337 protein-coding genes, 1 tRNA gene and 7 pseudogenes are annotated in these 366,324 nt (G+C 57.5%); 172 read left to right on the top strand and 173 right to left on the bottom strand.

The features are described from left to right. The first annotated feature begins 137 nt into the window (after positions 1-137). The 3 genes from ACFWW4_RS04130 (at position 138) to ACFWW4_RS04120 (ending at position 3,289) form a co-directional block, all read left to right on the top strand. Positions 138-557, top strand: a complete 420-nt coding sequence (locus ACFWW4_RS04130; RefSeq protein WP_411889699.1) for a hypothetical protein — start codon at positions 138-140, stop codon at positions 555-557. After that, on the top strand, positions 554-2,401 hold the full coding sequence (locus ACFWW4_RS04125) for a UvrD-helicase domain-containing protein (RefSeq protein ID WP_411889698.1): 1,848 nt from the start codon (positions 554-556) through the stop codon (positions 2,399-2,401). The genes ACFWW4_RS04130 and ACFWW4_RS04125 overlap by 4 nt, the downstream gene beginning before the upstream one ends. 147 nt (positions 2,402-2,548) lie before the next feature. After that, the gene (locus tag ACFWW4_RS04120) at positions 2,549-3,289 is read left to right on the top strand and encodes a hypothetical protein (protein ID WP_411889697.1); all 741 of its coding nucleotides are present in this window, start codon (positions 2,549-2,551) and stop codon (positions 3,287-3,289) included. Positions 3,290-3,507: 218 nt separating this feature from the next. Here ACFWW4_RS04120 and ACFWW4_RS04115 read toward each other — a convergent pair whose 3' ends face one another. Further along, complete coding sequence (locus ACFWW4_RS04115) at positions 3,508-3,741, bottom strand: hypothetical protein (RefSeq protein ID WP_411889696.1); 234 nt, start codon at positions 3,739-3,741, stop codon at positions 3,508-3,510. Between the two features lie 329 nt (positions 3,742-4,070). On the opposite strand from ACFWW4_RS04115, the gene ACFWW4_RS04110 reads away from it, so the two are divergent. Continuing rightward, positions 4,071-4,730 carry a hypothetical protein gene (locus tag ACFWW4_RS04110; RefSeq protein WP_411889710.1) on the top strand — a complete coding sequence of 220 codons (660 nt, stop codon included), beginning with the start codon at positions 4,071-4,073 and terminating at the stop codon, positions 4,728-4,730. Between the two features lie 154 nt (positions 4,731-4,884). Here ACFWW4_RS04110 and ACFWW4_RS04105 read toward each other — a convergent pair. Continuing rightward, a pseudogene (locus ACFWW4_RS04105) lies at positions 4,885-5,064 on the bottom strand (LysR family transcriptional regulator); the annotation flags it as partial. 113 nt (positions 5,065-5,177) lie between these two features. Between ACFWW4_RS04105 and katG the strand changes: the two are divergent. Next, positions 5,178-7,355: a catalase/peroxidase HPI gene (katG, locus tag ACFWW4_RS04100; RefSeq protein ID WP_411889695.1), complete on the top strand. Its 2,178-nt coding sequence runs from the start codon at positions 5,178-5,180 to the stop codon at positions 7,353-7,355. 283 nt (positions 7,356-7,638) lie between these two features. Here the strand turns inward: katG and ACFWW4_RS04095 are convergent. The 3 genes and pseudogenes from ACFWW4_RS04095 to ACFWW4_RS04085 all read right to left on the bottom strand — a co-directional run. Next, positions 7,639-7,748 (bottom strand): annotated as a pseudogene (locus tag ACFWW4_RS04095) (IS66 family transposase zinc-finger binding domain-containing protein); the annotation flags it as partial. Positions 7,749-7,998: 250 nt separating this feature from the next. Then, positions 7,999-9,273 carry an L-rhamnose catabolism isomerase gene (rhaI, locus tag ACFWW4_RS04090; RefSeq protein WP_411889694.1) on the bottom strand — a complete coding sequence of 425 codons (1,275 nt, stop codon included), beginning with the start codon at positions 9,271-9,273 and terminating at the stop codon, positions 7,999-8,001. Between the two features lie 11 nt (positions 9,274-9,284). Next, the gene (locus tag ACFWW4_RS04085) at positions 9,285-11,387 is read right to left on the bottom strand and encodes a bifunctional rhamnulose-1-phosphate aldolase/short-chain dehydrogenase (RefSeq protein WP_411889693.1); all 2,103 of its coding nucleotides are present in this window, start codon (positions 11,385-11,387) and stop codon (positions 9,285-9,287) included. A gap of 186 nt (positions 11,388-11,573) precedes the next feature. Between ACFWW4_RS04085 and ACFWW4_RS04080 the strand changes: the two genes are divergently transcribed. The 11 genes and pseudogenes from ACFWW4_RS04080 to ACFWW4_RS04030 form a co-directional block, all read left to right on the top strand. Then, complete coding sequence (locus ACFWW4_RS04080) at positions 11,574-12,386, top strand: DeoR/GlpR family DNA-binding transcription regulator (RefSeq protein WP_411889692.1); 813 nt, start codon at positions 11,574-11,576, stop codon at positions 12,384-12,386. Between the two features lie 26 nt (positions 12,387-12,412). Next, positions 12,413-13,408 (top strand): rhamnose ABC transporter substrate-binding protein, encoded by a 996-nt coding sequence (rhaS, locus tag ACFWW4_RS04075; RefSeq protein ID WP_411889691.1) that lies wholly within the window; start codon positions 12,413-12,415, stop codon positions 13,406-13,408. 78 nt (positions 13,409-13,486) lie between these two features. Next, positions 13,487-15,031, top strand: coding sequence for a sugar ABC transporter ATP-binding protein (locus ACFWW4_RS04070; protein ID WP_411889690.1), 1,545 nt, complete (start codon positions 13,487-13,489; stop codon positions 15,029-15,031). Continuing rightward, on the top strand, positions 15,028-16,020 hold the full coding sequence (locus tag ACFWW4_RS04065) for an ABC transporter permease (RefSeq protein ID WP_411889689.1): 993 nt from the start codon (positions 15,028-15,030) through the stop codon (positions 16,018-16,020). The genes ACFWW4_RS04070 and ACFWW4_RS04065 overlap by 4 nt, the downstream gene beginning before the upstream one ends. Further along, on the top strand, positions 16,017-17,021 hold the full coding sequence (locus ACFWW4_RS04060) for an ABC transporter permease (protein ID WP_411889688.1): 1,005 nt from the start codon (positions 16,017-16,019) through the stop codon (positions 17,019-17,021). The genes ACFWW4_RS04065 and ACFWW4_RS04060 overlap by 4 nt, the downstream gene beginning before the upstream one ends. Next, the gene (gene rhaM / locus ACFWW4_RS04055; protein WP_411889687.1) at positions 17,018-17,335 is read left to right on the top strand and encodes an L-rhamnose mutarotase; all 318 of its coding nucleotides are present in this window, start codon (positions 17,018-17,020) and stop codon (positions 17,333-17,335) included. The genes ACFWW4_RS04060 and rhaM overlap by 4 nt, the downstream gene beginning before the upstream one ends. Then, positions 17,332-18,705: an FGGY-family carbohydrate kinase gene (locus tag ACFWW4_RS04050; protein ID WP_411889686.1), complete on the top strand. Its 1,374-nt coding sequence runs from the start codon at positions 17,332-17,334 to the stop codon at positions 18,703-18,705. Before rhaM ends, ACFWW4_RS04050 begins: the two co-directional genes overlap by 4 nt. A gap of 241 nt (positions 18,706-18,946) precedes the next feature. After that, a complete protein-coding gene (locus tag ACFWW4_RS04045) occupies positions 18,947-19,180 on the top strand; it encodes a hypothetical protein (protein ID WP_411889685.1) in 234 nt (77 codons plus the stop codon). 30 nt (positions 19,181-19,210) lie between these two features. After that, positions 19,211-19,579 (top strand): IS110 family transposase, encoded by a 369-nt coding sequence (locus ACFWW4_RS04040; protein WP_411889709.1) that lies wholly within the window; start codon positions 19,211-19,213, stop codon positions 19,577-19,579. A gap of 7 nt (positions 19,580-19,586) precedes the next feature. Next, positions 19,587-19,982, top strand: a complete 396-nt coding sequence (locus tag ACFWW4_RS04035; RefSeq protein WP_411889684.1) for a transposase — start codon at positions 19,587-19,589, stop codon at positions 19,980-19,982. Positions 19,983-20,105: 123 nt separating this feature from the next. Continuing rightward, positions 20,106-20,399, top strand: a pseudogene (locus ACFWW4_RS04030) (integrase); the annotation flags it as partial. A gap of 627 nt (positions 20,400-21,026) precedes the next feature. On the opposite strand, the gene ACFWW4_RS04025 reads toward ACFWW4_RS04030, so the two are convergent. Next, positions 21,027-21,398: a DUF1304 domain-containing protein gene (locus tag ACFWW4_RS04025; protein WP_411889683.1), complete on the bottom strand. Its 372-nt coding sequence runs from the start codon at positions 21,396-21,398 to the stop codon at positions 21,027-21,029. A gap of 9 nt (positions 21,399-21,407) precedes the next feature. Then, positions 21,408-22,088 carry a GntR family transcriptional regulator gene (locus ACFWW4_RS04020; protein WP_411889682.1) on the bottom strand — a complete coding sequence of 227 codons (681 nt, stop codon included), beginning with the start codon at positions 22,086-22,088 and terminating at the stop codon, positions 21,408-21,410. A gap of 345 nt (positions 22,089-22,433) precedes the next feature. Here ACFWW4_RS04020 and ACFWW4_RS04015 point away from each other — a divergent pair, with 345 nt between their 5' ends. The 5 genes from ACFWW4_RS04015 (at position 22,434) to ACFWW4_RS03995 (ending at position 27,068) form a co-directional block, all read left to right on the top strand. After that, complete coding sequence (locus ACFWW4_RS04015) at positions 22,434-23,417, top strand: TRAP transporter substrate-binding protein (RefSeq protein ID WP_411889681.1); 984 nt, start codon at positions 22,434-22,436, stop codon at positions 23,415-23,417. 95 nt (positions 23,418-23,512) lie between these two features. Beyond that, entirely contained in the window at positions 23,513-24,007 is a 495-nt protein-coding gene (locus ACFWW4_RS04010; RefSeq protein ID WP_411889680.1) for a TRAP transporter small permease, read from the top strand. Then, a complete protein-coding gene (locus ACFWW4_RS04005; protein WP_411889679.1) occupies positions 24,004-25,314 on the top strand; it encodes a TRAP transporter large permease in 1,311 nt (436 codons plus the stop codon). Before ACFWW4_RS04010 ends, ACFWW4_RS04005 begins: the two co-directional genes overlap by 4 nt. A gap of 62 nt (positions 25,315-25,376) precedes the next feature. Then, on the top strand, positions 25,377-26,120 hold the full coding sequence (locus tag ACFWW4_RS04000; RefSeq protein ID WP_411889678.1) for an SDR family NAD(P)-dependent oxidoreductase: 744 nt from the start codon (positions 25,377-25,379) through the stop codon (positions 26,118-26,120). Positions 26,121-26,561: 441 nt separating this feature from the next. After that, positions 26,562-27,068 carry a hypothetical protein gene (locus ACFWW4_RS03995; RefSeq protein ID WP_411889677.1) on the top strand — a complete coding sequence of 169 codons (507 nt, stop codon included), beginning with the start codon at positions 26,562-26,564 and terminating at the stop codon, positions 27,066-27,068. Between the two features lie 29 nt (positions 27,069-27,097). On the opposite strand, the gene ACFWW4_RS03990 is transcribed toward ACFWW4_RS03995, so the two are convergent. From ACFWW4_RS03990 to ACFWW4_RS03975, 4 genes are all read right to left on the bottom strand, one after another. After that, positions 27,098-28,228 carry a DegT/DnrJ/EryC1/StrS family aminotransferase gene (locus tag ACFWW4_RS03990; RefSeq protein WP_411889676.1) on the bottom strand — a complete coding sequence of 377 codons (1,131 nt, stop codon included), beginning with the start codon at positions 28,226-28,228 and terminating at the stop codon, positions 27,098-27,100. Next, positions 28,228-28,878: an acetyltransferase gene (locus tag ACFWW4_RS03985; protein WP_411889675.1), complete on the bottom strand. Its 651-nt coding sequence runs from the start codon at positions 28,876-28,878 to the stop codon at positions 28,228-28,230. The genes ACFWW4_RS03990 and ACFWW4_RS03985 overlap by 1 nt, the downstream gene beginning before the upstream one ends. 1 nt (position 28,879) lies before the next feature. Then, positions 28,880-29,467 carry a sugar transferase gene (locus tag ACFWW4_RS03980; RefSeq protein WP_411889674.1) on the bottom strand — a complete coding sequence of 196 codons (588 nt, stop codon included), beginning with the start codon at positions 29,465-29,467 and terminating at the stop codon, positions 28,880-28,882. Between the two features lie 254 nt (positions 29,468-29,721). After that, positions 29,722-29,970: a hypothetical protein gene (locus ACFWW4_RS03975; RefSeq protein ID WP_411889673.1), complete on the bottom strand. Its 249-nt coding sequence runs from the start codon at positions 29,968-29,970 to the stop codon at positions 29,722-29,724. Between the two features lie 143 nt (positions 29,971-30,113). On the opposite strand from ACFWW4_RS03975, the gene ACFWW4_RS03970 reads away from it, so the two are divergent. The 8 genes from ACFWW4_RS03970 to ACFWW4_RS03935 all read left to right on the top strand — a co-directional run bounded on the left by ACFWW4_RS03970 (position 30,114) and on the right by ACFWW4_RS03935 (position 37,764). After that, positions 30,114-30,242, top strand: a complete 129-nt coding sequence (locus tag ACFWW4_RS03970; RefSeq protein WP_411889672.1) for an H-NS family nucleoid-associated regulatory protein — start codon at positions 30,114-30,116, stop codon at positions 30,240-30,242. A 513-nt stretch (positions 30,243-30,755) separates the two neighbouring features. Further along, complete coding sequence (locus ACFWW4_RS03965; protein ID WP_411889671.1) at positions 30,756-32,057, top strand: hypothetical protein; 1,302 nt, start codon at positions 30,756-30,758, stop codon at positions 32,055-32,057. Beyond that, complete coding sequence (locus ACFWW4_RS03960; protein ID WP_411889670.1) at positions 32,058-32,900, top strand: class I SAM-dependent methyltransferase; 843 nt, start codon at positions 32,058-32,060, stop codon at positions 32,898-32,900. A gap of 2 nt (positions 32,901-32,902) precedes the next feature. Continuing rightward, positions 32,903-33,508 carry an acyltransferase gene (locus ACFWW4_RS03955; RefSeq protein WP_411889669.1) on the top strand — a complete coding sequence of 202 codons (606 nt, stop codon included), beginning with the start codon at positions 32,903-32,905 and terminating at the stop codon, positions 33,506-33,508. Then, entirely contained in the window at positions 33,505-34,659 is a 1,155-nt protein-coding gene (locus tag ACFWW4_RS03950; RefSeq protein WP_411889668.1) for a glycoside hydrolase family 99-like domain-containing protein, read from the top strand. The genes ACFWW4_RS03955 and ACFWW4_RS03950 overlap by 4 nt, the downstream gene beginning before the upstream one ends. Continuing rightward, complete coding sequence (locus tag ACFWW4_RS03945) at positions 34,656-35,981, top strand: O-antigen polymerase (protein ID WP_411889667.1); 1,326 nt, start codon at positions 34,656-34,658, stop codon at positions 35,979-35,981. Before ACFWW4_RS03950 ends, ACFWW4_RS03945 begins: the two co-directional genes overlap by 4 nt. Next, entirely contained in the window at positions 35,978-37,198 is a 1,221-nt protein-coding gene (locus tag ACFWW4_RS03940) for a glycosyltransferase family 4 protein (RefSeq protein ID WP_411889666.1), read from the top strand. The genes ACFWW4_RS03945 and ACFWW4_RS03940 overlap by 4 nt, the downstream gene beginning before the upstream one ends. A 182-nt stretch (positions 37,199-37,380) precedes the next feature. Then, on the top strand, positions 37,381-37,764 hold the full coding sequence (locus ACFWW4_RS03935; protein ID WP_411889665.1) for a hypothetical protein: 384 nt from the start codon (positions 37,381-37,383) through the stop codon (positions 37,762-37,764). A gap of 208 nt (positions 37,765-37,972) precedes the next feature. Here the strand turns inward: ACFWW4_RS03935 and ACFWW4_RS03930 are convergent, their stop codons facing one another. The 3 genes and pseudogenes from ACFWW4_RS03930 to ACFWW4_RS03920 form a co-directional block, all read right to left on the bottom strand. Continuing rightward, positions 37,973-38,251 (bottom strand): phage integrase central domain-containing protein, encoded by a 279-nt coding sequence (locus ACFWW4_RS03930; protein WP_411889708.1) that lies wholly within the window; start codon positions 38,249-38,251, stop codon positions 37,973-37,975. Continuing rightward, positions 38,252-38,497: pseudogene (locus tag ACFWW4_RS03925) on the bottom strand (Arm DNA-binding domain-containing protein); the annotation flags it as partial. Positions 38,498-38,595: 98 nt separating this feature from the next. Further along, a tRNA-Leu gene (locus tag ACFWW4_RS03920) sits at positions 38,596-38,682 on the bottom strand. 155 nt (positions 38,683-38,837) lie between these two features. Here ACFWW4_RS03920 and ACFWW4_RS03915 point away from each other — a divergent pair. After that, a complete protein-coding gene (locus ACFWW4_RS03915; protein WP_411889664.1) occupies positions 38,838-39,818 on the top strand; it encodes a complex I NDUFA9 subunit family protein in 981 nt (326 codons plus the stop codon). Here the strand turns inward: ACFWW4_RS03915 and ACFWW4_RS03910 are convergent. After that, entirely contained in the window at positions 39,815-40,618 is an 804-nt protein-coding gene (locus tag ACFWW4_RS03910; protein ID WP_411889663.1) for an undecaprenyl-diphosphate phosphatase, read from the bottom strand. The two genes, ACFWW4_RS03915 and ACFWW4_RS03910, sit on opposite strands and share 4 nt — an antisense overlap. A gap of 219 nt (positions 40,619-40,837) precedes the next feature. Between ACFWW4_RS03910 and ACFWW4_RS03905 the strand changes: the two genes are divergently transcribed. From ACFWW4_RS03905 to ACFWW4_RS03855, 11 genes are all read left to right on the top strand, one after another. Continuing rightward, positions 40,838-42,265 carry an NAD(P)-dependent oxidoreductase gene (locus tag ACFWW4_RS03905; RefSeq protein ID WP_411889662.1) on the top strand — a complete coding sequence of 476 codons (1,428 nt, stop codon included), beginning with the start codon at positions 40,838-40,840 and terminating at the stop codon, positions 42,263-42,265. A 113-nt stretch (positions 42,266-42,378) separates the two neighbouring features. Next, on the top strand, positions 42,379-43,047 hold the full coding sequence (locus ACFWW4_RS03900; RefSeq protein WP_411889661.1) for a hypothetical protein: 669 nt from the start codon (positions 42,379-42,381) through the stop codon (positions 43,045-43,047). Then, entirely contained in the window at positions 43,044-43,715 is a 672-nt protein-coding gene (locus ACFWW4_RS03895; RefSeq protein ID WP_411889660.1) for a hypothetical protein, read from the top strand. Before ACFWW4_RS03900 ends, ACFWW4_RS03895 begins: the two co-directional genes overlap by 4 nt. After that, positions 43,712-44,386, top strand: a complete 675-nt coding sequence (locus tag ACFWW4_RS03890) for a hypothetical protein (protein ID WP_411889659.1) — start codon at positions 43,712-43,714, stop codon at positions 44,384-44,386. The genes ACFWW4_RS03895 and ACFWW4_RS03890 overlap by 4 nt, the downstream gene beginning before the upstream one ends. After that, the gene (locus tag ACFWW4_RS03885; protein ID WP_411889658.1) at positions 44,383-44,937 is read left to right on the top strand and encodes a hypothetical protein; all 555 of its coding nucleotides are present in this window, start codon (positions 44,383-44,385) and stop codon (positions 44,935-44,937) included. Before ACFWW4_RS03890 ends, ACFWW4_RS03885 begins: the two co-directional genes overlap by 4 nt. Before the next feature lie 51 nt (positions 44,938-44,988). Continuing rightward, the gene (gene gltB / locus ACFWW4_RS03880; RefSeq protein WP_411889657.1) at positions 44,989-49,521 is read left to right on the top strand and encodes a glutamate synthase large subunit; all 4,533 of its coding nucleotides are present in this window, start codon (positions 44,989-44,991) and stop codon (positions 49,519-49,521) included. An 84-nt stretch (positions 49,522-49,605) separates the two neighbouring features. After that, the gene (mtgA, locus tag ACFWW4_RS03875) at positions 49,606-50,364 is read left to right on the top strand and encodes a monofunctional biosynthetic peptidoglycan transglycosylase (protein ID WP_411889656.1); all 759 of its coding nucleotides are present in this window, start codon (positions 49,606-49,608) and stop codon (positions 50,362-50,364) included. A gap of 63 nt (positions 50,365-50,427) precedes the next feature. Further along, the gene (locus ACFWW4_RS03870; RefSeq protein ID WP_393933633.1) at positions 50,428-51,093 is read left to right on the top strand and encodes a glutathione S-transferase family protein; all 666 of its coding nucleotides are present in this window, start codon (positions 50,428-50,430) and stop codon (positions 51,091-51,093) included. A 42-nt stretch (positions 51,094-51,135) separates the two neighbouring features. Continuing rightward, the gene (queG, locus tag ACFWW4_RS03865; protein WP_411889655.1) at positions 51,136-52,191 is read left to right on the top strand and encodes a tRNA epoxyqueuosine(34) reductase QueG; all 1,056 of its coding nucleotides are present in this window, start codon (positions 51,136-51,138) and stop codon (positions 52,189-52,191) included. Beyond that, positions 52,188-53,336 carry a PQQ-dependent sugar dehydrogenase gene (locus ACFWW4_RS03860; protein WP_393933630.1) on the top strand — a complete coding sequence of 383 codons (1,149 nt, stop codon included), beginning with the start codon at positions 52,188-52,190 and terminating at the stop codon, positions 53,334-53,336. The genes queG and ACFWW4_RS03860 overlap by 4 nt, the downstream gene beginning before the upstream one ends. Beyond that, positions 53,333-54,319, top strand: coding sequence for an App1 family protein (locus tag ACFWW4_RS03855; RefSeq protein WP_411889654.1), 987 nt, complete (start codon positions 53,333-53,335; stop codon positions 54,317-54,319). The genes ACFWW4_RS03860 and ACFWW4_RS03855 overlap by 4 nt, the downstream gene beginning before the upstream one ends. On the opposite strand, the gene ACFWW4_RS03850 is transcribed toward ACFWW4_RS03855, so the two are convergent. Then, positions 54,284-55,312, bottom strand: a complete 1,029-nt coding sequence (locus ACFWW4_RS03850; protein WP_411889653.1) for a fatty acid desaturase — start codon at positions 55,310-55,312, stop codon at positions 54,284-54,286. The two genes, ACFWW4_RS03855 and ACFWW4_RS03850, sit on opposite strands and share 36 nt — an antisense overlap. Positions 55,313-55,426: 114 nt before the next feature. On the opposite strand from ACFWW4_RS03850, the gene ACFWW4_RS03845 reads away from it, so the two are divergent. After that, the gene (locus tag ACFWW4_RS03845; RefSeq protein ID WP_411889652.1) at positions 55,427-56,347 is read left to right on the top strand and encodes a DMT family transporter; all 921 of its coding nucleotides are present in this window, start codon (positions 55,427-55,429) and stop codon (positions 56,345-56,347) included. Here ACFWW4_RS03845 and ACFWW4_RS03840 read toward each other — a convergent pair. Further along, positions 56,344-56,952: a hypothetical protein gene (locus ACFWW4_RS03840; RefSeq protein ID WP_411889651.1), complete on the bottom strand. Its 609-nt coding sequence runs from the start codon at positions 56,950-56,952 to the stop codon at positions 56,344-56,346. The two genes, ACFWW4_RS03845 and ACFWW4_RS03840, sit on opposite strands and share 4 nt — an antisense overlap. 241 nt (positions 56,953-57,193) lie before the next feature. Between ACFWW4_RS03840 and ACFWW4_RS03835 the strand changes: the two genes are divergently transcribed. Together ACFWW4_RS03835 and ACFWW4_RS03830 are read left to right on the top strand one after the other, a co-directional pair. Next, positions 57,194-57,379, top strand: coding sequence for a hypothetical protein (locus ACFWW4_RS03835; RefSeq protein WP_411889650.1), 186 nt, complete (start codon positions 57,194-57,196; stop codon positions 57,377-57,379). Between the two features lie 259 nt (positions 57,380-57,638). Beyond that, positions 57,639-59,441, top strand: coding sequence for a phosphate ABC transporter substrate-binding/OmpA family protein (locus tag ACFWW4_RS03830; protein WP_411889649.1), 1,803 nt, complete (start codon positions 57,639-57,641; stop codon positions 59,439-59,441). Between the two features lie 68 nt (positions 59,442-59,509). Here ACFWW4_RS03830 and ACFWW4_RS03825 read toward each other — a convergent pair whose 3' ends face one another. Then, positions 59,510-60,379: a branched-chain amino acid aminotransferase gene (locus ACFWW4_RS03825; RefSeq protein WP_411889648.1), complete on the bottom strand. Its 870-nt coding sequence runs from the start codon at positions 60,377-60,379 to the stop codon at positions 59,510-59,512. Between the two features lie 147 nt (positions 60,380-60,526). On the opposite strand from ACFWW4_RS03825, the gene ACFWW4_RS03820 reads away from it, so the two are divergent. The 13 genes from ACFWW4_RS03820 to ACFWW4_RS03760 all read left to right on the top strand — a co-directional run bounded on the left by ACFWW4_RS03820 (position 60,527) and on the right by ACFWW4_RS03760 (position 82,328). After that, on the top strand, positions 60,527-61,033 hold the full coding sequence (locus tag ACFWW4_RS03820) for a MarR family winged helix-turn-helix transcriptional regulator (protein WP_393933617.1): 507 nt from the start codon (positions 60,527-60,529) through the stop codon (positions 61,031-61,033). After that, positions 61,030-61,728 (top strand): response regulator, encoded by a 699-nt coding sequence (locus ACFWW4_RS03815; protein ID WP_393933615.1) that lies wholly within the window; start codon positions 61,030-61,032, stop codon positions 61,726-61,728. The genes ACFWW4_RS03820 and ACFWW4_RS03815 overlap by 4 nt, the downstream gene beginning before the upstream one ends. Before the next feature lie 123 nt (positions 61,729-61,851). After that, complete coding sequence (locus ACFWW4_RS03810) at positions 61,852-62,775, top strand: histone deacetylase family protein (RefSeq protein WP_411889647.1); 924 nt, start codon at positions 61,852-61,854, stop codon at positions 62,773-62,775. After that, positions 62,772-63,005, top strand: coding sequence for an exodeoxyribonuclease VII small subunit (locus ACFWW4_RS03805; RefSeq protein ID WP_411889646.1), 234 nt, complete (start codon positions 62,772-62,774; stop codon positions 63,003-63,005). The genes ACFWW4_RS03810 and ACFWW4_RS03805 overlap by 4 nt, the downstream gene beginning before the upstream one ends. Then, positions 62,998-63,915 (top strand): polyprenyl synthetase family protein, encoded by a 918-nt coding sequence (locus tag ACFWW4_RS03800; RefSeq protein WP_411889645.1) that lies wholly within the window; start codon positions 62,998-63,000, stop codon positions 63,913-63,915. The genes ACFWW4_RS03805 and ACFWW4_RS03800 overlap by 8 nt, the downstream gene beginning before the upstream one ends. A 12-nt stretch (positions 63,916-63,927) precedes the next feature. Further along, complete coding sequence (dxs, locus tag ACFWW4_RS03795; protein ID WP_411889644.1) at positions 63,928-65,844, top strand: 1-deoxy-D-xylulose-5-phosphate synthase; 1,917 nt, start codon at positions 63,928-63,930, stop codon at positions 65,842-65,844. A gap of 360 nt (positions 65,845-66,204) precedes the next feature. Then, positions 66,205-72,117 (top strand): hypothetical protein, encoded by a 5,913-nt coding sequence (locus ACFWW4_RS03790; RefSeq protein WP_411889643.1) that lies wholly within the window; start codon positions 66,205-66,207, stop codon positions 72,115-72,117. Positions 72,118-72,251: 134 nt separating this feature from the next. Further along, positions 72,252-73,565: a type VI secretion system baseplate subunit TssK gene (gene tssK, locus ACFWW4_RS03785; RefSeq protein WP_411889642.1), complete on the top strand. Its 1,314-nt coding sequence runs from the start codon at positions 72,252-72,254 to the stop codon at positions 73,563-73,565. Next, a complete protein-coding gene (icmH, locus tag ACFWW4_RS03780; RefSeq protein WP_411889641.1) occupies positions 73,565-75,175 on the top strand; it encodes a type IVB secretion system protein IcmH/DotU in 1,611 nt (536 codons plus the stop codon). The genes tssK and icmH overlap by 1 nt, the downstream gene beginning before the upstream one ends. Further along, entirely contained in the window at positions 75,172-78,792 is a 3,621-nt protein-coding gene (tssM, locus tag ACFWW4_RS03775) for a type VI secretion system membrane subunit TssM (protein WP_411889640.1), read from the top strand. Before icmH ends, tssM begins: the two co-directional genes overlap by 4 nt. 3 nt (positions 78,793-78,795) lie before the next feature. Then, the gene (gene tagF, locus ACFWW4_RS03770) at positions 78,796-79,512 is read left to right on the top strand and encodes a type VI secretion system-associated protein TagF (RefSeq protein WP_411889639.1); all 717 of its coding nucleotides are present in this window, start codon (positions 78,796-78,798) and stop codon (positions 79,510-79,512) included. Beyond that, a complete protein-coding gene (locus tag ACFWW4_RS03765) occupies positions 79,509-80,276 on the top strand; it encodes a PP2C family protein-serine/threonine phosphatase (protein ID WP_411889638.1) in 768 nt (255 codons plus the stop codon). The genes tagF and ACFWW4_RS03765 overlap by 4 nt, the downstream gene beginning before the upstream one ends. 9 nt (positions 80,277-80,285) lie before the next feature. Next, entirely contained in the window at positions 80,286-82,328 is a 2,043-nt protein-coding gene (locus ACFWW4_RS03760; protein ID WP_411889637.1) for a serine/threonine-protein kinase, read from the top strand. Here the strand turns inward: ACFWW4_RS03760 and ACFWW4_RS03755 are convergent. The 6 genes from ACFWW4_RS03755 to ACFWW4_RS03730 form a co-directional block, all read right to left on the bottom strand. Continuing rightward, positions 82,325-83,560: a hypothetical protein gene (locus ACFWW4_RS03755; RefSeq protein WP_411889636.1), complete on the bottom strand. Its 1,236-nt coding sequence runs from the start codon at positions 83,558-83,560 to the stop codon at positions 82,325-82,327. The two genes, ACFWW4_RS03760 and ACFWW4_RS03755, sit on opposite strands and share 4 nt — an antisense overlap. Beyond that, positions 83,557-83,961, bottom strand: a complete 405-nt coding sequence (locus ACFWW4_RS03750) for an ExbD/TolR family protein (RefSeq protein ID WP_411889635.1) — start codon at positions 83,959-83,961, stop codon at positions 83,557-83,559. Before ACFWW4_RS03750 ends, ACFWW4_RS03755 begins: the two co-directional genes overlap by 4 nt. Next, positions 83,958-84,389 (bottom strand): ExbD/TolR family protein, encoded by a 432-nt coding sequence (locus ACFWW4_RS03745; protein ID WP_411889634.1) that lies wholly within the window; start codon positions 84,387-84,389, stop codon positions 83,958-83,960. The genes ACFWW4_RS03750 and ACFWW4_RS03745 overlap by 4 nt, the downstream gene beginning before the upstream one ends. Before the next feature lie 44 nt (positions 84,390-84,433). Continuing rightward, on the bottom strand, positions 84,434-85,072 hold the full coding sequence (locus ACFWW4_RS03740) for a MotA/TolQ/ExbB proton channel family protein (protein WP_393933585.1): 639 nt from the start codon (positions 85,070-85,072) through the stop codon (positions 84,434-84,436). Between the two features lie 39 nt (positions 85,073-85,111). Further along, entirely contained in the window at positions 85,112-85,543 is a 432-nt protein-coding gene (locus ACFWW4_RS03735) for a hypothetical protein (RefSeq protein ID WP_411889633.1), read from the bottom strand. A gap of 104 nt (positions 85,544-85,647) precedes the next feature. Further along, on the bottom strand, positions 85,648-85,962 hold the full coding sequence (locus ACFWW4_RS03730) for a hypothetical protein (RefSeq protein ID WP_411889632.1): 315 nt from the start codon (positions 85,960-85,962) through the stop codon (positions 85,648-85,650). A gap of 212 nt (positions 85,963-86,174) precedes the next feature. Here ACFWW4_RS03730 and ACFWW4_RS03725 point away from each other — a divergent pair, with 212 nt between their 5' ends. Genes ACFWW4_RS03725 through ACFWW4_RS03715 form a run of 3 tightly spaced genes read left to right on the top strand, consistent with a single transcriptional unit; the run spans position 86,175 to position 90,533 of the window. Continuing rightward, entirely contained in the window at positions 86,175-86,525 is a 351-nt protein-coding gene (locus ACFWW4_RS03725) for a DUF1036 domain-containing protein (protein WP_411889631.1), read from the top strand. 60 nt (positions 86,526-86,585) lie between these two features. Then, a complete protein-coding gene (locus ACFWW4_RS03720) occupies positions 86,586-88,196 on the top strand; it encodes a caspase family protein (protein ID WP_411889630.1) in 1,611 nt (536 codons plus the stop codon). 12 nt (positions 88,197-88,208) lie between these two features. Next, the gene (locus ACFWW4_RS03715) at positions 88,209-90,533 is read left to right on the top strand and encodes a peptidoglycan DD-metalloendopeptidase family protein (RefSeq protein WP_411889629.1); all 2,325 of its coding nucleotides are present in this window, start codon (positions 88,209-88,211) and stop codon (positions 90,531-90,533) included. 80 nt (positions 90,534-90,613) lie between these two features. Here the strand turns inward: ACFWW4_RS03715 and ACFWW4_RS03710 are convergent, their stop codons facing one another. Next, complete coding sequence (locus tag ACFWW4_RS03710) at positions 90,614-90,778, bottom strand: hypothetical protein (protein WP_411889628.1); 165 nt, start codon at positions 90,776-90,778, stop codon at positions 90,614-90,616. A 95-nt stretch (positions 90,779-90,873) separates the two neighbouring features. Here ACFWW4_RS03710 and ACFWW4_RS03705 point away from each other — a divergent pair, with 95 nt between their 5' ends. After that, complete coding sequence (locus tag ACFWW4_RS03705) at positions 90,874-91,746, top strand: LysR family transcriptional regulator (protein ID WP_411889627.1); 873 nt, start codon at positions 90,874-90,876, stop codon at positions 91,744-91,746. A 16-nt stretch (positions 91,747-91,762) separates the two neighbouring features. Here ACFWW4_RS03705 and ACFWW4_RS03700 read toward each other — a convergent pair whose 3' ends face one another. The 14 genes from ACFWW4_RS03700 to ACFWW4_RS03635 form a co-directional block, all read right to left on the bottom strand. Beyond that, the gene (locus ACFWW4_RS03700; protein ID WP_393933569.1) at positions 91,763-92,554 is read right to left on the bottom strand and encodes a hypothetical protein; all 792 of its coding nucleotides are present in this window, start codon (positions 92,552-92,554) and stop codon (positions 91,763-91,765) included. A gap of 26 nt (positions 92,555-92,580) precedes the next feature. Next, positions 92,581-95,313: a type VI secretion system ATPase TssH gene (tssH, locus tag ACFWW4_RS03695; protein WP_411889626.1), complete on the bottom strand. Its 2,733-nt coding sequence runs from the start codon at positions 95,311-95,313 to the stop codon at positions 92,581-92,583. Between the two features lie 28 nt (positions 95,314-95,341). Then, positions 95,342-96,322 carry a type VI secretion system baseplate subunit TssG gene (gene tssG / locus ACFWW4_RS03690; RefSeq protein WP_411889625.1) on the bottom strand — a complete coding sequence of 327 codons (981 nt, stop codon included), beginning with the start codon at positions 96,320-96,322 and terminating at the stop codon, positions 95,342-95,344. Beyond that, positions 96,319-98,259, bottom strand: coding sequence for a type VI secretion system baseplate subunit TssF (gene tssF / locus ACFWW4_RS03685; RefSeq protein WP_411889624.1), 1,941 nt, complete (start codon positions 98,257-98,259; stop codon positions 96,319-96,321). Before tssF ends, tssG begins: the two co-directional genes overlap by 4 nt. Next, positions 98,256-98,846, bottom strand: coding sequence for a type VI secretion system baseplate subunit TssE (gene tssE, locus ACFWW4_RS03680; protein ID WP_393933561.1), 591 nt, complete (start codon positions 98,844-98,846; stop codon positions 98,256-98,258). Before tssE ends, tssF begins: the two co-directional genes overlap by 4 nt. Before the next feature lie 96 nt (positions 98,847-98,942). Next, positions 98,943-99,440: an Hcp family type VI secretion system effector gene (locus ACFWW4_RS03675; RefSeq protein WP_393933559.1), complete on the bottom strand. Its 498-nt coding sequence runs from the start codon at positions 99,438-99,440 to the stop codon at positions 98,943-98,945. 69 nt (positions 99,441-99,509) lie between these two features. Beyond that, positions 99,510-101,003, bottom strand: coding sequence for a type VI secretion system contractile sheath large subunit (tssC, locus tag ACFWW4_RS03670; RefSeq protein WP_393933557.1), 1,494 nt, complete (start codon positions 101,001-101,003; stop codon positions 99,510-99,512). A 55-nt stretch (positions 101,004-101,058) separates the two neighbouring features. Continuing rightward, a complete protein-coding gene (gene tssB, locus ACFWW4_RS03665; RefSeq protein ID WP_393933554.1) occupies positions 101,059-101,577 on the bottom strand; it encodes a type VI secretion system contractile sheath small subunit in 519 nt (172 codons plus the stop codon). Positions 101,578-101,696: 119 nt separating this feature from the next. Continuing rightward, complete coding sequence (locus tag ACFWW4_RS03660; RefSeq protein ID WP_411889623.1) at positions 101,697-103,058, bottom strand: ImpA family type VI secretion system protein; 1,362 nt, start codon at positions 103,056-103,058, stop codon at positions 101,697-101,699. A gap of 124 nt (positions 103,059-103,182) precedes the next feature. Continuing rightward, positions 103,183-104,439, bottom strand: a complete 1,257-nt coding sequence (gene tagH, locus ACFWW4_RS03655) for a type VI secretion system-associated FHA domain protein TagH (protein ID WP_411889622.1) — start codon at positions 104,437-104,439, stop codon at positions 103,183-103,185. Between the two features lie 35 nt (positions 104,440-104,474). Beyond that, positions 104,475-105,071: a DUF6931 family protein gene (locus tag ACFWW4_RS03650; protein ID WP_411889621.1), complete on the bottom strand. Its 597-nt coding sequence runs from the start codon at positions 105,069-105,071 to the stop codon at positions 104,475-104,477. A gap of 230 nt (positions 105,072-105,301) precedes the next feature. Continuing rightward, positions 105,302-106,261 (bottom strand): alpha/beta hydrolase, encoded by a 960-nt coding sequence (locus ACFWW4_RS03645; RefSeq protein ID WP_411889620.1) that lies wholly within the window; start codon positions 106,259-106,261, stop codon positions 105,302-105,304. Between the two features lie 35 nt (positions 106,262-106,296). Beyond that, positions 106,297-106,854, bottom strand: coding sequence for a nuclear transport factor 2 family protein (locus ACFWW4_RS03640; RefSeq protein WP_411889619.1), 558 nt, complete (start codon positions 106,852-106,854; stop codon positions 106,297-106,299). A 122-nt stretch (positions 106,855-106,976) separates the two neighbouring features. Next, on the bottom strand, positions 106,977-107,864 hold the full coding sequence (locus tag ACFWW4_RS03635; RefSeq protein ID WP_411889618.1) for a helix-turn-helix domain-containing protein: 888 nt from the start codon (positions 107,862-107,864) through the stop codon (positions 106,977-106,979). 184 nt (positions 107,865-108,048) lie between these two features. Between ACFWW4_RS03635 and ACFWW4_RS03630 the strand changes: the two genes are divergently transcribed. Beyond that, positions 108,049-108,702 carry a hypothetical protein gene (locus ACFWW4_RS03630; protein ID WP_411889707.1) on the top strand — a complete coding sequence of 218 codons (654 nt, stop codon included), beginning with the start codon at positions 108,049-108,051 and terminating at the stop codon, positions 108,700-108,702. Here ACFWW4_RS03630 and ACFWW4_RS03625 read toward each other — a convergent pair. Continuing rightward, positions 108,668-109,528: an SDR family oxidoreductase gene (locus ACFWW4_RS03625; protein ID WP_411889617.1), complete on the bottom strand. Its 861-nt coding sequence runs from the start codon at positions 109,526-109,528 to the stop codon at positions 108,668-108,670. The two genes, ACFWW4_RS03630 and ACFWW4_RS03625, sit on opposite strands and share 35 nt — an antisense overlap. 57 nt (positions 109,529-109,585) lie before the next feature. Here ACFWW4_RS03625 and ACFWW4_RS03620 point away from each other — a divergent pair, with 57 nt between their 5' ends. After that, positions 109,586-110,212 (top strand): class I SAM-dependent DNA methyltransferase, encoded by a 627-nt coding sequence (locus ACFWW4_RS03620; RefSeq protein WP_411889616.1) that lies wholly within the window; start codon positions 109,586-109,588, stop codon positions 110,210-110,212. Here ACFWW4_RS03620 and ACFWW4_RS03615 read toward each other — a convergent pair. Beyond that, on the bottom strand, positions 110,209-110,958 hold the full coding sequence (locus ACFWW4_RS03615) for a class II aldolase and adducin N-terminal domain-containing protein (protein ID WP_411889615.1): 750 nt from the start codon (positions 110,956-110,958) through the stop codon (positions 110,209-110,211). The two genes, ACFWW4_RS03620 and ACFWW4_RS03615, sit on opposite strands and share 4 nt — an antisense overlap. Before the next feature lie 79 nt (positions 110,959-111,037). On the opposite strand from ACFWW4_RS03615, the gene ACFWW4_RS03610 reads away from it, so the two are divergent. After that, a complete protein-coding gene (locus ACFWW4_RS03610) occupies positions 111,038-111,943 on the top strand; it encodes a Gfo/Idh/MocA family protein (protein WP_411889706.1) in 906 nt (301 codons plus the stop codon). 117 nt (positions 111,944-112,060) lie between these two features. On the opposite strand, the gene ACFWW4_RS03605 is transcribed toward ACFWW4_RS03610, so the two are convergent. The 10 genes from ACFWW4_RS03605 to hmgA all read right to left on the bottom strand — a co-directional run bounded on the left by ACFWW4_RS03605 (position 112,061) and on the right by hmgA (position 121,169). Continuing rightward, entirely contained in the window at positions 112,061-113,125 is a 1,065-nt protein-coding gene (locus ACFWW4_RS03605) for a 2Fe-2S iron-sulfur cluster-binding protein (RefSeq protein WP_411889614.1), read from the bottom strand. 9 nt (positions 113,126-113,134) lie between these two features. Then, on the bottom strand, positions 113,135-113,596 hold the full coding sequence (gene paaD / locus ACFWW4_RS03600) for a 1,2-phenylacetyl-CoA epoxidase subunit PaaD (RefSeq protein WP_411889613.1): 462 nt from the start codon (positions 113,594-113,596) through the stop codon (positions 113,135-113,137). 1 nt (position 113,597) lies between these two features. Beyond that, entirely contained in the window at positions 113,598-114,353 is a 756-nt protein-coding gene (gene paaC / locus ACFWW4_RS03595) for a 1,2-phenylacetyl-CoA epoxidase subunit PaaC (RefSeq protein ID WP_411889612.1), read from the bottom strand. Further along, positions 114,353-114,637, bottom strand: a complete 285-nt coding sequence (paaB, locus tag ACFWW4_RS03590) for a 1,2-phenylacetyl-CoA epoxidase subunit PaaB (RefSeq protein WP_393933927.1) — start codon at positions 114,635-114,637, stop codon at positions 114,353-114,355. The genes paaC and paaB overlap by 1 nt, the downstream gene beginning before the upstream one ends. Beyond that, complete coding sequence (paaA, locus tag ACFWW4_RS03585) at positions 114,634-115,611, bottom strand: 1,2-phenylacetyl-CoA epoxidase subunit PaaA (RefSeq protein ID WP_411889611.1); 978 nt, start codon at positions 115,609-115,611, stop codon at positions 114,634-114,636. Before paaA ends, paaB begins: the two co-directional genes overlap by 4 nt. 142 nt (positions 115,612-115,753) lie before the next feature. Then, complete coding sequence (locus ACFWW4_RS03580; protein WP_411889610.1) at positions 115,754-115,936, bottom strand: DUF2783 domain-containing protein; 183 nt, start codon at positions 115,934-115,936, stop codon at positions 115,754-115,756. Continuing rightward, positions 115,921-117,558, bottom strand: a complete 1,638-nt coding sequence (locus ACFWW4_RS03575; RefSeq protein WP_411889609.1) for an FAD-dependent oxidoreductase — start codon at positions 117,556-117,558, stop codon at positions 115,921-115,923. Before ACFWW4_RS03575 ends, ACFWW4_RS03580 begins: the two co-directional genes overlap by 16 nt. 7 nt (positions 117,559-117,565) lie before the next feature. After that, the gene (locus ACFWW4_RS03570) at positions 117,566-118,516 is read right to left on the bottom strand and encodes an MBL fold metallo-hydrolase (protein ID WP_411889608.1); all 951 of its coding nucleotides are present in this window, start codon (positions 118,514-118,516) and stop codon (positions 117,566-117,568) included. Continuing rightward, positions 118,509-119,804: a fumarylacetoacetase gene (gene fahA, locus ACFWW4_RS03565; protein WP_411889607.1), complete on the bottom strand. Its 1,296-nt coding sequence runs from the start codon at positions 119,802-119,804 to the stop codon at positions 118,509-118,511. Before fahA ends, ACFWW4_RS03570 begins: the two co-directional genes overlap by 8 nt. A 3-nt stretch (positions 119,805-119,807) precedes the next feature. Continuing rightward, on the bottom strand, positions 119,808-121,169 hold the full coding sequence (gene hmgA, locus ACFWW4_RS03560) for a homogentisate 1,2-dioxygenase (RefSeq protein ID WP_411889606.1): 1,362 nt from the start codon (positions 121,167-121,169) through the stop codon (positions 119,808-119,810). A 67-nt stretch (positions 121,170-121,236) separates the two neighbouring features. Here hmgA and ACFWW4_RS03555 point away from each other — a divergent pair, with 67 nt between their 5' ends. After that, on the top strand, positions 121,237-121,671 hold the full coding sequence (locus tag ACFWW4_RS03555; RefSeq protein ID WP_411889605.1) for a MarR family winged helix-turn-helix transcriptional regulator: 435 nt from the start codon (positions 121,237-121,239) through the stop codon (positions 121,669-121,671). Positions 121,672-121,682: 11 nt separating this feature from the next. On the opposite strand, the gene ACFWW4_RS03550 is transcribed toward ACFWW4_RS03555, so the two are convergent. After that, positions 121,683-122,522 carry a fumarylacetoacetate hydrolase family protein gene (locus tag ACFWW4_RS03550; RefSeq protein ID WP_411889604.1) on the bottom strand — a complete coding sequence of 280 codons (840 nt, stop codon included), beginning with the start codon at positions 122,520-122,522 and terminating at the stop codon, positions 121,683-121,685. Between the two features lie 135 nt (positions 122,523-122,657). Here ACFWW4_RS03550 and otnK point away from each other — a divergent pair, with 135 nt between their 5' ends. Further along, positions 122,658-123,893 (top strand): 3-oxo-tetronate kinase, encoded by a 1,236-nt coding sequence (gene otnK / locus ACFWW4_RS03545; RefSeq protein WP_411889603.1) that lies wholly within the window; start codon positions 122,658-122,660, stop codon positions 123,891-123,893. Further along, positions 123,890-124,540: an aldolase gene (locus ACFWW4_RS03540; RefSeq protein ID WP_411889602.1), complete on the top strand. Its 651-nt coding sequence runs from the start codon at positions 123,890-123,892 to the stop codon at positions 124,538-124,540. Before otnK ends, ACFWW4_RS03540 begins: the two co-directional genes overlap by 4 nt. A 108-nt stretch (positions 124,541-124,648) precedes the next feature. Here the strand turns inward: ACFWW4_RS03540 and fliP are convergent, their stop codons facing one another. The 4 genes from fliP to fliF are packed head-to-tail and all read right to left on the bottom strand — an operon-like array spanning position 124,649 to position 127,809. After that, positions 124,649-125,377 (bottom strand): flagellar type III secretion system pore protein FliP, encoded by a 729-nt coding sequence (fliP, locus tag ACFWW4_RS03535; protein WP_411889601.1) that lies wholly within the window; start codon positions 125,375-125,377, stop codon positions 124,649-124,651. Position 125,378: 1 nt separating this feature from the next. Beyond that, positions 125,379-125,669 (bottom strand): FliM/FliN family flagellar motor switch protein, encoded by a 291-nt coding sequence (locus ACFWW4_RS03530; RefSeq protein WP_411889600.1) that lies wholly within the window; start codon positions 125,667-125,669, stop codon positions 125,379-125,381. Next, on the bottom strand, positions 125,662-126,222 hold the full coding sequence (locus ACFWW4_RS03525) for a hypothetical protein (protein WP_411889599.1): 561 nt from the start codon (positions 126,220-126,222) through the stop codon (positions 125,662-125,664). Before ACFWW4_RS03525 ends, ACFWW4_RS03530 begins: the two co-directional genes overlap by 8 nt. Beyond that, positions 126,223-127,809: a flagellar basal-body MS-ring/collar protein FliF gene (gene fliF / locus ACFWW4_RS03520; RefSeq protein ID WP_411889598.1), complete on the bottom strand. Its 1,587-nt coding sequence runs from the start codon at positions 127,807-127,809 to the stop codon at positions 126,223-126,225. Positions 127,810-127,929: 120 nt separating this feature from the next. Between fliF and fliL the strand changes: the two genes are divergently transcribed. From fliL to ACFWW4_RS03470, 10 genes are all read left to right on the top strand, one after another. Next, positions 127,930-128,421 (top strand): flagellar basal body-associated protein FliL, encoded by a 492-nt coding sequence (fliL, locus tag ACFWW4_RS03515; protein WP_411889597.1) that lies wholly within the window; start codon positions 127,930-127,932, stop codon positions 128,419-128,421. Between the two features lie 11 nt (positions 128,422-128,432). Beyond that, positions 128,433-128,789 carry a hypothetical protein gene (locus ACFWW4_RS03510; protein WP_411889596.1) on the top strand — a complete coding sequence of 119 codons (357 nt, stop codon included), beginning with the start codon at positions 128,433-128,435 and terminating at the stop codon, positions 128,787-128,789. Continuing rightward, complete coding sequence (locus ACFWW4_RS03505) at positions 128,789-129,355, top strand: MotE family protein (protein ID WP_411889595.1); 567 nt, start codon at positions 128,789-128,791, stop codon at positions 129,353-129,355. Before ACFWW4_RS03510 ends, ACFWW4_RS03505 begins: the two co-directional genes overlap by 1 nt. An 87-nt stretch (positions 129,356-129,442) precedes the next feature. Further along, on the top strand, positions 129,443-130,312 hold the full coding sequence (gene motA, locus ACFWW4_RS03500; protein WP_411889594.1) for a flagellar motor stator protein MotA: 870 nt from the start codon (positions 129,443-129,445) through the stop codon (positions 130,310-130,312). Beyond that, positions 130,309-132,543 (top strand): hypothetical protein, encoded by a 2,235-nt coding sequence (locus ACFWW4_RS03495; RefSeq protein ID WP_411889593.1) that lies wholly within the window; start codon positions 130,309-130,311, stop codon positions 132,541-132,543. The genes motA and ACFWW4_RS03495 overlap by 4 nt, the downstream gene beginning before the upstream one ends. A 155-nt stretch (positions 132,544-132,698) precedes the next feature. Next, positions 132,699-133,295: a transglycosylase SLT domain-containing protein gene (locus ACFWW4_RS03490; RefSeq protein WP_411889592.1), complete on the top strand. Its 597-nt coding sequence runs from the start codon at positions 132,699-132,701 to the stop codon at positions 133,293-133,295. 3 nt (positions 133,296-133,298) lie between these two features. Further along, entirely contained in the window at positions 133,299-135,389 is a 2,091-nt protein-coding gene (flhA, locus tag ACFWW4_RS03485) for a flagellar biosynthesis protein FlhA (protein ID WP_411889591.1), read from the top strand. An 11-nt stretch (positions 135,390-135,400) separates the two neighbouring features. Further along, complete coding sequence (locus tag ACFWW4_RS03480) at positions 135,401-136,168, top strand: flagellar biosynthetic protein FliR (protein WP_411889590.1); 768 nt, start codon at positions 135,401-135,403, stop codon at positions 136,166-136,168. Further along, positions 136,165-137,247, top strand: coding sequence for a flagellar biosynthesis protein FlhB (locus ACFWW4_RS03475; RefSeq protein ID WP_411889589.1), 1,083 nt, complete (start codon positions 136,165-136,167; stop codon positions 137,245-137,247). The genes ACFWW4_RS03480 and ACFWW4_RS03475 overlap by 4 nt, the downstream gene beginning before the upstream one ends. Beyond that, positions 137,244-137,639 carry a hypothetical protein gene (locus ACFWW4_RS03470; RefSeq protein ID WP_411889588.1) on the top strand — a complete coding sequence of 132 codons (396 nt, stop codon included), beginning with the start codon at positions 137,244-137,246 and terminating at the stop codon, positions 137,637-137,639. Before ACFWW4_RS03475 ends, ACFWW4_RS03470 begins: the two co-directional genes overlap by 4 nt. Here ACFWW4_RS03470 and ACFWW4_RS03465 read toward each other — a convergent pair. Genes ACFWW4_RS03465 through ACFWW4_RS03425 form a run of 9 tightly spaced genes read right to left on the bottom strand, consistent with a single transcriptional unit; the run spans position 137,627 to position 142,159 of the window. After that, entirely contained in the window at positions 137,627-138,130 is a 504-nt protein-coding gene (locus ACFWW4_RS03465) for a flagellar basal body-associated FliL family protein (RefSeq protein WP_411889587.1), read from the bottom strand. The genes ACFWW4_RS03470 and ACFWW4_RS03465 overlap by 13 nt on opposite strands. 20 nt (positions 138,131-138,150) lie before the next feature. After that, the gene (gene flgH, locus ACFWW4_RS03460) at positions 138,151-138,873 is read right to left on the bottom strand and encodes a flagellar basal body L-ring protein FlgH (protein ID WP_411889586.1); all 723 of its coding nucleotides are present in this window, start codon (positions 138,871-138,873) and stop codon (positions 138,151-138,153) included. A gap of 9 nt (positions 138,874-138,882) precedes the next feature. Then, positions 138,883-139,299 carry a flagellar basal body P-ring formation chaperone FlgA gene (flgA, locus tag ACFWW4_RS03455; protein ID WP_411889585.1) on the bottom strand — a complete coding sequence of 139 codons (417 nt, stop codon included), beginning with the start codon at positions 139,297-139,299 and terminating at the stop codon, positions 138,883-138,885. Further along, entirely contained in the window at positions 139,296-140,081 is a 786-nt protein-coding gene (gene flgG / locus ACFWW4_RS03450; protein WP_411889584.1) for a flagellar basal-body rod protein FlgG, read from the bottom strand. The genes flgA and flgG overlap by 4 nt, the downstream gene beginning before the upstream one ends. Positions 140,082-140,093: 12 nt before the next feature. Further along, a complete protein-coding gene (locus ACFWW4_RS03445; protein WP_411889583.1) occupies positions 140,094-140,810 on the bottom strand; it encodes a flagellar hook-basal body complex protein in 717 nt (238 codons plus the stop codon). Positions 140,811-140,812: 2 nt separating this feature from the next. Continuing rightward, positions 140,813-141,079, bottom strand: coding sequence for a flagellar biosynthetic protein FliQ (locus ACFWW4_RS03440; protein ID WP_411889582.1), 267 nt, complete (start codon positions 141,077-141,079; stop codon positions 140,813-140,815). After that, positions 141,079-141,357: a flagellar hook-basal body complex protein FliE gene (fliE, locus tag ACFWW4_RS03435; RefSeq protein WP_411889581.1), complete on the bottom strand. Its 279-nt coding sequence runs from the start codon at positions 141,355-141,357 to the stop codon at positions 141,079-141,081. The genes ACFWW4_RS03440 and fliE overlap by 1 nt, the downstream gene beginning before the upstream one ends. A gap of 12 nt (positions 141,358-141,369) precedes the next feature. Beyond that, positions 141,370-141,762: a flagellar basal body rod protein FlgC gene (gene flgC, locus ACFWW4_RS03430; protein WP_411889580.1), complete on the bottom strand. Its 393-nt coding sequence runs from the start codon at positions 141,760-141,762 to the stop codon at positions 141,370-141,372. A gap of 10 nt (positions 141,763-141,772) precedes the next feature. Then, positions 141,773-142,159, bottom strand: coding sequence for a FlgB family protein (locus tag ACFWW4_RS03425; RefSeq protein ID WP_411889579.1), 387 nt, complete (start codon positions 142,157-142,159; stop codon positions 141,773-141,775). Positions 142,160-142,245: 86 nt separating this feature from the next. Here ACFWW4_RS03425 and ACFWW4_RS03420 point away from each other — a divergent pair, with 86 nt between their 5' ends. Beyond that, positions 142,246-143,607 (top strand): FliI/YscN family ATPase, encoded by a 1,362-nt coding sequence (locus ACFWW4_RS03420; RefSeq protein WP_411889578.1) that lies wholly within the window; start codon positions 142,246-142,248, stop codon positions 143,605-143,607. On the opposite strand, the gene ACFWW4_RS03415 is transcribed toward ACFWW4_RS03420, so the two are convergent. The 6 genes from ACFWW4_RS03415 to ACFWW4_RS03390 form a co-directional block, all read right to left on the bottom strand. Next, entirely contained in the window at positions 143,596-144,402 is an 807-nt protein-coding gene (locus tag ACFWW4_RS03415) for a DUF1217 domain-containing protein (RefSeq protein ID WP_411889577.1), read from the bottom strand. The two genes, ACFWW4_RS03420 and ACFWW4_RS03415, sit on opposite strands and share 12 nt — an antisense overlap. Then, positions 144,399-144,803 (bottom strand): flagellar biosynthesis repressor FlbT, encoded by a 405-nt coding sequence (flbT, locus tag ACFWW4_RS03410; protein ID WP_411889576.1) that lies wholly within the window; start codon positions 144,801-144,803, stop codon positions 144,399-144,401. Before flbT ends, ACFWW4_RS03415 begins: the two co-directional genes overlap by 4 nt. Next, positions 144,803-145,177, bottom strand: coding sequence for a flagellar biosynthesis regulator FlaF (flaF, locus tag ACFWW4_RS03405; RefSeq protein WP_411889575.1), 375 nt, complete (start codon positions 145,175-145,177; stop codon positions 144,803-144,805). The genes flbT and flaF overlap by 1 nt, the downstream gene beginning before the upstream one ends. 95 nt (positions 145,178-145,272) lie before the next feature. Continuing rightward, positions 145,273-146,523, bottom strand: a complete 1,251-nt coding sequence (locus tag ACFWW4_RS03400; protein WP_411889574.1) for a flagellin — start codon at positions 146,521-146,523, stop codon at positions 145,273-145,275. Positions 146,524-146,728: 205 nt separating this feature from the next. After that, entirely contained in the window at positions 146,729-147,070 is a 342-nt protein-coding gene (locus ACFWW4_RS03395; RefSeq protein ID WP_411889573.1) for a flagellar protein FlgN, read from the bottom strand. After that, on the bottom strand, positions 147,063-147,356 hold the full coding sequence (locus ACFWW4_RS03390) for a rod-binding protein (RefSeq protein ID WP_393932972.1): 294 nt from the start codon (positions 147,354-147,356) through the stop codon (positions 147,063-147,065). The genes ACFWW4_RS03395 and ACFWW4_RS03390 overlap by 8 nt, the downstream gene beginning before the upstream one ends. A gap of 107 nt (positions 147,357-147,463) precedes the next feature. Between ACFWW4_RS03390 and ACFWW4_RS03385 the strand changes: the two genes are divergently transcribed. Then, positions 147,464-148,804, top strand: a complete 1,341-nt coding sequence (locus ACFWW4_RS03385) for a flagellar hook-length control protein FliK (protein WP_411889572.1) — start codon at positions 147,464-147,466, stop codon at positions 148,802-148,804. Positions 148,805-148,813: 9 nt separating this feature from the next. Further along, positions 148,814-149,479 carry a flagellar hook capping FlgD N-terminal domain-containing protein gene (locus ACFWW4_RS03380; RefSeq protein WP_411889571.1) on the top strand — a complete coding sequence of 222 codons (666 nt, stop codon included), beginning with the start codon at positions 148,814-148,816 and terminating at the stop codon, positions 149,477-149,479. Between the two features lie 6 nt (positions 149,480-149,485). On the opposite strand, the gene ubiB is transcribed toward ACFWW4_RS03380, so the two are convergent. After that, a complete protein-coding gene (ubiB, locus tag ACFWW4_RS03375; protein WP_411889570.1) occupies positions 149,486-151,012 on the bottom strand; it encodes a 2-polyprenylphenol 6-hydroxylase in 1,527 nt (508 codons plus the stop codon). Between the two features lies 1 nt (position 151,013). Beyond that, on the bottom strand, positions 151,014-151,766 hold the full coding sequence (gene ubiE / locus ACFWW4_RS03370) for a bifunctional demethylmenaquinone methyltransferase/2-methoxy-6-polyprenyl-1,4-benzoquinol methylase UbiE (protein ID WP_411889569.1): 753 nt from the start codon (positions 151,764-151,766) through the stop codon (positions 151,014-151,016). 158 nt (positions 151,767-151,924) lie between these two features. On the opposite strand from ubiE, the gene mutM reads away from it, so the two are divergent. The 9 genes from mutM (at position 151,925) to ACFWW4_RS03325 (ending at position 161,131) form a co-directional block, all read left to right on the top strand. Further along, the gene (mutM, locus tag ACFWW4_RS03365; RefSeq protein WP_411889568.1) at positions 151,925-152,776 is read left to right on the top strand and encodes a bifunctional DNA-formamidopyrimidine glycosylase/DNA-(apurinic or apyrimidinic site) lyase; all 852 of its coding nucleotides are present in this window, start codon (positions 151,925-151,927) and stop codon (positions 152,774-152,776) included. Between the two features lie 63 nt (positions 152,777-152,839). Continuing rightward, entirely contained in the window at positions 152,840-153,616 is a 777-nt protein-coding gene (locus ACFWW4_RS03360) for an enoyl-CoA hydratase (RefSeq protein ID WP_411889567.1), read from the top strand. Between the two features lie 205 nt (positions 153,617-153,821). After that, a complete protein-coding gene (locus ACFWW4_RS03355; protein WP_411889566.1) occupies positions 153,822-154,760 on the top strand; it encodes a type IV pili methyl-accepting chemotaxis transducer N-terminal domain-containing protein in 939 nt (312 codons plus the stop codon). A gap of 170 nt (positions 154,761-154,930) precedes the next feature. After that, positions 154,931-155,194, top strand: a complete 264-nt coding sequence (gene rpsT, locus ACFWW4_RS03350; protein WP_411889565.1) for a 30S ribosomal protein S20 — start codon at positions 154,931-154,933, stop codon at positions 155,192-155,194. Between the two features lie 613 nt (positions 155,195-155,807). After that, positions 155,808-157,151: a chromosomal replication initiator protein DnaA gene (gene dnaA / locus ACFWW4_RS03345; RefSeq protein WP_411889564.1), complete on the top strand. Its 1,344-nt coding sequence runs from the start codon at positions 155,808-155,810 to the stop codon at positions 157,149-157,151. Between the two features lie 158 nt (positions 157,152-157,309). Further along, positions 157,310-158,236, top strand: coding sequence for an alpha/beta hydrolase family esterase (locus tag ACFWW4_RS03340; RefSeq protein ID WP_411889563.1), 927 nt, complete (start codon positions 157,310-157,312; stop codon positions 158,234-158,236). 162 nt (positions 158,237-158,398) lie between these two features. After that, on the top strand, positions 158,399-159,517 hold the full coding sequence (gene dnaN / locus ACFWW4_RS03335) for a DNA polymerase III subunit beta (protein ID WP_411889562.1): 1,119 nt from the start codon (positions 158,399-158,401) through the stop codon (positions 159,515-159,517). A gap of 67 nt (positions 159,518-159,584) precedes the next feature. Next, the gene (gene recF, locus ACFWW4_RS03330) at positions 159,585-160,703 is read left to right on the top strand and encodes a DNA replication/repair protein RecF (protein WP_411889561.1); all 1,119 of its coding nucleotides are present in this window, start codon (positions 159,585-159,587) and stop codon (positions 160,701-160,703) included. Beyond that, the gene (locus ACFWW4_RS03325; RefSeq protein ID WP_411889560.1) at positions 160,700-161,131 is read left to right on the top strand and encodes a VOC family protein; all 432 of its coding nucleotides are present in this window, start codon (positions 160,700-160,702) and stop codon (positions 161,129-161,131) included. The genes recF and ACFWW4_RS03325 overlap by 4 nt, the downstream gene beginning before the upstream one ends. A 3-nt stretch (positions 161,132-161,134) precedes the next feature. Here the strand turns inward: ACFWW4_RS03325 and ACFWW4_RS03320 are convergent, their stop codons facing one another. Then, positions 161,135-161,740 (bottom strand): TetR/AcrR family transcriptional regulator, encoded by a 606-nt coding sequence (locus tag ACFWW4_RS03320; protein ID WP_411889559.1) that lies wholly within the window; start codon positions 161,738-161,740, stop codon positions 161,135-161,137. A gap of 105 nt (positions 161,741-161,845) precedes the next feature. Here ACFWW4_RS03320 and ACFWW4_RS03315 point away from each other — a divergent pair, with 105 nt between their 5' ends. From ACFWW4_RS03315 to gyrB, 3 genes are all read left to right on the top strand, one after another. Beyond that, a complete protein-coding gene (locus ACFWW4_RS03315) occupies positions 161,846-162,439 on the top strand; it encodes an NAD(P)H-dependent oxidoreductase (RefSeq protein ID WP_411889558.1) in 594 nt (197 codons plus the stop codon). 24 nt (positions 162,440-162,463) lie between these two features. After that, positions 162,464-163,270, top strand: a complete 807-nt coding sequence (locus tag ACFWW4_RS03310) for a DNA polymerase beta superfamily protein (protein ID WP_411889557.1) — start codon at positions 162,464-162,466, stop codon at positions 163,268-163,270. Between the two features lie 82 nt (positions 163,271-163,352). After that, positions 163,353-165,767: a DNA topoisomerase (ATP-hydrolyzing) subunit B gene (gene gyrB, locus ACFWW4_RS03305; RefSeq protein WP_411889556.1), complete on the top strand. Its 2,415-nt coding sequence runs from the start codon at positions 163,353-163,355 to the stop codon at positions 165,765-165,767. On the opposite strand, the gene ACFWW4_RS03300 is transcribed toward gyrB, so the two are convergent. Beyond that, positions 165,768-166,802: an AbrB family transcriptional regulator gene (locus ACFWW4_RS03300; RefSeq protein WP_411889555.1), complete on the bottom strand. Its 1,035-nt coding sequence runs from the start codon at positions 166,800-166,802 to the stop codon at positions 165,768-165,770. An 11-nt stretch (positions 166,803-166,813) separates the two neighbouring features. Continuing rightward, positions 166,814-167,470: a phosphotransferase gene (locus ACFWW4_RS03295; protein ID WP_411889554.1), complete on the bottom strand. Its 657-nt coding sequence runs from the start codon at positions 167,468-167,470 to the stop codon at positions 166,814-166,816. A 211-nt stretch (positions 167,471-167,681) separates the two neighbouring features. Between ACFWW4_RS03295 and ACFWW4_RS03290 the strand changes: the two genes are divergently transcribed. Next, positions 167,682-168,416 (top strand): class I SAM-dependent methyltransferase, encoded by a 735-nt coding sequence (locus ACFWW4_RS03290; RefSeq protein WP_411889553.1) that lies wholly within the window; start codon positions 167,682-167,684, stop codon positions 168,414-168,416. A gap of 215 nt (positions 168,417-168,631) precedes the next feature. Here ACFWW4_RS03290 and ACFWW4_RS03285 read toward each other — a convergent pair whose 3' ends face one another. Next, the gene (locus ACFWW4_RS03285; RefSeq protein ID WP_411889552.1) at positions 168,632-169,537 is read right to left on the bottom strand and encodes a rhodanese-related sulfurtransferase; all 906 of its coding nucleotides are present in this window, start codon (positions 169,535-169,537) and stop codon (positions 168,632-168,634) included. 23 nt (positions 169,538-169,560) lie between these two features. Continuing rightward, positions 169,561-170,808, bottom strand: coding sequence for an Hsp70 family protein (locus ACFWW4_RS03280; RefSeq protein WP_411889551.1), 1,248 nt, complete (start codon positions 170,806-170,808; stop codon positions 169,561-169,563). A 121-nt stretch (positions 170,809-170,929) separates the two neighbouring features. On the opposite strand from ACFWW4_RS03280, the gene ACFWW4_RS03275 reads away from it, so the two are divergent. The 3 genes from ACFWW4_RS03275 to pncA are packed head-to-tail and all read left to right on the top strand — an operon-like array spanning position 170,930 to position 172,868. Continuing rightward, positions 170,930-171,706, top strand: a complete 777-nt coding sequence (locus ACFWW4_RS03275; protein ID WP_411889550.1) for a metallophosphoesterase — start codon at positions 170,930-170,932, stop codon at positions 171,704-171,706. Positions 171,707-171,744: 38 nt separating this feature from the next. Continuing rightward, the gene (locus tag ACFWW4_RS03270; protein ID WP_411889549.1) at positions 171,745-172,278 is read left to right on the top strand and encodes an AAA family ATPase; all 534 of its coding nucleotides are present in this window, start codon (positions 171,745-171,747) and stop codon (positions 172,276-172,278) included. After that, positions 172,275-172,868, top strand: coding sequence for a bifunctional nicotinamidase/pyrazinamidase (pncA, locus tag ACFWW4_RS03265; protein ID WP_411889548.1), 594 nt, complete (start codon positions 172,275-172,277; stop codon positions 172,866-172,868). Before ACFWW4_RS03270 ends, pncA begins: the two co-directional genes overlap by 4 nt. On the opposite strand, the gene ACFWW4_RS03260 is transcribed toward pncA, so the two are convergent. The 9 genes from ACFWW4_RS03260 to ACFWW4_RS03220 all read right to left on the bottom strand — a co-directional run bounded on the left by ACFWW4_RS03260 (position 172,865) and on the right by ACFWW4_RS03220 (position 181,241). Beyond that, positions 172,865-173,719 carry a DMT family transporter gene (locus ACFWW4_RS03260; protein ID WP_411889547.1) on the bottom strand — a complete coding sequence of 285 codons (855 nt, stop codon included), beginning with the start codon at positions 173,717-173,719 and terminating at the stop codon, positions 172,865-172,867. The two genes, pncA and ACFWW4_RS03260, sit on opposite strands and share 4 nt — an antisense overlap. Before the next feature lie 16 nt (positions 173,720-173,735). Next, on the bottom strand, positions 173,736-174,587 hold the full coding sequence (locus ACFWW4_RS03255) for an ABC transporter permease (protein ID WP_393932915.1): 852 nt from the start codon (positions 174,585-174,587) through the stop codon (positions 173,736-173,738). A 3-nt stretch (positions 174,588-174,590) separates the two neighbouring features. Further along, positions 174,591-175,859, bottom strand: a complete 1,269-nt coding sequence (locus tag ACFWW4_RS03250) for an ABC transporter permease (RefSeq protein ID WP_411889546.1) — start codon at positions 175,857-175,859, stop codon at positions 174,591-174,593. A gap of 68 nt (positions 175,860-175,927) precedes the next feature. Next, positions 175,928-176,980, bottom strand: coding sequence for an ABC transporter substrate-binding protein (locus tag ACFWW4_RS03245; RefSeq protein ID WP_411889545.1), 1,053 nt, complete (start codon positions 176,978-176,980; stop codon positions 175,928-175,930). Positions 176,981-177,044: 64 nt separating this feature from the next. After that, positions 177,045-178,145, bottom strand: coding sequence for an ABC transporter ATP-binding protein (locus tag ACFWW4_RS03240; protein ID WP_411889544.1), 1,101 nt, complete (start codon positions 178,143-178,145; stop codon positions 177,045-177,047). A 185-nt stretch (positions 178,146-178,330) separates the two neighbouring features. Beyond that, the gene (locus tag ACFWW4_RS03235) at positions 178,331-179,902 is read right to left on the bottom strand and encodes a GMC family oxidoreductase (RefSeq protein ID WP_393932907.1); all 1,572 of its coding nucleotides are present in this window, start codon (positions 179,900-179,902) and stop codon (positions 178,331-178,333) included. A gap of 14 nt (positions 179,903-179,916) precedes the next feature. Next, entirely contained in the window at positions 179,917-180,435 is a 519-nt protein-coding gene (locus ACFWW4_RS03230) for a twin-arginine translocation signal domain-containing protein (RefSeq protein WP_411889543.1), read from the bottom strand. 31 nt (positions 180,436-180,466) lie between these two features. After that, a complete protein-coding gene (locus ACFWW4_RS03225; RefSeq protein ID WP_411889542.1) occupies positions 180,467-180,862 on the bottom strand; it encodes a VOC family protein in 396 nt (131 codons plus the stop codon). 88 nt (positions 180,863-180,950) lie between these two features. Beyond that, positions 180,951-181,241 carry a ribbon-helix-helix domain-containing protein gene (locus tag ACFWW4_RS03220; protein WP_393932901.1) on the bottom strand — a complete coding sequence of 97 codons (291 nt, stop codon included), beginning with the start codon at positions 181,239-181,241 and terminating at the stop codon, positions 180,951-180,953. 280 nt (positions 181,242-181,521) lie between these two features. On the opposite strand from ACFWW4_RS03220, the gene ACFWW4_RS03215 reads away from it, so the two are divergent. From ACFWW4_RS03215 to ACFWW4_RS03180, 8 genes are all read left to right on the top strand, one after another. Further along, positions 181,522-183,534 carry a putative bifunctional diguanylate cyclase/phosphodiesterase gene (locus tag ACFWW4_RS03215; RefSeq protein WP_411889541.1) on the top strand — a complete coding sequence of 671 codons (2,013 nt, stop codon included), beginning with the start codon at positions 181,522-181,524 and terminating at the stop codon, positions 183,532-183,534. Positions 183,535-183,611: 77 nt separating this feature from the next. After that, positions 183,612-184,223: a ribonuclease D gene (locus tag ACFWW4_RS03210; protein WP_411889540.1), complete on the top strand. Its 612-nt coding sequence runs from the start codon at positions 183,612-183,614 to the stop codon at positions 184,221-184,223. Then, complete coding sequence (locus ACFWW4_RS03205; RefSeq protein ID WP_411889705.1) at positions 184,223-185,191, top strand: SIS domain-containing protein; 969 nt, start codon at positions 184,223-184,225, stop codon at positions 185,189-185,191. Before ACFWW4_RS03210 ends, ACFWW4_RS03205 begins: the two co-directional genes overlap by 1 nt. Before the next feature lie 3 nt (positions 185,192-185,194). Next, positions 185,195-185,794 carry a hypothetical protein gene (locus ACFWW4_RS03200; protein ID WP_393932893.1) on the top strand — a complete coding sequence of 200 codons (600 nt, stop codon included), beginning with the start codon at positions 185,195-185,197 and terminating at the stop codon, positions 185,792-185,794. Between the two features lie 4 nt (positions 185,795-185,798). Next, positions 185,799-186,311: a lipopolysaccharide transport periplasmic protein LptA gene (gene lptA, locus ACFWW4_RS03195; protein ID WP_411889539.1), complete on the top strand. Its 513-nt coding sequence runs from the start codon at positions 185,799-185,801 to the stop codon at positions 186,309-186,311. Continuing rightward, complete coding sequence (lptB, locus tag ACFWW4_RS03190; protein ID WP_411889538.1) at positions 186,311-187,072, top strand: LPS export ABC transporter ATP-binding protein; 762 nt, start codon at positions 186,311-186,313, stop codon at positions 187,070-187,072. The genes lptA and lptB overlap by 1 nt, the downstream gene beginning before the upstream one ends. Positions 187,073-187,298: 226 nt before the next feature. Beyond that, positions 187,299-187,874: a ribosome hibernation-promoting factor, HPF/YfiA family gene (gene hpf, locus ACFWW4_RS03185; protein WP_393932887.1), complete on the top strand. Its 576-nt coding sequence runs from the start codon at positions 187,299-187,301 to the stop codon at positions 187,872-187,874. A 29-nt stretch (positions 187,875-187,903) separates the two neighbouring features. Further along, on the top strand, positions 187,904-188,368 hold the full coding sequence (locus ACFWW4_RS03180) for a PTS sugar transporter subunit IIA (RefSeq protein WP_393932885.1): 465 nt from the start codon (positions 187,904-187,906) through the stop codon (positions 188,366-188,368). 1 nt (position 188,369) lies between these two features. On the opposite strand, the gene ACFWW4_RS03175 is transcribed toward ACFWW4_RS03180, so the two are convergent. From ACFWW4_RS03175 to cysQ, 7 genes are all read right to left on the bottom strand, one after another. Then, entirely contained in the window at positions 188,370-189,803 is a 1,434-nt protein-coding gene (locus ACFWW4_RS03175) for a nodulation protein NodH (RefSeq protein ID WP_411889537.1), read from the bottom strand. A 2-nt stretch (positions 189,804-189,805) separates the two neighbouring features. Continuing rightward, positions 189,806-191,503: a beta-1,6-N-acetylglucosaminyltransferase gene (locus tag ACFWW4_RS03170; protein ID WP_411889536.1), complete on the bottom strand. Its 1,698-nt coding sequence runs from the start codon at positions 191,501-191,503 to the stop codon at positions 189,806-189,808. After that, positions 191,500-192,510: a glycosyltransferase family 2 protein gene (locus tag ACFWW4_RS03165; RefSeq protein WP_411889535.1), complete on the bottom strand. Its 1,011-nt coding sequence runs from the start codon at positions 192,508-192,510 to the stop codon at positions 191,500-191,502. Before ACFWW4_RS03165 ends, ACFWW4_RS03170 begins: the two co-directional genes overlap by 4 nt. 39 nt (positions 192,511-192,549) lie before the next feature. After that, entirely contained in the window at positions 192,550-193,515 is a 966-nt protein-coding gene (locus ACFWW4_RS03160; protein WP_411889534.1) for a glycosyltransferase family 2 protein, read from the bottom strand. Positions 193,516-193,602: 87 nt separating this feature from the next. Next, on the bottom strand, positions 193,603-194,496 hold the full coding sequence (locus tag ACFWW4_RS03155) for a UTP--glucose-1-phosphate uridylyltransferase (protein WP_411889533.1): 894 nt from the start codon (positions 194,494-194,496) through the stop codon (positions 193,603-193,605). A gap of 159 nt (positions 194,497-194,655) precedes the next feature. Beyond that, a complete protein-coding gene (locus tag ACFWW4_RS03150) occupies positions 194,656-195,456 on the bottom strand; it encodes a 3-deoxy-manno-octulosonate cytidylyltransferase (RefSeq protein WP_411889532.1) in 801 nt (266 codons plus the stop codon). Next, positions 195,456-196,262 carry a 3'(2'),5'-bisphosphate nucleotidase CysQ gene (gene cysQ, locus ACFWW4_RS03145; RefSeq protein ID WP_411889531.1) on the bottom strand — a complete coding sequence of 269 codons (807 nt, stop codon included), beginning with the start codon at positions 196,260-196,262 and terminating at the stop codon, positions 195,456-195,458. The genes ACFWW4_RS03150 and cysQ overlap by 1 nt, the downstream gene beginning before the upstream one ends. A gap of 110 nt (positions 196,263-196,372) precedes the next feature. Here cysQ and ACFWW4_RS03140 point away from each other — a divergent pair, with 110 nt between their 5' ends. From ACFWW4_RS03140 to radC, 4 genes are all read left to right on the top strand, one after another. Then, a complete protein-coding gene (locus tag ACFWW4_RS03140; RefSeq protein WP_411889530.1) occupies positions 196,373-197,194 on the top strand; it encodes an ABC transporter permease in 822 nt (273 codons plus the stop codon). Positions 197,195-197,410: 216 nt separating this feature from the next. Continuing rightward, entirely contained in the window at positions 197,411-199,330 is a 1,920-nt protein-coding gene (gene dnaK / locus ACFWW4_RS03135; RefSeq protein ID WP_411889529.1) for a molecular chaperone DnaK, read from the top strand. A gap of 75 nt (positions 199,331-199,405) precedes the next feature. Beyond that, the gene (gene dnaJ / locus ACFWW4_RS03130; RefSeq protein WP_411889528.1) at positions 199,406-200,545 is read left to right on the top strand and encodes a molecular chaperone DnaJ; all 1,140 of its coding nucleotides are present in this window, start codon (positions 199,406-199,408) and stop codon (positions 200,543-200,545) included. Between the two features lie 41 nt (positions 200,546-200,586). Next, the gene (gene radC / locus ACFWW4_RS03125) at positions 200,587-201,345 is read left to right on the top strand and encodes a RadC family protein (protein ID WP_411889527.1); all 759 of its coding nucleotides are present in this window, start codon (positions 200,587-200,589) and stop codon (positions 201,343-201,345) included. On the opposite strand, the gene ACFWW4_RS03120 is transcribed toward radC, so the two are convergent. Together ACFWW4_RS03120 and secA are read right to left on the bottom strand one after the other, a co-directional pair. Next, positions 201,342-202,337 carry a hypothetical protein gene (locus ACFWW4_RS03120; protein WP_411889526.1) on the bottom strand — a complete coding sequence of 332 codons (996 nt, stop codon included), beginning with the start codon at positions 202,335-202,337 and terminating at the stop codon, positions 201,342-201,344. The genes radC and ACFWW4_RS03120 overlap by 4 nt on opposite strands. Before the next feature lie 79 nt (positions 202,338-202,416). Further along, positions 202,417-205,107, bottom strand: a complete 2,691-nt coding sequence (gene secA, locus ACFWW4_RS03115) for a preprotein translocase subunit SecA (protein ID WP_411889525.1) — start codon at positions 205,105-205,107, stop codon at positions 202,417-202,419. A gap of 183 nt (positions 205,108-205,290) precedes the next feature. Here secA and ACFWW4_RS03110 point away from each other — a divergent pair, with 183 nt between their 5' ends. The 3 genes from ACFWW4_RS03110 to mutT are packed head-to-tail and all read left to right on the top strand — an operon-like array spanning position 205,291 to position 207,752. Further along, entirely contained in the window at positions 205,291-206,136 is an 846-nt protein-coding gene (locus ACFWW4_RS03110; RefSeq protein WP_411889524.1) for a peptidylprolyl isomerase, read from the top strand. A gap of 6 nt (positions 206,137-206,142) precedes the next feature. Then, a complete protein-coding gene (gene argJ / locus ACFWW4_RS03105) occupies positions 206,143-207,357 on the top strand; it encodes a bifunctional glutamate N-acetyltransferase/amino-acid acetyltransferase ArgJ (protein ID WP_411889523.1) in 1,215 nt (404 codons plus the stop codon). Next, positions 207,354-207,752, top strand: coding sequence for an 8-oxo-dGTP diphosphatase MutT (gene mutT, locus ACFWW4_RS03100; protein ID WP_411889522.1), 399 nt, complete (start codon positions 207,354-207,356; stop codon positions 207,750-207,752). Before argJ ends, mutT begins: the two co-directional genes overlap by 4 nt. Positions 207,753-208,004: 252 nt before the next feature. Here the strand turns inward: mutT and ACFWW4_RS03095 are convergent, their stop codons facing one another. The 11 genes from ACFWW4_RS03095 to pip all read right to left on the bottom strand — a co-directional run bounded on the left by ACFWW4_RS03095 (position 208,005) and on the right by pip (position 222,070). Beyond that, positions 208,005-208,514, bottom strand: coding sequence for a hypothetical protein (locus ACFWW4_RS03095; RefSeq protein WP_411889521.1), 510 nt, complete (start codon positions 208,512-208,514; stop codon positions 208,005-208,007). A gap of 210 nt (positions 208,515-208,724) precedes the next feature. After that, a complete protein-coding gene (gene infB, locus ACFWW4_RS03090; RefSeq protein WP_411889520.1) occupies positions 208,725-211,211 on the bottom strand; it encodes a translation initiation factor IF-2 in 2,487 nt (828 codons plus the stop codon). Further along, on the bottom strand, positions 211,208-211,840 hold the full coding sequence (locus ACFWW4_RS03085; protein ID WP_411889519.1) for an RNA-binding protein: 633 nt from the start codon (positions 211,838-211,840) through the stop codon (positions 211,208-211,210). Before ACFWW4_RS03085 ends, infB begins: the two co-directional genes overlap by 4 nt. 25 nt (positions 211,841-211,865) lie before the next feature. After that, on the bottom strand, positions 211,866-213,476 hold the full coding sequence (nusA, locus tag ACFWW4_RS03080; protein ID WP_411889518.1) for a transcription termination factor NusA: 1,611 nt from the start codon (positions 213,474-213,476) through the stop codon (positions 211,866-211,868). Beyond that, on the bottom strand, positions 213,476-214,054 hold the full coding sequence (gene rimP / locus ACFWW4_RS03075) for a ribosome maturation factor RimP (protein WP_411889517.1): 579 nt from the start codon (positions 214,052-214,054) through the stop codon (positions 213,476-213,478). The genes nusA and rimP overlap by 1 nt, the downstream gene beginning before the upstream one ends. 267 nt (positions 214,055-214,321) lie before the next feature. Continuing rightward, positions 214,322-214,948: a hypothetical protein gene (locus ACFWW4_RS03070; protein ID WP_411889516.1), complete on the bottom strand. Its 627-nt coding sequence runs from the start codon at positions 214,946-214,948 to the stop codon at positions 214,322-214,324. Between the two features lie 634 nt (positions 214,949-215,582). After that, positions 215,583-217,124 carry an ABC transporter substrate-binding protein gene (locus tag ACFWW4_RS03065; RefSeq protein WP_393932838.1) on the bottom strand — a complete coding sequence of 514 codons (1,542 nt, stop codon included), beginning with the start codon at positions 217,122-217,124 and terminating at the stop codon, positions 215,583-215,585. A 53-nt stretch (positions 217,125-217,177) separates the two neighbouring features. Further along, positions 217,178-218,830 carry an ABC transporter ATP-binding protein gene (locus ACFWW4_RS03060; RefSeq protein ID WP_411889515.1) on the bottom strand — a complete coding sequence of 551 codons (1,653 nt, stop codon included), beginning with the start codon at positions 218,828-218,830 and terminating at the stop codon, positions 217,178-217,180. After that, positions 218,827-220,023: an ABC transporter permease gene (locus ACFWW4_RS03055; RefSeq protein ID WP_411889704.1), complete on the bottom strand. Its 1,197-nt coding sequence runs from the start codon at positions 220,021-220,023 to the stop codon at positions 218,827-218,829. The genes ACFWW4_RS03060 and ACFWW4_RS03055 overlap by 4 nt, the downstream gene beginning before the upstream one ends. After that, a complete protein-coding gene (locus ACFWW4_RS03050; protein ID WP_393932834.1) occupies positions 220,023-221,015 on the bottom strand; it encodes an ABC transporter permease in 993 nt (330 codons plus the stop codon). The genes ACFWW4_RS03055 and ACFWW4_RS03050 overlap by 1 nt, the downstream gene beginning before the upstream one ends. 59 nt (positions 221,016-221,074) lie before the next feature. Continuing rightward, on the bottom strand, positions 221,075-222,070 hold the full coding sequence (pip, locus tag ACFWW4_RS03045) for a prolyl aminopeptidase (protein ID WP_411889514.1): 996 nt from the start codon (positions 222,068-222,070) through the stop codon (positions 221,075-221,077). Between the two features lie 52 nt (positions 222,071-222,122). Between pip and ubiG the strand changes: the two genes are divergently transcribed. After that, positions 222,123-222,872 carry a bifunctional 2-polyprenyl-6-hydroxyphenol methylase/3-demethylubiquinol 3-O-methyltransferase UbiG gene (gene ubiG / locus ACFWW4_RS03040; protein ID WP_411889513.1) on the top strand — a complete coding sequence of 250 codons (750 nt, stop codon included), beginning with the start codon at positions 222,123-222,125 and terminating at the stop codon, positions 222,870-222,872. Between the two features lie 79 nt (positions 222,873-222,951). Here ubiG and ACFWW4_RS03035 read toward each other — a convergent pair whose 3' ends face one another. From ACFWW4_RS03035 to ACFWW4_RS03010, 6 genes are read right to left on the bottom strand one after another with little or no spacing between them, the layout of a single operon-like run. Beyond that, complete coding sequence (locus tag ACFWW4_RS03035; protein ID WP_411889512.1) at positions 222,952-223,389, bottom strand: GNAT family N-acetyltransferase; 438 nt, start codon at positions 223,387-223,389, stop codon at positions 222,952-222,954. Further along, on the bottom strand, positions 223,350-223,736 hold the full coding sequence (locus tag ACFWW4_RS03030; RefSeq protein ID WP_411889511.1) for a hypothetical protein: 387 nt from the start codon (positions 223,734-223,736) through the stop codon (positions 223,350-223,352). Before ACFWW4_RS03030 ends, ACFWW4_RS03035 begins: the two co-directional genes overlap by 40 nt. Next, positions 223,736-224,179 carry a MarR family winged helix-turn-helix transcriptional regulator gene (locus ACFWW4_RS03025; RefSeq protein ID WP_411889510.1) on the bottom strand — a complete coding sequence of 148 codons (444 nt, stop codon included), beginning with the start codon at positions 224,177-224,179 and terminating at the stop codon, positions 223,736-223,738. The genes ACFWW4_RS03030 and ACFWW4_RS03025 overlap by 1 nt, the downstream gene beginning before the upstream one ends. Next, complete coding sequence (locus tag ACFWW4_RS03020; protein WP_411889509.1) at positions 224,179-225,009, bottom strand: carbon-nitrogen hydrolase family protein; 831 nt, start codon at positions 225,007-225,009, stop codon at positions 224,179-224,181. The genes ACFWW4_RS03025 and ACFWW4_RS03020 overlap by 1 nt, the downstream gene beginning before the upstream one ends. Continuing rightward, on the bottom strand, positions 225,006-225,263 hold the full coding sequence (gene grxC / locus ACFWW4_RS03015; RefSeq protein ID WP_393932822.1) for a glutaredoxin 3: 258 nt from the start codon (positions 225,261-225,263) through the stop codon (positions 225,006-225,008). The genes ACFWW4_RS03020 and grxC overlap by 4 nt, the downstream gene beginning before the upstream one ends. A 32-nt stretch (positions 225,264-225,295) precedes the next feature. Next, positions 225,296-226,018 carry a double zinc ribbon domain-containing protein gene (locus ACFWW4_RS03010; RefSeq protein WP_411889508.1) on the bottom strand — a complete coding sequence of 241 codons (723 nt, stop codon included), beginning with the start codon at positions 226,016-226,018 and terminating at the stop codon, positions 225,296-225,298. Between the two features lie 23 nt (positions 226,019-226,041). On the opposite strand from ACFWW4_RS03010, the gene ACFWW4_RS03005 reads away from it, so the two are divergent. Then, the gene (locus tag ACFWW4_RS03005; RefSeq protein ID WP_411889507.1) at positions 226,042-226,869 is read left to right on the top strand and encodes a methyltransferase domain-containing protein; all 828 of its coding nucleotides are present in this window, start codon (positions 226,042-226,044) and stop codon (positions 226,867-226,869) included. Between the two features lie 52 nt (positions 226,870-226,921). Then, positions 226,922-228,007, top strand: a complete 1,086-nt coding sequence (gene hemH, locus ACFWW4_RS03000; RefSeq protein ID WP_411889506.1) for a ferrochelatase — start codon at positions 226,922-226,924, stop codon at positions 228,005-228,007. Positions 228,008-228,264: 257 nt separating this feature from the next. On the opposite strand, the gene ACFWW4_RS02995 is transcribed toward hemH, so the two are convergent. From ACFWW4_RS02995 to ACFWW4_RS02985, 3 genes and pseudogenes are all read right to left on the bottom strand, one after another. Beyond that, the gene (locus ACFWW4_RS02995; protein WP_411889505.1) at positions 228,265-230,559 is read right to left on the bottom strand and encodes a methyl-accepting chemotaxis protein; all 2,295 of its coding nucleotides are present in this window, start codon (positions 230,557-230,559) and stop codon (positions 228,265-228,267) included. Between the two features lie 235 nt (positions 230,560-230,794). Next, positions 230,795-231,172 (bottom strand): annotated as a pseudogene (locus ACFWW4_RS02990) (MerR family transcriptional regulator); the annotation flags it as partial. After that, complete coding sequence (locus ACFWW4_RS02985; RefSeq protein ID WP_411889504.1) at positions 231,169-231,300, bottom strand: hypothetical protein; 132 nt, start codon at positions 231,298-231,300, stop codon at positions 231,169-231,171. The pseudogene ACFWW4_RS02990 and the gene ACFWW4_RS02985, both read right to left, overlap by 4 nt. 384 nt (positions 231,301-231,684) lie before the next feature. On the opposite strand from ACFWW4_RS02985, the gene ACFWW4_RS02980 reads away from it, so the two are divergent. Together ACFWW4_RS02980 and ACFWW4_RS02975 are read left to right on the top strand one after the other, a co-directional pair. Beyond that, a complete protein-coding gene (locus ACFWW4_RS02980) occupies positions 231,685-233,091 on the top strand; it encodes a serine/threonine-protein kinase (RefSeq protein WP_411889503.1) in 1,407 nt (468 codons plus the stop codon). A 286-nt stretch (positions 233,092-233,377) separates the two neighbouring features. Beyond that, the gene (locus ACFWW4_RS02975) at positions 233,378-234,844 is read left to right on the top strand and encodes a hypothetical protein (RefSeq protein WP_411889502.1); all 1,467 of its coding nucleotides are present in this window, start codon (positions 233,378-233,380) and stop codon (positions 234,842-234,844) included. A gap of 104 nt (positions 234,845-234,948) precedes the next feature. On the opposite strand, the gene ACFWW4_RS02970 is transcribed toward ACFWW4_RS02975, so the two are convergent. Next, positions 234,949-235,542 (bottom strand): L,D-transpeptidase, encoded by a 594-nt coding sequence (locus ACFWW4_RS02970; RefSeq protein WP_411889501.1) that lies wholly within the window; start codon positions 235,540-235,542, stop codon positions 234,949-234,951. A 166-nt stretch (positions 235,543-235,708) separates the two neighbouring features. Between ACFWW4_RS02970 and ACFWW4_RS02965 the strand changes: the two genes are divergently transcribed. Beyond that, positions 235,709-236,260, top strand: a complete 552-nt coding sequence (locus ACFWW4_RS02965; RefSeq protein ID WP_411889500.1) for a CAP domain-containing protein — start codon at positions 235,709-235,711, stop codon at positions 236,258-236,260. On the opposite strand, the gene ACFWW4_RS02960 is transcribed toward ACFWW4_RS02965, so the two are convergent. The 8 genes from ACFWW4_RS02960 to ACFWW4_RS02925 all read right to left on the bottom strand — a co-directional run bounded on the left by ACFWW4_RS02960 (position 236,257) and on the right by ACFWW4_RS02925 (position 245,032). After that, on the bottom strand, positions 236,257-236,745 hold the full coding sequence (locus tag ACFWW4_RS02960) for a L,D-transpeptidase family protein (protein WP_411889499.1): 489 nt from the start codon (positions 236,743-236,745) through the stop codon (positions 236,257-236,259). The two genes, ACFWW4_RS02965 and ACFWW4_RS02960, sit on opposite strands and share 4 nt — an antisense overlap. Positions 236,746-236,833: 88 nt before the next feature. Then, positions 236,834-238,036 (bottom strand): class I SAM-dependent RNA methyltransferase, encoded by a 1,203-nt coding sequence (locus ACFWW4_RS02955; protein ID WP_411889498.1) that lies wholly within the window; start codon positions 238,034-238,036, stop codon positions 236,834-236,836. Beyond that, positions 238,037-239,869 (bottom strand): ABC transporter ATP-binding protein, encoded by a 1,833-nt coding sequence (locus tag ACFWW4_RS02950; protein WP_411889497.1) that lies wholly within the window; start codon positions 239,867-239,869, stop codon positions 238,037-238,039. It abuts the gene before it with no gap. Next, entirely contained in the window at positions 239,866-241,710 is a 1,845-nt protein-coding gene (locus ACFWW4_RS02945) for an ABC transporter ATP-binding protein (protein ID WP_411889496.1), read from the bottom strand. The genes ACFWW4_RS02950 and ACFWW4_RS02945 overlap by 4 nt, the downstream gene beginning before the upstream one ends. Positions 241,711-241,755: 45 nt before the next feature. Beyond that, the gene (locus ACFWW4_RS02940; RefSeq protein WP_411889495.1) at positions 241,756-242,337 is read right to left on the bottom strand and encodes a LysE family translocator; all 582 of its coding nucleotides are present in this window, start codon (positions 242,335-242,337) and stop codon (positions 241,756-241,758) included. Next, positions 242,330-243,466, bottom strand: coding sequence for a CCA tRNA nucleotidyltransferase (locus tag ACFWW4_RS02935; protein WP_411889494.1), 1,137 nt, complete (start codon positions 243,464-243,466; stop codon positions 242,330-242,332). The genes ACFWW4_RS02940 and ACFWW4_RS02935 overlap by 8 nt, the downstream gene beginning before the upstream one ends. Further along, on the bottom strand, positions 243,463-244,047 hold the full coding sequence (locus tag ACFWW4_RS02930) for a CoA pyrophosphatase (RefSeq protein WP_411889493.1): 585 nt from the start codon (positions 244,045-244,047) through the stop codon (positions 243,463-243,465). The genes ACFWW4_RS02935 and ACFWW4_RS02930 overlap by 4 nt, the downstream gene beginning before the upstream one ends. Continuing rightward, complete coding sequence (locus ACFWW4_RS02925; protein ID WP_411889492.1) at positions 244,040-245,032, bottom strand: Hsp33 family molecular chaperone HslO; 993 nt, start codon at positions 245,030-245,032, stop codon at positions 244,040-244,042. Before ACFWW4_RS02925 ends, ACFWW4_RS02930 begins: the two co-directional genes overlap by 8 nt. Positions 245,033-245,108: 76 nt before the next feature. Here ACFWW4_RS02925 and ACFWW4_RS02920 point away from each other — a divergent pair, with 76 nt between their 5' ends. After that, a complete protein-coding gene (locus ACFWW4_RS02920) occupies positions 245,109-245,576 on the top strand; it encodes an NUDIX hydrolase (protein ID WP_411889491.1) in 468 nt (155 codons plus the stop codon). 188 nt (positions 245,577-245,764) lie between these two features. On the opposite strand, the gene ACFWW4_RS02915 is transcribed toward ACFWW4_RS02920, so the two are convergent. Continuing rightward, positions 245,765-246,826, bottom strand: a complete 1,062-nt coding sequence (locus ACFWW4_RS02915) for an Acg family FMN-binding oxidoreductase (RefSeq protein WP_411889490.1) — start codon at positions 246,824-246,826, stop codon at positions 245,765-245,767. A gap of 98 nt (positions 246,827-246,924) precedes the next feature. Next, on the bottom strand, positions 246,925-247,545 hold the full coding sequence (locus ACFWW4_RS02910) for a TetR/AcrR family transcriptional regulator (protein ID WP_411889489.1): 621 nt from the start codon (positions 247,543-247,545) through the stop codon (positions 246,925-246,927). Between the two features lie 93 nt (positions 247,546-247,638). Between ACFWW4_RS02910 and ACFWW4_RS02905 the strand changes: the two genes are divergently transcribed. The 4 genes from ACFWW4_RS02905 (at position 247,639) to ACFWW4_RS02890 (ending at position 250,637) form a co-directional block, all read left to right on the top strand. Then, the gene (locus ACFWW4_RS02905; RefSeq protein ID WP_411889488.1) at positions 247,639-248,514 is read left to right on the top strand and encodes an SDR family NAD(P)-dependent oxidoreductase; all 876 of its coding nucleotides are present in this window, start codon (positions 247,639-247,641) and stop codon (positions 248,512-248,514) included. Positions 248,515-248,588: 74 nt separating this feature from the next. Beyond that, the gene (locus tag ACFWW4_RS02900) at positions 248,589-249,809 is read left to right on the top strand and encodes an argininosuccinate synthase (RefSeq protein ID WP_411889487.1); all 1,221 of its coding nucleotides are present in this window, start codon (positions 248,589-248,591) and stop codon (positions 249,807-249,809) included. Between the two features lie 5 nt (positions 249,810-249,814). Next, the gene (locus tag ACFWW4_RS02895) at positions 249,815-250,273 is read left to right on the top strand and encodes a GNAT family N-acetyltransferase (protein ID WP_411889486.1); all 459 of its coding nucleotides are present in this window, start codon (positions 249,815-249,817) and stop codon (positions 250,271-250,273) included. 103 nt (positions 250,274-250,376) lie between these two features. Further along, complete coding sequence (locus ACFWW4_RS02890; protein WP_411889703.1) at positions 250,377-250,637, top strand: SCP2 sterol-binding domain-containing protein; 261 nt, start codon at positions 250,377-250,379, stop codon at positions 250,635-250,637. 392 nt (positions 250,638-251,029) lie between these two features. Here the strand turns inward: ACFWW4_RS02890 and ACFWW4_RS02885 are convergent, their stop codons facing one another. Further along, entirely contained in the window at positions 251,030-251,740 is a 711-nt protein-coding gene (locus ACFWW4_RS02885) for an HAD family hydrolase (protein WP_411889485.1), read from the bottom strand. Beyond that, a complete protein-coding gene (locus tag ACFWW4_RS02880) occupies positions 251,737-252,636 on the bottom strand; it encodes a D-amino acid aminotransferase (RefSeq protein ID WP_411889484.1) in 900 nt (299 codons plus the stop codon). Before ACFWW4_RS02880 ends, ACFWW4_RS02885 begins: the two co-directional genes overlap by 4 nt. A 132-nt stretch (positions 252,637-252,768) precedes the next feature. Here ACFWW4_RS02880 and msrA point away from each other — a divergent pair, with 132 nt between their 5' ends. After that, positions 252,769-253,401 (top strand): peptide-methionine (S)-S-oxide reductase MsrA, encoded by a 633-nt coding sequence (gene msrA, locus ACFWW4_RS02875; RefSeq protein ID WP_411889483.1) that lies wholly within the window; start codon positions 252,769-252,771, stop codon positions 253,399-253,401. Here the strand turns inward: msrA and ACFWW4_RS02870 are convergent. The 3 genes from ACFWW4_RS02870 to ACFWW4_RS02860 form a co-directional block, all read right to left on the bottom strand. Continuing rightward, positions 253,392-254,258 (bottom strand): ribokinase, encoded by an 867-nt coding sequence (locus tag ACFWW4_RS02870; RefSeq protein WP_411889482.1) that lies wholly within the window; start codon positions 254,256-254,258, stop codon positions 253,392-253,394. The genes msrA and ACFWW4_RS02870 overlap by 10 nt on opposite strands. 80 nt (positions 254,259-254,338) lie before the next feature. Beyond that, positions 254,339-254,635, bottom strand: a complete 297-nt coding sequence (locus ACFWW4_RS02865; RefSeq protein ID WP_411889481.1) for a hypothetical protein — start codon at positions 254,633-254,635, stop codon at positions 254,339-254,341. Between the two features lie 116 nt (positions 254,636-254,751). Then, positions 254,752-257,007, bottom strand: a complete 2,256-nt coding sequence (locus tag ACFWW4_RS02860) for an NADP-dependent malic enzyme (protein WP_393932762.1) — start codon at positions 257,005-257,007, stop codon at positions 254,752-254,754. 120 nt (positions 257,008-257,127) lie between these two features. On the opposite strand from ACFWW4_RS02860, the gene mutS reads away from it, so the two are divergent. Next, positions 257,128-259,746: a DNA mismatch repair protein MutS gene (mutS, locus tag ACFWW4_RS02855; protein ID WP_411889480.1), complete on the top strand. Its 2,619-nt coding sequence runs from the start codon at positions 257,128-257,130 to the stop codon at positions 259,744-259,746. A 259-nt stretch (positions 259,747-260,005) separates the two neighbouring features. On the opposite strand, the gene ACFWW4_RS02850 is transcribed toward mutS, so the two are convergent. The 4 genes from ACFWW4_RS02850 to hrcA all read right to left on the bottom strand — a co-directional run bounded on the left by ACFWW4_RS02850 (position 260,006) and on the right by hrcA (position 262,621). Then, complete coding sequence (locus ACFWW4_RS02850) at positions 260,006-260,617, bottom strand: hypothetical protein (RefSeq protein WP_411889479.1); 612 nt, start codon at positions 260,615-260,617, stop codon at positions 260,006-260,008. A 135-nt stretch (positions 260,618-260,752) separates the two neighbouring features. Next, positions 260,753-260,995, bottom strand: a complete 243-nt coding sequence (locus ACFWW4_RS02845; RefSeq protein WP_411889478.1) for a hypothetical protein — start codon at positions 260,993-260,995, stop codon at positions 260,753-260,755. Beyond that, positions 260,992-261,549: a nucleotide exchange factor GrpE gene (locus ACFWW4_RS02840; protein WP_411889477.1), complete on the bottom strand. Its 558-nt coding sequence runs from the start codon at positions 261,547-261,549 to the stop codon at positions 260,992-260,994. Before ACFWW4_RS02840 ends, ACFWW4_RS02845 begins: the two co-directional genes overlap by 4 nt. A 13-nt stretch (positions 261,550-261,562) precedes the next feature. Beyond that, the gene (hrcA, locus tag ACFWW4_RS02835; protein WP_411889476.1) at positions 261,563-262,621 is read right to left on the bottom strand and encodes a heat-inducible transcriptional repressor HrcA; all 1,059 of its coding nucleotides are present in this window, start codon (positions 262,619-262,621) and stop codon (positions 261,563-261,565) included. A gap of 115 nt (positions 262,622-262,736) precedes the next feature. Here hrcA and rph point away from each other — a divergent pair, with 115 nt between their 5' ends. From rph to hemW, 3 genes are read left to right on the top strand one after another with little or no spacing between them, the layout of a single operon-like run. Then, a complete protein-coding gene (rph, locus tag ACFWW4_RS02830; RefSeq protein ID WP_411889475.1) occupies positions 262,737-263,444 on the top strand; it encodes a ribonuclease PH in 708 nt (235 codons plus the stop codon). Next, a complete protein-coding gene (gene rdgB, locus ACFWW4_RS02825) occupies positions 263,444-264,049 on the top strand; it encodes an RdgB/HAM1 family non-canonical purine NTP pyrophosphatase (RefSeq protein ID WP_411889474.1) in 606 nt (201 codons plus the stop codon). Before rph ends, rdgB begins: the two co-directional genes overlap by 1 nt. After that, positions 264,042-265,199, top strand: coding sequence for a radical SAM family heme chaperone HemW (gene hemW / locus ACFWW4_RS02820; protein ID WP_411889473.1), 1,158 nt, complete (start codon positions 264,042-264,044; stop codon positions 265,197-265,199). Before rdgB ends, hemW begins: the two co-directional genes overlap by 8 nt. On the opposite strand, the gene ACFWW4_RS02815 is transcribed toward hemW, so the two are convergent. From ACFWW4_RS02815 to hemJ, 7 genes are all read right to left on the bottom strand, one after another. Then, positions 265,196-266,083, bottom strand: a complete 888-nt coding sequence (locus ACFWW4_RS02815) for a ParB/RepB/Spo0J family partition protein (RefSeq protein WP_411889472.1) — start codon at positions 266,081-266,083, stop codon at positions 265,196-265,198. The two genes, hemW and ACFWW4_RS02815, sit on opposite strands and share 4 nt — an antisense overlap. Then, entirely contained in the window at positions 266,073-266,879 is an 807-nt protein-coding gene (locus tag ACFWW4_RS02810) for a ParA family protein (RefSeq protein WP_411889471.1), read from the bottom strand. Before ACFWW4_RS02810 ends, ACFWW4_RS02815 begins: the two co-directional genes overlap by 11 nt. Before the next feature lie 7 nt (positions 266,880-266,886). Further along, a complete protein-coding gene (rsmG, locus tag ACFWW4_RS02805; protein ID WP_411889702.1) occupies positions 266,887-267,498 on the bottom strand; it encodes a 16S rRNA (guanine(527)-N(7))-methyltransferase RsmG in 612 nt (203 codons plus the stop codon). 9 nt (positions 267,499-267,507) lie between these two features. Continuing rightward, positions 267,508-269,379: a tRNA uridine-5-carboxymethylaminomethyl(34) synthesis enzyme MnmG gene (gene mnmG, locus ACFWW4_RS02800; protein WP_411889470.1), complete on the bottom strand. Its 1,872-nt coding sequence runs from the start codon at positions 269,377-269,379 to the stop codon at positions 267,508-267,510. Positions 269,380-269,391: 12 nt separating this feature from the next. Then, on the bottom strand, positions 269,392-270,672 hold the full coding sequence (gene mnmE / locus ACFWW4_RS02795; RefSeq protein WP_411889469.1) for a tRNA uridine-5-carboxymethylaminomethyl(34) synthesis GTPase MnmE: 1,281 nt from the start codon (positions 270,670-270,672) through the stop codon (positions 269,392-269,394). Positions 270,673-270,702: 30 nt separating this feature from the next. After that, on the bottom strand, positions 270,703-271,974 hold the full coding sequence (gene rho, locus ACFWW4_RS02790) for a transcription termination factor Rho (RefSeq protein WP_393933146.1): 1,272 nt from the start codon (positions 271,972-271,974) through the stop codon (positions 270,703-270,705). 119 nt (positions 271,975-272,093) lie between these two features. Beyond that, positions 272,094-272,567, bottom strand: a complete 474-nt coding sequence (hemJ, locus tag ACFWW4_RS02785) for a protoporphyrinogen oxidase HemJ (RefSeq protein WP_411889468.1) — start codon at positions 272,565-272,567, stop codon at positions 272,094-272,096. Between the two features lie 404 nt (positions 272,568-272,971). Between hemJ and ACFWW4_RS02780 the strand changes: the two genes are divergently transcribed. Genes ACFWW4_RS02780 through dnaQ form a run of 4 tightly spaced genes read left to right on the top strand, consistent with a single transcriptional unit; the run spans position 272,972 to position 275,706 of the window. Further along, complete coding sequence (locus tag ACFWW4_RS02780) at positions 272,972-273,571, top strand: Maf family protein (RefSeq protein WP_411889467.1); 600 nt, start codon at positions 272,972-272,974, stop codon at positions 273,569-273,571. After that, positions 273,568-274,395 (top strand): shikimate dehydrogenase, encoded by an 828-nt coding sequence (locus tag ACFWW4_RS02775; protein ID WP_411889466.1) that lies wholly within the window; start codon positions 273,568-273,570, stop codon positions 274,393-274,395. Before ACFWW4_RS02780 ends, ACFWW4_RS02775 begins: the two co-directional genes overlap by 4 nt. After that, positions 274,392-274,982 carry a dephospho-CoA kinase gene (coaE, locus tag ACFWW4_RS02770; protein ID WP_411889465.1) on the top strand — a complete coding sequence of 197 codons (591 nt, stop codon included), beginning with the start codon at positions 274,392-274,394 and terminating at the stop codon, positions 274,980-274,982. Before ACFWW4_RS02775 ends, coaE begins: the two co-directional genes overlap by 4 nt. Then, positions 274,975-275,706 (top strand): DNA polymerase III subunit epsilon, encoded by a 732-nt coding sequence (dnaQ, locus tag ACFWW4_RS02765; protein ID WP_411889464.1) that lies wholly within the window; start codon positions 274,975-274,977, stop codon positions 275,704-275,706. The genes coaE and dnaQ overlap by 8 nt, the downstream gene beginning before the upstream one ends. Here dnaQ and secB read toward each other — a convergent pair. Continuing rightward, entirely contained in the window at positions 275,703-276,197 is a 495-nt protein-coding gene (gene secB, locus ACFWW4_RS02760; protein ID WP_411889463.1) for a protein-export chaperone SecB, read from the bottom strand. The genes dnaQ and secB overlap by 4 nt on opposite strands. Before the next feature lie 58 nt (positions 276,198-276,255). Further along, positions 276,256-276,738 (bottom strand): FxsA family protein, encoded by a 483-nt coding sequence (locus tag ACFWW4_RS02755; protein ID WP_411889462.1) that lies wholly within the window; start codon positions 276,736-276,738, stop codon positions 276,256-276,258. A 110-nt stretch (positions 276,739-276,848) separates the two neighbouring features. Here ACFWW4_RS02755 and ACFWW4_RS02750 point away from each other — a divergent pair, with 110 nt between their 5' ends. From ACFWW4_RS02750 to ACFWW4_RS02740, 3 genes are read left to right on the top strand one after another with little or no spacing between them, the layout of a single operon-like run. Continuing rightward, the gene (locus ACFWW4_RS02750; protein WP_393932666.1) at positions 276,849-277,508 is read left to right on the top strand and encodes a Tim44/TimA family putative adaptor protein; all 660 of its coding nucleotides are present in this window, start codon (positions 276,849-276,851) and stop codon (positions 277,506-277,508) included. After that, positions 277,505-278,530 carry a murein transglycosylase A gene (locus ACFWW4_RS02745; RefSeq protein ID WP_411889461.1) on the top strand — a complete coding sequence of 342 codons (1,026 nt, stop codon included), beginning with the start codon at positions 277,505-277,507 and terminating at the stop codon, positions 278,528-278,530. The genes ACFWW4_RS02750 and ACFWW4_RS02745 overlap by 4 nt, the downstream gene beginning before the upstream one ends. Next, on the top strand, positions 278,530-279,111 hold the full coding sequence (locus tag ACFWW4_RS02740) for a Smr/MutS family protein (RefSeq protein ID WP_411889460.1): 582 nt from the start codon (positions 278,530-278,532) through the stop codon (positions 279,109-279,111). Before ACFWW4_RS02745 ends, ACFWW4_RS02740 begins: the two co-directional genes overlap by 1 nt. Here the strand turns inward: ACFWW4_RS02740 and ACFWW4_RS02735 are convergent. Then, positions 279,094-280,329 carry an MFS transporter gene (locus ACFWW4_RS02735; protein ID WP_411889459.1) on the bottom strand — a complete coding sequence of 412 codons (1,236 nt, stop codon included), beginning with the start codon at positions 280,327-280,329 and terminating at the stop codon, positions 279,094-279,096. The two genes, ACFWW4_RS02740 and ACFWW4_RS02735, sit on opposite strands and share 18 nt — an antisense overlap. A 52-nt stretch (positions 280,330-280,381) precedes the next feature. Between ACFWW4_RS02735 and ACFWW4_RS02730 the strand changes: the two genes are divergently transcribed. Then, complete coding sequence (locus tag ACFWW4_RS02730) at positions 280,382-280,687, top strand: hypothetical protein (protein WP_411889458.1); 306 nt, start codon at positions 280,382-280,384, stop codon at positions 280,685-280,687. Here ACFWW4_RS02730 and hslU read toward each other — a convergent pair. Next, a complete protein-coding gene (gene hslU, locus ACFWW4_RS02725) occupies positions 280,652-281,959 on the bottom strand; it encodes an ATP-dependent protease ATPase subunit HslU (protein ID WP_411889457.1) in 1,308 nt (435 codons plus the stop codon). The genes ACFWW4_RS02730 and hslU overlap by 36 nt on opposite strands. 8 nt (positions 281,960-281,967) lie before the next feature. Beyond that, a complete protein-coding gene (locus ACFWW4_RS02720) occupies positions 281,968-283,026 on the bottom strand; it encodes a hypothetical protein (RefSeq protein ID WP_411889456.1) in 1,059 nt (352 codons plus the stop codon). A gap of 163 nt (positions 283,027-283,189) precedes the next feature. Between ACFWW4_RS02720 and ACFWW4_RS02715 the strand changes: the two genes are divergently transcribed. Continuing rightward, positions 283,190-283,555: a DM13 domain-containing protein gene (locus ACFWW4_RS02715; protein WP_411889455.1), complete on the top strand. Its 366-nt coding sequence runs from the start codon at positions 283,190-283,192 to the stop codon at positions 283,553-283,555. Here ACFWW4_RS02715 and hslV read toward each other — a convergent pair. Next, a complete protein-coding gene (gene hslV / locus ACFWW4_RS02710) occupies positions 283,545-284,102 on the bottom strand; it encodes an ATP-dependent protease subunit HslV (RefSeq protein ID WP_411889454.1) in 558 nt (185 codons plus the stop codon). The two genes, ACFWW4_RS02715 and hslV, sit on opposite strands and share 11 nt — an antisense overlap. A 102-nt stretch (positions 284,103-284,204) precedes the next feature. On the opposite strand from hslV, the gene ACFWW4_RS02705 reads away from it, so the two are divergent. Beyond that, positions 284,205-285,122, top strand: a complete 918-nt coding sequence (locus tag ACFWW4_RS02705) for a hypothetical protein (RefSeq protein ID WP_411889453.1) — start codon at positions 284,205-284,207, stop codon at positions 285,120-285,122. Positions 285,123-285,172: 50 nt separating this feature from the next. Here the strand turns inward: ACFWW4_RS02705 and trxA are convergent, their stop codons facing one another. The 8 genes from trxA to regB form a co-directional block, all read right to left on the bottom strand. Beyond that, positions 285,173-285,493: a thioredoxin gene (gene trxA / locus ACFWW4_RS02700; RefSeq protein ID WP_393932686.1), complete on the bottom strand. Its 321-nt coding sequence runs from the start codon at positions 285,491-285,493 to the stop codon at positions 285,173-285,175. A gap of 59 nt (positions 285,494-285,552) precedes the next feature. Next, positions 285,553-288,897, bottom strand: a complete 3,345-nt coding sequence (gene addA / locus ACFWW4_RS02695) for a double-strand break repair helicase AddA (protein ID WP_411889452.1) — start codon at positions 288,895-288,897, stop codon at positions 285,553-285,555. Next, a complete protein-coding gene (gene addB, locus ACFWW4_RS02690) occupies positions 288,897-291,824 on the bottom strand; it encodes a double-strand break repair protein AddB (RefSeq protein WP_411889451.1) in 2,928 nt (975 codons plus the stop codon). The genes addA and addB overlap by 1 nt, the downstream gene beginning before the upstream one ends. Then, a complete protein-coding gene (locus ACFWW4_RS02685) occupies positions 291,817-292,488 on the bottom strand; it encodes a nucleotidyltransferase family protein (RefSeq protein WP_411889450.1) in 672 nt (223 codons plus the stop codon). The genes addB and ACFWW4_RS02685 overlap by 8 nt, the downstream gene beginning before the upstream one ends. After that, positions 292,485-293,456 (bottom strand): aminoglycoside phosphotransferase family protein, encoded by a 972-nt coding sequence (locus ACFWW4_RS02680; RefSeq protein ID WP_411889449.1) that lies wholly within the window; start codon positions 293,454-293,456, stop codon positions 292,485-292,487. Before ACFWW4_RS02680 ends, ACFWW4_RS02685 begins: the two co-directional genes overlap by 4 nt. Beyond that, positions 293,449-293,913 (bottom strand): tRNA (adenosine(37)-N6)-threonylcarbamoyltransferase complex ATPase subunit type 1 TsaE, encoded by a 465-nt coding sequence (tsaE, locus tag ACFWW4_RS02675; RefSeq protein WP_411889448.1) that lies wholly within the window; start codon positions 293,911-293,913, stop codon positions 293,449-293,451. Before tsaE ends, ACFWW4_RS02680 begins: the two co-directional genes overlap by 8 nt. Positions 293,914-293,953: 40 nt before the next feature. Continuing rightward, complete coding sequence (locus tag ACFWW4_RS02670) at positions 293,954-295,543, bottom strand: PAS-domain containing protein (protein ID WP_411889447.1); 1,590 nt, start codon at positions 295,541-295,543, stop codon at positions 293,954-293,956. A 74-nt stretch (positions 295,544-295,617) separates the two neighbouring features. Next, on the bottom strand, positions 295,618-297,027 hold the full coding sequence (gene regB, locus ACFWW4_RS02665) for a sensor histidine kinase RegB (RefSeq protein ID WP_393932700.1): 1,410 nt from the start codon (positions 297,025-297,027) through the stop codon (positions 295,618-295,620). A 90-nt stretch (positions 297,028-297,117) separates the two neighbouring features. On the opposite strand from regB, the gene ACFWW4_RS02660 reads away from it, so the two are divergent. Beyond that, a complete protein-coding gene (locus tag ACFWW4_RS02660; protein WP_411889446.1) occupies positions 297,118-297,720 on the top strand; it encodes an SCO family protein in 603 nt (200 codons plus the stop codon). Between the two features lie 59 nt (positions 297,721-297,779). After that, on the top strand, positions 297,780-298,331 hold the full coding sequence (locus ACFWW4_RS02655; RefSeq protein ID WP_393932704.1) for an ActR/PrrA/RegA family redox response regulator transcription factor: 552 nt from the start codon (positions 297,780-297,782) through the stop codon (positions 298,329-298,331). Here the strand turns inward: ACFWW4_RS02655 and ACFWW4_RS02650 are convergent. The 6 genes from ACFWW4_RS02650 to ACFWW4_RS02625 form a co-directional block, all read right to left on the bottom strand. Further along, the gene (locus ACFWW4_RS02650; RefSeq protein ID WP_411889701.1) at positions 298,328-299,017 is read right to left on the bottom strand and encodes an ABC transporter ATP-binding protein; all 690 of its coding nucleotides are present in this window, start codon (positions 299,015-299,017) and stop codon (positions 298,328-298,330) included. The two genes, ACFWW4_RS02655 and ACFWW4_RS02650, sit on opposite strands and share 4 nt — an antisense overlap. Continuing rightward, positions 299,014-299,763 (bottom strand): ABC transporter ATP-binding protein, encoded by a 750-nt coding sequence (locus tag ACFWW4_RS02645; RefSeq protein WP_411889445.1) that lies wholly within the window; start codon positions 299,761-299,763, stop codon positions 299,014-299,016. Before ACFWW4_RS02645 ends, ACFWW4_RS02650 begins: the two co-directional genes overlap by 4 nt. Continuing rightward, the gene (locus ACFWW4_RS02640; protein WP_411889444.1) at positions 299,756-300,739 is read right to left on the bottom strand and encodes a branched-chain amino acid ABC transporter permease; all 984 of its coding nucleotides are present in this window, start codon (positions 300,737-300,739) and stop codon (positions 299,756-299,758) included. The genes ACFWW4_RS02645 and ACFWW4_RS02640 overlap by 8 nt, the downstream gene beginning before the upstream one ends. Beyond that, entirely contained in the window at positions 300,736-301,656 is a 921-nt protein-coding gene (locus tag ACFWW4_RS02635) for a branched-chain amino acid ABC transporter permease (protein WP_411889443.1), read from the bottom strand. The genes ACFWW4_RS02640 and ACFWW4_RS02635 overlap by 4 nt, the downstream gene beginning before the upstream one ends. Before the next feature lie 63 nt (positions 301,657-301,719). Beyond that, positions 301,720-302,862, bottom strand: a complete 1,143-nt coding sequence (locus tag ACFWW4_RS02630) for an ABC transporter substrate-binding protein (protein ID WP_411889442.1) — start codon at positions 302,860-302,862, stop codon at positions 301,720-301,722. Positions 302,863-302,985: 123 nt separating this feature from the next. Continuing rightward, positions 302,986-304,569: a hypothetical protein gene (locus ACFWW4_RS02625; protein WP_411889441.1), complete on the bottom strand. Its 1,584-nt coding sequence runs from the start codon at positions 304,567-304,569 to the stop codon at positions 302,986-302,988. Positions 304,570-304,712: 143 nt separating this feature from the next. Between ACFWW4_RS02625 and ACFWW4_RS02620 the strand changes: the two genes are divergently transcribed. Both ACFWW4_RS02620 and ACFWW4_RS02615 read left to right on the top strand, forming a co-directional pair. Continuing rightward, positions 304,713-305,696 carry a glycosyltransferase gene (locus ACFWW4_RS02620; protein ID WP_411889440.1) on the top strand — a complete coding sequence of 328 codons (984 nt, stop codon included), beginning with the start codon at positions 304,713-304,715 and terminating at the stop codon, positions 305,694-305,696. A 17-nt stretch (positions 305,697-305,713) separates the two neighbouring features. Beyond that, complete coding sequence (locus ACFWW4_RS02615; protein ID WP_411889439.1) at positions 305,714-307,822, top strand: NAD-dependent epimerase/dehydratase family protein; 2,109 nt, start codon at positions 305,714-305,716, stop codon at positions 307,820-307,822. On the opposite strand, the gene ACFWW4_RS02610 is transcribed toward ACFWW4_RS02615, so the two are convergent. Both ACFWW4_RS02610 and ACFWW4_RS02605 read right to left on the bottom strand, forming a co-directional pair. Then, on the bottom strand, positions 307,819-309,063 hold the full coding sequence (locus tag ACFWW4_RS02610) for a glycosyltransferase family 4 protein (RefSeq protein ID WP_411889438.1): 1,245 nt from the start codon (positions 309,061-309,063) through the stop codon (positions 307,819-307,821). The two genes, ACFWW4_RS02615 and ACFWW4_RS02610, sit on opposite strands and share 4 nt — an antisense overlap. 66 nt (positions 309,064-309,129) lie before the next feature. Continuing rightward, positions 309,130-309,963 carry a glycosyltransferase gene (locus ACFWW4_RS02605; protein ID WP_411889437.1) on the bottom strand — a complete coding sequence of 278 codons (834 nt, stop codon included), beginning with the start codon at positions 309,961-309,963 and terminating at the stop codon, positions 309,130-309,132. Positions 309,964-310,086: 123 nt separating this feature from the next. Between ACFWW4_RS02605 and ACFWW4_RS02600 the strand changes: the two genes are divergently transcribed. From ACFWW4_RS02600 to ACFWW4_RS02580, 5 genes are all read left to right on the top strand, one after another. After that, the gene (locus ACFWW4_RS02600; RefSeq protein ID WP_411889436.1) at positions 310,087-310,866 is read left to right on the top strand and encodes a WecB/TagA/CpsF family glycosyltransferase; all 780 of its coding nucleotides are present in this window, start codon (positions 310,087-310,089) and stop codon (positions 310,864-310,866) included. Positions 310,867-311,105: 239 nt separating this feature from the next. Then, the gene (locus ACFWW4_RS02595) at positions 311,106-317,531 is read left to right on the top strand and encodes a type I polyketide synthase (protein ID WP_411889435.1); all 6,426 of its coding nucleotides are present in this window, start codon (positions 311,106-311,108) and stop codon (positions 317,529-317,531) included. Positions 317,532-317,533: 2 nt separating this feature from the next. Next, a complete protein-coding gene (locus tag ACFWW4_RS02590; protein WP_411889434.1) occupies positions 317,534-318,547 on the top strand; it encodes a glycosyltransferase family 2 protein in 1,014 nt (337 codons plus the stop codon). 48 nt (positions 318,548-318,595) lie between these two features. Further along, a complete protein-coding gene (locus ACFWW4_RS02585; protein WP_411889433.1) occupies positions 318,596-323,209 on the top strand; it encodes a MupA/Atu3671 family FMN-dependent luciferase-like monooxygenase in 4,614 nt (1,537 codons plus the stop codon). Beyond that, positions 323,206-323,898, top strand: coding sequence for a 4'-phosphopantetheinyl transferase family protein (locus ACFWW4_RS02580; RefSeq protein ID WP_411889432.1), 693 nt, complete (start codon positions 323,206-323,208; stop codon positions 323,896-323,898). Before ACFWW4_RS02585 ends, ACFWW4_RS02580 begins: the two co-directional genes overlap by 4 nt. Before the next feature lie 540 nt (positions 323,899-324,438). Here ACFWW4_RS02580 and ACFWW4_RS02575 read toward each other — a convergent pair. Both ACFWW4_RS02575 and ACFWW4_RS02570 read right to left on the bottom strand, forming a co-directional pair. Continuing rightward, positions 324,439-326,844, bottom strand: a complete 2,406-nt coding sequence (locus ACFWW4_RS02575) for a tetratricopeptide repeat protein (RefSeq protein ID WP_411889431.1) — start codon at positions 326,842-326,844, stop codon at positions 324,439-324,441. 132 nt (positions 326,845-326,976) lie between these two features. After that, positions 326,977-327,669 carry a sugar transferase gene (locus ACFWW4_RS02570; protein ID WP_393932736.1) on the bottom strand — a complete coding sequence of 231 codons (693 nt, stop codon included), beginning with the start codon at positions 327,667-327,669 and terminating at the stop codon, positions 326,977-326,979. 528 nt (positions 327,670-328,197) lie between these two features. On the opposite strand from ACFWW4_RS02570, the gene ACFWW4_RS02565 reads away from it, so the two are divergent. The 3 genes from ACFWW4_RS02565 to ACFWW4_RS02555 are packed head-to-tail and all read left to right on the top strand — an operon-like array spanning position 328,198 to position 331,420. Beyond that, complete coding sequence (locus ACFWW4_RS02565) at positions 328,198-329,061, top strand: ExeA family protein (RefSeq protein ID WP_393932738.1); 864 nt, start codon at positions 328,198-328,200, stop codon at positions 329,059-329,061. Positions 329,062-329,114: 53 nt separating this feature from the next. Further along, positions 329,115-330,587 (top strand): GumC family protein, encoded by a 1,473-nt coding sequence (locus ACFWW4_RS02560; protein WP_393932740.1) that lies wholly within the window; start codon positions 329,115-329,117, stop codon positions 330,585-330,587. Positions 330,588-330,589: 2 nt separating this feature from the next. Then, positions 330,590-331,420 carry a CpsD/CapB family tyrosine-protein kinase gene (locus ACFWW4_RS02555; RefSeq protein WP_411889430.1) on the top strand — a complete coding sequence of 277 codons (831 nt, stop codon included), beginning with the start codon at positions 330,590-330,592 and terminating at the stop codon, positions 331,418-331,420. Here ACFWW4_RS02555 and ACFWW4_RS02550 read toward each other — a convergent pair. Next, entirely contained in the window at positions 331,414-331,998 is a 585-nt protein-coding gene (locus ACFWW4_RS02550; RefSeq protein ID WP_411889429.1) for an isopropylmalate isomerase, read from the bottom strand. The genes ACFWW4_RS02555 and ACFWW4_RS02550 overlap by 7 nt on opposite strands. Before the next feature lie 304 nt (positions 331,999-332,302). On the opposite strand from ACFWW4_RS02550, the gene xrtD reads away from it, so the two are divergent. Beyond that, a complete protein-coding gene (gene xrtD, locus ACFWW4_RS02545) occupies positions 332,303-333,817 on the top strand; it encodes a VPLPA-CTERM-specific exosortase XrtD (protein WP_411889428.1) in 1,515 nt (504 codons plus the stop codon). A gap of 75 nt (positions 333,818-333,892) precedes the next feature. Continuing rightward, positions 333,893-334,732 (top strand): 2OG-Fe(II) oxygenase, encoded by an 840-nt coding sequence (locus ACFWW4_RS02540; RefSeq protein WP_411889427.1) that lies wholly within the window; start codon positions 333,893-333,895, stop codon positions 334,730-334,732. On the opposite strand, the gene ACFWW4_RS02535 is transcribed toward ACFWW4_RS02540, so the two are convergent. Next, a complete protein-coding gene (locus ACFWW4_RS02535; RefSeq protein WP_411889426.1) occupies positions 334,733-335,671 on the bottom strand; it encodes a hypothetical protein in 939 nt (312 codons plus the stop codon). It lies immediately after the preceding gene. Between the two features lie 923 nt (positions 335,672-336,594). On the opposite strand from ACFWW4_RS02535, the pseudogene ACFWW4_RS02530 reads away from it, so the two are divergent. From ACFWW4_RS02530 to ACFWW4_RS02460, 15 genes and pseudogenes are all read left to right on the top strand, one after another. After that, positions 336,595-338,709: pseudogene (locus ACFWW4_RS02530) on the top strand (PA14 domain-containing protein); the annotation flags it as partial. A gap of 276 nt (positions 338,710-338,985) precedes the next feature. Then, complete coding sequence (locus tag ACFWW4_RS02525) at positions 338,986-340,734, top strand: Ig-like domain-containing protein (protein ID WP_411889700.1); 1,749 nt, start codon at positions 338,986-338,988, stop codon at positions 340,732-340,734. Positions 340,735-341,112: 378 nt separating this feature from the next. Next, a complete protein-coding gene (locus tag ACFWW4_RS02520) occupies positions 341,113-342,666 on the top strand; it encodes a phosphate ABC transporter substrate-binding/OmpA family protein (protein WP_411889425.1) in 1,554 nt (517 codons plus the stop codon). 99 nt (positions 342,667-342,765) lie between these two features. Continuing rightward, a complete protein-coding gene (locus ACFWW4_RS02515) occupies positions 342,766-343,797 on the top strand; it encodes a hypothetical protein (RefSeq protein WP_411889424.1) in 1,032 nt (343 codons plus the stop codon). A gap of 26 nt (positions 343,798-343,823) precedes the next feature. Beyond that, the gene (locus ACFWW4_RS02510; RefSeq protein WP_393932758.1) at positions 343,824-344,948 is read left to right on the top strand and encodes a TRAP transporter substrate-binding protein; all 1,125 of its coding nucleotides are present in this window, start codon (positions 343,824-343,826) and stop codon (positions 344,946-344,948) included. Positions 344,949-345,226: 278 nt separating this feature from the next. Further along, the gene (locus ACFWW4_RS02505) at positions 345,227-347,038 is read left to right on the top strand and encodes an ABC transporter ATP-binding protein (protein WP_411889423.1); all 1,812 of its coding nucleotides are present in this window, start codon (positions 345,227-345,229) and stop codon (positions 347,036-347,038) included. Positions 347,039-347,213: 175 nt separating this feature from the next. Then, entirely contained in the window at positions 347,214-348,227 is a 1,014-nt protein-coding gene (locus tag ACFWW4_RS02500; protein ID WP_411889422.1) for a glycosyltransferase 61 family protein, read from the top strand. A 108-nt stretch (positions 348,228-348,335) separates the two neighbouring features. Then, a complete protein-coding gene (locus ACFWW4_RS02495) occupies positions 348,336-348,926 on the top strand; it encodes a serine O-acetyltransferase (RefSeq protein ID WP_393933981.1) in 591 nt (196 codons plus the stop codon). A 2-nt stretch (positions 348,927-348,928) separates the two neighbouring features. Beyond that, positions 348,929-350,494 (top strand): AMP-binding protein, encoded by a 1,566-nt coding sequence (locus tag ACFWW4_RS02490; protein ID WP_411889421.1) that lies wholly within the window; start codon positions 348,929-348,931, stop codon positions 350,492-350,494. 33 nt (positions 350,495-350,527) lie between these two features. Beyond that, on the top strand, positions 350,528-350,764 hold the full coding sequence (locus ACFWW4_RS02485) for an acyl carrier protein (protein WP_411889420.1): 237 nt from the start codon (positions 350,528-350,530) through the stop codon (positions 350,762-350,764). A gap of 1 nt (position 350,765) precedes the next feature. Beyond that, positions 350,766-351,992 carry a type III PLP-dependent enzyme gene (locus ACFWW4_RS02480; RefSeq protein ID WP_411889419.1) on the top strand — a complete coding sequence of 409 codons (1,227 nt, stop codon included), beginning with the start codon at positions 350,766-350,768 and terminating at the stop codon, positions 351,990-351,992. Positions 351,993-352,429: 437 nt separating this feature from the next. Continuing rightward, positions 352,430-353,374, top strand: coding sequence for a substrate-binding domain-containing protein (locus ACFWW4_RS02475; RefSeq protein WP_393933973.1), 945 nt, complete (start codon positions 352,430-352,432; stop codon positions 353,372-353,374). Positions 353,375-353,444: 70 nt separating this feature from the next. After that, positions 353,445-354,527, top strand: coding sequence for an ABC transporter permease (locus tag ACFWW4_RS02470; RefSeq protein WP_411889418.1), 1,083 nt, complete (start codon positions 353,445-353,447; stop codon positions 354,525-354,527). 10 nt (positions 354,528-354,537) lie between these two features. Next, positions 354,538-355,311 carry an ATP-binding cassette domain-containing protein gene (locus ACFWW4_RS02465; protein WP_411889417.1) on the top strand — a complete coding sequence of 258 codons (774 nt, stop codon included), beginning with the start codon at positions 354,538-354,540 and terminating at the stop codon, positions 355,309-355,311. 79 nt (positions 355,312-355,390) lie between these two features. Then, entirely contained in the window at positions 355,391-356,389 is a 999-nt protein-coding gene (locus ACFWW4_RS02460) for a LacI family DNA-binding transcriptional regulator (RefSeq protein ID WP_411889416.1), read from the top strand. Between the two features lie 6 nt (positions 356,390-356,395). Here ACFWW4_RS02460 and ACFWW4_RS02455 read toward each other — a convergent pair whose 3' ends face one another. The 3 genes from ACFWW4_RS02455 to ACFWW4_RS02445 are packed head-to-tail and all read right to left on the bottom strand — an operon-like array spanning position 356,396 to position 359,566. After that, positions 356,396-357,550, bottom strand: a complete 1,155-nt coding sequence (locus ACFWW4_RS02455; protein ID WP_411889415.1) for a Gfo/Idh/MocA family protein — start codon at positions 357,548-357,550, stop codon at positions 356,396-356,398. Between the two features lie 3 nt (positions 357,551-357,553). Further along, the gene (locus tag ACFWW4_RS02450; RefSeq protein ID WP_411889414.1) at positions 357,554-358,450 is read right to left on the bottom strand and encodes a TIM barrel protein; all 897 of its coding nucleotides are present in this window, start codon (positions 358,448-358,450) and stop codon (positions 357,554-357,556) included. A 15-nt stretch (positions 358,451-358,465) separates the two neighbouring features. Next, the gene (locus tag ACFWW4_RS02445) at positions 358,466-359,566 is read right to left on the bottom strand and encodes a Gfo/Idh/MocA family protein (RefSeq protein ID WP_411889413.1); all 1,101 of its coding nucleotides are present in this window, start codon (positions 359,564-359,566) and stop codon (positions 358,466-358,468) included. Positions 359,567-359,684: 118 nt separating this feature from the next. Between ACFWW4_RS02445 and iolD the strand changes: the two genes are divergently transcribed. Genes iolD through iolG form a run of 6 tightly spaced genes read left to right on the top strand, consistent with a single transcriptional unit; the run spans position 359,685 to position 366,037 of the window. Beyond that, positions 359,685-361,550, top strand: a complete 1,866-nt coding sequence (gene iolD, locus ACFWW4_RS02440; RefSeq protein WP_411889412.1) for a 3D-(3,5/4)-trihydroxycyclohexane-1,2-dione acylhydrolase (decyclizing) — start codon at positions 359,685-359,687, stop codon at positions 361,548-361,550. Further along, positions 361,551-362,387, top strand: a complete 837-nt coding sequence (locus ACFWW4_RS02435; protein WP_411889411.1) for a phytanoyl-CoA dioxygenase family protein — start codon at positions 361,551-361,553, stop codon at positions 362,385-362,387. Beyond that, positions 362,384-363,367, top strand: a complete 984-nt coding sequence (gene iolC, locus ACFWW4_RS02430) for a 5-dehydro-2-deoxygluconokinase (RefSeq protein WP_411889410.1) — start codon at positions 362,384-362,386, stop codon at positions 363,365-363,367. Before ACFWW4_RS02435 ends, iolC begins: the two co-directional genes overlap by 4 nt. Before the next feature lie 12 nt (positions 363,368-363,379). Then, positions 363,380-364,222 carry a 5-deoxy-glucuronate isomerase gene (locus tag ACFWW4_RS02425; RefSeq protein ID WP_411889409.1) on the top strand — a complete coding sequence of 281 codons (843 nt, stop codon included), beginning with the start codon at positions 363,380-363,382 and terminating at the stop codon, positions 364,220-364,222. Further along, entirely contained in the window at positions 364,219-365,046 is an 828-nt protein-coding gene (locus tag ACFWW4_RS02420; RefSeq protein WP_411889408.1) for a class II fructose-bisphosphate aldolase, read from the top strand. Before ACFWW4_RS02425 ends, ACFWW4_RS02420 begins: the two co-directional genes overlap by 4 nt. Positions 365,047-365,050: 4 nt before the next feature. Then, positions 365,051-366,037, top strand: a complete 987-nt coding sequence (gene iolG, locus ACFWW4_RS02415) for an inositol 2-dehydrogenase (RefSeq protein WP_411889407.1) — start codon at positions 365,051-365,053, stop codon at positions 366,035-366,037. Between the two features lie 2 nt (positions 366,038-366,039). On the opposite strand, the pseudogene ACFWW4_RS02410 reads toward iolG, so the two are convergent. Then, positions 366,040-366,324: pseudogene (locus ACFWW4_RS02410) on the bottom strand (transposase); the annotation flags it as partial.

Genomic DNA, 366,324 nt, shown 5'->3' with positions numbered 1-366,324 from the left:
CTTGAACTCGCGGCTGAACACTCTTCTCGTCATGTAGATTCTCCAGTTTCATAAACACCTTATCTCGGTGTCCACGAAACCGGCAGCAGGCCACATGTCGGTCGGATCATGCTGGTGCGGTAACGTCGAACGCATCATTGAAGGCATTTTTCCCTAATGACGCTATTGCAGCGCTCAACGCGCTTCCTAACCCTGACCATGTACAGTCAGATGGGAACAGGTATGTGGCGTTCCAAAAATCCAGGATCAGCGAATGGCAGGGAGTAAATCGAGAATTTCACGGACGTACGCTCGAAGAAGCACTTGTTTATGAAAACTTGGCACATTTCTCAGATGGAAACCTAAGCATCGGTGTCGAGCTTCCCGAAGACCACAACGACCTCATTGAGGCGGTGTTCAAACGCATTGGCAGCAGGTCGTTCAAAAAGACAGAATTCGCACTCGACTTGTTGTCTAACGATGATGAGTGGGCAACTCCTACCTACATCTCCGATGGTCTAGTTTGGCTCCAAGAAAAACTCAATCCACCAGTTCCGAACGCAGAAGCTGCACAATGACCTCAGATTTGATACCAACTCAGGCTGACACGCTGATTTCCGAATGCTTGGAAACGTCCCGGTCGTTTGCGGTCGTTGCTGGCGCTGGTTCAGGCAAGACTACGTCGCTAGTTGAAGCTCTAAGGCAGGTTCGGGAGCAGCGGGGGAAAGAACTGCGACAAGCCGGGCAGAGAATCGTTTGCATAACCTATACCAACAGGGCCGTAGACGTTATCTCATCGCGCCTGAAGTTTGATCACTTGTTTCTTATATCGACATTACACGGTTTTCTTTGGGGCGAGATTTCTAGATTTCAGAACGATATTCGAGAGGCTCTAAAGTCCAAAATCATTCCCGACCACTTGGACAAAGCACAAGAAAAAAACACCGGAAAGAACACCAGGACGGCCCGCCGAGCAAAAGCCAAAGTTGACAGGCTCTCCGCCGCCCTGGAGGTGATCGATGAGGTACGCGAATTTCGGTACAAGGAAGCGGCGGCAAGCAATTATGTCGAGGGCATCATCAACCATGATGATACGATCGACATATCGGCGCACATCATCCTAACCAAACCAGTTCTGAGGAAAGCACTCGGCTTCAAATTCCCTTATATTTTTGTGGACGAAGCTCAGGACACTTTTGGCAACGTTGTCGAAGCGTTGAACGCAATCTGTGCAGACGAAGGTCTTCCCATTGTTGGTTATTTCGGCGATCCGATGCAGCAAATCTACGACAAGAGAGCCGGATCATTCTCCGGTCCTGCAGGGGCTATGAACATTACCAAGACCGAGAATTTTCGGTGTTCAACCAGCGTGTTAACTTTGCTCAATGCTTTTCGAAAGGATGTCCAGCAAGTTGCTGCTGGTGACAATGCCGACAGAGTTGGCAGTGTAGAAATGACTATCGTCCAAGCACCAAATCCGACCGGTGGGCGAGGCAGGTATTCCGATGAAGAACTTGCCCAAGTATCGGCCAAGTTTGATGACGCCCTCGAAAAGTGGGGTTGGTCTGACCGAAACGGCGTAAAGCGCCTCTTTTTGGTGAGAAAAATGATTGCTCGCCGACAGGGCTTCAGCGACCTGCACAGGTTGTTCACGGGGCCCTTCGCATCGTCCAAGGCACAAGAAGAGTACGAAGCGGGTTCCCACGCTTTGCTCAAGCCGTTCATTGAGTTCTTGTTCCCGCTGGTCCAAGCCCATCGAGAGGAAAAGAAGAAGGACCTCATTGACGTCTTCAGAAAAGTCTCGCCGAAGTTCCATCCTCAGGGGCCAAGTGCAGATCAACCGTTCAAAACCATCCTGGCTCAAGTTTTGGCTCATGCAGACGTGTTGTCAGAAATGTGGGAGAAATGCACGGCTCAGGACCTGCTTCTCTACTGTCATGAAAATCTTCTCCTAGATTTCTCAGACCGTGTTATGCACCACTTGGAACGGGAGTGCCGAACAGAAGAGTTTGACGACGACAACCCTGAACATGTCCTTGAAAAGGGCGACTGGTTGGCTGACGTATTCTTCACGATGGGCACATCGGAGATGGCCAATTACGTGAATTTCGTGACTGACAACACGCCTCTGAGTACCCAGCACGGAGTAAAGGGCGAGGAATACAATGACGTGCTGGTCGTTTTTGATGACGTAGAAGCAGCTTGGAACCAATACAGCTTCCGAAAAACACTGACGCCGGAAACGGCAGGGGAACCCTCTGATGGACAACGGGAGAAGAGCGAGAAACTGGCCTACGTTTGTTTCTCAAGGGCGGCGGACAACCTGAGAATTCTATTTTTCTCGCAAGACGCAGAATCTTCCAAGAAGGAGTTGGTTGCCGCTGAATATCTTTCCGAAGATCAGATAATGGTGCTTAGTTGACCCCGCTGTTTAGTCTCAGACCTATACAGGTGAGCCTTGAACAAAACTCGGCACCCCAATGATAATCTAGTCGAAAGCAACCAACTCGTTCGCTCTGTGCCAGACGACGTTTTTTGCTTTCCAAGATCCGATCTTTGGAAGCCGGCGATGTGGAACATCATCGGGGACTACTTGGGTCAAGATGTCAAAGACGCGTTTGTTCGAAATCCTCCCAAGTACGTCGTGTCGGATGACCTCGGTTGGCTGGACGAAATCATTCTTGAGACACGCGATAAACTTGTTTCAATGAAACAAATCGCAGCTGAGCGGATGGTCTCGCACTATCGCGCCTTTCGGGTATCACACGGAACCCGAACAGCCTATGTAGATAGTTTTTATTGCCAAGGGTTGAGAAAGATTCGCTCTGAAGAATTCGACAGGCTCGCTCGCGAACTGCTTCTCACCCAAGAGTTTTCTTATGCCTCTGAGAAGTCTCTCGTTGCGGCAATAGAAGAGATCGATGCCAAAGGACCAGGATGCAGGGAGGGCTACCTTTACTTCTGCGCGGATGAGCAGGAGCTAATAGAAAACGCCGGACATTATTTGATCTACGGCAGTGAGTACTTGTATTGCCTCGCTATTCGCGTTGTTGGAGCTTGGCGTGCGCAAAAACTACTTACCTCAATTGGCAAGCCAACGATGATTGTCTGTGATCTTCCGTACGGTTATCTATCTCCCGATCAGCAGGGTGAGTTCGCCGGAATGTGCCTGGAAGTCATGTTCAGTGAATTGCTGGGACGGAACGATAACTACGGACATGGTACAGCAGTTATGTTGAGTCGTGATGTTCCTTCCAAATACATAGTCGGGCACTACCATCCTCAAAAGATTCGTGACCCCTTCAATTGATGAATGACCGTTTTCTTCACTCGGGCTGGATGATCTTGCACCGATAGCGAACGGCAGTTCCCCGCCGTCCGAGCTAAACGCTTGTTGTCCGAAAAGCATCTAGATCAAGCGCCGCTGTCGCGGAACCGCCTTCGTCCTTCGGCCCTCTGTGCCGCATTGGCCACAAGCGTTCCGATATGTGAGGTCTACACGCTTGAGGCCAATGCTACTGTTAAGTGTCATGCAACCGATGCCGAACAGTAATTAAAGGCAGTGCCGAGTGAGTTTGTAATGAGCACTTCATCATCTCCGGACGCCATCGCAACATGCCACGGCTTGCCAAAGACGGCCGCAAACGCAGCTTCTTTGGCTTGCCCGTTGTTGATGATAAGCATGTCAGAGCGAAAGACATCGCCACGCTCCCATTCTACGACTTCTGGCGTGAAGGCTATGACCTGCCGCAGCTTGATCATATCGAAGACCCGGCCGGTCAGCTCATCCCAATTGAGGATAGGAAACGCTTCTCAAAGCACTTCGTTGCCACTGGGCGACATCTTCCGTCCCGCTCACCTGCACCTACTCAACCCATGACGAGGCTACTGGCACAGTTTTGGCAATTGTTTCGATTGGTGGCGAAACTTGGAGAAAAGACGGGGCGAAATGTTACCAACACCTCACAGTCCGTGGATGGCTTTCGGTTGGCCTGTTGATTTGCGTTGCCGGCCTAACCGTCTAGAAAGAGCACGATCAGGCTCAAGAGCAAGCCAACCTTAACTCTCAAATTGCTGAAATGCGACGCTCGATGGGCGGTATACTGACAAGTGAGGAGTATTCTTTGGTAAACATTGGTACGCCTGCTGGCCTATTAATTGAGAGCCTTGGACAGCCAATCGTTGACGCCCAAGACGAAAATCTCGTCTGTAACGGTTCTCTACGCTATCTTCGCTGGTCCGATGTTGGACGAAATTCCGTTCAGGTGCTTCTTGACGAAACGGATCGAGTGATTGGGTTCTCTTTGTATCGCGACGACGAGCCCGTTCAGTATGCAAATTTGATGTTGGAGCCGTGGACGCCATGGGACCCGAAGCCTGATACTAGAAACAGATTGATCAGTTATGGAGATGCGCGCTTTTTCGGGTTCGTTGACGATTTGGGGAGCGCCGCTCCAAACAATTACCACACAGTTTACATAGGATGGTTTGCAAGCCGCGAGCATTCGGAGGCCATCTTTGCTTTAGAGCGTTTCTACGACGCTGGCGACCAGATCGTCGACCCTGAAAACTGGGAAGCGGGGCTGGGAATGACCTATGCCCACTTCCGAGCGTTGACCGAGGATTTGCCAACGCCAAAGCTCGGCGTCTTCTCTGAACTCTCTCGGGATGGCTGCCTAGAGGAGCCAGCAGGTGACGAGCCGGGGGCCGAACAAGGCAGAGTAGCATCTGCACTGCCAGCGCGATCATGACCTGCGGCAGCAGATAGGGCGCAACCGTCGGGATTATGCCAAGGCGGAGCTGCCCCGCCAGCGGCCCCGTGGTCAAGCGGGCGAGGTCGTTCAGCTCTCCGACCTGCACTAGGATCCTGCGCGCACGCTCAAGGAAAGCCTTGCCGAGGCTGGTCAGGCCGACCTTTCGCGCGCTACGTTCCACAAGCGGCGAGCCCAGCATCGCCTCCAGCTCTTTGATCTGCATGGAAAGGGCCGGTTGCGAAATGCCGCAGGATTCGGCGGCGCGACCGAAGTGGGTGTGCCGGGCCAGTGCGTCGAAATGACGAAGGTGCTTGAGGGTGAGGCCGATCATTAGCGTAGGTTATCGCTTCGGTTAGGAGAATCAATTGGGTTTTATGATTGCAGCCAGTTAGAATAGTTCTAGCCTGTGAGAAATATGCAGACTCATCAGATACGGAGCGGACAATGGACGGAAACAATGTGATGAAGGGCGGGTGTCCCGTCATGCACGGCGGCAATACCGAAATCGGCAACAGCCCGACCCGGTGGTGGCCCAAGACGCTGAACATTCAAATTCTTCACCAGCACGATGCCCGTGCGAACCCCATGGACCCCGACTACAACCATCGGGAGGCCGTAAAATCACTTGATTTTCAGGGGGTCTGGGATGACGTCGACAAGCTTCTGACCGACAGCCAGGTCTGGTGGCCAGCGGACTGGGGTCATTACGGTGGCCTGTTCATTCGCTTGTCCTGGCATGCGGCCGGGTCCTACCGTTTGGGCGACGGTCGTGGCGGTGCCGGAACCGGCAACATCCGCTTTGAGCCGCTGAACTCCTGGCCCGACAACGCCAGCCTTGATAAGGCGCGGCGCATCCTGTGGCCGGTGAAGAAGAAATACGGCAACGCCCTGTCCTGGGCCGACCTGCTGGTACTAGCCGGGACGGTCGCGTACGCCAACATGGGCCTGAAGGTCTATGGTTTCGCCTTTGGTCGCGAAGACATCTGGGCCCCCGAGATCGACATCAACTGGGGCAACGACAGCCAGATCCTCGCGCCGACAAACGAGCGTGTGGAAGACATCTCGGACGCGACAACGATGGACAACCCGTTCGCGGCGTCGCACATGGGCCTGATCTACGTGAATCCCGAAGGAGTGAACGGCAATCCCGATCCGGCAGAGACGGCGAAATACGTCCGCATGACCTTTGGCCGCATGGCGATGGACGACGTCGAAACCGCAGCCCTTACCGTGGGTGGCCACACCGTCGGCAAATGCCACGGCGGTCTGGCAGCGGACGAAGTCGGGCCGGGCCCGGCTGGCGCGGACATCGTGAATGCAGGCTTTGGCTGGAGCGATCCGGGCTTCAATGGCAAGGCTAACACCGCCCATACCTCCGGCCTCGAAGGGGCGTGGACGTCGAACCCGACAAAGTGGGATAGCGGCTATCTTGAACTGCTCTTCAAGTACGAGTGGAAACCTGTGAAATCTCGCGCCGGGGCCTGGCAGTGGGAGCCGATCGACATCGCCGAAGAGGACAAGGTCCCCGACGCTTCGGACCCGTCGATCAAGCACAACCCGATCATGACGGATGCCGACATGGCGATGAAGGTCGATCCGATCTACCGAGAAATCTGCGAGAAGTTCTACGCCAACCCGGACTACCTGTCCGAGACCTTTGCAAAGGCCTGGTTTAAGCTGACCCACCGCGACATGGGTCCGAAAGCCAATTACTATGGTCCCTTCGTGCCGTCCGAAGACCTGATCTGGCAAGATCCGGTACCTGCGGGTTCCACCAACTACGACGTGGACGCGGTCAAGACGAAAATCGCCGACAGCGGCCTGACCGCCGCTGAAATGATCGCAACCGCCTGGGACAGCGCCCGAACCTATCGCGGCTCGGACATGCGGGGCGGCGCCAACGGCGCACGTATCCGTCTTGCGCCGCAAAAGGACTGGGAAGGCAATGAACCCGCCCGGCTGGCCAAGGTGCTTGGCATTCTGGAGCCCATCGCTGCCGATGCGGGTGCGTCCATTGCAGACGTGATCGTGTTGGCGGGCAATGTTGGTCTGGAGCAGGCCATCAAGGCCGCTGGTCATGACGTTGCCGTGCCCTTCGTGGCGGGCCGTGGTGATGCCACCGACGCGATGACCGACGCCGACAGCTTCTCGGTTCTCGAACCGGTGGCGGACGGCTTCCGCAACTGGGAAGAGACCGATTACGGAGTTCCTGCCGAAGAAATGTTGCTCGACCGGGCGCAGCTTCTCGGCCTGACCGGCGCAGAGATGACCGTGCTGGTTGGCGGGCTTCGGATGCTCGGGGTCAACTACGGCGGCTCAAAGCATGGTGTCTTCACCCATCGCGAAGGGCAGTTGACCACTGACTTCTTCCAGACGATCACCGACATGGACTACAAGTGGGTCCCGGTCGCGGAAGACGGTACATACCAGTTGCAGGACCGTGCTACCGGTGAGGTCAAGTACACGGCGACACGTGCTGACCTTGTGTTCGGGTCGAACTCGATCCTGCGGGCCTTCGCCGAAGTCTATGCACAGGATGACAACGAGGCAAAATTCGTGCGTGACTTCGTCGCTTCATGGACGAAGGTGATGAACGCCGACCGCTTCGATCTTGTAGCCTAAGCCAATCGCGGTTCGGTCAGGCCGGAGCCTGACCAAACCACCTCAATGTCCCAAAACCCAAAGGAAATCGAAGGGCGTGCACGGAAGATTCCGCACATCAAACGGCCGGTTGAACCGGTTGACGACGGCTATATCCCCCAACGGATCCACCGACAATACCGGCCTCCTGCTGACCATCCCACTAACGACTTACGCCGTAGATCCACGCCACGCGGCGAATTGCTAAGCGAACGGCAAGAGGGCGCCAACGGAGCAGGCGCGACGAAGGCTGCTAACCGCGCTTGATCCCTGCCTCGCAAGACCGGCAGGCATACTTGGGCGTCAAGTTACGATGGCGCAGAACTGCGCGGGCACGATATCCAGCCGTTCGATGACATCTTCGCCAATGATGTGACGATCACACGCGGCCCATTCCGGCCATTGCCGGTGCTGTCTTGCGCTGCGGTGCGGCTTCGCCAAACCGGCCTTTCACTGCAACTGCAAAGACTAGCGCAGTTTTGGTGTCGGCTGTGCGGGACGACGTGGATGTTAGACCACCCAATGCTAAGGTCTGCTTTCGGTAAAAGTCGCGGCCATGTGCGTTTAATACAGAAACGCGATCAATCTGTAGAATGCGTTCGGCTGTTCTCATCTTGGGAAAGCCTCAAACAATACCGCCACCTGCCCCACTCACGGCCGGTCGCTCTGCGGCCACCTGCGCGCGATAGCCTGACGCACGATACGCCGCGACTGGGTCAATAGCCCCTCCATTTTCAAGCCGTGCCATCGCAAGCACGGGTTCCACATCCGTCCGGAACCCATGCTTCAATGTGGTCGTCGCCATAAGTGCGTCGTTGTCTTCCTGAAAGCCGACCAGGGCAGTGCGATCCACCAACAAAGCCTGCGCATAGGCGCGTTGCACTTCGGTGGCGGACACCATGAGGCTTTCAATCGGGTCCGTCACATTGTGACTTTGATCAAGCATGTGCATAGGGTTGAAATCAGGGTTCGCCTCGGCCTCCACCAATTCGCTGAAGACAAGGAAAAGACGGTAGGGATCAATGCTGCCGGTATCCAAATCATCGTCACCATATTTGCTGTCATTAAAATGGAACCCGCCCAGCTTGCCGAACTGGGTCAGGCGCGAGACGATCATTTCTATATTCACATTGGGCGCGTGGTGGCCAAGGTCCACCAGACATTTGGCCTTGGCGCCCAACTGCTGTGCAATCAACAGGTTGGTGCCCCAATCCTGAACAACAGTCGAATAGAACGCAGGCTCGTACATCTTGTGTTCGGTCAACAGTGTCCAATCGTTCGGTAACGCGCCGTAAACCTGTTTGGCGGCGTCTAGGTAACGTTCGAATTGTTTGGTGAAGTTGGCCTGACCCGGAAAATTCGACCCGTCCCCGACCCAGATCGTCAATGCCTTGGACCCGATTTGCGCGCCCAATTCGATGCAGGCGATGTTGTGGTCCACGGCTTGCTGACGTGTCGCGGCGTCCACATGTGCTAAGGATCCGAATTTGTAGCTGTGTTCTTGACCGGGTTGATCCTGGAACGTGTTGGAGTTTATCGCGTCAAAGCGCAGTCCAATTTCCTCGGCTTTGCTGTTCAGATCGGCAGCGGGCTGTGTGTCCCACGGGATATGCAGCGAGACCGATGGCGTGGCGCATGTCAACTGATGGATCACGCCGCAATCGTCCAACTTGTCAAAGATATTGCGCGGCTCGCCTGCTCCTGGAAAACGTGCGAACCGTGTGCCGCCGGTGCCAACACCCCAGCTAGGCACGGCCACACCATATTGGGCGACCTTCTCCTTGATCCTGGTAATGTCGATGCCGCGCCGGTCGAGGTGTTCGCCAAGCGCGTCATAGTCGGCCTTCAATTTGGCCAGCGCCGCGTCATTGGCCTTTGAGATGATATCTGACTGGATCATGTGCCCGCCCCTTACCGTGTGAACGCTTGTACGTTGCCTGCGTCCACGTTGATGATGTTTCCGGTCGATTTGGCTGAAAGGTCGGAGGCAAGGAAATAGGCCGCCTCGGCGATGTCTTCGGGCAGCACCGAGCGCTTGAGCATGGACCGCTCACGATACATCGCCTCAAGCCCGTCCTTATCGGTGCCATAAGTGCCCGCGCGTTGATCAAGCCATTCGCCCTGCCAGATCTTGCTGCCCTTAAGAACGGCATCGGGATTCACCACATTCACCCGCACGCCCATTGGCGCGCCTTCAAGGGCCAGACACCGGGCGAGGTGAATTTCAGAAGCTTTCGCGGTGCAATAGGCCGACGCATTGGGCGACGCTGCAAGCCCGTTCTTGGACGCAACAAAGACAACCGCTCCGCCGATATTTTGCACCTTGAGCAGCCTGAACGCCTCGCGGCTGACAAGGAAATACCCGGTCGACAGGATCGCCATGTTCTTGTTCCACAAATCCAGCGTTGTCTCTTCGACAGGCGCGGAGCTTGCGATGCCTGCATTCGACACCAGAATGTCGACACCGCCAAATTCTGCAGCGATCTCAACATAGGCTGCGGCCACCGCGTCTTCGCTAGTGACATCCATGTTGACCGTGCGCACGACGTCTGCGGAATACCGCGTGCTTAGCGCATCCGCCGTTTCAGCCAATGCCGCTTCGTCAATATCGGCCAGCATCACGCACGCACCTTCGCGCAAGTAGCGTTCCGCCGTGGCAGCGCCAATGCCGCCTGCCCCGCCTGTGACAAGGGCCACGCGGCCAGCCATCGACTTGGGCGCAGGCATGCGTTGCAACTTGGCCTCTTCCAGAAGCCAGTACTCGATGTCGAACGCCTCTTGTTCCGGCAGACCCTGGTATTCCGAAACCGCATCGGCTCCGCGCATCACGTTGATCGCGTTGACGTAAAACTCACCGGATATGCGCGCAGTGGCTTTGTCTTTGGCAAAGGTGATCATGCCAACGCCCGGGATCAAATAGACCACCGCATTGGGGTCACGGATGGCGGGGCTGTCGTCGCGTTTGCAGCGATCGTAGTAGACCAAATATCCTTCGCGATAATCCGCAATAGCATCGGCCAACCCTGCCAAGGTTTCATCAACATCTGGTTTTGCGGGGTCAAAATCCACCACCAGCGGACAGATTTTCGTGCGCAGGAAGTGGTCCGGGCAGGATGTACCTAAGGCGGCCAGCCGCTCCATGTCTTTGGCATTCACAAATTCCAGAACCGCATCACTGTCGGTGAAATGACCCACCATGTGCTGCTGTCCGGATACCATGCCGCGAATGGCAGGCATGAGGCGGGCTGCCGTGGCACGGCGTGCATCCGCGTTCAGGCTTTGATGAACCGCTCCGCCGAATGCCGACTTGCCTGCGGTCCTCTCGGCGAACCAATCCATCGCCGTCTGGATCACCTCCAGCGTCAGATCATAGCAATCCTGCGCATCATCGGCCCAAGTGAACAAACCGTGGCTTTCCAGAACCACACCCTTCGCATCAGGGTTCTTTTCGCAATAGTTCGACAGCCAGAGGCCCAGCTCATATCCCGGTTTCTTCCACGGCAACCACCCGATGCTGTCGCCAAAAATCTCTTGCGTCAGCGCCTTGCTGTCCTTGGCTGCGGCAATCGCGATAATTGCATCGGGGTGCATGTGATCGACGTGTTTTGCGGGGACATAGGCGTGCAGTGGCGTGTCGATAGAGGCCGCGCGCGGGTTCAGATTGAAGGTGCAATGGGGCAAGTAGGCGACCATTTCGTCTTCAAATTCTACTCCGCGGTACAGCCCCCGCAGCGCATTTAACTTGTTCATATAGAGCGTCGAGAATCCATCCATCTTGATCGAACCGACATCCCCGCCTGACCCTTTGACCCACAACACCTCAACCATGTTGCCGTTCAACGGATCAACTTCCATCACCTTGGCGGATGTATTGCCGCCCCCGTAGTTGGTGATTCTCTTGTCCGACCCAAGAAGGTTTGACCGATACAGCAGCTTTTCAGGCTCTGTCATCTTGTTAGAGAAGGTAGCATCCCACTTGTTTTCAAGGCGTTGCGTTTTCGTGGAAGAGGTCATGTGGGTCTCCGTGGACGACGGGTTTAGGCTGCTAACTCCAAATCAAGGTGACTGCGCTGCGCGATCAAGTCAATCACTTTCGATCATAAACAATCATGCTGCATTGCAGAATGATTGTTATTGACAAATAATGATTGACACTGAGCAGCGACTCAATTCACGTTAGGCCAATCGAAAGGGTATCCAATGCACGAGAAAGACAGACATCGCGTTATCCTCTCTGCCGTTCAGGACCGCTCTGTAGTCACGGTCGCGGACCTTTGCGCCCTGACTGGCGCGTCCGAGGCCACGGTACGGCGCGATATCAATACATTGGACGACCAAAAGCGCCTTCGCCGCGTTCGCGGTGGCGCCGAAGCCTTGACCGCGACGCCGTTTGTCGGCCTGTCTGGCCGCCCATTCTCGGTCAATGAAACGATGAACATCGCCGAGAAGCAGGCGATAGCGGCCGCAGCGGTTGAGTTGTGCGAAGACGGCGAACCAATCATCATCAACGGCGGCACGACAACATTTCAGATGGTCCACCCGCTGGCCTCGCGTCGGATGCAGGTCTTCACGAACTCCTTTCCGATAGCCGAGCACCTGCTCAAGAACACGACCAATACGGTTGTGCTGTCGGGTGGCATTATCTACCGGGAACAGAACATTATCCTGTCGCCTTTCGATAATGATGTGACCCGCAATTTCTATGCCAAGCGAATGTTCATGGGTGCGGCGGGCATCGGCCCGCTCGGCCTGATGGAACAAGACCCGCTGCTTATTCAAGCGGAACAGAAGCTCATCGGTCAAGCCGAAGAACTGATCGTTCTGGTGGACAGCTCAAAATTCGCCAACCGCTCAAGTCTGGTGCTTTGCCCGCTTGACCGGATCGACACAATCGTCACCGACGACCGGCTAGAGGACCGCACTGCGACCATGCTGGACGCGGCAGATGTAACACTGATCGTGGTGCCTTCCGGTTCCGCGCAGAAAGAAGGTGTGGCGACGCTGCCAGCCTGATTGAAACCACTCCAGGGAGGAAAACCATGAGTGTATTAAAGAGACTAGTAACTTCCGTTGCGTTGGTCGGCGCCATGTTGGGCACACCTGCCCTTGCGCAAGACGATGTGCGTATCGCTTTGGTCGTCAAGGCACTGGGCATCGGGTTCTTCGAAGCCGCCGCTGAAGGCGCAGAAGAAGCCGCCGCTGAGCTTGGCAATGTCGAGATCATTTATACCGGCCCCACTGACACGACGGCGGAAGGTCAGATCGAGGTCATCAACGCACTGATCGCCCAGCAGGTCGATGCCATTGCGATCTCTGCCAACGACACCGACGCTTTGGTTCCTGCGCTGAAGCGCGCCATGCAGCGTGGTATCACTGTGATCAGCTGGGATTCCGGCGTGGCACCTGAGGGTCGCCAGTTGCACCTGAACCCATCGTCGAATTCGCTGATTGGCAACATGATCATCAAGCTGGCCGCCGATCATCTGCCCGAAGGTGGTGATGTGGCGGTTTTGTCTGCGACCACCACCTCGACCAACCAGAACATCTGGATCGAAGAGATGAACAAGGTCATGGGCAACTATCCGGGCATCAATGTGGTCTCGACCGTGTATGGCGATGACCTTGCCGATAAATCCTACCGCGAGGCCACTGGTCTAATGCAGTCTTTCCCAGATCTGGACGCGATCATCGCGCCGACGTCCGTCGGCATCGTTGCCGCAGCACAGGCTGTTGTGGATGCAGGTAAAGTCGGTGAAGTGAACGTGACTGGCCTTGGCCTGCCGTCCGAGATGGCTGGTGCAATCGAGAGCGGTGCGTCCCAGTCCTTCGCGATCTGGAACCCGATTGATCTGGGGTATTCCGCCACTATGCTGGCCTATGAGCTCAGCCAAAACGGTGTCGAAGCCGCCCCCGGTGCGGAAATTCGGATGGGCCGCATGGGTGCCCTTACGCTGGACGAGAACAACGAAGGCGCCATGGCCGATCCGTTCGTCTATGACGCCAGCAACATCGACCAGTTCAAGTCGATCTTCTAAACGACCCTCCCTGACTGGTCCGGCGTACTACGGTGCGTCGGGCCGGACAACGTCGCCCCGCTCCAAATGAGGTTTCGAATGACGACGCAACCCGCGCCAAATTCGCCCGTCGTGTCCCCGGTTGTTTCCATGGACATGATCACCAAGACCTTCCCCGGAGTGAAGGCACTGGATGAGGTCAAACTGGACCTGTATCCCGGCCAGGTTACTGCCCTTGTGGGCGAGAACGGCGCCGGCAAATCCACCACGGTCAAGATCCTCACTGGAATCTATTTCCCTGACGGCGGCAAAATCCGCATCGACGGCGACCCCATCGCCTTTTCCAATCCCAATGATGCCTCCGACGCGGGCATTACCGCGATCCATCAGGAAACCGTGCTGTTTGACGAACTCTCCGTCGCCGAAAACATCTATATCGGCCATGCTCCGCGCACGCGGTTCGGATTGATCGACAACGCCGAAATGCACCGCGCTGCTACCGCTCTGCTCGAAGAAATCGGCGCGCCGTTCAGTTCACACACCCAATTGCGCGATCTTGGCATTGCCAACAAGCACCTGGTGGCCATCGCCCGCGCCCTATCCGTTGATGCCCGCGTGGTGATCATGGACGAACCCACCGCCGCCCTGTCGCACAAGGAAATCGAAGAGCTGTATGAACTGGTCGAGACCCTGAAATCCCAGGGCAAAGCAATCTTGTTCATAAGCCATAAGTTCGACGAGATTTTCCGCATCGCCGACCGCTACACCGTCTTTCGCGATGGCGCGTTTGTGGGCGACGGTCTGATCGCAGACATCGACGAAGACGCGCTGGTTAAAATGATGGTTGGCCGCGCCGTCGACCATATTTTCCCCGACCGTGATCCTGTTGTAGGAGAGGATGTTCTACAAGTCGTGGGCTATGATCATCCGACCGAATTCGCCGACATCGATTTCACCCTCAAGCGCGGCGAAATCCTCGGTTTCTATGGGCTTGTGGGCGCGGGTCGTTCCGAATTCATGCAGGCCTTGTTTGGCATAACCAAACCCAGCAAAGGCGTGACCAAAATCAACGGTGATATCTGCGTCATCCGGTCCCCCGCAGATGCCGTGAACAACGGGATCGTCTACGTGCCCGAAGATCGTGGTAAACAGGGCGCGATTATCGGATTGCCGATATTCCAGAACATCACCCTTCCGTCCCTTGGTCGCACGTCCCAGCGTGGCCTCCTGCGGCTCGCCGAGGAATTCAAACTGGCGCGCAAATATGCCGAGCGGTTGGATCTGCGCGCTGCATCCCTTGATCAGGACGTCGGCAATCTGTCGGGTGGCAACCAGCAAAAGGTCGTCATCGCCAAATGGCTGGCGACCCAACCGCAAGTCATCATCCTTGACGAGCCCACCAAAGGTATCGACATCGGATCAAAGGCAGCGGTGCACGAATTTATGGCTGAACTGGCAGCACTCGGCCTGTCTGTGATCATGGTCAGCTCTGAGATCCCTGAAGTGATCGGCATGTCTGACCGTGTGATTGTCATGCGGGACGGGCGTATCGCGGCTGAACTCGCAGGCGATGACCTGACCCCGGAAACGCTTGTTCGGCACGCCGCAGGCATCTCTAAAACTCCCGGGAGAGTTCCCGCATGACCCGGCTTATTCCTGTCCGAGAAACCATCCTTGCAGCCGCCATTCTGGTGCTGATGATCCTGATCGCCTCGCGGTTTCCCGGCTTTGTCGCGCCTTCGAACCTCGCCAATGTATTCAACGATACAGCACCTCTGATCATCCTTGCCTTGGGGCAGATGGTCGTGATCCTGACGCGCTGCATTGATTTATCGGTGGCGGCTAATCTGGCGCTCACGGGCATGGCCGTGGCGATGATCAACGTCGCGATGCCCGGCCTGCCAATCCCTGTGATCATTGCGATTGCCATCGGATTGGGCGCTGTGATGGGCGCGATCAATGGGCTGCTGGTCTGGAAGCTGGCGATCCCGCCCATCGTGGTCACTCTTGGCACAATGACCATTTACCGCGGCATGATCTTTCTGATCTCGGATGGCAAATGGGTGAACTCGCACGAGATGTCGCCCGCGTTTACGGCGTTCCCGCGTGCCGAATTTCTTGGTTTGCCAGTTCTGTCGTGGATCGCCATAGCCTGCGTTATCGGCTTTGCGGTCATGATGTCTCGCACCCCGCTGGGTCGGTCCGTCTTTGCAGTGGGCGGCAACCCCCATGCTGCGGTCTATACCGGGATCAATGTCGGCAAGACGCAGTTTCTGGCCTTCGTAATTTCCGGGGCGCTCGCTGGATTGACTGGCTATCTTTGGGTATCCCGCTTTGCAGTAGCCTATGTCGATATCGCAGGCGGATTCGAGCTTGAGGTTGTGGCTGCCTGTGTCATTGGCGGCATCTCAATCGCGGGCGGTATCGGATCGGTCGGTGGTGCAGTCCTGGGCGCGATCTTCCTTGGGGTCGTGAAAAACGCATTGCCTGTCGTCAACATCTCACCCTTCTGGCAACTCGCTATCTCCGGCAGTGCGATCTTGATTGCCGTGGCGTTCAACGCCCGAGGAGGCCGAACCAAAGGCCGTATCATCCTCAAGTCAGCCGAAAAACCGCTGGAGGCCGCAGAATGACCGATACTAGCCTTCAGACCCGCCATGTGCCCGACCGTCTGCAAAGTCGCGCGTATCGGACATTCCGCAGTTGGGAAGCGCTGTTGCTCGCTGTCGCGGTGGCGATCTTCATCGTCAACAGTTTTGCCTCGCCCTATTTTCTGAGCGCGTGGAACCTCAGCGACGCGACCTTCAACTTCACCGAAAAAGCCATGATCGCCTTTGCGATGGCGCTGCTGATCATCTCGGGCGAAATCGACCTCTCGGTTGCGTCGATCATCGCCCTTGCCAGCACCGCGATGGGCCTTGCGTTGCAATACGGCGCGGGCACGCCGGAACTCGTGATCATCGGCTTCACAGTCGGCCTCTTATGCGGAGCGTTCAATGCGGTTTTCGTCACGATCCTTGGGTTGCCGTCCATTGTCGTCACCATCGGCACGATGAGCCTTTTTCGTGGCATCAGCTTTATCATCTTGGGCGATGACGCCTTCCGAGGCTATCCCGCCAGCTTTTCTTGGTTCGGCCAAGGTTATATCTATTGGGTCTTCACAGTTGAAATGCTGCTCTTCTTGATCATCGCGATCATCTACTTTGTGCTCTTGCACAAAACCAACTTTGGCCGCGCGGTGTACGCCATCGGCAACAATCCCACCGGGGCGCTGTTCAGTGGCATCCGGGTTCAGCGTGTGAAGTTCATCTTGTTCCTGCTCACCGGCCTGATGTCCGGCGTGGCAGCGGTTTGCCTGACCTCGCGCCTCGGCTCCACGCGCCCCAGCATCGCCACGGGGATGGAGCTTGAAGTGGTCACGATGGTCGTTCTGGGGGGCGTCAATATCCTTGGCGGATCTGGGTCGATCCCCGGCGTGGTCATTGCAGCCTTTGTTATGGGACTTGTCACCTTTGGCTTGGGTCTGTTGAATGTGCCGGGCATCGTCATGTCGATCTTCATCGGCTTGCTGCTGATCGGCGTCATTGCCTTGCCACGCCTCTGGACGATGGCCGCAGCTCGGAGGGCAAAATGACTGAACGCTACGTGTTTCGCATGCGCCTGAATGATGGAATGGAGGCCGAATACAAGCGCCGCCATGATGAGATCTGGCCGGAGCTGGTGGACCTTTTGCACGACGCAGGGGTCAGCGATTACTCGATCCATTTTGACTCCGAGACCTTGTTGCTGATCGGTGTTCTCGAGCGCCGGTCAAATCACACGATGGACGGGTTGGCAGAACATCCGGTCATGCAGAAATGGTGGGCACATATGGCCGACATCATGGAGGCCGGCCCCGACAACGCACCCGTCGCTGTGCCACTGGAACGTGTGTTCCATTTGCCATGACAGCACCCCAACATGTCGCGGTGATCGACATCGGCAAGACCAACGCCAAACTCGCGTTGGTCGATCTGCCGAGCCTCACCGAAGTGGCCGTGCTAACCCGCCCGAACATCGTGCTGACCGACGGTCCGTGGCCGCACTACGATGTCGAAGGGCACTGGGAGTTTCTGCTCGATGCGCTCAGCCAGTTCCACAAAGAGCACCGCGTGGATGCAATCTCCGTCACGACCCACGGTGCTTGTGCGGCTTTACTGACCCGCGAAGGACAACTCGCCGCGCCGATCCTCGATTATGAACACGAATATCCTAGCCACATCGTAGAAGCCTACACGGCTCTCAAACCGAACTTCGCTGAAACCGGATCACCGACATTGGCAGGCGGCTTGAACATCGGCGCGCAACTGCATTGGCAGTTCACCCAAGTCCCATCATTGCGAGACCGCACCGCGCATATCGTGACATACCCGCAATATTGGGGACATCGCCTTACTGGCGTTGCGGCAACCGATGTTACGTCGATCGGCTGCCACACGGATCTCTGGCAGCCTCGAAAAGGAGTGTTTTCGGACCTACCTGGGCGTTTGGGCATTGCTGACAAGATCGCGCAGGTGCACAAACCCTCTGATGTTTTGGGTGCAATCCGACCTGAAATTGCGCAACTTACCGGTCTGCCCGTCGATACCAACGTTGTCGTTGGCATTCACGACTCCAATGCATCCCTTTATCCTCACCTTCTGACCCAAACAGGTCCGTTTTCTGTGGTCTCGACTGGTACATGGGTTATAGCCATGACACTGGGCGGCGCAGACATTTCTCTGGACTCCAGACGGGATACGCTCATCAATGTCGACGCGCGCGGTGCGCCCGTTCCTAGCGCGCGATTCATGGGCGGGCGAGAATACGAGCTCATCCAACAGGGCCACGTAGCACCATCGACAGCCAAGGACGTGGTAGAGGTCCTGGAACAGCACGTGATGGTTTTGCCAGCAGTAGAGCCACAAACGGGGCCGTTTCAGGGTCGAAAGATGCGCTGGACACCGACAGAGCCAGATCTCGGCACGGGCACAAGATCCGCAGCGCTTTCATTCTACCTTGCTTTGATGACAGACACCTGCCTGCAGCTGACCGGCGCAACCGGCCCAACGATCGTTGAAGGGCCTTTCGCCCGAAATCGTGAATTTACCGCCATGCTTGCGGCCGCAACCGGGAGGGAAGTTCTAACAAGTGACGCCGTTACGGGCACCAGCATTGGGGCCGCTCTCCTTTTCGATCAAAGCGATGGATTGGCCAGGCCAAACTTGGCTCACCCTCCCGGAAATCTTCCAGATCTTCGCAAATACGCAGCCCTCTGGCGATCTGAAACAATTATCTGACCGCACAACCCCACATTCAGCCATGCCCAATTCGCGAGTGGAGAAAACGTCCGCTCTTCGCCCTTTCCGGGTAATGGAGTGTCTCCCAGCACCTGATACTTTGGGCTCTGACCGTCCTGCCGCGGTGCGACATCGCTTGACCAATACGAAGGGCCCGCAGCATGCGTAATTGGGCTGACCCTGAACTGAGGTCGAGCTCCCGATAGGATCACAGGGAAACTGTGAACATGGGAGATTTCGAATGGAATATTTTGCAGGTTTGGATGTATCGCTGCGGTCGTGCGCGGTTTGCATCTTCGATGGCAAAGGCAGGGTTTTGCATGAGCGAGAGCTGCCTTTCGAGATCGAGGAGATTGCAGGGTATCTGACCGCACTTGCCTTTCCGATTGAACGCATTGGCTTTGAATCCGGCACTTTAAGCCAGCATTTGTTTTACGGATTGAAGGCAGAGGGGTTCGATGTCGTCTGCATGTAGGCGCGCCAGGTGAGTGCCGCCCTATCAGCGATGCGCAATAAGACCGATCGCAATGATGCCCGCGGCATTGCCCAAATTCTGCGGACAGGCTGGTTCAGCCCCGTTCACATGAAGAGCCGGGAGGCGCACGGGGTTCGGGCGCTTCTGTGCACGCGAAAGGCCTTGCTGAGCAAGACCATTGATTTGGCAAATGAAGTGCGAGGACTGCTGAAGATATTTGGCATCCGCCTGCCAAAGACAGTGAAGCACGGCAGCTTCGACGGCGTGGTCCGGCCGATGATCGAGATGGATGAGGTTCTGGCTCATGCCATGCTCCTGCTACTCGATGGCTCGGCTAGTTCTGTATCAGCACTTTCTGGAACTCGACCGACGGGTCAAACGAGCAGCCAGTCAGGATGAGGTGTGCATGCGCATGATGACGGTTCCCGGTGTCGGGCCGATTGCAGCTTTGACCTTCAAGGCCGACGTCGACGATCCGTCGCGCTTCAAACGATCTCGCACTGTGGCTGCCCACTTTGGCCTCACGCCCCGGCGATACCAATCTGGCGAACATGACAACCCTGACTGGATATCCAAGGCTGGGGATTGGGATGTCAGGACTACGCTCTATGCAGCCGCCAATGCATTACTCATGCGAACAATGGCCGGATCGCAGATCAAGTCATGGGGTATGCGCTTGATGCGCACCAAGGGTCGTCGCCGCGCAGTTGTGGCTGTTGCTCGCGAATTGGCCGGCCTGCTTCACTGTATGTGGGCGGATGGCACGGAGTTCCGCTCAGAAAAGGCGGAGGGCATTGCATGAACTAAACGCCGGACCACCAATCTGAACAGGATCGTCCTCACCTGACGAGGTTCGTGGATGAAGCCGAAAATTTCTGCTGCTCCACAAAAGCGCGTCTCAAAGCGAGGCTCTCAACGTCGCCATGACAGCAAGTTGCGCGGCTGCGATCTCGTCACACTCGCGGTGACCGATCTTGTCAAAGATGAGCGTGTGCGCGAGGGTGTTTCGGTCATCTAAAGCAAAACCAAGCAACCAGTTCAGTTTGAACTCACTGAAAATACGCCCGAAACCGTCTTGGCTTGGGTCAAATCGCCCGAAATGCTCGCGTGCAGGTTTATGTTTCCTAGTCGGTTCCACGACCGTCCGCACATCTCAACACGCCAATACGGTCGGCTGGTGCATGACTGGGTGACCGCGATTGGCTTGGAGCCAAGCGGATAACGGACCGAAACCAATGCAGGCTATCTGCTGGTCGCAGTTCCCCGACAACCGGTCTACCATACGGATGTCTGTTTTTATGTGCTTGACATGGTCGACTTGCAACTGCGGGGAAAGGCTGCTTCCCATGTAGGTTTTTTCGCTGCGGTCGCAAACCGCATAAAGCAACCGTTCAAACAAACACCGCTAACGGCAGGTCTGTCCCGCACAGTGCGAATTCGACCATCGTGGATTTTGCATTTGTAGCGAAAGTCCGGTTTGACGGGCCGGACTGCAGCATGATGCACAGTAGGTCAATGACCGGTATGGGCCGTTCTTGCCGGTCGAGCCGTGAGCTTCCCGTGTCCGCAAGGGAATCGATCAGCGGACGGTCTTTTGGGCCGTACTCATCGGCGGGATTCGCGTCGGTTGGGACCGTGCTCAACGGCAAGTGATGGATGGTTAGCGCCTACTCCAACCAGATTTGCAATATCAAACTATGCCTGTGACGAGCGGGAATCGCATGATTGCGTTGAAGAGTTTCGCAAGTTCTCGGTCGCAATTCGGGTTCTACGAGAAACGGATTAGTCCAAGTCAGGAAGCAAAATGCGACTTGGCCTTGGCTGGCGCTTGGTGCGTCGACGTGAGTTACCTACGCCTGTCAAATGCAACGATGAGCAGAGCAATCAATGACGGCACAATCTGAAACAGGCCCGGCCGAAGCGAAACGGTGATCGCGGCTGCGATCCCGGCCACCAGAACGAAGCCGAGAAAGCAGATGGCCACGCGGCGCTGCCAGACGCTGTCCCGGATGAAAAGGGCCCAGATCAGACCGACGGCAAGGAAGGCGTTGTAAACCCCTTGGTTTGCGGCCAATTGAGTCGTCTGGGGGAACAGTTCAGCTGGAAATGTGTCAAAAACCACCGGCCCGCGGGTTGTCCAGGCGAAAATCTCGAACCAGGCGATATAAAGATGCAAGGCCGCGATCAGCGCGACCAGAACAAGAAAAAGCGTTCTCATCTGCGGCACCTATTCATCAAAATACGCATTGTGCGTGGTGTAGATGGCCTCGATCGTCGGTGTTAGCCGGTCGAGATGCAGCCGCAAAACCCGATCTGCTGCCTGCGCATCGCCGCCAAACAGCGCCTGCAAGAGCACTTGGTGATCGTCATAGAGAACCTCCATCGCCTCCTTGCTGGTCAGGGCCAACATGCACAAACGATCCACCTGCGCCTTGTTCTCGGCGATGATGTCGAAGGCAAAGGACTGCCGGGCGGAAGCGCATAGAAGCTTGTGAAACTGATAATCCAACTCATGGAACGTACCCACATCCTCGGCCGTGATCGCTTCGGCCTGGTTGCGCAGATTTGCCTTCAAGGCGGCGTCGACGGATTTGTCCCGTGTGCTGGCAGCCAAGCGCACGACTTCCAATTCGACAGCTGTCCGCACGAACCGGGCATTGGCAATCAATTGCCGCGAGAACGGCCTGACGATAGTTGCGCGCTGTGGCCGCACCAAAAGCAGGTTGAGGTTGGCCAGACGCGTAAAGGCCTCACGCACGGGTTGGCGTGAAAACCCGAAGGATTTCGCAACATCCGTTTCCGAGATCTTGGTGCCCGGCAGAAGCTCCAGCCGGGTGATCTGCCCGAACAACGTGTCAAAAACCACGTCGCTGCTTGTTGTTCGCTCTAGGGTTTCCACTGCGACCATGCCTTGCTTCCGCAACCTCCGTTTGGGATCAGTTTGGCAGAGTTTTTGGCAAAACAACAGTGTCAATTTGCATACTAGACGACATGCTACCCTCCATTTTCAGCATAGAAAAGATCATATTTTGCTGGATCTATGAATTTAATTGTTGACTAGTATCCAAGTTTTCGTGTTGGCTATTACAGCAACTGAGGACGGAATAACCGGGCGTGCCAAAGGGGTATCTGACGATCCGCAAACCGGCTGACACCGATCTGGCACCACGGCCGACCAAGGTTTCGAACGAATTACCCGGCCCTGTGGGACCGGCCCAAAAGACAAAACTTGAACCTGATCTGGGAGGATAGAATGTTCAACTTCACTCTGAAGACGATGGCGGTTTCGGCCATTTTACTCGGCGGCGTTACCACTGCGCAGGCCGAAGTCACGCTGCGCGGAGCCAGCATGTTTGACGAGGATCACTCGTTCACCAAGACCTTGCGGGAATTCGAGCGTCTGGTCGCTGAAAACTACGACGGCGAGGTGGCATTCGATCTGCGCCTGAATGGTGAACTCGGGGTGGAAAGCGACTATGTCACCTATCTGAACCAGGGGGTGGCCGTGGATTATACCATCCTCGCGCCGTCCAACATGGCGGTGTTCTCTGAATCCATTCCGCTGATGGACATGCCGTTCCTCTTCCGTGATCTCGACCACTGGAACGCGGTTCTGTCATCCGACGCCTTTGCGCCGCTCGAAGCTGATCTGCGCGAAAGTGCGGGCATCGTCATCGTGGGCTACCATGGCGGCGGCGTGCGCAACCTCGCATCGGCAGAACCGATCACCAACATGGAAGAACTTGCCGATCACCGCATGCGCGTGATGGGAGCCCCAATTCAGGCACAAACCTTTGATGCAGTGGGCGCGGCCCCATCGGCTATCGCGTATAACGAGGTTTACAACGCCATTCAGACCGGCGTAATCGCGGGTTTTGAGAACGAGGCGGCGTCCATCCAGAACCTCAAGTTCTACGAGGTGGCCCCGCATATCTCGCTCACCCAGCACACAATCACCGTGCGTCCGATCGTGATGTCGGCCAAGACCTTTGATGGTCTGGATGCCGATCTTCAGGCCGCGATCATGAATGCCGGCGCAGAAGCCGGTGCGTTTGGCCGTGCCCTTGAAAGCGGTGCTGACGGAAAAATCCTGCAAGAGATGGCCGATGCCGATCAGATCGAGATCCACGCCTTCGACGGCCGCGAGAAGATGCTTGAGCTGGTGCAACCGGTTCAGGACGCTTACGCGGCAGAGCTTGGGGCGACCGAGCTTCTTGAGAACGTGCGCGGCATGTAAAATCCCGGCGTTGACGGGCGGTGCAGTTCCCATGACCGCCCGTCAACTTTATTCTGATATCGATGGCGGTATCCAACAAGGATGCGGGGCAGAGCATGTTTGGACGGCTTTTGGAACGGTTCTGCGGGGCCTTGCGGCTCCTTCTTGGCGTGATGATGGGGGCGTTGGCGATTCCGGTCGCGATGCAGGTGATCTCTCGCTACACCGGTCTGATTCCGACATTTCTCTGGACCGAGGAACTCGCCACGTTTCTCTTTGTGTGGATCGTCATGATCGGGTCCATCGTCGCGGTTTGGGACGGGACGCATTTCGACGTCCGCATCACGCGGGACGCAAACTCTCCACTGGCGCGGTTCCTGCAGGACGGTGTCGTGCATCTCGCCATCATGATCTTTGGCGCGTTTTTCCTGTTCTACGGCCTTGAATATGCCGAGTTTGGAAGCAACCAGCGCTCCGTGATGATGCGGGCCAATCTGGTAATTACGCATGTGTCGGTGCCCATCGCAGGCGGGTTCTGGCTCCTCTTGGCAAGCTACCGGCTGTTCGAGGCTTTCGCACAGTTCCGCTCAGGCGAGGCGTCCCACTCATGATCCTCACCACCGCCACTGCCGCAACGATGCTGATCGTTGGATTTCTGATCCTGATCTTTATCCGCATTCCCGTCGCTTTCGCCCTCGGGCTCGCAACTATTCCGGTCGTCGTGCTGGAGCTGAGGCTGACGCCATTCATCGTGGTGGACCGGATGTTCCAATCCTACAATTCGTTCATCCTGCTCGCGGTGCCGTTCTTTCTTCTTGCGGCCAACCTGATGAATTCCGGCAAAGTGACTGACCGCCTGATTGAGCTGGCGCGCGTGCTGACAGGCTGGATGCCGGGCGGGCTGGGCCATGTGAACGTGGCGGTCTCGATGCTGTTTGCGGGCATCTCTGGTTCGTCCACCGCCGATGCGGCGGGCATCGGGAAAATCCTGATTCCTGCCATGCAGAAAGAAGGGTACGATACCCGGTTTGCCGTCGCGATAACCGCCTGTTCATCGGTGATGGGGGTGATCATTCCGCCATCTATCCTGATGATCGTCTGGGGCGGTGTCATGCAGGTGTCGGTCGGCGCGCTCTTTCTGGGCGGCGCAATCCCCGGGCTGATGATCGGGCTGGCGCTGATGGCCACCGTCTATGGCTTTGCAAGGGTCCGCAACTATCCCGTCACCGCGTCGCCGAATTGGAGCGAGTTCTGGGCGGCCTGGAAAGGCGCGGCACTGGCACTGTTGACCCCTGTTTTCGTAATCGGCGGCATCGTCGGCGGTCTGGTCACTCCGACCGAGAGCGCCATCATAGCAGCGGGCTACGCTCTGGTTCTTGGCATGTTCGTCTATCGAACCGTGACGCCCAAAGATCTTGGCCACATCCTCTATGACACAGCGCGCTTTGCGGCAATTTCGCTCTTTGCGATTGGGACGGCTTCGGCCTTTGGCTGGCTGCTGTCGTTCTACAACGCGCCGCGCCTCATCGTCAGCGTTCTGACGGCGTGGGAACTTGGGCCGTTCGGGACGGCGCTGCTGATTGCCGCCCTGTTCCTCATCTTTGGCCTCTTCATTGATGCGATACCGACAATCATCATCCTCGGCACGGTTCTGATGCCGGTTGCACAGGCCGGTGGGGTTGACCCGATCGCCTTTGCGATCATCGGTATCGTTTCACTCGCCTTCGGGCTGGTGACACCGCCCTATGGGCTTTGCCTTCTGATTTCAGCCGCAATTGGCGGGCTCAACGTGATGCAGGTCCTGCGCGAGGTCGTTCTCATTCTGGCGCCGATGCTGGTGATCCTGATTTTGCTCGCGGCGTTCCCGGAAATCATCCTCTGGCTGCCCAAGGCGCTTATGCCGGGGGCGTTTCGTTAGGGCACTTAGTACCCGAGAGACAACAACCGCGAGGCGCAGGCTTCGCAAAAGGAAGGACAGTAATGAAACTTGCAGGTAAAAGCGCCATCGTGACCGGAGGCGGCCGTGATATCGGTGCCGCCGTCGCGATCAAGCTCGCATCAGAAGGCGCAAGCGTCGCCATCAACTACTTTTCCAGTTCCAAAGGAGCCGACGCTACAGTTGCCAAGATCGAGGCCGCGGGGGGGCGGGCCTTCGCCATGCAGGGCGATCTCAATCAGAAGGCCGACGTCGATGCGCTGGTGTCCAAGACCGTTGAGACCTTTGGCGGCGTGGACATTCTGGTCAACAACGCCGGTGGGCTGATCGCGCGCAAGACGATTGCCGAGATGTCTCTCGATCACTGGGAGGCGGTGATGCGCTTGAACCTGACCAGCACCTTTCTGATGACGCAGGCCTGTCTTGCCACGATGACCTCCGGCGCCATCGTCAACCTTGCGAGCCAGGCGGGCCGCGATGGCGGCGGGCCGGGCGCCGTCGCCTATGCAACCTCCAAGGGCGCGGTGATGACCATGACCCGCGGATTGGCCAAGGAACTTGGCCCCGACATCCGGGTCAATGCGCTGTGTCCCGGCATGATCGACACCGACTTCCACAACGTCCACACCCCGGACGCCGGTCGGCGCGGCTTTGAGGCCAACGCCCCCCTGAAGCGTCAGGGACATGTGGACGATGCGGCCAATCTGGTGCTGTTTCTGGCCTGCGATGACAGCGCCTTTATCACCGGGACCAACATCGATCTGAATGGCGGCATTCTCTTTTCGTGAGCGTAGAGCACAGCTCGACCGGGGTAGATCGCAGGACGGAATCCAGTTGGTCGGTATTGAAGCGCAGGTTGGGGTTTGGCCCTGTGGCGGTGTTCAACCCGCAGCATCGGTCACTCTGGGACTCTCAGCTGCCATCGCATGCGGCACAGCATCTGGTCAATCTTGGCTTTGGCTGGCGACACGAACGGCCCAAACCAGCCATTGACCAGATGATCGGCATGCTGCGGTGCGGCCCGCCAGACCGGACATTCGCTGCAACCGCGAAATCAAGGGATTGGCGAATTCACAGTTCGCGGGAATTTGCTGCCGTTTGATGTCACTCCTTCAATGTCCGCTGTTACAAGCTTCATGAACTGGCGATTTATGGTGTCTATTTAAGTTCACGAATTCGCAAGTCTAAGTTCCTGTAGTCATCGAAATCGGCAATGCCATTTAAGGGAGATGAGCTGTGACAAAAGTGAAGGGGTATCATACCAGCAGATTGAGCGGCGGATACAGTTCAGCGACGCAGAGATCGACAACGCCCTATCTGCACACTGGCTAGCTTCAAAACCTGATCAGTTGCAGATACAACTTTTGGATGTGGGTCGTACGCCCTTTGAGGCCGAGGGTTTGAGCCCAGACATTCCCCCACCGCCAGTGCTGTGCAACACCGTCGAGGGCGGGCGCTATCGCGCCTTATTGGCCAAGCAAGGCCAAGCCCGCAATGATCCGCAGATGCTCAGAGCAGCGCTGGACATCATCTCGCAAGCATTGGCGCCGATTGCCAAAGCCGCACCGCCAATGAATGGCGACGTACTGGTCTCGGTCTCGCAATTTCTCACCCCGCATAATGTGGTGATTGATCAGATCGTGACCCCGTTATTTCACGACAATGGATACAATCACTTCAAAGATCTACGGCAGCAGCTGGATACCAGACAAGGAAAACCTAACCGAGAACTTTAGCCAATAATGGGGGCATTTTTGAGGAGACATCACGCAGCTTCGAACAATCCAGTGATCCGCTCGATTACTTCATCTTGCTCGTTGTTCGTCATGTCGCTTCCTGATGGCAAGCAAAGACCGTCTGCAAAGAGCCCTTCGTCGATGCCCGAGCCATAGTATTGCGTACCAGCATAGAGTGGCTGCATATGCATCGGTTTCCAAAGCGGACGAGATTCAATCTGATGCTCCAGAAGCATCAGGCGAATATCTTCGTTTGAAACACCTGTTTGCGCCGTATCTATTGTTAGAGCCGTGAGCCAACGTGTTGATCGGAAGCCTTCCGGTTCTGGCATGAAGGTGACTCCAGGCCGGGTTAGGGTGGCTTCATAACGCGCAAAAATCTCGCGGCGACGCACAACGCGAGCGTCCAAAACCTCCATTTGGCCGAGACCGATTGCCGCGCAGATATTGGAGAGGCGATAATTATAACCAAAAGTGGAGTGCTCGTAGTGCGGGGCGGGGTCTCGGGCTTGGGTCGCGAGGAAGCGTGCCTCGTCGGCCCACTCCTTGTGCTGCGTGACCAGCATCCCGCCTCCCGAAGTAGTGATTATCTTGTTACCATTGAAGGATAGGATTGCTGCATCACCACCGGTGCCTGCCATGCGGCCATTTTTGAAGGTCGCACCAGTGCTTTCTGCTGAGTCGATGATGAGACGAACGCCATATTCGGCTGCGACGGTTTCAAGTGCATCGAGGTCGACGGATTGGCCGTAGAGGTCTGTCGGGACAATGGCTTTGGGAAGCCGGTTGTTGCGCGAGGCCTTGGCCAATTCTTCGGCAAGTATTCCTGCGTCGATTGTCCAGCTTGTAGCGGTGAGATCGAAGAATCTAGGCGTTGCGCCAAGGTAATTAACAGGGAAGATGCCGCCCGCAAAAGTCATTGAGCAAACCCAAACCTCATCACCCGGGCCGACACCAGCGATGCGTAGGGCAAGGTGGAGGGCAGCGGAACCCGAGGAAAGCCCAACGCAGTAGAGACCAGCACCAAGATAATCGTGAACAGAGGCTTCGAATGCGTCTAGCTGCGGCCCAATGGGTGCGACGAAGTTCGAGGCAAAGGCTTCCGCTACATAGGCCTCTTCTCGGCCAGACATATGGGGCCGCGACAGATAAATACGCATCATTGGTCCCCAATAATCGACTTCGCAGGATTTCCAACGACGGTCATACCTGGCGGAACATCGCGGGTAACGACTGCCCCCATACCAACGGTCGCGCCAGCGCCGATAACCAAAGGTTTGTCAGGTATGCCTTGGCGAATAACCGCCCCTGTACCGATGTAGGCATAGTCTTCAACGTGGACGTTCCCATTGCACATTACTCCTGGCGCAAATGTGACATAGTCTCCAATCACGCAATCATGGCCCACGTAGGAGTAGATATTTGCGTGAAAGTGACGACCAATTGTGACATTTGCAGTGAGGGTGGTAAACGAACATAGCACTAGGCCCTCTTCTGTTCTTACCTCGTCCATGACAATGCTGTTTTGCGCACGAACATCAAAGACTGATACATTGGAACGTGCGCATTTCTCTGCCACAGCGGCCCTGATATCACCGGCCGCGATTGCGATTGCTACGCGGCGTTCTTCGGCGGGGTGCGAAAGAAACGATTCAAATGTCATACTCTTGTAGCGATTAACTGTGGCAGGCGTTTCTGCGTCATCAATGAATACACATTCCGCTTCCAGTTCCGTTGATACCTGCTGGCGTACGACTGGCATGAGCTCTCGCCCGAAACCGCTAGCCCCATAGACTCCATACAGCATCATCTTATTTCCCCTTGAATTGTGACATAGTCGCTTCTCCGGCAGCAGAGATACCGTCGCGCTTGATGACTTTGCGGATGGTCCGACATATGATTCTAAGGTCAAGCCATAGGCTGCTGTTGTCGACGTACCAGACGTCGAGCGCAAACTTCTCATCCCAGGATATTGCGTTACGTCCGTTGATCTGAGCCCATCCAGTAACGCCCGGGCGTACATCATGTCGGCGAGATTGCTCGGGTGAATATAGCGGAAGATACTCCATCAACAAAGGACGAGGGCCGACGAGGCTCATGTCGCCTTTTAGAACGTTCCAAAGTTCGGGCAGCTCATCAAGCGAGCTAGCGCGCAGGAAACGGCCTAGCTGCGTAAGCCGTTCCGAATCTGGCAACAGGTTGCCATACGCATCGACGCCGTCTCGCATGGAGCGGAACTTAATCATCTGGAAGGGCCTGCCATTGCGCCCGGGCCGGGTTTGTCGAAAGAAAATGGGGATACCCATTTGTCGCCAGATTAAGAATGCCACGATGCCAAATACTGGCAAGAAAAAGAGCAAGCCGATGCTCGCGCCGAGTATGTCAAAGATTCGTTTCATGTGCTGACCATTTCGATAACGTAAGCCAATAGTTGCTGTTTAGTACGGCGTGTTGGTGCCCGACACCCAACTGACCCATTTTTTGGATATTGCTACTCGTGAGTGGTCGTTGTGTGCAAGGGTGCGCGCGTTATCTGAGGGCATCGCGGTTTTCCGATGCCTTCATCAATGCGTCTGCAAAGGCGTTGGGGGTCATCAATGCAAACAGCAAAGCCGCAGTCATGTTCTGTAATCAGATTGGCAATCCAGCCAGGTCAGTTATTGAGCACCGGTAGCGTAGCTGTTATGTAGTCAAAGAGCTTGTCAGGCGACGTGCCAAAGTAGAATGTTGGCACATTTCGCAAAGTTTTGAGCCCAATAACGGCAACGTCCATCAAACCGGCGACATGCGTCTTGGGTATAGGATCAAGAGACAGGATGTTGTCGGGTTCCTCGGCCAGTGCGCTCTTGTAGGTGGGGTTTTTCTCGCCCCTGCCCAACCAGTGTAATGCGGATGTCTTCACGACCAAGGTTCTTCGACACTGCGGCCATAACCCACCTGAAATGCTTAGTTTTTCAAACGCACGTTGGCTTCGCTGCTTTGTATCACTGATAAGGACCGGTACAGGCCGCGAAAGCGACCCGCAAGACAGCCAAAGCCGCTAAAATGCCAAGCCCTCCAAAGTACGCCAATCCAGCTGACAAGATCCAGACGTGGTCCGGCAAAGGGCGGCAGCCTGAATGGTTCAAGGCGGTCATGGTCGCTGGGAAATCGCCAGAGGATCTTGCGATCTAAACTGCGCCCAACATGCTGTGGTGCGCTGGCCACATCGTACCCCAGCCCCGTCTACAAAACGGGCCGAATGGATATCCAACGCACGCCTCGGAACACCAATTGGGTCTAAGCTTGCCTGCCGACCGCAACTCATAGATCATTGAATGCTGTGGCGCTCTGTTCCGCAGTGTCGCACGTCTGAACCTTTGCAGCACGACTTCTTCGAGTTGCTCAACTAAAACCCCGGCGCACTGACCGCTCAAGCTTAAAGTCTGCTCCGCTCCTTTCTGTTGATTTGGTTCAGATCAAGGTCTACTACGCGAAGCCATTGTGCGTCCGCGCAATCTAACAGAAACTTAACTACGAAAATCGCACTTGAAGAGTATCCCACTTAGAACCTCTCAACATCATGTCATCATCTGAAATTCTTGGGCAGTATAGTGTATTCGAAAACCACAGCCAATGTCAGTAAGGTCTAGAAATAATGTGCTGCGCCGAGTCTTATTATGGGCGCGTGACAACCGAAACCGGCGCATGATGGCATTTCGATCATCTGCGGTCGGTATCAACGTCCTGAACAGGTTAATTTCGCTGGTCGGTGGGGCGAGCCTGATATTAGCGGTCGTTTTCAAACTTTCACTAGAAATGCAGGGTTTCTATTATACGTTCTACAGCCTCGCTTTTCTGCGCTTTTTTGCAGAGTTGGGCCTGACCACAGCGGTGGTCCAATTCATCAGCCATTTGTCTGCGACCGATGGAAAGTCCGCCAAATTAGCAGCGTACAAACGTCTCTTTTTCATTTGGTTTGCTGTTGCAGGTGCGCTCCTTGCACTTGTCCTTCTGCCTGCGATCTTCTTGTATAAGACACAGATAGACACTATGGAAAACGGTCATCGCGATGTAGTTTTACCATGGATGTTCTTCTGTTTCGCAACAGGTCTGAGCGTTTTTGTAGTAGGCTTAACTTCCATTATAGAAGGACATCGCCGCATTCTTGCTGTCAGCCGTCTAAGGCTATGGGTTTCGCTGACCAACTTTGGGCTGGCCGCAGTACTGATCATTCTTGGGTTCGAACTATGGGCTCTTCCAGTCGCGGCGGGTATGAGCGCTTTGATCGGGCTCAGATTAATCACACCGCATGTTGACATTTTGTCTTGGAAAACAAGCACGCGTCCACTCCCGCGCGTCAAATGGCGAAAAGAAATCTGGCCATTTCAATGGCGTTTGGCTATTTCTTGGCTGACGGGATTCTTTATCTTCTACTTCTTGACCCCATTTGTCATGTATAGTCATGGCCCCGAAGATGCTGGTCGGCTAGGTCTGAGCTTGCAAGTTATTCAGATCATCAATGGCATCGCAATTCTTGCTGTTTCAACTCTTTCATCTGTCTTTGGTCAACTTGTAGCCAAAGGTAATTATGCGGAACTTGACCGTCTATTTTACCGAAGCACGGTCCAGTCGTTTGTATTTCTGGCGATCCTAATCGGTACGTTCTGGGCCATTTACTGCCTTTTGCCCTTTGTCGGTTTAGACAAGTTGCAAGATCGTCTTATCCCTGCTTCTTCAATGGGCTTTTTGACCTTAGCAGCGGTCGGCACCCACGTCTTTTTTCTGCTCAACTATTACTTGCGTTCGTTCAAGGAAGAAACGTTGTGGTGGGTATCAGCTACCAACGCAGCCACGACACTTGTGATGAGTTGGCTGTTTATTGCCGAGGGCGGGGTTGCTGCCGCAGTTGCAGTTTTTACTTTCAACTCGCTTATCTTTTGGGTAGTCGTCGGGCCTGTCGTGGTGGCGCCGCGCGTCCGGGCTCTCAAATCTGAAAAAGCGGTATGAATGGCTGTGCTCAAGAAGGTTAGAATATTTGGCTGGTCAATGCGCAAGCTGCGCCAGCCCATCTATGGCAGCGGGTTGATTCTGGACGTTGGTTCGGGAGGTAATCCGCATCCATTCGCTGATGTATTGCTAGAGAAATACGTCGACACGACACATCGGTATAAGCAAATCACGATTGACAGACCGACGGTTCTGGCTGATGGCACATCAATGCCGTTTAAGTCTGGGACGTTTTCGTACTCTTTTGCATTTCACGTGTTAGAGCATCTGCACCAACCTGAGGCGTTTCTGGCAGAGTTAGAGCGCGTATCTAAAGCGGGATATATTGAAACACCCAATGCCTTGTATGAACGAATTCATCCGTTTGATGTGCATCTGTTAGAAATAATGCTGATCGACGATGTTTTGCATATTCGCAAAAAAAACGGCCCCCTCGGTGATGATTTTATCGGCACGCTGGACCTGCTGGATCAAGATGTTAGTTGGCGTCGATTTTTCGGCAATTATCCCCGTTTGTTCCACGTTTGCTACAAATGGCGCGGCAAAATTCAGTTCAAGCTGCTAAACCCAGCGGACAACACAGATTGGTTCAAAGACCCTGAAACTTTACATGAAGTACAAACAACAGAATTGGCCGACTTGGCCGAGAAAAGCCTGCGTGAGCGACTGATTGGCTCAATACGGTCCGTACGCCGGCGTACATTTGATTTAGATGATTTGTTAGCATGCCCAACCTGTCATTCAGACTTCACCCGACAGGTGGATCACTATGTTTGCACCGGGCAGAGCTGTGGATTGCGCTTTGCGGCATTACCCGTTCCTGACTTCAACAACCCGGTCTGACCATGGCACGCAATTTTAATGACGAGGCAATCCTAAACCTGCTTTTCCGTGCAATGCGCGCAGCTATTGGTCGGCTGCGGGGGCGTCTGTTTTACCTTTTTGGCTTCTTCTCTTCGGGGACTGCAAACAGTCTTTATTTCGGATTTAGTCCACGCATTATGAATTCAAGAGGGATCTTGCTAGGACGCAACGTTTCCTTTGGCATCTTAGCCCGCCTTGAATGTCACGGTCGCCGCCAAACTGGTCCATTGATCAAGATCGGGGATCGTAGCAGCTTTGGAGACTACACCCATATCGGTGCAACAGAAGGCATTATCATTGGCTCTGGTGTCTTGGGAGGTAGTGGCATTCTGATTGTCGATCACAGCCATGGCACGCCAAAAGCAGATATGGCCACCAAGACGCATATTGCCCCAAGAGATCGACCGTTGAGCTCTAAGGGACCGATCAAAATTGGCGATAATGTCTGGATTGGGGATCAGGCCGTGATCCTTGGGGGTGTCACTATCGGAGCTGGGGCAATCATTTCGGCTGGCGCAGTCGTTGACCGGGATGTTGCCCCTCATAGCATCCATTTCCGAGCAGAAAAAGGCGGGGAAGCAAAGTGAACCTTCGTGTCTTAGCCTATTTTCTACCGCAGTTTCATGAGTGCCCGTATAATTCGGAATGGTGGGGGCCGGGTTTCACCGAATGGACGAATGTGCGCAACGCAAAGCCCCTGCGAAAGAACCATCATCAGCCTCGCGTTCCAGCAGATGGTGAGTTTGATTTGCTCTCTGTATCTGAAATGGAGCGCCAGTTTGCACAGGCGCGCGGTGCGGGAATTGATGCGTTTGTTTTTTATCACTACTGGTACAATGAGGATCGCCCTTTGGGTCGCCCATTTGACCTGCTGTTGGACCATCCCGAAGCTGACATTAAGTTTTCTCTTTGCTGGGCAAACCATTCTTGGACACGGACTTGGCGCAATCGCCGCGGATCTTTGGATGTTCTGATTGAGCAGACCTACGGCCAGACTGCAGCAGAACGCGAAAAACACTATGCATATCTGGCCCGAGCATTTGTCGACAAGCGCTATACCAAAGTTGGCAGTTTGCCGTTCTTTCAGATTTATATACCCGAGGAAGTCGATAATATTTGGCGCTATTGCGACGAACTGCGAAACTTTTGTAGCAAAGAAAACGGGTGCGAACCGCATATAGCTGGGACCATACGGAAAAGTAGTGCGCGTAGCGATTATCAGGCCGGATTTGACTCTGTCACTTTGGCGCAACCCACACTTGGCTTGTTTGGACCAAGGAATGTCTTTGCCCAAAGACCCGCTGAGCCCACGCTTTGGTTGCGCCTCCGCAGCCAGCTGCTAGACCTACCGTTGCCTTTGCGTAAGATTTTGTATTCGGTTCAGGACCTTTTGCCTAAGACTTCGAACTGGCACGACTATGATGAGGTATGGCAACATATTCTGGAGCAATCTGAATGCGCTCTCGATACAACGACAAAACCGTTGAATTTGACCGGTTTCATAGATTTCGATAATACACCGCGGTACAAGAAATCAGCGCGGGTGATGGATGGCTTTTCGCCTGATAAGTTTGAGACATATATCGGTAGACTCAACCATTTGGCTCGACAAACGGAAAACCAGCTCTTGTTGATAAATGCGTGGAACGAGTGGGGCGAAGGAATGCACCTTCAGGGCGACACACTCTGGCCAACCCAGCGACTTGAGGCGCTGCGACGGGCCTTGAATACGAGATGACTAAGCGCAAAAAACTTGTGCGCAGATATGCTAAGCCCTCATCGGTTATGACCTTTGTATTGTTTGTACTAATTTTGGCCCCTACAGCTTTTATGGCCAGTACTGAGTACTATACTGCCTATTGGAACTATTTGTCGTTCGAACAGTATGATGAGGCTGCGTCTCGCGCTTTCATTGTTGGGGGAGTATTTTCCGCCTGCTACCTTGGAGGTTTGTCGATGCACAAACTGGCGCAACGCGTTGCGCCACGGCAATTTATTGGTGGGAGTGCGGCCTTAGGTCGCTCTCATATCAGGCACCTGCAAATCGATCATAGACAGCGATCCTATTTGCTGAGCCGACATCGAGTCGTTTACTGGGTGGCGCTCTTTTCTTCCCTATTAATTTGGCTAATTTTCTTGTCTGGCGGTTACGAAAAGGTCGCGCAATACGGCCAGAATATTGATCGGTTAGACTATCGGTTGATTGGCGCAAATGACAGCAATCGGGCTGTCACAGCGCTCACCCAGATCGCTCGGCGACTTGTTCTGCCATTTGCAACCGTCTACTTTATCGTGCTGCGGTGGTACTCAAACAAGTATAGCCTTTGGTTTGTCCTGTTCCTGCTACTGTCGCTTGTCATCGGTGTTATCATGACTTTGGAACGCGGCCCACTTATGCTTATCATCGTAATGTTGTTTTACGCTGAGTTCATGCGCTCGAGGTCCATAAAAAAATTGTTTTCAATATCATTTATATTATGCTGCGCGATTATTCTTCTTGGCGGCACGATGACCTATATTCAGTATAACATACAGGGATTTGGACTAGGAGATGTGATATTTACGGGCTTTGACTTCATTTCAAACCGGGCAATCATGGCACCCAACTTTGTACCTATTGAGCTTTCCTACGGGCTTTTTGATTTTTCCTCCGAGAAGTTATTCTTGCGGTTTTCACGGTTGACCGCGTTGATCACTGGTAGTTACGTAGGAACCTTACAAGAAAATTCAATATATGTCGGACCAGTGGGAGCTATCGCAGATATTTGGAGAAACCTTGGAATCGTTGGGATTGTCTTAATCGGCTTCATCTTGGGGCTTTACTTCGCACACCTAGACCGGGCCACGAAAACACTTGATCCTGCCGCACGTGCAGCAGCAACATTTACAGTAATCTCACTAGTTTTCTACTTCTACTACGGCACGTTCTTTTCACAGGGTGTGTTTCTGCAGATTTTTGTTCTAATGGCGATCATGAGGTTTTTTAGAGGTGACGGTGCGCATCCACGTCATGACAGCTTTCAGCACCCCTTAAGCAATCAGACCAGCGTTCATTCATGAAAATCCTATATTTTCATCAGTATTTCAACACCACCGAAATGGCGGGCGGTACGAGGTCTTACGAAATGGCCAAGTGCCTCGTCGCAGCCGACCATGAAGTCCACATCATAACCACTTGGCGTGAGCCAACGGAAAAAACTGATTGGTGGCAAGAATCCATAGATGGCATTGAAGTGCACTGGCTACCCGTCAGATATGATAACACAATGAGCTTTGCAGGCCGCATTGGTGCGTTCTTCAAGTTTGCGCTGAAAGCCGGGCAACGAGGCTGTCGTATCGGCGGAGATCTGGTTTTTGCTACCAGTACGCCACTGACCATCATTCTGCCTGGATATCGCGCCGCACGGAGGCTTCGCACGCCTCTGGTATTTGAGGTTAGGGACTTATGGCCAAAGCTGCCGATCGCGATGGGTGCCCTCAAGAATCCCCTGACACGCTGGTTAGCCATCTGTTTAGAACGTTTTGCCTATGCTCGATCTGACGCGATTGTTGCACTGTCGCCCGGAATGGCCGAAGGCGTGATCCAACTTGGATACCCTGAAGACAAAATCACAATCATACCCAATGGGTGCGATCTGGATTTGTTTACACCTTCGGAGGTCGCTGCCAACAAGTTTAGGACCAAACATCCCGAATTAGGAACTGGGCAAATAATTCTGTATGCAGGTACGCTCGGACGTATTAACGGTGTTGGATATCTGGCCCAACTGGCCCATCTTATGAAAGATCGTTTTCCTGAGGTCCGGTTTGTGACCATAGGGCATGGCAGCGAGGCGGAAAGGACGCACCAATTGGCTAAGCAATTGGGCGTATTGGATGTCAACTTTTTCCAGTATCCGGCTATGTCTAAGCAAGAGCTTGTAGGAGCATTTGCTGCGGCCAGTGTTTCTTGCTCTTTGTTTATCGATTTACCGGCGATGTGGGCAAATTCAGCAAACAAGTTCTTTGATACGCTGGCATCGGGGACAGCCGTTGCGATCAATTATCAGGGTTGGCAGGCCGACTTGATTGATGAGCATGAATGCGGCGTAGTCCTCAATGCTGATCCTGACAAAGCAGCAGATGACCTTTCTTTACTTCTTAGTGATCGGGAGGCCTTAGCTGAGACCGGCCGTCGCGCGAGGCAGCTCGCTCAAGTACGGTTCAGTCGCGACAAATTGGGTCAAGAGTTCGTATCCGTTTTGCAAAACGCATACGACAAAAGTCGGCAAGTATGAGGAAGGCCTTTGCAGCCCGAGCTAATCACAGAAGGTCGGCAATCATCAATTCTCAGCAATGATACCAAGGTGACTATATCATTCGTGGTCGCCCCGGGTCCGGCAGCACGTCGCTCCTGTTGGCAGTAGAAGAAGTTATCGCCCTAGTTCAGGTCGTACAGACTGCGTCGGAGGATCTGTAAATGAACACGCCCGCAACAACGATCGCAAAGCAGAACCTTCCGGGTTGGATAAATACCATGAACGCGATTTTCGACGCCCGCTTGTTGAACGTCCGTGCGCGACGATTGGTTGAACACAGCGACAATTCGGACTCCGCCTACCAAATTCTGACGAGAAACATTGAAAGCACCTTTGATCAGGCGGAGACTCACCGCTTGGATGCCCTAACCCGCATCGATCGGGCGATCGAGACCTCCGATATTGTCAAGAAACTAAAAGAGGAAGCCAAGGCAGCCAAAGAGGAAGCGGAACGCTTCAAGATAGCTGCGGCAAACGTCGAAAAGCTGACCGAGTTCGTCGGAAAACTTGCGGGTTTAGTCAGCCGCTTTGGTGGACTGAAGTAGACTGGTCGCCTGCGAGCTGATCTTGAAACTTTGCAAAGTCAGCTTCCTACGCATTTCCGCTATTCGCCATACTCTACCTCTACTGCGCCTCACCCGGGTCACGATCTCGTTAGCATTTAAAACGGCCTACCACCAGGACCCAATTAAGAAATGCTCGATCACCGTTAGGGGTGGTCGTTGAAGATTGCTGCTGAATGTTCGATCTCCGCTAAGGGTCGGGTAGAGTACCACGTAACTTCTTAGCAGTCTCACGCCTGCCACTTTCTTCAACTTTCCTAAGCAAGTGTAAGATTTCAGCGGAGGTAATTTCATTTATCGGGCGGTTGTGAAGTGGTGCAGCTAAGGTTTCGACGTGCCAGATTTTCTTGCGCATCGTTGTGTGAGCGAGTTCTCGGTCGTGCGCCATCTGGAGATATTCTTCAGCTACTAGGTGAAAGGTGGTTAGCGATTGTGTTTCAGCTTCAATCTGATCGAGACGCTTTTGCATCGCGGGATCGCCGCCATTTGCTACCTGCACCTGCGCCTCATCACGCTTCCTGCGGGCTTGGGCCAAAGTCACATTAGGATACCGCCCATGGGAAAGCAAACGCTCTTTTCCAAAGTGACGTTACTTCTTTTGCCACAGCTTTGATCCGTTTGGCTTCACCAGCACGAACAAACCACCGCCATCCGACAGCTTATACGATTTATCCCGAATCTCTGCCTTCCTGATCTTAACGTCCGAAAGTGCCATTGGGGGTATCGTATGTTCAGCTATGGTCAAAACGATACGAAAGATCGTCTAAAAATCAACGTTTTCAGGTTATCATATTCATCTATGTTCGGGATAAATGGTGCCCAGGAGAGGACTCGAACCTCCACGTCCATACAGACACCAGCACCTGAAGCTGGCGCGTCTACCAATTCCGCCACCTGGGCAGGTCACGTGGCGCGGGATGTAAGGGGGGTTTGAGCCTCTGTCAACGGGTTTCGTCCTCAAAAACGTACGGTGTGCGCAGGTGGTTTCGGATTGCGCCTTGTCTGGCCAATGGTGGCCGGGTAAACCCGGTTCGAACCTGCAATGAGGCCTGCCCATGTCCAAGCTTGTCACCATCTTCGGCGGATCCGGTTTTGTCGGGCGGTATGTCGCACGCCGTATGGCCAAGGAAGGCTGGCGCGTCCGTGTGGCGGTGCGCAGTACCAATGAGGCGATGTTTGTTCGTCCTTACGGTGTGGTTGGTCAGGTCGAACCTGTTTTCTGCAATATCCGCGATGATGCGAGTGTTGCTGCGGTGACCGAGGGCGCGGATGCGGTTGTGAACTGTGTTGGTGTCTTGGATGAGCGCGGCAAGAACACGTTTGCTGCAGTTCAGGCCGAAGGCGCCGAGCGGATTGCTCGGATTGCGGCATCGCTCGGCGTGGGCCGGATGGTGCATATCTCGGCCATTGGCGCGGATGCAGCGGCAGCCAGCCAATACGCCAAGACCAAGGCGGCGGGTGAGGATGGCGTGAAGGCACATCTGCCGGATGCCGTGATCCTGCGACCCTCGATTGTTTTCGGCCCGGAAGATCAGTTTTTCAACCGTTTTGCTAGCATGAGCCGCTTTGGCCCCATTTTGCCGGTTGTCGGCGCTGATACCCGGTTTCAGCCGGTTTATGTCGATGATGTTGCGGCGGCGGCTGTCAAAGGGGTTTTGGGTCAGGCCGCGCCGGGCGTTTACGAATTGGGCGGCCCGGATGTGCACAGCTTCCGCGAATTGATGCAGATGATGCTGCAGATCGTGCATCGGCGCCGTCTGATTTTGAACATTCCCTTCTGGGCTGCGCGTGTCATGGCCTTTGGTTTTGGCATCGTCCGGGTTTTGTCGCTGGGGATTATCAAGCCGCCGATCACGAAGGATCAGGTGTTGAACCTGGCGGTGGATAATGTGGTTGCCGATGATGCCCGTGGTTTTGATGCGCTGGGGATCAAGCCGACGGCGATGGAGGCGATTTTGCCGGATTATCTGTGGCGCTTCCGTCCGTCCGGTCAGTTCGATGCGATCAAGGATTCTGCCAAGAACCTCAAAGCCTAAGTATAGGCGATCCACAGAAGAATGCTGCCGAGCGCCAGCCGGTAGACCACGTAGGGCGTATAGCTGACGCTGCGTAGAAGGCGCATCATCAGACTGAGTGCGAGCAGTGCTGCGGCGAATGACATGCTGACGACGATGAAGATGTCCCGCCAGGCGGATGTGTCGCCGCTGCTCACTACATCGAGGCTCAGGATCGCGGCGGAGGCGATGATCGTGGGGATCGACATCAGCATCGACAGCCGTGCCGCGTCGGTACGCGTATAGCCCAGCATGCGCCCGGCGGTGATCGTCATACCGGACCGGGAGGTGCCGGGGATCAGGGCGATGGCCTGCCACAGCCCCATCTGGAATGCGTCTTTGAGGGTCCATTTTTCGGCGGTTTTGGTCATTGGTCCCTTTTGATCGGCCCAATAGAGGACGATCCCGAATATGATCATCGCCCAGCCGATCACTGCAATGCCGCGCATCGCCTCTGACAGGCCGGTGAGCTTGAGGAAAAGGCCGAAGAGAATGACGGGGATTGTTGCAATCAGGAGGCAGAGCGCGAGGAATGCGCCCTGTGTGTCGATCTTGCCTTGCAGCAGGCGGAGGGTCCCGAAAAGGGCCGATCTGACATCGCGCCAGAAGTAGAGAATAACGGCGATCAGAGTGCCGACATGGGCAGCAACGTCGATGATCTGTCCCTGATCATCAAGACCAGTGAGAGAGGGCAGAAGGATCAGGTGACCGGAGGATGAGATGGGCAGGAATTCTGTCACGCCTTGGATCAGGGCGATCAGAAGCAGGTTAAATGTCGTCATTCCAAGTGCCCAATTGATTCGGTCCGGCTAACCTAAAGCGTTAAGATATTGGGGAAAGAGGATATATAGGTCAGTTTACGGACCTATTTTGCGCAGTTTTTTCGCAGACTCACCTGTGGCGCGACTAAATTTCTGCTATATAGGTCAGTAATACTGCCTTTTCATTTCGATTTCGGCATTTTAAAAGGCATTTCGCTTTCTAGTTTGGGAGGACGGCGCATGGCTGGCCAGAAGATGCTCAAGTTTACCACGGTCGCGCGTGACATGCCGGAAAAACGTCCACCGAATTTACGCAAACAGGATTTTGGTGAGATTTACGCAGAGTACGCCCGCGAAAAGGCAGCCGAACAGGCGGCGCGCTGCAGCCAGTGCGGTGTCCCCTATTGCCAGACCCATTGTCCGCTGCACAACAATATCCCTGACTGGTTGCGCCTGACGGCTGAGGGCCGTTTGGAGGAAGCCTATGAGATCAGCCAAGCGACCAACACCTTCCCTGAAATCTGTGGCCGCATCTGCCCGCAGGATCGCCTGTGCGAGGGCAATTGTGTGATCGAACAGTCCGGCCATGGTACAGTGACCATTGGGTCGGTTGAAAAGTACATAACCGATACCGCGTTCGAGGAAGGCTGGGTCAAACCCATCCGTCCGCATGCGGAACGGCCCGAAAGTGTGGGGATCATCGGCGCCGGTCCCGGTGGTCTGGCCGCTGCTGATATGTTGCGCCGTCAGGGTGTGCAGGTCACCGTCTATGACCGCTATGATCGCGGTGGTGGTTTGCTGACCTATGGTATCCCCGGTTTCAAGCTGGAGAAGGATATCGTCATGCAGCGCATGGCGCAGCTTGAGGATGGAGGCGTGCAGTTCGTGTTGAATTGTGACGTGGGTGAAGACCTGTCGTTTGATGCGATCCGGGGCAAGCACGATGCCATACTGATCGCCACGGGCGTCTACAAAACAAGGGATCTGCCGGATTCCAACGCTGATGGGATTGTCAGTGCGATCGACTATCTGACGGCAAGCAATCGCAAGAGCTTTGGCGATGATGTGCCGGAGTTCGACAATGGTGAGCTGGATGCGAAGGACAAGCGCGTTGTCGTGATCGGTGGCGGTGATACGGCCATGGATTGTGTCCGCACGGCCGTCCGACAGGGTGCTGAAAGCGTCAAATGCCTGTATCGCCGTGACCGGGCCAACATGCCCGGATCCCAGCGCGAGGTGCAGAATGCCGAGGAAGAGGGCGTCGAGTTCGTCTGGCTGTCTGCGCCAAATGGGTTTGAAGGTGATCCGGTGACCGGCGTGAAAGTGCAGAAGATGCGCCTGGGCGCGCCCGATGCGACAGGCCGTCAGATGCCCGAGCTGATTGAAGGATCCGATTATGTCGAGATGGCTGATCTGGTAATCAAGGCGCTGGGATTTGAGCCCGAGGAACTGCCAAAGCTGTGGGGTGTCGACGGGCTGGAAGTGACCCGCTGGGGCACTGTGAAGGCCGATTTTGGCACCGGTGCCACCAGTCTTGAAGGTGTCTATGCCGCTGGCGATATCGTGCGCGGTGCATCGCTGGTTGTCTGGGCAATCCGGGACGGACGGGATGCGGCAACAGCCATCTTGGAGTATCTGGGACAGGCGGCTACGGTGGCCGCAGAATAGTCGAAATAGCCTGTCGGCATCACGTCGGACATGCGTCGGACTTGTGTCGGGCAAAATGTCGGACCCCGAGATGTTGATAGGTCACCGATACTGACCTGGAAGGTAAAGAAATGATGAAGTCGTTGGTTTTCTCTGCATTGGCCGTGATGGCAACCCCGGTGGTTGCCCAGCAAAGCTTTGCCGCACCGGAAGGCTGCACTGCCAAGCTGACCGTTCAGCAAAAGGGCTGTGTGCTGATCAATGTCTGGACGTGTGAGGCTGACGACCCCGGTGACCAGTGGATCGCCCTGATCGGTCAGGGTGGCGTGTTCAGCATCCAGAAGGTTGATGACGAGTTCCAGTGGATCGAAAGCTACAAGATCGACGGGGAAGAGCGGTTGCAGCTGCCTGCCGATGATCCTGCATCCCTGACGGAGCTGTTCGCAACGCAGGTCGACACTTGGGATTTTGTCATCGAGACCGAAGAGGGCACCGAGCGCAATGTCGGCTTTGACATGTTGACAGGCGAGACAACGGTGATTGATGGCGAGACGCTGCTCAATACCGAATTTCAGGGCCGCACCCTGGATGGCGACGGCAATGAGATCGAGGCGGGTGCCGGTCGCCAGTTCGTCAGCGAAGAACATCGCCTGTTTTTCTTTGGTGAGGCGTGGGACGCCGCCACCCCTGACGATGTCATTGATATGTCACCGCTGGAGTTCATCTATCCCGGTGAATCAGGGTTCTTTTCCTCCCAACCCAAATACGAATGCAACGTGAACGAGGCGGGGTATCGTCCGTGAGATTTGCCATTGCTTTAATCTGTCTGGCTGCCCCTGCCGCTGCGCAGGATGGACCCGCGACATTTCAGCTACCACAAGGTTGCGATGCTTATCTGACGGTGCAGGGTGCCAGTTGCCGGGTGGATCACCATTTCACCTGCGCGGCTGATCCCGAGGGCATGCAGCGCCGTGTGAGCATCGACGAACGCGGTCTGACCTATGCAGGCCAGATCGACAGCGAAACACAGTGGATCGAAAGCTTTCATATTCTGACGGGTCATTCAGAGCGGTTGGAATCGAATCCGGTCGAACCTGCGTCCCTGTCTGATCTGATCGAGAATGGTATCGATGATTATGATTTTCGCACCTTGTCTGACCAGATCGGCACCACCCGCTATGTCGGGCAGGACACGCTGACCGGCCGTCAGGTGACCATTGATGGTGTGACGCTGGACGAAACCACCTATGACATCACCGCCTATGATCCGGCGGGCAATGTGATCTGGCAGTCGCAGGGCAATGAATTCATCAGCCGCAACTGGCGTATGTTCCTGTCAGGCACAGGGACCACGACCATTGGCGGTGAGACGTTTGAAAAGGATGATCGCCCGGTCGAGTTTATTTATCCCAGTGAGCCTGGTTTTCTGAGTTCGCGTCCGAAACATGGGTGCGGGGTGGCGATTTCATGATCCGTGCTGTCGCCCTGTTTCTTTGTCTTGCCGGCCCTGTTGCCGCGCAAGAGACCCCGTTTCGCTTTAACCTGCCTGCGGGTTGCGAGGCTTACGTGACCATGCAGGCCGCCAACTGCAAGGTGACCCATTATTTCACCTGCGAGGCCGATCCCGAGGGCCATCAGCGCGCCGTCGTTCTTGATGAGCAGGGGGTCACCCATGTGGCCCGGATTGACAGCGAAGCCCAATGGATTGAGCTGTTTCACCCGCTTGCCGGGACGTCGGAACGGCTGGAGTCGCAGCCGATGGAGCCTGCATCCTTTTCGGATCTGCTCGCCAATCAGGTGGATGAGTATGATTTTCAGACCTTGTCCGACCAGACCGGCCCGACCCGTTATGTTGGCCAGGATCGCCTGACTGGCCGTCAGGTGGTCATCGACGGGGTGACCTTGGATGAGACCGCTTATGAGATCACGGCCTATACTGCGACGGGTGATGAGATCTGGCACATCAAGGGTAATGAGTTCATCAACCGCGACTGGCGCCGGTTCTTTCCGGGCACGAGTGTTGTCACCACGCCGAATGGTCGGGTCGAACGCAATGGCTCCCCGGTTGAATTCATGTTTCCCGATGAGTCGGGGTTCCTGAGCACGCGACCCAAGCATGGCTGTGGGCTGGCGATATCATGAGGTACTGGGTTGTCCTTTTGGCGTTGCTCGTCCCGTCCCTGGCTGTGGCGCAGGATTGGTCGGTGGAAACCCGTGTTTCGACCGGCAACATCGTGACCTATTCGCATAGTGGCACGCATGTCGGCCTGACCACGCGCGATCCGGAGGGCGAATGGCTGGGCACGGATGTGTTTGTGGTAGAAGGCGCTGACCTGTCGGAGTGTTCCAAGCAGGACGCCCTGTCGCTGGATCACTATTACGGCCTTGATGGCAGCTATAGTGTGAATGTTTTTGCCGAGCTATTCCGCGATGCGGGCGGTGAATGGGAGGTCGTCGATCCTGCCATTTTCTTTGACAGCCTGTCAGAGGATGAGGACACGATTGCCGCCTATGAAGGCTATGAGGCCACGACCATCAAGGTGACATCGCTTCGCTGTGTCGATGACATGGTGGCGATGACGCTGACCTATTCCGGCGTGCTCAATCGATATGAAGGCCGCGGCCCGGACAGCATGAAGATTGCCGGCAATGCCGCGTTTCAGGTGCCGCTGAAGCCCTACGAAGACTACTAGAACAACCAACAAGCCCGCCCACGTGGCGGCCCCGCCCCGAAAGGAAATGACATGACCGCATATGATGAGACCTGGGTCGCTGCCGAAGAGGCAAAGCGCGAGTGGATGGCTAAGAACAGCCTGTATCGCGATGCGGATGAACATGCATCCTGTGGGGTTGGTCTGGTCGTGGCGATTGATGGGTCGCCGTCACGCGATGTGGTGGAAAAGGGGATCAACGCACTCAAGGCCGTGTGGCATCGGGGTGCTGTCGATGCCGATGGCAAGACCGGCGATGGCGCGGGTATCCATGTCCAGATCCCGGTCCCGTTCTTTTACGATCAGGTCCGCCGCACCGGGCATGAGCCAAATGACGAACGGCTGATCGCCGTTGGTCAGGTGTTTCTGCCGCGTACCGATTTTGGCGCGCAGGAAAGCTGCCGCACGATTGTCGAGACCGAAGTGCTGCGCATGGGCCATTACATTTATGGCTGGCGTCATGTGCCGGTGAATACCGAAGTGTTGGGCGAAAAGGCCAACGCCACCCGCCCCGAGATTGAGCAGATCCTGATCCGCTGTGAAAAGGATATTGATGACGAGCAGTTCGAGCGCGAGCTGTACATCATCCGCCGACGGATCGAAAAGGCCGCGGCCGCCGCGCAGATTGCGGGTATGTATATCTGTTCGCTGTCCTGCCGCTCCGTCATCTACAAGGGCATGATGCTGGCCGAGCAGGTGGCCGAGTTCTATCCCGACCTGATGGATGCCCGGTTCGAGAGCGCCTTTGCGATCTATCACCAGCGCTATTCGACCAACACATTCCCGCAATGGTCGCTGGCCCAGCCGTTCCGCATGTTGGCCCATAATGGTGAGATCAACACGCTGAAAGGCAACGTCAACTGGATGAAAAGCCATGAGATTCGCATGGCGTCCTCTACGTTTGGCGAAAAGGCCGAGGATATCAAACCGATCATCCCGTCAGGCGCGTCCGATTCCAGCGCCCTTGATTCCGTGTTCGAGGTGCTGGTGCGTGCAGGCCGCAATGCGCCCATGGCCAAGACCATGATGGTTCCCGAGGCGTGGTCGCAACAAGCCGTAGAGATGCCGCAGGCTTGGCAGGACATGTACTCCTACTGCAACGCGGTGATGGAACCTTGGGATGGTCCGGCCGCCTTGGCGATGACCGATGGCCGTTGGGTTTGCGGCGGGTTGGACCGGAACGGGCTGCGTCCATTGCGTTATGTCGTGACCGGTGACGGGTTGCTGGTCGCCGGGTCTGAGGTTGGCATGGTGCCGGTGGACGAGGCGACGGTTGTTGAAAAGGGTGCCCTTGGCCCCGGTCAGATGATTGCCGTGGATATGCAGGAGGGCAAGCTGTTCCACGACACCGAAATCAAGGATCAGTTAGCCGCTGCCCAGCCCTTTGGTGAATGGGTTGGTAAGGTTGTAAACCTCAATGACGCCCTGATTGATATTCCGGAAGTGCCGCTGTTCGAAGGTGAGGCATTGCGCAAGCGGCAGGTGGCCGCCGGTTACAGCATCGAAGAGCTGGAACAGGTGCTGGCCCCGATGGCCGAGGACGGCAAGGAAATGATTGCGTCGATGGGCGATGACACACCGTCGGCGGTGCTGTCAAAGACCTATCGCCCGCTGTCGCATTTCTTCCGTCAGAATTTCAGCCAGGTGACGAACCCGCCAATTGACTCACTTCGTGAAAGCCGGGTGATGTCGCTGAAGACGCGGTTCGGCAACCTCAAGAACGTGCTGGACGAGGATTCGTCGCAAACCGAGATTCTGGTGCTGCAAAGCCCTTTTATCGGCAATGCCGAATATGACGAGATGGTGCGCCAGTTTGGCGATGGTGCGGCGTTTATTGATTGTACCTTCGAGGCGGGGCCCGGTGCCCTGCGCAAGGGCTTGGATCGTATCCGGGCCGAGGCCGAAGATGCGGTGCGCTCTGGCGCCAGCCATCTGCTGCTGACCGATGAGCATCAGTCCGAAGATAAGGTGCCGATGCCGATGATTTTGGCGACGAGTGCGGTGCATTCGTGGCTGACGGCCAAGGGTCTGCGGACCTTCTGTTCGATGAATGTCCGATCGGCGGAATGTATAGACCCGCATTATTTCGCGGTCCTGATCGGCTGTGGTGCGACCACCGTGAACGCTTACCTCGCGCAGGATTCCGTGGCGGATCGTGTGCGGCGCGGCCTGATCGAAGGCAACTTGACCGACGCGATGCGTCGCTATCGCGCGGCGATTGATGCGGGCCTTCTCAAGATCATGTCGAAGATGGGGATTTCGGTCCTTTCATCCTATCGCGGTGGTCTGAATTTTGAGGCTGTGGGCCTGTCGCGCGCCATGGTTGCCGAATATTTCCCCGGCATGCATTCCCGGATTTCAGGGATCGGTGTCAGCGGTATTCAGTCCAAGCTGGAAGAGGTCCACGCAAGGGGCTGGAAAGGTGGCACGGATGTGTTGCCGATTGGCGGTTTCTACAAGGCCCGTCGGTCTGGTGAGAAACACGCCTGGGAAGCACAGACCATGCATATGCTGCAGGCCGCCTGCAACAATGCGTCCTATGCGCTGTGGCAGCAGTTTTCGAAATCCATGCAGTCGAACCCGCCGATCCATCTGCGTGATTTGCTGGCGATCAAGCCGCTGGGCAAGCCGGTGCCGATTGAGGAAGTCGAGTCCATCACCGCTATTCGCAAGCGGTTCGTGACGCCGGGAATGTCGCTGGGTGCGTTGTCGCCAGAGGCGCACAAGACGCTGAACGTCGCGATGAACCGGATTGGCGCAAAGTCCGATAGTGGCGAAGGTGGCGAGGACCCAGCGCATTTTGTGCCGGAACCGAATGGTGACAATCCGTCTGCGAAGATCAAGCAAGTTGCGTCCGGTCGTTTTGGTGTCACCGCGGAATATCTGAATGCCTGCGAGGAGTTGGAGATCAAGGTCGCCCAAGGGGCCAAGCCCGGTGAGGGTGGGCAGTTGCCGGGGATGAAGGTCACCGATCTGATCGCCCGTCTGCGTCACTCGACCAAAGGTGTGACGTTGATTTCGCCACCGCCACATCACGATATCTATTCGATCGAGGATCTGGCGCAGCTGATCTATGACCTCAAACAGATCAATCCGCGCTGCAAGGTGACTGTCAAGCTGGTCAGCAGTTCAGGTGTTGGAACGATCGCTGCGGGGGTCGCGAAGGCGAAAGCAGATGTTATTTTGATCTCCGGTCACAATGGCGGGACTGGTGCATCGCCTGCCACGTCGATCAAATATGCGGGTCTGCCATGGGAAATGGGCCTGACCGAGGCGCATCAGGTTCTGGCGATGAACAATCTGCGTGAACGCATAACGCTGCGCACGGATGGTGGTTTGCGCACGGGCCGCGACATCGTGATGGCCGCGATGATGGGGGCCGAGGAATATGGGATCGGCACCGCTGCGCTGATCGCCATGGGCTGCATCATGGTGCGCCAGTGCCAGTCGAACACCTGCCCTGTGGGTGTGTGTACGCAGGACCCGGCCTTGCGCGAAAAGTTCACCGGCAATGCCGAAAAGGTGGTGAACCTGATCACCTTCTATGCGACCGAAGTGCGCGAGATTCTGGCCAGCATTGGTGCCCGGTCGCTGGACGACGTGATTGGCCGTGCTGATCTGCTGACGCAGGTGTCACGTGGGTCGGCGCATCTGGATGATCTGGACCTGAACCCGCTGCTGATCACCGTCGATGGGGCGCACAAGATCACCTATGATCGTGACCGGCCACGCAACCCGGTGGATGATACGCTGGATGCGCAGATCGTGAAGGATGCCGCACGGTTCCTGAACGATGGTGAGAAGATGCAACTGGATTATGCGGTGCAGAACACGCTGCGGACCATTGGCACGCGCACATCGAGCCATATTGTGCAGAAACACGGGATGCGGAATGATCTGCAGCCGGACCACCTGACGGTGAAGCTCCGTGGCTCTGCCGGGCAATCGCTGGGTGCGTTTGCCGCCCCGGGGCTGAAGCTGGAAGTGTCGGGTGATGCCAATGATTATGTGGGCAAGGGCCTGTCGGGGGGCACGATTGTCGTGCGTCCGCCAATGGTCAGCCCGCTGATGGCGTCTGAGAATACGATTATTGGCAACACGGTGCTTTATGGTGCGACGGACGGTTATCTTTTCGCCGCTGGCCGGGCTGGTGAGCGGTTCGCTGTGCGGAATTCCGGCGCGAAGGTCGTGATTGAAGGCTGCGGCACCAACGGCTGTGAATACATGACCGGTGGTGTGGCTGTGATCCTTGGGTCAGTCGGGGCCAATTTCGGGGCCGGGATGACGGGTGGGATGGCGTATCTGTATGATCCTGACGGGACATCGGCCCCGCTGATCAACATGGAAACACTGGTGACCAATCCTGTGACGGTGGATTACTGGCATGATCAGTTGAAAGAGCTGATTGAGCGTCATCTGGAAGAGACCGGCAGCCGCAAGGCCGCGGATATCCTGCAGCATTGGCAGGCCGAGAAGAGTCATTTCCTTCAGATTTGCCCGAAGGAAATGCTGGTCCACCTGCCGCATCCGCTGAGCATCGAAGAAGCGGCCATTCCGGCGGAGTAACGGCAAAGCGAAAATCGCCCGGCCCTTTGCCGGTCGGGCGATACGGACTTGACCCGCGCCTTTGTGCCATGGCTTATGCATTAGATGGCAGTGGCAAAGAAGCAGAGCAGGACACCGGCGAAAAAGCCGGCTCGCAAAAAACGCGCCCCGCAGAAAAAACAAGGTCTGGTTGAACGGTCCTGGTTGTTTCTGCGTCGTTTGATGTGGCGGACCGCTTTCGTTGTGCTGGGTGCGGTGTTGATTGCCACCCTGATCTATGCGGTCATCGCCCCCCCAACCACGCCCTACATGTTTGCCGAGGCGCGCCGCCATGGTCCTGTCAAATACGATTGGGTGTCGATGGATGAGATTGCACCCGTCATGGCGCGCTCTGCTGTGGCGGCCGAGGATGCCAATTTCTGCCTGCATTGGGGACTGGATGTGAATGCCATCCGGTCTGCGATGGATCGCGGTCGTGGCGGCGCCTCGACAATTTCGCAGCAGGTGATCAAGAACGTATATTTGTGGCATGGCCGCAGTTGGACCCGTAAGGCGATTGAGGCCTTGTGGACACCATTGGCAGAGGCTGTCTGGTCAAAACGCCGGATATTGGAGCTGTATCTGAACGTGGCCGAGTTCGATGAGAGCGTGTTTGGTGTGCAAGCCGCGAGCCGCCACTATTTTGGTGTTGATGCGGCTGATCTGAGCCCGTTGCAGGCGGCAAGGCTGGCCGCGATCCTGCCTGATCCAAAAAACAGGTCCGCATCGAACCCCGGTAGCTTTACCCGCGCCCGCACCAGTCAGATCATGTCAGGGGCCGCCACGATCAAGGCGGATGGTCGCGCGGACTGCTTTGAACGCTAACGCCCCCATTGATCCGCGGCGCCCCTTGCTGCATTGAAGAGAAAACCCTTTCGCGAGTGCATCATGAACACCCTGTATCATTATCCACTGTCCCCCTTTTCCCGCAAAGTCCGGCTGTGCCTTGCGGAAAAGAAGATCGAGGTTGTGCTGGTCGAAGAGCGGTATTGGGAGCAGGACGCGGATTTTCTACGCCGCAACCCTGCGGGCAAGGTGCCGGTGCTGAAGATGGATGGCCGCACAATGGCCGATAGCACGGCCATTTGCGAATATATCGAAGAGAAGGTGCCGACACCCGCCCTGTTGCCTCGCGACGCCGATGGTCGTTACGAGGCGCGCCGTCTGGTGGGTTGGTTCGACGACAAGTTCTATCATGAGGTGACCAGCAAGCTGATTGGTGAGCGGGTTTATCGCAAGGTGATGGGCACCGGCTATCCCGATAGTGCCAATGTCAAAGCGGGGGCCAAGGCGATCAAGTATCATCTGGATTACATGGCCTATCTGCTGGACGAGCGCCGCTGGCTGGCGGGTAATGCGATGACAATGGCGGATTTTGCCGCTGCCGCGCATCTGTCCTGCCTGGATTACACCAGCGATGTGGATTGGAACCGCCATGAGGTGGTCAAGGACTGGTATGCCAAGATCAAATCCCGGCCGGCTTTCCGGTCATTGCTGGCAGATGAGGTCCCAGGTTTCCAGCCATCGGCGCAATATGCTGATCTGGATTTTTAGGGGGCGCTGCCACCGGTCCTGCGGACCTCCCCCGAGGTATTCATGAACAAAAGAAGGGATGGGCTGAAGGCGGCGTTGATCGCTGAGGCGCGTGAAGCGGGCTTTGCCAAGCTTGGGATTTGCCGCCCTGATGCTGTCCCCCGGATTGCCGCACGGCTGGCTGCCTTTGTGGATGCGGGGATGCATGGCCAGATGGGCTGGATGGCGGAGCGGATGCACTGGCGCGGTGATCCGACAGCCCTGTGGCCCGAAGCCCGGTCGGTGATCATGCTGGCTGAACCCTACACGCCGGACCATGATCCGCTGGATGTGCTGGAACGGCCCGATGTGGCAGCGATCAGCGTTTATGCCCAAGGCCGCGATTATCATGATGTGGTCAAGAAGCGGCTCAAGCGCGTTGGGCGCTGGCTGATCGAGCAGGTCCCGGAGGCCCAGATCAAGGTGTTCGTCGATACCGCCCCGGTGATGGAAAAGCCGCTGGCAGAGGCCGCCGGGCTGGGCTGGCAGGGTAAGCACACGAACCTGCTGGGGCGCGATCTGGGATCATGGTTCTTTCTTGGGGCGATTTTTACGACGGTGGAGTTGGAGCCGGATGCGCCGGAGATCAGCCATTGCGGCTCCTGCACGGCATGTCTGGATATCTGCCCGACTGATGCCTTTCCCGCGCCCTATCAGTTGGATGCCCGCCGCTGCATTTCCTACCTGACGATTGAGCATAAGGGGCCGGTCGATGAGGAGTTGCGCGCCCTGATGGGGAACCGGATTTACGGTTGCGATGATTGTCTGGCGGTTTGTCCCTGGAACAAGTTTGCCGCAACTGCACGGGACCAGCGCTATGCCGCCCGCGAAGATTTGATGGCGCCGCCACTTGCGGAATTGGCCACGCTGGACGACGCTGGGTTTCGGGCCCGGTTTTCTGGATCGCCCATCAAACGTATTGGCCGGGATCGGTTTGTGCGCAATGTGGCCTATGCCATCGGGAACTCTGGCAATCCTGCATTGATGGCTGCAGTGAAGCCGTTGGCAAATGATCTCGACCCGGCAGTGGCCGATGCGGCGCATTGGGCTATCTTGCGCCTGAAGGAGGTATTTCAATGATCCGTTTTCTTGCTTTGATGCTGTTGCCCGTCGCGGCCTGCGCAGAAGTGCCGCAAGGCGCACCTAACGCTGATTTTTCACCCGCGTTTGCGGAGCAGACCCGCGCCCCGGCCTTGCCTGCCACCAACGTGCAGGTAGATGTGCTGACCGACAAGCTGGACCGCCCTTGGGGCATTGCGCCCATTTCGGCCCGGCAATTCATTGTCACCGAAAGGGGTGGCACCATGCGCATCATTAATGGTGACGGCTCTGTTTCCGCCCCGATCCGGGGTCTGCCAGAGATCGAGAGCCGTCAGCAGGGTGGGTTGCTGGATGTGGCTGTCAGCCCTGATTTTGCCAATGACCGGGTGGTGTTCTGGACCTATTCGAAGCCCGTGAATGGCGGAACGGTCACTGCGGCTGCCCGCGGTGTTCTGTCTGGTGGGGAAATGACGGAGGTGCGCGATATCTTTGTCCAGAACCCGCCCTCACGCGCCCCGTTTCATTATGGCAGCCGGATCATTCCGATGCCGGATGGCACCGTCTGGATCACGACCGGTGAGCGGAATGAGGAGCGCCATCTGGCGCAGGATAACAGCACCACCTATGGCAAGGTGATCCGCATCAATGCCGATGGCAGCATCCCTGCCGATAATCCGTTTGTCGGGGGTGGCGGGGATGATGCGATCTGGTCTTACGGCCACCGTAACCCGCAAGGCGCGGCGATTGGGCCGGATGGTGCCCTATGGACGATTGAACACGGTCCCGCCGGTGGTGATGAGTTGAACCGCCCTGAAGCGGGCCGGAATTATGGCTGGCCGATCATTTCCTATGGTGTGAACTACAATGGATCAGATGTCGGCAGCGGCGTGGCTGTGCAGGAGGGCATGGAGCAGCCGGTCTATTATTGGGACCCTGTGATCGCCCCTTCTGGCATGGCATTTTACGATGGCCCCTATGGTCCATGGCAGGGCGATCTGTTGATCGGATCGCTAAATCCCGGCGAATTGGTACGCCTGAAATTGGAAAACGGCAGGGTCGTGGGGGAAGAACGGTTGTTGCAGGATATGGGCCGAATGCGCGATGTTGAGGTGTTGCCGGACGGCACGGTGCTGGTTCTGATGGATAACAGCTATGGCGTGGTGCTGCGGGTCCGGCCGCGGTGAAACTGTGGTTGGCGCGGGTCGCGACCCGTCTTGAGGCGACACTAAGCCGTGGTCGGGCGGTACGAGAGGCCGGTGCCATTGCCCCCTATATCGGCTATGCGACCCCAGACCATCTGATCGTGCGTGGGCGCGTGCTGGCTGATCAGCGCGATACGAATTTGCAGGAAGGTCAGGGGCTTTGGCGCAATCTGCGGCAGATGGTGCGGTTGTTCATCACCAGTGAGGTGGCCAATGTCACCGTTTCTGCTGATGGTGTGACGGCTGTCACCGATGATGAAGGCTATTTCACGCTGTTGCTGCCCCGCGATGATGTGACGGGCTGGCGCAATGTGACGGTCACTGCCGGGCAGGCCAGCGTGGATTGTCCGGTCATGGTGGCTGATCCGTCTGCCAATTTTGGTGTGATCTCGGACATTGATGACACGATGATGCAGACTGGGGCCTATTCGCTATGGCGGAACCTGTGGACGTCGCTGACAGGCAATGCGGCGACCCGCGTTGTGTTTCCCGATGCCGTCGCCCTGATGGCGCGGCTTTCGGATGAGGGCCGCAATCCGGTGCATTATGTCAGTTCATCCCCGTGGAATTTTCACGGGTTTCTGGCAGAAGTGCTGGAACGGAATGGATTGCCGCGCGGTCCGATGTTTTTGCGGGATTATGGGATCAGCGAGACGCAGTTCATCACCGGCACGCATGGGGATCATAAGGGGTCGGCTATTGATGTGGTGCTTGCCGCCTTGCCTGATCTGCCATTTGTTTTGATCGGTGACACGGGACAGCATGATGCAGAGGTTTATCTGGCAGCGGCCAAGCGCCATGCGGGCCGGATCGAACGGGTCGTCCTGCGTGTGCCGGCGCAGGGCACGGATACAGACGATCAGCAATACATCGACGCATTGCGTGCGATGGGCGTGACAGTGGATTTCGGTCCGGATTACAGCGGCGCGTTAGCGCGTGGCGAGGCGGCGGGCGGTGGCGAATGACACCAGACGCCTGCTTTTTTCGTCCCACAGATCAAGGCTGGCGCATTTGAGGCTTTGCAGCATGGTCATGCGGCTGACTTCGACCAGTTCGTTGTGGTCGCGCAGAACCTCGGTCAGTCGATAAAACGGGATCCTGCTGTAGAGGTGATGCACGTGATGAATGCCGATATTGGCGGTAAACCACCGCAGGATTGGTGGCAGATCGTAATGGGAACTGCCATGCAGCGCCGCATCGTGTAGCTGCCAATCTTCTTTTGGGTCCCACTGGGTCGTTTCGAACTGATGCTGGACGTAGAACAGCCACACCCCGATCGACGCCGCGATCAGTGTCGTGGGCAGAAAGACCAGAAACAGTGCTTGTAGCCCGCCGAACCAGATGATCGTCCCAAGGACAACCGCAGCGGCCAGATTAGTGCCCATAGCACTGATCCAGTATTTCCGCCCTTGGTTCATCAGTCCAAACGGCAGCCGGTTCTGCAGGAAAAAGAGGTATGTGGGCCCAAAGCCAAACATGACGATTGGGTGCCGATATGCGCGGTACAAAAGCCGCCCGAAAGCCGTGCGCTGGTGGTACTCTTCAACTGTCAGGGTCATGACATCGCCGATGCCGCGCTGATCCAGGTCGCCGGCATGGCTGTGGTGGATCGAATGGGTGCGTCGCCAGACATCATAGGGGGTCAAGGTCACCACGCCTAGCGCGCGTCCGATCCAGTCGCTGACATTGCGATTGCCAAAGAACGACCCGTGCCCGCAATCGTGCTGGATGCAAAACAGCCGCAGCAGGAACAGCCCGTTCAGGGCCGAGAGCGCAAACGCCCCCAGATAGCTATATTTGGCGACCCAGCAGGCCAGAACCCACAGCACGACAAAAGGGATCAGGCTGATGGCAAGTTCAAAGCTGCTACGCAGGCTGCTGGGATCCCGGTATCTGGCAAGTATCTGGACCCAGTCGCGAGGGGCCATGTTCGGCGGGCTGGGATTTTCACTGCTCATATACTGCTTCTTATTCTGCATTGGTGATCGATAACTTAACACGGCCACTAAACAAGCGAAAAAGGGCTTCAATGTGTTCGGGGGGCGACCTAGGGTGCCGAAAAGGGGATTAACATGCAGCCGCTGCGCGGAATTCTGTTCAAAGTGCTGTCGGTTTGCATGTTCATGGCCATGGCCAGCCTGATCAAGGCCGCGTCAGCTGACGTACCGCCGGGACAGGCAGTTTTCTTTCGTTCCTTCTTTGCCTTGCCGATTATTTTTGGTTGGTTGGCGATCCGCGGCGAGTTGCGTCATGGCTGGAAGACCAGCAACCCGATGGGGCATTTCTGGCGCGGTTTGGTGGGCACGTCGGCCATGGGTCTGGGCTTTACCGGCTTGGGGCTGTTGCCGCTGCCAGAGGTGACGGCAATCGGCTATGCCGCCCCCCTGCTGGTGGTCGTTTTTGCCGCGATGTTTCTGAATGAAGAGGTCAGGGCGTTTCGCTTATCCGCCGTCGCCCTGGGTATGATTGGCGTGCTGATCGTTCTTTCGCCACGCCTGTCAGTGGGCGCCGCTTTGAATGTGTCTGAAACACTGGGTGCCATCGTTGTGTTGATGGGGGCCGTTCTGGCGGCATTGGCGCAGGTTTTCGTGCGCAAACTGGTCGCGACCGAAAGTACGGCGGCCATCGTGTTCTGGTTCACGGTCACCTCGTCGTTCTTGTCGCTATTCACCTTGCCGTGGGGCTGGGTGGTTCCGGGATGGTCGGTGGCCGTTATGCTGATCATGGCAGGGCTATTGGGTGGTGTCGGGCAGATATTCCTGACCTCAAGCTATCGCTTTGCCGATGCGTCGCTTGTGGCCCCGTTTGATTACACATCAATGATCCTGGCGCTGACCATTGGTTATCTGGTGTTCGACGAGGTCCCTACCGGCACGATGATGGTCGGGGCGGGCATTGTGATCTTTGCGGGTGTGTTGATCATCTGGCGGGAACGTCATCTTGGTCTGCAACGCGCCCAACAGCGCAAGGCGACCGGCAATGTCGGGAGTTAGGGTCTGGCGCTGCGAAATGTGACGCGGTTCAGAAGACCGGTGGCTTTGGCTACGCGCCGCCGCAATACCGACCGTTGCGGTCGGACGCGCAGGCCCAGTGCCTGATAGAGCGGCCAAAGATGCGATGCGTGGTCAGGCGACAGGTGTTGCGGCAGGTCGGTCGGCTGGCCGCCTTCTGTATCGAGCAACCGGGTCGGAATGTTGAAAGGCAGTGCCCCTTTCGGCCAGGCCAGCAGTTTCTGGTTCAACCGTCTGATCTGACGTCGGTCAATATCGTCATCGTCCAAGCACAGTCTGTGGGTCCGGTAAAAGCCCATGTCCCAGTTCAGCAGCACCTGCGCGAACGTTTGTGAGGCCTTCGGACGCGGCGGTAGCGGCTGCGGATCGGTAAGATGGCTAGCCGGGTCACTGCGGTAAAAGGCATAGGCCGCCACCGCAAAATCGCATTCTGGCTGCCCCAGCATCCAATGCACCAGATCATCATGCGCGCTGCCTTTGGTGCGCCGGATTGTGTCCAGCCACAGATCTTGCGGCGCAGACTTCAGAATGCGCCTGAGCGTTGTCGCGCTGGTGTCTGTGGTCGTGGCGTGTGGCGAAGCATTCATTTGTTATCAGTTCAGATGGTCGTTCATAGTGCCCTAACTTGCTTCCGGATACTGACAGAACTGGGGCCGCCGTTGGGCAAACATCGGACGTTTTCATAAATGACCTGTTCTTTAGGAAAGGCTTTGCCTGGCGTTACAAGGGTTTGTGCGTGGCGCGCGGGCCGGATTCCCAAAAGCCCCGCTTTCCGTGACGAATCCGTTTCAATTGTGTTAAGATGGATCACTCAACACGGAGGACGACATGAGCAAACATGTTCTGGACAGACCAAAGGTTGTTACGAATGAGATGTTGCGCCGCGCCGTGGCGATACAACGCAAGGCGCTTCCCCGTAAGGCGAGCCTGACACTGCAACGCCGCCGCCGGTTGGGCATAACACCGCAGAAGCTATCGTATTTTCTGCGGTTTGACCGGGCCAAGACCCGGTAGCGATCCGAGGGGGATTAGTTGGGGGCATTTGGGTGCCCCCATCTGGCAGGGTGCGCTTATATGTCTCAGACCCTTTCCGAATATTACGTTTCTTTGGTCTAATCTTTGCCATTATTTCTTGGTTGACGTAAGGTTGTGGCTTAGTCACCGGCTCGCTGGAAACTTCTTTTGAGGAGACTGAGCAGCTGTGGGTGAGCCGGTCGGAGTGCTATGAGGCGTTCTGAATCATTGTTTTAGTAACGAGTGGAGGATCAGTATCTTGCAGTTAACTAGACGTTCTCATTTTCAAACCACCATGCTGTCGTTGGGCATGACGCTGGCCGTTGGCGGCACCGCAATGGCAGAGCAGGTCAACCTGACAGTCGATAATTCAAATATGCAGGTGGAAGGTGATCTGGTGTCGTTCGACGGCACAAGATACGTTGTTTCCATCCCCAATGTCGGTGAGGTTCAGATCGCGGCTGACGGCGCAGAATGTTCCGGACCCGGATGCCCCGAATTGGTTTTCGAAGAAGGCGCTGAAGTTACGCTGGATGCACTCAGCGGCAATTCCACCGTCACCGGGACGATGATCGATTTCGCGGATGGTGTGTTTTTGATCCAGACGGTTGCCGCTGTCATGCGGGTTCCGGCGGACTCCGTTACCTGTGCCGGACCGGGATGTCCCACGCTTGAGGTCATCATGCCGGCAAGCGAAAGCCAGCCCGAGGCCGTCGTTGCGGAAGAGACCCCACCGGTGCGCCTTCCCGCTGATCTGGTGATGGTCGGATCCGATAATGTCGGCGAAGATCTGATGCCGTTGGTCATGGAGCCACTTGCAGAGTTATGGGGCGCGAACGTTTCTGATCCGATTGAGTTGCCCGATGATATCGCGCAATACATTTTCACGCCCATTGGGGGCGGTGATCCGTTTGTGATGGAGGTCGAATCGAACGACTCTGAGATCGGGTTTGATCGACTGGTCGAAGGCACCGCCGATATCGCCATGGCATCTGGGCCGCCGACACAATCGCAGATCAACGCGCTGGCGGCTCAAGGGCGGGGTAACCTGCTTGATCCATCGCAGGAATACATCATCGGCGTCGATTCCGTTCTGATGACTGTCCATAACACTAATCCGGTTGATGCGTTGTCGCGGCAGCAACTAGTCAGCATCTATACGGATCAAACAAGAAACTGGTCGCAGGTTGGTGGACCAAACCTGACGATCATGCCGGGTGCCCGCGATGGTGGATCTGCCCGCCGGAACTTTGAAAACTGGGCGTTTGGGCAAGAGCGTGATCTGTCGCCGGGGACGTTTGAACTGGACCGTGGTCGCGACATGCGGAACTTTGTGCAGGATAACCAAGGGGCTATCGGCTATTCGATCAGCGATAATATCGGCGATACGAAACCGATTGACCTGATCCTTGATTGCGGTGTGGTGACCGAGGCGACACCATTCAAGAGCAAGGCAGAGGAATACCTGCTGGGACGGCGCATTCGCCTGTATGTCGACAACCAGAACCCAAAGCCCGAAGTGCGTCAGTTGGTCAATTTCATGATATCGCCCGCCGCAGATGAATATGTGGACGAGTCCGGTTACTTCAGCCTTGGTATCATCGAGGACGACCGGGCGCTGGCCCGCCTGACTGATGCTGCGTTGATCGGACAGCCAGCGGATATTGGTCGTTCCGTCCAGAGGGAGGTGGCGACGCAGTTGCGCGGAGCCAGCCGGTTGTCGCTGACATTCCGTTTCCCCACTGACGAGTTTGCGCTGGATAGCAAGGCCCTGCGCGATCTTGATCGTCTGGTGAACTACATGGCCCGTCCGGAAAATGCGCGGCGCGAGTTCATCTTTGTCGGGTTTGCGGACAGTGTCGGGCCCTATGTTTATAATATTCAACTGTCCAGAAATCGCGCGGAACAGGTTTTGCAACGGGCGCGTATTCATCCGAATGCTGGCCCGTTGCGCGGCGTGAACCTGTCAGCGGTGGGCTTGAGCGAAGCCGCCCCTGTGAGCTGCAATGACAACGCCTATGGCCGTTCCCGCAACCGCCGGGTTGAGGTTTGGGTGCGGTAAAAGCCAAACAACATAAATGAAAAGGGCAGCTTTCGCTGCCCTTTTTTGTTCGCCTATTGGTCCAGCTTTTAGCTGCGCACCAGCTTCTCATATTCTTCTGCGATGTCGCGTGTCATCGCGCCGACTTCGAAGTTGTAGTCGCCGATCTGCCCAACGGGGGTGACTTCGGCGGCGGTGCCGGTCAGCCAGCATTGCTCAAAACCCTCGACCTCTTCCGGCATGATGACCCGCTCGTGGACCTTGATCTGGTGCTTTTCCAGCATGCCGATGACGGTTTGCCGGGTCAGGCCGTTCAGGAAGGCGTCTGGCGTTGGGGTGTGCACCTCACCATCTTTGACGAAGAAGATGTTGGCGCCCGTCGCCTCGGCGACGTAGCCGCGATAGTCGAACATCATGGCGTCGCTGCACCCTTTCGCCTCGGCTGCGTGTTTGGACATGGTGGCAATCATGTAGAGGCCTGCCGCCTTGGCCTGTGACGGGGCGGTTTCGGGGCTGGGCCGTTTCCATTTGGCGATGTCGAGCTTAGCGCCCTTCATCTTGGCGTCGCCATAGTAGTTGCCCCATTCCCAGACCGCGACGGCCAGATGGACGGGGTTGCGCGCGGCGGCGACGCCCATATCCTCGCCCGAGCCGCGCCATGCGACAGCGCGCACATAGGCGTCTTTGAGGCCATTCGCCTCAAGTGCCGCGACTTTGGCGGCTTCGATTTCGTCAACCGTGTAGGGGATTTCAAAGTCGATCAGGCGACCGGACCGGATCAGCCTTTCGGAATGTTCGCGTGATTTGAAGATCTTGCCGTTGTAGCACCGCTCGCCCTCGAATACGCTGGAGGCATAGTGCATGGCATGGGTCAGGATATGGACGTTTGCGCTGCGCCAGTCGACCAGCTGGCCGTCCATCCAGATTTTGCCGTCTCTGTCATCATAAGCGCCCGCCATCGGATCCTCCACTTGATTTGCAATAATTACGCAGATAGGTCCGTTTCGGACATAAAGTTGCGTAGTTTCTGCATTTCGCTAGCAGTTGATTCTTGGAATGTCAACAAAGCTGACGTATTGTGATCCATAGTATCGAGGGAGGGCCGTATGGCGGAAGGGTTGCAGCCACAGATGGGGCAAAGCCTGCTGTTCCTGACGGACGAGCAGTTGCGCAAGGGGATCGAGGCGATGTTTTTCGCCTATCGCGGGTTTACGGCCGACCCGGACCGCATTCTGGCGCAAAAGGGCTATGGCCGCGCCCATCACCGGGCCATCCACTTCATTCACCGCAGCCCCGGCACGACGGTCAATAACCTCTTGTCCATCCTTGGTGTGACAAAACAATCGCTTAATCGTGTATTGCGTACATTGATCGAAGACGGTTTGGTTGCCAGCACCGTGGGCACAAGAGACAAGCGAGAGCGTCATTTGCACCTGACGGCTGCGGGTGCTGCGCTGGAACGGGAGCTATCGGATGCCCAGCGCGACAGGATGCGTGCAGCCTATCGCGCCGCCGGACCAGCCGCCGTGGCTGGATTTCGACAGGTGCTTGAGGCAATGATGGATGAAGAAAGCCGCCACCATTACGAGGCGATGAAGGATAAGACCGAATGAATGACGACGCGCACCTGCTGATTGTTGATGATGATGAACGTATTCGTGGCCTGTTGCAGAAGTTTCTAATGCGCTCTGGTTTTCTGGTCAGTACCGCCCGGGATGCCGCCCATGCCCGCCGCGTGTTGTCGGGGCTTGAATTTGACCTGATCGTTCTGGATGTGATGATGCCGGGCGAGGATGGCATGGCGCTGTGCCGTGATCTGCGTAAGACGATCAGTACGCCGATCATGCTGCTGACTGCCAAGGGCGAAACGGATGATCGCATTTCAGGGCTTGAGGCCGGGGCGGATGATTATCTGGCCAAGCCGTTTGAACCCAAGGAACTGCTTTTGCGCATCAACGCCATTCTGCGCCGCGTCCCTACGGCGGAGCCGACGGTGGTATTGCCCAAGGTCCTGAATATGGGGCCGGTCCGCTATGACATCGAACGGGGCGAGATGTGGCAGGGCGAAAAGCTGGTGCGCCTGACCGCCACCGAAAGTCAATTGATGCGCATCTTTTCAGGCTGTCCCGGTGAGGCGGTGACCCGCGCCCGGTTGGTCGAGGAGTTGAGCCGGTCCGGCGGGCAGACCCAGGAACGCGCGGTTGATGTGCAGATCACCCGCCTGCGCCGCAAGATCGAGGTTGATCCCAAACAGCCCCGCTATCTGCAGACGGTGCGCGGCGCGGGATATATGCTGGCGCCGGAGTAATCCGCAAGTGATCCCATGGCGCGCCCTTCGGGCGCATTACATTTTTGGTTTGCCTCCGGCGGGGATATTTCCGCTCGGAAGAAGGTGGTTGTGGTTTCGCCCTGAATTGGGTTCTTTGGTCCCATGACGACTGCACTGATTTCTCATGATGATTGTTTGGATCATGTCACCCCGCCGGGCCATCCAGAGCAGGTGGCGCGGCTAGATGCTGTTCTGGGTGCGCTGGAAGGATACGATCTAGTTCGGGTGAAGGCCCCGCTGGCCGCTGAGGATGACTTGCTGCGCGCGCATCCAAAGGCCCATGTTGATGCTATCCGCGCTGCTGCCCCGTCCGAAGGCTGGCGGTCGCTGGATGCCGACACACATATGTCTGTCGGGACCTTGCAGGCGGCCTATCGTGCCGCCGGTGGTGTTGTCCGCGCTGTGGATATGGTGATGGGCGGCGAGGTGGCTAATGCTTTTGCCGCTGTGCGTCCGCCCGGCCACCATGCAGAGCGTGAAACGGCGATGGGGTTCTGTTTCTTTGGCAATGTCGCCATCGGGGCGAAACATGCGCTGGATCATCACGGGCTGGACCGTGTGGCGATTGTCGATTTTGATGTGCATCACGGCAACGGCACACAGGATCTGGTGGAGGATGATGCGCGCATCCTGTTCTGTTCGACCCATCAGTCCCCGCTTTACCCCGGCACGGGTGCGGCCCATGAAACCGGTGTCGGCAATGTGCTGAATGTGCCTTTGCCGGGGGGCACGGGCTCAAAGGCCTTTCGCGATGTGATGGAGCGGGTGGTGCTGCCGCGGGTTGATAAATTCGCTCCGCAACTTCTGCTGATTTCGGCCGGGTTTGATGCACATGAGGCTGATCCATTGGCGGGGATGAATTTGACGACCGAGGATTTTGGTTGGGTGACCGAAAGACTCTGCGATTTGGCGGCGCGTCATTGTGATGGCCGGGTGGTATCGAGCCTTGAAGGTGGCTATGACCTTGAGGCGCTGGGCGCCTCTGCGGCGGCCCATGTGAAGGTTTTGGAGGAACGCGGGCGATGAGCGACGTGGACAAGATGAGCTTTGAAGATGCGATCAAGGAACTGGAGACGGTCGTTGGTCAGTTGGAGCGTGGCGATGTGGCGCTGGATGAAAGCATCGCGCTATATGAACGGGGTGCGGCCCTGAAGGCCCGATGCGAAGCCAAGCTGAAAGAGGCCGAGGAGAAGGTCGCCAAGATTACGCTAGGTGAAGGTGGTGAGCCGAAGGGGACGGCTCCGCTGGATGGCTAAACCGCTTCAACAGTTCATCGTGAAGGATCTTTCCGAGATGAGCCGTAAGCCGTTGCAGATAGCGCTCCCTCAGGCCGCTGAGATTGTGGAAGGGCATGTCATGGTAGCTCTGGCTGGACTATCTGGCCCAATTCCAGATGCCATGAAATATGCGGTATCTGGAGGGAAGGCGCTGCGAGCGTTTCTTGTTCTTGAGACAGCGCGACTACATGGCTTTGCGGCACATAAAGCTGGGGCGGCAGCGGCGGCGATCGAATGTCTGCACGCCTATTCCTTGGTCCACGATGATCTACCCTGTATGGATGATGATGATCTTCGTCGTGGTCAGCCGACGGTTCACGTGAAGTGGGACGAAGCGACCGCAGTTCTCGTAGGTGATGCACTACATTCGCTTGCGTTTGCCCTTGTCGCGGGAACAGGCTGCCCCATTGAAAGATGTTTGATCTTGTCAGGGTCGTTGGCCGAAGCGGCTGGTGTGCGTGGCATGGTCGGCGGGCAGGCTGCCGATATTGCTGCGGAAACGGCCGAGGCGCCGCTGACCCTTGATCAAATCATCGCGTTGCAAGCGCGAAAGACGGGGGCCTTGATTGGCTGGTCCGCCATGGCGGGGCCGCGTATGGCGGGCGCTGAAACTGGCCCGCTGTATATTTATGGCGAGTGTCTGGGCCTCGCCTTTCAGATCGCTGATGATCTGCTGGATGTAACCGGCGACGCCGCTGCCGTGGGCAAGGCCGTGGGCAAAGATGCGGCGGCTGGCAAGGCCACTTTTGTGTCCCATCTGGGCGTCGATGGGGCGAAAAGCCGCGCTGCGGAACTGGTACAAGAGGCCTGTGATGCGCTATCTCCCTACGGGGATGAGGCCGAGACGTTGAAAGAAGCCGCGCGGTTTGTCATCGCGCGGACGCATTAGAAAGGGTCATGCATGACCGACCACCCCCTTACCCCCGTTTTGGATCGCGTGAACACGCCCGATGACATGAAGGCCATGTCAGACAAGGAGTTGTGCGAACTGGCTGATGAGTTGCGGGCCGAAACGATCGCTGCCGTATCGGTTACTGGCGGTCATCTGGGGGCCGGTCTGGGCGTTGTCGAGCTGACCGTCGCCCTACACGCCGTGTTCGATGCGCCAAAGGACAAGATTATCTGGGATGTGTCGCACCAGTGTTATCCGCATAAGATCCTGACCGGTCGCCGCGACCGCATCCGTACTTTGCGCATGGAAGGTGGATTGAGCGGGTTCACTAAACGCTCTGAAAGCCCCTATGACCCGTTCGGCGCGGCGCATTCAAGCACGTCAATTTCGGCGGCATTGGGGTTTGCTGTCGCCCGTGATCTGGGCTGCGAAGGGGGCGATGCGATTGCGGTCATCGGGGATGGCGCAATGTCGGCGGGCATGGCGTACGAGGCGATGAACAACGCCGGTCATCTGGGCAAGCGGCTGATCGTGATCCTGAACGACAATGAGATGTCGATTGCGCCGCCGACCGGGGCGATGTCATCTTACCTGTCCCGCCTATATGCCGGTGAGCCATTTCAAGAGTTTAAGGCGGCCGCCAAGGGGGCCGTTTCCCTGCTGCCCGAACCCTTCCGTGAGGGAGCGAAGCGAGCCAAGGATATGCTCAAGCATATGACTGTGGGTGGGACCTTGTTCGAGGAATTGGGATTTTCCTATCTGGGGCCGATTGATGGGCACGATATGGAGCAGCTGTTGTCGGTGCTGCGGACGGTCAAGGCCCGCGCCGATGGTCCGATTCTGATCCACGCGATCACCAAGAAGGGCAAGGGTTATGCGCCGGCCGAGGCGGCCAGCGACAAGGGCCATGCGACCGCCAAGTTCGATGTGGTGACTGGCAAGCAGAAGAAAGCGCCAAGTAACGCGCCATCCTATACCTCTGTCTTTGCTGAAAGTCTGATCAAGCTGGCCGCCGATGATCCCAAGATCGTTGCCGTTACAGCGGCGATGCCTGATGGAACGGGGCTTTCGAAGTTTATGGAGCGCTATACGAGCCGGTGTTTTGACGTGGGCATTGCCGAACAGCATGCGGTGACGTTCAGCGCTGGCATGGCGGCAGGGGGGCTGCGCCCGTTCTGTGCCCTATATTCGACCTTCCTGCAGCGTGGCTATGATCAGGTGGTGCATGATGTGGCCATTCAACGCCTGCCGGTTCGTTTTGCCATTGATCGCGCCGGGCTAGTCGGGGCCGATGGCGCGACCCATGCGGGGTCGTATGATGTGGCCTATCTGGCAAACCTGCCCGGTTTTGTGGTTATGGCCGCAGCGGATGAGGCCGAATTGGTGCGCATGGTGGCGACGGCTGCGGCCCATGATGACGGTCCGATCGCGTTCCGCTTTCCACGCGGTGAGGGCGTGGGTGTCGAGATGCCGGAAAATCCTGAGCTTCTTGAGATTGGCAAGGGCCGAATGATCCGTGAAGGCGCGCGCATCGCGATCCTGTCGTTTGGCACACGGTTGCAGGAGGTGATGGCGGCCTGCGAGGCGCTGGAGGCGAAGGGGATCAAGCCGACGGTGGCTGATGCCCGGTTTGCCAAACCGCTGGACCGGGATCTTATCCTGAAACTTGCCGCTGAGCATGAGGCGCTGGTCTGTGTAGAAGAGGGGGCTGTCGGCGGTTTTGGATCACATGTTGCACAACTTCTGGCTGAAGAGGGCGTGTTTGACAACGGTTTGAAATACCGGTCGATGGTCCTTCCTGACATCTTTATTGATCAGGCCGGTCCCAAGGCCATGTATGATGTGGCAGGGCTGAATGCCGAACACATCGAGGCGAAAGTACTGGACGTCCTTGGAGTCACGCAGATTGGCAGTAAATCTGCGTGACAGCCGTGCTGAAAGAATCGGGTGTCAGCTTCACACGATCAGACGAAGATTAATTGTATATTAATGGTCAACGGTTCGCCTTATTTCGCTATTATTGTGGCGGCATAGTATTATAATATATTGATTTTAAAGGCAAATCACGAAACGGAAAAATGTGGCATTTCCGTGACCTATCGCCTCAGAATGCTCTGGAGAGGGTTGCCGCGGACGTGACTAGCTGTAACAATTTGGGCGAGTGTTTGCTGGGAATTTTTTGAAATGCATTTTGATGACAACGTGTCGCCCACGGGTAGTTTTCGTTCCGTCCTACTAGGATCAACTGCAATCGCCTTGGGAATGGTTTTTGTGTTTGGGGCGGGATTGTATAGTCCGGTCGCTGCAGAAACGCTAAGGTGGAATGACGCCGATACCAGAAACGACTGGGACCAGGATGATAGTACTTCTGAAGAAGGTCTGGACAATTGGCTTCGCGGTGCTGGCGCGGGAAGCGCCGAAGACTTTAATCCCGGCGATGATGCTGTTTTTGAAGGCACGCCTGCTGAGACCATCACTGTCATTGAGGATGTGTCACCGGATTCCATGACATTCAACACGTCAGGCTATGTGATCAACGGTACAAACGACAATACAAACATTATCTTTGAAGAGCATTCCGGTGGGCTGGACGAGAACCGGATTGATGTTGTCAGCGGCACGGCCGAGATCGGCGCGGTCATCCGCTTTTTCAATGACGTCACCGTCAACGAAGCAGGCGGCGGAAGCACGGGAACACTGATTTTGTCCGGTGCAAACCAAGATGCTGGTGCTGGGCGGTCTTCTGCAACCATCACGCTCGAAGGTGCCGGTCTGACCATCTCTGGCTCCGGTCAGATTGGTTTCGAGGATTCACTTGCAGTCACCGATGGTGACTTGACGGTGCAAGGCCAAGTGAATGTTGGAAGTGCTGTTGACGGATTTACTAGAGGAAATGTGACGGTTTCCGGCGCTGGCTCGCTCAGTCTGGAAGGCGGCACAATCTTTGGTCAGACACTGATCCAGGGCGGCAATGCCGTTGGTCTTGGCGGTAACTTCGACGATGGTGTTTTGATGACGGGCGGTGCCCTTGATATCGAGGCAACCACATCGGGCGATGTTGTTAATGGAGAAGTTGGCGGAACCGGTGGCACGCTTACCATCAATCAGTTTGCGGCGGATGGTTCAACACCGGTCGCCCTGAATGGCAATGTGACGAACAATGTCGGCGCTACGGTCAACAACGGTACCATCAATGGTAATATCATCCAGAGTGGTGGGACTGTTGCCAATAATGCCAGTCCCCTTGTCGGTGACCCGAATGCGCGGATCACCGGAACCGTCACCGTGAACGATGGCGGTTTCACCAACGCAGGTGAAATTGGCGGTACGGTAACTGTATCAGGCTCTGGGGCGGATTTTGACAATACGGGTTCGCTGGAAAGCACACTGAATGTCACAGATGGGTCCTTTGACAATCAGGCCGGCGGCAGTGTCACGGGGTTGGCGACTGTTAGTGGTGACAGCGATACTGGTGCTGCGGGTGTGTTGACCGCGTCCGGCGGCAGTTTTGATGGTGGTATTCAAGTCGACGCAGATGGCGAGTTGATTATCACTGCCGACACAGGCACAGCCCTGGACCCCGTCGGCGTGACCAACAATGGCGGCACGATCAATATCAACGCGGGCACCCTGACAACCGATCTATTGGATCATCAGGACGGCATTACGAACAATGCCAGCAACATTGTTGGCGACGTGGATGTCGCCGGGGGCACCTTTAACAACCAGTCCGGGGCCGACATTGATGGCAGCGTCGATATCACCGGAACTGGTGTTGTGAACGCTGATGGCGGAACCTTCCAGCAGGATATCCAGATCAACGGCGGTACGCTGAACATCAATACGGATTTTGACGAGACAGCACTTGGTTCTGTACAGACAATTCTGAACAGCGGGAATATCAATGTTGGTGCAGGGGCCGCAGCACCTGTGACCTTCACCACTGATTTTGATACAGCAGGCGGCACGACGACGATCAGTGCCAATGGTATTCTCGACAATGTCGATGCGGTCGACGACACGATCATCCTTGGCGCTGGCGAGTTGGTGAATTCTGGTATCGTGCGTGATGAAGTCCGGGTTGTTGCCGGCGGCACGCTGGGCATTGCAGGTGGCACATTTGATGAGGGCGTTGATGCACAGGGCGGCAATATCAACATTACCGCCGATTCCGATGTGGGTGCCGGGCTGGAAAACAATGGTTCGACCATCACATTGAACGCCGGGATTACCCTGACCGGCCCGGTCACCAATACAACCGGCCTTTTCAATTCAACCGGTGATATTGACGGCACGCTGAATATCACTGGCGGCACCTTCACACAGACCGATGCAACCGCCGCGACCGACGGTGTGACCGGACAGGTCACGGTCTCTGGCGCTGACGGGGCGCCTGGCACGTTGCTGGCCCGAGGTGGCGATTTCGAAACCGGGATCGATGTGCAGGCCTTTGGTATTCTGAGTATCGGGGACGACACAATCGATGACCCGGACGCGACCGGTGATGTGATCAATAATGGTGGTACGGTCACCATCGCCACGAATGGCCAGTTGACCGGCAGCCTGACCAACAATTCGGGCACGTCAACCATTGAAACCGGCGGTACACTGACCGGGCCGCTAACGATTACCGGAACCGAGGCCGACAGCATCGTCAATGTGGAAGGCGTGGTGCGTCAAGACAACCCCGGCGATCAGATTACCCTCACTGACGGGACGTTGAACCTAAATGATGGTGCTGATGTGCAGGTCGGCATTATTCAGAACGGTGCAGATGTTGACGGTGTCGATGTCGCTGGAGCCAACGGTGGTGTGATCAACGCAACGGGCGGCTTCTTTTCGCAGGGTCTTCGCGGTCGCGAAGGTGTCATCAACATCGACGGTGCCGTTGGTGGCACAATCATTATCGAAAGTTCCCCTTCATACGCAGGCTCTGAACTGAATATCGGCACAGATGGTATACTGACTGGCCGCGTTATCATGCGTGATGGGGTCACCACTGACGCGACCAATGATGGTCGTTTGATTGGCTTGCTCACGTCTGAAGGCGGCGTTTTTGAGAATAATGGGGTAATTCAAGGTCCAGGCAATCCGGAAGGTGACGCGATTGTTGTGGCTGGCGGCACAGTGAACAACAACACGGGTGGCGATGTCACGACAACGGCCCGCGTACAAAGCGGTACGCTGATCGCCAATGGTGGTAACTTCACCGGCGGCGTTATTGTTGAAGAAACGGCACCCGATACCAGCACATTTGATGTTGTTGCAGACATGTCAGGCGACATTACCAACAACAGCATGATGCCTGTCACGGGCGACGGTGCGGTCACGATCAACGCAGGAACTGTTGTGACCGGCAGCGTAACTAACAATTCCGGTCTTGCGACCGTCAATGGCCAAATCAGCGGTATGACGGGCGATGACGGCACTTTGGTTGTCGCCGGAGGCGAGGTCGTGACGAGCAGCGACACGACAGTGGATAACGGCACGACAGTTTCTGGCGGTACGCTTACTGCAAACGGTGGCACCTTTACCGGCGGCATTCTTGCAACCGGCGGACAGACTGATGTCAACGGCGTGATCACGATTGGTGGGGGCCAAGCGCTTGTCAGCGACGATGGCGCAGTCAATATCGCCGGGTCCGGCATCGTGACGGGCGATGTTCAGGCCAACAACAGCGATGGCAGCGCCGACGGTGTTGTCGAAAACCTTGGTCAGATCACAGGTTCTGTCACTGTCGGGGCGGCGGCGGAAACCGGCGATGGTGCGGTCTTTGACAACTCTGGTGCGATTGATGGCGGCGTGACCGTCAATAACGGTACCTTCAACATGGATGCGGGTGTGATCACCACGGCGTCGTCCGTCAACGAAGGCGGCACGGTCGTTATCACCGATAATGCCGCAATCGCCGGTGTCGCCATTTTTGATGATGGCTTTACCAATGAAGGTGGTGAAATCCGCATTGAAGGAAATGCCCAAGGCGATATTCGTAACGATGCTGGCGATGCGACGATTGACGCGCCCTTTACGCTGACTGGAGATGTCACCAACGGGGATGGCGGCACGCTGAACCTTGACGGTAATGTCACCGGTACACTGGACAATGACGGTGGCGTCGTGAATGCCGCAGGCACGGTTGGCGGTGCTGCGACAAACCAGAATACGGGCGACACTGGTGCGGATGGCGGGATATTTGTCGCCGACACCAGCGCGGCCACATTCACATCAGGTTTGCGCAACTTTGGGAACGGCCTGGTTGAGGTCGCAGGCACGCTGAATGGTGCCATCACAAATGAGACGACTGGTGATGTCCGGGTTCTGGGCGGTGCACTGGGCGGCACGCTGACCAACGATTTGGGGGGCGACGCGACGTTTAATGGCGTCAGCACAGCGACCGTTATCAACAACAGTGGTGCGATGTCCGTGGGTGATGCCATCGACGCCGCCGACAGTTTGGCGGTGTCTGGCGCATTGACCAACCTGTCCGGCGGCGTGCTGGACATTGCCAGTGACGGGTCGTTGGGTACCGCTGGCGCAGGGAGCATCACCAATGCAAGCGGCGGTGATATCAACCTGAATGGGCGGTTCACCAGTGCTTTCACCAATGCCGGGGATGTATTTTTCAACGGTGATGGTACCGCCGCTGATGACGGTCGCTTTGGTGGTTTGCTGACCAATGCCGACGGCGGAGCGATCCTTTTGCAGTCTGGCAATCTCAGCTTTGCAAATGGTCTGGTCAATAACGGCGTAGTAAGTACATCGCCCAACGCGACGCCAACCACCGCGGACGCAACCGATACGATCTCAATCTCAGGCGGGTTGAGCGGTAGCGGTACCTTTGTGCTGGATGTCGATCTGTCCGACACTGACTCCGATCCACTGACCGAAACCCCGTTGTCGGATACAGTCGTGGTGACAGGCGGCGCTGTAACCGGCAATGTCATCCTCGATTTCAACATCATCGATACCGGTGCTGATTTCGCCGATCCGCTCTTGGTTTTTGATGCTGATGCCACGCAAGCCAACAACTATCAGCTAGAGATGCAGGGCCTTCCCGGTCTGAGTGAGGCCGTTCTTTATATCCCGACCCAAAACGGCGAAGATTACTTCATTAGCAATCTGCTGAATCCGGGCATCGGTGCGCTGGCTGGTACGGTTGTGTTAACCCAATCATTGATAGGATCCGTGATCAATCGGCCCTCCAGCCCGTTTGTCAGCGGTCTGGCCTATGATGACCCAGATCCGTGCGGCGCTGGCGCATGGGCGCGCGCGATTGGTGGTCAGGCCGATTCAAACGGTGACATCACCACGCTAAGGGGTGACAACCTTAGCTTTGAAAGCGATATCAGCGCGAACTATTCTGGTTTTCAGGCAGGCGGTGATCTGGCTTGCTTCAACGGATACTTCGACGGCTGGGATATCTCTGTAGGGGGTATCGCCGGTGTGAACCAGGGGACCACAGAGCAACCTGTTCGGGCACTCACGGGCGACGGTTCAGGTGGTCTGATCGCGACAGACGTCGTAACCAGCATCACCGATGTGGACTTCGACCAGGCCTATGCCGGTGTTTATATCACGGGTGCCTACAACCGGTTCTCGGTGGATCTGCAATACCGTTTGGAACAAACGAATTTCACAGCCACAAACACCGGTGTCGGCGGTCTGGGAGGGCTTGGGCTGACGGACAGCGAGTTCGGAAGTGATGCGGCCACCTTTAGCGGGTCCGCCAGCTATGCGATCCCGTTCGGCGAAAGCAATGTGTCATTTATTCCGACCGCCGGTTTTGCCTACACCAACCTGTCCACCGACCCCATCGTCTTTGATGAGGGTGATATTGTTCAGATCAACGATTTCTCGACAGAAACGGTTTTCGTTGGCGGTACTCTGTCCCGCAGCGTGTTCGGGCAGGACGGGACATCGGCGATCAACCAGTTCGGCACCGTGACCTACTACACCGACATGGCGGATGAGCCTATTTCGGAATACGTCCCAATTTCTGGTGTTGGTGCACGGACGGTGAGCACTGAAAATCTTGGCGCTTATGCCGAGATCAGCGCGGGTCTGAATTATCTGCGGATCCTGCCGTTGGATGCACCATTGGGTGCCAAACAGCTTAGCGCGAGTGTGCGCGGTGATTTGCGGGGAAGCGAGCGACTGGACAGCTGGGGGATCACAGGCCAATTCCGCATTCAGTTCTAAGCGGTACCTGAAACGCCCCTATGCTGGTGTTCCTGCCTTGACCCTGCCGGGTCAAGGTTTCAGACTTGTGTTTCGGGGGACAACCCCAGCTTGCGTATCTGATTGATTGGATTGTCATGTCTTGGTTTAGCAAAGTGGCTTGGAAAGAAGGTCTTTTCCTGCAGCCGCAGCATTTGCAGCAAAGTGACCGTTATCTGGAAAAGCTGATCCAGAGCCGGACCGATGTGATGACACCCTATCCCTGGGGCTTGTCTGAGATGACGATAGACAGGGACATGGCGCAGCAGGGTCGTGTCGGCCTGCGCAGCATCGTCGGGATCATGCCGGATGGCACGCCGTTTGATGCACCGAATGCCGGCGCACTGCCGACCCCGGTTGAGGTGCCCGAGGATGCCAAGGGTCTTTACGTCTGGCTGACCCTGCCGGACCTTAGCCAGAACGGGCAGGATGTGGGCCTTGGGCCCGATGCCGCGACGACCCGCTATGTCCTGTCTTCCGATACGGTGGCCGATAATGCCTCCGCTTCGCGCGTTGAGCACCAGATCGAAACCGCTGTGCCGCGTCTGGAGCTGGATATACGCAAATCCACCAAACCCGGTTACCAATGCCTGCGCATTGCCCGCATCAACGAGGTGCGTGATGGGGTGATTTCACTTGATGAGACGGTGCCGCCGCCTGCGCTGGTATTGGCTGTGCACCCGGTCGTCGAAGGATATCTGAGCCGGGTCATCGGCTGGATCGAGGCGAAGCTGGGCAGTCTGGCCCGCTATGCCTCTGACCCATCATCGGGCGGGGGGATGCAGGCTACGGATTACCTGATGCTGATGACGCTTAACCGCGAAATCGGTGTGTTGCGCCATATGAGCCACGGACGCGCTGTTCACCCAGAGCGGCTCTACGAGAAGCTGGTCGGATTTGCCGGTGAGTTGGCCACTTTTGACAATGCCGAACGGATGGCGCGCGAATACAAACCCTATGACCATGGCGATCTGAAGGAGACATTCACACCCGTCGTACAGGATATCCAACGTCTGCTGAGCCGCGATGTTGGTCGTGCGGTGCGCCTGGACCTGCGTCAGGTCCGTCAGAATTCGTTCCTGGCCGAAGTCGCCGACCGCAACCTGTTCCGCGATGCGACATTCGTGATCGAGGTCGAAACCGGCAAGCCGCTGACTCAGGTGCAGCAGCAATTCCCGGAATTGTGCAAGGTCGGCCCGAACACCCGGATGTCCGAGATCGTCAAGAACAACCTGCCGGGCATCAGCCTGATGCATTTGCCTAATCCGCCCCGACAGATCAGAGTGGTATCGAGCAACGTTTATTTCCTGCTGGATAAGAAAACCCCGCTTTGGCAGGAGTTTTCGATGGCTCCGGCCATTGGGATGCATTTCGCGGGTGACTGGCCTGAGCTGAAACTGGAGCTTTGGGCGATACCGGAGAAAGCGTGATGTCTGACGACGACGACAAGACGGTATTTGGTGGCCCACTTCCCGGGCCGCGGCCCAAACCGCCAGCAGGTGACCGGACTGTCATCGGCGGTGCAGTGCCGCCTCCGTCAAATCCCAATCCGTTTGGCCGCCCCGCGCCGCAAGGTGGCGATACATGGCTTGGCGGGGCGGTTCCACAGCCGGGCGGCGATATGGGCCGCAAGAGCGCGCCCAGCGACGGTTTCTTTCCCGACATTCCCAGCGATACACCACAATCCGCCCCAATCCAGACGCCGCGCATTTCCCTGCAAGAGGCCCTGCGCGCCAAGGGATTGGGCAAGGGCGGGCCGAGCAACCCGTTGCTGGCCGCTGCCGCCAATCTGCTGATCTTGTTTGGTCGTCTGCGCACCGGCATGGTCGAAATGCAGGCCCAGCCCCTGATGGAGCATGTCACCCGCGAATTGAACGATTACGAGGGTAATGCCATCGCGGGTGGGGCCGATCCGCATGAAGCGCAGGTCGCAAAATACGCGTTGTGCGGCACCGCCGACGACATCGTGCAAAACCTGCCGGGGGCCGACCGAGGTGTCTGGATTCAGTATTCCATGGTGGCCCGCTTCTTTCAGCGCCGCGATTCCGGGGTCGGATTTTTTCAGGAGGCCGAGAAGGCCATGCAGGCCCCCGGCCAGCGCTTTGACCTGCTGGAACTGATGTTGACCTGTCTTTCGCTCGGGTTCGAAGGGCAATATCGCACTGCCCCTAATGGTGCTGTTGAGCTTTCCCGCATCCGGTCCGCGATTTACGAAACCCTGCGCCGGGTCAAACCGCGCCCGGACGAAGATATTTCGGTCCATTGGACCGGCGTGCCGCTGACGGGCCGCCGCAACTTTGGCGGGCTGCCTATGTGGATTTACGCCAGTATCGCGGCGGTATTGCTGGTCGGCACGTTTGCGACGCTGTCAACACTGATCAACCGCGATGGTTATGCGGTCGCGACCCAGCTGAATACCATGCACCCCAATGTGGGATCCATCAATCTGGTACGAAGTTTCGAGATCGAACCTTTCGTGCCGCCACCGCCGGATGAAACCCAGTTGGAACGTATTTCAACAGCGTTGTCAGATTTGATCGCAGACGGATCGGTCGAAGTTGGCATTCAGGGTGATTTTATCTTTGTTCGTGTGGGGAACGCTTTGTTATTCAACCGCGGCAGCACAGAGCTGTCACCGGCCTTTCGTGATGTCGCCCCCGACATCATCGACGTTTTGAATAGTGAAGCCGGACCAATCCGGGTTGTCGGCCACACCGACAGCGATCCCTTATCCGGTCGCGGCCGATACAAGACCAACACCGAACTGTCGGTGGCGCGGGCCGAGTCGGTGGCGACGATCCTGCGCGAAGGTCTTGTGGATCAGCCATGTGATGGCGGTACTTTCGCGATGACCGGGGCGGATGGACAAACCGTCCAGGTTCCCATCGACGAAGTCACACCCGGATGTGGCGCTGCATCTGGCCGTCTGTCGGTTGAAGGCAAAGGCGAAACGCAACCCATTGCCGGCAATGATACCAACGAAGGCAAGGCGCTGAACCGCCGTGTTGAAATCCTGCTTGCCCGGGAGGGTACGTTTTGAACATCTTTCGCATCGTGTTCCGTTTCCTGCGCTGGCGTCCCTGGATGCGCATTCCCGCCATTATTCTGGGGATCATCTGTGTCATAGTCGCGATCTGGTTCGGGCTGCCGATGATTGGCGTGCCCTTCCTGGCGACGGTCTGGCTGCGAGCGACGTTGATCGGGTTGATCGTCGGCACCATCCTTTTGTTCCAGATACTGGGCTGGCGCAAACGGCGGGCCGCCGCACGTGAGATTGAGGATGCGCTGACACCGGCAGAGCCGGAAGGCGATGGCGCGGTTCTGGCGGAGCGGATGAATGATGCGCTGGCTACGCTCAAGAAATCAGGTGGCGCGTCTTACCTCTATGATCTGCCTTGGTACGTAATCATCGGGCCGCCAGGCGCGGGCAAAACGACTGCGTTACGTAATTCGGGTATCGAATTCCCCTTGTCGAATGCAGATGACGCCGGTGTCGTGTCCGGCTTTGGCGGCACCCGCTATTGCGATTGGTGGTTTGCTGAGGATGCGATCCTGATTGATACCGCTGGCCGCTATACTACGCAGGATAGCGACAAGACGGCGGATGAAAGCAGCTGGCAGTCATTTCTGAATCTGTTGAAGAAATCCCGGCCCAATCAGCCGATCAACGGCGTGATCCTGGCGTTCTCGGTTGAGGATATGATGAATGCCACGCCTGAAGAACTGGCCAAGCATTCGGAGATCGTGCGCGCTCGTCTGGGCGAGGTGCATGAAAAGCTGCGCATCGACTTTCCCGTCTATGTGCTGTTCACCAAATGCGACCTGATTTCAGGATTCCGTGAGTACTTTAGCAGTTTCAGCCTGAACCGGCGCAAGGCCGTGTGGGGCGTGACGTTCCAGACGAAGGATCGCAAGGCGCTGACCCATGAACAGGTTCCGGCGGAGTTTGATCTGCTGGTGTCGCGCTTGTCGGACGAATTGATGGACCGGCTGACCGAAGAACCTGACGGGATCAGCCGCGTTGCGATCTTTGGTCTGCCGGGGCAGATGGCGCTCTTGCGCGACAATGTCACCGATTTCCTGCGCCGGGTGTTTGAGCCGACGCGCTACAAGACCAGTGCCATATTGCGGGGGTTCTATTTCACATCCGGCACACAAGAAGGCACGCCTATTGATCAGGTGCTGGGGGCGATGTCACGCAATGAACAGGCGCCGGGGGCCTTTGCGCCATCGTTCATGTCGGGGCAGGGGAAAAGCTTTTTCCTGCATGACCTGCTACGCCGCGTGATTTTTGAGGAACGCGACTGGGTCGGGCATGATGCGCGCGCGGTGCGGCGCGCCAAGATCCTGCGCATTCTGGGGCTTTCAACGATTGGATTGACGACAGCCGGGCTTTTGGCTGCCTTTGGTTTCAGCTTTTGGCAGAACAAGACGCTTGTCGACAATGTCGACGCGCAGGCCGCGCGCTATGCCAATGAAGCCCAGCAGGAACTGGCCCGGTCAGAGATCGAGGATTGGGATCCGCTGCCAGTCTTGCCCTATCTGGAACGGATGCGGCTGATGCCTGCAGGTTATGGTAATCAGGCCGAACCAACATTGTGGAACGGTTTTGGGCTGCGTCAGATTGGGCGTATCCAGAACTCTGCTCAGAAATCCTACGGTGACGCGCTGGAACAGATGCTGCGCCCGCGTCTGGTGCTGGATGTCGAACGGCGGCTGCCCGAACTACGCGCGGCTGGTGACCCTGCCGAAATCTTCCGTGCGCTGAAAGTCTACATGCTGCTTGCAGGGCAAGGGCCACGCCCGGATGATGATGCCATCAAGTCGTGGTTCGAGGCGGTCTGGGACGAAAACTATGGCAGCATCGGCCTCGCCGGTGAACGCGAACAATTGAGCATCCATTTGGCAAACATGCTGGAGCTTGACGATACACGCGACGTGTCCATCCCGATTGACGATGCCGCTGTCACGCTGGCACGCAGTGCTATTGTGCAAATGTCGCTTGCCGATCAGGCCTATGCCACCATTCTGGATCGCGCACGGTTTTCGTCCTTTCCGGAATTCAGCTTGGTGGAAGAGACACGACCGGAAACATCGGTCATCTTTTCGACCAATGACGGCAGCGATCTGGCAGAGTTGACGGTACCGGGGCTTTATACGTTCGATGGCTACTGGTTCTTCTTTCTCGATCAGCTGATCGACGTCAAAAACATCCTTGAGAATGATAAATGGGTTCTGGGTGAGCAGGCGAATGCCGTCAGCTTTGATGCGCAGCTTGCAGGCCTCGATCAGGCGCTGCAGCGCCGCTATGCCAACGATTTCGAGGCAGCCTGGAATGCCATGCTGGGCCGTATCCAGCTCAACAACATGGCTGGTGATCCGCCGCAATACAACGCGCTTGCAACGGCGTCCTCGCCTGCATCACCCATTCTTCGGCTAGCGAACGCCGTGAGCCGGGAAACCAAGTTGACAACATTTCTGGACGAATTGGAGAGCATTGACCCCACCGCCATCGCCAGCGGCGACGTTGGGGCGGACGTGGGCGGCCAGTTATTCCAGCGGTTCAAGCAGACCTCTGGCGGGTTACAACGCATCCTGCTTGAGGCGGCCAGTAACAGCGCGAAAAACCAGCAACAGGTCGGTGGCAGCGGCCCGCAGGGTCCCCGGCGCGAGGCGGAGCGGATCGAGGACCGGTTCGCCATGTGGCACCAACTGGTTGAGGATGGGCCCAGCGGCCGCGCCATTGATGTGATCATGACCGCGCTTTCAAATGTGCGCGATAACCGCCGGGCGGCGGCGCAAACAGGAAGCAGTGTCGAGGATCAGTTGCTGCCCGGTCTGCTGAGCGATCTGACGCGATACAACTCGAGCATTCCACCGACAGTTGCCCGTTTTCTGGAAGACGCGAAGCGGGATTTCGAAAGCGAAGCGACCGAGTCGAGCATAACCGAGATGAATAACGAGCTGTCAAATACCGTCCGCTACGAATGTCAGCAGTTCATTGAGGGTTACTTTCCTTTCAATCCAAACAGTTCCACCCACGTGTCGATACAGAATTTCGCCGGTTTCTTTGGCCCAAACGGAACGATGCAAAGATATTATGACAAATATCTGGATCGGCATGTGAACCGGACCAGCGACGGGTATGAGGTGCGCCCCGAAAGCCCGTTGGCCGGACGCCTGTCAGCGAATATGCTGCTGCAGTTTGAGCGAGCCAATGCAATCCAGCGCGCATTCTTTCCGGCCGGTGGGTCGCAGCCCGAGGTGATCATTGATGTCAATCCGCAAGAGATCGATCAGGGAACAAAGCAGATCAAAACACTTATTCTGGAAATCAACAATGCCAGAGTGGAGCTGCAGCAAGACGGCTCTGCGCAGTCGGTAAGATGGCCGGGCTCGGGCATCACGACACGGCTGGATTCAGACGCGGATTTTGGTGATGCCGCTTCACAGGTGAAGCTGTGGTCGGGTGGGCCTTGGACTATTATCAACTTTATCAGTGATGCTAGATCACGCCAGCCTTTAGGCAATGGTGTCCAGCTGACGCACACCTACTCCGGCAGGACCTTCATCTTTGATCTGACCTTTGCCGCCGGCTTTAACCCGTTCACTATGACCGATCTGACCCGTTTCACCTGCCCGCAGACCGTGGATTGATTGGTGAGCCAGTCTGCCCCTCATATGCAGGATGCACCGGCTGTTTTGGCCGGGTTCTACGGCAAGCATCCGGCGTTCGGTGACTTTGTGACAGCCGGTCTGTCACAGCCGCTGGCGGATCATCTGGAGTACTGGCTGAACAACATGCTGCCTGACCTGCGCGACGGTGTGGCTGATGCGTGGGAGGCCCATTATGACGCCGCCCCGCAAATGCGCATCTGGATTGGTCCCGGACTGACACCAGAAGGGCGCGGATTTTGTGGAACGATGACCGCCACCCGTGACAAGGTCGGACGCCGGTTCCCCCTGCTGGCAGGGGTCGAGGGGGCCGCTATTGCTGCCCCCTCCATTGATCCTGATCAGGCCTATTATGATCGCATCGACAACTTTCTCGCCACCTATGAGCGCGGTGGTGAAGATGCCCGTGGCATGGCGGCCGTGTTTGCGGCCGAAATGCTGCCGGGCGTAGACAGTGCGGAGCCATTGCCAGCCACGGATTTTTGGGCCGCCAGACAGGATGGTGATGTCACCCGGCTGTGGTCCGATGTGGCAGAGGCAGATCGCGCGCGGGCCTGCGCGATGCGCACCTATCTTTGGCGCGCCTCGTCCGAGGCGGCAGCACTTTATGTGACGGATGGATTGCCCGGTGCGGCAGTTTTTGCCTGGATGATGGGTGCGGAATATACGCCACCCGTTCGTCCGGAAGGGGGGCAGCCATGACTGTCCAGACCGATTACTTTGTCATCGAAACCGGTGCGGCGACCGATACAGGTCGTGTGCGTGACCACAACGAAGACAGCTATCTGACCAAGCCGGAATTTGGCGTCTGGGTGGTCGCCGATGGTATGGGCGGCCATGACGCCGGCGATTTCGCGAGCCAGACCATCGTGGCCGAGCTGTCATCGGTCGGCTATGGCAGTTCGACCGAGGATCTGCAGGCCAGGTTCATGGAGCGGTTGCGCCGCGCCCATGGCCGGATTCTGGAGCATGCCAATGCGCTGGGCGGTGTGACTGTCGGGGCCACGCTTGTCGGTTTGCTGACCTATGACAATGAATATGTCTGTGTCTGGTCGGGTGACAGCCGCATCTATCTGATGCGCGATGGTGTTCTGACCCAGCAGACAAAGGATCATACAGAAGTGCGCGAATTGCTGGAGGCCGGGCTGATCTCTGCCGAGGAAGCGGAACACTGGCCGCGCAAGAACGTGATCACCCGCGCTATCGGGGTCAGTGAGGAACCGAATTGCGACGCCACTTTTGGCGATTTGCAGGATGGCGATATGTTCCTGCTCTGCTCTGACGGGCTGACGGAACATAATAGCGACGACGATTTGGCGCGGGCTTTGGCCTCAGGCATGGCTTCGCAGGCGATTTGCAACGGGTTGATCACGCAGACATTGGATCGGGGTGCCAAGGACAATGTCACCGCCGTGGTCCTGCGTTTCAGCGCGGCAGAGCTTGTCGCCCCGGCGGTTGATTACTAGGGGGGTTGCATGGCAGACGAACCGACCAATCCCCCAAATGACGACGAGCGGACGCAGATCGCGCAACCGCGGCCCGTGGCGGATGACAAGACCGAGACTGCGCCAGTTGATGATCGGACGGAAATAGCGACCGGTCCCCCGGTCCTGCCCGACCCGACAGCGCCGCCAGCAGCTTCAGTCCCGCCCGCGGCCCCGATGCCGAAACCATCGACTCCGGTACCCGAGGCGCAGCAGGTTCCGGTGCCCATCGGGACGCTGATCAACAACAATTATGAGATCAAACAACTGATCAACGCCGGTGGCATGGGCGAGGTGTTCCGGGGCGAAAACGTGTTCACCGGCGATGCTGTGGCGATCAAGATTGTCCTGCAATCGCTCGCCCATGACGAAAAGGTCGCGGCCCTGTTCATGCGCGAGGCCAAAGTACTGTGCCAGCTGTCCGATCAGGCGATCGTGCGCTACTACAACTTTGTCCGCGATGCCGATCTGGACCGTTTCTGCCTGATCATGGAGTTCATTGAGGGCATCGCGCTGTCGGATCATATCCGCGATGTCGCCCCCCTGACGCTGCAACAGGCGGTGGGGCTGATGCGCCGCGTAGCCGCAGGCCTAGACCGGGCGCACCAGATGGAGGTGATCCATCGCGATCTGTCCCCTGACAATGTCATGCTGCGCGACGGATCAGTTGAAGATGCCGTGCTGATCGATTTCGGCATCGCCAAATCGACCGAAATGGCGGAAAGCACGCTGCACGGCCAGCTTGCGGGCAAATTCAAATACATCTCGCCCGAACAACTCGGCCATTTCGGGGGCGAGATTGGCCCGCGCACGGACATCTATGGCCTTGGTCTCATGATGGCTGCGGCGCTGCGGGGCAAGGCGCTGGAGATGGGGAACTCCATTGTCGAGGCGGTGAATGCCCGGCGTGAAATTCCGGATCTCAGCGATATCGACCCCGCCTTGCGTCCGCTTTTGGCCCATATGCTGGAACCTGACCCGGCGCACCGGCCCGCGCGGATGTCGGATGTGATTGCGCTGCTGGATAATCCCGCAGCGATCCCGGCGAAATACGGCAAGCCCCAGCCGGTCGCGACCAGTGATGCGTCTCCCGCTCCGGCACCTGTTGCCGTGCCAGGTCTGCGGCAGCCGCCGGGCCTATCTCAGACGACAGGCGGTTTCGGGGGGATCGCGGCCGATACGGAGTCATCCAGCCCGTTTGGGCACAGCACAGGCCTTGAAGTCACACCGCAGACGGAACCGGAACCTGAAAACAATAGCGCCATTCTGCGCTGGCTTCTGGTCTTGTTGGTCTTTGCCGGGATTGGCGGGTTTCTTGCCTGGCAGCAAGGATTGTTTGGATCACCGGATGATATAGTGACGATACCCGAACCGGACGGTATTGATCCTGTAACGGCTGGTCTGGGTCCTGACACGCGCGAAGGGTTTCTGGCCGCCTGGTCAGACGATCCTTGCGTCTTTGCAACCCGGCTGACCGCCGGATCGAATAGCGGAACAATTGCCGCGTTCTCATCGACGGCTGGGGCGTTTGAAGGTCTGGCAGATCCCTATGATCGGATTTTCGGGGCGCGGCCCACAATTTCAGAGCATCTGGTCAGTCAGGCCCAATGCCCCGCGCTTGAGCTTGCAAACGTGATGCGCACGGTGGAAACCGCTCCTCCTGCGCTGGTGTTGGATTCCGGCGTGATGCGTAGTGGCGGCTCAATCGTAGGCAAGGTCAGCAACCGTAGCGGGCGGCCTGTTTGGTTGGCCTGGGTGTCAACCGAAGGTGGCGTCCACAATCTGACGGACCGGCTGGAGGAACAGGCCGATGGCAGTGCCACTTTCAGTTTTGGCCTGAATGCAGAGGAAGGCGATGTGGAAACCCCGCAGCTGGTGATCGCGCTGGTATCAGACAGTCCACTGATCGCGGCCGCGGCCGCAGGGCCAGCGATGAGTGCTGCTGCCCTGCTGCCGTTGATCGAAACCGAATTGAAAGGGCGCGGCGATACCAACGCCGGTATTGCGCTTGCTGGTTTTGACCTGAGACCCTAGCGCACATCGAAGGACAGCAGGACCATTGGGGTGTCCGGCCCCAGTTCTTCGCGCAGAGCTGCGAAATAGACATCGGCGCTTTGCCCGTTTTGTTCGTTCAACGTCGCTGGGCGTGTGGTTGTGGCCAATGCAACCAGCGTCTGGCTGGTGTCACGTGGATTTCCATCACGGGTGAGGATCACGTCAAATCGCGCTTCTCCACTGGTAAAAGTCAGCTCATCGCCAAGGTCTTGCACGACGCCATTGTCATCTACCAGCAGCAGCGAAACATAACGCCCCGCCGCATTTCCGATCGTGCCGGACAATTCTGTGCCGCTTTCGATTGAAGTCTCATCAAGACTGATCGACAGTCTGAATGTGGGGTAGTTCCGGTTTTCCCGTGCGAAATTGAGCGCTGCGCATTGGCGATTGTCGATCAATACCCGCCGCTGCGTCGGTTGTGGGGTCAGATCGGCGAGCACTGCATCGGCCAGAGCCTGCATGCCATTTTCATTAGACCCCATCAGCACCAGTTCCGGGATGTCATTGCTGCCTTGCTGGGGAATGGCGAGCAGACATGTATCGGCAAGCCGCGCCCGGATGCGCGTGATTAATTCGTTGACAACGCCGCTGGCTGTGTCGCCCTGCGGTGTTGGTGCCTGTTGCGTTGCAGGTGTGGGGACGGTCGAAATCGTCTGGCGTGGCTGCAGCGTGTTTGTGTTGCCTGTATCAGGGCGCGTCGCAGGGACAGCCGCAATCACCGTGCCGGATTGAGGCGTCAGCACCGTGGTTGCCCGGGGGGCGACTGGGACCGCTGATCCGTCTTCGGGCCGCAGCTGGTTTTCAGGCTGTAAGGCCGTCATCGTCTGCGTGTCTACCGGTGCCAGTGTTTCGGGTACCATATTGGCGATATCCGCCGGGTCCGGGTCCGGGTCAGGCTCTGTCGGCTGTTCAACGGGTTCGTCGGGCGCCGGATCGGATTCGTCGGGCGGTGTTTCGGGTGTGTCTGGCTCGGTCGGTGTTTCGCTGAGCGGGTCGTTTGTCAGCGGTTGTTCCGGCGCTGGTGCCAGTTCGCCCTCAAGGATAATGCTGGTGATGATAATCTCTGGCTCGGGCTCTTCACGAGGATCGAACACGCTGAACCCGTCCAGCAGATCAAACACGAGGATTGCTGCCCCCAGATGCACAACCGCTGATGCGCCAAATGCTTCGGCCCAGTGTAATGTCCGCCTTGTCTTGTTTGCAAAGATCATGGACGAGCCGTTCTGCGCAGGGTGACCAGTTTGATCTCGACATCTTCCAGCTCCGGCCGGTTAAGAATATCCAGCAGGCTGGTTGCCGGGGCCTCGCGCCCGATCAGCACATGCAGGGTAAAGGGCGCTTCGAGTTCGGCGATCGCGGCCCCCAGAATATCCGGATTGACGTCGCTGTCATTCAGTTCCCAATTGCCGTTGTCACGCACGATCAGGATTGGCGCAGGCAGCTGATCCAGTGGCAATTCAGTCGTTTCTGATATCTCGACCCCCTGGGTCGGGGGGTTGAGCAATTGCCCGGTTGCCAGAAAGAAAAAGATCAGCAGCAACACGATATTCACAATGGCCAGCGACACGTCCATGCCCCGGCTTGCGTGGCGTTTGGGCAAGGCGCGGATCATGGCTGCCCTCCGGTTTCTGCGATCTGTACGGATGTCACACCGGCACTGGTCAGTGCCTCCAGCACCGAGGTCAGGTCCTGCACCTGTGCAGAGCTTTCCATGATCAGGATCACCTCTGCCTGATCGTTCTGACCCAGGGCGGCGGCCAAGGCGGGCAGCTGATCAAGCGGAAAGCGCGTGCCGTTTGCGGTGACTTCGCCTTGGCTGATTGTCCAGAACTGGGCGTTTTCGCCCGGCAGTGCCGGTTCATCTGCGGGTTCTGCAGATGGATCGCTGGCTACTGTCCCGGCCTCCGGGCCGCTACGGATTGTCAGTAAGGAATAAGGCGTCAGGCTGGATGTCAGCATGAAAAAGATCAAAAGCTGAAACATCGCATCGGCCAGCGGGGTCAGGGCAAAGCGATAACGCGATGCCGATCGCGGTTGCATCACCGGATGCTCGCGCGATGTATATGCCCTCGCGACCTCGGACATCAGGGGGTTTTGGCGTCCACGCGGCCATTGATTGCCGCTGATATCAGGGCCTCAATGGATTGACGTTCGGTTTCGATCCGCCCTTCGAGCCAGGTGGCCACGAAGAAGGTGACCAACGCAATGGCCAGCCCGGCGGCGGTTGTTGTTAGCGCGGTCCAGATGCCGCCGGCAAGCAGGGCAGGATCAACCGCACCTTCAGCGGTGGACAGGGTGCTAAACGCATCAATCATCCCGATCACCGTCCCCAGAAGGCCCAACATCGGCGCGGCCTGCACAACCGTTTCCAGCAGGCGCATCCGGCTGGTCATGGCGGAAAGTTCGACAATCGCCGTTTGGCGCCCCAGTTCTTCTGCAAAGCTCTGGTCATCGGGGCGGGCGCGCAGGCCGGTGAATACCGCTTGCAAAACACGGGCGAGGACCGATTTGCGGCCGGATGCCAGTTGCATCGCCTTGTCCGACCGGCCGCCAAGCCAATCGTTCAAGATCGCCTCAGCACTGCTGTTCTGACCGACGCCCAGACGGGCGAACTGGAAAGTTTTGAAAAAGCCGACGGTGACGGCCATGACCGACATGATGGCAAGGGCCGCGAAGACAGCGATGGTCGGCGCGTTCAGGGCGGAAAGATCCGGGGCGTTCATGAAAGTTACCTTGTTAAACGGACATCAGGACGCGGCGGTTCAGATGCCAAACTGGATGGCCCCGCGCGAGGCCGTTTCTAGGCCGGTCATGCAGAAATCGCCAGTTGTTCCGTCAGCAAGGCTGCATTCCGCGACTTCGTTGACGGTAATGCGCGAAATATCAGCACAGCCACGCCCGGCAAGATCGAATTGCACCACCTTGGTCTTCCCTTCGATCAGGGAGCCGAACTCAAGGACCAGCAGGTCAGTCACAATCCCCTGCGCGTCGAAAACCGCTACCTGATAAGATACCGAGTTCAATGCCTGGCCGGTCCGGTTGGCGGCGACATAAGTCAGCCGACAACCACCCTGTTCGGTGTCGGCCACCGTATTCAGGTCAAGCGAAAAACTGGGCGCGGCGTCCTGTGCGATGGCGGGCGCCACGGTCAGAATAGCCGCGGTCAGGTAGGAAATGGCGTTCTTGAAAGTCATCTGGTCCCTCAACTCGGATCATTGGGTGTGAATATACATGCATATTCACGCAGAAAGCGATGCGAGGGATTGGGCCGTATCAGCCCAACGCTGTCAATACGCCTTTAGCGAAAGACGCCGATTGACCAGGTGTTTTGGATGCGACGTGGCTGTACGCGTACGGACTGAACATCGGCCAGGACAGGTGCAGGTGTCGTGCCCAGCTCCGTCACCGTCGTCGATAGCGGAGGCAGTGTCAGCGTCGAATCCTCGGAAATCTCGAGCGGAAGGTCATCAACCTGCGCCGCGCCAAAGCTGCCGAATGTAAAGGATCCCGAAGGTGCCGTATCAAAGCCTTGCGCAAATGCTGCAGCGGGAATCGCACTGGTCACGCAGGCAAATACCACACCCGCAATTTTCGCGTTCCAAGGATGTGCCATGGCTGACAATCCTCCTTTTCCTTAGGCCCCTGCCACCAGTCTATAACAGAAAGACTTGGGAAGAGCAGTAAATTTCGATAACGGGGTTATCAGATTATGATCCTACGTGAAACAATTGGCGGTAATAAGGCAAAGTGAAGGCGACATATTTATCATCTGCCCGGTGTTGTTTCTTTGCAGGATTCGTCGCGCTGCTCATCTGGCCACGTCCGGTGTCAGCCGCATTTGCCGTTTGTAATCAGTCGTTTGACGTCGTGAATGTTGCTGTGGGCCAGTACGAAGACACTGATTTTGTCACCCGGGGCTGGTGGACGGTCGGCCCCAATCAATGTGCCAATGTTGTCCGCGAGGCGCTGCAGGCCCGCTATATCTATGTCTTTGCGCAGGATGTTTTTGGCAACGAAATCCTGCAGGGGACCAAATCCATGTGCATCGCGCCCAAGCGGTTCGTCATTCGCGGCGAACGCGATTGTCTGGTGCGCGGCTATCTTGATGCGGACTATCTTGAGGTCGACACCCAGGAAACCGAACGCTGGACCCTCTTTCTGGCCCCTCCGCCATAGCCTGATGTGATCGGATCGGTTAGTATCAAGGACAGAGTTTACACTGATTTCAGACAGATGATGCCAACAGCACGTGACATAGCATTGAAGCTTGGGGTTGTTTTGGGCCTGGCCATGCCGGGCACCGGTGCGATGGCCGAGCAGGCGTTGATCATCGTTAACCACGCCTATCAAGGCGCAGAGGCACGCCGCAACGTCCGCACCCGGGCTGAGGACGTGTCGGAAACGCTGTTCGGGCTGGGCTATGCCGTCAATCGGCTAGAAAACCCTGATGCAACCGATATCAGAACGGCGCTTGATCGGCTGCAGGCACAGGACGGGCCTGTCGTGATCTATTTCGCGGGACGGTCGATTGTCGAAAATGGCCAGACCCGCCTGATGACGATCAACGGCCGGGATGCTGTTGAACTGGATGATGCATTGGCGCGCGCAGGGGCTGGGAGCCGCGATGCCACCCTGGTGTTTCTGGACGTCTGTCTGGATCCTGTCGTGCCGGAAACCCCGGTTGAGCCTTCGGCGATGCCAGCGGACGGGGAAGAAACGTCTACAACCGACGACGCCACGGCAACATATGCTGGCATCGGACCGGTGCCTGCCACTGATGGGCTGTTCGTGGCCTCATCCATGCCGGTGGGCGTGGCGTGTACTAATCTGGATCAATCCTTGACCGAGGTGATGCTGGAACGGCTTTTGATCCCCGGCCTTGATCTGGCGACTTCGTTCGAGGGCACCAATGTGGCCACCATGTCGACGCTGTCGGCGCCGTTTATATTCCGCAATGTGGAATCGGGAATTCGCCTGACAGCAGATGATTATCGCATGCTCGACAGCCTCAGCCCGCAGGCGCAGGCCCGGATGCTTGCCAGTTGGGAAGCGGCGGGGATTGCCGTTGACCGAGACGGGAGCGGTCAGCAGGCAACCATACCGCAGATCGTGACGACCGAGACTGTGGTGCTGACATCCCCGGTCAGACCGGTCGCAACCGGCGGGGCAACCCTCGCCCCGGTGACAAACGCAGTATCGCGGGTCCAGCAAAGCGCCTCGCTTGCACCGCGAAACCCGACGCCAGTGCAGGTTTCAACCAACACCACCCGTGCCGTTCCCGGTGCCGGTGGCCTGCCGCGTCCGTCAATCATCGTCGGGCTGATCGAACCGACCGAGGTTGCCTTTTCCACAGTGACAGAACCCACAGGGCCGGTGTCCGGATCTACCATAGAATATACGGATATCGCCGGGCGTCGGGCCTTGCGTGATGACAATCCTGAACTGTTTGCCACACTGGTTGACGGTGGTGCCTTTGATCCGCCCTCGGCAGAGCTTGTCGTGGCCCTGCAGACAGAGCTGCAACGGATGAACTGCTACAATTCAGGGATCGATGGCGCATGGGGGCCAGGCTCCCGCGCGGCTGTTGGACGTTATTATGAGCAACTAGAGGCGGCCTCACCATCGCAGGACGCTGATGTGTCGATCTTTCGCCAGATCATGATGCGGGATGATGTAAGCTGTCCGGCGCAGCCCGTTGCCCAAACGAACAGGACACCGACAACCCGGACAACGCAGCCGCGTACGCAGCAACGGACCCAGCCTGCGCAAACGCAACAACAGCCGACGCAGCAGCAACAACCGTCGCGCACGATCAACCGCAGCACCGGCACCGGCATCTTCCGGTAGGGCTGTTTACGGATGCAGGTTGATCCGCAGTTCCGCCAATCCCGAGCCGCCGCCAAACGGCGCAAGACCCAGCGGCAGGTCAGACTGGCCGCCATCGTCGTGGGCGGATTTTGCGGTGTTGCAGTTATTACCGCTGTCGTCGTCTGGCTTTTCAGCGGGCCTGCCATTGATTCGGACCTATCCATCGCTGAAGCAAGCGACAGTGATGATCAGCAGATTTCGCAGGTTGAAGATGTGACAGCCGGTCAGGGTGTCCGGCTCGCGACACCCTTTGTCGATATTGCCGGCGATCCAATGATCTTGCGCTTTGAAACCAGCGATGCGGTGGCCCGGCGCCAGGTCGCCGGGCCGCCCGCATTGGATCCGGCGCGGTTCGGCCAGCCCCGCCCGGGACGTTTTGCCCTAATTACCGAGGATCTGGTCGTGCGCGAAAGCCGGTTGATGACCGCGCTGCCGTCAAGCCGAGAAGATTTCGCCTTTTTTCAGGCTCAGCGCAGCAGATCGTTGGAAAGCCAGCCGAACCTCGCTGAGCTAATCCCGAGAGTACCGGAAGAAAGCGCCGAAGAAACGGTCATCGTCACGGATGACGATAACAGTTGGGGCGACGCGGTCGGGGGGGCTGACGATGCGATGCCGACGACCTATGTGACGACGCGGGTCCAGAACACAACATCCATCGCCTTTGTACGTCCAGAGGCCGAGCGCGAGCGGGTCTCTCGCGATCTGGTCGTGCGGTTGGAGTACCCCCGGTCGTTGGAGAATCTGCTGACGGCAAATGGATTTGACGAAGGTATTGCCGCCAAGGTGGCACGCGATGCCATGGCAACATTCCCCGCACTTGCGGGCATCACGACCGAGGATGGGCTGGCCGCGGGTAGTATCGTGGCGGTGCGTCATCGCCGGATTGATAGTCAGCAAACCCCTGTTCACGTAGCCATCTTTGGCCCGGATGGGTATATCGGCGCGCTCTCCCGTTATGGGCTGGTCGGCTATATCGAAGCCAGCAACCCCTGGATCAAGGATGACCTACCGGCCCTGGCCTCCCCCAATCGGGACAGCTTTGACGATGCGGTGCAGGACTATCGCCTGCTTGATGCCGTCTATAGCGCTGTGATCCGCAGTGAGGTCCCGACCGCGCTGGTGGGAGAGCTGATCGTGATGCTGTCCCAAGCCTACGATCTGGAGGCTGTCGCGGCCCCCGGTGATATGGTGACCTTGCTATATGCCCCCGGTTTGGGCGATGGATCGGCGCAGATTGCCTATGCGGCCATCAACGGGCCATCTGGCGATATGCCCTGTTACGTGGCGCGAAAATCCGGTGGGGCCGATCTTGACGAATATGCCTGTTACACCCCGCGCGGGCTGCGTGGCGGTGGCGCTGACTTTGTGACCCCTGTCAAAGGCGGCACTTTGTCATCGCCTTTCGGGCCCCGCTTCCACCCGATCCTGAAAGAGGTGCGGTTGCATGGCGGGGTGGATTGGGCCGCACCAACCGGAACGCCGATTGTCGCGGCGCGTGATGGCAAATTCGCGTTTGTGGGTAATGGTGGCGGCTATGGGAATGTCATCTATATCGACCACGCCGAGGGGCTGCAGTCGCGCTACGCCCATATGGATCGGTTCGACACGGCAGCCGTCGAGGGCAGGCCAGTGCGCGCGGGCGACGTGATTGGATATGTGGGTACGACAGGTCGGTCTACCGGGCCGCACTTGCATTTCGAATTCCGATTGAACGGAGCGCCTGTTGATCCGTTTTCGCTTGGGGGTGGGGGCGGCACGCTAGTGGCGTCAGATGCTGTTGAGGCGCTGACCGAGCAGATCATTCGCGTGGAAAGCGCGGGCAACGCCAATGCCAAAAATCCGCTGTCGACGGCGACGGGTCTGGGGCAGTTTATAGAAAGCACGTGGTTAAGGATGATGCGAGATTATCGCCCTGACCTGACGCGTACCATGTCACGCGCTGATCTGCTGGATCTGCGCAAGGACCCGACATTGTCGCGCGAGATGGTTCAGAACCTGGCCCGTGAAAACGAAACCTTTCTGCGTGCGCGAGGGCATCGTATCGATGCGGGGCGACTATATCTGTCACATTTTCTGGGACCGGGCGGGGCGCATAAGGTGCTGTCATCGCGGGATGATCAGACCATTCTTGAGGTAATGGGCGCGGGCGTTGTCCGGGCCAATCCATTCCTTGCCAATTACACCGTCGCGGATCTGGAAAACTGGGCGCAGCGCAAGATGCGCGGCGTCTCTGGCGGCCCCCGGCGGCAGCCGGTGCCGCCGGAGGTTCTTGCCTATATTACGGAAATCGACGCGCTGCTGGCGCAGGAGAGTTGAGCCGTTCAGGGAGAAAACGGGCGGTCGGCAACGCGTCGGACTTGCGTCGGCAAAACGTCGGACCCCAACGGGCGGTCCGTTTACCACATCCAAGCATCCCGATAGAGCCGCTGACGGCGCAATTCAGCCTCACGTTCCATCTGGGCGCGCGTGCGCCGCGCGTGATGCTGGTTCCAGTGATCTGGCGCGTTCCAGTCATTGTTACGGGGCACAGAGCGGAACAGTTTTGAAAGTCCTGTTAGCATGGCTTTTCCTTTCGTGATCTGATGAAAGGAAATTACGCCTCTTGCTTGATCAATGCGACTCTGTATGATTTTCCATATGTTAGTTGGGCTTTTATATGGATTGGCGTGACATCCCCTCGCTCGCGGCCTTGCGCGCGTTCGAGGCGGCAGCGCGAGCAGGCACATTCAGCGAGGCCGCGCGCGAATTGAACGTCACACATGCGGCCGTGGCACAGCATGTGCGCGCGATCGAGGCGCAGTTGGGCACGTCACTATTGGTGCGCGCCGGTCGTGGTCTGGCCCTGACCGATGCAGGTCACAGGCTGGCCGCATCGCTCAGCGACGGGTTCGGGATGATCACCAGCGGCGTGCGGGCCATCGCGGCAGACGCCGCGGACCGCCCTGTGGCGATCACAGTCACCCCTAGCTTTGCAGAAAACTGGCTGATGCCGCGGCTGGCCGGGTTCTGGGCGGCGTATCCGGGGCTGGGCCTGTCGATCAATCCCGACATGGATGTCGTGGACCTGCGCCGCGACGGGTTCGATATGGCGATCCGCTATGGCATGGGCGACTGGCCGGGGCTGGAGGCGGATTTGCTGATCGAGGCGGACTATACCGTTGTGGCCGCGCCTTCGCTATTGCTGGGCCGCCCTGCGCAGACACTTGCGGATGTGCAGAACTTGCCATGGTTGTTCGAGGTCGTGCATCGCGAGGCCCGGCGCTGGGTCACGGCATCGGGGCTGGACATGGCGTGCTGTCAGGCGAACGAGGTCGCAACGCTTAGCATGCTGCTATCCGCCGTTCGCGCCGGCGGTGGTGTTTCGGTCGTATCCAGTGCGCTGGTGGCCGATGACATCGCCAGCGGCAAACTGATCGCGGTGATGTCGGAACGGCGCGACGGGCTGGGATATTACATCGTGCACCCGCCCGGCACCCTGTCGGCGCGGGCGAAGACGTTCAAGAAATGGCTGTTGGGGCAGACGGCCTGAAGATCTTTCTCAGGCGTTACTTGCGGGTTTTCCCATCAATACCAAACGTCCCGATACCTTCGGCTTCTTTCGATGCACGGGCGATTGTCAGGTTCTTGCTCATCCATTCCCAGGATGCTTTGCTACCCTGCTCATCCTGCGCCACTGTGACATTGGTAAAGTCGTGCTCATCCGCCATCTTCTTGCCTGCATAACCGCCCAAAACGGTGGCCACGACCTTGTCGGATGTATCCAGCTCCTCGATCTTTCCGGATTTCCCGTTTTTCTTCCACGGGGTGCCGCCGACCCCGCCATGGGTGCAGAAGAACGTCTTTTCCGTATAAGCAACCGACGCCTTGGGCTTGCGCCCGCAATTGCCAAAGGACTCCCTTGATCCCGCTCGCGGATCGCGCAGAGCGTGATAACAGGCGGATACGTTGCTTGGGATCGTGTCAGTGAACAGCAATGGCGACCGGTCGACCGCATCAAACAAGAACAGGGCGTGGACCGGAATGTTGGCCTTTTCCAGATGATAGGCAAGTGCGACGGAGGCTGCCCCGCCCCGGCTGTATCCAGCCAGAAAGACACGCGTCGGTTTTGCAGGCGTGGCCAGTTTGGATTGTACTTCCCACTTTTCCTTGACCCATCTCAGCCCATTCCACATCCGGTCAGCCGTTTCCGTACCCGCCAATGATGGCCCCCGGATGTAGCCGGCAATCGGCGTGTGCCACTTTCTCCACATGGTGCGCACATGGCTGTTTTCGAAGTCTTTGGCATATTGATCGTTATTGTCCTCACCAGTCCCGTCGATGCCGTAGAAAATGTCCATAAATTGTTGCTCCTGATGTGCGCGGGCTATGCAAAGTTGTAGTCGATTTTGCCGTCGTTCATGACGATGGTGACTTCTTTCATGTCCTCACCCGAAACCATCCGGCTTAGCACCTGACGCGACAGATCGGGCAGGATGGAATTGGTGATGATGTTGTCGATCATCCGCCCGCCGCTGTCGGGGTCGCGGCATTGGTCGACGATATGATCCAGCACATCGTCGCCATAGACCATCTTCGCCCCGTGCGATTCCCGCAGCCGTTTGGCGACCGACCCCAGTTTCAGCTTGGTGATGCCGCCCAGCACATCCTTGCCCAGTGGGAAATAGGGGATCGTTACGATCCGGCCCAGTAGCGCAGGCGGGAAGACCTCCAAAAGGAACGGTTTCATCGCCGCGTCAAGCTCATCCATATCGGGAACCGTCTCGCCGCCTTCGCCCATCTCCATGATCACGTCCGTACCCACGTTCGAGGTCAGCAGGATCAGGCAGTTCTTGAAATTGATCGGCCGCCCGTTCCCGTCCTCCATGATCCCCTTGTCGAAGACCTGAAAGAACAGTTCGTGAATGTCGGGATGCGCCTTTTCGACCTCGTCCAGCAGCACAACCGAATAGGGCTTGCGCCGCACCGCCTCGGTCAGTCGCCCACCTTCGCCATAGCCGACATAGCCAGGGGGTGCGCCTTTCAGCAGGGACACGCTGTGTGCCTCCTGGAACTCGGACATATTGATGGTGATGATGTTCTGTTCGCCGCCATAAAGGCTTTCGGCCAGTGCCAGTGCGGTTTCGGTTTTGCCGACACCGGACGGGCCGCAGAGCATGAAAACACCAATCGGCTTGTTCGGGTTCGAAAGGCCCGCGCGGCTGGTCTCGATCCGCTTGGCGATCATGCGCAGCCCGTGATCCTGCCCGATCACCCGCTCACTCAGGTGGTCAGAGAGATTCAGGATCTGTTCAAGTTCATCCACGACCATACGACCCGCCGGAATGCCGGTCCAATCGGAAATCACGGAGGCGACCGCCTGCTCATCCACATGGGCATAGACCATTCGGTCATCGGCATCGGTGGCGTCCAGCTTCGCCATCAGTTCCAGCATTTCACCCCGGATCGTGTCGGGGTCGCGGGGGGCTTCGCCTTCGCGCTCGGCTTCGGCTTCCTTGATTTCCTCATCATTGCGGGCGTCGCCGATATCTTCGGGCTCTGGCGGTTCGTCTTCGCCGGTTTCGGCTTTGGCGAGTTCGGCGCGCAGGGCAAGGATGTCATCGACGATCTTCTTTTCGTCAGTGTATTTGACCTCAAACGCGGCAAGTTCTTCGCGTTTCGCTTTCAGTTCTTCCTCGGCCTCTTCCAGTCGTTCCTCGTTCTCTTCGCCCAGATCGCGCTGGGCGGTTTTGCTGGCGATCTCTGTTTCCAGCGCGCTGATGGCCGCCTGCAGGTCGCCGATACGGGCCGGGATGCTGGCCTGACTGACGGCGACGCGGGCGCAGGCAGTATCCAGCAGCGACACCGCCTTGTCCGGCAATTGCCGGGCAGGGATGTAGCGAGCGGACAGGTTGACGGCGGCGACGATGGCTTCGTCAGAGATACGCACGCCGTGATGCGCCTCCATCGGGCCAAGGATGCCGCGGAGCATGTAGGCGCAGCGGTCATTATCGGGCTCGTCGACGTTCACGGGCTGGAAACGGCGGGTCAGGGCCGGGTCCTTTTCGAAATAGTTGCGGTATTCGGCAAAGGTCGTGGCCCCGATCGTGCGCAAGGTGCCGCGTGCCAGCGCCGGTTTCAGCAGGTTGGCGGCGTCCCCGGTGCCAGCGGACCCGCCTGCGCCGATCAGCGTGTGCGCCTCGTCAATGAACAGGATGATGGGGGTGGGCGAAGCCTGCACCTCGTCAATCAGGGATTTCAGGCGCTGTTCGAATTCACCCTTCATCGACGCGCCCGCCTGCATGGCCTGAATATCCAGCATATGCAGTCGCGTGCCCTGCAGTTTATGCGGCACATCGCCATCGGCGAGGCGCTGGGCGAACCCTTCGACGACGGCGGTTTTGCCAACCCCGGCCTCACCCGTCAGGATCGGGTTGTTCTGGCGGCGGCGCAGCAGGATATCGATGATCTGGCGGATTTCATCGTCACGGCCGACCACGCGGTCCATCTTGCCGCTGGCGGCATCGGCGGTCATGTCGACGCTGAACCGGCCAAGTGCTGTCGAGGCGCTGCGGCCTTCGTCACCATCGGCTGCGGTACCGCCAGATTGCAGGCCGGACCCGTCCATCGGGCGCATCTCTTCCTCGTCACTCTCTTTCCAAAGCGTGCGGGATTCCTTGCCCAGTTGATCGGCAGAGATATCGTTGAAAATGGACGAAGCGCGGGTGATTTCGCGGTGCAGATTGCGGTCGTTCAACATTGCCAGCAAGGCGTGGCCCGATCTGATCTGCACCTCGCCAAAGAACAGTGTGGCATAGGTCCATGCGTGGTTGAGCGTGTCGGAAAGGCCTTCGGCGATGCCGGGGGTTTCGGTCACGTTTTTGTCCAGCTTGTCGATGGCCGCGATCAGATCTTTCAGGACCGTTCCGCGATCCAGCCCCAATTCGCGCAATGTGCAGGAGATATCGGATTTCTGGTCGGACACGATATGGAACAGCCAATGGGCGGTGCCGACATTGCGGTTCTTTTCGCTGCGCGCCTGCCGCATCGCCTTGAGAAACGCATCATAGCCAAGGCGGTTCATCTTGCCGGCGTATTTTTCGATATTGATTTCAGCCATGCGCGGGCTCCTTCAAATGTGGTCTGGCTTATGCAGCGGTGTTTAATGCGAATGTGGCGCCGGGCAGGTAGGTGCCGGGCGGTGGTGCCGGTTCAGGGGCGAGCGAGGCCATCCAACCGACCTCAGCCGATTTGCCGATCACTGCCGGTTCAAACTCTTCGGCGGGCAGGGTCAGGGCCACGCCAACTTCGAATGTGCGGCCCAGATAGCCGTTGACGATATCGAGCATGCGGGTGTGCGACGCCCCGCCAGGTAGAAATGCGCGATATTCGGCAAGTGTTCTGGCACGGATCTGGATCATGATCTTTTCATTGACCGATTGCGCGCGCGATCCCAGAAAACAGTCGCGGCCCAAGGTGCTGCCCTGCTGGCCCAACCGGTTCACGCTGTCGCCCTCGAACGCGATCCATGTCGGCACATGCTCTTCGATATCGATAGGCGCCCCGAGGTCATAGCGCAGCATCTGCTGCAGCTTGACCGGGCTTTTGACGCGCCCAATGCCGAGCGACGCCATGCCAAGCCGGTTTGTATCGGGGATATGACCGCGATCCGCCCAAGCTGGTGTCCCGATCCCGATCAGCGCGCCGACATAATGGGAAAACCGGTCGTCGTCTTCGTGGTCGAACTGGGTGATCGCGCGGGCATCTGACCACGCCCGGAAAAACATCTGCTGGAACCGGGTGGCAAAGATATCGGTGAATTTGACAAAGGCCAGATCGCCGCTTTGCGCCCAGCGCAGGACCTCTTCTGTGGTGTTCAGGGGTAGCGCGCCATGCGGGCCGAAAAAGCCGATGATCTGGTTGCGCAGATCGGGGCGGCCGGCCTTGTCCTGCCGGATATCCGACAGGTCGGTTTCGGGAAAGGCAAGGAACGGATCCTGACCGATGGTCGCCAGTTCCTCGGCCATCGTGGTGTTGCGCCCGATGCGTGGTTTGCCCGCGCTTTCGCGTTCCAGTTTGCGCAGCAGGGCCAGATAGCCGACCGGCCGATGATCCTGTGTATCTGTCATATCAGGGGTCCGGTGCCGGTGCGCGGCGGGAATTTGGCAACCTCGCCCCGGTCGGTTGAGGTGATAATTGTCTGTGTAAAGCTGTTGACGGCGGCGTATTCGGACAGAAACCGGTCCAGCGTGGCCCCCAGCAAGATGATCCCGGACCCTTCGAACGCGGCCTCGTCCATTGTGATCGTGATCTCAAGCCCACGGGCAGGATGGTACCCATCGCCGCGCTGAACCGACCGCACGATGGGCCGGGTGGTCACGGTCTTGATGCCCTGCAACTGCGTCTCTGTCACGACATTGGACAGATCGGCAAAGAGTGACAGAAGCTCGCGCAGTGACTCCGCCGCGCGGATCCCATCATCGTCGCCATCAAGGCTGAAATGGCTGAGCGACAGATAACTGATCAGCCGCCAGTAGTTGTCACCTGCTGTGGTGCGATGGGCGGCGTTCGCCTCAAGCTCTGTCATGGCGGGGCGGGGCGGTGTCGGCCCCCCAACGCAGGCAAGGCTGACGCTGACATCATCGCACATGTGGAAATCATCGCGGCTGTCGGCGATCGGCAGATATTCGGGCAGATGCCGGTTCGAACAGCGGGTGCGCACCTGCAGCCGCTGCGCCCGCGCGTCGCCTTCCAGATCGGGGGGTTCGTAGATCGAGATGAACGTCTCGGTCCCCGCATAGCGTTGTTGCGCCCCGAACCGTCGTTCTTTCTGGGTCAGGCGGCGGGGTTTCTGGCGGCTGGTGTAGTAAAGCGACTGGCGCGGCTTGGCACCGCCTTTGGGCACGGCGTAAAGCGGGTTGACCTTCACTTTGTCCTGCAGCCCGGGATAATGAGCATGCACGTCGATGATGTTGTAAACCTCGTAATGGGTCAGCGGGCTGCTGTCGGGGGTCACCACAAATTCGGTGCGTTTGTCATCCAGCCTGATCTGGCTTGCACTTTCCTCGAACAGGTTGACGGCTGGCACACAATTCAGCGCAAAGCCTTTTTCGCTGGTCCGGGCGGCCAGGTTTTTGTTGGCGGTGCCGAATTCCAGCAGCAGCTGCACCTCGGATTGACTGATGCGTTTGAGATGCTGCTGCAGCCCGGTCAGGCGGAAGCCCAGCAACTTGCGGGGAAACACGAAAACTTCGCGTAATTGCGCGAACCCTTCGAACAGGCGGCCATCATGGGGAAACAGGTTCACCCCCCCATCGAATCCGACCTGTTCAATGGATTGCTTATCAAGCCGGATGAAAACCGGATCGCCGTTCTTGTCGAGATAGCGAAGTGAGGCGCGTTTCAGATCGCAAAAAATCTGCTCATAAAGTGCGACCGCATCAGGCATATCCCCGATCAGATAAATGGGCAGGCTGTCGACCGCCACCTCGGCCAGTGGTCCGCCACCCTTGCTGCTGCTGGCAGATAGCGGCCTTTGGATCGTCAGTTGCAGGCCACCTTTGGTGCCTTGCGCGACCTCTGCCTCTCCGGCTGCCAGAAAGGGGGCGGGGCTGCCGTGATAGACGGCTTTGGGGATTTTTAGCGGCCAGACCGATAAGGGGCCGCACAGGCTGAACCGGCAAGACACCCGCTGGTCGGCATCGACAAAACGGGCATCAAGATATTCACCACTGTCGAAATGCAGCCCCTTGATCAGGTCCTTGTTTTCGTACGGTGGATTGGCCTGTGCCAGCATCACGCTGGGGGTGGGTGTCAGGGCGTCAGGAAAAATCTGGTTCAGCAGTTCGGTCGAAAATGTCCGAAACTCTTCTTCCATCTTCAGCTGGACACGGGCGGCCATGAAGGCCGTGCCTTCCAGCAGGCCTGCCACCGCTGGGTCCAGATTTTCCTTGATCAGCCCGCCAAGGCGGTCGGCGATGCCCGGATAATCGGCGGCAAATTCACGCGAACGCTCGTAAAGCAGCGCCAGTTCCTTGTTATAGGCCTCGCGGAATGCCTTTTTCATGTCTGCACCCGCAGTCGCGTCATCTGGATTTTGCCCGCGCCCATGTCGACCTCGGCCACGAAATCAAGCGGGACATCAACCGGGGTGGCCACCATTTCAGCGGATACATCAAAGCTGAGCCGCTGGGTGGTTTCCTGTTCATCCCGGTTAAGCTGGATTTCGATTGTATCGGCGATCAGGCGCGGTTCGTGTTCGATCAGCGTGTCGCGGATCAGTTGCGCAATCTGCTGGCCCGCATGGATCGAATTGCTCATCTCGCTCATGTCGCCAAAGCCGTAGTTGATGACCGACTTGGCGACATAGGGTGTGTCATCCAGATCAACCACTGCATCGAGATTAATCGTGTTCATCAGGCTGGCCAGATCGGCGGTCAGATGTTGGCGCAACGTCGCCTCATCCGTGCCAATGCGGCGTTCCTGGCTGCGGGATGTGACCTCGCGGGCGCCGTCCTGATAGTTGGCTTCATCCTTGCTGGCGTCGCGCTGGGCGCGCGCTGATCTGAACACATGCATCAATGACACCTGCCGCCGATCCTTTGGATCGCCGCGGGTTTTGTCATTTCCACGTTTGCTCCGGTCGGTGCTCATCAGGTCAGCTCACGAAAATCGGGCGGCTTAAGGTAATTCGGGGCCGCGAAGGGCCCCGAACGTGTTCGTTCCGCGATGTTATCGGCTAATGGCCGATTAAGCGCTCCACTCCTGGTTCGCAGCGACATCCCAGCCGGCCAGCGATTCAGCGCCAGCAGCACCGGATGCTTCCTGCAGGGTGTAGGCGATTTCGAACTTGCGGAAATTCAGGGTCAGGTTTTCCTGGATCCGGTCAAGACCATCCTTGGAGCCACCAGTGGCGTAGGACGAGATCATGATGTTCTCCAGCTTCATGCGGAAATACTCCACAGGGGCCGCACCACCGGATTTACGCACGATCAGCTCACCGTTTTCGATATGTTCGCCGGTTGCGCAGCGCTTGATCAGGTCGTTGGATGCCAGGTCGACATATTTGGTCAGGGAAATATCCTGCACGTTGACCTTGCCGCCGCCGCCGCCAGCACCGACATGTGTCGTGCCGGACTGGGACATGCCCCAGTTCCACGCCAGGACGTCGATTTTGTCCATATGCGTGGCATCCTGGCTTTCGCCTTTGATGTTGTTCGAGAGATGAAGAAAAATATCAACAGCCATTATATTACTCCGTTTTGGCCGCCAGCGTACTCAAATGCGCTAACGATAAGGGTTGGTTGGGAGGGGTCTTCATTTGCCGCTAGGCAGCTTGGACACCAGACTCATGCCGATATCCATGCCTTCCATTTGGAAGTGGGGTTTGAGGAAGAATTTGCCCATGTAGTAGCCGGGGTTCTCCTCGTCTTCGATGACCTGCACGGTTGCACCAGCCAAAGGCTTTTTTGCCTTCTCTTTCTCGGTGGCGCTTTCCGGGTTTGCAGAGACATATTTGTTGATCCACGTCTGCAGATCTTTCTCAAGCTGGATCCGATCCGGGCTTTGCCCGATCTTATCCCGCACCATGCACTTCAGATAGTGGCTGAAGCGTGAGACCGCGAAGATGTATGGGAGGCGCGATGACATGTTGTCAGAGGCCGTGGCCAGATCATCCACATATTTCTTGGGGCGATACAGCGATTGCGCACCAATAAAGGCCGCCTTGTCGGTGTGCTTGCGGTGGATCAGACCGATCAGGCCTGCCTTGCTCAATTCGCCCTCGCGACGGTCGGTGATCGACACCTCGGTCGGGATTTTCATGTCCTTGGAACCGTCGCCGGTATCAAAGGTATGGGTGGGCAGGTTGATCACCTCGCCGCCGGACTGCACACCGCGGATTTTGACTGTCCAGCCATATTCCTTGTGGGCGCGGTTGATATTGGCGGCCATCGCGTGGGCTGCGTTCATCCAGGCATATTGGTTACCGTCATGGCCGTCGGTTTCTTCGATGAAGTTGAATTCCTCAACCACCGATGTGCCGTCTTCGGTATAGGGTTCACGCGACAGGGCACGCGGCAGGGTCAGCGCCAGATACCGCGAGTTTTCGCTGTCGCGCAGGCTGTTCCAGGCGGCATAGTCGGGCGTGTCAAAAATCTCGGACAGATCAGCCGGGTTCGGCATTTCTGTCCAGTTATCCATGCCAAGCAGAGTTGGTGCTGCAGCCGAGATAAACGGCGCATGTGCGGTCGCCGCGATCTTGGATAGATCACGCAAAAGGCCGACATCGCCACTGGACTGGTCGAAATAATAGTCGCCAATGATTGTGCCAAAGGGCTTGCCACCCATGGTGCCAAATTCCTGTTCGTAAATCTTGGTGAACAGTGGGCTCTTGTCCCATTTGGCGCCGGGATAGCGGCGCAATTCGCTTTTCAGCTCGTTCTTGGACACGTTCATGACATTGACGCGCAATGAGCTGTCGGTTTCCGAATTGTTGACCGTGTAGGCCAGACCGCGCCAACTGCTTTCCAGCTCCTGAAATTCCTTGGCGTGAATGATCTGGTTGACCTGATCGGTCAGCTTCTTGTCGATCTTGGCCAGCATCGCGCCAATTGTATCGATGATATCATCGGAAATGACCGTCTGGTCATTCATCGCCTCGCGCACCAGCGTCACAACGGCATTATCGACCTCCTTGGCGGCCTCATCCGTGCGTGGCTTGATCGTCTGCTTGAGGATATCAGAGAATTCATCAAGCTCGTTCAGGCCTTCCTTGACCTGGGCGTCCTGCTGTTGCGCTTCTTCTGCCATTTCACATCTTCCCTATTACACCGCTGCTTGCGCCAACCCGACGCAATGCGTGTTTTTATTCAGCGTCGTCTTCGTCGCTTTTGTTGGCTTCGGCGAGTGCGGCCATCAGCTCTGGGTCTTCCAAAAGCGCCTTGAGGTGATCCTGCGCCTTGGATTTCCCGTTCATATACCGTGACAGGTTGGCCAATTGTTCCCGGGCTTCCAGCAGTTTGGCCAGCGCGGGCACCTGACGTGCCACCTGTGCCGGGCCAAAATCATCTATCGAATTGAATTCGAGATTCACGCCAAGCTTGGTGTCGCTATCCGGTTCCAGCTTGTTTTCAACAGCGAAGGACAGGCCGGGCGATACGCTCGCCATATAGTCATCCAGCGTCGATGCCGTCACATCGGTAAAGTTGCGTTCGGCCACCGGTGGTTTTTCCACCTTTGACGCGTTGCCGGACAGATCAGACAACACACCCATGACAAACGGCAGCTCGACCATTTTCTCGCTATCATAAGGATCGGCATAGGAAATGTTCACGCGCGGAGGGCGGTTACGCTTGATAAAACCCGTGGCGGAATCTGATGGCATCTAAACTCTCCTCAACATCGGCGTTATGAAACTTTGAATATCACTTGAAGTCAACGCTATTACCACGTTTTCAAACGGTTTGACGGTGATTTTGGACACAAATATCGGTTGCATTCTTTTTACTGACTTTCACCCTTTGGCGGTAACAAATCGGCGACAATCGCGGTGAAATCCTTGTCCAGATATGTGCGCGCCTTGAACAGCAGCACCGGGATCGGGCTGGCGGGTTCGCGGACCCGAAAATACTCTTCCACCGCGCTGATCAGCGGGGCCACTGCTGACCGGTCCGCGATCTCTGGTCGTGGGCCGGGATCGGCGTCAGTCGTCGTCTCGGCCTGACCGGCCCCTTCGCCAGCCAGCATTTTCAGCCGGTCCATGTATAACACGAAACCGGTGTCGGACCCGAACGTAATCTTGGTCTGGTTGGCCTGTTCCGGCATCAGCGTTTCGATCGCTTCGACCAGCGGGCGACCGACCAGCAGACGGGCCTGCGTGATCAGCAAAAGCGCCGGGGCCGCTGGTTCGTGGGTGGCAAGGTAACCCTCGACCGTGTTCAGGATTTGCAGGGCGGCTGCCCGGCTTGGGACGCTGGTTTTGACGGCGGGCGCTGCGGGTGCTGGCTGGGCGGGTGTAGCTGCTGCGTCTGGCGCAGGCTCTGCCCCTTCGGCGGTCTCTTCAACCGGCTGTGTAGGCGCTTCAACTGGCGCTTCGCCCTCCGCCGACCATGGTTTCAGATCGCTGCGCCCATTGTGGATCAGATCCTGAATATCCGCGATTACCTTGAGCGTATCACCTAATGATGGCGTGAACGGATTGTCGAGGCGCAGGCAGGCTGATTTGATCCGGGTCAGCGCGTCGGCGGCTTTGGACAGGGCGGCATGCGATGCCTCTACCGCGTCCCGGTTTCCCGGGGCCGCGATCTCGGACAGCATTGCGCCGCTGTTCAACCCAACCTCGCCTTTGCGCGGCTCTGCCCCGCCTGTCGCCACGGTATAGCGGCGCAGGCTGACCTCGCCGGCGCCGGCCAGATTGGCGTGCTGCAGCGGCAAAATCACCATGCTGGAATTGCCCAATTCATCAATGCTACCGCGCCGATCAGATGCGTCCTGCGGGTGGGCATCGTCGGGCCGGGTCTCAAGCAGAATGGCCAGCCCTTCGACCGCATCGGCAAAATCGGGTAGCCGACCGGCCAGGATCATCATCCGCGCCAGCAGCGACAACAGGCGCGCATCGCGGCTGCGCTTGAGCAGGGCAGTGATCGTCTTTTTCTCGTCCGCGTGGGCGATGGATTTGGGATCGAACAAGGTTCCCGGTGTGTAGTCGTCATCCGGGTCCTTGATGCCGGGCACGAAATAGCGTTCGGGCATCCGGCTTTCGGCCTCGAAATAGTAGTCGACAAAGGCCGCGTCGTCGGTCGCTTCCAGATTTGGCCCGCAGGGCGCATCATCCGACACCGGTTCGCTGAGCCAGTCGAAACTCATGACTTATCCTTTTGGAGTGACAGCATTTTCAACGCACAGTGTACCCGATTAAATCTGCCATCAAGCGTGCCGCGACGGGGTGCAAGGGTCAAGCAAGGGATTCCAGACCTTTCACGTCTGTGGCCTATTTGCGCGCTGCCGCAACGGCGGCGGCATAGCTTTCGGCAAAGTGCTGCAGGAACACATCCAGCATCCCGTTTTCATGATTTGCAACCTTGGCGTCCCAGCGTTTGACGTATTCTTCCCAGGCCTTGCGCCGTCCGCCTGCCAGCAAGCCGCCACCGGTCGATTCTTCAATCGCCTCCGGTGCCAGGTCTGCGAGCAGTTTGATCAGCGCAGGCTGGATCGCGGCAAAGACCGCCATCTGGTGCGTCTTCACGTCGTTCAGTGCCGATGTCATCCCTTCGCCGCCGGTCATGAAACCTTCGCGCGGTTGCACAAACATGACCTCGAGTGCCTGGGTCGGATCGGGCAGGAATTTCAGCGGGTTGTTGTTGGCGGCCCCCATCATGGTCCGGTCGCCGCCACGGGTGAATTTCTTGGCCGCTGCCCTGTCTTGCAGCAAGGCCATCAGTTCGGCGGCGGCGGTTCGCATTGTCTGGCCAAGTTCGCGGGCAAGTGCCTCACCATCCGCCGTACTGCCCGGCGGTGGCGGTGGTAAACCCGCCCCTTCACAGAACGCCTTCAGGATCGCAGCGCCGTTATCGGGTGGTGGTGCTGGCGTGGGCGATGGTGTGGCCGCCTGCGGCTGCTGCGGGGTCGGGCCGGGCATGGGTGATGGGGCTGCAGGGATCGGGCTGTCACCAAAGGGTGAATCCGATGCGCCAAAAGGCGACGGGGCTGCAGCGGGCACCGCCGCAGATGGCGATGGTTCGGGTGCCGGTGCAGGCTGCGGCGCGACGGGGTTCACAATAAAGTCGCTGGCAAAATCCTCGAACGCGCGCGGGTCGGGGCTCGGGCTGACATCAACCGGGGCGGCGGGGGTAGATGACACGGCCCAGGGATCGCTGTCTTCGAATTGCGGTGCCGGGGTCATCGCCTGTGGCGGCGGGGCTGCCGCGATACCTGCGCCAAGATCAACAACGATAAAGTAATTGCCGACCTGAAACCGGTCGCCCTGTTTCAGTTGATAGGCCCCTTCGATCCGGTGGCGCTGGCCATCCAGAAACACGCCGTTGGTGGATACATCGGTCAGCCAATAGGCCCCGTCACGATAGCTGATGTCGAAATGATGGCCCGAGATATGCTTTTGCGGATCAGGCAATGTCCAGTCCATCGCGGCAGAACGCCCGGCGCTCATGCCCGCACCCGTCACCGTAGCCGAGGTCGGCCCGCCGTCAGGCAGGCTGTCATAATTCTCGATCCTCAGTGTCAGGGTCATGCCACGCCGTACCAGTCAAATGGGGTCAGGGACCGCTAATAAACCTTGAAGAGAGATTCTGCCATGTCGATAAACCTGGCGAGGAAAATAGGGCGGCGTGACAGATCGGCGCGGGCCAGACAGGACAGGATTGCCGTGTTGATCGCGCGCGGCGCGCGGCTGTGATGCACAGGGGCCGGATCATTGGGGGCGATGGACCCGCCAGACCAGCCCACGGCCAATGCCAGATGCACACCGGGCGATTTGGCAGGGGCCCACAGCGCCTCTCGCATTACATGATGGCGCATGGCGTCGTCGGGGCGCCCGATCCAGCCCGCCACAAGTTCCATCATCTGCCGGTCCAGCGGGGTGAGCGCATCTGGCATGTTGCGCAGGCATTCGTGCCCCCACCAGATCGCCAGCTTGGGCTGGATGGCAAAGGCAGTGAAGGTCACCGCCTCTTCCGGGGTCGTCGACTGGCGCAGGCGCATCAGATAATCCAGTGCCTCTTCCTCGGGGCGTGGGCGCTGCTGGGTCACTTCGGCCAGTTGCGGGATGGCCACGTAAAGATCAGCCAGTGTTTCATACCGTGTGGCTACCGCGGGCGGTCGTGTCTTTTCTTCGTCAAGCGGTGGCGCATCATCGGGCGACATGAACGGGCGGATCCAATCACATGAGGCGGCAGAAGGTGCCGCGAGGAATACGCATAAGTTTCCGCAGTTGACCCACGGGCGTCAAGGACGGTTTTGGATTTACAGGTAGCGAAGGATCGGAAATGGCGTGGCACCGCGAGAGTTCCGATGGGTGGTCACTGCAATACTGGCAGTGAACAGCAAACGGCGGCCAATGGTTTGACCGCCGTTTTTCGGGTTATTCAAATGGTTCAGCTATCTTGCCCCACCGGTCCGGCAAAGTGCTGTGCCATTGTGTCTGCGGCGCGCGTCACATCCTCGGGGTTGTCGTAGAAGTCAAACTGCGTGACGTCTTCCAGCATCTGCAATGTTGCATCACCGCTGAACCCTTCGAGGAAGCTGCGGACACCCTGCGGAATTGCCGCCGCTTCGGAATGCACAATGGCGAGCGGTTGGGTCAGCCGGTTTGGGTTATCCGCCGGATGATATGTCAGCCAGCCTTCCCAGCCTGCGTTATTCCACTGGTTGTCATATTCCGGGATCGCGCCGCGATCGGCCTCGTAATAATAGCCACCGATGGGCATCAATACGCCTTCGGCACCTTCGGGACCAGCGGCAGGGATGATCTGGCCACCCGCCGCTTCGGCGGCGCGGCTCGCTGCGATCAGGCCTTGCACGCTTTCTTCGCCACCATAGACGGCATTCACGATCTCTTCGTTTTGCAGCCACGGCGCCACAAGTCCGATCCGTTGGACAAGGTCATTCCCGGCGACAGCATCGATCATGTAGCCAGCCGAGGCGCAGATGCCCAAACCGTTGATCTGTGTCGGGTCGACCTCTGGCAGTGTGGCGACAAAGTCGAACGCGGCACGGATGTCGGATGTCTTTGCCTCCGGGCTTTCGACAAAGCGCACGTTCTGCGGCAGGTCGCCGGATTTGCCCCAGCCGCGGAAGTCGAATGTGAAGGCGGCAAAACCACGTTCGACCATTTCCTCGGCATAGATGCGGGGCATCTGTTCTTCGACGCTGGTCCATGCGCCGGTGACGACAACTGTGGGCAGGGCGCTGCCATCGTGCCCTTCGGGCAGATAAAGTGTGCCGGACAGCGTGGCCCCTTCGTTTTCAAAGGTCAGCGTGCGGGTTTCAACCTGCGCGATGGCCGCAGTTGAGGCCATGAGGAATGCAGCAGTGGTCAGTGAGAAGGTTTTCATTTGGGATCTCCTTGAGTTGCGTTGTTAAGAGGGATTCAGGAACCGGGCGTATTGCGCACGAATGGGTTTCCGCGTTCGGCCGTGGCAGTGAATGTCATCGCGTTGACCTTCCAGCCATCCTGGGTGCGTTCGAAGCCGTGCTCGTAAGTGCCCCAAACCTCCCAAAGGGCCTCGCCGCCGTTTTCGGGCAAGCCGCCGCTTTCCATACGGTTCCAGGCATAGCCATGCGAAACCATCGTGGCCGCGTCATCGCCGTGGAATGTCACGCGATGATTGCCCCGCAGGTGGAATGACGTCTTTTCTGCGGTCAGATTTGCGGACCATCCGGCGATCAGACCATCAGACGGGATCGTTGCAGGCTCTCCCCCGACGAGTGACGTGAAATCGACTGTGATTTCGTCGGTGAAAAAGCTGCGGGTCAGCTCCCAGTCCTTGGCGTCGACACCGGCGTCGATGGCATCTGCGATGCGCACCATCTCGGCCTGAGCGGCCAGGTTTTCTGCGGTGATGGGATCACCTGCCAATGTTGGTGTATCGGCCATGGCGAAGTTTGTTGCAGCGATCAACGCTGTTGCGGCAGTGAGGGCTTTCATTGTTTGTCTCCTTGGTCTTGGATGTCTTGTTGCGATGACCAAAGAGATACGGGAGCGCCGGCTGAATTAATTGAACCGGCCTGCGCGGTTTTTGTAGGATTCCGCTTTTTGAAGATATCCGCTCAGGCCGCGCGCGCGGACCTGAACTGTCGCGGCGTTTGCCCGGTGACCTGCTTGAAGCTGCGTGAAAAATGCGCATGGTCGGCAAAACCACAGGCCAGCGCCACATCACCCAGTGGGCGGGTGGCATCTTCCATCATCTTCATGGCCTGCTCGATCCTGTAGGCAAGTACATATTGCATCGGGGTTGACCCAAGCGTTTCCTTGAACACCCGCGAGAAATGCGACGGGCTCATCCTGGCTTCGCCTGCCAGTTCATCAACCGTGATGGTTTGATCCAGCCGGGTACGGATAAAGGCAAGGACCCGGTTGTAGTGGCTGGACGTGAAGCGCGCGCTTAGCGCAATATCCTCAGCGCGGCGTTTGCCATATCGCTGCAAGAGCTTGACCAGCAACACCCGGCTCATGGCTTCGAACATCACGCCGGATGAGATGTCATCGCTTTCAAGCGCGTCGCGCAACATCACACCGGCAGCGCACAGGTCCGGGTCGGAAAACTGTGGTTCGTCGTTGAACTGCTGCGGATCGAGGAGCAGGCCCAATTCGGTTTGCGCGAACTTCGCGACTTTCGCCGGGTCCAGCGTGACAATGATGACATCGCTTTTGGCGAACCACCGCCAGCCAGAACGCATGCCTGCAGGTGTCACGATAATATCGTCTTTTTGAAGCGTGAAATCGCGCATCTTGCCATCGCGGGTATTCTGCACGCGGTGCGCATTTTCCTGCAAGTTCAGCAGTATATGGTGTTCGGCAAAAACATCCTCTGGCATGGTATCGGGTTCGGCCTGAAAATACCGCACCGACATCAATGCGGCGGCAGAGCTCTGTTCATGCGTATCGCTGTTCAGAAGCGGGAGCGATGGAAAGATATCGGCGTAGCGGCGCGGCATGGGTCATCCTTTGACGGTGAAAATAGGACATAACGGTCAATAATCGAGATGGGCCTGCACAATTGGCAGTTGCGGTCTTGCCCAGCAGGATGAGATCGGCAAGAAGTCAGTGACGCAAGGTCATGATGGACCGGATCGACCGTCGCCATGCATGTTTCGGCGAAACGAAGGAGACGTGAGACATATGCGCCCTGTGCTGGTTTATCGGTGGATCGTGTTTCTGCTGGCGGGTGGCTACTGCATCCGCACCCTGATTTTTTCCGACTTTACCGGCAATTTTGGTGGGCCGTTCCGATATCTGACGATCTGGGCGCTGTTCTTTTCATTCTTTGCCGCCAGCCGGATGATGGCGATCGAAGAGGGGCGCAGTACCCGCCGCTGGGATGGTCTGGTTTGTATGACCGCTGTCATCAATACGATGGTCGTGTTTCTTTACTGGCGGCTTTACTTTGCCGATCCCAATTCCGTCACCGATGATGGCCAGTTACGTGCATGGTATCTGGAGATGTATTTGCACTTGCTGGGGCCATTGCTGCAGGTGATCGACGCCATTTTCATTCATCGCAGTTTTCACCGGCTCAGGGCCGCAGTCGTATGGCTAGTTGGTGTCATCGGGGTTTATGTACTGTGGGCGGAATTGATTGTGCAGGGGTTCAACCAAAGACCCGAAGGCGCGGTGACATCGGGCCTGCCCTATCCGTTTCTGAACAATCTGGAATTGGCGGACCGGGCCGTTTTCTATGGCAGCAATCTGGCGACTGGCGTTGTGCTGCTGCTAATCTATGCCGGAATCGCATGGATTTTCAGGCGCCGATTTCCTGTGCCAGCAACGCCTTGAGCCCGGATTTGTAGTCGGGGTAAAGCAACTCTACCCCCAGTTCATCCTTGATCCGGTCGTTCCGCACCTTCTTGCTTTCGGCATAAAAGCTGCGCGCCATGGGTGACATCTCGGCGGTCTCGAAATCTTCGGCTGGCGGTCTCGGCAGGTTCAGCAATTCGGCAGCATAGGCGATCACGTCCTCGGGCGGGGCCGGGTCGTTGTCGCAAACATTATAGGCCGCACCGGGGTTTGGGCGGGCGATAGATGCCGCAAGGACCCGCGCAATATCGGCCACATGGGTGCGGCTGAACACCTGCCCCGGCTTGATGATCCGGCGCGCCGTGCCATTGCGGACCTTGGAAAACGGCCCGCGTCCGGGGCCGTAGATACCGGCCAGCCGAAAGATATGTAGGGGCAGGCCGGGGATGGCGGCCCATGCTGCCTCGGCCTCGACCCTTGCAATCCCGCGTTTGGTGGCGGGGGTCAGGGCGGTGTTTTCGTCCACCCAATCGCCATCGTGATCGCCGTAGACGCCAGTGGTGGAGAGGTACCCCACCCATGCAAACTGGCCCGCGCGCTGGGCAATCGCGTCCTGCAATTCCGCCAGCACCGGATCGCCATCGTCCCCCGGCGCCGCGGAAATCAACAGATGGGTCGCGGCGTCCAGCGCAGGTTCCATATCCGCCCCCGGCCAGATGCGCGGCTCAATCCCTTCATTCATCAGACGGGCGGCCTTATCCTCTGACCTTGTGGTGCCAATAATCCGCCAATCCTGCGGCAACAGAATACGGGACAAGGCACGGGCGCTATAGCCATGGCCAAAGGAAAGCAGCGTTTTGGTCATAGGTTCTGTCCTGCCTTAGCTGTTGGGAATGCGCAAGCCTGTGATAATATACGGACCATGGCTGATGATCCTGATGTAAACGATGCATATGCGCTGAAATCCCCCGAGGATGTCAAAGCGCTCTATCAGACATGGGCGCATAGCTATGACACCGCCTTTCACGATGGGCAGGGCTATCAGTTGCCGCGCGAGGTTGCAGCCGGTTTTCTGGCGGGCAACGGGCGTGGCCCGGTCTTGGATGTGGGGGCCGGCACGGGGCTGGTGGGGCAACATCTGAGGGCGGCTGGCATCGATCCGATCGACGGGGTCGATCTGTCGGATGACATGCTGCGCGTCGCCGACATGAAGGGGCATTACAGGCATCTGATGGCGGGCGACATCACCAGACCGCTTTCACTCAAGGGCGAACCCTATGCGGGGGTGGTCAGCGCGGGCACCTTCACATTCGGCCATGTCGGACCGGGTGCGTTGCAGCACTTGCTGGACGTGGCCGACACGGGCGCTGTCTTTGCGATCTCGGTCAACGCGGCCCATTTCGATGCGGATGGGTTTGGCCCGGCGCTGGAGGCTCTTTCGGACCAGATCACCGACCTGAATTTCCGGCAGGTTCGTATTTATGACGACCGGGCAGATGAGGCACACCGCAATGACATGGCGCGACTGGTCTTGTTTCGAAATGCCTAAGCCGCGTAGTTCGACCCTTCATCATCCAAGATCGCCTTTAACTCCGCCAGATGCCGCACATCCTGCTCTGGATAGCTCTCCAGCTCTTGCGCGGTCTTTTCGGCCACATCATCCGGCAACACGCGCAGCGGCATCCCGGTTTGCAACGCGCGAATATATGTTTCGCAGGCGCGCTCAAAATAGAACATCCGATTGAAGGTCTCGGCCACGCTATTGCCGATGATCAGCACACCATGATTGCCCATGATCATCACCTTTTTCTTCGGGTCGGTGAACAGGGCGGCGCAGCGCTCGCCTTCGCTTTCAAAGGCCAGCCCGCCATAACCATCATCAATCACATAGCGATTGAAGAAGGTGCAGCAGTTCTGGTCAATCGGGGGCAGGCGGCCGTCGGCCAGTGACGCCAACACCGTGGCAAAGATCGAATGCACATGCATGGCACAGCGGGCATGGGGCACCAGCCGGTGAATCCCACCATGCAGGCCCCAGGCGGTCGGGTCCGGCGCATTCGGACCCTGCAGCGTTTCGGGATCATTGGCATCCACCACGATCATGTCACTGGCCTTGATCCGCGAAAAATGCATCTGGTTGGGGTTCATCAGAAACCGGGTGCCATCGTCATTGATTGCCAGACTGAAATGATTGGCCACGGCCTCGTGCATGTTCAACCGGGCGGTCCAGCGAAAGGCGGCGGCCAGATCAACACGCTCGGTCCAGTGGGTCAGGTTTTCTGTGGGCTTGTTCATCACCGCTCCCTTGGATTTGGCTAGCACGCGCGCTAAGGATGCCGCAAACGCCCACTGAAAGAAAGCCGCGCTGATGAGCATGAATATCGCCCTTGTGGGTATCGGCAAGATAGCCGTTGATCAGCACGTGCCGTCGATCAATGCCAGCAATGACTGGACCCTGGCCGCCACAGTCAGCCGGTCGGGAACGGTCGATGGGGTGCCTGCCTTCACCGATTTCGACCAGATGCTGACAGAGCGGTCGGACATCTCTGTTGTCTCGCTCTGCCTGCCGCCAGTCCCGCGCTATGATTACGCGGCGAAGGCGATTGCGGCAGGTCGCCATGTGATGCTGGAAAAGCCACCCGGTGCGACACTGGCCGAGGTGCAGGCGTTGGAGGCTATGGCGCGCGATGCGGGCGTAACCCTGTTTGCCACGTGGCACAGCCGCATGGCCAAAGGGGTCGCCCCGGCCAAGGCATGGCTGGCCGATAAACAGATCACTGCGGCCCATATCTGCTGGAAAGAAGATGTGCGCCGCTGGCATCCCGGCCAGCAATGGGTGTTTGAACCCGGCGGCATGGGTGTCTTTGATCCGGGCAGCAACGCCTTGTCGATCATGACCGAGATTTTGCCTCAGCCGGTGCATCTGCGGCAGGCAGAGCTCCTGTTCCCATCCAACTGTGACACCCCGATTGCGGCCCAACTGACGTGGACCGGCAACGTCACCGGTGATTTTGACTGGCGACAGGAAGATCCGCAAAGCTGGGACATCACGGTTGAAACCGACGCGGGCACGCTTGCGCTACATGACGGCGGCGCACGGCTGCTGATCAACGACGAAGAGGTCGAAGCCGGGTCCGACCGGGAATACCCCGCGCTTTACGATCGGATGGCGGAATTGGTCGAAACCGGGAAATCTGACGTGGACTTATCCCCGATGATCCACGTGGCCGACGCGCTGACGCTGGGCAAACGGGTAACGGTCGAAGCGTTCCATTTCTGACAGAATTCAACTGCCTAATTCACTAGAAACTCCGAGCCGTCTCGACAATGAACCACAGCACCAGAGGCGCAATCGCTGTCCGTTCAAATGATGGAAACCGCCAACCAAAAAGCCGCGTCAGTGACTATCGTAATCAAATGCCACTTTATCCGTCAGCGGGTAACTTTGGCAGGTCAGGATATAGCCACGTGACACTTCGCCATCTTCCAGCGCGTGATTTGCGGCCATCTCGACCTCGCCCAGTGTCAGCTTTGCGCGGCATGTGGAACAGACGCCGGCCTTGCAGGCAAAGGGTGCGTCGATGCTGTTGGCCAATGCCGCCTCTAACAGGCTTTGATCAGGGGCTACGTCAAAGCTGCGGCTTTCCCCGTCCAGCGTAACCGTTGCGGATGTAGCGTGCTGCGCCACCTCTGTAGATTGGACCGGCCGTCTCAGGCGACCGGGCTGACCACTTGCGAACAGCTCAAACTTGATCTTGTCCTTGGGCAGGCCGTGCGATTGCAGCGCATCCGAGATTGTCAGCATCATCGGCTCTGGTCCGCAGATGAAGGCCACATCGACGTCATCGGGATTGATCCAATGCTTGAACAGCAGCGCACATTTCTCTGCATCGATGCGGCCGGTGAAGACGCCGCTATCGTCAGCATTCTGTTCAAGAATATGGATGATGTTCAGCCGCGCCATGAACCGGTTTTTCAGATCACCCAGTTCCTCGCGAAACATGATGCTGTTCACGGCGCGGTTGGCATAGACCAACGTGAATTGCGACGACGGTTCGCGTTCCAGAACGGTACGCAGGATCGACAGGATCGGCGTGATCCCGGACCCACCGGCGAAGCCCAGATAGTGCCGCCCCTGACCGGGCAGCAAAGGCACGTGGAATTGCCCCATGGGCGGCATCGCCTCTAACCGGTCACCGACCTTCAAGGCCGTGTTGGCCCAGGTGGAAAACGCGCCGCCATAGACCTTTTTTATCCCCACCTGCAACATGCCATCGTCCTTGCCTGCGCAGATTGAATAGGACCGGCGCAGCTCCTCCCCGTCGAACGAGTGGCGAAAGGTCAAGTACTGGCCCTGAATGAAATCAAACGCCTCGGGGTCCTCGGGTTGCAGCGTTAGAACCACCGCATCGCGGATCGTTCTATGGATGTCAGTCACGACAAGAGGGTGAAATCGGGCCATGAGATCCGCCTAAATGCATTTGAAATAGTCAAAGGGTTCCAGACAATCCGTGCACCGCCACTGCGCCTTGCAGGGTGTGGAGCCGAACTGGCTGACCCGCTCAACCGCGTGCGATTTGCAATGCGGGCAACGGGTCGGGCCGCCTGCGGGTTGTGGCGGGGCGATGCCGTAATCTTCAAGCCGGGCGCGGCCCTTGTCCGACAGCCAGTCGGTTGTCCATGGCGGTGTGATCTTTGTGCTGATCCTGACATCGCTCACACCGTGATCGCGCAGGGCCGTTTCGATATCCATCGCGATGATGCGGGTCGCCGGACAGCCGGAATAGGTTGGGGTGACCGTCACATTGAGCACGTCACCGTCCCAGTCGACGGCCCGGACGATACCCAGATCAACAACCGAGATCACGGGGATTTCAGGGTCAGGCACAGCATCGAGCCATTTCCAGACCTGATCAATGCCAGGGCGCGTCATGCTACCAACGGGCATCGGCGTAGGACCGGGGCAGAAATTGCATCGTTGCCAGAAGATGGCCCAGATGTTCGGAATGGCGTTTGCCGGATTTGCCGCCTTGCTGGGCGAAATCGCTGTCTGGGATGGTCAGCATCGCCTCTACCATGGTGGCCCGTACCGTATCATCCCAAGTGGCGCGAAGGCTGGTTGGATCGGCGGCAATTCCGCTTTCATGCATCGCGTCATCGACGCTGTCGCGCAAAAACATCTCTCCCGCATAGGGCCAAAGCCGATCAAGTGCGGCCTGCATCCGACTGTTGCTTTCTTCGGTGCCATCGCCCAAGGCAATCACAGTTTCCCGCGACCGTTCCAGATGATACTGCGCCTCTTTCAGCGATTTGGCGGCAATCCCGGCGATCCGGTCATCACTGGCGTTCTGCAGGGCAGTCAGGTGTGGCACCTGAAATGCATCGAACAGGAATTGGCGCATGATCGTATGGCCAAAATCACCATTTGGCTGTTCGACCAGCAAGAGATTGCGGAAATCCCAGACATCGCGGTGAAACGCCAGATCATCGGCACTGCGCCCGGCGTCTTCGATCTCTGCCGCAAGGCCGAGCCACATTTGCGTCTGTCCGATCAGGTCAAGCGCGGTATTGGCGAGCGCGATGTCTTCTTCAACCGCCGGGGCGACACCGCACCATTCGGAAATCCGGTGGCCAAGGACTAGGGTATTGTCGCCCTGACGCAGAAGGAATTCGAACAATGGGTCCGACATCACATTGGCCCCACTTCATCAGGAATGTCGAAAAACGTCGGATGCCGGTACACCTTGTCATTCGCAGGCTCGAAATATGGACCCTTCTCGGATGGGGACGACGCCGTGATCTGCGCCGCAGGGACCACCCAGATCGATACGCCTTCGTTGCGACGGGTATAGACATCGCGGGCGTTCAGGAGCGCGGTTTCCGCGTCGGCGGCATGAAGGCTGCCGACGTGGCGATGGCTCATCCCGTGCTGGCCGCGAATGAAGACTTCCCACAGGGGCATTTCCGTTGTCATTGCGCTGCCGCCTTTGCTGCCTTGCGTTTGGCCGCATGGGCCATCAGCCCGTCACGCACCCATGCGCCGTCATCCCAGGCCTTTTGCCGGGCCGCTATTCGGTCTGTGTTGCATGGTCCATTGCCTTTCAGGACGTCATAGAATTCCGTCCAGTCAGGTTCGGCGAAGTCATAGCCGCCCCTTTCCTCGTTCCATGACAGTGTCTCATCTGGCACGGTCAGGCCCAGATATTCGGCCTGTGGCACAGTCTGATCGACAAACTTCTGACGCAGCTCATCATTGGTGTTGATCTTGATCCGCCAGCGCATCGATTGCGCAGAATGCACGCTGTCCTTGTCAGACGGGCCGAACATCATCAGTGACGGGTACCAGAAGCGGTTCAACGCGTCCTGCGCCATCCGACGTTGCGCCGGTGTGCCGTTGGCCATCTTCATCATGATGTCAAAGCCCTGACGCTGGTGGAACGACTCCTCCTTACAGATCCGGATCATGGCACGTGCATAGGGTCCGTACGATGTGCGCTGCAAGGGAACCTGGTTCATGATCGCCGCACCATCAACCAGCCAGCCGACGGCACCCATATCGGCCCAGGTCAGGGTCGGGTAATTGAAGATGGACGAATACTTCATGCGTCCATCAAGCAGCATTCTGGTCATCTCGTCCCGAGACACGCCCAGCGTTTCGGCCGCGCAATAGAGATACAGGCCATGCCCTGCCTCGTCCTGCACCTTGGCCAGCAGGATTGCCTTGCGTTCCAGCGTTGGGGCGCGCGTGATCCAGTTGCCCTCGGGCAATTGGCCGACAATTTCGGAATGGGCATGCTGGCCAATCTGCCGGATGAGGGTCTTGCGGTACCCTTCCGGCATCCAGTCCTTTGGTTCGATCTTTTCACCGGCATCGATGCGGGCCTGAAATGCCTTCAGCTTGTCCGGATCATCAGCAGTCGCCTCTGACTTGATCATCTGTGCATACATGGATCGCCCTTTCTTCCGGTTGGCTGTCGAGCGACGGCCGATCGGACTATCCTGCGAAAATAGCGCAAAACAAGGGGGCTGGCAATAAAGCGTTACAGATTACAGATATTCGGGCTATCGCTGTAACGCTTTACATCAAGGTTCATTTTGCAGCGGCCAACGCCTCTCGCAAAACCGCGCGATCCCCTACATGATTGGCCAGCACAAGGATCAGCCGCGCGTTCAACGCGTGGCTTTCTGCCTTGCTCAGCCCCTTGTGAGCGGCCAATAGCTCATCATAAAAGCCATCCGGGTCGGGTATGTTCGGTGTCAGATTGATTGACATGGGTCAGCCTTTCCTATGGCGAGACGCAATGCTGCCTTGATGGTATCCGGATCCGCATCTGCCCAACGGGCCACCACATGCTGGTCCGGGCGGATCAGATAGACGGCTTGTGGTGCGGAGCCTAAATACCGCTCAGCCAATTCCGGCGTTGGTGCGGGGATATGCAGCACTTGCGCGGTCACGCCCGCGGCGGAAACCGCCTCTACCCGTGCTGCGCCAATGGCAAGGATCGTAAAGCCACCGCCCAGATGATCCAGCAGATAGCCGTCATCCACTGGCGCGTCGGCGCAGACCGCACCAGGGCCCGTCAATGCAGGCCCGCCCAGCGCGTCCTCGCCGAAAAGCGGAAAACCCTCATACTTGCACGGTACTGACAACCGTCCAGAATTCACCAGCGGGCGGGCAAAGGGGTGACGTTCCGCCAGTTCCAACACGGCATTGCGGAACAGTTTGCTGATCTCTGACTTTGGGGTCATGAAATCGGTCGCCCGCGACGAATTCAGAATGTTTTCATCAGCGGCAAATTCGCGTTCGCTGGCGTAGCTGTCCAGCAGCGTCGCATCCGCAATGCCCTGCAGCACCAGATCAAGCTTCCAGGCCAGGTTTTCGGCGTCCTGTACACCGGAATTGGCGCCCCGAGCACCAAAGGGCGACACCTGATGCGCACTGTCACCAGCAAAGATCACGCGCCCACGGCGAAATTTCTTCATCCGCCGACACTGGAATGTGTAGATCGAGGTCCATTCCAGCTCATAATCCGGGATCGTGCCGCTTTGCGACGACAACATCGCATCAACGCGGGCGCGGATGCGGGCCGGGTCCAGCTCTGCCGCGCGGTCGATATCCCAGCCAAGCTGAAAATCGATGCGCCAGATATCGTCAGGCTGTTTATGCAGCAGGGCCGACTGTCCGGCGCCTTCAAACGGGGGTTCAAACCAGAACCACCGCTCTGTCGGGAAATCGACCTTCATCCTGACATCAGCAATCAGGAAATTATCCTCAAACACGCGACCATCAAAGCTGAGACCCATCATATCCCGGATCGGTGAACGGGCGCCATCACATGCGATCAACCAATCAGCCTGCACCTGATAAGGCCCATCCGGCGTTTCGATATCCAACACGGTATGGTCATCTGCTTCGGTCACACCGGTAACACGGTTGCCTCCTCGAATTTCGATTGGCGCACCGGCGTCTTGCGCCTTGCGGATCTCATCGAACAAGAACTTTTCGAAATATGGCTGCTGCAGATTGATGAAGGCCGGGTTGCGGTGACCCTTTTCCGGCAGCAAGTTGAATTCAAAGACCTTGCCGGCCCCGTGAAAAACCTTGCCCACGTTCCAGACAACACCCTTGTCCACCATCGGCTGGCAGGCGCCAAACCGGTGCGCGATGTCCAGCGTACGTTTGGAAAAACAGATCGCCTTGCTGCCCAGTCCCGGCCCTTCATGATCATCAAGCAGAAGGACCGGCACGCCCTTCTTGCCCAGATCCAGGGCAAGGATCAGACCCACCGGGCCGCCGCCAACGATGACAACCGGATGTCTGACGGGTGCTTGTGATTGTGCCGGAACTCGTGCGTAGGGGTAAAGTGTGAAAGCAGTCTGATACCTTGCAGCCATGACCACCCTAACCCTGCAATGCTTCCCACATGTCCAGATCGCGCTGGGCCGTCCAGATGCGGGGGTGTTCGATCCCGCGTGCCTCGTCATAGGCGCGGGCGACGTTGAAGGGCAGGCAGTGTTCATAGATCGCGTAGTCTTTGAACTTGGGATCACAGGCGTCGCGGACGGCATCCCATGCCTCTTTCAAGGTGCCGCCACGGGCCGCAATGCGGGCCACCGGATCATAGGTGCTATCGACAAAATCACGGGTGCTTTCGATGGCCCGTTCAACCGCAACCTTCCCGACAAGCGCAGCGCCCCTGCCTGGTGCAATCGCATCCACATCAAACGCCGCGATATTGTCGAGGGTGTGACCCCATTCGTTGAAATAACCATCGCCGCAATAGCAGGCGGAATGGTCCTCGACGATGTCACCAGTGAACATGACATTCTCATCCGGTACGTGAATGACGATGTCGCCGGCGGTATGGGCACGGCCCAGATGCATCAGATCAACCCGCCGATTGCCCAGATAGACCGTCATCGTGTCGCTGAAGGTCGTTGTGGGCCATGTCAGGCCCGGGATGCTTTCATGCCCTTCGAACAGGCGCGGAAAGCGTTGGAATTCACTGTCCCAGTCTTCCTGCCCGCGCTCGGCCACCATGCCGCGTGCCGTCTCGCCCATGATAATCTGATCGGCCTCGTATGCGCTGGCCCCAAGCACCCGGACCGCGTGATAATGGGTCAGCACCACATGGCTGATAGGCTTGTCGGTCACGCTGCGCACCTTTTCAATGACCTTCGCAGCGAGCAATGGGGTCGCCTGCGCCTCGACAATCATGACGCTGTCATCACCGATAATGACGCCGGAATTCGGATCACCCTCGGCCGTAAAGGCCCACAGATCACGCCCGACCTCGTCAAAGCTGATTTTCTTTTCGGTCATGTCCCCTTGGGATGCGAAAGTCTTAGCCAATGCTGTTGTCCTCTTTTACTGGGAATTTGGGGGCCGGTCTGATCGTGCCGATACATTCACCAAACCCGATTTGATAGCCGTCCCCCTTGGCGGCACCATGCAGCGTCAGTTTGTCACCATCCTCAATGAACGTGCGCGTCTCGCCGGTGGATAGGGTCAACGGCTCTTTGCCACCCCATGTGAGTTCCAGCAGACTGCCGCGCTGATCCTTCTCCGGGCCAGATATCGTACCCGACCCCAGCAGATCGCCGGTATTCATCGCGCAGCCGGAACTGGCGTGATGCGCCAACTGCTGCGCGGCGGAATAGTACATCTGGTTGTAGTTGGTGCGCGCAATGGTCGTGGCATCCTTGCCCTTCGGCGCCATTGTGACCTGCAAGTCTATGTCATAAATCATCGGCCCCGGTTCACGCAGATAGGGCAGAAGGTCTTTTTCACGTTGTGGGGTCGAGGCGCGGAACGGTTCCAGCGCGGCTTTGGTCACGATCCAAGGGCTGATAGACGTCGCAAAGGCCTTGGCCTGAAACGGGCCGAGCGGCTGATATTCCCACGCCTGTATGTCGCGGGCGGACCAATCGTTCAGCAGAACATAGCCAAAGATCATGTCGTCAGCCTCGGCCACTGTGATGGGCCGACCCAGTTCCGACGCGGTACCGACGATCGCTCCCATCTCCAACTCGATGTCCAGCCGCTTGCTGGGGCCAAAGGATGGCATATCCGCATCAGGTGCCTTTGTCTGACCATTGGGGCGAACGATATCAGTGCCGCTGACCACCACCGACGAGGCCCGACCGTTGTAACCTATGGGAATGTGCAACCAGTTGGGTGGCAGCGCATTCTCGGGTCCGCGGAACATGGTGCCGACATTGGTCGCATGGTGCTTGCCGGCATAGAAATCGGTGTATTCACAAACCTCAATCGGCAGATGCATGGTCGCGTCGCCTTGCGGCACAAGATGAGGGCGGATCGAGTCTGCTTTGGTGCTTTCTGCTGCCAATGACTTCTGAAGTGTTTCTCGAAACCATCTCCATAGACCGGGTCCGAGTTCCATGAACCCATTCCATGTTGAGGCAAGGAAGGGGTTGGCCACTTCTGAAGGTATCATGCCATGAAAGCTGATCACACCAGCCTCTGACAAACCGCGCAGATCAAGGATCTGGTCACCAATAGCTACTCCACAGCGTCGCTTGCTATCATCAACCGAAAACACACCATAAGGCAGGTTATTCAGTGGAAAGGGGCAGTCGGTATTGTTTGCGCTCTCCACCCAGCTTTTCATCAGCGGCATGCGCTACTTTTCCCCCGGTGTTCCGTCGAACTTCTTCTCGAGGTCGCTCCAGCAATCAATGTAATCATCCTGCAACGGCGCCTCCTCCGCTGCATATCTGGTCAGATGCTGGGGGAACCGGGTTTCGAACATGAACGACATGGTGTCCGACAGTTTCTCTGCCTTCAGGTCGGCGTTCGACGCCCCTTCAAACGCGTTCTTATCCGGCCCATGGGGCAGCATCATGTTGTGCAGGCTCATTCCGCCAGGCACAAACCCCTTGGGCTTCGCATCATAAATGCCGTGAATGTTGCCCATCAGTTCGGACATGACATTCTTGTGGTACCACGGCGGCCGGAACGTGTTTTCGGCCACCATCCAGCGATCACGGAATAGCACAAAATCAATATTTGCGGTGCCTTCCACCCCAGATGGGGCTGTCAGAACTGTGAAAATCGAAGGATCAGGGTGATCGAACAGGATCGCGCCGACCGGGCAATAGGTCCGCAGATCATATTTGCAGGGCGCGTAATTGCCGTGCCATGCGACCACATCCAGCGGCGAATGGCCGATCTCGGTTTGGTGGAACTGACCCGCCCATTTGACCGTGACCGTCGATGGCGTCTCGCGATCCTCAAAGGCCGCAACAGGCGTCTTGAAATCGCGACGGTTCGCCATGCAGTTGGCCCCAATCGGGCCGCGCCCGGGCAAGTCAAACTTCTGTCCGTAGTTTTCGCAGACAAACCCCCGGCAGGGGCCTTCCAGCACCTCAACGCGGTACACCAGCCCGCGCGGAATGATCGCAATCTCCTGCGGCTCAACATCGATCACGCCCAGTTCAGTACAGAACCGCAGCCGACCTTCCTGTGGTACGACCAAAAGCTCGGAGTCGGCGGAAAAGAAATAGGCATCCACCATGCTTTCGTTCACAAGGTAGATATGGCTCGCCATGCCGACCTGTGTGTTCACGTCACCTGCGGTTGTCATCGTCCACATGCCGGTCAGCCAGTTCAGCGGCTGATCCGAATGAGGCACCGGATCCCAACGATACTGGCCAAGCGAGATCACATCGGGGTCGATATGCGGCGCGGATTTCCAATACGGCAAATCGATCCTCTGAAACCGATGCGTGTGCTTCACCGACGGGCGGATGCGATAGCACCAGGTCCGTTCATTCTGATGGCTCGGCGCAGTAAAGGCGGTACCTGATAGCTGTTCGCCATAAAGCCCATAATTGCATTTCTGGGGTGAATTCATGCCTTGCGGCAAGGCATCCGGCAGCGCCTCTGTCTCAAAGTCGTTTCCGAAGCCGGGCATGTAGCCGGCCACCGTTCCGACCGGGGTCCCGGCCGATTGCAGCGCATGGGGCGAAATGTCTTTGTTCATGGCAACCTCCTGCTTGCGCCTTCAGATATTAGTTGTTTTTGTAACTAACAAGCCATAGTTTCCGCCGATGACCAAGGATAGCGCATTCGACCTGCAGGATTTCCTGCCTTACCTCCTCAATCAGGCCGCCGAAATGTCGAGCCTTGATTTCCAGCGCTACTACAAAGCCAAATACGGGATGTTGCGCACCGAATGGCGTGTTGTCTTCCACCTTGGCCATTATGGCGAGATGACTGCGAAAAATATCTGCACACGCGCACGGATCCACAAAACCAAGGTCAGCAGGGCGGTATCGGCACTGGAAAAGCGGCGCTTTCTGACCCGGACACCGCTACCTGATGACCGGCGACATGAAACGCTGAAACTGACAGCCGCAGGGCACGCGGCATTCTGTGATCTCTACCGCGCCGCCCAGGATTTTGAGGCAAACCTGACCGCCCCTTTCACTGATGAAGAGGTGGCAACCTTGCGTCGCTGCCTTGTAAAGATTGCCAAGTTTTAGCGGAATACCCGTCACGCGTGATAGGCGACAACCTCTTGTCGTTGAGTTCCCAACCCGTCGATACCCAGTGTGACGACATCACCGGCCCGCAGGTATTGCGCTGGCTTCATTCCCATACCCACACCGGGCGGCGTTCCCGTCATGATGACATCACCGGGCATCAGGGTAATGAAGCGGCTAACGAATGATACGATCTCGGCCACGGGAAAGATCATTGTTCTTGTATTTCCCGTTTGTCGCCTCTCCCCATTCACGTCCAGATACATGTCCAGCGCCTGTGGGTCCGGCACCTCATCCTTCGTCACAAGCCACGGGCCGATAGGGGCAAAGCTGTCGCAGGATTTGCCTTTGACCCATTGGCCGCCAAAATCCATCTGAAAGCTGCGTTCGGACACATCATTGGCCACGCAATAGCCGGCGACATGAGACAGGGCGTCAGCTTGCGAAACGTGCCTTGTTTCGCTGCCAATGACGACACCCAGCTCAACCTCCCAATCTGTCTTTTCCGACCCCTTCGGGATGATGATCGGGTCATTGGCACCTGTGGCAGGGCAAGCTTTCATGAACAGAATGGGGTGGTCGGGGATAGGCATGTTCGCCTCGATGGCGTGGTCGGAATAGTTCAGGCCGATACAGAAGATCCGGAGGATATCAGACAGGACCGGCGCATATTCTCCGCTGATCAGTGGCAGATCTGCTGGATCAATTGCCCGCAATGCGTCCAACGCTGCCGGACCCACAGTTGCCCCGTCCACATCGCCGATATGTCCGCCAAGATCACGCAGCTGCCCATCGGCATCCACCAGTGCAGGGCGCACACCACTATCGGTCTGGATACGGCAAAGCTTCATCTGATCAATCCTTGTATGTGTTGCCGGATCATAACCGGCACATCAGCACGGCCAACATCAAAATAATGTATACATTATACTTGACGCAATACGCGTGACAGCGTTCTCTGCCGTCATGACGGTAGGAGTGTGAGAATGTTACTTGGCTGTATCTGCGATGACTTTACCGGGTCGAGCGATCTGGCAAACACGCTGGCCAAGGGCGGAATGCGGGTGACGCAGTATACCGGTGTGCCCGACATCAAGGCCGGCACCGGCGTTCAGGCGGGTGTTGTGGCGCTCAAGTCCCGTTCTGTTGAACCGGACGAGGCTGTACGTAAATCACTGCAGGCGCTGGATTGGCTGTTGGCGCAGGGTTGTCGGCAAATTTTCTTCAAATACTGCTCGACCTTCGACAGCACGGCTAAAGGGACCATCGGTCCGGTCGCTGACGCGCTTGCTGATGCTCTGGACGCGCACAAGGTCATTGTTTGTCCTGCCTTTCCGGGCACGGGGCGGTCGCTTTATCAGGGGCATCTGTTTGTCGGGGACAAGCCGCTGAACGAAAGCGGTATGCAGAATCATCCCCTGACACCGATGACTGACTCGGATATCCGGCGATGGCTGAAGCCGCAGACAAAATACAGTGTTGGTCATGTTGGTGCGCGGGATGTCTTTGCCGGGCCAGACGCAATCTCGGCCGCGCTTGAAAGGCAACATCAGGCAGGTCATCGGCACATTGTTGTTGACGCCATCCGCGATGCGGACCTGTATGCAATCGGTCAGGCGGCGCGGGAGTTGCGGCTGATCACGGGCGGTTCTGGCGTGGCATTGGGTCTGCCAGCAAATTTCGGCTGTACCCCCAGGACACCGCCATGGACCGGTCAGCCGGGTAAGGCAATCGCGCTGTCCGGGTCCTGCTCGATTACGACCCGGGGCCAAGTGGCGCAACACAAAGCTGACCATCCGGCGCGCGAGATCAACGCGGCAGATGTGATCGAAGGTCGGCTGACGGCCACCGATGTCGTTTCATGGTTGCTGGATCAAACCGGCGTGCCGCTGGTCTACAGTTCTGCCGATCCTGCGGTGGTGAGAGAGGTTCAGGAACAATTCGGGCGTGACAGGTCCGCGAATGCGCTGGAAGCCTTCTTTGCCGAGGTCGCACGCCGCGCTGTAGTAGGCGGCGCCACCCGGGTGATCACTGCGGGTGGCGAGACGTCAGGTGCCGTGGTCGAAGGTCTGAAGTTGAAGAAACTGGAAATTGGGCCAGAAATTGATCCCGGCGTGCCCGCCCTGCGCGCGGGCGACAACCTCGTCGTTGCATTGAAATCCGGCAATTTTGGCGCACCGGATTTCTTTGCCAAGGCCGATGCCATGTTGCGCGGCGCATGAGTGTGGAGGCGAAGCTGCGCGAGCAGATGTGCCTGCTGGCCAAATCACTGTTTGATCGCGGCCTAACCCATGGCAGCACCGGAAATGTCTCTGCACGCACGCCCGACGGCGGGCTGCTGGTCTCGCCCACAGGCACCAGCTTTGGGCGGCTCGACCCCGGATCGCTTAGTCGTTTTGATGATCAAGGTGCATTGATTGGTGGTGACAAACCGACCAAGGAGATGCCTTTGCATTCAGCCTTTTACGAAACCCGCGAAACGGCCGGGGCTGTGGTGCATCTGCATTCCTGTCACGCGGTAGCCTGGTCCATGATGCCTGATGCCGATCCAGACAACTTCCTGCCCCCGCTGACACCTTACGGGCTGATGCAACTTGGAAGGGTGAAGCTGTTGCCTTTCTTCCTTCCTGGCGATCCAGCGATGGGGGAGGCCGTGCGCGGACTGGCAGGCAAGCGCAGTGCTGTCATGCTGGCTAACCACGGCCCGGTGGTCGCGGGCAAAGACGTGGAGGCCGCCTGCAACGCCATCGAAGAACTGGAAAACACGGCCCGACTGGCGATGATGATGCGGGGCGTCACAGCCCATGCCCTTACCGACGATCAGGTGCAGGCAGTCGTCACCGCGTTCGACATCGATTGGAACGACTAGCAACTGTAACTTTCGGACAGTTTGAGCGGTCCATTTCCGACGTGTTTTGCATAGAGTCCTGTCATATCTTGCGCGCAGTTGTCCGGAACAAGGCGACCATCCCACAACTCAACCATAGCTGCGAACAAGACTGGATGCGATCAGGCCCCAGCCGTCGGCAACAACGAAAAATGCCAGTTTGAACGGCAGCGAGACGATTGCAGGGGGCACCATCATCATCCCCATCGACATAAGTACCGCTGCGACAACCAGATCAATGATCAGGAAAGGTATGAAGATCAGGAATCCCACCTGAAATGCCCGCTCCATCTCACTCAGCAGGAAGGACGGCACGACTACCGAGAGCGGCGCCTCGTCCACGGTGGTACCAGCCTCCAGATCTGGCCGTAACTCTGCCAGTGCAGCGAAGGTGTCTGGCGCGATCCGCGCCGACATGAATGCGCGAAGAGGATCCATTGTCTGCACAAATGCCTCCTCAAGCTCCATCGTTCCGTTCAGCAAGGGTTCAATGCCGCTATTCCACGCATCAACAAAGACCGGTTCCATCACAAAATAGGTGAGGAACAACGCCAGGCTGACGATCAGCATATTTGGCGGGGACTGCTGCAGCCCGATGGCTTGCCGGAGAATCGCGAAGACGGTCACGATAAACGGAAAGCACGTCACCATGATCGCGATGCCGGGCACGAGGCTGAGCACGGTGATCAGGACCAGCAGTTGCACTGATCTTGTCGCTAGAGATCCGTCATCACCAAGAGTAATTGATACATCCTGTGCGAATGCCGGACCGCTGAGCAGCAACAGCCCGATGAATGCGCAGTGCGAGCTCCGCAACATTTCAGGTCAGATCGCCTTTGTCAGAAGCCACTTCGGTGAGCCTTACGGCCAGTTGGCCAGGTTCCCCGCCCTCCATTTCCTGCAACTCTCCGCGCGCGATCAGCCGACCGCCGACATATAGCTCCACCGGGTCCTCGATCCGCTTGTCCAGTGGCAGGACCGCATTTTCACCCAGGCTCAGCAGATCACGGACCAGCGGGCGCGCCTTGCCAACGGTGACCGAAATCTCAATCGGGATTCGCCGCAAGGGGTGATCCTCCGGAGCTGCGTTCTGATTGTCGATGTCATCCATGAGATTTGATCCTGTCATCTTCGTTGAGGACAATGCCGAGCAGATCACTGATCTCGGCCAGAAGTTTGTCAGCGTCCAACAGCGTTTCACCATTACCATGCTGCACCCATGTGGCATGTGGGCTGAGCGACGGGTCCGTCTTAAGTTTCAACTGAACCTTCATGTCGGCCAATCGTGCGGCCACTGCATCACAAGTATCAGGGTGAACATGAAGGGTGATGGGTGCGGACGTGTCGGCTGCCGCGGCCTTCTGCAAAACATCCGCAATCTGACTGGCGAAACCTGTTTCGATACAGTGCGGCAGAACATGATCCACAAGGGTCGCAAAAAGCGGCCCGAGCGATTGCAGGATCTGTCGTCTTGCCTCTGCATAGGTGAAATCAATATCCGAAAGCGCCTGAACAAATGCCTCGTCAAGCACTGCGGCCTCAGCCTGCGCGGCTGCGGCACCTGCAGCCAGGCCATCCTGGTATCCCTGATTGTAATCAGCGCTGGCGACATCATCGTTGCCAAGCGCAACTTCAAAGGATTCAAGCGACAATATCTGGGACATCTATGCACGCTCCTTCGCCACCGGATCTTCGATCCAGTCCTGCAGAATCTGTATCGTCTCGGTTTCGCGTTCTGAAATCATCTGGCGCAGCCGGGAAACCGGATCTTCATCCATGCCACCGCCTATCATGCCCATGTCGCCCCCCATAAAATCACCCATTGTGTCATCACCAATCGCCATGGCCATCGGGGGGTCGGATGCTTCCGGTTCGGGCAGCGCCATGGTGTCGGCAGGTGCCGGCAATTGCCTGGCCTGGGTCAGGATCGGCCGCACAACAAAAAGTCCGAGGATCAGTGAAACGATGGCCAGAACGGCGATTTGGATCAGTTGCATCGTATCAAGCGGCAGTCCGGCATCGGGTGCCGCAACTTCCGTGCCAAGCGACGCAATCGGTTCAAATGGCATTGATTTCAGCGTGATCACATCGCCACGATCCAGATCAATCCCGACGGCAGAGGCCACAAGGTCCTGAAGCGACTGCAGTTCCTCTTCGCTGCGAGGGGTGGTTGTGACAGTCCCGTCATCCGCAACCGTGCTGACATCATTGATCAGCACGGCCACCGTCAACCGTCGTACCGCACCAGGCGCGCGTAGTAACTGCCGCTCAGTCTCGGACACTTCGTAGTTCGTCAAAGAACGGCTTTCCGAATTTTCGTTGCTGGACGCGCCGTTGGCGACCCCGGCATCCCCGTCAGGCAGGTTGGATGCGACGGTGACATCGCCACCCCTGCTATCGGTCGATGTCCCGGCGCTTTCCGTAACATCGGTACTGATCGCGACACGGCTGTCCGGATCCACCCGCCGCTCCGTGATCGATTCGGTTTCGGTGATGGTGTCCACTGACACTTCGACAACCGCATTTCCAACACCGACGCGCGCCGCCAGCAAGCGTTCGGCGCGCTGGCGCAGGGCATCAGCCCTTTCATCACCATTCGGCAGTATCGCGCTGCCGTCCGCGTCTGACATTAGACCACCATTTCCATCGATGACCGCAACTGAATCGGGCGAAAGGCCGGGAACAGCCGCGCCGACAAGGTATTGCAGCGCCTTGATATGCGGGGCCGAAAGCGAACCGCCCGCCGTCGTGACCGTCACGGCGGCTGTCGGCGTCTGGTCCCGCTGAAAGGGGCGGTTGGACGGGGTCGAGATGTGAACACGCGCCGATCTGATGTGCTGGCTGGCCAGAATAGTGCGCGCCAGTTCCCCTTCTTTTGCACGCCAATAGGCGGCATCGAACATTTGAGAGGTCGTGCTGAACCCCGACAGACCGTCCAGCAACTCATACCCCTGGCTTCCTGTAGCGGGCAAACCATCCCCGGCGAGGGTCATGCGCAGGCTGTCGCGCTGACCTGTGGGGACATAAATGGCACTGCCGCGCACGTCATACATCACACCGCGCTGGTCCAGCGCGGCAATCACATCGCCTGCCGCCCGCGGCTCCAACCCGCCAAAAAGGAGCGACATATCACGCGTGCCCGCCCCCCGTGCCAGCAAAAGCACGGCCGCAAAAACCGCCACCGTGGCGAAAACAACAAAGACACGCCGACGCGAATCGAGGGCGGACCACGCGGTGCTGATGTTTTGCAATCTGGTTCTCCATCACATTGGCGTTCTGCCGAATATCCCCTGTTTAGGGCCATGAGCCTTAACAATCGGTTAGGGCTTATCAGTTTATGTTCCGGAAAAGTTCTAAGAGGGTTGATTGCCATGACTGCCGATGCTGACGTGCCCGAAGAGGCCCCCAAGAAGGGGTCCAAGCTGCCGTTGATTATCGGACTGGTGTTGGCGCTTCTGGGCGGTGGCGGCGGATTCTTTGCCGTTCAATCCGGCATGATCGGCGGTTCTGCTGAAAATGCACAAGACGCCAGCGCTGACGACAAGCCTGAGCCGAAGGAACTGAACGTATCTTTTGTGGCAATCGAACCGCTGGTCATTTCTTTGCCAGGTAACGGTGGCCGCGATCACCTGCGATTTTCCGCGCAGCTTGAGGTTGCGCCTGACGACGTGGCCGAGGTGGAAGCAATCAAACCCCGAATTATCGATGTTCTGAACGGCTATCTTCGGGCGGTGGAACTACGCGAACTGGAAGACCCGACAGCGCTGGTTCGCCTGCGCGGGCAGATGTTGCGACGGGTTCAGGTCGTCGCCGGTGAGGGTCGCATCAAGGATCTGCTGATTATGGAATTCGTGCTGAGCTGAGGGATAAGAGAATGATGATGATCGCTGATATTCTGTTGGTAGCAGGTGCGCTTGGCGCGGGCCTTTACTGTTTTGTCCTGTCGCGCCGTTTGCGCCGGTTCACCGACCTAGAGAAAGGTGTCGGCGGCGCGGTGGCCGTTTTATCGGCTCAGGTCGACGATCTGACCAAGACGCTCAATCAGGCGCAAATGACGGCAAAAACCTCTGTTGGCACCCTTGATGAGGTCAGCACCCGGGCAGAGGCGGCTGGCCAGCGCCTGGAACTTCTGGTCGCATCACTACACGATTTACCCGACCCGGTGACACGCCAAACCAGCGATAGTCCCTTTTTCGTACGCAGGCCCGCGGGCCCGAAGGGCCATCAATAATGTCAAAGGTAAGACACCGCGGCAGGCGCGGTACGCTGCATATCATTTCTGGCCTTCTGATCGCCTCTGCGGTGGTCCGCCTCAGCGCGCAGGCCGGTCCTGCCTTGGCAAATGATACTGAGGTTGAACCGGCGATGACCGCCACGGCGCCTGAGGAAACCAACACAGATGCGCTGCTCGCCGCATTTCGGGATCGGGAAGCACGGCTCGCAGAGCGCGAGGCGCAGTTGCAGGACCGCGTGCAGGCCTTGCGCATCGCCGAGGTCGAGATTGCTGAACGGCTGGAAGAGCTTGTTGCAGCAGAACAGGCACTCGCCGCCACCATTGCTGCGGCCGACAGCGCCTCTCTTACCGATCTTGAGCAATTGACCACGGTCTATGAAAACATGAAGCCGAAAGAAGCCGCCGCCTTGTTCGAGGAAATGCCACCCCAGTTCGCTGCCGGTTTTCTGGGCATGATGCGGCCTGACGCCGCCGCATTGATCATGACACAGCTCGCACCGGAAACAGCGTATTCCTTCAGCGTCGTTCTGGCCGGGCGCAACGCAAATGTGCCAACTGAATAGCCGCTGAGAGAAAGTTAACACCTTCGCTGTAGAGGTAAGGGCGGGGGCCGTCAGGCCTTGTTGGGTTGCAAAGGGAACCGTACTAGAATGGTTGGTCTGATCGGTATTGTGATCATCTTTGTGATGGTCTTTGGTGGCTATCTGCTGGCTGGCGGCAAGATGGGTATCATTTTGAAGTCGTTGCCTTTCGAGATGATCATGATTGGTGGCGCCGCAATCGGCGCATTTGTGATCAGCAACGACACTGCCGCTATCAAACACACGATGAAGGATCTGGGGAAGGTCTTTAAGGGCCCGAAATGGCAGGCGCAGGATTATCGCGATCTGTTGTGCATGCTGTTTGAACTGATCCGGGTGGCGCGCACGAACCCCGTCTCATTGGAAAGCCATATCGAGGCACCGGATTCATCGACGATTTTCGGAAAGTATCCAAAAATTCTCGACGACAAGGAGGCGGTTGCCCTGATCTGCGATACCTTGCGATCCGCATCAATGAATTATGATGATCCTCACCAAGTTGAGGAGATCCTGGAAAAAAGGATTGAGGCGACATTGCATCACAAGATGCATTCGACCCACGCGCTGCAAACTGTGGCCGATGGTCTGCCTGCCCTTGGCATTGTGGCGGCCGTTCTGGGGGTCATCAAAACCATGGCGTCGATCGATCAGCCGCCCGAAGTGCTGGGCAAGCTGATTGGCGGCGCATTGGTTGGCACATTTCTGGGTGTGTTTCTGGCCTATGGTCTCGTCGGCCCATTTTCGGCGAAAGTGAAAGCCGTGATCGAAGAAGATGCCCATTTCCATCAGCTGATCCGCGAGGTGCTGGTCGCCAATCTGCACGCGCACGCTCCCAACATCTGCATTGAAGTCGGTCGCCAGAATATGCCGGGCCATCACCGCCCCACCTTTGCCGAGATGGAGGATGCGCTGAAGGCTGCAAAACAGGATGCAGCATGAGACATATGCTAGTATTTCTGCTTTCGGTCTTCTGGCTAGGCGCAGCGACCGCTGAACCCGTCCGGGTACAAACAGGAGAGCACGCTGAATTCACACGGGTCGTTCTGATTATTCCGACCGGTGCCGAATGGCAGCTTGGGCGACGCGACAACAGCTATGTGGTGAGGCTTCCTGGAACGGACGGTTACGAGACAAGCGGATTTTTCGACCTGATTCCTCAGGACCGGATTGCAGCGGTGTCGCAGAACCCGGATGCGGGTGAATTGCGTTTGCAGCTGGGATGCACCTGCTACGCAGAAGCATTCCTTGATCGTCCAGGCGTTCTGGTGATCGACATCCGTGACGGCACCGCCTCGCCTGGGTCTCCCTTCGAGACGGTTCTGGACGTGCCGCCCGACGATTCAGCGGCACGCGGGCCAGTGCCCAACACCACATACCTGACCCAACGCGAACCGATTTTGCCACTTTTCCCCCAAAAACGATCAGAAACCGTGTCGGAAGTGGTTGAAGCAGTTCAGCCGGCTGTTGTCACGAACGTGCCCGTTCAGCAACCCGACTTATCCGTTGAGGGCAGCGTCATATCTGATCTCGCGACACTGGAACAATCTGTAACGGAAAGTCTTGGGCGTGCGCTGAGTCAGGGATTGCTGGAGACTGATCTGGGTAATGGCACATCTGACGGCGGACCGATGATCAATAATCTCGAAGACAGGCCCGCCCCCGGACTCCGCGTTGCGACCAGCATTGACCGGGCCGCCATTCCCGATGATCCCTTTGTACCGACGACCCAACAAGGGAACACCTGCCTTCCAGGCCAGTATTTTGACGTGGCAAGCTGGGGGGATGAACGACCCTATGCGGCCCAGATTGGTGAGGCGCGCGCGCAGCTGACAGGGGAATTCGACGGGCTTGAAGAAGAAGCCGTCACAATGCTTGCCCGCAGATATATCTATTTCGGCTTCGGGCGTGAGGCGCAGCAAGTTCTGAAACTGGATGCGGTCACATCGCAGGAACGGCTATATCTGGCGGCAATCGCGAACATCATCGATGGCGAAACGGTCGATACAGATTTATTCGCACAACAGGTCAGTTGCCAATCTGAAGTCGCCCTCTGGGCTGCTCTGGCGTTTTCCGACGGCGCGCTCGATTCACAATTGGATCGCCCGTCTGTTTTGCGCACCTTCAAATCCCTTCCACCAGCACTACAAAGCCATCTTGCACCGCGCCTGACGGAACGGTTCGTGGCGATCGGAGATAACGACGCCGCGTTCCAGGCGCTTGATGTCGTCCGGGACCTATCCGATGCGCCGCTCGACGCCGCGCTTGCGGAGGTATCGTTGAACAGAGCACTCGGCAAAGATGAGGTAGCCGCAGAGCAGCTGGAGAACATTGTCGACACCGAAGTGCGCGTCACGCCCGAGGTGATGATCAGCCTGCTTGAACAGGCCGTCCGGAATAACCGTCCCATCGACAAAGATGATCTGGTTCTCGCCGACGCTCTCCGTTTTGAAAATGCACAGCTGACAGTGGCGGCTGACCTGGCCGTCGCACAGATCCGAGCCTATCTTCACATCGCAAAATTTGCTGCAGCAAGACAACTGATGCGCGACGAGGCTGAGCAAATCGGCGATGCACGAGGGGCTGTTTTGGCGGATGAATTTGCGAGATCAGCAACTGCTGGTATGCCAAATAGTGACTTTCTTTCTTTCGCCTTTGAAGACGATCAGCCGTCAATTTCTCCGGAAACGGAAAACACGTTGGCGCGACGGTTGCTGGACCTCGGCTTTGCCGAGAGAGCGCAGCAGTTTCTGACCAACCAAGCCAGCGACACTACGGCGGAAGAGCGCGGCTACCTCCGCGCCGAAGCGGCCATAGCGCTCGGCGATCTGGACAGAGCGGATTCGCTTCTGACGAATTGGAACACCGAACGGGCGGACACGCTGCGGCAGATCATTGATGACATGCGCGCCACAGACAGCATCATCGCACGCGATTTCCGCAGTGGCGGCGACGCGCGGTCGCAATGGCAGCGCGGCGATTGGGGGGATCTGGTCAGCTCGGAGGATGCGCTGTTACAAGCCGCATCCACCGCGTTTCTGGATCAGGACCGCGCAACGCTCGACCCGGAAATGTCCTTGGCCAGTGGCCGGACAATGCTTGAACAATCCGCGCAGTCGCGCGACGTCGTCCAGGACCTTCTTGAGCGCTTCGCTGGGCCGTCTGATTTTTGACGGCTCCTTAAAAGCTTACGAATTGTCAACCTCTCGCCACTAGCGTTGATCAAGGTCGACATCAGAAGGCGTGTGAAGGAATGATTGGCAGAATGCCAAGGCGAACGATGCTTCGCAATGTGCTGGGCTTCGCGGTCCTACTTATAATCGTGCACATGGGAAGTCCGGCAGAACCGCGCACATCCAACATTTGCAGAGACGCCGCACAGCGTGCCGCGTCACAAACAGGCGTGCCGTTCGCTGTGCTTTGGGCCATTGCTCAGACCGAAACAGGACGCAACAAAGATGGCGATGTCACACCCTGGCCGTGGACCCTCAACATCGAAGGTCAAGGATACTGGCTTGATACACGCGCTGCAGCGCTCACGCAGGCGCAACAAAGTGTGGCCCGAAACGTTCACAGCTTTGACTTAGGCTGTTTTCAGATCAATTATCGATGGCATGGTCAGCACTTCGCGTCAGTTGATCAGATGCTTGACCCCGATGCCGGTGCGTCATACGCGGCGCGGTTCTTACAACAGCTTTTTGATGAAACCGGCAGTTGGTCACAGGCAGCAGGCGCTTATCATTCCCGCACACCGATACTCGCTGCGCAATATCGCCAGCGCTTTGATCAGTTTTATGCCGCAGCGGCTGATACGAACATTCTGCCATCAATCCTGGCCAGCAGGGAAAACACATTCCCGCTGTTGCAACCCGGATCAGGCCACACCGCGATGGGATCGCTGGTGCCGGTACTAAACGGACGCTAAAGCATGACCGGACTCGCCCTGAAAGACATTTTTCAGCCAACGATCCTGCTGGCACTGGCGTTGATGGCGATCATCGTGATGATGATTCTGCCCATGCCGGCCTGGGTGCTGGACATCGGTTTGGCCGCGTCATTCGCTCTGGCCATTCTGATCTTTACCGTCACGTTATTCATCGACAGGCCGCTCGATTTCTCCGCCTTTCCGACGGTGCTTTTGGCGTCGCTGATGCTGCGGCTGTCGCTCAATGTGTCATCAACCAAACTGATCATTGGCGAAGGACACACCGGAACGGATGCGGCGGGCGACGTGATCGAAGGCTTTGCCATGTTTGTGATGGGCGGCAACGTCCTGCTCGGCGTTGTGGTGTTCTGCGTCCTGCTGATTGTGAACTTCGTGGTCATCAACAAGGGCGCCACCCGCATGGCCGAAGTCGGCGCGCGGTTTGCGCTGGATGCCATGCCGGGCAAGCAGTTGGCCATCGACAGCGACATGTCGGCAGGCGCCATCGACCATCAGGAAGCCAAGCAAAGGCGGGAACGCGAGCAGGCGGAAACGACATTCTTTGGCTCACTTGATGGGGCATCCAAATTCGTCAAGGGCGATGCAATTGCCGGGCTTCTGATTACAGCGCTCAACCTGATCATGGGGCTGGTTATCGGTATCTCGGTCCACGGCATGCCAATTGGTCAAGCCTTTGAAACATATGCAATTCTGACAGTGGGTGATGGGCTGGTTTCGCAGATACCCGCTGTCATCATCTCAATTGCGTCCGCACTTTTGCTCGCCCGGGGCGGGGCCACCGGTGCCACGGATCTGGCCTTGGTCGCTCAGTTGGGCCGGCACCCGGCCGCGCTGGCGACAGTCGCGCTTTTGATGGGGCTGTTTGCCTTGGTTCCGGGGCTACCGTTTCTGCCGTTCGTGCTGGGGGCGATCACCCTCGGGATTTGTGCCTATCTGATGTCTGCATCCGCACAAAAGGCGGCCGAAAAGGCAGCGCGAACCCCCGAAAAGGCCGAGACGGCACCGGCGAAGGAGTCGCTCGGCGATGTACTTGACCTGGATGACATCCATGTGGAATTCGCCCCGGACCTTGTCGATATGGTGCTGGACCCAGGCACCGGTCTTGATGCGCGTATCGCCAACATGCGCAGCCATGTCGCCACCGCCTTTGGCGTTCTGCTGCCCGAAATCCGGCTGACCGATAATGCTGCATTACCGGCAGGCTGTTATGCCGTCCACGTGCAAGGGGTCGAACAGGTGCGCGATACACTCAAAGCCAATCAGGTACTGGCGCTGATGAATGATGGCGAAGCGTCCGACCTTCCGGGCGAGGCGGTCAAAGAACCAGTTTATGGCGCCCCAGCCCGATGGATTGATCCTGTACATCAGGAAGCTGCCGCCCTGGCGGGGTTGACGACCGTGCAACCGACCGAAGTGCTGGCAACACATCTGCTCGAAATCGTCAAGAGGAACTTCCCGCGGCTACTGACGCTCAAGGCCTTGCGCAGACGTTTGGATGAAATGGTCAATCTGAGCGATCCGGGGCGGGCCGAAGCCAACCGTAAACTGCTGGACGAATTGATCCCCGACAAGGTGCCAATTGATGTGCTGTTGTCGGTGCTACGGCTATTGCTGGAAGAACGCGTATCGATCCGGAACATGCCACTGATCATGGAAGCAACCGCCGAGGGTCGTCAGTTGTTTCAAACCGCCGATGGTATCACCGAACATGTACGTCAGCGGCTTGGCTTCCAACTGGTCGCTGAAATGCGCAGGCCCGATGGCACGATCCCACTGGTACAGCTTGCGCCGGAATGGGAAGATACCTTTGCCACATATGAAATACGCAGCGACCGGGGGACAGGTGACGTTGCCCTGCCCCCCGAAAGTTTCAACCAACTGGCCGACGGCATTGCCGAAAAACTTGGACAAGCCGCCGCGACCGGGGCGTATGCGGCTGTTGTGACCTCCATGCGCAGGCGGCGTTTTCTGCGCACGGTCATGGCCGCCAAAGGGGTCATGAACCCTGTGCTGTCATTTGAGGAAATCGGGATCGATGCCCGCCCTGCGCTGGTCGGGCTTGTTCCCGGATGATGGACGACCTGATGCCGCTGCTGCCGATCTCGCAAACGGTGTTGTGGACTGGGTTTGCAGTTTTTGTGCGTATCAGCGCGATGATGGCTGTACTGCCTGCCTTTGGCGATCAGCCGGTGCCCATACGTGTCCGGCTGATGCTTTCGCTGATGTTCACGCTTGTCGTGGCTCCAGCGGTTGCGCCTGGCCTGGCCATGCTGCCCGGATCACCCTTGGACGCCGCAATCTTACTCGGGCCAGAGGTGATTGCAGGCCTCCTTTTCGGTCTATTCTTAAGGTTTTTCGTCCTCGCCTTGCAAATCACCGGATCTATCGCGGCACAATCCACATCGCTCTCGCAGATATTCGGAGGGACCGCCGGGGTGGACCCTCAGCCAGCCATCGGCCATCTTCTGGTTGTGGCCGGTACCGCTCTGGCCGCCCTGTCGGGACTTCACGTTCAGGCCGCCGCTTACATGATCCAAAGCTATGATCTGCTGCCTTTCGGCGTCCGGATAGATGGCGAGGTGGTCAGCCACATCGGAACCGCCGAGGTCAGCAGAGCATTCGGTCTGGGCTTTACTCTGGCCGCGCCGTTCCTGATTGCATCACTGATCTACAACGTCGTCCTTGGGGTGATCAACCGGGCCATGCCACAGCTTATGGTGTCTTTCGTGGGCGCACCGGCAATCACTGCGGGCGGGCTGCTGTTATTGCTGATCACGGCGCCTATCATGCTGGCGATCTGGATGACGGCGTTTAGTACTTTCATGGCCGCCCCCTTTGGTGCTTGGCCATGAGTGATCAGGACGAAGACAGCGACAAGCAATTCGAACCAAGCCAGAAAAAGCTCGATGATGCTCGCAAAAAGGGCGAAATTGCAAAATCAACAGATCTGACCACAGCGGCGGCCTATGGCGGTTTCCTACTGGTACTGGTCACCATCGGTCCTGCGGCAATCATCGGACTCGGCACGGTCTTGGGCGTGCTGTTAGGCCAATCCGCCGATATCTCCGCCGATCTTTTCGCTGGGTCGCCAAACCCCGCCATGGGTGGCATCCTGCAAGAGGCCGTCTGGAACACCGCACCCTGGTTTGCCATGCCCGCCATTCTTGCCATTCTGTCGGTCGTGGCACAGCGCGCATTTGTCGTCGCACCCAGCAAGGTCGCGCCAAAGCTGAACCGGATTTCACCCATCGCTGGCTTCAAGAACAAATTTGGTCGGCAGGGCCTGTTTGAATTCGTCAAAAGCATGACCAAGCTGATCATTTACAGCGTTATCATGGCGTTCTTTCTGATGTCCCAGATGGACCGGATTGTCGGCAGCATGCAGTTGCCCCCGGGCCTGATCGTGGCAGAGTTGGGGCGGATGGTCGTTGGACTGATGATGATCGTCCTGCTGGTGGCACTTGTGCTGGGCGGCATTGATTTTCTATGGCAGCGGGCCGAACACATCCGCAAAAACCGGATGAGCCGTAAGGAAATGATGGATGAGCTCAAGCAATCCGAAGGCGACCCGACCATGAAGCAGCAAAGACGGCAAAAAGGCCAGGAAATCGCGATGAACAAGATGTTGGCCGATGTGCCGACAGCGGATGTCGTGATCGTGAACCCGACCCATTTCGCCGTCGCCCTGAAATGGGATCGCATGGCGGGCAGTGCGCCGGTTTGTGTAGCCAAAGGTGTGGATGAAATCGCCGCGCGCATCCGGGAGCTGGCCAACGAACACGCCGTACCGCTCCATTCCGATCCGCCGACGGCGCGCGCGCTGCATGCCAGTGTCGAAGTCGGGGTTGAAATCACGCCCGACCACTATCGTGCTGTCGCAGCGGCCATTCGTTTTGCCGAAAGCATCCGCCAGAAAGTCCGGAACCGATGACCCGAAAGCACCAGCTTGACGGGCTGAAACAACTCTCCGGGCTGCAGTTTCGGGCAGCCCAAGCCGAGATGGCGGAACTGCTGCGCCGGGAATCCGCGCTGCGCCAGAACCTTGAACAGTTGATCCAGAGCAAATCGAGGCAAGCGCAGGCCAGCCGCCAGTCGGACGAAGCCGCCTTGATCGCCGGGGCCGATATTCGGTGGCACCAATGGGTGGATCAGCGGCGCGCGACGATCAATACCGAATTGGCACAGATCCTGGCACTTAAGGAAAACTGCCGGGTCAAGCTAAAGCGCGCATTTGGGCGTGATCAGGTCACGCAAACCTTGCATGACCAAACGGTTCAATCGCAAAAACGCGCATTGCAGCGCAAGCAAGACTACGAATCCTGACGGACAATATCGATGATCAGGACATCGGTGACCGGATCACCGACCACCTCGCGCGCGGTCCGCAAAAGCTCGCTCCGCAAGGCGCGCATATTTGTCCCGCTGGTGAAATTCCCCGAAAATCCGCCGATATTGGCGTGATCGAACATATCCTGCAGGAAACCATCGCGCAACTTGGGTTCGGCGGCAAAAACAGCTGGGCCTGAACCGGCTGTGACCTCAACATTCAATGACATCACGACCAGCGCCGTGACGGACCCGTCTTCGACCACAGGGATGACAAACTGGTTGTTGAGCTTGACGTAATCCCGCTCCTCGGTCGCCGGGGCCGCGGCAGGTTCTTCCGTCGCTATCTCGGTCTCTCCTGCATCACCACAGGGGTGCCCTTGGTCAAGTGGGTCTTCGACCGGTTCGGGTTTCAGATACAGACCAGCGCCCACGCCGCCGCTGACACCAATCAGGGCCAGCAGCAAAGGCAGAAGCAGTTTTTTCATCGTGTCACTCCTGAAGGGGATCAGAACGGCAGGGCGGACTCCAGCACCTGCTGGCCATAGCGGGGTTGTTGCATATCTGTGATCTGGCCGCGGCCGCCGTAAGAGATGCGCGCCGACGCGATCTTGTCATAGGTGATTTCATTTTGCCGGGTGATGTCCTCTGGCCGGACATAACCGGTCACGAGCAACTCTCGCAGTTCGAAATTCACCCGCACCTCTTGCTGTCCGACAATGGAAAGAACCCCGTTGGGCAGCACATCCGTGACTGTCACCGCAACCCGCAAGGTCAGCTTTTCGTTACGCCGCACGGTGCCGTCACCGGATGATGAGCTTTGTGAATTCAGATCAACCAGCGCTGCCGATGACGCGCCTTCCGGCAAACGTGGATCCAGCCGTTGCGGAATACCCAGAAGCTGCGGGATCGCTGCCTGCTGCGAAGCCGAACGGGACCTGTCGGAGGAATTCGATATCTCGGCACTGTCATCAATCTCGATCACCACCGTCATGATATCGCCACGCTGCATCGCCCGGCGATCACCCAGAAGCGATCCGCGCTCACCTGTCCAAAGCGATGCCCGGGACGATGGCGCAAGCGCTGTTGTCTGGATCGCCGCAGGCGTGCCGGGGTTCAACATTGCATTCCGTTCAACGGTACGGTCGGGCGGGGTAAAAGGGGGCGGCTGGCCGATGGGTGTGGTGCTACAACCCGCCAATACGGCCATTAAAGCAACGGTTATACGCATGTTCATTCCTTACCGGGCCACATAGCCAGCACCGTCTGCACCAATCCGGGCAGTCACGGTGCTACGAGAGCTGATATTCATCACGCGGATGATGTCGCCGGGCCCGGCACGCCCCAACGCGCGCCCTTCGGTCGAAATCACCAGACCGTAGCTTTGATAATGCAGCGGGATGATCTGGTTACGTTCGACCACCGCCGGAAACCCCACATCGCCCGGGCGGATCGGGCGCCCGGCATAAAGGGCAACGCGCGCCTCCATCCCGATGATATCATTGGGGTTTTCAACACTGCCGGGCACATCGCGGTCCCGGGTCAGGATGTCTTCCGGCATGATCATCGTTTGCGCGGGGATCGTGCGGGCCGCCACAACGGTATCTGCCGCCACCGGCCCCGCCAGCAAAGCACAAAATGCGAGTCTGCAAATCATCTCAACTGTACCATCGCGCTCAGCATTTGGTCGGCGGCGGTGATCACTTTGGAGTTCAGCTCATACCCGCGCTGCGCCTCGATCAGATCGGTCACCTCGCGGACCGGATCAACCGAACTATCCTCAAGATATCCTTGCCGCAACACACCCAACCCGTCCTCGCCGGGCGTGGTCACCACGGACGGGCCAGAGGCCGGGGTTTCCAGGAACAGGTTCGATCCTATCGCTTCAAGCCCCTTAGGGTTTGTGAAACCCGCCAGCGTAAACTGGCCCAGCAACTGCGGCTGCACCTGATCGTTGAAATAGCCGTAAATCTCGCCTTCAGCATTGATCGAGATTGAACGCGTATCGCGCGGGATCGTGATATCCGGCACAACCGGGTACCCGTCGGACGTGACCACCTGACCATCACCTGTCAGCTTCAGCCCGCCATCGCGAGTATAGGCTGAAATACCCGACGGCAGCGTCACCTCTAGATATCCATCGCCCTCAATCGCGACATCCAGATCGCCACCGGTGGCCGCAAGTGACCCCTGGCTCAGCATCACGGACACCGCATTGGCCCGCACCCCAAGCCCCAGTTGCACCCCCGTCGGCAGCACCGTGCCGTCAGACGCATTGATCGTGCCCGGTCGTGCCAGTTGCTGATAATGCAGGTCAGCAAATTCGGCGCGCCGCGCGTTGTAGCCGGTGGTGTTCATGTTCGCGAGGTTGTTGGAAATCACTTCAACCCGCATTTGCTGGGCAGACATACCTGCCGCCGCAATCTTAAGTGCCCTCATATCCCTGCTCCTCTACCGCCGTATGGCTTCGATAACGCCGCGAATGCGTTCATCTTCTTTGTCCAGAAAATTCTGGCCCAGTTCATAGGCGCGCTGCACTTCGATCATGCGGCTGACCTGCAGGATCGGATTGACGTTCGAATCCTCCAGAAAGCCCTGCAACATGCGGCCATCCGGTGCCGGTTCAAAACCGCCCCGCGCCTCGAACATCACACCGCCCTCGCGAAACATCTGGTTGGGGTCTGTCGGGGTCACCAGACCGATCTGGCCAATCGGTTGCCCACCTGCGCTGATCGTCCCATCCGGGCTGATACCAATGCGGCCGACACCCTGTGGCACAAAAACCGGCGCACCGCCTGCATCCAGCACCTGATACCCATCAGGCGTAACCAGATCGCCGTTTTCATTGGGGCCAAACGCCCCGGCGCGGGTCAGGCGCTGCCCGTTCGGCGTTTCGATCAGAAAGAAACCGTCGCCTTCGATGGCCAGATCAAACGTACCGCCGGTCTGGGACAGGCTGCCTTGGGTCATGACGGTGTCGCGCACGGCCGCAGTCGCCATCGAAAGCGAATCCGCGCCGGGGCCCAGCGCCTTGATATGTTCAGAAAACACCACCCCCTCGGCCCTGAACCCGGTGGTTGCGCTGTTGGCAATATTATTGGCCAGCGCACGCATTTCCTGCATCAGGCCTGATTGCCGGGTCAGTGCGGTGTATGAGGCATTGTCCATGTCTATCCTCCTGCGATGATCGGGATCAGGGTGCCCTTGAACAGGCTCACCAATGCTTCTGACATGAAGGCCATGGTGATCCAGAAGGTGCCGATGATCGCGGCCAGTTTGGGTACGAAAGTCAGTGTCATTTCCTGAATAGATGTCAGCGCCTGAAACAGGCCAACGACCAGACCGGCCGCAAGGGCAACGGTCAGAATGGGGATCGAGATCACAAATGCGGTCCACAATCCCTGCCGCAGCGTGTCGTAAAACAGCGCTTCATCCATCAGACAGGCATCCGCAGGATTTCCTGATAAGCCTCAACAACCTTGTCCCGCACCGTCACTGCGGTCTGCACCGCCAGTTCAGTCTGGGCGAGGGCCTGCACCAGCGCATGCGGATCCGCACCAGCGGTCATGGCCTGCATCGCCGTGTTTTCACTGGCTCGCATGGTCTGCATGAAGTCCTGTGCGGCGCCCAAAAGGGCATTTCCGCCTTCACCGCCCGGTGCGGTGGCTGCCTTACCGGCAGCATAGTTCTGGGCGACAAGTGCATTGATATCCATGGGTTCGCTCCTTTAGTTCCGAAGAAGATCCATCAGTGCCGACGACATCTGCCGCACCTGATCGAACATTTTGAGATTGGCCTCATAGCTGCGCTGCGCCTCGCGGGCGTCCGCAATCTCGACCAGCAGATTGACGTTGGATCCATCATAATGGCCCGTGTCATCAGCAAGCGGATTGGCCGGGTCGTAAATGCGGGTCAACTCGCTTTTATCCAGCCGCATCGGGCCGGTTGTCACCGCCCCCGTGGCGTGCCCGTTCGCGACCATCTGTTCGAACGAAACGGTCTTGCGCTGATAACCGGGGGTATCGGTGTTTGCGATATTCTCTGACACATGCCGCAGGCGGTTGGCTTGCGCCTTCATCCCGCTTGCAGCAACTGACATGGCTTCACTGAAATCTGTCATGCGTCACCTCCTATGATCGGCCAAGCGTCGTGCGTAGAACCGTCATCGCGTGCCGATAGACCGTCAGGGCACGGTTATGCTCTCGACTGACGGCAACCGAATTCAACAGCTCTTCTTCAAGGGAAACGGTGTTGCCGTTCGGTGAGGGTTCAGCATCACGGGCGGTGACGACCGCAGCAGGGCCACCATGTGCGGCCCCTGACATGTGACCGGCCCGTGTAGTCCGCATCTGGACCGATCCGGTCGCGCCATAGGCTTCCTGGAAAGGGGCGATATGCCGAGCCTGATACCCCGGCGTATCGGCATTTGCGATGTTGCGGGCCACAACAGCCTGCCGTGACCCGGCATGGCGGGCCATCGCAGTGGCAGTCTGGAACAGCTCCAGTGAATCATACATCGGGGATTCTCCCTCGTCTGGTTTCAACGAAGCATTAAGCCTGATTCCTTAAGAAGAGGTTTGTGGTTAACCGGATGGAACAAAACATGACCGAAAACTTGTTTGCACAGATAACAAAAGCGATTTCGGGTCTGTCACATATCCACCACGTGGGCCGCGTTCTTGGTGTGGCGACAGGCACGGTGCAGGTTGGCGGGGTCAGCGCGGTCGTGCGGCTCGGGGATCGCGCGGAAATCCACGCCGGGTCAGAGCGTATGACGGCAGAGGTTGTCCGGCTCGACGCGAGGGGTGCGCATCTACTGATCGAAGGAGCCGCCGAAGGTATATCCATCGGGGATCGCGTCGTTTTTGCGCCGCCGCCGAAATTTGCGCCCGATGACAGTTGGATCGGTCGGGTGATCGATCCTGATGGCAAGCCGCTGGACGGTCGCCCGCTGCTGCCCGGTGTCGCCCCGCGTGCGTTGCGCGCAACGCCGCCGGCCCCACATCAGCGGCGCGCAATGGGTGCGCGGCTGGAAACCGGGCTGGCTGTCTTCAATACGCTCCTGCCGCTGGTCCAGGGCCAGCGGATCGGCCTATTTGCCGGATCAGGCGTGGGCAAATCCAGCCTGCTGGCTGATCTGGCCCGCGGTGTGGTCGCCGATGTGATCGTCATTGCCCTTGTGGGTGAACGGGGGCGCGAATTGCGCCACTTCGTAGAGGACGTGCTGGGACCGGAGGGGATGCAAAGGTCTGTGGTGGTCGCCGCAACATCGGATCGTGCACCACAGGTGCGCCGAAACTGCGCCTGGGCGGCCATGTCAGTGGCCGAGCATTTTCGCGACAAGGGACAGCAGGTTCTGCTGCTGGTCGACTCCGTCACCCGGTTCTGCGAGGCCCATCGCGAGGTCGCTGTCGCAGCTGGCGAAAACGCCAATCTGCGCGGCTACCCTGCATCAACCAGCCTGGCCATCGCGTCGCTTTGCGAACGGGCCGGGCCGGGTACTGCAACGGCGGGGGACATCACGGCAGTGTTCTCTGTTCTTGTTGCAGGGTCCGATATGGACGAACCGGTTGCGGATATGCTGCGCGGCGTGCTGGACGGGCACGTTGTGCTTGACCGTGAGATTGCCGAACGGGGCCGGTTCCCTGCGATCAACGTGCTCAGGTCGGTCTCTCGGTCCTTGCCGGATGCGGCAACGCCGCAGGAAAACGCAATGATTGCCCAGGCAAGAGCGCATCTTGGGGCCTATGATCGGGCCGAACTGATGATCCAGTCGGGGCTCTACTCCTCCGGGTCGGACCCGGCGATTGATGCCGCCATCGCATGCGCGCCCAGTCTGGATTCTTTCCTGACTATCAAGGACACGCGCGGCACGCTCGCGCATTTCGCAAAGCTGCGGCAGGCGATGGCACGCTCTTCCAGTCCAATGAAAACCGAAGAGTTGCGGCCAGCATCAGCCAAATAGGGGTCGTACAGACTGCAACAGTGTGAGGGCGGTCGACCCACCAGAGGATGTTGCGATGGCCGCCGCCTCCGACCGGACGAGGAACAGGCGGATCAGTTTGTCCTGCATGTCAGGCGCGGTAAAATCACTAACCTTGTCTGTGCCAAAAACGGATTGCGACCGTTCCTGAAACAGCTCAAGCTGCTTATCCAGATCAATGCTGCTGACACTTGCCGGCAAGCCAAGTGCGGTTTGAAATACATTGCGCAGCGGCGCATTACCCATGATCGAAAACCATTGGGCATTTTCGTTCTGCGTCCGGTCAACGATGTCCGACACGCCACTGCTGACATTCATTGCCAGGCGCAAATCATTGTTCTGGTCTCCAACAGCACGTTCGAATTGGCGTAGCTCATACCTGTCAACAATCTCATCCGCGAACCCGATCAGACCGGTGCGTGGTACGGGTCTGTCACCGAATGCAAAGGCGCGGCTGAAATCAGCATAACGATTATCGGCAAGCCGGTTGGCCAACGCATCATCAGAGATCGTCCCGTCTTCCAGAATTTTGCGGATGAAGAACGTATTGTTGATATCTTCATCAAGCCCGAACGCCCCCAAAGCAACCGACAACAACCTGCGGTCGCTCACCAGATCCTCGGCCGTGCGCACATTGGCGATGTTTTCACGAAAATATTCGGTCGCGCGCGAAATCGGCTGGCTTTCCGAGAACGCAGTCTGCTGGTTCTCCAGCGTGCGTTCGAGAAAACGCCAGCCGACATAACCGGTCAGCGGGACAACCGGCTGAAAGCTCATTGTGGATGCGCCGCCAGCAAACGCGCTTCGCGGGGCAGAAGATTGCGCAATGATTTCAAGGCACGATAGAAATCGTTGCGGCCCACTGCCTCTGTTGCCGCATCCAAATGGGTGCGGCTGTCATCATCGCGCAATGCCTGGCTCAGCTGCTCGATACCGCGCAGAATCTGCAACCGGGCATCATCCTGCTCCACATCACCCGACAGCACCAGTTGGGCGATATAGCAGGTCCGCCGCACGGGTGTATTCACCTCATCCGGCCTGATCGCATCGCGCAGACGTAGTATATTGGCATTCGGGGTCAGGATCGACAGGCGGCTTCGCCTGTCACCATTTTCGATAACCGCACCATTGACGAGGACACGTTCCTTCGGATTCAGCTTAAGGACAAGGCCAGACATTATGCCGCCCCCTGTCCGTTAAGACCGCGCAATACGGCGGTGTTGATATCAATCAGCGCTGTTGCGTCCGCCTTGCCGCGCAGCACCTTCTGACTGTGCAATTCTGTGAACTCGGCCAGATAGAAAATCTGTGCCCGCAACTCCTTTGGCAAAGCATTGTCATTGTCGGCGACACCTGCAGCCATGGTTGTCCACATGCGACGATTGTCGTGAAGCGCGGCAACGAGGGCGGGAAAATCCGATGGCTTGGTAGAGGCCGCTTTGCGCATCCGCGAAGTAATCTGGCTGATCAGCTGGGCTTCGACCGAACGTTCGGAGCGGATCGAAACCTGGGTCGGGGCATAGGCTTGCCGGGCTTGTTCTATGACGTTCACGTGATGTCCTTCCGGCACGAAATTGAACGAGACGCGGTTTTTCCGCAGCGAATGGGTCAGTGGCGCCCGTCAGGGGGCGCCACTGGTTTTTCAACTTACCGGAACAGCGACAGGATCGTCTGCGGCGCCTGGTTGGCAATCGACAGCGACTGTACGCCCAGCTGCTGCTGCACCTGCAGGGCCTGCAAGCGGGCGGACGCCTCTTCCATGTTTGCATCAACAAGCGAACCGATGCCGGATTTCAAGTTGTCGGTCAGCGAGCTGACAAAGGCTGACTGTGTTTCAATCCGGCCCTGAACGGAACCAAACGAAGCTGCCGCATCAATTGATCGATCAATCAACGTCTCAAGCGTTGCCAATGCGGATGCGGCACCTTCATCGGTTGTAACATCGATGTTGTTCAGCTCACCCAGACCACCGGCCGACACACCTGCCGTACCGCCGGTCGCGCTTTCTGCCAGCACACCAACCGCGCCGCCGCTGGAGTTGGTCAGCGTGATCGTGTCACCGTCCCGCGTGACCGAGTAGTCGTTGTTCGCGGTGACTGTCAGGAAGTTCGCGATCTGGTTGTTCAACTGTGCGGCAACTGACGCGGCACTGTCATCTGCGTTCGCCACATATTCAAACGTACGCTGGCCAATGCTGTTGGCTTCACCGGCTCCAGCATCGTCAAGAACGATGCGATAGCTGTTGCCATCAGCCACGCTTGTGATCTGGATGTCACGTGTACCGGCATCTGCCAGGGCAAGTTCAGTACCAGCATTGGAACCGCCATTGTCGATCAAGCTCGTATCGGTAACAGCCGTGCCACCAAAGGTCGCCGCAGTACCACCAGACGAGGACAACGACAGATCCTGGCGCGTTACAGTGATGTAGGATGCGGTCGGCGCTGCCGAGCCGCTGCGATCCAGCGATGACAGGATTTCAACATCGTCGCCGGCCTGCAACATGTTCAGGCCGTTGAACTGGGCCGCGTTGCCGATGGATTCGATCTGTCCTGTGATCGACTCGATATCCGTCTGCAGCTTGGTCCGGTCAACGTTCTGACCCTGCGATGCAACAATCTGGGTCTTCATGTCTGTCAGAAGGTCGGTGATCCGCTCGGATGCGCTTGTCGCAACCGCAATGCTCGATTCACCCAGGGCGAGCGAGTCGGAAATGGCCTTGAAACCCTTCACATCGGATTCCATCACCTTGGAAATGGCCCAAACGGCAGAGTTGTCTTTAGCAGATGCCACCTCTTTGCCGGTCGAGATCATGGACTGGGTCTTTGCCAGGTCCATGTTGATGGATTTCAGGGTCTGCAGCGCGACCATGGCGCTGTTGTTGGTCAGAATACTGGACATATTCATTGGTCCTTTGAAGAAGGCGCTTTGCGCCGGGTTGGTTCGGAAATCCACGCGCTTTGTCGTGGGTTGAAACGTCATTCTGACGGGTCACCGCCGCTATTCCAGGGCGGTTCAGCCTTTGTGGCGATGCCTGCAGACTGATCATTTCTGCCTGAACAAGTTCTTAAGGCCCGCCAGACAAATAGCGTCAATTTGATCCAAATTACGCCTTCTTCGTCATGGCAGGGCGCGCGGTGGGCAGCTTTGCCATTTGCCCGTTGTGATCATAAGTGCTCAGGTTTTCGCGTACGTTTTGAAGCGCCGATAAACGCGTGCGCGCGGCACCAACCCCTTGCATGGCCGCCGATAGCAGCGATTGGTTTTCAGACAGTTTCTGCTGAATGATCTCAAGGTCGCGCCGCCCCGGCGCCGCAACCTGCAACCGTTCGAACAGCTGCGTTTTGGCTTCAAGAAGTGGGCTCAGGGCATCAAAATCGCCGGTCCGCAGTGCCTGTCGTTCCGTATCCAGCAGGTCCAACACCTGATTGACGACCTGATCACGCATCCAACCGCACTTTCATCGCGTTGAAAAGCGCTTCGGCAAGTCCAATGCCACCGGCGGCAACCATTTCTTCGGCCTGCGCCTCGCGCAGAAAGGACGCGAACTGATCCTCGCCCGCGCCACCACCAAAGGTGTCGCGCGGGGCACCGACACCGGCTGATTTCAGCATCTCAGCAAGAAATGTCGCCTCAAGCTTTTGGGCCGCTTCGCGCAGCTTCACATCTGATTGAATATAGTCCGGCAATTGTGGCGCGCCGCGCGGCGCCGGCAATACAGGGATCGTTGTCATTCGGATTCTCCGTGTCTTGATCGCAGATCCTTTTGCCAATCAGCCGTAAAGAATCAGTAAGTTTTTTCGGCGAAAAAGAAACCCAACCAGATTCTGTCGGAGAACCGATGATACCTTTCTTGCCAACCGATACGGGGCCCGCGCCGCAAAATGGCGTCGCTATCACGCCGGATGCAGCTACAACAGCGGAAGGCACTGCATTTGCGGATGTTTTTTCCCTGCTGGCAGCAACCACCCCGGCAAAAACCGCAGAGATCACGCTGCCGACTACCGCGTCCGGGGATCAGGAATTGCTCATCCCACAGGATGATCTGATAACTCCCGCGCCCACAGACACAGACGTGCCAGTACCTGATCCAACGGTTGAGGAGCGTGACACTCCGATTGATCCAATCCTTGTTGCCTCCGGATCAGGGCCGGCAGCACCGCCAAATAAACCGGTAGATAAGGGCGACATCATTATGATGACCCGCACACCTGCACCGGCGCCAACCGGCCCTGCGCCATCAACTGACGTCGAACAGCCGGTTGCGACAAAGCCGGCAATACCCGACCGGGCAGAGCCGCGTCAGGTCACGGTCTCTCAAACGGTGCTGGAGGGTCGGCTGCCGCAAGAAAACGCCACAAAACCGGCAATCCCGGCTGAAAAGATGACAAATGGCCGGCTGGCCACTCCTGCAGCACCTGTGCCAACCCCCGAAGTGACACCGGTCGCACAGCCCGGTCCAATGACCAACAAGAAAGTTCAAGCTGCGGCTCTGCCAATTGATCAAGCGCCTGTTCTGCCTCTGCCCATCCAGAAAGATGTTGAAGCCCCCCGGCGTCGTATCGAACCGCCACCAGCAGAGATACGCAACACAACCACAACCGGACCGGCGTCCAACATCAGCCATTGGATCGGCAGCAATACGACCCCCGCTATTGCAGCCCCGCTATTTGACCTGCAAAGCCGGGGGCGGGCTGAAATACCAACAGAAACCGCGTCATTGCTGCCACTGACCGAACGCGGGGCATCCATACTGCAGACGCCAACCGCCAGCCCGATTACGGCCGGTGCTGATACCGCGCGCCATGTGGCGCATCAGGTGGCCGTCGCGATCAGCGCCCAGCCAGGACAAACAACAGAGATCGCGTTAAGCCCCAAGGAACTCGGGCGCGTCCGGCTCAGCATCGTGGCGGTTGACGGCGCGATCACACTGGCCGTCCTGGCCGAACGACCGGAAACCGCTGACCTGATGCGTCGCCATATCGATGTGTTGGCCCAAGAATTCAAATCGCTGGGATATGACGACATTGCCTTCTCATTCGCGGATGACAGCCAGACAGAGCCTGAGGACAAATCGGAAAAGCCCGGCGCGAAATCAGCAACCGTTGATGGCGGCACAGTAGAAGACCCACCATCTCACCCTAAACACACAGTGCAAAGCGGGCTCGACCTGCGCCTCTAAGGATTAATCATGGAAATTGGACAGATCACCAACCCGAATACGACCGCGACCATTCCAGCAGCCTCGGAATCGAGTGGGCAAATCAGCTCCGATTTTGACACTTTTCTGCGGATGCTCACCGTTCAGATGCAAAATCAGGACCCGCTGAACCCGGTCGATTCTTCAGATTATGCGGTCCAGCTCGCGACATTCTCGGGCGTCGAACAGGCGGTTCTTACCAATGATCTGCTCAAATCCCTGACCGCACAAATGAACACCAGCAGCCTTGCAGGCATGGCAAACTGGGTCGGGAAAGAGGCGCGGGCGCCAGCACCAGCCTATTTCGATGGGGATCCCATCACGATCACGCCCAACCCTTCCGCCATCGCAGACCGGGCCGAGGTGATCGTGCGCAACGAAAACGGAACGGAGGTTCAGCGCTTCGACATCCCTGTCACTTCCGATCCTGTTCAGTGGGCTGGTGTTGCACCAGGTGGTTTCCCCTATCCGCTCGGCCTGTATTCATTCGAGGTTGCAAGCATCTCGAACAACGAGGTCATCGCCCAAACCCCGGTTGAGATTTACAGCCGCGTGACCGAAGTGCGCAATCACGATGGGCAGACCATGCTGATCCTTGAAGGCGGCGCAGAAGTTGCGAGTGGCGATGTCACGGCACTGCGTGACCCGTCGGCATAGGCGCATCTAAAGCAAGGTGATGATCCAGGCACCGCCCACAAGCACACCACCCAGCGCCATCCAGGACAAGCGTGCAATCCGACGCTGGGGTTTTGGCTCTGGCGGCGGGTTGTTCAGGCGGATCAACGCATCTTCGGCCAGGCGTGGCAAGCGCGGGCCAAACCGGGCCAGAACTTGTGCGGTTTTCGCCAGATCACGCAGCAGCGCCTTGGGGCCGATGCTTTCCTTGATGTAGTCTTCGACGACGGGCTTCGCGACCTGCCAGATATTCATATGCGGATCCAGCGATCGCGCGACCCCCTCAACAACAACCATAGTGCGCTGAAGCAGGATCAATTCCGTGCGGGTTTCCATCCCGAACCGTTCTGTTACCTCGAACAGATAGGTCAGCAAACGGGCCATCGAAATGCGGCTGGCATCCATGCCGAAAATCGGCTCACCCACCGCCCGCAAGGCCCGCGCAAATTCATCAACGTCACGGTCGGCGGGCACATAGCCAGCCTCAAAATGCACCTCTGCGACGCGATTGTAATCCTTGCGGATGAACCCGAACAGGATTTCGGCGTAGACGCGGCGGGTGTATTCATCAATCCGGCCCATAATCCCGAAATCATAGGCGATGATATCCCCGTTCGCCGCGACCTTCAGATTGCCCTGATGCATATCGCCGTGAAAATAACCGTCCCGCAGGGCGTGGTTCAAAAACAGCTGCAGCACGCGGGCGGCCAGCGCGCGCCGGTCATGTCCAGCCGCATCCAGCGCATCGTTGATCCCGATATTGGTACCCTCGGCCCAGTCCAGCGTCATGACCCGCCGACTGGACAGATGCCATCGGATCTGCGGCACCTGAAAACCCGCATCGCCTTCGGTATTGGCGGCAAATTCTGCGGCGGCAGCGCTTTCCAGGCGCAAATCCAGCTCACCCATGACCACCCCTTCGAAATGGGTGATCACCTCCATCGGGCGCAATCGACGCGACGCGGGTGACAACACTTCGATGGCGCGGGCCGCAAAGTAAAAGGCATCAATATCCTTTCGGCACGCCCTTTCGATGCCCGGGCGCAGGATCTTGACAGCGACCGCTTCGCCCGTGTCAGCCAGATGCGCCTTGTGAACTTGCGCCAGCGATGCGGCGGCGACAGGTTCGGAAAACGATGTGAACAGTTGATCAAACGACAACCCCAGCTCGCGCTGGATCTGGATCTTTGCCTCTTTCATTGAAAATGGCGGCAGCTTGTCCTGCAGTACTCGCAACTGAACCGCCAGTTCATCACCCACCACATCGGGCCGGGTCGAAAGAAGCTGACCAAACTTGATATAGGCCGGCCCAAGGGCCGTCAGCGCACGCGGCGCAGGTGGCATAGATATATCACCCTGATATCCCAACCAACGGAACGGCCAGACAAGCGCGCGGAACGTGATCCGCAAAAGCGGCCCGGCATCAAACGCATCAAGAACGACTTTCATAGCGCCCGTGCGTTCCAGCGTGGCGCCTGTCCGGATCAGGCGAATAATGTTGTGGGGACCGCGCAAGTTACAGTTTCCAACCCGAATGCAACGCGGCAACGCCCACGGTCAGATTGCGGTACTTTGCATTCTCGAAACCGGCATTCCGAACCATTCCCAAAAACGTCTCCTGATCGGGGAATTTGCGGATCGATTCGACCAGATACTGATAACTGTCGCGATCACCTGCAATCACCTGTCCCATCCGGGGAATGACATTGAATGAATAGGCGTCATAGGCTACCTGCATCATGGGGTTGGGCAATTGCGAAAATTCCAGCACCATCAGGCGGCCACCGGGTTTCAGCACGCGGTACGCCTCGGCCAGAGCATCCTGCGGCCTGGTGACATTTCGAATACCAAAGCTGATCGTGTAGACATCAAAACTGTTCGCCTCAAAAGGCAGCGCCATCGCATCGCCCACCACCCAGTCCAGACTGTCGGACATACGCGCGGCCTCGGCCCGCTTGCGCCCTTCGACCAGCATCGGTTCGGTCAGATCCAGCACGGTCGCATGGCCGCGGCCGGCCCGTTTCAGAAACCTGAACGCGATATCGCCGGTGCCGCCCGCCACATCCAGCAGCTTCTGGCCCGGACGCGGCGCCAGCCAATCCATCATCGCATCCTTCCAGATGCGGTGAATGCCGCCTGACATCACGTCATTCATGATATCGTATTTGCTGGCCACGGAAGAAAAGACACCCTGCACGCGCCCCGCCTTTTCATCCTCCTGAACGGTTTCGAACCCAAAATGGGTCGTATTTTCTGGCTTCTCGGTCATATCCGCTTCCGCTCGCATCAGTTTCACAAGCAGTTATACGCAGTTAGGCAGATAGACAAACTGTCAATCTGCCACGGGGTGATGCGCCTGAAAAACCTTGTGGGTCTTCGCATCATTGTCGCATATGCAAGGGCAGACCACAGCATAGACAAAACCAGATGCCCGAACTCCCCGAAGTCGAAACCGTCAAGGCAGGCCTCGCCCCCGTCATGGAAGGGCAGGTCATCGCACGCGCGGATATCAACCGCCCCGACCTGCGGTGGCCCTTTCCCGATCACATGGCTGATCGGCTGACCGGCAAGCGGATCACTGGTTTGCGGCGGCGGTCAAAATACATTCTGGCCGATCTGGATAGCGGTGAAACGCTGTTGATCCATCTGGGCATGTCGGGACGCATGCTGATTTCTGGGCACATGCTGGGCGATTTTCACCACGAACACCCCGCGCCGGCCAAACATGATCATGTCGTCTTTCATATGGATACCGGCACCCGGATCACCTTCAACGATGCACGCCGGTTCGGCGCAATGGACCTGATGCCAACCGCCACGCAGGACGATCATTGGCTGATCCGCGATCTGGGTCCTGAACCGCTCGGAAACGCTTTCAATGAAACATACCTGATCGCGTGCCTGCACGGGCGCAACACACCCATCAAACCCGCCCTTCTGGATCAGCGCATTGTGGCTGGCCTCGGCAATATTTATGTGTGCGAGGTGCTGTTCCGGGCCGGCATCCACCCCAAACGCAAGGCGGGACAAATCAGCGCAAAACGGGTCGCCACGCTGGTGCCCCTGATCCGCGATGTTCTGTTCGAAGCGATCGCCGCAGGCGGGTCATCCTTGCGCGACTACCGGCAAGCCGATGGTGAACTGGGCTATTTCCAACATGGATTTCAGGTCTATGACCGCGATGGTGAACCATGCATAACCCCCGGATGCGGAAAGAAAATCAGCCGAATCGTGCAATCCGGACGCTCATCTTTCTTCTGTCCGCAATGCCAAAGATAGCTTGATCCGCGTCCACGCTTTGATAAGCACTAAGGTCTGACCAGCGGCAACAAGGACAGCAGCATGGCATTTGAGAATATCATCGTGGATATCAGCGATTATGTCGCGACCATCACTCTCAACAGGCCGGATGTCAGAAATGCGCTGAACTCCGCACTACTCAAAGAACTCTGCACCGCATTGGAAGAGGCCGATGCCAGCGACAAGGTCCGCTGCATCGTCATCACCGGGTCGGAAAAGGCGTTCGCGGCCGGGGCCGACATCAGCGAAATGTCAGATAAATCCTTTGTCGAGATGTATACCAGCCGGTTCTTCGAAAACGAAACCGACCGCTTCAACAGAACCCGCAAACCAATCATCGCCGCCGTGGCAGGCTATGCCTTGGGTGGCGGCTGCGAACTGGCGATGATGTGTGATTTTATCATCGCAGCCGACAACGCCAAATTCGGGCAACCCGAAATCAATCTGGGCGTCATTGCCGGTATTGGCGGCACCCAGCGCCTGACCCGCTATGTGGGTAAATCCAAATCAATGGACATGCACCTCACGGGCCGCTTCATGGACGCCGAAGAGGCAGAGCGCAGCGGGCTGGTCAGTCGGGTCGTCCCCGGCAAGAAGCTTTTGGGCGAGGCCAAAGCCACCGCCGAAAAAATTGCCGAAAAATCCCAGATCGCGGTTATGGCCGCCAAGGACGCCGTCGGCCGCGCCTACGAGACGACGCTGGCCGAGGGGTTGAACTACGAACGTCGCCTTTTCCAGTCTCTCTTTGCGACAGAAGATCAGTCTGAAGGCATGGCCGCCTTCGTCGAAAAACGCGAGGCGCAATTCCGCGACCGTTAAGCAATTCGGGCAATTCACCCGTTTCCCGACGATTTGGCTCAGTTTTTTCATGATCTTGCCCCAATCGGGCGTCAAGCTATTTCCTAAGGATGAGCCGGGCCCCTTGGGCCCTCTTTTTATGTTGAATCGGGGTGGTGGCGGGACCCGGATGTTCGCAAACCGGAGACTAGTGTTAATGATTTCTTTGCCGTTCACCGACCTGTCCTTGACGACCGTTACCATTGCCTTGGCCGCTGCACTGCCGGTGCATGTTGCTGCAGAAGCAACAATCCAAACCCAAAAAGCGATGATCGACGCAGATGGTCGGCCTGTCCTGATTGAACAAATCCAGTTCCTGGAAGACTCCGGCGCCGCAAATCGGATCGTAGCTGGTGATCTTCTGCGCACGCTGTCGCAGGAAATCCCATCTTCGGTCTGCCACCTGCACAACGGAATTGATGTCGAAGGCAGCATCGCATTGTTGACCAGCGGAACGGCAAAGTTTGATGCCGTGGCCGATGCATTGCTGAACGGAAACGCCGACATGGGGATCGTCGGTGGCGAAGAACGGCGCAGGACTGCGGTCGAAATCGAAGCGCTGATTGCATCTTGGGAGCCCATTCGCGATGCCGCTATCGCTGTTCTCAACGATCCATCCGATGCGGCCTCTGCCATGACAGTTTATGACTCCACCGATGTCATGCTCGAAAAGACATCCCATCTGCTCAGTGAACTTGAGGGCGAATATGCCAACCCTGTTGAACTGATGCAGTCCGACGTGATGCTGCTCGAAGTGGCGGGACGTCAGGCGATGATGACCCAACGCATTTCCTACGAGGCGTGCCGCATCTGGTCAGGTGACGGCAATGACGCGCTGGTCGCTGACCTCGACAAGACAGTGCAACAGTTCGCCTTTGCCATGAACGCCATGTCGAACGGAATGCCAGAGGTCGGGATCAACCCGCCCCCCACACCCGAGATCGCGGCACATCTGGCCGTCGTCGGTGGTGATTGGGACACGATCACGGGCTATCTTGAAACAGTGAAAGCTGGTGAAGCCGACGCCGAACTACGCGCTGAGTTGTTCCAGCGGCTGAATGCTAAGATGCACAAGATGGAAGAAATCGCAGAACTTTACGCCGCGTTTTCGAAACGCGGGTACTGAGGCGGATCAAACTGGCGTTGCATTGCAGCGCCATTTGACCTAAGAGCCGCGACATACATGCGCGAGAGGCCCGCTTTGGCCAGAATCACCGGTTCTGAACCCGGTCGGGCTTATTGCGCTATTGGAATGATATTGACCCGACAGATGGGTCTAAGCAAAGGAACCGACACATGGCAAATTCGCCTCAGTCCAAAAAGCGCGCGCGCCAGAACGAAGCCCGCTTTCAAGTCAACAAAATGCGCCGCTCGCGGATCCGCACCCATCTGCGCGCCGTGGAAGAGGCGATTGCCTCTGGCGATCAGAAAGCTGCGACAGATGCGCTGCGCGCCGCACAGCCAGAACTGATGCGCGGCGTCACCAAGGGCGTCTTTCACAAAAACACCGCAGCGCGGAAGATGTCGCGCCTGTCATCGCGGGTCAAAGCGTTGGGATAATTCGGCAGAATCTGGCCGAAACGCACAAAATGAACTGATTCAAGGCGCGTCCAGACCGGGCGCGCTTTTTATTTTTCTGTTGCCCGCGTGCCGTGATTTGGCGGCATTTTAAAGAGGTCAGAGATTCTTTTTGATCAATCGCAGAGTCAAGTACGATGTTCTGTTGAAGCGGCCCCAAACCCCTTGCTAGCTTGGCGCTGCGATTCACATCGTTCCGGGGGGACATGAAGAAGATCGGCACCGAACGACAGACATCCAACACGCGTTTCGTGTGTGGAATGACGTTGTTTAGCTTGTTGAACTTCATGCAAAAATGGTGGCGGTCATCATAGCTTAGCTGTGAAACCAAACCAGTTTGTGTCTGCGCGGTTGCCGGGGTCTGCTCTCTGGCGATGGCTGCTGTTCATGTGCCTGATTCTGCCGCAAGGCACCAATTTGCGTGATCGGCTTCACGCATTTCGGTGCCAAGGCCTATGGATTTGGTGAAAGGCAACCCGCCCGAGCATGGCCCGGGCGCGCAGTTGTTTTTGCCCGGCGCTTTGTATCGTGCATGTAAAGGGCGCAGACCCTGTTTTTGGTGAAACGGCGTGTACAAGTAGAACAAAGGGACAAGATGACCAACGATATCTGGGCGAAGGTACTGAACGCATTGGAAGGTGCCTTGGGGGCAAACAACTACTCTAACTGGATAGAGCCGTTGGAATTTGCGCAACTGACTGGTGGGGTGGCGACCTTCAATGTCCCAACCAATTTCATCGGCAACTACGTGTCGCAGAATTTCGGTGACCAGATCATCTATCAGTTGAACAAGCACGGCGAAGAAGACGTGCAGCGCCTGCAGTTCAGCGTCCCGTCACAATCCCGCGCCAAAACAGCCAACAAACCCGCGATTCGCAAAGTCGCCTCATCCGACGAGGTGTCCGGCTCGCCACTTGATGCCCGCTTCACCTTTGACACCTTCGTCGTCGGCAAACCGAACGAACTGGCCCATGCTGCCGCCCGCCGCGTCGCCGAGGGGGGCCCGGTCACATTCAATCCGCTTTTCCTTTATGGCGGCGTCGGCCTGGGGAAAACCCACCTGATGCACGCCATCGCCCACGAACTCAAACAGCGTTCACCAGAACTGAACGTGCTCTATCTGTCTGCCGAACAGTTCATGTACCGCTTCATCACCGCCCTGCGCGAACGCAAGATGATGGATTTCAAACAACTGTTCCGCTCGGTCGATGTGCTGATGGTGGACGATGTGCAATTCATCGGCGGCAAGGACAGCACACAGGAAGAATTCTTTCACACGTTCAACGCCCTCGTGGATGGCCAGAAACAAATCATCATTTCCGCCGACCGCGCCCCGGGCGAAATCAAGGACCTCGAAGAGCGGATCAAATCCCGCCTGCAATGCGGTCTGGTGGTTGACCTGCATCCCACCGACTATGAACTGCGCCTTGGCGTTCTGCAGTCCAAGGTCGAAGTATATGCCGCACAATATCCCGATCTGGTGATCGCGCCTGGTGTGCTGGAATTCCTCGCCCATCGCATTTCCACCAATGTCCGCGTGCTCGAAGGTGCGCTGACACGTCTGTTCGCATTCGCGTCCCTTGTGGGCCGCGAAATTACGCTGGAGCTAACCCAGGATTGCCTGTCTGATGTCCTCAAGGCGTCCGACCGCAAGGTCACGGTCGAGGAAATCCAGCGTAAGGTATCCGAACACTACAATATCCGTCTGTCCGACATGATCGGCCCCAAGCGCGTACGCAACTATGCGCGACCCCGGCAGATGGCGATGTATCTGGCCAAGCATATGACCAGCCGGTCCTTGCCGGAAATCGGGCGTCGCTTCGGCGGCCGTGACCACACCACCGTCATGCATGGCGTCCGCCGGATTGAAGAGTTGAAGGCGACCGATAGTCAGATTGCCGATGATCTGGAACTGCTGCGGCGCGCATTGGAAGAATAGCGAGCCGCCTCAAAAAGTAGCAATCCTGCCGACCAAACCAACGAGATCGGCGAATTTCGGCAAGGTTGGTGAAACGCCCCCGGTTTCCACTGGACCTCGATCCCAGCTCATGAACAGCTTTCATCCGGGAGGGCCAAAAACCGGAGCGGCAAGTGGCCATGCCAGGACGAATAGCGATACGGCGCCTGTGGGGCGGGTCGGCAACACGGCAATCCGCCGTCGAACGCCCCTTGCAAGAGGGGACAGTCTCAACGGCTTTCAGCCATCTGTCCTATAAACTTTATTTGCCGCGGCGTCTGGCCCCCAAACCGGCGATCATTGTCATGCTGCATGGCTGCACGCAAACGGCACAGGATTTTGCCACGGGAACAGACATGAACCGGCTGGCCGACCGTCACGGTTTCATCGTCATTTATCCACAGCAAAATCTATCCGCGAACATGAACCGATGCTGGAACTGGTTTGACAGGCGCAATCAGGACCAATCCGGCGAACCGGCCGCGATCATGCGCATGATTGATGGCGTCGCAGAAGCACATGATATAGCGCCGGACACCGTTTTTGTTGCCGGGCTGTCGGCGGGTGGAGCACTGGCGGCGATTATGGGACGGGCCTATCCAGACCGGATTGACCGCATCGGCATCCATGCGGGCGTGCCCGCAGGCGCAGCCCAGACGGTGCAGGGCGCGTTCAGGGCGATGGAAAATGGCGACGAAGGTGAAATCGGGCCGGGTCCCACGCCTGCGATTATCTTTCAGGGTGACGCGGACAGCACTGTGGCGCCAGCCAATGGCGACAGGATCGCCTTTGCCCCCGGCGCGCCTGTCAGACGCCGCAGGTTGCTGTCGGGATGGCGGTGGTGCCACCGTTACCTGATTGCGCCGGTCGACGAACACGCCCAAGCCGAATACTGGCTTGTAAGGGGATTAGGGCATGCCTGGTCAGGGGGTCGTTCCCTTGGCAGCTATACCGATCCGCGCGGCCCCAGCGCGTCCCGCGAAATGGTACGGTTCTTTCTGGGGTACAGCCGCATGGCATATCCCTGGATCGTCATCCGGCTTTTCCTGACCCGTCCATTCCGCTGAGTGAGTCTCAAAGGCACCGCCTGACATCCTTTGCGGACGCACAGGGCTTGACCCTGTGGCAACAGTAACGGACAGTCGAAAAAACCGCTTGAGCCACCGGAGAATTGCAGTACATTTTGCGTCCCGGCGGCCCCGGCCACCAAGATATGCGGAGCATGGGACATGAAATTCAGCATTGAACGCGGGGTCTTGCTAAAGGCAGTCGCGCAGGCACAATCCGTTGTCGAACGCCGCAACACCATCCCGATCCTGGCCAATGTGCTGATCGAAGCCGAAGGGGATGATGTCCATTTCCGTGCCACCGATCTGGACATCGAAGTGGTCGACAAGGCACCCGCCAAGGTCGAACGCGCCGGTGCCACAACCGTCGCAGCCGTCACCTTGAACGAGATCGTGCGCAAGCTTCCCGACGGGGCGCTTGTAACCCTGACCGAAGACAGCGCATCTGGTCGGCTGACGATCGAAGCAGGCCGTTCAAACTTCTCGCTGGCGACGCTCCCGAAAGAGGATTTTCCGGTCATGGCGTCCTCAGAATACGCCGCCAATTTCTCGGCCCCCGCGCCGACCCTGCGCCGCCTGTTCGATAAATCAAAATTCGCCATCTCGACCGAGGAAACCCGGTACTATCTTAACGGCGTCTACTTGCATGTGGCCGACAGCGACGGTGGCAAGGTCCTACGCTGTGTGGCGACAGACGGGCACCGGCTGGCCCGGATCGACGCCGATCTGCCCCAAGGGGCCGCAGATATGGCTGGCGTGATTGTCCCCCGCAAAACGGTGGGCGAGCTGCGCAAACTGCTCGACGATGACGACATGCAAATCGCCGTATCGGTGTCTGAAACGAAAGTCCGCTTTGCGACACCCGATATCACCCTGACTTCCAAGGTGATCGACGGCACATTCCCCGACTACACCCGCGTGATCCCACAGGGAAACACCCGCAAGCTCGAGGTGGACGCCAGCGAATTCGCCAAAGCCGTGGACCGGGTGGCAACAGTATCTTCCGAACGGTCGCGCGCCGTAAAACTGGCACTGGATGAGGACCGGCTGATCCTGTCCGTCAACGCGCCGGATAGCGGTGCTGCCGAGGAAGAACTGGCAGTGGCGTATAGCGACGAACGGCTGGAAATCGGCTTTAACGCCAAATACCTGCTTGAGATCGCAAGCCAGGTAGATCGTGAAAACGCGGTATTCATGTTCAACTCTTCCGGCGACCCGACGCTGATGCGCGAAGGCAATGACACCAGCGCCGTCTATGTCGTCATGCCGATGCGCGTGTGACGGGGCGCAAAATTTTTCTCGAAAAATTTTGGAACAAGGATTTTCTGGAAAATCCTTTCACCGCCTCGTGACCGGTCTCGCCCTGTCGCAACTGACGCTCTCGCATTTCCGGTCGCATAAGCGGGCAGTGCTGGAACTCGACCCGCGTCCGATGGCGATCTACGGCCCCAATGGCGCTGGCAAAACCAACCTCCTTGAAGCGATTTCGCTCCTGTCACCCGGTCGTGGCTTACGCCGCGCCGCCGCCGATGACCTGACGCGCAAGCCCGAGGCGCTGGGCTGGAAGGTCACCGCCCAGCTTCAATCCTTGCATCAAACCCACGAGCTCGAGACATGGGCCGAGGCCGGCAGCCCGCGCCAGCTCCGCATTGATGGCAAGGCCGCGCCACAGGTGGCGCTCGGGCGCATCGCCCGCATCCTGTGGCTGGTGCCGTCGATGGACCGGCTCTGGATCGAAGGGGCGGACGGGCGCAGGCGGTTCCTCGACCGCGCCACGCTCAGCTTTGAACCGACCCATGCCGAGGCTGTTCTGACCTATGAAAAAGCCATGCGCGAACGCAATCGCCTGCTCAAGGATATAGTGCGCGATCCGCATTGGTACACCGCGTTAGAGGCGCAGATGGCAGAGGCAGGTGCCACCATCCACCGCAATCGCAGCGACGCCATCCTGCTTCTGACTCAGGCCCAAAGCGAGGCGCAAACCGCTTTCCCCACCGGACTGCTCGACCTAATCCACCCCGACCCCGCCTGCGACGCACCCGACAACGCGGACGCCCTGACAACAGCCTTTGCGGAAAATCGCGCACGTGACATGGCCGCAGGGCGCACGCTGATCGGGCCACACCGGGCCGACCTGCACACCGTGTTCGCTGACAAGGGCGTGGCCGCCAAAGACTGCTCCACCGGCGAACAAAAGGCGCTGCTGATCAGCCTGATGCTTGCCAACGGGCGCGCATTGGCCCGCGATTTCGGGGCACCGCCGATCCTGTTGCTGGACGAGGTTGCCGCCCATCTTGACGCGACCCGGCGTGCCGCCCTTTATGACGAAATCTGCAGCCTCGGCGCGCAGGCCTTCATGACCGGCACGGGGCCAGAATTGTTCGATGAACTCGGCGACCGCGCGCAATATGCAGAAGTCACCGACACGAACGGCGCATCAACCGTCACACGAAAGGACAGCCCATGACCCCGCAGCGCGTCACCCTGATCACTCTAGGAGTGACCGATCTGGACCGGTCCAAGGCGTTCTACGGCGCCTTGGGCTGGACACCAACGCGCGAAATGCCGGGTGAGGTTGTCTTTTACCAGATCAACGGCATGGCTCTTGGCCTTTTCGGCCTTGGACCACTGGCCGAGGATCAGGGCCGCCCTGACGCGAAACTGGGCACCGGCGCTATGACACTGGCTCAGAACTTCAACACCGAAGACGAGGTGGACGCAGCCTATACAGACGCTATCGCAGCCGGGGCCACTCCACTCAAAGCACCGGAAAAGGTCTTCTGGGGCGGCTATTCCGGCTACTATGCCGATCCGGATGGCCATGTCTGGGAAGTCGCCCATAACCCGTTCTGGCCATTGAACGAAGATGGCAGCCTGACATTGCCGCCCGAATGACCATCACGACCCATCAGTGGTTTTAGGCGGCGCAAGCCACGGCTCCAGATAAGGGGCCAATCGTTCATGGGACTGGTTGGTGTTGTGCAGGGCACAGAATTTCAGCGCCATCGCCTGAACGACGAAAGCGTGCACACCTTCGGCCAATAACATCGCATCGACATCTGTGCGTACGACCGTCCCCTGCAACGCCCTGATCCATGCTGTAAACAGCTCAACCTGATGTAAAAAGTTCAGTGATATCAGCTCGGTCGTTTCAATCGCGGCGGCCCCGGAAAACCGTAGAACGACATCAAACACCACCCGATCTTGGGCCATATACTCCATCAGCGGCGCCAGCCGGGTGGCAAAATCGCCGATCGTGGGCGGGGGTGGGCCAGCCGCAATGTCGGCCAGGATACGCTCCAGCTCTTGCCCGATCAGCAGGGCCATCAGGCGATCCTTGTCGTCGAAATGGGAAAAAAAGGTACCCTTCGCAACACGCGCACGCGCCACGACGTCCTCGACCCGCAACCCCGCATATCCACGGTCTGCGATAATCTCTGTCGCAGCATCAATCAGCTTTTGCCGCGTCTCAAGGCGGCGTTTCTGGGGGGCACGTGTTTCCATGAGCAGCAATTTCGCAGCTTTTTTGACCACGGTCAAATTTAGTAATTGACCGCGGTCATTTTTAGGTACTACAAAATTGACCATGGTCAATTTAAGGGAATCGATATGACACAGAAACGCATCCTCATCCTCAACGGACACCCCGGTGAAACCTCGCTCTCGCGGCAATTCGCGGATCACTATGCGCAGGCGGCCGAACAGGCCGGAGCCGAAATCCGCATCCATCACCTGCCAGACATGCAATTCGACGTGGATTTCGGGCAGGGAAACTACTCCAAATTCAAACCGCTGGAACTCCCGCTTGAGATGTTCATGGAAGATCTTGATTGGGCAAACCACTTTGTGCTGACCACGCCGATGTGGTGGGGTGGACTGCCGGCAAAACTGAAAGGGCTCTTCGACCGGGCCTTCGTGCCGGGCCGGGCCTTCAACACAAGGGTCAAGACCCGCATGGGCATGCCCACCCCAATGCTGACGGGGAAAACAGCGCGGGTGATCCTGACATCCGATACACCGCTCTGGTTCGAACGACTGATCTACAAGCGCGCCATCCTGCATCAGCTCAACAAACAAATCCTCGGCTTCGTCGGCATCAGACCAACGCGCTACACCTATTTTTCAGGTGCTAGCGACGCCACTCACGACATGGTGCAGAAATGGACACAACAGGTGACTTCCATCGGCGCAATGGCCGCCTGACAGAAGAACTGCTAAGGCGGGCACATGACCAAAGCTGTTTCCACCAAAATGCGTCAAACCATTCTGGCGCGCCTTGATCAAATCGCGGCGGAGGAAGGGATCACCATCCTCCTCGCCATCGAATCCGGTTCACGGGCCTGGGGATTTCATTCGCCAGACAGCGACTATGACGTGCGCTTCATCTATGCCCGCCCCGTGGATTGGTTCCTCACCTTTGGAAAGAAACGGGATGTCGTTGAACGGCTGATTGACGACCTGCTCGACATCTCCGGCTGGCAGTTGGACAAGGCGCTTGGCCTCGCGCTGAAAGGCAACGCCGTGCTGGGCGAATGGCTGCAGTCGCCGATCATCTATCAATCCGTTCCGGACGCCCATGCGCGGATCATCGATTTCTGCAAACAGGCCATGCAGCCGCGCCCGATGATGTGGCATTATCTGTCGCTGGCCGAACAGCACGAAAAACGCACCCATCTCGTAGACGGGCGTGTGCGGCTCAAACGGCTGTTCTATGCGCTGCGACCCGCGCTTGCCTTGCGCTGGATGCACCTGAACGACCACCAGATGCCACCGATGGACATGACCCGCCTCTGCGACGGGGCAGACCTTAGCGCGGCAGAGGCAACAGCAATCCAATCGCTGATCACGCTCAAGATCGCGCGGGCCGAAAAAGCGGTCGGAGAAGCTCCTGATCCAATCATTTTCCAGATCATCAATACCGCTCTCAAACAGACCCGCGAAGCCCTTGCAGACAGCCCCGACAAGCAATCGTTTGCCACACTGGAAACGCAGGCAAATCAGCTGCATATCGACCTGACCAAGTCATTGACCTGAAACCACAAAATATTGTGCCAATTGCGTGACAATACCGTCCAAAACGCATATATTTTGCGGGTAAAGACATGGGACAAGTGACATGGCCGACGAGAATAATAATCCAGAAGAATACGGCGCCGATTCCATCAAAGTTCTCAAAGGGTTAGAGGCGGTTCGCAAGCGCCCCGGCATGTATATCGGGGACACCGATGATGGCTCGGGCCTGCACCACATGGTGTACGAGGTCGTGGATAACGGAATTGATGAGGCTTTGGCCGGCCACGCGGACCATGTTTACGTCAAAATCAACACCGACGGGTCCGTCACCGTGGGCGATAACGGGCGCGGTATCCCGGTCGGCATCCACGAAGAAGAGGGCGTGTCGGCGGCAGAGGTCATCATGACCCAACTCCACGCTGGCGGCAAATTCGACAGTAACTCCTACAAGGTCTCCGGCGGTCTGCACGGTGTGGGTGTGTCCGTGGTCAACGCCCTGTCGGATTTCCTCGAACTGCGCATCTGGCGCGACGGCAAGGAACATTACGCCCGGTTCGAAGGCGGGTTCACAGCCGAACACCTGCGCGTAGAAGGCCCCGCCAATGGGCGCAAAGGAACCGAGGTTACATTCCTCGCCTCCACCGACACGTTCAGCAACCGCGACTATGACTTCCACATACTGGAAAAGCGGCTGCGCGAACTGGCTTTCCTGAACTCCGGCGTGCGCATCATCCTCGAAGACCTGCGGCCTGCCGAACCGCTCAAGACCGAACTGTTCTACGAAGGCGGCGTCAAGGAATTCGTCAAATATCTCGACCGGTCCAAGACCCCTCTGATGGACGCCCCGATCTATGTGGCTGGCGAACGCGACGATATCGGGGTTGAGGTCGCGATGTGGTGGAATGACAGCTACAATGAAATGGTGCTGCCCTTCACCAACAACATCCCCCAGCGGGATGGCGGCACGCATATGGCGGGCTTCCGCGGTGCGCTGACGCGTGCCATCGCCAAATATGCAACCGAAACCGGAATCACCAAAAAGGAAAAGGTGTCGCTGACAGGCGATGACGCCCGCGAGGGTCTGACATGCGTGCTGTCGGTCAAGGTCCCCGATCCCAAATTCTCCAGCCAGACCAAGGACAAGCTCGTCAGCTCAGAAGTACGGCCCGCCGTCGAAAGCCTGATGAACGAAAAACTAAGCGAGTGGTTCGAGGAAAACCCAGCCGAGGCGCGGGCGATCATCACCAAGATCGTCGAAGCCGCCGCCGCCCGGGAGGCCGCGCGCAAGGCCCGCGAAATCCGACGTAAATCCGCGATGGACGTCAACTTCAACGCCTCGAAACTGAAAGACTGCTCCGAAAAAGACCCCTCCAAGACCGAGGTTTTCCTTGTCGAGGGCGACAGCGCCGGCGGCTCTGCCCAAACAGGCCGCGACCGGCAAACCCAGGCCATCCTGCCGCTCAAAGGGAAAATCCTGAACGTTGAACGCGCGCGTTTCGACCGGATGCTGTCGAGCCAGGAAATCGGCAACCTCGTCATGGCACTCGGTACCGGTATTGGGCGCGACGAATTCAACATCGACAAGCTGCGTTATCACAAGGTCATCATCATGACCGACGCCGATGTCGACGGGGCCCATATCCGGACCCTGCTGCTCACGTTCTTCTTCCGGCAGATGCCTGAACTGATCGAAGGCGGCTATCTCTACATCGCGCAACCCCCGCTTTACAAAGTCGCACGCGGCAAGTCCGAGGTCTACCTCAAGGATCAGGCAGCCATGGACGAATACCTGATCGAACAAGGTATCGAAGGCGCGCTCTTGCGCCAGGGCAATGGTGAGGAAATCACCGGCGCTGACCTGCGCCGCGTGGTGGACGAGGCACGGCAGCTCAAGCGAGTGTTGGAGGCTTTCCCAACCCACTACCCCCGGCACATCCTCGAACAGGCGGCCATCGCCGGGGCGTTCGTGCCCGGCGTCGTGGAAAGCGACCTGCAAGGGACCGCAGACCGAGTGGCCGAACGGCTCAACCTGATCGCGCTCGAATGGGAACGCGGCTGGCAGGGCCGGATCACGCAGGACAAGGGCATGCGGCTGGCACGGATGCTGCGCGGCGTGGAAGAGGTGCGCACGCTCGACGGCCCAATGCTGCGATCGGGCGAGGCACGGCGCACGGGCACCTTCACGCAAAGCCTGCAGGACGTCTATAACCTGCCCGCAACACTGGTCCGCAAGGACCGCAGCCAGGTCATCCATGGGCCGCTCGACTTGTTCCAGGCCATCCTGGAAGAGGGCGAAAAGGGGCTGTCCCTGCAACGCTACAAGGGTCTGGGCGAAATGAACCCCGACCAGCTATGGGAAACCACGCTGGACCCCGATGCGCGCACGCTCTTGCAGGTCAAGGTCGAGGATCTGGCCGAAGCCGATGACCTGTTCACCAAACTGATGGGCGATGTGGTCGAACCCCGGCGGGAATTCATCCAGACCAATGCGCTCAACGTCGAAAATCTGGATTTCTGATCAACGCCGCAGCCACCTGAACACCAGCGGCGCCATGCCAATCACCATGGTGATCCGGATCACATGCATGACCGACACATAGGCGACATCCTGATCCATCGCGAGCGTCAGCAGCGACATTTCCGTCAGACCACCGGGGGAGTAAGCCAGAAACGCCTGCGCCAATGGCAGGCCACTGATCCATACCAATACTTCGGCAAAGGCGAGAGTGATCACAAGCATCCCCACCGATGCGACCGCAGCGAGGCTTAGGTCACGCCGTACCTCTGCAAGGGTCGCCCCCGCAAACCGTGTGCCGATGATCGTACCCATCGTGACCTGGGCGGCAATGACGAACAGGCTCGGCGGTGGCACGGTAACCCAGCCCGCCACATGGGCCACACCGCTCAGGATCATCGGACCAAAGACCGGGGCGGCAGGCAAATGGGCCATGCGGCCCAGCCACGTACCTGCAACCGCGCAGGCGGCAAGGATCACATAATCGCTGACACTCAGCGCCGTCAGGTCCACCCAGTTCGACGCAGCCGTACTGCCGCCGGACACACCCAGAACCAACCCAAAGAACAACGCCACAAACACGATCACAACCAGGATGCGCGCGGCATGGGCCAGCGCGATCCGGCGCTCATCACCACCGGCCTCACCACCCACGATCAGCATTTCATTCAGCCCGCCCGGCATGGCCGCAAAATAGGCGGTCACCGGGTCATAATCACCCACGCGGCGATAGATAAAATAAGAAAACGCCGCCGCGCAGGCCAGAAAGACAGGCAGTAAAATCAGCGTCAAAAGCCATGATCCCAACTGACCCAACAGTTCTGCCGTGATGGCAGAGCCCAGCATCACCCCAATCACCGGAATCACAAAGGGGCGCAGCCGGGCCGGGGCCACAACCGGCGCCTTCATCATCGCTGCAACCGTGTTCCCAATCATCGGGCCCAGCATCCATGGCAGCGGCAAGCCCGCAAAATAGGCTGCAATTCCGCAGATCAACCCAAGGATCAGCGCGAAAATCTGCGGTTTGGCCTCAACCATAAAGCGCCCCGTCAAAGCAGCGTAGGCCGGTGCGCATCAAATGCCGTCGCTTCGCACTGCCAATGTCTGAAATGCCCGTCATCCGCCAACCTCTTCGCCGCCTCCGGGCCAATCATGTCAGCCGCCGCATCTGGACTAGCCATGTGATGCAGCACCTCCGACACCATGTCCAGCAGCGCTGGATCACAGGGCGCGCCATAGCTGTCACAGATCAGCCGTAACCTGCGATGGTCCACCGCCGCATCCGCACGGGACCAATGGACCATATCAGGCGCCGCAAATGAAAGCGGCACCATCCAATAAGCGAGATATGCCAGATCGCGCAGCCGCGGCCCGGGACCCGCAAGATCAAAGTCAATCACACCCACTGGCAGCCCGCCCCGCCAGATCAGGTTGTAGGGCGCAAAATCATTATGGCAGATCACTTGGCGCTGGTCGGGATCGGGATAGCAAAACGCCCATGACCGACTTCCGCCGCCAAAACCCTCGGTCGCATCATGCATCCGGCGCAACATAGTCGCCGCAGCAATCAAGGCACCATCACCTGACCACATATCATCCGGAAAAGTCGTAGCTCCCGGAATATAAGACAGCACCTCGCGACCTTGATCATCCAGCCCGAGGTATTTCGGCGCTTGGGTGAAGCCGCTACGATCCAAATGACTCATCAGGTCGTGAACCGCAGATGCATGCGGGCCAACAGGACGACGAACGGTATCACCTATCCGGACAACGCCACTAGTTACGTTGCCTCCAGTAAGCGGACTTGGATCTTCTCGTGGGAACATGCGAACCTCTATGGCGATGGTACGTGGGACGGTCAATTGCAGCCCCAAATCTGGAATGCTACGCCAGTCGGAAGATGCAGGAGCATGCAAGATGGATAACTTCGGACCGGCTACATTTGGCGAACTGAACGCCGATGATTACGACGAACTCCATGATCCGGGAACGACAGACGAAACCGTCGCTTTAATCTCCAGTATGGTTGGCACGGGCCGGATGCTGGAATTGGCCATCGGAACCGGCCGGGTCGCGCTGCCGCTTGCAAAGCGCGGGTGCGACATCTCCGGCATCGACGGGTCACCCGACATGGTCGCCAAACTACGCGCCAAACCAGGAGGCGACAAAATACCGGTTAAGATCGGTGACTTTGCCGATGTCGATATCTCCGGGACGTTCGATCATGTCTTTCTGGTCTTCAACACGTTGTTCAATCTGCAAACCCAAGACGATCAGGTCCGCTGTTTTGCCAACACAGCCAAACGGCTGAACCCCGGTGGCACCTTTCTGATCGAAGCATTTGTGCCGGATTTCACCGGTTTCACAGACAACCAACGCGTGAAAACCAAACGGGTGGATGCGCAATCTGTCTGGCTCGAGGCCGTGCAGCATGATCCGGTCAACCAAATCTTTGACTTTCAACGCATCCGGATCACTGAAGCCGGTACCAAACTCATGCCGTTACCGCTGCGATACGCGTACCCGGCAGAGATTGATCTGATGGCGCGCTTGGCCGGTTTGCGCCTGAAGCATCGGTGGGGCAACTGGGACAGATCAGCATTCACCGCCGACAGCACTTTCCATATCTCCGTTTATGAGAAACCTGTCTGATCACGCAGGTCGGATAGTATCTTGATCAATCGTTAACAGACACCTGCGCACGCACCCTTAACCCACCCCCACCGCGCGTTGGAGTCCGACGTTTTGCCGACGCAAGTCCGACGCGATGCCGACAGGGCGATTTGGCCTGCAACACCAGCGTTAACGCATGATTCGGATGGCATTGACCGTTGCGCGCCCGAATTCCACCGCGCGCCAGCTTAACCTTACAAACCGCCGATGTGATGCGTACCGCGTTTCCTGGCCAAAGCGATCTGTTTCTGCCTTTCGCGAAACCGGGCCTTGTCGTCCCCCGAGGTCTCATCCACGCATTGATGACACGCTACGCCTTCCTCATAAGCCGGATGTTCCTCGTCCTCCGGTCGCAAGGGCCGCCGACAGGCATGACACAGGATATGCGGCCCTTCCTCTAACCCATGCCCGACACTGACCCGCGCATCAAAGACAAAGCATTCGCCGTCCCATTTGCTCTCGGCTTCCGGCACCTCTTCGAGGTATTTCAGGATGCCACCTTTGAGGTGATACACATCCTCAACCCCTTGACCCATCAGGTAATTCGTTGATTTTTCGCATCGAATCCCACCAGTGCAGAACATCGCAATGCGCTTGTTATGGAACCGGTACTTGTTTTCTTCCCACCAAGCGGGGAATTCCCCAAAGCTCTTGGTCTGCGGGTCAATCGCCCCGTCAAAGGTGCCAATCGCCACCTCGTAACCGTTGCGCGTGTCGATCACAGCTACATCCGGCGCGCTGATCAGTTCGTTCCAGTCGGCAGGGTCGATATAGTTTCCCACTCGCGCCACCGGGTCCACGTCCGGCTGGCCCATCGTCACGATTTCCTTTTTCAGCCGGACCTTCATGCGGTGAAACGGCGGGGTCGTCGCCGTACTTTCCTTCCACTCCAGATCGGCACAACCGGGCAAGGTGCGGATATGGGCGATCACCGCATCGACCCCGGCGCGATCACCTGCAATCGTTCCGTTGATGCCCTCCTGCGCCAACAGCAGAGTCCCGTGAATTCCCTTTGATTTACAAAGGTCTAAAAGCGGGCCACGCAAGGCGGCGGGATCGTCAAATCGGGTGAAGTGATAGAGGGCGGCAACTGTAAACATGGGCTTCAAATACGCCTCCGCGCTCAAAGGGGCAAGTCGCGGGATGCCGCAATCGCCAGCCCGTCAGCCACCGCCGTAAATGCCTCTGTCCGCTCCAGCTCCGCCTGTGGAAACATCGCAACCATTGCCCCTTCCACCACCTGCATCAGGCTGGAGCCGCCGACGAAGACGATTTTGCTAATCCGCCCGGGATCTACACCCGCCATAGTCAGCGTCTCTGCTGCGCAGGCGCTTATAGCGGCTGCGTGCTCGGCCAGCACGGCATCCAGTGCATCCTGTGTCAGACGCGCCCAAAGCTCTGGCTCCACGACACGCAGATCAATCCCGGCATCCGTCACATGCGGCTTGTTGATCTGAATCTTCCCGGCCTCGACAGCAAAGGCAATGTCATGGCCCAGTTCCATTTCAAGAACGGATTTCAACCGATGAAACAGCACCGGTTCGATCCCAAGCTTGGCAAAATCAGCGACCATGCGCCGGTTCTCCGCTGTATAAAGAAATGGGATTTTCTGCCATGTCGCCAGATCGTTAAAGATCGCGTTGGGCGCCACATGCCGCCCGTTGCCAAGTGTATTCCGGACCTCTGCCCCGCGTCCCAGCAGCGGCATGACATGGGCGATGCTGATGGCTCGATCGAAATCCGTGCCGCCCACCCGCACACCGTGGCTGGCAATGATCCGAGTCGCCGCACCTTCGCGCCGGAACACAGAGAAATCTGATGTACCGCCCCCGATATCGACAATCAGACCCAACTGATCGCGGCGCAGTGGCCCGCTGGCCAGCGCGGCTGCCTCGGGTTCGAACATGAAATCGACGGCGTCGAAACCGGCAACCATGTAAGCCTCGCGCAGATCAACCTCGGCCTGGGCATTGCGTGCATCATCGGACGAATGGAACCGCACAGGCCGGCCAGAGATTGCCCAGTTATAGGTTTCTCCAGTCTCGGCCTCTGCCCGTTCGCGTATCATCTGCAGGAAACGCGCGACAACCTCGATCAGGGTCAGCCTTTCATAGGCAATCTGCCGTTTTTCCCGCATCAGCGGCGTACCCAGTACGGATTTAAGCGCGCGCATGAACCGCCCCTCGCGCCCGTCGATCAATGCCGCATTGGCCACCGATCCATAGGTCGTGACCTTGCGGTCATAATCAAAGAAAACCGATGTCGGCAGAACCGTTCGCCCCGGTTCGACCGAAATCAAATGCGGACGCCCCGCGACCATCACCCCCGCTGCTGTGTTGGAGGTCCCAAAGTCGATACCCAATGTCGCCATTATTGCCTCCTGTCCGAATGGTGAAAGGCGCGCGTTCTAGGCAGGCCAGCGCCAAGATGCAACCCCGTCCCGGACTTGATCCGGGACCTCCAACAGGTCAGCGTGGACGCAGGAGGCACATATGACGAAAATCATCTGGATGACCGACCCGCATTTCCAGAACGAAGGGATGGTCGGCGACCTTAACCCGCGCACGCGGCTAAAAGCGGCCATCGACCACATGAATACGCATCACGCCAATGCGGATTTCATGGTTCTGACCGGCGATCTTGTCGGCGACGATAACGAAGGCGACTACACGCTGCTCGCCACCTATCTCGCCCAGTCGAAAATCCCTGTCTATCCGCTGGTAGGCAATAACGACGACCGCGCCGGGTTCCGGGCGCATCTGTCACTGCCGGACGGGACCATGGATGACTTCATCCAATACAGTATCGACACATCCGAAGCCAAGTTCCTCTGCCTCGACACCCATAGGGTCGGCTCTCACGCTGGTCAATTCTGCGCGGCCCGGCAGGCGTGGCTGACTGACAAGCTCAGCACTGACAAACTCACCTATATCTTCATGCACCACCCACCGATGGACCTAAATCTGCCACCCCAAGACACCATCAAACTGCAAGAGGGCGATGCCTTCCTCAACCTAATCCACGGCAATGTCCAACACCTGTTCATCGGACATGTCCACCGGCCAACCTGCGGTACGATCCGGGGTATCCCCTTTGCCACGCTCGGCGCGTTGTCATTCCAGGCCCCGGCACCAAGACCGGTATGGGATTGGGACAGTTTCGTGCCCGCTCATGAGGCCCCGCATTACGGCGTCCTTTACGTCGAAAACGGCAACACAACTCTGCAATATACCCAATTCTGCGCCTACGACGTTGGCATCGAAAGCTAGCGCTTTTCATCCGACAGTTGCGCGGCTACGAAGCCGACATGCAACGCGTCATGATCTGTGGTGGGCCGGGGTCCGGCAAAAGCACGCTTGCCCGGATCATGGGCGAACGGACGGGTTTGCCTGTCTACCATATGGATCATATTCACTGGACACCCGGTTGGGTGGAGCGGGACAAGGCCGAAAAAACACCGCTGGTTCTGGATATCATTGCGCGGGACAGCTGGGTGTTCGAGGGTGGTCATTCCAAGACCTACGATGCGCGTGCTGCCCGATCTGATGTGTTCATTTGGTTGGACTTGCCGGTATCGCTCCGCTTTGCGCGGGTTTTTTGGCGGACGTTGCGCGATCTTGGCAAGGTGCGGCCGGACATGGCCGAGGGTTGCCCCGAAACATTCGGACATCAGACGCTGGAGTTCTGGTGGTGGATCTGGACAACCCGCAACACAAACCGCAACCGCTTGAACCGCCTGGTCGCCGACCATCCCCACCTTATCGTCCACCATTTGCAAACCCGCTCGCAGGTTGCCGCGTTCATTGCTAACCTGCCGGCGAAACAGGAGACTTCCGCATGACACACGCCCTGATCGTCATCGACGTGCAAAACGATTTCTGCCCCGGTGGCGCGCTGGCGGTTGCGGGGGGTGATGAGATTGTCCCCGGCATCAACGCTGCCATGAATGATTTCGCTGCCGTAATCCTGACGCAGGACTGGCATCCGGCAGGGCATTCTTCTTTCGCATCAACCCACAACGCCGCGCCGATGAGCGTGACTGAAATGCCCTATGGCCCACAGGTCCTGTGGCCTGATCACTGCATTCAGGGATCAACAGGCGCGCAGTTTCACCCCAATTTGCATGTAGACCGGACCGATTTGATTATCCGCAAAGGGTACAATCCAGCGATTGACAGCTATTCGGCCTTTTTCGAGAACGACAAGACGACGCCGACAGGGTTGGAGGGGTACTTGCGCACCCGTGGTATCGACACGCTGACGCTTGTTGGCCTCGCCACTGATTTCTGCGTGAGTTATTCGGCAGTGGATGCTGCACGGCTGGGGTTCAAGGTGACGGTACAGACCGATCTGTGCCGGGCCATTGATTTTGACGGCTCGCTGGCCGCTGCCAAAGCGGGAATGAAGGAAGCGGGCGTGACACTGGCCTAGCGCCCGCGCCCTGCGAACCAAACGGATGATACCCCCGCGACCATGATGACGGTCAGCCCGGCAAGGCTGAGCGGATCGGGCCATTGTTCGAAAACGACCAGTCCGATGATCATCGCCGCCAGCAATTGGCTATAGATCAGCGGCGCGATGACACCGGCGGGTGTTGTCCGGTTCACAAGCACCAACAGCATATTGCCGGCTGCCGATCCCAGTGCAGAGATCGTGATCAGGCCGATAAACGGCAGGGAAAGATCAGGGAGCGATTGAAAGGCGAATGGCATCAGCATGATGGCCCCGATCACTAGTTGCGACAGCAACAGAAAGCGCGGTCGAAAATCACCGGCTAGCCAGCGCGTGGCCACAAGGTAGGTCCCGTGAAAACAGCCTGCCAGAATCGCAAAGCCCATGCCGACGGTCATCCCGAAACCGGGCCGGACCACCACAAGAACCCCAAGAAAGCTGACCATCAACAGCAATGTACGCGGCACGCTGATCTTTTCCCGCAGCAGAATGGCGGACAGGAAATAGGACACGATTGGTCCGACAAAGAATCCACCAAAGACATTGGCCATCGGTTCGGTTTTCAGCGCGGTCAGGATGCACACGATTCCGCCCACGATCAGCCCCGCACGCAGAGCCAGCCGCCAGTCGAGGATGAGCCGTAGTTCTTGCCGTTGCAGCCCGCAAAACGGTGCCAGCAGAACCGCCGCAAGGGCAAAGCGGGTCCATGCCACGAAAGTCTGTGGAAAACCGGAGCCGGTCAGCACGGTGGCCGCCGCGTCGCCGCCCACGATCAGGAACATCGCCAGCACGACCATGCCGATCACACGGCCGGAATAGCTGCCGGTCATTGCCGTGATGAAGGCGCTATAGCCCTTCCCCCCGCATCCGCTCGGACCGTCGCCGCAGCGCTTCAAGCGTGAACAGCATCGCAGCCGACAGGACGACAAGCAGGGTGGCAACCGCCAGTATCGTCGGGTTGATCTGTTCGCGCAGGCCAGAAAACATTTGGCGCGGGATGGTCCGCTGCTCTGGTCCAGCGAGGAACAGGACTAGCACGACCTCATCAAACGACGTCACGAAGGCGAACAGCCCGCCGGATATCACACCGGGCCGGATCAGGGGGATGACAACGTCCCAGAAGACCTTGACCGGCGATGCCCCAAGACTGAGCCCCGCAATGAAAAGCGACCGGTCAAACCCGCTAAGTGTGGCTGTGACAGTGATGATGACGAACGGCACGCCCAGCGCCGCATGTGCGATGATCAGGCCGGTATAGGTTCCGACCAGATTGAACTGCGTGTAGAAAAAGAACATGCCCGCCGCGATGATGATCAATGGCACGATCATCGGGGATAGCAGCAGTGCAGTGATCAGCCGCTTGTAAGGCATCCAGGGCGAGGCCAGCCCGACCGCTGCAACAGTCCCCAGCAGCGTTGCCAGAATGGCCGCGGCGAAGCCCACGATAAAGCTGTTCTTGATGGCGAGCGTCCATTTCTCATCATCGAAGATTTCCTTGTACCAGCGCAGCGAATAGGCGTCGGGGTCAAGTGCCAGCATGCCTTCGGTGAAGGTGAAAAAGGGTTCCGCATTGAAAGATAGCGGGATGATCACAAGGATCGGTAGCATCAGGAAGATCAGCACAAGCGCTGCAAACCCGCGCAGGGCGTAGTGCCCGGCGATGTGCCACAGATTGTAGTATTCTGGAAACCGGCCCATGCCCTAGCCCAACTTGATATTGGCCGCGCCGACAAAACGGTCGAAGAGCCAGTAAAGAACAAGGATCAGGAGCAGAAGCAAAGCGCCCAGCGCCGCCGCCAGTTCCCAGTTATTGGATTGCTGCATGTGGAAGGCGATGATGTTGGAAATCATCTGGCCATCCGTACCACCCACAAGGGCGGGGGTGATGTAATAACCGACCGAGATGATGAACACGAGCAATGCCCCGGCGGACAAGCCCGGCAAGCTCATCGGCAGGTAGATGCGGAACCATGCCGCCAAAGGTCTACTGCCCATCGACATGGCTGCCCGCATGTAGCTGCTGTCGATACCCCGCATCACCGAATAAAGCGGCAGGACCATGAAGGGCAGCAGAATATGTGTCATGGCGATGATGGTCGAAAACTGGGTGTAAAGCAGTTCCAGCGGATCATCCCGCAGCCCGAAGGCCTGCAAGGTCGAATTGACAACCCCGTTGGTCTGCAACAATGCGATCCATGCGGTGGTGCGCACCAGAAGCGAAGTCCAGAAGGGCAACAGCACAAATACCATCAGCGCATTGCTGAGGCTGGTGGACGTGTTGGCCATGAAGTAAGCCAGCGGATATCCCAAAAGCACTGTTGCGACTGTTATGATCAGGGCCATCCACAGGGTCTTGGTATAAAGTTTGACGTAGATCTGCGTGTCTCGCGCCTGAATTTCGCCCGCGCTCCCGCGTTCAAGGTCAAGAGAGGTGAGGTAATAATCCAGCGAATAGGCTCGCCCCGCATCCTTGATCGCGCGCCATGTTTCGGGTTCCGCCCAGCGGTCATTGGCGTCGATCAGCAGGGCCGGACCGTTCGCGGCGAGTTCGGCATCATCGACGCGACGCACCGCGCGGGCGGTGGATTTCACAACGCTCGACATTCCCGGTAATGCCCGGTTGATTTCATCCGCGAGCCTACCGGATGTGCGGTCATTCGCTAGACGCTTCAGATCAATGGCAAATTGGGTCAGCACCGCATCGGAGGGGCGTTCGTCACTTTGTTCCCATCCCCGCAATGCCACGAGCGTATCCGGTAAAAGATCGGCAACCGTCGGATTGTAAACACTGCGGTACAGCATCGTGGTGATTGGGGCCACGAATGAGAACAGGATGAATATCAGCAGCGGGGTCACAAACAGAAACGCCTGCAGTCGCCGCTTGCGGACCTCGCGCGCTGCGCTGCGCGCGTCATCGCGGTTCAGGCCCGGTGCTAAGGGCTTTTTTGCAAGTGTTGCTGTGTCGGTCATTGCCGTCGGATATCTTTTGGTCAGGGACATCGCGCGACTGATCGCCGCGCGATGTCGTTTTCAGCGCCTTATTGCAGCAGCCATTCGTTGAACTTTTCGCCCAGCGTTTCGCCGTAGTCCGCCCAGAAGATGCCGTCGGCCTTCAGGCCCACATCAAGATGTGCGGTGGGCAGATCCTGCTTGATGGCTTCCGGCAGCAAGGCTTGGGCCGAGCGGCGAGTAGGGCCATAAGCCACGTCCTGCATGCCAGACAGCGGCACCGTCCGCGTGGCGAAGGAAATGAATTCCATTGCCTTTTCCATGTTGGGTGTGCCTTTCATGATCGCCCAGACATCAAGGTCATAGACATGGCTGTCCCACACGATGGTGAAGGGCGCGCCTTCATCCTGAATGGCCGCAAAAATACGACCATTGGCGGACTGCACCATCTGTGCGCCCCCGTCATTCAGTAGAACGGGGGCCTGGCTCCAGCTGTCATACCAGACGATATCATCCTTGATCGTGTCCAGCTTGGCGAAAGCACGCGCCTGACCTTCTTCGGTCGACAGAACGTCGTACACTTCTTCCATCGGAACACCATCGGCAATCAATGCCCATTCCATGTTCACCTGTGGCCGCTTGCGCAACCCACGCTTGCCGGGGAAGTTTTCGGTGTCGAAGAAGTCTGCGATTGTCTGCGGTCCTTCGCCATTGGCGTTGTTATAGGCAAAGACGATGGACCAGACGATATTGCCCACGCCGCATTCATTCGCCAGCGCCTCGGGGATGAAATCATCGGCGGCAGCCGCCCCATCATCGCCAGCTGGCAGGACAGACTGGTCAATGACTTCCAGATAGCCCTCAGCGCAGGCGCGTTCGAGGTCGATCACCTCGATATCGACGACGTCCCACTGGATGTTGCCGGCTTCGACCTGGGCTTTCATCTCAGCCACGCCGCCGCCGTAATCCTCAAACAGGATGTTCGTGCCAGTCTCGGCCACGAACGGGTCAATCATATGTTCCTTCTGGGCAGCACCATAAGCCCCGCCAAAGGACGTCACCGTCAGGTCCTGGGCTGATACCGAACTCGCGCAAAGCGCAAGTGCCGCTGCACCAGCCATCAATTTCAGATGTCGCTTCATCATTCTCTCCTTGTTCGTCCCGGGCGTTCATCAGGGCCCCGGTTTTCCCCGTTCGACCGCACCGTCAGGTGGCGGCCGGAAATGCGATACAATCCGTAGTCAACCAAAGCAGCTTTCCATCCTGGCCGTCGCTGAATTCAGGCGCGGACAGGTCATTGAGCATCTTGATCACGATATCCGTGCCGTCGGGCAGACGGAAATAGTAGCGAATGAAATCACCCACATAGATGCGCGACATGAACCGGGCGGTGATTTCGCTGTCATGGGCATGGGTTGTTGGGTGAATAAACAGCTTTTCCGGTCTGACAGAGACGCGGCAGGGTGCACCAGCGATCAGCCCGTCAGAGGTTTGCGCGATCACCGTTGCCCCACCGGGTGTGGTGACATAGACCAGACCTTCATTGATCCGTTCGACCTGTCCGTTGATGAAGTTATTCTCGCCAATGAAATCCGCAACAAAGGCGTTGGCGGGCCGCTCGTATAACTCGGCAGGGGCGGCGCATTGCTGCACGATCCCGTCGTTGAAAACGGCGATCCGGCTGGACATCGACAGCGCCTCTGCCTGATCGTGGGTCACGTAGATGACGGTGAAACCCAACTTCTTGTGCAGGCGGGTGATTTCATACTGCATCTGTTCGCGCAGGTTCTTGTCCAGAGCGCCCAAAGGTTCATCCATCAAAATCAGGGTCGGTTCAAAGATCATCGCGCGGGCCAGCGCGACCCGCTGGCGTTGGCCACCCGACAGTTGCCCGGGAAAACGACCGCCGAAATCCTCAAGCTCAACCAGGGCGAGGTATTCGGCCACCCGCGCCTTGATATCCGGTTTGGACATGTTTCGCACGGTCAGCGGATAGGCCAGATTCTGCGCGACCGTCATATGTGGAAACAGGGCATAGTTCTGGAAGACCATACCGATATTGCGCAGATAGGGGGCTGTTTTGTTGATGGACTTGCCCTCGATGGCGATCACACCGGATGTGACGCTTTCGAACCCGGCCAGCATCATCAGGACAGTTGTTTTTCCTGACCCCGATGGTCCCAGAAGGGTGATGAACTCACCCTGCTGGACATCAATATTGAATCCTTTGACTACCAGCGTTTTCTGGTCATAGCTCTTTTTGACATCATCGAATTTCAGAAAAACATCAGACTTAATGTCTGTCATCGGAAATCATCCCGTCCCTTTGGCCGCCCGCCCTGTTTGAGCGTCGCCAAAGCACACCCCACTCACCAAATGGAGTTAATCAGCCAATGTAAGGTTTGACAACTCCGCAATAGCGATTGGAACGAGGGAAAGGAAAACCGGCTTGGGGCTGCCCCAAGCCGGTCGCTGCTTTGTGAATTACCGCCTTAGATGTTTCCGGCGTTCATCTCTGCGGCGATGTGATCCGCCTGCCGGATCGCAAGCGCCACAATAGTCAGGGTCGGGTTTTCAGCAGCCCCGGTGGTGAACTGGCTACCGTCCGAGACAAACAGGTTCGCTATGTCATGCGTCTGCCCCCACTTGTTGACGACCCCGTCGCGTGGATTTTCGGACATCCGGTTGGTGCCAAGGTTATGGGTCGACGGATACGGCGGTGTCGGGAAGACCCGGGTGGCGCCCACGGCCTCGTAAACCGCCATGCCCTGTTTGTAAGCGTGGTTGCGCATGGCGATGTCGTTGGGGTGATCATCAAAATGCACATTTGGTGCGGGCAACCCGTATTGGTCCGTTACATCATAGTTCAGGGTGATACGGTTGGTCTCTTGCGGCATGTCCTCGCCCACGATCCACATGCCTGCCATGTTTTCGTAGCTATCGAGCGCCGTTGTGAATTCACGCCCCCATCCGCCAGGATCGAGGAATGCCGCCATGAATGGCAGGCCCAGTGCCAGCGTTTCAAGTTCATACCCGCCCACGAAGCCGCGTGACGGATCATGCCGCGCCTCGTCCTGGATGATCCCGGCCATGGTGGTGCCGCGCCACATCTTCACCGGCTTGTCGAAGGTCGCATAAACCGATCCGGTCATGTGCCGCATATAGTTCCGCCCAACCTGGCCGGAGGAATTGGCAAGCCCATCAGGGAACATGTTGGAGGCAGAGTTGAGCAGCAGGCGTGGGCTTTCGATGGAGTTGCCCGCGACGCAGACGATCCGTGCGCTTTGTCGCTGTTCGTTACCATCCGCGTCGGCGTACACAACACCGGTGACCTTGCCACTGTCGTCATGTTCAATGCGCAGCACATGGGCGCGCTCGCGCACCTCCAGATTGCCGGTCTCTTCGCCTGCGGGGATATCAGTATAGGCCGATGACCACTTGGCGCCCCATTTGCAGCCCTGAAAGCAGAAGCCTGTCTGCTGACACGCCATGCGCCCGTCATTTTCGGCGGAATTGATCGCCATGCGCCCGGTGTGGACCTCTTTATAGCCCAGCGCCTTTGCGCCCGCTTCGAACACCTTGTAATTGTTGCTACCGGGCAGACCTGCGCGCCCACCAGTGCGGGTGACACCCAGCTTGTCCTCGGCCTTGGTGTAGTAGTCGTCCATCTCGCGCGGATCGATGGGCCAATCCAGCAGGTTTGCGCCCTGCACATTACCGTAATTGGTCTTTGCCTTCCACTCGTGATCTTGAAAGCGTAAGGATGCGCCGGCCCAGTGGGTCGTGGTCCCCCCTACAGCTTTCACGATCCAGGCTGGCAGGCCGGAAAAGTCATTGGCGACCCGCCAGTCACCTGACGTGGTGCGCGCATCAAGCCAAGCCAGTTGCCCGAAACTTTCCCATTCATCATTGATGTAATCTTGCGGTAGATACCGCCCGCCTGCCTCAAGCGCGACAACACTCACGCCTTTCTGAGCCAGTTCGTTTGCCAAAACCCCGCCGCCCGCGCCGGTTCCGATGATGACGACAACGCTGTCGTCGCTTAGTTCAAATGGTGCAGCCATTGTTCCGCCCTCCCTCAGATCCAGTTGATGTCGTCAAAGCCGCGGTCGATGTAACCGCCTTGGCTGTAGCTTTCGCCCTCATAGCCAAAAAGCGGCCAGACCGCTTTCTGGTTATAGAGGCCGGTCACCAGCCCGCCGCGCACCATCTGGAAAAAGGCGCTGTTTTCCATGCCCCGCAGAATATCGACGCGGTCGCGTTCCCAGCCTGTATCGACATAACTGGCAAAACCCTTACCGACTGCTGCCGCATTCAGGGCGGCGATGCCTGCCTCGACCATGTCTTTGGCATCTTCGCTGTCGTAGCCTTTGACTGCTGTCGCATAGTATTCGTCAGCCACATGGTCATGCGGATAGATGTCGCGTGCCATCTGGATCAGCGTGGCCATTGTGGCTGGTTGCAAGTGCGCCACTTCCATGGCCCAGGCCGCCGTGCTGCTGGCTACATAGCTGGTGCCCACGACGAATGCGGCTCCCAAGGCCGCGCTGCGCGATAGCAGGTCGCGCCGTGTCATATGTGATGTTTGGTCTTTCATGGATCTGATCTCCTCCCAAAGTTCAATTCCGTTAGTGGTAGCGGCCCGCCCTTTGCAGGACCTCAATCTGGTATCCATCCGGATCCTGAATGAAGAAAAATCGGGCCAGCGGTTCGCCGCCTGGGGCGAAATCGACAATCTTGCGCGGCTCATACCCCGCATCCGCCAGACGCTTGTGCTCGGATTCCAAGTCATCGACGCAAAACGCCAGATGCCCGTACCCATCGCCCAGATCGTAAGGATCAGTGCGGCCCTTATTGATGGTCAGTTCTAGCTCAAAGCTGTTTTCGTGATTGCTCAAGTAAACAAGCGTGAAGCTGTCAAAATCCAGCCGCTCGGCTGCCGTTAGCCCGAACGCATCTTCGTAAAACCGAACGGAGCGTTCTTCATCCAGAACGCGGATCATTGAATGGATAGCCTTGGCCATCTGGTCCTCCAATCGCTGACTGCTTGTATTGGCAGTCTGCGGGACCACGGCCACTGGCGGGTAGTATCGTGGTACTACATGCGCTGAATTATTCAGCCGCGATCGTTTTGCCCGCTGCAAGGATCTGTTCCTGCCGGATCAGACAAGCGCAGCGCAGAAGCGAGGTAAAATTGGGCGCTTCGCCCCGTAGTTCCAGCACTTCGGCATGAAGTTTGGAGATAAACGCGGGCGTCGTCATGCCTTCGTGTTGGGCAATACCATCGACGATGCACCAGAAATTACGTTCCAACCGAATACTCGTGCTTTGACCGTTCAGCCGCAATCGGCGCGTGACCGGGGTGTACCCTTCCGGATCCTGACCCGCAAAAACCTGACACATGAAAGATGCCCCCGCTGAATGGAATGCAAATATCTTTGTCCCTTAGCCGGATTTTAGCAATCCCCAGAAGTTGCGGCACTCATATGCTGAGCACCCATATCTAGGCTGTGACGGAGAATGTGCCCGCTGCTTTGGCTCATGGGCCGTTTTGCCCGTAGCATATGTGCGCCCTCACCCGAGGCGGCTGGATCATGTCAAAGACATTCCCATCAAATGCACCGCAACTTAAACTTAATCTCTGTCTTTCATGGTCCCTGACGAAGGAAAGTGGGATTCGTCAATGCACCGGCTGCGCGCCATATTTAGATGGGGAACACGCCATATCGATCCAGAACGGCTCTGGGTCCAATATGGCTTTGCCCTGCTGTTGACGCTTTGCCTGCTGACGGCCGTCCATTTTGTCAGCGATGCAATCGGGCGGCATAGTGACTCTGCTACCGAAGCAATCGACGCAAGCGGGCGCCTCGCGGTGCAAAGCCAGCAGATTCTGCTGCTTGCCCAGAATGCGTCGGGTCTTGATGGCGCGGAGCGTGATGCAATGGTGCAGCTGACCCAGGACTTTAAGACGACGTATCGGGCCCTTCTTCAGAGTGAAATCTGGGCGAACCGGTTGCAAGATCACTACGATGGTGGCCTGACCCCACTGATCACCGAATTTGCAGGTCTGGCAAACCAGATGGCCATTCGTCCAGCCGAAGAAAGTCCCGCCATCGTCTCGCGTCTGCAGGAGTTGCACGGCCCGCTAGGGATGTTCGAGGCCCTTCAAACATCGGCCAGCCTGTTCACGGCCCAGTCACGCTCCGAGGCGTTGCGTCTGCAATACATACTCGACACGATCCTGATCATCTCTGGCGTGGCATTGGTTGTTGTTGCTCTTTTCATTTTTCTGCCCGCCCAAATGATGGTGAAATCAGTGATCAAGGAACTGCGAAACAAGACCGCCGTTCTTTGCAGTTCTCAAAAACAGCTGCGGGACATGAATGATCAGTTGAACCATCTGGTCAGCCATGATGCACTGACGGGCCTGCCCAACCGGGCGCATATGTCAGAGTTCATGAACAACCTGATGGACGCGGGCAAGGTCAGAAAATACGGTGTGTTATTTATTGGTCTCGACGGTTTCAAGGCGATCAATGACACGATTGGACACGAAAGCGGCGATCTGTTGCTGACCTCTGTGGCGGGTCGATTACAACGTTGCGTTGACGATGACGACCTCGTGGCAAGGGTCGGCGGTGACGAATTTCTGCTCACCACCACAGAACCGCCCGAGGATGTCGCAAAGCGTATTCTGACGACCTTCGAGGATCCATTCGGGATCAACGGACGTAACATCACGCTCACCACAAGTATCGGATATCTGACGACATGTTTTGAAAACCGCCAGCCGGATCAGATTTTGGGGAATGCCGCGATTGCACTGCACGCGGCCAAGTCCGGGGGTGGCCGACGGGCGGTCGCCTATTGTCCGCGTCTGGGCGAGGATTCTGCGCTGATGCGACAGCTACAAATCGAGCTGCGCGATGCAATACGGGATGGTCAGATCGAACCCTGGTTTCAGCCGCAGGTTAATCTGGCGGATGGCACTTTGCATGGCGCAGAAGTGCTGGCCCGCTGGCGGCACCCGACACGTGGCTTGCTGACCCCCGACCGGTTTTTACCCGCCGCAGAACGTGCGGGCCTGATTGTTGAACTGGACCACGCCATCTGGCAGGCGGCGATCCGTCAGGCAGAACGGTGGCAAGCCGATGCTTTATGGCGCCCCAAAATTTCATTGAACGCCGCTCCTGACACTATTGCTGACCCGCATCTGATCGAAAAGCTGTTGAAACGGATACAGGAAGCGTCGCTCGAGTCCGATCAGGTCATTATCGAAGTTCTGGAGACGACGCTGATCGAAAGTGCGGACGATATGGCGGCGATCAATATTGATACGCTTGCCGAATGCGGTATCTCGCTTGATCTGGATGATTTCGGAACCGGGTATGCGTCCTTGTCCAAGCTGACACAGCTTCCGCTGGCAGGTATCAAGCTGGACCGGTCCCTGATAGCGCCGCTGCCTGATGCCGGCGCTGACAGCGTGGTGCGGGCCATTCTTGCGCTGGCGGCCGAATTGGGCCTTTCGGTTGTAGCCGAGGGAATTGAAGAAGCCGAGCAAGCTGAGCATTTGAATGTGCGCGGCTGCGCAATCGGTCAGGGATATGGATTTGGCAGGCCCATGCCACCAAATGAGTTTACCAAATGGCTTGGCAAACACGCAAATGAGCAGTTAGTGGCGGGTCATGCCGCCTGATCGCTGCCGATGCGGGGTTGAGCAATGAAGCCGCAAACCGTATTCCCGACACAGAATATCCCAGAAAGGGGCCTTCCGTGGCAAATCATCTTTATCAAAACGATCTGCCGGATGGGCTGACGCTCGGGCCGATCGTTGCCATCGACTGCGAAACGATGGGTCTGAACCCCCATCGCGACAGGCTCTGCCTGATCCAGATGTCCGGTGGCGACGGCAATTGTCATCTGGTCCAGGTCAGCCCCGGTCAAACCGCTGCGCCCAATCTGTGCGCCATGTTGGAAGACCCGAACGTCTTGAAGCTGTTTCATTTTGGCAGGTTTGATATCGCTGCCCTGCTGAATGCATTTGGCGTTCTGACGGCACCCGTCTACTGCACAAAAATCGCCTCAAAACTGGTGCGCACATTCACGGACCGGCACGGGCTAAAGGTGCTTTTGCAGGACATGGTTGGTGTCGATATCTCCAAACACCAGCAGCAAAGTGACTGGGGAGCCGAGACGCTAACTGACGCACAGCTGGACTATGCCGCATCTGATGTCCTGTACCTCCATCAATTGAAAGACGCCTTTGATGCGCTTCTGACCCGCGAGGGACGCACCGAGATGGCACAGGCCTGTTTTGATTTTCTGCCGACGCGGGCGAAACTCGATCTGGCTGGTTGGCCAGAGATCGACATCTTTTCGCACTGATGGCCGATCATGCGACATTTCTGGCAGCCGGGCGGCGGGTCATCACAGCCGAAGCCCAGGCACTTTCAACCTTAGCCGAAGAACTTGGCGAAGGCTTTGGTGCCGCTATTGATCTGCTGATCAATGCCAAGGGTCGAGTGATTGTCTCTGGCATGGGCAAATCCGGCCACATCGCCCGCAAGATCGCAGCCACATTTGCCAGTACCGGAACGCCAGCCCATTTCGTACATCCGGCCGAAGCGAGCCATGGCGACCTTGGCATGATCACCAGCGCCGATGTGGTTGTGGCCATCTCGAATTCCGGTGAAGTTCCCGAACTGGCAAATCTGGTCGCGTATACCCGGCGCTTTGATATCCCGCTGATCGGTATCTCCAGCCGCAAGGAAAGCAGCCTTGCCACCCAATCCGACATACTGCTGGAGCTGCCGCAACTGGGGGAGGCGTGCAACACCGGCGTTGTGCCCACTACGTCAACCACCATGACGCTGGCGCTGGGCGATGCGCTGGCGGTGGCGTTGATGGAGCATCGGGCATTTACCCCCGAAAATTTTCGCGAATTCCACCCCGGCGGCAAACTGGGCGCGCGGCTGTCCAAAGTTGGTGATCTGATGCACAAGGGCGATACAGTGCCGCTTGTCGCGCGCGACACTCCGATGGGCGACACGCTTCTCACGATCAGTCAAAAGGGGTTTGGGGTTGTGGGCGTGACGGGTGATGATGGCGCCTTGGTCGGCATTATCACCGATGGTGACCTGCGGCGTCATATGACCGGTTTGCTGGATCGCAATGCCAGTGAAGTCATGACAGAAAAGCCCACAACGATCGAACCCGATGCGCTGGCCGAAAAGGCCGTTTCGATCATGAACGAACGTCAGATTACCTGCCTTTTCGTACTGGATAAGGACGCAAAGCGGCAGGTGGCGGGTATCTTGCACATTCATGATTGCTTGCGTGCAGGGGTGATCTGACAGATGAGCAGCCGCGACAATTTTCACTCGCAATTGGTGGGCTGGTCCAAAATACTTCTGCCGCTTTTTGCGCTTGGGTTGTTGTCGACATTATTTCTGTTCTCTCGCCAAACCGGCCAGCAACCCGATATTCCATTTGCGGAGATCGAGGCGATCGCCCGTGATCAGCGCATCAGCGCGCCGCGCTTTTCCGGCGTGACAGATGACGGCGCAATTATCGCGATATCCGCACATAGCGCCAAGCCTGATCTTACCCGGCCCGACACCGTCAGCATCGACCGCATGGCTATGCGCATGGATAATCCTGATGGAAGCCATATCAATGTGACAGCAACAAGTGGTGAGGTTGATGGGCGCGCCGAGATCGCGCATTTTCTGGGCCTTGCTCGCCTTGTCACATCCACCGGGTACGAGATGGAGACGAACGGTTTGACCGCCAAGCTTGATACAGGTGTTGTCACTTCAAACGGTTTGTTGGAAATCCGGGCGCCATTTGGCGAATTGACGGCTGGGCAGGTTACTTTTCAAGTATCTGCGGAAGATACTGGTCAGCAGATGCTTTTCACCGAAGGGGTCCGGCTGATATACAGACCGCAAGACTGACCAGATGATGTCATCAAAGGAAACCCTCGCCGTGTTCAAGAAATTTGCGCTTGCCGCTATCGTGTTTGTTTGTGGCATTGCCGCGGCGCAGGCCCAGACCAGTATCAATCTGGGCGGTGTCACGACAGATAGTACCGACGCGGTCGAGGTGACGGCAGACAGTCTTGCTGTGGATCAGGAGACCGGAACGGCTGTTTTTTCCGGCAATGTTATTGTGGGACAGGGCGAGCTGAAGCTTTCAGCCAGCAGTGTTGAGGTGATTTATGCCGAAGCGAGCGGACAAATTGAGCGACTGATTGCGTCCGGCGGCGTGACCTTTGTGACCGCAACAGATGCCGCAGAAGCGCAAGACGCGGACTATAACTTGGCAGATGGCACTTTGACCCTGACCGGTGATGTCCTGCTAACCCAAGGGGCCAGCGCAATCTCGGCTGAAAAGATGGTGGTAAATGTCACGGATGGTTCTGCCGTGATGGAAGGCCGTGTGCGTACAGTTCTGCAGCAGGGCGAAAACTGATGACGGATGCGCCAACTCTAACTGTGCAAGATGGCGAGGTTGGCCTGAACATCGTCAACCTGCGCAAAAGCTATCGCAAACGGCCGGTCATTCGCGATGTCAGCATCAACCTTGGCCGGGGCGAAGTCGTTGCCCTACTTGGCCCAAACGGATCGGGTAAGACGACCTGCTTTTATGCGATTGCAGGATTGATCACGCCAGAAGGCGGCAAGGTGATCATTGATGGCCGCGATGTGACGACATTGCCCATGTACCGCCGGGCAAAGCTGGGGATCGGATATCTTCCGCAGGAAATGTCGATTTTCCGCGGTATGAATGTTGAAGACAACATCATGGCAATTCTCGAAATTGCGGTGGATGACCGCCACAAACGCCGCGAGCGTCTGGAAGAACTGTTATCGGAGTTTTCGATTGAACACCTGCGCCGGGCATCCGCGATGGCCCTGTCCGGCGGCGAAAGGCGGCGGGTCGAGATTGCCCGTTGTCTGGCGGCGGGTCCGAAGTATGTGCTGTTGGACGAGCCCTTTGCAGGGGTCGACCCTATCGCGGTCGGAGAAATCCGCCACCTGGTTGCCGACCTCAAAAACCGCGGCATCGGCGTGCTGATTACGGATCACAACGTGCAGGAAACACTGCAAATCGTTGACCGCGCCTACATCCTGCACGATGGCAAGGTCCTGATGAGTGGGACAACCGACGAAGTCGTGCAAAATGAAAATGTCAGACGTGTATATCTGGGCGACAACTTCCGCGTAAATTGAATCTGGCCAGAATGATGCCGACTGCATCATTGACAAACAGCCCCGTTCTGTCGCCAAATGAAGAGGATGACTGGCCCGCTCAACTTTTCCCCAATCGTGCCGCAGAAATGCCTGCATACCGAGGGAACATCAGCGACACGGGACGTTATCGTTTTCCAATAGTATGACGTATCGTCCGCAATTGCGGGCCATTCGCTACGTCGTCAGACAACACATAGGAGAAACGATGCGGTATCAAATCAGTGGTAAGCAAATCGACATCGGCGAAGCATTGCAGACACATGTCAAATCGGAAATGGACGAAATCCTGAGCAAGTATGCCGGGCGTCCAACCGAGGCATACGTCGTGTTTTCGAAGTCGGGCCACGAATTCAACTGTGAAGCGGTCGTTCATCTTTCCACTGGTTTGACAGCGCAGGCGACCGGCCGCGCGGCCGAGATTTACGCGGCGTTCGACAGCTGCGGCGAAAAGATGGACAAGCAGTTGCGCCGGTATAAACGCCGCCTGAAAGACCACCACAGGGAACGCTCGCAACCCGTTGAACTTTCCGACGCAGGTTCTTATATCCTCGAATCAAGGGATGAGTCGGAAGAGGCCGCCGAAGATAGCGTGAACGCCATGATCGTGGCCGAGATGGAGACGAAAATCCCATCGCTTTCTGTTGGTGAGGCTGTGATGCAAATGGAAATCGCAAGCGCGCCGGTGCTTGTATTCCGGAACGAAAAACATAGTGGAATCAATGTCGTCTACAGAAGGGACGACGGAAACATTGGCTGGATCGATCCCCGGACAACGGGTTGATCCATAGATGACTGTGAGAGAAGTGACTTATGCAACTTGTTGATATTCTTGGGGCCGGCGCGGTTAAGACAATCGCCTCGTGCACGAGCAAGAAGCGCCTCTTTCACGATCTGGGTGAGCTGGCCGAAAGCTGCTATGATCTAAACCCGACATCAGTCATTGATGCATTGATCGAGCGCGAAGGACTGGGCCCAACGGGTGTCGGACATGGCGTTGCGCTGCCCCATGCCCGGCTTTCCGATATCGACAGTGTCAAAGGCATTTTCCTGCGCCTTGAAAAGCCCCTGAGCTTTGACGCCGTTGATCGGCAGCCCGTTGATCTTGTTTTCGCGCTGCTCGCCCCGCAAAATGCTGGCGTTGAACATCTCAAGGCGCTTGCGCTTGTATCACGAACCCTGCGTGATCAGGCCGTGTGTGCGAAGTTGCGCGCAAATAGCGATGCGGCAACGCTGCATACGATCCTGACAGAAGTTCACGCAACGCAAGCCGCCTGAGTCAGGCCCAACCGGCAAATCCGAACGCCAGGTAGTCCCGGGCATATGCTTCTTGTGCAGCCTTTTCTACGGCTGCATCATAAACCTCCGCAAGCAATGTTGTCTCGACATCCTCGTCTGGTGGCATCACTGGAAGATTGTTGAGGCCGACCTGCGATCCTAGAAAATCCAGATCACTGACAAGGCGCTCTTCGCGCAGGATCACATCAGGTAATCCGAACTGCGCCATACCCTGTAGTATCGAAAGCTGGCTGGCCCATGCGGGATCAATGCGAACTGCTGTTTGCGCGGATAAGTTGTGCTTCAAGAAGCCCAGAAAGGCCAGAAAAGCATTGTGGTGCGCATTGATATCGTACCCTTTCAGGTTTCGCTTCAACAACGGCTCTTGCGGTATGGGCAGCTTATGAACCTTGCGTAGCGTCTCTCGAATTTTTGGAAAGTTGCGGGGCCCGTCAAACAGCACATGCGTGCAAAACGCATGATGTGCCCGAACAACCGGGTGCCGCAAAACGGCAAAGCTGCGGTGACCGACATGATCACGTTTCCATTGGCGTAATGTCTTCTGTGTGAACTTGGTTTTCAGTGCCGAACGCGATTTGCCATCGACCGCTGCCAGCCAGTCACCCACCCGGTGATCCAGCCCGCCGCGCAAGGGCAGATACAAAAGTCCGCTTTCCGGTGCAGCCATATAGGCAGGGATCATCGGCCCGCGACGCGGCTCGAAATTTGGTGTTCGGTTCAGGTTGAAACGATCCAGCCGCGCCAGGGCAGCCTCCATATCTGCCGGGTTCACCACCTTATCGATCGACGCTTCGGGGTTTTGCTTTTTCAGTTTCCGGTCGAGAGATGTGAGGCGATCGTTACAACCCAGAAAGGACGCCAGACCATTCATCACCTCCACATCAGACAGGTCGTCATAGGCCAGATAGAATGCCGTCTGACCTGTCCTCTGCAGTTGATTTAGCAGCTGCGTCTGAAACAGCTGCACCCGAGCCAGAAATGTTTCGAACTCATCAGCGTCGAAATGCACATGCTCTGATTTGGCATGGGTCGCGTTGGTCAGTTTCCATTGCCCCGTCGCCTTGGCGATTTTCCAGCTGACGAAACTGTCGATCGGGTTTCGGGTCAGGACGACTTTGGCGCATCGTGGGTCAGCAAGACAAATTTCAAGCGCGCGTGGATCGTGATCACCAAAGAACCGAAATCCTGCCAGACCATCGGCGGCCTTGATCGCATTGATCAGGGCACCGGGATCGCCTTCGCGCTGCTCCAGGGCAATGCCCAGAATATTGTCAACTTGCGGGTAGCCGATAAAGCTGGGGTTGAACGCCTCACCGTGGCAGGTCAGCCCGTCAAAATGGTTGATATTTGCTTCCAGATAGTTAGATCCTGTCCGCATCTCTGCGAAGATGACAAAGTAGTCAAATTTCGACATGGCTAGCGAACCAAATAGGGTTTGCGATGAGGGTGATCATCCGGGCGCACATCGAAATCCGTAGGAAATTCGCCCGTCAGGAAAGGATGCATGCCTTGATTACGCAACTCTTGCAGAAACGCCCCGAAGCCGGACAGATCAACCATATTGGGTACTTCGGTCAGGCGTGGGCGGGGTTGGCCGCTCATCTCATCGACAATGGTTTGCAGCGTATCCATGGGTGATCGTACAAATTCAGCGAGCGTCTGAACCCTCACCCGTGCCTTAGCGAATGGTGACCGCAGGATCTTGAGCTGCTTGTGCTCGATGCGTTGCAGCCGTGCGGCCTCCCGACGGATATCGGAAAAGGTCTGACGCGCACGAAACAGCGGAATGATCCATGCCCCGGCCACAACCGTAATGCGGGCATTGGTATCTTTGGCGATCATCCAGTTGATGGTTTGTGTGTCTGTCGGCCCGAACTGAAAGGCCTGATGCGTCCCTCGCGTGTTCCATAACAGATTGGTCAGGAACATCTTTGCATTGTAGTCGCGCAAGGTCGGGTCATCAGACAGCCCGCCGATGTACACGCCGCTTTGGTCGGCAAAGTGAGCGCGGTCTGGCGCGTAAAGATGTCCATGTACGTCCGCGCCGGTCTGATTGGCGAGCCAGGCCTCAAACCCCTCAAACGTTTCCGCCAAGCCTTGCAGTACCGAATAGGGCCCAACCGTCACGGCGTTTTCACGATCAATCGTCGGGAAACGGCTTTGCATATACAACCCAGGTCGTCCCCTGGTTCTCCGATCAACCGCATTGGCAAAAACGCGGTCCACCGAGCTTGGGTTGGGTTCTACCAAACCTTTCACGCCGTTCAGAGGTTCTGGAAAAGCGTCATAAAGTTTCGAGGCACGGTGCCAGATTTTACGTGCCACAAAGCAGCCAGAGCGCTGAAGCATCGCCAGATGATCATCATAAAAGATATGTGGTTTGCCCTGATAGTCGAACTTCGACAGGGTAAGTGAACGGCTCTCGATCTTGGTGGAGTGCAGTCGCGCCATTGTCTGGAAATAGCTTTCGTCGGGAATCCAGACCTTGCGGAAATAGCGATCGTGGGCGGGACGTTTGGGATCCTTCAGTATCGCGCTAAGCGTCTGGCGTGTCAGGCACCACCATTGTGATCCCATATGAGGGATCACGCCATCGGGAATCCTGCGCCTGAACCTGATCAGCTGCTGCAGTTTGACATAGAGGTCAAAAATCTTGCGATGCCGCCGCCAGGAAAACGGAAACCGCAGCGTAAACCGCTCTTTGTCGAGCCCACCAACTGTCCAAGGGACATCAGCGGTGGTGGAACTTTCGATGAAATCTGTCTCGGGCCGCGCATCAAGATAAGCGCCAAGCTCTGACACTGGACGCAGCGGCAAACAGGCCCCTGAGGCCAGATAGACATGACGTACCTTTGGGAAACTGTCCAACAACTGTGTTGCGGCGTCCTGCGTGGCGGCTACCAGCGCCCATGTACCCCAATCACATGTGTGACGACGCGAGAACTGCACGGTTTCAAGATCTGATAGCGCATCAACAAAGCTGGCATACTGCTTTGGCTCCACCTTGCGATCCACATGCACGACGACCGGGCAACCGCCATCGACCCAATGCCGGATTGCCTGCTCGGCCCGGTCCAGCGCCGTATGCACCAGCATGATCACCCCGACGCTCATGCCCAGTTTCCCTTTGACATCAGGCCAAGGCCCTCAAGCTGCCGCCAGTTCAGATACTGCGCGCTCCACTTTGACCAGAGGTCAGCCTCTTGTTCGGGCATATCGGCGTAGCGTTGGTATTCGTCAGCTCCGCCGTAATGTTCACCGCGCGATGCCTCTTCTTTGGCCCGGTCACCGAATGTGTTCAGGAACTTGGCGTGCAGCAGAACGCCGGAAGTCTTCTCACCGCCTTGTTGATCGTAGACCAGGTTCAGACCGCGCGGCAGGATCATATGGGTGGAGCTGACATAGGTATAACGACGGCTCCACTTCACGAATGGTACTTTGTTTAAAGCGGGTGCTTTCTCGGGATTATCCGCGAAAAAGGCACGCGCCCGCGGTCCACCCTGTATCCAAAGGTTCCGCATCCGTTTGTTGCGGCTGATCGTGTAGTTGCCCGTGTCAAACCAATCGGCAATCTGCAGCGGGTCCATTCCGCGCTCATACACCGCCTGATTGACGGGGCCTTTCGGGTACATATCCAGCATCATCGTGCCGAATGATCGGACGTCCGAGGCATCCAGCCAGTCACCCAGTGCCGCCAGCGGGCGGGTGTCGCAGAACGGATAGACGAAAAACTCGTCCACATCGACGGTCAGCGCCCAATGCCCATGGGCATAGCGCCATTGCAGATATGTCAGCCAATCTATCCCAAAGCGGGAATTGCCATAGCCGGCCTGGGTTGACCAAAGCGATACATCAGGTTGTTCTGCCGCGAATGCGGAACCGCCATCGCTGCTACCATTATCAACCATCAGAAAGTGATCGACACCCAGATTGCGATAGTATTCGAAGAAGTAGGGTAGACGGATATCTTCGTTTCGAAAGGTGCAAAACAGCAGGATGTCACCGGGTTCGATGGATGTTGTCCGGTTCTGCACAACCGACAACTCGCGGCGCTTACGAAAGGCACGAAACTTCCACCGTTTGCGCTGCAGTCGCAGCATGTATGACGTAAAGACTGTCAAAAAATCGTCCCGCTTCGCCCTGTGGCTATCGACATCCTATCAGACCCAATGTCCCTTTGACATCAACCTGAGGTCTACAAGCTGTTGCCAGCCCTCGTAGCGGCAAGCGCCCGAGTGCCAAAGATCGGGGTTCTGCGCCAGGGCTTCGTGGTATTCTACATAAAGCGCGCTGTTTTCAAAGTGTTGTCGACGCAAAAGTTCTTCCTTGGACTTTGCCGTTACACTGTTCAGAAACTTCGTGTGAAGCAGGGCGCCGGTTATCCGATCATCCTCACTGCACCCGAACACATCATGCAACCTGCACGGTAGCAGTTGGTGAGTGGAGCTGACATAAGCATAACGCCGATGCCATTTGACCAATGGGGTCTTATTGAGGGTAGGCGCGCGCCCCGGTTCATCCTTAAAAAACACACGATCCCGAACCCCACCTTGTATCCAAAGATTGTCGTAAACCGGGTGCCATTGGGATCGGTGATTGTCATGGTCGAAATATGGAAGGGCCTGCACCGGATTGTCGCCCGGTGCATAGGCGTGGTCAGCGACTGGTCCCTTTGGATAGAGATCAATCATCAGGGCACCGAATGACACCCATTTCCGTTCATCCAGCCATCCGACTAACTCCGGCAGTTTCCTATCCGTATGGTGTGGATAGATCAGCAACTCATCAGCATCGACCGTCAGACACCAATGCCCGTGGCCAAACCGAAACTGCAACAACCCCAACCAGTCCATCCCGAAGCGGGCCAGGCGGTAGCTATCATCGGTAACCCAAAGCGATACATCGGGTTGCGCCGTCAGGTGTTCAGCAGTGCCATCGTCACTGCCATTGTCCACAAACAGGAAGTGACCAACGCCAAGGTCGCGATAGTGCTGTAGGAAATAGGGTAGCCGCAGCATTTCGTTTCGGACGCAACAAAAGGCCAGAATGTCGCCTGCCGCTATCTCGCCCGTCCGGTCCATCTGCACAGCAAGCTGCCTGCGTTTGCGCAGAATGCGAAACAGCAATCGCCTGCGTTTCCAACGCAGGCGATAGGCGAGCTTAAATTCAGCAAGGGTCCCCCTGCGCGGTTTGGGACCAGATGCGAACAAGGGTTATTGTGCGGCCTTGTCGACCGATACCATTTCAGTCAGGTAACCATACAAGTCGTCGCGCAATTCGTCCCGCGCGAGGGCAAAGGCCACCGTCGCCTGCAGGAAACCAGCCTTGGACCCGCAGTCAAAACGTTGCCCGTCAAACCGGAACCCAAACACATCACGTCCCTGGCTGATCTCAGCCGCGATGGCATCGGTCAATTGGACCTCCCCGCCTGCACCCTTGGTGATATGGGCAAAGTTCTGCATGACATGGGGTGTCAGAATATAGCGGCCGATCACCGCAAGGTTCGACGGTGCTGTTCCCTGTTTGGGCTTTTCAACCATGCGGTTTACGGACACCACTGGTCCATCGCCGCCTTTCACATCAAGAATACCGTAAGACGACGTCTTTTCAGGTGCCACTTCCATCGCAGCCACCATGGCACCGCCTGTTTCCTCATACGCCTCTACCATCTGCTGGAGGCAAGGTTTGTCGGCGGCAATCACGTCATCGGGCAGAATTACGGCAAAGGGTTCGTTTCCGATCAGCTTGCTTGCGCAGGACACCGCGTGGCCAAGCCCAAGCGGCTTGTGCTGGCGGATATAGGCGATGGCACCGCTATCCATGTTGGTGGTGCGCAGAATATCCAGCAGTTCGGTTTTGCCCGCGCCTTCCAGCGCAGCCTCCAGATCAGGGGCAAGGTCGAAATAGTCCTCAAGCGCAGTCTTGCCGCGCGATGTCACGAAAATGAAATCCTCGATACCCGCCGCCCGCGCCTCATCAATCGCGTATTGGATCAATGGGCGGTCCACCAGAGTCATGATCTCTTTCGGAACGGACTTGGTTGCCGGCAGAAACCGCGTTCCCAAACCGGCGACGGGAAAGATTGCTTTCGTAACTTTTTTCTTCATCTCTAATCTCTCTTACCAAGGGGCCCGGCGAATGAGACCCCGGTGAAATACAAATGCTCTTTGCAGAATTTCATTAACAATGATCAATACTTTAAGGCATCGTAAGCACAAAAACACCGACAAAATGCGGGATTATGGCCAAAACTGGCCTGACGGTGATCATGCGATGCCCATCTGCTGCATCATACCTTCGATCCGGGGCACATCTTCAGGATTGTTGAGCTCCCAGAACTGCCGCCCCTGGGCCGACACCTCAACGCAAAGCACAGGCGTCCCCCGTTCGAGGAATCGCAATTGTTCTAGGCCTTCCAGTTGCTCAAGCGGGCCGGAGGCCCATGTGGGATAATCCATCAGGGCAGCCGGACGATAAGCATAGACACCCACATGGTGGAAAACTGGCGTTTGCTCGTCATCATCATACTTTCTGGTGGTGAACGGGATGACCTCCTTCGAAAAGTAAAGTGCGGTTCGATCAGTACCAAACACGGCGGTCGTCCCACCGACCCTACCCGCACGACGATCTTCAAGGAAACCATTCAGGGCGCGTCCGTCGGCGCGCAGCACGGGTGTGGCGACCGCTGCCTGCGGGTTGGCCCGCAACCCTGCAACCAGATCCTCGATGAACCACGCCGGGGTCAACGGCGCGTCACCTTGTAGATTCACGACGATATCATAGGCATCGCCAAGATGGCTCAACGCCTCCGCGCAGCGCTCCGTCCCGTTCTGACAAGCATCTGAGGTCATGACAACCTCCGCCCCGAACGCCTCTGCCGCATCTCTGATCCGATCATCATCGGTTGCAACGACAACCCGATCAATACCGTCCACAGCCATTGCCGCGTCCCATGACCGATGGATCAAGCTCTTGTCCTGACCGGTGGTCCCGCGCAGGTTGACCAGTGGCTTACCGGGATAGCGTGTCGATGCGTACCGTGCCGGGATAACGATCAGAACAGCCATCACGGTTTCTCCAATGTGACACCCGGCGATGTGGCAATGAAGAACGGGTTCTCAAAACCCGGCTTGCCGTACATCAGGGGCGCATGATCATCGAAGCGCACGACATCACCACCTGCACCTCTTAACACCGCATGACCTGCAGCGGTGTCCCACTCCATCGTGCGGCCAAGACGTGGGTACAAATCCGCCTCGCCCGTCGCGACCAGACAGAACTTCAACGACGACCCGGCGCTTTTCATATCAGCAACCTTGTATCGGCTGATGTAAGCATCTGTGGCCTGATCGCGATGCGATTTCGACGCCACAACCAACAGCGCATCGTTATCGGGTCTGGAAACCTGCAGTGTAGTCAGCGAACCAACGGATTGCTGATCAAATGGGCCAGATTCCTCGACCGCCTTGCCATCAGACAACGTGTAGAACATGCGAGATTTCGCAGGGGCATAGACAATGCCACGGATCGGAACGCCGTCAGCAACATAGGCGATATTGACGGTAAAATCACCGCGACGATTGATGAATTCCTTGGTGCCGTCCAGCGGATCAACGATCAGGAATGTGCTGACATTCTGAGCGTGGGTCGCTGCCTGTTCTTCGGTCACAAGCGGGATGCCGGGAAAGGCCGTGCGCAGACCATCGCTGATGATCTGATCAGCCGCTTCATCAGCTCTGGTAACGGGGCTGTTGTCATTTTTTGATCGCACATCAAAGTCCGGCGAATGATAAACATCCATGATTGCATCGCCAGCCTTGAGAGCCAGATCGCGCATAACCTGACCCATGTGGTCAAAATCCAACTTTTCCATCTCCAAGGCCCCATGTTCATTGAAAATAAGCGCTTTTCCCCTTATGATCGGGCGTCAGGTAAACGGCAAGCAGTCAGCGCAGGCTTCGGCAGTCCAGTAAGAAAGCACAGATGTTTCAGGCAACAACACGAACGAATACTGTGCGCGGTGCGGCCAGCCTTCTGGAACTGATCTATCATGCCACAGTCCGTTCCTTACGTCAGTCGCACCGCAGCGCGGTGATCGGACTGGTGTTGAACATGATGCAGGCCATTATTCTGGTTCTATCGTTCTACGTCATGTTCCAGCTACTTGGGCTTAGAGGTGCCGCACTCAGGGGTGATTTCCTGCTGTACATCATGTCAGGCATTTTCGTCTATTTGACACATGTAAAGGCAGTCGGCTCCGTACTCGGATCCGAAGGGCCGGCATCGGCGATGATGCAGCATGCGCCGATGAACACTTTTGTCGCGATCACCGCTTCGGCCCTGTCAGGTCTTTATATCCAGCTATTGTCGCTGTTCATGGTGCTGACGATTTACCATATCTGCTTCACGCCGATCACAATTGATGTCCCAATCAATGCCATGGGTATGTTTCTTCTCGCATGGTTCAGTGGCTGCGCTGTTGGCATGGTCTTCTTGGCAATTAAACCATGGTCACCAGGATTCGTGGCGGTAGCGTCACAGATCTACACCCGAGCAAACATGATCGCCTCTGGGAAAATGTTTGTCGCTAATGCTCTTCCGGCCAGCAAACTTGCACTTTTCGACTGGAACCCTCTTTTTCATATCATTGATCAGATGCGAGGTTTTGTGTTCCTGCACTACAACCCGCATTTTTCATCATGGGAATACGCGTTGAAAGTTGCCGTCATCCTGCTGCTGATTGGCTTCATGGGCGAATTTTATACGCGGCGTCACGTGTCAGCCAGTTGGACGGCAGGGCGCTAGACGCGACTTCGTTAACAAACGGTAATCGGCATCCTCAAAAATCCGATATTTTCCTTACGTTCATGTGGAAGCGGCGGTTGCAGGCCCCATTTCCCATCCCTATATACGCCAAGATCGAAGATCGGGGATAAGCTTCTGATCAGATTCATGTAATAGGCGCGGGTGCCGAAACGGGTTCGCGCTGCTCAAACCGCCTGAACTAGAGGGATTTGAAAAATGGCCAAAGTTATTGGTATCGACCTGGGAACGACCAACTCCTGTATCGCCATCATGGATGGCTCCAAACCTCGTGTCATCGAAAACGCCGAAGGTGCGCGGACGACACCATCTATCGTAGCCTTCACCGACGATGAACGTCTCGTCGGTCAGCCTGCCAAACGTCAGGCCGTCACCAACCCCGAAAACACCATCTTTGCGGTAAAGCGTCTGATCGGTCGTCGGTTCGACGACAAAGACCTCGCTAAAGATAAGAAAAACATGCCTTTTGCTGTCATCGACGGCGGCAATGGCGACGCATGGGTCGAGGCCAAGGGTGAGAAATACTCCCCCAGCCAGATCTCTGCCTTCATCCTTGGCAAGATGAAAGAAACTGCCGAGACTTATCTTGGCGAAGACGTGACACAGGCCGTTATCACCGTGCCTGCCTATTTCAATGACGCTCAGCGTCAGGCGACCAAGGATGCCGGCAAGATCGCGGGCCTTGAGGTACTGCGTATCATCAACGAGCCGACAGCCGCTGCGCTGGCCTATGGTCTTGACAAGAAAGACAGCAAAACCATCGCCGTTTATGACCTTGGTGGTGGTACGTTCGACGTGACCATCCTGGAAATTGATGACGGCCTCTTTGAAGTGAAATCTACCAACGGGGACACGTTCCTGGGTGGTGAAGACTTCGACATGCGCATCGTTAATTACCTTGCCGATGAGTTCAAAAAAGAGAACTCGGTCGACCTGACCAAGGACAAGATGGCGCTGCAGCGCCTGAAGGAAGCGGCTGAAAAGGCGAAGATCGAACTGTCCTCGTCCTCCAGCACCGAAATCAACCAGCCGTTTATCTCAATGGGGTCCAACGGCCAACCGCTGCACATGGTCATGAAGCTGACCCGCGCCAAGCTGGAAAGCCTTGTATCCGATTTGATCAAGCAGTCGATCAAGCCTTGTAAGGATGCCATCAAAGACGCAGGCCTGTCGGTCAGCGATATTGATGAAGTCGTTCTGGTCGGTGGTATGACCCGGATGCCGAAGGTGAAGGAAGAAGTTGCCAAATTCTTCGGCAAGGAAGCCCACCAGGGTGTGAACCCCGATGAAGTGGTGGCCATGGGTGCCGCCATTCAAGCCGGTGTTCTGCAGGGTGACGTGAAAGACGTTGTTCTTCTGGACGTGACGCCATTGTCGCTGGGCATCGAAACCTTGGGCGGTGTCTTTACCCGCCTGATCGACCGCAATACGACAATCCCGACTAAGAAGTCCCAGGTCTTCTCGACCGCCGAGGACAATCAGAACGCCGTGACGCTGCGCGTGTTCCAGGGTGAGCGTGAGATGGCCGCCGACAACAAGATGCTCGGTCAGTTCAACCTTGAAGATATCCCACCGGCGCCACGCGGTATGCCACAGATCGAAGTGACCTTTGACATCGATGCCAACGGTATCGTTGAGGTCGGCGCCAAGGATAAAGGCACCGGTAAGGAACAGAAGATCACGATCCAGGCCTCTGGCGGTCTGTCAGACGAGGATATCGAAGCCATGGTCAAGGACGCCGAGGCAAACGCCGAGGCCGACAAGGAACGGCGTGAACTGGTTGATGCCAAGAACCAGGCCGAAAGCCTGATCCACTCGACAGAGAAGTCGATGGAAGAGCATTCGGACAAGGTGGACCCAACCACGATCGAGGCGATCGAGTTGGCTATTGCCGCGCTCAAGGATGATCTGGAAGCCGACGATGCGAAGGCCGACAAGATCAAATCGGGCATCCAGAACGTGACCGAAGCTGCCATGAAGCTCGGCGAAGCGATCTACAAGGCCTCTCAGGAAGAGGAAGGCGACGCAGAGCCGCAGGCCCGTGCCGCAGATGAAGCCGAAGACGACATCCTTGATGCCGACTTCGAAGATCTGGACGACGAAAAGCGCGGCAACTAAGGCGGTAAACCGCAAGGGATATGACCGGCCCACATACCGGGCCGGTCTTTTCCGTTCCCAAAGGGGAAGAGTATCATGGCAAAACGTGACTATTATGATGTGCTGGGTGTCGCCAAAGGTGCTGATGCTGCCACAATCAAAAAGGCCTATCGGGCAAAGGCGAAAGAACTTCACCCGGACCGCAACTCCGACAATCCAAATGCCGAAGCGCAGTTCAAAGAGGCGAACGAAGCTTACGAAGTCCTGAAAGACGAGAACAAAAAAGCTGCCTATGACCGGTATGGTCACGCCGCGTTTGAAAACGGCATGGGCGGCGGTGGCGGGCCACGCGGGCAGCAAGGCGACTTTGCCAGCGCGTTCTCGGATGTGTTCGACGACTTGTTCGGCGATTTCATGGGTGGCCAACGCGGTGGTCGCCGTAGCGGGGCGCAACGCGGCAATGACTTGCGCTACAACCTGCGCATCAATCTCGAAGATGCATATTCAGGCATGCAAAAGACCATCACTGTGCCGACATCTGTTGGCTGTGACGCTTGCAATGGTACAGGTGCCGAAGGCGGATCAGAACCACAAACCTGCCCCACATGTAACGGCATGGGCAAGGTGCGTGCGCAACAAGGTTTCTTCACCGTCGAACGTACCTGCCCGACATGTTCCGGCATGGGACAGACTATCAAGAACCCGTGCAAAACCTGCCACGGCGCTGGCCGTGTCGAAAAAGAACGGTCGTTGTCCGTCAACATCCCGGCTGGCGTTGAGACCGGCACACGGATCCGCCTGGCAGGTGAGGGCGAGGCCGGCATGCGTAGCGGGCCAACCGGCGATCTCTACATCTTTATCGAGGTAAATAGCCACGCGCTGTTTGAACGGGAAAGTACGAACCTGTTCTGCCGGGTGCCAGTTTCCATGGCGACGGCGGCGTTGGGCGGCGAAATCGAAGTGCCAACCATCGACGGTGGACGTAGCCGGGTGAAGGTGCCCGAAGGATCGCAATCCGGGCGACAAATGCGCTTGCGTAGCAAAGGAATGCCAGCGCTGCGCGGTGGTGGCTCTGGCGATATGTTCATCGAACTGGCGGTGGAAACACCTGTAAAACTGACCTCACGCCAGCGCGAATTGCTCAAAGAGTTTGATAAGTTGAGCGAAGAAAACAACCCGCAAGGGTCCAGCTTCTTCAAGTCAGTGAAAAGCTTCTGGGATTCAATGAAAAGCTGACATTAACGCGCCGGTAACCAAACCCTCGGCAAAGTGGGGCCATGTCTCACTTTGCCGAATCCCGATCCTTGTTTGCTGATCATGATGACGTCGCCATCGTCACGCCGATGCCAACGGGCCGCACGCCGTCCTATATGCGCGATCACAGAAAACGCCTGCGTGAACGGTTCATGGCCGGTGGCGCGACGGCTGTACCCGACTACGAGCTTCTGGAACTGGTCCTGTTCCGCGCAATCCCTCGGCAGGATGTCAAACCCCTCGCCCGCGCATTGATTGAGCGGTTCGGCGACTTCAATCGTGTTTTGTCGGCCCCTATCGGCCAACTAAAGCAGATCAAGGGTGTCGGCGCCTCGGTCGTCATCGAATTGAAAGTGGTTGAAGCTGCAGCACACCGGCTAGCACGTGCTAAGGTGATGCAGCGGCATGTGGTTTCAAGCTGGGATGCCTTGCTGGACTATTGCCATACGGTGATGGCACATCGCGACATCGAACAGTTTCGCATCCTTTATCTGGATACAAAGAACGTGTTGATCGCGGATGAGGAACAGGCAAAAGGCACCCTAGATCATGTGCCCGTCTACCCGCGGGAAGTGGTGAAACGCGCACTTGAACTGAACGCGGCATCAATCATTCTGGTTCATAATCATCCATCGGGCGATCCTACCCCATCCCAAGCTGACATACAGATGACTGCGAGGATCGACGGTGCGGCCAAAGCGCTGGGAATTACGGTTCACGATCACCTGATTGTCGGAAAATCCTGTGAACTCAGTTTTCGGGCACAGGGATTGTTGTCTTAACGGGCCGCCAGCGTCAGCGTGTCAAACAGATCCGGCCGCATGAATGACTGGCCAACCGCATCGCAGCCTGGCATCTGGATCTCGAACGCGCTGGAGGCCAGATATCCGCCCGCGTTGGTACGGATACCTTTCACATCCAGCTCTCGACCGCAGTTTTCCTCGGTTACTGCCGCCCCGACCTGAAGCTTGATCTGACCGTCACGGCTGACCAAGCCAGTGGGATAGGTATAGACCTCTGCCCAATACGGAATCGTCGCGTTCGATGTGCCAAGCCGCGTCATAAAACCACGTTCGCCATCATGCGCGAGTTCCGGACTATGGGTCGATGCGGACCAGATATGACCGGGATCGCCAATTGTCGCGCCAAATTCCATCGCATGAAGCTGCAGGTTGCCAGTACCGCGCCATTGCAGGATTGCGCGATCAAACATATCGGCATCCGGCACATGAACCGTTGTGCGTGCCTCTTCGATGTTGTCAACGGTGACAACAAACGTAGCTGAACTGCTTAGCGCCGGAACATCCAGTGCCAGACCACCCACGTCATCGGTCCGGGCCGAAAACATCATCTGCTCGTGCCAGACCACAAGTTCGGCATTAGGATGGCAGGGCGATTGAAGCGTCAGACCGACCATCGCCGCAAAACGCGGTTCAGCGATCAGATCGGTTTCACAACTATCCAGCGGCGAAGCAGGCATAAAACTGGCCTGCGGCGTCTCCATTTCGGCAAACCGAGCATCAACCGCGACAAGCGCTGCTTCACTTTCAAATTGGTGGATGGCTGGGGCATCAATGGCGCGGGGCATTCCAAAAATAGCAGCGCCAACGGTATTGGTGGAACTTGTGACACTGTACACTGCACTAGCCGTCGGCTGGCTGGCTTTGCGCACGGAACGCGTGTCCGACGTCCCGTCACTCTGGACGATGTAGCCGAGCCCCAGAACAATTGTCGCCGTCGCGATTGCTGTTACGCCATAGCGCATAAGGGACATACCCAACTCCCACGTGTACCCTCTCCTGCGGGTCATCGCAGCAAACGGTGGCCCTAGCACGACGCAATTATGTCAGGTTTCAGGCAAGACGCCCATGGCAATGCTTGAATTTCTTGCCAGAGCCGCACGGGCAACTGTCGTTCCGGCCCGGGTTTCCCCACGTCTCAGGGTTGTTTTCGTCAAACCCGTCGGCGGCGGTTTCCGGCTTTTCCAAACTGGGTGCTACCTGCGCGGCAGCGCGTTGCTGTTGTTCGCGCAACTGCGCAATCAGTTTTGCCTGCTCTTCTTCTGACATCGGGCGGATCTGACCCAGCTTTTGTGTCACATCCACGCGCAACCCGTCCAAAAGCCGTTCAAATAGTTGGAACCCTTCGGTCTTGTACTCGTTCAGCGGATCGCGCTGGGCATAGCCGCGGAAACCAACAACAGAGCGCAGATGTTCCAGCGTCAGAAGATGTTCGCGCCATTTCGCGTCAATGGTTTGCAAAAGCAGCTGCTTTTCAATGCTCCGCATGGCATCCGGACCAAAGGCTGCGGTCTTTTCTTCCATGAACTTGTCAGAGGCTTCTTCAAGCCGTTCTCGCATGACGTCATCGTCAACGCCCTCTTCCTCGGCCCATTCCATGACCGGCGCATCGACACCAATATCGCGGATTACAGCAGCATAGAGCCCTTCGGTATCCCATTGATCGGCATAGCTTTTCGGCGGCATATATTCCGCTACAAGGTCATCGATCACCTGATGCCGCATGTCCTGCACAATCTCGGACAGATCAGACGCTTCCATAATCTCGCGCCGCTGCGAAAAGATCACCTTCCGCTGATCATTCATCACGTCATCAAATTTCAGAAGCTGCTTGCGGATGTCAAAGTTGCGACCTTCGACCTTGGACTGCGCACGTTCCAGCGATTTGTTCACCCATGGGTGTTCGATCGCCTCGCCCTCTTTCATGCCAAGGCCCGATAGCACCTTGTCCAGCCGTTCTGACCCAAAGATACGCATCAGGTCATCTTCCAATGACAGAAAGAATGACGACCGGCCCGGGTCACCCTGACGGCCGGAACGGCCGCGCAGCTGGTTGTCAATTCGCCGGCTTTCATGGCGTTCAGTCGCCAGAACAAACAGACCTCCGGCGGCCTTGACCTTTTCCTTTTCGTCGGCGACTTCAGCCTCGATTGTGCTGCGCAACTCTTCCGGATCAGCGTCCGGATTTTCGTCTATCGCCTGCAGTACGCGCATTTCGACGTTGCCGCCCAACTGAATATCGGTCCCGCGGCCGGCCATGTTGGTGGCAATCGTTACCGCACCCAGTTTACCGGCGTCGGCAATGATCTGGGCCTCTTGTTCGTGCAACCGCGCGTTGAGGACATTATATGAGATGCCTTCAGACTTCAGTAGGTTTGCCAGATGTTCTGATTTCTCGATCGAGGTGGTGCCGACAAGGATTGGCTGACCATTGGCATGCGCGTCTTTGATAGCAGCAACAACGCCTTCGAATTTTTCACGTGCGGTGCGGTAAACCTGATCATTTTCATCGACGCGCGCGATGGGCCGGTTCGTCGGGACCTCGACCACACCAAGCCCGTAAATCTGTTGAAATTCCTCCGCCTCGGTCAGGGCCGTACCGGTCATACCGGCCAGCTTGTCGTAAAGACGGAAGTAATTCTGGAATGTGACCGAGGCGAGAGTGACGTTCTCTGGCTTGATCGACACGTTCTCCTTGGCCTCAATCGCCTGATGCAGACCATCAGACAGGCGGCGACCAACCATCATGCGCCCTGTAAACTCATCAATCAGGACGACCTCGTCATCACGAACGATGTAATCCTTGTCCTTGGTGAACAGCTTGTGCGCACGCAGGGCCTGATTGACGTGATGTACCAGCGTCGCACTTTCCGGATCATAAAGCGTCTGACCTTCCGGCAGCAAACCTCGCGCGGACAGCTTTTCTTCCAGCCAATCGTTGCCTTCGTCAGTAAATGTCGCCTGACGTGTCTTTTCATCCAGCGTAAAATGCGCTTCGTCGATGTTGGGTACGATTTCATCAATCGTGGCATACATCTCGCTGCGATCCTGCGCCGGGCCCGAAATGATCAGGGGCGTCCGCGCCTCATCGATCAGAATACTGTCAACCTCATCCACAATCGCAAAGTTATGGTGACGCTGATAGATCTGGGCCAGATCAGATTTCATGTTGTCGCGCAGGTAATCGAACCCAAGCTCGTTGTTCGTGGCATAGGTGACGTCGCAGGCGTAGGCCTCTTTTTTCTCGTCTTCGGGCTGCTGCGGTACAACCACACCGGTGGTCAGGCCGAGCGCGCCGTAAACCTTGCTCATCCATTCGGCGTCGCGACGGGCAAGGTAATCGTTCACGGTAACGATATGCACACCCTTGCCGGTCAGGGCATTGAGATAGGCGGGGAAGGTCGCGACAAGGGTTTTCCCCTCGCCGGTTTTCATCTCTGATATATTGCCCTGATGCAGAAAAATGCCGCCGATCAATTGAACATCAAAAGCACGCAGGCCCAATGCGCGCTTGGCCGCCTCACGGCAATTGGCGAAGGCTTCTGGAAGCAGCGCATCGAGGCTTTCGCCCCCCATGGCCCGTTGCGCCAGGCTTTCTGTTTTTTCCTTGATCTGCTCGTCGGTCAGTTTTTCGTATTCCGGCTCCAGCGCGTTGATCTTGTCGACCAGCGAACGCACAGATTTGACTTTGCGGTCATTGGGTGTGCCAAACACCTTTTTGGCGATCGTTCCGATACCCAGCATATTCACTCCGGCGGCGCGACGGCGCCTGTCTGACATCTATTTGAGAGGAGGTCGCTTGTAGGCCCGTTGCGGGCCACATACAAAGGGCCAAGACCAGCCCCCTCGAGGCATTCATGGGATGTAAGGGGCCGGATATGCAGTGTCAACGCCGCGCGCCCGCGTCGGCTATCAAGGGATCGTATAATGCTGAAACATGTTACACTTTTGGGGTCCGCCGCGCTGGCCCTGTCCATTGCGACACAGACTGCCGCGCAGGACGAGATCACGGGCGACACCGTTGTGGCCAAAGTGGGCGATACAGAAATTACCGTGGGCCAGTTGATCATCGCCCGCGCCCAATTGCCTCAACAGTATAGCCAGTTCCCCAACGAAGCGCTGTTCGACGGGCTGATTGAGCAACTGATCCAACAACAGCTTTTGGCGGACGCGCTGGAGGAGGTCCCGTCAGGGATCGAATACACGTTGCAGAACGAACGCCGGTCACTGATGGCCGGTGAATTGGTCAATGCCATCTCAGCCGACGCCGTAACCGACGAGGCGATCCAGGCCGCCTATGACGCTGCATTTGCGGATGTGGAAGAGGTCAATGAATTCAACGCCTCTCACCTTCTGGTCGCAACCGAGGAAGAGGCGCTGGCCGCCAAGGCGCGGGTGGATGAGGGTGCCGCCTTTGCCGATGTGGCGCGGGATGTGTCGACGGGGCCGACGGGGCCAAATGGCGGAAATCTGGGTTGGTTTGCGCCGGGCGCGATGGTGCCGGAATTTGAGGAAGTGATCAGCAACCTTGAAGTCGGCGCCGTTTCGGATCCGTTTGAAACGCAGTTCGGATGGCATGTGGCAACGCTGAACGAAACACGGGTTCAGCCGCAACCGACATTGGAACAGATGCGCAATCAGCTGGCCAACGACATTCAGGAGGCTGCGATTACCGCGCGTCTGGATGAACTGGCGGCAGCGCAGGAGGTTGTCAAACCGACGGTCGGCGATTTCGACCCCAATATCATCGACCGTCTTGAGCTGATTGAGTAAGCGCCAATGGCGATATCACCACTTGCCCCGGCCGCATTCCCTGACCTGCCGGTTATTGATGGGGTTACCTTCGCTGCAGCCTCTGCTGGCGTAAAATACAAGGGTCGCGCGGATGTCATGCTGGCGCTTCTTGCGCCGGGCAGCGCCATTGCTGGGGTATTCACACGGTCCGCGACGCGATCAGCACCTGTGCTGGATTGCCAGGCGAAACTGGGCGGTGATCCGTCGGGACCTGCGGCTGTTCTGGTGAATTCTGGTAATTCAAATGCCTTCACCGGCAAGAACGGGATTGACGCGGTTGCCGCGCTGACCTCTGCCGTTGCTGAGGTTACTGGCATAGACGCCAAACGGGTTTTCACGGCATCGACTGGCGTGATCGGCGAACCGCTGCCTTTTGAACGGATTACCGCAAAGCTGTCAGACCTTTATGACGCGCAATCGGCGACGTCGATCACTGATGCCGCGCGTGCGATCATGACCACCGATACCTTTCCAAAGGGTGCGACCGCGACGGTCGATATCAGCGGCAAGTCGGTAAAAATTGCAGGAATTGCAAAGGGTTCGGGCATGATCGCACCCGACATGGCGACGATGCTGGTCTATATCTTTACCGATGCGCTGATCGCGCAGGATGATCTGCAAGCGCTGGTTTCGGAGTGGAATAACAAGACCTTCAACTGCATCACGGTCGATAGCGACACCTCGACATCCGATACGTTGATCATGGTGGCAACCGGAGCGTCTGGGGTCGATGTTACTGGAAACGCTGCATTTTCCGAGGCCCTGCATCAGGTCATGCTGGACCTCGCGCATCAAGTTGTCCGCGATGGTGAAGGGGCCAGTAAGTTCGTGACCGTCGGCGTCACGGGTGCTGCAAATGATGATGATGCCCGTAAGGTCGCGCTTTCAATCGCAAATTCGCCGCTGGTCAAAACCGCCATCGCGGGCGAGGACGCCAATTGGGGTCGCGTTGTCATGGCTGTCGGCAAGTCAGGCGCGGCGGCAGATCGGGATACGCTGTCGATCCGCTTTGGCGACATCACTGTCGCCGAAAATGGTTGGCGCGCACCGGATTATTCTGAAGAGGCCGCAGCGGCTTATATGAAGAACGATGAACTGGTCATCGGCGTTGATATGGGCATTGGCGATGGCGCCAGCACCGTTTGGACTTGTGACCTAACCCACGGGTATATCAGCATTAATGCGGATTATCGGTCGTGAAAACAGTTCTTGTCTCGGCGGTCGCGCTGATCGACGTGGATGGTCGTGTGCTGCTGGGCCAACGCCCCGAGGGCAAATCCATGGCCGGCCTGTGGGAGTTTCCGGGCGGCAAGGTTGAGGCGGGAGAGACGCCGGAGGCGGCTTTGATCCGCGAATTGCATGAAGAACTGGGGATCGACACCTGGGCATCATGTCTGGCCCCGCTGACATTCGCGAGCCATTCATATGATGATTTTCATTTGCTGATGCCGCTTTTCGCCTGCCGCAAGTGGGAAGGCGCGCCGCAATCGCGGGAAGGACAGGCGCTGAAATGGGTGCGCGCACATGAGCTGCGGGATTATCCGATGCCTGCGGCAGACATCCCGCTGATCCCGATTTTGCGCGACTGGTTATAGGCCGCCGCGCAACGTTCGGTGGTGTTGCGTGGGGAGTACCGCGCGGTGATTTGGCCGGAATCCACGAATCATTCGTTAATACTGGTGTTTTCGTCGATTTGGGCGATCGGCATCGCGTCGGCAAAACGTCGGACTTGCGTCGGACCCCTATCAGCGAATTTGCGGGATTAACGCCGCGTGCGGTGTAAACGTAAATGCGGCGTTAAGGTTTTGCGGTCGAGTTGATCTGCAGGCTCACACGCTCAGATCTGCTTAGTTGCTTCTGCCATAGGTGATTGATCCGGTGATGCCGGACCCGCCTATGTTTTCCCGTCGCGCCGTGACACTGCCACTGGCAGAATGGCCGGATTTGTTATTGAAGCCGAATGTCAGGGAGCCGCTGAATTCGATCCCGGATTCCCCATTTTCCGGGCGCGGATCACTGGCCGCATCCAGTGCGGATTGCAGTGCGATGGCGTCCGCGTCAGGTTGGGTGTCCATGATCATGTCCGACAGCACCTCGCCCGTGGTCCGGCTGACAATCACCTCGCGCCGGTGTTCGCCATTATTGGCCGTGATACGGGTACGCCCGAGCGTGGTCGTGGTGACATCTTCGATCTGATAATCCACTGCCTCTAACCCGCGTACAACGTCGGCATAGTTGCGGTTCTGGCCTAGCTGGTAGGTTTGCCCCAGCCCCGAATAATCAGCGTCTTGCGCAGGGGCCAACGCTGGCATTGCAGCCAATGACAGCGCGACGGGCAGGATGGTGAAAAATCTCATGATGCTCTCACTTGTGGTTTGACGGGTGCCATGATCAGCACGTTAACCGATCTTTGCCGGTTCATCACGCGATGACGATGGATATCCATGTGTATTTCGCGTCTTTCAACCCGTAGATTGACGCGGGCAGCGAGCCAGATGCGGGTTTCGACCACAAACGAAAAGGGCGGCCCTGCCGGACCGCCCCTTTTCGATGCCTCTTTGATCGGATCAAAGGTTGCGTTCGACCTCTTCCCGCTCGAAGATTTCGATCACGTCATCGGGCCGGATATCTTCGTAGTTTTCGAAGGCCATGCCGCATTCCTGACCGGACTGGACCTCTGGCACTTCGTCCTTGAAGCGTTTCAGGGTTTTCAGCGTGCCTTCGTGGATCACGACGTTGTCGCGCAGCAGACGCACACCGGCAGAGCGGCGCGCCACACCTTCGGTGACGATACAGCCGGCGACCTTGCCCACATTGGAGACCTTGAAGACCTCTTTGATGGAGGCGTAGCCGATGAACTTTTCCTTGATCTCGGCGGAGAGCAGGCCGGAGGCCGCTTTTTTGACGTCGTCCACTAGGTCGTAGATCACCGAATAGTACCGGATTTCGACGCCTTTCTGGTTTGCCGTGTTCCGTGCGGTCGCATTGGCACGCACGTTGAAGCCAAAGACCGGCGCACCCGATGCTTCGGCCAGGCCGATATCGGTTTCGGTGATGGCGCCGACCCCGGAATGCAGGACGCGCACGCGCACCTCTTCGTTGCCGATTTTTTCCATCGCCTGCACGATTGCTTCGGCGGAACCCTGCACGTCGGCCTTGACCACGATGGGCAATTCGCTGACGTTTTCGTTTTCCTTGGCGTTGGCCATCAGCTGTTCAAGCGTGGTTGCCGCACCGGCAGCCGCACGTTTTTCCTTGGCCGCTTTTTCACGATATTCGGCGATTTCACGCGCCTGCGCATCGGTTTCGACGACGTTGAGAACGTCACCCGCTTCTGGCGTGCCATTCAGACCAAGCACTTCGACCGGAACGGCAGGGCCTGCTTCCTGAACGCGTTCGCCCTTGTCGTTGATCAGGGCGCGGACCTTGCCGTACTGTTCGCCGACAACGAAGATGTCGCCCTGATGCAGCGTGCCGTTCTGGATCAGAACGGTGGCCACGGGCCCGCGACCCACGTCAAGCTGCGCCTCGATCACGGCACCTTCGGCGGCGCGGTCGGGGTTGGCTTTCAGTTCGAGGATTTCGGCCTGCAGCGCGATGGCTTCGAGCAGATTGTCGAGGCCCTGACCGGTGATTGCCGAAACTTCGACATCCTGCACTTCGCCGGACATCTTTTCGACGATGACCTCGTGCTGGAGCAGGTCGGTACGCACCTTGTCGGGGTTGGCGGATGGTTTATCGATCTTGTTGATCGCCACGATCATCGGCACGTTGGCGGCCTTGGCGTGGTTGATCGCCTCGATCGTCTGGGGCATCACGGCGTCATCAGCAGCGACCACAAGTACTACGATATCCGTCACCTGCGCCCCGCGCGACCGCATGGATGTAAACGCGGCGTGGCCGGGTGTATCGAGGAATGACAGCACCGCACCGCTATCGGTTGTCACCTGATAGGCACCGATATGCTGGGTGATCCCGCCAGCCTCGCCCGCGACAACCTTTGCGTTGCGGATCGCGTCAAGCAGCGAAGTTTTCCCGTGGTCGACATGGCCCATGATTGTGATGATCGGTGGGCGTGATTTGAGGTCTTCGGGTTTGTCTTCGACGGCTTGAATGACGTCTTCGACGTCGGCGTCAGAGACGCGCACGACCTTGTGCCCGAATTCTTCGATGATCAGTTCGGCGGTGTCCGCGTCAATCGTCTGGTTCTGGGTCGCCATGATCCCGTTATTCATCAGGGCCTTGACCACATCAGCCACACGTTCGGTCATCCGGTTGGCCAGTTCCGAGACGGTAATCGCCTCTGGCAGGGCCACATCGCGGAAGATCTTTTCACGCTCGACAGATCCGCCCATCGCCTTGGCGCGGGCGCGGTCCTGCTTGCGTTTCATTGCGGCCATGGATCGCTGGCGTCCACCTTCGCGACCGGTCAGCGCATCGTTCAGTGTCAGCTTGCCGGACCGACGGCCATCGTCGCCACCGCGACCCGGCTTGGACTTGCCACCCTTGTCGCGGTCGTCCCCGCCACGGTCCGTCTTGCGCGGCGCGGCTGTTGGACGCGAGACCGCAGTCTCGCCAGGCACGGCGGCAGCGGCGGGTGGGGCATCGGCGACGGCCTTGGCTTTTGCGGCCTCTTCACGCTTGCGTTCTTCTTCGTCAGCCTTGGCCTTGGCACGTTCTTCACGTGCCTTGTCTTCGGCTTCCTTGGCCTCAATCTCAGCACGGCGTGCCTCGCGTTCGGCGGCGCGTTCCTTTTCCTCGGCTTCGCGTTTGGCTGTTTCTTCAGCCTCGCGCGCCTTGGCGTTGGCAAGCGCCTTCATCCGGCGTTCGAGTTCGACATCCGAAATACCAGCCGGACGTTTGGACGGATCACCGCCAATCGGACCAGTGGGTTTTGCTGTCGGCTTGGCCGCACCAGGCTTGGGCACCACAACGCGCTTGCGCTTGGTTTCCACCACCACATTCTTGGTCCGCCCATGGCTAAAGCTTTGCTTCACGTTGCTTGGACGCGAACCACCCAGGCCGAGTGTCTTTTTACCGTCGTTATCGCTCATCTAGCTTCTTTATCCTTCCCGGCGGCCGTATAACCACCGTTCACTTCGCGCAGACCACGTAGCTTTGTGGCTTCCTCTACAACACGATTGCTGAGTCCACCAGTGGCAAGCGCGCCATGTATCACAGTTTGCCGCCCAAATGCCAAACCCAATTCGGTTGACGTGAGGCACCCGAAATAGCGGGCCCCTTCGGGCGTCCATAATTTCGTTTTCCCGCGTTCGGACCCATCAGAGGCCTGAACAAGAACGCGGACCCGTTCACCACCGGCAAGCCAGCCCTTTACCTTTTCAAACCCGCAGACGGCAAGGCCGGCCTTGCGGGCCAACGCGATCAGATCCACGACCCGGCGCGCCAATTGGCGTTCCACCTCATCAACCAGACCATCGGGCACGGTGACCGCTTGCTTGGCCGATCTGGAAAACTGGCCTTTGCGGGCGTCTTCCAGCGCCTTGCGGTCGGCGGTTACATATATACCACGTCCCGGTAACTTACCCAAAACGTCAGGCACAACCTGATTGTCGGGGCCCACAACAAAGCGGATCAGTCCAGCCTTTGGCTGTACCTCACCGGTGACGATGCATTTGCGTTCAGCATCGTCCCGATCCTTGTTATGGCCGCCCCGCGCCATCTGTTGCCCCACCGGAGACCTGAAATCAGGCCTCCGCCTCCTCTTCTGTCTCTTCTTCTTCGGCTGCTGCCTCAAGCTCGGCCGGGTCGACCCAGCCCAGCATGACGCGCGCGGTCATGACCATGTTCTGTGCTTCTTCAAGCGACACATCGAACGGTTCCAGCACGCCATCGTCCTTGACCCTTTCGCCATCCACGGTCGTCCAGCCGCCAGCCAATTCCCAGTCCGCACAGGTGGCAAAGTCTTCCAGCGTTTTCACGCCATCTTTGCCCAGCGCCTCGAGCATTTGCGGTGTCAGCCCTTCAAAATTGGCAAGGCTGTCTTCGACACCCAGCGCACGGGCGGCTTCCATCGCCTTTTTGGCCTGTTCTTCGAGGTAATCACGGGCGCGTGCCTGCAATTCACCTGCGGTGTCTTCGTCGACGCCTTCGATAACCAGAAGTTCGTCAATTTCGACATAGGCGACTTCTTCAAGATTTGTGAAGCCTTCGGAGACCAGTAGTTGGGCAAAGAATTCGTCCAGATCAAGAGTATCCATGAACAATTTTGTTCGCTGCTCGAATTCAGCCTGACGCCGCTTGGATTCTTCTTCCTCGGTCATGATGTCGATGTCGAGGCCGGTCAGCTGGCTGGCCAGACGCACGTTCTGACCGCGCCGCCCGATGGCGAGTGACAGTTGTTCCTCGGGCACGACGACTTCGATCTTGCCAGCTTCCTCGTCCAGAACAACCTTGCTGACCTCTGCGGGCTGCAATGCGTTGACGAGGAAGGTCGGCATGTCTTCGTTCCAGGGAATGATGTCGATCTTTTCGCCCTGCAATTCGTTCACGACGGCCTGCACACGGGAACCGCGCATACCGACGCAGGCGCCGACAGGATCAATGGAGTTGTCGTAGCTGATAACCGCGATCTTGGCGCGCGAACCGGGGTCACGGGCCACTGCCTTGATCTCGATGATGCCTTCGTAGATTTCGGGCACTTCCATCTTGAAGAGTTCGGCCATGAATTCCGGCGCTGTGCGCGAAAGGAAAATCTGCGGGCCGCGCTGTTCGCGGCGCACTTCCTTGATGTAGCAGCGGATACGGTCGTTGGGGCGGTAAGCCTCGCGGCCGATCTTTTCATTGCGGCGCAGGATCGCCTCGCCAGCGCCTACATCGACGATGACGTTGCCGTATTCCTCGCGCTTGACCAGCGCGTTGATGATCGTACCAGCGCGATCCTTGAATTCTTCGTATTGCTTGTCACGCTCGGCTTCGCGGACCTTTTGCAGGATTACCTGTTTGGCCGATTGCGCCGCGATCCGGCCCAGTTCGACCGGTGGCACCTCTTCGATCAGCTGTTGGCCGACCTCGGGGTTTTCCATGTACTGCTTGGCTTGTTCGACGGTGAATTCAGCCTGATAGTTTTCCAGCTCTTCATCCTCGACCACGGTGCGGACGCGGGTGAATGTCGCCTTGCCGGTCTTGCGGTCGATGGACACGCGAATGTCCATTTCGGCCCCGTAACGGGATTTCGCAGCACGGGCGAGCGATTCTTCCATCGCTTCGACCACCAGATTGGGGTCGATCATCTTTTCGCGGGCCACGGCCTCTGCTGTTTGCAGAAGCTCGAGCTGGTTGGCTGATGTGATTGCCATCAGGTGTTCTCCTCACCTTCAATTATTGTTTCGATTTCATCAAATTGGGTCTCGTCTATCTGACCCGCATCCTTGCGTCCGCGCAGTACGTCGCGGATCAGTTCATCTGTCAGGACCAGCTTGGCGTCGGACAGCCAGTCGAATTTCAGCCCGATGGTGCCTTCCTCGATCGTGATCAACACCTCATCGCCTTCGGTACCCGCCAGCGCCCCCTTGAACCGGCGACGGCCGTCGATCAGTTGTTCGGTTTCGATCTTGGCTTCGAACCCTTCCCACTGGTCGAAATCCTTGAGCCGGGTCAGGGGGCGGTCGATGCCGGGGCTTGAGACCTCGAGGTTGTAGACATCGACGATGGGGTCTTCGACATCCAACACCGCGCTGAGGGCGGTTGATATCTGGCCGCATTCATCCACCTCGATCTGGCCATCGGGCCGCTGCACCATGATTTGCAAGATCGTTTCCTTGCCGCTCATCAGGCGGACGCGCACGACTTCGAATCCCATGTCTTCGACGACAGGGGTCACGATTTCCGCTACACGGCGGTCAATCGCCGCCTTTGCAATCAGGTCATTCGTCATGGTCAAATCCGCCATTGCGGCACAAAAAAACGGGCGCGCGGCCCGTCGATATTTCCCGGTGGAGCCTTGGGGGTGGAAGCCAAAACGCCGCTATTGATGGTGATATACGCAGAGTGGACTGAGTCTGCAAGGGGCATGATTTCATGACGCCGGCGCAGGGGACGATCGGGGGTGTAGATAACATCAGGACCGGCCCCGCCAAGGGCCGGTCCTGGATCATGGTCGTCAGTGGGCTACGACCATGATCCTCTGGTCAGGATCGCTGCTTTAAAGCCCAAGTAAACGGTTGAGTTCGGCCAGCGCAGCGGGCGACAGATCTGACCCGCCAGTCAGAGCGGCGAGGACTTCTTGGGTTTCCGCCTGCGCGTCCAATGCATCGTCCCGTGCCGCCTGATATTCATCGGCGGCGGTTGTCACTGCGTCTTCATATCCGCCTTCGGGGAATTCTGCGATGATTTCTTCTTCGCTGAGGCCTATGAGGCGCTGGTATTCGGCGTAGGCTTCATCCTGAACGGCAACGACATCCGCAAAGTCGCCGCGCGCCTGTTGATAGGCGTAAAGTTTGCCTGGCATGCTGTTGGGCGAGGCGTTGCGCAGCGCGTTGGGGTTGGCGTGTGCCGCGTTCAGGCTGCCAAGTTCGCGGGCGAGCGCGCCGCGTCCGTTGCTGTTGCCGTTTCCGTTACCGCGCCCGTTGCCGTTCGCATTGGCATGCTGATTTCCGCGGCTTTCGGTGCGATCCCGGCCACCATTGCCGCGCCCGTTACCATTGCCATTCCCTTTGCCGCGTTCGGCGTAAGCCTCGGTGGTCGACATGAATGTCACCGTTGCAGCAGTCGTAGAAAGAATGAGCGCAACAGCGCTGGTCTTAAGAAGCGTGTTGAGAATCGAGGTCATGTTTGTACCTTTCCCGTTAATTCGACCATTCAGGCGTATCAGCGGTGCTGTGAATGACGCATGAACTACTTGTTATGTTGGAGTTCCGCGTCAAATCCGCGTAACAGTTTGTAAAATATGATATTTTCTGGATGGGTGTTAATGCACGAAGATGAACAGCCGTACCGCGACCGGCGGAAATCTGCTGTTAAAGTATTGAGACTTTTAAGTTTACGCGCCCGAAACCCTGAAAACAAAACACCCCGCCGTTTGGCGGGGTGTTTGCGTAACCACTACTGATACCTCAGTCCACTCGTTCACTAAGACACAAAAGAGGAGTCGGAAACCCAGGGCTGTTTGATAGAGCTCGGTCCTGCCATCTGTCGAAGGCAGATTGTCACCCTGACATCCAAAACATCACAATATCAGAATACTTACAGCATTCTGCGTGAACCTCTGTTGAACAATTCGTTATCTGGAGATGTTAGGTTTTGTCGGAAAATAGTGAGGAAACGATTATTTTCCAAAGACTTAGGACGTTAAGATAAATGAATGGCCAAAATTTCATTCAAAAAACTTTCATTTGAGATCGGTAAAATGAGAAACGCCCCACCGATTGGCGGGGCGTTTCGAAAAATCAGATCCTGTCAGAGGATCAGGCGATAGACCACCGTTCGGCCATGCGGCCGTTATCCATCTGCCAGAGGTTGCCCACCGTGTCCGGCGTTGCAATCCGGTTGTTCACCGCTTGCACATAGTTGGCGAACATCGGGATCAGTACGCCGCCTTCGTCGCGCAGGATCTGTTGCATTTCCCCGTACTGTTCGCGGCGCTTGTCGCTGTCGAGTTCAGCGCGGGCGGTCAGCAGCAACTCCTGGAACCGTGGGTGATCCCACTGGCTGTCGTTCCATGGCACGCCAGCCTCGTAAGCGGTCGAGAACATCCAGTCTTCGGTCGCGCGACCGGACCAGTAGCAGGCGCAGAATGGTTTTTTCAGCCAGACATTGGACCAGTAGCCGTCTGACGGTTCCTGTACGACATTGATGTTGATGCCACCTGCCGCTGCAGAGGCTTGGAACAGCTGAGCCGCATCAACGGCCCCTTCAAAGGCGGCGTTCGAGGCGGACAGGTCGATATTGATGCTGTCCAGACCGGCCTGTTGCAGGTGGAATTTGGCCTTGTCGGGATCGTAGGCCAGTTGTTCCATATCACCGGCGTAATACTGGTTTGCGGGGCCGATGGGCGTGTCGTTCCCGACCTGGCCATGGCCCAGCAGGATCTTGTCGACCATTTCCTGACGGTTGATGCCGTATTTCAGGGCTTGGCGCACATTCACATCATCAAACGGCGCGGTCTTGGTCAGCATCGGGAAGCTGTAATGCTGGTTGCCGGTCACTTCCTGAATCCGCAGGGCGGGGTTCGCCCGCAGCAAGGCCTCGGTCTTGAAGTCGATCCGGTTGATCGCATCGACCTGCCCGGTCATCAGCGCATTCATCCGGGCGGTGTTGTCGTTGATGGCGATATATTCGATCTCATCAAAGAAGCCAGCGCTGTCGCCCTTGTAGTGGTCGGCATAGCGGGTGGCGACCATGCGCACACCGGGGTCGAAGGCCTGGACCTGATAGAGGCCTGTGCCGATGCCTTTGGCGATGCCTTCCTCGATCTGCCCGGCGGGGAAAATCAGGATGTGATAGTCCGACATCAGATAGGGGAAATCCGCGTTGCCGGCGGCCAAGGTGAACTGGACCTGATGGTCAGTGATCTTCGTCATCTCAGTGATGGCTTCGACGATTGGCTTGGCCGCTGATTTGGATTCTTCACCAAGGTGCATCTGGAGTGATTCAATCACGTCATCCGCACCGAAGGGCTTGCCATTGTGGAAAGTCACGCCCTGGCGCAGGTTGAATGTCCAGGTTTTGGCGTCGGCGGATGCTTCCCAGCTTTCGGCCAATTCGCCCTTGAGCGATCCGTCAGCGGCAATTTCTGTCAGGCTGTCGAACACCGTGCCTTGTGCGGACGCGATCATGAAAAGATCGGAATGGGTCCGGCCATCCCAACTGTCTGTCGTGTTTGCGCCGCTGAGGCCCGCAGTCAGTTTACCGCCACGGGTCTGCGCGCGCAGCGGCATGCCCGAAAGGCTTAGAACACCGGCGGCGGCCCCTGTCTTGAGCAGCCCGCGTCTACTAATTCCATTCATGATCGTTCTCCCTGGTTCGATTTATCCGCACCCGTCAGGGCGCCTGATTCGCATTACATCTTATCAACTGCGGCATCGCCGATGTTATCAACTCCGCGTTCCGCCAGCAGATTGGTCAGCCAGTCGGGGTCCATTTCTGGGACCGACGACAGCAAAAGGTCGGTATAGGCGTGGTGAGGCGGTTTGAACATGTCATCTTTTGGCCCCTGTTCGACCACGCGGCCATCCTTCATCACCACCACCTCATCCGAAATCGCTTTCACGGTGGCAAGGTCGTGGGTGATGAACATATAGGTCAGCGACAGGTCATCCTGCAATTTGGCGAGGAGTCGCAGGATACCTTCGGCGACCAGTTGGTCCAAGGCCGATGTGACCTCATCACAGATGATGAATTTCGGCTCGGCGGCAAGCGCCCGTGCGATGCCGATCCGCTGTTTCTGCCCGCCCGAAAGTTCGGACGGCAGCCGGTTGTAGTACTCTGTCGGTTCCAGTTCGATCTGTTCCAGCAGCGCATCGACCCGTTTACGTTTTGCGCCGCCCGTCAGGCCCAGATAGAACTGCACGGGCCGCGCGATGATCTGGCCGATGGACATGCGCGGGTTCAGGGCCGTATCGGCCATCTGGTAAATCATCTGGACCTGCCGCAACTGATCCTTGGATCGTTTGCGATAGTCAGGTGGCAGCACCTCGCCATCGAGCAGTATCTGCCCTGCCGTCGGCGGCAACAGCCCTGTAATACAGCGGGCGGTGGTCGATTTGCCCGATCCGCTTTCGCCGACCACGGCCACGGTTCGGCCTGCATGCATGTCAAAGCTGACGTCGTACAAAACGGGAACCTTGCCATAGGCCGCATCCACATTCTGCACGCTTACCACCGGGGTTGATCCGGTGATGACATCGGGTTTGCGTGGCCGTTCAAAGCTGCGCACGGCCCAGAGCGATTTGGTATAGTCCTGCGTGGGCGCGGCCAGCATGGTGCGCGTGTCTGCGGTTTCGACCTCATCCCCTTTCAGCAGCACCTTGATCCGGTCGGCCATCTGCGCCACGACCGCAAGATCGTGGGTGATATAGATCGCGGCTGTATTGAACTGTTCGACGATATCCCGGATGGAGGCCAGAACCTCGATCTGGGTGGTCACGTCGAGCGCGGTTGTCGGTTCGTCAAAGATAATCAGATCGGGACGGCAGGACATGGCCATTGCCGTCATCGCCCGCTGCAATTGCCCGCCGGAGACCTGATGCGGATAGCGGAAACCGATCTCCTCGGGGTTAGGCAGGCGCAGCTTGCGGTAAAGCTCGATCCCGTCCGCCTCACTTTCGCCCCGGCCCATGACGCCGTGCTGCACGGGTCCTTCCACATGCTGATCCATCAACTTGTGGGCCGGGTTGAAGCTGGCGGCGGCGGACTGCGCCACATAGGCGATGCGTTTGCCCAGCAGTTCCCGCTTGGTTGCCGCTGATGCGGTCAGCAGGTCGATCCCGTCAAATTCTACGGTGCCTTCGCTGATCCGCACGCCATCGCGGGTATAGCCCATGGCGGCCAGCCCAAGGGTAGATTTGCCTGCGCCGGATTCGCCGATCAGGCCGAGCACCTCACCCCGAGCAAGGGTTAGGTCGACCCCATTGATGATCGGATTCCAAGTTTCATCGCTACGGCCTTCAAGCTTGACGCCGCGCATTTTGACGAGGGGGGGTTCGTCGCTCATTCTTTTAGCCCCGATGATTTGTGCAGCATCCAGTCAACCACAAAGTTGACCGCAACGGTCAGCAAAGCGATCGCCCCGGCCGCGAGCAATGGTGCAGTGGCGGCCATCGGTGCGAACTGCGCGTAGTTTACGAAACCGCCCAGATCGCGCACCATGGTGCCCCAGTCAGCGAGCGGTGGCTGGATGCCGACGCCAAGGAAGGACAGCGCCGCGATGGTCAGGAAGACAAAGCAGAAGCGCAGCCCGAATTCGGCCAGCAGGGGGGCCGTGGCGTTGGGGAGGATTTCCTTGAACACCAGATACCCCAGGCCTTCGCCCCGCAGCTTTGCCGCCTCGATATAATCCATCACCACGATGTTCTGCCCGACGGCCCGCGCCAGCCGGTAGACCCGCGTGCTATCGATGACGGCGATGATCAGGACCATGAATACGGTAAGCGGAATGCCCAGTTCTGGTGCCCAGACGCTGGCGATGGTCATCAGGAGCAGCGCAAAGATCAGCGAGGGGATCGCCATCAGCACGTCGACAAGGCGCGACAGGACCTGATCAAGCCAACCGCCCAATGTGGCCGCCAGAAACCCGAATGTGCCGCCCAGCAGGAATGCCAGCAATGTGGTGGCAAAGGCGATGCCAACGGTGTTCTGGGCCCCATAGATCAGGCGGCTGAGGATATCGCGCCCGATCTGGTCGGTGCCAAGCGGGAAATCGGGGCTGCCGCCCAGCGCAGGATCACCGCCGGGGGTGATGTTCGCAGCAACGCCTGGGATGATCTGTTCCTGTCCATAGGGGGCGATGGCGGGCGCAAAAATCGCCAGAATGGCGTAGATCAAGATGGTCAGGATGCCGAAAGAGGCGGTCAGCGGCATGGAGCGGAACATCTTCTTGGTCCAAGCGGTGCCGACCGACCGGCCAAGAATGCGGAACAGCCATGCGGCGATGGCGAATATGATGAACCCTTCGATCGCGATGCGCAGGAAAAAGAACTTGTTGGCGACCAGTGGGTCTGCGCTACGCCCCTGCAGATAGGCCCAGCCCAGCCACAGCAGGACAACGACACCAAGCACATAGCCATAGGCGACGCCAAAAGGCATATCGCGGAATTTCGGCGCTTTGCCCGTGGCGGCCTGCCCGGCAAAGCGGAAACCCCAGGCCAGTGCCCCCATGCCGACCAAAGTGGCTAGGATCCAGATAATCATTTCGGATGCCTCAGACGCGGATTGGACAGGATCGACAGGATATCGGCCGTCAGGTTCAAGAGGATATAGGCCGCGGCGAAGATCAGGCAGCAGGCCTGAACGACCGGGATATCGCGGATTTTCACGCTATCGACGAAGAGCTGGCCAATGCCCGGGTAGACGAACACCACTTCGACCACCACAACACCGGTGATCAGATAGGCAAGGTTCAGCGCAATCACGTTGATAATCGGCGCCAGCGCGTTGGGCAGGGCGTGCTTTACAATCACCCGCATCGGCGACAGGCCCTTGAGCCGCGCCATTTCAATGTAGGGTGAGGCTAACAGGTTGATGATGGCCGCGCGGGTCATCCGCATCATGTGGGCGGTGACCACCAGGGTCAGGGTTAATGCCGGCAGCATCGACTTTTCTAGTCGTTCACTGAAGGCCATCCCCTCAAAGATATTCGAAAGCGATGGGAAAATCGGGTTCAAGACTGCAAGAAACAGGATCAGGATATACGCGAGGAAGAACTCTGGGCTGGAAATCGACGACAGCGTGAAGATGTTGGTTGCGCGGTCAAAGACAGTATTGCGATACAGCGCTGCCAAAATCCCAAGGATGATCGAAAAAGGCACCGCAATGGCCGCCGTCACCATGGCCAGAAACATTGTGTTGGCAAAGCGGGGTGCGATCTGGGCGGCGACGGTTGTTGCGCCCGAGTCGGTGCCGGTAAAGCTTGCAAAATTCGCCTGTGCAAAGCTGGTGCCGAGATCGCCACGCAGCACGCCACCCAGCCAGTCGAAATACCGCGTGATCGGCGGCTGATCGAGCCCCAGGTCACGCCGGATTGACGCCACCGCATCGGGCGTGGCCCCCTGGCCAAGGATATTCTGTGCGAAATCGCCAGGCAGCAGGTTTACCGCCGTAAAGATCACAACCGAGACAATGAGCAAGGTCAGCACGCCCAATAACAGGCGTTGCAGGATAATCGTCAGGACATTGCCCAAAAGCTTTTGTTCCCCGTTAGTCTTGATGAACTTTAGCGGCTGGTTTTCACCTGTAAACCCTAAAGCCCGAGCGTTCCGCGCTGGGCACCCATCATATCCATCGTGCGCACCAGTTCCGCGCTGATCCCCGGTTCGGACAAAGCATGGCCTGCCCGACCGATCAAGGTCAACCGCGACTTGGGCCACATCTGCGCCAGCCGGTGTGCCGAGACCGGCGGACAGATCATGTCGTACCGTCCTTGCACGATGACGCCCGGGATGTCAGCAATCTTGTCCATCTGGGCCGGGTTCAGGATTTGCTGATCCCCTGACAGGAACCCGGCATTGTAGAAGTAGTGGTTTTCCAGCCGTGCAAAGGCGCGGGCGTAATCGGCAGGGCTTTCCCCGGTGATCCCGTCGCTGTCGATAGAGGCCAGCGCGTTTTCCCATGATGCCCACGCGCGGGCATAGCGCGTCTCTTGCGGTAGATCGCCAGAGAACAGCCGCCTGTGATAGGCCGCGATAAAGTTATCCTGCTCGTCTTTCGGGATCAGACTGGCAAAGCTTTCCCACAATTCCGGCCAGAATTTGCCCGCGCCGCCACCATAGAACCAATCCAGTTCCGGCTGGGTCATCAGGAATACGCCGCGCAGGGTCAGCGCCGCAGCCCGGTCGGGATGGGCTTGGGCATAGATCAGCGCGAGTGTCGCCCCCCAGGACCCGCCAAAGACGATCCAGCGATCGATGCCCAGCGTTTTGCGGATCAGTTCGATATCCGCCACCAGATGCCAGGTCGTATTTGCCTGAACGCTTGCATGGGGTCGTGACCGGCCACAGCCGCGCTGATCGAACAGGATCACCCGAAAGACATTGGGATCGAAATACCGGCGCATCGCGGGGCTGCACCCGCCACCGGGACCGCCATGCAGGACAACAACAGGCACACCATCGGGGTTACCGCATTGTTCGACATAGATCCGATGCCCGTCACCCACATCCAGCATCCGCTGATCGAAGGGATCAATGGGCTGGTAAAGATGTGCACCTGGGCGCTTTTGTCCTACGACTTTGTCCATAACCGATCTATATCCCCTATCGACACGACTGACCATCATTCGGAGCCGCAAAATGTCAGCAACCGCCACCAACACTGTCGACCCGTCCGAGATCGCGAAATTCGAGGCAATGGCGGCGGAATGGTGGGACCTGGACGGCAAGTTCAAGCCGCTGCACATGATGAACCCGGTGCGGTTGGATTACATCACCAGCCAGATCGCGGCAGAGTACGGGCGCGACCTGAACGGACCGGAACCGTTCAAAGGCCTGCGCATTCTTGATATCGGCTGCGGTGGCGGCTTGCTGTGCGAACCGATGGCCCGGTTGGGGGCAACGGTCGTTGGGGCTGATGCGGCCGAACGCAACATCCCGGTCGCCCGCATTCACGCCGAACAATCAGGGCTGGAGATTGATTATCGCCACACCACGGCAGAGGCATTGGCCGAAAGCGGCGAACAGTTCGACGCCGTGCTGAACATGGAGGTGGTCGAACATGTGGCCGATCCGCAGGGGTATCTGACCGCCTGTCAGCAATTGATGAAGCCGGGCGGAATGCACATCTGTTCGACGATCAACCGCAATCCCAAAAGCTTTGCCATGGCGATTGTCGGGGCCGAATGGGTGATGCGCTGGCTGCCCAAGGGGACCCATGAGTGGAACAAGTTTATCACGCCCGATGAGCTGTTTGCCCTGCTGGAAAAGGCGGGCATGACACCGGTGGACCGCAAGGGGTTTGTTTTCAACTTTGCCCGTTTCACATGGTCGATCTCTGACCGGGACCTTTCGGTGAATTATGTGACTGCGGCGACAAAACCGGCGTGACGGGGTACAGACTTTCGCCGAAAGTCTGTTTGCAAATCCTGCAAGAGGATTTGGTAGCAATTTTTGGGCCGAAAATTGGCTAATAGCCGGGTTTCGTTGCTTCGACCAACGTCTCTGCAATGCGAAAGCCCATTCGCCGGTAAAGGCGACCGGCATCGCTTTTCGCCTCTGCCACCATGATGGGGCGCGCCTTTGGTGCCCGGCCCAGCGCCCATTTCGCTGCCTGCACCAGAAGTGCGGCACAGATCCCACGCCGCCGGTGCGAGGCGCGTGTTTCAACTGCCTGATATCGGGCGATCCGGTCGTCGTGAAACATGCCCATTGACCCCACGAGAATACTGCCGTCAAAGGCGCCAAACCATGCGCCCATCCCATCGGCAATCTGTTTACGGCGCGCGGTATTCCGGCGTTGCAGGAAAGGGGTATGAAGCTTTGGATCATGACCTTCCTCAAGCGCTACTTCGGCCTGAAGATCTGTCAAAGCGGTCCAGTCAGCCTCACCGGCCAGCGGGCGCAAGACAATGCCATCCGGCGGTCGGGCGTCCCGTATCTCAGAATCGACGGTGGCGTATCCGACGTTCCCAACTCGTAACCGTGAGGTATCAGGACTGCGGCCAGCGGTGCGGGATCAAGGCCCGGCACGTCCCATATGATGGTTCGATGTGTCGCATCGGGGAAATCGGTCTGGAACTGGGACACCTGCGCCAGCGCATCCCCGGGCGGATGTTTCATGATGACCAGATTGCCGTGCCGGTAATCAGGTTCGTCCGGTGTCTGCATGACAACGCGGTCTTCATATGCCTCGAACACCGATTGGCCCTGCATGACCAGCGCATCGCTTGCCAGCGCCAATGACCGAAACATCATTCGATCTGGCTGAGTTTCAGGCGCATTTCCCGCAGGACTGGCAAGGCGATCCGTACCTTGTCCTCGCCGACTTTGCCCACGACCTCGGCAATCACGGGTGCGATGGCGGCCAGTGCGGCCTCGCGGGCGGCTTGGCCCGACGGGCTGATCGCGACCATCTTGCGCCGCGCATCGTCCCAATCGGGGCGGATATGCACCCAGCCCGCCCATTCCAACTTGTGAAGGGTATTTGTCATCGCGCCGCGGGTCAGATGGAATGTCTTCGCCAGTTGGGCGGGTGACCGTTCCGCCCCCGCATGGGCGAGATGGTTGAGAACAGAGAAATGCGACAGCTCCATCCCTTTGGGCAGGACCCGCGCCACGCTGGCGCGCGCCAGCTGATCCACTGCCAAAATCTCGCTGAAGAGCGATACGGCGAGATTGGAGGACGTTTCAGACATCAGGGTCCTTCGAAAGGGCGGTCGTGGGATAAGGCCGCGATACGTTTGCGGCTTTGTGACACTTCCCTTAGGTCAAGATCAACCAATGCGATACCGGTATCTGTGCCCAAATCCGCCAACACCTCGCCCCAGGGCGAAATCGCCATGGAATGCCCATAGGTTTGGCGCGGTTTGCCTGCAGTCGCGGAATGGGTGCCGGTTTGGGCGGCGGCCAGCACATAGGACCCGGTTTCAATCGCCCGCGCCCGCAACAACGGTTCCCAATGCGCGGCACCGGTTATGGGTGAAAAGGCGGATGGGATTAACAGAACCTCAGCCCCCGCCTGCGCCAAGGCCCTGTAAAGATAGGCAAACCGGATATCGTAACAGATGCTCAGGCCGATTTTGGCAAAAGGCGTGTTCGCGATGACGGCCTGCTGTCCTGGTCGATAACCGGCGGATTCGCGATAGGTTTCGGTTGCGGACACGGTGACATCGAACATGTGGATCTTGTCGTAGCGCGCCACGATCTGACCTGCCGGATCGATGAGGAAGGACCGATTGGCGAACCTGCCATCCGGGTCATCGGTTTTTAGCGCCAGAGAGCCGATAGATAGCCAGATGCCATGCCGGATCGCCGTTTCGCGCAGACCCTTCAGCGTCAGATCATCCGCCTCATGCTGCAGCACCCGGTTCTGATGCGCCCGGTCCTGTGACATGCAGTTGGTTACCTCTGGCGTCAACACAAAACCGGCGCCTTGACCCACGGCCTCCGCAATTAAGTCACATGTCCGGGGCAGGTTTGCCGCCGGATCATCGCCGGAGTTGAGTTGGATCAGCGCCGCCTTCATGCAGCCAGCATAGCATCCAGTTTGCCGCCACGCTCAAGCGCCATCAGGTCGTCGCAGCCGCCCACATGTTTGCCGTCGATGAAAATCTGCGGCACGGTGCTGCCACCATTGGCGCGCTGGATCATTTCGGCCCGGCGTTCCGGCTGGGCGGAGATATTGACCTCGGCAAAGCTTACCCCTTTCGACTTCAGCAGTCGTTTGGCCATAAAACAAAAGCCGCATGTGGGCTTGGTATAAATCTCAACAGTCGACATTGATCGGGTCCTTGGATCGGTTTCCCAATCATTTAGGCGTCTTTGACCACCCTTGCCAGTGTAACAATCGACACATTCGCGGCACCGGCCGCTTTCACGGCCTCCGCGCTTGCGGCCAATGTCGCCCCCGACGTCATGACATCATCGACCAGCAGGACGGATTTACCTTTGATGACCGGGACACGCTTGGGATTTGGCACAATCGCATCCGCAAGTGCGGCAAACCGGGCGTCGCGGCTATGCCCCTCCAGCGGTTTTGTTTTTTTGGGCCGACGCAGGGCGTCGGCACAAACAGGACGCTCCAGAACCCGCCCCAATCCGTTCACCAGCAATGCCGCCTGATTATAGCGTCGCCGCGCCAGCCGTACCCAATGCAACGGCACGGGCACCAGTACCGTATCATCCCGCAACAGCGGGCGCGCAATCCGTGCCATCCATAGTGATGCCGGGCGTGCCAGATCTGTCCGATCCCCATGTTTCAACCGCAGCACCAGTCGGCGCCCGATGCCCGTATAGATCAGCGCCGCACGGCCCCTGTCCCAGGGTCGAGCGATGATCATGCAGTCGTCGCATTGTATCACCTCGCCCTGATCTTCGCCCGGCAACGGCGTTCCGCAAGTGTCGCAAACCAGCCCGCCAATGAACTGCGTCTCGCGCCAGCATGGCCCGCAAAGCCCAAACTCTGCCTCGGTATGCGCATCACAGGCCACACATTGGGCCGGGTAAATCGCACGAATGACGCTTTGCAACCGCATGCCAGCACCCTAGATGGTGGTCCATGGACAAAATGCCCGACCTTGTTGACCGCACAGCACTCGCCCGAAATCGCGCGCGCGCCGAACCCGACGCGCTGTTCTTGCAAGAGGCCGTGGCCGGTGAGCTGCAAGAAAGACTGATCGAGGTTAACAGAACCTTTAAATCAATCGCGATCGTGACGGGTTTTCCGGATTTCTGGGCGGCGCGTTATCCGGACGCGACTATCGTCGCTGACGATGACGCACTCGCGCTTGAACCTGCCGCGCATGATTTGATTTTACACTGCATGTGCCTGCATTGGGCCAACGATCCGGTCGGGCAACTGGTCCAATGCAGGCATACACTCAAGCCTGACGGGCTGCTGCTTTGCGCCTTTCTTGGTGGCCAGACCCTGCATGAACTGCGCGCATCGCTGGCCGAGGCCGAAGCCGCGATCACCGGTGGCCTGTCGCCGCGCATTGCGCCAATGGGGGAAATCCGCGATCTGGGTGGGCTGTTGCAGCGCGCCGGTTTTGCCTTGCCCGTGGCCGACGCCGCTCCGCTGACCGCCAGCTATGCCAATGCCTTTCACCTGATGCACGATCTGCGCAAGATGGGGGAAAACAATGCGCTGACCGACCGGATCAAACATCCGACACGGCGCAATGTACTGACCGAAGCTGCCAGTATCTATTCCGCCAGTTTTGGCAACGAAGACGGTCGGGTGAACGCCACCTTTGAGATTATCACCTTGACCGGGTGGGCGCCCTCCGACACGCAACAACAACCTTTACGCCCAGGCAGTGCCACGGCGCGACTTGCCGACGCATTGGGCACGACTGAAACGCCTTTAGACAGGTCCAAAGATTGACGCGAGCCGTATTCCATTTAACTGCATCACTAATCACGCTACGTAGAGGGTCATGAAAATGTTCGACGCACAAAGCCAGGCCGCAGAGCGCCCAGCAACATGCCCCGCGCATGCGCCAGCCGATCACCCCAAGATCAAACCGGCCCGCGTCGGTATTCTGATTGCCAATCTGGGCACACCGGACGGGACAGATTACTGGTCGATGCGCCGCTATCTGAACGAATTTCTATCTGACAAGCGGGTCATCGATTATTCCGCCTGGATCTGGCAGCCGCTTTTGCAACTTGTGATCCTCAGCAAGCGGCCCTTTTCATCGGGTGCCGCTTATAAATCCATCTGGAACGAAGACGCGGACGAAAGCCCGCTAATGACCATTACCAAGGCGCAGACCGCAGCGATCAAACAGCGCATGATCGACCGCTTTGGCGACGATGTGCGCGTTGATTTCTGCATGCGATACGGCAACCCATCGACCAAATCCAAGGTGCGCGAGATGGTCGAGGCCGGGTGCACCAAGATCCTGTTCTTCCCGCTTTATCCGCACTATGCCGGGGCCACGTCAGCGACGGCGAATGATCAGTTCTTTCGCGCCCTGATGGAGGAAAAATGGCAACCGATTGCCCGGGTCGTCGAACCTTATTACGCGGACCCGGCCTATATCGAGGCTTTGGCCCAATCCATCGAACGGTCTTATGCCGCGGCCGAGGTAAAACCACAAAAACTCGTCTGCTCTTACCACGGCGTCCCCGAACGGTATCTGCGCGAAGGCGATCCTTACCATTGCCAATGCCAGAAAACGACGCGACTACTGAAGGAACGGCTGGGTTGGGACGACACCCAGATCATAACCACCTTCCAGTCGCGGTTCGGGCCAGAGGAATGGCTGAAGCCATACACCGTGGAAGAGGTGGCCCGGCTGGCAGAGGAAGACGGTATCAAAAACATCGCCGTATGCGCACCAGCCTTTTCAGCCGATTGCATCGAAACGCTCGAAGAAATCAACGAAGAGATCAAGGAAAGCTTTGAAGAGGCCGGCGGCGAGCATTTCACCTATATCCCCTGCCTCAACGATGACGCGGCACATATTGATGCCTTGTCTGGCATTGTCGAAAAGAACCTCAAGGGGTGGCTGGGGTAAACCGACCCAGATAAGAAGATGACTTTCAGATACCCGCCCGCAGCGCGGCGGGTATCTGCAGCGGCGTGAACGCAATTTTCCCAGCAAGAAACATGTTTCAGATCACAAAAGTCGCAGGGGACACCGATGGGTGTGAATAGTGTTACGATGACCCAAGTTTTCGGACCATCGCAACATACCCAAATGGCGCAACCCCGAAAGCACCCTGACATTTGAACCGTGCCGGTGGTTTTCTGGATGCTGGCCTGGTAATGCGCCTATGCTGATCGGGCTAGGTCAAAATCCGGCTCTGATAATGCGATGGCCATGGGTGCTGAATGGCGTTGGCTGTGTCGGAACCGGGCGACCAGATTTTGCATTTCGTCTGCCTTTTGCTGCAGCACCCGTGATGAATTGGCGCTTTCGTCAACCATGGCCGCGTTTTCTTGGGTCACCTTGTCCAACATAAGGATGCCAGTGTTGATCTCAGACAGGCCGGTGGCCTGTTCTTCGGCCCCACTGGCGATGTCACGAATATGTTCTGATACTTCGCTCACACTGCTTAGAACTTGTTCGATGGCCGTACCCATATCTGCGACAAGCTTGACACCATGTGTGATGTTTTCATTCGAGTTGACAATCAAGTCGCGGATTTGCGCCGCACTTTCCGATGATCGCTGCGCCAGTGCCCGCACTTCCGATGCGACAACGGCGAAGCCACGCCCGGCCTCACCCGCCCGGGCAGCCTCGACCCCGGCATTCAGGGCCAGAAGGTTGGTCTGAAACGCAATGTCATCCATCAACTGGACAATCTGACCAATCTGATCCGATGACTCCTCAATTGTTTTCATGGCCACGACGGCGTGTGATCGCACGTCTTCGCCATGTTTGGCGTGATCGCGCGCTACATCGATGGCTTGCACAATACCGCGCGCACCGCTGGCCGTTGAATTCACGCTCGCGCTGATCTCGTCCATGGCTGCAGCTGTCTGTTCAAGCGTTGCTGCCTGGTTTTCGGTGCGGCGGGACAAGTTGCCGGTCGCGTCGCTCAGCTTGGTTGCGTCGGTATTGATCAAGTCAGCATTGGCTTGCAGGCTGCTTACAATCTCTGACAGTGCGATGACGGTCTGGTTGAAATTGCGACGAAGCGGCTCATAAGCTTCAGGAAACTCTTCTGAAATCACGCAGTCCAACGATCCGTCAGCCAGGCTTTCCAGTGATGTCTCTACCTTTTTCATGATTTTTGCCTGCACCTCGGCGCTTTCGACACGATCAGCTATCGCCGCCTTGCCCTCTGCAAGCTCGGCCTTGAACCGCTCCAGCGCGCGGGCGATATCGCCCAATTCGTCACCTGTCTTTGTCTGGGCGACGATGCTTTCGAAATCTCCCTCTGCGATGCCGTTCACGCTATTTGCCAGCGCGATGATGCGGCTGGTCAGGGTGCTGGCGATCCAAAAGGCCAGGGCCGCAAGGATGAGCATCACAACTACAGTCTGCAGCGTTGCAAAAGACAACAGTCGATTGGCGGCTGCGTTGGCCTCGCTCAGGTCCTGTTCCAGGATCATCCGCCATTCTGTCCCGAAAAAATCGAACACTTTGGTGTAGGCGATCACCGGGTTGCCGGATAATCCGGGCGCATTGGAAAAGGTCGTTTCTACGCCATCCCGGGCTGCCAAAGTCTGTGGCAGGTCCGGCAGACGATCAAGAATGTCAAAGCCACCGTTTCCGGATGAGCCTGACCGGGCGGTTCCATCGGAACCAATCGCGTAGACCCGACCCGTTTCACCCAGAAGGGGTGATTGCGACAGAATCACGCCAATTTCGTCTATCGGCAATTGGAGCGCCACAACGCCGATCCGTTCGCCAGCATTATCAAAAACCGGCATCGCCACGAACTTGGCGGCTGCACCATTGCTGGGAGCGTAAGCGGCAAAGTCGGTCACATGGATTTCGCCGCGACCCAGTGTCGCCGCAGTGCGATAGGCAACGCCAAGATCACTGTTGGCATATGTGCCGGCCCGGAAATTTGTCGCAAAATCAAGCTCTTTGAAAACCGAATAGATCAGGTTTCCCTCCAGATCGAACAGGAAGATGTCGTAGTAGGACCGAACCGATTGAAGGCTCAGGAAGCTGTCGTGAAACGTGGCGTGCGCCCCCGACCAGGCGGAACCATCATCAGCATCAATCAATTTGTCTTTCTGACCGACCGGATTGGGATTATCGGTGATGTAAAGACGCTGGAGACGCTGTTTTGGCTGATCGCCGAGCTGCGCCCATCCTCCGCGGAACGCCATAATCGCTTGCTGCGTGGTCGTGTCATCGGCCAGGATCCGAATATCCTGCTCGACCGCCGAAAGCCATTTTTGCAGGCCGATTGTCTTGTCTTCAAGTAACTGTTCGAAGGCGACATTCCGCTGCGTGGTCAAGGCCGACTGAGCGGTCACGATCGACAGGGCCGACACGGCAATCATCAAGACCAGTGTTGGCACACCGATCAGGATCGGCATTTTGTATTTCAACTTCAGACGCCGCCATCTGTTGCGCCGGTTCTTGCCGTTCCAAGGCTTTGTCATATCGCCGTCTCCAATGCCAATAACGCACGCGGGCAGGAATTTCCTGCCCGAGAGGAGTGCTAAACCCCATGCGTTGACATTCGATTAAGCCCGACGCGGCTGATCCAGCCTGAAAGCCATACCTGACCTACAGACGAGCAAACTTACGAACCGCTGATCTGTCCGAAGGCTGAATGTCGATAACATGTGCGGCAGGACTTGGACGCTCTTGGGATCTGACAACGTGCAGCTTTGTCCGCAACTGCGCCAGCATCGCCGCACCGCGATCCATATGGTCACGCAGTTCCGTGATCGTTGCTTCCAGTTCGGCATGCCGCTGCACCATATCTTCGAGACGGAGTGCTGCAATCTTCTTGGCCTCGCGCAATTGGGCCCGTTCGCCATCCTCACCATCATAGAGGTTCAGAAGCTGGCGCATTTCTTCCAGGGTAAAGCCAAAACGCTTGCCGCGCAGGATCAGCTTGAGCCGGGCACGATCACGGGGTGTAAACAACCGCTTCTGCCCCTCGCGGATCGGGAACAACAACTCTTTCGCTTCGTAAAACCGCAGTGTGCGAGCGGTGACATCGAATGCATCGCACATGGCACTGATGGTCATCAGATCGGATGTCATTGGGCCACCTCCCGCTTTACGTTGTCCAGGCGAGGACGCACAAACAGCATTGCCGCCAGTTCCTCGACTGCTTCGAAAATGGCAGCGCCCTTTGGGGCAGTGGTCATGGTGTGTTGTGTATTATGCATTGCATCCCTCCTAATGACTTCAAAAAGAGCGATGAGACCCGGCAAACAGTTCTCTCAAGACGCGGCCCCACACTCGCTGAAAGGATCATGCATCCAAAGCGCTTTGGATTTCAGGCTACCGGGGGTGACTCTTAGGTTACAAAATGGGGTAACCCATTGATTCTAATACGATGTCATGACTTTTTTGTATGAAAGACAAGCTTGATGCCGCGGACAGAATCAATGTCAAATAAGATTTGCGCGGCAGCAATACATCGGCAATGATCAGCCAAATACCCATAACTTTTCCCATGTTGGCCGCAAAGCAAACATATTTGCGCTGCAGGAAGGACTCGTTTGGTTGAAACGGGACGTGCTTTTTTCAGGCACAGGACATGGTGGCAGATGACTTCGGCACAGAGCACAGAGCTCGAAGGACCTCCGGAAGAACGGAGTGAGGCGCTTCCCGAGGGAACGCGGCTTCTGGGCGACCAGTTCACAATCAAAAAGCAGATCGGCAAGGGTGGTTTCGGCATCACCTACCTGGCCGAGGATAGTTTTCTTGATCGCACCGTTGTCATCAAGGAATGCTTTCCCGAAGTTTTCTGTCACCGTGCTGGAAAATCGGTCCTCGTGCGATCCACCGCGAACCACGACAAATACCGGTCCATCGTCGATATGTTCATGCGCGAGGCACGCAGCATAGCCAAGCTGCGCCACCCCAATATCATCGGAGTCCATCGGGTATTCGAGGATAACGATACGGCCTACATGGCGCTTGATCTGATCGAAGGCCGGGACCTCCTCGACATTATCAAGAATGACAGCCAGACGCTGACGCCTGACCAGATCAGGAATATGCTGCATAAGCTGCTGGATGCGGTTGATGTGGTGCACCAGCAGGACCTGCTGCATCGTGACATTTCACCCGACAACATCCTGATCGACAAATGGGGCAACCCAGTTCTGATCGATTTTGGTGCCGCCCGTGAAGAGGCGAGCCGCGAAACCCGCGCGCTATCTGCTGTGCTGATCGTCAAGGATGGGTATTCACCGCAGGAGTTCTATTTCTCGGGCGGAAAGCAGACCCCTAGCAGTGATCTATATGCACTTGCAGCCACGTTTTATCACCTGATCTCGGGCACCGTCCCACCCAACAGCCAGACCCGGATGGCCGAAGTTGCCGGTGGCGGCGAAGACCCGTGTGAGCCGCTGGACGGCCGGTTTGACGATTACGCCCCGGAATTCCTGCAAGCCATTGACCGGGCCATGCGCGTTTTGCCAAAGGAGCGCCTGCAATCCGCCCGCGACTGGATGGATATGCTGGACCCCAATAAGAAGCGGCCCTCGCCACTGGTCCTGTCGCAGAAGAATGATCTGAGCAAGACGCTGACCCGCCTCGTTTCGGAAACCAATGAATACGTGCTGAAATCCGAACCGCGCAAAGCAGAGCCGCAAAAACCCCCAAAGGCAGAACCTGTGGTATCAATCCCGGACTGGGTGCGCGAGTTCAATGAAGAAACATCACAAACGCTGCCACCCACTGAACAAAAAGCGCCGGCCGCCAGAGATCGGGCGCCTGCGCCAAGTAGTTCGGACGAAATCAGCCATGATCTGGATGAGGATGAATATCTGGAAGCAGATGACGCACCATCAGGTCGCCGCTTGTCCATGCCATCGGGCCTACGGTCCAAATTCTGGCGGCGCATGAACAAGATCCGCGCCAGCTGGATGGTCATCCTACTGGCTATCGTCATCGTCCAACACGATCCAAGTGGTGTTGCCAACCTCGCCGTTGCGCTGCTGCAGTAGCACCGCGGATGGCCTTGTAAGTTTGGATGGTCGCGCCAGAGGGTTTTCACGGGACTGTTACTGTTGAAAGCTGAATACAGCTTAAGGTAGTTATTGACAGCACCATCTCGCGCACGACTGCATTCAATTCAGCCTCATTTCGCTGAGAAAATAGGCGGGCGTACCGCACCCTATCCGGCGTTCTGACCGATGGCCTATAGTCGAGCGGTCTAAGAAGTCGAATTTGTTCCAGTCGATCATCAAAAGATCAACGCAACAATCATGACCAACGGATAGGACGGTTCACATGTCACTGGATACCGACAAGAATGCCTTTTGGGCAAACCTTGAAACACGCTCAGAAGCGGATCAATCGGACGGACCTGAGCAAGGCTTCCCCACGGATGAATTCCAATTTCATGACACGGCACAAGGTTCTACGGAACATGCAACACTCGTCAGCGAGGCGCTGCACGCTGCATTGGACAGCCGCGATATCACGATCACAGACAGCGAAGAGGCCGGCGCTTTCAAATCGGCAGCGTCATTGCTGCAAGCCGTTTTCGAATCCGACATTGAAACACGCACGGACGTCGCGGGACTGCTCGGCGATGAACTGAACGTGACCTTTGTCGACGACTTTGCCACCACCGACGGCACCGCCTTAAACGGCGCCGCCATTCTGGGCAGCGACGAAGTTATCATTGATAGCGCGCTGACGGGCGAGGAACTGCGCGACACTCTGATCGAAGAAATCGCCGAAACCGCATATCAACAGGCTTACGACAGCACCTCCCCCGGTGATTTCGGGGCCGAGGTGCTTGCCCGGTTGAAGGGTGAAGACAGCGAAGAGGCCCTTGCCGGATACTCAAAGGATACCGAAGCCGATACGGTTGAGACTGAATTTGGCACAGCAGAGGCGATGAACGACGATGATCTGGCGCAGTTCGTCAAAAACATTGAAGACGCAAATGCCGGCATCGATATCTATGGTGCACAGTTTTACGATCGTGCGACATACGACGAGTACTACGAAGCAAGTGGTGCCGGAAGCGACGATACGTTGGAGAAAACATTCTGGGGTGATGAATTCCTCGATGCGCTGATGCTAGGGGGTGGTGGCTTTGACTTCAACGATGACGGCACGCCCAGTTATTCATATTATGGCTTTCTCAACGCGGCAGATGAACCGAAAGGCGAGGTCATATCCAGAGCAAGCGAGTACGAATATACACCGATCCAAGGATTGTCCGACGAGTTCAGGTATGATGGTGTGACACCGGGGCAATTGCGAATTGGATGGAGTTACGAAGAAAATCAGACGTTCACTATTGCGGAAGAAATCAACTACTCCGAAAGCGTTGAGGTGGATGGTCAGATTGGCTTTAAAGTCGCCAACTTGGAGTATTCTGGTGGTGTTTCCAATACAAAGGTGAGCGGAGGCAGCATCACCGAATCCAACACATGGTCTGCTACAACGAGTGCCAATGAGACATATGTCGCGGATGTAGAAAACTATCCGCCAGACGTGCCGATCTATTATGGTGAGCATACCGTTGTTGCAGACGTTAATATGCAGACACGCTATGATCTCTGGTTAATGGCTGTTGATGAAAACGGCTACTTGGATGGGATTATCCAGCTGGACGTCTCAGATACGCGGGTTGTTGAAGATTATCTGGTCAGCATTGCGAAGGCGTACACGACGGGCGACGGCTTGGTACTAGACGAAAACATCGCCAACTCACTTGGTATCGACTTTGGTTTTGTCTAGCCGTGGTCGCGATTTGAACAATAGCTGTGCTTTTAACAATTGGGCTATAAAAAAGGGCGCATCAATCGGATACGCCCTTTTTGACTGTTTGGATGATTTATACTTCAGATCAGCAGAACCTGCGTACCGACCTTGGCGTAGCTGTAAAGTTCCGCAATCTGTTCGTTATAAAGGCCAATGCATCCATTCGACGACCGACGACCGATCTTGCGCGTGTCATGTGTGCCGTGGATCCGGTAGTACTGCCATGACAGGTGAAGCGCGTGTGTTCCCAGCGGGTTATCCGGGCCTGGGCCGATAAAATCGGGCCATTCGGGGTTGCGCAGCTTCATCGCCGGTGTGGGTGCCCAGCTGGGGCCTTCCACCTTGCGGGTAATCTCGGTCCGGCCTTTGCGGGTCAGATCCTCGGTCAGGGGGACGCTGGTCGGGTACAGCTTGTAGATTGACTGGTCTTCGGACCAGTAATGCAGGGCCCGCGACTGGATATCGACCAGAATGGCCCCGTTGTTCAGGTTGCTGAAATAGGGCTGCCAGTCCAGCGACCGGAAACTGGAGATGTTCCTTTTGACGCCAGCACTTATGTCGCTTTCGATTTCGGTCGTGTTGGCGGTCTGCGCCATTGCACCCGTCCCGATTGTGGCAGCGGTGGCCGCCAGAAAACCACGGCGTGACAGGCCATTCATCGTGTCTTTTGACATCAGTTACTCCGTTCGGGGCAAACACTCTTTCAAAGCTGCAATCTAAAGTGTCCCGCCCCCATTCGCAATTCACACAAACGTCAGGCAAACAAGGTTCCGTGCAACCGGGTTTGAACTGTCACACCATTCCCGCTAAGGAACGATGACTTATCAAGGTGAAGCAACGATGTACCGACGCAATTTGATTCTGGGACTGGCCGCAGCGGGCATGGCCGCTTGTTCACAAGTACCCGAAGGCCGGATCGGGCCTGACGGCCTGCCCTTGCCCACGATTTATCGGATCAGGCCGGGGCAAGAGGCTGAAATCCAGTTCCGGATGCTGGATAGCGTCAACGCCCTGCGCACGGCCCGTAACCTGGCGCCGGTCGAGTTGAACGCGCAGCTCAATGCGGCTGCCGCAACGCATTCACGCGATATGTCGATCCAGAACCGCCCGTGGCTCTTTGGTTCTGACGGATCGAGCCCGCTGGACCGTGCGCGGCGCGTGGGCTTCCCTGGCCGGTTGTTGGGCGAAAACATTTCTGAATCCTATGAGGGCGAGTTGCCGACACTGGCGGCGTGGATGGAACAACCCGACACACGAGCGGTCATTCTGGACCCCAACGCGCGGCAAATGGGGTTCGCCTGGTTCCAGGAGCCAGCGGGCAAACTATGGTGGACACTGAACATGGGCAGCGACCCTGCGGTCAGCCGGCCCATCCCGAGTGCAGCGTTCTAGGCGTAGATAAAGATCTTTGTGCCATTTTTGACCATGGCATAGATTTCATCCATTTCGTTATTCTGAACGGCGATGCAGCCCCATGTCCAATCGGGGATGCCAACGGCGCGGCTTGGTGTGCCATGGATGAAGATGTCGCCGCCCGGATCAAGTCCATTCGCACGGGCATAGGCGATATCATTCGCGTTTGGATATGAAATACCAAGCGACAGATGGAAACGGCTGTAGGGATTGCGCCGGTCGATCAGATAGGCGCCTTCGGGTGTGCGCCCGTCCCCTTCGTGAACCTTGTGGCCGGTTGGTGCAAATCCAAGCTGGAAGTTATAGGCTTTCAACAGGTTGTTGTTATGCAGCAGCTGCATGTGCCGCTTGCCCTTGAAGACCTGAATGCGCGTGACTTCGGGGCCTTTATACTGCGGCACCTTCGCGCTGCAGCCCGCAATGCCAAGTGCAGCCCCCACCATCATGGATCGTCTTGAAATCATAATACTGTGCCTCGTTCACCGGTCTGCGCCGTTTATGATGTGCTACACCAAATTTACGGTTAACGGTAGAAAAACATGGGGCATGCGCTCATTTCCGTGTGAATGGTGCCACAATTTCCACATGCGGTGACCAGCGGAACTGATCGACCACCTGCACCCAGGGCATAGTGAACCCCGCATCGACCAGCGTCTTGGCGTCCCGGGCGAATATCACCGGGTTACAGGACACCATTGCGACCGTTTTGATGTCCGATGATGCGAGCGTTTCTATCTGCGCTTCGGCACCTGCACGGGGCGGGTCGATGACGGCAGCATCGTAATGCCGCAACTCATCCGGTTCGAGCGGACGTCGGAACAGATCACGGGCCTCGGTAGTGACGCGACGCAGGTTTCGGCCGGCGCGCCAGCCGCGATCCAGTGCCGCCAGCATTTCGGCCTCGCCTTCCACCGCGTGAACCTGCGCCCGGTTTGCAAGGGGCAGCGCGAAGGTGCCGCATCCGGCGAACAAATCGACGATGCGTGCAGCACCCTGGGTGATGTCGTTCACCGCGGCCAGCAGGGTAAGCTCCCCATCTTTGGTCGCCTGCAGGAACGCGCCGGGCGGCGGTGTAACCTGCGTTCCCGCGAAATCCTGGACCGGGGCGCTCAGGGTGACGACGGGTTCATCATTCCAGACAAGTCTGGCTACATTGTGGGTCTGCGCATAGGCCGCCAGTTCCAACCGCAGCTGCGGTGTCAGATCTTTTTCAGTTTCAACCAGAATATCCGGGCCGCTAGTTGTGTCAGTAACCGTCAGATCAATCTCGCCCTTGCGTGAACACGCCATAACGGTCAGCGCCTCAAGCGCTGGCAGGCAGGCGGCCAATGCCGGTGTGATCAGCATACAATCCGGGATGGCAACCAGCGTGTCAGAGCCTTTGGCATGGAACCCGACCAAGGCACCTTTTTTTGTGCGGCGCCCCGAAAATTTGGCGCGGCGGCGCGAACGCCATGGGGATGTGACGATGTCCCGGAGGCGCGGCTGCAACCCTCGCGCTTCTAACGCTTTGGCCACGATGGACAGCTTCCATTCGGCCACGAACATGTCGTGGGCATGCTGCATCGCACAGCCGCCGCAGGATTTGAAATGTCGGCAAGGCGGGGCGACACGGTCGGTCGAGGGCGTCACGATCCGGACCGTTCCGTCCTGTGCCACGTCGACCTCTTCCCCTGGCAGGACACGCGGCAACAGTGACTGCCCGTCAGAGGCCCGGCCAAGGCCGAGATGGGTCAGGCTTTCGATGGTCAGCATTTATTCCGCCGCTTCCTGCGCATTAATGAACCCGCCCGACTGCCGGTTCCAGTAGCGCGCGTAAAGCCCGCCCTTGGCCAGCAGATCGTCGTGAGTCCCTTCCTCGACCACGCGGCCAGCGTCAAGCACGATGATCCGGTCCATCTGGGCGAGGGTCGACAGGCGGTGCGCGATGGCGATGACGGTCTTGCCATGCATGATGGTTTCAAGGGCGTGCTGGATGGACGCCTCAACCTCGGAGTCAAGCGCGCTGGTGGCTTCGTCCAGCACGAGGATAGGCGCGTCTTTCAGGATGGCGCGCGCTATCGCAATGCGCTGGCGCTGGCCGCCGGATAGTTTGACACCGCGCTCGCCCAAATGCGCGTCATAGCCGGTGCGCCCCTTGTGGTCCTGAAGGTCGAGGATGAAATCATGCGCTTCGGCCTGACGCGCCGCCGCCTCAATTTCATCCTGCGTCGCGTCGGGTTTCCCATAGCGGATATTGTCGCGGGCGGACCGGTTGAACATCGCCGTTTCCTGCGTGACCATGGCGATCTGGCGGCGCAGACTTTCCTGCGTGACCTCGCGGACATCCTGCCCGTCGATCAGCACGCTGCCCTCTTCGGTATCATAAAGCCGCAACAGCAACGCGACGAGCGTGGATTTCCCTGCACCAGATGCCCCAACCAGCCCCAGTTTTTCGCCAGGTGCCACCGTCAGGCTGACATCATTCAAACCGCCTGGTCCACCGCCGTAGCTGAAGCTCACATGGCTTAGATCAATCGCGCCTTTATGGGCCTTAAGCTGGTCCGCGTCATCGGCATCGGTCAGCTTGTGCGGCGGGCTGAGTGTGAGCATGGCGTCTTCAATCTCACCCACATTGGCGTACATGCCCATCAGCGTGAAACTGACCCAACCCGTCATCTGCGACAGACGCAAGGCAATCGCCCCGGCAGCGGCGATATTACCCGCAGTCGCGGCACCGGCGGTCCAGAAATATAGTGTGGCGCCGACCAGCAGGATGGGCAGCAGCCCGCCCAGCGCCATCAGCCAGAACCGGAAAGACGCAGACAACCATCCATAGTTGACTGCAGTACCCCAGTAGTTCGCCATAGCGTCGATGGCCGCCCGGTCTTCGTGATCGTCATGGGCGAAGAGTTTGACGGTCTTGATATTGGTGATCGTGTCCACGACTTGTCCGGTGACCATGGCGCGCGTCGCCGCCCGCGCCTTTGACCGTTTGCGGATGCGGGGCATGAAGAAGCGGATCATCCAGATGTAAGCAGCAACCCACAGCGCCAGCAGGGCCGCAGTGCGAATGTCGATGGTCAGAAGCAGGATCACCGAACCGACAAGCGAGGCGAGCGCGAAGGCGACGGTGTGGATCATGTCCACGATCAGGTCTGTCGTTGCCCGTGCCGCCTGCATCTGCTTTTGCGCGATGCGACCTGCGAAATCATCGTCAAAGAAGGTGACGGATTGACCCAGCGAATGCCGGTGCAGCCGCGACAGGATCAGGTTGCTGAGCGATGGGCCAACGACAACGGCCTGCATGACGCCTGAGACTCCGAGGATGATCGGGCGCAGGACAACAAAGAACACGGTGACCCCAAGCAGCAGGATCACGTTGTCGGAGAAGTAGCTGCCGCTTTCGGACGTCAGTGCCGCATCGATCACCCAGCCCAGCATCAGCGCTGTCAGCACCTCAAGCGTACCGGCCAGCGCCGAGACCAGTCCAGCCAGAATGGTGACTTTTGTGCTGCCACGCAGGCACCAGCCCAGAAACGCGATCAGCGTCTGGGGCGGTGGCCCTTCGGCCCGCTCAAAAGGGTCGATCCAGCGTTCCGGTTTCATTCCGCTACCTGTGTGTCCTGCCCCAGAAAGCCGCCGGATTGCCGCGCCCAGAACCTTGCATATTGTCCGTTTTCCGCCAGCAGCGCGTCATGGGTGCCATCCTCGATGATCCGGCCCTGATCCACGACGATGATCCGGTCCATGCGCGCGATGGTCGACAGACGGTGCGCGATGGCGATTACTGTCTTGCCTTCCATCATGCCGTAAAGCGTGCGCTGAATGGCGGCTTCGACCTCACTATCTAGGGCGCTGGTCGCTTCATCCAAGAGCAGGACGGGCGCATCTTTCAGAATGACCCGGGCAAGGGCAATCCGCTGGCGTTGCCCGCCGGAGAGTTTCACACCGCGTTCGCCGACCTTGGCGTCATAGCCTTTGTTGCCTTCGCTGTCTTCCAGCCCGAGGATAAAGTCATGCGCCTCGGCCTTTTTGGCCGCCGCGATCATGTCATCGTCAGTTGCGTCCGGGTTGCCATAGACGATGTTGTCCCGCACCGACCGGTGCAACAACGCGCTGTCCTGCTGGACCATGCCGATGTTGCGGCGCAGGCTGTCCTGCGTCACATCCATGATGCTTTGGCCGTCGATAGAGATTGTTCCCTTCTCCGCATCGTAGAAACGCAACAGCAGCTTCACCAGCGTCGATTTACCTGCACCGGATTGCCCGACCAGCCCGATCTTTTCACCCGGCGCGATGGTCAGGTTGATCCGGTCCAACCCGCCCGCCTCTTTGCCGTAATGGTGCGAGAGGTTGGTGATCTCGACCTTGCCGTCAGTGACCTCCAGCGGCTTGACCGTCTGGTCCAGCAGCTTGATCGGCTGGGCGATGGTTTGCATGCCCTCTGAGACAACCCCCAATTCTCGGAAGAAGTTGCTGGTCGCCCACATGATCCAGCCGGACATGGCGTTCAGGCGCAAGGCCAGCGTGGTGGCCACGGCAACCACGCCGACAGTCGCTGTGCCCAGACCCCAGAGCCACATGGCCCAGCCGACAACACCGACGATCAACAGACCGTTCAGTATCATCAGGCCCACATCCATGATCGTGTAAAGCCGCATTTCCGCCTGGAAGGTCTGGCGGCTTTGTTCCATCGCGTCCTTGGCATAGGCGATTTCGCGGTCGTGATGGGCGAACATCTTGACCGAATGAATATTGGTGTAGCTGTCCACGATCCGACCGGTGACCTTGCTACGCGCATTTGATGCGGCCTCTGATGCAGGCCCGATGCGTTTAACGACCCAGCGCAGCAGCACCAGGTAGGGGATCAGCCACATAAGCAGCGGAATAACCAGCCGAATGTCGGCCTGGCCCAACAGGATAGCGGCAGCGATAACATAAGCCGCCGCATAGGTCAGCGCATCGAAGAGCTGAAACACCACCTCGCCCGCTGACGATGGCGTCTGCATGATCCGGTTGGCGATCCGGCCCGCAAAATCATCCTCAAACCAGCCGACCGACTGGCGCAGGACATGGCGGTGCGCACGCCAGCGCACCAGTGTCGTGAAGTTTGGCAGGATCGTCTGGTGCAGCAACATGACCTGCGCGATATGCAGGATCGGGCGCAGGGTCAGGATGAAAAGAGCGACAAGAATGAATTCAAGCCCATGCCGCGCCCAAACCTCTGCAGGAGCACCGCTCGAAAGCGTGTCCACCAGCCGCCCGACATAGCCCAAAAGCCAGATTTCCACACCTGCGATAACCACAGACCCGATGGCGGTGACCAGCAATACCCATTTGAACGGTTCCGCGTAGATACGCAGAAACGGATAGAGCCGCTTGGGCGGCGTGTCGGTCTCCTGATACTTGGTATAGGGATCGACAAGACCTTCGAACCAACGAAACATGGGTCTGCCTTCCGGGTTAATGCCGGTGACATAACAAGATTTCGGTCAGAGGAAAACCAGAAGAGAAAACACGCCAAGGGCGAGCGCCATGGCGCGCATGAAGATGCGCCAGGCCGATGGGTTTTTCAGCAAGTAGGACAGCAGTGCTCCCGCCATGGCCCAGAACAGGCAGACGCCCAGATTGATGCCTGAAAATGTGGTGGCCAGGGTGATGGCCTGTTTCGCTGGGGGCAATGTGGCGACATAGGCGGTAGCGCTGAAGGCAACTGCCCAAACCTTGGGATTGATCCATTGAAACAGGACCGCCTCGACAAAAGTGAAAGGACGGTCGCGGTCACGGGTCTTGGCCGGGTCGGCGTGCCAGAGGGTCCATGCCATCCACAATATCCAAAAGCTGGCCCCGATTTTCAGCACAAGCGTGAGCACGGGTTGCGCCGCGAGCAGCGCGCCGATGCCCAATCCGGTGATCCCCGACGTGATCCCGACGCCGATGGCCACGCCAAGGATATGCGGCACGGTTCGCTGGAAGCCAAAGCGCGCGCCGGACGCGGTGAGCAGGATAACATTGGGTCCGGGCGAGAACAGGCCGAAGAAGACGAAACCGAACAGGGGCAGTAGCTCAGCCAAGCAAGTCTGCCTTTGTGAGGGTAAAGCCGGACGCGATCCAGCGTTGTTCGGCTTGTTTCAGTACAGCACCCAGCGCAGCACCTTGCAGATCGGGCATCAGATCGGCGGCTTTGAGGGGAAAGGTCTGTTTGGCCGCGTGTTCAACCGTTTCGATCTGTGCAGGGTCAATCGGGGTGCCCAGCGATGCCGCTTCGATCAATAGCCGATCCATCCCGATCCCGGCCCCGAACCGATAGGCGGCTTCGGCATGGGTCATGTCTGACCCGATCTGTTCGATCTGCTTGATCTGATCCTTGGACAGGCGCAGGGCAGCTATGGGATCACCGCCAAGCGCGACGAGGCGCCGGATCGGGTCCAGCGCATGGCCCGCCTGCTGCTCCAGATGCACAAGCACGGGAAGCGCAGCGGTTGCGGCACCGGGGAGGATTTGCGCCAACCCGCCGGTGGACGCCATTGAAGCGACGACCGGGGCGGGGTCCGGGGCGGACAGCAGTTTCAGCAGTTCGCTGGTCACACGTTCCACTGACAGACCCTGCAAGCCTTCGATATTGGCGGCACAGGCGGCGAGCGCGTCAGCGTCTGGCCCTTCGTCAGCGTCACCGTACCAGGCGTGAAAGCGGAAGAACCGCAGGATGCGCAGGTAGTCCTCTTTGATCCGCTGATCCGCATCTTCGATAAACCGGATCCGCCGGGCGTGCAGGTCCGGCAGCCCGCCAAGAGGATCGGCGATGGTGCCATCGGGGGCTGCATAAAGCGCGTTTATCGTGAAATCGCGCCGCCGGGCGTCGTCGGTCATGTTGTCGGCAAATGCGACCGTTGCGCGCCGCCCGTCGGTTGCGACGTCATGGCGGAAGGTTGTGATCTCAAACGGGATATCGTCGACGATCACGGTGACGGTCCCATGGTCGATCCCGGTCGGTACGACCCTGAGGTTCGCGGCTTCGGCCAGTTCCGTCACCTTGTCAGGATGCGCATCGGTCGTCAGATCAAGATCGGCGACAGGTTCGCCCAGCAGGGAATTGCGCACGCATCCCCCGACAAACCACGCCTGATAGCCGGCTTCTGTCAGCACTCGGCAAACGGTTTGCGACGGCTGATCAGTCAGCCAAGGATCGGTCAGCCTGGTCACGACATCCGGTCCGCCAAGGCGCGCAGGATACGCGCGGTCGCGCCCCATACATAATACGGGCCGTAGGGCACGGTGTAGTAGAGGCGCTTGCGACCCTGCCAGATCCGCCCTTCGACACGGAACATCGATGGGTTCGCCAAATGGGATAGCGGGACTTCAAAGACTTCGCTGACTTCACCGGCTTCGGGGACCGGATCATAATGGCCTGACACTAGCGCCAGCACAGGTGTCACCTGATATCCGGTGACAGTCTGGTGGGGCGGCAAGGTGCCAAGGGTTTCGACCAGTTGGGCGGGCAGGCCGATTTCTTCTTCCGCCTCGCGTAAGGCGGCGTTGATGATTGTCTTGTCGGTGTCGTCTTGTTTGCCGCCCGGAAAGGCGATCTGGCCGGGGTGGTGTTTCAGCCGGGCCGACCGTTTGGTCAGGATCACGGATTCAGTTTCGGCCCTGACACCCACCAGAACCGCCGCCGGGGTCAGCTTGCAATCGGGAACCTGCACATCTTTATTGAGGTCGAAATCCGATGATGCGCTGCCCGGTCGGGACAGCGCATCAGTCAGGCGTGTTTTCAGGTCAGGCACTGGCGTTCTTTGCCTCAAAACCCAGTGTTTCGGGTTCAAAAACGTAATGGGACCCGCAGAACTGACAGTCGGCCGTCACCGTGCCTTCGTCGGTTACCATCGTGCTTATGTCCTTGGCCGAGTAGATCGAGAGGCTTTGGCGCACCTTGTCTTCGGAGCAGCTGCACCCGAACTTGACCGGCTGGGCATCATACACACGCGGCTTTTCTTCGTGGAACAGGCGCACCAGTAGGTCGGTCGGCGTTACGGAGGGGCCGATCAGTTCAATGTCATCGACCGTGTCCAGCAGGGCGTTGGCGCGGGTCCAGTTTTCGCCTTCGTCCTCGGTCAGGATGTCAGTCGCATCCAGCAGCCCATCCTCACCGGATCCACCGTCGCCCTTGGCGAATGGTGACGCCTTGGGCATGTGCTGCAGCATCACGCCGCCAGCACGCCAATGGGTGCCTTCGCCGGGCATTTGCGACTGGCCGTAGGTCAGCGAAAACCGGGTCGGCAGCTGTTCGGACTGGGCGAAATAGGTTTCTGCACAGGCCGACAGCGACCCACCTGCGATGGGCGTAATCCCTTGATAAGGCGTCATTCCTTCGCCCTGATCAATCAGGATGGCAAAGTATCCCTGACCGATCTGGGGGAACGGATCGCCATCAAGATCAAGCCGGTCTGCATCATAGGACGCATAGGCTCGGATGCGGGCCGGTTCACCGTCTTCGGTGGGACCGTAATAATCGGTCGCGATCAGACGCACCGCCCCTGACCCGCGCACTTGCAAGGACAGCTTCCAGCGCAGTTTCACCGTCTGCCCGATCAGCGCGGTCAGCAAGGCCATCTCGGCCACCAGCCCTTCGATCATGGGCGGATAGTTGTGTTGCGACAGGACCTGTTCCAGCACGCCATCCAGACGCGCCACCCGGCCACGGATGTCGGAGGCGTCCAGTTGGAACGGCAGGACGGTATCGTCCCAGGCGATTTGCGCACTGAGGCTCATGGGCTTTCCTAACTTATCAGGAGTTGGCATACCGCGCCTATATAGGCGGAGCAAGCCAGCGTCCAAGGGGTGAGCTATGATCAGGCGGTATGGCGAGGTGCCAAAAAACGGGCAGCGGTATCGGGTAAGGCACGGGGCTTATGGGGTTTTGTTGCGTGAGGGTCAGGTGTTGCTGACCTGGCAGGGCGGTATCCATAACGAGCTGCAACTGCCCGGCGGCGGGGTTGATCCGGGTGAAAGCATGGTCCGCGCATTGCATCGGGAGGTGTTCGAGGAAACTGGCTGGACCATCGCCCGGCCGCGGAGATTGGGGGCGTTCCGGCGGTTTGCCTATATGCCCGAATATGACAAATGGGCCGAGAAAATCTGCCATATCTATCAGGCTTTTCCCGTACGTCGGCTAAGCGACCCGACCGAGCCTGAACATACGGCGATCTGGATGGATCTGGCGGCAGCAGTACCGCTTTTGTTCAACCGGGGCGACGCGGCATTTCTGGAAAGGTTGAACGGGACCGCGCAACGTTCGGTGGGTGGGGCAGGCTGACGCAACACCCCGGGATCGGCGTTTTTGCGAATCATCAGTTAACACTGGGTTTTGGCTAAAATTGCCGGTCGGCATCGCGTCGGCAAAACGTCGGACTTGCGTCGGACCCTTTTGCCGCATTTTGGCGGGTTAAGGCAGCGCGCGGTCGGAATCCTAATGTGGTGTTAAGGAACTAACGGCCTGCAGGCTCAGACAATTACAGCCTCGACCGGGCGTCGCAGCGACATTGGCAAAGCCGGCGCACGACCAAACCTGACGACAAGGTCCGGTCGCCCATCCGGCATCCCCAGCCACCCCGCGAGTTCCTGACGCAGTGACGGTACTTCGATGGGTTGGTTGATATGCGCGCTACGGATGCCCAGCGCCGTGGCCTGCAAGGCAAAGCGTTCGAAGCTGCGGCCAACCTTGATCCAGTGTTCCGGGTCAGCGCGGTCGCCAATAAAGACCGCGACCCCTGCAGAAGACCGAATATGATCGCGATACTTGTCATTTTCGGCATCCTTGGTGAAGACCGCGTTGAATAAAAAGCCGCCCATCCATTCCGGCGTCACCGGGTTGCCGGAACACGCGCTGAAAAGCCCGTCGCCGGTTGCTACCGCACGCCCAGAGCTGAACCTGATCCAGTCACGCAGCTCTGCCACGAAGGCCGGATCGTCGATCTGCGCGCTATTGCCTTCGATAACCATTTCAAGGATTGCATCGCGGTCGGACGCCTCTGTGAAGAACTGAACAGAAACACCCTCTTCCTGCACTGCTGCTTCTAACAAGCCGATATCGCTGGCTGATATCGGCTGCCCGTCATACGCCGAACGTGTTGATTGGCGCTGGGGGATGGCCTGATAAAGGGGTCCCTCTGTTACCGGGCCGCTTTCAAAGGCGACGTCGATGGACGTTTCAGCGCCGCCTGCAATACCGACACCTGCTGACCGACCTGTCGCAGCCGCCGCGATGACCAGATTTTCAGCGGCACAGCCAAGGCTGACATAAAGGTGGTGGTCATCAGGATCGACTACTGCCGTCCGACGCGTGAGGTCGGGGTGGATGCTCAGGCCGTTCTCGCGCAGTTGAAACACCCATGGTTGCGTGTTGTGGCCATTCGCGGCGAGGGTCGATAGCCGCACAAGTTCGGTCAGATCGGGGTCAGCCGACAACAGCCGTCGCTGCTGTTCCAACAATTCCTGATACCCGTCGAGCCGCGGCCAGAGCCCGTAACCGATGCCGCCTATAGCTGCTGCCGACACTGTGGTCATGATCAACCCCCGTCGTGAAATCATCGCCGCCCCCTGGATCTGCACCTGATTGACGTGGGCTGGCATACACCGGCATGGCGGGGCCGAGTTGAGCGATATCAATAGTTGATCGGAGGGTCGGAGAGGCCCGAATGCGCCAATGCTTTGGACCGCGCCAGGAACCATGGCTGTCCCAGCCAATCGGGTGCGTTTTTGACCGCGTAGGATAGCAGCCCTTCGAGTGCCGCCATCGTGGCGAGCGCATGAGAGCGCTGCGCAGCGGTTGGAGGTGCGTCAGACGAGATCAATGGCAGGATGAATTCTGCAAAATGGCCCACGACCTCTGCCGCGAAGTCGGGTTGATCCGGGTCACCCGGCAGCTCTGCCAGTGCCCGGCTGAGGGGGAGGTTCTGCTGCTTCATTTCGATGACGGCGGTCAGCGCCTGATCCATCACCTGCTCCAGACTGCCATCGGCGCCCTGTCCGACAATTTTCTGCACCGCCGCTGACATCAAGCCGAAATAGCGTGCGCGAACCGCTTCTATCAGCGCGGATTTGTTGGGGTAATATTGGTACAGCGTTCCGACCGATACGCCCGCACGCTCTGCCACCCGCGTTGTCGTCAGCCGGGCCGCCCCATCGCGTAGCAGAACCTGAATAGTTGCTTCGACAATAGCGTCGCAGGTGATCTGCGACCTCTTCTGAACCGGTTGTTTTCGTTGAGTTTTCGTGGCTTGCATGGGCGGTTCCTGAAATGCGAATTCCAAACCTGAAGGATCATTCATATTCTTTGTCTGACAGATATGGAACGCAAAATCAAACGGAGCCATGCCATGAAGACGATCCTGATCACTGGCGCGACAAGGGGTCTGGGCCTTGCCTTTGCCAGAGAGCTGAGCAAGCTGCAGGATGCCAAAATTATTCTGGCCGTACGCGATCTGAAGGCGGGTCAGGCGGTTGCGGCGTCATTGGGTCCGCATGTGCAGGCGATGCAGCTTGATCTGGCGTCGCGCGCGTCGATCCAGGCCTTTGTCGAGGGATGGTCAGAACCCTTGTTTGCGCTGATCAACAATGCGGGATTGCAGTTTACCGGTCCGATCCAGTTTTCACCGGACAATGTCGAGATGACGCTGGCGGTCAACCATCTTGGCCCATTGCAACTGACCATGGGATTGCTGCCATGGCTAAGAGATGGCGTCGTGCTGGGTGTCGGGAGCGGGACACATAACCCGGATGATCACATTGCCAAGATATTTGGCTTTCGCGGCGGCCGGTTTTCGTCGATCGCGGCGCTGGCCCGTGGCGATATGGATGCCGCCAATGACCAGAAGGCCGGGATGGACCGATATGCCACCAGTAAGCTTCTGTTCATGGCCACCGCTGCTGAAATGGCCCGACGCCATCCTGAAACCCGTTTTCTGACGCTTGATCCGGGGCTGATGCCGGGCACGGGACTGGTGCGCACGGCCCCCGCACCTGTGCAATGGGTCTGGCGGCGCGTGCTTCCTATCTTTACCCGTGCCATTCCCGGCGCAAGTACTCCGGCCAATTCCGCCGCTGCGGGGTGCCGTGTTTTGATGGATGAGACATCACAATCCGGGCAAGTTTACGACTATGACGCCAAGCGCTCGAGTGAGGTTTGGGACAAGGTTTTTGATCCGGCTTTCGGAAAGGATGTCGTGGATCAATCGCTGAAGGCCCTCGCCTGAGGGGCCGTCTTGCCCCTTGTCCGGAAAACCGATATCGCGCGGGCTCAGATACATCTGACGCAAGGGTTCTGCGCATGACTGCTCCAAAGAAAGTCGTTCTCGCCTATTCCGGCGGACTTGATACCTCGATCATTCTGAAATGGCTGCAGACGGAGTATGGCTGTGAGGTCGTCACCTTTACCGCCGATCTGGGTCAGGGTGAGGAGCTGGAACCGGCCCGCAAGAAGGCCGAGATGATGGGCGCGAGCGCCATCTATATCGAGGATCTGCGCGAGGAGTTTGTCCGCGATTTTGTGTTTCCGATGTTTCGGGCGAATGCGCTTTATGAGGGTTTGTATCTGCTGGGGACATCCATTGCGCGGCCTTTGATTTCAAAGCGGCTGGTTGAGATTGCGGCGGCTGAAGGTGCCGATGCTGTGTCCCATGGCGCGACAGGCAAGGGCAACGATCAGGTCCGGTTTGAGCTGGCAGCCTATGCCCTGAACCCCGAGATCAAGGTTGTGGCCCCGTGGCGGACATGGGACCTCGGCAGTCGGACCAAGCTGATCGATTTTGCCGAGAAGCATCAGATCCCGATTGCCAAGGACAAGCGCGGCGAGGCCCCGTTCAGTGTGGATGCGAACCTGTTGCATACTTCGTCCGAGGGGAAGGTTCTTGAGGACCCGGCCGTAGAAGCGCCGGATTATGTTTATCAGCGCACGGTCGCCCCGGAAGATGCCCCGGATCAGCCCGAGATGGTAGAGATCACGTTTGAAAAGGGTGACGCGGTGGCGATCAATGGTGAGGCGATGTCACCTGCCACGATCCTGACCAGGCTGAATGAGCTGGGCGGCAAGCATGGTGTGGGTCGTCTTGATTTGGTGGAAAACCGGTTTGTCGGGATGAAGTCGCGGGGGATTTATGAGACCCCCGGCGGGACCGTGTTGCTGGAGGCCCATCGCGGGATCGAGCAGATCACGCTGGATAGCGGGGCGGGCCATCTGAAGGACAGCATCATGCCGCGTTATGCGGAGTTGATCTATAACGGGTTCTGGTTCTCGCCAGAGCGCGAGATGCTGCAGGCGTTGATTGATAAATCACAGGAGCATGTGTCCGGGACCGTGCGGGTGAAACTGTATAAAGGGTCCTGCAATACGGTGGCGCGCTGGTCCGATAGCACCCTTTATTCCGAGGCGCATGTGACGTTTGAGGAAGATATGGGCGCTTATGATCAATCGGACGCGCAAGGGTTCATTCAGTTGAATGCGTTGCGGTTGAAGTTGCTGGCGGCGCGGAACAGACGCACGAAAGGATAGCCATTGTGCTTGAGGCGCGCCCGATCACTGGCAAGGATGTTTCTCCGTTAGAAAAGATCACCGTCCATGCTGATCAGGACCGCTTTATCGCGCCTAACACAATGACCATCGCACAGGCGCGATTCGAAACAGGGGCTTATGATTTTTGCCTTTGGGATGGGGACACGCGGGTCGGGCTTATCGCGTTGATCGATATGGCCGAACATGAGGATCGCGAAGAGATCGACGCGCCTGACGCGGTCTATGTCTGGCGATTGTTGATTGGCAAGAATTTCCAGCGGCAAGGCTATGGCAAGGCGGCGATGGCCTTTGCCGAAAACTGGGCGCGAGAGCGCCGGCGGCGCTGTGTGCAGATCCAAGCGGTCGAGGACAATGCTGCGGCGATCGGGATGTATCAGTCGCTGGGCTACGTGCTGACAGGCAAGATGTCGGGTGGCGAGGTGCAATTAGAGAAGGCGTTGTAGTTTGTCACCCAGCGTCACTGTTGCCCGATCTGCTTTGCCTTCCTAACCATGGCTTTGGTTTTGAGGGAGGATCGTTTTGGATATTTCGGAAATCGCAGGCCGCATGCAGCAGGGGCTCTCGAAGCGCCAGTTTGACGGTAGCCTGAAGTTTGATTGCGGCACCGATGGCGTGATCGTACTGGCTGATAATGCCGTCAGCCGGGATGACCAGCAAACTGATTGTACGATCAAGATCACAGAATCTAATCTGGCAAAGCTGATCACCGGGAAGCTGAACCCGATGACGGGCGTCATGATGGGCAAGCTGAAAGTGTCGGGCGATGTTACGACCGCGATGAAGCTGGGCGAGTTGTTGAAAGGCTGACGACGAAGCTTCTTATGAAAGAACAAAAGGAGTCCTTTTTGTAGACTCCCAGATATTGGACCTGCTACTCTATAGTGGGGTACGATAGATTGCGACCCCTACTTATAGCACATCCAGCTCAAGAAAGGGGGTGAAACCGGATGAAGAGTAAGACTCGAAAAGTTGGCCGTAGCGCAGTTACAGGTCGCTTTACAACGGTCGCCACGGCTCGCAACAAGCCTCGCACGCATGTTGTCGAGACCGTGAAAACGACCAAACCTCGTAAGAAGAAGTGAGGCATAGGGCAGCTATCGTCAGTTTGGGTGGCTGCCCTATTTCCATTCTGTCATCAGAGCGTGCCAGATTCAACAAATAAATTCAAACGGTTAGCACTCAAGAATTACGAATCTAAATCAATGACTTATGCTCATTCTGCAAGAAAAGAGCTTTGAATAGTGCCGGAAGGCATCCGCAAATAGTTCCTGATGCTGTGGATCGACAATGGGCAGCGGCCCCTCTGCCCCGGCGAAGCCGGTGCTTTGGTGGACGGCGCCGTACCAGTGTGAGGCCCAGGCCCCGTCTGCAGCGCGCGGTCCGGCGGGCCAGGACAGCATCGCGGTGTCGAATGGCAGTCCGATGGCGTCGCAGAGTTTTTTGAGCATCCGTTCTGGGTTTTCCCGGATGTCGGCGCTGTCGATGACAAGCCCGCCGATCCGGTCATAGAGCCGGGTTTGCGCGGCGAAGCCGATATCGTCCATCGTCATGCTGTCCCGTTTGGCCCCGTAGCTGGCGATGACGCGGGCGGGGTGTCGGATCAGGTGGATGTTCACACAATCCTGCGTCCAGTCGATGGGGAAGCCATCGATCATGTGATGCGGCATGTGTTTCATGTAGAAATGCGGTTTTCCGTCGGGGATCGGTCCGGCGCAGCGGTCGGCGACCAGTTGCGGGTCGGTTTCGTGGGCGGCCAGAACCTCGGCCCGCATCGGGTGGTCGGCGCCGGTCGCGGCAATGTAAGGCGCATAGAACGGTTCGTCCCAGACAGCGAAATCGGGGCGGTTGCCGAAGGCGTACATCATCGCCGTCGACAGGTTACGCGGGCCGGACCACATGGCGATTTTCATGCGTTTTCCACAAGCTGTTTGTAAAGTCCGCGCAGCCGTTCTGTCATCGGCCCCAGTTCGCCGGTGCCGATTGTCCGTCCGTCGATGCGACCTACTGGGGTCTGGGCGCCGAATGTGCCGGTCAGGAAAGCCTCATCCGCGGAATAGGTGTCGACCAGGCTGAAGTTGCGTTCGAAGACGGGGATGTCATTGGTGCGGCACAGGTCGATGACCTTTTGCCGGGTGATCCCGTTCATGCAGTAGTCGCCGGTACTGGTCCAGACCTGCCCATGTTTGACGATGAAGAAGTTGCAGGCGTTGGTAGTGTTCACGAACCCATGCACGTCGAGCATCAGCGCCTCGTCCGCGCCGGCCTTTTCGGCGGCGATGCAGGCGAGGATGCAGTTGAGTTTCGAATGGCTGTTGAGTTTTGGATCCTGCGTCATCGGCAGCCCGCGCATATGCGGCACGGTGGCCAGCGTGATCGGGCGCGGAATCTTGGGTTTGGAATGTTCCATGATGATCACGAAGGTCGGCCCGGACCGTGACAGGCCAGGGTGCTGGAACGGCCGGTGTTTCACCCCGCGTGTCACCATCAGCCGTGCGTGGGCGTCTGTCGTCATGTTGTTGGCTTTTTGCGTGTCCAGAAGCGCCGTCATGACCTGATCGCGTGTCTTGCCGATATTGAGATCGATGGCTTTGGCTGCTTCGAACAACCGGTCGAGATGTTCATTGGCGAACGCCCATTTCCCATCGTAGAGACGCAGCCCCTCCCAGACCCCATCGCCCAGCATGAAGCCGCTGTCATAGACGCTGACCATGGCCTGCGCCTTGGGCACGATCCGCCCGTCAACATAGATCAGGATTTGGTCGTTGCGCGCGTCTTCTTCTGCCTGGTGGGTTGTGACTTTGGTCATTGGATCCTCCTGATTTGCGACGCTAGGGCGGGTTTGCGGCGGTTCCAAGAGGTAAACTGCGCGTGAGGTGCTGGGCATAGAGTTGCGCCATCCACCCAAAGCCGTGAAGGGTGGTGTGTGAAGGAGGCGCCGATGCTGAAGATGATGAAAGTGTTTGCCCTGGCCCTGCTGCCGGGTGCTGCTATGGCCGAGGATATGCGGACCGCTGTTGTGGCGGGCGGGTGTTTCTGGTGTGTCGAGAGCGATTTCGAAAGCGTGCAGGGCGTCCGCGAGGTGATATCGGGATATACCGGGGGCACGACCGAAAACCCGACATATCGCACGCTGAAAGGGTCCGGTCATTACGAGGCGGTGCAGATTGTCTATGACGCCGAGGTGGTGAGTTACGATCAGCTGCTGCATGCGTTTTTCCGGTCGGTTGATCCGACCGATGCTGGTGGTCAGTTTTGTGATCGGGGCCCGAGTTATCGCACTGCCGTCTTTGTGGCGAACGCCGAAGAGCGGGCGGCGGCGGAACGGGCGAAGTTGTCTGCTGAACGTGCGCTGGGCCTGACCATCGTGACCCCGATCCTTGATGCGGCCCGGTTCTATGAGGCTGAGGCCTATCATCAGGATTACTATCGCGGAACGGATACGATCCTGACCCGGCGCGGACCGAAGGTGCAAAGCGAGGCGTACAAGTTCTATCGTGAAGGCTGCGGTCGGGATGCGCGGGTGCGTCAGCTATGGGGTGATGCGGCACCGTTTGCGGGTGGTCATAGCTGAAACGCCTGTACTTCTGACAAGTCGGGGATCACGTCCGCCGTGCCGTGGCGGGTGACCATCAGTGCGCCGGCCTTTGTCGCTTGCTGGATGGCTTGCCCCATGGGCATTCCCCGGTCCAGCCCCGCCAGAACATAGCCGGTGAAGGTGTCGCCTGCACCGGTGGTGTCCACTGGATCAACCTTGATCGCGTCGAAATGCTGTTTGCCATGACCCCCGTACCAATCAGCGCCATCACTGCCGAGCGTTACGATCACATCCCTGACGGGCAGTTCGGCGGGGGATTTTCCGGTGGCATTTGCCAGTTGATCAGCCTCGACCGCGTTCAGGATCAGGAAATCGAGATGAGGCAGAACGGCCTGCACCCGATCCGCATCAAAGGGGGCGGCGGCATAGGCGACCTTCAACCCCATTTTCTTACCCAAAGTGGCGGCGGTCCGTTGCAGGTTGGTTTCGTTCTGGATGACCAGCCAGTCGCCTGTCTGCGCCTCTGCCATGGCCGTCTGCAGCGTGGCCTGCGGGATTTCGGCATTTGCACCGGGGTGCAGGATGATGGCGTTTTCACCATCGGGGGTCACCATGATAATGGCCTGCGCGGTCTCGGTTTCGATTTCCGTGATGTTGCGTGTGTCGACGCCGTATTCAAGCAGGCGCTCTACGGCCCAGCGCCCATCCTGACCCACAGCGCCGATATGGTTCACATGGGCTGCGGCGCGCGCGGCGGCAACGGACATATTCGCCCCCTTTCCCCCCAGAAAGGTTTGTCTGTTGGTCGATGACAGCGTTTCGCCGGGCGCGGGGATGTGCGGCACCGCATAGACGAAATCGGCATTGATCGAGCCGAGGTTCCAGATGGCCATTTTGCTGTATCCCCCGCCCTGTCTGTTCGTCTGGTTACAGTCTTACAGAACACGCAGAGGATCAATGCCCAAGCGCTGGCCTACAATGGTGGGACAGCAAGGGCGAGTTTGAAGCGTTCGTTAATCGCCCTGCCGACCTTCAGGCCACGCTCTGACAAGATATGTTCTGCCTCTTCGACGATCAGGTTTTCCTGCCCCGGCCGTTTGGTGACAAGCCCCAACCGTCGATAAAGCTGCAGCTTGCGGATGCCCGCCCTGATCGTCGGCGGTCGGTGCGCGGGGTAGAGGCATTGGCAGTTATAGGCATGCGCGAAAACATGTTTATCGCGAGGGCCGGTCAAGTGCGCGAGGATATCGCTTATCTCGGAATCGGTCATTTCTAAATCCAGTACTAATTAACACCTTCACTATGGTCGCCGAATGGGGCGAAAATTAAGGGGAAACTTGACCGAATTGGATCACAACCGTTTTATCGCCCGGCGGCACGTGTCGCCTAGTCGACCTTGCAGGCGGCGATGACGGCCATGTTAAGGATGTCGTTGACCGTTGAAACGGTTGAACAAATCTGGATCGGTTTGCCTATGCCCGACAGGATTGGCCCGATAACGGTCGCCCCCGCCATTTCCTGCATCAGCTTGACCGAAATCGACGCAGAATGCCGGGCTGGAACGACCAGCACATTCGCGGGGCCGGTCAGCCGCTGGAACGGATAGTTTTCCTGCGCCTGCGGATTGAGCGCCACATCGACAGTCATTTCGCCCTCGTATTCGAAATCGACCCGGCGCGCATCGAGAACCCGTGGTGCCTGATGCATTTTTTCCGCTCGTTCAGAGACGGGGTAACCGAAGGTCGAGAAGGACAGGAACGCCACGCGGGGTTCAAGGCCCAATTCACGGGCGACGGACGCCCCCCGTTCCGCGATATCGGCAAGGTCGTTTTCGTCGGGCCATTCGTGGACCAGCGTGTCAGTGATCAGCACGATCCGACCCTTGAGCAGAACTGCCGTAACCCCGACAGCCCCATCATGGGGTTGCGCGTCAAAGACGTGGTTGATCAGTTCAAGGACATGCGCCGATTTGCGGGTCGCCCCGGTGACCATCCCGTCAGCGTGCCCATGCGCCAGCATCAGGGTTGCGAACACATGCCGGTCGCGGGCTGCCAGCCGATGCACATCAGCCATATCGAACCCTTTGCGCTGTAGCCGTTGGTAGAGGAATGATTTGTAGGTTTCGAGGTGATCTGTGTTGGCGGCGTTGACGACTTGCAGTTCATCAACCGCTTCGCCCAGCCCTTCGGCGGTGAGTTTTTCGTTCACGTCATCCTCGCGCCCAACGACCAACGCCTTACCCATGCCGGACCGTTGGTAAAGGACGGCGGCGCGCAGAACGCGCGGATCGTCGCCCTCGGCAAAGACCACGGTGGATTGGTTTGCGCGGGCGCGGGCATTGAGGCTGCGCAGGATGGATTGGGTTGGGTCCATCCGCGATTTGAGTGACAGCTCGTAGGCGTCCATATCCACGATGGGTCGCCGCGCGACACCGGTTTTCATGCCGGCCTGTGCGACGGCGGTAGGAATGCGGTGGATCAGGCGGGGATCGAAGGGCGTGGGGATGATGTAGTCGCGCCCGAACGTGAGTTTCTTGCCATAGGCCATGGCCACCTCGTCCGGTACATCCTCGCGCGCCAGCGCGGCGAGCGCTTCAGCGCAGGCGATTTTCATTTCCTCGTTGATGGCACGTGCATGGATGTCGAGCGCGCCGCGGAACAGGTAGGGGAAGCCGAGCACGTTGTTGACCTGGTTGGGGTAATCGCTCCGTCCGGTGGCAACGATGGCATCAGGGCGGACGGCGTGCGCGTCCTCTGGTGTGATTTCCGGGTCCGGGTTGGCCATAGCGAAAATGACCGGGTTTTCGGCCATGGATTCCACCATGGCCTGCGTCACCGCACCTTTGACGGACACGCCGAGGAAGACATCGCAATCCTTCATCGCCTCTTCGAGGTTACGCAGGTCGGTCTTGACCGCATGGGCGGATTTCCATTGGTTCATGCCTTCGGTGCGGCCTTGATAGATCACACCCTTGGTGTCGCAAACGATGCAGTTGTCGTGCCGCGCGCCCATGAATTTCAGCAGTTCAATACAGGCGATGCCCGCCGCGCCTGCCCCGTTGAGGACGATTTTGACATCCTCGATCTTTTTGCCGGACAAGTGCAGTGCGTTCAGCAGCCCCGCCGCGCAGATCACCGCCGTCCCGTGCTGGTCGTCGTGGAACACGGGGATGTCCATCTGTTCCTTGAGCGTCTGTTCGATGATGAAGCATTCGGGCGCCTTGATATCCTCAAGGTTGATGCCGCCGAATGTCGGGCCCATCAGCCGCACGGCTTCGATGAATTTATCGGGGTCTTCGGTGTCGAGTTCGATGTCGATGGAGTTCACATCGGCGAAGCGTTTGAAGAGAACCGACTTCCCCTCCATCACCGGTTTACTGCCCAGCGCGCCGAGGTTGCCGAGGCCCAGGACGGCGGTACCGTTGGAGATGACGGCGACCAGATTGCCCTTGTTGGTGTAGTCGTAGGCGGTGGACGGGTCTGCCGCGATTTCCTCGCACGGGATGGCAACGCCGGGGGAATAGGCCAACGACAGATCGCGCTGCGTGGTCATGGGGACGGTCGCCTGGATTTCCCATTTGCCGGGGGTCGGCTGCATATGGAATTGCAGCGCGTCTTCGCGCGTGAGTTTATTCTTTGGCATGCTGTCCCCCGTTTTTGTCCCCAAGACATAGCGGGTTCCGGTTTGCCCCCGCAACGTGATTTCGGGGTTTCGCCGGATTCTGGGGCTGGTAGTGTTGGCGCTGATGATCCCGGGGGATGCATGACCACTACCAAAGCCACTGCCACGCCCATGATGGCGCAATATCTTGAGATCAAGGCGCAATATCCCTATGCGCTGTTGTTCTATCGCATGGGCGATTTTTACGAGATGTTTTTCGATGATGCGGTGGCGGCGGCAGAGGCGCTGGATATCGCCCTGACCAAGCGCGGCAAGCACGAGGATGAGGATATTCCGATGTGCGGCGTGCCGCATCACGCCGCCGAGGGGTATTTTCTGACGCTGATCCGCAAGGGATTTCGCGTCGCCGTATGCGAGCAGATGGAAAGCCCTGCCGAGGCGAAGAAGCGCGGCTATAAGGCGGTGGTCAAGCGCGAGGTTGTCCGGCTGGTGACACCCGGAACGCTGACCGAGGATTCATTGCTGGATGCGCGCCGCCATAACTTTCTGGCGGCCTATCATGTGGTCCGGGATGAGGGCGCGTTGGCGTGGGTCGATATCTCGACGGGTGCGTTTCATGTGATGCCTTGTGCTGGGGCCGCGCTGGGGCCGGAGCTCGCCCGGTTGGCGCCGCGCGAGGTGATTGTTGTGGATGGGTCAGAGGCGGATTGGTCCGGCGTGGTGTCCGATGCCGGTGCTGTTCTGACCACATTGGGTGCGGCCGCGTTTGACAGCACGGCAGGGGCGAAGCGTTTGTGTTCGCTTTATAAGGTCGGGTCGCTGGATGCCTTTGGCAGCTTTGGCCGGGCCGAGATTGCGGCCATGTCTGCGGTGGCCGAGTATCTTGAGATTACGCAGAAGGGCAACCTGCCCTTGTTGCGCCCGCCGGTGCTGGAAGGGCAGTCGGCGGCGATGCAGATTGATGCGGCGACGCGCCGGTCGCTGGAACTGACCCATGCGATGGCGGGCGGACGGCAGGGGTCGCTGTTGCATTGCATTGACCGGACGGTGACGGCAGGTGGCGCGCGATTGCTGGAGCGGCGGTTGGCGTCGCCGTCTTGTTCGCTGTCGGTCATTGCCGCGCGGCAGGATGCGGTCGGCTATCTGGCGGAGGCGTCGCGGCTGCGGGCCGATATTCGTGATGTTTTGCGCGGTGTGCATGATGTGGATCGTGCCTTATCGCGTTTGGCGCTGAATCGGGGCGGGCCGCGGGATATGACGGCCATTCGCAATACGCTGGGACAGGCGGCGGCGCTGGCCGGGGCGTTGCCGGGTGATTTGCCGGATTTGCTGGCGGGTGCAGCACGGGATTTGACCGGGCATGACGAACTGCTGGCGCTTTTGGATGATGCGCTGGTGGCTGAGCCGCCGCTGTTAGCGCGTGATGGTGGCTTCATCGCGCCGGGCCATGATGCGGAGCTGGATGAGGTCCGCAAACTGCGCGATGAAGGCCGATCGGTGATTGCAGGGATGCAGGCGGAATATGTGGCGGCCAGCGGCGTGCAGTCGTTAAAGATCAAGCATAACAATGTGTTGGGTTATTTCATCGAAACGACGGCGACCCATGCTGAGAAGATGATGGCGCATGATCTGTTCATTCATCGCCAGACGACGGCCAATCAGGTGCGGTTTACGACCGTCGCGCTGAGCGAGATCGAGACGCGGATACTGAATGCTGGTGGTCGCGCGCTGGAGATTGAAAAGCGGCTTTATGACGGTTTGCGGCAGGCAATTGTGGATCAGGCCGGGCCGTTTGGGGCGCTTGCCCGTGCGCTGAGCGAGTTTGATCTTGCGGGGGGGCTGGCGGAGCTGGCGGCAGATGAAAACTGGGTGCGTCCCCGCGTCGATGACAGTCGCGCGTTTGAGATTTCAGGTGGGCGGCATCCGGTGGTGGAGGCCGCGTTGCAGAAGGATGGCGCGCCGTTTGTGGCCAATGATTGTACGCTGACCGACGCCCATATCTGGCTGCTGACGGGGCCGAACATGGCAGGTAAATCGACGTTTCTGCGGCAGAATGCGTTGCTCGCGATCCTCGCGCAGATGGGGAGTTTTGTGCCGGCGGCGGAGGCGCATATTGGGGTCGTCAGCCAGATCTTCAGCCGTGTCGGGGCGTCGGATGATCTGGCGCGGGGGCGGTCCACGTTTATGGTCGAGATGGTGGAGACAGCGGCGATCCTGAACCAGGCGGATGACAAAGCCCTTGTTATTCTCGATGAAATTGGCCGGGGAACGGCGACCTATGATGGGTTGTCGATTGCCTGGGCCACGCTGGAACATCTGCATGATGTGAACCGGTGCCGGGCTCTGTTCGCCACGCATTATCACGAGATGGCCGCGCTGGCGGGCAAGCTGGATGGGGTGGAGAATGCCACTGTGACCGTCAAGGAATGGGACGGTGATGTTATTTTCCTGCACGAGGTAAAGCGCGGGACGGCCGACCGCAGCTATGGCGTGCAGGTCGCCCGGCTGGCTGGGCTGCCGCCGGTGGTGGTGGAACGAGCGAAGGTGGTGCTGGAGGCGTTGGAAAAGGGTGAGCGCGAGGGTGGCGGGGCGCAGAAGGCGATTATTGATGATTTGCCGCTGTTTTCAGCGACACCGGCGCCAGCGCCTGTGGTTGCCAAGGATTCCGTGGTTGAAGGGCGGCTGAAAGAGGTGCTGCCGGATGAGTTGACGCCGAAGGAGGCTTTGGCGCTGATTTATGAGTTGCGAGAGATGCTGTAGCGGCGGATGCGCGCAACGGTCGGTGGTCCGACCGGGGCCGGGCAACACCCCTGTTTGGGCGAATCGCATGATGACCCGTTAATGCGGGGGTTTTCGCCAAAATGATCGGTCGGCATCGCGTCGGCAAAACGTCGGACTTGCGTCGGACCCTTCGCGCCCATTTTGCAGGGTTAGGGATGCGTGCGGTGGAAATATAAATGCGGCGTTAGCGAATTGGCGGGAGATGGGTGACATCGCCCAGCCTGCGGGGTTGAGGCGGTCAGTCTATGATTGTGCATTTGGCGAAGCGGGTTCTTTTGAGGAGCTTCTGTTCGTTAAGGGCGGTGTAGAGTGCGTCGCTCATGAAGACGGCGCCGCGGAGGATCGGCTCCATCCAAAGGTCGACGCCTGACAGCGCCACTTTGTTCACCGCGATCTGGCTTTCGGGCAGTCCAAAATTCCAGTTCCCGGCACGACGTGGGCGAATGTCTTTGCACTTCTCTAGAACAACCGAAGCCTTTGTTTGGGTGATGTTCAGGTAGTTGTAGTCCAGTTCAAACCGATATTTGCGTCGGAAGCCGTAAAGAACAACCGGATCGAAAGCTGTGCTGCCGAGGTCGAATTGCTGCGCTGTTTCACGCCACCTGTCCGAGACGATGAGGTATTCATCGGACAGCATGTCCGGAAGCGGATCAATGGAATGTGTAACCTGCAAAAGTTCTGCCTCATCAGGCTTGCGTTCTGAAGGTTCAAGCCGTTGGGCTTTCATGTATTTTGAGGCTGACGCCTTTGTTGCAGCTCTGTTTTCCGAGTAGTAAGTTGCCCATGGCGCAAATTGATATGTCGACTCAAGCGATACCATCGCACCTGTCACCCAAACCTTTTCAGCCATGGTAATCCCTCCGCTGCTCTGGATGTGTTGTTGTGGTTACCATCGGGAACTATCTTTGCGTTGTCCATTGGTTGACATGGGTGACGTCACCCAGCCTACTGTGGCGTCGGACTGCGGGTCTCACGCAGTGTGACATCACACGTCAGAGCTCTTCCCAAGTTTGGTCGCTGCGCGAAAAGCGCGGGTGATAAACTGGAAGAATCCGACGATGCATAAAACAACGCCGAAAACTGTCAGCACCAGAGAAATGAGTGGTATTGCCAAACTAAGCCCGCTCCCGCTTTCGGGATCAAGCAGCGTTTGCAAAGCTGTTCCAAGACCGAGGCTGAGTATGGCCAGAAACAGCCCAAAAATGATCTTGAGAAGACTTCTGATCATGATGCCGGTGTCGACGACACCCCAACTTGCGCAGGTCTCAGCAACCGGTCATGCAGCATGAAGCCTTCGGCGGCGACCTGGATAATATCACCGGCTTTGGTGCCGGGCACGGGGGCTTCGAACATGGCCTGGTGTAGTTGCGGGTCGAATTTGTCGCCGACTTCTGGCGTGATCGGATCGATCCCGTGCTTTTTGAAGACGCTGATCAGTTCGCGCATGGTCAGTTCCACGCCTTCGAGCAGGGCCTTGTTCACCTCTTGCTCGGATTCGTCGGCTGAGTTCAGGGCGCGGCGCATGTTGTCATAGACCGGCAGCATGTCGCGGGCGAGTTTGGAGCCGCCGTAGTTTTCCGCCTCGCGCCGGTCGCGGTCTGCCCGTTTGCGGGTGTTTTCCGCATCCGCCAGGGCGCGCATGAATTTGTCCCGGAAATCATCGCGTTCGGCGCGCAGTGCCTCGATTTCATCAAAACCTGCAGCGGCCTGATCGAAATCGGGTTCATCGCTTTCTGCGGCAAGTTCATCAAGGCTTTGCAGTTCTTCTTCTTTTTCGGACATCAAATGGTTCCTGTCATGAGCGGTCGGCGATGATTTTGCCCACCAGCTGGGCGGTGTAATTCACGATTGGCACGATCCGCCCATAGTTGAGGCGGGTCGGGCCGATGACGCCCACGGCGCCGATGATCTTGCGGTCGGCGTTCATATAAGGGGAAACGACGAGAGAGGAACCCGAAAGTGAGAACAATTTGTTCTCTGAGCCGATAAAAATGCGCACACCGTCGCCTTCTTCGGCGAGATCGAGAAATTGGGCGATGTCGCGTTTACGTTCAAGGTCGTCAAAGAGGGTCCGGATCCGTTCCAGATCAGCCTCGTTGTCGCTGAGCAGGTTGCCGCGGCCGCGCACGATCAGCCGTTCGGTCGCTTCGCCTTCGTTTTCCCAGAGCGCGAAGCCGTTTTCGACGAGATCAGCGGCCACGCTGTCAATCTCCTGACGTCGCGCGGCGATTTCGCGGGCGATGACCTGCCCGAGTTCGGAAAGTGTGTGCCCCTCGGCGATGGCGTTGAGGAAATTTGCGGCCTCGCGCATGGATGATGGCGTTTGTCCGGGTGGTGGAGTGAAGATGCGGTTTTCGACATGCCCGTCGGCGAAGACCAGAACAACCAGTGCCCGGTCGCGCGAGAGCGACACGAATTCGATATGTTTGATTGCGGCCTCGTGTTTGGGGGTCAGCACGAGGCTGGCCCCTTGGGTGACGCCAGACAACGCCTCGCCCACGTGATCCAATACGGTTGTGACATCGTGGTCGTTGGCCCCGACCGTGTCGTCGATTTTTTGCCGGTCTTCGCCGTCCAGATCGCCAACCTCCAGCAGCCCATCGACGAACATCCGCAGGCCCAGCTGTGTGGGGATACGCCCGGCGCTGACATGAGGGCTGTCGAGGAGGCCCAGATATTCGAGGTCCTGCATGGTATTGCGGATTGTCGCCGCGCTGACCTTTTCCGAGAAGTCGCGGGTCAGCGTCCGTGAGCCGACCGGTGCCCCGCTGGCCAGGTAGCCTTCGACCACGCGCCGGAATACCTCGCGCGAGCGTTCATTCATCTCTTCGATGTTGGGCTGCTGGTCGGGCATATGATCCTCGGTTCAAGGCGATGCAATTAAAACGAAGTTGGATACCACGTCAATCGGGGTTGGATTTCATATGTGGGCAGCGTATCCCCACGCTGCAACCAACAGGAGTGATCCCATGCGTCCATCCGGCCGTCAGACGAACGAAATGCGTGAAGTGTCGATTGAAACGGGTGTGACCATGCATGCCGAAGGGTCCTGTCTGATCAAATGTGGCAATACGCATGTACTGTGTACAGCCAGTATTGATGAACGTGTGCCCCCGTTTTTGAAGAATACAGGCCTTGGCTGGGTGACGGCAGAATACGGTATGCTGCCCCGTGCGACGAATACGCGCATGCGCCGCGAGGCCAAGAATGGCCAATCCGGTCGCACGCAGGAAATCCAGCGTCTGATTGGCCGGTCGTTGCGGGCCGGCGTGGATCGTGTGGCGCTGGGCGAACGGCAGATTGTCGTGGATTGCGATGTGATTCAGGCTGATGGCGGCACCCGCTGTGCGTCTATTACGGGCGGCTGGGTTGCGCTGAAGCTGGCGGTGCAAAAGCTGATGAAGGCGGGGGATGTGATTTCCGACCCGCTTTTGGATCCTGTTGCCGCGATTTCGTGCGGGATCTATGCCGGGCAAGAAGTGCTTGATCTGGACTATCCGGAGGATAGTGAGGCCGGTGTTGACGGGAATTTCGTCATGACCGGTGGCCGGTTGATCGAAGTGCAGATGTCTGCCGAGGGGTCAACCTATAGCCGGGCTCAGATAGATGCGCTGCTGGATCTGGCCGAGAAGGGTGTGACGGAGTTGACCGCGGCCCAAATGGCAGCTGTTGCCTGATGCGCAAGTTTTCTGGCGATCGTCTGGTTGTGGCTACCCATAATCAGGGCAAGCTGGAAGAGATTGCCGATCTGCTGGCGCCTTATGGTGTCCGTCTTTCGTCAAATGCGGAACTGGGGCTGCCAGAGCCAGACGAGACCGAGACAACATTTGTGGGTAATGCCCGGATCAAGGCGCATGCGGCGGCGCAGGCCACCGGGTTGCCTGCCTTGGCGGATGATAGCGGGATCGAGATTGACGGGTTGGATGGTGCGCCCGGCGTGCATACGGCCGATTGGGCCGAAACGCCGGATGGCCGGGATTTTGTGATGGCGATGGAGCGCGCCTGGGCAGAGCTGAAGGCGGCTGACGCACCCTACCCTCGGACGGCCCGGTTTTGCTGTACCTTGGTGCTGGCCTGGCCGGATGGTCATGATGAGGTGTTTTCGGGTGTCATGCCCGGTCAGGTCGTATGGCCGATGCGCGGTGATCAGGGCCATGGCTATGACCCGATATTCCAGCCTGATGGGTATGATATGACATTTGGCGAGATGGATCGCTGGGAGAAGAACAGGATCAGCCACAGGGCTGATGCGTTTGCCAAGCTGAAGGCGTGCTTTGCCTGAGGATTGGGAATATGGGGGTTTTGGCCTTTATATTCACTGGCCGTTTTGTCAGGCGAAATGCCCCTATTGCGATTTCAATTCTCATGTGGCCGCCCGGATTGATCAGACGGCGTGGCAGGCGGCCTATCTGAGCGAGATTGATCGGGTTGGTGCCGAAACGTCGGGCAGGATCTTACGGTCGGTGTTTTTTGGTGGTGGTACGCCGAGCATGATGGATCCGGACGTTGTTGATGCGATCTTAACCAAGGTGCGCGCAACCTGGAGCTGTGCAAACGATATTGAAGTGACGTTGGAGGCTAATCCGACATCAGTCGAGGCGGGTCGCTTTGCCGGGTATCGTGATGCCGGAGTAAACAGGGTTTCCATGGGTATTCAGGCCCTGAACGATCCTGATCTGAAGGCGCTGGGCCGGCTGCATACCGCGACTGAGGCGATGGCGGCTTTTGATGTGGCGCGGTCGGTGTTTGACCGGGTCAGTTTTGATCTGATCTATGCAAGGCAAGGGCAGTCATTGGATGCGTGGCAGGCAGAGTTGGGCCAGGCCCTGTCGATGGCGATTGATCATCTGTCGTTGTATCAGCTGACGATTGAGGACGGCACTGCCTTTGGCGATCGCTACGCGGCGGGTAAGCTGCGGGGGTTGCCTGATGATGATCTGGCGGCGGACATGTATGCAGTCACGCAGGAGATGTGTGATGCGGCGGGATTGCCGGGGTATGAAGTGTCCAATCATGCGGCAGCAGGGTTGGAAAGCCGCCATAACCTGATCTACTGGCGCTATGGCGATTATGCAGGGGTTGGCCCGGGGGCGCATGGCCGTTTGACGTTGGGTGGAGAGCGGTTGGCGACGGAGGCACCGCTTGCCCCCGGAGCATGGCTGGCGCAGGTGCGTAACGGTGGCAATGGCGATTTGCAGCGGGTGCCATTGACGATGGACGAGCAACAGGCGGAGTTTTTGCTGATGGGTTTGCGGTTGTCAGAGGGGATTTCACTGGATCGGTTTGGATTAAGTCATGACGAACGTTTTATAAATAAAATCAATGCTTTAATTGAAATATCCATGCTTTCGATGGATGATGACCACCTGCGTCTGACGCCACAGGGCCGACCTGTTCTAAATGCTGTGCTGCGTCAGCTTTTGGATGTTTAGTGGCCCGAGAGCGCCCGCAGCAGATCATCGAGTTGATCGAGTGATTTGTAGCTGATCGACATCTTGCCCCCCTCTTCGTTGGGCTTGTGATCTATGGTCACCTTCATACGCAGTGTGGCGGATAACTCGTTTTCGATCTGCACGGTGTCGGCGTCTTTTGGGACCGGCGCGCCCGGGACCGCGCGTTTCTTAATTGCTGGTCCTTTCTTTGCCAGTTTTTCAGTTTCGCGCACGGAGAGTTTGCGCTGGATAACTTCCCGCGCCAACTGCACCGCCTGGTCATGGCCTATCAGCGCGCGGGCGTGCCCTGCGGAAAGGGCGCCGCTGATCAGGTAGTTCCGGATCTCATCCGGCAGCGATAACAGCCGCATCAGGTTGGCGATGTGGCTGCGGCTTTTGCCCAGCGCTGTGGCCAATTGATCCTGCGTGTGACCGAACCTGTCCATCAGCTGGCGGTAACCTGCGGCCTCATCAATCGGGTTGAGGTCGGCGCGCTGGATGTTTTCGATAATTGCGATTTCGAGGACTTCGGTGTCGTTATAGTCCCGCACAAGGATCGGCAATTCATGTTGCTTGGCAATCTGGGCGGCCCGCCAGCGCCGTTCGCCGGCGACAATTTCATAAGTGCCGGGTTTCTCTGGGGATTTACGTACAATCAGGGGTTGAATTACCCCCTTTTCCGCGATCGAAGCAGCGAGTTCATCAAGCGCGTCCTGGGCAAAGGTGCGGCGCGGCTGATCGGGGTTGGGATGGACCTGTTCGATCGGTACCATCAGATCGGGGCGCGGAGGTGTGGCGGCCGGTGTTTCGTCCTGGGTCACATCCGACATGAGGGCGGACAGGCCGCGGCCGAGGCCTCGGGTTTTTTTTGTGCTACGCGCCATGGGAGCTGGCCCTTACTCGTTTTGATTTGTTGATGACTTCGCGCGCCAGCGACCGATAGGCAATGCTGCCTTTTGATGTCGGGTCGTATTCGAGGACGGGAATGGCGAAGGATGGTGCCTCGCTCAGCCGGACATTGCGGGGAATGACGGTTTCGAAGACCATGTCGCCCATGTTTTCGCGGGCGTCATCCTCGACCTGGAGCGACAGGTTGTTGCGCCGGTCATACATGGTGAGCGCGATGCCTTCGATCCGCAAGTTCGGGTTTGCGGTCTGGCGGACATCGCGGACCGACAGGATGAGCTGCGACAGACCTTCGAGTGCGAAGAATTCGCTTTGCAGCGGAACGATGAGAGAATGCGCCGCCACCATGGCATTGACCGTCAATATGTTGAGGGATGGCGGACAGTCGATCAATATGTAGTCAAATTTGGCCAGTGTTTTATCGTCGCTACGCAGGGCGTCCCGCAACAGGAAGCTGCGTTTCTGGTTCGCGATCAGGTCGATATCGGCTGAACTGAGGTCGGTCGTGGCGGGGATGATCGACAGGTTTTTGACAGTCGTGACCATGATTGCGGTGCTAACGGCTGCGTCACCTGTCAAAAGATCATAGGTGGTCACCTTGCGATCCTTGGTGTCGATACCAAGACCGGTGGACGCGTTGCCTTGGGGGTCGAGGTCGATGAGCAGGACATTCTTGCTTTTCTCGGCCAAGGCCGCGCCGAGGTTGATGGTTGTGGTCGTTTTTCCGACCCCACCCTTCTGGTTTGCGATCGCGATGATTTTTGGTGTTTTCACAGTGCTCTTATCCAACGCGACGGATCCCTTTGATGACGAGGAGTCGGCCGTTAGGATCAGTCAAACTTTGATGGTCTTCAAGGTCAAAGAACCATGATTGGCGTGCTTCTGCAATTTCTTCGGCATGGCGTTTGCCTTTGTGCAGCAGAGCCTGGCCGGTCGGCGACAGATGTGTTTCCAGATATGGCATGATCGCAGATAACGAGGTTAATGCGCGTGCGGACACAATATCGGCTAGTTGAGGGGATGCGTCTTCGATCCTGGTGGCAATCACGGATGCATTCAGATCAAGTTCACGGATGACTGTACGCAGAAATGTGCACTTTCTTTGGTCACTTTCCAGCAATACGAATGTCGCCTGCGGGTTTTTCGCTTTTGCAAGAATGGCCACGACGAGGCCGGGGAAGCCGCCGCCACTGCCGATATCGACCCATTTTTTGAAGTTTTTCGCAGCAAGTGGGTAAATCTGCGCCGAATCGGTGATGTGCCGTTCCCAGATGTCGCTCATTGTTGTCGGCGAGATCAGATTGATCTTCATCGTCCATTTCTGAACGAGGTCTGACAACTGCTGCAGTTGTTCATATGTTTCACGTGAAACATCCTGCCCGGCAATGGTCATACCCACTGGTCAGGTCCCTGTCATCTTGCTGTCTTGCCGTTTAAGAGCACCAATGATCAGCACCATCGCCGCAGGTGTCATGCCATCGATCCGGTTCGCCTGGGCGACTGTCGCTGGCCGCGCCATCTTGAGTTTGCTGGCAAGTTCATTTGACAGCCCATTGACCGCTGTATAGTCGAAATCATCCGGAATCGCTTTTTGTTCGTCCCGCGCCATCGCAGCGATATCGCGTTCCTGGCGCGCGACGTAGTGGACATACAGCGCATCCCTTTTGATCTGGTCCCTGATATCCGGTGCGATCTGTGCGGTTTCCGGAGCAAGTTCAACCAGATGAGCGAAATCGAAATCCGCCAGGGAAAGCGCATCCAGTGCCGTTCTCCGTGGTCCATCGGCATTCAGATTAACGCCTTTGGACGATATATCGCGTGAAGTCAGGGTGATTTGAGCGAGTTGAGTCTTGGCTTTCGCCATATCCTCCATCTTGGATGAGAACGCAGACCACCGGTTATCACTCACAATCCCGACTTGCCGCCCTGTTCCCGTTAGCCGCTGATCTGCATTATCAGCCCGCAGCGAAAGCCGGAATTCGGCCCGCGATGTGAACATGCGATAGGGTTCGGACACCCCCCGCGTGATCAGATCATCAATCATCACACCGATGTAAGAGTCCCGCCGGCTGAAATGTACGGGTTCATTGCCTTTTGCCTGTGCGGCCGCGTTCAGACCAGCGACGAGACCCTGCGCTGCCGCCTCTTCATAGCCTGTTGTCCCGTTGATCTGTCCTGCGAGGTAAAGGCCCGGCACATCGCGCAGCTCCAGCGTCTGACGCAGTGCGCGGGGGTCGACATAGTCGTATTCTATGGCATAGCCGGGCTGTAAAATGCTGGCGTTTTCAAGGCCATAGATCGAATGCACGTAGTCATGCTGCACATCCTCAGGCAGGGATGTTGAGATCCCGTTGGGGTATACCGTGTGGTCGTTCACGCCCTCAGGTTCCAGGAAAATCTGGTGCGATGTCTTGTCAGCGAAGCGCACGATCTTGTCTTCGATGGAGGGGCAGTACCGCGGCCCGATCCCCTCGATATGCCCGCCATACATAGCCGACCTATCCAGATTGGCGCGGATGATATCATGTGTTCGGGCATTGGTGTGCGTGATCCCGCAATCCACCTGCGGCGCAGAAACTCCCTTGGATAGAAAGGAAAACAGGCTTGGATCAGCATCCGTTGGCTGCGCTTCAAGCTTGTCCCACGCGATAGTTCGTCCGTCCAATCGTGGCGGCGTACCGGTTTTCAGCCGCCCAAGCGGAAGTGCAAAACTGTCCAAACGCTCTGCCATGCGAACAGAAGGTTTATCGCCCATTCGTCCGCCAGGTCGCGATACATCCCCGATATGAATGACGCCGCGCAGGAACGTCCCTGTCGTCAATACAACATTGCGGGCATGGACAGCGGTATCATCGGCCAGCATGACGCCGGCGACCCTGTCGCCTTTCATAATCAGATCGACGGCTTCACCCTCGATGATGGTCAGGTTTTGCAGATTGGTCAGCTCTGCTTGCATGGCTGTTTTGTAGATCGCCCGATCCGCCTGGGCGCGCGGCCCTTGGACGGCTGGGCCCTTTTTTCGGTTCAACAGGCGAAATTGAATACCGGCCCGATCCGCCACGCGGCCCATGACCCCATCAAACGCATCAATTTCGCGCACTAGATGTCCTTTTCCCAGGCCACCTATCGCAGGATTACAAGACATCACACCAATAGAGTCGCGCGTTAGGGTAATCAGCGCCGTACGCGCACCGTAGCGCGCAGACACATGCGCCGCTTCTGCACCCGCGTGGCCACCACCAATGACAATGACGTCAAAGTCGGAATGTTTCACGTGAAACACCTTTCATTTCCCGATGCAAAAACTGCGAAATATCTCATCAAGCACATCTTCTACATCAACCCGTCCAACAAGGCTATCCACTGCCCGAATGGCTGACCAAAGCTGTTCTGCTATCAATTCCACCATGTCGTGACCGTCGGCGATCATATCCTGCGCCTTGGTCAGATCGTCCACAGCCCTTATCAGCGCTAGCCTGTGTCGCTCCCGCATTGCGGTTCCTATGGAGGATACATGTTCTTTCAATCTCGCAGCGATTTCTGCGATAAGATCGTCAACACCTTGGCCGGTTTTCCCAGAGACCGCGTTTGGTTGATTGTTCAGCAAATCCGCCTTGCTATAGATATAAATATCTGAAGGGCCTACATCTGGTATATCGAATGCATCTGCCGACATCATACGGACACGTATATCCGCCTGCTTGGCCCGCTCCCTAGCTCGTTCCACACCAATCCCTTCGACGACATCATCAGTATCCCGCAGCCCTGCGGTATCCAGCAGCGTCACCGGGATCCCATCGATATCCATCCGAACCTCGATCACATCGCGTGTCGTTCCTGCAACCTCCGACGTGATTGCCACATCTCGCCCTGCCAGTCGGTTGAGCAATGTGGACTTACCCACATTTGGTTCGCCGATGATCGCCACTTCGAACCCTTCACGAACCCGCTCTGCCGCCCGCACCCCGGCTGATTCCCGGTTCATCTGATCCAGTACCCCAGCGATGAGCGCCCTAACCTCTGGCATAACATCAACCGGGACATCCTCATCCGCGAAATCAATCGTCGCCTCCAAGAGCGCGACCGACCTGATCAGGTCAGTTCGCCATACTTCGACCATCTCTCCCAAGGCACCGGAAAAGACACGTACCGCCTGTTTGCGCTGCTGTTCGGTTTCGGCGTCGATCAGATCGGCAAGGCCTTCGACCTGCGCCAAATCCAGCCTGCCGTTTTCCAATGCGCGCCGGGTGAATTCACCTGCCTCGGCCGGCCGCAATCGCCGGTCCGTACCCAGCCGTCTGAGCACTGCCGCAACCACAGCCGGACTGCCATGCAGATGCAGTTCGACGACGGTTTCTCCGGTGAAGCTTTTGCCCTGCGGAAAATGCAGCACAAGTGCTTCGTCCAGAAGCGCCCCATCCGCATCGTGGAGCTTTCTCACACCTCGGTTGCTGGGCAGCGATTCCATCATTTGCCTCGCGGCATCTGCCGCGTCAGGACCGGAAATACGGATCACCGCAACCCCGGCCCGCCCATGGGCTGTTGCCAGCGCAAATATCGTCTGCATTACATCAACCCATTGTTTATAAACAATAAGTTACGTGTTCATCGAATCGAAGAAGTCCGAATTTGTCTTGGTCTGTTTCAGTTTTCCGATGAGGAATTCGATGGCATCCGTTGTTCCCATAGGGTTCAGGATGCGCCGCAACACATAGGTTTTCGCCAGATCGCCCTTGTCGACCAGCAGCTCTTCTTTCCGCGTGCCGGACTTGAGGATATCCATCGCCGGGAAGACCCGTTTGTCGGCGACCTTCCGGTCCAGCACGATCTCGCTGTTGCCGGTGCCTTTGAATTCTTCAAAGATCACTTCGTCCATCCGCGACCCGGTATCGATCAGCGCTGTCGCGATGATCGTCAGCGATCCGCCCTCTTCAATGTTCCGTGCCGCGCCGAAAAACCGTTTGGGTCGCTGCAGCGCGTTGGCATCAACACCACCGGTCAGCACCTTACCCGATGACGGCACGGTGGTGTTGAACGCCCGCCCCAGTCGCGTGATCGAATCCAGCAGGATCACCACATCGCGTTTGTGTTCCACAAGCCGCTTGGCCTTTTCGATGACCATCTCTGACACTGCCACGTGCCGTGTTGCCGGTTCGTCAAAGGTGGACGAAACAACCTCACCCTTCACAGATCGCTGCATGTCGGTGACCTCTTCAGGCCGTTCGTCAATCAGCAACACGATCAGGTAACATTCCGGGTGGTTCTTTTCGATCGAGTTGGCGATGTTCTGGAGCAGGACGGTCTTACCCGTCCGCGGCGGCGCCACGATCAGTGATCGCTGTCCTTTGCCGATTGGTGCCACCAGATCAATGATCCGTGCTGACCTGTCCTTGATGGTCGGATCCTCGACTTCCATGTTCAGCCGCTCATCGGGGTAAAGCGGCGTCAGGTTGTCAAAGGCAACCTTGTGTTTGGCTTTTTCAGGTTCTTCGAAATTGATCCGCTCGACCGATGTCAGTGCGAAATACCGTTCGCTGTCATTGGGTTCCTTCATCACCCCTTCGACCGTATCCCCTGTCCGCAGCGAGTGGATCCGGATCATCTCGGGCGAGACATAGATGTCATCAGGGCCCGGCAGATAGTTGGCCTCTGGCGACCGCAGGAAACCGAAACCATCCTGCAAAACCTCGAGCACCCCATCGCCACCGATGATCCATTCTTCATCCGCCCGTTCCTTGAGGATGGCGAACATCATGTCGCCTTTGCGCATGGTGGATGCGTTTTCGATCTCCAGCTCTTCGGCCAGGGACAACAGATCCTTTGGGCTTTGCGCCTTCAGATCAGCGAGGTTCAGACGGTGTTGGGACATGGTGAAATCCATCGCCGACGGGTTGGTCGACGCTTTCTCGAACAGGAATGGAAAATCGCTATCCCGGACGGGTAGCGACAGCACACATAGGCAAGAGCGTGGCGTGAGTCAACGTGTCGCTAGAACGGACGTACCACCACGGCCACAACGATCAGAAACATCAGCACTGTCGGCACTTCATTGAACAGCCTGAAGCTGCTTCCTGACCGCGTATTCCGACCTGCCGCAAAATCCTTGCGCCGTGCTGCCATCCACACATGCGCCGCTGTCATCAGGATTACCGACATAATTTTCACCCATGACCAGATTGCCCACCAGTCGAATTTCCCAGCTCCTGCATAACCCGCTTCACCTAATCCGATCATTGTTAGTCCCGCCACCCAAGCCACGATCATGGCCGGGTTCATGATCACCCGCAGCAGCTTTTCTTCCATGACCTGGAATGTCTGGTCGAGCTCTGATCCAACCGCAGCCCGTTCCGCATGATAGACAAACAATCTGGGCAGATAGAACAGCCCCGCCATCCATGCGATCACCGCCATGATATGAACCGCCTTGATCCATGGGTAGATGCCTATCAGCAGGTCCGTCATTTTATTCGCCTTCTTTGATCTTCTCTTCCTAATAAATATTAAGAGAAAAGAAAGATGATGATGTTTCTTGTCAGCGCCATTTCTGTGGTTTTCTTTTTCATCCGCAGAGTTATCCCATGGTCTGACACGATAAGAGACTTATGAGTCCAGTCAGACCTCTCACGTAAAACTATTACAAATCAGCATATTAGTATCACCTGACCCCCACCATTGTTTTTGATACGACGCCTTGACCGCGGCAAGCACCCTGATTCTTCCACAAGGCCGACTTATGCTTTCCCACCGTGGATAAACCAGCCTGAATTTCATGGAGCTGCCGGGTTCCCCACAGGTCCGGGCTGCGGCATAAGTATCGACGAAGTGACACCCAGACTGACACCGGATTTTTCCCAAAGGTTATCCACATGACCGACCAGATCATTCTTGCCTCCGGGTCTGATATCCGGGCCACATTGTTGCGCAACGCCGGTGTTGAATTTGCCGTTCAGGTCGCCCGCATCGATGAAGATGCCGTGCGCCAGTCGCTATTGGCGGAAGATGCCTCGCCCCGCGATATTGCCGATGCTTTGGCAGAAATGAAAGCGCAACGCGTAGCGGCGAGAAATCCGGATGCGCTGGTGATCGGGTGCGATCAGGTATTGGCACAGGGTCGGACATTGCCTTCCAAGCCCACATCCAAGGAGGAGGCCCTGGCGCAGTTGCATGCGATGCGAGGGCAATCGCATCAATTACTCTCGGCCGCCGTGATCTATGATGGTGACGGACCTGTTTGGCGCCATGTCGGGATTGTCCGTCTTCATATGCGGGACGCGTCCGATGACTATCTAGAGGACTATGTTGATCGGAATTGGGACAGCATTCGGCATTCGGTTGGTGCTTATAAGCTTGAAGAAGAAGGAGTGCGACTTTTTACACGCATAGAGGGAGATTATTTCAATGTGCTTGGCTTGCCGCTGCTTGAACTCTTGTCTTATCTGACCGTGCGCGGAACACTGCTAGCATGACCCAGATTCCGCATGCCGGTGTTATCGGAAACCCGATCAGCCATTCCCTGTCTCCGAAGCTTCACGGTCATTGGCTTGAGCGCTATGACCTTGCTGGTGATTACACCGCCTTGCAGGTGGCTGAGGACGCGTTGGAACAAACACTTCGGTCATTGCCCGCACAGGGTTTCGTTGGGGTGAATGTGACCTTGCCACACAAGGTTGAGGTGTTGAAATATGCTGATCAGGTATCTGATCGTGCAACCCTTATCGGTGCTGCAAATACCCTGACTTTCCGAGAGGATGGTCGTATTTTCGCAGATAATACAGATGGTTATGGTTTTATGGCCAATCTGCGACAGGGTGCGCCCGATTGGGATCCAGAGGCAGGACCGGCGACAATTTTTGGCGCTGGTGGTGCTGCACGCGCGATTATTGTGGCACTGGCGGATGCCGGTGTGCCTGAGATTATCCTTTCCAATCGGACCCGTCCCAAGGCAGAGGCGCTGCGCGCCGATTTTGGCCCACGCATCCGCGTTGTTGATTGGGTGCAGGCGGGATCCATGCTGGAGGATGCAACCACTGTTATCAACACGACATCATTGGGGATGAAGGGCGCGCAACCGTTCAAGGTGCCGCTTGATGCGCTACGCCCTGATGCGGTGGTGACTGACATTGTTTACAATCCACTGCGGACCCCGTTTCTGGATGCGGCTGCCCGGATGGGTTGTGTAACAGTTGATGGTCTGGGGATGCTGCTGCATCAGGGTGTGCCTGGTTTTGAGCGCTGGTTTGGTCACCGTCCTGAGGTTGATGATGAAACCCGTCGGGCCGTTCTGGCATGAGCCATTTTCTGGGGCTGACCGGGTCCATTGGCATGGGCAAATCGACAACGGCACAGATGTTCCGCGATGAGGGCGTTCCGGTTTGGGATGCGGATGCGGTTGTTCATGCGCTTTATGCAAAAGGCGGTGCGGCTGTTCCAGCGATTGCGTCCACATTTCCGGACGCTGTTGTTGATGAGGCGGTGTCGCGGGAGGTTCTGAAGACGATAATTGCCGCCGACCCGACTGCATTGAAGAACATTGAGCGCATTGTGCATCCGCTTGTTGCCGCTCATCGGCAAAGCTTCATTGATGATCACGATGACCCGCTTGTTTTGTTTGATATTCCGTTGTTGTTCGAGACCGGTGCAGAGGCATGGCTGGATTCTGTGCTGGTTGTGTCTGTTCCCGCCGATGTTCAACGCGAACGCGTTTTGGCCCGTCCTGGCATGACAGCGGCGCAACTCGACACTATTCTGTCCCGCCAGATGCCGGATGCCGAGAAACGCGCCCGCGCTGATTATGTCATCGAAACGCTGGCGCTGGACGACACCCGCGATGCCGTGCGAAAACTGATTGCGACGATCAAAGAGGCCGAAAATGCGTGAGATTGTTCTGGATACAGAGACGACCGGTTTTGAGCCCGCCGAGGGCGATCGCATTGTCGAGATTGGTGCGGTTGAGTTGATGGGCCATGTGCCCACCGGACGTACCTATCATCAATATATCAATCCGCAGCGGTTGATGCCGGCCGAGGCATTTGGCGTTCACGGGATTGGCCCTGATCTGCTGGAACCGCCACAAGAGCCGAAACCGGGGCAGGAAACATTGCGCGACAAGCCGCTTTTCACGGATATCGCGCAGGATTTTGTGGATTTCGTCGGTGATGCAAAGCTAGTTATTCACAATGCTGCCTTTGATATGAAATTCCTGAATGCAGAGCTTGGCTGGCTGAACCGACCGCTTTTGCCGATGGATCAAGCGGTGGATACGCTGGCCATTGCCCGGCGGAAATTTCCGGGCTCTCCTGCTTCGCTGGATGCGCTGTGCCGCCGGTTCGGGATCGACAATTCGTCGCGCACCCTGCATGGCGCGTTGCTGGATAGCGAGATTCTGGCAGAGGTGTATCTGGAACTGATCGGTGGTCGCCAGCCGGACTTTGCCCTGGCGGCAGATACCCGGACTGTGACGGCAGGCGGAGTTTCGGATGACTGGCGGCCCATGCCGCGCCCGCAGCCGCTGCCTCCAAAACTGACCGAGGAAGAAGCCGCCGCCCATGCTGCTTTTGTCGAGAAGCTGGGCGACGACGCTGTCTGGAAAAAACTGGCTTAGTTCGCCGCTGCTTTTTCTGCTTCTGCCCGGCGCGCCAGTTCGGACCGGTAAAGCGCTAGAAAATCAATGGTTTCGAGGTTCAGTGGCGGGAAGCCACCGTCGCGGGTGACGTCACTGACGATCCGCCGCAGGAAGGGAAAGGTGATCCGCGGGCATTCGATCAGCAGGTAGGGGTGCATCTGTTCTTCTGGCACGCCTTCGACGTGGAACACGCCGGCATATTCGATTTCGAGGATAAAGAGCGGTTCGCCCTTTTCCTTGGTTTTGCTGTTGATGTTCAGCTTTGTGATGATTTCGTACTGGTTGTCTGCAGACCGTTTACGTGCATCCAGGTTTACCTGCACCTGAATTTCCGGCTGTGCGTCACCCTGAACACCCTTCTGGGCCAGGATGTTTTCGAAGGACATATCGCGGATATATTGGGCGAGTACCCGGCTGGTGACCTGAGGGGCCTGTGCAGGCGCTGCGCCATTTTCGGGGGTGTCGGACATTGGAAACTGCTCCAGTTAAATTAGGTTGGCGCGTTCCTAACAGCCTATTTCCTAAGGCTCAATGCTGTGTCCAGCCCGATGGCCCGTGTGTCGGCTTTTTATTTGGTGTCACATCTTCGAACTCCGCATCTATGACACGGTCATCGGGGTGACTGCCGGGCGGGGGTGGTTGTTCACCCATGGTGAAGCTTTTCACCTTGATCCGGCTGCGCACCCAAAGATATGCGGCCTTACGCACACCGGGGACCAGAAGTGATAGCCCGACGATATCGGTGAAAAAGCCGGGCGTCAGCAGAAGTGCCCCGGCGAATAGGATCATTGCCCCGTTGGCGAGCGGTTCTGTTGGGTCCTGGAGTTCTGAGAAGGATCGCTGCAGGTTCGCGATTTCACGCAGTCCCTGGCTGCGGACCAGATAGGACCCGGCGATGGCGGTTGCCAGCACGATCAGTAACGTCCACCAGATTCCGATCACGCCGCCAACCTGAATAAACAGGGCGATTTCAATCATTGGAACGGCAATAAAGGCGATAAGCAGCCACATCTGGTAGGCCTTTCATAACATGTTCGGGGGCAAGGTGGACTCGGCCCTACCCCTGACCTACATAAGGAATGACTGGGCAATTACTATGCCTTCCCCTGAACGAGGTCACGATGAACTCTCCGATTATCCAGCTTTTGGTGCTTGCGGGCATTGCTGTTTTTCTGATCCTGCGCTTGCGCGGTGTTTTGGGGACTCGCGAGGGGTATGAAAAGCCTGCTGTAACACGGGCCGAGCCTGACCGGAGGCGCAAGCCTGAGTTCGATGTGATCGAGGGCGGTCCTGATCTGGATATTACCGACCACGTCGCCGAAGATTCCGATGCAGCCAAAGCGCTGGCGGCGATGAAGCGCGTTGACCCGAGTTTCAATGTTGGGGAGTTTCTGGGTGGCGCACGCGGTGCCTATGAAATGATCCTGATGGCCTTTGAAAAAGGCGAGCTGGATGGGATTGTGCCTTATATTTCAGAGGATGTGTACGAAGCTTTTGCCACGGTGGTTGACGAACGCCAGCGCCAAGGGCTGACTATCGAGGCGAATTTTATCGGTATCAGCGATATGGCGCTGGTTGAGGCCGAGATGGATGAAACCACGAAGGAGGCCGAGGTTTCGGTGCGTTTCAAAAGCGAGATGACATCGATTGTGCGCGACAAAGGCGGCGATGTCATTGAAGGCAGCGATACCGAGATCAAGCGCCAGAAAGATGTCTGGACCTTTGCCCGCAAGATGGATTCTGGTGATCCCAACTGGCGTCTCGTTGCCACAGGCGAATGATCCGCAGTTGGCTGGTCTGCTTTTTTCTGACACTGACGGGCAGCGCGATGGCCGAACCGACCTATAGCCAGCTTTCGTTTGATGACCTGAATGGATGGGCGGCTGATGATCATCAGGCCGCCCTTGATGTTTTCCTGAATACTTGTGGCGACATGCGTGACCCGCAATGGGAGGTCTTGTGCGATTTCGCCCGGACCGGCCCAGAACCGCGGGGGTTTTTCGAGAAGTTTTTTCGCCCGGTGCTGATCGAGGATGGTGAGCCGATGCTGTTCACCGGATTTTTTGAACCTGAACTGCCGGGATCGCGCGTGCGCGGCGATGCCTATCAACATCCGATTTATGCCGTGCCCGAAGATCTGGTCCCCGGAAAGCCGTATTTCACCCGGCGTGAGATTGAAGAGGATCGGCCGCTGGCGAGCAAGGGCCTGGAGCTGGCGTGGCTGACGGACCCGGTAGATCTGTTTTTTCTACAGGTGCAGGGGTCAGGCCGTATCAGTCTGCCGGATGGAACGATGATGCGTGTGGGGTATGGCGGCAAGAACGGCCGTAACTATTCGTCGGTGGGGATGGCGTTGGTGGATCGTGGTGAGTTTGAGCCGCATCAAGTGTCTGCCGCCGTGATCCGCAACTGGGTGCGCAAGAACCGGGCGGAGGGTCGTGCGTTGCTGTGGGAAAACGAGAGTTATGTGTTTTTCCGAGAGGTGAGCGAGGTTCCGGCGGAGCTGGGGCCCCTTGGTGCGATGAACCGGTCGATTACACCGCACAGGTCCATTGCGGTTGATCCGGCATTTGTGACCCTCGGTTCCCCCGTCTGGATCGAAAAGGAAGGGGCCGAGCCGATCAACAGGCTGATGGTGGCACAGGATACCGGATCGGCGATCAAAGGTGCGCAGCGTGCTGATATCTTTTTCGGGACGGGTGATGATGCAGGGCGCGCAGCGGGCCGCATCAAGGATGGTGGCCGTATGGTTGTGTTGATGCCCGCGACCATGGCCCATCGTCTGGTTGTGGCGCAACGCTGATGCGCCGCCCACGCCATCTGTCGGCCGAGGAACGAGCCCTTTGGGATCGTGTTGCGGAGCGCACCACGCCGATTGATCCCAAGCGGCCTGCGGTCGCGCCGAACCGACCGGCACCCGCCAAACCGGTTGCCAAGCATGAGCCTTTGCCACGGTTCAGTGTTGGACAGTCGGCGAATGGGCATCGCCCGCATGATGTGTTGCCGGGGATTTCCGACCGTCTGTCTGCCGCGCCGGTCAATATGGACCATAAGTCATTCGGCAAGATGAAACGCGGCAAGCTCAAGCCTGAGGCGCGGATTGATTTGCATGGGATGACCGTGGCGGAGGCGCATCCGGAACTGGTCGCGTTTATCCTTGGGTCGCAATCGCTGGGCCGTCGTCTGGTTCTTGTGATTACCGGCAAAGGCAAGGACCGCAATGATGGTGGCCCGATCCCGACCCGGCATGGCGTGTTGCGTCATCAGGTGCCGCAATGGCTGGCGCTGCCGCCGTTGTCGCAAGCGATCTTGCAGGTCACGCCCGCCCATCTGAAGCATGGCGGTCATGGTGCGTATTACGTCTATCTACGCCGTCGCCGGTAGTTGCCGCGTGGCATTGCGCAGGGGGATGACGCAGACCAGCGATGCGAAAGCGAAGGACAGGGCATAGCCCAGCAATTGCTGTTCGAACCCGATCCCCGCGTCGATCAGCCAGCCGGACAGCCCCGGCCCGATCGCCGACCCCAGAACCATGCAGGCGGTGACTGCTGATTTGATCGAACCGAGATTTTGGGTTCCATAGTAGCTGGCCCAGATCGCGGCAGGCAGTGTCGCGGCGCCACCACCGGCCATGCCCATGAACATGACACCCGCTGCGGACCATGCAACGGTGGGTGCGTACCAATGTAAGATAAACGCAATGCACAGGGGCAGCAGGTAGAAGGGGAACAGGCGCCCCGGCCCGAACCGGTCCACCCCCCATCCGTAGACGAATGTGAATGTCATGAAGGAAAACGTGCCGAGGGGGAATACGGCGACGAGGCTGAGATGATCCCATCCTTTGATTTCGGCAAAATGGACCTGATGGAACCAGAAGGCGGTGCCGAAGGCCGGGAAAAGCGAGATGGCAGGCACCAGCGCCCAAAAAAGCGGATGCCGTAGTGCCTCGACCCGGGTCCAGTGCCGGTTGTTCATGCCCTTGGCCTCGTTTTCGGTTGAGACGGATTGCGGGGTGCGTTCAAGGCGGAGCAGGCGGTAAAGGATCGGGGTCATCAGAATGGCGAAGATGGCGCTGCCGATCCAGAGTGTTTGCCAGGCGAACCAGGTTTTCAGCCAGACGAAGAAAAGCGGCATTGTCGCCTCTGCCAGCATGAAACCGAGTGATGCCGTTGCAAGCGCCCGCCCGCGTGTGGCGATGAACCATCGGCTTATCGCGACGATGGCGACGTGGTGGGTCATGCCCTGGCCGAGGAATCGCAGGGCGAAGATGACGATTGGAAGGGCGGCGGCGTAAGGATTGAAGGCCATGGCGAGGCAGGCCATGGCGAGGAGAAGGATGACCCCGATGCCGATGATCCGCACGCGAAACCGGTCGACCAGACCACCGGCTGCCAGCATTGCCGCGGCTGACGCCGCGGTCCCGATCATGTAGATCAGCCCCCAATCGCCGTTGGACAACCCGAATTCTGCGCGGATGTCACCGCCGAAGATGGCGATGAAGAAAGTCTGGCCAAAGCTGGAGAGGAACATCAGCAGGAAGCCCACCCCGAGGAAGGGTGCGTTTTGCCTTATGAATTGGAAATAGGAGGTCAGACCCTGCATTCGCCCTTGATGATCTGCGGCGGACGGATGTGAAAGTGCAAAGTTACCGGTCTTGCCAGCGGCGGTAGCGTTGGACCAGCTCAGCCTCGCAAAGTTTGAAGCCGACATAACAGAGCAGGGCCGCGACGGCGCAGGCGATGATTTCGGCGAGTTGGATCAACCCACCTTCCATCACCGCGACCCAGCCGAATTGACGCAGGAAACGCAGGTTTGCCATGCTCATTTCGAACAGGTTGAATGTGGCGAACGCGAAACCGATGATCAGCCCGCCCCCTATGAGGAGGACTACGACGACGGGATATCGGTTCAGCTTGAGCGTGGCCTACAGCACGTAGCGGCTGAGGTCGGTGGATCGTGACAGTTCGCCCAGATGTTCCTCGACAAAGGCGGCGTCGATGGTGATTTCGTCGCCGGCCCGGTCGGGGGCGTTGAAGGACAGATCCTCGAACACCCGTTCGATCACGGTGTAGAGCCTGCGCGCGCCGATGTTTTCGACGGCTTCATTCACTTCGGCTGCGATTTTGGCGAGCGCCTTGATCCCGTCTTCGGCGAAGGTGACTGTCACCTCTTCGGTTTTCATCAGGGCAGAGTATTGCAGGGTCAGGGCGTTGTCGGTTTCGGTTAGGATGCGCACAAAATCGTCTTCGGTCAGTGCGCGGAGTTCAACGCGGATGGGGAGACGGCCCTGCAGTTCCGGCAGCAGGTCGGATGGTTTGGCCACATGGAACGCGCCGGAAGCGATGAACAGGATATGGTCGGTTTTGATCGGGCCGTGTTTGGTGGACACGGTCGTGCCTTCGATCAGGGGCAGCAGATCGCGCTGCACGCCTTCGCGGCTGACATCTGCGCCGCGCGCGTCGGCGCGGGCGCAGACCTTGTCGATTTCATCCAGAAAAACGATGCCATTCTGTTCAACCGCTTCGAGCGCGGCTTTGGTCACGGTTTCGTCGTCGAGTAGTTTGTCGGCCTCGTCTGCGATGAGCGCATCATAGCTTTCCGCGACAGTCATGCGCTTCTTGACCGTGCGCCCGCCCATGGCTTTGCCGAAGAGATCGCCAAGGTTCATCATCCCGCCCATACCGCCGGGCTGCCCGGGGATTTCGAAACCGCCCATTGGGTTGGACGTATCGGTCAATTCCAGTTCGATGATGGTGTTGTCGAGTTCGCCGGATTTCAGTTTCTTGCGGAACATTTCGCGCGTGCCTTCGCGGGCATCGGTACCTGCGACGGCGGTGATCACCCGTTCTTCGGCGGCATCATGTGCTTTGGCTTTGACGTCTTCGCGCATGTGTTCCCGGGTGTCGAGTATCGCTGTGTCGACCAGATCGCGCACGATCTGTTCCACGTCACGGCCGACATAGCCGACTTCGGTGAATTTGGTGGCTTCGACCTTGATGAAAGGCGCGCGGGCGAGTTTTGCGAGGCGGCGGCTAATTTCGGTTTTGCCGACGCCGGTGGGGCCGATCATCAGGATGTTTTTTGGATAGACCTCATCCCGCAGGTCGTCGCCGAGTTGCTTGCGCCGCCAGCGGTTGCGCAGGGCCACGGCGACGGCCCGCTTGGCATCTTTCTGGCCGATGATAAATCGGTCGAGTTCGGATACGATTTCACGCGGGGTGAGGTCAGTCATGGTGGTCCTTATGCATGCGAGGGCGGCAGTTTGTCCAAAGGCAGGACGCCGCCGAGAAGGTGTAGGATGGTCGCGCGGATCTGTTCCCAGAGCGCGCCGAGAAGAAGCAGGCCGACCCCGAGGATCAGAACGGTCATGGCGATGCCGCTACCGTCAAAGACGGTGGCGGTGACGGCCACCACATAGCCGATGGCAGTGATCAGGAATGAGCGCCGGTCGATGATAATCGCGACGAGGGCGAAAAACCCGAGTATCCATAGCAGAACCCCAAAGGCGTCCTGTTCCATGGCTGATAAGGCGATGGTGTTGATCAGCGCGGGCGCCGCGACGACATGCAGCCAGAACCCATTGGCGGATCGACGGGTAACCCTGTGCGGATCGCTCATGTCGAAGATCATGGCGACGGCAAAGACAGCAACGCCGAGCGCGAGTGTGATCCAGGCAAAAGGGCCGTCGGCGGATAACAGGAACAGATCGCTTGGGTCGCGGATTTCGCCCCCCTGTGCTGCGGTGAAGACGATTGTTGTCACGAACAGCCCGATGGCGATCATGGCCATGGCGAAAGGTACCCGGAACCGCCACCAGTAGATGACGAGCGATCCGGTGGCGAGCAGGAGGGGTAGCGGCACGCTGGACAGATCACCCTGCCCGAGCATGAAGAGTTGCGCCATGCCAGCGACAAACCCGAAGGCAGCATTCCCCGCGAACATGATGGATAGCGCGATGGCGGGTGCGACCATGCGCCGATGGCGGACAAAGTATTCCGACAGTAACCACAGGACGAGCGCACCAATGCTGGTAACCATCACGGCATAGGTCTGGAGATTGACGATTTCGGTTCCCAGGGACAGGCCGGTCACGCCGTACCAGCCTGTGGCAAGGATGATCAGGCCGATGACGATGAAAATCTCGTTGAAGCCTTTGAAAAGCTCGAACGGTTCGTCGCCGACAGCCAGATTTTCGCGTGCGCCGCGCCTGCTGTCGGCAAAGCTGATCAGGGTGGCGGCCTGTTTTTCGGTCAAAAGCCCGCTGCTTACCGCCGCCCGAAGGTCATCACGTTCGATCATCTGGTTCCTCTGGTTTGGCCAAACCTAGGGTGTGCCTTGCCCAAGTCCAAGGGCCTGTTCCGCCTTTTGCCTGAAATTGCAGTGCTTCACAAATGCGTGCAGCCGATTGTCTGGTGTCCGGCGGCGCGTAGTGTGGCCGCACCCAACCCGGAGGAGGTTCGATATGGACAGACGCGCATTTCTTGTTGCTGCTTTGGCAACCACTGCAACGCCCTTGATCGCTGGTGGCCATGGTCGTCTTGGCACCTTTACCGGTGTGAATAATCATGTCGTGACCGGAACGGCAGAGATTGCCGGGACCGAGGTGAACCTGCTGGACGATTTCACCTTTGACGGTGCCCCCGACCCCAAGGTCGCGCTGGGCAAGGATGGCACATATGATCCCGCCACGATCATGGCCCCGCTTGCCAGTGATGCGGGTGCGTCGAGTTATGCGGTGCCGGAAGGTATCAACAGCGATGACTATAACGAGGTCTGGATCTGGTGCGAGCGGTTCAACGTTGGCCTTGGCGTAGCGCCTATTGGCTGATCGTTTCGACCGTCAGGTTGCCGTTGGTGTAAACGCAGATATCGGCGGCGATGGCCATCGCCTGTCTGGCGATGGTTTCGGCGTCAAGATCGGTTTCCATCATAGCCCGTCCGGCGGCGAGCGCGTAGTTGCCCCCTGATCCGATGGCGGTGACATCATGTTCGGGTTCCAACACATCGCCTGCCCCGGTGATGACGAAGAGTTCCTTGCCATCGCTGACGATCAGCATCGCCTCGAGCTTTTGCAGATATTTGTCGGTGCGCCAGTCCTTGGCCAGTTCAACAGAGGCGCGTGCGAGTTGCCCCGGTGTCGCCTCAAGCTTTTTCTCCAACCGTTCGAGCAAAGTGAACGCGTCAGCGGTGGACCCGGCGAAACCGGCGATCACTTCGGTGCCGCCGGGTGACAGGCGTCGGACCTTGCGCGCCGTTCCCTTGATCACGGTCTGACCGAGGCTGACCTGACCGTCACCGGCGATGACGACCTTCCCGCCTTTGCGCACGCCGATGATGGTTGTGCCGTGCCATCCGGGGAATTCTTCTTTTGCCATCGTCCGCTCCAATCGCTGTTCGGGCATATATGGCGGGTGGGTTGCAGGCAGACAACCCCGTGGCGTCTTGTTCGGGTATTGCTGAACCGCTAGCGTCCGCCCATGAGCGATGCGCAGACAGTCACGTTTTATTTGCACCCCAAGTTGCGCAAGCAGGCGAAGGCCGGGCATCATAATTTCATTGATAAGGTGAGCGCGGTGCTGGCTGAGGCCGGTTTGACAGTGGCTTATGACGGTGACGATGAGGTCGCACGATTGCGTGCGATGTCCCGTCCCGGCCGGGGCATGTTTTTCATGGATGAGCCGGTAAATGCGCGTGATCTGACGTTTCGCAAGACGTATCTTTATCCGTTTTGGCACATTGAAAAGCATGGCAAGCGATGGGATTGGCCAGTTGCGCGCACGTCTTTCGATCCGTCAAAGGTGGATGCCAGGAAGGCGGCCAATTTTCAGCGGTTCTGGCGCAACCGTTTGTTGAACGATGTGTCCAAGGATATTCGGCAGGACGGTTTTGTACTGGTGCCGCTGCAGGGCCGGTTAACGCAGCATCGTTCGTTTCAGTTCTGCAGCCCCATCGACATGATCAAGGCGGTGCTGAAGCACGAGCCGAACAGGCATATTATCCTGACCCTGCATCCGACCGAGGTTTATACGTTGGAAGAGCAGAAGGCGCTGGAACAGTTGCTGGATCAGCATGAACGTCTTTATGCGCTGGAGGGCGGGTCAGAGCGGTATTTGCAGAATTGTGATTACGTGGTGACGCAGAATTCTAGCATCGGGTTTCGCGGGTATTTTTTTGAAAAACCGCTGATCCTGTTTGGTCAAATTGATTTTCATCACATCGCGTTGAATGTGGGTCAGCTGGGCGTGGCAAAGGCATTTGCAGCGGTAGAGGATCATGCCCCGGACTATGCTGCATATCTGCACTGGTTTTTGCAGCACGAAGCGATCAACGCTGGCAGGCCCGAGGCGACGACGCGGATCAAAGAGGTCTTAAGGGGTCATGGGTGGCCAGTTTGAAATGAAAAGGGCGCCCTGTTGTGCGCCCGATTTTCCGACCTTGGCAGATCTTAAGCGGATTCTTCGATCCAGCTTTGCAGTGCTGCTTTTGGTGCCGCGCCGGTTTTGTTGGAGACAACTTCGCCGCCTTTGAACATGAAGAGCGCCGGAATGCCGCGCACGCCCATCTGGGCGGGGGAATTCGGGTTTTCGTCAACGTTCACTTTGACGATTTTGACCTTGCCTTCCATCTCGGCTGACAGCTCTTCCAGGGCTGGGCCGATCTGTTTGCAGGGGCCGCACCATTCTGCCCAGAAGTCGACCACGACTGGTATATCGGACTGGCGCACTTCGGCGTCAAAGGTTGCGTCGGTTACGGCTACGGTTGCCATCAGGTCACTCCTTGGCGAAAAACATTGGACGCTGAAGGTAGGCAGCCAACCGTCCGGGGTCAAGCAACAGTAACAGAGTTCAGTGCTTCGTGAAGCAGGTCGGGTGGGAGCGGCATGAGTTTGGCGGTCTGGGTCCAGAGGATGGCGATTTCGATATTGCGGTTGGGGTAGGTCTGGGTCAGCGCTGCGTGATAGGCCGCCATTTGCCGCAACAGGCCAATTGGAGTTTGTGCGGGCTGATCCGGGACGAGCCGGTTTGATTTGTAATCGACAGCCAGGATGCTGTCCTGCCTGACAATCATCCGGTCGATGGCACCGAAGATACGCCCGATTGGCGGGATATCAGCGGTAATGTCAACTTCGGTCAGGGCGGCCTTGTCCCACAGATGCGAGAGCCCGGGCGTGGTGAGCAGCGTCATGACCTCTGTGATCAGCTCATCGTCATTTGGTCCGATCAGGCGCTGGCCAAGGGCCATGCGGTTTTCTGGCTCTGCAAGTGGCAGGTGTTCGAGCAGCGAGTGGATGCGCGTCCCGCGTTCCTTTGCCGCGTCTTGATCATCACCGCCGGGATCACCTGGCATGATCTTCGGCCCCGGCAGGTCTGAGGGAGAGATGGGTTTTGTGGTGATGGCCTTTGGTGCTGGGCCAAAACCGGGAATGCTGACTTCTGACTTCAGAGTGGTTGTTTGGGTGATCAGATCGGGGGCGTCCCAGTCGAGATGCGCGACACGTTTGATTTCCAGATCACCGGATTTGGCATCAATATCGCCGCGCTGCTGCATGCCATCCGCGACGATGTTGTACCAGCTGGCATCGCCTTCGCCCACGTCACCGGCGGCCCCGACGATCAGCCATTTTTCCGCGCGGGTCATGGCGACATAAAGCAGCCGCAGCCGTTCCTGTGCCTGTCGCGCGATGACCTGATCGCGTAGGGTGTTGACCGCGGGCGCGGATTCCGGAGCAGGTGTTTTCCAGACCAGCTGGTCGCCCGCTGGCAGCAGTTCGTCATTGATGCGGATGGGGCGCTTTGCGGTGTCTGGCAGGATCACAATGGGGGCTTCCAGCCCTTTGGCCCCATGCACGGTCATGACCCGGATGCGGTCACCCTGATTGTCCATCTGTCGTTTGATTTCAAGATCGTCGGTTTGCATCCAAGCCAGAAAGCCGGTCAGGCTGGGGACGCCGGTGCTTTCGTAGGCGAGAGCCTGCGTGAGGAGTGCGTCAATGCCGTCTTCGGCCTCTGGCCCGAGACGCGCCAGCAGTTTGCGCCGACCGTCGTGCCGGGTCAGGATGCGTGCGATCAGGTCGTAGGGGCGCAGGAAATCAGCAGCACTGCGCAGATCGTTCAGGACGTTCAGCGTTCCGGGATGGTCTGCATCGCGGAGTGCGGGCCACAGAAAGCCCTTTTCGGGTCGGTGATGGGCGAGCGTGAAGAGGTCCTGTTCTGACCATTCGAACAGCGGCGACCGCAAGGTGGCGGCCAGCGACAGGTCATCCTCTGGCAAGGCAAGGAAGTTAAGGAGTGCCGCCAGATCCTTGACCGCAAGTTCGGCACCGACGCGCAGCCTGTCGGCCCCGGCGATGCTGAGCCCGGCCTTTTTGCAGGCGCGAATGATTTCGGCAAACAGGTCTGACCGGCGCTGGACAAGGATCAGAAAGTCACCTTCGGTAATGGGCCGCTCTTGATAGGTACCGCTGTCGCCGATCTCGACCGGGATCGTTTCACTGGCGATCATGTGCTTGATCTGATCGGCCACGCGGTTGGCCATCAGGACGGTATGGTCGGTTTCGCTGGGTTCATCGACAGGATCGTACCAGTTGCGCGTATCGTCTTTTTCCGACTTTTCGATCACTGGCCAAAGATCGACGCGGCCCGGCATGTTTTCCTTGAAGGCGATATGGGTGAGCCGGTCATCCATGCCGGTCGCCCGGTCCCGCACGAAGGTTTCATCGACAACGGACAGAATGGCCTGTGATGAACGGAAAGAATGGTCGAGCGAGGTTTCTTCGAACGGTTTTGCCGCTGCCGCATGTGCGTCGGAAAACAGGGATTTCATTTTGTCGAAGGCTGCCGGATCAGCACCCTGGAAAGAGTAGATGGACTGTTTCTTGTCGCCGACGACAAAGATTGTGCGTTTGCGTTCGGGTTGCGCACCCTCGCCTGCTGCGAATTCCTGCGTTAGTCGTTCGATAACCGCCCATTGGGTCGGGCTTGTGTCTTGGGCTTCATCCACCAGAACGTGATCAATTCCGCCATCAAGCCGGAACAGCACCCATTGCGCCACATCGCGGTCTGTCAGGAGCGCTTGTGTTTTGCGGATCAGGTTGTCGAAATCAAGCGCGCCCATTTTGAGTTTGCGTGCTTCGTAAGCGGGAATAAATGCCGCGCCGAAAGCGTGGATCGCCTTTGTCCGGGTCAGCGCGGCGAGCGCCAGCCTGTCGTTGCGTGCATCCTGCACGCGGATCATCAATGCCTCGATCTCTGCCATCAGATCGGGGTGGCTTTCCCGCAATGCCTTGGTAGGGAAAGAACCAACCTTGGCACCAAAAGGTGTCGCCGCCTTTTCACCGGTCAGGAACACGTTTTCCAGAAGTACGAGGTCTGACGGTGTTGGCTGATCGCCGGTGGACAGACCATCGAGCTTGATTGCTGCCTTTTGATCATTCGTGCTGCCGGTGTGACAAATGGCGCGTAGCGATTTGACCCGCGCCAGATCGGTGTCTGACAGGGTGTGTTCCATCAGCATGTCGAGCGTCAGCCCCGGGTGTAGATCAAGCGTTTCCCGCAGTGCAGCTTCGTCCAGATTTTTTTCAAAGAATGCGCGTTTTGATGCGATTTCGGCTGTCAGTTGCCCCAGATCATCGCTTGAAAAATGGGTCAGCAGATCGTGAAGCAGATGTGCATCGTCGTCGCTGACCATCTGATCCATCACATCGGCGCGCAGCAATTCAGCCGCGCGATCTTCCATTTCGCGGAATTGCGGGCTCACCCCGGCCTCAAGCGGGAAGCGCCGCAGGACACCGGCGCAGAACGAATGGATCGTCTGGATTTTCAGGCCACCTGGCGTTTCGATGGCACGGGCGAAAAGCGTGCGTGCGTCGCGGAGTTGGGTCGCGTCGATTGTCCGATCAACGCCAAGGTCTTTGAGATCGTTCCGAAGCGCGCCGTTGACCATCATTGCCCATGCACCGAGCCGCTTGAAAAGCCGGTTTTGCATCTCTGCCGCCGCGGCCTTGGTATAGGTCAGGCAGAGGATGTTCTGGGGCGAGACACCTTCGAGCAAAAGGTGCGCCACCCTGTCAGTCAGAACGCGGGTTTTGCCGGAACCTGCGTTGGCCGAAAGCCAGGTTGAATTGTGTGGATCGGCGGCATCCACTTGCCGCTGTGATGCCGGATTGCGCATCACGTCAGAACCTCGGGATGCGGGGCATCGCTGGTGTCCCATTCGCCAAAGCGGGCGAGGTGATCATAGGGGCTGACATCGGTTTTGGAGAACAGGGCGAGGCGGGCGGTATAGCCACGCTGCAGATTTTGCCAGTTGGTGAAAAGCGTTTCGAGATCTGCCCAGACCTGATCTGGTGATTGTTTCTTGAACGGTGCTTCTGTGGTTTTCATGCTGGGGTTGATCCCAAGGAAGGCAGCCGATTTCACCGTTTTTCGCCCAAGCGCATTGAATGCCCCGCGCTCCAGCATCGCTGCCTCGAGCAGTAACTGTTTATCGAATTTTTCCTGCTGTGGCCCGGTTGGAACGACCCCGGTTTTATAGTCGTATATCAGTGCCTGATCGTCAGCGGTCAGGTCGATCCTGTCGGCTTTGCAGGTCAGGGATACCTGGACATTCGGGACGACGATTGTGCCCTTCAATTCTGTCAATTGTCGAACTGCTTTGGCCTGTCTTTCGGCCTCATCGCTCAGGAACCTGTCGGCGATCCGGTCCATTCGTGCGACCCATTGCGCCCTGATCGTTGGCCAGGGGCAGTGTTTTTCGAAATGCTCGCGCGTGATCTGCATCAGCGCCTCTCGATCCGTCGGGTCGTGCTGTTTGGCGATAAATTCTTCCAATATCCCGTGAACGATGATCCCGCGGAGCGGCGCATCGGCTGTCGGGACAAGCGGATCCAGAGGGTCGAGACGCAGGATTTTACAGGCATAGATTGCAAACGGATCGCGGATCAGTGTCTTGATTTGGGTGACCGAAAGTTGCTTTGGTCTGGCGCTGACGCGGGGACATGGTGATGGTCGTTTTGCGCCCGCGACGCTTTGGCCGGGTTCGGCGAGTTTGGCGGCCATGTCAGCCCATTGGTCGCCTCGCGCCCGCATCTCGCGCAAAGCCGCCGGCCCGTTCTGGTTTGTCAGTCCGCCCAAGAGGTTCGTCAGTCGGTTCACCCACCGTGAGGGCACGGTTTCGGCATCAGCGGATCGTTTTGAACGGGTGATCCAGACTTCCTTTCCGGCGATGGCCTGCTGATAATCATGGGCCGACAGGCCGATCCGCCGTTCTGGCAGCAACAGACCCGCATCAGCCCGCATCTTGCGGTTCAGCCATGGGTCGGGAGGCGGTGCCTCTGGCCAGACCCCATCATTCATGCCGCCGAGGATTGTCAGGTCGACCCCTTGCACCCGTGCCTCGAGCGTGCCCCAGATCAGGATATTGGGATGACCTGCGTCACGGTCGCGAACCACGCCATCGGCAAGAATTGCGTTGAAAAGGGTGGTGTAGTCGGCGGTGCGCATGGTGCCGCCTGCATCTGCATCCTGGATCAGCATGTCGCAGATGCGGCGTGCTTCGCGGCCAGCGGCCTCGTCCCAAAGCCCACCCGTGCCGGTATTGTCTGGACCAGCGCAGAGCTGTTCTGCCAGTTTCAAATGGGTTTCAATGTGTTTGGCCAGCGGCTGGGATTTGTCGCTGCCATATGCGCCGAACAGGGTTGTGAGCCAGTCGGCCCATGGTTTCCTGTTCTCATCTTTATTGGCCCAGTTCTGAAAGGTTTTGGCGTCTGGAAAAGGTGGACCGTATCGGCGCAGATGCAGTTCAAGTTCGCGCGTGTGGCGCAGGTGGTCCCCGCGATCGTCCCGGTTTGAGTGACAAAGCGGGTGTTTGAGGATTGTGAGGAGTGTTTCGCCGGTCAGCGGCTCGCCCAGTATATCGGCGACATGGCGCAGAAAACGGCCCGGTGGGGAGAGGGCCAGCGGTGTACCGGCGCTGTCGTCGGGTGTGATATTCCATCGGTCAAGCGCGGCTGCAACCTGTCGCGTCAGCATCCGGTCAGGCGAGATGAGCGCGGCGGTGATCCCTTCGTCCACGGCCTGTCGCAGCCGCAGCGCGATTGTCTCGGCCTCGGCCCGGGGTGATGATGCTTCGACCAGTGTCAGATTGTTGGTCGGGGTGATGAGATCGCCAAGGCGCGGCCCTTCATCCAGCCACTGGTTTGTCACGGGCGCGGGGCGCAAGGACAAGGAGACAAGGCGATTGCGTTCGGGATGAGCGGGGGCTTGGGACGACCATGGCCCGACGTCGCTGTGCTGAAACCCGATCAGATTCATGAGCTTGTAGAAACGGTATTGCGGATGATCTTCCGAGGTCATGGGGTCATGCATGCTTTCCCAGACCGCGCCGGGAAGATCAAAGTCATAACCGGGAAGGATTATTGCCCCTTGCGGGAGTTTGGAAACGGCTCGCATGAAAAGTGCGGTTGACCCGCGAGAGCCTGTTGAGCCTGCAATGATGATGGGATGCTGGGGAGGCTGCATGTTCCAGCGAGCGGCCAATGCGGTGATGACCGCCCGTTGTCGGGCCTCTTTGTCGGGCGCATCCGTTTTGTCACCAAAAAACGGGGTGATGATCCGCAGAAACCGCAACGCCCGGTCCCAATGGCCGGATTGATCAGACACATCCAGATTGGCGATGGTTTCGGGGTCAACGCCTTCACCATGCATTTCGTCCATCAAGTTGGCGAGGCTGTCCGACAGGTCATAAAGTGCAGCGCGCGGGGCGAGGTCGGGTTGCTGTTCCAGCAGCTTGGCGACGAATTGCGACAGTTCTAGTCTGCGCCGCAAGGGCGATACCGGGGGCGGGATATCGACTGAAACGGGATCCCTGGCAAGGTCGGTGATTAGTCTGATCCGGGGCAGCAGTTTTGCGGGGCCTGCGGCGAATACTTCTTTGATCCGGCGCTGCATTCGGCTGGTGTTTACGTAGATTTCGGTTCTTGCCAGGTCTTCGGGCGCAAAGTCAGCGGTTCGGCTTTGCAGCCCATCCACCAGACCTTGGGCAAAGTCCACGCCGGGGGGTGCGCCGAAGATGCGCGGTTTGGCAGAGGCGTCAAACATGCAGCATCGCCTCGGCCAGTGGTATGCTGGAGGGTTGGCCAACATCGCACCATTGTCCGTCATAGCGGACACCGAAAAGACCACCGCGTGCTGCGATCTGATCCCAGACGATGTTCATTGAAAAGACCGTGTCAGCGATGTTTGCCAGGGCTTCGGTCCGGATGATCTGTACGCCGGTATAGATGTCACCGGGCCCTCGATAGAGCTGACCCTTTTCGTTATGGAAGAAATCCCCTTTGCCCAAGTGACCGGAGACCTGTGCGCGGGGCACTGTCAGCAAAAGCGCCTCCATATCGTCACGCCATGCCTTTGTGATGGTCTCTAGCGGGTTGGGCCCATGCCAGACTGCGTCGGTGTTCATGGTGGCAACGGGGCTTTTTCCCAGAAGCGACAGCGCATTTTGCAATCCACCCCCGGTTTCCAGCAGTTGATCGGTTTCGTCTGAAAGCAGGATATCGGTTCCCGCAAGGTGGTCCCGGATCATATCAGCCTTGTAGTGCAGGTTTACGACCCGCTGCCGGATGGGGGCAATCTCGGTGAAGTCCAGAGCGTGGTCGATGAGTGTCTTGCCACCAACCTTGATCAGCGGTTTGGGCTTGTCCGCGACCATGTCGCCCATGCGGGTGCCTAAACCGGCTGCAAAAAGGAGAATTGGGAAACTCATTGGCGTAGCTTTATCATATGTGTGGCGTCGGGTTCCGGTAATGCGGTCAGTGCCGCCTGACGCAGGTCGGTCAGTGCCGGATGTCCAAGATCGCGCAGGAGGTTGTTCCAGAGCCGCGGCAGCAGATCGATATAGCGTAGTTTATTCCGGGTCTTTGCCAGACGTGCGAAGACCCCAAGGATACGCAGATTACGCTGGGCACCAAGGCAGGCAAGCTGGGCGCGAAAATCGTGACCCAGGCCGGTCTTTTGCATGAAATAAGTCGTGATTTTGGTATTGAGCGATTCTGGCACATCTCGACGCACATCGCGCAGGAGCGACACAAGATCGTAACCTGCCGGTGCGATCAGTGCGTCTTGAAAGTCGAGCAGGCCGACCCGCGCGCCGCCCTTTTGGTCGCAGCGCCAGATCAGATTCTCTGCATGGAAGTCCCGTAGGGCAATTGTGTCTGGTACCGGTGCCAGTTCACGCATCGCCGCTGTCATTGTGGTGACCAGTTCGGTGACAGGGTGGTCCGTGTAGTACGGGTTCAGCAGCGCGATCATGTCTCCGCCGATTTCGGGTGTCAGGCGGTTGAATGGAAAGTCCGGCTTTTGCCGGTGGAGTTTTGTCAGCACGTCTGCCGCAGCCTTATAAAGCGCGGTTGTGTCTTGCGGGTGAGTTCTGAGCCAGTTTGCGAAATCGTGCGGACCCAGGTCCGATATGACCATCAGGCCGCTGTCGGGATCATGTTTGAGGATGTCTGGCGGGCAGAGCCCCTGATCTGTCAGGTAGCTGGCGATTTGGGCGAAGGCCCCGGTGTCTTCACCGTTTTCGGGCGGCGCATCCATGAGGATGACGCTTTGAGCCTTGTGGGTAAGCCGCGTATATCTCCGTGCTGATGCGTCGCCGGTAAGCGGGTTTCGGCCCCAGTTTGCCCAGGTCGTTTCTGCCAGGAAATCGGTTATCAACTCGCCACGCTTAGACATGCAGGTTATTCAGTCGCTTTGCCCATTGCGGGGACATCTTGATTGTCAAATCGTGCCCATCTTTGCCAGCCTTGAATTCCATCTGCAATGCGTTGTCCGGGGCAAGTGGCCCCAGTCGATCAGGCCATTCAATGAGGCAGATCGCCGTTTCAAAGGCGTCGTCGAGGCCAAGCTCAAAGACTTCATCAGGGTGGGTAAGCCGATAGAGGTCGCAATGCCAGATGTCGCCCCGCGGATGTTCATAGGTTTGGACCAGCGTGAAAGTTGGAGATGGCACATCCTCTGCCCGGCCAAGCCGTGCGCGGATGAGGGCGCGTGCGAAGGCTGATTTGCCAGCACCAATCGGCCCGCTGAGCAGGAGTGTATCCCCGGAACGCAGTAGCGGTGCCATCCGTCCGGCAAGGGCGATGGTATCAGCCTCTTGCGGGAGGCGAAGGTGAATGGGGTGCGCTGACATGCGCAAAGACTATGGTCTGGCGTCGTACCTGCAAGCCAAATTAGCGTTTTGCCACCATCAAGGCCGGATCATGTTCGGTGAGTTTGCGGATAATCGGATGCGCCGGGGTGGCGATACTGAATTTGACCATCGTCATACCGCCCGCGATCGGGGTCGCATTGCAAAGGATCTGGCGCCCATCATCGAGGATTGCGGTATCAGACCACGCCTTGCGAGGCCCGATATTGCGGATGAAACCGCGCAAATCCGCCCACATCTGTGTCGGTGTGCAACGTGACTGCCAAGTCTGAATGGCGGCTTGTACCTCGTGTTGTTGTATCCGTTCGTCATTCACCGGCCCCCAGAGGTCGGCATATGCCTTGTTGGACATGACCATGGTGCCAGCGCTGGAGAAGACGGCGATGGCATCAGAGAGCGTATCAAGCACGGCTTGGCCAGTTTCGATGTCAGACCGAAAGCGCCTTGTCAGCGAAATCTCGGCGCTGATGTCTTCCAGCAAAAAGGCGATAGCTCCGTCAGGGTGTGGTCGGCCTGTGACACGGTAGGTCTGTCCGTCGGGCAGGTTCCATGTTTCCGAATAGCTGCCATCCTTGGCTGCCTGTTCCAGGGCTGTGAATTGTTCGCGCCACGAGGCGTAATCCTTTGGCTCGGGCAGCATCCGAGATTCGCGTAGCCGGTCCAGTACCGCATCTACCGTCGGCCGCGAGCTGAGAAACTGTATTGGCAGGTTCGTCATATCCAGTAAGGCCGGGTTGAACATGGCAAGCTGCCGCCGTTTGTCGAAAATGGCGAGCCCGATTGAGAGTTGTGCAAAGGTTTTGGTCAGAGTTTGTACAAAATTGCGTCGATCCTGATCGGCCCGCACGATGGCATTGGCGTCATTGGCGAAGTGAAGCTGGCTGTCTTCGCGCCGGACGGTTGTTACATCGAACCATTGTTCGGCCTTTTGTTTGGGTAGGGTCACCGACATCCGCCGCAAGGACGGTGATCTGCCGACTGACGTTTCGAGAAGATCGGGCATTAGTGGCCGGTTTGGCCATGTATCGGTATGCTTTTGATCATCCGGACGCAGTTTATCGCAAAACGCCAGATAGGCATGATTAGCCCAAAGCAATCTGCCAGACAGGTCCTCTTGCCAGATAAGCTGAGGTGTGTGTTGTGTCAGGTCACGCAGCATCATGAGTTCTGACATGCGTACGTCACGTTCTATAACGTCGGAGGGTCCGTTTAGATCGCTGCGTTGACGTCCGTTGACCTTGAGCCGCAGCCGCGTTTCGGTCCGATCAATTTCGACCCAAAGGTTATCATCGCTTTCATCATCGACGCGATGTCTGCCGCATTGTTCACTGGCAAGTACCTTACCAAGCTTCGGGAAATGCTGAGCAAGGACGTGCACCGTGGCGTCATATTCGCTCATATGGGTGATATGGGGTGATATCATGCCGAGCGCGTCGGGCGTGGCATCGACCAGTGTCTTGCCTTCAAACAGAAAAACAGGGCCTTTGCCGGGGTCGTTTTCCAGTCCATCGGCTGGCTGCATTGCGCGGTCATATCGCCAAAGCCCGAAGAACAGCACGCCAGCCCCTATTGTCGAGGCGATGGCAACCAACAGGAAGTCTACCCAACTCATCAACATGACAATCCATCCTTTTTACACCTCGCGGCACAATCTCGGAGGAAGGTTAATGTCGCGTTAAATGGGCATTAACTCTCTTGCCAGGGATCGTTGGGTATGTTCTCCCCAAGTGCCCCCGAACCTAGAAAGTCGATTTGCGGCAGCGCAGACTGCGCCCAGCGCACATTGACGACCGCCCCACCGGTGGCTTGCCCTGACCAGCTAGCATGACCATGACGTCTGCTATTGCTGAATGTCAGCTTTGCCCCTGACCTTTCAAGAAGGGTCTTGGCGATGAATAACCCCAACCCCATCCCTTCGTAACCGGGCCTGTGCGACCGATCCTCGCTCACCCGCCGCCGCCGGACATAGGGGTCGCCGATCCGGCCAATCACAGAGGGCGGGAACCCGGCCCCGTCATCCGAGATCCTGACGCTGATTTCGCTGTCCGACCACCGCACATCGACCTGCACCCGGCTTTGCGAGAAATCCACTGCATTCTGGATCAGGTTCCGCAAGCCGTGGATGATTTCTGGCCTGCGTGCGATTGTGGGTTGGGTCAATTCGGCCCCGTCTTCGGGGGCGATGTCAAAGTCGACGGTTTTTCCACGGTTCAGGTGTGGTTCGGCGGCTTCCCGAACGACCGTTTCAAGTGGAGCGTGCCGCAGGTGGAGATCGTCTTTGCCCGCCCGACCCATTGAATGCAGAATATCGCGGCACCGGTCAGCCTGATCCCTGATCAACGCCGCGTCTTCGAGCAGCTCGGGGTGGTTTTCCAGTTCTTCCATCAATTCGCTGCCCACCAGTTTGATGGTCGCCAGAGGTGTGCCGAGTTCGTGTGCCGCCGCTGCGATGACGCCGCCAAGGTCTGTCAGTTTCTGTTCCCGGGCGAGCGCAAGTTGAGTGGCAACCAGTGCTTCGCCCATTGCATGCATTTCAGTGGTGACCTGTCTGGCGTAGATGGCCAGAAAGATGACGCCGATCACAAGTGCGACCCAGAAACCGAACTGAAACAGAACCGGCAGCGACAATACGAGCCCTTCTGCGGTTTCAATCGGCAGGCTGAAACGGCTGATCAGTGTGATCAGCGCGATTGCTGTCAGGCCAAGCAATATGGTGCTTTTGAGGTGTAGAACCGTTGCAGCGATTGTGACGGGGGCTAGGACCAGCAAAGCAAAAGGGTTGTTCAGCCCCCCTGTCAGAAAGAGCAGAAGGCTGAGCTGGACAATATCAAAAACCAGCCAGAGCGAGGCCTCGCGTTCTGAGAGCCTCTTGTTTTCGGGGTAGATGAAGATCGAGATAAGGTTGGCAACGACGGATGCCCCGATGGTCATCGCAGCATATCCGACCTCGAGCTGGAGCCCGTAGATGCGCACGGCGACGAAGATCGCAACCGCCTGGCCTGCCGCCGCGAACCATCTTAGCGTAACAAGCGTGCGCAGCCGCACCCAGTTACTGCGCTGCTGGTCCTGGAACATCTCGAATTCAGATACGGACATGTGATCTCCGGGACCGGGCGGCAAGATAGACCATTGATAGGCCCGCAGGCATATAGGATCAATGCGACCGATCAGCGAGGGTATAGCCCTTTGTCCAAGACGATAGCGATAGTGGCCGGTGCTGCGATGGTTGCCATGGTTGGCGGAACCATTGCCGCGATCCAGTGGCATGGTGGCGATGGGCCCTGCGGGGTGGCCAGGGTTGATGCCGCAATCGGTGGACCGTTTGAGTTGGTCAGTGAGACTGGCGGAACCGTTACCGATGCCGATGTGATTACCGAGCCTGCGCTGATCTACTTTGGCTACACTTTCTGCCCCGATGTCTGCCCACTGGATTTAGCCCGCAACGCGGCTGCCGTGGATATTCTGGCCGAACAGGGGGTGAGCGTGACGCCTGTTTTCATCACGATCGATCCTGCCCGCGATACTGTTGATGTTGTGAAAGACTATACCGATAGTTTTCACCCAAGGATGATTGGGCTGACCGGATCGAGCGCGCAGGTCGCGGCGGCGGCTGGCGCCTACCAGGCCTATTATGAACGTGCCGATGACGATCCGGAATACTATCTGATGCACCATTCCACCCTGACCTATCTTGTCATGCCCCAAAACGGTGTTGTCGGGATTTTCAAACGACCCGCATCCGCAGATGAAGTGGCGCAGAGAACCGCCTGTATCGTCCAGACCTCATGATTGGTTGACGCATGAGCGGTCAGTCCTAGTTCCTAAAGAGAAATTCTGTAGGGCTGAACATGAATACCGAGGCATTGGATCTGGGCGAAGACAAGAGCCTGTTGCTTGTCGATGATGATGAGGCGTTTCTGCGTCGTTTGGCGAAGGCGATGGAAAAACGCGGTTTTGAGGTTGAGATGGCCGGATCCGTTGCGGCCGGTCAGGCGATTGCGACGGCCCGCCCGCCCGCTTACGCCGTGGTTGATCTGCGTCTGGAAGATGGGAATGGGTTGGATGTGGTTGAGACGTTGCGCGCACGCCGCCCTGAAAGCCGTGTTGTCGTTTTGACCGGCTATGGTGCCATCGCCACCGCAGTTGCGGCGGTCAAGATCGGGGCCACCGATTATCTGGCCAAACCGGCGGACGCGACCGATGTCACGAACGCGCTGTTGGCGCGCACCGATGAGTTGCCGCCGCCACCTGAGAACCCGATGAGCGCTGATCGTGTGCGTTGGGAACATATTCAGCGTGTTTATGAGCTGTGTGACCGTAATGTATCTGAGACGGCGCGCCGTCTGTCGATGCATCGCCGTACATTGCAGCGCATTCTGGCCAAGCGCAGCCCGCGTTAGACCCCGATATAGCGGTGGGTGATGTCGGTGTTGAGATCATTGATCGAGCCTGACCAGACGGTTTCGCCCCGCTGAATGATTGCGGCGTTGTCAGCGATCTGTCGCAGTTCCTTCAGTGATTTGTCGATGACCAAGATGGCCATGCCCGTTTCCTGCTTCAAGCTGGCGATAGCTGCCCAGATTTCTTGTCTCACCAACGGCGCGAGACCCTCTGTCGCCTCATCAAGGATCAGAAGGCGTGGGTTTGTCATCAGCGCCCTGCCGATGGCCAACATCTGCTGTTCCCCACCTGAAAGAGAACCGGCGGACTGGTCACAGCGCTCGGCCAGTCGTGGGAAAAGGGCATTGACCTTACCCTGATCCCAATGGCCTGGGCGTGCGGCGGCGGTGAGGTTTTCGGTGACGGTAAGATTGGTGAAACATCTGCGTCCTTCGGGCACCAGACCAAGCCCAAGCTGTGCTGCCTTATGAGCCGGGAGCCGTGCCAGATCCTGTCCGGCGAACTGGATTTTTCCCGATGTGACAGGAAGAAGGCGGCAGATGGTTTTGACCGTGGTCGTTTTGCCCATACCGTTGCGGCCCATCAGGGCAAGAACCTGCCCTTCGTCGATCTGGAATGAGACATCGAAGAGCGCCTGTGAGGCGCCATAGCTGGCGGCGACGTTTTCGACGGAGAGAAGCATCAGACTTCTTCCCCCAGATACGCTTCGCGGACTTTCGGGTTGCGTCGGATATCATCCACGCTGCCGGTTGCGATGATTTCGCCGTAGACCAGTACGCTGATGCGGTCGGCGAGAGCAAAAACCGCGTCCATGTCGTGTTCTACAAGCAGGATTGGTGCCTCTTGCCGAAGTTCATGCAGTAGTTGGGTCATCTGTTGCGACCCTTCCGTCCCCAGCCCGGCCATGGGTTCATCCATGATGAAAGCCTTGGGTTTCAGCGTGAGGGCGACAGCGACTTCCAGTTGCCTGCGTTGACCATGTGACAGTTCTGCCGTGCGGGTGGCGACATGGTCGGACAAGCCGACACGAGCCAGCGCGGTTTCTGCCTCCTGCCGCAGGTCTTGCCGTTTCAGCGCTGCACCAAAGAAGGCCCATGGTTTGCCACTGGCACCCAAAGCGCCGAGGATAGCGTTTTGAAGTACCGTGTCTTCCATCGCCAGGGCCGAAATCTGGAATGTACGCGCCAAACCGCGCCGGGCGCGCTGGGCGGTTGTCAGCCCGGTTACGTTTTCACCAGCCAGAATGACCTGACCATCATCAGGTCGCAGATTGCCCGCGATCTGCTGGATCAGGGTGGATTTGCCGGCTCCGTTCGGCCCGATGAGTGCGTGGATTTCGCCGGGCTGCAGATCTAGCGTCACATTCTTGCTGGCCTGTAATGCCCCAAATGCTTTGCTGATGCCGATTGTCTGTAGAACAGGGTCAGTCATGCGCGACCTCGCGACCCGCGAGGATGCCGATAATGCCGCCGCGGGCGAACAGGACGATCAGCAAAAGCAGAAGGCCAAGGTAGATGTGCCAGAAATCGGACAGCCCGCCGAGGATATGTTCGAGCAGGATAAAGAGTGCCGCGCCGACCACAGGCCCGAACAACCGGGCCGTGCCACCCAAGATGATGAACACGATGATTTCGCCACTTGTCTGCCAACTGAACATTGTTGGGCTTACGAAACGGTTCAGATCGGCAAAAAGCGCACCCGCCAACCCGGTGATCATCCCTGACAGGGTGAACGCCAGCAGACGCAGCCGGTAGGGTGATAATCCGATGGTTTCGACCCGTGTCGCCGATTGGCGCGCGGCGTTGAGCGCAAGGCCGAAGGGCGATTTTGCGAGGCGCGCCGTCAGGAACAGCGCGAGCGCCATGATCACGAAGACGATGATGTAAAACTGAATCGGGTCGAGCGTGTTCAGGCCGGGAAAGTTGTTGCGAACGTAGATCGACAGCCCGTCCTCGCCCCCGTAGGCAGGCCAGCTGATGGAGAAGAAAAAGAACATCTGGCCGAATGCGAGGGTGATCATGATGAAATAGACGCCGGATGTCCGCAGGCTGAGCGCCCCGATGGCCAGTGCCGCGAGACCTGAGGTGATCATGGCGACCAGCCAGATGACGATCATGGATTTGGTACCCTCGATCAGAAATGGAGTCTCAAGGATAGGATCATAGCTTTGCGCGTGGCTGGCCAGGATGCCCATAGCATAGCCGCCGATCCCGAAAAATGCGGCATGCCCAAGGCTGACAAGCCCACCCAGCCCAAGGGCGATGTTCAGGCCAATACCGGCCAGAGCCAGAATGGCAGCTTTCGTAGTTAGCGTGATGATGAAGGGGGCATCGGTCATCCATGCCCAAAGCGGGACAAGGATGAAACCAACCATGATCAGGCTGTTGATCTGGGTTTCGCGGCTCATGCGCGGGCCCCGAACAGGCCGGTTGGTTTCATGATCAGCACGACGGCCATGAGGATGTAGATCAGCATGGATGCGAGCGCCGATCCTGTCGATGCCGCGGCGGATGTCGACATGAATTGACTAAAAAGCAGTGGTAGTAGAACGCCTGCAAGCGTGTCGGTCAGCCCCACCAGAATGGACCCGATCAAGGCCCCTTTGATTGATCCAATTCCGCCGATGACGATGACGACAAAGGCGAGGATCAGTACGGGTTCGCCCATCCCGACCTGCACCGACTGGATCGCACCCACCAGTGCCCCGGCCAGTCCGGCGAGCGCTGCGCCCAGCGCGAACACGATTGTATAAAGCTTTGAGATGTCCACACCGAGTGCTGCGATCATTTCACGATCATTTTCACCGGCGCGGATCTGAATGCCGAGCCGGGTTCGGCTGATCAAAAGAAACAGACCAACGGCGATGACGAGGCCCACCACAATAAGTGTCAACCGATAGAGCGGATATTGGATGCCACCGGGCAGCGTGATCGGACCTGACAGGTATTCGGGTATGCTGAGATAAAGCGGGAAGGAGCCGAAAACCCAGCGGGTCCCTTCGGAGAAGATGAGGATGAGAGCGAAAGTTGCGAGCACCTGATCAAGGTGATCGCGGTCATAGAGCCGCCTGATAATCAAAAGTTCAACCAAAGCCCCGGCAGCGGCAGCGGCGGCCAGGGCAGCGGCAAGCGCCAGAAGGAATGACCCTGTGGCCCCGGCCACGGCTGCAGCCGCGAAAGCCCCGACCATAAAAAGCGATCCGTGCGCCAGATTGATCAGCCCCATGACCCCGAAGACAAGCGTAAGCCCGGCTGCCATGAGAAACAGCATCACGCCTAGTTGCAGGCCGTTCAAAACCTGCTCGGCCAAGAGGATTAGCGACATGAATATCTCTCGTGACGGTGCACTGGGCGAAACGTCGGTCGTCCGCCCAGCCTGATCGTTTTGCTAGAACGAACACTCAGCGGCGTATGCGTCACCGTGGCTTTCCAGCGCCGTGCCGATGATCTTGTTGGTGTAGATGTCGCCTTCCTTGATCACCTCGCGCACATAGATGTTCTGGATTGGGTGATTGTTTGGCCCGAATGCAAAGCCACCGCGTGTGCTTTCGAAATTGGCCGATTGTAGAGCAGCCCGGAACGCATCTTGATCGTTGATATCCGCAGTCTCCATCGCGCTGAGCAACAGGTTGGCGGTGTCGAAGCCTTGGCTGGCGTAAAGCGATGGCAGACGTCCATATTCGGCCTGGAAGCTTTCCACGAATGCGACATTCGCGGGGTTGTCGAGGTCTTTGTTCCATTGCGATGTGTTCACGACGCCCACAGCGGCATCGCCAACAGCCTGCAGAATACCCTGGTCAAAGCTGAACGCCGGGCCGACAACGGGGATATCGACACCGCTATCCGCGTATTGCTTAAGGAACGAGATCCCCATGCCGCCAGGCAGGAAGAAGAACACGCTGTCTGCACCGGACGCCCGGATTTGTGCAATTTCAGAAGCGTAATCGGTTTGGCCAAGTTCGGTGAAAAGCTCACCTGCCAATTCACCTTCATAGAGGCGCTTGTAACCGGTTAACGCGTCCTGACCCGCAGGATAGTTGGGGGCGAGAATAAAAGAATTGCTGTAGCCGGCGGTATTGGCATAAGCGCCTGCAGCCTCGTGCAGGTTGTCGTTCTGCCAGGCAACGTTGAAGTAGTTTGGATGGCATCCACGTCCGGCAAGAGCGGATGGACCTGCATTGGGCGACAGGTAGAATTTATCTTGTGCGACAGCGCTCGGCACAACTGCCATGGCGAGGTTTGACCAGATGATCCCGGTCAAAACATCGACTTTTTCGGACTGGATCAGCTTGTCTGCCAATTGCACCGCGACATCGGGTTTGCGCTGGTCGTCTTCGATGATGACTTCGATATTTTCATTTCCTGACTGGGCAATGGCCAGCATGAAGCCGTCACGCACATCGATGCCGAGGCCAGCGCCGCCGCCGGACAGTGTGGTGATCATCCCGACTTTGACGCCGCCATGCCCATCGGCAAGACTGATTGTCCCGATGGCGGACAGCGCCACCGCCGCTACTAGTTTCTTAATCATTATTGTTCACTCCCCTAGGTATTCATTCTTTGCTGTATGGAACGCTTGCCGGATCGAAATGGTCAAGGGCAGAGCGGCTATTTTTTGCAGTTTTTCGTTGTGGTTGAGTGAGCGAGACGGTCACTATCGCCGCACCCGACGCTTGGCTTTGGCAGGCTGATTGGCTGGAAGCGGGCTGATGTCCCCGGTGGTTGCTGTCACCTCGTCCATAGGGTGTTTGCGTCGCTTTCTGACCTTCAGCGCCGGCGCAGCGGCCGGTACCGGATCGACGTTGGGTACGATGCTGACGGCGGGCTGATCGGTGCGCCGAGACGCTTCGCTTGCCTCAATGTAGCGTCCCATCAGGGCCCCGGCGATCAGGAGCGTGATGGGTCGCAGTGATGAGTTCGGCAGCAGGTCAACAAGGTTGGCGGCAAGCACAATAGAAAGGCCTGCGGTCGCAATCGAGATATCCAACCGTCGCCGGTTCAGTGCCAACAAGATGATTGGAATCGTGATCAGACCAAACCGGGCGATGTAGCCAAACCAACCGAATGTGCCGATGAAAATGATCCAGGCGCCATCCGTTACGCTGAGGTTCCGGCCGGTATAGATATCGTAGACCATATTACGTCCCCAGCTTCCCCAGCCGAAGAGCGGTTTTTCGTTGGCTTTTTCGAGCAACCGATCTTCGTTATCGAGCCGGAACTTCAAAGATTGTGCGCGATCTTCGCTGTAACTGAGGGCGATTTCATGAATTTCCTCGGTCGGGACGTAACCGGCGCCGCGTAGCATGGGATATAGGATTACGACACCTGCCAGGATCGCTGCGACCAACAGTTGCCCCCGTGTTTTTGTGAGGATTACAAAGGGCAGAAGGGCTAGGCTGATCAGCAATGCGCCAACGCTTTTGGCGAGAACCAGAGTAAACAATAACCAACCAAGTGAGAGCAACCAAACAGACGCGTTGGCAGCCGTTTTGCGGGAATGCCGCCAAAGCGCTCCGGCAGCCAGAACACACATCGACAGCAAAATGCCGAGCGACAGCCCGTGGTCGAGAAAGACCAGTGGACGAAAACCCCCGGCCCGCATGTGCTGCAGAAACGAACTTGCGGTGAAGCCATAAAGCGTGCGGTTGAGTTGGGGACTCATCCGGACTTCCCACAACGCCAGAAGGGAGTATCCGAGAAGAGCGATGCAGAGCACCTTCAGAATAATCACGTGGCTTTCCGGGCTGCTGAGATATCGTCGCCCCAACCAGAACGGGAGCAGGAAAAAGAGAGTGAACCCCAGCATCGAAAGGGTGTCGTAGGGGCGCAGGCCGGGCAGAACCAAGGGACCGGCAAAGATCGGATCGCTGTTTGTCAGCACTGTCAAAACAGGGGCCATCAAAATCATTGCGTAGACCAGCATCAGGATGATTCTGCCTCGTGATTTCCTGACCGGTTTGGCTTCGCTTGTTGAAGTTGTGGCGGTGTCGTTCCACCGGTTGGCCTGTTTTTCCTGCCGCAGTTTCAGCCAGCACATGATGGCGACTGATAGCGAGGTCAGTTCGAATTTGGTGATGGTCGGAATGGCGGGAAGGTCAAACCCCATACGTGCGGGCAGAAAGAGATAACCCAGCACCATTGACCACATCAACGCCGGCACCAGTGGTTGCTTGCGGAAGATGACAAAAACAACCAACGGCCAGGAATAAAAGACAATATGCGCAATAATGTTGGGCATGAGGGTTTAAACCATCTTTGTGATAGACGTGGCCAGTGAAAAGACTTCAACACTATGTTTGCCACGCATACCGGTGTCAGCCTGAAAACGAAACCGGCACAAATCTGTTGGCTTGATCATGAATCATCGCTATGGACCCCGCGATGACAAAGACCTCTCCGATTACTGGCGTTGTGGCCATCGGGCGCAACGAAGGCGAACGCCTAAAGCGATGTCTGAGATCTGTCGTTGGTGAAGATGTCCCAGCCGTATATGTCGATTCAGGGTCCAGTGACGACAGCGTTGCGTTTGCAGACAAGATAGGTGTTCCGGTTGTCGATCTGGATATATCTATTCCCTTTACCGCGGCTCGTGCGCGAAATGCTGGCTATGCGAAGCTTGTCAGCCTGCACCCGAAATTGGATTTTGTTCAATTTGTTGACGGTGATTGCGAGGTTGTCGAGGGATGGCTGGCCGAGGCGGCGGCGACATTGCAAGATGACGAAAAACTTGGTGTTGTCACCGGCTGGCGATCCGAGATCAAGCCGGATGAAACTGTCTATAACGCAATCTGTCACGATGAATGGCGCGCCCCGGCAGGGCCCATCGAAGCATGTGGCGGTGATATGATGGTGCGTCGTGCCGCCTGCGATCAGATTGGCGGGTTCAATGATACCGTGATTGCCGCAGAGGATGATGAGTTTTGCATTCGTATCGGCGCCGCGGGATGGAAGTTGCTTCGCCTGCCACGGGAGATGACCAAGCATGATGCAGCGATCTATCGCTTTGGCCAATGGTGGAAGCGCGCGGTCAGAGCCGGACACGGGTTTGCGCAGGTTGGCGACATGCATAACAGCTATTTTGCCGCCCCGCGGCGGCGTGTCCTGTTTTATGCCGTGGTCCTTCCTTTATTCTCGATAGTGGGTCTATTGGTCTGGTGGCCGTTGGTAACGGTTGCCGCTTTGATCTATTTGGCGTCATTTGCAAAAACAACGATGAGCCTTATCAGAGCAGGAAAGACCGTCGGTCCGGCGATGCACCATGCTTTGTTCATGGTCTTGTCAAAATTTCCGAACCTGATCGGGTTCATAAAGTATTACCAGCGCAAACGCCGCGGTTCAGAGATGCGGATTATTGAGTACAAGTAGCTTTTTGAGGATGATTGATGACAGCCAAAGAATTACGCGTAGGCCTTATCGGGGCCGGGTACATTGCGTCCCGTCATGCCACCGCTGTTGAGCTGAGCAAGCAAGGCCGCGTGACGGCTGTTTGTGATGTGTCCGATACCGCGGCCCGGGAGTTTGCGGATTCGATAGGTGCTGCGCCTTTTACGTCGGTTGACGAGATGATTGCGGCGCAGGTCTGCGACGTGGTTCACATTCTGACACCGCCCCAGACCCATGCAGATTTGGCGATCAAGTGCCTTGAGGCGGGTTTGAACGTCTTTGTGGAAAAGCCGTTTGCATTGTCTAGTGATCAGACGGATGCGGTTTTGAAGGCCGAGCAGGCGTCAACCGGGCAGGTTGCTGTCTGTCATAACTTTCTGGGTTTGCCGTCCTACGCCAAGCTGAAGCGACTGATCGACGATGGGGCTATTGGCCGAATCGATGCGCTGGAGGTGAATTGGCGGTTTCCGCTGACGCCGTTGCGGTCTGGTCCCTATAATCTGTGGATGCTGCGCGAACCGCAGAACCTGTTGTTCGAGATCGGGCCGCATCTGTTTGCATTTGCCACTGATCTTGCGGGCGAGTTGACGGATGTTCAAGTGGCGACAGGCAAGCCAATCCGGTTACCCGGAAACCTTGGCGTCCGCCACCAGACATGGCGTGTTTTGGCAAAGGCAGGGTCGGTTGATGTAGCGATAAATATCTCTCTGGTTGAAGGCGTTGATGACAGGTCTGTCTACGTCCGCGGCACCAATGCGATTGCACGGCTGGACTACGCCCAGGATACGCTGAATTTGCGGTATGAGAATGCGGCAGAGCTTGTCATCAGTCCATTGTCGCAGCAATTGGCGCAGGCTGGTCAACATACATGGAATGGTGCTGTGAATGCTGCCAAGCAGTTGGTGTCGTTGAACCGCAAGAACCCCTATGACCTGAGTTTCATGAATACCGTTCAGAACGTTTATGATGCGTTCGCGGCGGGCAAAGCGATGGATTCACGATATTCTGGAGCGACCGCTGCGCTGGTCGTCAAGAACATCGAAGCTGTAACTCATAGCGCGGGTGATGCGGTGGTTGCGCCGCAAGTGGCACCGGTCGCTGGTCAACCAAACCCCACGGTTCTTGTCGTTGGCGGGACCGGGTTTATCGGCCGCCATTTGACCCGATCGCTTGTCGCTGCGGGTTATGATGTGCGTGTTTTATCGCGCGGTTCTGGCGGTCCGTTTTCGGATGTTCCTGACCGGGTGGAGTTGTTTTCCGCGTCATTGAAGGACGCCGATAGCCTTGCCCGCGCGATGGAGGGCATCAAAGTTGTTTATCATCTGGCCAAGTCGGACAATGCCACCTGGGACGGTTATCTGGAAAATGATGTGGCTGTCACGGAACGGCTGGCCGAGGCCGCGCTGGCCGCTGGCGTGGATCGCTTCATCTATACTGGGACGATTGCATCGTATGATATGTCCGATCAGTCGAAGACGATCACTGAGGCGTCAGGCTTTGGCGACGATATTGGCGAACGCAATCTTTACGCCCGCGCCAAGGCCCTGAGCGAAGAGCGCTTGTTGGAAATGCACAAGACGCGCGGTCTGCCACTTGTCATTGCGCGACCGGGCATTGTGATCGGCAAGGGTGGCCCGTTGCAGCATTGGGGCATCGGCAAGTGGAATGGTGCCGGGGCCGTTCAGTTATGGGGCAATGGCCGGAATATCCTGCCTTTTGTTCTGATCGACGATGTGTCTGATGGCCTGATCCGGATGATCGATAACGATAAGGCGCTGGGCCAGTCATATAACCTGATCGGTGAGCCGATGCTGACTGGGCGCGGCTATTTCGATGCCATTCATCAGTCGATGAACGCGCGGCTGCGGGTGAAATCGTCGTCGTTCATGATGCTGCATCTGACCGAAAAACTGAAATATACGTTGAAAGACAAGGTTTTGCGTAAGCGGAACCTGTCAAAAATTTCATTGGCCGACTGGAAATCGCGTGGCCACCTTTCGCCGTTTGACAATGCGAAAGCCAAGGCCGATCTGGGCTGGCATCCGGTGCAGGACAAGGATGAATTCGTGCGCCGCGCGATTGTTGAGGCGGATCTGTTCGGGTTTTAGGGGCGCAATGCGCCCTGTTCGCTTTGGTCGCGCAGGATTTGCAACAACCAAGCGGCTTCTTTGTCGATATCGAAATCGTCGGTGACCTTTTGGCGTCCTGCCTGCCCCATCTGTTTGCAGCGCGCGGGATCTGACAGGAGTTGGTCGAGCCGATCTGTGAGTGTTGCGACGTCCCCGGGTGGGGTCAGGAAACCCGATACGCCGTCTTCGACAAGCTCGGAAATCCCGGCGACGCGGGACCCGATGACGGGAATTTGGCTGGCCATCGCTTCCATGAGTACAACGGGCACACCTTCGGCGAAGCTGGGCAGGACCAGCATATCCGAGTCTTCTAGCATAGCGGCGACCTCGGCCTGGGTTTTGTAGCCGGCAAAGGTGGTATTGTCGGTTATGCCGAGAGTGCTTGCCTGCGCTTCGAGCGATTTTCGTGCGGCGCCGTCACCGATGATGGTGAGCGTGGCGTCGGGGTGTTTGGTCTTGATATTGGCGAAGGCTTCCAACAGAAACGGCCCGCCCTTGACGGCATCGAGCCGTCCGACGAACAGGATGCGTTTGCCGAAATCCGTGCGGGCTTTACGACCGTAATTGTCGGGTTGCACACCGCAATGCACGATCCTGACCTTGTGCCAGTGGCTTTGATCCGAAAACAGCATGAGCTGTGACCGGCAGAAGTGGCTGATGCTGATGACGTGTTTGGCGCGCGCGATTTTTTCATCGATCCGCCAGTGCATCGGTTCGAAAAATATCGCTGGCCCGTGTTCGGTGAAGCTGAAGGGAATGCCCGAGATTTCGCTGGTCAGCATGGCGACCGAGCAGCTTGAATTGCCGAAATGGTTGTGGAGATGTACCACACCTTCGCGCCGCAGGTGTTGGGCGAGGACGCCTGCCTCTGCGAAGTAGAAAAGCTGATAAAGAAGTGCCTTCACGCCGGGTTGGCGGGTGCGGAATGCCAGCCGCAGTGCGGAAAACCAACGTCCTGGTGCGCGTTTGAGCGCCGCCAGATGCGCGCCGATCAGCCTGTGCGGGGCCTTGGCCGTTTCCAGAATGCAGAAGGTGGACGCCTGTTCTTCCAACTGGTCGTCAACAACATCTGCGGGTTTGGCGCGCCGTACCGTACAGGTGAGGATATCTGCGCCGTGGGCCCGAAGTGCCGCAACCTCGCGCTGAATGAATGTGTGCGAAACCTTGGGGTATTCCCCTGTCAGATAGGCGATTTTGCCGGATTTATTGGCGTTGGGCATGCTAAAAATACTCGTTTTTCATAATACTTGCTAAATCGGGCAGCGCGCCTTTCATGTCAAAGAAATTCATCGGCCGCGAGTCCAGTCGGTCGATTTGCTGCCCATGCGCACCATGATGTGGACGGTCAGGTAGACCAGAAACCCAATGGGCGCGCGCGCAAAAGGGCGGATTATGTCCTGCGGTTGTAGCCGCGCCTTACCTTCGTTTGCCATCAGTTCGGGGTAGAGTCTGTTGACCTCTGCCACGCCGATATCCTGACGCCGCCGTACCTTGATCAGGTTTTGCAGGCCTTCGACCATGGGCCAATGATACTGTGCTGGAACCTCGATCCGTTCGTGGGGTGCGAATTGCAACCGCACATAGGTGTCATCGGAAATGATATCGGGGAATTTGCCCCAGCGCGCCCGTCCGGCGGCATTGACGGCAAAGAGACCCGCACCAACGGCGCCCGATTTGATGAAAGGCAGTTGCGTCCAAATCTTTGCATAGGCGCGGGTGACCCAGCTTTTTGCCGGAGCGACGACTAGCGTGCCTGTCGCGTATCGCGCGTCGGGTTCAGCGAGTGCCGTGCGAAGCTGACCGATCAACGCAGGATCGCAGATGACATCGGCGTCCAAATAGACGCGGTTTGTGCCCTTGGACTGAGCGTCAGCGGTATTTAATGCGCCGAGCTTGCCGCCATCGGCAAGCTCGAGAACCACAAGATCCCATCCGCGATCCGCGAACGCCCCGGCCTGCGCCTGCGCCCTGTCAACGGTCTGATCCGTACAAGCATTCGCGGCGACGATCACCTCAACCGGGCCTGTTTCATCTTGTGCCAGTAGTGCGTTCAGGCAGCTTGTGATCAGCTTTTCCTCGTTCCGGGCGGCGATGATCACGGTGATGATGGTGTCAGTCATGCCAAGCTTTCAAACCGTATGCCCGGCCTGTTATGGACGGTATCGGATGTATTGGACAGACTGGTCGCGCTGTGCGATGAAAGATGCTGTTTGAAAAAGTCATAATGAACGTCAGGATTTGTTGTGCGTGAGAGTGTTGCGTCATCTGAACCGGTAATCAATGGCACAGGCCAGTTGGCGCTGGTGAATTTCGCTGACAGGCAAGTGTTTTTCGATGATGTCGCTGCCCGGTTGCAGCAAAAACAGGGATTTACGGTTGCGACCCTGAACCTTGATCATATCGTGAAGATGCGGCAGGACGCCCGATTTGGTCAGGCCTATGCCCGTCACAGTCATGTGGTGGCAGACGGCAACCCGATTGTCTGGTTGTCGCGTCTGGGAGGCCGCAAGGTCGATCTGATGCCGGGGTCGGAACTGATTGCGCCGCTGGTGGCAATTGCGGCCAAACAGGATGTTCCGATTGCGATGTTGGGGGCGACTCAGGCGACGCTGGACCTTGCTGCGGACCGCCTGAAGGAAGACCATCCGGGATTGCGGGTGGTGGCACGGATTGCGCCCGCGTTTGGTTTCGATCCTTTGGGGGATGCGGCTGCTGCCGCGTTGCGCGAGATTGACCAGTCCGGGGCCGGACTGTGCTTTCTGGCGCTGGGCGCGCCGAAGCAAGAGATTTTGGCGGAGCGTGGTGCAAGTCTGGCGCCGGGGTGCGGTTTTGTGTCTATCGGCGCCGGTTTGGATTTTATCGCTGGTCATCAGACCCGCGCGCCGGTGTGGGTGCGTCGGATCGCGATGGAGTGGCTGTGGCGTATTCTGACAAACCCGCGACGTCTGGCGAAACGCTATGCCCTGTGTTTTGCGATTCTGCCCGGTCTTGTTGTCTCATCGCTTCGCCAGCGCCGGACGTGATTTTCGCACAGACTGGCGGATTTGTCTGACATAGGTTGGTCGGGAAAACATGACTGTTTTGGCAGGGTTGCTGCGTTTAACACTTCAATAGCAGCTGTGGATTGGGTAGTTTTGTCCCGTTACGGGCAAGGAATTTGAAGAAACTGGCGAGAGTCGCGAAGTAGACCTTCTGTGTCTCAAATTTGCCAAAAGACTGATTTATGCCGGGATTGTTGGTCCCGAAGGGAAGTATAGACGTAATGAGTATGGACGGACGCGAAAACGACATTGCGATTGTCGGGATGGCTGCGCATTTGCCCGGTGCTGAGGCTGTGGCGACCTATTGGCAGAACCTCAAGGCTGGCAAATCGTCGATCCGCAAGCTGGATGAGGCTGCGTTGCTTGAGGCGGGCGAAAGTCCTGATCGGATGCGTCACCGCAACTATGTCCCTGCTGCCGCGACCCTTGACGGGTTTGAGATGTTCGATGCCGATTTCTTTGGCTTCAGCCCCAAGGAAGCGGCGATCATGGACCCCCAGCATCGTCAGTTTCTGGAAGTGTCCTGGGAAGCGTTTGAGGATGCGGGGCATCCGCCCGAGAAATTCAGTGGTCCGATTGGTGTTTTTGCAGGCTGCGGTATGGGCAGCTATTTCTATTTCAACATTTGTTCGAACCCGGATCTGGTGCAAAGCACCGGTATGTTCCTGTTGCGCCATACAGGCAATGACAAGGATTTCATGTCGACCCGGGTCAGCCATGTTTTCGACCTGCATGGTCCGTCGATCAACATGCAGACTGCTTGTTCGACATCGTTGGTTGCAACCCATTACGCCTGTCAGTCCCTGCTGAACGGTGAATGCGACATGGCGCTGGCCGGTGGCGTTACCATCGAGCTGCCGCACGGGCGGGGGTATATTTTCGAGGATGGCGAGATCCTGTCACCAGATGGTGAGTGTCATGCGTTCGATCATCGCGCCGAGGGTACGGTTTTCGGGTCGGGTACGGGTGTAGTGGTGCTGCGCCGACTGGAGGATGCGATTGCCGATGGCGATCATATCTGGGCGGTGATCAAGGGGTCGGCTGTCAATAATGATGGGTCGGCCAAGGCTGGTTATCTGGCCCCCAGTGTCGAAGGACAGGCCGCCGCGATTGCGGAGGCGCACGCGATGGCGGGGGTGACTGCTGACACTATCGATTATGTCGAATGCCACGGCACTGGTACCTATCTCGGTGATCCGATTGAGGTGGCGGCCCTGACAAGCGCGTTCCGCAAGACCACCGACGACGTGCAGTTCTGCAAGATCGGGTCGGTCAAGACCAATATCGGCCATCTGGATACGGCTGCCGGTGTGGCGAGCCTCGTCAAAACGGCGATGTCGTTGCATCACAAGCAGATCCCGCCAAGCCTGGGGTATGAGGCGCCGAACCCGTCGATTGATTTCGAAAACAGCCCGTTCAGCGTAAATGCGACACTGGCCGATTGGACGTCGCACAAGGGTCCACGCCGGGCCGGGGTCAATTCGCTGGGTGTGGGCGGGACAAATGCCCATGTGATCATTGAGGAAGCACCCGAACGCGTGGCGTCGGAGGAATCCGACTGGCCTTTTCATATTCTGACGATTTCTGGCCGGTCAAAATCTGCGTTGGATGCCAATACCAGTGCGCTTGCCGCCTATCTGCGCGAAAATCCTGATCTACCTCTGGCCGATGTGGCATTTACGCTGAAGGAAGGTCGCCGGGCATTTGAGAAGCGGCGTGTTGTCGTCGCTGAAACGCCCACAGAGGCCGCCGCGCTGTTGGAAGAGGCCGATCCGCGTCGTGTCTTTACCCATTCGGAACTGACCAACCCTGATGTTATTTTCATGTTCCCCGGGGGCGGCGCGCAATATGTGAACATGGCCCGCGATCTGTACGAGACGGAGCCTGTTTTTCAGGACTGGATGGATCGTGGTCTGGATATCCTGCAACCTAAGCTGGATTACGACATTCGTGCGCTTTGGCTGCCGGAACCGGGCGATGAAGACGCCGCCGCACAGGCGCTGCAAAAGCCGTCCGTCCAACTGCCCCTGATCATGATCACCGAATATGCGCTGGCGCAGTTGTGGATGTCTTGGGGGGTGGAGCCTGCCGCCCTTGTCGGTCATTCCATGGGGGAAAACACGGCGGCCTGTCTGGCTGGTGTTATGTCGTTCGAGGATTGTATCGGGCTGGTGTTGCTGCGCGGGCAGCTGTTCGACACCGTGCCTGCAGGTGGGATGCTGAGCGTGCCGCTGTCGCTGGATGATCTGCAACCTCACATGGCTGATGATCTGGATATCGCCAGCGTCAACGCGCCGGGGCTGACCGTTGTCTCTGGCCCTCAGGCAGCGCTGGACGCGATGGCCGAACGGCTGACCCGGGCCGAGATTGAAAGTCAGCGTATCCAGATCGACATCGCCGCCCATTCGCGGATGCTGGAACCGATCCTTGGCCGCTTCCATGACTATCTGGCGTCGATCCCGCTGAACCCGCCGCAGATTCCGATCATCTCGAACCGCAGCGGTGTGACGCTGACCGATGCAGAGGCCACCGACCCCGCCTATTGGGTCGCCCATCTGCGCAATACCGTGAATTTTGCCGATTGCATCACTACGCTGAGTGAAAAGGCCGACCGGATTTATATCGAGGTCGGCCCTGGAAAGGCGCTGAGTTCGCTGACCCAGGCCCATGACGCGGTGCCGGGCCAGCAAGTGATCAGCAGCTTGCGCCATCCGCAGCAGGATGTCGCGGATGATGCTTATTTCATCAGTGTCTGCGGGCGGTTCTGGGCACTGGGATACGATCTGGACTGGTCGCAGATCTGGGGTGAGTCCAAGCGGCATCGCGTGCCGCTGCCGACTTACGCTTTCCAGCGCAGCCCCTATTTCATTGAGCCGGGCAAGGCTGAAACCGCTGCGCCCGCCACGTTGCCGATGCGGATCGAGGATGTTGAAAACTGGGGGTATCGCCCGGTCTGGCATCATCGTCTGCCCCATATCGATGTCGCAATCGATGGCGGCCTGAGCGTTGATGGCGCGGCGATCACCCCGCAAAGCTGGCTGATCTTCATGGATGATGCCGGTTTGGGTGCCAAGCTGTCCGCCCGGCTGCGTGATGCAGGACATGCAGTGACAGAGGTGCGGGCCGGCGACAGTTTCGGGCGCGATGCGGATGGGCACTATGTACTGGCACCTGAACGCGGCCGTGAAGGATACGATCAGCTGATCGCGGATTTGCTGGCGCGTGGTCAGGCACCATCGCGGATCGTGCATTTGTGGCTTGTGACTGCGGCTGAAACGTTCCGGCCCGGCGGCAGTTTTTTCCACCGCAATCAGGAGCAGGGGTTCTATAGCCTGATGTTTCTGGCGCAGGCATTGTCCGATGAAAGCCTGCCCAAGCCGCTGCATATCACCGCGGTGACCAGCGGTGCGACCAGCGTGAATGGCGAACCGCTGCCTTATCCCGAGAAATCGACCATCCTTGGACCGGCCCGTGTGATGCCGCGTGAATTGCCGGGGGTGACCTGTGCGGTTCTTGACGTGGTTCTGCCGAAGGGCCGTAGAGCGAACCTTGACGGTTTGGCGGATAGTCTTTTGCAGGATGTATTGGCCAAGCCAGCGAATGGCGTAGCGGCGTATCGCGATAGTAAGCGGCTGGAGCTGTCGCATGAGGCCGCGACGCTTGAGGAACCTGAGGAACCCGCAATCCGCGATGGGGCGGTGTGCCTGATCACAGGCGGTTTCGGTGGCATTGGTCTGACGCTGGCCGAAGACCTGATTGCCAAACACAAGGCTAAGATCGTTCTGTTATCGCGCAATCCATTGCCGGACCCTGCGGATCGTGACGCTTATATGCGCGATAACGGGCCTTTTGACAGTATCTCGCGTCGCATCGCCGCCGTTCAACGGCTGGAGGCGCTGGGTGCAGAGGTCATGATTGCCGCCGCAGATGTCTGCAATCTGGAAGACATGCGCGATGTTGTTGATCAGGTCAAAGCACGTTTTGGCAGTCTGGACGTTGTCATTCACGGGGCGGGTGTCATTGCAGATGCGCCGCTTTTGACCAAGGACCAGTTCGAGGTTGAGGCCGTATTTGCCCCGAAAATCCATGGCACGCAGGTGCTCAATACTCTGTTTCCGGATGGATCACTGGATTTGATGGTCGTCTTTGCATCATCCAGTACCGTTACTGCCCCCGCCGGGCAGGTCGATTATGTGGCCGCAAACGCCTTTCTGAATGCTTTTGCCAATAGCCGTCAGGGTGGCAAGACCAAGGTGATCGCGATCAATTGGGGGATCTGGTCAGAGGTCGGGATGGCGGCTGACGCTATGGCCGAACGGTTGGGCAATCAGGCCCTCGCGCCCGCCCTGCCAGTTGATGCACCGTTGCTGGATGAGACGAGTTTTGATCGTGACGGCAATCGGATTTTCACGGCGACTTATGACATCAGCCGCTGGATCATGGACCAGCACCGCACCCGCGACGGGCAGGCGCTGCTGCCTGGTACAGGGTATCTGGAACTGATTGCCGAAGCGCTGAGAGCGCAGGGCGAGACGGGTCTGTTTGAGATCAGCGATCTGTATTTCTTCCGCCCGCTTGATGTGGCAGATACCGGAGACCGACAGATGCGCTTGCGCCTGACCCGGACCGATGCAGGCTATACGGTGACTATTCAAAGCGATGTGCGGGTTGGCAGCCGAGAAGGCTTTGCATTGAATGCGCAGGCGAATGTGGCGCTTGGTAAACGGCCGGTTCCCGCGCCATTGGAGATAGCGGCGATTGATGCGCGTTGTTCCAACAAGCACGGCGATGATCCCAATGGGCACCGATCACCGCAAGAAGAGCATCTGAATTTTGGTCCACGCTGGCGCGTTCTGCGGACCATGGCTTATGGCGACGGTGAAGGGTTGGCCAGACTGGCGTTGCCAGATGCGTTTCACGGCGATCTAGCAGAGGGCTATCTGCTTCACCCCGCATTGCTGGATCTAGCGACCGGCTGGGCAATGCAGTTGATCGAAGGTTATGAAGCGAAGAACCTGTGGGTGCCCGTGTCCTATGGCAGTGTGCAGGTTTTTGCCCCGCTCCCGGCCGACATCTACAGCCATGTGCGCAATGCCGGGGCGAACACGACGGCCAATCCGTTTGCCAGTTTTGATATCTCGCTGGCGGATGCGGATGGCAATATCTGCATGGAGATCAAAGGATTCACTATTCACAGGCTTGAAGGCGGTTTCGCTGCCACAAAGGCCCCGAGTGCGAGTGAGATTGAGTTCACGGATGCTGATGCGACTAACGACAAGCCGCTATCGCCTGCAGAGGAGCGTCTACAGCATAACATCAGCCAGGGCATCCAGCCCGTTGAAGGGGCGGACGCGTTTGAACGGGCGCTGGCCAGCGGTCTGGGCCAAGTAGTGATATCCTCGCTTGATCTGCCGACGCTGGTTGCACAGGCCAATGTTGTGGATAGTGCTGAGGCCGGTGATGGGCAGAAATTCCAGCGCCCAGAGTTGGACAGCGAATATGTTGCCCCCTCGACGGATATTGAACGGACTCTTGTCGGCTTCTGGGAGGATCTTCTGGGTGTCGATCAGGTTGGTGTGGCCGACAGCTTCTTTGATCTTGGGGGGCATTCGCTGATCGCGGTGCGCCTTTTTGCCATGATCAAGAAGGCCTATCGGACCGAGTTTCCAATCTCGGTTCTTTTTGAAGCGCCAACGATTGCGCAATGTGCGGCCCTTATTGCTGAGCGCACTGGTGGTGACAGTGATACAGCGGTGGATGGTGGGGTTGCGGAGGCCCCGAAACGCCGCTTTACCCATCTGGTCGCGATGCATAAGGGTGAAGGCGGGCCGAAAACACCGTTCTTTCTTGTCGCTGGTATGTTTGGCAATGTCTTGAACCTGCGCCATCTCGCCCATCTGATCGGGCAGGACCGTCCGTTTTACGGTCTTCAGGCGCGCGGCCTTTTGGGGGATCAGCCGCCGCATGAAACATTGGCCGAGGCGGCCACGGATATGATTGCCGAGCTACGTCAGGTGCAACCGCAGGGGCCCTATATGCTGGGTGGTTTCTCTGGCGGTGGCCTGACTGCTTATGAAATGGCGCATCAGTTGGAGGCAGAGGGTGAAACAGTCAGCCTGCTGGTTATGTTGGATACACCGCTGCCGCTGCGGCCTGTTCCGAGCAAAACCGATAAGGCATTGATCAAACTGCATGAGATCAGGCGCAAGGGACCAAAATATCTGGTCGAATGGGCGCGTAACCGTATTGCTTGGGAACTGGGCAAGAAAGACCGTGCGCAGATTGCGCAGGCTGATGACAATCAGTTCCATGATGCTGCGATTGAGGCTGCGTTCTATGCAGCGCTGCCCAAGTTCGACCTGCGCCCTTGGGATGGCAATGTCACCTTGTTCCGGCCACCGCTGGATCGGTATTACAAGGTGTCTGGCGGTCAATGGATCTCGGCAGCCAAGGAATATGTTTACCCTGATAATGGTTGGGGTCGTTGGCTGTCAGGGCTCGAGGTGATTGAGGTGCCGGGCGACCATGACAGCATGGTGTTAGAGCCGAATGTGCGCGTGCTGGCGACCAAGATGAAGGCGGCCATCGTAGCGGCCGAAGACGCCGACCCGATCACCGATACCGCTGATCAGATCGCGGCGGAATGACGATGGCTGACCCGACACTCTGGACCATTATCCTGAATTACAAGACGCCCGATATGACCCTGCAGTCGGCGGAGGCCGCGCTGCGCGAAATGGAGGGAATCGACGGGCAGATCATCATCGTGGACAACGATTCACAGGATGGATCGTTTGAAGCGCTAGAGGCTGGCGTGAAGGAACGTGGTTGGGACCGGGTCCGCGTTGTGCAGTCCGGCCACAATGGTGGTTTTGGTGCTGGCAACAATTATGGCATTCAGGCGGGGCTGCGTGATGGTCCGCCGCCTGACTATGTTTATATCCTGAATTCAGATGCCTTCCCGGATGACGGGGCGATCAGGATCCTGTTGGACTATCTTCAGGCCAATCCAAAGACCGGGTTTGCAGGTAGTAATATCCACGGCCCCGATGGCGACTGGCATTGCACGATCTTCCGCTTTCCGTCGATCTGGAGCGAGTTGGAGGGTGCTGCCAAAACCGGCCCGATCACTAAACTCCTGCGCCGCCATGTCATCCCGCAACCTTTGCCGGATGGCCCGACGGTTGTGGATTGGGCAGCTGGGGCCAGCATGATGATGCGGTACGAGACGCTGGCCGAGATCGGTTTGTTTGATGAGACATTCTTTCTCTATTTCGAGGAGACCGATTTGTGCCGTCGCGCCAAGCTGGCGGGTTGGCCAATGGTCTATCTGCCCGACAGCAAGGTGACCCATATCGGGTCGGTCTCAACAGGTATGAAGACTTGGGCGCGCAAGCCTGGCTACTGGTTTGACTCGCGCCTGCATTACTTCGTCAAGAACCATGGTCGCGTTTATGCGGCAGCGGCAACTGTCGCGCATGTTGCCGGCGGGCTGGTCTGGCGTCTGCGATGCCTGATCCAGCGCAAGCAGTTTGGTGGAGAGGCGCGGTTTCTTCGCGACCTGATGGTGCATGATATCCGCGCGGTGGTGCGGAGCGCGAAACTGAACGCAACTGACGCTGCGATCCAAAATACCCCCCTTGTCCATTCGGGGCAGTCATGAGTCTTAAGAGTATGTCCCGGCAAGGGACCAAATGCATTGGAGCCACCCATGAGTAGCTTTTCCTGTATTCTGATCGGCAATGAATCCCTTTTGACCCATTGCGGCCAGATGTTGCTGGACAACGATCACCGGATTGACACGGTTGTGACGCGGGATGACGACGTGCGTAGCTGGGCTGTCGAAAAGGGGATCAACACGGCCCATCCCGGCGCTGGGTTGGCCGGACGGTTGGCCCCGTGCGACTGGGTTTTGAGCATCGCGAACCTATCGCTGGTCCCTGATGATGTTCTTGCGTTGGCTGGGAAAGGGGCTGTTAATTTTCACGATGGGCCCTTGCCCCGCTACGCTGGCTTGAACACGCCGGTCTGGGCGATTTTGAATGGTGAAACACAGCACGGTATCACCTGGCACATGATTGATGGCGGCGTTGATGAAGGCGCGATTATTGATCAACGTATGTTTGACCTTGCCCCCGACGAGACCGCACTGACCCTGAACGCAAAATGCTTTGCCGCTGCAATTGATGGATTTGGTGCAGTCATTGCCCAGCTTGAAACGGGTCGTCCCGAAGGGCGGGAGCAAGACCTGGCAGCGCGTCAGCTGTTCGCGCGTGCTGATCGTCCGGCAGCGGCTGGGGTGCTTGATTTTGCCAAGGATGCGGACGTTCTGTTGCGGCTGATCCGCGGGCTGGATCATGGTCACTATTGGAATCCGCTGACGGCCCCGAAGATACTGTTTGATGATCGGGTCATGCTGGTTGGCAGGGCAGAGATTACCGATTTGCCTGCTGCTGCACCCGGAACGGTTCTGGATGTCACAGAAGACGGCGTGGTGGTTGCGACCGGCTCTGAGCCAATTCGCCTCTTGGTGCTAAGGGATATTTACGGTCAAGATGTTGCATCGGCGGATCTGCCCGGCAAAGGCGATAGTTTGTCGCCTCTTGATGCGGATAGGGCAGAGCGGCTGACCGCCGTAATGGCACAGATCGCCCCAGGCGAGTTACGGTGGCGCCGTACTCTGAAATCGTCTGTGCCTGTGCCGCTGGCGGAGGTCACCGACTGTGCCTCGAGTGAAGTGAAACACCGTGCGTTGGATGTCTCACTGTCACAAGAGCAGCTGATCGCTGCGTTCTATGGTCTTTTCGTGCGGCTTAATCCCGAGGACAGAGTTTTTCTAGCGCTACATGCGGCAGATCTGGCGTTGGATACCGGATTGTTCAGCCGCTGGGTTCCGCTGTCTGTGGACGCGCCGACTGGTGCGACATTCTCTGATACTGTTTCGAAGGTTGTGGCGGAAGTCTCGTTTGCAAAAGAGCATCCGTCTTTCGCGCTGGACCTTATTGCACGTGATCCGGACCTTTCTGACCTCCCGCAGCCACAGGTCGGCGTGTCACTGGGATCAGCCGATCTGGTTGATGGCACTGCCATGACGCTGGCCTTTGCCCAAGATGATCAGGCACCTGTGTTGGTTTATGACAGTGCGCGCCTGGCAGATGAGGCGATGGATCGTCTTGTTGACAGGCTGTCTTGCATCGCGTCGGCATGTTCCGATGACGCGGTTATCGCCGAGCTGACGATCATGCCAGACACTGAACGCGATCTGGTTTTGTATGGCTGGAACCGGACGGAAACGGATTATGATCAGGACGCGACCCTGCATGGTATGTTTGAGCAACAGGTCGCGCGCACGCCAGATGCGGTCGCGCTTGTTTTTGAAGATGAGACTTACACTTATGCTGCTTTGAATGCGGCTGCGAACCGTGTCGCCCATGTTCTGCGCGAGAGCGGCGTGAGCCCCGGCACGCTTGTCGGGCTTTATACCAATCGCTCTGCCGATATGTTGATTGGTGCGCTTGGAATTCTCAAGGCGGGTGGTGCTTATGTTCCGATGGATCCCGCCTTTCCGGCTGATCGGATTGCCTATTACATCGAAGACAGCGGTGCATCGGTCATCGTGACGCAATCGGAATTGGCTGCTGCGCTTCCCGCGCATAACGCACAGGTTTTAGCGCTGGATACCGATCCGCGCTTATCTGGCAGCTCCGATGCCAATCCCGATACGCCTATGGATTCGACTGATCTGGCCTATGTGATCTACACCTCGGGCTCTACCGGCAAGCCGAAGGGCGTCATGGTGGAGCATCGCAATGTGGCCAATTTCTTTACCGGCATGGATGATCGGATCAACCACGAAGCGGGCGGTGTCTGGCTGGCGGTGACCAGCCTGTCCTTCGATATCTCGGTGTTGGAGCTGTTTTATACGTTGGCACGTGGTTTCAAGCTGGTCATCAGCGGCGATGAAAGCCGCGCGTTGGTGTCTGGCGGCGCCGGGCCAGTCGCGGTCAGCGCGCAGAATATGGATTTCAGCCTGTATTACTGGGGCAACAATGATGCGGTCAGCGCCGACCGGTATGAGCTGTTGCTGGAAGGCGCAAAATTTGCTGATGTAAATGGGTTTTGCGCCGTCTGGACGCCGGAGCGTCATTTTCACGCCTTTGGTGGTTCTTACCCCAATCCAGCGGTGACCGGTGCGGCGGTCGCCTCTGTCACAGAGAATCTGGCAGTCCGGGCCGGTAGCATCGTCGCACCGCTGCACCATCCGGCGCGAATTGCCGAAGAATGGGCGGTGATTGACAACCTGACGGGTGGTCGTGTTGGTCTAGCAATGGCATCAGGCTGGCAGCCTGATGACTTTGTCCTGCGTCCTGAAAATACGCCGCCGGACAACAAGCCGGCATTGGCGGACTCTATCGACAAGGTCCGCAGGCTCTGGGCCGGTGAAGAGGTCGCGTTTCCGCGCAAAGACGGGAAAATGCACAGCGTCGTGACGCAGCCGCGCCCGCTGTCCAAGAAAATCCCGATGTGGGTGACGACGGCAGGTAACCCTGCCACATGGGCGCAGGCCGGTGAAGTGGGCGCCAATGTACTGACGCATCTTTTGGGTCAAAGCATTGACGAGGTAGCTGAGAAGATCACGGTTTATCATGATGCGCTGCGTAAGGCGGGCCATGATCCGAAAGACCACAAGGTCACGCTGATGCTGCATACTTTCCTGGCTGATGACCGTGAAAAGGCGCGTGAGATCGCGCGCGAACCGATGAAAGACTATCTGCGCGCGGCGGCGGGTTTGATCAAGCAATATGCCTGGGCCTTCCCCGCGTTCAAGAAACCAGAAGGTGCAGCCAACCCCATGGACATCGACCTGGGGTCGTTGGAACCGGATGAATTGGAAGCGATACTCGATTTCGCCTTCTTGCGGTATTTCGAGGATTCCGGCCTGTTTGGCACCGTTGAGGATGGCGTTGAGCGTGTTGAGGCCCTCAAGAAAATCGGCGTTGATGAGGTGGCCTGCCTGATCGAGTATGGGATCGAAACGCAAACCGTTCTTGACGGTCTGCGGCCATTGGCCGAGGTGCTGCGCCGTGTGAATGGCCCAGTTGCTGAGGTTGATCCACAGGACTTTTCAATCGCGGCGCAGATCAGACGCCATGGCGTGACCCATCTGCAGTGCACACCCAGCATGGCCCGGATGATCTGCATGAATGAAGATGCCAGTCAGGCGTTGGGTACCGTCAAGCATCTGATGATCGGGGGTGAGGCCCTGTCAGGTTCTTTGGTCGCGGATTTGGCGACGTTCACGGATGCCAGCATTGAGAACATGTATGGGCCAACCGAAACGACCATTTGGTCGACGACACAAACCGCCGGTCCTGATGAAGGGATCGTGAATATCGGCCGTCCTATTGCGAACACTCAGGTCTATGTCCTTGATGACGGGGGTCAGCCGGTGCCGGTCGGCGTGCCGGGTGAACTTTATGTCGGCGGCGCTGGTGTGACGCGCGGATATTGGCAGCGGCCCGAGTTGACCGCCGAGCGGTTTTTGCCCGACCCGTTTGTAAATACCGATCAGGTGAACCCACGGATGTACCGCACCGGAGATCTGGTGCGTTGGAGGGCCGATGGTCGGCTGGATTACATTGGTCGGACCGATCATCAGGTCAAACTTCGTGGTTATCGGATTGAGTTGGGCGAGATTGAAGCAAAGCTAGAGGCGGCACCATACGTGACTCAAGCGGTCGTAATGACCCGCGAAGACACCCCCGGAGACGTCAGACTGGTGGCGTATATGACCACATCAGGCAGTGTTGCCGATGCAGATCTGCGTGAAAGGCTGGCCGTGGATTTGCCGACTTACATGATCCCTGCTCATTTTGTTACGCTCGCCAGGTTTCCTCTGACACCAAATAAGAAGGTGGATCGAAAAGCGTTGCCGGCGCCGGCAAAACCTGCGGCCGCGCCAAGGCCATCGCCGGTCACCGCCAAGACCGTTGTTTCGTCTGATGTGACCGGCGGGATCTCGGAAATCTGGTCACGGATCCTTGGGGTGCCGCAGATTGGGCCTGACGACAACTTCTTTGCGCTGGGGGGTCATTCCCTGCTCGCGGTACAGGCACATCGCGAAATGCGTGACCAATTGGGCCTGACGAGCCTTTCTATCACGGACATCTTCCGGTTTCCGACCCTGTCGGGGCTGGGCAAGCATTTGGGCGTGACGTCGGAAAGCAAACCAGCGGTCCAAGCATCAGTGGTTGCGGACCGCGCGCAGTCACGCGCTGATGCCATGGCCCGCCGCCGCAACATGCGGGCCAACCGAACCAGATGAATGCCGGGTTAGGGTCTGACCCCGCGTTGTCCGATCTGCAGGTGGTGATGCGGGGTCTGTTCCCCGCGTCGATGGGTGTCGGCGTGACAGATCCCGCCGCTGAACAGCCGGAATTGATGCCCGCTGAGATGGCTGCAACAGAAGGTATGGTGCCAAAGCGATTGCGCGAGTTCAGCGCTGGGCGGTATGCGGCACGGCTGGCGATGAAGGCAATAGGTCAGTCTGTGCGACCGATTCTTATGGGCGCAGATCGGGCCCCCATTTGGCCAGAAGGACTGCGCGGCAGCATTGCACATTGCGATTCTGCCTGTGTTGCGGTTGTGACTTTGGGTGACGAAACTGTCGGTGTTGATATCGAGCCTGATCTGCCGTTGGAGGCTGATCTGATCGAGGTGATAACGACTGTGGATGAACGGGAACGACTGCAAGCCCGACCAATTTCTGAAAGAGGTTTATTGGCGCGCAAGCTGTTTTGCGCCAAGGAGGCTGTCTACAAGGCGCAATACCCGATCAGCAAGGAAATGTTTGATTTTCATACGTTAAATATCAGATTTTCCGCGTCGATGGATGAGTTTCAGGCCATTTTCTCACGCAATGTCGGTCCGTTCCGCGCGGATCAAATGGTGCGTGGCCAATTTGGTGCTGCCGCTGGTTTTATGCTTGCCGGCGTTATCCTCGAACCGGTGTGATCAACAATAATTCGGTTGTCTCGTCTACATCTAATTAATTCCGTTTCGGCAACAATTTGCCATCAAGCAGGTCATTGGGCGCAAGATGATGGAAATTAACACTCTATTCATGGTTGATTATTACAAACCAATATTATCATCGATCCAAACAGCGCCGATGAAAGGATTGCGGAACAGCTGGCACTTTGGACCGGCGCTTGACACCTACGAAGAGAGAACACTGTCGCATGACACGATTGGACGACACGCAAGAACAGCAGATTGACGCACCCTCGACAGGCGGGTCGATTTTGCTGCAGTCCGTGTTTGCTGGCGTGGTTACCGGAACGGTTGCAAATGTGATTACGTTTTATCTGGGTTATTCAATTTGGATTGCACTGCTTTGCCACAGTGTCTTTGGTGCCTTGGGGATGGGTCTTGTATTGGTGCTGTTTGCCAGTAGGTCCGAACCGATTGAGCGAAAGGTGTCACCCAAGGCGATGCCCAGGGCGGTTAGCACCGCAAGACACTGACATTGCTCCAATCGTCATGCCACTTGTTTCAGGGTAGTTCTGCGAGCAATTCACCCGCCCGTTTCATTTGCGGCAGGTCCTGACCTTCACCAAGTGTGATCGCTTTTTCCAATGCGTTCCGCGCGTCGCCTGGCCGCTCCAGCGCAAGGTAGGTCAACCCGAGGTGATAGTGTGTGAGCGCATCATTTGGCAGGCCACGCGCGGCGGGTTCGAGATATGTCAGCGCTTCGTCGAAATTGCCCTGCCGATATGCAATCCAACCGAGCGTATCCTGAAACTGTGGCACATCCGTTCCCCGCATCCGAGCGGCAATCGCATAGGCCCGTTCGACGCTTTCGTCATCGTCACGTCGTGTCGTGATCATGCTGGCAAGGTTGTTTGCAACGACCAGATTACTGCTGTCATTGGCATACAGATTTTCAAGAATCGCGATGGCACCGTCAAAGTCACCTATTGCTTCCAGCCGCGATGCTTTGACCAGATTGGCCATCATAGCGTCGGGTGCGTCCGCCAATACGTCATCCAGAACCGCATCTGCATCTTCCTGGCGGTCTTGTGCGACCAGCAGCCCAAAGAGCCGCCCCAACACCAGTTCATTTTCAGGAAAACTCGCCAATAATTCGCGATATCCCGCTTCGCCAGCCTCCGGATCGTCCAGGAGAACATGCACATCCGCTTGTAGGAAGCGCAACGTCGGATCTTCAGGTGCTTTTTCCAGCTCTTCACTCAAAAAAGCGCGAGCATCATCCACACGACCCGCCCTGATTTGCGCTTCGATAAGTTGTGCTTTTGCGGCCATGCTGGTGCCGCCGTCGGCAATCATCTCTTCGAGGAAAACGCGGGTTTCATCGAACCGCCGCTGTCTGTTGAGAAGGGCCAGTTCTGTCCGATCTGCCACGTCTTTGGCAAGGCTGTTATCCATAGCGCGCAATTGCCAGATAATCCGCGTCACCTTGTTCCATTCGCCCTGCCGAAGCTGCAACTCTCCCATCTTTGCCAAGAGTTCGATGTCTTGCGGTGCGACAGAGATGGCGCCCGATATGACGGCTTCGGCTGCTTCCAACCTGTTTCGGCCAAGTAAGAAATTGGCATGTCTCAGGGATGGTTCGACGCCCTGATTCGAGATTTCGACCGCCAGCGCATAGCGTTCGCCTGCGAGGTCATGATCGCCTGCTCGTTCGTGCGCGGTACCAAGCAAGGTAATCAGGCTGATGTCACGCGGTGCCTCTGCGAGCGCCTGCCTTAGAACAATGATCGCCGCATTGGGATCATCATCCGCAATGGCCCATCCAGCCTGCATCTTTAACGCATCGATATGCCCGGCATCCTCTGCCAGCACTTCGGTTACATAGGTTTGCGCCTGCGCCGTATTCCCTTGGCTTTCCAGCATCTGAGCGAGGAGGATCTTGAAATCGCGAACACTGTCTGATGCCTCATTCTCTGCAATAATGCCTTCCATTTCAGCGATGGCGGCGTCCTGATCACCTTGGGCAAACGCCAGCGTGGCATGTAGGGCGCGGTACGAACTGTTGTCATCTTCGGTTGCAATCAACCGATCCAGTTCCGCGCGTGCGTCTTCCATGCCTTGTGTCTGGCGCAGAAAATCGACCACTGTCAGCTTTTCGGTTTCGCTTGCATCGTCGGCAGCGGCAAGTGCGCGCAGATAGGTTTCTGCGGCGGACAGATCGTTCCGGGAAATGTACCACGCGATCAGTTCTTGCTGGACTTGTTCGTTTTCTGGGAATTGTGCCGCCATCTGCTCCAGCGCGGCTTGCGTTTTGGCGGGGTCGCCTGCTTCGCTGAGCAAACCGACACGGATGACGTGCAATTCCGGTTGGTTGGGGTCGATGTCCAATCCGGCCTCAACAGTTTCCAATGCGCTGTCGATTTCTCCCTGCATGATCGCATGGTCGATGACGATCTTTCGGGCAATGGTATTGTTCGGATCGCGCGCCAATACGTCGCCTGCCACCTTGGCTGGGACTGCGGCGGGTTCTTCGGTCATGACAGCGTCACGATAGTCAAGCATAGCGTTTACGGTGATGACGCGATCATCCTCGGGGGCGAGGGGGCCCACGGCGCGCCCGTAGGTTTCGGCATCCTCCCATCCGCTGCTAAGGATTGCGATCTCTGAGAGCGCAACAAGCGCCTCAACATTGTCCGGGTCTGTTTCGATAAGACGGACATATTGGCCATATGCGTCAGCGATCAGGCCGCGTTCGCGCTGCGCGTCGGCATAGGCCAGCCGCGCTTTGGCGTGTCGCGGATTTGCAGCAAACACGTTCCGAAACTCGACGAGCGCGCGATCAACATCACCTGCTTCGAGCAGCGCCAGACCTGACTGGTAATAGCGCTCCGCCCTTTCCTCAGCGCTTTCGCAGGCGGCGAGCGCGAAAAACAGCAACATAATCAGCTTGGGCAATATGCGGGTCATGGATCAGGGCCCATCCTTTGTTCACTCACGCGTCAAGGGCCCAAAATCAAGGATGGTCAGAAAACCAATGCACAAGACGCCATCATTGGACAATGTCCGTTGATGGCGCCGACGTGTCAATTCAGAAGCCGATCAATAACCAGTGCCGCGAACGACAACGCCAGCGGTCGCAGCGATGATTTTGCAATCCGTCGCCAACGACATCTTCTGGTAATAGGCGGTGTCGAAGGACGCCCGTGCAGCAAAGGTGCAGCTGTTACGATCTGAAATCTGCCACAGACCGGTCATTCCCGGACGCATGGCGAAGTAAGCCTTGCCAGGATATAGATCCTTTTGATCCGTCATCATCGGGCGCGGGCCCACCAGGCTCATGTCGCCGGCCAGCACGTTCCAAAGCTGCGGCAATTCGTCGATTGATGTCTTGCGCAGCAACTGACCGATCGCTGTAATCCGCGGATCGTTCTTCAGCTTTTGATGGGCGTGCCATTCTTTTGCCGCTTGAGGATCGGTGGCGAGCAGATCTTTCAACTTTCGCTCGGCGTTCGGCACCATGGTGCGGAACTTCCACATCTTGAATGCACGACCGCCGCGGCCAATGCGTTCCTGACTATAAAGAGGCGAATGACCATCGCGGGCCACGATCAGAGCGATGACCAACAGGATAGGCAGCAGGAATGGAAGCGATAGCACGATAAACACCGTGTCCAACGCACGCTTCACGACGTCTTTGTAGATTGGCGACGGCTTTGTCCGAAAAATGCCATATTTCGCAACAAATGCTAGGTTGTCGCTCCCGCTTCTACGGGCAGTTGATTCATTAAACATCTAAAAATCTCTCATAAAAAAACAGAACGTCATGGCAAAATGGCCATTACTCACAGGTTACATCAGCTACTCAACACTTCAACTCAGGCTTTCCCTACTCAGCCTGGGAGCCTGTAATCGGCTCAATGCTTCATTAATGAAAAATTAACAGAGTTGGAATGGCCTCAGCAAGGAAATTTGTCACAATCGACAGAATTTCAACTGAGGCGTGAGTCATCTGCCCATCATTGGTTCAGTGGGGCGGCAAATGCTGTTGGTTTCCATACATTGGCTATATTTTAGCCACAATTCGAACTTGTTGGCCCGATTCGCCTTGCATTGCAGGTGCTTCGCGATGCCAAATCAGCGCCACAATCCTCTGCTTCATTCATATCCTGTACTTTTCGACATGTGGGACGGCGAAAGACCTGCCAATCTGCAGTAGTCGATGTAAGTGGCCAGATACCAATTACTTTGCCATGCATTGCGACATCCGTTAACAGCACATCGGATCAAAGAAACCTGAGCCTTTAGACTGCAACAGACATCATGAACAACGCCTTTGCACCATATACGGAGTTCTTTGGCCTGTCTGAGCGACCATTCTCGCTCTTGCCGGATCCAGACTTCATATACTGGACGGATGATCACAAGCGGGCTTACACCATGCTTGAATATGGTGTCATGACCCATGCCCCGATCACCCTGATCACAGGTGAAGTTGGCGCGGGCAAGACAACGCTGATGCAGCACTTGCTGAATAACCTCGACGATGATCTGACAATCGGTCTGGTATCCAATGCTCATGGTGATCGTGGCGAGCTTTTGCGCTGGGTGCTGATGGCGCTGGCGCAACCGGCTGATCCGGAAGCCAACTATGTCGATCTGTTTACCCAATTCCAGAAGTATCTGATCGCTGAATATGCAGCCGGTCGACGGGTCATGTTGATCTTTGACGAAGCGCAAAACATGAGCCGCGAGTCGCTTGAAGAGTTGCGCATGTTCACGAACATCAACGCGAACAAGGATGAGTTGCTGCAATTGATCCTGATCGGCCAGCCGGAACTACGCGACATTATTCGCCGCCCGGACATGAAGCAGTTCGCGCAGCGGGTCGCGGCCAGTTTTCATTTGAAGCATATGGATCAAAAGACCGTTTATTCTTATATTGTCCATCGTATTGAACGTGTGGGTGGTAAACAGCACATGTTCAACAAGGATGCGGCCAAGCTTGTCCACGAGGCGACCAATGGAATTCCGCGCCTGGTAAATCAGCTTTGCGATCTGTCGATGTTATATGCATGTATCGCACAGCGCGAGATCGTTGGCCCTGAACATGTAAAGGCCGTTCTGGCTGATGGTGCGTTCTTTGCGCCGGGGTCAGGCGATGAAAGGGGTGACGCAGAATTATGATTGCGGATATCAAGTTTTACATTTCGCTTTTCCTAAGGCGCTTTCATTATTTTTTGTTAGTTTTCATCATCTTCGCGACAACCGGTGCGGTGCTGGCCTATACTTTGCCGCCTGTTTATCGTGCGCAGGCACGGCTGTTGGTCGAATCCCCGCAAATCCCCGATGACCTGGCACCGTCGACTGTACGCGCCGGTGCCGCTGAACTGCTGCGTGTCATTGAGCAGCGCCTGCTGACCCGCGCCAACCTTTTGGATATCGCGCGTCGCTTTGATGTCTATCCTGATGCATCCACCATGAGCGCTGATGAAATTGTCAACGATATGCGGTCCCGTATCGGCTTCAGCCTGCCGCGTGACGGGCAAACCACGGGATTGGTTTTCGTGTCATTCGAAGCACCATCGGCAGAAACATCGTCAGAGGTTACAAATGATCTGCTGACCCAGATTCTGCAGCAAAATGTTGAATTGCGGACCACTGTGTCGGGTCAGACGCTGGATTTCTTCCAACAGGAAGTCAGCCGTCTGGATGCTGAGCTGGCGCAGCAGGATGCGCGTATTCTTCAGTTCAAGCTGGAGCACCGCGATGCGTTACCGGAAAGTCTGGATTATCGCCGCACCCGTCTATCGGCCTTGCAGGAACGGGTCTTGCAGATTGATCGCGAGTTTGCGGCCCTCTCGGATAGACGGACCCGGCTGGCAGAGCTATTCGAACAGACAGGACGGCTTGACCTCAACGAAGCCAGCCTGCCGCCTGAACAGCGCCAGTTGCGGGCGCTGCAGGATGAGCTGGCATCGGCGCTGGTTATCTATTCGCCGACAAATCCGCGTGTGCGGTCGCTGCAGGCCCGTGTCGCCGCGCTCGAAGAGATTGTGAAAGAGCAAATTGCCGGCACGACAGGTCGCCAGACTGAGTTGTTGACAGCCTATGATCTGCAGATTTCCGACATTGATGGGCAGATCAGCTTTCTGGCCGAACAAAAGACATTGGTTGAGGCCGAGATGGAAGTGTTGATTGCCACCATCAACGCAACGCCAGAGAACGCCATCACATTGGGTACTTTGGAACGCAACTATGAAAACATCCAGATGCAGTTCAATCAGGCCACTGAGGCGTTGAGCGAAGCACGCACCGGTGACCGGATTGAGGCGATGTCAAAAGGGCAACGCATTGTGGTGATTGAACAGGCTACAGTCCCAAGCGGACCCTTTAAGCCCAATAGAAAACTGATTCTGGCTGGTGGTGCCGCCGGTGGTATGGCTGCGGGCGTTGGTCTGATCTTTTTGCTAGAGCTTCTGAACCGCGCAATCCGCCGCCCCGTCGAATTGACAAATTCGCTGGGTATCAAGCCGTTTGCGACGTTGCCCTACATGATGACCGGCGGACAGAAAGCAACACGCACACTGATCATCGTGTTGATCTTGCTGGTTGTCGGTCTGGGTGTGCCCGCTGGCCTGTTCTTTGTGCATACGAATGTCATGCCGATCGATATCATTGTCGATAAAGTGCGCGGCGTAGTGGGAATTTAGTGATGGATCATATTCGTACCGCGATCGAACAGGCCCGTAAGGAGCGCGAACTTAACAAGCAGAAACGCGACAATCCGTTTACCGCCCCGCTACAGTTGTCACCTGATGAGGCGAAGCTCGCGCTGGAGCAGTTGTGGCAGAAGTTGCCGGACCACGACATCAATCCCAAGCGGCTGACCCGCAATCGTGTCATGACATATGCGGCTAATGCGGCGGCGACACCTTTTGACGTGATGCGCACCAACCTGCTGCATGAGATGCGCAGCAACAAATGGCGGCGGGTCGCCATCACATCGCCTGGCAGCAAATGCGGAAAGACGACCATAAGCCTGAATCTCGCTTTTAGCCTCGCCCGTCAGCGTGACATTCGTGTGATGGTGATCGAATTGGACATGCGTCGTCCGGCTATCGCCAGGATATTGGGCATGCGTCATAACACCAATTTTGCTTCGGTTCTTGCGGTGCAAACCAAGGTTGATGACAGCATTCAACGGGTCGGTGACAATCTGGCCTTTGCGGTGCCGCAAAGCTCGAACCAAAGCCCGGCGGAGTTGCTGCAGAGCGTTCATGCGGCCCACGTGATTGATGCGATCGAACAACGCTATCAGCCTGATATCATGATCTTTGATATGCCGCCGATGCTGGTTGCCGACGATACGATTGCCTTTACCGATCAGATTGACTGCATGCTGCTTGTCGGCGCGGCAGAGACGACGACGATGGATGAAATCCACCGATGCAAACAGGATCTGGAAGCGCGGACCAATCTGCTGGGTGTTGTGCTGAACAAGTGCCGCTATGTTGATACAGCGGAAAGCTATGGCACCTACTGATTCCGGTCGGCCCGCAAATTCAGTATGCAGGCAGTGAGGATCATCAATGGCCCGGCCATTTCCATGATCCAGTTCACCCGTATGTTCTGGAACCGCATGTTGATAAGCTGATCCATGTGGTGAAAGCCCACCGCTCTTACAGCCACAAATGCCAACACAACCGATAATCCAATCAGCGCCAGTCCGGTCCGTCGCATTGTACCGCGAAGGATCGCCAAGGTTATGATTGCCAGCAGCGACATCAAAGCCAACAAAACGATGATAAAGCCCACCTGAACAACCCGTCGCGAGCCGTACCAACCTTGCAACTGGGCCATACAACGGGCGCTCGCGGTCAGTAATGACTGCAGGTCCAGCTGCTTGTTGATTGCCAACAAAATCATGACCAAGCCAAGCGCGCGCCAAAAGAACCGCTCGCGACCCGCCGACGAATAGGGGAAGCGACCACTGCTCGCCGTTCGAAATGCCGCCAGTCCTGTCAGCAAATAAACTGCGACAATGACCCAACCCATGATGCCGGGGTCACCAATACCGACCTGCCATGTGCGATGCGCGCAGTTCCAGATTGTCGTCAGCACCTTCATTCCCTCGGATAAATGGATCCTCGCAGCTTATCGAGCTGAGACCATTGCGCAAACTGTGGTTGGCGATGAGGATAGCCTGCCAGTGCCTCAAGAAACCGGGGCCAGATCAGCAAGTCACGACATTCTTTGTTGCAAATGGTAGCGTTTTTTGTGCCACTGCGGTATGACAGGCCTCGTTATCTCATTTATGCAATTTCAGTAGTCCTTACCAAGTTTCATGTCGCAGACACCTACAATCTCGCAACCATTTGGACGGGTCGCCCCCCTGTTCACTTGGGGTATGTTCTGGCTTTTCGTCATGACGATCGGCGCCGTCATTTTTTTTGACGAAGGTATCCAAGAGCTGCTGACCGCGTGGCAGTTACCGGAATACAGTCATGGCCCGCTGATCCCGATCTTGTCGGCGCTATTGTTCCTGCGCCAGCTAAAGTCCGTACCTGTCGATATGTCTGTGCAACTGGATCGTCGACCGGGCATTGTTCTTTTGGTATTCGCGCTGCTCTTGGCGCTCGCGGGCAAGTTGATCGGGATTGGTGATTTTGTCACATACGGTCTTATCCTTTGGGTTGGCGCGCTTTTGCTGATCAGTTTTGGCTGGAAACAGGGCAAGCATTTCTGGCCACCCGTTCTGCATCTGGTGTATATGCTGCCTTTGCCTGGCGCGCTCTACTACGGCGTTTCGACGTATCTGCAGGGCGTTTCATCAGAGCTTGGCGTGTATTTCCTTAAGCTGCTGCAAGTGCCTGTCTTCCTTGAAGGCAACATCATCGACCTTGGGGTTTATAAGCTTCATGTTGCCGAAGCCTGCTCTGGGTTACGCTACCTTTTTCCGATCCTGAGTTTTTCCTATATCTTTGCGGTCCTTTACAGGGGTCCCACATGGCACAAGGCTGTTCTGCTGATATCGGCGGCGCCCATCACAATCTTCATGAATGCGGTACGCATCGCGATTGCCGGCGTCATCGTCAACAGCTACGGCGTCGCGCATCTGGAGGGGTTTTCGCATTTCTTCGAAGGTTGGGTGATCTTCGTGGCCTGCATTCTGCTTCTGTTTCTTTTGGCTTGGGGCATGTTGTTTTTGCGTCGGGACAAGATGCGGCTGACCGATGCGCTTGATCTGGATACACGCGGCTTGGGTGAGCAGTTCATGCGCCTGCAGTATCTACAGCCATCGCGGGCATTTGTCGGCAGTACAATTCTTGTTGTTTTGATGGCCGTCACCTGGCAGGCCTTGCCCAAGCGGGACATCGTAAATGTGTCCCGAACGCCATTTGCACTATTTCCAACCGAGATCGGGCCGTGGCAAGCCGGATCACAGCGTGCGTTGGCCCCAACTATCGAGCAGATCCTCGCGGCCGATGATTACTACTCGGCCACATTGACCCATCCTGAGCGGGCAGATCAGGTCGAGCTTTTCATCGCGTGGTATGCGAACCAGAACAAAGGTGGCGTTCATTCGCCAGAGGTTTGCCTGCCCGGCGCGGGCTGGGAGATTGCGGCACTTGGTCAGGTCGATGCGCCCTTCGCCAGCGATACCCCTTTCACCTTGAACCGGGCGATCATCCAAAAGGATGCGAGCCGGATGCTGGTCTACTACTGGTTCGAACAGCAAGGCCAGCGGACGGCCTCGACCTTGACCGCCAAGATGCAACTTTTGCAGGGCAAAATCACCAATGGTCGCAACGACAGTGCGATTGTGCGGCTGATCACGCCCATTGACGGCCCAAGCGGCATGCCAGCGGCCGAGGCACGGCTAAACGAAGCAAGCCAAAATCTACTTAGCCAATTGCCAAGGTTCATACCTGACGTGTAAAATTAGGTATTGAAAGCCAGAAGCGGGCCTGACGGCTCCGAATCCGAGCCAAAAACCCTTTGAGTGGAAGTTACTATGACCAAACCTGTTTATGCCATTGATCCTGAAACCCTGCTGATTTCATCCGCAGCAGCGCGCGAAGCGGCTGCGCCGGCTGCCGAGGCCTATCAGTCACAAGAACCCTATGCGCATGGGTCGTTCGACAACTTTCTGCCTCCCGAGATTCTGGAGCGGGTCAAGGAAGAATTGAAAGAGCTTCCCGAAGCCGAAAGCAGCTTTAACCGTGCGCAGGAAAAGCTGAAGACAAGCTATATCCCCGAGCGTCTGCCGCCCTACACCCGCAGCCTGTTCTATGCGCTAAACTCCAGACCGTTCATCGCGTTTCTTGAGGAACTGACAGGCATCGATGGCCTGATCCCTGATCCCTATTTCATCGGCGCGGGCATTCATGTGGTCGCAAACGGTGGCCATCTGGATATCCACGCCGACTTTAACCACCACGGCAAGATGAACCTGGAACGCCGTTTGAACGTCCTCATCTACCTCAACAAGGGCTGGAAGGAAGAATGGGGCGGTTCGTTTGAGGTGTGGGACAAGAATATGAACGGCAAAGTCAAAAGCTTTGTTCCGTTGTTCAACCGCATGGTGTGTTTCAACACCTCTTCTGACTCGTGGCATGGAAACCCCGAGACGGTGAACCATCCAGAAGGCGAGCCGCGTATGTCGATTGCGCTTTATTACTATACAGCGTCTTGGGACGAGACCCGCAAGTCACACAGCACTTTGTTCAAGCCTCGTCCGGGGACAGCCGACCAGCGCGATAAGCTGGAAGCGCGGCACGCGACGATGCGTAACCTGCTGCCACCTTTCCTCTACCGCCGCTTGGCGCCACGGTTGCGCCGACTGGGTATCTGATCAGGTCTGGGGTCGTCCGGCCTTGGGATAGTTTTGCACGATATCCCAAACGACGTTTTGCATTAATTCGGCGGCCTCTGCTGATGGGGCTGTCGCATCGCTGCCGTCCGCGCGCTTGAGGGCATAGGGGAGCCCGACAGGTGACGTTTGGTACAACACTGCGTAGTGGGTGAGCGCCACAAGATAGGCCCCAAGATCGTTGAAGTGAATCTGATCGCTGAACAGGTCAGATCGTCCGCCAATTCCGTCCACGCCACCCAAGGCCTCGACCTCGCGCACGAATTTTGCCATGACCTGCCCGGCGGGTATCACCGTGATCGGTCGCGGATCATCCATGCGTGACACCGCTGGGCGCAGCACGCCATCCTCCCAATAACGGGTCAGATCCTGGTCCAGCCGTTCAAGCCAGCCATCCGGATCGTCAAGCGGGTGCCAGCTTTCGTACAGATAGACGCGGACCGATGGGTCGGCGTCCCAACCGGCCTTTGCCCAAAGATGCAGATATGTCGGCGCGTCGTGGTATTTGATCGCGTCTCTGACCTCGACCATTTCGGTCAAGATGATCGCATCATAGTCGCCTGACGCGACAGCCTGTTTTGCGTCGCGATATCTGGGATGATCATTTTCAGTATCAAAGCCGTTGATCTGTTCGTCCGGTTCCCAATGCGCCTTAAGCGGCGTACCCCAGCCAAGCTGGCTTTCGTATTGATGCCCGTCGCCAGCCAGCTGCGCCAGCATGGCAGGCATGTCCCGCCCCACCAGGCTATGCCCCAAATGAAATACACGTTGTGGGCCATCGGGAACAGGCTGCGGCGATGCATAGAGTGCATCAAAGCTGGCCTGATCCATGGGGCGTGAGAAACCGAAACGGAATGCTGCCGCCAGAGCTGCGGCGGCCAAAAGAAAAATGACGAGAATTCGTCCACGTTGTAAGCGCAATGCGTCGCTCCTTCCCTTGAAATGCAGATAAACTCACTCGCCAACATCATATAGTGTGCGGTTGCTGAAAGGCATCGTCATTGTTTCGCCGAGAGATACCTCAAAGGGGCGCCTTAGCTTGGGTGTCATAGGACATTTGTTGCGGTTGCGGCGACACTGTCTGCCCGACGCTGGATTTAGACGATTTACAGCAGAAACAATATCGACCATCTGTCTCCATTGACTCCCCTCAGGCAAGAGATTTGACCTCATCTCAGACAACAAACCGCTGCAATTTGAGACCCCGAATCGCTATCGCAGCCTAGCAAATGCGGAAATATGCTTTGTGTCATTGACCTTAGGGTAAAGTAATCGGCACGGGGCGCTTTGCCATATTTTCGCCACAAATGGCCGCGCGCGCTTTAGTTCCATTGTACTAAAAATGGAAACAAAAATTGTCCCTTGCCCCGAGGTCACGGGTGATTGTCGCTTACTCCGGTTTGACCGGTCGGCAAAATGTCGCCCGAAAGACTGCCCGCCATACACCGTTGTTGAACGTAAATGGGTCGACCCATATCACCCCTAGGCCGACAAGGATTCGGCCTGAATATAACGACCCTGAAGAAGACCAAAATGACCCGGAAAACATATAATTTTCAATGCTTTGTGCATAAATCGGCGCAAGGTAGTTGGCGCCGGTGGAGTCTGGGTCCGAGTGCCGCCGGGTCGTCAATGGCAGCGTTTTTTCCAAGAACCGTTAGTCATTTTTTCAGAAACAGTAGGATATGCCGTCGGAAACAATCTGCCCGATTGTTTGGACACAGTTTTACCACAACAGGGCCTTTCGCAAGCCGCCGCGCATGCTGAGTATTGCGTGGTACCTAAACACTCACACCACACCGAGTTGCCTCTTTTCCTAGTGACCCCACCCAAAGGAAGAAAGAATGAGCAGAGTTTACGACCCCAGGTTTGATGTTCCGATTTTCGGAACCGGCTTCTACGCAGAGTATTACGCTTTGCCGAACACCGTCACAAACCTGAGCGCGATCGATTTCGACGCCCCCCCGGTGATGGTGGGCACTGTCAGCTCCCTGGACAACTACGCGTTGGAAAGCAGCTTTTGGGATGGTGGGCCCGAAGATCTGTTCGCCGCGCGCTACACAAGCGAGCTGAATGTTGAAACCGGCGGATCGCACACGTTTTACCTGAACTCCGATGATGGTTCGGCGCTCTATATCGACGGTGAACTGGTCATTGATAACGATGGATTGCATGCGGCCGAGCTGCAGCAGGTTACTGTTGATCTGACAACAGGTGTCCATGATATTGAGGTGCGCTATTTCGAGGCGTTTGGCGCTCAGACGCTGCAGCTCTATTGGCAGACGCCCAACAATCCTTGGGACCCCGTTCCAGTCGATTCCAATGTGCTGACCTATCGCAACGAAGTTGCGAACGATGCTGGCGATAGCCCTGACACACCTTCGGGCGATACCGATCAGCCTGACGTCATGCCTTTGGATAACCCCGGGCTGCTGGTGGATTTCTTTGTTGTCAACAAGCGCGCCAAGGATCTGTCGCGGGTAGATTTTGACGGCACGCCGACCAAAACCGAGACGATTGATGCGGTTCAGTTTGGCGACGGTAATGGCCTGCTGTGGGATGATGGTTGGGCAAAATCGTTTGCCGCCCGAATGACCGGTAATCTGCATGTCGACAATGCGGGAAGTTACACGTTTTATCTGACCGCGGATGATAACGCGACGTTGTACATTGATGGCCAGCCGATCATCGGTATGGAGTGGCTGCACACGAAGACCTCTGAGGCGATTACGGTCAATCTGGATGCGGGTGTGCATGACATTGAGCTGCGCTACGTCGAAAAGCGCGGATCGCAAAACCTGGTGCTTGAATGGCGCGGGCCGGACAGCAATGGCGTTCGGTCTGTTATTGATGGCGACAACCTGAGCCACGGCGAGGTTGTTGACGGCGGCGGTATGGACACTGGCGGCGATACCGGTGGAGACACTGGCGGTGATACCGGCGGTGACACAGGTGGTGATACCGGCGGTGGCATGGACCACGGCGGCGACCACGGTGGAGATACTGGCGGTGATACCGGAGGTGACACAGGTGGCGATACTGGCGGCGATACCGGCGGTGGCATGGACCACGGCGGCGACCATGGTGGAGACACCGGCGGCGACACTGGCGGCGATACCGGTGGAGACACTGGCGGTGATACCGGTGGTGATACAGGCGGTGGCATGGACCACGGCGGCGACCACGGCGGAGATACCGGCGGCGACACTGGCGGTGATACCGGTGGCGACGCTGGTGGTGATACTGGCGGTCACACCGGTGGCGATACTGGCGGTGGCATGGACCACGGCGGCGATCATGGTGGAGACACCGGCGGTGATACCGGAGGTGACACTGGTGGTGATACAGGCGGTGACACCGGTGGTGACACAGGTGGCGATACCGGCGGTGGCATGGATCACGGTGGCGACCATGGCGGTGGTCACGGAGGCGATGTTGATCTGCCTACGACACCTGCAGAGATTGAAGCTTTTGTTGCGGCTGTTCGGGCCGAGCCGGATGGTCACGCCCATGGTGATGATGCTGGCATGGCGATGGAGCACTCTCAGCTTCTCGACCTCGTCCCGCGTTCGGAGGCCACACATATCGCTATTTCGAATGGTGATTGGTTTGATGCAAGCACATGGTACCAAGGCAATATACCTGATGCCGGTGCCCAGGTTCTGATCCCGAAGGGAGTTTCGGTCACTTATGATGGCGAGAGCGAGGAATCGCTCTTTACTGTCCGCGTCGACGGTGAGCTTGCCTTTGCGACCGATACCGACACCAAGATGGTTGTGGACACCTTTGTTGTCTCAACATCTGGCCGGCTTGAAATCGGCACAGCTGACAATCCGATTGATGCAAACGTCAATGCAGAGATTGTGATTGCCAATAACGGTGACATCGACGTCAGCTGGGATCCGTCATTGTTGTCGCGTGGTGTCATTTCGCATGGCGAAGTCGAAATCCACGGTGCGCAGAAGGACTCATTCCTCAAAGTCGATGATGCACCAATGGCAGGCGACACATCGCTGAGCCTTGCCGAGATTCCTGACGGCTGGCAGGTGGGCGACACGATTGTGATTACCGGTACGCATAAGACAGGTTGGACCAATACGGCTGCCGGTCACATCGAAAGCCAGGATGAAGAGGTAACTATTACGGCGATCAACGGCACCGAAATCAGCTTTGATCGTGCGCTTCAGTACAACCACGACACCCCGCGCGATGACTTGTCGGCCTATGTGTCAAACATGAGCCGTAATATCACAGTGTCGAGTGAAGATGGCGATGCATCGGCCGTACATCATCGCGGTCATGTCATGTTCATGCACAGCGATGACGTCGATGTCCGTTATGCCGCGTTCGACGATCTTGGTCGGACCGACAAATCCATCGCCGCGTTTGATGGCAGCTCTGCGGGATCGCTTGATGCGGACAGCAATGTGAAAGGTCGGTATTCCTTCCACTTCCACAAGACCGGGACCGACGATCAGGACGATCCGGCGATGGCTGTTGGTAACGCTGTCAGCGGCGGCCCTGGCTGGGGTTTTGTACACCACTCCAGCAATGCCAACTTCACCGACAACGTTGCGTTTGACGTCTTTGGTGCGGGTTTTGCGGCAGAGAGCGGCGACGAAACCGGTGTTTGGGTTCGCAACATGGCGATCAAATCCGAAGGTATCGGTTTTGGTGATTGGACGGCGAAAAACCAGACAGATGTGGATCGGCTTGATACAGGCCGGACCGGCGATGGCTTCTTCTTTGCTGGTCGGCTTGTCGAAGCGGCAGAGAACGTTGCCGTCAACACAACGAATGGGTTTGTCTGGATGCACCGCAATGCACTGGATGCGCCAACGGCGGGTCTGGATCAGCCAGAAATCGGCTACGGTTTTGATACCATGCCCACTAACCTGACGCCCATCCAGGGTTTCCGCGACAACGAAGTATTTGGTGCCCACACTGGCTTGATGGTGATCAAGGACAACGCTGCACAGCAGCAGCATGAACTACGCTCAGTGTTTGATGGTTTCCTGGCATGGGAAACTGCCGAAGGTGTGAACATCAGCTACACAGCACACTACACGATGCTCGACTTTGACCTGCTGGCGCCGCGTGTCGACCAGCCGGGCGTCGGGAGCATCGGTGTGAACTTCGGTGCGATGGCCTTTGACATGGTCTTTAACGGGATCAAGATGGAAGGCTTCGACTATGGCGCCTATCTCGATCAGGAATTCTTCCGTCCGGTGGCGGATGCTGACGTTGATCATATCTTCATCGATCTTGAGATGGACAACATCAATCAGGAGTTTGTTGGGTTCAACGCCAACAGGCATCACATCCTGACATCTTCTGATTTGGAGCCGGGTCGGATTGGCTTTACCCATAACGGTGATACCAGCCTGTCCGATGGCGAAGCCTTTGATCTGGGCGGCATCAAGACTGACTCGATCGGCACGCGCAATCGGGAGTATGATGGTGATCCGCTGGCGTTGGAGTTCTATGCGCAGATTGCACAGATCATCACGACCGAAGGGTACTATCGAACAGAAGATGGCCGAAACGTAGTAGTTGTCGAGGATTTCATTGCGGATCGCGCCACAGGTGAGATCACGAAATTCGCTCACATCGTCACAATCGAAATGACCGAAGCGCAGTTGCAGAACAACTGGATGCTGAACAACTACTATACCGGTGCCAAGTTTGCCGGTACGATTTCGCTGGATGGGGTCGCACCGACTGCTGTGGATGACACTGCGTCCGGACGCAGCGGTGAAAGTGTGTATATAGACGCGATCGCCAATGACTTTGATCAGGACGGTGACGCATTGCGTGTCGATGGTTTCCTCGATGCGGAATACGGCGAGGTCTACATGCAAGAGGACGGCCGTCTGTTGTACCGGTCAGACGTTGGTTTCACCGGGACGGACAGTTTCCGTTACTGGGCAACCGATGACGATGGCAACTTTACACCTGCAACTGTCACCATCGACGTGTGGTAAATGAAAGACTGCATGATACCCAGTGTCTTGGGTATCATGCAAACGCAGGTCCACTTTGGCCATAAGGCCAAGTGTTCTTGACGATCATAGTATTGAGCGTTCTTGGTGGCGTTTTCGGTATCTCGTCGTGGTCGAGGTGCAACGGAGAGTTCCGCGGCACAATGATCAGATGGGCAGTGCATTTCGAGTTTTTGTAAGTCTTTGTCTTTAATACAGAAACCCCTCTCGTTCATACTCGTGAAAGGGGTCAATCGGCCTGACCAAACCTCTGATTCAACCAAATAAGAACATATTCTCGCCAATATACGATTTCAGATTGCCGCGGAGTTCGATGAGTCTTGATGATCGAGCTAGAGAGAAACACTTGGATAGCCACATATGTCACTATTACAGAATAAAATTGCGCTTTCACTATGCCTTGCGGTGCTACCATCTACTCTTTTGGCCGATCAGGTAACGGTGTCCAGCCCGGATGGATCAATCACCATCTCGGGCGAATTGCTTTCGTTCGATGACAACGTCCTGGTCCTGAATACAGAATTGGGTGAACTTCGCCTGGCACGACAGGCCACCATCTGTGAAGGTGCGGCCTGCCCGCAGTCGTCGGTCAACCTTGATATGCAGGTTCTGGTCAACGAACCCGACACTGCGATGCTGCTGCGTCGCCTGGTTGACGGTTTTGCGCAAGAGCAGAATCTTGTTGGTCTGGCCTTCCCTGACGCGCAAGGCAACATCGCGCGTGTCGAAATTCGAGACAATGCACGGTCGACAATCGAAGGGACTGTCAACGTCTCGATTCAGCCGGGCGTTTCTGCATTTCAGCAATTGATCGCCGGCAATGTCGATATGGACATCACAACCAATGCCGTGCCTGCGAATGTTGCGGAGCAGGCCATCGCGTCCGGACAGGTTGATCCGCGTGATCCCAGCCGCGAGCGGGTTCTGGCCCTTGATGCGCTTGTTCCCGTTGTTCATCCAAGCAACCCGGTGCGATCTGTGTCGCTTGAGGAACTTGCCCAGATCGCGGCAGGCCGTATCACGAACTGGTCGGAAATTGGCGGCGAGAACGCCCCGATCCGGATGCTTCTGCCGGCGGTCGACTCTTCGTTGGATGCGGCATTCTCAGAACTGGTACTTGACCCCAACCGCGTTCGACTGCGCCGCAGTGCCGAACGGGCCGAAAGTGAAAGTCAGGCAGCAGCCGCAGTGGCTTCGGATGTCAATGCGATCACCATCACCAGCCTTTCTGGCAATGGCGACGCTGAAATCCTGCCGATCCGGCTGTCATGTGGTCCTTTGGCATATGCAAGTGACTTCGCCATCAAGGCTGAAGAATACCCGTTGGGTCAGCGTGTCTACGCTTACACCGATGCAAACCTGCCATCGTCGCAAGCCAGCTTCCTTGATTTTGCGGCATCTGACGACGCTAAATCATTGGTCAATGAGGCCGGTTATGTCGACCTGTCCATCGAACCGCAGCCAATCAGTTTGCAGGGTACCCGTATGACATCCGCGATCTTGTCTGCGGGGACGGGCGGCACGCTTGGTCTGGTGCAAAGCTTTGCACAGGATTTGGCAACGGCGGATCGTTTGTCGACAACTTTCCGTTTCACATCCGGATCTGCGCGCCTTGACAACAAGTCGCAGGGCGATGTGGAGCGTATGGTGCAGTTCCTCAATAGCGACGAAGCGAGAAACCGGGATATCCTTGTCATCGGGTTCACCGATGATGTTGGTCGCTTTGACTTGAACGAGCGTTTGGCCTTGCTGCGGGCGACCAGTGTTCGCGACGCTCTGGTCGGCGCCTTGGGTGGTGATGCCCTTGCCGGTCGCATGTCTGTATCGACGTATGGCCCGCTGGCACCTGTCGGCTGCAACGACACGGCAGACGGTCGCGAAAGTAACCGCCGTGTTGAGATTTGGCTGCGTTAATAGGTCGAAATCCGCAGAGATGCAGCCAATTGATGAACAGAACAATGCGTTCGCGAAAGTCGGCGGAGAAACCCCGCCAAGAGTTAGGAAAAAGTTGAAATGAAACGCAGAACACTTTTGGGCGGAGGCGTAGCAGCTGCCACGGTTGTGGCGACGCCCGCAATTTCCCAAGACAGGGTGAGCTTGTCGCTACTGACTGACCGCGGTGATGCGGCGTCATCACTGTCTGATCGGATCGGCGCTGTTTCCGGTGGCCGCATCAGTGTCGACGTGTCCACAGCAACCGCATCAGACACAGCCGGTTTCCTTGACCAGGTATCAGGTGGCGGAGCGGATATGTATCTGACGTCACATGATGCATTCGTGTCGCGAAACCCAGCTTTTGGTTTGTTTGCCGCGATGCCCGGCGGCATGTCACCGAGTGAACTGGAAAGCTGGGTCACCGTGGGTGACGGACGCTTCATGCTTGATTTGCTGGGAGAAGAGTTTGGTATCAAGGCCTTCATGGCCGGCGATGATGGGGCCATGCCGATGTGGGCGCGTCGTCCAATCGCAGGTCTTTCCGATCTTCAGTCCGGCGGCGTAGCTTCCTCCGGACTTGGCCTGCGGGTCCTGTCTGACATGGGTGTTCAGAATGTCGTCGATATCCTGTCTGGCGGCGATCTCTCCTCAGTCGTGGCAATCGAAGGGCTCAGCGTCGCCCAAATGACCCGGTCGGGTCTTCTTGGTGCCTTCCCACACATGATAACACCAAATGCCGGGCGGCCATCTGCAACTTTGGGCGCAGGGGTGAACCTGTCCAGATGGTCTTCGCTTTCCGAGGCGGATCAGCTTTTGATCGAACGCTGCATTATGGCGGAACATGGCGTGCAGCGTAGCCTTGCGCTCCATAACAATGTCGTTGCCCTGTCAGAGGCCGGATCGGCTGTGACGTCACACGAGATGCCCCAAGATGTCTGGGATGCACAGATTGCGAGCGCCAACACCGTTCTGGCGCAGATGTTTGATGCCGGCGATATCGCAGCAGATTCAGCAGATGCCTACCTCTTTTTCATCGGTGATGTTGCCGGATGGAGCGAGATTGGCGAAACCGCCTATTTCCTGGGCCGCAAGCAGGCATTGACCCTATGACTTACCAATTTGACAAAAAGACAACGATGGCGGCTGAAGCTGATACCTCCAAATTGTCACGACGCCGCGCTCTTTTGGGGGCTGGTGCCGCAGTGACTGGTGCCGCTGCACTTGCCACCCCGGCGATTTCGCAAGGTGCGCCGCAGATCATCCGTATGGCAACATCCTGGCCTTCCGGTCTTGGCGGTCTTGCCGATAGCGCCGCACGTGTTGCCGAAGGCATCACTGTTGGCAGCGAAGGACGTTTGAGTGTGGAGCTCTACCCGGCAGGACAGCTTGTTCCGCCGCTCGGCGTACATGACGCGGCGAGCGCTGGCGAGATCGAGATGTACCACTCAGCCGAGTATTACTTTCAGGGCAAACATCGCGGCATGAACTTCTTCACAACGGTTCCGTTGGGGCTGACATCGGTTGAGCATGCTGCGTGGTTGAAGAATGGTGGTGGTCAGGAACTCTGGGACGAGCTGAATGCTGGCTTTGGCGTTAAATCCTTGGCCGTCGGTGGAACGGGCGTTCAGATGGGCGGCTGGTTCAACAAGGAAATCACCAGCATGGCCGATTTCGAGGGCTTGACAATGCGTATGCCCGGTCTGGGTGGCCAGGTGATCACACGTCTTGGTGCCAACGCTGTCGTCCTCCCAGGTGGCGGCATTGTCGAAGCCTTGTTTGAAGGTACGATCGACGCGACCGAATGGGTTGGGCCCTATAACGATCTGCAGTTCGGTTTTCAGAAGCTGCTGTCTACCTATATCTATCCAGGTTTTCATGAACCCGGAACAACGGCAGCTGTCGGATTCAATATCGATTTCTGGAACAATCTGTCCGATGTTGATCGCGCCCTGATCGAGGCGGTAGCAGACGCCGAACTGACCTATCACACCGCCGACTACTATGGGAACAATGGTATTGCACTGGTCCAGTTGCTTGCCGAAGCAGGGGTCAAGCCAACACGTCTTCCCGACGATGTATGGAATGAATTGGCTCGCGTATCCTTTGAGGTGACAGCCAGCGTTGCGGATGACGACGAGATGGGCCGTAAGATCGTTGAAAGCTATGATGCCTACCGCGCATTGGTCGGCAATGCCGGACCGATGAGTCAGGCGGAATACCTGGCCAAACGTGGCGCGACTGATCTTTTCGCCGACGTCTAAGGCCAGACTGTTTGCTTTTGGGAAGGACCGCCCGCATGGCGGTCCCTACCCTTATTATTTGAGGCAGAGGCAAAACTTGGCCGAATCTGTCGAAAAGGAGCAGAGCAGTAGATGCTCCATTTTGGCCGAGCACTGGTCTGACCGGGCGGTGCGGCAGATGGTTTTGGGAAACCCGTCGAACTTCTATACTTTCGGCTCAAAACGCTCTATGACGACCGGCATATATCGGACATTTTTTAGTATATTTGACACCTGGTGTCGCAAAGTAGAATGGTCTCATGATTAAGACATACGCCAAGGTTCTTTCGCTATTTGACGCAAAAGAACGCCGCGGCTTTTACCTTTTGATGCTGATGATGGTTTTTGTGGCCTTTGCAGAAATCATCGGCATCTCATCTGTTTTGATGTTTCTGAACCTTCTGGCTGATCCAGATCGCGTGACCGAAAACGCGATGTTGGGCTGGATCTATGAATACTTCGCGTTTCAATCGACCTACGCTTTTCTGATTGCCATGTCGGTGGCCGTATTCTGCATTGTGTTGGCCAGTCTGGGTGTGAAGGCGCTGAGCGCATTTACATTGATCCGGTTCGCCAACATGCGTGGCTATGCGCTGGCGCGTCGCCTGCTTCGTATCTACCTCTACCAGCCCTACGCGTGGTTCCTGACCAAAAACAGCGCCGAGATTGCGCGGAATGTGTTGAGCGAGATGGATTATCTGGTCTTTACCGTGATCGTTCCGCTGCTGCGGATCATCGCAGGGACTATATCGGCGCTTGCGATTGTGTGTTTCCTGATCGTTGTCGATCCCTTGGTATCGTTGTTGTCAGCCGGGTTGCTGGGCGGGTCTTATGCCGCGCTGTATCTGGCTTTGCGCCCGATCATTCACAATGCAGGACGGCGCAGGCTGTTGGCGAGCGACCAGAAGTACAGGATCGTGGGTGAGGCGACCGGCGGCTTCAAAGAGGTCAAGTTGATGGGCTTGGAGGAGAATTACACCCGCCAATTCAAAGCACCCGCGCTTGATCATGCAAAGTATGCAGCCCGCAACCAGACGCTTGGCGAGTTGCCGCGCTATGCGCTTGAGGCGCTGACGTTTGGCATCATGCTGACCCTCATTCTCGTTTTGCTTCTGCGGAGTAGTGGTGATTTGGTCGCCATCATCCCGACGCTTGGTATCTTTGCGTTTGCGGTGATCCGCATTTTGCCGGCGATCCAACAAATCTACCACAGTCTGGTGTCTGTGCGCGGTGGCGAAGTATTACTCAACCACATCGTTGATGAATACAACGCAGATTTCCCCATCGAAGTGGCTGATATCGAGGCTGATCAGGCGGCTGGTCGACCAGCTCTGCAATTGAACGAGATGCTGGAACTGCGCGATATCGGGTTTGGCTACGACGAAGCGCAGCGGCAGGCCCTTCATCAGCTGAACATGCAGATCAAGTCGCGCACAACTATTGGCATCGTCGGTGGTACGGGTGCCGGAAAGACGACGCTGATCGACCTGATCCTAGGCTTGCTTCCCGTACAGGACGGACAAATCTGCGTCGATGGGGTTGAGATTACGGACGACAACCGGCGTGCCTGGCAAAACACCATCGGATACGTTCCGCAAGAAATCTATCTTGTCGATGACAATATTGCTCGCAACATTGCCTTTGGTGTCCCACAAGATCAGATCAACATGCAAGCGGTCGAGAAGGCGGCTAAGGTTGCCGCGCTCCATGATTTTGTCATTGATGAACTGCCCCAAGGGTATGACACAATGGTGGGTGAAAGGGGTGTGCGTCTTTCGGGTGGTCAGCGCCAGCGCATCGGGATCGCGCGTGCCCTTTATACAAACCCAAGCCTACTGATCATGGATGAAGCAACCTCAGCACTCGACAATATCACTGAGCGTGTTGTGATGGAGGCTGTTCACAATATTCGCGCCGACAAGACTGTGATCCTGATCGCGCACCGGCTGACAACGGTCAAGGATTGCGATCAAATATACCTGATGGAACATGGTCGGGTTGTGTCGAGCGGAACTTACGATGAACTGGTTAGTGGCAATGAGACGTTTCGGAAGATGGTGGAAGGCACCTGAAGCTTGGCTGGTTCAGGATCTCCACGAGGCGGGCAGTCAGCGCAGCACAAGTTCTGCACCGTAGACGGCTGCAACTGGACACCAATCACCATGTTGCCTAGTCTACATCGCATTAAAACAAGTTTATTATGACTGAAGCCACAATATGATTTCGTTCAGACCTTTGCACGGGAAGATGCGCAGCCTGTTGCGCCGGCCCATTCCCGATATCCTGTCGAAAGATGCTGACAAATGGGAAGTTGCGCCTGGCAGTCCCAGTCATGTTCCGCCAGCTATTTTTTTGCCGGATCAGATCGAGCGCATCAGGGGCACTGAGTTTTCACCACCGGACGCCGTGATCAGGTCTTTTCGCGGTGAATTTGATGTGCAGCAGGAGCCGACCTTTGGTTATCACCTTAAAAATGTCGACCTGGTAGATGGGGTACTTTACGCGGACGGGCGGCAGCGGCATTTGCGTGCGCGCACGTCGAAATCTTTGACTTACGCGGTTCCGACCGATGTGTTGCGTGGTGTGATGTATGAAAGCTGGATCGGCAACCGCTGGTTCGGCACATGGCTGCGTCAGGACTGTCTGACACACCTACTGGTGGAACCGGAAGGTCAAACCGTCACAACCGCGCCACCGCCCAAAGGTCATGTTCCGCGCTATGAAGAATTGTTGGGTATGAGGCCGTTACGCCGACAGCATGTGCATTTCGATGAGTTGGTGCTGTTCGAAGATTTGCCCAATAACGAAGGAAAAGCAGAGCGGGCCCGGGATTTACGCAAACGCATATTGGCGGGTCGCGAGGTTGCGCCTTTGCCCGGTGTGTTCATCCTGCGCGGCAGCACAGGTGACGAACGGGTTCTCGAAAACGAACGCGAGATTGCGGACCAGCTGGCAGAAACCTACGGGTTTCATGTCCTTGACCCGACGGCGGCGACCGTCGATGAAATTGCAGACGTCTGCGGAGAGGCCAAAGTCATCGCCGGGATTGAGGGCAGCCATCTCGCGCACGGTCTTGCAACGATGCCACCGGATGCAACGCTATTTGTGATCCAGCCGCCTGAACGCGTTGTTGCCACGTTGAAGATGGTGACCGACCGACAAGGTCAGGGCTTTGCATTTGTCGTCGCCGAAGGCACCGATACAAGGTTTCGCGTGGATTGGGAGGAGGTTCAGCGCACGCTGGATCTGCTGCCGCAATGATACAGGCCCCCCGATGATCACCCATCGCTTGTCTGAAACGCGCAACGAGCTGCTGTCAAACCGAACTGTGGCGGCCCAAAATACTTGTCGAATGAAGGCGCCTGTGAAATGTGTCCCGCTGTCGTGGCGACCAAGGTTGGAGGCAACCGCGTGTTCCGAGTGTTGAAGGGTGATTATGAACGTCATGGGCGGTCTCTGTTTGAGCCCGCATTTGTGTCGTTGGCGATTTACCGGTTTGGTCATTGGGCAATTCACCTCAAGAATCCGGTGGCCCGCTGGATCGCAAACAAAATATACGCCATCTTCAAAATCTTCATTCTCAACGTGACGAAAGTGTGGATTCCGCCGCAAGTCCAGCTTGGCGAGGATTTCCACATCATCCACGCAGAGGGCAGTCTGTCGCTGCACCCCGATGTGGTGATCGGGGATCGGTGTGGGGTGATGCATAACGTGACCATTGGGACCAATATGGGCGATGGTGCGCCGGTCATCGGTGATGACGTCTTCATCGGCGTGAATTCCACCGTGCTGGGCAACATCAAGATCGGTGATCGTGTGCGCATTGGTGCAAACACGGCTGTCAGCACCAACATCCCATCGGATTCCACCGTCATTGGCTCTCCGGCCAAAGTCTATCCGCGTTTGGCTATGTTCGCCAAACCGGCTGAAAAACCCGACGACAAGAAAGAAGAGCCGTGAAGATGACCGGGACGGTTTACAGACTGCTTGCCGATAATCTGCCAGCGAACGCTGAAAAGACAGCGCTTTTCGATGCAAAACGTGCGGTGAGTTACGCAGATTTCGTGTCCGAGGCAGATGTGGTGGCTGACTATTTGACGCGGATCGGGGTGCAGTCCGGGGACCGGGTCATCGTCCATCTTCGCAAGAGCATCGAAGAGGCTGTGGCTATGTTTGGCGCGGCCAAAATCGGGGCCGTCGTCGTCAACGTGAACACGCAATGGACAGCTGAGCAGCTTGGTTATGTTGCTAAGGACTCTGGCGCGCGCGCCTTGATCACAAATACCACCGCGCTGAAAGGATTGTCTGACGGCAAGATGCCAGATGGGCTCCTCGGTATTCTTGTAGAGGGCAAATCGGGCGCCGAAGGTGCGTATGATCTGTGGACCAATCAGGCTAAGACCGGTGCATCTGCGGAGGTGGAACAGGCCGATACCGAGCTGGCGATGATCATCTATACGTCAGGCTCCACCGGGATGCCGAAGGGTGTGATGCTTAGCCATCGTAATATCCGGATCGGTGCGGAAACCGTTGTTGAATACCTGGGGTTGTGTGACACGGACCGGTTGTTGTCGGTTTTGCCTTACAGCTTTGATGCGGGGCTGAACCAGTTGACAACCATGTTGTTGATCGGAGGCAGCGTGGTGCATCAGCCAGTCGTGATGCCGACCGAGGTTGTGAAGGCGATCCAGACCCACGATGTCACCGGATTTGCGGGGGTGCCGCCTCTTTGGAACCAGGTCGTCAGACTGCTCGACAAGGCGCCATCTGACCTGCCATCACTGCGGTTGATCACCAATACTGGTGGAAAAATCCCACCTGATATCCTCGAAAAGATGCCTATGGTCTTTCCGGGTGTCGATATCTTTCTGATGTATGGGCTGACCGAGGCGTTCCGATCCACATACCTGCCGCCCACCAAGTTTGCCGAAAAGATGGGATCAATCGGCCAAGCGGTCCCTAATTCGCAAGTGTTTGTCGTCCAGCATGGCAAAGGCCGCGCCGCGCCGGGCGAGCACGGCGAACTGGTGCATGCGGGTCCGCTTGTCAGTCTGGGGTATTGGCAACAGCCGGAACTCAGTCGCGAAAAAATCCGTCCGTGCCCGGAATTGCATGATCTGATTGGCGACGCCGATGTCGTCTATAGTGGCGATCTGGTGCGCGTGGATGAAGATGGTGATTTGTGGTTCGTGGGCCGCGTGGACGACATGATTAAGACCAGCGGCTTCAGGCTTAGCCCAACCGAGGTGGAGGACCTGGTATCGCGCAGCGGGCTTGTTGCAGATGTTGTGGCCTATGGTGTCGAGGATCATGATCTGGGTCAGGTGGTGCATATCGCGGTGACGACGATTGATGATTTTGATCAGACTGCCCTGACCGGCCATTGCCGCAAGGTCATGCCGCCTTACATGGTTCCGCGCCATATCCATCACTGGCAGGGTGCCATGCCCCGTACCGCCAGCGGAAAGCTGGACCGCCCCGCCATCATTGCAGAATCGAAGACCCAAAGTCACAATACGGCTTCATAACACGACCGCTTTCCATTCAAGGACTTATTGCCCATGGCGCTGACTACCCAACAGCTGATTGACTATCTCAAAGAAACGCTGAACCTTGATGACGGTATTGATGCCGAAACCGAGCTGTTTTCGTCAGGGATACTCGATTCCGTCGCCATGATGAACGTCATCGGATTTGTTGAGGAAACCGCCAGGATCGAAGTACATCCGGCCGACGTCACCCTGGATAACTTCGACACGCCATCGCGGATTGTTCAGCTTGTCGAAAACCAGTCCTGAAATGAACAGACTTGACGCGTGTCTCGCCGAGGCTGCCGAACGGTTCGGCACGCCATCCTATGTCTATTTGACCGATGCAATCGAGACGCGCATCGCCGAGATCGAAAGCACATTGGGCAGGTGGTTCAGCCTGAGTTACGCGATGAAATGCAATCCAAACCCCGGATTGCTCGAATGGCTGGCGAAGCGTGTTGAGTATGTTGACGTGTCTTCGATTGGCGAGTTTCGTTTGGCCCGACAGGCTGGCTGGGGGCCAGCACAGGCCAGCTTTACCGGACCGGGAAAGCGTGACGCCGAAATCGCAGAGGCCGTCGACGGCGATGTAGGCGAACTGGTCGTGGAAAGCGTGCACGAGGCCATCTCCGCAAACCGTGTTGCGGGCGAGGCGGGTAAGATTCAGAACATCCTGATCCGCATCGCGCCGTCCTCAGTTCCCAAAGGATTTGGCGATCACATGGCAGGTCGCCCAAGCCCGTTCGGGATTGATATTGAAGACGCGGCAGAACAATTGCCGCAGATACTGGCGCTTCCGAACTTGTCGGTGGTCGGGCTGCATATCTACTCGGGAACGCAATGTCTGAAGCCAGATGCGATCTGCGAAAACTATCGAATCTTCATGTCCGTTTTTCGCGAGCTGTGCGAAGCTTATGACATCACTCCGCAAAAGCTGGTATTTGGGTCTGGCTTGGGCATCCCTTATCACGCTGGCGATACACCGCTGGACCTAACCGATGTGGCCAGCGTTATCGGTCCCGAACTGGATCACTTCCGATCCGAGGAACGGTTTGCCAAAACACAACTGATCCTTGAGCTGGGTCGCTACCTTGTTGGCGAAGCGGGCTACTTTTTGACGAGCGTGGTCACGATCAAGGACTCTCGCGGCACCAAGATTGGTATCTGCGATGGTGGCATGAATAATCATCTGCCCGCGTCCGGACATTTTGGCATGGTCATCCATCGTAACTATCAGATGCATCGCGTCGGCGGTGGTGAGGCTGACGAAAAGATCAATCTTGTCGGTCCGCTTTGTACATCAATCGACAGGCTGGCCAGTGGTGTCATGCTGCCGCATCTAAGTGAAGGTGATATCGTTGCTGTTCATGCCAGTGGTGCCTACGGCATCACCGCCAGCCCGATCTACTTTATCAGCCACCCGGCGCCGACAGAAGTTTTGGTCGAAGGCGGCCAATTGACCGACGTCTCAAGAAAGTTCGAACTGGCACGATAAGCGAAAATGACCGCCAGAGCAGGTTACGTTCCACTCATCACACCCAAAAATGCAACCGGTTGCAAAAACACTCCATCGGCTCTAAGGTGATTCCGATAACGGTCGAAATATGTCCGGGGGGATGCAGCCGGTATGCTGCAAAATGCGCGAAACTACACTGGAGTATCTGCCGAAAGGCGCGGTCAAATGACTGAATTGGCCAGTGAAATCGGTTGTCAAATCTCTGAAGATTACAACAGTGCAGATGCATCAATGGCAGTACCAATTCGTGCACATGACCTGCATTCAAATACTAATCGCCCCACGGCGGCCCAAAACCTCGTCGAGATCGCGTGTCTGACATGGATCGCATCATGAATTGAGGTGAAATCATCGCCCCCAAAAGGGGTCCCGGTCTTTTTGTTGCGTGTGCCGGGCACGTTTTCTGGGAGGAAACCATGAAAAAACTACTACTGACCGCTGGTTTGACAGCATTGATCGGCACCACGGCGATGGCGGAAACTATCGGCGCTTCGATCGCGCGCTTTGATGACAACTTTCTGACCGTGATGCGAAACGGTATGGTTGATTATGCTGCTGGCATCGATGGCGTTGATCTACAAGTCGAGGATGCGACAGACGATGTTGCCAAGCAGTTGGACCAGATCAACAACTTCATCGCATCCGGCGTTGATGCGATCATTGTGAATGCTGTCGATACGTCAGCGACCGAGGCGATGTCGCAAGCGGCCGCGGCAGCTGGTGTTCCGCTTGTCTATGTGAATCGCGAGCCGATCAACGTCGATACGTTGCCAGACAATCAGGCGTTCGTCGCATCGAACGAGATTGAATCCGGCACACTGGCCGCGTTCGAGGCGTGCAAGATGCTACGTGCTGCCGGCAAAGCAGGGGGCGCCAATGGCTACCTGTTGATGGGTCAGTTATCCAACCAGGCCGCCGTGCAGCGGACCAAGGACGTTGATGACGTCCTCGGTATGGATATGTGCAACTTTGTCAACATCATCGACCGCCAGACCGCCGAATGGTCGCGGGACAAGGCGCAGGATCTGATGACAAACTGGCTGTCATCGGGCGAGTCCTTCGACGTGGTCTTTGCCAATAACGATGAAATGGCGATTGGCGCGATCCAGGCGATGAAAGCCAATGGGGTCTCAATGGATGATGTCGTAGTTGTGGGCGTTGATGCCACACAGGACGCGCTGGTGGCCATGCAGGCCGGTGATCTGGACGCGACGGTGTTTCAGGATGCGTTCGGTCAGGGTGAAGGATCGGTCGATGCCGCATTGGCACTGGCCCGCGGGGAAGACGTTGACCAAAAGGTCTACATCCCCTTCCAACTGGTCACGCCAGACAACATCGACGACTTCCTCAGCAAGAACTGATGAACACGGCTCTGGGCGCTCTGACGCGCCCAGAGCGCACGACTGACATCGACGACAGAGGAGCGGGTCATTGGCAGAAGCATCGCATGGTGTCGGGGGGCTGACTTACGACAAGTCCAAGCGGTCCTGGCCGAATGAACTGAACATCTTTATTGCGCTGATCATTATCATCGCCATTTTCGAGATTCTGGGGCAAGTGCTCCCCTATATGAACGGGCAGAGCTTCCTCTTCGATACGCAGGACCGGTTCAATTCAATCTTCAACGAAGCGCGTCTGAGGATCATCATCCTGCAGGTGGCCATTATTGGCATCATTTCACTGGGTGTGACGCAGGTAATCATTTCTGGTGGGATTGACCTGTCTTCTGGTCCGTTGGTCGGGGCGGCGGCGATGATCGTGATGTCCTTTGCCCAGACCGAACTGGTCAACGGTAATCCAAACCCAAAGGCCGTGTTTGGTGACTGGGCGTTTGACCTTCCGGTGATCGTACCGGTAATTGTCGGTCTTTGTTTCGGTGCATTTATTGGCGCAATTAACGGCTCGCTCATCGCATTCACGCGCATCCCGCCCTTCATCGCGACATTGGGTATGTTCCTGATCTGCCGGGGTATCGCCCAATGGTGGACCAAGGGCCAGCCGGTGTCTTTTCCCACGGAAAGCTTTGCCTGGCTGGGGTCAGGCATGATGCCGGTCGTCTGGTTTATCATGCTGGCCGTCCTGTGTCACATCGCCTTGCGATACACGGTCTACGGCAAACACACCTACGCCATCGGATCGAATGAGGATGCGGCCCGCATGTCTGGTATCAATGTCAAACGGCACAAGGTGCTGGTCTATATGATCGCATCGATGCTGGCGGCGTTTGCAGCCATTATTCTGAGCTCCAAGAACCTTACCGCACAGACAGGCATGGGCCAGTTCTATGAACTTTTCGCCATTGCGATGGCCGTCATCGGCGGCGTCAGCCTGACCGGTGGGCGTGGCTCTATCATTGGTACGGTACTGGGTGCGATGGTGTTCGGGGCGATCCAGTCAGGGTTCACATACATCAAACTTGACGCCTTCTATCAGTTGATGGCGATGGGCACGATCATCATCAGTGCGGTGGTCCTTGACCAGTGGCGACAACAACGCGCAGCGTCAGCGGCCTGAGGGGAAAACCATGTCGGATATCATTCTGGAAACCCGCGACCTGACCAAACACTACGGTGGTGTGCATGCGCTGGAAGGCGCGGATTTCATCCTGAAACAAGGTGAACATGTCGCCATCATGGGTGACAATGGCGCTGGCAAATCGACATTCGTCCGTCAGATCACCGGGGTGGAACAGCGCACACGAGGTGAGGTGATCTTTGACGGCAAACCCGTCAACTTCGCGGGTCCTCTTGACGCCCGCGAGGCGGGTATCGAGGCAGTGTTTCAAACACTTGCCTTAGCTGACCACTTGGATGTACCCGACAATCTTTTCCTGGGCCGAGAAAAGACCAAATTCAACTGGTTAGGCCCGTTTCGGTTTCTTGATTACAAGGCCATGCGGCAGGACACGATCGACGCGCTGCAAAAGACTGGCGTGAAGATCCCCAACATCAACAATACAATCGAACGGATGTCGGGCGGACAGCGGCAATGTGTGGCCATTGCCCGGACAGCCAGCTTCCGGTCCAAGCTGACAATCATGGACGAACCGACAGCGGCACTTGGCGTGCAGGAAACTGCCCAAGTTGAAAACATTGTCCGTACGCTCAAGGAACAGGGCGAACCCCTGATCTTAATCAGCCATAATATGCGGCAGGTCTTTGACCTCGTGGACCGCATCATCGTGTTCCGACGCGGCAGGATTGTCGCAAATCTCAATAAGGACGAGACTGACGGGCAAGATGTCGTGGCCTATATCACGGGCGCCAAAACAGGTGCTGAATACGAAGGCGCAGCGTAGCAGAAGTGTCATTATCACAGGCTGGCCTGGTGCTTCGAAATTGGATAAAGACCCTTGAACTGACACAGGAGAACGCAGCTTGGCCGTGACACTCAAAGACGTTGCAGCCCGCGCGGGGGTGTCGCGCTCTGCGGTCTCGCGTACCTATACGGAGGGTGCGTCCGTCTCTGAAAAGACCCGTGCCAAGGTGCAAAAAGCAGCGGAGGCCTTGGGCTATAGCCCAAACGCACTGGCATCGTCGCTGACGACCGGACGAACCAAACTGATTGGGCTGGTTTCCAACAACTTCCACAACCCGATTTTTCTTGAAGTATTCGACCGTTTTACAAAGGGCCTGCAAGAGCGCGGTTTGCGCCCACTTCTGGTCAATCTTACTGACGAAGTAGATCCGGAAAACTCAATCCGTATGCTGCGCGCCTATTCAGTGGATGGCGTCATTGTGGCGTCATCGACATTGCCTGTCGCCTTCGCTGAAGGGTTCCGTGATGCCGGTGTGCCTGTAGTCCACTCCTTTGGGCGCCATTCGGCCAGCCCCAAGGTGAATGTGCTTGGCATTGACAATATCGAAGCCGGGCGCATGGCCGCCAATACGCTGATTGCGCGCGGCTATCGGCGACTGGCGTTTCTGGGCGGCCCCGAAACGGCCACATCGACCCAGGACCGGCTGAAAGGTTTCGCAGAGGTCAACAACGCAAACCCCGATGTCAAGATGACAGTCACGTTTGCCGACTCTTATTCCTTCGATGCGGGCCGCGCGGAAATGTTGCGCCTGCTGCGGGAAACCCCGGCAGAGGCCTATTTTTGCGGTGACGACGTGCTGTCGATTGGCGCATTATCGGCGATCCAGTCGGCTGGCCTGCAGGTGCCAGATGACATCGGCATTCTTGGTCTCAACGACATGGAAATGGCGGGGTGGGAGAACATCAACCTGACCACCATCCACAACCCGATCAAACAGATTATCGCCTCTTCGATCGAGTTGATTGAGGCATCATTGAAAGACGACACACGCTATCCGGAAGCACGATTATTTGCGTGTCATGTTGTCGAACGGGGTACTTTACGCCCGTTTTCATAGGCAGTTTCAACGAAACATGGGTGGTCGTGCATCCAGCCAAACGCCGTCCTTCTTCCCTGATTCAGCAACGGCGTAGACAGCCGCCATGGACCGCAGGCCATCTTCGGCGCGGGGGTAAAGGTTGGCAGCCGGGTCCATCACGCGCCCCTCTTTGCGTGCGCTGATCGCTTCGGCCAGATCGGTATAGATATTGGCGAATGCGAGCGGCATCCCTTCCGCATGGCCGATGGTGACGCGCGTTGTCCGGTCCGCCTCGGGTGACAGGTTCACCTCTCCACGTTCGATCACCTGCAGACGGCCGCCAAGTGGCATATAGTACAGCTGGTTCGGCTGTTCCTGGCTCCAGCGCAGCCCGCCAGTTTCGCCGAAAATCTGAATGCCAAGCCCATGTTGACGGCCGATGGCGATGGAAGAGGTCCAAAGCCTGCCAACCGCGCCAGCATCCATGCGGAAATTGACCATCGCGTCGTCTTCAAGCGTACGCACATCAATGCAAGAAACGGTATCCGCTGACAGTTTCGTCACCTCTTGCCCGGTGACAAAGCTGGCCATGTGCAGCGCGTGAATGCCGCAATCGGCGAACTGGGCCGACACGCCCGCCTGTGCGGGATCATAGCGCCAGCGGACGCGTGGGTTGTCCGCATCGGTGGCGTCGGCGTGGTGGCCGTGGGCAAACTCGGCGTTGACCAGACGGACCTTGCCAATGTCTCCACGGGCAATCATCGCGCGCATGTGCCGGACCAGCGAATAGCCGGTATAGCCATAATTGACTGCACAGATATTGCCGGTCTTTTTGGCAACTTCAACAATCTCCTCGCCTTCCTCGACGGTCATTGTCATGGGTTTTTCGCACAGCACGTGAAACCCGTTTTCCAGAAAGGCTTTGGTGATCTCAAAATGGGTCGCGTTGGGGGTCGCGACCGTGATCAGATCAACCTTGTCGTCGCGCCTTTTTTCGGCTTCCAGCATGTCCTGCCAACTGCCATAGGCGCGGTCATCAAGGCCAAGACGACGGCCATAATCGATGCCCTGTTCGGCACGATGGTCCAGTGCGCCGGCTGCAAAAGTGAACAGCCCGTCCAGACGCGCACCCAGTCTGTGGGCCGGTCCGATCTGGCTGCCTTCACCGCCGCCGATCATACCCCAATTCAGCACTGCCATGGCTCAGGCCCCCTCGAAACCGATGGATTGCAGATAGGCGCGGTTCAGTTTCGCATCGTCGATGGGCGATGTGTCGCCTGTCGGGTCGCAATCCTGTTCGACGGTGCACCAGCCGTCAAAGCCAGCGTCAAGCAGCACCTGCCGCACAGCCGGGAAATCAACATCGCCCTCGCCCAGATTGCAGAAAATCCCCTGTCCGCAGGCTTTGTAGAAATCTGTGCGGTTGGCCACCGCATCGGCTTTGACTGCAGGATCAATGTCCTTGAAATGCATATAGCTGATCCGGTCGATATGCCGCTTCATGAAGGCCACCGGGTCAAACCCAGCATAGGAATGATGACCGGTGTCGAAACAGATCTTGAGGATGCTGTCGTCAACCTCGTCCAGCAACCGCTCCAACTCAGGTTCAAAATCGATGAAGCCCGCCGCATGGGCGTGAATGCCCACCGTCAGCCCGTAATCTCCTGCGCCCATTTGGGCCACGGTTGCGATCCGGTCGCGGAACGCGGTCCATTCGGCACTATCCATCTGCTCGGCCTCAGAAGCACGACCAGCGGTCGGCGCGCGGCGGGGCGATATGCTGTCGATCAGCACCAGATGCTGCGCGCCATGGGCCTGCAACGCCTTGCAGGTACGCACCGCCCCATCCATGACATCGTCCCATTTGTTGGGATCGTGGAATGGGCGGAAAACAACGCCGCCGACCAGTTCCTGCCCGAATTCTTCCAGAGCATCGCCCAGAATGGCGGGGTCTTCCGGCATGAAACCAACCGGCCCCAGCTCTATCCCGGTATAGCCTGCATCGGCGTTTTCCTGCAGTACTTTGCGCCAATGCGGATTGCGCGGATCATCCGCGAATTCCACGCCCCACGAACAAGGCGCATTGCCGATCTTGATCATTCCTATCGTTCCTTATCAGTAGTCTGCGACATTGACCCAGGCCTGTTTGCGGCTGGAGTCCATGACGGCTGCGACGATGCGATTGACTTCGAGGCCTTCCGCAAAGGTCGGCCAGATATTGCGGTTTTCATGAATGGCGGTCAGGAAATCCCGCGCTTCGATGATGATCTGATCCTGATAGCCGGTGCCATGGCCCGGCCCCTGACAGAACGGCAGGTAATCGGGATGCGCCGGGCCGGTCAGGATCTTGCGAAAGCCGCGTTCGGCTTCCGGCCCTTCGGTCGTATAAAGATGGATCGCGTTCTGGTCTTCCTGATCGAACCGGATATGCCCTTTGGTCCCATGAATTTCATAGGCATAGCCCATTTTGCGCCCAGTCGCGACACGGCTGAAAAACATATGCCCCTGCACTCCATTCTCGAACCGGCACATCATTTGCGCCTGATCATCATTGGTTACCGCCTCACCCGCCCGTTCAGGATGCACGGTTTCAACGCTCGCACACAGGCTGGTAATCGGTCCGATCAGTGCGCGTGCGGCGTTGATCATATGTGGGGCAAGATCACCCATGCAGCCATTGGCATCACCCTGCCCACGCCAGCCGCCAATGGTGGGGTCCGCAAAGAAATCTTCTGTCATTTCGCCCCGGAACCATGTCAGCTGCCCGATCCGGCCCTCGGTGATCAGTTGGCGTGCAAACTGTGATGCCGGTGTGCGGATGTAGTTGAAACCAACCATGTTGATAGCATCCGCCGCCTGTGCCGCAGCGACCATGGCACGGCTATCGGCAAGGGATGCGCCCAGTGGCTTTTCACACAAGACCGGTTTGCCCAACGCAAACGCAGCCTCGGCAATGGCGCGGTGGGTATGCTGGGGGGTCGCGATAACGATCGCATCGACATCCGGGTCATCTACCAGCTTGCGCCAGTCGCTGGTGGCCCGGGCAAAACCATAGGCCTGCCTGCAACGTTCAGCAGAGTCCGGCGTGGTCGCGCAGACCATCTCCAGCCTAGGCCGCAACGCGGTGTTGAAGACAGCCCCAACTGCGGCAAACGCCACTGCGTGGGCCTTGCCCATATAGCCGCCACCGACGATTCCGATCCGTATGTCGGTCATTGCGGCGGCCCTCCCGAAAAACCAATTGCAACCGGTTGCAAAATGGTTATCTTTGGTTGCAGCGCGGGTCAACAGGAATGTTGGCCGTTTTCGGTTTCACCGCTTGGGGGAGGGCAGCTTGGGACAGGCAACCATCACATTGACGGTGGCGCAGGCCATCGTCCGCTATCTGGCCGCGCAGTATATCGAAATCGACGGCGTGCGGACCCGGGTCTGCGGCGGTGGCTTCGGCATTTTCGGCCATGGCAATGTGACGTGTCTAGGTGAAGCGCTGTACGATCATCAGGATGCCCTGCCGCTGTATCGCGGTCAGAATGAGCAAGGGATGGGGTTTGCCGCAGCCGCCTATGCCAAGGCGTACCTGCGCCGTCGTTTCATGTTTTGCACAGCCTCTGCCGGGCCGGGTACGGCCAACCTGCTGACCGCCTCGGCCCTCGCTCATGCCAACCGTCTGCCAATGTTAATGCTATGCGGCGATGCCTTTCTGACACGCCTGCCCGATCCCGTCCTGCAACAATTGGAGCATTACGGGAACCCCGCGCTGGGCCTGAACGATGCGTTCAAGGCGGTGACCCGGTATTGGGACCGCATCACGCATCCGGCGCAGATCATCCAGTCACTGCCTGCCGCGTTGAACACCATGCTGGACCCCGCCGATTGTGGCCCTGCGTTTATCGGATTGCCACAGGATGTGCAGGGCTGGACCTACGATTATCCGCTGTCTTTCTTTGAAGAGCGTGTGCATCGCATTCGCCGTCAGGCACCGGACGTGGCAGAGGTTGCCGATGCTGCCGCTGCATTGGCCGGGGCCAAACGCCCGATGATCATTGCAGGTGGCGGTGTGCAGTATTCAGGCGCGGTCGCAGAACTGACCGCATTTGCTGAGGCGCATGGCATTCCAGTGGTCGAGACGATCGCCGGTCGCGCCAACCTTCTCGATGATCATCCGCTGAATATCGGCCCGATTGGCGTGACCGGATCAGACAGCGCCAATGCAATTGCCGAGCAGGCGGATGTGATCCTCGCCATTGGTACGCGCCTGCAGGATTTCACAACCGGATCCTGGACGGCCTTTGCGCAGGATGCCCGGATCATCGGGTTGAACGTTGCCCGCCATGACGCGGCGAAGCATATGTCGCTGACCGTTGTCGGTGATGCGAAGCTGGGGCTGGATGCGCTGGGTCAGGCTTTGGACGGGTACAAGGCCCCCGATGCGTGGAAAGCGCAGGCGCAGGCTGAGCGCGCCAAGTGGGTCGATTACGTGGCCGAAAATACCCGCGTGGGTAATGGCCCAGCCTCATACGCGCAGGCGATTGGGGTCGTGAATGCCCATTGTCACAAACGTGACCGCGTGGTTGCCGCAGCTGGTGGACTACCGGCAGAGGTGACGGCGAACTGGCGCACGCTGGATATCGGGACCGTTGATGTCGAGTTTGGTTTCTCCTGTATGGGTTACGAGATCGCCGGCGGCTGGGGCGCCCGGATCGCGCAGGCCGAGATGGAGCCGGAACGGGATACCATCGTGTTTACCGGTGACGGGTCCTATCTGCTGATGAATTCGGACATCTATTCATCCGTCCTGACTGAAAAGAAGATGATCGTGCTGGTGCTGGACAATGGCGGCTTTGCTGTCATCAACAAGCTGCAGAACAACACGGGCAACGAAAGTTTCAATAATCTGATCGCCGATACACCAACGGCAACGCATCAGGTCGAGGTTGATTTTGAGGCCCATGCCCGCACAATGGGTGCCTTGGCCGAAACCGTGGATAGCCCTGCAGGTCTTGCCGATGCCTTTGCGCGGGCCAAGGCGGCCGACCGGACCTATGTGATTTGTATGAGGGTTGACCCCTATGACGGCTGGACGACCGGTGGCCATGCCTGGTGGGAGGTCGGGACACCGCATGTTTCAGACCATGAAAAGGTGACCGCCGCCCATAAAGAATGGGAAAGCACCCGCAGCCGTCAGCGCAAGGGGGTCTGAATGCTGCGCTTTGACGCCACGAATGCTGATCCAGTGACCATCGTTGAAGAATTGCTCAACGGGAAGGGCGCGGTTCTGATCTCGGGCCTATTCACGGACGACCAGATCGCAGAGGCGCGGCGCATCATTCACGAACATTCGGCTGAGGCGGATACCGTTACCCACTTTCAGGGGCAGGCCGCAGCCGATGGCAAACTGAACCTGCAGCGTCGGGTCTGGAACCTGCTCGCCAAGGGCGATGTGTTTTCCGACATGGCCGCACATCCGGTGATCATGACAATCCTGCGCAGGTTTCTGGGGACCGAGTTCATCATGGGGTCCATCGCGGCCAACCGGATTCTTCCCGGCGGTCCGGGGCAGGAACCGCATGTCGATTATCCCTACTGGGATTTCCATAAGGCAGAGACACATCCTGTCGGGTTGAACGGCTCTTTCCCGATGAATGCGCAGGTTTCTGTGCTGCTCGACCCGTTTACCGAGGAAACGGGCGCCACTGCCTATGTGCCCGGTTCGCAGAAAGAATTGCGCTATCCAACCGAGGCCGACAATTTCTATGACAGATGCGAAAGGATGCTGGGTGAACCCGGTGATGTCGCGCTGTTTTACGGCGTTGCCTGGCATTGCGCGATGCCGAATAAATCCAATCAGGACAGGTCGGCCGTCCTGATCAATTATCTCCCCAAATGGGTCAAGCCGCTGGAAGACATGCCAGCCGCGCTGCCTGACGATTTTATAGCCAATGCCTCGGCTAACCTGCGTCAGTTGCTGGGACTCAACTACCCTTACCCCGAGGTGCTGGATCAGGCCAAATCAGGCAACGCCGTGGGCCGCAAATGAAGCGGTTGATGGACGGCATAAAGGCCAACAATTTTGTCATCATTGGGCGGGCAGGCATGGACTTCTTTCCTGATCCACCCGGAACCAAGACCGAAGATGGCGTGACATTCACTGCCGCCCTTGGCGGGTCGTCGGCCAATATCGGTGCCGGTATCTGCAAGCTGGGCGGAAAGGCGGCGCTGGTTACCCGCGTCAGCGATGACAGTATCGGACGCTACTGTGTGAACCAGCTAAAGCATTACGGCGTCGATCCCCGCCATGTAACGCCGGTGGGTGGCGAATACCGCAACTCGCTGGCAGTCTACGAAAGCCGGATCGATGATCATCAGACGGTTATCTATCGCAACGGTGCGGCGGATTTTCAGATGAATGAGGCAGATGTGGCAGCGGTCGATTACCGCCGGTATGGCGCGCTGATCACAGCGGGCACCGTGTTTGCCGCCGAACCGTCCCGTGCTGCCACATTCAAGGCGTTTGATCTGGCCAAAGACGCCGGTTTGCCGATCATCTTTGACGTGGATTATCGACCCTATTCATGGCCATCGCCCAAGGTCGCCGAAGAGGTGTTAAGCCGGGCTGCAGCACAATGCGACATGATCGTGGGCAATGATGAAGAGTTCGGGTTCATGGCTGGGCATATCGACAAAGGGCTGAACAAGGCGCGCGCCTTGTCAGCCGACAACGCCGGTCTTGTTGTTTACAAGATGGGTCAGGGCGGCGCGATCACCTTTACCGAAGGGCGCGAAATCCGCACCGGCATCTATCCGGTCGACGCGCTGAAACCTACCGGTGCCGGTGACAGTTTCATGGCGGGGCTGATGACCTCGCTCGCTGCCGGGCATGACCTGAAGACGAGCATTTTGCGCGGGTCGGCCTGCGCGGCCATTACGGTATCAAAGCCGGGCTGCGCCCCAGCCATGCCTGACAACGCCATTCTGGAACAGTTTCTGGCCGATCATCCCGGTCCCACCGACGCATAAAGGAGCCAGCACATGCATATCGCGCCCTATGACAACCAGAACAAACCGATTGTCGATATCGATGACCCCACGGTACCCCTCAACTACTTCAACATCGTAAAGCTGAAAAAGGGTGAAGCGTTCGAATACGCCGTGCCGGGATACGAGACCTGTATCGTACCCGCGACCGGGACGGTTGATGTCGATGTCGAAGGGTTCAAGGCCGCAGCACTTGGCCACCGGGTCGAGGATGTCTGGGATGGTGAGCCTGAGGGTGTCTATGTCCCCACGGCGGCCAAGGCGGTGATGGAGTGCAAGTCTGACGAGGCCGAGGTGTTTGTCTGCGGCGCCCGTTATGACAAAGTGCTGGATGCATTCGCTGTGCGGTCAGATGAGCTGGATCTGGTGCAATACGGGTCGGACGACACCAAAACCCATCGCAAGATCAAGCATATCCTTGGCACCAAATATCATGGCAAAGTGGGTCGCCTGCTGGTGTCGGAACTTTTCACGGTCGGTGAGGGCGGTTGGTCAGGTTTTCCCAGCCACAAGCATGACACCGACCGTTTGCCCGATGAAACGCGCCATGACGAAACCTACAACTTCCGTTTCAAACCCAATCACGGGTCCGGCGTGCAGATGCTGCAACGCGAGGATGGCAAACCGGGCGATGCCTACCACATTGTCGATGGCTCGACGATCTGCCTTGATAGCGGCTATCATCCTTGCGCGGTTCTGCCGGGCTATCAGATGTATTACTTCACCATTCTGGGCGGGTTGTCCCAGCGATCCCTGATCCAGTATTTTCAGCCCAGCCACGCCTATCAGATCGAAACGATCCCGGGCATCAAAGACATGATCGCGAAGTTCAAATGACGCTCGCTACATTGGCAGAGGTGCTGCAACCTGCCATGGCAGGGGGCTACGCAGTGGCCGGTCTGGTCACGCTGGGCTGGGAGGATATGCGCGCCTTTGTCGCTGCTGCAGAGGCCGAGGAATGCCCGGTGATCCTGCAGGCCGGACCAAGCTGCCGCGCTCATACGCCGCTGCCTGTTCTGGGCAAGATGTTTCGTCATCTGGCCGAAAGTGCGCGCGTCCCAGTCGTGGGGCATCTGGATCACGGATATACGGTGGACGAGTGCAAGGAGGCACTGGATGCCGGTTTCACATCTTTGATGTTTGACGGCTCGCGCAAACCGCTAGCCGACAATATCGCAGAGACGAGGGCCATCGCCGAGATGGCGCATGGAGCGGGCATTTCCTGCGAGGGCGAGATTGGTTTTGTCGGTTACGCTGACGGCGAAAGCTCTGCCGGGACGGACCCGGAAGAAGCAGCCCTGTTCGCCCGCGAAACCAATGTAGATGCTATGGCGATCTCCGTCGGGAATGTGCATTTGCAGCAAGATAAGCAGGGTGGGCTGGATGAAGGCCGTATCGCGGCCGTTCAGGCACTAACGGACGTGCCACTGGTGATCCATGGCGGATCGGGGGTGCCGGTTGATCAGCGCAGACGCCTGGCCCGGACCAGCAATATCTGCAAGTTCAATATCGGGACCGAACTGCGCATGGCATTTGGTGATGCCTTGCGTGCAGCGGTGAATGCCGACCCGGACCGTTTTGATCGGGTGGCGATCCTGACGGACACTCATGACCCGATGGTTGCAGCAACCCGGCGGGTGTTGGCGGCATTGAAAGGATGACGAAATGCTGAATATCGGGCTTTTGGGTTGTGGGCGCATCGGGCAGGTGCATGGCGCGACGTTGCGCGGGATGAAGACAGCCCGCGCCGTGGCGGTGTCCGATGCTGTACCAGCAGCCGCACAGGCTCTGGCGGGCAGTCTGGGCGCCAAGGTGATGAGCAGCGACGACCTGCTGGCAGACCCCGCCATTGATGCAGTGGTGATCGGGACGCCAACGACCACCCATTACGACCTGATCCATCAGGCGGCCGCCAGCGGCAAGGCGATCTTTTGCGAAAAGCCGGTGGATCTGTCGGTCGACCGGATCAGGGAATGTCTTGCTGCGGTGGACAAGGCCGGGGTGCCGTTCATGACGGCCTTCAACCGGCGTTTTGATCCGAATTTCGCGCATCTCCAGCGCCAGATTGCGGATCAGGTGATTGGCGATGTGGAACTGGTGACGATCCTGTCGCGCGATCCGTCCCCACCACCGATTTCCTACATCGAAACCTCGGGCGGTATCTTTCGGGACATGATGATCCACGATCTGGATATGGCCCGTTTCCTGCTGGGCGAAGACCCGGTCGAGCTGCACGCATCCGGGTCATGTCTGGTTGATCCTGCGATTGGCGAGGCGGGGGATTTCGACACGGCCGCCGTCACGCTCAAGACGGCCAGCGGCAAGATCTGCCAGATCTCTAACTCGCGTCGGGCCAGTTATGGCTACGATCAGCGGATCGAAGTGCATGGGGCCAAGGGCCTGCTGCGCGCCGAAAACCAGCTCCAGAATACGGTGGAGCTGGCCAACGAGGCCGGGTTCCAGCGAGCAGCGACAGAGCCGTTCTTCCTCGAACGCTATGCGGCGGCCTACCGGGCCGAGATGACGCATTTCGTGGACATGATCGCGTCAGGGGGCGTCATGACCCCGTCGGGCGAGGATGGGCTGAAAGCACAGATATTGGCCGATGCAGCGACAGCCTCAGCGCAGGATGGGCAGCTGAAACGGTTCTAGGGTCAGGAGCCATAACCATACATCACGGTTGCTGTGAGTACGATTGCTGGCAGGAGGACCTTTGGACATCGATCATGGGGTGCAGCGATGTGTCTCCAGTCTTTCAGCCTGCCGAACATGATCTCAATGCGATTGTATCGCTTGCGTTCGCGTCTGTCATATCAGCGGTTTTGAAGTGAGGCTTCCGACTTGGGACACATATCCGAGTACCCCTGTCTTGCAAGTATTCTCTGAACCAATCTGTATCATAGCCGCGATCCCCAAGCAGCCATTCGACGCTCGGCAGG

Source organism: Yoonia sp. SDW83-1 (assembly GCF_046762885.1).
Taxonomy (GTDB): Bacteria; Pseudomonadota; Alphaproteobacteria; order Rhodobacterales; family Rhodobacteraceae; genus Yoonia.
The sequence above is the reverse complement of the archived record's forward strand: the minus strand, read 5'-3'. Positions and strand labels throughout refer to the sequence as shown.

Excerpts from the sequence above, each read along its gene's own strand:
- ACFWW4_RS04125 (WP_411889698.1), top strand. The coding sequence starts at position 554 with ATGACCTCAGATTTGATACCAACTCAGGCTGACACGCTGATTTCCGAA.
- ACFWW4_RS04120 (WP_411889697.1), top strand. The coding sequence starts at position 2,549 with ATGTGGAACATCATCGGGGACTACTTGGGTCAAGATGTCAAAGACGCG.
- ACFWW4_RS04115 (WP_411889696.1), bottom strand. The coding sequence starts at position 3,741 with ATGATCAAGCTGCGGCAGGTCATAGCCTTCACGCCAGAAGTCGTAGAA.
- ACFWW4_RS04110 (WP_411889710.1), top strand. The coding sequence starts at position 4,071 with ATGGGCGGTATACTGACAAGTGAGGAGTATTCTTTGGTAAACATTGGT.
- katG (WP_411889695.1), top strand. The coding sequence starts at position 5,178 with ATGGACGGAAACAATGTGATGAAGGGCGGGTGTCCCGTCATGCACGGC.
- rhaI (WP_411889694.1), bottom strand. The coding sequence starts at position 9,273 with ATGATCCAGTCAGATATCATCTCAAAGGCCAATGACGCGGCGCTGGCC.
- ACFWW4_RS04085 (WP_411889693.1), bottom strand. The coding sequence starts at position 11,387 with ATGACCTCTTCCACGAAAACGCAACGCCTTGAAAACAAGTGGGATGCT.
- ACFWW4_RS04080 (WP_411889692.1), top strand. The coding sequence starts at position 11,574 with ATGCACGAGAAAGACAGACATCGCGTTATCCTCTCTGCCGTTCAGGAC.
- rhaS (WP_411889691.1), top strand. The coding sequence starts at position 12,413 with ATGAGTGTATTAAAGAGACTAGTAACTTCCGTTGCGTTGGTCGGCGCC.
- ACFWW4_RS04070 (WP_411889690.1), top strand. The coding sequence starts at position 13,487 with ATGACGACGCAACCCGCGCCAAATTCGCCCGTCGTGTCCCCGGTTGTT.
- ACFWW4_RS04065 (WP_411889689.1), top strand. The coding sequence starts at position 15,028 with ATGACCCGGCTTATTCCTGTCCGAGAAACCATCCTTGCAGCCGCCATT.
- ACFWW4_RS04060 (WP_411889688.1), top strand. The coding sequence starts at position 16,017 with ATGACCGATACTAGCCTTCAGACCCGCCATGTGCCCGACCGTCTGCAA.
- rhaM (WP_411889687.1), top strand. The coding sequence starts at position 17,018 with ATGACTGAACGCTACGTGTTTCGCATGCGCCTGAATGATGGAATGGAG.
- ACFWW4_RS04050 (WP_411889686.1), top strand. The coding sequence starts at position 17,332 with ATGACAGCACCCCAACATGTCGCGGTGATCGACATCGGCAAGACCAAC.
- ACFWW4_RS04045 (WP_411889685.1), top strand. The coding sequence starts at position 18,947 with ATGGAATATTTTGCAGGTTTGGATGTATCGCTGCGGTCGTGCGCGGTT.
- ACFWW4_RS04040 (WP_411889709.1), top strand. The coding sequence starts at position 19,211 with ATGCGCAATAAGACCGATCGCAATGATGCCCGCGGCATTGCCCAAATT.
- ACFWW4_RS04035 (WP_411889684.1), top strand. The coding sequence starts at position 19,587 with ATGCGCATGATGACGGTTCCCGGTGTCGGGCCGATTGCAGCTTTGACC.
- ACFWW4_RS04025 (WP_411889683.1), bottom strand. The coding sequence starts at position 21,398 with ATGAGAACGCTTTTTCTTGTTCTGGTCGCGCTGATCGCGGCCTTGCAT.
- ACFWW4_RS04020 (WP_411889682.1), bottom strand. The coding sequence starts at position 22,088 with ATGGTCGCAGTGGAAACCCTAGAGCGAACAACAAGCAGCGACGTGGTT.
- ACFWW4_RS04015 (WP_411889681.1), top strand. The coding sequence starts at position 22,434 with ATGTTCAACTTCACTCTGAAGACGATGGCGGTTTCGGCCATTTTACTC.
- ACFWW4_RS04010 (WP_411889680.1), top strand. The coding sequence starts at position 23,513 with ATGTTTGGACGGCTTTTGGAACGGTTCTGCGGGGCCTTGCGGCTCCTT.
- ACFWW4_RS04005 (WP_411889679.1), top strand. The coding sequence starts at position 24,004 with ATGATCCTCACCACCGCCACTGCCGCAACGATGCTGATCGTTGGATTT.
- ACFWW4_RS04000 (WP_411889678.1), top strand. The coding sequence starts at position 25,377 with ATGAAACTTGCAGGTAAAAGCGCCATCGTGACCGGAGGCGGCCGTGAT.
- ACFWW4_RS03995 (WP_411889677.1), top strand. The coding sequence starts at position 26,562 with ATGAGCTGTGACAAAAGTGAAGGGGTATCATACCAGCAGATTGAGCGG.
- ACFWW4_RS03990 (WP_411889676.1), bottom strand. The coding sequence starts at position 28,228 with ATGCGTATTTATCTGTCGCGGCCCCATATGTCTGGCCGAGAAGAGGCC.
- ACFWW4_RS03985 (WP_411889675.1), bottom strand. The coding sequence starts at position 28,878 with ATGATGCTGTATGGAGTCTATGGGGCTAGCGGTTTCGGGCGAGAGCTC.
- ACFWW4_RS03980 (WP_411889674.1), bottom strand. The coding sequence starts at position 29,467 with ATGAAACGAATCTTTGACATACTCGGCGCGAGCATCGGCTTGCTCTTT.
- ACFWW4_RS03970 (WP_411889672.1), top strand. The coding sequence starts at position 30,114 with ATGCCAAGCCCTCCAAAGTACGCCAATCCAGCTGACAAGATCCAGACG.
- ACFWW4_RS03965 (WP_411889671.1), top strand. The coding sequence starts at position 30,756 with ATGATGGCATTTCGATCATCTGCGGTCGGTATCAACGTCCTGAACAGG.
- ACFWW4_RS03960 (WP_411889670.1), top strand. The coding sequence starts at position 32,058 with ATGGCTGTGCTCAAGAAGGTTAGAATATTTGGCTGGTCAATGCGCAAG.
- ACFWW4_RS03955 (WP_411889669.1), top strand. The coding sequence starts at position 32,903 with ATGGCACGCAATTTTAATGACGAGGCAATCCTAAACCTGCTTTTCCGT.
- ACFWW4_RS03945 (WP_411889667.1), top strand. The coding sequence starts at position 34,656 with ATGACTAAGCGCAAAAAACTTGTGCGCAGATATGCTAAGCCCTCATCG.
- ACFWW4_RS03940 (WP_411889666.1), top strand. The coding sequence starts at position 35,978 with ATGAAAATCCTATATTTTCATCAGTATTTCAACACCACCGAAATGGCG.
- ACFWW4_RS03935 (WP_411889665.1), top strand. The coding sequence starts at position 37,381 with ATGAACACGCCCGCAACAACGATCGCAAAGCAGAACCTTCCGGGTTGG.
- ACFWW4_RS03930 (WP_411889708.1), bottom strand. The coding sequence starts at position 38,251 with ATGCAAAAGCGTCTCGATCAGATTGAAGCTGAAACACAATCGCTAACC.
- ACFWW4_RS03915 (WP_411889664.1), top strand. The coding sequence starts at position 38,838 with ATGTCCAAGCTTGTCACCATCTTCGGCGGATCCGGTTTTGTCGGGCGG.
- ACFWW4_RS03910 (WP_411889663.1), bottom strand. The coding sequence starts at position 40,618 with ATGACGACATTTAACCTGCTTCTGATCGCCCTGATCCAAGGCGTGACA.
- ACFWW4_RS03905 (WP_411889662.1), top strand. The coding sequence starts at position 40,838 with ATGGCTGGCCAGAAGATGCTCAAGTTTACCACGGTCGCGCGTGACATG.
- ACFWW4_RS03900 (WP_411889661.1), top strand. The coding sequence starts at position 42,379 with ATGAAGTCGTTGGTTTTCTCTGCATTGGCCGTGATGGCAACCCCGGTG.
- ACFWW4_RS03890 (WP_411889659.1), top strand. The coding sequence starts at position 43,712 with ATGATCCGTGCTGTCGCCCTGTTTCTTTGTCTTGCCGGCCCTGTTGCC.
- ACFWW4_RS03885 (WP_411889658.1), top strand. The coding sequence starts at position 44,383 with ATGAGGTACTGGGTTGTCCTTTTGGCGTTGCTCGTCCCGTCCCTGGCT.
- gltB (WP_411889657.1), top strand. The coding sequence starts at position 44,989 with ATGACCGCATATGATGAGACCTGGGTCGCTGCCGAAGAGGCAAAGCGC.
- mtgA (WP_411889656.1), top strand. The coding sequence starts at position 49,606 with ATGGCAGTGGCAAAGAAGCAGAGCAGGACACCGGCGAAAAAGCCGGCT.
- ACFWW4_RS03870 (WP_393933633.1), top strand. The coding sequence starts at position 50,428 with ATGAACACCCTGTATCATTATCCACTGTCCCCCTTTTCCCGCAAAGTC.
- queG (WP_411889655.1), top strand. The coding sequence starts at position 51,136 with ATGAACAAAAGAAGGGATGGGCTGAAGGCGGCGTTGATCGCTGAGGCG.
- ACFWW4_RS03860 (WP_393933630.1), top strand. The coding sequence starts at position 52,188 with ATGATCCGTTTTCTTGCTTTGATGCTGTTGCCCGTCGCGGCCTGCGCA.
- ACFWW4_RS03850 (WP_411889653.1), bottom strand. The coding sequence starts at position 55,312 with ATGAGCAGTGAAAATCCCAGCCCGCCGAACATGGCCCCTCGCGACTGG.
- ACFWW4_RS03845 (WP_411889652.1), top strand. The coding sequence starts at position 55,427 with ATGCAGCCGCTGCGCGGAATTCTGTTCAAAGTGCTGTCGGTTTGCATG.
- ACFWW4_RS03840 (WP_411889651.1), bottom strand. The coding sequence starts at position 56,952 with ATGAATGCTTCGCCACACGCCACGACCACAGACACCAGCGCGACAACG.
- ACFWW4_RS03835 (WP_411889650.1), top strand. The coding sequence starts at position 57,194 with ATGAGCAAACATGTTCTGGACAGACCAAAGGTTGTTACGAATGAGATG.
- ACFWW4_RS03825 (WP_411889648.1), bottom strand. The coding sequence starts at position 60,379 with ATGGCGGGCGCTTATGATGACAGAGACGGCAAAATCTGGATGGACGGC.
- ACFWW4_RS03820 (WP_393933617.1), top strand. The coding sequence starts at position 60,527 with ATGGCGGAAGGGTTGCAGCCACAGATGGGGCAAAGCCTGCTGTTCCTG.
- ACFWW4_RS03815 (WP_393933615.1), top strand. The coding sequence starts at position 61,030 with ATGAATGACGACGCGCACCTGCTGATTGTTGATGATGATGAACGTATT.
- ACFWW4_RS03810 (WP_411889647.1), top strand. The coding sequence starts at position 61,852 with ATGACGACTGCACTGATTTCTCATGATGATTGTTTGGATCATGTCACC.
- ACFWW4_RS03805 (WP_411889646.1), top strand. The coding sequence starts at position 62,772 with ATGAGCGACGTGGACAAGATGAGCTTTGAAGATGCGATCAAGGAACTG.
- ACFWW4_RS03800 (WP_411889645.1), top strand. The coding sequence starts at position 62,998 with ATGGCTAAACCGCTTCAACAGTTCATCGTGAAGGATCTTTCCGAGATG.
- dxs (WP_411889644.1), top strand. The coding sequence starts at position 63,928 with ATGACCGACCACCCCCTTACCCCCGTTTTGGATCGCGTGAACACGCCC.
- icmH (WP_411889641.1), top strand. The coding sequence starts at position 73,565 with ATGTCTGACGACGACGACAAGACGGTATTTGGTGGCCCACTTCCCGGG.
- ACFWW4_RS03765 (WP_411889638.1), top strand. The coding sequence starts at position 79,509 with ATGACTGTCCAGACCGATTACTTTGTCATCGAAACCGGTGCGGCGACC.
- ACFWW4_RS03760 (WP_411889637.1), top strand. The coding sequence starts at position 80,286 with ATGGCAGACGAACCGACCAATCCCCCAAATGACGACGAGCGGACGCAG.
- ACFWW4_RS03755 (WP_411889636.1), bottom strand. The coding sequence starts at position 83,560 with ATGATCTTTGCAAACAAGACAAGGCGGACATTACACTGGGCCGAAGCA.
- ACFWW4_RS03750 (WP_411889635.1), bottom strand. The coding sequence starts at position 83,961 with ATGATCCGCGCCTTGCCCAAACGCCACGCAAGCCGGGGCATGGACGTG.
- ACFWW4_RS03745 (WP_411889634.1), bottom strand. The coding sequence starts at position 84,389 with ATGCAACCGCGATCGGCATCGCGTTATCGCTTTGCCCTGACCCCGCTG.
- ACFWW4_RS03740 (WP_393933585.1), bottom strand. The coding sequence starts at position 85,072 with ATGAACGCCCCGGATCTTTCCGCCCTGAACGCGCCGACCATCGCTGTC.
- ACFWW4_RS03735 (WP_411889633.1), bottom strand. The coding sequence starts at position 85,543 with ATGACTTTCAAGAACGCCATTTCCTACCTGACCGCGGCTATTCTGACC.
- ACFWW4_RS03730 (WP_411889632.1), bottom strand. The coding sequence starts at position 85,962 with ATGGCACATCCTTGGAACGCGAAAATTGCGGGTGTGGTATTTGCCTGC.
- ACFWW4_RS03720 (WP_411889630.1), top strand. The coding sequence starts at position 86,586 with ATGCCAACAGCACGTGACATAGCATTGAAGCTTGGGGTTGTTTTGGGC.
- ACFWW4_RS03715 (WP_411889629.1), top strand. The coding sequence starts at position 88,209 with ATGCAGGTTGATCCGCAGTTCCGCCAATCCCGAGCCGCCGCCAAACGG.
- ACFWW4_RS03710 (WP_411889628.1), bottom strand. The coding sequence starts at position 90,778 with ATGCTAACAGGACTTTCAAAACTGTTCCGCTCTGTGCCCCGTAACAAT.
- ACFWW4_RS03705 (WP_411889627.1), top strand. The coding sequence starts at position 90,874 with ATGGATTGGCGTGACATCCCCTCGCTCGCGGCCTTGCGCGCGTTCGAG.
- ACFWW4_RS03700 (WP_393933569.1), bottom strand. The coding sequence starts at position 92,554 with ATGGACATTTTCTACGGCATCGACGGGACTGGTGAGGACAATAACGAT.
- tssH (WP_411889626.1), bottom strand. The coding sequence starts at position 95,313 with ATGGCTGAAATCAATATCGAAAAATACGCCGGCAAGATGAACCGCCTT.
- tssG (WP_411889625.1), bottom strand. The coding sequence starts at position 96,322 with ATGACAGATACACAGGATCATCGGCCGGTCGGCTATCTGGCCCTGCTG.
- tssF (WP_411889624.1), bottom strand. The coding sequence starts at position 98,259 with ATGAAAAAGGCATTCCGCGAGGCCTATAACAAGGAACTGGCGCTGCTT.
- tssE (WP_393933561.1), bottom strand. The coding sequence starts at position 98,846 with ATGAGCACCGACCGGAGCAAACGTGGAAATGACAAAACCCGCGGCGAT.
- ACFWW4_RS03675 (WP_393933559.1), bottom strand. The coding sequence starts at position 99,440 with ATGGCTGTTGATATTTTTCTTCATCTCTCGAACAACATCAAAGGCGAA.
- tssC (WP_393933557.1), bottom strand. The coding sequence starts at position 101,003 with ATGGCAGAAGAAGCGCAACAGCAGGACGCCCAGGTCAAGGAAGGCCTG.
- tssB (WP_393933554.1), bottom strand. The coding sequence starts at position 101,577 with ATGCCATCAGATTCCGCCACGGGTTTTATCAAGCGTAACCGCCCTCCG.
- ACFWW4_RS03660 (WP_411889623.1), bottom strand. The coding sequence starts at position 103,058 with ATGAGTTTCGACTGGCTCAGCGAACCGGTGTCGGATGATGCGCCCTGC.
- tagH (WP_411889622.1), bottom strand. The coding sequence starts at position 104,439 with ATGACCCTGACACTGAGGATCGAGAATTATGACAGCCTGCCTGACGGC.
- ACFWW4_RS03650 (WP_411889621.1), bottom strand. The coding sequence starts at position 105,071 with ATGTCGCCCGATGATGCGCCACCGCTTGACGAAGAAAAGACACGACCG.
- ACFWW4_RS03645 (WP_411889620.1), bottom strand. The coding sequence starts at position 106,261 with ATGAAAACCTTCTCACTGACCACTGCTGCATTCCTCATGGCCTCAACT.
- ACFWW4_RS03640 (WP_411889619.1), bottom strand. The coding sequence starts at position 106,854 with ATGAAAGCCCTCACTGCCGCAACAGCGTTGATCGCTGCAACAAACTTC.
- ACFWW4_RS03635 (WP_411889618.1), bottom strand. The coding sequence starts at position 107,864 with ATGCCGCGCCGCTACGCCGATATCTTTCCATCGCTCCCGCTTCTGAAC.
- ACFWW4_RS03630 (WP_411889707.1), top strand. The coding sequence starts at position 108,049 with ATGCGCCCTGTGCTGGTTTATCGGTGGATCGTGTTTCTGCTGGCGGGT.
- ACFWW4_RS03625 (WP_411889617.1), bottom strand. The coding sequence starts at position 109,528 with ATGACCAAAACGCTGCTTTCCTTTGGCCATGGCTATAGCGCCCGTGCC.
- ACFWW4_RS03620 (WP_411889616.1), top strand. The coding sequence starts at position 109,586 with ATGGCTGATGATCCTGATGTAAACGATGCATATGCGCTGAAATCCCCC.
- ACFWW4_RS03615 (WP_411889615.1), bottom strand. The coding sequence starts at position 110,958 with ATGAACAAGCCCACAGAAAACCTGACCCACTGGACCGAGCGTGTTGAT.
- ACFWW4_RS03610 (WP_411889706.1), top strand. The coding sequence starts at position 111,038 with ATGAATATCGCCCTTGTGGGTATCGGCAAGATAGCCGTTGATCAGCAC.
- ACFWW4_RS03605 (WP_411889614.1), bottom strand. The coding sequence starts at position 113,125 with ATGGCCCGATTTCACCCTCTTGTCGTGACTGACATCCATAGAACGATC.
- paaD (WP_411889613.1), bottom strand. The coding sequence starts at position 113,596 with ATGACGCGCCCTGGCATTGATCAGGTCTGGAAATGGCTCGATGCTGTG.
- paaC (WP_411889612.1), bottom strand. The coding sequence starts at position 114,353 with ATGTCGGACCCATTGTTCGAATTCCTTCTGCGTCAGGGCGACAATACC.
- paaB (WP_393933927.1), bottom strand. The coding sequence starts at position 114,637 with ATGACAACGGAAATGCCCCTGTGGGAAGTCTTCATTCGCGGCCAGCAC.
- paaA (WP_411889611.1), bottom strand. The coding sequence starts at position 115,611 with ATGTATGCACAGATGATCAAGTCAGAGGCGACTGCTGATGATCCGGAC.
- ACFWW4_RS03580 (WP_411889610.1), bottom strand. The coding sequence starts at position 115,936 with ATGTCAATCAATCTGACACCGAACATACCCGACCCGGATGGCTTTTAT.
- ACFWW4_RS03575 (WP_411889609.1), bottom strand. The coding sequence starts at position 117,558 with ATGGCTGCAAGGTATCAGACTGCTTTCACACTTTACCCCTACGCACGA.
- fahA (WP_411889607.1), bottom strand. The coding sequence starts at position 119,804 with ATGCCGCTGATGAAAAGCTGGGTGGAGAGCGCAAACAATACCGACTGC.
- hmgA (WP_411889606.1), bottom strand. The coding sequence starts at position 121,169 with ATGAACAAAGACATTTCGCCCCATGCGCTGCAATCGGCCGGGACCCCG.
- ACFWW4_RS03555 (WP_411889605.1), top strand. The coding sequence starts at position 121,237 with ATGACCAAGGATAGCGCATTCGACCTGCAGGATTTCCTGCCTTACCTC.
- ACFWW4_RS03550 (WP_411889604.1), bottom strand. The coding sequence starts at position 122,522 with ATGAAGCTTTGCCGTATCCAGACCGATAGTGGTGTGCGCCCTGCACTG.
- otnK (WP_411889603.1), top strand. The coding sequence starts at position 122,658 with ATGTTACTTGGCTGTATCTGCGATGACTTTACCGGGTCGAGCGATCTG.
- ACFWW4_RS03540 (WP_411889602.1), top strand. The coding sequence starts at position 123,890 with ATGAGTGTGGAGGCGAAGCTGCGCGAGCAGATGTGCCTGCTGGCCAAA.
- fliP (WP_411889601.1), bottom strand. The coding sequence starts at position 125,377 with ATGTTGCGGAGCTCGCACTGCGCATTCATCGGGCTGTTGCTGCTCAGC.
- ACFWW4_RS03530 (WP_411889600.1), bottom strand. The coding sequence starts at position 125,669 with ATGGATGACATCGACAATCAGAACGCAGCTCCGGAGGATCACCCCTTG.
- ACFWW4_RS03525 (WP_411889599.1), bottom strand. The coding sequence starts at position 126,222 with ATGTCCCAGATATTGTCGCTTGAATCCTTTGAAGTTGCGCTTGGCAAC.
- fliL (WP_411889597.1), top strand. The coding sequence starts at position 127,930 with ATGACTGCCGATGCTGACGTGCCCGAAGAGGCCCCCAAGAAGGGGTCC.
- ACFWW4_RS03510 (WP_411889596.1), top strand. The coding sequence starts at position 128,433 with ATGATGATGATCGCTGATATTCTGTTGGTAGCAGGTGCGCTTGGCGCG.
- ACFWW4_RS03505 (WP_411889595.1), top strand. The coding sequence starts at position 128,789 with ATGTCAAAGGTAAGACACCGCGGCAGGCGCGGTACGCTGCATATCATT.
- motA (WP_411889594.1), top strand. The coding sequence starts at position 129,443 with ATGGTTGGTCTGATCGGTATTGTGATCATCTTTGTGATGGTCTTTGGT.
- ACFWW4_RS03495 (WP_411889593.1), top strand. The coding sequence starts at position 130,309 with ATGAGACATATGCTAGTATTTCTGCTTTCGGTCTTCTGGCTAGGCGCA.
- ACFWW4_RS03490 (WP_411889592.1), top strand. The coding sequence starts at position 132,699 with ATGGGAAGTCCGGCAGAACCGCGCACATCCAACATTTGCAGAGACGCC.
- flhA (WP_411889591.1), top strand. The coding sequence starts at position 133,299 with ATGACCGGACTCGCCCTGAAAGACATTTTTCAGCCAACGATCCTGCTG.
- ACFWW4_RS03480 (WP_411889590.1), top strand. The coding sequence starts at position 135,401 with ATGCCGCTGCTGCCGATCTCGCAAACGGTGTTGTGGACTGGGTTTGCA.
- ACFWW4_RS03475 (WP_411889589.1), top strand. The coding sequence starts at position 136,165 with ATGAGTGATCAGGACGAAGACAGCGACAAGCAATTCGAACCAAGCCAG.
- ACFWW4_RS03470 (WP_411889588.1), top strand. The coding sequence starts at position 137,244 with ATGACCCGAAAGCACCAGCTTGACGGGCTGAAACAACTCTCCGGGCTG.
- ACFWW4_RS03465 (WP_411889587.1), bottom strand. The coding sequence starts at position 138,130 with ATGAAAAAACTGCTTCTGCCTTTGCTGCTGGCCCTGATTGGTGTCAGC.
- flgH (WP_411889586.1), bottom strand. The coding sequence starts at position 138,873 with ATGCGTATAACCGTTGCTTTAATGGCCGTATTGGCGGGTTGTAGCACC.
- flgA (WP_411889585.1), bottom strand. The coding sequence starts at position 139,299 with ATGATTTGCAGACTCGCATTTTGTGCTTTGCTGGCGGGGCCGGTGGCG.
- flgG (WP_411889584.1), bottom strand. The coding sequence starts at position 140,081 with ATGAGGGCACTTAAGATTGCGGCGGCAGGTATGTCTGCCCAGCAAATG.
- ACFWW4_RS03445 (WP_411889583.1), bottom strand. The coding sequence starts at position 140,810 with ATGGACAATGCCTCATACACCGCACTGACCCGGCAATCAGGCCTGATG.
- ACFWW4_RS03440 (WP_411889582.1), bottom strand. The coding sequence starts at position 141,079 with ATGGATGAAGCGCTGTTTTACGACACGCTGCGGCAGGGATTGTGGACC.
- fliE (WP_411889581.1), bottom strand. The coding sequence starts at position 141,357 with ATGGATATCAATGCACTTGTCGCCCAGAACTATGCTGCCGGTAAGGCA.
- flgC (WP_411889580.1), bottom strand. The coding sequence starts at position 141,762 with ATGACAGATTTCAGTGAAGCCATGTCAGTTGCTGCAAGCGGGATGAAG.
- ACFWW4_RS03425 (WP_411889579.1), bottom strand. The coding sequence starts at position 142,159 with ATGTATGATTCACTGGAGCTGTTCCAGACTGCCACTGCGATGGCCCGC.
- ACFWW4_RS03420 (WP_411889578.1), top strand. The coding sequence starts at position 142,246 with ATGACCGAAAACTTGTTTGCACAGATAACAAAAGCGATTTCGGGTCTG.
- ACFWW4_RS03415 (WP_411889577.1), bottom strand. The coding sequence starts at position 144,402 with ATGAGCTTTCAGCCGGTTGTCCCGCTGACCGGTTATGTCGGCTGGCGT.
- flbT (WP_411889576.1), bottom strand. The coding sequence starts at position 144,803 with ATGTCTGGCCTTGTCCTTAAGCTGAATCCGAAGGAACGTGTCCTCGTC.
- ACFWW4_RS03400 (WP_411889574.1), bottom strand. The coding sequence starts at position 146,523 with ATGTCCAGTATTCTGACCAACAACAGCGCCATGGTCGCGCTGCAGACC.
- ACFWW4_RS03395 (WP_411889573.1), bottom strand. The coding sequence starts at position 147,070 with ATGCGTGATCAGGTCGTCAATCAGGTGTTGGACCTGCTGGATACGGAA.
- ACFWW4_RS03390 (WP_393932972.1), bottom strand. The coding sequence starts at position 147,356 with ATGACAACGATCCCTGTATTGCCGGCGCCGCGCGGCGCGCCACAATTG.
- ACFWW4_RS03385 (WP_411889572.1), top strand. The coding sequence starts at position 147,464 with ATGATACCTTTCTTGCCAACCGATACGGGGCCCGCGCCGCAAAATGGC.
- ACFWW4_RS03380 (WP_411889571.1), top strand. The coding sequence starts at position 148,814 with ATGGAAATTGGACAGATCACCAACCCGAATACGACCGCGACCATTCCA.
- ubiE (WP_411889569.1), bottom strand. The coding sequence starts at position 151,766 with ATGACCGAGAAGCCAGAAAATACGACCCATTTTGGGTTCGAAACCGTT.
- mutM (WP_411889568.1), top strand. The coding sequence starts at position 151,925 with ATGCCCGAACTCCCCGAAGTCGAAACCGTCAAGGCAGGCCTCGCCCCC.
- ACFWW4_RS03360 (WP_411889567.1), top strand. The coding sequence starts at position 152,840 with ATGGCATTTGAGAATATCATCGTGGATATCAGCGATTATGTCGCGACC.
- rpsT (WP_411889565.1), top strand. The coding sequence starts at position 154,931 with ATGGCAAATTCGCCTCAGTCCAAAAAGCGCGCGCGCCAGAACGAAGCC.
- dnaA (WP_411889564.1), top strand. The coding sequence starts at position 155,808 with ATGACCAACGATATCTGGGCGAAGGTACTGAACGCATTGGAAGGTGCC.
- ACFWW4_RS03340 (WP_411889563.1), top strand. The coding sequence starts at position 157,310 with ATGCCAGGACGAATAGCGATACGGCGCCTGTGGGGCGGGTCGGCAACA.
- dnaN (WP_411889562.1), top strand. The coding sequence starts at position 158,399 with ATGAAATTCAGCATTGAACGCGGGGTCTTGCTAAAGGCAGTCGCGCAG.
- ACFWW4_RS03325 (WP_411889560.1), top strand. The coding sequence starts at position 160,700 with ATGACCCCGCAGCGCGTCACCCTGATCACTCTAGGAGTGACCGATCTG.
- ACFWW4_RS03320 (WP_411889559.1), bottom strand. The coding sequence starts at position 161,740 with ATGGAAACACGTGCCCCCCAGAAACGCCGCCTTGAGACGCGGCAAAAG.
- ACFWW4_RS03315 (WP_411889558.1), top strand. The coding sequence starts at position 161,846 with ATGACACAGAAACGCATCCTCATCCTCAACGGACACCCCGGTGAAACC.
- ACFWW4_RS03310 (WP_411889557.1), top strand. The coding sequence starts at position 162,464 with ATGACCAAAGCTGTTTCCACCAAAATGCGTCAAACCATTCTGGCGCGC.
- gyrB (WP_411889556.1), top strand. The coding sequence starts at position 163,353 with ATGGCCGACGAGAATAATAATCCAGAAGAATACGGCGCCGATTCCATC.
- ACFWW4_RS03300 (WP_411889555.1), bottom strand. The coding sequence starts at position 166,802 with ATGGTTGAGGCCAAACCGCAGATTTTCGCGCTGATCCTTGGGTTGATC.
- ACFWW4_RS03295 (WP_411889554.1), bottom strand. The coding sequence starts at position 167,470 with ATGAGTCATTTGGATCGTAGCGGCTTCACCCAAGCGCCGAAATACCTC.
- ACFWW4_RS03290 (WP_411889553.1), top strand. The coding sequence starts at position 167,682 with ATGGATAACTTCGGACCGGCTACATTTGGCGAACTGAACGCCGATGAT.
- ACFWW4_RS03285 (WP_411889552.1), bottom strand. The coding sequence starts at position 169,537 with ATGTTTACAGTTGCCGCCCTCTATCACTTCACCCGATTTGACGATCCC.
- ACFWW4_RS03280 (WP_411889551.1), bottom strand. The coding sequence starts at position 170,808 with ATGGCGACATTGGGTATCGACTTTGGGACCTCCAACACAGCAGCGGGG.
- ACFWW4_RS03275 (WP_411889550.1), top strand. The coding sequence starts at position 170,930 with ATGACGAAAATCATCTGGATGACCGACCCGCATTTCCAGAACGAAGGG.
- ACFWW4_RS03270 (WP_411889549.1), top strand. The coding sequence starts at position 171,745 with ATGCAACGCGTCATGATCTGTGGTGGGCCGGGGTCCGGCAAAAGCACG.
- pncA (WP_411889548.1), top strand. The coding sequence starts at position 172,275 with ATGACACACGCCCTGATCGTCATCGACGTGCAAAACGATTTCTGCCCC.
- ACFWW4_RS03260 (WP_411889547.1), bottom strand. The coding sequence starts at position 173,719 with ATGACCGGCAGCTATTCCGGCCGTGTGATCGGCATGGTCGTGCTGGCG.
- ACFWW4_RS03255 (WP_393932915.1), bottom strand. The coding sequence starts at position 174,587 with ATGGGCCGGTTTCCAGAATACTACAATCTGTGGCACATCGCCGGGCAC.
- ACFWW4_RS03250 (WP_411889546.1), bottom strand. The coding sequence starts at position 175,859 with ATGACCGACACAGCAACACTTGCAAAAAAGCCCTTAGCACCGGGCCTG.
- ACFWW4_RS03245 (WP_411889545.1), bottom strand. The coding sequence starts at position 176,980 with ATGAAGCGACATCTGAAATTGATGGCTGGTGCAGCGGCACTTGCGCTT.
- ACFWW4_RS03240 (WP_411889544.1), bottom strand. The coding sequence starts at position 178,145 with ATGACAGACATTAAGTCTGATGTTTTTCTGAAATTCGATGATGTCAAA.
- ACFWW4_RS03235 (WP_393932907.1), bottom strand. The coding sequence starts at position 179,902 with ATGGCTGCACCATTTGAACTAAGCGACGACAGCGTTGTCGTCATCATC.
- ACFWW4_RS03230 (WP_411889543.1), bottom strand. The coding sequence starts at position 180,435 with ATGAAAGACCAAACATCACATATGACACGGCGCGACCTGCTATCGCGC.
- ACFWW4_RS03225 (WP_411889542.1), bottom strand. The coding sequence starts at position 180,862 with ATGGCCAAGGCTATCCATTCAATGATCCGCGTTCTGGATGAAGAACGC.
- ACFWW4_RS03220 (WP_393932901.1), bottom strand. The coding sequence starts at position 181,241 with ATGTGTCAGGTTTTTGCGGGTCAGGATCCGGAAGGGTACACCCCGGTC.
- ACFWW4_RS03215 (WP_411889541.1), top strand. The coding sequence starts at position 181,522 with ATGCACCGGCTGCGCGCCATATTTAGATGGGGAACACGCCATATCGAT.
- ACFWW4_RS03205 (WP_411889705.1), top strand. The coding sequence starts at position 184,223 with ATGGCCGATCATGCGACATTTCTGGCAGCCGGGCGGCGGGTCATCACA.
- ACFWW4_RS03200 (WP_393932893.1), top strand. The coding sequence starts at position 185,195 with ATGAGCAGCCGCGACAATTTTCACTCGCAATTGGTGGGCTGGTCCAAA.
- lptA (WP_411889539.1), top strand. The coding sequence starts at position 185,799 with ATGATGTCATCAAAGGAAACCCTCGCCGTGTTCAAGAAATTTGCGCTT.
- lptB (WP_411889538.1), top strand. The coding sequence starts at position 186,311 with ATGACGGATGCGCCAACTCTAACTGTGCAAGATGGCGAGGTTGGCCTG.
- hpf (WP_393932887.1), top strand. The coding sequence starts at position 187,299 with ATGCGGTATCAAATCAGTGGTAAGCAAATCGACATCGGCGAAGCATTG.
- ACFWW4_RS03180 (WP_393932885.1), top strand. The coding sequence starts at position 187,904 with ATGCAACTTGTTGATATTCTTGGGGCCGGCGCGGTTAAGACAATCGCC.
- ACFWW4_RS03175 (WP_411889537.1), bottom strand. The coding sequence starts at position 189,803 with ATGTCGAAATTTGACTACTTTGTCATCTTCGCAGAGATGCGGACAGGA.
- ACFWW4_RS03170 (WP_411889536.1), bottom strand. The coding sequence starts at position 191,503 with ATGAGCGTCGGGGTGATCATGCTGGTGCATACGGCGCTGGACCGGGCC.
- ACFWW4_RS03155 (WP_411889533.1), bottom strand. The coding sequence starts at position 194,496 with ATGAAGAAAAAAGTTACGAAAGCAATCTTTCCCGTCGCCGGTTTGGGA.
- ACFWW4_RS03150 (WP_411889532.1), bottom strand. The coding sequence starts at position 195,456 with ATGGCTGTTCTGATCGTTATCCCGGCACGGTACGCATCGACACGCTAT.
- cysQ (WP_411889531.1), bottom strand. The coding sequence starts at position 196,262 with ATGGAAAAGTTGGATTTTGACCACATGGGTCAGGTTATGCGCGATCTG.
- ACFWW4_RS03140 (WP_411889530.1), top strand. The coding sequence starts at position 196,373 with ATGTTTCAGGCAACAACACGAACGAATACTGTGCGCGGTGCGGCCAGC.
- dnaK (WP_411889529.1), top strand. The coding sequence starts at position 197,411 with ATGGCCAAAGTTATTGGTATCGACCTGGGAACGACCAACTCCTGTATC.
- dnaJ (WP_411889528.1), top strand. The coding sequence starts at position 199,406 with ATGGCAAAACGTGACTATTATGATGTGCTGGGTGTCGCCAAAGGTGCT.
- radC (WP_411889527.1), top strand. The coding sequence starts at position 200,587 with ATGTCTCACTTTGCCGAATCCCGATCCTTGTTTGCTGATCATGATGAC.
- ACFWW4_RS03120 (WP_411889526.1), bottom strand. The coding sequence starts at position 202,337 with ATGTCCCTTATGCGCTATGGCGTAACAGCAATCGCGACGGCGACAATT.
- secA (WP_411889525.1), bottom strand. The coding sequence starts at position 205,107 with ATGCTGGGTATCGGAACGATCGCCAAAAAGGTGTTTGGCACACCCAAT.
- ACFWW4_RS03110 (WP_411889524.1), top strand. The coding sequence starts at position 205,291 with ATGCTGAAACATGTTACACTTTTGGGGTCCGCCGCGCTGGCCCTGTCC.
- argJ (WP_411889523.1), top strand. The coding sequence starts at position 206,143 with ATGGCGATATCACCACTTGCCCCGGCCGCATTCCCTGACCTGCCGGTT.
- ACFWW4_RS03095 (WP_411889521.1), bottom strand. The coding sequence starts at position 208,514 with ATGAGATTTTTCACCATCCTGCCCGTCGCGCTGTCATTGGCTGCAATG.
- infB (WP_411889520.1), bottom strand. The coding sequence starts at position 211,211 with ATGAGCGATAACGACGGTAAAAAGACACTCGGCCTGGGTGGTTCGCGT.
- ACFWW4_RS03085 (WP_411889519.1), bottom strand. The coding sequence starts at position 211,840 with ATGGCGCGGGGCGGCCATAACAAGGATCGGGACGATGCTGAACGCAAA.
- nusA (WP_411889518.1), bottom strand. The coding sequence starts at position 213,476 with ATGGCAATCACATCAGCCAACCAGCTCGAGCTTCTGCAAACAGCAGAG.
- rimP (WP_411889517.1), bottom strand. The coding sequence starts at position 214,054 with ATGACGAATGACCTGATTGCAAAGGCGGCGATTGACCGCCGTGTAGCG.
- ACFWW4_RS03070 (WP_411889516.1), bottom strand. The coding sequence starts at position 214,948 with ATGACCTCGATTCTCAACACGCTTCTTAAGACCAGCGCTGTTGCGCTC.
- ACFWW4_RS03065 (WP_393932838.1), bottom strand. The coding sequence starts at position 217,124 with ATGAATGGAATTAGTAGACGCGGGCTGCTCAAGACAGGGGCCGCCGCC.
- ACFWW4_RS03060 (WP_411889515.1), bottom strand. The coding sequence starts at position 218,830 with ATGAGCGACGAACCCCCCCTCGTCAAAATGCGCGGCGTCAAGCTTGAA.
- pip (WP_411889514.1), bottom strand. The coding sequence starts at position 222,070 with ATGGACAAAGTCGTAGGACAAAAGCGCCCAGGTGCACATCTTTACCAG.
- ubiG (WP_411889513.1), top strand. The coding sequence starts at position 222,123 with ATGTCAGCAACCGCCACCAACACTGTCGACCCGTCCGAGATCGCGAAA.
- ACFWW4_RS03030 (WP_411889511.1), bottom strand. The coding sequence starts at position 223,736 with ATGTTTCGGTCATTGGCGCTGGCAAGCGATGCGCTGGTCATGCAGGGC.
- ACFWW4_RS03025 (WP_411889510.1), bottom strand. The coding sequence starts at position 224,179 with ATGTCTGAAACGTCCTCCAATCTCGCCGTATCGCTCTTCAGCGAGATT.
- ACFWW4_RS03020 (WP_411889509.1), bottom strand. The coding sequence starts at position 225,009 with ATGAAGGCGGCGCTGATCCAACTCAACTCCGGCGATGATCCGGCGGCA.
- grxC (WP_393932822.1), bottom strand. The coding sequence starts at position 225,263 with ATGTCGACTGTTGAGATTTATACCAAGCCCACATGCGGCTTTTGTTTT.
- ACFWW4_RS03010 (WP_411889508.1), bottom strand. The coding sequence starts at position 226,018 with ATGCGGTTGCAAAGCGTCATTCGTGCGATTTACCCGGCCCAATGTGTG.
- ACFWW4_RS03005 (WP_411889507.1), top strand. The coding sequence starts at position 226,042 with ATGGACAAAATGCCCGACCTTGTTGACCGCACAGCACTCGCCCGAAAT.
- hemH (WP_411889506.1), top strand. The coding sequence starts at position 226,922 with ATGAAAATGTTCGACGCACAAAGCCAGGCCGCAGAGCGCCCAGCAACA.
- ACFWW4_RS02995 (WP_411889505.1), bottom strand. The coding sequence starts at position 230,559 with ATGACAAAGCCTTGGAACGGCAAGAACCGGCGCAACAGATGGCGGCGT.
- ACFWW4_RS02985 (WP_411889504.1), bottom strand. The coding sequence starts at position 231,300 with ATGCATAATACACAACACACCATGACCACTGCCCCAAAGGGCGCTGCC.
- ACFWW4_RS02980 (WP_411889503.1), top strand. The coding sequence starts at position 231,685 with ATGACTTCGGCACAGAGCACAGAGCTCGAAGGACCTCCGGAAGAACGG.
- ACFWW4_RS02975 (WP_411889502.1), top strand. The coding sequence starts at position 233,378 with ATGTCACTGGATACCGACAAGAATGCCTTTTGGGCAAACCTTGAAACA.
- ACFWW4_RS02970 (WP_411889501.1), bottom strand. The coding sequence starts at position 235,542 with ATGTCAAAAGACACGATGAATGGCCTGTCACGCCGTGGTTTTCTGGCG.
- ACFWW4_RS02965 (WP_411889500.1), top strand. The coding sequence starts at position 235,709 with ATGTACCGACGCAATTTGATTCTGGGACTGGCCGCAGCGGGCATGGCC.
- ACFWW4_RS02960 (WP_411889499.1), bottom strand. The coding sequence starts at position 236,745 with ATGATTTCAAGACGATCCATGATGGTGGGGGCTGCACTTGGCATTGCG.
- ACFWW4_RS02955 (WP_411889498.1), bottom strand. The coding sequence starts at position 238,036 with ATGCTGACCATCGAAAGCCTGACCCATCTCGGCCTTGGCCGGGCCTCT.
- ACFWW4_RS02950 (WP_411889497.1), bottom strand. The coding sequence starts at position 239,869 with ATGAAACCGGAACGCTGGATCGACCCTTTTGAGCGGGCCGAAGGGCCA.
- ACFWW4_RS02945 (WP_411889496.1), bottom strand. The coding sequence starts at position 241,710 with ATGTTTCGTTGGTTCGAAGGTCTTGTCGATCCCTATACCAAGTATCAG.
- ACFWW4_RS02925 (WP_411889492.1), bottom strand. The coding sequence starts at position 245,032 with ATGAGCCTCAGTGCGCAAATCGCCTGGGACGATACCGTCCTGCCGTTC.
- ACFWW4_RS02920 (WP_411889491.1), top strand. The coding sequence starts at position 245,109 with ATGATCAGGCGGTATGGCGAGGTGCCAAAAAACGGGCAGCGGTATCGG.
- ACFWW4_RS02915 (WP_411889490.1), bottom strand. The coding sequence starts at position 246,826 with ATGACCACAGTGTCGGCAGCAGCTATAGGCGGCATCGGTTACGGGCTC.
- ACFWW4_RS02910 (WP_411889489.1), bottom strand. The coding sequence starts at position 247,545 with ATGCAAGCCACGAAAACTCAACGAAAACAACCGGTTCAGAAGAGGTCG.
- ACFWW4_RS02905 (WP_411889488.1), top strand. The coding sequence starts at position 247,639 with ATGAAGACGATCCTGATCACTGGCGCGACAAGGGGTCTGGGCCTTGCC.
- ACFWW4_RS02900 (WP_411889487.1), top strand. The coding sequence starts at position 248,589 with ATGACTGCTCCAAAGAAAGTCGTTCTCGCCTATTCCGGCGGACTTGAT.
- ACFWW4_RS02890 (WP_411889703.1), top strand. The coding sequence starts at position 250,377 with ATGCAGCAGGGGCTCTCGAAGCGCCAGTTTGACGGTAGCCTGAAGTTT.
- ACFWW4_RS02885 (WP_411889485.1), bottom strand. The coding sequence starts at position 251,740 with ATGAAAATCGCCATGTGGTCCGGCCCGCGTAACCTGTCGACGGCGATG.
- ACFWW4_RS02880 (WP_411889484.1), bottom strand. The coding sequence starts at position 252,636 with ATGACCAAAGTCACAACCCACCAGGCAGAAGAAGACGCGCGCAACGAC.
- msrA (WP_411889483.1), top strand. The coding sequence starts at position 252,769 with ATGCTGAAGATGATGAAAGTGTTTGCCCTGGCCCTGCTGCCGGGTGCT.
- ACFWW4_RS02870 (WP_411889482.1), bottom strand. The coding sequence starts at position 254,258 with ATGGCCATCTGGAACCTCGGCTCGATCAATGCCGATTTCGTCTATGCG.
- ACFWW4_RS02865 (WP_411889481.1), bottom strand. The coding sequence starts at position 254,635 with ATGACCGATTCCGAGATAAGCGATATCCTCGCGCACTTGACCGGCCCT.
- ACFWW4_RS02860 (WP_393932762.1), bottom strand. The coding sequence starts at position 257,007 with ATGCCAAAGAATAAACTCACGCGCGAAGACGCGCTGCAATTCCATATG.
- mutS (WP_411889480.1), top strand. The coding sequence starts at position 257,128 with ATGACCACTACCAAAGCCACTGCCACGCCCATGATGGCGCAATATCTT.
- ACFWW4_RS02850 (WP_411889479.1), bottom strand. The coding sequence starts at position 260,617 with ATGGCTGAAAAGGTTTGGGTGACAGGTGCGATGGTATCGCTTGAGTCG.
- ACFWW4_RS02845 (WP_411889478.1), bottom strand. The coding sequence starts at position 260,995 with ATGATCAGAAGTCTTCTCAAGATCATTTTTGGGCTGTTTCTGGCCATA.
- ACFWW4_RS02840 (WP_411889477.1), bottom strand. The coding sequence starts at position 261,549 with ATGTCCGAAAAAGAAGAAGAACTGCAAAGCCTTGATGAACTTGCCGCA.
- hrcA (WP_411889476.1), bottom strand. The coding sequence starts at position 262,621 with ATGCCCGACCAGCAGCCCAACATCGAAGAGATGAATGAACGCTCGCGC.
- rph (WP_411889475.1), top strand. The coding sequence starts at position 262,737 with ATGCGTCCATCCGGCCGTCAGACGAACGAAATGCGTGAAGTGTCGATT.
- rdgB (WP_411889474.1), top strand. The coding sequence starts at position 263,444 with ATGCGCAAGTTTTCTGGCGATCGTCTGGTTGTGGCTACCCATAATCAG.
- ACFWW4_RS02815 (WP_411889472.1), bottom strand. The coding sequence starts at position 266,083 with ATGGCGCGTAGCACAAAAAAAACCCGAGGCCTCGGCCGCGGCCTGTCC.
- rsmG (WP_411889702.1), bottom strand. The coding sequence starts at position 267,498 with ATGACCATTGCCGGGCAGGATGTTTCACGTGAAACATATGAACAACTG.
- mnmE (WP_411889469.1), bottom strand. The coding sequence starts at position 270,672 with ATGCAGACGATATTTGCGCTGGCAACAGCCCATGGGCGGGCCGGGGTT.
- rho (WP_393933146.1), bottom strand. The coding sequence starts at position 271,974 with ATGTCCCAACACCGTCTGAACCTCGCTGATCTGAAGGCGCAAAGCCCA.
- hemJ (WP_411889468.1), bottom strand. The coding sequence starts at position 272,567 with ATGACGGACCTGCTGATAGGCATCTACCCATGGATCAAGGCGGTTCAT.
- ACFWW4_RS02780 (WP_411889467.1), top strand. The coding sequence starts at position 272,972 with ATGACCGACCAGATCATTCTTGCCTCCGGGTCTGATATCCGGGCCACA.
- ACFWW4_RS02775 (WP_411889466.1), top strand. The coding sequence starts at position 273,568 with ATGACCCAGATTCCGCATGCCGGTGTTATCGGAAACCCGATCAGCCAT.
- coaE (WP_411889465.1), top strand. The coding sequence starts at position 274,392 with ATGAGCCATTTTCTGGGGCTGACCGGGTCCATTGGCATGGGCAAATCG.
- dnaQ (WP_411889464.1), top strand. The coding sequence starts at position 274,975 with ATGCGTGAGATTGTTCTGGATACAGAGACGACCGGTTTTGAGCCCGCC.
- secB (WP_411889463.1), bottom strand. The coding sequence starts at position 276,197 with ATGTCCGACACCCCCGAAAATGGCGCAGCGCCTGCACAGGCCCCTCAG.
- ACFWW4_RS02755 (WP_411889462.1), bottom strand. The coding sequence starts at position 276,738 with ATGTGGCTGCTTATCGCCTTTATTGCCGTTCCAATGATTGAAATCGCC.
- ACFWW4_RS02750 (WP_393932666.1), top strand. The coding sequence starts at position 276,849 with ATGAACTCTCCGATTATCCAGCTTTTGGTGCTTGCGGGCATTGCTGTT.
- ACFWW4_RS02745 (WP_411889461.1), top strand. The coding sequence starts at position 277,505 with ATGATCCGCAGTTGGCTGGTCTGCTTTTTTCTGACACTGACGGGCAGC.
- ACFWW4_RS02740 (WP_411889460.1), top strand. The coding sequence starts at position 278,530 with ATGCGCCGCCCACGCCATCTGTCGGCCGAGGAACGAGCCCTTTGGGAT.
- ACFWW4_RS02735 (WP_411889459.1), bottom strand. The coding sequence starts at position 280,329 with ATGCAGGGTCTGACCTCCTATTTCCAATTCATAAGGCAAAACGCACCC.
- hslU (WP_411889457.1), bottom strand. The coding sequence starts at position 281,959 with ATGACTGACCTCACCCCGCGTGAAATCGTATCCGAACTCGACCGATTT.
- ACFWW4_RS02720 (WP_411889456.1), bottom strand. The coding sequence starts at position 283,026 with ATGATCGAACGTGATGACCTTCGGGCGGCGGTAAGCAGCGGGCTTTTG.
- ACFWW4_RS02715 (WP_411889455.1), top strand. The coding sequence starts at position 283,190 with ATGGACAGACGCGCATTTCTTGTTGCTGCTTTGGCAACCACTGCAACG.
- hslV (WP_411889454.1), bottom strand. The coding sequence starts at position 284,102 with ATGGCAAAAGAAGAATTCCCCGGATGGCACGGCACAACCATCATCGGC.
- ACFWW4_RS02705 (WP_411889453.1), top strand. The coding sequence starts at position 284,205 with ATGAGCGATGCGCAGACAGTCACGTTTTATTTGCACCCCAAGTTGCGC.
- trxA (WP_393932686.1), bottom strand. The coding sequence starts at position 285,493 with ATGGCAACCGTAGCCGTAACCGACGCAACCTTTGACGCCGAAGTGCGC.
- addA (WP_411889452.1), bottom strand. The coding sequence starts at position 288,897 with ATGCGCAATCCGGCATCACAGCGGCAAGTGGATGCCGCCGATCCACAC.
- addB (WP_411889451.1), bottom strand. The coding sequence starts at position 291,824 with ATGTTTGACGCCTCTGCCAAACCGCGCATCTTCGGCGCACCCCCCGGC.
- ACFWW4_RS02685 (WP_411889450.1), bottom strand. The coding sequence starts at position 292,488 with ATGAGTTTCCCAATTCTCCTTTTTGCAGCCGGTTTAGGCACCCGCATG.
- ACFWW4_RS02680 (WP_411889449.1), bottom strand. The coding sequence starts at position 293,456 with ATGTCTAAGCGTGGCGAGTTGATAACCGATTTCCTGGCAGAAACGACC.
- tsaE (WP_411889448.1), bottom strand. The coding sequence starts at position 293,913 with ATGTCAGCGCACCCCATTCACCTTCGCCTCCCGCAAGAGGCTGATACC.
- ACFWW4_RS02670 (WP_411889447.1), bottom strand. The coding sequence starts at position 295,543 with ATGAGTTGGGTAGACTTCCTGTTGGTTGCCATCGCCTCGACAATAGGG.
- regB (WP_393932700.1), bottom strand. The coding sequence starts at position 297,027 with ATGTCCGTATCTGAATTCGAGATGTTCCAGGACCAGCAGCGCAGTAAC.
- ACFWW4_RS02655 (WP_393932704.1), top strand. The coding sequence starts at position 297,780 with ATGAATACCGAGGCATTGGATCTGGGCGAAGACAAGAGCCTGTTGCTT.
- ACFWW4_RS02645 (WP_411889445.1), bottom strand. The coding sequence starts at position 299,763 with ATGACTGACCCTGTTCTACAGACAATCGGCATCAGCAAAGCATTTGGG.
- ACFWW4_RS02640 (WP_411889444.1), bottom strand. The coding sequence starts at position 300,739 with ATGAGCCGCGAAACCCAGATCAACAGCCTGATCATGGTTGGTTTCATC.
- ACFWW4_RS02635 (WP_411889443.1), bottom strand. The coding sequence starts at position 301,656 with ATGTCGCTAATCCTCTTGGCCGAGCAGGTTTTGAACGGCCTGCAACTA.
- ACFWW4_RS02630 (WP_411889442.1), bottom strand. The coding sequence starts at position 302,862 with ATGATTAAGAAACTAGTAGCGGCGGTGGCGCTGTCCGCCATCGGGACA.
- ACFWW4_RS02625 (WP_411889441.1), bottom strand. The coding sequence starts at position 304,569 with ATGCCCAACATTATTGCGCATATTGTCTTTTATTCCTGGCCGTTGGTT.
- ACFWW4_RS02620 (WP_411889440.1), top strand. The coding sequence starts at position 304,713 with ATGACAAAGACCTCTCCGATTACTGGCGTTGTGGCCATCGGGCGCAAC.
- ACFWW4_RS02615 (WP_411889439.1), top strand. The coding sequence starts at position 305,714 with ATGACAGCCAAAGAATTACGCGTAGGCCTTATCGGGGCCGGGTACATT.
- ACFWW4_RS02610 (WP_411889438.1), bottom strand. The coding sequence starts at position 309,063 with ATGCCCAACGCCAATAAATCCGGCAAAATCGCCTATCTGACAGGGGAA.
- ACFWW4_RS02605 (WP_411889437.1), bottom strand. The coding sequence starts at position 309,963 with ATGACTGACACCATCATCACCGTGATCATCGCCGCCCGGAACGAGGAA.
- ACFWW4_RS02595 (WP_411889435.1), top strand. The coding sequence starts at position 311,106 with ATGAGTATGGACGGACGCGAAAACGACATTGCGATTGTCGGGATGGCT.
- ACFWW4_RS02590 (WP_411889434.1), top strand. The coding sequence starts at position 317,534 with ATGGCTGACCCGACACTCTGGACCATTATCCTGAATTACAAGACGCCC.
- ACFWW4_RS02585 (WP_411889433.1), top strand. The coding sequence starts at position 318,596 with ATGAGTAGCTTTTCCTGTATTCTGATCGGCAATGAATCCCTTTTGACC.
- ACFWW4_RS02580 (WP_411889432.1), top strand. The coding sequence starts at position 323,206 with ATGAATGCCGGGTTAGGGTCTGACCCCGCGTTGTCCGATCTGCAGGTG.
- ACFWW4_RS02575 (WP_411889431.1), bottom strand. The coding sequence starts at position 326,844 with ATGACCCGCATATTGCCCAAGCTGATTATGTTGCTGTTTTTCGCGCTC.
- ACFWW4_RS02570 (WP_393932736.1), bottom strand. The coding sequence starts at position 327,669 with ATGTTTAATGAATCAACTGCCCGTAGAAGCGGGAGCGACAACCTAGCA.
- ACFWW4_RS02565 (WP_393932738.1), top strand. The coding sequence starts at position 328,198 with ATGAACAACGCCTTTGCACCATATACGGAGTTCTTTGGCCTGTCTGAG.
- ACFWW4_RS02555 (WP_411889430.1), top strand. The coding sequence starts at position 330,590 with ATGGATCATATTCGTACCGCGATCGAACAGGCCCGTAAGGAGCGCGAA.
- xrtD (WP_411889428.1), top strand. The coding sequence starts at position 332,303 with ATGACGATCGGCGCCGTCATTTTTTTTGACGAAGGTATCCAAGAGCTG.
- ACFWW4_RS02540 (WP_411889427.1), top strand. The coding sequence starts at position 333,893 with ATGACCAAACCTGTTTATGCCATTGATCCTGAAACCCTGCTGATTTCA.
- ACFWW4_RS02525 (WP_411889700.1), top strand. The coding sequence starts at position 338,986 with ATGAGCCGTAATATCACAGTGTCGAGTGAAGATGGCGATGCATCGGCC.
- ACFWW4_RS02520 (WP_411889425.1), top strand. The coding sequence starts at position 341,113 with ATGTCACTATTACAGAATAAAATTGCGCTTTCACTATGCCTTGCGGTG.
- ACFWW4_RS02515 (WP_411889424.1), top strand. The coding sequence starts at position 342,766 with ATGAAACGCAGAACACTTTTGGGCGGAGGCGTAGCAGCTGCCACGGTT.
- ACFWW4_RS02510 (WP_393932758.1), top strand. The coding sequence starts at position 343,824 with ATGGCGGCTGAAGCTGATACCTCCAAATTGTCACGACGCCGCGCTCTT.
- ACFWW4_RS02505 (WP_411889423.1), top strand. The coding sequence starts at position 345,227 with ATGATTAAGACATACGCCAAGGTTCTTTCGCTATTTGACGCAAAAGAA.
- ACFWW4_RS02500 (WP_411889422.1), top strand. The coding sequence starts at position 347,214 with ATGCGCAGCCTGTTGCGCCGGCCCATTCCCGATATCCTGTCGAAAGAT.
- ACFWW4_RS02495 (WP_393933981.1), top strand. The coding sequence starts at position 348,336 with ATGTGTCCCGCTGTCGTGGCGACCAAGGTTGGAGGCAACCGCGTGTTC.
- ACFWW4_RS02490 (WP_411889421.1), top strand. The coding sequence starts at position 348,929 with ATGACCGGGACGGTTTACAGACTGCTTGCCGATAATCTGCCAGCGAAC.
- ACFWW4_RS02485 (WP_411889420.1), top strand. The coding sequence starts at position 350,528 with ATGGCGCTGACTACCCAACAGCTGATTGACTATCTCAAAGAAACGCTG.
- ACFWW4_RS02480 (WP_411889419.1), top strand. The coding sequence starts at position 350,766 with ATGAACAGACTTGACGCGTGTCTCGCCGAGGCTGCCGAACGGTTCGGC.
- ACFWW4_RS02475 (WP_393933973.1), top strand. The coding sequence starts at position 352,430 with ATGAAAAAACTACTACTGACCGCTGGTTTGACAGCATTGATCGGCACC.
- ACFWW4_RS02465 (WP_411889417.1), top strand. The coding sequence starts at position 354,538 with ATGTCGGATATCATTCTGGAAACCCGCGACCTGACCAAACACTACGGT.
- ACFWW4_RS02455 (WP_411889415.1), bottom strand. The coding sequence starts at position 357,550 with ATGGCAGTGCTGAATTGGGGTATGATCGGCGGCGGTGAAGGCAGCCAG.
- ACFWW4_RS02450 (WP_411889414.1), bottom strand. The coding sequence starts at position 358,450 with ATGATCAAGATCGGCAATGCGCCTTGTTCGTGGGGCGTGGAATTCGCG.
- ACFWW4_RS02445 (WP_411889413.1), bottom strand. The coding sequence starts at position 359,566 with ATGACCGACATACGGATCGGAATCGTCGGTGGCGGCTATATGGGCAAG.
- ACFWW4_RS02435 (WP_411889411.1), top strand. The coding sequence starts at position 361,551 with ATGCTGCGCTTTGACGCCACGAATGCTGATCCAGTGACCATCGTTGAA.
- iolC (WP_411889410.1), top strand. The coding sequence starts at position 362,384 with ATGAAGCGGTTGATGGACGGCATAAAGGCCAACAATTTTGTCATCATT.
- ACFWW4_RS02425 (WP_411889409.1), top strand. The coding sequence starts at position 363,380 with ATGCATATCGCGCCCTATGACAACCAGAACAAACCGATTGTCGATATC.
- ACFWW4_RS02420 (WP_411889408.1), top strand. The coding sequence starts at position 364,219 with ATGACGCTCGCTACATTGGCAGAGGTGCTGCAACCTGCCATGGCAGGG.
- iolG (WP_411889407.1), top strand. The coding sequence starts at position 365,051 with ATGCTGAATATCGGGCTTTTGGGTTGTGGGCGCATCGGGCAGGTGCAT.